At 70.0% G+C, this 461373-nt stretch carries 390 protein-coding genes, 9 tRNA genes, 3 rRNA genes and 9 pseudogenes (1 of these 411 only partly in view); 197 read left to right on the forward strand and 214 right to left on the reverse strand.

The features are described 5' to 3' along the window. The first annotated feature begins 69 nt into the window (after positions 1–69). The 8 genes from QE392_RS09615 (at position 70) to QE392_RS09650 (ending at position 11877) form a co-directional block, all read left to right on the forward strand. Entirely contained in the window at positions 70–1005 is a 936-nt protein-coding gene (locus QE392_RS09615) for a M23 family metallopeptidase (RefSeq protein ID WP_307451048.1), read from the forward strand. Between the two features lie 344 nt (positions 1006–1349). After that, complete coding sequence (locus QE392_RS09620) at positions 1350–1847, forward strand: HNH endonuclease (protein WP_307451050.1); 498 nt, start codon at positions 1350–1352, stop codon at positions 1845–1847. 169 nt (positions 1848–2016) lie between these two features. Then, positions 2017–2760 carry a hypothetical protein gene (locus QE392_RS09625; protein ID WP_373426458.1) on the forward strand — a complete coding sequence of 248 codons (744 nt, stop codon included), beginning with the start codon at positions 2017–2019 and terminating at the stop codon, positions 2758–2760. Further along, complete coding sequence (locus QE392_RS09630; protein WP_307451052.1) at positions 2760–4304, forward strand: DNA polymerase Y family protein; 1545 nt, start codon at positions 2760–2762, stop codon at positions 4302–4304. Before QE392_RS09625 ends, QE392_RS09630 begins: the two co-directional genes overlap by 1 nt. Before the next feature lie 27 nt (positions 4305–4331). Next, entirely contained in the window at positions 4332–7754 is a 3423-nt protein-coding gene (locus QE392_RS09635; protein WP_307451055.1) for an error-prone DNA polymerase, read from the forward strand. 169 nt (positions 7755–7923) lie between these two features. Next, positions 7924–9399 carry a LamG-like jellyroll fold domain-containing protein gene (locus QE392_RS09640; RefSeq protein ID WP_307451058.1) on the forward strand — a complete coding sequence of 492 codons (1476 nt, stop codon included), beginning with the start codon at positions 7924–7926 and terminating at the stop codon, positions 9397–9399. Positions 9400–9599: 200 nt separating this feature from the next. Continuing rightward, positions 9600–11033, forward strand: a complete 1434-nt coding sequence (locus QE392_RS09645) for a DUF2510 domain-containing protein (RefSeq protein ID WP_307451061.1) — start codon at positions 9600–9602, stop codon at positions 11031–11033. 178 nt (positions 11034–11211) lie between these two features. Next, positions 11212–11877, forward strand: a complete 666-nt coding sequence (locus QE392_RS09650; protein WP_307451064.1) for a peroxiredoxin-like family protein — start codon at positions 11212–11214, stop codon at positions 11875–11877. A gap of 11 nt (positions 11878–11888) precedes the next feature. Here QE392_RS09650 and coaBC read toward each other — a convergent pair whose 3' ends face one another. Then, entirely contained in the window at positions 11889–13100 is a 1212-nt protein-coding gene (coaBC, locus tag QE392_RS09655) for a bifunctional phosphopantothenoylcysteine decarboxylase/phosphopantothenate--cysteine ligase CoaBC (protein WP_307451067.1), read from the reverse strand. Positions 13101–13375: 275 nt separating this feature from the next. Between coaBC and QE392_RS09660 the strand changes: the two genes are divergently transcribed. Beyond that, a complete protein-coding gene (locus QE392_RS09660) occupies positions 13376–14164 on the forward strand; it encodes an NRDE family protein (RefSeq protein ID WP_307451070.1) in 789 nt (262 codons plus the stop codon). A gap of 14 nt (positions 14165–14178) precedes the next feature. Then, positions 14179–14251, forward strand: a tRNA-Arg gene (locus tag QE392_RS09665). Between the two features lie 281 nt (positions 14252–14532). Here QE392_RS09665 and QE392_RS09670 read toward each other — a convergent pair. After that, the gene (locus QE392_RS09670) at positions 14533–14820 is read right to left on the reverse strand and encodes a Fe-S cluster assembly protein HesB (RefSeq protein WP_307451072.1); all 288 of its coding nucleotides are present in this window, start codon (positions 14818–14820) and stop codon (positions 14533–14535) included. A 113-nt stretch (positions 14821–14933) separates the two neighbouring features. Then, a complete protein-coding gene (locus QE392_RS09675) occupies positions 14934–15785 on the reverse strand; it encodes a helix-turn-helix transcriptional regulator (RefSeq protein WP_307451077.1) in 852 nt (283 codons plus the stop codon). A 136-nt stretch (positions 15786–15921) separates the two neighbouring features. Between QE392_RS09675 and QE392_RS09680 the strand changes: the two genes are divergently transcribed. Further along, a complete protein-coding gene (locus QE392_RS09680) occupies positions 15922–16275 on the forward strand; it encodes a DUF485 domain-containing protein (protein WP_307451080.1) in 354 nt (117 codons plus the stop codon). Then, on the forward strand, positions 16272–17888 hold the full coding sequence (locus tag QE392_RS09685; RefSeq protein WP_307451082.1) for a solute symporter family protein: 1617 nt from the start codon (positions 16272–16274) through the stop codon (positions 17886–17888). Before QE392_RS09680 ends, QE392_RS09685 begins: the two co-directional genes overlap by 4 nt. A 183-nt stretch (positions 17889–18071) precedes the next feature. Here QE392_RS09685 and QE392_RS09690 read toward each other — a convergent pair whose 3' ends face one another. Next, complete coding sequence (locus QE392_RS09690; protein WP_307451084.1) at positions 18072–18605, reverse strand: methylated-DNA--[protein]-cysteine S-methyltransferase; 534 nt, start codon at positions 18603–18605, stop codon at positions 18072–18074. Between the two features lie 200 nt (positions 18606–18805). On the opposite strand from QE392_RS09690, the gene QE392_RS09695 reads away from it, so the two are divergent. Together QE392_RS09695 and QE392_RS09700 are read left to right on the forward strand one after the other, a co-directional pair. Further along, positions 18806–22510, forward strand: coding sequence for an AAA family ATPase (locus QE392_RS09695; RefSeq protein WP_307451086.1), 3705 nt, complete (start codon positions 18806–18808; stop codon positions 22508–22510). A 7-nt stretch (positions 22511–22517) separates the two neighbouring features. Then, on the forward strand, positions 22518–22826 hold the full coding sequence (locus QE392_RS09700) for a hypothetical protein (RefSeq protein WP_307451088.1): 309 nt from the start codon (positions 22518–22520) through the stop codon (positions 22824–22826). A gap of 58 nt (positions 22827–22884) precedes the next feature. Here the strand turns inward: QE392_RS09700 and mscL are convergent, their stop codons facing one another. Genes mscL through QE392_RS09715 form a run of 3 tightly spaced genes read right to left on the reverse strand, consistent with a single transcriptional unit; the run spans position 22885 to position 24226 of the window. Further along, a complete protein-coding gene (mscL, locus tag QE392_RS09705) occupies positions 22885–23307 on the reverse strand; it encodes a large conductance mechanosensitive channel protein MscL (protein ID WP_307451091.1) in 423 nt (140 codons plus the stop codon). Between the two features lie 34 nt (positions 23308–23341). Further along, on the reverse strand, positions 23342–23611 hold the full coding sequence (locus QE392_RS09710; RefSeq protein WP_307451092.1) for an FmdB family zinc ribbon protein: 270 nt from the start codon (positions 23609–23611) through the stop codon (positions 23342–23344). An 18-nt stretch (positions 23612–23629) separates the two neighbouring features. Continuing rightward, a complete protein-coding gene (locus QE392_RS09715; protein ID WP_307451094.1) occupies positions 23630–24226 on the reverse strand; it encodes a 5-formyltetrahydrofolate cyclo-ligase in 597 nt (198 codons plus the stop codon). Positions 24227–24288: 62 nt separating this feature from the next. Between QE392_RS09715 and galU the strand changes: the two genes are divergently transcribed. From galU to QE392_RS09735, 4 genes are all read left to right on the forward strand, one after another. Further along, a complete protein-coding gene (gene galU / locus QE392_RS09720) occupies positions 24289–25179 on the forward strand; it encodes a UTP--glucose-1-phosphate uridylyltransferase GalU (RefSeq protein ID WP_307451096.1) in 891 nt (296 codons plus the stop codon). 14 nt (positions 25180–25193) lie between these two features. Beyond that, entirely contained in the window at positions 25194–25817 is a 624-nt protein-coding gene (locus QE392_RS09725; RefSeq protein WP_307451098.1) for a GNAT family N-acetyltransferase, read from the forward strand. 88 nt (positions 25818–25905) lie between these two features. Continuing rightward, on the forward strand, positions 25906–26952 hold the full coding sequence (locus QE392_RS09730) for a large exoprotein (RefSeq protein WP_307451101.1): 1047 nt from the start codon (positions 25906–25908) through the stop codon (positions 26950–26952). A gap of 152 nt (positions 26953–27104) precedes the next feature. Next, positions 27105–27180 (forward strand) — tRNA-Ala (locus QE392_RS09735). Here the strand turns inward: QE392_RS09735 and QE392_RS09740 are convergent. After that, complete coding sequence (locus QE392_RS09740) at positions 27169–27594, reverse strand: hypothetical protein (protein WP_307451104.1); 426 nt, start codon at positions 27592–27594, stop codon at positions 27169–27171. The two genes, QE392_RS09735 and QE392_RS09740, sit on opposite strands and share 12 nt — an antisense overlap. Positions 27595–27651: 57 nt before the next feature. After that, positions 27652–28047, reverse strand: a complete 396-nt coding sequence (locus tag QE392_RS09745; RefSeq protein ID WP_307451106.1) for a DDE-type integrase/transposase/recombinase — start codon at positions 28045–28047, stop codon at positions 27652–27654. A gap of 421 nt (positions 28048–28468) precedes the next feature. Between QE392_RS09745 and QE392_RS09750 the strand changes: the two genes are divergently transcribed. Next, complete coding sequence (locus QE392_RS09750; protein WP_307451108.1) at positions 28469–32440, forward strand: NACHT domain-containing protein; 3972 nt, start codon at positions 28469–28471, stop codon at positions 32438–32440. A gap of 1 nt (position 32441) precedes the next feature. On the opposite strand, the gene QE392_RS09755 is transcribed toward QE392_RS09750, so the two are convergent. Next, a complete protein-coding gene (locus tag QE392_RS09755; RefSeq protein WP_307451110.1) occupies positions 32442–33005 on the reverse strand; it encodes a hypothetical protein in 564 nt (187 codons plus the stop codon). An 875-nt stretch (positions 33006–33880) separates the two neighbouring features. Between QE392_RS09755 and QE392_RS09760 the strand changes: the two genes are divergently transcribed. Next, entirely contained in the window at positions 33881–34603 is a 723-nt protein-coding gene (locus QE392_RS09760; RefSeq protein ID WP_307451112.1) for a hypothetical protein, read from the forward strand. After that, positions 34600–35565 carry a ThiF family adenylyltransferase gene (locus QE392_RS09765; RefSeq protein WP_307451114.1) on the forward strand — a complete coding sequence of 322 codons (966 nt, stop codon included), beginning with the start codon at positions 34600–34602 and terminating at the stop codon, positions 35563–35565. Before QE392_RS09760 ends, QE392_RS09765 begins: the two co-directional genes overlap by 4 nt. A gap of 49 nt (positions 35566–35614) precedes the next feature. Here QE392_RS09765 and QE392_RS09770 read toward each other — a convergent pair whose 3' ends face one another. Then, positions 35615–36397, reverse strand: coding sequence for a TetR/AcrR family transcriptional regulator (locus QE392_RS09770; protein WP_307451116.1), 783 nt, complete (start codon positions 36395–36397; stop codon positions 35615–35617). Positions 36398–36825: 428 nt separating this feature from the next. On the opposite strand from QE392_RS09770, the gene QE392_RS09775 reads away from it, so the two are divergent. The 10 genes from QE392_RS09775 (at position 36826) to QE392_RS09820 (ending at position 47890) form a co-directional block, all read left to right on the forward strand. Next, positions 36826–37335 carry a hypothetical protein gene (locus QE392_RS09775; RefSeq protein WP_307451118.1) on the forward strand — a complete coding sequence of 170 codons (510 nt, stop codon included), beginning with the start codon at positions 36826–36828 and terminating at the stop codon, positions 37333–37335. Beyond that, positions 37292–38071 (forward strand): hypothetical protein, encoded by a 780-nt coding sequence (locus QE392_RS09780; protein ID WP_307451120.1) that lies wholly within the window; start codon positions 37292–37294, stop codon positions 38069–38071. The genes QE392_RS09775 and QE392_RS09780 overlap by 44 nt, the downstream gene beginning before the upstream one ends. 92 nt (positions 38072–38163) lie before the next feature. Further along, complete coding sequence (locus QE392_RS09785) at positions 38164–40851, forward strand: ATP-binding protein (protein ID WP_307451122.1); 2688 nt, start codon at positions 38164–38166, stop codon at positions 40849–40851. Continuing rightward, the gene (locus tag QE392_RS09790) at positions 40848–42152 is read left to right on the forward strand and encodes a hypothetical protein (protein WP_307451124.1); all 1305 of its coding nucleotides are present in this window, start codon (positions 40848–40850) and stop codon (positions 42150–42152) included. The genes QE392_RS09785 and QE392_RS09790 overlap by 4 nt, the downstream gene beginning before the upstream one ends. A gap of 36 nt (positions 42153–42188) precedes the next feature. Continuing rightward, positions 42189–43388 (forward strand): SPFH domain-containing protein, encoded by a 1200-nt coding sequence (locus QE392_RS09795; protein ID WP_307451126.1) that lies wholly within the window; start codon positions 42189–42191, stop codon positions 43386–43388. Then, a complete protein-coding gene (locus tag QE392_RS09800; RefSeq protein WP_307451129.1) occupies positions 43385–44062 on the forward strand; it encodes a hypothetical protein in 678 nt (225 codons plus the stop codon). Before QE392_RS09795 ends, QE392_RS09800 begins: the two co-directional genes overlap by 4 nt. 254 nt (positions 44063–44316) lie before the next feature. Then, positions 44317–44505 carry a hypothetical protein gene (locus QE392_RS09805; RefSeq protein ID WP_373426459.1) on the forward strand — a complete coding sequence of 63 codons (189 nt, stop codon included), beginning with the start codon at positions 44317–44319 and terminating at the stop codon, positions 44503–44505. Between the two features lie 79 nt (positions 44506–44584). Then, the gene (locus tag QE392_RS09810; protein WP_307451131.1) at positions 44585–46009 is read left to right on the forward strand and encodes a DUF349 domain-containing protein; all 1425 of its coding nucleotides are present in this window, start codon (positions 44585–44587) and stop codon (positions 46007–46009) included. Between the two features lie 101 nt (positions 46010–46110). Next, complete coding sequence (locus QE392_RS09815; protein WP_307451133.1) at positions 46111–47106, forward strand: PIN domain-containing protein; 996 nt, start codon at positions 46111–46113, stop codon at positions 47104–47106. A 328-nt stretch (positions 47107–47434) separates the two neighbouring features. Beyond that, positions 47435–47890 (forward strand): hypothetical protein, encoded by a 456-nt coding sequence (locus tag QE392_RS09820; RefSeq protein WP_307451135.1) that lies wholly within the window; start codon positions 47435–47437, stop codon positions 47888–47890. Positions 47891–47965: 75 nt separating this feature from the next. On the opposite strand, the gene QE392_RS09825 is transcribed toward QE392_RS09820, so the two are convergent. Continuing rightward, positions 47966–48583, reverse strand: a complete 618-nt coding sequence (locus QE392_RS09825; protein ID WP_307451137.1) for a hypothetical protein — start codon at positions 48581–48583, stop codon at positions 47966–47968. 162 nt (positions 48584–48745) lie between these two features. On the opposite strand from QE392_RS09825, the gene QE392_RS09830 reads away from it, so the two are divergent. The 6 genes from QE392_RS09830 (at position 48746) to QE392_RS09855 (ending at position 57873) form a co-directional block, all read left to right on the forward strand. Further along, a complete protein-coding gene (locus tag QE392_RS09830; RefSeq protein ID WP_307451139.1) occupies positions 48746–50005 on the forward strand; it encodes an RES domain-containing protein in 1260 nt (419 codons plus the stop codon). Positions 50006–51413: 1408 nt separating this feature from the next. Beyond that, the gene (gene opgC / locus QE392_RS09835; RefSeq protein ID WP_307451141.1) at positions 51414–53912 is read left to right on the forward strand and encodes an OpgC domain-containing protein; all 2499 of its coding nucleotides are present in this window, start codon (positions 51414–51416) and stop codon (positions 53910–53912) included. A gap of 23 nt (positions 53913–53935) precedes the next feature. Beyond that, positions 53936–55960, forward strand: a complete 2025-nt coding sequence (locus QE392_RS09840) for a glycosyltransferase (RefSeq protein WP_444875309.1) — start codon at positions 53936–53938, stop codon at positions 55958–55960. Then, positions 55957–57147: a PP2C family protein-serine/threonine phosphatase gene (locus QE392_RS09845; protein WP_307451143.1), complete on the forward strand. Its 1191-nt coding sequence runs from the start codon at positions 55957–55959 to the stop codon at positions 57145–57147. The genes QE392_RS09840 and QE392_RS09845 overlap by 4 nt, the downstream gene beginning before the upstream one ends. Next, positions 57144–57476, forward strand: coding sequence for an STAS domain-containing protein (locus QE392_RS09850; RefSeq protein ID WP_307451145.1), 333 nt, complete (start codon positions 57144–57146; stop codon positions 57474–57476). Before QE392_RS09845 ends, QE392_RS09850 begins: the two co-directional genes overlap by 4 nt. A 40-nt stretch (positions 57477–57516) precedes the next feature. Beyond that, complete coding sequence (locus QE392_RS09855; RefSeq protein ID WP_307451147.1) at positions 57517–57873, forward strand: ATP-binding protein; 357 nt, start codon at positions 57517–57519, stop codon at positions 57871–57873. A gap of 73 nt (positions 57874–57946) precedes the next feature. On the opposite strand, the gene QE392_RS09860 is transcribed toward QE392_RS09855, so the two are convergent. The 5 genes from QE392_RS09860 to QE392_RS09880 all read right to left on the reverse strand — a co-directional run bounded on the left by QE392_RS09860 (position 57947) and on the right by QE392_RS09880 (position 63373). Next, on the reverse strand, positions 57947–58375 hold the full coding sequence (locus QE392_RS09860; RefSeq protein ID WP_307451149.1) for a VOC family protein: 429 nt from the start codon (positions 58373–58375) through the stop codon (positions 57947–57949). 134 nt (positions 58376–58509) lie between these two features. Beyond that, complete coding sequence (locus tag QE392_RS09865) at positions 58510–59808, reverse strand: ABC transporter permease (RefSeq protein ID WP_307451153.1); 1299 nt, start codon at positions 59806–59808, stop codon at positions 58510–58512. Continuing rightward, the gene (locus QE392_RS09870) at positions 59808–60653 is read right to left on the reverse strand and encodes an ABC transporter ATP-binding protein (RefSeq protein WP_307451155.1); all 846 of its coding nucleotides are present in this window, start codon (positions 60651–60653) and stop codon (positions 59808–59810) included. The genes QE392_RS09865 and QE392_RS09870 overlap by 1 nt, the downstream gene beginning before the upstream one ends. Then, positions 60650–61708, reverse strand: a complete 1059-nt coding sequence (locus QE392_RS09875; RefSeq protein ID WP_307451158.1) for a hypothetical protein — start codon at positions 61706–61708, stop codon at positions 60650–60652. Before QE392_RS09875 ends, QE392_RS09870 begins: the two co-directional genes overlap by 4 nt. A gap of 171 nt (positions 61709–61879) precedes the next feature. Continuing rightward, positions 61880–63373: an amino acid permease gene (locus QE392_RS09880; RefSeq protein WP_307451160.1), complete on the reverse strand. Its 1494-nt coding sequence runs from the start codon at positions 63371–63373 to the stop codon at positions 61880–61882. Between the two features lie 169 nt (positions 63374–63542). On the opposite strand from QE392_RS09880, the gene QE392_RS09885 reads away from it, so the two are divergent. From QE392_RS09885 to QE392_RS09895, 3 genes are read left to right on the forward strand one after another with little or no spacing between them, the layout of a single operon-like run. Further along, positions 63543–63884, forward strand: coding sequence for a histone-like nucleoid-structuring protein Lsr2 (locus tag QE392_RS09885; protein WP_307451162.1), 342 nt, complete (start codon positions 63543–63545; stop codon positions 63882–63884). A gap of 28 nt (positions 63885–63912) precedes the next feature. Next, entirely contained in the window at positions 63913–64659 is a 747-nt protein-coding gene (locus tag QE392_RS09890) for an acetolactate decarboxylase (RefSeq protein ID WP_307451164.1), read from the forward strand. Then, positions 64592–65086, forward strand: a complete 495-nt coding sequence (locus QE392_RS09895; RefSeq protein ID WP_307451166.1) for a histone-like nucleoid-structuring protein Lsr2 — start codon at positions 64592–64594, stop codon at positions 65084–65086. Before QE392_RS09890 ends, QE392_RS09895 begins: the two co-directional genes overlap by 68 nt. 147 nt (positions 65087–65233) lie before the next feature. On the opposite strand, the gene QE392_RS09900 is transcribed toward QE392_RS09895, so the two are convergent. Continuing rightward, positions 65234–66307 carry a Glu/Leu/Phe/Val dehydrogenase family protein gene (locus tag QE392_RS09900; RefSeq protein ID WP_307451168.1) on the reverse strand — a complete coding sequence of 358 codons (1074 nt, stop codon included), beginning with the start codon at positions 66305–66307 and terminating at the stop codon, positions 65234–65236. A gap of 249 nt (positions 66308–66556) precedes the next feature. Here QE392_RS09900 and QE392_RS09905 point away from each other — a divergent pair, with 249 nt between their 5' ends. Then, positions 66557–67033: a YbaK/EbsC family protein gene (locus tag QE392_RS09905; RefSeq protein WP_307451170.1), complete on the forward strand. Its 477-nt coding sequence runs from the start codon at positions 66557–66559 to the stop codon at positions 67031–67033. 922 nt (positions 67034–67955) lie between these two features. On the opposite strand, the gene QE392_RS09910 is transcribed toward QE392_RS09905, so the two are convergent. The 4 genes from QE392_RS09910 to QE392_RS09925 all read right to left on the reverse strand — a co-directional run bounded on the left by QE392_RS09910 (position 67956) and on the right by QE392_RS09925 (position 73190). Further along, a complete protein-coding gene (locus QE392_RS09910; protein ID WP_307451172.1) occupies positions 67956–69908 on the reverse strand; it encodes a glycogen debranching N-terminal domain-containing protein in 1953 nt (650 codons plus the stop codon). Next, positions 69905–70738: a carbohydrate ABC transporter permease gene (locus QE392_RS09915; RefSeq protein WP_307454100.1), complete on the reverse strand. Its 834-nt coding sequence runs from the start codon at positions 70736–70738 to the stop codon at positions 69905–69907. Before QE392_RS09915 ends, QE392_RS09910 begins: the two co-directional genes overlap by 4 nt. Positions 70739–70815: 77 nt before the next feature. Then, positions 70816–71949, reverse strand: coding sequence for a carbohydrate ABC transporter permease (locus tag QE392_RS09920; protein WP_307451174.1), 1134 nt, complete (start codon positions 71947–71949; stop codon positions 70816–70818). Between the two features lie 2 nt (positions 71950–71951). Further along, positions 71952–73190, reverse strand: a complete 1239-nt coding sequence (locus QE392_RS09925; RefSeq protein ID WP_307451175.1) for a sugar ABC transporter substrate-binding protein — start codon at positions 73188–73190, stop codon at positions 71952–71954. 215 nt (positions 73191–73405) lie between these two features. Between QE392_RS09925 and QE392_RS09930 the strand changes: the two genes are divergently transcribed. Further along, the gene (locus tag QE392_RS09930) at positions 73406–74404 is read left to right on the forward strand and encodes a LacI family DNA-binding transcriptional regulator (RefSeq protein ID WP_307451178.1); all 999 of its coding nucleotides are present in this window, start codon (positions 73406–73408) and stop codon (positions 74402–74404) included. 232 nt (positions 74405–74636) lie between these two features. On the opposite strand, the gene QE392_RS09935 is transcribed toward QE392_RS09930, so the two are convergent. Together QE392_RS09935 and QE392_RS09940 are read right to left on the reverse strand one after the other, a co-directional pair. Further along, positions 74637–75743, reverse strand: coding sequence for a baeRF11 domain-containing protein (locus QE392_RS09935; RefSeq protein ID WP_307451180.1), 1107 nt, complete (start codon positions 75741–75743; stop codon positions 74637–74639). Positions 75744–75900: 157 nt separating this feature from the next. Next, on the reverse strand, positions 75901–76674 hold the full coding sequence (locus tag QE392_RS09940; protein WP_307451182.1) for an IclR family transcriptional regulator: 774 nt from the start codon (positions 76672–76674) through the stop codon (positions 75901–75903). A gap of 61 nt (positions 76675–76735) precedes the next feature. Between QE392_RS09940 and hutH the strand changes: the two are divergent. Next, positions 76736–78327: pseudogene (hutH, locus tag QE392_RS09945) on the forward strand (histidine ammonia-lyase). Positions 78328–78509: 182 nt separating this feature from the next. Here the strand turns inward: hutH and QE392_RS09950 are convergent. The 7 genes from QE392_RS09950 to QE392_RS09980 form a co-directional block, all read right to left on the reverse strand. Next, complete coding sequence (locus QE392_RS09950) at positions 78510–79070, reverse strand: YdcF family protein (protein ID WP_307451184.1); 561 nt, start codon at positions 79068–79070, stop codon at positions 78510–78512. Then, a complete protein-coding gene (locus QE392_RS09955; protein WP_307451186.1) occupies positions 79060–80112 on the reverse strand; it encodes an acyltransferase family protein in 1053 nt (350 codons plus the stop codon). The genes QE392_RS09950 and QE392_RS09955 overlap by 11 nt, the downstream gene beginning before the upstream one ends. Before the next feature lie 236 nt (positions 80113–80348). Further along, positions 80349–80813: a SixA phosphatase family protein gene (locus QE392_RS09960; RefSeq protein ID WP_307451188.1), complete on the reverse strand. Its 465-nt coding sequence runs from the start codon at positions 80811–80813 to the stop codon at positions 80349–80351. Continuing rightward, positions 80810–81043 (reverse strand): hypothetical protein, encoded by a 234-nt coding sequence (locus QE392_RS09965; protein ID WP_307451190.1) that lies wholly within the window; start codon positions 81041–81043, stop codon positions 80810–80812. The genes QE392_RS09960 and QE392_RS09965 overlap by 4 nt, the downstream gene beginning before the upstream one ends. Then, the gene (locus QE392_RS09970; protein WP_307451192.1) at positions 81040–81393 is read right to left on the reverse strand and encodes a gamma-glutamylcyclotransferase family protein; all 354 of its coding nucleotides are present in this window, start codon (positions 81391–81393) and stop codon (positions 81040–81042) included. The genes QE392_RS09965 and QE392_RS09970 overlap by 4 nt, the downstream gene beginning before the upstream one ends. 75 nt (positions 81394–81468) lie before the next feature. Next, entirely contained in the window at positions 81469–82743 is a 1275-nt protein-coding gene (locus tag QE392_RS09975; protein ID WP_307451194.1) for a DUF445 domain-containing protein, read from the reverse strand. Further along, positions 82743–83903 carry an acyl-CoA dehydrogenase family protein gene (locus tag QE392_RS09980; protein ID WP_307451196.1) on the reverse strand — a complete coding sequence of 387 codons (1161 nt, stop codon included), beginning with the start codon at positions 83901–83903 and terminating at the stop codon, positions 82743–82745. The genes QE392_RS09975 and QE392_RS09980 overlap by 1 nt, the downstream gene beginning before the upstream one ends. A gap of 211 nt (positions 83904–84114) precedes the next feature. Between QE392_RS09980 and QE392_RS09985 the strand changes: the two genes are divergently transcribed. Then, entirely contained in the window at positions 84115–84519 is a 405-nt protein-coding gene (locus QE392_RS09985; protein ID WP_307451200.1) for a pilus assembly protein CpaE, read from the forward strand. A 42-nt stretch (positions 84520–84561) separates the two neighbouring features. On the opposite strand, the gene QE392_RS09990 is transcribed toward QE392_RS09985, so the two are convergent. Next, complete coding sequence (locus QE392_RS09990; RefSeq protein WP_307451203.1) at positions 84562–85767, reverse strand: MFS transporter; 1206 nt, start codon at positions 85765–85767, stop codon at positions 84562–84564. Positions 85768–86296: 529 nt separating this feature from the next. Between QE392_RS09990 and nrdH the strand changes: the two genes are divergently transcribed. The 4 genes from nrdH to nrdF are packed head-to-tail and all read left to right on the forward strand — an operon-like array spanning position 86297 to position 90147. Then, the gene (gene nrdH, locus QE392_RS09995; RefSeq protein WP_055838040.1) at positions 86297–86530 is read left to right on the forward strand and encodes a glutaredoxin-like protein NrdH; all 234 of its coding nucleotides are present in this window, start codon (positions 86297–86299) and stop codon (positions 86528–86530) included. A gap of 28 nt (positions 86531–86558) precedes the next feature. Further along, positions 86559–86999: a class Ib ribonucleoside-diphosphate reductase assembly flavoprotein NrdI gene (gene nrdI, locus QE392_RS10000; protein ID WP_307451205.1), complete on the forward strand. Its 441-nt coding sequence runs from the start codon at positions 86559–86561 to the stop codon at positions 86997–86999. Then, on the forward strand, positions 86981–89137 hold the full coding sequence (gene nrdE, locus QE392_RS10005) for a class 1b ribonucleoside-diphosphate reductase subunit alpha (protein ID WP_307451206.1): 2157 nt from the start codon (positions 86981–86983) through the stop codon (positions 89135–89137). Before nrdI ends, nrdE begins: the two co-directional genes overlap by 19 nt. 35 nt (positions 89138–89172) lie before the next feature. Further along, the gene (gene nrdF, locus QE392_RS10010; protein WP_307329111.1) at positions 89173–90147 is read left to right on the forward strand and encodes a class 1b ribonucleoside-diphosphate reductase subunit beta; all 975 of its coding nucleotides are present in this window, start codon (positions 89173–89175) and stop codon (positions 90145–90147) included. A gap of 76 nt (positions 90148–90223) precedes the next feature. Here nrdF and QE392_RS10015 read toward each other — a convergent pair whose 3' ends face one another. Further along, positions 90224–91105 carry an aminoglycoside phosphotransferase family protein gene (locus QE392_RS10015; protein ID WP_307451210.1) on the reverse strand — a complete coding sequence of 294 codons (882 nt, stop codon included), beginning with the start codon at positions 91103–91105 and terminating at the stop codon, positions 90224–90226. A 38-nt stretch (positions 91106–91143) separates the two neighbouring features. Here QE392_RS10015 and QE392_RS10020 point away from each other — a divergent pair, with 38 nt between their 5' ends. Continuing rightward, positions 91144–91332, forward strand: coding sequence for a hypothetical protein (locus QE392_RS10020; protein ID WP_307451212.1), 189 nt, complete (start codon positions 91144–91146; stop codon positions 91330–91332). Between the two features lie 62 nt (positions 91333–91394). After that, entirely contained in the window at positions 91395–91814 is a 420-nt protein-coding gene (locus QE392_RS10025; protein WP_307451213.1) for a hypothetical protein, read from the forward strand. Positions 91815–91832: 18 nt separating this feature from the next. Here QE392_RS10025 and QE392_RS10030 read toward each other — a convergent pair whose 3' ends face one another. Together QE392_RS10030 and QE392_RS10035 are read right to left on the reverse strand one after the other, a co-directional pair. Then, positions 91833–92759 carry a nucleoside hydrolase gene (locus QE392_RS10030; protein ID WP_307451216.1) on the reverse strand — a complete coding sequence of 309 codons (927 nt, stop codon included), beginning with the start codon at positions 92757–92759 and terminating at the stop codon, positions 91833–91835. After that, positions 92756–93604 (reverse strand): PfkB family carbohydrate kinase, encoded by an 849-nt coding sequence (locus tag QE392_RS10035; RefSeq protein ID WP_307451219.1) that lies wholly within the window; start codon positions 93602–93604, stop codon positions 92756–92758. The genes QE392_RS10030 and QE392_RS10035 overlap by 4 nt, the downstream gene beginning before the upstream one ends. A gap of 75 nt (positions 93605–93679) precedes the next feature. On the opposite strand from QE392_RS10035, the gene QE392_RS10040 reads away from it, so the two are divergent. Next, positions 93680–94114 (forward strand): YybH family protein, encoded by a 435-nt coding sequence (locus QE392_RS10040; RefSeq protein ID WP_307451221.1) that lies wholly within the window; start codon positions 93680–93682, stop codon positions 94112–94114. A 226-nt stretch (positions 94115–94340) separates the two neighbouring features. Here the strand turns inward: QE392_RS10040 and QE392_RS10045 are convergent, their stop codons facing one another. Beyond that, a complete protein-coding gene (locus QE392_RS10045; RefSeq protein WP_307451225.1) occupies positions 94341–95366 on the reverse strand; it encodes an FUSC family protein in 1026 nt (341 codons plus the stop codon). 577 nt (positions 95367–95943) lie between these two features. Between QE392_RS10045 and QE392_RS10050 the strand changes: the two genes are divergently transcribed. Then, positions 95944–96408 carry a DUF3817 domain-containing protein gene (locus QE392_RS10050; protein WP_307451228.1) on the forward strand — a complete coding sequence of 155 codons (465 nt, stop codon included), beginning with the start codon at positions 95944–95946 and terminating at the stop codon, positions 96406–96408. Between the two features lie 12 nt (positions 96409–96420). On the opposite strand, the gene QE392_RS10055 is transcribed toward QE392_RS10050, so the two are convergent. From QE392_RS10055 to QE392_RS10075, 5 genes are all read right to left on the reverse strand, one after another. Then, complete coding sequence (locus tag QE392_RS10055) at positions 96421–96975, reverse strand: hypothetical protein (RefSeq protein ID WP_307451230.1); 555 nt, start codon at positions 96973–96975, stop codon at positions 96421–96423. A gap of 87 nt (positions 96976–97062) precedes the next feature. Next, complete coding sequence (locus QE392_RS10060; protein WP_307451232.1) at positions 97063–98166, reverse strand: class I SAM-dependent methyltransferase; 1104 nt, start codon at positions 98164–98166, stop codon at positions 97063–97065. A 22-nt stretch (positions 98167–98188) separates the two neighbouring features. Further along, positions 98189–98338: a hypothetical protein gene (locus tag QE392_RS10065; protein ID WP_307451234.1), complete on the reverse strand. Its 150-nt coding sequence runs from the start codon at positions 98336–98338 to the stop codon at positions 98189–98191. 24 nt (positions 98339–98362) lie between these two features. Then, positions 98363–99268, reverse strand: coding sequence for an EI24 domain-containing protein (locus QE392_RS10070; RefSeq protein ID WP_307451236.1), 906 nt, complete (start codon positions 99266–99268; stop codon positions 98363–98365). A 60-nt stretch (positions 99269–99328) separates the two neighbouring features. Beyond that, the gene (locus tag QE392_RS10075) at positions 99329–99697 is read right to left on the reverse strand and encodes a VOC family protein (protein ID WP_307451238.1); all 369 of its coding nucleotides are present in this window, start codon (positions 99695–99697) and stop codon (positions 99329–99331) included. A 91-nt stretch (positions 99698–99788) separates the two neighbouring features. Here QE392_RS10075 and QE392_RS10080 point away from each other — a divergent pair, with 91 nt between their 5' ends. From QE392_RS10080 to QE392_RS10095, 4 genes are all read left to right on the forward strand, one after another. Next, a complete protein-coding gene (locus QE392_RS10080; RefSeq protein WP_307451240.1) occupies positions 99789–100619 on the forward strand; it encodes a hypothetical protein in 831 nt (276 codons plus the stop codon). Between the two features lie 76 nt (positions 100620–100695). Next, positions 100696–103215, forward strand: a complete 2520-nt coding sequence (locus QE392_RS10085) for an ATP-dependent Clp protease ATP-binding subunit (protein WP_307451244.1) — start codon at positions 100696–100698, stop codon at positions 103213–103215. Between the two features lie 473 nt (positions 103216–103688). Next, the gene (locus QE392_RS10090; protein WP_307451246.1) at positions 103689–104570 is read left to right on the forward strand and encodes an LLM class flavin-dependent oxidoreductase; all 882 of its coding nucleotides are present in this window, start codon (positions 103689–103691) and stop codon (positions 104568–104570) included. Further along, positions 104567–105343, forward strand: a complete 777-nt coding sequence (locus QE392_RS10095; protein WP_307451248.1) for an LLM class flavin-dependent oxidoreductase — start codon at positions 104567–104569, stop codon at positions 105341–105343. The genes QE392_RS10090 and QE392_RS10095 overlap by 4 nt, the downstream gene beginning before the upstream one ends. A gap of 170 nt (positions 105344–105513) precedes the next feature. Here the strand turns inward: QE392_RS10095 and QE392_RS10100 are convergent, their stop codons facing one another. Continuing rightward, positions 105514–106002: a GNAT family N-acetyltransferase gene (locus tag QE392_RS10100; protein ID WP_307451251.1), complete on the reverse strand. Its 489-nt coding sequence runs from the start codon at positions 106000–106002 to the stop codon at positions 105514–105516. Between the two features lie 49 nt (positions 106003–106051). Between QE392_RS10100 and QE392_RS10105 the strand changes: the two genes are divergently transcribed. Continuing rightward, on the forward strand, positions 106052–106459 hold the full coding sequence (locus QE392_RS10105; protein WP_307451253.1) for a DoxX family protein: 408 nt from the start codon (positions 106052–106054) through the stop codon (positions 106457–106459). Positions 106460–106516: 57 nt separating this feature from the next. Here the strand turns inward: QE392_RS10105 and QE392_RS10110 are convergent, their stop codons facing one another. Continuing rightward, positions 106517–108166: a RecQ family ATP-dependent DNA helicase gene (locus QE392_RS10110; RefSeq protein WP_307451255.1), complete on the reverse strand. Its 1650-nt coding sequence runs from the start codon at positions 108164–108166 to the stop codon at positions 106517–106519. A gap of 191 nt (positions 108167–108357) precedes the next feature. Here QE392_RS10110 and QE392_RS10115 point away from each other — a divergent pair, with 191 nt between their 5' ends. Further along, the gene (locus QE392_RS10115) at positions 108358–109920 is read left to right on the forward strand and encodes an ATP-dependent DNA ligase (RefSeq protein WP_307451257.1); all 1563 of its coding nucleotides are present in this window, start codon (positions 108358–108360) and stop codon (positions 109918–109920) included. 295 nt (positions 109921–110215) lie between these two features. Beyond that, entirely contained in the window at positions 110216–110842 is a 627-nt protein-coding gene (locus QE392_RS10120) for a hypothetical protein (protein ID WP_307451259.1), read from the forward strand. Between the two features lie 91 nt (positions 110843–110933). Here the strand turns inward: QE392_RS10120 and QE392_RS10125 are convergent. Both QE392_RS10125 and QE392_RS10130 read right to left on the reverse strand, forming a co-directional pair. Next, positions 110934–111795, reverse strand: a pseudogene (locus tag QE392_RS10125) (NYN domain-containing protein). A gap of 326 nt (positions 111796–112121) precedes the next feature. Beyond that, positions 112122–113105: a Gfo/Idh/MocA family protein gene (locus QE392_RS10130; protein ID WP_307451261.1), complete on the reverse strand. Its 984-nt coding sequence runs from the start codon at positions 113103–113105 to the stop codon at positions 112122–112124. A gap of 399 nt (positions 113106–113504) precedes the next feature. On the opposite strand from QE392_RS10130, the gene QE392_RS10135 reads away from it, so the two are divergent. The 7 genes from QE392_RS10135 (at position 113505) to QE392_RS10165 (ending at position 121985) form a co-directional block, all read left to right on the forward strand. Then, the gene (locus tag QE392_RS10135; protein WP_307451263.1) at positions 113505–114530 is read left to right on the forward strand and encodes a LacI family DNA-binding transcriptional regulator; all 1026 of its coding nucleotides are present in this window, start codon (positions 113505–113507) and stop codon (positions 114528–114530) included. 319 nt (positions 114531–114849) lie between these two features. Further along, positions 114850–115953, forward strand: coding sequence for a multiple monosaccharide ABC transporter substrate-binding protein (gene chvE, locus QE392_RS10140; protein ID WP_307454104.1), 1104 nt, complete (start codon positions 114850–114852; stop codon positions 115951–115953). Positions 115954–116121: 168 nt separating this feature from the next. Beyond that, positions 116122–117648, forward strand: coding sequence for a multiple monosaccharide ABC transporter ATP-binding protein (gene mmsA / locus QE392_RS10145; protein ID WP_307454107.1), 1527 nt, complete (start codon positions 116122–116124; stop codon positions 117646–117648). Then, positions 117635–118900 (forward strand): multiple monosaccharide ABC transporter permease, encoded by a 1266-nt coding sequence (mmsB, locus tag QE392_RS10150; RefSeq protein WP_307451265.1) that lies wholly within the window; start codon positions 117635–117637, stop codon positions 118898–118900. The genes mmsA and mmsB overlap by 14 nt, the downstream gene beginning before the upstream one ends. Positions 118901–119110: 210 nt before the next feature. Beyond that, positions 119111–120493 carry a sensor histidine kinase gene (locus QE392_RS10155; RefSeq protein ID WP_307451268.1) on the forward strand — a complete coding sequence of 461 codons (1383 nt, stop codon included), beginning with the start codon at positions 119111–119113 and terminating at the stop codon, positions 120491–120493. Further along, entirely contained in the window at positions 120481–121146 is a 666-nt protein-coding gene (locus QE392_RS10160) for a LuxR C-terminal-related transcriptional regulator (RefSeq protein WP_307451270.1), read from the forward strand. The genes QE392_RS10155 and QE392_RS10160 overlap by 13 nt, the downstream gene beginning before the upstream one ends. Next, positions 121143–121985 (forward strand): hypothetical protein, encoded by an 843-nt coding sequence (locus QE392_RS10165; protein WP_307451272.1) that lies wholly within the window; start codon positions 121143–121145, stop codon positions 121983–121985. The genes QE392_RS10160 and QE392_RS10165 overlap by 4 nt, the downstream gene beginning before the upstream one ends. 249 nt (positions 121986–122234) lie before the next feature. On the opposite strand, the gene QE392_RS10170 is transcribed toward QE392_RS10165, so the two are convergent. After that, a complete protein-coding gene (locus tag QE392_RS10170) occupies positions 122235–126578 on the reverse strand; it encodes a DUF3418 domain-containing protein (RefSeq protein ID WP_307451274.1) in 4344 nt (1447 codons plus the stop codon). A 699-nt stretch (positions 126579–127277) separates the two neighbouring features. Between QE392_RS10170 and QE392_RS10175 the strand changes: the two genes are divergently transcribed. Beyond that, positions 127278–127871, forward strand: a complete 594-nt coding sequence (locus tag QE392_RS10175; protein ID WP_307451276.1) for an RNA polymerase sigma factor — start codon at positions 127278–127280, stop codon at positions 127869–127871. After that, positions 127837–128796 carry a hypothetical protein gene (locus QE392_RS10180; protein ID WP_307451279.1) on the forward strand — a complete coding sequence of 320 codons (960 nt, stop codon included), beginning with the start codon at positions 127837–127839 and terminating at the stop codon, positions 128794–128796. The genes QE392_RS10175 and QE392_RS10180 overlap by 35 nt, the downstream gene beginning before the upstream one ends. Positions 128797–129061: 265 nt before the next feature. Here QE392_RS10180 and QE392_RS10185 read toward each other — a convergent pair whose 3' ends face one another. From QE392_RS10185 to QE392_RS10230, 10 genes are all read right to left on the reverse strand, one after another. Further along, the gene (locus QE392_RS10185; protein WP_307451281.1) at positions 129062–130231 is read right to left on the reverse strand and encodes a glycoside hydrolase family 3 N-terminal domain-containing protein; all 1170 of its coding nucleotides are present in this window, start codon (positions 130229–130231) and stop codon (positions 129062–129064) included. A 970-nt stretch (positions 130232–131201) separates the two neighbouring features. Then, positions 131202–132455 carry an LCP family protein gene (locus tag QE392_RS10190; protein WP_307451283.1) on the reverse strand — a complete coding sequence of 418 codons (1254 nt, stop codon included), beginning with the start codon at positions 132453–132455 and terminating at the stop codon, positions 131202–131204. 150 nt (positions 132456–132605) lie between these two features. Further along, a complete protein-coding gene (locus QE392_RS10195; protein ID WP_307451285.1) occupies positions 132606–133778 on the reverse strand; it encodes an ABC transporter substrate-binding protein in 1173 nt (390 codons plus the stop codon). A gap of 56 nt (positions 133779–133834) precedes the next feature. Beyond that, the gene (locus tag QE392_RS10200; protein WP_307451287.1) at positions 133835–134611 is read right to left on the reverse strand and encodes an ABC transporter permease; all 777 of its coding nucleotides are present in this window, start codon (positions 134609–134611) and stop codon (positions 133835–133837) included. Further along, positions 134608–134805, reverse strand: a complete 198-nt coding sequence (locus QE392_RS10205; protein WP_307451289.1) for a hypothetical protein — start codon at positions 134803–134805, stop codon at positions 134608–134610. Before QE392_RS10205 ends, QE392_RS10200 begins: the two co-directional genes overlap by 4 nt. Beyond that, positions 134802–135602, reverse strand: coding sequence for an ABC transporter ATP-binding protein (locus tag QE392_RS10210; RefSeq protein ID WP_307451291.1), 801 nt, complete (start codon positions 135600–135602; stop codon positions 134802–134804). Before QE392_RS10210 ends, QE392_RS10205 begins: the two co-directional genes overlap by 4 nt. Next, positions 135599–136510: an ABC transporter permease gene (locus QE392_RS10215; RefSeq protein ID WP_307451293.1), complete on the reverse strand. Its 912-nt coding sequence runs from the start codon at positions 136508–136510 to the stop codon at positions 135599–135601. Before QE392_RS10215 ends, QE392_RS10210 begins: the two co-directional genes overlap by 4 nt. Before the next feature lie 60 nt (positions 136511–136570). Further along, positions 136571–137599, reverse strand: coding sequence for a TIGR03842 family LLM class F420-dependent oxidoreductase (locus QE392_RS10220; RefSeq protein WP_307451295.1), 1029 nt, complete (start codon positions 137597–137599; stop codon positions 136571–136573). 10 nt (positions 137600–137609) lie between these two features. Then, positions 137610–139046, reverse strand: a complete 1437-nt coding sequence (gene hydA / locus QE392_RS10225; protein ID WP_307451298.1) for a dihydropyrimidinase — start codon at positions 139044–139046, stop codon at positions 137610–137612. A gap of 1 nt (position 139047) precedes the next feature. Continuing rightward, entirely contained in the window at positions 139048–139896 is an 849-nt protein-coding gene (locus QE392_RS10230; protein WP_307451301.1) for a nitrilase-related carbon-nitrogen hydrolase, read from the reverse strand. A gap of 104 nt (positions 139897–140000) precedes the next feature. On the opposite strand from QE392_RS10230, the gene QE392_RS10235 reads away from it, so the two are divergent. From QE392_RS10235 to QE392_RS10250, 4 genes and pseudogenes are all read left to right on the forward strand, one after another. Then, positions 140001–141542, forward strand: a complete 1542-nt coding sequence (locus tag QE392_RS10235; RefSeq protein WP_307451303.1) for an aminotransferase class I/II-fold pyridoxal phosphate-dependent enzyme — start codon at positions 140001–140003, stop codon at positions 141540–141542. Next, positions 141539–142376: pseudogene (locus tag QE392_RS10240) on the forward strand (aldo/keto reductase). The gene QE392_RS10235 and the pseudogene QE392_RS10240 overlap by 4 nt, the downstream one beginning before the upstream one ends. A gap of 16 nt (positions 142377–142392) precedes the next feature. Next, positions 142393–144210 (forward strand): thioredoxin domain-containing protein, encoded by a 1818-nt coding sequence (locus tag QE392_RS10245; RefSeq protein WP_307451306.1) that lies wholly within the window; start codon positions 142393–142395, stop codon positions 144208–144210. Positions 144211–144319: 109 nt separating this feature from the next. Beyond that, positions 144320–145435, forward strand: a complete 1116-nt coding sequence (locus tag QE392_RS10250; protein WP_307451310.1) for a zinc-binding metallopeptidase family protein — start codon at positions 144320–144322, stop codon at positions 145433–145435. 25 nt (positions 145436–145460) lie between these two features. Here the strand turns inward: QE392_RS10250 and QE392_RS10255 are convergent, their stop codons facing one another. Both QE392_RS10255 and QE392_RS10260 read right to left on the reverse strand, forming a co-directional pair. After that, positions 145461–146150: an AAA family ATPase gene (locus tag QE392_RS10255; RefSeq protein WP_307451312.1), complete on the reverse strand. Its 690-nt coding sequence runs from the start codon at positions 146148–146150 to the stop codon at positions 145461–145463. 73 nt (positions 146151–146223) lie between these two features. Next, positions 146224–147795: a dolichyl-phosphate-mannose--protein mannosyltransferase gene (locus tag QE392_RS10260; RefSeq protein WP_307451314.1), complete on the reverse strand. Its 1572-nt coding sequence runs from the start codon at positions 147793–147795 to the stop codon at positions 146224–146226. A 22-nt stretch (positions 147796–147817) separates the two neighbouring features. Between QE392_RS10260 and rsmI the strand changes: the two genes are divergently transcribed. From rsmI to QE392_RS10275, 3 genes are all read left to right on the forward strand, one after another. Beyond that, positions 147818–148636: a 16S rRNA (cytidine(1402)-2'-O)-methyltransferase gene (gene rsmI, locus QE392_RS10265; protein ID WP_307451317.1), complete on the forward strand. Its 819-nt coding sequence runs from the start codon at positions 147818–147820 to the stop codon at positions 148634–148636. 142 nt (positions 148637–148778) lie between these two features. Further along, the gene (metG, locus tag QE392_RS10270) at positions 148779–150353 is read left to right on the forward strand and encodes a methionine--tRNA ligase (RefSeq protein ID WP_307451320.1); all 1575 of its coding nucleotides are present in this window, start codon (positions 148779–148781) and stop codon (positions 150351–150353) included. Positions 150354–150478: 125 nt separating this feature from the next. After that, a complete protein-coding gene (locus tag QE392_RS10275) occupies positions 150479–151390 on the forward strand; it encodes a TatD family hydrolase (RefSeq protein WP_307454109.1) in 912 nt (303 codons plus the stop codon). 230 nt (positions 151391–151620) lie between these two features. On the opposite strand, the gene QE392_RS10280 is transcribed toward QE392_RS10275, so the two are convergent. Next, positions 151621–153075 (reverse strand): sugar porter family MFS transporter, encoded by a 1455-nt coding sequence (locus QE392_RS10280; RefSeq protein WP_307451322.1) that lies wholly within the window; start codon positions 153073–153075, stop codon positions 151621–151623. Between the two features lie 66 nt (positions 153076–153141). Between QE392_RS10280 and rsmA the strand changes: the two genes are divergently transcribed. Together rsmA and QE392_RS10290 are read left to right on the forward strand one after the other, a co-directional pair. Further along, positions 153142–153981, forward strand: a complete 840-nt coding sequence (rsmA, locus tag QE392_RS10285) for a 16S rRNA (adenine(1518)-N(6)/adenine(1519)-N(6))-dimethyltransferase RsmA (protein WP_307451325.1) — start codon at positions 153142–153144, stop codon at positions 153979–153981. A gap of 249 nt (positions 153982–154230) precedes the next feature. Further along, positions 154231–155166: a phosphodiesterase gene (locus tag QE392_RS10290; RefSeq protein ID WP_307451328.1), complete on the forward strand. Its 936-nt coding sequence runs from the start codon at positions 154231–154233 to the stop codon at positions 155164–155166. Here QE392_RS10290 and QE392_RS10295 read toward each other — a convergent pair. Continuing rightward, on the reverse strand, positions 155117–156697 hold the full coding sequence (locus QE392_RS10295; protein WP_307451331.1) for a stealth family protein: 1581 nt from the start codon (positions 156695–156697) through the stop codon (positions 155117–155119). The genes QE392_RS10290 and QE392_RS10295 overlap by 50 nt on opposite strands. A gap of 232 nt (positions 156698–156929) precedes the next feature. On the opposite strand from QE392_RS10295, the gene QE392_RS10300 reads away from it, so the two are divergent. From QE392_RS10300 to QE392_RS10330, 7 genes are all read left to right on the forward strand, one after another. Further along, the gene (locus tag QE392_RS10300; protein ID WP_307451333.1) at positions 156930–157862 is read left to right on the forward strand and encodes a 4-(cytidine 5'-diphospho)-2-C-methyl-D-erythritol kinase; all 933 of its coding nucleotides are present in this window, start codon (positions 156930–156932) and stop codon (positions 157860–157862) included. A 238-nt stretch (positions 157863–158100) separates the two neighbouring features. Then, complete coding sequence (locus QE392_RS10305; protein ID WP_307451335.1) at positions 158101–158403, forward strand: DUF427 domain-containing protein; 303 nt, start codon at positions 158101–158103, stop codon at positions 158401–158403. A gap of 14 nt (positions 158404–158417) precedes the next feature. After that, positions 158418–159242, forward strand: a complete 825-nt coding sequence (locus QE392_RS10310; protein WP_307451339.1) for an ABC transporter ATP-binding protein — start codon at positions 158418–158420, stop codon at positions 159240–159242. Then, positions 159239–159919, forward strand: coding sequence for an ABC transporter permease (locus QE392_RS10315; protein WP_307451342.1), 681 nt, complete (start codon positions 159239–159241; stop codon positions 159917–159919). Before QE392_RS10310 ends, QE392_RS10315 begins: the two co-directional genes overlap by 4 nt. Beyond that, the gene (locus tag QE392_RS10320; RefSeq protein WP_307451343.1) at positions 159916–160674 is read left to right on the forward strand and encodes an ABC transporter permease; all 759 of its coding nucleotides are present in this window, start codon (positions 159916–159918) and stop codon (positions 160672–160674) included. Before QE392_RS10315 ends, QE392_RS10320 begins: the two co-directional genes overlap by 4 nt. A 36-nt stretch (positions 160675–160710) precedes the next feature. Beyond that, positions 160711–161628, forward strand: a complete 918-nt coding sequence (locus tag QE392_RS10325) for an ABC transporter substrate-binding protein (RefSeq protein ID WP_307451345.1) — start codon at positions 160711–160713, stop codon at positions 161626–161628. A gap of 117 nt (positions 161629–161745) precedes the next feature. Then, positions 161746–163539, forward strand: a complete 1794-nt coding sequence (locus QE392_RS10330; protein ID WP_307451347.1) for an ABC-F family ATP-binding cassette domain-containing protein — start codon at positions 161746–161748, stop codon at positions 163537–163539. A 24-nt stretch (positions 163540–163563) separates the two neighbouring features. Here QE392_RS10330 and QE392_RS10335 read toward each other — a convergent pair whose 3' ends face one another. Together QE392_RS10335 and QE392_RS10340 are read right to left on the reverse strand one after the other, a co-directional pair. After that, the gene (locus tag QE392_RS10335; protein ID WP_307451349.1) at positions 163564–164076 is read right to left on the reverse strand and encodes a hypothetical protein; all 513 of its coding nucleotides are present in this window, start codon (positions 164074–164076) and stop codon (positions 163564–163566) included. Next, on the reverse strand, positions 164073–164570 hold the full coding sequence (locus QE392_RS10340) for a MarR family winged helix-turn-helix transcriptional regulator (RefSeq protein ID WP_307451351.1): 498 nt from the start codon (positions 164568–164570) through the stop codon (positions 164073–164075). Before QE392_RS10340 ends, QE392_RS10335 begins: the two co-directional genes overlap by 4 nt. Positions 164571–164654: 84 nt before the next feature. Between QE392_RS10340 and QE392_RS10345 the strand changes: the two genes are divergently transcribed. From QE392_RS10345 to QE392_RS10370, 6 genes are all read left to right on the forward strand, one after another. Continuing rightward, positions 164655–164726 (forward strand) — tRNA-Gln (locus QE392_RS10345). 1 nt (position 164727) lies between these two features. Beyond that, the gene (glmU, locus tag QE392_RS10350; RefSeq protein WP_307451354.1) at positions 164728–166176 is read left to right on the forward strand and encodes a bifunctional UDP-N-acetylglucosamine diphosphorylase/glucosamine-1-phosphate N-acetyltransferase GlmU; all 1449 of its coding nucleotides are present in this window, start codon (positions 164728–164730) and stop codon (positions 166174–166176) included. Next, the gene (locus tag QE392_RS10355) at positions 166166–167200 is read left to right on the forward strand and encodes a ribose-phosphate diphosphokinase (protein WP_307451355.1); all 1035 of its coding nucleotides are present in this window, start codon (positions 166166–166168) and stop codon (positions 167198–167200) included. Before glmU ends, QE392_RS10355 begins: the two co-directional genes overlap by 11 nt. A 309-nt stretch (positions 167201–167509) precedes the next feature. Then, a complete protein-coding gene (locus tag QE392_RS10360; protein ID WP_307451357.1) occupies positions 167510–168016 on the forward strand; it encodes a hypothetical protein in 507 nt (168 codons plus the stop codon). A gap of 5 nt (positions 168017–168021) precedes the next feature. Further along, positions 168022–168900 (forward strand): FAD:protein FMN transferase, encoded by an 879-nt coding sequence (locus QE392_RS10365; protein ID WP_307451359.1) that lies wholly within the window; start codon positions 168022–168024, stop codon positions 168898–168900. Next, positions 168897–170450, forward strand: a complete 1554-nt coding sequence (locus QE392_RS10370) for an FAD-dependent oxidoreductase (RefSeq protein WP_307451361.1) — start codon at positions 168897–168899, stop codon at positions 170448–170450. Before QE392_RS10365 ends, QE392_RS10370 begins: the two co-directional genes overlap by 4 nt. Positions 170451–170542: 92 nt before the next feature. Here QE392_RS10370 and QE392_RS10375 read toward each other — a convergent pair whose 3' ends face one another. From QE392_RS10375 to QE392_RS10415, 9 genes are all read right to left on the reverse strand, one after another. Next, a complete protein-coding gene (locus QE392_RS10375) occupies positions 170543–170803 on the reverse strand; it encodes a hypothetical protein (protein ID WP_307451364.1) in 261 nt (86 codons plus the stop codon). 148 nt (positions 170804–170951) lie between these two features. After that, the gene (locus tag QE392_RS10380; protein WP_307451366.1) at positions 170952–171674 is read right to left on the reverse strand and encodes a hypothetical protein; all 723 of its coding nucleotides are present in this window, start codon (positions 171672–171674) and stop codon (positions 170952–170954) included. A gap of 210 nt (positions 171675–171884) precedes the next feature. Then, the gene (locus QE392_RS10385) at positions 171885–172412 is read right to left on the reverse strand and encodes a sensor histidine kinase (protein ID WP_307451368.1); all 528 of its coding nucleotides are present in this window, start codon (positions 172410–172412) and stop codon (positions 171885–171887) included. Further along, entirely contained in the window at positions 172303–173322 is a 1020-nt protein-coding gene (locus QE392_RS10390) for a histidine kinase dimerization/phospho-acceptor domain-containing protein (protein WP_307451370.1), read from the reverse strand. Before QE392_RS10390 ends, QE392_RS10385 begins: the two co-directional genes overlap by 110 nt. An 89-nt stretch (positions 173323–173411) precedes the next feature. Continuing rightward, entirely contained in the window at positions 173412–174146 is a 735-nt protein-coding gene (locus tag QE392_RS10395) for a response regulator transcription factor (protein ID WP_307451373.1), read from the reverse strand. Positions 174147–174150: 4 nt separating this feature from the next. Further along, positions 174151–174567 (reverse strand): VanZ family protein, encoded by a 417-nt coding sequence (locus QE392_RS10400; RefSeq protein ID WP_307454112.1) that lies wholly within the window; start codon positions 174565–174567, stop codon positions 174151–174153. Between the two features lie 59 nt (positions 174568–174626). Continuing rightward, positions 174627–176231: an NADP-dependent phosphogluconate dehydrogenase gene (gndA, locus tag QE392_RS10405; RefSeq protein ID WP_307451375.1), complete on the reverse strand. Its 1605-nt coding sequence runs from the start codon at positions 176229–176231 to the stop codon at positions 174627–174629. An 88-nt stretch (positions 176232–176319) separates the two neighbouring features. Further along, complete coding sequence (locus QE392_RS10410) at positions 176320–176832, reverse strand: gluconokinase (protein ID WP_307451377.1); 513 nt, start codon at positions 176830–176832, stop codon at positions 176320–176322. A 21-nt stretch (positions 176833–176853) separates the two neighbouring features. Then, the gene (locus QE392_RS10415; protein WP_307451379.1) at positions 176854–178257 is read right to left on the reverse strand and encodes a GntP family permease; all 1404 of its coding nucleotides are present in this window, start codon (positions 178255–178257) and stop codon (positions 176854–176856) included. Positions 178258–178383: 126 nt separating this feature from the next. Here QE392_RS10415 and QE392_RS10420 point away from each other — a divergent pair, with 126 nt between their 5' ends. Beyond that, positions 178384–179094: a FadR/GntR family transcriptional regulator gene (locus QE392_RS10420; RefSeq protein WP_307451381.1), complete on the forward strand. Its 711-nt coding sequence runs from the start codon at positions 178384–178386 to the stop codon at positions 179092–179094. 39 nt (positions 179095–179133) lie between these two features. Here QE392_RS10420 and QE392_RS10425 read toward each other — a convergent pair whose 3' ends face one another. Next, the gene (locus tag QE392_RS10425; RefSeq protein WP_307451383.1) at positions 179134–180069 is read right to left on the reverse strand and encodes an NAD(P)-dependent oxidoreductase; all 936 of its coding nucleotides are present in this window, start codon (positions 180067–180069) and stop codon (positions 179134–179136) included. 109 nt (positions 180070–180178) lie between these two features. On the opposite strand from QE392_RS10425, the gene QE392_RS10430 reads away from it, so the two are divergent. The 6 genes from QE392_RS10430 to QE392_RS10455 all read left to right on the forward strand — a co-directional run bounded on the left by QE392_RS10430 (position 180179) and on the right by QE392_RS10455 (position 186384). Next, on the forward strand, positions 180179–181234 hold the full coding sequence (locus QE392_RS10430) for a D-2-hydroxyacid dehydrogenase (protein ID WP_307451385.1): 1056 nt from the start codon (positions 180179–180181) through the stop codon (positions 181232–181234). A 59-nt stretch (positions 181235–181293) separates the two neighbouring features. Further along, the gene (locus tag QE392_RS10435) at positions 181294–182088 is read left to right on the forward strand and encodes an IclR family transcriptional regulator (protein WP_307451387.1); all 795 of its coding nucleotides are present in this window, start codon (positions 181294–181296) and stop codon (positions 182086–182088) included. A 335-nt stretch (positions 182089–182423) separates the two neighbouring features. Continuing rightward, positions 182424–183839 carry an MFS transporter gene (locus QE392_RS10440; protein ID WP_307451389.1) on the forward strand — a complete coding sequence of 472 codons (1416 nt, stop codon included), beginning with the start codon at positions 182424–182426 and terminating at the stop codon, positions 183837–183839. After that, positions 183836–184603, forward strand: a complete 768-nt coding sequence (locus tag QE392_RS10445) for an SDR family oxidoreductase (RefSeq protein WP_307451391.1) — start codon at positions 183836–183838, stop codon at positions 184601–184603. Before QE392_RS10440 ends, QE392_RS10445 begins: the two co-directional genes overlap by 4 nt. Positions 184604–184617: 14 nt before the next feature. Further along, positions 184618–185340 carry a fumarylacetoacetate hydrolase family protein gene (locus QE392_RS10450; protein ID WP_307451394.1) on the forward strand — a complete coding sequence of 241 codons (723 nt, stop codon included), beginning with the start codon at positions 184618–184620 and terminating at the stop codon, positions 185338–185340. 9 nt (positions 185341–185349) lie between these two features. Next, entirely contained in the window at positions 185350–186384 is a 1035-nt protein-coding gene (locus QE392_RS10455) for a zinc-binding dehydrogenase (protein WP_307451395.1), read from the forward strand. A gap of 98 nt (positions 186385–186482) precedes the next feature. On the opposite strand, the gene QE392_RS10460 is transcribed toward QE392_RS10455, so the two are convergent. Continuing rightward, on the reverse strand, positions 186483–186608 hold the full coding sequence (locus QE392_RS10460; protein ID WP_307451397.1) for a hypothetical protein: 126 nt from the start codon (positions 186606–186608) through the stop codon (positions 186483–186485). Positions 186609–186910: 302 nt separating this feature from the next. Between QE392_RS10460 and QE392_RS10465 the strand changes: the two genes are divergently transcribed. Beyond that, a complete protein-coding gene (locus QE392_RS10465; protein WP_307451399.1) occupies positions 186911–187549 on the forward strand; it encodes a 50S ribosomal protein L25/general stress protein Ctc in 639 nt (212 codons plus the stop codon). A 124-nt stretch (positions 187550–187673) separates the two neighbouring features. Then, the gene (gene pth / locus QE392_RS10470) at positions 187674–188258 is read left to right on the forward strand and encodes an aminoacyl-tRNA hydrolase (protein ID WP_307451402.1); all 585 of its coding nucleotides are present in this window, start codon (positions 187674–187676) and stop codon (positions 188256–188258) included. Between the two features lie 447 nt (positions 188259–188705). Here the strand turns inward: pth and QE392_RS10475 are convergent, their stop codons facing one another. Together QE392_RS10475 and QE392_RS10480 are read right to left on the reverse strand one after the other, a co-directional pair. After that, positions 188706–189203, reverse strand: a complete 498-nt coding sequence (locus tag QE392_RS10475; RefSeq protein ID WP_307451404.1) for a hypothetical protein — start codon at positions 189201–189203, stop codon at positions 188706–188708. A gap of 141 nt (positions 189204–189344) precedes the next feature. Further along, the gene (locus tag QE392_RS10480) at positions 189345–189830 is read right to left on the reverse strand and encodes a hypothetical protein (RefSeq protein ID WP_307451406.1); all 486 of its coding nucleotides are present in this window, start codon (positions 189828–189830) and stop codon (positions 189345–189347) included. Between the two features lie 74 nt (positions 189831–189904). Between QE392_RS10480 and mfd the strand changes: the two genes are divergently transcribed. The 11 genes and pseudogenes from mfd to QE392_RS10535 all read left to right on the forward strand — a co-directional run bounded on the left by mfd (position 189905) and on the right by QE392_RS10535 (position 207926). Beyond that, positions 189905–193492 carry a transcription-repair coupling factor gene (gene mfd / locus QE392_RS10485; protein ID WP_307451408.1) on the forward strand — a complete coding sequence of 1196 codons (3588 nt, stop codon included), beginning with the start codon at positions 189905–189907 and terminating at the stop codon, positions 193490–193492. A 589-nt stretch (positions 193493–194081) separates the two neighbouring features. Beyond that, positions 194082–195603: ribosomal RNA gene (locus QE392_RS10490) — 16S ribosomal RNA — on the forward strand. Positions 195604–196029: 426 nt separating this feature from the next. After that, positions 196030–199144 (forward strand): 23S ribosomal RNA (locus QE392_RS10495). A 101-nt stretch (positions 199145–199245) separates the two neighbouring features. Next, positions 199246–199362, forward strand: a 5S ribosomal RNA gene (gene rrf / locus QE392_RS10500). Together the 16S, 23S and 5S rRNA genes form the textbook arrangement of a ribosomal RNA operon. Before the next feature lie 368 nt (positions 199363–199730). Continuing rightward, positions 199731–200936 (forward strand): MFS transporter, encoded by a 1206-nt coding sequence (locus QE392_RS10505; protein ID WP_307451410.1) that lies wholly within the window; start codon positions 199731–199733, stop codon positions 200934–200936. Positions 200937–201031: 95 nt separating this feature from the next. Next, positions 201032–203318, forward strand: a pseudogene (treS, locus tag QE392_RS10510) (maltose alpha-D-glucosyltransferase). 33 nt (positions 203319–203351) lie between these two features. After that, positions 203352–203903 carry a GIY-YIG nuclease family protein gene (locus tag QE392_RS10515; RefSeq protein WP_307451411.1) on the forward strand — a complete coding sequence of 184 codons (552 nt, stop codon included), beginning with the start codon at positions 203352–203354 and terminating at the stop codon, positions 203901–203903. Positions 203904–203994: 91 nt separating this feature from the next. Further along, positions 203995–204678: a hypothetical protein gene (locus QE392_RS10520; protein WP_307451412.1), complete on the forward strand. Its 684-nt coding sequence runs from the start codon at positions 203995–203997 to the stop codon at positions 204676–204678. A gap of 62 nt (positions 204679–204740) precedes the next feature. After that, the gene (gene coaE / locus QE392_RS10525) at positions 204741–205343 is read left to right on the forward strand and encodes a dephospho-CoA kinase (RefSeq protein ID WP_307451413.1); all 603 of its coding nucleotides are present in this window, start codon (positions 204741–204743) and stop codon (positions 205341–205343) included. A gap of 77 nt (positions 205344–205420) precedes the next feature. After that, a complete protein-coding gene (gene uvrB, locus QE392_RS10530) occupies positions 205421–207490 on the forward strand; it encodes an excinuclease ABC subunit UvrB (protein ID WP_307451416.1) in 2070 nt (689 codons plus the stop codon). A 13-nt stretch (positions 207491–207503) separates the two neighbouring features. Continuing rightward, positions 207504–207926 carry a VOC family protein gene (locus QE392_RS10535; protein WP_307451418.1) on the forward strand — a complete coding sequence of 141 codons (423 nt, stop codon included), beginning with the start codon at positions 207504–207506 and terminating at the stop codon, positions 207924–207926. 78 nt (positions 207927–208004) lie between these two features. Here the strand turns inward: QE392_RS10535 and QE392_RS10540 are convergent, their stop codons facing one another. Next, positions 208005–208241 carry a hypothetical protein gene (locus QE392_RS10540; protein WP_307451421.1) on the reverse strand — a complete coding sequence of 79 codons (237 nt, stop codon included), beginning with the start codon at positions 208239–208241 and terminating at the stop codon, positions 208005–208007. A 36-nt stretch (positions 208242–208277) separates the two neighbouring features. Between QE392_RS10540 and QE392_RS10545 the strand changes: the two genes are divergently transcribed. From QE392_RS10545 to QE392_RS10595, 11 genes are all read left to right on the forward strand, one after another. Beyond that, complete coding sequence (locus QE392_RS10545) at positions 208278–208712, forward strand: MarR family winged helix-turn-helix transcriptional regulator (protein ID WP_307451424.1); 435 nt, start codon at positions 208278–208280, stop codon at positions 208710–208712. Positions 208713–208801: 89 nt separating this feature from the next. Next, positions 208802–211771 (forward strand): excinuclease ABC subunit UvrA, encoded by a 2970-nt coding sequence (uvrA, locus tag QE392_RS10550; protein ID WP_307451425.1) that lies wholly within the window; start codon positions 208802–208804, stop codon positions 211769–211771. A gap of 21 nt (positions 211772–211792) precedes the next feature. Continuing rightward, positions 211793–213718 carry an excinuclease ABC subunit UvrC gene (gene uvrC / locus QE392_RS10555; protein WP_307451426.1) on the forward strand — a complete coding sequence of 642 codons (1926 nt, stop codon included), beginning with the start codon at positions 211793–211795 and terminating at the stop codon, positions 213716–213718. A gap of 32 nt (positions 213719–213750) precedes the next feature. Beyond that, positions 213751–214629 carry an RNase adapter RapZ gene (rapZ, locus tag QE392_RS10560; RefSeq protein ID WP_307451427.1) on the forward strand — a complete coding sequence of 293 codons (879 nt, stop codon included), beginning with the start codon at positions 213751–213753 and terminating at the stop codon, positions 214627–214629. Positions 214630–214669: 40 nt separating this feature from the next. Then, entirely contained in the window at positions 214670–215647 is a 978-nt protein-coding gene (gene whiA / locus QE392_RS10565; RefSeq protein WP_136585808.1) for a DNA-binding protein WhiA, read from the forward strand. A 197-nt stretch (positions 215648–215844) separates the two neighbouring features. Beyond that, positions 215845–216471, forward strand: coding sequence for a superoxide dismutase (locus tag QE392_RS10570; protein ID WP_307454116.1), 627 nt, complete (start codon positions 215845–215847; stop codon positions 216469–216471). A 104-nt stretch (positions 216472–216575) separates the two neighbouring features. Continuing rightward, positions 216576–217586, forward strand: a complete 1011-nt coding sequence (gap, locus tag QE392_RS10575) for a type I glyceraldehyde-3-phosphate dehydrogenase (RefSeq protein WP_307451430.1) — start codon at positions 216576–216578, stop codon at positions 217584–217586. A gap of 6 nt (positions 217587–217592) precedes the next feature. Next, positions 217593–218807, forward strand: a complete 1215-nt coding sequence (locus QE392_RS10580) for a phosphoglycerate kinase (RefSeq protein WP_307451433.1) — start codon at positions 217593–217595, stop codon at positions 218805–218807. Further along, the gene (tpiA, locus tag QE392_RS10585; RefSeq protein ID WP_307451435.1) at positions 218798–219583 is read left to right on the forward strand and encodes a triose-phosphate isomerase; all 786 of its coding nucleotides are present in this window, start codon (positions 218798–218800) and stop codon (positions 219581–219583) included. Before QE392_RS10580 ends, tpiA begins: the two co-directional genes overlap by 10 nt. Positions 219584–219696: 113 nt before the next feature. Then, positions 219697–219945, forward strand: a complete 249-nt coding sequence (gene secG, locus QE392_RS10590; protein WP_307451437.1) for a preprotein translocase subunit SecG — start codon at positions 219697–219699, stop codon at positions 219943–219945. 1 nt (position 219946) lies between these two features. Continuing rightward, positions 219947–220300, forward strand: a complete 354-nt coding sequence (locus QE392_RS10595; RefSeq protein ID WP_307451439.1) for an RNA polymerase-binding protein RbpA — start codon at positions 219947–219949, stop codon at positions 220298–220300. Positions 220301–220391: 91 nt separating this feature from the next. Here QE392_RS10595 and QE392_RS10600 read toward each other — a convergent pair whose 3' ends face one another. The 5 genes and pseudogenes from QE392_RS10600 to QE392_RS10620 form a co-directional block, all read right to left on the reverse strand. Then, complete coding sequence (locus tag QE392_RS10600; protein ID WP_307451440.1) at positions 220392–221141, reverse strand: hypothetical protein; 750 nt, start codon at positions 221139–221141, stop codon at positions 220392–220394. Beyond that, the gene (locus QE392_RS10605) at positions 221138–221587 is read right to left on the reverse strand and encodes a hypothetical protein (protein WP_307451442.1); all 450 of its coding nucleotides are present in this window, start codon (positions 221585–221587) and stop codon (positions 221138–221140) included. Before QE392_RS10605 ends, QE392_RS10600 begins: the two co-directional genes overlap by 4 nt. Positions 221588–222161: 574 nt before the next feature. Beyond that, a pseudogene (locus QE392_RS17555) lies at positions 222162–222605 on the reverse strand (polysaccharide deacetylase family protein); the annotation flags it as partial. Next, the gene (locus QE392_RS10615; protein WP_307451448.1) at positions 222605–223627 is read right to left on the reverse strand and encodes a GDP-mannose 4,6-dehydratase; all 1023 of its coding nucleotides are present in this window, start codon (positions 223625–223627) and stop codon (positions 222605–222607) included. The pseudogene QE392_RS17555 and the gene QE392_RS10615, both read right to left, overlap by 1 nt. A gap of 29 nt (positions 223628–223656) precedes the next feature. Further along, positions 223657–224985, reverse strand: coding sequence for a nucleotide sugar dehydrogenase (locus tag QE392_RS10620; protein WP_307451453.1), 1329 nt, complete (start codon positions 224983–224985; stop codon positions 223657–223659). A gap of 279 nt (positions 224986–225264) precedes the next feature. Here QE392_RS10620 and QE392_RS10625 point away from each other — a divergent pair, with 279 nt between their 5' ends. Continuing rightward, positions 225265–226539 (forward strand): glycosyltransferase family 2 protein, encoded by a 1275-nt coding sequence (locus QE392_RS10625; protein ID WP_307451457.1) that lies wholly within the window; start codon positions 225265–225267, stop codon positions 226537–226539. 109 nt (positions 226540–226648) lie between these two features. On the opposite strand, the gene QE392_RS10630 is transcribed toward QE392_RS10625, so the two are convergent. The 7 genes from QE392_RS10630 to tkt form a co-directional block, all read right to left on the reverse strand. Further along, positions 226649–229174 (reverse strand): LuxR C-terminal-related transcriptional regulator, encoded by a 2526-nt coding sequence (locus tag QE392_RS10630; protein WP_307451460.1) that lies wholly within the window; start codon positions 229172–229174, stop codon positions 226649–226651. A gap of 185 nt (positions 229175–229359) precedes the next feature. Next, positions 229360–230151: a 6-phosphogluconolactonase gene (gene pgl, locus QE392_RS10635; RefSeq protein WP_307451463.1), complete on the reverse strand. Its 792-nt coding sequence runs from the start codon at positions 230149–230151 to the stop codon at positions 229360–229362. Next, positions 230148–231095 (reverse strand): glucose-6-phosphate dehydrogenase assembly protein OpcA, encoded by a 948-nt coding sequence (locus QE392_RS10640; RefSeq protein WP_307451466.1) that lies wholly within the window; start codon positions 231093–231095, stop codon positions 230148–230150. Before QE392_RS10640 ends, pgl begins: the two co-directional genes overlap by 4 nt. After that, on the reverse strand, positions 231092–232642 hold the full coding sequence (gene zwf / locus QE392_RS10645) for a glucose-6-phosphate dehydrogenase (protein WP_307451470.1): 1551 nt from the start codon (positions 232640–232642) through the stop codon (positions 231092–231094). Before zwf ends, QE392_RS10640 begins: the two co-directional genes overlap by 4 nt. 3 nt (positions 232643–232645) lie before the next feature. Beyond that, positions 232646–234274, reverse strand: coding sequence for a glucose-6-phosphate isomerase (locus tag QE392_RS10650; protein ID WP_307451473.1), 1629 nt, complete (start codon positions 234272–234274; stop codon positions 232646–232648). After that, entirely contained in the window at positions 234271–235392 is a 1122-nt protein-coding gene (gene tal, locus QE392_RS10655; RefSeq protein WP_307451475.1) for a transaldolase, read from the reverse strand. The genes QE392_RS10650 and tal overlap by 4 nt, the downstream gene beginning before the upstream one ends. A gap of 18 nt (positions 235393–235410) precedes the next feature. Next, positions 235411–237507, reverse strand: a complete 2097-nt coding sequence (gene tkt / locus QE392_RS10660; RefSeq protein WP_307451477.1) for a transketolase — start codon at positions 237505–237507, stop codon at positions 235411–235413. Positions 237508–237732: 225 nt separating this feature from the next. On the opposite strand from tkt, the gene QE392_RS10665 reads away from it, so the two are divergent. After that, positions 237733–238659 carry a heme o synthase gene (locus QE392_RS10665; RefSeq protein WP_307454118.1) on the forward strand — a complete coding sequence of 309 codons (927 nt, stop codon included), beginning with the start codon at positions 237733–237735 and terminating at the stop codon, positions 238657–238659. Between the two features lie 486 nt (positions 238660–239145). Here the strand turns inward: QE392_RS10665 and QE392_RS10670 are convergent, their stop codons facing one another. Beyond that, positions 239146–239616, reverse strand: coding sequence for a dinucleotide-utilizing enzyme (locus QE392_RS10670; protein ID WP_307451480.1), 471 nt, complete (start codon positions 239614–239616; stop codon positions 239146–239148). Positions 239617–239781: 165 nt separating this feature from the next. Continuing rightward, positions 239782–240768 (reverse strand): COX15/CtaA family protein, encoded by a 987-nt coding sequence (locus QE392_RS10675; RefSeq protein ID WP_307451483.1) that lies wholly within the window; start codon positions 240766–240768, stop codon positions 239782–239784. Between the two features lie 257 nt (positions 240769–241025). Here QE392_RS10675 and sufB point away from each other — a divergent pair, with 257 nt between their 5' ends. The 7 genes from sufB (at position 241026) to QE392_RS10710 (ending at position 247469) form a co-directional block, all read left to right on the forward strand. Beyond that, positions 241026–242444 carry a Fe-S cluster assembly protein SufB gene (sufB, locus tag QE392_RS10680; RefSeq protein WP_058233263.1) on the forward strand — a complete coding sequence of 473 codons (1419 nt, stop codon included), beginning with the start codon at positions 241026–241028 and terminating at the stop codon, positions 242442–242444. Next, on the forward strand, positions 242445–243638 hold the full coding sequence (sufD, locus tag QE392_RS10685; RefSeq protein ID WP_307451485.1) for a Fe-S cluster assembly protein SufD: 1194 nt from the start codon (positions 242445–242447) through the stop codon (positions 243636–243638). Beyond that, positions 243635–243964 (forward strand): non-heme iron oxygenase ferredoxin subunit, encoded by a 330-nt coding sequence (locus QE392_RS10690; protein WP_307451488.1) that lies wholly within the window; start codon positions 243635–243637, stop codon positions 243962–243964. The genes sufD and QE392_RS10690 overlap by 4 nt, the downstream gene beginning before the upstream one ends. A gap of 40 nt (positions 243965–244004) precedes the next feature. Beyond that, positions 244005–244775: a Fe-S cluster assembly ATPase SufC gene (gene sufC / locus QE392_RS10695; RefSeq protein ID WP_307451489.1), complete on the forward strand. Its 771-nt coding sequence runs from the start codon at positions 244005–244007 to the stop codon at positions 244773–244775. Positions 244776–244784: 9 nt separating this feature from the next. After that, positions 244785–245114: a metal-sulfur cluster assembly factor gene (locus QE392_RS10700; RefSeq protein WP_013586729.1), complete on the forward strand. Its 330-nt coding sequence runs from the start codon at positions 244785–244787 to the stop codon at positions 245112–245114. A gap of 186 nt (positions 245115–245300) precedes the next feature. Further along, on the forward strand, positions 245301–246524 hold the full coding sequence (locus QE392_RS10705; protein ID WP_307451492.1) for a MalY/PatB family protein: 1224 nt from the start codon (positions 245301–245303) through the stop codon (positions 246522–246524). 15 nt (positions 246525–246539) lie between these two features. Further along, the gene (locus QE392_RS10710) at positions 246540–247469 is read left to right on the forward strand and encodes a siderophore-interacting protein (RefSeq protein WP_307451495.1); all 930 of its coding nucleotides are present in this window, start codon (positions 246540–246542) and stop codon (positions 247467–247469) included. A 269-nt stretch (positions 247470–247738) separates the two neighbouring features. On the opposite strand, the gene QE392_RS10715 is transcribed toward QE392_RS10710, so the two are convergent. From QE392_RS10715 to QE392_RS10730, 4 genes are read right to left on the reverse strand one after another with little or no spacing between them, the layout of a single operon-like run. After that, complete coding sequence (locus QE392_RS10715; protein WP_307451497.1) at positions 247739–248575, reverse strand: ABC transporter ATP-binding protein; 837 nt, start codon at positions 248573–248575, stop codon at positions 247739–247741. After that, positions 248572–249633, reverse strand: a complete 1062-nt coding sequence (locus tag QE392_RS10720; protein WP_307451499.1) for a FecCD family ABC transporter permease — start codon at positions 249631–249633, stop codon at positions 248572–248574. The genes QE392_RS10715 and QE392_RS10720 overlap by 4 nt, the downstream gene beginning before the upstream one ends. Then, entirely contained in the window at positions 249630–250676 is a 1047-nt protein-coding gene (locus QE392_RS10725) for a FecCD family ABC transporter permease (protein ID WP_307451501.1), read from the reverse strand. Before QE392_RS10725 ends, QE392_RS10720 begins: the two co-directional genes overlap by 4 nt. Positions 250677–250701: 25 nt before the next feature. Beyond that, entirely contained in the window at positions 250702–251739 is a 1038-nt protein-coding gene (locus QE392_RS10730) for an iron-siderophore ABC transporter substrate-binding protein (protein ID WP_307451503.1), read from the reverse strand. 227 nt (positions 251740–251966) lie between these two features. Between QE392_RS10730 and QE392_RS10735 the strand changes: the two genes are divergently transcribed. After that, positions 251967–253565 (forward strand): ABC-F family ATP-binding cassette domain-containing protein, encoded by a 1599-nt coding sequence (locus QE392_RS10735; protein WP_307451505.1) that lies wholly within the window; start codon positions 251967–251969, stop codon positions 253563–253565. Positions 253566–253576: 11 nt separating this feature from the next. Here QE392_RS10735 and menC read toward each other — a convergent pair whose 3' ends face one another. The 5 genes from menC to QE392_RS10760 are packed head-to-tail and all read right to left on the reverse strand — an operon-like array spanning position 253577 to position 258351. Next, complete coding sequence (gene menC, locus QE392_RS10740) at positions 253577–254710, reverse strand: o-succinylbenzoate synthase (RefSeq protein ID WP_307451508.1); 1134 nt, start codon at positions 254708–254710, stop codon at positions 253577–253579. A 50-nt stretch (positions 254711–254760) separates the two neighbouring features. Next, positions 254761–255570, reverse strand: coding sequence for a hypothetical protein (locus tag QE392_RS10745; RefSeq protein WP_307451511.1), 810 nt, complete (start codon positions 255568–255570; stop codon positions 254761–254763). Further along, positions 255567–256337: an amino acid ABC transporter ATP-binding protein gene (locus QE392_RS10750; protein WP_307451514.1), complete on the reverse strand. Its 771-nt coding sequence runs from the start codon at positions 256335–256337 to the stop codon at positions 255567–255569. The genes QE392_RS10745 and QE392_RS10750 overlap by 4 nt, the downstream gene beginning before the upstream one ends. Beyond that, positions 256334–257413, reverse strand: a complete 1080-nt coding sequence (locus tag QE392_RS10755) for an amino acid ABC transporter permease (protein WP_307451516.1) — start codon at positions 257411–257413, stop codon at positions 256334–256336. Before QE392_RS10755 ends, QE392_RS10750 begins: the two co-directional genes overlap by 4 nt. After that, complete coding sequence (locus tag QE392_RS10760; RefSeq protein WP_307451519.1) at positions 257410–258351, reverse strand: ABC transporter substrate-binding protein; 942 nt, start codon at positions 258349–258351, stop codon at positions 257410–257412. Before QE392_RS10760 ends, QE392_RS10755 begins: the two co-directional genes overlap by 4 nt. A gap of 59 nt (positions 258352–258410) precedes the next feature. Here QE392_RS10760 and QE392_RS10765 point away from each other — a divergent pair, with 59 nt between their 5' ends. Continuing rightward, the gene (locus QE392_RS10765) at positions 258411–260012 is read left to right on the forward strand and encodes a PucR family transcriptional regulator (RefSeq protein WP_307451521.1); all 1602 of its coding nucleotides are present in this window, start codon (positions 258411–258413) and stop codon (positions 260010–260012) included. 50 nt (positions 260013–260062) lie between these two features. Here QE392_RS10765 and QE392_RS10770 read toward each other — a convergent pair whose 3' ends face one another. The 3 genes from QE392_RS10770 to QE392_RS10780 all read right to left on the reverse strand — a co-directional run bounded on the left by QE392_RS10770 (position 260063) and on the right by QE392_RS10780 (position 261621). Beyond that, entirely contained in the window at positions 260063–260917 is an 855-nt protein-coding gene (locus QE392_RS10770) for an SURF1 family cytochrome oxidase biogenesis protein (RefSeq protein ID WP_307454121.1), read from the reverse strand. A gap of 132 nt (positions 260918–261049) precedes the next feature. Next, the gene (locus tag QE392_RS10775; protein WP_307451523.1) at positions 261050–261256 is read right to left on the reverse strand and encodes a hypothetical protein; all 207 of its coding nucleotides are present in this window, start codon (positions 261254–261256) and stop codon (positions 261050–261052) included. Beyond that, positions 261253–261621 carry a DUF3099 domain-containing protein gene (locus tag QE392_RS10780; protein WP_307451525.1) on the reverse strand — a complete coding sequence of 123 codons (369 nt, stop codon included), beginning with the start codon at positions 261619–261621 and terminating at the stop codon, positions 261253–261255. The genes QE392_RS10775 and QE392_RS10780 overlap by 4 nt, the downstream gene beginning before the upstream one ends. A 289-nt stretch (positions 261622–261910) precedes the next feature. On the opposite strand from QE392_RS10780, the gene fabG reads away from it, so the two are divergent. Continuing rightward, entirely contained in the window at positions 261911–262621 is a 711-nt protein-coding gene (fabG, locus tag QE392_RS10785; protein WP_307451528.1) for a 3-oxoacyl-ACP reductase FabG, read from the forward strand. Positions 262622–262863: 242 nt separating this feature from the next. Here fabG and QE392_RS10790 read toward each other — a convergent pair whose 3' ends face one another. Together QE392_RS10790 and serB are read right to left on the reverse strand one after the other, a co-directional pair. Next, the gene (locus tag QE392_RS10790) at positions 262864–263541 is read right to left on the reverse strand and encodes an alpha/beta fold hydrolase (protein ID WP_307451530.1); all 678 of its coding nucleotides are present in this window, start codon (positions 263539–263541) and stop codon (positions 262864–262866) included. A 100-nt stretch (positions 263542–263641) separates the two neighbouring features. After that, complete coding sequence (gene serB, locus QE392_RS10795; protein WP_307451532.1) at positions 263642–264283, reverse strand: phosphoserine phosphatase SerB; 642 nt, start codon at positions 264281–264283, stop codon at positions 263642–263644. 214 nt (positions 264284–264497) lie between these two features. Here serB and QE392_RS10800 point away from each other — a divergent pair, with 214 nt between their 5' ends. Next, entirely contained in the window at positions 264498–264971 is a 474-nt protein-coding gene (locus tag QE392_RS10800) for an S-ribosylhomocysteine lyase (RefSeq protein WP_307451534.1), read from the forward strand. Positions 264972–265052: 81 nt separating this feature from the next. Here QE392_RS10800 and glgC read toward each other — a convergent pair whose 3' ends face one another. Then, entirely contained in the window at positions 265053–266297 is a 1245-nt protein-coding gene (glgC, locus tag QE392_RS10805; RefSeq protein ID WP_307451537.1) for a glucose-1-phosphate adenylyltransferase, read from the reverse strand. Between the two features lie 76 nt (positions 266298–266373). Here glgC and glgA point away from each other — a divergent pair, with 76 nt between their 5' ends. From glgA to QE392_RS10820, 3 genes are all read left to right on the forward strand, one after another. Beyond that, the gene (gene glgA / locus QE392_RS10810; protein WP_307451539.1) at positions 266374–267570 is read left to right on the forward strand and encodes a glycogen synthase; all 1197 of its coding nucleotides are present in this window, start codon (positions 266374–266376) and stop codon (positions 267568–267570) included. A gap of 234 nt (positions 267571–267804) precedes the next feature. After that, positions 267805–268587 carry an ABC transporter ATP-binding protein gene (locus tag QE392_RS10815; RefSeq protein WP_307451541.1) on the forward strand — a complete coding sequence of 261 codons (783 nt, stop codon included), beginning with the start codon at positions 267805–267807 and terminating at the stop codon, positions 268585–268587. A gap of 150 nt (positions 268588–268737) precedes the next feature. Continuing rightward, complete coding sequence (locus QE392_RS10820) at positions 268738–268989, forward strand: type B 50S ribosomal protein L31 (RefSeq protein WP_307451544.1); 252 nt, start codon at positions 268738–268740, stop codon at positions 268987–268989. An 88-nt stretch (positions 268990–269077) separates the two neighbouring features. On the opposite strand, the gene QE392_RS10825 is transcribed toward QE392_RS10820, so the two are convergent. Both QE392_RS10825 and QE392_RS10830 read right to left on the reverse strand, forming a co-directional pair. Next, positions 269078–269902, reverse strand: coding sequence for a carbon-nitrogen hydrolase family protein (locus tag QE392_RS10825; RefSeq protein WP_307451547.1), 825 nt, complete (start codon positions 269900–269902; stop codon positions 269078–269080). 50 nt (positions 269903–269952) lie between these two features. Then, positions 269953–270402 carry an Lrp/AsnC family transcriptional regulator gene (locus QE392_RS10830; protein WP_307451549.1) on the reverse strand — a complete coding sequence of 150 codons (450 nt, stop codon included), beginning with the start codon at positions 270400–270402 and terminating at the stop codon, positions 269953–269955. A 122-nt stretch (positions 270403–270524) separates the two neighbouring features. Here QE392_RS10830 and QE392_RS10835 point away from each other — a divergent pair, with 122 nt between their 5' ends. Then, a complete protein-coding gene (locus tag QE392_RS10835) occupies positions 270525–271073 on the forward strand; it encodes an RBBP9/YdeN family alpha/beta hydrolase (RefSeq protein WP_307451550.1) in 549 nt (182 codons plus the stop codon). 461 nt (positions 271074–271534) lie between these two features. Here the strand turns inward: QE392_RS10835 and QE392_RS10840 are convergent, their stop codons facing one another. After that, on the reverse strand, positions 271535–273283 hold the full coding sequence (locus tag QE392_RS10840; RefSeq protein WP_307451553.1) for an HNH endonuclease signature motif containing protein: 1749 nt from the start codon (positions 273281–273283) through the stop codon (positions 271535–271537). 424 nt (positions 273284–273707) lie between these two features. Then, positions 273708–274442 (reverse strand): exonuclease domain-containing protein, encoded by a 735-nt coding sequence (locus tag QE392_RS10845; RefSeq protein ID WP_307451555.1) that lies wholly within the window; start codon positions 274440–274442, stop codon positions 273708–273710. Positions 274443–274582: 140 nt separating this feature from the next. Between QE392_RS10845 and QE392_RS10850 the strand changes: the two genes are divergently transcribed. Beyond that, positions 274583–275455, forward strand: a complete 873-nt coding sequence (locus QE392_RS10850) for an alpha/beta fold hydrolase (protein WP_307451557.1) — start codon at positions 274583–274585, stop codon at positions 275453–275455. A 270-nt stretch (positions 275456–275725) separates the two neighbouring features. On the opposite strand, the gene QE392_RS10855 is transcribed toward QE392_RS10850, so the two are convergent. Next, complete coding sequence (locus QE392_RS10855) at positions 275726–276286, reverse strand: CGNR zinc finger domain-containing protein (RefSeq protein WP_307451560.1); 561 nt, start codon at positions 276284–276286, stop codon at positions 275726–275728. Between the two features lie 71 nt (positions 276287–276357). Between QE392_RS10855 and QE392_RS10860 the strand changes: the two genes are divergently transcribed. Continuing rightward, the gene (locus tag QE392_RS10860) at positions 276358–277350 is read left to right on the forward strand and encodes an EamA family transporter (RefSeq protein ID WP_307451563.1); all 993 of its coding nucleotides are present in this window, start codon (positions 276358–276360) and stop codon (positions 277348–277350) included. Positions 277351–278209: 859 nt separating this feature from the next. Here QE392_RS10860 and QE392_RS10865 read toward each other — a convergent pair. Then, positions 278210–278683 carry an Lrp/AsnC family transcriptional regulator gene (locus tag QE392_RS10865; RefSeq protein ID WP_307451565.1) on the reverse strand — a complete coding sequence of 158 codons (474 nt, stop codon included), beginning with the start codon at positions 278681–278683 and terminating at the stop codon, positions 278210–278212. Positions 278684–278852: 169 nt separating this feature from the next. Between QE392_RS10865 and pdhA the strand changes: the two genes are divergently transcribed. The 3 genes from pdhA to QE392_RS10880 all read left to right on the forward strand — a co-directional run bounded on the left by pdhA (position 278853) and on the right by QE392_RS10880 (position 282530). After that, positions 278853–279980, forward strand: a complete 1128-nt coding sequence (pdhA, locus tag QE392_RS10870) for a pyruvate dehydrogenase (acetyl-transferring) E1 component subunit alpha (RefSeq protein WP_307451567.1) — start codon at positions 278853–278855, stop codon at positions 279978–279980. Between the two features lie 73 nt (positions 279981–280053). After that, positions 280054–281088 carry an alpha-ketoacid dehydrogenase subunit beta gene (locus QE392_RS10875; RefSeq protein ID WP_307451569.1) on the forward strand — a complete coding sequence of 345 codons (1035 nt, stop codon included), beginning with the start codon at positions 280054–280056 and terminating at the stop codon, positions 281086–281088. Beyond that, complete coding sequence (locus QE392_RS10880) at positions 281085–282530, forward strand: dihydrolipoamide acetyltransferase family protein (protein WP_307451571.1); 1446 nt, start codon at positions 281085–281087, stop codon at positions 282528–282530. Before QE392_RS10875 ends, QE392_RS10880 begins: the two co-directional genes overlap by 4 nt. Positions 282531–283104: 574 nt before the next feature. Here the strand turns inward: QE392_RS10880 and QE392_RS10885 are convergent. Then, positions 283105–283842, reverse strand: coding sequence for a TetR/AcrR family transcriptional regulator (locus QE392_RS10885; protein ID WP_307451574.1), 738 nt, complete (start codon positions 283840–283842; stop codon positions 283105–283107). Positions 283843–284075: 233 nt separating this feature from the next. On the opposite strand from QE392_RS10885, the gene QE392_RS10890 reads away from it, so the two are divergent. Genes QE392_RS10890 through QE392_RS10910 form a run of 5 tightly spaced genes read left to right on the forward strand, consistent with a single transcriptional unit; the run spans position 284076 to position 290263 of the window. Continuing rightward, complete coding sequence (locus QE392_RS10890; RefSeq protein WP_307454124.1) at positions 284076–285641, forward strand: carboxyl transferase domain-containing protein; 1566 nt, start codon at positions 284076–284078, stop codon at positions 285639–285641. Beyond that, positions 285641–287791, forward strand: a complete 2151-nt coding sequence (locus tag QE392_RS10895; protein WP_307451577.1) for an ATP-binding protein — start codon at positions 285641–285643, stop codon at positions 287789–287791. Before QE392_RS10890 ends, QE392_RS10895 begins: the two co-directional genes overlap by 1 nt. Beyond that, positions 287788–288963, forward strand: coding sequence for an acyl-CoA dehydrogenase family protein (locus QE392_RS10900; protein ID WP_307451580.1), 1176 nt, complete (start codon positions 287788–287790; stop codon positions 288961–288963). Before QE392_RS10895 ends, QE392_RS10900 begins: the two co-directional genes overlap by 4 nt. After that, positions 288960–289427, forward strand: coding sequence for a MaoC family dehydratase (locus QE392_RS10905; RefSeq protein ID WP_307451583.1), 468 nt, complete (start codon positions 288960–288962; stop codon positions 289425–289427). Before QE392_RS10900 ends, QE392_RS10905 begins: the two co-directional genes overlap by 4 nt. Continuing rightward, the gene (locus QE392_RS10910) at positions 289424–290263 is read left to right on the forward strand and encodes an HpcH/HpaI aldolase/citrate lyase family protein (protein ID WP_307451585.1); all 840 of its coding nucleotides are present in this window, start codon (positions 289424–289426) and stop codon (positions 290261–290263) included. Before QE392_RS10905 ends, QE392_RS10910 begins: the two co-directional genes overlap by 4 nt. Positions 290264–290464: 201 nt before the next feature. Here the strand turns inward: QE392_RS10910 and QE392_RS10915 are convergent, their stop codons facing one another. After that, the gene (locus QE392_RS10915; RefSeq protein ID WP_307451588.1) at positions 290465–291052 is read right to left on the reverse strand and encodes a histidine phosphatase family protein; all 588 of its coding nucleotides are present in this window, start codon (positions 291050–291052) and stop codon (positions 290465–290467) included. A gap of 382 nt (positions 291053–291434) precedes the next feature. Beyond that, on the reverse strand, positions 291435–292283 hold the full coding sequence (locus QE392_RS10920) for a Sir2 family NAD-dependent protein deacetylase (protein WP_307451590.1): 849 nt from the start codon (positions 292281–292283) through the stop codon (positions 291435–291437). Between the two features lie 178 nt (positions 292284–292461). Here QE392_RS10920 and QE392_RS10925 point away from each other — a divergent pair, with 178 nt between their 5' ends. Next, a complete protein-coding gene (locus QE392_RS10925; protein ID WP_307451591.1) occupies positions 292462–293268 on the forward strand; it encodes a TrmH family RNA methyltransferase in 807 nt (268 codons plus the stop codon). Positions 293269–293339: 71 nt separating this feature from the next. Beyond that, positions 293340–293951: a LysE family translocator gene (locus QE392_RS10930; protein ID WP_307451593.1), complete on the forward strand. Its 612-nt coding sequence runs from the start codon at positions 293340–293342 to the stop codon at positions 293949–293951. Positions 293952–294077: 126 nt separating this feature from the next. On the opposite strand, the gene QE392_RS10935 is transcribed toward QE392_RS10930, so the two are convergent. Further along, positions 294078–294938 (reverse strand): SGNH/GDSL hydrolase family protein, encoded by an 861-nt coding sequence (locus QE392_RS10935; protein ID WP_307451595.1) that lies wholly within the window; start codon positions 294936–294938, stop codon positions 294078–294080. A gap of 579 nt (positions 294939–295517) precedes the next feature. On the opposite strand from QE392_RS10935, the gene QE392_RS10940 reads away from it, so the two are divergent. Then, positions 295518–297377, forward strand: coding sequence for a DEAD/DEAH box helicase (locus tag QE392_RS10940; RefSeq protein ID WP_307454126.1), 1860 nt, complete (start codon positions 295518–295520; stop codon positions 297375–297377). Positions 297378–297643: 266 nt separating this feature from the next. Then, positions 297644–298723, forward strand: a complete 1080-nt coding sequence (locus tag QE392_RS10945) for a VIT1/CCC1 transporter family protein (protein ID WP_307451597.1) — start codon at positions 297644–297646, stop codon at positions 298721–298723. 48 nt (positions 298724–298771) lie between these two features. On the opposite strand, the gene QE392_RS10950 is transcribed toward QE392_RS10945, so the two are convergent. After that, positions 298772–299815 carry an isopenicillin N synthase family dioxygenase gene (locus QE392_RS10950; RefSeq protein ID WP_307451599.1) on the reverse strand — a complete coding sequence of 348 codons (1044 nt, stop codon included), beginning with the start codon at positions 299813–299815 and terminating at the stop codon, positions 298772–298774. Between the two features lie 505 nt (positions 299816–300320). After that, positions 300321–300406: transfer RNA gene (locus tag QE392_RS10955), tRNA-Leu, on the reverse strand. 206 nt (positions 300407–300612) lie between these two features. On the opposite strand from QE392_RS10955, the gene QE392_RS10960 reads away from it, so the two are divergent. Together QE392_RS10960 and QE392_RS10965 are read left to right on the forward strand one after the other, a co-directional pair. Further along, complete coding sequence (locus tag QE392_RS10960) at positions 300613–301914, forward strand: M20/M25/M40 family metallo-hydrolase (RefSeq protein ID WP_307451601.1); 1302 nt, start codon at positions 300613–300615, stop codon at positions 301912–301914. An 8-nt stretch (positions 301915–301922) separates the two neighbouring features. Beyond that, entirely contained in the window at positions 301923–302771 is an 849-nt protein-coding gene (locus tag QE392_RS10965) for an undecaprenyl-diphosphate phosphatase (protein WP_307451602.1), read from the forward strand. A gap of 454 nt (positions 302772–303225) precedes the next feature. Here QE392_RS10965 and QE392_RS10970 read toward each other — a convergent pair whose 3' ends face one another. Beyond that, positions 303226–304092 carry a PAC2 family protein gene (locus QE392_RS10970; protein ID WP_307451605.1) on the reverse strand — a complete coding sequence of 289 codons (867 nt, stop codon included), beginning with the start codon at positions 304090–304092 and terminating at the stop codon, positions 303226–303228. A gap of 105 nt (positions 304093–304197) precedes the next feature. On the opposite strand from QE392_RS10970, the gene QE392_RS10975 reads away from it, so the two are divergent. From QE392_RS10975 to lnt, 9 genes are all read left to right on the forward strand, one after another. Next, positions 304198–304884: an HAD family hydrolase gene (locus QE392_RS10975; RefSeq protein ID WP_307451607.1), complete on the forward strand. Its 687-nt coding sequence runs from the start codon at positions 304198–304200 to the stop codon at positions 304882–304884. Further along, on the forward strand, positions 304881–305900 hold the full coding sequence (locus QE392_RS10980) for a tRNA (adenine-N1)-methyltransferase (protein ID WP_307451609.1): 1020 nt from the start codon (positions 304881–304883) through the stop codon (positions 305898–305900). Before QE392_RS10975 ends, QE392_RS10980 begins: the two co-directional genes overlap by 4 nt. 9 nt (positions 305901–305909) lie before the next feature. Continuing rightward, positions 305910–306857: an FKBP-type peptidyl-prolyl cis-trans isomerase gene (locus QE392_RS10985; RefSeq protein ID WP_307451611.1), complete on the forward strand. Its 948-nt coding sequence runs from the start codon at positions 305910–305912 to the stop codon at positions 306855–306857. A 112-nt stretch (positions 306858–306969) separates the two neighbouring features. Next, positions 306970–307962, forward strand: a complete 993-nt coding sequence (locus tag QE392_RS10990; protein ID WP_307451613.1) for a helix-turn-helix transcriptional regulator — start codon at positions 306970–306972, stop codon at positions 307960–307962. Next, positions 307959–308936 carry a helix-turn-helix transcriptional regulator gene (locus tag QE392_RS10995; protein WP_307451615.1) on the forward strand — a complete coding sequence of 326 codons (978 nt, stop codon included), beginning with the start codon at positions 307959–307961 and terminating at the stop codon, positions 308934–308936. The genes QE392_RS10990 and QE392_RS10995 overlap by 4 nt, the downstream gene beginning before the upstream one ends. A gap of 154 nt (positions 308937–309090) precedes the next feature. Then, positions 309091–309345 carry a Sec-independent protein translocase subunit TatA gene (gene tatA, locus QE392_RS11000; RefSeq protein ID WP_307451617.1) on the forward strand — a complete coding sequence of 85 codons (255 nt, stop codon included), beginning with the start codon at positions 309091–309093 and terminating at the stop codon, positions 309343–309345. Positions 309346–309408: 63 nt separating this feature from the next. After that, a complete protein-coding gene (gene tatC, locus QE392_RS11005) occupies positions 309409–310161 on the forward strand; it encodes a twin-arginine translocase subunit TatC (protein WP_307451620.1) in 753 nt (250 codons plus the stop codon). Next, complete coding sequence (locus QE392_RS11010) at positions 310158–312632, forward strand: DEAD/DEAH box helicase (protein ID WP_307451623.1); 2475 nt, start codon at positions 310158–310160, stop codon at positions 312630–312632. The genes tatC and QE392_RS11010 overlap by 4 nt, the downstream gene beginning before the upstream one ends. Next, the gene (lnt, locus tag QE392_RS11015; RefSeq protein ID WP_307451625.1) at positions 312629–314242 is read left to right on the forward strand and encodes an apolipoprotein N-acyltransferase; all 1614 of its coding nucleotides are present in this window, start codon (positions 312629–312631) and stop codon (positions 314240–314242) included. Before QE392_RS11010 ends, lnt begins: the two co-directional genes overlap by 4 nt. A gap of 15 nt (positions 314243–314257) precedes the next feature. Here lnt and QE392_RS11020 read toward each other — a convergent pair whose 3' ends face one another. Beyond that, positions 314258–314629: an RNA polymerase-binding protein RbpA gene (locus tag QE392_RS11020; RefSeq protein ID WP_307451627.1), complete on the reverse strand. Its 372-nt coding sequence runs from the start codon at positions 314627–314629 to the stop codon at positions 314258–314260. A gap of 93 nt (positions 314630–314722) precedes the next feature. Next, a complete protein-coding gene (locus QE392_RS11025; protein WP_307451630.1) occupies positions 314723–315535 on the reverse strand; it encodes a glycerophosphodiester phosphodiesterase family protein in 813 nt (270 codons plus the stop codon). A gap of 253 nt (positions 315536–315788) precedes the next feature. Between QE392_RS11025 and QE392_RS11030 the strand changes: the two genes are divergently transcribed. Both QE392_RS11030 and QE392_RS11035 read left to right on the forward strand, forming a co-directional pair. Further along, entirely contained in the window at positions 315789–316553 is a 765-nt protein-coding gene (locus QE392_RS11030) for an SDR family oxidoreductase (protein WP_307451633.1), read from the forward strand. A gap of 2 nt (positions 316554–316555) precedes the next feature. Beyond that, entirely contained in the window at positions 316556–318526 is a 1971-nt protein-coding gene (locus tag QE392_RS11035) for a S9 family peptidase (protein WP_307451635.1), read from the forward strand. 51 nt (positions 318527–318577) lie between these two features. Here the strand turns inward: QE392_RS11035 and QE392_RS11040 are convergent, their stop codons facing one another. Both QE392_RS11040 and QE392_RS11045 read right to left on the reverse strand, forming a co-directional pair. Beyond that, positions 318578–319129 (reverse strand): HdeD family acid-resistance protein, encoded by a 552-nt coding sequence (locus QE392_RS11040; RefSeq protein WP_307451637.1) that lies wholly within the window; start codon positions 319127–319129, stop codon positions 318578–318580. Positions 319130–319199: 70 nt separating this feature from the next. Next, on the reverse strand, positions 319200–320129 hold the full coding sequence (locus tag QE392_RS11045) for an AEC family transporter (protein WP_307451639.1): 930 nt from the start codon (positions 320127–320129) through the stop codon (positions 319200–319202). Positions 320130–320592: 463 nt separating this feature from the next. Here QE392_RS11045 and QE392_RS11050 point away from each other — a divergent pair, with 463 nt between their 5' ends. Beyond that, positions 320593–321654, forward strand: a complete 1062-nt coding sequence (locus QE392_RS11050) for a hypothetical protein (protein WP_307451641.1) — start codon at positions 320593–320595, stop codon at positions 321652–321654. Between the two features lie 156 nt (positions 321655–321810). Here the strand turns inward: QE392_RS11050 and QE392_RS11055 are convergent, their stop codons facing one another. The 5 genes and pseudogenes from QE392_RS11055 to polA form a co-directional block, all read right to left on the reverse strand. Further along, complete coding sequence (locus QE392_RS11055; RefSeq protein WP_307451644.1) at positions 321811–322602, reverse strand: SGNH/GDSL hydrolase family protein; 792 nt, start codon at positions 322600–322602, stop codon at positions 321811–321813. A 102-nt stretch (positions 322603–322704) separates the two neighbouring features. Continuing rightward, positions 322705–324041, reverse strand: a pseudogene (locus tag QE392_RS11060) (MFS transporter). After that, positions 324038–325090, reverse strand: coding sequence for an LLM class flavin-dependent oxidoreductase (locus QE392_RS11065; RefSeq protein WP_307451646.1), 1053 nt, complete (start codon positions 325088–325090; stop codon positions 324038–324040). The pseudogene QE392_RS11060 and the gene QE392_RS11065 overlap by 4 nt, the downstream one beginning before the upstream one ends. Before the next feature lie 93 nt (positions 325091–325183). Continuing rightward, a complete protein-coding gene (locus QE392_RS11070; RefSeq protein WP_307451648.1) occupies positions 325184–326860 on the reverse strand; it encodes a DUF885 domain-containing protein in 1677 nt (558 codons plus the stop codon). Positions 326861–326955: 95 nt separating this feature from the next. Then, positions 326956–329592 (reverse strand): DNA polymerase I, encoded by a 2637-nt coding sequence (gene polA / locus QE392_RS11075; protein WP_307451650.1) that lies wholly within the window; start codon positions 329590–329592, stop codon positions 326956–326958. A 71-nt stretch (positions 329593–329663) separates the two neighbouring features. Between polA and QE392_RS11080 the strand changes: the two genes are divergently transcribed. Then, on the forward strand, positions 329664–330095 hold the full coding sequence (locus QE392_RS11080; RefSeq protein WP_307451651.1) for a hotdog fold thioesterase: 432 nt from the start codon (positions 329664–329666) through the stop codon (positions 330093–330095). A gap of 304 nt (positions 330096–330399) precedes the next feature. Here the strand turns inward: QE392_RS11080 and QE392_RS11085 are convergent, their stop codons facing one another. From QE392_RS11085 to QE392_RS11235, 31 genes are all read right to left on the reverse strand, one after another. Then, positions 330400–331020 (reverse strand): ANTAR domain-containing response regulator, encoded by a 621-nt coding sequence (locus tag QE392_RS11085; protein ID WP_307451652.1) that lies wholly within the window; start codon positions 331018–331020, stop codon positions 330400–330402. 58 nt (positions 331021–331078) lie between these two features. After that, positions 331079–331159 (reverse strand) — tRNA-Leu (locus QE392_RS11090). Positions 331160–331233: 74 nt separating this feature from the next. Then, the gene (pyk, locus tag QE392_RS11095; protein ID WP_307451653.1) at positions 331234–332679 is read right to left on the reverse strand and encodes a pyruvate kinase; all 1446 of its coding nucleotides are present in this window, start codon (positions 332677–332679) and stop codon (positions 331234–331236) included. A gap of 55 nt (positions 332680–332734) precedes the next feature. Continuing rightward, positions 332735–334201 carry a glutamate synthase subunit beta gene (locus tag QE392_RS11100; protein WP_307451655.1) on the reverse strand — a complete coding sequence of 489 codons (1467 nt, stop codon included), beginning with the start codon at positions 334199–334201 and terminating at the stop codon, positions 332735–332737. Continuing rightward, entirely contained in the window at positions 334194–338771 is a 4578-nt protein-coding gene (gene gltB, locus QE392_RS11105) for a glutamate synthase large subunit (RefSeq protein ID WP_307451657.1), read from the reverse strand. Before gltB ends, QE392_RS11100 begins: the two co-directional genes overlap by 8 nt. 52 nt (positions 338772–338823) lie before the next feature. Beyond that, positions 338824–339828, reverse strand: coding sequence for a prolipoprotein diacylglyceryl transferase (lgt, locus tag QE392_RS11110; protein ID WP_307451659.1), 1005 nt, complete (start codon positions 339826–339828; stop codon positions 338824–338826). Positions 339829–339838: 10 nt separating this feature from the next. After that, on the reverse strand, positions 339839–340630 hold the full coding sequence (gene trpA / locus QE392_RS11115; protein WP_307451661.1) for a tryptophan synthase subunit alpha: 792 nt from the start codon (positions 340628–340630) through the stop codon (positions 339839–339841). Continuing rightward, entirely contained in the window at positions 340627–341970 is a 1344-nt protein-coding gene (gene trpB / locus QE392_RS11120; RefSeq protein WP_307451664.1) for a tryptophan synthase subunit beta, read from the reverse strand. Before trpB ends, trpA begins: the two co-directional genes overlap by 4 nt. Continuing rightward, entirely contained in the window at positions 341967–342743 is a 777-nt protein-coding gene (trpC, locus tag QE392_RS11125) for an indole-3-glycerol phosphate synthase TrpC (RefSeq protein ID WP_307451667.1), read from the reverse strand. Before trpC ends, trpB begins: the two co-directional genes overlap by 4 nt. A 2-nt stretch (positions 342744–342745) precedes the next feature. Continuing rightward, on the reverse strand, positions 342746–342976 hold the full coding sequence (locus tag QE392_RS11130; RefSeq protein WP_307451669.1) for a DUF6704 family protein: 231 nt from the start codon (positions 342974–342976) through the stop codon (positions 342746–342748). Between the two features lie 201 nt (positions 342977–343177). After that, complete coding sequence (locus tag QE392_RS11135) at positions 343178–343765, reverse strand: Trp biosynthesis-associated membrane protein (RefSeq protein WP_307451671.1); 588 nt, start codon at positions 343763–343765, stop codon at positions 343178–343180. Further along, positions 343765–344103: a phosphoribosyl-AMP cyclohydrolase gene (hisI, locus tag QE392_RS11140; RefSeq protein ID WP_307451673.1), complete on the reverse strand. Its 339-nt coding sequence runs from the start codon at positions 344101–344103 to the stop codon at positions 343765–343767. The genes QE392_RS11135 and hisI overlap by 1 nt, the downstream gene beginning before the upstream one ends. After that, positions 344100–344864: an imidazole glycerol phosphate synthase subunit HisF gene (gene hisF, locus QE392_RS11145; RefSeq protein ID WP_307451675.1), complete on the reverse strand. Its 765-nt coding sequence runs from the start codon at positions 344862–344864 to the stop codon at positions 344100–344102. The genes hisI and hisF overlap by 4 nt, the downstream gene beginning before the upstream one ends. After that, positions 344864–345706, reverse strand: a complete 843-nt coding sequence (gene hisG, locus QE392_RS11150; protein WP_307451677.1) for an ATP phosphoribosyltransferase — start codon at positions 345704–345706, stop codon at positions 344864–344866. Before hisG ends, hisF begins: the two co-directional genes overlap by 1 nt. 43 nt (positions 345707–345749) lie before the next feature. Further along, a complete protein-coding gene (locus tag QE392_RS11155) occupies positions 345750–346013 on the reverse strand; it encodes a phosphoribosyl-ATP diphosphatase (RefSeq protein ID WP_043361677.1) in 264 nt (87 codons plus the stop codon). A 924-nt stretch (positions 346014–346937) separates the two neighbouring features. Beyond that, on the reverse strand, positions 346938–347597 hold the full coding sequence (rpe, locus tag QE392_RS11160; protein ID WP_307451679.1) for a ribulose-phosphate 3-epimerase: 660 nt from the start codon (positions 347595–347597) through the stop codon (positions 346938–346940). A 233-nt stretch (positions 347598–347830) separates the two neighbouring features. Beyond that, positions 347831–349201 carry an RsmB/NOP family class I SAM-dependent RNA methyltransferase gene (locus QE392_RS11165; RefSeq protein ID WP_307451682.1) on the reverse strand — a complete coding sequence of 457 codons (1371 nt, stop codon included), beginning with the start codon at positions 349199–349201 and terminating at the stop codon, positions 347831–347833. Beyond that, positions 349198–350115: a methionyl-tRNA formyltransferase gene (fmt, locus tag QE392_RS11170; RefSeq protein WP_307451684.1), complete on the reverse strand. Its 918-nt coding sequence runs from the start codon at positions 350113–350115 to the stop codon at positions 349198–349200. Before fmt ends, QE392_RS11165 begins: the two co-directional genes overlap by 4 nt. A gap of 46 nt (positions 350116–350161) precedes the next feature. Further along, complete coding sequence (locus QE392_RS11175) at positions 350162–352144, reverse strand: primosomal protein N' (RefSeq protein ID WP_307451687.1); 1983 nt, start codon at positions 352142–352144, stop codon at positions 350162–350164. 114 nt (positions 352145–352258) lie between these two features. Next, complete coding sequence (metK, locus tag QE392_RS11180; RefSeq protein WP_307451689.1) at positions 352259–353452, reverse strand: methionine adenosyltransferase; 1194 nt, start codon at positions 353450–353452, stop codon at positions 352259–352261. Positions 353453–353573: 121 nt separating this feature from the next. Beyond that, positions 353574–353828: a DNA-directed RNA polymerase subunit omega gene (rpoZ, locus tag QE392_RS11185; protein WP_055837405.1), complete on the reverse strand. Its 255-nt coding sequence runs from the start codon at positions 353826–353828 to the stop codon at positions 353574–353576. A 342-nt stretch (positions 353829–354170) separates the two neighbouring features. Next, positions 354171–355076 carry a guanylate kinase gene (gmk, locus tag QE392_RS11190; RefSeq protein WP_307451692.1) on the reverse strand — a complete coding sequence of 302 codons (906 nt, stop codon included), beginning with the start codon at positions 355074–355076 and terminating at the stop codon, positions 354171–354173. Further along, a complete protein-coding gene (gene pyrF, locus QE392_RS11195) occupies positions 355069–355929 on the reverse strand; it encodes an orotidine-5'-phosphate decarboxylase (protein ID WP_307451694.1) in 861 nt (286 codons plus the stop codon). Before pyrF ends, gmk begins: the two co-directional genes overlap by 8 nt. After that, the gene (gene carB / locus QE392_RS11200) at positions 355926–359213 is read right to left on the reverse strand and encodes a carbamoyl-phosphate synthase large subunit (RefSeq protein ID WP_307451696.1); all 3288 of its coding nucleotides are present in this window, start codon (positions 359211–359213) and stop codon (positions 355926–355928) included. The genes pyrF and carB overlap by 4 nt, the downstream gene beginning before the upstream one ends. Then, a complete protein-coding gene (gene carA, locus QE392_RS11205; RefSeq protein ID WP_307451698.1) occupies positions 359206–360363 on the reverse strand; it encodes a glutamine-hydrolyzing carbamoyl-phosphate synthase small subunit in 1158 nt (385 codons plus the stop codon). The genes carB and carA overlap by 8 nt, the downstream gene beginning before the upstream one ends. Continuing rightward, a complete protein-coding gene (locus QE392_RS11210) occupies positions 360360–360863 on the reverse strand; it encodes a PH-like domain-containing protein (protein ID WP_307451701.1) in 504 nt (167 codons plus the stop codon). The genes carA and QE392_RS11210 overlap by 4 nt, the downstream gene beginning before the upstream one ends. After that, positions 360860–362182: a dihydroorotase gene (locus tag QE392_RS11215; protein ID WP_307451704.1), complete on the reverse strand. Its 1323-nt coding sequence runs from the start codon at positions 362180–362182 to the stop codon at positions 360860–360862. Before QE392_RS11215 ends, QE392_RS11210 begins: the two co-directional genes overlap by 4 nt. Beyond that, a complete protein-coding gene (locus QE392_RS11220; RefSeq protein ID WP_307451706.1) occupies positions 362179–363147 on the reverse strand; it encodes an aspartate carbamoyltransferase catalytic subunit in 969 nt (322 codons plus the stop codon). The genes QE392_RS11215 and QE392_RS11220 overlap by 4 nt, the downstream gene beginning before the upstream one ends. A gap of 10 nt (positions 363148–363157) precedes the next feature. Next, on the reverse strand, positions 363158–363691 hold the full coding sequence (gene pyrR / locus QE392_RS11225) for a bifunctional pyr operon transcriptional regulator/uracil phosphoribosyltransferase PyrR (RefSeq protein WP_307451707.1): 534 nt from the start codon (positions 363689–363691) through the stop codon (positions 363158–363160). A gap of 426 nt (positions 363692–364117) precedes the next feature. Further along, positions 364118–364747 carry a DUF1345 domain-containing protein gene (locus QE392_RS11230; RefSeq protein WP_307451708.1) on the reverse strand — a complete coding sequence of 210 codons (630 nt, stop codon included), beginning with the start codon at positions 364745–364747 and terminating at the stop codon, positions 364118–364120. Between the two features lie 258 nt (positions 364748–365005). Then, positions 365006–366586, reverse strand: a complete 1581-nt coding sequence (locus QE392_RS11235; RefSeq protein WP_307451709.1) for an MBL fold metallo-hydrolase — start codon at positions 366584–366586, stop codon at positions 365006–365008. Between the two features lie 92 nt (positions 366587–366678). On the opposite strand from QE392_RS11235, the gene QE392_RS11240 reads away from it, so the two are divergent. After that, positions 366679–367674 carry a DUF2207 family protein gene (locus QE392_RS11240; RefSeq protein WP_307451710.1) on the forward strand — a complete coding sequence of 332 codons (996 nt, stop codon included), beginning with the start codon at positions 366679–366681 and terminating at the stop codon, positions 367672–367674. A 182-nt stretch (positions 367675–367856) separates the two neighbouring features. Here the strand turns inward: QE392_RS11240 and QE392_RS11245 are convergent, their stop codons facing one another. The 5 genes from QE392_RS11245 to QE392_RS11265 all read right to left on the reverse strand — a co-directional run bounded on the left by QE392_RS11245 (position 367857) and on the right by QE392_RS11265 (position 375218). Then, the gene (locus QE392_RS11245; RefSeq protein ID WP_307451711.1) at positions 367857–370805 is read right to left on the reverse strand and encodes a DEAD/DEAH box helicase; all 2949 of its coding nucleotides are present in this window, start codon (positions 370803–370805) and stop codon (positions 367857–367859) included. A gap of 1083 nt (positions 370806–371888) precedes the next feature. After that, positions 371889–372299, reverse strand: a complete 411-nt coding sequence (nusB, locus tag QE392_RS11250; protein ID WP_298872920.1) for a transcription antitermination factor NusB — start codon at positions 372297–372299, stop codon at positions 371889–371891. 2 nt (positions 372300–372301) lie between these two features. Continuing rightward, positions 372302–372862 carry an elongation factor P gene (gene efp, locus QE392_RS11255; protein WP_307451712.1) on the reverse strand — a complete coding sequence of 187 codons (561 nt, stop codon included), beginning with the start codon at positions 372860–372862 and terminating at the stop codon, positions 372302–372304. A 72-nt stretch (positions 372863–372934) separates the two neighbouring features. Further along, the gene (locus tag QE392_RS11260) at positions 372935–373393 is read right to left on the reverse strand and encodes a type II 3-dehydroquinate dehydratase (RefSeq protein ID WP_307451713.1); all 459 of its coding nucleotides are present in this window, start codon (positions 373391–373393) and stop codon (positions 372935–372937) included. 13 nt (positions 373394–373406) lie between these two features. Beyond that, positions 373407–375218 carry a bifunctional sugar phosphate isomerase/epimerase/4-hydroxyphenylpyruvate dioxygenase family protein gene (locus QE392_RS11265; RefSeq protein WP_307451714.1) on the reverse strand — a complete coding sequence of 604 codons (1812 nt, stop codon included), beginning with the start codon at positions 375216–375218 and terminating at the stop codon, positions 373407–373409. 50 nt (positions 375219–375268) lie between these two features. Between QE392_RS11265 and QE392_RS11270 the strand changes: the two genes are divergently transcribed. The 3 genes from QE392_RS11270 to QE392_RS11280 all read left to right on the forward strand — a co-directional run bounded on the left by QE392_RS11270 (position 375269) and on the right by QE392_RS11280 (position 378470). Then, entirely contained in the window at positions 375269–375901 is a 633-nt protein-coding gene (locus QE392_RS11270) for a TetR/AcrR family transcriptional regulator (RefSeq protein ID WP_307451716.1), read from the forward strand. Positions 375902–376231: 330 nt separating this feature from the next. Then, on the forward strand, positions 376232–377137 hold the full coding sequence (locus QE392_RS11275) for a shikimate dehydrogenase (RefSeq protein WP_307451718.1): 906 nt from the start codon (positions 376232–376234) through the stop codon (positions 377135–377137). Positions 377138–377150: 13 nt separating this feature from the next. Then, positions 377151–378470 (forward strand): MFS transporter, encoded by a 1320-nt coding sequence (locus QE392_RS11280; RefSeq protein ID WP_307451721.1) that lies wholly within the window; start codon positions 377151–377153, stop codon positions 378468–378470. Between the two features lie 807 nt (positions 378471–379277). On the opposite strand, the gene aroB is transcribed toward QE392_RS11280, so the two are convergent. The 10 genes and pseudogenes from aroB to QE392_RS11330 all read right to left on the reverse strand — a co-directional run bounded on the left by aroB (position 379278) and on the right by QE392_RS11330 (position 390592). After that, positions 379278–380354 (reverse strand): 3-dehydroquinate synthase, encoded by a 1077-nt coding sequence (gene aroB / locus QE392_RS11285; protein WP_307451723.1) that lies wholly within the window; start codon positions 380352–380354, stop codon positions 379278–379280. Beyond that, positions 380351–380893, reverse strand: a complete 543-nt coding sequence (locus QE392_RS11290; RefSeq protein ID WP_307451725.1) for a shikimate kinase — start codon at positions 380891–380893, stop codon at positions 380351–380353. Before QE392_RS11290 ends, aroB begins: the two co-directional genes overlap by 4 nt. After that, positions 380880–382106 carry a chorismate synthase gene (aroC, locus tag QE392_RS11295; RefSeq protein ID WP_307451727.1) on the reverse strand — a complete coding sequence of 409 codons (1227 nt, stop codon included), beginning with the start codon at positions 382104–382106 and terminating at the stop codon, positions 380880–380882. The genes QE392_RS11290 and aroC overlap by 14 nt, the downstream gene beginning before the upstream one ends. A 4-nt stretch (positions 382107–382110) precedes the next feature. Continuing rightward, positions 382111–382947 carry a shikimate dehydrogenase gene (locus QE392_RS11300; RefSeq protein ID WP_307451729.1) on the reverse strand — a complete coding sequence of 279 codons (837 nt, stop codon included), beginning with the start codon at positions 382945–382947 and terminating at the stop codon, positions 382111–382113. Next, the gene (gene mltG / locus QE392_RS11305) at positions 382941–384590 is read right to left on the reverse strand and encodes an endolytic transglycosylase MltG (RefSeq protein WP_307451731.1); all 1650 of its coding nucleotides are present in this window, start codon (positions 384588–384590) and stop codon (positions 382941–382943) included. Before mltG ends, QE392_RS11300 begins: the two co-directional genes overlap by 7 nt. 1 nt (position 384591) lies before the next feature. After that, positions 384592–385065: a Holliday junction resolvase RuvX gene (ruvX, locus tag QE392_RS11310; RefSeq protein WP_307451733.1), complete on the reverse strand. Its 474-nt coding sequence runs from the start codon at positions 385063–385065 to the stop codon at positions 384592–384594. Beyond that, positions 385062–387732, reverse strand: a pseudogene (gene alaS, locus QE392_RS11315) (alanine--tRNA ligase). Before alaS ends, ruvX begins: the two are co-directional and overlap by 4 nt. A gap of 64 nt (positions 387733–387796) precedes the next feature. Continuing rightward, on the reverse strand, positions 387797–388084 hold the full coding sequence (locus tag QE392_RS11320) for an ATPase (RefSeq protein WP_307451735.1): 288 nt from the start codon (positions 388082–388084) through the stop codon (positions 387797–387799). A 295-nt stretch (positions 388085–388379) separates the two neighbouring features. Continuing rightward, the gene (gene rpsD, locus QE392_RS11325) at positions 388380–389009 is read right to left on the reverse strand and encodes a 30S ribosomal protein S4 (protein WP_013586600.1); all 630 of its coding nucleotides are present in this window, start codon (positions 389007–389009) and stop codon (positions 388380–388382) included. Between the two features lie 185 nt (positions 389010–389194). Then, positions 389195–390592, reverse strand: a complete 1398-nt coding sequence (locus tag QE392_RS11330) for a replication-associated recombination protein A (RefSeq protein WP_307451737.1) — start codon at positions 390590–390592, stop codon at positions 389195–389197. A 125-nt stretch (positions 390593–390717) separates the two neighbouring features. Between QE392_RS11330 and QE392_RS11335 the strand changes: the two genes are divergently transcribed. From QE392_RS11335 to QE392_RS11345, 3 genes are all read left to right on the forward strand, one after another. After that, positions 390718–391014 carry a dioxygenase gene (locus QE392_RS11335; RefSeq protein WP_307451739.1) on the forward strand — a complete coding sequence of 99 codons (297 nt, stop codon included), beginning with the start codon at positions 390718–390720 and terminating at the stop codon, positions 391012–391014. 81 nt (positions 391015–391095) lie between these two features. Further along, the gene (locus QE392_RS11340; protein ID WP_307451741.1) at positions 391096–392730 is read left to right on the forward strand and encodes a DUF349 domain-containing protein; all 1635 of its coding nucleotides are present in this window, start codon (positions 391096–391098) and stop codon (positions 392728–392730) included. A 64-nt stretch (positions 392731–392794) separates the two neighbouring features. Further along, complete coding sequence (locus QE392_RS11345) at positions 392795–393469, forward strand: hypothetical protein (protein ID WP_307451743.1); 675 nt, start codon at positions 392795–392797, stop codon at positions 393467–393469. A 185-nt stretch (positions 393470–393654) separates the two neighbouring features. Here the strand turns inward: QE392_RS11345 and QE392_RS11350 are convergent, their stop codons facing one another. The 10 genes from QE392_RS11350 to pdxS all read right to left on the reverse strand — a co-directional run bounded on the left by QE392_RS11350 (position 393655) and on the right by pdxS (position 403856). Further along, positions 393655–395907, reverse strand: coding sequence for a RelA/SpoT family protein (locus QE392_RS11350; RefSeq protein WP_307451745.1), 2253 nt, complete (start codon positions 395905–395907; stop codon positions 393655–393657). A gap of 98 nt (positions 395908–396005) precedes the next feature. Then, positions 396006–396992 carry a protein translocase subunit SecF gene (gene secF, locus QE392_RS11355; protein WP_307451747.1) on the reverse strand — a complete coding sequence of 329 codons (987 nt, stop codon included), beginning with the start codon at positions 396990–396992 and terminating at the stop codon, positions 396006–396008. Continuing rightward, a complete protein-coding gene (gene secD, locus QE392_RS11360) occupies positions 396992–398701 on the reverse strand; it encodes a protein translocase subunit SecD (RefSeq protein ID WP_307451749.1) in 1710 nt (569 codons plus the stop codon). The genes secF and secD overlap by 1 nt, the downstream gene beginning before the upstream one ends. Positions 398702–398747: 46 nt before the next feature. Next, complete coding sequence (locus QE392_RS11365) at positions 398748–399188, reverse strand: preprotein translocase subunit YajC (RefSeq protein WP_307451751.1); 441 nt, start codon at positions 399186–399188, stop codon at positions 398748–398750. 80 nt (positions 399189–399268) lie between these two features. After that, positions 399269–400315, reverse strand: coding sequence for a Holliday junction branch migration DNA helicase RuvB (ruvB, locus tag QE392_RS11370; protein ID WP_307451753.1), 1047 nt, complete (start codon positions 400313–400315; stop codon positions 399269–399271). After that, positions 400308–400928, reverse strand: coding sequence for a Holliday junction branch migration protein RuvA (gene ruvA / locus QE392_RS11375; protein WP_307451755.1), 621 nt, complete (start codon positions 400926–400928; stop codon positions 400308–400310). Before ruvA ends, ruvB begins: the two co-directional genes overlap by 8 nt. A 9-nt stretch (positions 400929–400937) precedes the next feature. After that, the gene (gene ruvC / locus QE392_RS11380) at positions 400938–401540 is read right to left on the reverse strand and encodes a crossover junction endodeoxyribonuclease RuvC (protein WP_307451757.1); all 603 of its coding nucleotides are present in this window, start codon (positions 401538–401540) and stop codon (positions 400938–400940) included. A gap of 48 nt (positions 401541–401588) precedes the next feature. Then, the gene (locus tag QE392_RS11385; RefSeq protein ID WP_307451759.1) at positions 401589–402347 is read right to left on the reverse strand and encodes a YebC/PmpR family DNA-binding transcriptional regulator; all 759 of its coding nucleotides are present in this window, start codon (positions 402345–402347) and stop codon (positions 401589–401591) included. A gap of 10 nt (positions 402348–402357) precedes the next feature. Next, entirely contained in the window at positions 402358–402978 is a 621-nt protein-coding gene (gene pdxT / locus QE392_RS11390; protein ID WP_307451762.1) for a pyridoxal 5'-phosphate synthase glutaminase subunit PdxT, read from the reverse strand. After that, the gene (gene pdxS / locus QE392_RS11395; RefSeq protein WP_307451764.1) at positions 402972–403856 is read right to left on the reverse strand and encodes a pyridoxal 5'-phosphate synthase lyase subunit PdxS; all 885 of its coding nucleotides are present in this window, start codon (positions 403854–403856) and stop codon (positions 402972–402974) included. The genes pdxT and pdxS overlap by 7 nt, the downstream gene beginning before the upstream one ends. 117 nt (positions 403857–403973) lie before the next feature. On the opposite strand from pdxS, the gene QE392_RS11400 reads away from it, so the two are divergent. Continuing rightward, complete coding sequence (locus tag QE392_RS11400) at positions 403974–405314, forward strand: aminotransferase class I/II-fold pyridoxal phosphate-dependent enzyme (protein WP_307451767.1); 1341 nt, start codon at positions 403974–403976, stop codon at positions 405312–405314. Continuing rightward, on the forward strand, positions 405311–406165 hold the full coding sequence (gene pdxY, locus QE392_RS11405) for a pyridoxal kinase PdxY (RefSeq protein WP_307451769.1): 855 nt from the start codon (positions 405311–405313) through the stop codon (positions 406163–406165). Before QE392_RS11400 ends, pdxY begins: the two co-directional genes overlap by 4 nt. 76 nt (positions 406166–406241) lie before the next feature. On the opposite strand, the gene QE392_RS11410 is transcribed toward pdxY, so the two are convergent. From QE392_RS11410 to thrS, 3 genes are all read right to left on the reverse strand, one after another. Continuing rightward, on the reverse strand, positions 406242–407282 hold the full coding sequence (locus QE392_RS11410; RefSeq protein ID WP_307451771.1) for an RICIN domain-containing protein: 1041 nt from the start codon (positions 407280–407282) through the stop codon (positions 406242–406244). Between the two features lie 426 nt (positions 407283–407708). Continuing rightward, positions 407709–408275 (reverse strand): HIT family protein, encoded by a 567-nt coding sequence (locus QE392_RS11415; RefSeq protein WP_307451773.1) that lies wholly within the window; start codon positions 408273–408275, stop codon positions 407709–407711. Next, positions 408272–410257, reverse strand: a complete 1986-nt coding sequence (thrS, locus tag QE392_RS11420) for a threonine--tRNA ligase (RefSeq protein ID WP_307451775.1) — start codon at positions 410255–410257, stop codon at positions 408272–408274. Before thrS ends, QE392_RS11415 begins: the two co-directional genes overlap by 4 nt. Positions 410258–410339: 82 nt before the next feature. Here thrS and QE392_RS11425 point away from each other — a divergent pair, with 82 nt between their 5' ends. After that, a complete protein-coding gene (locus QE392_RS11425) occupies positions 410340–411491 on the forward strand; it encodes an SLC13 family permease (protein ID WP_307451776.1) in 1152 nt (383 codons plus the stop codon). A 61-nt stretch (positions 411492–411552) separates the two neighbouring features. On the opposite strand, the gene QE392_RS11430 is transcribed toward QE392_RS11425, so the two are convergent. The 6 genes from QE392_RS11430 to QE392_RS11455 all read right to left on the reverse strand — a co-directional run bounded on the left by QE392_RS11430 (position 411553) and on the right by QE392_RS11455 (position 415394). Next, positions 411553–411936, reverse strand: coding sequence for a DUF7882 family protein (locus QE392_RS11430; RefSeq protein ID WP_307451778.1), 384 nt, complete (start codon positions 411934–411936; stop codon positions 411553–411555). Between the two features lie 156 nt (positions 411937–412092). Beyond that, the gene (locus tag QE392_RS11435; protein WP_307451780.1) at positions 412093–412506 is read right to left on the reverse strand and encodes a PPOX class F420-dependent oxidoreductase; all 414 of its coding nucleotides are present in this window, start codon (positions 412504–412506) and stop codon (positions 412093–412095) included. Between the two features lie 757 nt (positions 412507–413263). Next, positions 413264–414484, reverse strand: coding sequence for a helix-turn-helix transcriptional regulator (locus tag QE392_RS11440; RefSeq protein ID WP_307451782.1), 1221 nt, complete (start codon positions 414482–414484; stop codon positions 413264–413266). Positions 414485–415086: 602 nt separating this feature from the next. After that, positions 415087–415158: transfer RNA gene (locus QE392_RS11445), tRNA-Val, on the reverse strand. 27 nt (positions 415159–415185) lie between these two features. Next, positions 415186–415256 (reverse strand) — tRNA-Cys (locus tag QE392_RS11450). 65 nt (positions 415257–415321) lie between these two features. Next, a tRNA-Gly gene (locus tag QE392_RS11455) sits at positions 415322–415394 on the reverse strand. Between the two features lie 151 nt (positions 415395–415545). Between QE392_RS11455 and QE392_RS11460 the strand changes: the two genes are divergently transcribed. After that, positions 415546–415621, forward strand: a tRNA-Val gene (locus tag QE392_RS11460). A gap of 47 nt (positions 415622–415668) precedes the next feature. On the opposite strand, the gene QE392_RS11465 is transcribed toward QE392_RS11460, so the two are convergent. The 4 genes from QE392_RS11465 to zapE all read right to left on the reverse strand — a co-directional run bounded on the left by QE392_RS11465 (position 415669) and on the right by zapE (position 419385). Further along, positions 415669–416130, reverse strand: a complete 462-nt coding sequence (locus QE392_RS11465) for an ASCH domain-containing protein (RefSeq protein ID WP_307454127.1) — start codon at positions 416128–416130, stop codon at positions 415669–415671. 41 nt (positions 416131–416171) lie between these two features. After that, entirely contained in the window at positions 416172–416579 is a 408-nt protein-coding gene (locus QE392_RS11470; protein WP_307451784.1) for a type II toxin-antitoxin system PemK/MazF family toxin, read from the reverse strand. Positions 416580–416912: 333 nt separating this feature from the next. Further along, positions 416913–418187 carry an ammonium transporter gene (locus tag QE392_RS11475; RefSeq protein ID WP_307451786.1) on the reverse strand — a complete coding sequence of 425 codons (1275 nt, stop codon included), beginning with the start codon at positions 418185–418187 and terminating at the stop codon, positions 416913–416915. A gap of 160 nt (positions 418188–418347) precedes the next feature. After that, a complete protein-coding gene (gene zapE, locus QE392_RS11480) occupies positions 418348–419385 on the reverse strand; it encodes a cell division protein ZapE (protein ID WP_307451788.1) in 1038 nt (345 codons plus the stop codon). 118 nt (positions 419386–419503) lie between these two features. Between zapE and QE392_RS11485 the strand changes: the two genes are divergently transcribed. Together QE392_RS11485 and QE392_RS11490 are read left to right on the forward strand one after the other, a co-directional pair. Continuing rightward, complete coding sequence (locus tag QE392_RS11485) at positions 419504–420406, forward strand: sulfurtransferase (RefSeq protein WP_307451791.1); 903 nt, start codon at positions 419504–419506, stop codon at positions 420404–420406. Positions 420407–420536: 130 nt separating this feature from the next. After that, positions 420537–420977 (forward strand): SufE family protein, encoded by a 441-nt coding sequence (locus tag QE392_RS11490; protein ID WP_307451795.1) that lies wholly within the window; start codon positions 420537–420539, stop codon positions 420975–420977. Between the two features lie 101 nt (positions 420978–421078). Here the strand turns inward: QE392_RS11490 and QE392_RS11495 are convergent, their stop codons facing one another. Further along, on the reverse strand, positions 421079–422284 hold the full coding sequence (locus QE392_RS11495; protein ID WP_307451797.1) for an alpha/beta hydrolase family protein: 1206 nt from the start codon (positions 422282–422284) through the stop codon (positions 421079–421081). Positions 422285–422366: 82 nt separating this feature from the next. On the opposite strand from QE392_RS11495, the gene QE392_RS11500 reads away from it, so the two are divergent. The 4 genes and pseudogenes from QE392_RS11500 to QE392_RS11515 all read left to right on the forward strand — a co-directional run bounded on the left by QE392_RS11500 (position 422367) and on the right by QE392_RS11515 (position 427506). Continuing rightward, positions 422367–422900 (forward strand): DUF3000 domain-containing protein, encoded by a 534-nt coding sequence (locus QE392_RS11500; protein ID WP_307454128.1) that lies wholly within the window; start codon positions 422367–422369, stop codon positions 422898–422900. After that, entirely contained in the window at positions 422893–424089 is a 1197-nt protein-coding gene (locus QE392_RS11505; RefSeq protein WP_307451799.1) for a ribonuclease D, read from the forward strand. Before QE392_RS11500 ends, QE392_RS11505 begins: the two co-directional genes overlap by 8 nt. Before the next feature lie 71 nt (positions 424090–424160). Continuing rightward, positions 424161–425371, forward strand: a pseudogene (locus QE392_RS11510) (thiolase family protein). Continuing rightward, positions 425368–427506, forward strand: a complete 2139-nt coding sequence (locus tag QE392_RS11515) for a 3-hydroxyacyl-CoA dehydrogenase NAD-binding domain-containing protein (RefSeq protein WP_307451801.1) — start codon at positions 425368–425370, stop codon at positions 427504–427506. Before QE392_RS11510 ends, QE392_RS11515 begins: the two are co-directional and overlap by 4 nt. Before the next feature lie 545 nt (positions 427507–428051). On the opposite strand, the pseudogene dxs reads toward QE392_RS11515, so the two are convergent. The 5 genes and pseudogenes from dxs to dut form a co-directional block, all read right to left on the reverse strand. After that, positions 428052–430002 (reverse strand): annotated as a pseudogene (gene dxs, locus QE392_RS11520) (1-deoxy-D-xylulose-5-phosphate synthase). Between the two features lie 226 nt (positions 430003–430228). Further along, positions 430229–433069, reverse strand: a complete 2841-nt coding sequence (gene acnA / locus QE392_RS11525) for an aconitate hydratase AcnA (RefSeq protein ID WP_307451803.1) — start codon at positions 433067–433069, stop codon at positions 430229–430231. A gap of 133 nt (positions 433070–433202) precedes the next feature. Continuing rightward, positions 433203–433958 (reverse strand): DUF3159 domain-containing protein, encoded by a 756-nt coding sequence (locus QE392_RS11530; protein ID WP_307451805.1) that lies wholly within the window; start codon positions 433956–433958, stop codon positions 433203–433205. Beyond that, positions 433955–434581: a DUF3710 domain-containing protein gene (locus tag QE392_RS11535; RefSeq protein WP_307451808.1), complete on the reverse strand. Its 627-nt coding sequence runs from the start codon at positions 434579–434581 to the stop codon at positions 433955–433957. The genes QE392_RS11530 and QE392_RS11535 overlap by 4 nt, the downstream gene beginning before the upstream one ends. Further along, positions 434578–435033, reverse strand: coding sequence for a dUTP diphosphatase (gene dut / locus QE392_RS11540; RefSeq protein ID WP_307451810.1), 456 nt, complete (start codon positions 435031–435033; stop codon positions 434578–434580). The genes QE392_RS11535 and dut overlap by 4 nt, the downstream gene beginning before the upstream one ends. Positions 435034–435045: 12 nt before the next feature. On the opposite strand from dut, the gene QE392_RS11545 reads away from it, so the two are divergent. Continuing rightward, positions 435046–435537: a DUF3093 domain-containing protein gene (locus QE392_RS11545; protein ID WP_307451812.1), complete on the forward strand. Its 492-nt coding sequence runs from the start codon at positions 435046–435048 to the stop codon at positions 435535–435537. Here QE392_RS11545 and QE392_RS11550 read toward each other — a convergent pair. Next, on the reverse strand, positions 435512–435805 hold the full coding sequence (locus tag QE392_RS11550; RefSeq protein ID WP_055837222.1) for a DUF4193 domain-containing protein: 294 nt from the start codon (positions 435803–435805) through the stop codon (positions 435512–435514). The genes QE392_RS11545 and QE392_RS11550 overlap by 26 nt on opposite strands. A gap of 222 nt (positions 435806–436027) precedes the next feature. On the opposite strand from QE392_RS11550, the gene sepH reads away from it, so the two are divergent. Continuing rightward, complete coding sequence (sepH, locus tag QE392_RS11555) at positions 436028–437053, forward strand: septation protein SepH (protein WP_307451814.1); 1026 nt, start codon at positions 436028–436030, stop codon at positions 437051–437053. 133 nt (positions 437054–437186) lie between these two features. On the opposite strand, the gene QE392_RS11560 is transcribed toward sepH, so the two are convergent. Continuing rightward, positions 437187–438251 carry an alkaline phosphatase family protein gene (locus tag QE392_RS11560; protein ID WP_307451816.1) on the reverse strand — a complete coding sequence of 355 codons (1065 nt, stop codon included), beginning with the start codon at positions 438249–438251 and terminating at the stop codon, positions 437187–437189. A gap of 126 nt (positions 438252–438377) precedes the next feature. Between QE392_RS11560 and QE392_RS11565 the strand changes: the two genes are divergently transcribed. Then, positions 438378–440831, forward strand: coding sequence for a DNA gyrase/topoisomerase IV subunit A (locus QE392_RS11565; RefSeq protein WP_307451819.1), 2454 nt, complete (start codon positions 438378–438380; stop codon positions 440829–440831). Positions 440832–441001: 170 nt separating this feature from the next. Here the strand turns inward: QE392_RS11565 and QE392_RS11570 are convergent, their stop codons facing one another. Then, the gene (locus QE392_RS11570) at positions 441002–443071 is read right to left on the reverse strand and encodes a DNA gyrase/topoisomerase IV subunit B (protein ID WP_307451821.1); all 2070 of its coding nucleotides are present in this window, start codon (positions 443069–443071) and stop codon (positions 441002–441004) included. A 165-nt stretch (positions 443072–443236) separates the two neighbouring features. Here QE392_RS11570 and QE392_RS11575 point away from each other — a divergent pair, with 165 nt between their 5' ends. Further along, on the forward strand, positions 443237–443455 hold the full coding sequence (locus QE392_RS11575) for a DUF7455 domain-containing protein (protein WP_307451824.1): 219 nt from the start codon (positions 443237–443239) through the stop codon (positions 443453–443455). Between the two features lie 64 nt (positions 443456–443519). On the opposite strand, the gene QE392_RS11580 is transcribed toward QE392_RS11575, so the two are convergent. Further along, positions 443520–444551: an alanine racemase gene (locus tag QE392_RS11580; RefSeq protein WP_307451826.1), complete on the reverse strand. Its 1032-nt coding sequence runs from the start codon at positions 444549–444551 to the stop codon at positions 443520–443522. Continuing rightward, positions 444548–445183 carry an alanine racemase C-terminal domain-containing protein gene (locus QE392_RS11585; RefSeq protein ID WP_307451828.1) on the reverse strand — a complete coding sequence of 212 codons (636 nt, stop codon included), beginning with the start codon at positions 445181–445183 and terminating at the stop codon, positions 444548–444550. Before QE392_RS11585 ends, QE392_RS11580 begins: the two co-directional genes overlap by 4 nt. A gap of 45 nt (positions 445184–445228) precedes the next feature. Between QE392_RS11585 and QE392_RS11590 the strand changes: the two genes are divergently transcribed. Further along, positions 445229–446251: a sugar-transfer associated ATP-grasp domain-containing protein gene (locus QE392_RS11590; RefSeq protein WP_307451831.1), complete on the forward strand. Its 1023-nt coding sequence runs from the start codon at positions 445229–445231 to the stop codon at positions 446249–446251. 712 nt (positions 446252–446963) lie between these two features. On the opposite strand, the gene QE392_RS11595 is transcribed toward QE392_RS11590, so the two are convergent. The 3 genes from QE392_RS11595 to QE392_RS11605 form a co-directional block, all read right to left on the reverse strand. After that, complete coding sequence (locus QE392_RS11595; protein ID WP_307451833.1) at positions 446964–447662, reverse strand: coenzyme F420-0:L-glutamate ligase; 699 nt, start codon at positions 447660–447662, stop codon at positions 446964–446966. Beyond that, positions 447659–448984, reverse strand: coding sequence for an RNA polymerase sigma factor (locus QE392_RS11600; protein ID WP_307451835.1), 1326 nt, complete (start codon positions 448982–448984; stop codon positions 447659–447661). Before QE392_RS11600 ends, QE392_RS11595 begins: the two co-directional genes overlap by 4 nt. A gap of 272 nt (positions 448985–449256) precedes the next feature. Continuing rightward, positions 449257–450183 (reverse strand): proteasome assembly chaperone family protein, encoded by a 927-nt coding sequence (locus QE392_RS11605; RefSeq protein ID WP_307451837.1) that lies wholly within the window; start codon positions 450181–450183, stop codon positions 449257–449259. Positions 450184–450268: 85 nt separating this feature from the next. Here QE392_RS11605 and QE392_RS11610 point away from each other — a divergent pair, with 85 nt between their 5' ends. Genes QE392_RS11610 through sucB form a run of 3 tightly spaced genes read left to right on the forward strand, consistent with a single transcriptional unit; the run spans position 450269 to position 454901 of the window. Further along, entirely contained in the window at positions 450269–451735 is a 1467-nt protein-coding gene (locus QE392_RS11610) for a leucyl aminopeptidase (protein ID WP_307451839.1), read from the forward strand. After that, positions 451732–453105: a dihydrolipoyl dehydrogenase gene (gene lpdA / locus QE392_RS11615; protein WP_307451840.1), complete on the forward strand. Its 1374-nt coding sequence runs from the start codon at positions 451732–451734 to the stop codon at positions 453103–453105. Before QE392_RS11610 ends, lpdA begins: the two co-directional genes overlap by 4 nt. A 53-nt stretch (positions 453106–453158) precedes the next feature. Beyond that, positions 453159–454901, forward strand: coding sequence for a 2-oxoglutarate dehydrogenase, E2 component, dihydrolipoamide succinyltransferase (gene sucB, locus QE392_RS11620; RefSeq protein ID WP_307451842.1), 1743 nt, complete (start codon positions 453159–453161; stop codon positions 454899–454901). A 17-nt stretch (positions 454902–454918) separates the two neighbouring features. Here the strand turns inward: sucB and QE392_RS11625 are convergent, their stop codons facing one another. Next, entirely contained in the window at positions 454919–456034 is a 1116-nt protein-coding gene (locus tag QE392_RS11625) for a hypothetical protein (protein WP_307451844.1), read from the reverse strand. Between the two features lie 117 nt (positions 456035–456151). Between QE392_RS11625 and QE392_RS11630 the strand changes: the two genes are divergently transcribed. Next, complete coding sequence (locus QE392_RS11630) at positions 456152–456862, forward strand: DUF4191 domain-containing protein (protein WP_307451846.1); 711 nt, start codon at positions 456152–456154, stop codon at positions 456860–456862. A gap of 63 nt (positions 456863–456925) precedes the next feature. Here the strand turns inward: QE392_RS11630 and QE392_RS11635 are convergent, their stop codons facing one another. Next, complete coding sequence (locus QE392_RS11635; protein WP_307451848.1) at positions 456926–457354, reverse strand: RDD family protein; 429 nt, start codon at positions 457352–457354, stop codon at positions 456926–456928. 132 nt (positions 457355–457486) lie between these two features. Between QE392_RS11635 and glnA the strand changes: the two genes are divergently transcribed. Next, the gene (gene glnA, locus QE392_RS11640) at positions 457487–458911 is read left to right on the forward strand and encodes a type I glutamate--ammonia ligase (protein ID WP_307451850.1); all 1425 of its coding nucleotides are present in this window, start codon (positions 457487–457489) and stop codon (positions 458909–458911) included. A gap of 46 nt (positions 458912–458957) precedes the next feature. On the opposite strand, the gene QE392_RS11645 is transcribed toward glnA, so the two are convergent. Together QE392_RS11645 and QE392_RS11650 are read right to left on the reverse strand one after the other, a co-directional pair. Further along, entirely contained in the window at positions 458958–460040 is a 1083-nt protein-coding gene (locus QE392_RS11645; RefSeq protein WP_307451853.1) for a tyrosine-type recombinase/integrase, read from the reverse strand. Next, the gene (locus tag QE392_RS11650) at positions 460015–460545 is read right to left on the reverse strand and encodes a helix-turn-helix domain-containing protein (RefSeq protein ID WP_307451855.1); all 531 of its coding nucleotides are present in this window, start codon (positions 460543–460545) and stop codon (positions 460015–460017) included. The genes QE392_RS11645 and QE392_RS11650 overlap by 26 nt, the downstream gene beginning before the upstream one ends. Positions 460546–460658: 113 nt before the next feature. Between QE392_RS11650 and QE392_RS11655 the strand changes: the two genes are divergently transcribed. From QE392_RS11655 to QE392_RS11665, 3 genes are all read left to right on the forward strand, one after another. Next, positions 460659–460853: a helix-turn-helix domain-containing protein gene (locus tag QE392_RS11655; RefSeq protein ID WP_307451857.1), complete on the forward strand. Its 195-nt coding sequence runs from the start codon at positions 460659–460661 to the stop codon at positions 460851–460853. Next, entirely contained in the window at positions 460853–461131 is a 279-nt protein-coding gene (locus QE392_RS11660; RefSeq protein ID WP_307451859.1) for a hypothetical protein, read from the forward strand. Before QE392_RS11655 ends, QE392_RS11660 begins: the two co-directional genes overlap by 1 nt. A gap of 101 nt (positions 461132–461232) precedes the next feature. After that, a protein-coding gene (locus QE392_RS11665) for a hypothetical protein (protein WP_307451861.1) crosses the window boundary here: on the forward strand, positions 461233–461373 show its 5' portion. It continues 297 nt past the right edge of the window; 141 of the gene's 438 nt are visible here — the first part of the coding sequence; its start codon is at positions 461233–461235; its stop codon lies beyond the right edge, outside the window.

A 461373-nucleotide genomic window follows, 5' to 3' on the forward strand; every position in this document is an offset into this window, starting at 1 on the left:
ATATCGTGCCCCCATCATCGAGTGCTGACGAGCCAGCGTCCCCGAAGACGCAGAGGCGCCGGAGGAACTTTGGCTGAACACACCGATCCGTCTGCGGACCTACCCGAGGTCCCCGTCACGGGCATCACCCGCAAGAGTGCGCGCAAAGCCGTCGCCCGAACGACGAAACGCTCCGCGAGCACCGCGGCCGTTCCGGTCGCCGCTTCCGCGGCGGCGCCGGTCGCCCGCACCCTCCCCGCTTCCCGTCCGTCGTCGCCGCGGAACTTCGGCAAGCCGCTGCGCAGCGCCGTGATCCTGTCGATGGTGGCGGGTCTGGTCGCAACCGTCGCCATTCCGGCCTACGCGGCCACGATCCCCGCGGCCGAGACCGTCACGCTGCAGCAGATCTCGGCGGTCGACAACCAGTCCCTGGTCGTCGCGTCCGACGCCACGGCCGAGACGCTCGACCGCAGCAGCTACTCCGCCACCACCGCGGACGAGATCAAGAAGAAGAAGGACGACGAGGCCGCGGCCGCTGCGGCCGCTGCCGCCGCCGAGCGCGCCCGCCAGGCGGCATCCACCGCGAGCACCTCCGTCTCGTCGGTCGATCTGACCATGACCGCGCCCGGATCGGGCGAAGTGCGCTGGCCCCTCACGAGCTACATCCTCGGTCGCGGTCTGTGGGACTCCGGTTACCACCAGGGTGTCGACCTGCTCGCTCCCGGTGGCCAGCCCATCTTCGCCGCCGCTGCGGGCGTCGTGAGCGTCTCGCAGGAGAGCTACGGCGGATACGGCGTCGCCATCGTGATCGAGCACGTCATCAACGGCCAGAAGGTGTCGACCACCTACGGTCACATGACCTACGGCAGCCGACAGGTGCAGGCGGGCGATACTGTCGCCGCCGGCCAGCTCATCGGCCTCGTCGGTTCGACCGGCAGCTCGACCGCCAACCACCTGCACTTCGAGGTGCACATCAACGGTTCGGTCGTCGACCCCTACGCCTGGCTCCAGCAGAACGCGGGCTGAGGGTCATCGAGTGACCAGACGGCGTGCCGGAGACGATCGTTCTCCGACACGCCGTCTTCCGTTTCCTCTCGCGGCGGTCCCCGGGCGTGTCGCCGTGGGTTAGCCTGTCAGCGACGTCGGAAGAACCGGAGGGAACGCCGATGAACACCAGTCCGCGCATCCGCACCATGGATGCGCTCGGGCTGCTCGTTCTTCGGCATCGTGAGTTCGGATGCCGCGGCCTCGCCGCGACTTTCAAGGCGCTGTCTGTCTAGACAGCGCCTTTTTTCATCCCCCACTGCGCCTGCCGTCGTCACGAGTCGAACATCCGAGAAGCCGTCTCGGCCATTCGAGAGGAAACGTGAATGCGCACACTGGTGCTGAACGCGGGCTACGAGCCCCTCGCGGTCGTGTCGTTCAAGCGGGCCCTGGTGCTCGTGATGAACGAGAAGGCCACCGTCGTCGAACGCATCGAGGAAGACCCCGTGTGGGCCGCCGCCGGTGAGTACGATCGTCCGGCGGTGATCATCCTCACCCGATACGTGCGCGTCCCGGGTGCGCGCCGTGTGCCGGTGACCCGCCGCGGGGTCCTGCGCCGCGATGCTCACCGCTGCGGGTACTGCGGCAAGGCGGCGTCGACCATCGACCACGTCCTTCCGCGCTCGCGCGGGGGGAAGGACACCTGGGAGAACCTCGTGGCGTGCTGCCTCGCCTGCAACAACGTCAAGGGCGACCGCACGCCGCAGGAGATGCGCTGGGAGCTGCGACTCGTGCCGGCCCCGCCGCACGGATCGTCATGGACGGTGCGCGGCGTCGACAAGAGCGACCCGCGGTGGGAGCCGTACCTGGCGCTCGCGGCCTGACGCTCACCCCTTCGCGCGGCGGCGGCCGCTGCGGGCGGAGTCCGTCTCCGGCGTGCCCATCGGCATGCCGGGGATCGTCTCGGACCCCTCCCGCACCGATGTCGGAGGTCGATCGTATCTTCGACCCACAGGGATTGAGGGAATAGAACACATGTTCTAACCTGTGGGAGTGAGGGCGATCATGCGAGACCAGGTACAGGCCGTACCCGACATCCATGCGCTGCGCGATCGCCTCGAACGCATGCAGGGCCGTCGGATGGACGTTCCGGTTCTGCCCACGCACCCGGCGTTCTCGTCGTTGCTCCCAGGGGGCGGGCTCCGGCCCGGCTCTGCTTACGCGCTCGCCCGTTCGGCGTCGCTGCTGCTGGCGCTCATGGCCCGACCCTCGCAAGACGGAGCGTGGTGCGGGGTGATCGGCATGCCCGAGCTGGGAGCCGAGGCTGCCGAGAAGTACGGCCTCGACCTCGACCGGCTCGTCTTCATCCCCGACCCGGGTCCCCGATGGCTCGCGGTGACCGCGACGATCACCGAGGTGCTGCCGGTCGTGGCCGTCCGCCCCCCGGTGGGCTCCACGGCGGCCCGCGGGGGTGCCGAGACCACGCGTCTGGCCGCGCGCCTGCGCGATCGTGGATCCGTCCTGCTCGTGCAGGGGGCATGGCCGCAGGCCGAGGCCGTGATCGACGTGGCGGATCCCCAGTGGTCGGGTCTCGGGCAGGGGCACGGGTATCTCGCCGGCCGCGAGCTCACCGTGTCCGTCAGCAGCCGGCGCTCGCCGAACGCCCGCCGCGCGCGCATGCTCCTGCCGGCCGCCGACGGGTCGATCGAGCTGCTGGGCGCACCCGCCGAACGCCTCGTGCCGCGCGAACGCGACGCCTACCCGATGCGGACGTACCCCGTGCGGGCGGTGGGCTGATGCACGCGCCCACGCGCAGCCTCGTGCTGTGGTTCCCCGACTGGCCGATCACGGCGTTCGCCCGAGAGGCAACGACGCCTCCGAAGCCGGATGCCGCGGTGGCGGTGTTCGCGAACAACGTCGTCGTGGCGTGCTCGTGGGCGGCCCGGGCGCAGGGCGTTCGTCGTGGACAGAAGCGCCGCGACGCGCAGGCGCTGTGCCCGACGCTGCAGGTCGTGCCTGCTGATCCGGTGCGCGATGCCCGGGCGTTCGCCCCCGCCGTCGCGCGCGTCGAGGAGCACGCCCCCGGCGTGCAGGTCGTGCGGCCGGGGCTGTGCGCGCTGAAAGCGCGGGGTCCGGCCCGGTACTACGGGGGAGAGGCCGAGGCCGCGCGTACGCTCATCCGTCTGCTCGATGACGACGGGTTCGGCGATGTGCGGGCGAGCGTCGCCGACGGCATCTTCACCGCCGAGCAGGCGGCGCGGGCGGCGTCCATCGACGTCCCCGTGCGGATCGTCGAACCGGGAGAGGCCGGTGCATTCCTCGCGCCCCTGTCGGTCGCGACGCTCGACGACGACGAGTTCGGCAGTCTGCTCGGGCGTCTGGGCGTGCACACCCTGGGCGATCTGGCCGCATTGCCGGTCGAACGGGTGCGCGAGCGTTTCGGGGCCCGGGGCGTGCGGTTGCACGCTCTGTCGGGAGGGCTGGACTCCCAGCCGGTGCAGCCGCGGACGCCCCCACCCGAATTGCACCGCGATGTCGCCTTCGAGCCCCCGCTCGAACTCGCCGATCAGATCGCCTTCGGCATGCGCGTGGCGGCTGAGGAGTTCATCGCCCGGTTGGGTGCGCACGATCTGGTGTGCACCGAGCTTCGTGTGGTCCTCACCGGCGAGCGGGCCGAGCGCAGCGAACGCGTCTGGCTGCACCCCGGATCGTTCGACGCGGCCGCCGTGGTCGACCGGGTGCGCTGGCAGCTCGCCGAAGACGCGCAGGGCATCTTCGGCAGCGGTGTCGCGGGCGTGCACATCGAACCCGAAGCCGTGGATGCCGCCGCCCACCACGCCAAGGGACTCTTCGGCGCCGGTCCCGACGAGCGCGTGCACCATGCCCTGTCGCGGGTGCAGGCGATGCTCGGCCATCGCGCCGTGGTGACACCCGTCGTGGGTGGCGGGCGATGGCTGGCCGAACGCCAGGTGAACGTGCCCTGGGGCGACCGGGCCGTCACCGCGAAGGATCGCGCGCGGCCCTGGCCCGGCAGCCTTCCCGACCCCCTCCCGGCCACCGTCTACCCTGAACCGCGTCCGGTGGGAGTGACCGACATCGCGGGTGCCCCCGTGACGGTGGGGGAGCGCGATGTGCTGAGTGCCCCGCCCGCGGTGCTCGAGACGGCGGGCCAGCGCCGCCGCATCCACGAGTGGGCGGGGCCGTGGCCGATCAGCGAGCGCGGCTGGGATCCGCTGCGCGCGCGCCGAGCGCACCGATTCCAGGTGGTCGACGCCGACGGCGGGGCGTGGCTGCTGGTGGTCGAAGAGGGCGAGTGGCGGGCGGAGGGACGGTATGACTGAGCCGCGCAGCAGAGCGGGGGTGGGCTGATGGGATGGACGAACCCGCCCGTGAAGTGGTCGGAGCTCGAGCGCCTGCTCAGCGATGCCCGCCGGCCCACCGGAGCGCCGGCGAACGGCGACGGCGGCGACAGCCCGGCCTGGTCGCACAAGCGCGGAGCATACGTGCCGCCCTCGATCGAGCGACCGGCCGACATTGTTCCCTACGCCGAACTGCACGCGCACTCCTCGTATTCGTTCCTCGACGGGGCCTCCTCACCCGAAGAACTCGTCGAAGAGGCCGAGCGCCTCGGCTTGCACGCTCTCGCGCTCACCGACCACGACGGCTTCTACGGCATCGTGCGTTTCGCCGAGGCGGCCGAGGCGCGCACGGTGAAGACCGTCTTTGGAGCCGAGCTGTCGCTGGGACTCACCGGTCCGCAGAACGGCGAGGCCGATCCCGAGGGCTCCCACCTGCTCGTGCTCGCCCGGCAGGAAGAGGGCTATCACCGTCTCGCCGCCGCGATCACCCACGCGCAGCTCACCGGTGCCGAGAAGGGGCGGCCGGTCTACGACCTCGAAGACCTCGCCGAGCGAGCGGGCGGACCGCGCGACCCGCAGTGGGCGGTGCTCACCGGATGCCGCAAGGGCGCGGTGCGGCAGGCTCTGGCATCCGAGGGTCCTCCCGGAGCGGCCCGAGAGCTCGATCGGCTCGTCGACCTGTTCGGCGCCGAGGCCGTCTTCGTCGAGCTGATGGACCAGGGCGACCCGCTCGACTCGCGTCGCAACGACGTGCTGGCCGGGCTCGCCGCCGAGCGCGGGCTGCCGACGGTGGCCACCAACAACGTGCACTACGCCGCTCCGCAGAAAGAACTGCTCGCCGCCGCCGTCGCCGCGGTGCGGGCCAACCGGGGTCTCGACGAACTCGACGGGTGGCTGCCGGCGCACGCCGGCGCGCATCTGCGCTCGGGTGTCGAGATGGCGGCGCGGTTCGCGCGCTACCCCGGCGCTGTCGCGCGCACGGTGACGCTCGCCGACGAGCTGGCCTTTCCGCTGCGCCGGGCCAAACCCGCGCTTCCGAAGCAGAAGGTCCCCGAGGGGCACACGCCGATGTCGTACCTGCGGCAGCTGGTGTGGGAGGCCGTACCCCGCAAGTACCCGAACCTCTCCGACGACGACCGGCGCCGCATCGAACGCGAACTCGGCGTCATCGAGATGAAGGACTTCCCGGGGTACTTCCTCATCGTCTACGGCATCGTGGCCGAAGCCCGCCGTCGCGGCATCCTGTGTCAGGGGCGCGGCTCCGCCGCGAACAGCGCGGTCTGCTACCTGCTCGACATCACCGCGGTCGATTCGATCTTCTACAAGCTGCCGTTCGAGCGGTTCCTCTCGAGCCTGCGCGACGAGGAGCCCGACATCGACGTCGACTTCGACTCCGACCGGCGCGAAGAGATCATCCAGTGGGTCTACCGCGAGTACGGGCGCGAGCGCGCGGCGCAGGTGGCCAATGTCATCCAATACCGTCCCAAGAACGCGGTGCGCGACATGGCGCGGGCGCTCGGGCATTCGCCCGGTCAGCAGGACGCCTGGTCGAAACAGGTCGAGCGGTGGGGCGCGACGCTCGAGACCGGGGCCGACCACGACATCCCCGATCAGGTGATCGAGTTCGCGTCGGAGCTGTTGAAGGCACCGCGGCATCTCGGCATCCATTCCGGCGGCATGGTGCTCACCGATCGGCCCGTGGGCGAGGTCGTCCCGATCGAGCATGCCCGCATGGAGGACCGCACGGTCATCCAGTGGGACAAAGACGACGCCGCCTGGATGGGACTGGTGAAGTTCGACCTGCTGGGCCTGGGCATGCTCGCGGCGCTGCAGTACTGCTTCGACCTGATCCGGGATGCCACGGGCGAGGCGTGGGAGCTGTCGACACTGCCCAAAGAAGAGAAGGCCGTGTACGACATGCTGTGCCGCGCGGACTCGATCGGGGTGTTCCAGGTGGAGTCGCGCGCCCAGATGGGGCTGCTGCCGCGCCTGCAGCCGCGTACCTTCTACGACCTCGTCGTGCAGATCGCGCTCATCCGCCCGGGCCCCATCCAGGGCGGGGCGGTGCACCCGTTCGTGCGGCGCAAGCTGGGGCAGGAGCCCATCACCTACGTGCACGAGAAGCTGCGTCCGGTGCTGGAGCGCACCATGGGCGTGCCGGTGTTCCAGGAGCAGCTGATGCAGATGGCCGTCGCGGTCGGCAACTGCTCCGCCGAAGACGCCGATCTGCTGCGACGGGCCATGGGTTCCAAGCGGGGGCTCGAGCGTATCGACTCGCTGCGCGAGACGCTGTACGCCGGCATGGCCGAGAACGGTCTGGTGGGACGAGTCGCAGACGAGCTCTACGCCAAGATCCAGGCGTTCGCGAACTTCGGGTTCGCCGAATCGCACTCGCTGTCGTTCGCCCTGCTGGTCTACGCCAGCTCCTGGATCAAGCTGCACTACCCGGCGGCGTTCCTCGCGGGGCTTCTGCGCGCACAGCCCATGGGGTTCTACTCGCCCGCGACCCTCACCGCCGACGCGCGGCGGCACGGCGTAGTGGTGCGGCGGCCCGATCTTCTGCATTCGGGGGTCGAGGCGAGTCTCGAGCCGGTCGACGGCGGAGAGGCGGGTGTCACGGGGCGGCCCACCGGACTGGCCGCGTGCGCACACGCGCAACAGCCCCCGACCGGCGACTTCGATGCGTCCGAGCCCGACGAGACCTCGGCGCACCGCCGGGACGGCGGATTCGCGGTGCGTCTGGGGCTGGCCGGCATCACGGGCATCGGCACGAAGGTCGCCGAGCGCATCGTGGCAGAGCGCGAGAGAGGGGGCGCCTACCGCGACCTCCGCGACCTCGTGCGCCGAACCGGACTGGTCACGGCGCAGCTCGAGGCGCTCGCCACGGCCGGGGCGTTCGAGTGCCTCGGCCACACGCGGCGCGAGGCGATCTGGCTGTCGGGTTCGGCGGCGATGGATCGCGCCGAGTTCCTCCCCGATTCCCTCGTCGCCGTGCAGCCGCCGCTGTTCACCGACCCATCGAGCTACGAGATCCTCGCATCCGACCTCTGGGCGACGGGCCTCTCCGCCGACGACCACCCCCTCACCCATTTCCGGGCCGCGCTCGATGCCCGCGGAGTGCTCACCTCGCGCGAGCTGCGCACGTTCGAGACCGATCGACGCATCGAGGTGGCGGGGCTGGTCACTCACCGTCAGCGGCCGGCGACGGCATCCGGGATCACGTTCCTCAACCTGGAAGACGAGCACGGGCTCATGAACATCATCTGCTCCGTCGGGGTGTGGAACAGGTACCGGCGGGTCGCGAGGGAGTCGCCCGCGCTCATCGTGCGGGGCATGCTCGAACGCTCGATCGAGGGGGTGACCAACGTGGTCGCCGACGGCTTCACGGATCTCCGGGTCGGAGTCGCGCACGCGTCACGGGATTTCCGCTGACGGCAGTCGCGCCACCGGTCGGTCGCCGGTGAGATGCACATCGCAAGACACGCGGAATGACCGGGTCTTTGTCGTGAGTCGACAACATTCGCGCGGTCGGGTCATCCAGCTGTCAGCCTGGGCGCCGATCGACCGTAACGACCGAACCACCTCGCCTCGAAGGAGCGGCATGACGTCGACCATGAAGTCCCGAGTGCTCGTCCTCCTCGCCGCTCTCGCGGTGATCCTTCCCGCCTCGGTCGCCAGCGCACCGTCGTTCGCGGCGTCCGCGTCGGCCGAGCGGACCATCGACGGGCTCGACGCCGGCATCACGTACAGCGGGACGTGGCGCACGACGCTGAACCGCGCCGACTACGGCGGCTCGGTCCAATACGCGAACACGGCGAAAGCATCGTATTCGTACCGTTTCGACGGCACCGGCATCCGCATCCACGGGCGTCTGACACCGCTGAGCGGAATCAGCGAAGTCCGTGTCGACGGTGTTCTCAAGGCCCGCGTCGACGCCTACTCGCCCACCATGGTGTTCCAGACCGTTCTCTTCGAGCAGTCGGGTCTCGCGTCGGGCGCTCATACGCTCACCGTCACCGTGACCGGGCAGAAATCGGCCGCCGCCCAGAACACGAACGTGACGCTCGACGCCCTCACGGTGACGTCCGCCCCGTCGGATCCGACACCCACGACCTCGCCCACCCCGTCGACCTCGCCGACCGCGACGCCGACCGTGTCACCGACGGCGTCGCCGACCGTGTCGCCGACCGCGTCGCCGGTCCCGACCGCGTCACCGACCGCGACGCCGGTCCCGACCGCGACCCCGTCGCCGGTGCCGACCGTGGCCCCGACCCCCTCGCCGGTACCGACTGCCGCACCCGAGCCGACGGCCACGCCCGGTCCCGTGACCATCCCCTCTCCTCTCGCCGAGTGGCGCTTCGACGAAGCCGGCCCCCCGTTCCGCACGACGACCGGCGATCTCCCGCTCCAGCAGGCGGGCAACGTCCGGTCGAGTTCCGTCGCGACACCCTTCGGGAAGGGGGTGTACCTGCCCGGTAAGAGCTTCCTGCGCCTGCACAGGGACGCGGTCGGTCGGCTCAACGTCGGCGCGGGGTCGGGAACGGTCACCGTCGCGGCGTGGGTGCTGATGACCGACGACAACGCCGGGTTCATCGCGGGAATGTGGTCGGAGTCGAAGGGCGACCCCCGTCGGTCCTACGGGCTGTTCTACGACCTCAATATGTATGGCGGTGACGAGCGCACGAACTTCCACGTCTCACGGTTGGGCGGACCCACCCCCGGCCATCCGTACTCCATCGACTACTCCGCTTCCGGGCAGCTGTTCACCCGTCACGTCTGGCAACTGCACGTCGGCACGTACGACGGTCGGCAGGCGGTGTCGTACCTCGACGGCCTCGCGATCCCGTATGGACCGGTCACCGACAAATTCGGCAACACCTACGTCAAGAATCCGTACACCTACCCGGACGGCTTGAATCCCGTGCCCGCCGAGTTCACCGTCGGCGCGGTGCAGACGGCCACGACGGTCGGCAACTACGCCCAGGGGACGATCGCCCGCGTCCGCGTCTGGGACAGCGCGCTGACCGCCGAACAGGTGCGCGCGCTCTACGAGAACGAGCGTCCCCTCGTGCCGTGACCCGACGCGATCGGGGCACGCGCGCGCGGTTCGCGGTCGGGGAATCGCGACGGATCCGAAAGCCCTGGGGCGGCACCGCGCCGAGCGTGGTCGCCGTGAGTTCACCCGCGCGCTGCCTCCTGACGTGAGCACCGGCGGCGGCCGAGTGCATCACTAGACTCGGGCCATCGCGCCGGTTCCGTATCAGACAGGGGAACGACATGACCGACACGCCCACTCCACCCGACGGTTGGTACCCCGACCCCGCCGGCGGCGGTGGCCTGCGTCGGTGGGATGGCACGGCATGGACCGACGACGTCCGTTCCCTCGACGGCACCCCGATCGACGGCACGGCACGTGAAGACACGGCGCGTGAGGGCAACGGGGAGACCCAGGATGCCGGTGACCTCGCTCCCGAGACCGATGAGGCGCTCGCCGGCGGGGAGGATGCCACGGCGGACTCCTCACCCCGCGGCGATGCCGGGTCGCCGGCGCTGGCCTCCGACGCGGCCGCCGCGTACGCGGAGACGGCATCGCCCACGGACAGTGCCCATGGACCGCACGGCGACGCGCCGTCTCTGACGCCCTCGACGCCCGGGGCGTCCTCCGCCGACGCCGACGCCGACCTCGACCTCGAGGCCCCGGCGGCCTCCGGTTCGCCCGAGGTCCCCGGAAGCCCGACGTCGAGCGGAACACCCCAGACGTCCGACACCCCCGAGCCGCAGACCGCCCACTCGACGGTCACCGCTGAGACCCCGCCCGCGTACGGTTCTTCGCCTTCGTCCCCGGCGGATGCGAGCGGGTCCGAGGCCGACACCCACCGAGCCGACGTGGACGCGCCGCGTCCCGTCGCCCCCGCCGTCGCTGCCGGGGCCGGTGCCGCCGCCGCGGCGAGCGCCTCCGCGACGCCGCAGCCCGCCCCGTCCGTCCCCGCTCCACCCGCGGCTCCGGCGCACCTCGGCGCGACGGCTCCGGATGCCGACGGTCCCGCCCGCACGCCGGCCCACCCCGGCCTCCCGGTGTATCCCGGCAGCACCCCCGCCCACCCCGACGCCTCCGTCCCGGCGACCCCTCGCGGGGTACCGGCATATCCCGGGACCGCCTCGGTCAGCGGCGGGGGCTCCGCGAGCGCCCCGACGGTCGTGTACGACGCGGCCCCGCGCCGCGACATCTCGACGAACACGGTCTGGATCTGGCTGGTGGTCGCGCTGCCGCTGCTCGTCGTCCTCGGACTGTTCGTGGTCGATTGGGGAGCGCTGATGCGCCAGGTCGTGTACAGCGAGATCTACGCCGACCCGTTCGCCCCCGCGCCGATGGGCGGCGCCGTTGTGAACGCGGTGTCTTCGGTTCTGGGCATCCTCTACAACGCCGCGACGGTGCTGTTCGCGTTCCTCGATTGGCGTCAGTTGCGTGCCCGCGGCATCGCGCGGCCGTTCCACTGGGCGTGGAGCTTCTTCGTGCTCGCGATCGGCAGCGGTCTGGTCTACGTGATCGGTCGGAGCGTCATCGTGCGCCGTCAGACCGGGCAGGGGCTCGCGCCCCTGTGGACAGCGATCGCGACCACGCTCGTGATGTGGATCGGGTTCGGTATCTGGGTCGCCGTGCTGGCGCTGCAGGTGGTCTCCCTCATCCAGGAGCTGCAGTACGGCTACTGAGCAACGGCACGCGGGTGGCGCGCTTCGGAGCGTCGGCTGATCCGGATGGTGACACCCTCGCCCCGTGACGTTCTGTGACGGTGGATATCTCCGGGTGACGTGATCGACCGCGCGGTCCTCGGGTGCTCGTACGCTCCTGGAACCGGCGTACGACGCCGATCACCCCGGGAGGCCCGTCATGTCCGCACCGTCCATCGCTCAGCAGATCGACGACTTCAACACCGGCTTCGAGGCCCAGATCGGCGACCGCCTCGCGGGAGTCTTCGGAGGCGAGCAGGCCGACCTCCGCGGCGCCGGCGTTCCGGACGGCGCGCTCGGGGTGGGCGCCTCGGCCCCGGATGCCGCGCTTCTCGCGGTCGACGGGAGCGAGACGTCGTTCTCCGACGCGCGGGACGGGAAGGCAGCCGTGGTCGTGTTCTACCGCGGTGCCTGGTGCCCGTACTGCAACATCACCCTGCGCGCGTATCAGGAGAAGCTCGTGCCCGCGCTTCACGAACGAGGGGCGACGCTGATCGCCGTTTCCCCGCAGACTCCCGACGGGTCGTCGCAGAGTGTGACGAACGGCTCGCTGGACTTCACGGTGCTGTCCGATCCCGGGAACCGCCTCGCGGACCAGTTCGGGATCGTGACCGAGCCCAGCGCCGCCGCGCGAGCAGCCCACACCGAGCTCGGCTTCGACGTCGCCGACAGCAACGCGGACGAGAGCGCGCGCATCCCCTTCCCGTCGGTGTACGTCATCGACGAGGCCGGTGTCGTGCGCTTCGCCGACGTCCACGTCGACTACACCACCCGTACCGAGCCGGAGGAGATCATCGCCGCGCTCGAGCGGATCCGCGGCGAGTAATCCGCGACGCCTCAGTCCGCCGACGCCGTCCGCGCCGCGACGATCGCGTCGAGCAGCGCGTGGGCGGTGTCGTCCTTGGATCCGGATGCCGTGGCCACGACCTCGCCCTCTCGGTCGACGATCGTGAGGGCGTTGTCGGCAGTCTCGAAGCCCTGCGTCCAGCCGACCGCGTTCGCCGCGAGGAGGTCGACGCCTTTGCGCACCGCCTTCGCGCGAGCTCGTTCGCGGAGTTCCTCGTCGTCGGCCACCGTCTCGGCCGCGAAGGCGACGATCGTCTGCCCCTCGCGGCGGCGGGCGACGAGCCCGGCGACGATGTCGCGGTTCTCGACGAGCTCGAGCGTCAGGCCGCCGGGGGAGTCCTGCTTGCGCAGCTTGTTCTCGGCGACCGCGGCCACGGAGTAGTCGGCGACCGCTGCGGCCATGACGACGACGTCGGCACCGGCGGCGACGGCATCCATCGTCCGTCCGAGTTCGTCCGCGGTGCCCGCGACGATGACGTCGACGCGCGGGTCGGGCCGCACGTCGGCGTCGAGGTGCGCGGCGACGAGAGTGACCGTGGCGCCGCGGTCGGCGGCCGCCCGCGCGATGGCGACGCCCTGGCGTCCGCTGGAGCGATTGCCGAGGTAGCGTACGGGGTCGATGGGCTCGCGGGTGCCGCCGGCGCTCACGACGACCGAGAGGCCCTCGAGGTCGCGAGGACGCTCCACCAGGGCGAGCGCCGCGGCGAGGATCTCTTCCGGCTCCGACATGCGTCCGGGACCCGAGTCGCCGCCGGTCAGCTGGCCGTCGGCGGGACCGACCACGTGTACGCCGCGGGCGCGCAGCACGTCCATGTTGTGCACGGTCGCCGGATGCCGCCACATCTCGGTGTGCATCGCGGGAGCCACGACGACCGGGGCGGTCGTGGCCAGCAGCGTCGTGCCGAGCAGATCGGACGCCAGCCCCGCCGTCATCGCGGCGAGGGTATTCGCGGTCGCGGGTGCGACGATCACGAGATCGGCCGACTGGCCGAGGGCGACGTGTCGCACCCGTGCGACGTCGTCGTGCACGGACGTGGTGACGGGGTTGCGGCTCAGTGCCTCCCACGTCGGCAGGCCGACGAAACGCAGGGCGTCGTCCGTGGGGACGACGTGCACGTCGTGCCCGGTTTTCACGAGCAGACGGACGAGGCCGACGGTCTTATAGGCGGCGATGCCCCCGGTCACTCCCACGACGACGAACATCGCCCCAGTCTTCCAGGTCGCCGGGTGCGACGGGCTCGAGCGGGCGGGCGACGAGAACGGCGGATGCCACCCCCCCCCGCAGCGGGGGCGTCGGGTGAGCCGTGGTCGGGCCGCGGGTCCTGTTCTGGACGTGGACGTCGACCACCCCGGTCGAGACGTGCCGCCGGTCGCGCTCCGGGCGGTGCCCGTCCGCTCCGCGACCGTCCCTCCCCGACCGACATCCTCGGTGGCTCCGAAAAGCGCCGGCCGTTCCGGGCGCGGGTAGCGTTGAGGGAATGTGCACGGTCGTGATCCACGTCCCGGAGGGCGCGGGCCAGCCGGTGCGGCTGCTCGCCGTCCGCGATGAGGAGCGCGACCGCCCGTGGCGCGGCCTCGGGCCGTGGTGGCCGGAGCGCGGCGGTATCCTGGGCGTTCGTGATGATCGCGCGGGCGGCGCCTGGCTCGCCGTCGACCCCGCCGCGGGGCGGCTGGCCGTGCTGCTGAACCGGGAGGATCTGTCCGGCCGCTCCGATGACGAGGTCGTCAGCCGCGGCAGCATCTCGCTCGATGCGGTGGGCGCCGGCATCCCGGATCGTCCCCGCACGCGCGGATTCAATCTGGTCGAGGTGGATGCCGACGGAGCCCACCTCGTGGAGTGGGACGGCCTCCAGGCTCGGCGCACCAGAATCCCGCCGGGCATCCATATGGTCGCCCACCACGCGGTCGACGACCCGGCCACTGCGCGCATCGCTCGATGGCTCGAAGCCTTCCGGGCGGCGGGCCTCGGCCCCGGCGAGGACTGGTGGATGCCGTGGCTCGACGTCGTCGCGCGGGCGACGAGCGATCCGTCGGCGTCGGTGCTGCGTCGCGACGAGCACGACGGGCACGTGCTCGAGTCGCTGCTGCTGTGCGCCGCCACCGTGGGGCCGGAGGGCGTCGACGTGCGTCAGGCCACGCCGGTCTCGCCGGGTCGCTGGGACGACGGGATCGTCGCGGGACTGCGTCGCGGCATCCCTTCCGCGAGCGCCCGCCGGGAGGCGCGCGCCGACGGGCCGACAGCCGACCGCGAGGCCGCAGCGCAGTAGGCTGGTCGCATCCCGCCTCCGTAGCTCAGGGGATAGAGCGCCGCACTCCTAACGCGGGCGTCGCAGGTTCGAATCCTGTCGGGGGCACTCCGCTCGGCCGCCTCGCACGGTGCGCCGCTTCACGCTGGAGGCTCGGTCGCCTCGCGCGACGTTCGAATCGGGCGACGGGTGCGGCCGGTCTGGCTCCCCGGCGAACGCGCCCCTGCGCGGGCGGTTCCGTCGAACCTCGAGATTTGGACCCGCGGCGCATCCATCGTCGAGCCGACGTCCTCGCGCGAAGCTCGCCCGCTCGACGGGTCAGGTGCGAAACCGGCCCGCACACGACGATGCCCCGGTTCTCCGCCGGGGCATCGTCGTGGAGGAGCGCGTCAGGCGGCGCCGGTCACCGCGAACTGCACCGATCCCTGCTCGGGGTCGATCTGCGCATCGAGCACGCGGTCGTCGAGGACCGCGGCGGCGTCGGTGTCGAGATAGACACGCGCTCCGGCGTTCTCGACGACGGCGTCGCCGGACTCGGGGGCGTCGACGACGGACAGCCCGAATGGCGACTCCGGGGAGCCTGCGCCTTCGATCCGCACGCCGCCCTCGGCGGCATCCGGCAACTGCGCGGTGATGGTCTTGACGGCGGTCGTGGCCTCTTCGGTGAGCGTCAACATGGGTGACTCTCCTTCTCTGATCGACGACAGGAGTCAGCCACGATGCCGAGAATCGGCGGCATCCTCAACCTCTGGCATCCATTGCCAGGGTTTTCCCACGTGCCCCGAGAGGCTCAGGGAAGCAGGCCCGCGCGGCGCGCGCGGGTGACGGCAGCGTGACGGGTGGAGGCGTCGAGCTTCGACATCGCCGAGGCGAGGTACGACTTCACCGTGGTCTCGCGCAGCCCCAGGGATGCCGCGATCTCGCCGTTCGTGGAGCCCACGGCCGCGCACGCCAGCACATCGATCTCCCGTCGCGACAGGTGCAGGTCGGCGTCGATGGCCGGGGTCGGCACATCGCCGGTGAGGGCCGCGAGGCGCGCCTCGATGTCTTCGAGACGGCGGCGCACATCGTCATCGCCGACGGTGGCCGCGATGCTGCGCAGCTGCGCGTAGCTCTCGCGGATCTCCTCTCGTGCTCCGGCGCCGAGACCGCCCTCCGGAGCGGGGGAGCCGGCCAATCGCCGCTCCACCTCCGCGCGCACGCGCAGTTCGGTGCCCAGCTCTCCGGCGACGTCGAACGCCGGGCGCGCGTGCACCTCGCCGACGGGCGACTGCGCCCACGACCCGCAATAGAGCACACCGCGCGCCGTCCCTCCGACGAGGACGGGCACCGCGAACAGCGTGGCGATCCCTTCACCGAGGATGGCGCGGTCGTAATCGTGGGTGATGGAGCGCGAGGTGCGGTAGTCCAGCGTCATCCTCGGGCGCCGTTCGACGAGTGCACGGCCACCGAGACCGCGCGTGGCGTGCACGACCAGACCGTCGATGCTGCGCGTGCGCGCGCCGACGATCGTGGTGACGTGCACGGCGCCCTCGTGCTCGAGGCCGCCGAAGGCGACGGGGAAGTGCGTGCGCCGGGCCAGTTCGGCCACCGCATGCGAGACCAGGCCCGCGTCGTCTCGAAGAGCCGATGGTGCTCCCACGCACTACCTACTTCCGGGGGTGACGGCCTCATCGCCGCGTTTCGTAGCGTCGACCCTACCACCGGGAGCGTTTCCACAGCCCGGTCACCCCCCTCCGGCGCGGTGCAGCGCCGGATGCATGAGGCAAGGAGGCCACATGACGGATCGTCGCATCGACGACGCCCACACGGGCGGAATCGATTACATCGCGGTCGAGGAGTCCGCCCCGTTCCAGGAGTTGAAGCGGCGCCAGCGCAGCTTCGTCTTCCCCCTGGCCGCGGCGTTCCTCGTCTGGTACTTCGTCTACGTTCTGCTGTCGTCGTTCGCGCCCGGGTTCATGGCCCAGCCGGTGTCGGGGGCGATCACCGTCGGGCTGCTGTTCGGGCTCGGGCAGTTCGTCACCACGTTCGCCATCACCATGGGCTACGTCGCGTACGCCAACCGTCGTCTCGACCCCGGTGCCGAGCAGCTTCGCGCGGAGCTCGAGCAGGCGGACGGGGGACGACGGTGAACGACGTCCTCACTCAACTCGATGCGGCCGTGCAGACGGTCGAGAACAACCCGGTGCTGAACATCTCGATCTTCGGCGCGTTCGTCGCCGTGACGCTGTTCATCGTGATCCGGGCCAGCCGCAACAGCAAGACCGCGGCCGATTACTACGCCGCCGGTCGTTCCTTCACGGGGCCGCAGAACGGCTTCGCGATCGCGGGCGACTACCTGTCGGCGGCGTCGTTCCTCGGCATCGTCGGCGCGATCGCGATCAACGGCTACGACGGCTTCCTGTACTCCATCGGGTTCCTGGTGGCGTGGCTGGTCGCCCTGCTGCTCGTGGCCGAGCTCATGCGCAACACCGGCAAGTTCACGATGGCCGACGTGCTGTCGTTCCGCCTGAAGGAGCGGCCGGTGCGCATGGCCGCCGCCATCACGACCCTCGCGGTGTGCTTCTTCTACCTGCTCGCGCAGATGGCCGGAGCCGGTGGCCTGGTGTCGCTCCTGCTCGGGATCACCGAGCGCGTCGGGCAGTCCATCGTCGTCGCGGTGGTCGGCATCCTGATGATCGTCTACGTGCTCATCGGCGGCATGAAGGGCACGACCTGGGTGCAGATCGTCAAGGCGTTCCTGCTCATCGGCGGCGCGCTCGTGATGACGGTGTGGGTGCTCGCGATCAACGGCTTCAACCTCAACACCCTGCTCGAGAGCGCCGTGGCGGCGTCGCCGAAGGGGGATGCCGTCCTGGCTCCGGGCCTGCAGTACGGCAAGAACCCCTGGGACTTCATCTCGCTCGCCCTCGCCCTGGTGCTCGGCACCGCGGGTCTGCCGCACGTGCTCATGCGCTTCTACACGGTGCCGACCGCCAAGGAGGCGCGTCGCTCGGTGGTCTGGGCGATCTGGCTGATCGGCCTGTTCTACATCCTCACTCTCGTGCTCGGATACGGCGCCGGCGCTCTCGTGGGCTCGGAGGCGATCCTCGCCGCCCCCGGTGGAGTGAACGCCGCGGCACCGCTGCTCGCTCTGGCCCTGGGCGGCCCCCTCCTGCTCGGGTTCATCTCGGCGGTGGCCTTCGCCACGATCCTCGCGGTGGTCGCCGGCCTGACCATCACCGCAGCGGCATCCTTCGCCCACGACATCTACGCCAACGTCGTGAAGAAGGGCGACGTGCCGCCCGACGGCGAGGTCAAGGTGGCCCGGCGCACGGTGATCGTGATCGGCGTGCTCGCGATCCTCGGCGGCATCGGCGTGCAGGGGCAGAACGTGGCCTTCCTGGTCGCGCTCGCCTTCGCCGTGGCGGCATCGGCGAACCTCCCGACCATCCTGTTCTCGCTCTTCTGGCGCAAGTTCACCACGCGGGGCGCGGTATGGAGCATGTATGGCGGTCTGGGATCGGCTCTCGTGCTGATTCTGCTGTCGCCGGTGTTCTGGGGTGGGCCCACGAGCGTGTTCGCCGACACGGGGGTGGCCATCTGGCCGCTGAACAACCCCGGCATCGTGTCCATCCCGCTCGGGTTCTTCCTCGGGTGGCTCGGCTCGGTCACCTCCCGCACCGCGGAGGACCGACGCAAGGCGGCGGAGATGGACGTGCGCTCCCTCACCGGATTCGGGGCGGAGAAGGCCTCGAACCACTGAGCACCCCGACGCCCGCTGCCCGGTCCCGCCTCCGCGGGGCCGGGCAGCGCCGTGTCGTCCCACCGCCGGCGCACCGGCGCAGGACGCCCCGCGCCGCCCCGCCGGTGCGCGCCCCCTCGCCCGCCCGGGCGCACGCCACGCCGACGCACGCCCGCCGCCCCGCCGCGGGACCGCGACCCCGTGTCATCCCGCGACCCGAAGGGCCCCGCTCCGCACCGTCTCGTCCTCGAGCGAGAGCAAGAACTGCTTCACCTCGGGATGCCCCCCGTATTCGCCGATCGATCCGTCGGCGCGCACGACGCGGTGCACGGGCACGACGATCGAGAACGGACTCGACGCGCACGCCGTACCGACCGCGCGGGCCGCGCGGGGAACGCCGGCCATGACGGCGACCTCACCGTAGGAGGCGACCTCCCCATAGGGGATCGCGCGCGACGCGTCGAGCGCCGCCCGGGTGAACCCGCGCACCAGCCGCCAGTCCAGCGCGACGTCGAAAGTGCGCCGCGCACCGTCGAAGTACTCGTCGAGCTGCCGCGCCAGGTCGGCACCCGCGGCGGGGTCGGGCTCGGGCATCACTCCCAGGCGCTGCGCGATGTCGGCGCGCGCGATGTCGATGCCGTCATGGGCGACGTCGAGGCGCACCAGGGCCTCGTCGATGAAGGTGAGCAGGATCGGGCCGATCGGGCTGTCGTATTCGGTGCTGGTGATCGTGTGCATGGGCCCATCTTCACGAGTCGCGTTCGCCGATGCCTCGGTGCTTCCGGGGATCGGTGGAGGATGTGCGGAACCGACCCGCGGGGGAGGAACCGCCGGTGGTGCGGCGTGTCGCCGATTACCGCGAAACTCGCGCCCGCTGTCAGCGATCCACAGGTGCCCGGCATAGTCTGACAGGTGTGTGGCGAGCTGAGGACGGTGCCGTGAGCGGCGCCGACGGAGACGAGACGGTGTCGTCCGTCGACCCGGGCGAGCTGCGATTGTCGGAGCCCGGCATCGTGGTCCGCCACGTCGCCGACCCCGAACGCGATCGCATCCGCGCCGAGGCCGCAGCCCTGGGCGGACGCTCCACCCTCCTGCGTTTCGACGACGCGCGCGACGCCGGGATCGACATCACCAAGGCGCACCCGGGTTCGCTCCCGCAGTTCATCACGGGCCGCGCCACCATGCTGTCCAACCTGTTCCGCGACGAGGTGGCACTGCGCACCGCTCGTCTGGCCGCCGAGCGCATCACGGCCAAGAACGTCGAACTGCGCACCGCTCGTGGTCTCGAACCGGTGCATCTCGCCGTCGGCCTGTCGGCCTGGAAGATCGGGGGAGTGGAATGGTCGGCCCCCGTGCTGCTGCGCCCGCTCGCCATCCGCCGGCACCACGGCGATTTCGAGCTGAAGCTGCACGGCGCGTTCGTGATGAACCCCGAGCTCGCGCGCGCATTCCGCACGCACCTGGGCATCCAGATCGACAGCGCCGCGCTCGCGGGGCTCGCCTACGACCAGGGCGTCTTCAAGCCCCAGCCGGTCATCGACCACATCCGGCGCCTGACCACGCACGTGCCGACGTTCGTCGTGCACCCGCGGCTGGTGATCTCGTCCTTCGCCGACGTGGCATCCGGCATGGCCCGTGACACGCGCGACCTCGACGACCCCCTGCTCAACGCGCTCGCCGGCCACCACGATGATCGTGCGCGCGTCACCGTCCGTCGCGACGATCCCGTCGTCGTCAGCCCCGACGAGCGCAGCCCCGCGGCCGACACCCTGCTGCTGGACGCCGACGCCGAGCAGGAACGCGTGCTCGCCCGTATCGGAGCCGGTCACTCGCTGGCCGTGCACACCCTGCCCGGCACCGGCGGGACCCAGACCGTGATCAACGCGATCGGCCAGCTGGTGCGCGACAATAAGCGCGTCCTCGTCGTGAGCGCGCGCCGGTCGACGCTCGACGGCATCCGTCATCGCCTCGCCGGGGTCGGTCTGACCGGACTCGCCGTCTCGCCGAACCATGTGCGCCGAGACCTGATCCGTGCGATCAGCCGCAACGAGAAGGCCGAGCAACCCAAGGTCGCCGACATCGACGACGCGCTGGTGCGCCTGCGCACGGTCCTGCGCGACTACCGCTCGGCCGTCACCGAGCCGCACCTGGCCCTCGGGGTGTCTGCGCTCGACGTGCTGCGCGAGCTGACGTCACTGGCATCCACGTCTCCTGCTCCCTCGACCGAGGCCCGCTTCGATCTCGCGACGCTCGAGAAACTCGCCGGACGACGGGATGCCGCCGCGCGCGCCCTCGCGATGGCCGCCCGTCTGGGCGAGTTCCGGTTCGGTCCCGATGATTCGCCCTGGTACGGCGTGAGCTTCACGCGCACAGAAGACGCGCGTGGCGCCCACGCGCTCGCGGGCACGCTGCACACCCAGGAGGTGCCGCGTCTGCTCGAGCGTGGATACGAGCTCATCGCCAAGACGCGGATGCGGCCCTTCCAGACCGTGTCGGAGCTGGGGGCCTACCTCAAGCTGCTGCAGGGAATCCGCGAGTCGCTCGACCGCTTCAGCCCCACCGTCTTCGAGCGCCCCCTCGGGGAGCTGATCGACGCGCACTCGCCGCGTCGCGACGCCTCCGCGATGAGCGGGCCGAACCGCCGTCGCCTCAAGCGCCTGTCGAAGGAGTACGTGCGCCCCGGCGTCCACGTGCCGGACATGTACGAGGCCCTCGTGCGCATTCAGCAGCAGCGGACCGAGTGGCAGCGCGTCGTCGAGGCGGGTGTCGCCCCGGAGGTGCCGTTGGGCCTCGGCGACGTGCACGTCGCGTGGCAGCGCACCGACGCCCTGCTCGGCGAGCTCGATCAGATCCTCGGGCGCCAGGGGTCCGAGCGCCTGGCGACCCTGCCGGTGCAGCGCCTCGTGCGCACGCTCGCGGGGCTGGCCGCCGAGTCGACCTTCTTCGACAATCTCGTCGAGCGAGCGCAGCTGCGTTCCGAGCTCGCGCGTCTCGGTCTCGAGCAGCTGCTCGTCGAACTCTCCGTCCGTCATGTGCCCGAGGAGCGGGTGGGTGCGGAGCTGGAGTTCGCGTGGTGGCAGTCGGCGCTCGAGCATCTGCTGCGCACCGACCGCGCACTCCTCGGCGCCAACACGAGCGTGGTCGACCGCCTCGAGCGCGACTTCCGTCTCGTCGACGAGGCGCACGCGGCCGCCGCGGGGCCGCTGCTCGCCGCCCAGCTGGCGACGCAGTGGCGCATCGGCATCGTCGATCACCCCGATGAGGCCGCCGCGCTCAAGCGCGCGCTGAAAGACGGGTTGCACTCCGCCCAGGAGATCTCGGATGCCGCGCCCCTGCTCCTGCGCACCCTCGCGCCGGTCTGGCTGGCCTCGCCTTACGAGGTGCCCGACGTGCCGAGCGACCTGGCGTTCGATGTCGTGATCATCGCGGATGCCGCGGCCCTGTGCCTCGCCGAGGCCACGCCGGCGCTGCGTCGGGCGCGCCAGGTCGTGCTCTTCGGCGACCCGGTCGTGCAGAAGCCCACGCCCTTCCGCGTGAGCGCCGCGATCGCTCCCGCGCCCGATGACGCCGACGAGGTGCCGTTCGACGACGTCTCCGTCTTCGAGCGCGTCGCCGAACTGCTGCCGGTCGAGACGCTCACGCGCAGCTACCGCGCCGGCGGCGAAGACCTGTCGCAGCTGGTCAACGACGCCTTCTACGGCGGAGAGATCGTGTCGCTGCCGTGGGCGGGATCGTACCTCGGCCGAGGCAGCCTCAGCGTCGACTACGTCGAGGGCGGGGTGGGCGCGCCCGATCCGGTCAGCGGTGCCGTCGAGAGCCCCGACGCCGAGGTCGCCCGCGTCGTGACACTGGTGGTCGAGCACGCCGTAAACCGCGCGTCCGAGTCGCTGATGGTCGTCACCGCCAGCCGCAAGCACGCCGAGCGCGTGCGTGCCGAGGTGGTCGCCGCCCTCACGGGGCGGTCGGATGTCGCCGAATTCGTCTCGCGCGATGCCGCGGAGCCTTTCGCGGTGCTGACCCTCGAGGAGTCGGTGGCGGAGAGCCGCGATCGCGTGGTCTTCTCGCTGGGCTTCGGGCTCACCCGTCACGGTCGCGTCCTGAGTGACTTCGGCGACCTGTCCACGCCCGACGGTGAGCGCCTGCTGACGGTCGGCATGACCCGTGCTCGCCGCTCGATGGTGATCGTGTCGTCGATCCGTCCGTCGTCGTTCGACGATGGACGACTCGAGCACGGCGCGGCGACGCTCATGGGCATCCTCGGCAACGTCGCCTCACGTAGCCGCGAGAGCCGCCTGGAAGACCTGGCCGACCCGCTCACGCGGGCTCTGGCGCGGGAGCTGCGTCGTCTCGGCGTCGAGGTCGACGTGGACTACCGGGGCCTGCTGCCGCTCGTCGCGCGATACAAGGGCAAAGCCGTCGTCGCCGAGAGCGACCCCGAGACGATCGGGGAGTCGCTGCGCGAGACGCTGCGGCTGCGGCCGCAGATCCTGCGCCGCCTCGGTTGGCACTACGTCCGCGTGCACGCCTTCGACCTGTACAGCGACCCGGCGGGGGTCGCGATGCGGATCGCCGAGCTCCTCGGTGCGGCCCCCGATGCAGGCGCGCCCGACTCGACGACCGAACCCCTCGATCTGCCCGGTTGAGCGTCCCGTGACCGAGACTCCGGATGCCACCCGGGGCGACGCTCCGCGTGCGGTCCCGGTCCCTTCAACAGGCTCAGGGACCTCCGCTCCGCCGCAGGAGGCTGAGCTCGTCGACGCCTCCGGGACCAGCGGCCAGCCCGTGCGCCAGCCGGTCGTCCGCGTGCGGGGTTCGCGCCGGGCGCGGTTGCTGCCTGCTCCGGGCACCACGGCCGAACCTGCACCGGCCGATGACCGGGAACGGGGCGCGGGCACGAAGCCCGCGGCATCCGGCCCCAACGACGACCGCATGCTCCGCGACGTCCCGCCCCACTACTGAGACGGAAAACGAAACGGCGCCAGCGTAGGAAAGTATCCCGTGCGGACGCCGTTTCGCCTCACGCCTTGTCGTTCTGGCGGTCCAGGAGGTCGCGGATCTGCACGAGCAGTTCCTGCTCCGTCGGCAGCTTCGGCTCCTCGGATGCCGCTTCGGCGACGCCCGCACGGGCGGCGGCGCGCTCCTTCCACCGGTTCATCGGGAAGACGAAGACGAAGTAGACGATCGCTGCGACCGCGAGGAAGTTGATGATGGCGACGAGGATGTTGCCGAATTCGAACGTCGACGTGCCGCCGAAGATCGTGTTCACCGTGAGATTCAGATCGCTCAGGTCGCCGACCTGGAACAGGAATCCGATCAGGGGATTGATGAGCCCCTGCACCATCGCATTGACGATGGCCGTGAATGCCGCGCCGATGACGACGGCGACCGCGAGGTCGATGACATTCCCGCGGAGGATGAATTCCTTGAATCCTTTGATCATGCGCTGGCTCCCCTTCTGCCGCGCCGACCGGGGCTCAGGAGGCCGAGGACGGGGCGGACGCCTTCGTTTCCGACTTCGATGATGTCGAAGATGACGACGAGCCGCCAGCGCTTGCGTTCGACGACGTCGTGCGCGAGTCGGTGCGATAGAAGCCCGCTCCGTTGAAGGTCACGCCGATCGAACCGTACTGTTTGCGCACCTCGCCGCCGCACTCCGGGCACTCCGTGAGGGCGGCGTCCGAGAAGGACTGCACGGCGTCGAAACGGTGGCCGCACTGCTTGCAGGCGTAGGAGTAGGTGGGCATCGGGCTTCCTTCGGGTGTTCAGGCGGAGGGGGCGGCGATCGCCAGCGTCCGCGTGGGGGTGACCACGCCCGTCACGGGCTGGTCGTGCACGTCGCGGGGGACGTCGTCGACGAATTCGGAGTCGAAGATCACCGCGTACACCGGCGGGCACTTCTCCATCGAGCCGAGCGTCTTGTCGAAATAGCCGCGGCCCCAGCCCAGCCGCATCCCACTGCGGTCGACGGCGGCGGCGGGGATGATGAGCAGGTCGACGTCGTTGACCGCGATGGGGCCGAGGACGTCGCCGACCGGCTCGGGGATTCCGAAGAGCCCCTCGGCGATCTCGGCGCCGGGAGTCGCGACGCTCCAGTCGAGCAGGCCGTCCTCCCGGGTGATGGGGAGCAGGACCCGGATGCCGCGCGCCACCGCGCCGGCCACGAACGCGTGCGTGCCGGGTTCGGTCGGCGTCGACAGGAAGCAGGAGATGCTGCGGGCGCCGAGGTGCTCGACGAGAGCGTCGAGCTGCTGCGTCACGCCCGCTTCGGCTCTCTCGCGCGCAGGGGCGGACACCGCCTGCCGACGTTCGCGCAGATCGGCGCGCAGTGCGCGTTTGGCCTGCTCGATGCGATCCGGCATGCCCGTCATTCTACGTGCGCAGGTGTTACAGCACCGTCATCGGTCCCCGCTAAGGTATGCCCATGCCTCATAAGCCCTTCAAAGCCGTCATCCCGGCCGCTGGTCTCGGTACCCGTTTCCTTCCCGCCACCAAGGCGATGCCGAAAGAAATGCTCCCGGTCGTCGATAAGCCGGCCATTCAGTACGTCGTCGAAGAGGCGACGGGGGCCGGCATCGATGACGTTCTGATCATCATCGGGCGGAACAAGAACAACATCGCCAACCACTTCGACTCCATGCCGGAGCTCGAGGCGAAGCTGCGCGAGAAGGGCGATGACGACAAGCTCGGCAAGGTCCAGCACTCGTCCGACCTCGCCGACATCCACCTCGTGCGTCAGGGCGAGCCGCGGGGTCTCGGTCATGCCGTGCTCCGCGCGCAGAGCCACGTCGGCGACCACCCCTTCGCCGTCCTGCTGGGCGATGACCTCATCGACGAGCGCGACCCGCTGCTCACCACGATGATGGAGCAGTACGACAAGCGCGGCGCCACGGTCATCGCGCTGATGGAGGTCGACCCCGAGCACATCCACCTCTACGGTGTCGCGGCGGTCGAGCCCACCGAGGAAGACGGTGTGGTCAAGGTCACCAAGCTCGTCGAGAAGCCGAAGGCGGAAGACGCGCCCTCCAACCTCGCGATCATCGGCCGCTACGTGCTCGGTCCCGACGTGTTCGGCATCCTGGAGCACACCGAGCCGGGCAAGGGCGGCGAGATCCAGCTGACCGACGCGCTCGAGGAGCTCGCCACGGGTGGCGGCGACGGCGGCGGTGTGTATGGCGTCATCTTCCGCGGTCGTCGTTACGACACCGGTGACCGCGTCGACTACATCAAGGCGATCGTGCAGCTCGCGTCCGACCGCGACGACCTGGGCCCGGCCCTTCGTCCCTGGTTCAAGGAGTTCGCGCAGGGTCTCTGACTCGGCGAGGTTCCATGGATCTCTCCATCCCCCGACGACACGGCGAGGTGTCGATCCGTCTGATCCGCAACCGCGACGCTCGTGTGCTCCAGCAGCAGCTCATCGACAATCGGTCCTGGCTGCGGCGGTGGGAGGCGACGAGCCCTGACGGGCCCGTTTCGTTCGACATGCGGCTCGGTATCCGTCGTCTGCTGCAGCAGTACCGTGACGGCCTCGGCGTCCCCTTCGTGATGGAGTGGGACGACGAGGTCGCCGGTCAGCTGAACATCTGGGGTGTTTCGCGCGGCTCCCTCGCCTCGGCCACCATCGGTTACTGGGTGGCCGAGGCGTACGCCGGGCGGGGCATCACCACGGTCGCGGTCGCCATGGCGACGGACATCTGCTTCACCTCGCTCAACCTGCACCGCGTCGAGATCTGCATCCGTCCCGAGAACCACGCGAGCCTGCGCGTGGTGGAGAAGCTCGGCTTCCGGTACGAGGGGCTTCGCCGGCGCTACATCCACATCGACGGCGACTGGCGTGATCACTACGCGTTCGCCCTGGTGCGCGAAGAGGTTCCGCACGGCGTGCTCGATCGCTGGAACCGCGGCCAGGTGCCTCCGGACGCCGCGCGCGTCCCGCCGTCCGACCGCATCTGACGTCTCTCCGATCGCATCGGCCTCCTCGTCGCGACGACACGCGGAGGGATGCCGGAATGCAATGTGTCGGTGACCTACCGTGGACCCCATGGGTGGGCAGGTTCTGAGCGGCGGCGTCATCGTCTTCGTCGCGGTCGCGCTGTGGTTGGTGTACCTGCTGCCGTCCTGGCAGAGTCGACACCGTTTCACCTCGGCCGAGCGCAACGCCGTCCGACTGAATCAGGCGCTTCGCATCCTCGCCGAGACGGCGGAGACCCCGCGCGAGGTGCAGCTCGAACTCACCGCGCGCACCGCCCACCAGCAGCAGAAGCTCGCCCGTCAGATCCAGGCGAAGAAGGCCAAGACCGAGCTCGCCGCGGCCAAGGCGCGCCTGGAGGTGGCGCGTCTCGAGACGGCGCGCGATCGTGACCTCGTCAGAGAGCAGCGCGCGGCGGCTGTGGAGCTGGCGCGCGCGGAGCGCGCCGCAGCGGTCGAGATCGCGCGCGCGGAGCGCGCCGCGGCTCTGGAGAAGACCCGCGCGGAGAAAGCGGCCGCGCTGGAGCGTGCGCACGCGGAACGCATGGCGGTTCTGCCCGCGGCGCGTCGTGCCCGCGCACGACGCCGTTTCCGTCTCGGCGTCACGGCGTTCGCCCTCGCCGCGCTCGGTGCCGTCGTGGTCGGCACCGTGCAGGTGGTCGGGGGAGCGGCGCCCGTGCTCCTCGTGGGCGGCATCCTGGGCGTGACGGCATCCGCCGTCGTCCTCCGCCGTGTCTCCGTCATCGCCGCGCGCGGCGCGGCGCGGCCCGTCGAGGTCGCCCCCACCCGCACCGTCGCCGTCGAGGTGCAGGACGTCCCTCTCGCCCCGACGCCGCGCCCGACGTGGACGCCGCGCGAGCTGCCCCGGCCGCTGGTCGCGTCGGCCGGCTCGCGCGCGGCCGCCGTCGTCGACGAGCAGCTCGCCCGCGAAGCCCTCCGGGCGGCGGCGCGCGAGGAGGCGGCTCGCGAACTGGCCGCCGAGCAGGCTCCCACGCCGATCGAGGCGGCCCGCCCCGCCGCGGCCGCGCCCTCGCCCTACGCGGCGATGGGGTACGTCGACGACACCGAGATCGAGGATCACGTCCGGCGCCTTCTGCAGCGTCGCGCGTCGGGGCAGTAGATCTCACACCTCGGGCCTTCTCGGCCCGCCGCACGCGGCCGGCCTTCTGCCTCGGCATGCGGATGCCGGCATACGACGGATGCGGAGACGCCGATCGGGCCACCCCGCGTCAATCGGCTCGCGTGCGACGTGATAGTGTTTACGAGGTTTCCGGGCCTGTGGCGCAGTTGGTAGCGCGCCTCGTTCGCATCGAGGAGGTCAGGGGTTCGAATCCCCTCAGGTCCACCATTCGATGAGCTGAAACATGAGCGACGTGTGAGTTGCGACATGGAAGGCATCATCAAGAGAGGGCTCGGCCGTCGGCCGGGCTCTTCTTGTCGTTGCGCCCGTAGGCCTTGTTGGGTTGATGGTGTTGGTCGCGATGATCTCGCCGGTGTCGAGGTGGACGACGGTGATGGTGTATTCGTCGGCGATGAGGATGCAGCGTCTGCCGCGGTGTGTGGCGCCGATGTCGAGGTGGTGCGTGCGTCCCGCGCTACGGAAGCTGATCTTGCCGTTGGTGTCGACGTGGTCGTGGCGGACACGGTAGTGGGCGCGGTCGTCGTGCCCGGCGGGAATGACTTTGGGGGCAGCGGCGTAGGTGGTGGCAGGCGTGGTTCCGCTCGCGCGGTGCGGGCTTGCGGTGGTGTAGTGCTCTCGCAAACTGTCGAGCTGGACGTGCAGGTCGTTGAGCGAGATGGCGCGGGGGTGGGCGGTGAGTCAGCGTTTGAGAATTCGGTGAAAGCGTTCGATTTTGCCCTGGGTTTGGGGGTGGATGGAGGCGCCGTTCTCCTGGCGGATGTCTAGGGCGGCGAGGACGTATTCGGATTCGTTTTGCCCGCCGCCGTGACGTGCGGTGAAGACGCGACCGGTGTCAGTCAGCGTGGACGCGGGCGGGCCGTAGGCGCCGATGCAGGCGAGGAAGATATCGACGACGTCGCGGCCGGTGACGGGCCGGTGAGCGGTGCTGGATAGCAGCAGGCGAGAGTGGTCATCGAGCCAGTTCAGGATTTCGTTTTCAGTGCCGTCGGTGAGGCGCCAATGGGTGAAATTGGACTGCCAGGTCTCGCTTGGCTGTGCTGCGTCGGCGAGTTGGTGGCGTTTCTCCCCGGTCACTACGTCGCCTCGATGTTCGTTCCGAGCATCCGCGGCGGCCGTCGTCGCGTCGCCGCCTACGCCCGCACGCCGCGCGAAGCGTTGCTTTCGAACGTTCGCTGAGCACGCAGCGAGATCTCGACGGCTTGCTCAAGCGGCCGGACATTGTCCGTTGTTCTCGGTTCGTCGTAGCGCAGTGCGCCGAACGGGCAGGCGCGGGCGATTATGGCGTGCGCGCTCGCGGTCTTGAGGGGGAGCAGTGATGGCCATACTCGTGCTCCTTCCGTGCGATATGAACGAATATTCGGAACTTATCCGTCGGGTGCTTGTCGGCCTGGTTGTCAGCGTGCGGCTTGCGTCGTCAGCGATACGCCCCCGAAGTAGCCGGCGGTCCGAGTAGTGCGCGCCTGCTACGCCGGTCAGAATGTGTCCATGACACCCCATGCGTTTCAGTCAGCACGCCGACGTGGATAGAGCGACAGCAGTTCAAAGCGGTGCCGCACTGATCCACTACGCCGTGCACTACGGCGATGTGGGCGTTATCCCGCTGGGGGAGTTGTTCTTCGCGGTACCAGAGATCGCCGCGTTGTTCCGGTCGCTCGCAGTCTCTTCGGACGCCGAGCGCGCCTGGAGGCGCGACCCTCAGCGCATGCTGACCGGATTCCTCGAGGAGCTGGAAGCACGCGAAGAAGCAGCCCCGTCTCACAAGAACGGCGAGGCCGCCCGAGACCTCAGCGCGCGAGAGACTGCAATCATCATTACGCGCTTCCTGACGTATCCGGGAGCGGAGACGTACGCGGCGGGTAAGGGGCGGAGTAGACCCGTGTCACTGCGTCAGCAGCACGCGTTGTCTCTCCCGGACCGCGCTTCCCCCGCGTACCGGCGGTTCGACATCACGCGCCAACGCTCGTCGTCCGGCCACTACTGGAGCCAATTCGAGGCAGAATTGCGTGAGTACTTGCAACGCGCCGAGATCCCGCGGCGGTTGGAAGCGATGAAGACGTTGCCCGCCTCGACGCGGACGCTGATACGACACAGCGAGCGTTATGCCGACGATCTTTCTGTTCAGCTGCTTGGCACACTCGCTGGAATGCTCGAACCTGCGGATCTTTACGTCGAGCGGACAGTGGAGGCGCGTCTCCTCGATCAGTTGCTCAACGGTCCCGCCACCGTGCTGATGTTGCGTGGTGAAGCCGGAGCTGGAAAATCCAGTGTGTTGTGGAGCCTTCGCCAAAAGCTCATCGCTGAGGGGATGGTCCCCTTGCTTCTCTCGGCTACCTGGATTGTGGCCGGTGGATCAGATCATCTCCTGGGGATCCAGGAGCTGGTTGAGCACACCTCCCGAATCAAAAGCGCGGGGCTTGATCCGGTAGTGCTGCTGGATACCGCAGATCTGCTGCTACACACAGAAGGACTTATCTATCAGACCGCCGATCTGCTGGAACAGCTAGACGACCTCGGCGTACGCACCCTCATCACGGTCAGACCGATCGAGGCTGGTCAGCTCCCGCACGACGTGCGTCCCTATGACTTGCAGGAATACGAGGGAGAGGAGCTTGAGAAGGCGGTCACCGTCCTCATGCGCCAGTACTTCCCGAAGCTTGCCCCAGAAATTGGCTCAGACCTGGTGGAGCGGGCGCGCACGCGAGGGCTTCCGATTCTCACCGTGCTGCGTTCACCGCTGCTATTGCGAATGTTGTTCGATACCAGCGGCGGGGAGTTTCCCGGGCTGGACTACGACGCTACGGCACTGTACGAGCGCTACTGGGAGACCCGAATCAATCGGGACATACGGGGCGGGCGAGTTTCGTCCGAGCGGGATCTGAGCCCGATCGCGGGTCGTCTGGCGATCCTGATGCTCGCCGACGCGACCCCCATACTGGCGGACACGCGTGTCAGCACAACATTGCCGGTCGTTGCATATCCGACCTCGGTGGAAGCGGTGACATCGAGTATCGACGAACTTGCGGACCGAGGCGTCCTCGTCAGGGGAGACCTGACGTGGCGGTTCGCTCATCAAACGCTGTTCGAGTTCATCGCTGCCCGGGCATTGCTCGTGCGCAACGGTCCCGCCTCTGCGGCTCTCCTTCTTGAGCATGTCCGCAGCCATCCGCACGACCTGTTCACCGGCGCGGTGCTCGAGCAGCTCGTGATCCTGCTGGCACGCGACATCGCGACGCGGTCAGTGGCAAGGGATGTTGTCGCCCAGTTGTTGGCCGAGTCATATCCAAGCGTGCGTCAGCTCGGAGTGATTGGCTGGTGCCATGTGCCGGAACTGGCCACGGGAAGTTCGCAGCTGATGGACGCTCCCACTGCGGCTCGTGTGCTTGGTCATCTGCCGCAGATCCAGTCCATCGACGCGGAGCAGGTACTCACCCTGCTGCGGACGATCTGGCGTGACCATCGCGACGTCGCCCATCGGGCACTCATCGACTGCCTAGCGCTGCTCGTCCATCGGTGGCCGCACCAGATCGGCAGGTTCGTTATCGAAGAGGCGATCGTCAGCACACTCCTCACATCCTTCCTTCGCAACTACAACCAATCTGCCGCGCTCGTTGACCTCACCGTGAATCTTGCGCATGCCGACCCGGCCGTCACCCGGCAGTTGCTCCTGGACCTGGTCAGCGAGCTTCCCGAGGTGGCGGGACCTTTGCGCAGCCTCCGGGGGATCGCCGCCAACTGGGCTCTTCTTGAAGGGACGGACGCGTACGCGCGTGCGGTGCTTGACGTCGCTACGGAAAGCGAACGCCGCTTCCGGTCGCATCACCGCGACTTCGGGATAGCCGCAGGGAACGTTCTCTACGCCTCGCGACGCCACCGCTTCCATCACTACAACCAAGAGGAAGCCGACGCTGCCTGGGAGACGCTCGCCATCGATGTGCTTTCACGGGTCACGACGACCTCGCCGACCATTCCGGACGCTGCCGCGCTTAACGCCGTCGCTCGGCATCTGATCGATACTCCCGCCAGTGAACGCGAGCACGTTGCGCGGATCCTGGATTACCTCTTCGGACAGGATCCGGCAGATGGACCGCTTCATGTCGTTGGGTCGTTCCTTATGGCTCTCGTCACGAGTGAGAGCCTTGCCCGCGAGCTAGTCGTCGACGCGCTGTTCGAGGCGCTCGAACGGGGACTGCCAGCCAGTGCGAATCGCGCCGACTCGCCGGCGCAACGATGGGCGCTCACCGCGCGCGCCACGCTGATTGACCCAGAGACCCCCGAGACGTTCGTCGCCGACGTCGTCGCTGATCTGCTTCCGAACGAGGCACGCCTTTGGCGTGACCCGGCCTTTCTTTTGTCCGCCGCCTTTCCTGCAGCCATCGGCGGTGACGCCCGAGCCAGTGCACTGCTTACCGATGTGAAAAACGACCCGCACGTGCTGAGCGGGCCCCTCGGTGTGGCGTCGCTGGCCACCACCGAGTTCATCGAGCGGGGACTTGAGTATGCAGACCGCGCGGCGGCGGTCGCCGACGCGGTGGTCCTTGTCGCCGCAGCGACACGACGGGCGGGTCCGATCGCAACGCTTGCTGGAACAGCAATCGGCGCCGCGGCAATTCGCCGCCATCGAATTGTCGTGCGTGAGCTTATCGCGACCATGCTTCGCGGGTCAGATAGTCAGCAACGAGAGGTATGCACCTGCTGGAAGCGGCTCCAGGAGCACCGCCTCCTGACGACAGGAGTACGTGAGATAACGGAGGCGTTCGCGAAGGTGCGCGACCCTCAAGGAAGAGCATCGTTGATCGAAATGCTGCCCGCCGCCGTCGCGTACCACTTGCCAGACGCCCCCGCAGCGCTCGCCTTCCTCCGGCAGAACGTGCCAGAAGAGCCGCGTGACGCGGACGTCTCCGTCCTCTCGGACGCGCGCAAGCGGCTTATTGATGCAGCCTTCAGCGCCTACCGGGCGATCCTCGCTACGATCGCCTCACCCGAGGAGTGGGATCCGCTATGGGACCGTGTCACGCGCCCTGCGCTCCAGGGAAGTGGGCGAATTGACACGGACCGCTTCCGCGACGTCGGCGCGTATCTGCACAACTTGCTCCGGAACTACCCCGACCAGTTGTTGGCTGCTACCGAACGCTTGATCGCAGCAGCTTCCTGGGCGAAAGACCACCTCAGCGACAAACAAGCCAAGAGCGTCGCTAATCTCCTCGCCAACACCGCCCGGCGCATCGTTCAAGCTGGCGGTGAGCCAGCCCGGCACCTCATAGAAGCAGTCAACGTGCTTCCTGTCCGGTTGAGTCAGACAGTTCTGACCACAGCCATCGCGACCAGCAGCAGATACCGCGTCGAAAGACTCCTTGCAGACGGCGTCATCAGCCCCGGCCTTGCCGCCGAAGCTGTCGAACGGCTCCGCGGTCACCGCGAAGCTGGCTTCCAGCCCATTCCGCAGCTGATCACAGGGCCTGTCGCTTGACTCAGGGAATCCCGGTCAGGCCGACCCGATCGACGCCTTCACCTGCTTCCGGCGCATAGTGCAGTCCCGCGCTGTGAAGCGGATCAGTTCGAAAGAGCGCAGTCATCCGGCGCACTGATCGGGTCCCACCAGGGACGATGATGGCACTCGACAACGAGACAACCGGACGACGCCATGCCCCGGAATATTGAGCGACGCTCATCGACTTCTTCAGGACCTGCAGCGAAGAGCGTACGTGCCGATTGGCGAAGCGGTTCCTCGCACTCCCGTACCCAGAGGTACCGGAGCATGGGGTCCACGTGATACTCGGGCAATCGCTATTCGAGCCATAGTCGCGCACCGTGTGGGTGAGCTTCGACAGAAACACATTCACCCGCGGGCGCCACGATGAGTCCAGTTGTCTTTCTGCAACGACGGGAGTAGTTGTGGAGAGCTGTTCGCTCGTGCCGTGGCCAAAGATTGAAGGACTATTCAGCGACTTCGCAACGGCAGGCCTTTTGGCGTGTTCCAGCCACCCGCCGAGCGCCGTGTCATCCGTGACGATCCCAGTCTTCGGGGTCTTCATGCCAACTTTCTGAGCGTGAACGATTACCAGCGCGTGGAGAGATTGTGGTCTGACGTGTAGCGGTCTTCGGTGCTGACACTCCAGCAACCCGTGTCATCGTTGCCGATCTGCGTAGGACCCGAGGGTGGACCTCCACGGTCGACCAAGCGGCCAGTAGCGCTCGCCCTCGAGCATGTTCGTCGTCATTGCAATTCACCTCTATTCTCCCGAATGACTCCCGCACGCTCCGGACTGGTCCGGGGCCGGTTGGAGGAGAAACTGAGCGCGGTCGGCAGCGGCTTCTAGTGATTAGCACGTTCGTTGCCTCGAGGGGGTGGCGATCAGGGCGCACCCCATACGCGGCAGATTCTCCCACTCCGGCGCTGCTCACAAGTCTGTAGATCGATAGGCAGCATCCTGGTGGCCTCGCAAGATGCGAGGCGACCTGCAGGAAGCGCTCGGTCGCAACCCCCGAGTGCACCGCAACCGGCTCGGGCTAAGCCAGGAACGATTCGCGGAATAGCTCGGCTGCCACCGCACCTACATGGGGGGCATCGGCTAGCAGCACGGACGGCGAACGCTCCGCAACCGGTGGCGGTGCCACCGGAGCGACCGCCGAACTGGAGCGCATCGGAACCGAGCGATCGCCAAGCGCGCGGGGGGAGTTGTTCGGGCGCGTGTCGTTGGCGGGCCCAACGTCGCGCACCGGGGGGTTTCTCTGTCGTACAGCCGAGTACGCCGGTCGACCTCGGCGGGGCTGTCAACTGTCGCCGATGCCTGACAACTGGCCTGACAAGGCAACTTCGGGGCTGCTCGAACCATGGGTGCTACCTAGCCGATACCGACCGGAACGCCGAACCACTGAGGTGAGGACAGGTTCCCGAAAGGAACAACCCATGGGCACCAACCAAGCGCGAGTGCGCAACGCCGATGTCACCCCTCAGGTGCGAACTAACGTGTTCGGCCAGAGCCCCGGCAGCCGCTTCGCGGTCGTGGGTCTCGGGCATGGGCTCCATGCGAACGTCCACTTCACGTCCTATCTTGAGCTTCGTACGCAGGTCTACACCGCGCAGACGGGGATGCTCGGAACGGACGCCTTGATCGGTGGTCTCGACATCGATGAGGACGATGACCGCTCCACGGCCTTCCTCGTCGTCGAAAACCGCCATCCCCATCCCGTAGCGGTTGCCTGTGTTCGCGTGATCGGACGTCTGGACAGCGACCGTCGTCCCCTCCCCGCAGACGCCCTCTATGCTTTGGGTCTCGACGGTGAGGGCGTGGAGGTGTCTCGCTACATCGCCCGGCTTGACGACCCGCAGGCGCAGTCCCGTGTTCTGGTTGAGATGCTCCGCTCGACGATTGCACACATCCGGCAGTTGGGGATGGATGACCATGTCTATGCCGTCGTCGAACGCCCCCTCGAGCGTGTCCTGCGGATCATGGGTGTCGGAGTGACTCGGGTGGCCGAGCCTGCCTGGATCGATGAATACCAGGGTGTTAACCTCGCGATCCGGCTTGATCCCATCGCCTCCGCGCACAACCTGGGCGGTCTGCGCGAGATCGACGAGCTCGATGTGTCCGAAGGGTCTGTGCGGTTCTGGGGGGAGGTCCAGCTGTGACCACGCGTCGGAATAGACTTGCTGACCCGGGCGCGCCTGAGTACCGCCGGAATCTTGGGTTCTGGCGCCGAAGCGAGCAGGCGATCATGCAGGAGTCGACGATCGCGATCGCGGGAGCCGGTGGTGACGGTCACGACCTCGCTCTCGCGCTCGCGATGATGGCGGGCCCGGCGGAGATCCGGATCGCGGACCCCGAGACCTTCGTCCCGGAGAACTCCAACCGCGTCGCATGGGCGCACACGGAAACCTACGGGCGGCTGAAAGTCGACGTCCTGCGGGAAAGCATCCAGAAGATCCGTCCCCACACCCGGGTGATCTCCTACCCGGAAGGGGTGACGCCCGACAACGTTGACGAGTTCGTCCGCGGCGCCAATCTCGTCCTCGACGAATCCGAACTGCACTACCTTCAGGTCGGCACCGCGCTCGCGCGCGCCGCACGGAGACACGGGGTTTCCAACCTGCTCGTGATGAACATCGGATTCGGTGCCATCGCAACGTCGTTCGCGCCCCGCAGTCGGTACACATATGAGCGAATGATGGGGTTACCGCCCGACATCACGCTCGAGGAAGCAGCCACCCGGGCTACTGCGCTCGACCGTTGCGTGCCCTACGTTCCCCCGTATGGGGACCTCGCCACGTTCCGGGAGACGGTCGCTGGCGCGCCGCTGCCGTCGGTGGTGCAGGGTGTGAAAGCAGCAGTCAGCCTCGGCGCTACCGAGGCGCTCCTGCACCTTACCCGCAGGGACGCGAATCGCCGCCGCTCGCCGGTCTTCGCGCCGTACTGGGCTTACACCGACCCAATGACGCTGCGATCGGGACGAGTCCGCGCAGCCAGAGCCAGCCACTGGTCAGGACTCGCGGTCCTCGCCGGACGATCCGCGCTCGGCTTGAACCCCCGCGCCTCCTATGGCGACGAGGTCGCAGGTGCTGAGGCGGGGGAGGAGGTCCCATCGAGCAACTGAGACGCTGACTCGACCTCTTGCGTAGGCAACGAGGGTTGATCCTTCGGGGTCAGCCCTCGTGCGGTTCTAGATCGACCAGCGCTTCGAGGATTCCCCAGAAGCCCAGCGCTGCTGGGTGCCATTCGACGAGTTGCCCGTCGATGCCGGGCTTCATAATGATCGTGTCCGCCAGCTCGGGGTTCACCAGACGCCGCTGCGCAAGGCCCTCCACTACCGCTGCGCCGAGTCCCGCGAGCAACTCCGCTGACGCGCCGGGGGTGAATGAGAATCCCAACCCGCTGAGCGCGTCGCCGTAGAACTTCGCCGTCCGTTCGATGAACAGTTGCTCCGTTTCCTGGAGCGCCGCGACGAGCCGTTCACGGTTCTCCACGTCGGCGAGGCTGCTCGCCGACGCCACGAGCGTGACGTGAGTCCGCCAGCCCACCGCCTCGCTGAAGTGCTCGAAGTTCATCCGGCCTGCAACTCGTACAGCGTCACGCAGTACGGCAACACGCCCTTCGTGTGTGGCGAGGAGATGCTTGTTGGCCTCGATGACCTCGTACGCCGCCACTTGCGTGCCGGGGTAGAACATCGCGTCGTTCGAGTCTGACGACGTCGCCAACTCGACGAGCAGATCCGCGAAGAACCGTTCCTTCGCCGGCCACAAGCGATAAAACGTGCTGCGCGGCAGCCCGGCCGTGCGAATGAGATCCTCGATGCTCAAGTGCTCCAAACTGACGGTCAAGCCCGTCTGGGACAGCATCGACAAGGCCGTCGACAACGCCAACTCCCGCGTCTCGTCCGCCGGCTGCCTGCTATTGCGCCCGGGGGCGCCCCATCCTGGCGAACTCATACCTTCATTCAACAGCACCGTTTTTGGACATGAGACTTGATATTCCAACCCTGGACACCAGACATGCAAATCGCTAGTCTGAGCTCGGGCCCGTTGTACCCGGTTGTGGGCGGGGGCGACACCCGGGTGTAACGGGCCATCGCGAAGGAGACAGGTGACAACGCACGTCCGGCGGGGCACAGCTATAGCCCCCGCACGTTCCCGCTCCTCTGTTGAAGCGGTCTCAACTGCCCGTAGGTGCACATCAAATCGCCGAGGAGTCACGCCGGATGTGCGTCACCCCGGCCTCAGGTCTTCTCGTCTTGACCCGAAGGGCGCATGACATGGCCCTGCGGGCCGTAGATGTTCGTTGCCCCGGTTGTGGCAACGCCTGGTGCACTGATCAGCGGTTCTGCCAGTACTGCGGTCGTCAGGTGCTGATCAGTTCGATGTCTGACCTGATCAGCGTGGAAGCGCGCGAGCTCAAGAAGCACGTCCGTGCCTATGAGGACGCCCTCGAAGAGGGGTCAGACGATCCGCGCGTGCACGCAGCGCTCGGGATGTGCGTACTCAAACTGGGGCTGCGGGACAACGCGCTGTCGCACTTCGAGGAGGCGTTGCTCGATGACATCGAGAACTCGGAGCTGTACTTCTATGCTGCGGTCGCCTCGCTAGGCGGCAAGAAGCCGTTCTTGGTTCCGCTAGCTGGCATTCGTCGTGCGGAGGAGTACCTCACGGCGGCGCTGCGGCTGGAGGAGCGTGGCATCTACGCCTATCTCTACGGCTACATCCGCTTCGACTACTACGAGCGCAAGTCGCTGAACGTCGAGCCGTCGTACCAGCACTACCTGCAGCAGGCGGTGTTCCGTGGCGTGACCGATCTGGACATCCGGATGCTGTTCGAGCTGCTGGAGATTGACCCGACGTCAGCTTCTATTCCGACCAGCGTTTCCGCCTGACCGCTGTACCAACCACCCGAGAGAGGTTCCTCTGCAATGGCCATCGATTACGAGCGCAACAAGAAGTACTTCAAGCAGTCCAGCCCCCAAGGCCGGCATCATCCTGATTATCATCGGCATCATCCTGACGCTGATCCTGTCGCAGACGGCGGCGATCTTCATCGGCCTGCTGGCGGTCGCCGGCGGCATCGCACTGCTGTACTTCACCTTCGCCGGCAAGCCGACCGACGCCGATATCGACTCGGATGCGGCCAGCGCCATCGCGGACGTGAAGAAGCGCGCCTTGCGCAAGCTGGGGCTGGACGAAGACGAGGTCAAGCTCATCGACCCGGTCGTCGTTCACGGGTACTACTACAAGAACATCGCCTCCGGGGTACAGGTCAAGCAGGGCAAGGATCGCGTCTTCCGTTCGTCGAACTACGAGGGCATCGTGCTGTTCTTCAGCGAGCACCAGCTACACGCCTACAAGTTCCAATTCTCCCTCGTCACGCCGCAGGAGTCCCGCGAGCAGACCGACGAGTACTTCTACCGGGACATCGTGTCGGTCTCGACGCAGTCCGAGACGTTCCAGGTGAGGGACATCAAGAACATCCAGCAGCAGGTCAACTTCGAGGAGTTCAAGCTCACCACCACCGGCGGTACCTCGATTACCTCTTCCATCCGCGATGAGGGTTCGGTCAGCCGCGTCATCTCCGGTGCGCGCAGCCTCATCCGCGAGAAGAAAATCGCTTCCTGACATTCAATCCCGCGCGCCGGGGCGGACATGCTCTCGCTCTCCGTCCCGGCACGCCATCCCGCCGACCCGGCGCGACATGAGGAGTGTGCCGCATGCCCCCACGCAGCGACGTGCCTCTGACGTTCACGCCCCTCGCGCAGGGTGAGGTAGCCGCTGCGTCCGTCGTCGAGATCGTCCGCATCCCGCACGTTTCGGTGCTGGGCGATGATCCGGCTGACGAGCTGGTGCAGCAGTCCAAGCGGGATTTTGTCAGCTTGCTCTTCGAGGCGTACCAGTCGTATCGGGGCCAGTACGAGGACGGACCCGACCGGACACGGGAATGCGCGCTGGAGATGCTCTGGCAGGCGCACGCCGTCGAGGGGCAGCCGCACGCTGCCGACCTCAGCCTGTTCGTCGTCATCCGCGCGCTCGGCCCAAACCTCGAAGCCGCGGCAGCGGCCGTTTCCGAGCTGCGCGCTGTCGTGATCAGCGCGCTCACGTTCGGCGGATTCGACTACGCCGACCGGCCCACCTCCGTGGTCGGCACCGTGGCTGCGGAGCGATCGGTGGCGCTGGTGAAGGAGGAGTGGATCGAAAGCCTTGGCAATCAGATCCTGCCGAGCGCCTTTGCCTTCCACCGCATCCCGGCCGGCAGCCGTGACCTCAGCCGTATCGCTAGCGCCCTCACCGAGGTGCCCGGCGCTTCCCTATCGGTACAGCTGATCCCCGCAACACTGGAGCCCGACGAGCGGGTCGCGATCGAGCAACTCACTCTCGCGCTGACCACCCTCGCCAATGGCGTGACGGATCAGTCCATCGGGACTGTCAGCTTCACCGCGGCGAAGCGCGTTGCGGAGATGTACTCGTACATGGACGGGCACAAGGATTCGCCGCTGTTCCTGTTCAACGTCGTCGTCTCCGGGCCGAAGATGGCCGTGCCGGTTATCGCGAACCGGGTGCTCGGTCACCTCTCCGCCGATGCCGAGCACGGCGCGCTGGCGGCGCGCTTCGTCGACGCCACAGCCCTGGTGCCACGAGGCGATGCGTCCTTCGCGGCGGCGCCGTGGCAGCTGCATGAGACGCTCCTCGACCAGACTCGTGATCCGTCACTGTGGGCGGCGGCTCGCAACCCAGGCGAGGCGTTCTACCGGCTGCCGTTCCTGCTGACAGCGTTCGAAGCATCGGAGCTGTTCCGCCTGCCAATCGGCAGTGACACGGTCGGCGCCGGCCTCACGGTGAACACCACGACCCGGCACTCACGCAACTACTCGGCCGGAGTGATCGGGAGCACCAGCATCAAGGCCGGACGGCTCGCCGGGGCAGCCGAGGTCTCGATCGGCTTTGGGCACGCCGACTTGACCAAGCACGCCTTTGTCACCGGTACGCCGGGATCGGGCAAGACGACGTTCACGGTCGGACTGCTCGACCGGCTATGGCACGACCACGGCATCCCGTATCTCGTCATCGAACCGGCCAAGAACGAGTACCGGGGGCTGATCGAGACGACGCCGGATCTGCAAGTGTTCACGCCGGGCAAGGATCACCTTTCACCGCTAGTGCTGAACCCGTTCCTACCCCCTCGTGGTGTGCGGGTGCAGACCTACAAGTCGACCCTCAAGACGGCGTTCGCTGCCGCGGTCACGATGACGAGCCCGCTGGACAAGATCTTCGAGGACGCACTTTCCGCCACCTACTCCCGGTTCGGCTGGTTCGACGCCGACACCGCAGCCGACGGCCGGGAGGTGTTCTCCATCCGCGACTTCTTGACGGTGTTCCAGGAGACCTTCGCCCGCATTGGCTACACCGGCGACGCAGCGAATATCGGGCGGGCGGGCCAGGTGCGTCTGCAGGGCCTCGTCGGGCTGTTCGACACTTACCCGTCGATCCCGGTCGAGGATCTGCTGTCGAAGCCCACCGTGATCGAGCTGGCCGGGGTCGAGAACAGTGACGACAAGGCCCTCTATATCGCGCTCATCCTGCTGCAGATCCTCGCCTACGTGAACGCCAACATCGCCGGTGACGGGAACCTCAAGCACGTTCTCCTGCTTGAGGAGGCCCACGTCTTGCTCGACGCCGACGATGCTAGCAGGCCGGGCGAGGCCGACCCGGCTGCGATTGCGAAGAAACTGCTCAAGCGAATGCTGGCCGAGATCCGCTCCTACGGTGTCGGGATCGTCGTGGCCGACCAGTCACCGCGCAAGGTTGGTTCGGACGTGGTGGCGCTGACGAATATCAAGCTGGGGTTCCGGCTGGTGGAGGCGGCGGACAAGGAGATCCTGGCCGAGAGCACCAATATGAGCGAGGCACAGCGCGAGCGGCTGGCAAGGCTTCGTCCCGGAGAGGCGCTGCTGTTCTACGACCGGCTCGAAGACCCCGAGGAGATCGCGACCGCCGACTGGCGCGCCCAGCGTGGCATCCCGACCTTCGTGCCCGACGAGGAAATCGCTCGGAAGGTCACGTACTGGCAGCGGAACCCGGAGCTGCTCGTGCCGTACCCCGAGAACGCATACGTCGGCGACTGGGATGCCTCCGTCGCGGGTGCGGGCAAGGAGATCGCCCGGCGCCTCTTCGCCGCGCACGTCCCGGTCGGGGATGTCGACGTGAAGAAGCTCGGCAGCATCTACCGGCAACTGGATGCGTTCATCGCTGCGGAGCTTCCCGTGTCGATTCCGAACACGTCGGCCCTACGGCGAGCGGTCAAGGTGAACTTCCTGCGACTGGTCAAGTACGAGTCGCAGATCCCGCTATCTGATGCCACCATCCGCAAGACCCTCGAAGCCGAGAGGAACCGGACAGCATGAGGCGCTATGGCACCGACATCGCTGACGCACCTGCCGAGCCGGTTGACATCGGCGCAGACGTCAGCGCGTCCGACACGACAGACTACGCCGACGAACCCGCCGATCTGGCAGAGGCCCCACCCGAGCTCGATGCGCCCGAGATCGATGAAGCCCCGCCGGCCGGGGATCTTTCCGATCCGGCAGCGGACGAGAGTGATGCTGCATCGGAAATGCCGGCCGATGCTGAAGAGCGCGTCGACCTGGGTGAGTCGCCGGTGTTGGCCGACGAGGCGCGCGAACAGCCTCAGGAGTGGCAGGAGGGTGAAGTCGTGGACGTGGGTCACGGCGCAGTCCCCGACGCTCCACTAGATGTCATGCCCGCCGAGTCGGATGACCTCGGGGCACCTGACCTGGGCGCGCCCGAGGGCACGGACGCGCGAGAGGGCGAGATCTCTGCCGACAGCGACGGTGTAGATTCCACCGCTCCCGCCGAAGAGGGCATGTACGGCGATAGCCAATTGCGGGACGCACCGACCGAGGACATGTCGGATGCCGACACCGCTCACGAACATTCCCTCGCAGACGGTGACGTTGGGCTTGCGGAATCCGAGCCCGACACCCCGGATGTCGAGGCTGCAGCGGGTACCGACCTGCCCGAGGAGCAGGAGATCACGGAGCTTGGCTCCGAGGTGGAGTCTGAATCCCTCTCCGAGGTCGCGGATGCCGACGCGGAGCCATCGGTCGATGAGCTGACCGAGGCGGCCCGAGACGAAGCCCGTCCCGCCGACGAGCTGCGCACAGATCATGACGCGGACGTGGCCGATGCTCTGGCTGACGACCCGCCCGCCGATTCCCGATCGGCGGAGGTAGAAGAGGTGCCCGCGACCGAAGCGAACGACCTCCCGGTCGTCCACGCTGATCTCGGCAATTCGCCGGAGAACGAAGCGCTGACCTCGGCGCTGGCCGAGAAAGGCCTTTCGCTGGAGTCGGTGTATCGGTTCGATTACAGCGACAACCCGGTTCTCGGCTACCGCGAGTCCGCTCCGCCCGAGGACATCGCCTACGCCGTGAACGCCTGGAACGACCATGTCGCCCCCGGCATCGCTTCCGGTGCCACCCGCGAGGACTTCGCCGCCTACGACCAGGAGCACGGACTCGGAGGCCACGAGCAACTGGCTGGTGTCTACGACTACATGCTCGGCAACGACGCGATCAAGAGCGGCGGCGAACGCGAGGATGGGTCGCTCGATGTCACGGGCGGCAGGCACCGCCTCGAACAAGCACGCCTGAATGGTGTCCAGTACCTCCCCGTGAGGAAGTAGCCGACCCGGCAATCGAGCCGACGAGAGCGAGCACGCATGAAGATCTACGACGTCATCCAGAACGAGACCGGACTCCTGGACGGCGGCCTCGGGACCAAGGCCGTGCTGGCGTGGAAGTTCACCGGTGAGAACTTCAATGACAACACGCAGCTGATCGTCTCCGAATCGGAGGAGACAATCTTCATCCGCGACGGCATCGCCGTGGCGACTTTCGGCAGCGGTCGCTACACGCTCAATAGCAACAACCACCCCTTCATCGGCAAGCTCCGCAACCTGCTCTCCGGCGGGGTCAGCGCGTTCAGCTCACGGGTCTACTTCGTCAACATCGACCACAAGCTCGAGCTGCTATGGGGCACCGACAGCCCGATCCAGCTGCGCGACCCGGTCTGGGGACTGCAGACGAGCGTGCAGGCGCGCGGCTCGTACTCGGTCCAGGTGACGGACACCAAGAAGTTCCTGATCAAACTGCTCGGAACCAATATCCAGGTGTTCGACGAGCAGCAGCTCGCCGGCTACTTCCGCAGTGCCTTCTCGCAGCATATCCGCGGACAGATCGCGCGCTACATCCGCGACTCCGGCCAGGAAATCCTGGAGATCACCTCCGACATCGAACTACTCGCCGAGCAACTGCACCCAAGGCTCGCGCCGCTGCTGGACGAGTACGGCGTGAAGCTCGTCAACTTCTACATCGCCGCGATCGACATCCCCACCGACGACCCGAATCGCCGAGTGCTGGAGAACTCCATCGCGGAGAAGCAAGCCAAGCTGCAGGGCGCGCAGGGCGACAAGGCCGTCATGGGGCTACTCGGAGAAGACTGGGCCAGGCAGCAGTCGGCCACCATCCTCACCGAGCTCGCCAGGAACCCCGGCGCGGGTGGCGTCGCCTCCGCGGGTGCCGCCGCAGGCGTTGGTCTGGCTGCAGGTAGCGTCTTCGGGGAGATGGCGACGCAGATGTTCACGCGCCCCGTCCAGCCCGCAGGCGACCCGATGGCAGGCAACGTCGGGCGCAACCGCACCTCGCGCTTCTCGCCCGCTGAGTCTGCCGCGCCGGCCGCTAGCGAGACGTGTCCAGGCTGCGGGGTGAGCGTGGCGGCGGGAGCGAAGTTCTGCCCGGAGTGCGGCAACCGCCTCGCACCTCAGCAGGTGCCCTGCTCGTGCTGCGGAACTGCCATCGCGAGCACGGCCAAGTTCTGCCCCGAGTGCGGAACGCGGAACGACCAGGGAGCGTCCTCATGATCCGCACGATCCTGCGCGCTGTCCTGTGGCTCGTCCCCATCGCCGTCTACGTTGCCATCCTCCTCATCCTCGAGGTAGAGCAGAACGCGACATTCTGGACGTCCATGCTCCTGTTGGCGTTCGCCTATGTCATGCTTGCCGTCAGCTTCGTCGCCGTGCCGCGCAGTCGGATAGCTGCGATCCTGGCCGCGCCCCTGATGCTGGTGGCGAGCATCTACGTCGCTGTCGAGCTCATCGCGGCCAGCATCTTCATCTACGTGTCAGACATCCCCTACCCGTGGGTGATCATCACACAGCTGATCCTGACCGCGATCTTCCTCGTCGTGTTCCTCGCCACCATGTCTTCCAACGAGGCCATCGCCGCCCAGATTGAGACCCAGCACGCCGACGTCCTGGTGATCAAGAGCGCCGTCACCCGCATCACGGCCCTGGGACGTGTCGCCCACGATCCGCGCCTGGCCAAATCACTGGAAGGGCTGGCCGAGGAGTTCCGCTACAGCCCTGCGATGCGTTCGAACCAGGTGCGCGAAGTCGACGCGCAGATCGCCGTGCAGCTCAAACGACTGGAGAGCCTCGTCCACGTCCAAGCTTCACAAGAGGATACCGTCGGCCAAATCGCGGCGATCTCCGGGGCGCTCGCTGCACGTAACGAGGCGATCAAGCTCCGACAATAGACGGCGCCTATCACCAGTACGAGGTGGATGAGCGACGCCGAGCCCCTGAAGGACCACGTCGCCGAGGGCTTTCGGGCATCCAGGAACGAGCGCTTCACTTTGAGAATCTGGCTGAGCCGCGATCACTGCCATACCCGCCCGTAGAGCGAAAGGCGGCGACTGCCCCACGTGAGCTGTGACCTCAAAGGGCGTGAAGGACGGATCGATGACAACTCATCGTCAGTGCCGGGAGGGCTGGCGGAGAGGATGTCATCATGCCCGGTCCTTGTCCCGGAGAGCTCTGCGAGGACGAACGGTGGGGCACCCGGCAGGAGCTGCGGCTGACGATCGTCGTCTGCATCGAGCGGAAGTACCACCGACAGCGAGCCCAGGACACCCTTCACGGGTTGACGCCCATCGCGTTCCTAGCCACGCTAACCGAGCCGCTCACACTCGCGGCCTGAACCGAACCTGTCAGCAATTCGATTCTTAGGGCCGTAAAACTTATTGCACGGTGTCTGCCGTCTACGCGATCATCAACGTGTGGGCGACGGCAAGTGGGACAAGGACGATCTCGTCCATGGGGCCACAGAGCGCGGTGAGGAGGTCACCGTCAAGTTCACGAAAGACGGCAACGAGGCCCTCTTAGCTCGTGGACACGTCCCTGATATCCAAAGCGATATCGACCACGTGCATGTCTGGCACCAAAAAGCCGGTGAGCCGGGGCACCACGACATGCGGCGCACGCGGAAGCTTTTCCCCGATGTCAAGGACAACTGGACGGCGGCTCGCGAGGCGAAGGCGCGGCTCATATCGCGGGCCGAACAGCTGGCAACGTCGACAAGCTGGAAGCAGAGTGGCGACGAGTTTCGGCGTCTACTCGAAGAGTGGAAGTCCGTTGGACGGGGCGAGAGATCCGTGGACAATGCGCAGTGGTCCCAGTTCAGCGCAGCACGGGATCGATTCAACGCAGCGCGCAACGCATACTTCGAACAGGTCAAGCGGGAGAACGAGGCATCTCGCCGCGAGAAGGAACGAATCATCAGCCGGGCCGAGGCGCTCGCTCACTCCAGCGACCTGAAGGCGGCTTCAGATGAGCTGAAGCGCCTGATGGACGAATGGAAGCGCGCGGGCCGTGCTGGTAGGGAGGATGAGCAATCGCTTTGGAGCCGGTTCGAGGCTGCCCGCAACCGCGTACTCGATCGGAAGAAGCAGGAGTTCGAGAAGCGGCAACGAGAGTGGGCCTCGAACAAGTCGGCCAAGGAACGGCTCGTCGCGCAGGCGGAGTCACTGGCGAACTCATCCGACCTGCGGTCCGCGTCGGACCAGATGCGAAAGCTCGGGGAGGAGTGGAAGCGGATCGGTCCCTGCGAGAAGGCGGATAACGATCGACTGTGGTCACGGTTCAATCAGGCGCGCACACGCCTCAATGACCGGAAGAAGCAGGAGTTCGATAAGCGGGAGCGAGAGTGGGCCTCGAACAAGGCGGCGAAGCAGAGACTTGTTTCGCAGATGGAGTCGCTGTCGCACTCGAGCGACTTCCGGGCGGCCAAGGACCAGGCTCGAACCCTGGATTCGCAGTGGCGTGCCACGGGGCCATGCGCGAAGGCTGACAACGACCAGCTCTGGCAGCAGTACAAGTCGGCGAAGGATCGCCTGTTCGAGGCGGCGAAGCGGGCCGGCGAACAACGTCGGGCTGAAGCGCGTCAGCGTGCGCAAGACCACGTTTGGCGCTTGGAGGAACAGCTGAGGAACGTTGAAGCCGCGATCTACAGGGCCAACGAGAATTACTCGCGAGCGCTCTCCGCTCGCTCCCCATCCATGAAGAACCCAAATTGGATGACGATCTCTAATAATCACCTCGCGCGCCAGTCCGCAGCTCGTGAGAAACTCGCGTCGCTTGGACAGCGTAAGTCCGAGGTAATCCAGAAACTGATGGATGCGCGGTCCCGGCTGAACCAGCTCTGACCGCTTTGGCTTGTCTTTAAGGAACTGCTCGCCCAGGGGTACAGTGCAAGATGACCGGCCGATCCTGCCGAGAGCGAGCCTCGCGTGGGTACCGTGAGCCTGTGCTGCATCTCCTCATCGATACATCCACCTGGCTCGATATGGCTCGTCGGCGCGACGGCCAGCGATGGATCGTCGCGATTCGCGTCCTCGTGCTTCAGAACAAGGTCCGGCTCCTCGTGCCTTCGCTGATCATCGACGAGTTCGAACGCAACCGGGAGCGAATCGAAACGTCCATGACTGCCAGCATCGCTCAGCGCTTCAAACAGATTCGGCAAGACCTTCAGGAGTACGGGGGAGAGGACGACGCCCACGCGTACGCCGTCATCGAAGACCTCGGGAGGCACCTTCCGCTCATCGGAGGGATGACGACGCGCAATTTCGATGAGATCCTCGATCTACTCAGAGCGGGTCACGGTGTCGAGCCCAACGATGAGACGCAGGCGCGGGTTGTCGAACGGGGACTTGCCAAGCGTGCGCCGTTCCACCGGGGCAAGAACAGCGTTGCTGACGCGCTGCTCGTTGAGCTCTTTGGCGAGGCGTCACGAGCTGCCGACCTCGACGCTGATCCGCATGCATTCGTGACCACCAACAGCGATGACTTTTCTCTCGTCGGGGGTGACAAGCGGGAGCCTCATCCCGACATCGCCGAGCTGTTTGAACCCGTCGGCTCTCACTACCTTCTGGGAGTTGACGGACTCGATACTTACCTGCGAAGCCACTTCGGTAAGGAGATAGAGGAACTGTTCGCCGACACCGACTTCCAAGAGGAGCCGCGGAGACTTGATGAGATCGTCGCCGCTGAGCAGGAGCTTTTCGACCGGATCTGGTACCACCGCTCGCTCCAACGCGACTATCGGCTCGAAGCTGATGGCAACCTTGCGGAACTGGAGCGCCACCAGGAAGTCGCCGGACCGGGGCGGGAGCGCTTAGAAGCCACGTACGTAGAGTCGGGTCAACGAGGGCCGTACTCCGACTTCGAGCTCGGCATGCTCAACGGCAAGCTGTCGGCTATCCGATGGGTCCTCGGGAGTGAGTGGGACTTCCTCGATACCTGACAACGGTTGACGAGCCAATTGGGTCTCCGCGCGGTCGCGGACGACGCGCTCGGGACTGGGCAACCAACGCCAACCGTAGGATCAGCGCCATGGGCGCGAAGCTTGCGCCTGACCACGCACTCACTGCCGAGAGACGAAGAGGGCGCCGATGACTCGGACTCCGTCAAAACTGACTGACGCTCAAGCGAAGAGCATCCTCCTTGACTGGCCCGCCTCTACGTCAGATCTCTGGCCTCCGCCCGGAGGCTCGGGCCGGTGGATCAGGGCGCAGCCAGTTGACGGCAAAGCGAAGGGCCCACGCCTCGCGTCGCCGGGGGCGAAGCTCTTTGTGACCCAGCCAGATGGACTTTGGGTTTTCTCTAACGGTGGCGACAGTTGCGATGTGGTCGGGGTGGAGGTGTGTGGCACCGTGCAGAATCTGGATGACAAGAGATCGCGCTACATGCCGTCAAGCCACAGCATCGTCTTGCAGCTCTCCGAATCATGGTGCAGTGAACTCGTGCCCGTTCGAGGAGGCGCCAAGAAGTCGCGACGAGAGGTTCCGGTGACGATGGCAGCGGCTGGTTCCCAGCATTTTTCGGTTCCTGTTCGCTTCCTGCGAGTTCTCTACGCGCTGCCCAACGCGATCTACAAAAAGTGGGTCCCAGAGCACACCCCGACGGGCTACAAATATTTCTGTCCGCATTCGTCGTTGGCGAGCTACAACGTGCAGAAGATGCAGGCCTTCCTCAGGAGGATGTCCATTTCATCGCAGTTCTACCTAGATCCGGCAAACGTTAGATGAGGCTGGGAGGACTCGTGACCCGATCTGGGACTTAGCATGCACGCTGAGGCGCGGCTCTCTTATCGACCGAACTGCCTATCCCGCGGTATCAGACGGCTTCGCGCTGGGCACGTCGTGTAGGTCGGCTGACTCAGCGTTTAGGACGGCGAGCCGGACCTCGTCGTAGGTCAAGCTGATCGGCTGCTCGAAGTCGATGAAGTGGCCACTGGAGTCCTTCGGGACGCGGCTGACCATGAGGTCACGGACGCGAGTTACTGCATCCATGTTCGCGGCCAGCAGTACCTCTGTGTCACGGCGCCCCGCGCTGATCAAGAGGCGAGCTTCTTCCCGCTCCAAACCGTCGGGTCGTTCGATACCGCGAAGATACATCTCGATGTCTCCCTTGAAGCTCTTATCGAGATGGTGATCGAGGAGCGCGTTCTCGGCTGTTGAACCTGCTAGTAAGAACACAAGCGCGTCAGCCTGACGAGGTTGCACCCACTCGGCCGGACGGTCCGTCAACATCGTCACACCACCAGCAATAACCGACGACGCGCCTCCGGCCCAGGCGACAACCGTCTCGTGAGCAGGACGGATCGTTACATCCCGGAACTCGAAGTCCAGGAGGATGGCGGCAGCTGCATGTCCCGCCTCATGCGTTGTGATGTGACTTAGCCACCCATGATTTGCACAGGCGTACGCATCCAGCATCATCCGCTCACCGTACCCTCTGGGCAGTCTGCTCAGCGGGTGACGCCACCTTCAGGAATGGTGTGCCCACCGTTCCGACTGCGCTCAGCGGTCCAGGTCACACGGAATCGGTTCGGGCAATCAGGCCCCCGCTAAGCGCGGGTCGGGGGCCGGTACCATCGGCTCGTGGAGTTCGCCGAGGGTTACACGGGGTCATCGAAGACAATGTGTGTCGAGCACGTGACTGACCCTGTGCTGCGACACCAGGTTGAGCCAGATGTTTCCGAGCTGGCGTGCTCCTTCTGTGGGCGGTCCGTGCGCGCAGATGAGCCTCCGTTTGCTGTGCCGTTGGATTCGATTGGCGACCGCGTATACGAAGTGGCGCTTTGGTTGTATGACAGCTTCGACAACGCGTCGGTTTTCGACAATGAGGTCTACGAATCCGGCTTGGAGACAACTGATGTCGTGTGGGACTGCGTGAGCCGCGCGATTGACCCCTTGGTAGTTGACGATGTCGTTGACGCCCTCAGCGAAGCCATCAGCACACCGGAGTCATGGATACCTGCACGGCTGGAAGACGACCTGACATTCGGATGGGAACAGTTCGCGCAGACTGTCAAGCATGAGTCGAGGTTCGTGTTTATTGGCTACTCCGGCCGACCCGGCATCGACACAGAACCTCCAGGACGGTTGGCGCGATTCTTGGAGAGCGTGCTCGTCTACGCCGACAAGCAAACCCGAATGGTGACGACACTGCCCGCCGGCACTCCCTTGTATCGGGGACGCATGGAGCGCGACGCGCGCAAGACCCGGCGCGACATCGACGACGAGCTGAGCAAGAACCTCGGACCGGCCCCCATCGAGAAAGCCGCCGCAGGTCGGATGCAGGCGCAGGGGATTCCGTATCTCTACGCTGGAGACTCCATCCGTACAACGGTCGCCGAGGTGGCTCTCCACGACGGTAAGAACGACGAAGCGATTGTGGGCCGCTTCGTCACACAACGTGACCTGCGGATCCTGGATTTCACCCGGACGCCGGTCATACCGTCCGTGTTCGAGCACGCAGCGCGCCAGCGCTTCTCGTTCACACGATTCGTGGATGCGTTTGTTGACGCCATCACCGCTGGCGTCTACCAGGATGACTCGCAGGCTGTCTCCTACGCGCCTACGCAGGTGATGACAGAAGCCCTGAGGTGGCTCGCTCCACGCCCCATCGACGGCATCGCCTTCCCTAGCCATGCGGCGAAGGGTGGCAAGAACTACGCGCTCTTTTTCGGACCTGGCGAAGATTTCGCGACTGAGCCGCCATCCGAGAAGGAACAGAAAGAACACAGCAGCCTGTGGCGGACCACATTCGGCCCACGCGTCGCGCCCACTTTTGTGTTGGCAAGAGGCGATGTGACACTGCACAAAGTGTCGCGGAATGTTCGCGTGACGGCACTCTAGACCTTGCGGGGATGCAACTGCCTGCAACGCGAGGGGCATGCGAACTGCTGGTATCAAGCGTGGCTTGTAGTCCGGCTGTATCCCCGACGCTCACGGATGGGGACGTCAACGCTGCGTAGTCCGTTGAGCACGGTCTGCGGATCGAATCCCAACCTGCGCCCGATCGCGGCGGCGGACTTCCCCTCGCCGTACAGTGCCGCAGCGACCGTGATGTTTGCCTCGCTCATGCGGCGAACCGTCTCAATCCCACGGGAGGCGAGGTGGGTACCCACTGTCTGCCGCGTGACGCCGAACTGGCGGGCCACATCAGCCACGTTGCCGACTTCGAGGTAACGCGCGACCAGCTCATCTATCTCGGAAGGGCGGAGCTGACGGGCGGATCGGGCTCGCGGTGCTGCTTGCTTCGGTCTCCGGGACTGCGCAGCCTTCAATACGAGCTCTGAAGGAGGGTGACCGTCGCAATGTTTGGAGTAAGCGTGCAGTAGGTCCACCACGCGGGTTCTCCCGCGGAACACCACCGAGAACGGCGCCTCAGCGAGGCGCCGTTCGTGTTTCTGGAGGTTCTCATCGCGGCGCGTTCGACACCGTGCGCGGATGCGCGGCTGCTCGGTGCCCACCGCGCCGGCGGCGCCGGGTGGTTGGTCGCGTGGGCGCCGCGGCGCGGGCCGCGTGGGGGCGGTGGAAGTGGCCCCGGGGCGCCAGAGATGGCCCCGGGGTCACGATGGGATAGGGGCAGCCGCATCTCGCCACGCCGACGCGCGCGCGCCGGGTTCTTCTTCACCCGGCGGGGCGTTTCGCTACGCGGCCCTTTCGGGCCGCTCCGAGCATCGACGGGGCGTCCTCTCCGTCGAGGCGCCTTTCCTGCCGGCCCCGTCACGAAGACCCGGGCGTCCAAGGGGCTTTTCGGGGATGTCTCGACTGCGGAAGGCTCTCGAACGCCGTCAAGCGGGATGGGCGAGCATCCGCTCCCGCCTCCCGCCTCACGATCTGTTGCGAGGAGCGAGAAATGGCCCGATCAATGAGCGGCGCTTCGCCGTCGTGCGGTACGTAATGCGCACCAATAAACCACTGAGCGAAGAAGTCCCGACGTCCTCCAAAAAGACGGCGGTAAACGGAGCAAGTGAAGCCGGGCCGACGTGGAGGAGGGGATCACGCTCGTGATGCCGGCCGGGGCCTCGGCAAGCGCGACCCCATCGCTTCTCCCTGGTGGCCGATGATTCCGAGAATTGCGCGGCTTTCACGGGGTGTTCCGTCGCTGTCGTCCTCGGGCTCGCGCTGTGGAAATCACTGCGGCCCTCGAGACCCGGCGCCCGACTCACGGTGCCCAAGGCCCGGTAGGAGTGCGCCGCTTGTGTCCTCGTCGCGCACAAGAAACGAGACGGCCACATGATTTCGATAATGTCCTTTTGTGGGCAGAGATAGACGCCGCATAAAAGCGCATCGCCGGCGGACGAACGGTCACCTGAGCCGGTCGGTTCGCGTCGCGAAGGCCGTCGCGAGCCTGCTCGTCGCGCTCCTTGTCGCGCTGACGGTCGGCGTCACGCCAGCTGCGGCGACGACGCGCGGCCCGTCCGACGACCTCGTTCCGGCATCCGGGGCGTACTTCGGGTCCATCCTCGATTGGGGGAGCGACAGCGTGGCCGACCAAGCCGACCGGCTCGGGTCTCCCAGCGCGCTCTACCAACGAGAAGTGCCGTACCCGCTCACGGACGCGGAGCGCACCTATCTCGCCGGGTTCTTCCAGCAGACGGCCGCCGCCGGATCGATCCCGCTGGTGACACTTCGGCCCACGATGCCCCTGGCCGATCTGGGGGAGGCCCAGGCTCAGGAGTTCGTCGACGCGCTGGAGGAGGTGGCCCGTCCCGCCGGTGCGTCCGTCTACCTCAGCTTCGCGCCCGACATGAACACCACGTGGGCGCCGTGGGGGCAGCGACCCGACGCCTACCGCGCGGCGTTCCAGACGTTCGCCGACGTGGTGCACGAGCGGCTCCCGCGCGCGGCCGTCGTCTGGTCGCCGTTCTGGGGCGGCGACTATCCCTTCCGCGGCGACGCGCCCGCCGCAGCAGACGGAGCGGACACCGACGGCGACGGGGTCCTGACCGGCGGCGACGATCCCTACGCTCCGTACTACCCCGGCGACGCATCGGTGGATGCCGTGGGACTGTCGCTCTACTTCGACGCGACTGGCGGACAGGGGGCGCGCAACGTCGTGCCCGGGCCCGACGACTTCGTCTCGCGCCTCACCGGGACCGACTTCTCCGGCGCCCCCGACTTCTCCGGCGCCTACGCCTCGGCCGAGCGACCCCTCCTGATCCAGACGGCCGCCTTCTACAGCTCCAGCGCCGGCGGGCCCGGCGAGCTCGAGGTGAAGTCGGCCTGGTGGCGCCAGATCATGGCGGCGGTCGGATCGGGGCAGGTCGACGATCTCGGTGCGGTCATCTGGCAGGAGACGGCCACCACGCGAGGCGTCGTCGGTGAGACGGTCATCGACTGGTCGGTGACACTGACCTCCGACGAGGTGCGTTCGACGTTCGTGGACGATCTCCGTACCTCGGAGCTGGTGCTCGGTCCGGTTCGAGATCGGTCGGGTGCGTCAGCGGCCACGTCGCAGGCGAGCGGTGCGGTGAGCTGGGCGGTCGCGGCGATCGTCGCGGCTCTGGCCGCGGCACTCGTGATCTTCGCCGTGCGCGGATCGCCCCGCGCGCAGCGGTGGCGGTACGCCGGCATCCCCTCGCGAGACGCGCGCATCGATCTCTTCCGCGGTCTGGCGATCGTGTTCGTCGTGGTCAACCACCTGGGCCTGATGAGCTTCCTCCAGATCGGCACGCAGGAGTTCCTCGGCGTCGTCTCGGGCGCCGAGCTGTTCGTGCTCCTCTCGGGCCTGGTGCTGGGGCTGGTGTACCGCCCCAAACTGGTGTCCGGCGGGATCGGCGAGGTCGTCATCCGCACGTTCGGCCGATCGGCGAAGCTGTACCGCACAGCCCTGGCGGTGGTCGTCCTCGTCTTCTTCCTCGCCCTGATCCCCTTTCTGCGTGGCCAGGCGGTGACGACCTTCACCGACCAGGGCACGGGGGCGGCCGGTCCCGGTGCGACAGGCCGGGTGTACGACCTCTACGCCGGAGCCGACCGGCTCCTGCAGTACCCCGTGGATCCGCAGGTCGTCGTCGATTTCCTGCTTCTGCGCATGGGACCGTGGCAGTTCAACGTCATGGGTCTGTACGTCATCCTGCTGCTGCTCTCGCCGCTGGTGCTCTGGGCTCTGGGACGTCGGTGGTGGCCGTGGGTGCTGGGCGTGAGCGCGACGCTCTACGTCATCGGGTACACCACGAGGGTCCGCCTGCTCCCGTCGCAGTTCGAGGACTCGTTCCCGCTCCTCGTGTGGCAGCTGCTCTTCGTGGTGGGCATGGTCGCGGGATTCCACCGCCGGGAACTGCTCGCCTGGTTCAGCACGAGCGTCGGACGGATCGTGCTCATCGCCCTGGTGGCGGTCGCGGTCGCGCTGATGCTGTTCTCCTGGAACAACCCCTACAGCCCGGCTCCGGGAGATCCGCGTCTGAGCCTGGTGTCCGACAACACCTTCCGAGACGTGTACGCCGCGTTCTTCGAGCGCACCTACCTCGCGCCCGGTCGCCTGCTGAACGTGCTGGTCGTGGTCGTCGTCGTGTACGCGCTGCTCACGGCGTACTGGAAGCCGATCTCGACGGTCGCGGGCCGATTCCTCGTGCCGCTCGGCGAAGCGACCCTCTACGTCTTCATCATGCACGTCTTCTTCGCTCTGGCGGTCGCCAGCATCCCGGTGCTGAACCAGGGCAATCTCCTGTACAACACGCTCGCGAACGTGCTGGTCCTCGCCCTGCTCTGGGTCATGGTGCGAACGCGATTCCTCTTCGGGGTGGTGCCGCGATGAATGCGTCGGACGAGAACGACCGGATGCCGGAAGACACCCGCATCAGCGAGCGACGTCTGCTGCTCATGCGCATCGTCGTGGTGCTGACGATCCTGCTCGGCGTCAACTACGTCACCTGGCGCTGGTTCTTCTCGCTCAACTGGGACGCCTGGTGGATCGCCGTGCCCCTCATCGTCGCCGAGACCTACAGCCTGATCGATGTGTGCCTGTTCGGAATGATGATGTGGAAGGCGCGGGGCCGTCCCGCGCCGCCCGCGCCGCCCGAGGGCCTCGGGGTCGACGTCTTCATCGCCACCTACAACGAACCCGTCGACCTGGTGATGACGACCGCGCTCGCCGCGCAGCGCATCCGCTATCCGCACCGCACGTGGATCCTCGACGATGGTTCGCGCGAGGACATGCGCGAGCAGGCGGAGGCGGCGGGCATCGGTTACATCTCCCGGGGCTCCGAGTGGGACGACCGGCCCCGGCACGCCAAAGCCGGCAACATCAACAACGCCCTGCAGATCACCGACGGCGAGTTCATCCTCATCCTGGATGCCGACATGATCCCGCGCCCCGAGATCCTCGACCGCACGCTCGGCTATTTCACCGATCCTCTGGTCGCGCTCGTGCAGACCCCGCAGATCTTCAGCAACGTCGCCACCGGCGACCCGCTCGGCAGTCAGGCACCGCTGTTCTACGGTCCGATCCAGCAGGGCAAGGACGGCTGGAACGCCGCGTTCTTCTGCGGATCGAACGCGATCCTCCGCCGCGAGGCCCTCATGCAGCTCGGCATCGTGGGGTACGTGCGCGAACTCGACCGCTCGGTCGTCACCGCCTTGCGCAGCGCGGGGCGGGTCATCGAGAAGGCGCGAACGCACCCCGCGGCATCCGATCCGGCCGTTGCCACGGCGCTCGACGACGTCGCCGATGCGGTGCGGGACGCCCGGGAGGCACTGCGCTCGCGCCAGCCTCTGGGAGAGGTGACCTATCGCCTGCATCGGAGGGTGGATGCCGCGACGCAATCGATCGTGGCCTCCGATGTCGCGGGGATCGACGCCGACCTGCGCGAGCTGGCGGCGCTCGCCGGACCCGGGGGCGCCGGTGCGACGCCGGAGGAGCAGGCGTTCGACGTCGAACAGGCGGTCAGTGCCCTCTCGACGCGGGAGCTGTCACCCCTGAACGCGCTCGAAGCGGTCCAGGCGGTGCTTCGCACCATCGGCGTGGACCGCGCCGCCGAGGCGCAGCCGGTCATGCCGCTGGCGACCATCTCGGTGACCGAGGACATGGCCACCTCCATGCGCATGCACGGAATGGGGTGGAAGAGCGTCTACCACCACGAACTGCTCGCCGACGGCCTCGCGCCCGAGGACCTCGGAACGATGCTCACCCAGCGTCTGCGCTGGGCGCAGGGGACCATGCAGGTGCTCCTGCGCGAGAACCCGCTCGTGCAGTGGGGCATGTCGCTTCCGCAGCGGCTGATGTACTTCGCCACGATGTGGAGCTACCTGTCGGGGTACGCCGCGGTCGTCTACTTCGCCGCGCCGATCATCTTCCTCGTGCTCGGAATCCTCCCCGTGCACGCGTACGCCGTCGAGTTCTTCGCCCGGTTCATCCCCTTCATGATCGTGAACCAGCTCCTGTTCGTGATCGCGGCGAAGGGCGCGCCCACCTGGCGAGGGCAGCAGTACAGTCTCGCCCTCTTCCCGGTGTGGCTGAAGGCGTGCTCGACGGCGTTCAACAACGTCGTGCTGCGCATCCCGCTGGGCTTCGCCGTGACCCCCAAGACGCGTCCGAGCAACGACGGACCGCAGTGGCACCTCATCAAGACCCAGCTGGTCGTGATGGTGCTGCTCGTGCTCGCCATCATCGCGGGATGCATCCGGTTGTTCGTCGACGGGGCCGAGCCGGTGGGCACCGCGGTCAACATCGCATGGGCCGTCTACGACCTCGTCGTGCTGAGCGTGCTGTTCCAGGCGGCGACCTTCAAGGGGTACGACCCCGTCGCCGAGGCGGAGCGCCTCGCCGATCACGCCCGGAATCCTCGCAGGAAGGCCTCCCGATGACGATTCACCCCGCACCCTTCGACGACGTCGCGAGTCAGATCGCGGTCGAAGCGCTCGGCATCCTGGATACGCCCCGCGACGAACGTTTCGACCGCATCACCCGCATCGCCCAGGAGATGTTCGCGGTGCCCATGGTCAGTGTGACGCTGCTCGACCGCGATCGACAGTGGCGCAAGTCCGAGATCGGCCTCGGCGGGCGCGAAGCGCCGCGGCAGGACGCGTTCTGCGACTTCACGGTGCGCGAGGGGCGCACGGTGGTCATCCCCGACGCGAGTGTCGACGAACGGTGGGCGGCCAATCCGTTCGTCGAGGGCGAGCCGCACCTGCGCTTCTACGCGGGCCACCCCCTGCAGGCGGGACCGGGCGAACGAATCGGCACGCTGTGCCTCATGGACACCCGGCCGCGCGTGCTCGACGAGCGCGAGACGACCCTGCTGCAGGACCTGGCGAGCTGGGTGCAGTCCGAGATCCTGCGGCAGAACGAGATCGATGACGCGTCGAGCATGCAGCGCATGCTCCGTCCGCGGGCCTCGGCCGACATGGCCGGGTACAAGGTCGCGGCCGTCACGATCCCCGCGGGGCTGATCGCGGGCGACTTCTACGACTGGTACTCCGTCGGTTCACGCGTACGATTCACCCTGGCCGACGTGATGGGCAAGGGACACGCCCCCTCGCTCCTCGCCGCGGGCCTGCGGGCCTCACTGCGGACCGAGCCCGGCCGTGATCTGCTGGAGACAATCCGCGAAGCCGATCGTTTGCTCAGCGCCGATCTTGAGGACCTCGGCACGTTCGTCACCGCGTTCCACGCCGAGCTCGACCCGGGGAGCGGATCGATGCGCTTCGTCGACGCCGGCCACAGTCTCGGCTACGTCCTGCGCGCCGACGACACGTGGGAGCACCTGACGTCCACGGGCGTTCCCCTCGGCATGGGCCTTCAGGAGGCGCGTGCGTCGTCGCAGGTGCAGCTCGCGCCGGGCGACATCTTCATGGTCTGCAGCGACGGACTGCTCGACGTCCTCGATCCCCACGACCCGCTCGGGCACGTTCTCCGCGTCATCCGGGAGCGCGGGATCGAGGGTGCCCTCGACGAGGCCGCGCGGCTCACCCGGCAGACGAGCGACCCCGACGATCTGACCCTGCTGGTGGTGGAGCGCACCAACGCCTCCACCGAGAAAGGAACGGCATGAACATCGAACGACGAGACCTCACCCACGCGGTGGTGCTGGAGATCGAAGGTCGCCTCACGGCAGCCGTCGCCCCGCAGCTTCGCAACGAGGTCGCCGATCTCGTCGCCGCGGGGCGCACGAACGTCGCGGTCGACCTCGCGAAGGTCGACTTCATCGACTCCTCGGGTCTCGGCGCCCTGATCGGGGCGCTGAAGGCCACCCGCGTCGCAGGGGGCGACCTTCGCATCGCGGCCGCGGGCGACCAGGTGAAGCAGGTGCTGCGACTGACCAACCTCGATAAGGTACTGGCGATGTACCCCGACGCTGAGCGAGCCTTCGATGGCTCCTGACAATGTCGTCACCCGTGAAGGGGTGGCGACACTACCTTTCGTGGAGACCCTCCACGACGCTCTGTCCGAACTCGCCACCCGGGCCCCCGACATCCCGGAGGCCGACCTCAGCCTGTTCTCCCTGGCGGTGATCGAGATCGCGACCAACATCGCGGTGCACGGCGCGCGCGGCGACGAGGATGTGAAGCTGGCCGTCGAGCTGTCGGCGGGGGAGGCGCTGCGCGCGACGCTGCGCGACGATGCGCCGCCCGTCGACTTCGACCCGACCGCTCAGACCATGGTCGACGCGCTCGCCGAGTCGGGCCGCGGACTCGCTCTCGCGGCGGCCGTCTGCGACGAACTCTCGGTCGAACGCCGCGGGGGCAACGTCTGGAGGCTGGTCCGCCACCTCGGATGACGCGGGGGTCAGCACCGACGCCGGCCGACGAGCAGTCGGGCCGCGGCCGCGGGGAACGGGCGCGCGGCGGGGCTCAGTCGCCCTCGGCCCACCCTCCGGGAGCGGCGATGTTGAACATCCAGGCCACGCCCCACGGGTCGGTCACCTCGCCGTAGAGGTCGCCCCACACCTGCTTCTCGAGCGGCGTGACCACCTCGGCGCCGCGCTCGACGAACCGGTCGTAGAAGCCCCGGACGCGGTCGGTCTCATCGCTCATGAAGGCCGCCTGCACCCGGCCCTTTCCCCACCCAGCGGCAGGTTCGCCGAAGGCGTCGGCGCCCATGACGGTGAATCCGTCCGCGCGCAGCTCCGAATGCATGACCCCCTCCGCAGGGGCGTCGCTGACACCGAAGTCCGCGAACGTGTGGATGGCGAGCTCACCCCCGAAGACCGTCTGGTAGAAGGTCATCGCCTCGCGGGCGGCGCCGCTGAACGAGATGTACACGACGAGTGAGGTCGACATGGCGGCATCCTTCGAACGGGGACGGTTCGCCCTAACCCTAGACCGGGCTGCGCCGGGCCGCCAGAGCTCGGTGATGCCGGGACCGGCCGCCCGAAACGGCCCGCACGGCCGGCGCTTCGCGTGGGAGGAGAGCGTCAGTAGCGGATCGCGTCGATCACCTTCACCCGCACGGCGACGAGCGCGGGGAGCAGTCCCGCGAGCGCGCCGACGACGGTCGCAGCGACCAGGCCGGTGATCGCCGCATCCACCGGGAAGGGCGGGAAGTCGCTGACCATGCCCTGGCCGACGAGGTCGCGGACCGCGGGGGATTGCACCACCAGGATCGACACGATCACACCCACTCCGCCGGCGACGACCGTCGCGACGACGCTCTCCATCATCACGGCGAAGAAGACCCGACTCGCCGTCGCTCCGAAGCTGCGACGGATGCCGATCTCGCGCACGCGCTGCTTGACCGTCACGAGGGCGATGTTCACCAGCCCGAGGGCGCCGAGCAGCAGCACGAGGACCGCGATGCCGATGACGACGTTGCGGGTGACGGCGAAGGGGTCCTCACCGTAGGTGGCCCAGTCCTGCCGGTTGATGTCGACCTGGGAGCCCTCCCCGAGGGCGCCGACGAGGTCGCGCTGGACCAGACCGGTCAACTGCTCGGACAGCTCCGGCGGGACCCACATCTCGTACTGCGTCTGCGGACCGTACCCGCCGCCGTACGGATCCGGTGCGGCGGCGGCGCTCGTCCCGCGCTCGCCGGTCGCGGCATCCTCGATCGCCTTCGCGTGATCGGCCAGCATGAACATCGAGGGCATCGTGTCCCACGTCGGCGACGGGGTGACGCCGACGACGACAGCGCGCACGCCCCCGGAGGGGATTCCGGATGCCGAGTTCGGCACGCCCTGTCCGCCGAGTGCGACCACCGGGTGGGTCGACAGCGGAGGCCGCCCCATACGATCCCAGAACACCTCATTGACGATGATCTGCGGGGCGAGCTGCTGCGCATCGAGGGGGGTGAACCACTCGCCCTCGCGCATCTGCACCCGGTGCATCTCCCCGTAGGGCTGGTCGACGGCCTGCGTCCCCACGTCCACGAGACCGTCGGGGAACGGCACGACCTGCGTCGTGTTCTGCACACGGCTCGCATACGTGACCCCGTAGCGGTCGACGACCTCGGCCCATGCGGCATCCACCCGCGCCGGATCCAATGCATCGCCGCCGCCGCCGTACATCGAGACGACCAGGGTGGCGGGCCGGCCGGAGCTGCGCTCGCTGAGCTCCATCGTCGACTGCTGCACGATCGCGCCCAGGGCGACGACGGTGGTGAGCGAGCACACGGCGACGGCGACGCCGACGAGGGAGAGCAGCACGCGCGTGCGGTGCACGCGCACTTCCTGCCAGGCCTCGAGGAGCGCGCCGACCAGTGCGGTGAGGGCGCGCATCAGTCGACCGTCCGGTCGGACGGCGCGGACGTCGTGGCCGGCGTGGAGAGGTCGGCGAAGCCGAGGTCGGCGAGGGCGTCGTCCGTCGCGGCGGCGCCGTTCGCCTCGGCATCCGGAGCCGTCTCGCGCCGATTCCGACGCGTGAGCGGTTCGAGGCTCGGGTCGTCGACGGGTGTGAGCACGCCCCGCTCGAGCCGGAAGTGACGGCGGGCGCGTCGAGCGATCATCGGGTCGTGCGTGATCGTCACCTGAGCTGCTCCCGTGCGGGTGGCGACGTCGTCGATGAGGTCCATGACGCTCTGGCCGGTGTCGAGGTCCAGCGCACCGGTGGGTTCGTCGGCGAGGATCAGACGCGGGCCGCGCACCAGCGACCGGGCGATGGCGACGCGCTGCTGCTCACCGCCCGACAGGCGATCGGGCAGGCTGCTGAGGCGGTGCCCGAGACCCACGAGCTCGAGCATCTCGGCGGCGATCCTCCTGCGCCGCCAGAAGGTGCGGCCCGTCGAGTACAGCAGCGGCATCGTGACGTTCTCGAGGGCGGTGCGTCCGGGGAGCAGGTTGAACTGCTGGAACACGAACCCGATCGCGGCTCCGCGCAGACGGTCGCGTTTCGCGGCGGAGTACGTCTTGACCGGGCGGTCGTCGAAGGTGATCTCGCCGCTGGTCGGCAGATCGAGCAACCCGAGCATGTTCAGCAGAGTCGACTTGCCCGACCCGGAGCGCCCGACGATCGAGACGTGGTCGCCCGCATCGATCGTGAGATCGACGCCCGAGAGGATCGTCAGCGCGGGCTGGTCCGGCGGGATCACCGTGCGGGTGACCTCGCGCAGGCTGAGCAGACTCACGGCGCGACGGCCTGGTCGCAGAACATCGAGCCGTCGGGATACACCGTGCACCCGTCGTCGGGGACGGAGAGTGCTCCGGGCGCGAACTCGAGGATCTCATCGCCCTCGTTCAGGCCCTGGGTGATCTGCACCTGCGTGCCGTCGGTGAGACCAAGGGCGACGGGACGCTCGGCCGTGGATCCGTCGGCGGCCGTCACCCAGACGGTGCCGCTCTGCGCGGCTCCGCGCACGGCGGTCGTCGGCACGACCAGGACGTTCTCGGCGCGTCCGCCTGCGATGGTCATCTCGGCGGCGAGCCCGGCGAACACGGTGACGTCGCCCGGCACGGAGCAGGTCGCGGTCGTCCCGGAGCCGGACGCGCCCGGTGCCGTACCGCCTCCACCGCTGCCGTCGGGCTGTCCCGTGCCGGAGGCGTCGCCGGTGCTGCCGGCGAGCGGAGTCGTGATCCGGAGGGTGCCGCAGGTGAACGCCGCCGGTCCGCCGGTGATCGTCACCGTCGCCTCCGTCGGACGGTCCAGCAGGCGGTACTGCTGAGCGGGTTGGAGCGTGCCGGTCACCGAGAACGTGGGCGGGGCCACGGTGCCGACGGTCATGCCGATCGTCACCTCCTGGCCCGCGATCACCGAGAGGGAGCTGAGCGTGCCCGACGCGGGCGCCGTGACCTCCACGTAGCGGAAGATCGCCGGCTTGGGCTTGCCCTCCTCATCCACGCTGTCGGCCGGGTCTCGCTCGATCGGCACCTTGACGTCGAACACCACGTCGTCCTGCGTCACGCTCGCGCCCTGCGCGAGGAAGATCTTGTTGACCGTGCCCGCGGCGGTCGCCTTCATCGGCACGGCGGCGTCGGCGGCGATCGTCGCGTCGATCACGACGTCATTGGTGATGGTGCCCAGTGCGGCGACCGTCCGCGGCTCGACGATCGCGCCCGTGGGCACGGCCGGCGACGCGTCGGCGGGGCGGTCCGGGAAGAACGCCAGCTTGACGAGGGCGGCCGCCACCACGGCCACGAGAAGAAGACGCAGGATCGGAAAGACCCACGTGCGTGCGATCCCCATGAAACCCCCCGGAACGGAAATCGTCGTCAGCGAATGCTTCCCACCCTAGGGGGGTCGGGTGTCCGATCCCGCCTCGCCGCAACCGGTGACGCGCGAGAGGCCGCCCCGGACGACGGATGCCACGACCCCGGTCACACGATGGCGGCGGGAGTCGTGGCATCCGAGGGGCGCCTAATTCTTCTTCGGGGGAGCGACCACCTGCGGGGCGATGAAATCACCCGAGCCGACTCTCGAATGACGGCGCGAGTAGGCGAAGTAGATGGCGAAGCCGAGTGCCAGCCAGATGAGGAAGCGCAGCCACGTCTCCACCGACAGGTTGAGCATCAGATAGGTGCAGATGAGGGCGGAGAGGATCGGCAGCACCGGGCTCCACGGCACCCGGAAGCCCCGCTTGAGATCCGGTCGCTTGCGACGGAGCACGAGGACCCCCACGGAGACCAGCACGAAGGCGGACAGCGTTCCGATGTTCACCATCTCCTCGAGCACGCCGATCGGGGTGAGACCCGCCACGACGGCCACGATCAGAGTGACCAGGATGGAGATGACCCACGGCGTTCGCAGGCGCGGGTGCACCTTGGCCAGAGCACCGGGCAGGAGCCGGTCGCGGGACATCGCGAAGATGATGCGTGTCGCGCCGATCATCAAGGTCAGCACGACCGTGGTGAGGCCCGCGACGGCGCCGGCGGCGATGACCGTGGCCATCCACGTCTGTCCGTGGAAGGCGAAGGCGTTCGCCAGGGCCGCGGAGGGGTTCAGTTCGCTGTAGGGGACCATGCCCGTCACGACGACCGCGACGGCGCAGTAGAGGATGGTGCAGATCACGAGCGAGGCGATGATGCCGATCGGGAGGTCGCGCTGCGGCCGCTTGGTCTCTTCCGCCGTCGTGGCCACGACGTCGAACCCGATGTAGGCGAAGAACACCAGTGCCGCACCGGCGAGCACACCGCCGACGCCGAAGGTGGCGGGCTCGAGGCCCGAGAGGAACTGCAGCAACGGCTGAGTCAGTCCCGTCTCCGACTCGGTCGGCATCGACGGGGGCACGAACGGGGAGTAATTGGCCGGGTTGATGAACATGATGCCCGCGATGATGACGAACAGGACGATGAAGAGCTTCACCGCGACCAGCACGAGGTTCACCCGGAGCGACTCCTTGATGCCGAGCGTCATCAGGGCGCCGAGCACCAGCACGAGCAGGATCGCGGGCAGATCGACGACACCGCCGTAGGAGATCGCCTCGGGCAGCACGATGCCGAGCTGCCCCAGGAACGCGCCGAGGTAGGCGCTCCATCCCTGCGCCACGACACTCGCGCCCAGGAACATCTCCAGGATGAGGTCCCACCCGATGATCCAGGCGAACAGCTCGCCGAGCGACGCGTACGAGAAGGTGTAGGCGGAGCCGGAGACGGGAACCGTCGAGGCGAACTCGGCATAGCACATGGCGGCGAGGCCGCACGCGATGGCGGCGATGACGAAGCTGATGACCACGGCGGGCCCCGCGACGTCATGCGCTGCGCGGCCGGTCAGCGTGAAGATGCCGGCACCGATCACCACGCCCACGCCGAAGACGGTGAGGTCGACCGCGGTCAAGGACTTCTTGAGTCGGAATTCCGGCTCGTCGGTGTCGGCGATGGACTGTTCCACCGACTTGGTACGGAAAAGGCTCACGCGATGCTTCCTCTGTTTCGGGTGGCATCCGGGGAGCGGACACCACACCCGGAGGATAGTCGCTCCCGCGCCGCGTGCCTATCCGCCCGCCCTCGCGTGCACACCATGACACGAAAGTCGATGTCGTCTGCGTCAATTCGCCGAGGTGTATTCTTTATGCATTATGGCAATGAAACACATCACTCACATGGTCGACGATCTCGATGGCACCGTTCTCGAAGACGGGCAGGGAAAGCAGATCACTTTCTCCGTCGAGGGGCGTGCGTACGAGATCGACCTTTCTGATCGGAACGCCGACAAGTTCTATTCGGCGATCGCTCCTTACGTCGATGCCGCGCGTTCGGTCGCCCGCGGGAACACCGCGCCGCGACGGGGTCGGACGACTCGACGCGCGAGCGATGTCGATCTGGGCGCCGTTCGTGAATGGGCGCGCGCCAATGGACACACGGTGAGCGACCGCGGTCGCGTGCCCGCGACCATCCTCGACGCGTACACCGAGGCCAATTCCTGAGTTTTCTCGGACGCGGCGGAAAGCAGACGTGTCTGCTCGGCTGACGTCGGGCGCGGTCACGCAATTCGCCGTTCTCGACGCCCTCCTCGCCGGTGTCTTCTCGCAAGGTTCGCCCGTCGCCGACGTGCGCGCCGCGGGAGACACCGGCGTGGGGTGCTGCGAGGGCCTCGGCGGCGAGGTGGTCATCGTCGACGGGGCCGTGTACGAGTGCACGGCGGACGGGCCCCCGCGCCTCATGGCGGAAGAGGAACTCCTGCCTTTCGTCGATGTGTGCTTCTTCGGGGATGCCATCGAGACGTCCGTCTCCGATCTCGACCTCCCCGGCCTCGACACCGCGGTCCAACAGGGTCTGCTGAGCCGCAACCTGTTCCATGCGGTGCGTGTGGACGGGACGATCGCCCGCGTCCTCACGCGCGTTCCTCGCCCTCAGCGGCCCCCGTTCCGCCCTCTCGCCGAGGTGGCCGCCGAGCAGATCGAGACCACCACATTGGACTGCCCGGGAAGCCTCGTGGGCTTCTGGATGCCGCGGATCTATCAGGGCATCACCGTGGCGGGTCTGCATCTGCATTTTCTGAGCGACGATCGGTCGATCGGCGGGCACGTCCTCGATCTTCGAATCGGCGAAGCGCGTCTGCGCGTCTCGGCGTTCGCCGACCTGCACCTGCGGCTTCCGCGGGAAGGGGAATTCCTTTCCACGGAACTCACCCATGATGACGACCGTCGCATCGTCGCGGTCGAAGGGCGCAGCGCTTCCCGGTCCTCGCCGCCGGAATGACCCCGTCGCCGCCGCGGCGGGCGAAAAGGCGGGTGAATTTGCATTGCATTCGACGGAGCGGACTCGATCGGCGGTTTATCGTCGGCGCATGGCGAAAAAGCACTTCACACAGCTGATCGACGATCTCGACGGCTCCGTGATCGACGACGGAACGACCGTGCAGTTCTCCTTCGGCGGTCACGCATATGAAATCGATCTCTCGCGCGATAACGCCGAGAAGATGCACGACGCGCTGCGTCCCTACATTTCCGCAGGTCGCGGCGCGGATTCCCCTCACGCCGTTCCGCGGCGCACGCCGCGCGGTCGCGCCATTCCCACGAGGGATCTGGCCGATGTGCGCTCGTGGGCCGAGAAGAACGGCCATTCCATCAATACCCGCGGGCGCATCTCCACCGCGGTCCTCGAGGCTTACGACGCCGCCCACTGACCCATCGACGCCGATCCGGATGCCGCGACTCGTGGCATCCGGATCTGCTTTTCGTCCGCCGGCCGGCCGACGTCGACGCCTTCGCGGGAGGGGAGGGCCCGAGGTCGGCCGGGACGTCAGGCGGCCCGTCGGGCTCGGGTCTCCGCGTCAGACCAGGGCGGAGCGGCGGGCGCCGACCGCGAGGCGTTCCGCCGCGAGACCCTCGGCCGCGGCGAGCGGGGTGACACCCCGCGCGGATGCCTCGTCGAAGACCCGGCGGAGGGTGTCGCCGATCCCGGCGACGCGGCCCATGACCTCGTCCCGCGTTCCCCGCTGAGCGGCGACGCCGTCGAGGTAGATCACGCCTCCCGCGTTGACGACGAAATCGGGTGCGTACAGGATGCCGCGTCCGGCCAGGCGGTCGGCACCGGACCGCTCGGCGAGGGGGTTGTTGGCCGGCCCGCACACCGCGCGGGCGTCCAGGGCATCGATCACGTCGTCGGTGAGCACGCCGCCGATGCCGGCCGGCACGTAGACGTCGGCGGGAACGAGGTGCGCTTCGCTCGGCTCGACCCACGCCGCCCCGAGCTCCGCCGCCAGCGCGCGCTTGGCCGGGTTGACGTCGGTGACGGTCAGGGCCGCGTGCTCGGACGTCAGGCGTTCGGCGAGCCGGCTGCCGACCTGTCCGAGGCCGGCGATGGTGATGCGACGACCGGCGACGTCACCGGTGCCGACGGCGCGCTCGAGCGTGGCGACGAGGGAGGCGTAGACGCCGAGGCTCGTCGGGCCCGCCGGCTCGCCCGATCCGCCTACCGAGTCGGGCAGACCCACCACGTGCGCGGTCCGCTCGCTGACGACGAGCATGTCCTCGGTCGTGGACCCCACGTCTTCGGCGGTGCGGTACAGCCCGCCGAGGCTCTCGACGGCATCGCCGAGATCGAGGAAGGCCGCCCGACGACGATCGGCATCGAGCACGACGCCCTCGGGGAGACCGATCACGCTCTTGCCGCCACCCGCGTCGAGACCGGCGGCGGCGTTCTTCAGCGTCATCGCCGCGGACAGGCGCAGGGCGTCGCCGAGCGCGTCGGACCACGACGGGTAGGTCCACAGGCGTGCGCCACCGAGGGCGGGACCGAGCACCGAGGAGTGGAGCGCGACGGTGACGAACAGACCGCTCCGTCGCCCCGTGATCACCTCCACGCGTTCGTGCGTGAAATCGGGCAGGGGCAGGGCGTTGTTCATCGCGTTCCTTGTCGTCGGCCGCCTTGTGGGCGGCGCTTGGGGGATGCCGCGGCGTCGCGGCATCCACTCCCATTGTGGCGCGCGGCCATCTCGGGCGCGAGGGCCGGTGGCGCCGGTCACGCCGAGATGACACGTTCGCGTCGAGAGCACACGTTCCGGTGCGCCCGGATGGGGTGATCTCGCGCGGATCGTGTGATGTGGAGGGGGGATGCCGAGGGCGCCGCGACGCCGACCTTTAGGCTGTCGGGCATGACCGACGCCCTCCCCGCCCGTAGCCGTCTCGTCGCCGCCACCCTCGCCGAGGCGGGGATCACGGGGCAGATCATCGTGCTCCCCGATGCCGCATCGACGGCCGCCCTCGCGGCGGCGGCGCTCGACATCGAAGTGGGCGCGATCGCCAACAGTCTCGTGTTCTGGAGTGATGACGAGCCGCTGCTCGTCATGACGAGCGGTGCGCACCGCGTCGACACGGCGGCGCTCGCCGAGCGCCTCGACCGCGGCTCCATCCGGCGCGCGACCCCGGATCAGGTGCTCGCGGCGACAGGGCAGCCGATCGGCGGCGTCGCGCCGACGGGGCATCCCGCCCCGCTCACCACGATCGTCGACGAGGATCTGGCGCTGTTCCCGCAGATCTGGGCCGCTGGCGGCACCCCGCACACGGTGTTCCCGCTGACCTTCGACGACCTCGTTCGCCTCACCGGCGGGACCGTCGCGAAAGTCTCCTGAGCCGGATGCCGGGGGCCCGGGTCGTTCGACCGGGCTCAGGGGCGTCGAGTGGGCGTCGGGTGCTTGCTGGGTGCGCGGGCGGGGACGCGGGCGGGGAGGTGTCGACGCTGGCGCCCGTGTGGCCCCGGGGCCACTTCTGGCGCCCCGGGGCCATCGGCGTGCGGTGCGTCGATGGGCTCGGCGTGCCCGTGACGGGGTGGGTGTTGGTCGGTGTGCGTCGGTGTGGCCCCGGGGTCACTTCTGGCGCCCCGGGGCCATTTGTGCGCGTGAGGTCGATGGGCTCGGCGTGCCTGTGACGGGGTGGGTGTTGGTCGGTGTGCGTCGGTGTGGCCCCGGGGCCACTTCTGGCGCCCCGGGGCCATTTGTGCGCGTGACGTCAATGGGCTCGGCGTGCCCGTGACGGGGTGGGTGTTGGTCGGTGTGCGTCGGTGTGGTCCCGGGGTCACTTCTGGCGCCCCGGGGCCATTTGTGCGCGTGGCGTCGATGGGCTTGGCGTGTCCGTGACGGGGTGGGTGTTGGTCGGTGTGCGTCGGTGTGGTCCCGGGGTCACTTCTGGCGCCCCGGGGCCATTTGTGCGCGTGGCGTCGATGGGCTTGGCGTGTCCGTGACGGGGTGGGTGTTGGTCGGTGTGCGTCGGTGTGGCCCCGGGGCCACTTCTGGCGCCCCGGGGCCATTTGTGCGCGTGACGTCGATGGGCTCGGCGTGTCCGTGACGGGGTGGGTGTTGGTCGGTGTGCGTCGGTGTGGTCCCGGGGTCACTTCTGGCGCCCCGGGGCCATCGGCGCGCGTGACGTCGAACCGGCTCGGCCTTCCCCGTGACAGCGCCGGCGTTCCCGAGATGCGCCGGGGCGGCACCGCGGGACGTGCCGAGCGGCACCGCGGGACGCGCCGGGGCGGCACCGCGAGCGGCGCCGCCCTCGCCGTCACGACTCGCGGCGAGTGAGCGCGGTGAGGCACACCACCGCCGCGGCGGCCGACCACGCCTGCGGGCGGCACGCGGCCGGGTACGGCGTCGGCACCGACGAGTGCGTGCGCGGGTCGCCGGAATGCAGCTCGGGCACGCGGTACGCGAAGCCCTCCGCGGCATCCAGGAGTGCGTCCACGACCGTGCGGGCGGCATCCGCGAGTCCGGCACGCAGCATGCCGTGCGCGGCGATCGCGGTGTCGTGCACCCAGACGCTGCCGCCGTGGTACGACAGGGGCCAGTAGCCGGCGGCATCCGTCGACATCGTGCGGATGCCGTACCCGCTCGACATGCTCTCGCCCAGCAGCAGCCGAGCGACGTGCGCCTCTTCGCCGGGGGAGAGGATGCCGGTGCCGATGAGGTGCCCGATGTTGCTCGTGAGGGTGTCGACCGGGTTCTTGTGGCGGTCGAGCGCGACAGCGGGGTAGCGGCCCTCGGGTGTTTCGACCCAGTACGTCTCGGCGAAGCGCGCCTTGAGCTCGGCGGCCCAGGTGCGCCAGAACGCGGCGTCGTCGGCATCCCGTTCCTCGCCCAGGGCGTCGAGGATGTCAGCACCGGCGAGAGCCGCTTCGTATGCGTACGCCTGCACCTCGCACAGGGCGATGGGCCCCTCGGCGAGGCGCCCGTCGCGCCACTGGATCGAGTCGCCCGAGTCCTTCCAGCCCTGGTTCGACAGGCCGGTGCCGAGGCGATCGATGTAGTCGAGGAAGCCGTCACCGTCGCTGTCGCCGCTGTCGCGGATCCACCCGAGGGCGGCCCGCAGCGTCGGCAGCAGCTCGCGCACCTCGCTCTCGGGCATGCCCGCGCGCCACGCGTCGGCGAGCAGGCAGATCCACAGCGGCGTGGAATCGACGCTGCCGTAGTACTTCGGCGGCAGCACGATGCCTTCGCCCGGGATCTCGAGCGCCGACGCCCGCAGCTCGTGCAGGATCTTGCCGGGCTCCTGCGCCGTCTGCGCGTCGTCGTCGGCCCCCTGCAGGCGTGCGAGCACGCGGAGAGTGGATGCCGCGATCTCGCGGTCCAACGGCAGCGCGAGGCGTGCGGCCCAGATGGAGTCGCGCCCGAACAGCGTGAAGAACCACGGCGCACCGGCGGCGAAGAACTCGTCGTCGGGGTGCTCGGGCAGCACGAGGCGCAGGGCGTCGAGGTCGTCGAGGGCGCTGTGCAGCCATCGCGCGAGGCGGGGGTCGGGGGCGCTCGCCGCCACGGCGGCGGCATCCCATCGGGCGGGCTCGGCGGCCGAGTCCACCACGAGGGTGTCGTCGCGCAGCGTGAGCGTCCACGACACCTCGGCGTTGCCGAACGCGGAAAGCTCGACGCGCCAGCTCGCCTCAAGGCCGTCGGGTCCGGATGCCACGTCCGCACCCGGCGCGACGAGCTCGAGCCCCTGCGCCCCGGCGTCGACGACCGCCCGGTCGCCGTCGAGGCGCGTGTCGGCGGAGCGCGGGTGCGCGTGGCCCGACTTCACCTCGTGCAGCTGCGCGAACTCCGGCGTGAGGCGCAGCCGCAGTGTCGCGGAGACGGGCTGATCGACGCGCGAGTGCACGGTCCATCGCTCGCTCACGACGCCGTCGTCGACCCGGCGATCGCGGAGCAGACGCACCTTGGGGTCGGGCGTGGTGTCGTCGACGCCACGGAGGATGCCGCCGAAGACCACGCGCGAGGCGCCGTCGGGGGCGGTCGAGATCCACTCGATCGGGGATTGATCGCAGGTGGAGACGAGCGCACGGACGTGTCGCACGTCACCGTGATAGACGCCGTGCACCGCCGCACCGCCGATGTCGCCGGAGTCGTGCGACCACACCTGGGTGGGCGCGCGCAGCACGATGAGCGCGTCGTTCAGGAGGGGTTGCAGGGGAGTGGTCTGCGTCATGGTCGTCCCGGTCGGCGAGGTGGTGGGGGCGGTGGTCATTCTTTGACGGCTCCTTCACTGGCGTTCATGATGCGGCGCTGGAAGATGAAGAACACGATGGCGACCGGGATCGTCATGATGGCGGCGGCCGCGAGCTTGAGGGGGAATTGGCTGCCCTGACTGAGCTGGCCGCTGGCGAGCGACGCGACGCCCTTGGTCAGGGTGGTCAGCTCGGGCGACTGCGTGGAGATGACGAAGTGGCTGAGCTCGTTCCACGACCCCTGGAACGACAGGATGACGATCGTGATGAGCGCCGGGCGCGCCATGGGCAGCACCACCGACCAGAAGATGCGGAACGTGCCGGCGCCGTCGATGCGCGCCTGCTCCTCGACGGACGGCGGGATCGACTCGAAGAAGTTCTTCATGATGAACACGCCCGCGGCATCCACGAGGAGCGGCAGGATCATGCCGGCGTAGGAGTCGTAGATGCCGAGCTGGTTGATCACGAGGAACTTCGGGATCAGCAGCACGACCGTGGGAACGGCCATCACCCCGACGAGTCCGGCGAACACCAGCCCGCGCCCGCGGAACTGCAGGCGCGCGAGCGCATACCCGGCCAGGGAGTTGAAGAACACCCGGCCCGCGGTGACGAAAACCGTCACCACGACGGAGTTTCCGAACCAGACGGGGAAGTCCGAGTTCAGGAACAGTCGCTCGTACGCGGCCCACGTGAAGGGCTGCGGCGCGAGCGAGATCGGATCGGCGGCGGCCGCGGCATCCGTCTTGAACGACGTCGCCAGCTGCACGAGGAACGGGTAGATGTAGATGACCGCGAGCACGATCAGCAGGACGTAGAGCCCGATCTGCCAGCGCAGGGTCTTGCCCGACATGCGGTGCTTCGTCGGCTTGTCGGGGCCGCCGAATCGTTGCTCGGCGAGAACGGTGGTCTGCGGGGAGGCGGTGGCGGTCATCGGTCGACACCCTTCGCGGCAGGGGCGGGCTTCGGGTCGGTGACGGGGACTTCGTACTGCCGGATGCGGCGGCGCGAGACCGGACGGTCGCGCAGCACGAAGCGCTGCAGGATCGTCAGAGCCACGATGATCACGAACAGCACGAACGCGATCGCCGCGCCCTGGCCCCACTGCTGCGACAGGAACGCCGAGGAGTAGCTGAGGTAGGCGGGTGTGAGGGTCGTCTTTCCCGGACCGCCCTGGGTGCCGGTGTAGATCTGGTCGAACACCTGCCATGTGCCGATGAGCCCGAGGGTCAGCACCGTGAACAGCACGGGCTTGAGCTGGGGGAGGGTGACGCGCCAGAAGCGCTGCCAGCCGGTGGCGCCGTCCATCATCGCGGCTTCCTGCACGTCGCCGCCGATGTTCTGCAGCCCCGCGATGAACAGCAGCATGAAGGTGCCGGATGTGGTGAAGACGGCCATGAGAATGAACGCCGACATCGCCACCGACGGGCCGGCGAGCCAGTCCCACCACGAGACGCCCAGCATCGTGTTGCCGGTGAGGACGGCCGGACCGCTCGTGACCCCGAGCGCGCCGAGCAGGTTGTGCACGACGCCCGACGGATCGCTGAACCAGTTGGGGCCGTTGATGCCCAGCCACGACAGCACCTCGTTGACGGCACCGGATGCCGAGAACAGGAACAGCCAGAGCACGGTGATGGCGACCGAGCTCGTCACGGAGGGGAAGTAGAAGGCGGTGCGGAAGAGACCGCGGCCCCGCAGGACCGCCCGGTTCACGAGCACCGCGAGGAAGAGCGACAGCGCCGTCTGAAGCGGCACCACCAGCAGCACGTACCACGCGTTGTTGCGCAGCGCCGTGCCGAAGTCGCGTTCGGCGAGTCCGCCGCCCGAGGTGACGGCGGCGTAGTTGTCGAGGCCGACGAAGCCCACGGTGGAGGAGAAGGGGCTGCCGCGCCCGGTCCAGTCGGAGAAGCTCACCCACAGCGCCATCAGCACGGGAACGAGCAGGAACACGCCCAGGATGATCAGCACGGGCGCGGTGAACAGCCAGCCGGCGGCGGCCTCGCCGCGCCGGATCCCCGAGGAGGGCGACCCGGCGCGACGCGGCGCGGTGGTGAGAGCGCTCATGACTACTCGGTGATGGCCTCGAGGTTGGACTGCGCCGTCGACAGCAGCGCCTGCGGGTCACCCGTCTTCAGCGACTCGAGCTGCGCGTTGAAGTCGGTGATGACGTCGGCCGCGCCCGCCATGTTCGGCGGGAACTGCGCGTACTCGGCGCCGGCGAGGAACGCCGTGGCGTCGGGGTTGGCCTCGGACCACGCGTCGGCGGCCGACTGGATCGACGGCATCGGGCCGAATGCCTCCGAGAACGCCAGCTGCTGGTCGGTGCTCGTGAGGTACTCCACGAGCGAGCGCGCCTGCTCCTGGTTGCCGCTGTCGGCGGCCATGCCCCAGCAGTTGGTGAACTGCAGGGTGCCCTTGCCGCCGGGACCGGCCGGGAGCTCCGCGACGGTGAAGTTCACGTCGGGGTAGTCGGCCGACATCGCGCCGGAGATCCAGTTGCCCTCGATGACCATCGCGGCCTTCTGGGTGCCCAGCGCCTCGCCGCCCCAGCCCGCGCCCACGTCGGAAGCGAAGGCGAACGAGCCGTCGTTGAGGTGCGTCTTGACGTAGTTCAGGGCCTCGAGGTTCTCGGGGCTGTCGGCCGTCGCGGCACCGTCGGTGACGAGTCCGCCGCCGGCCTGCGCCATGAACGCGCCGACCCGCTGGTACTCGGCCCCGAACGCCAGGCCCACGCGGCCGTCGGCCGTCAAGCGCTGGGCGACGGATGCCAACTGGTCCCACGTCGTGGGGAGGTCGGCATCCGTGAGCCCGGCCGCCGCCCACAGGTCGGTGTTGATGATGAGCGCCAGGGTCGAGAAGTCCTTGGGGGCGCAGTAGAACGTGCCGTCGACGGTGAAGTTGTCGACGAGCGAGGGGTAGAAGTCGTCCTTGTTCGCGAGGTCGTCGCCGTAGGCGGCGATCGAGCCGTTCGCCGCGTAGCCGGCGAGGGCCTCGGGTGCGAGGTAGAACAGGTCGGGCGGGGAGCCGGCGGCGAAGCCCTGCGAGAGCTGCTGGGGGAGGTCGTTGGCCGTCTGCACGTCGGCCTCGACGCCGGACTGCTCGCTCCAGGCGGCCACGGCGTCGGTGACGGCCTGGGTTTCGGCGTCTCCGGAGGAGCCGATGAGGATGCTGAGGTTTCCGCTGCCCGAGGCCTCGCCGCCGCCCGGGGTGTCGTTGAAGCCCGACCCGCAGGCGGTGAGTGTCAGGGCGCCGGTGGCGAGGAGCGCTCCGGCTCCCAGCCAGGTGCGCGCGATCTGCCGTGTCATTGTCTCTCTCCTTTGATGAGGCACGCGACCCCTCCGCATGTGGTCGGAGGGCCGCTAGTTTGAACGTTCAAATAGCGGTGAGAACACGGTAAGGAGCGGGTGGGCGGGATGTCAAGCGGGTGGCGGTCGTCCTAGGCTGACGATCTGGACACGCGCCGGGGGACTCCCGGCGGCGACACGGCGAGCGGGATCAGCGTCGACGGGGGAGGAAACGTATGGCGAAGGCGCCCACCGTCGACGACGTCGCTCGGGTCGCCGGTGTCTCCCGGCAGACCGTGTCGAACGTGGTCAACTCACCCGAGATCGTGCGGGAGGCGACCCGGCAGCGCGTGGAAGCCGCGATCACGGAACTCGGCTACCGCCCGCACGCCGCCGCGCGGCGGCTGCGGATGCGCCGCAGCTCCACCATCGGCATCCACCTCGATCCCTACGCCGGTGGCATCTCGGGGGTCGTGCTCGACCGCTTCGTCCACGCCCTCACCGAACGGGCGGGGGAGCGCGACATGCGCGTGCTTTTGTACGCGGCCCGCAGCCCGCAGGAGGAGATCGCGCGCCTCGCCGACCTGCTCGAGGGCGGAGAAGTGGATGCCGTCGTCGTCACGGGCACGTTCCACGGCGACCCCCGCACGGGGTGGCTGACGGCGCGCAACCTGCCGTTCGTGTCGTTCGGGCGACCGTGGGGCGAGGACGACGTCGAGGCGCCGGCGCACCTCTGGGTCGACGTCGACGGCGCAGCGGGAACGCGCGCGGCGACGCGGCACGCCCTCGCCTGCGGCGCCGGGCGGATCGCCTTCCTCGGGTGGCCGAGCGGGTCGGGGACCGGCGACGAGCGGGAGCGCGGCTGGCGCGAGACGGTCGCAGACGGCCCGCGCTGGGTCGTCGAGGAGAACGTCGCGGCGGCGCGCGACGTGGTCGCCGCCGGTCTCGCCGCCGCCCCCGAGGTCACGGGTATCGTATGCGCGAGCGACTCCCTCGCGATCGGCGCGCACCTGGCGACCTCGCTCGCCGGCCGCGACGACGTCACCGTGGTCGGGTTCGACAACACGCCCGCGGTCGAAGCCCTCGGCCTCTCCAGCGTCGAGCAACTGCCCGAGCGGGTGGCATCCGGAGCCCTCGACCTGCTGATGGGCGAGAACGGCACCGTCGTCGCCCCGCGGGCGGCGGTGGCCGGGGGAGCGCACGTGCTCGTGGAGCCGCGCCTCGTCGTGCGGTGACCCGTCGCGCCTTCCGGCGTCCGTGCGGGGCTGGTGCGGCCGCGCGCGGGGGCGGTGCGTGCTCAGACACGCGGTCGCCTGGGGCTGTCACGCGGCGCGTGGGGATGCTCCGCGGAGGCCGGCGGCCGACGCTTCGCCGACGCCGGCGGCTCGCAAGACGCCGCAGCGCGGTGGGCGCGTCGCGGGGTTACGCGGGCGCGACACGCGTCGCGTCGTGGACGCTGGACGGGGGTCAGCGGGGCACGGGCACCGGGAAGCGCAGCTCCGCCGCGACGGGGGAGCCGTCGGTGAGTTCGCCGCGCGGAACGGCGACGACCCGGCCGCCCGTCCGCAGCACCGCCGCGGCGAGGTCGAGCAGCAGGTCGGCGTCATCGGTGGGATTCACGCGACCGTAGGTGTCGATCTCGCCCGAGCGTTCGGCATCCTGATCCAGGCGGAGCTCTTCCACGGCGGCCGCGGCAGCCGCTGCCGCGACCTCGCTCAGCCGCGAGGTCGCCAGTCCCTCGGCGCGCAGCGTGCCGAAGCGCTCCTTCCACGCCGACACCGCGGCTCGGCGATCGTTCGCGACGAAGCCGGCGACGGCGTTGATCAGGGTGGCGTCGTCGAGCGACTGCGGATGCGCGGTGATCCCGTGCGCACGCAGGCCCGGGTGGGTGTTCTGCGCCCGGTAGGCCGGGTCGAGCTCCGCGGTCGTGGCGAGGATGAGCGGCACGTGCGGGGAAGCGACGCGCTTCACCTCCTCGCTGACCGCCTTCGCGTAGCGTTCGCGCTCGGGCCGGTCGCCGTCGGAGCCGCGGGCACGTTCCCGGTCGGCGCGGCCGTCGTTGTCGGCGTGGGCGAAGACGAGATCGAGATCGTCGGGGAGGCGCAACGGGATCGGGCGGAGGTGATCGCCCTGCACGTGCACGAGGCGGACATGATCGCGCGCCAGCTGGAGCACGTACGCGCCACCCTCGGCCCCGCGAGCGCGCAGCAGAGGACCCGCCGCGAAGCGCTCGTTCACGCGGACGGACGTCCGCGGAGCGAAGGGGAGCCGGAACACGTGGCGCCGCGCCGGCGTGGACAGCAGGAGCAGGCCGCGGTCCTGGTGTTCCCAGAACTCCAGGTCGTCGAAGAGCGATCGGATGCCGTCGACGATGCGGGCGATGGTCGGCGCGTCGGCGCCGCTCTGCTCGAGCTGCCGGGAGGCGTCGTCCGCCGCCGACCGCAGCGCCGTGCGCACGGGATCCTGCTGCGCGGGGACGGGGGAGGACGGGAGGGCGACGCTCACCGACGCCGGCCCGCGATGGTCGAGGAGCTCGAGGAGGGCGGTGTCGTCGGGGAGGTCGGCGGGGATCATCCGGCGACGCTAGGGCGCGCTCCGATGCGCCGCCGAGGGGGTTGTGCGGCGGGTGCGGGTGTGCGCCGCCGCCGAGCTCGGGTGCGGGCTGCGTCCGCGGGATCGCTCGCCGAGAGCGGTCGCCGTCGCGTCGGCGGCGGGACCGCCGATGCGATGCTCAGCGAGGGCGCCCGATGCGGCGGGCGAGCTCGCGGGCGGTGTCGCCGGCGAGCGCGGCGAGGGCTGCGGCATCCCGCTCGGCGCCGTCGGACGGCCAGGTGACCGCGACGGCCGCGGCGGGCCATCCGGCGTGATCGAGCACGGCGGCGGCCACCGAACGGAAGCCGGGGGTCACTTCGCCGTCCTCCGACGCGAAGCCTGCGGCGCGCACCTCGCGCAACAGCTCCCGCAGGGCGCGCGGGGTATCGGGCCCCGAGTCGTGGCGGCGGGTGAGGGCCGTGGCATCCGGGAACAACGCGCGCACCTGCTCGCGGGGGAGCGCCGCGAGCATGGCGCGACCCGTGGCGGCGAGGTGGGCGGGCAGGCGCACGCCCACGTCGGTCACCAGCGCGGGTCGCCGCGGAGCCCGCTCCTCGACGATGTAGAGCACGTCGCGGCCGGCGAGGACGGCGAGATGCGCGGACTCCCCGACGCGGTCGGACAGTGCCGCGAGCAGGGGCCCACCCAGGCGGGCGAGCGGCTGCTGCCGCGCGTATCCGCCGCCCAGCTCGAAGGCGGCGGTGCCGAGCCCCCAGCGCCGGTCGCCGGGCAGGTGCACGACGTACCCGTGCTGGGCGAGGGTCGCGAGCAGGTGGTAGGTGCTCGATCGCGGGATGCCGAGGGTCGCTGCGATCGTCTGGGCGGCCATCGGCCCCGGCTGCCGCGCGAGCAGCGACAGGATCCGCAGCGTCTGGTCGGCGGCGGGAACCTGGGGGTGCGCGTTGTCTGACATGACAGACACAGGATGCCAGAACTCCCCGCCCGAGGGGCATCGCGCACGGTGGAATCGAGGCATGAATGACAGCGTCATCCTCGGAACCCGTCCCCTCACCCCGCGCGACGTCGTCGATGTCGCGCGTCACGGCATCCGGATCGAGATCGACGCCGACGCGCTCGCCCGCGTCGCCGACACCCGCGCGCTCATCGACGCCCTGGCCGACGACCCGCAGCCGCACTACGGAATCTCCACCGGCTTCGGGGCCCTGGCCACCACGTTCATCGCCGAAGAGCGCCGGGCGCAGCTGCAGGCGAGCCTCATCCGCTCGCACGCGGCGGGCACGGGCGCCGAGGTCGAGCGCGAGGTGGTGCGTGCGCTGATGCTGCTGCGCCTGCAGACCCTCACGACCGGGCGCACGGGCGTGCGTCCCGTCGTCGTCGAGACCTACGCCGCCCTGCTGAACGCCGGCATCACCCCGATCGTGCGCGAGTACGGCTCCCTCGGCTGCTCAGGCGATCTGGCACCGCTGTCGCACGTGGCGCTCGCCGTCATGGGCGAGGGAGAGGTGCGCGACGCGTCCGGCGACCTCCGGCCGGCCGCGGAGGCCCTCGCCGCCGCCGGGATCGCACCGGTCTCGCTGCGGGAGAAGGAGGGGCTCGCCCTCATCAACGGCACCGACGGCATGCTCGGCATGCTGCTGCTCGCCCTGCACGACCTCGAGACGCTGCTGGTCACCGCCGACGTCGCCGCCGCGATCTCGATCGAGTCGCAGCTGGGGACGGATGCCGTCTTCGCCGCCGATCTCATGGCACTGCGACCCCAGCTCGGCCAAGCCGATTCGGCGGCGAATCTCCGCGCATTCCTCGCCGGTTCGCCGATCGTCGCGAGCCACCGCGGTCCCGCGTGCACGCGCGTGCAGGACGCCTATTCGCTGCGCTGCGCCCCGCAGGTGCACGGCGCAGCACGCGACACCGTGGCCCACGCCGCCGTCGTCGCCGAGCGCGAGCTGGCATCCGCCGTCGACAACCCGGTCGTCACGGTCGATGGGCGCGTGGAGTCGAACGGCAACTTCCACGGCGCGCCGGTGGCGTACGTGCTGGACTTCCTCGCGATCGCCGTGGCCGATGTGGCATCCATGTCGGAGAGGCGGACCGACCGCGCGCTCGACGTGGCGCGCAGCAACGGGCTGCCGCCGTTCCTCGCCGACGAGGTGGGCGTGGACTCGGGCCTGATGATCGCGCAGTACGCTGCGGCCGGGATCGTGTGTCGGAGCTCAAGCGCCTCGCCGCGCCGGCCTCGGTCGATTCGATCCCGTCGAGCGCCATGCAGGAGGACCACGTCTCGATGGGCTGGGCCGGGGCCCGCAAGCTCCGCCGTGCGATCGACGGATTCGCCCGGGTGCTCGCGATCGAGGTGATGACCGGATGCCGTGCCCTCGACCTGCGCGCACCGCTCGCGCCCGCGCGGGCCACGGGCGCGGTGCGCGATCTCGTGCGGACCCGTGTCGTCGGCCCCGGTCCGGACCGCTTCGTCTCGCCCGACATCGAGGCGGTCACCGACCTCGTCGCCTCGGGGGCCGTCGCCCGGGTCGCCGTGTCCCACGCCGCCGCGGCGGACGCCGCCCCCGGCCGGACGTCCGTCACCCCGACCGCCACGGTGAGCATCTGAAGGTTCCCTCGGCGACGACCCGCCCTGACGAGGGCACGGCATCCTGGCCCTCCGCGGCACGCCAGGCGCCGGGGTGGACGCCCAGGCCTGAGGACGACATCGACCCGAGGCCGCCCGAAGCGCCTGGTCTCTCGCGGCCCCGCCCGCGCTCCGGAGGGCGAGGGCTCTCCACCGCGCATGCGCTAGGGGCAGCCGACGATGAGTGCCTTCGCGAAGCCGCCCGTCTGATAGGCGAACTGGTACATCCACCGGCCGAGGTCGAGCGAGGTGGGGGCCGCGATGACCGTGACCTGGGGGTCGGCGCAGCGCGCCGCGATGAAGCGCGTGCGGCTGACGTGCGGGGTGAAGGTGATGACGACGGCGCGCGTCCCCGCGCCGTAGCGCTCGTTGAGGAGCGACATCTCCCCGGCGGTGGTGAAGGGTTCGGGGTGCACACAGCTCACGAAGGCGCGCTGGCAGACGCTGAGGTTCGCGGCCGACTGCTCGCCGTCCGTCGGAACGGAGATCAGGATGTCGTCGGCGACACCCGCTCGACGCAGCTGCTCCGCGAGCGCGATGCGACCCTCGGTGGGCGGTCCGATCACGTAGATCACGTCCGCGCGCGCCGGTGGCGCGGCGACGGCCGGGAAGACGTACGCCGACACACCGGTGGACACCGCCGCGACAAGAACGATCAGGACCGCCGCCGCGATCACGACGAGCCGGCGGCGGATCGTTCGCGCGGTCCGGGTGTCAGCGGGCACGCCCGGCCCCGAGGCGGTCGGCCTCGAGGCGCCGGTGCGCGAAGCGTTGGAGCGGCGCGGGCAGGGTGAAGATGCCCGAGACGGGGCCGACGGCGCGGTGGATCAGCAGCGCCACCGTGACGACCATGGCCGTCAAGAGGACGGCGGCCAGCCACCCCGGCACCAGCTCGACCGGGAGCAGGGCGACCGAGAGGGCGAGCAGCAGCGAGTTCAGGACGTAGATGGGGAGGGTGCGTGAGCCGAGCGCACCGACAGCGCGTCGGGCAGCCGACGAGCGCGCCAGCATGACGGCGATCGACACCCCGAACGCCGCCCCGACCACGCACAGGGCGACCCGGAAGACGCCCTGGAGCGGCAGGGAGGGGAGGGCGATCGTGCCCGCGGCGAGGACGACGCCCGTCGCCAGCAGCCACCAGACGGTGACACGACGCGCGTATGCCTCGACCAGCTGCCGGCAGAGCACGCCCGTCATGAACAGGGCGAAGTAGGTCCCGACCGAGCGCCAGGTGTACGAAGAGCTCACGGTGACGATACCGGTGGCGAACAGCGACGCGATCGCGAACGCGATGACGAGCTGGGCGACGCGGGGGAGACGGCGCAGAGCCCACGCGGCTGCGGTGTAGAGGATCAGCGCGTAGAGGAACCACAAGCCCGACCAGGGCAGGTACAGCGCCGTTGCGAGATTGCCGACCGGCGAGGTCAGCGGGTCGAAGGGGCGGGGGACGAAAAGGAACCACGCCCACCAGATGACGCACCACAGCGCGTACAGGTAGACCAGCAGAGCCAGCCGTTTCCAGAAGAGTGAGGAGAAGCTCAGCCGCGCGATGGCCGAGGAGGCGAGAAGCCCGGAGACGAGGAAGAACAGCGGCATCCGGAACGTCGACAGCGCGGTCGTCAGCTGAACGAGCGGGCCGACCTGCCAGCCGGTCGCGTCGAGGAACTGGATGGAATGGTGGAAGACGACGAGAGTGATCGCGATACCGCGGGCGACGTCGATCCACGCGATCCTCTGCGCGGGCGCGCGAGTCGTTTCGGCAGTCATGACTGTTACCCCCAAGTGTGCCGGATGCGCCCTGCGCGTTTCCGGCTTCATCGACGATCTTGCTCGGGGCGTCACACAGTTCTATCAGGCGAATATGTGCGCGAAAGGTGAAAGAGATGTCGGTGGGATGACGAAACGCAGGTTCGACCGGCTCGAATGAGTCATTTGGAAAACGCGAGATGACCGGTGGACGGCATTCTCGACGGCGCGAGGAATGCTGCGGTCATCGACGGACCTCAGGGGGTGTACAGATCGAACTCGTCGGGCGGGACGCTGCCCACGTCGTCCCAGGTGCCGTCATGCCAGGTGAAGACCGCGACCGCGCAGGTCACCATGCGTTCGTCACGCTCGGCGAGTCGCGATACGAGGGCACTCATGCCGGGGTCGTGCGCGACGATCATCACCTCGTCGGCGCCGCTCGTGCGGGCCGCGTCGAGTAACGTCTCGGGCGCGGCGAGGTAGAGCTCCGGGCGCGTGCTGACGTCGACGTCGAAGGCATCCGCGAACACCTCCGCGGTCTGCGTCGCGCGCAAGGCGGTGCTCGACAGAAGCACAGCGGGGCGCACGCCCGCTCGGAGGATCGTTCGCGCCATGGCGGGCGCGTCGCGCCGCCCCCGTCCCTCGAGCGGGCGGTCGTGGTCGTCGACTCCGTCGGTGGCCCAGTCCGACTTCGCATGGCGGGCCAGGACGAGTTGGATCATGATGGCTCCGCCGGTCCCGTGGGGAGCTGCGGCACGCGTACGGCGGCGAGGCGCTTGGTGCCGGCGTCGGTGGGTCCCGCCGGGGTGGGAGTCCTCCCGGCGCAGGTCGGTGAGAGCGACGAGCGCCCCCTACCGGCTCGACGCCGCGCGGCATCCGCTGTCGCGCCGTCGACGGACGTCGGCCGGTCGCCGGCGCGCGGCAGGCCCTGGCGGGTGGACGGGGCGGTCATGCGCTCACGTAGACCCAGGCCGTGAGTCCGCTCGCGAGGGTGACGGAGGCGCGGCGCAAACCCGCCAGCAGATACTCATCGGCGGCCTCGAGTTCCTCGGGGCTCAGGGGCAGAACCACACCGAAGACCCGGTCGTGCGCGTCGCCGGTGTGGCGGAGGACACGGTGGCGGTCGGTGTGCGAGCTCGGGTTGCTCCGTCCGTCGATGCCGTCGACGTCGTCGAGACGGAACCCGGGGAGCGTGTCGTCGCGACCGGCGATGAGCCGGCCGAAGGTGTCGAGCTGCACGTCGGAGGCCTGCAGGCTGCCATAGGTGAAGAGACGTTCCACGGTCTCGGGACGGTCGCTCACCTGGCTCACAGTACTCACCCCCTCATGGCGTGCGACAGTGCGACATCACGTCATGCGTTTTCCGGCCGGAGCGCATCACGAGCCCCAAATGAGGTGCGCGATGGTGAAGATCACCACGCCGGCGAGGGCGCCCACGATCGTTCCGTTCAGGCGGATGTACTGCAGGTCGCGCCCGACCATGAGTTCGATCTTCTCGGTCGTCTCCTCGGCATCCCATCGCTCGACGGTGTCGGTGATGATCGAGGCGATGTCGTGCCGGTACCGGCCCACCACGAACACGGCCGCGTCGGTCACCCACCCGTCGACGCGCTTCTGCAGCGCCTCATCGCGCTGCAGCCGCACACCGACCTCGGCCAGGGCGGCGGACGCGCGGCGGCGCAGTCCGCTCTCGGGGTCGGACAGCGAGCGCAGCAGGCCCGTCTTCGCGGTGTTCCAGGCATCGGCGGCGAGGTGGCGCACTCGCGGGCTGTCGAACACCGCCGCCTTCGCCTCTTCGAGACGCACCATGGTGGCGGGGTCGTGCTGGAGGTTGTCGGCGAGGCGGTTCAGGTAGCCGTCGATCGCGCCTCGGGCCTGATGACGCGGATCCGCGCGCACCGCGTCGACGAACTGCACAGCCTCGCGGTAGACGGTGTCGTCGACCAGGCGGGCGGCGACGCCCGGCACCCACGCGGGAAGGCGTCGCGACACCAGCCCCTGGAACGTGTCGCGGTTGTTCTGCAGCCACATGGCGATGTTGTCGAGCGCGAGGTCGACGGCGCCATGGTGGGCCCCGGAGCCGACCACGCGCTCCAGCCACCCGCCGATCGACGGCCCCCAGTCGGGCGACAGCAGGTGCTCACGAGCGAGGTCTTCGATCAGGCCCTGTACGTCGTCGTCGTCGAGCGCGGTGAGGATGCTCGTCGCGAGGGTGGCGGCCTCGGCGGCGATGCGGTCGGCGTGCGCCGGATCGGCGAGCCAGGCACCGGCCCGTGCCGACAACGGCGTCGACTCGAGCTTGGCGCGCACCACGTCGCCCTCGAGGAAGTTCGTCTCGACGAACTCGCCCAGCTGGCGCCCGATCTCGTCTTTGCGTCGCGGAATGATGGCCGTGTGGGGGATGGGCAGCCCGAGCGGGTGCCGGAACAGCGCCGTCACCGCGAACCAGTCGGCGAGGGCACCCACCATGCCGCCCTCCGCGGCCGCACGGACGTATTGCAGCCACTCGACCTCGCGCTGCAGCGAGAACGAGATCGCGAAGACGATGGCCATGCCCAGCAGCGCGCCGAGCGCCACGCCCTTCATCACCCGCAGGGCGCGACGGCGGTCCTGATCGGCCGGGCTGAGGGCCGCCGTCGGCGTGCGGGCCATCAGGCGGTCACCGGCCCGAGCCAGGCGGAGGCGGCGGTGGCGTGGGCGGATTCGGGGTCGGAGGGGTGGAACATGCCGGCCAGCACGTCGCGGTACAGGCGGCTGAGTTCGGTGTGCGAGAAGTACGACGCACCCCCGCCGACGAGGATCGCGTCGTCGACCACGTCTTTCGCCATGGTCACCGCGCGGTGTTTCACGCCCGACAGCAGCGAGAACCAGCGAGCCCCGTGATCGGCGACCTCGTCGACGTCTCTCGCGAGCGCCGCCAGCTGCGGGGGAAGGGCCTCGTAGGCGAGGGCCATGTCGGCCACCCGCCAGCGGATGTCGGGGTCGTTGGCGTAGGTCGTGCCCGTCTTCTTCGACCGGCGCGAGGCCGCCGCGTCGACGGCGAGATCGAGGGCGCGGCGCGCGATGCCGGTGTAGACCGACGCCAGCAGGATCTCGAAGACGGCGAAGATGCCGAACACGAGAGGGTCGGGCTGGGGCCCCGGATCGATGCGTCGGACGACTCGCTCGGCGGGGGCGTGCGCCCCGCGCAGCTCGGTCGTGCGGCTCTGCGTGCCGCGCATGCCGAGGGTGTCCCAGTCGTCGCGCGCGACGATCGCGTCACTGCGTTCGAGGAAGGCGAACACCATCTTCGGCGCGTCGGGTGAGGTGGTGTCGAGCCCGTGCACCCCGAGATGCGCCCACACGGGCGAGAGCGAGGTGAAGATCTTCGTGCCGGTGAACGAGTAACCGCCTCGGCCGTCGGGTTCGGCGACGGTGTCGCTGCCGAACAGCACGAGGTCGTTTCCCGCCTCGCTGATCCCGAAAGCGAACACCTCTCCGGCCGCGGCGCCCTCCTCGACGAAGGCGAGGTCGTCGATGCCGCGGTCGCGCAGCACTTTCGCCACGCCCGTCCACACCAGGTGCATGTTGACGGCGAGCGCCGTGGCGGGAGCCGCACCCGCGAGACGCTGCTGGAGCAGCGAGGCCTCGGCGAGGCCCAGTCCCGCGCCGCCGGCCGCCTCCGGAACGAGGATGCCGAGATACCCGGCCGCACGCAGGTCGTCCAGGTCGTCGGACGGGAAGGTGTTCTCGCGGTCGTGCACCTCCGCCCGCTCGCGGATCCGCGTGAGAAGATCGTCGGGCAGGTAGCGAGCCGGATCGAACGAGGTCATGGCATCCATTCTGCTCGGGACGGCCGACATCGCGCCCGGGGGGTGACAGCGAGCGCGGCGACGGTCACCCCCGTCGGGCGGTTCACCGCAGGGCGGAAGAGCCCCACGTCAGGCGCGGGAGGGTCACGGGTGCAGGCATGGCATCCATTCTTCCGTCCACGACCGTCGTGCGACGGACCGTGACCGCCGGATGCCCGCCAGAATGGATGCCATGATCTCGACCGAGATGGCCCTGGCGCTGCGAGAGGCGGGACTGGTGTGGCACCCGCGCTCGGGCGACCGCTTCCAGTTGGACGAGCCGGAGTTCGAGGCGGACGTCTTCACGGTGAGCGACATGACGGTCGAGCCGCGCGATTATCCGACCGGACGCATCCTGGCGTTCAACGGCACGACGGAGTGGGCGCTCGACTCGGTCGCCACCGAGGACGCGCTCTGGCTGCCGTCCGAGTCGCAGCTGCGTGAACTGCTGCGGGCGACGTTCCGGTCGCTGCGTCGACTGTCGGACACCTACGAGGTCGAGATCTCGATCGGCGGGTCGACGCTCGTGTTCGACCATCCGGCCCCGGCCGACGCGTACGCGCTCGCCGTGCTCGAGCTCCTGCGTCGCACGCACTGACGTCACCTCCGCGGCGTGCGGTTGCCGCCGCGGCATCCGGGATCAGGTGACGGTCTCGACGGGCTCCGTGTCGGGGATGGGGCTGGCGTCGCGATGCCGGAGGTCGGGAAAGCCGCGGACGAAGACGACCGAGACGATGAAGCCGACGACCGCGAAGCCGGCGGCTGCCACGTAGGCGCCGGTGGGGCCGACGCCGTCGACGAGGAACCCGGCGACGGCCGATCCCGCGGCCGCGCCGATGAGCTGGCCGGTGCCGATCCATCCGTACGCTTCGGCGGTCTCGCTGAAGCGCACGCTCGCCGAGGTCATCGCGAACATGACGGCGAGGGCGGGCGCGATGCCGGCGCCCGCGACGAGGAGCGTTGCACCCAGCCACCAGGCGTTCAGCGACACGATGGTGAGCGACAGACCGAGCGCGACGATGGCGAAACGCCGGGCCATGGCCCACGGGCCGATGGGGATGTGACCGAAGGACAGACCGCCCGCGAGGCTCCCGATCGCGAAGACCGCGAGGATGAGACCGGCCTCGAGACCACCGTGATCGAAGGTCGCCACCACTCCCGCCTCGACGGCGGCGCAGGCGCCGATGAGGAGGAACCCGGTGGCCGTGGCGAGGATGACGGGCGGCTTGGTGAGCACTCGCCCCAGGGCCCGGCGACTGCGCGGGATGCGGACGCGCCCCACCTCGGGGCTGAGGATGAACCACGCGCCCCCGCCGAGCAGGATGAGCACGACGAGCAGCAGCCCGGGGACGGTGCCGACCTGCGTGGCGACGAGGGTGATGACCACGGGGGCGAGGACCCAGATGATCTCCTGCAGCGAGGCGTCGAGCGAGTACAGCGGCGTGAGCTGCTTGGACGGGACCATCTTGGGATAGATCGTGCGCACGGCCGACTGGATCGGCGGGGTCGACAGGCCGGCGACGAGGCCGAGCGCCATATACGCGGGCACGGGCATGACGACGAGGGCGAGGGTCGTGATCGCGGCCGCGCACACCAGGAGCGTGACCGTGAGTACGCGACGCATGCCCCAGATGCCCATCCAGCGACTGGTGACGGGACCGGCGAGTGCCTGGCCGATGCTCGTCGCCGCCAGCACGAGGCCCGCCGAACCGTAGGAACCCGTGACGTGCTCAATGTGCAGCAGCACCGCCAGACTCGTCATGCCATTGGGGAAACGAGCCGTCAGCTGTGCGGCGATGATGCGCCCCACGCCGGGGGTTCGAAGGAGTACGCGGTAGCCGGCCACCGGACAACGCTATCGCCCACCTCCGACACCCGCCCGGCCCCTGTCCGCCGTCCTGCGCGGTGCGTCCGCCCGCGTTGCGCGTGCCGAGGTCGTCGATCGTGGGGAGGCGACGTCGGTGTGCGGGGAGATCGCCGGCGACGTTCCATGCGGCGGGGAGAATCGCCGCGACGGTGGCGTCGGCGCTCCAATGCCGGTCCCCACGCGACACGCCGCGACACGCCGGTCGACGAAATCGCCGCCCTGTGCGATGTCGGAACCCCCGTCTACCGTCCGAACTGTGGACAACGACCGACGGATGCCGCGACAACCGCGGAATCCTGCCTGTTAACACCACGCCGGAAGGGGGTCGATCTGTGGATGAAAACGTGGACAACCTGTGTTGTACATGGGGAGAGACGGTGGAAAATCACACCGATGTAACTACTACCCCTTGTGGTGCCTTCCGATGTCCGCACCCATATGTAGTATTGAGGTCCCGGCGAGCCCTGCCCGCTCGGACGACGAATTCCCAGGGGAGAGAGAGAACGACATGGCGATCACGGTCTACACCAAGCCGTCCTGCGTCCAGTGCACCGCGACCTACCGCGCACTCGACTCGAAGGGCATCGAGTACAACGTGCTCGACCTGTCCGAAGACCCGTCGGCCCTCGAGCAGGTCAAGTCGCTCGGGTACCTGCAGGCACCCGTCGTCATCACCGACGAGGACCACTGGTCGGGCTTCCGTCCCGACAAGATCGACGAGCTCGCGTCGCGTCTCGCCTGACCCCGCGACAGGCTCTCAGACCCCTGTCATGAGCGCTGTCATGTCGGCGACCCGGGCTCCGCTACTGGTCTACTTCTCGAGCGTGTCGGGCAATACCGCGCGTTTCATCGAGAAGCTCGGCAAGCGGGCCGTGCGCATTCCGCTGTCGCCGACCGAACCGCCCCTCGAGGTCGACGAACCCTTCGTGCTGGTCACCCCCACATACGGTGGGGGTGCCGGCCGGGGCGTCGAGAAGGGCGCGGTCCCCAAGCAAGTCATCCGGTTCCTCAACGAGGAGCGGAACCGACGAAACATCCGCGGGGTCATCTCCGCGGGGAACACGAACTTCGGCGACGCGTTCTGCCTCGCCGGCGACATCGTCGCGCGCAAGTGCGCGGTGCCGCACCTGTATCGGCTGGAAGTATTCGGCACCCCCGACGATGTCGAGCGGGTCAACGAGGGATTGGAACGATGGTGGAAGTTGAGCTGAGCGACGTGGACTTCAAGACCGAGGCGCGGTTCGAGGGACTGGACTACCACGCCCTCAACGCGATGCTGAACCTGTACGACGCCGAGGGCAAGATCCAGTTCGACGCCGACAAGCGCGCGGCGCGGGAGTACTTCCTGCAGCACGTCAACCAGAACACGGTGTTCTTCCACTCCCTCAAGGAGCGCCTCGACTACCTCGTCGAGAAGGAGTACTACGAGCCCACCGTGCTCGCGAAGTACTCGATGGAGTTCATCCAGGAGCTCAACGACCGCGCCTATGGCGCGAAGTTCCGCTTCGAGACCTTCCTCGGTGCGTTCAAGTACTACACGAGCTACACGCTGAAGACCTTCGACGGCAAGCGCTACCTCGAGCGCTTCGAGGACCGCGTCGTCATGACCGCCCTCGCTCTCGCCGACGGCGACCAGCGCCTCGCGGTGCAGCTCGTCGACGAGATCATCTCGGGCCGCTTCCAGCCCGCGACCCCGACGTTCCTCAACGCCGGCAAGGCGCAGCGCGGGGAGCTCGTGTCGTGCTTCCTGCTGCGCATCGAAGACAACATGGAGTCGATCGCCCGCGGCATCAACTCGGCCCTCCAGCTCTCCAAGCGCGGCGGCGGCGTCGCCCTGCTGCTGTCGAACATCCGCGAGTCGGGTGCGCCGATCAAGCAGATCGAGAACCAGTCGTCGGGCATCATCCCCGTGATGAAGCTGCTCGAAGACAGCTTCAGCTACGCCAACCAGCTCGGTGCCCGCCAGGGCGCCGGCGCGGTGTACCTCAACGCGCACCACCCCGACATCCTGCGCTTTCTCGACACCAAGCGCGAGAACGCCGACGAGAAGATCCGCATCAAGACGCTGTCGCTGGGTGTCGTCATCCCCGACATCACGTTCGAGCTCGCCAAGAACGGCGAGGACATGTACCTCTTCTCGCCGTACGACGTCGAGCGCGTCTACAAGAAGCCGTTCGGCGACATCTCGGTCACCGAGAAGTACCGCGAGATGGTCGACGACCCGCGCATCAAGAAGACGAAGATCAACGCCCGCGAGTTCTTCCAGACCCTCGCCGAGATCCAGTTCGAGTCGGGCTACCCGTACATCATGTTCGAAGACACGGTGAACAAGGCGAACCCCATCGCCGGCCGCATCAACATGTCGAACCTGTGCTCGGAGATCCTGCAGGTCAACACGCCCACGACGTACAACGAAGACCTCTCGTACGACGCCATCGGCAAGGACATCTCCTGCAACCTCGGGTCGATGAACATCGCCCTGGCGATGGACGGCCGCGACCTCGGCCTCACGGTCGAGACCGCCATCCGCGCCCTCACCGCGGTGAGCGACCAGAGCCACATCGCGTCGGTGCGCTCCATCGAAGACGGCAACGACCGCTCGCACGCCATCGGCCTCGGCCAGATGAACCTGCACGGCTACCTCGCTCGCGAACACGTGCACTACGGCTCCGAAGAGGGCATCGACTTCACGAACATCTACTTCTACACGGTGCTCTTCCACGCGCTGCGCGCCTCGAACCGCCTCGCGATCGAGCGCGGCGTCGCCTTCGACGGCTTCGAGAACTCCACCTACGCGTCGGGGGAGTTCTTCGACAAGTACACCGAGCAGGCGTGGATCCCCGAGACCCAGAAGACGAAGGACCTGTTCGCCGGCATCCCGATCCCGACCCAGGACGACTGGCGGGAGCTGAAGGCCTCGGTGCAGGCCCACGGCATCTACAACCAGAACCTGCAGGCGGTGCCGCCGACCGGCTCGATCTCCTACATCAACAACTCGACGAGCTCGATCCACCCCATCGCGTCGAAGATCGAGATCCGCAAGGAAGGCAAGCTCGGCCGCGTCTACTACCCGGCGCCGTTCATGACGAACGAGAACCTGGAGTACTACCAGGACGCCTACGAGATCGGCTACGAGAAGGTCATCGACACGTACGCCGCGGCCACGCAGCACGTCGACCAGGGTCTGTCGCTCACCCTGTTCTTCAAGGACACCGTCACCACGCGCGACATCAACAAGGCCCAGATCTACGCGTGGAAGAAGGGCATCAAGACCATCTACTACATCCGCCTGCGTCAGCTGGCGCTCGAGGGCACCGATATGACCGAGTGCGTCTCGTGCATGCTCTGATCCGCTGATCTCGACTCTTTCCACAAAGGACACTCATGGCTGAGAAGCTGCAGCTGCTGAACCACGTGCAGGCCATCAACTGGAACCGCATCCAGGACGACAAAGACCTTGAGGTCTGGAACCGTCTGGTGAACAACTTCTGGCTCCCCGAGAAGGTGCCGCTGTCGAACGACATCCAGTCGTGGAACACGCTCACCCCCGAAGAGCAGACGCTCACCATGCGCGTGTTCACGGGGCTCACCCTCCTCGACACGATCCAGGGCACGGTCGGCGCGGTCTCGCTCATCCCCGACGCGATCACCCCGCACGAGGAGGCCGTCTACACGAACATCGCGTTCATGGAGTCGGTGCACGCCAAGAGCTACTCGTCGATCTTCTCGACGCTGTGCTCGACGAAGGAGATCGACGAGGCGTTCCGCTGGTCGACCGAGAACGAGTTCCTTCAGAAGAAGGCGCGCATCGTCATGGACTACTACCGTGGCGACGATCCCCTCAAGCGCAAGGTCGCCTCGACCCTGCTCGAGTCGTTCCTCTTCTACTCCGGCTTCTACCTGCCCATGCACTGGTCGAGCCGCGCGAAGCTCACCAACACGGCCGACCTCATCCGCCTCATCATCCGCGACGAGGCCGTGCACGGCTACTACATCGGGTACAAGTTCCAGCGCGGTCTCGAGACTGTCGACGAGGCGCGTCGTCAGGACATCAAGGACTACACGTTCTCGCTGATGTACGAGCTCTACGACAATGAGGTGCACTACACGCAGAGCCTCTACGACTCGGTCGGCCTGAGCGAAGACGTCAAGAAGTTCCTGCACTACAACGCCAACAAGGCGCTGATGAACCTCGGCTACGAGGCGATGTTCCCGGCATCGGTGACGAACGTGAACCCGGCGATCCTGTCGGCACTCTCGCCGAACGCCGACGAGAACCACGACTTCTTCTCAGGGTCGGGCTCGTCGTACGTCATCGGCAAGGCCGAGGCGACGGAAGACGACGACTGGGACTTCTGAGCGGAAGAACGACCGAGGGCCTCACGCGAGCAATCGTGTGAGGCTCTCTGTCTGAGCGCGGAAGTCCCGCACGCGCTCAGACAGACAGCACCTCACCCAGCACCCGCTCCGCGAACTGCTTCTCACCCGGGGTGATGTTCGTCAGCATGATCAGCCCCTTCCAGAGCGTCCAGCCTGCGCCGCGCGCCCACGTGGCGTCGTCGAGGTCGAGCACGTCGCGAAACACGCGTCGCGCTGGTCCGCGGAACTGCGTCCAGTGGATGACCGTGTCACACGCGGGGTCGCCCACGGCGGAGCAACCGAAGTCGATCACCGCCGACAGTCGATGCGAGGTGTCGACGAGCAGGTTGCCGATCGCGACATCGCCGTGCAGCCACACCGGCGGACCCGTGAACTCGACGGCCAGCGCATCGCGCCACACCCCGCGCGCTCGATCTCGCTGCGAGCCATCGAGCAGGTCGAACCTGCGTGTGACCTGCTCGTCCCACTGCGACACGGGATCACCACGGAACGCGCTGTGCTGACCCGGGGCGGGGCCGCCCGTGGCATCCGTTCTCCGGAGTGCGACGAGGACGTGAGCGAGCCGCTCCGCGAGCGCCACATCGTCTCGCACGCGGACAGTATCGGGGCGGATGCCGGCGAGCCAGCCGTACACCGACCACGGGGCGGGGAACAGCGCGGAGGCGCGCCCGACGCCCGCGACCGCGGGGATGGGCACCGGCAGGTGCGGAGCCAGGAACGGCAGGTACTTCTGCTCCTTCGCGACCTGCGGGACGAATCCGAGGTCGGCGGGCAGGCGGGCGACCAGTGCGTCGCCCAGGCGGAACGTGCGGTGATCGTTGCCCGACTCCCGAACAGCGGCCACCGGAAGACCCGCCCACTGCGGGAACTGTTCGCGGACGAGCGCCCGCACCAGCGCTTCGTCGATGGCATCCCGAGCGGGGAAGGCGGCGGACATCGGCCCAGGCTAGCTCTTCGCCTCGTACGCTGAACGACATGGAACGCGACGCCGACGAGCAGGAGCGCCGAGCCCTTCGGTCGATCGAGGCCATCACTGCCGGCGCCGACGTCGGCGCGGAGGCGCTCGCGCTGTCGAACGAGTTCACCGACCGCCACACCGACCGCATGACGGCGTGGGTGAAGCGGCGGTTCCGTCGTGCCGAGGGCGGCTCGTCGACACGGTGATGTTCGCGGACAGGGCCCGTGCTTCCTGTGCACGTTGCCGGAGGGTGCGTCAAGATGAGCACATGGTCACCGGTCGCGCTCGACGATACGGCGCCGTCTCCGCGCTGGTCGCCTTGGCCGTGGTCCTCACGGCCTGTTCCGATGACGGCGTCGCGGATTCGCGGACGCCCGGCGTTCCCACAGGCATCCCGGTGGACGGCCTCGATCTCGAACCGGCCGTGCACCTGCAGTCGGACGGATCCATCGCGGTCGTGACGTGGGGGAGCAGCAGTTGCCCGCCCACGGCGACGGCGTTCGACAACGACGGAGAATCGCTCGTCGTCTCCTTCTCCGCGTCGAGCAACGATGTCTGCACCGCCGACCTCGCGGCGACGACGCACATCTTCTCTGCCGATCGGGTCGGCGACACCGTCCCCCTCGAGGCGACCGTCTCGTTCCCCGAGTTCGACGACACGCAGGTCGTCGAGATCACGCGTCCCTAGAAGCCGGCCGGGTCGGGGTCACCCCGGCCACTCCCGCCCCTCCAGCCGTCCGAGCAGCGTCTCGACTGCTGAGCCCTCCATGCCGCGCACCCATCGCTGCGTCGACGACCCGCGTGACGACACGGTGCGGCCGCGCTCGCCGCGCTCGAGCCGCACGTCGATCCGTCCGCGGGCGACGCTCACGCCCCGCAGGGCCCCGGATGCGACCATCGCGGCCAGTGGATCGTGCAGCGCGCAGCGCCGATCGGGGAAGACACGGCCGGCGTAGAAGTCGAAGTAGTACGGCAGCATCCGGGCCAACGCCTGGGGGAGCGCGCCCGGAATCGCCTCCAGGCGCACGAGGTCGGTGGCATCCATCGTCTGCGTCATCGTCACATCGAGCGGCACGAGAGTGGTGTCCCAGTCCTGCGCGAAGACGACGGCGGTCGCTTCGGGATCGTTGTGGATGTTCGCCTCGGCCCACGGCGTGACATTGCCCGAGTGCGCGAACGCGCCGCCCATCACGACGAGGCGGTCGAAGCGGGCGACACCGGGCGTTTCGGCGTAGGCGGCGAGGTTGGTCAGGGGGCCGAGGGCGAGCACGGTGAGATCCGGATGCCGGGATGCCAGGTGGTCGATCAGCTCGACGGCTTCCCGGGCATCGTGAGCACGGGCCGCGGCGGTCAGCGCGATCCCGCCGAGACCGTCGTCACCGTGCACGTGCGGAGCGCCGCCGGCGTAGGCGCGACCGCGGAAGTCGTGCGCGCCGACGGCGACCGGGATGTCGTCCACTCCCGCCAGCTCGAGCAGAGACAGCGCGTTGGCGGCGGCGCGGGCGGCATCCGTATTGCCCGAGACCGTCGTGATGCCCACGATGTCGACCGCGGGCTCGGCCAGCAGGAATGCCAGCGCCAGCGCGTCGTCGATGCCGGGGTCGCAGTCGACGAGGATCGGACGGCGGGTCATCGCTCCACTCCGTACGCGTCGAGCGGCTGGAGCGCCGGTTGCGACGCGTCGTCGGCGACGGCTGCGGCACCCACCGCGCAGGCGCGCGCCAGCGCGTCGTCGGGGGAGTCGCCGCGCAGAAGCCCCACGACGAGAGCCGCGCAGAACGCGTCTCCCGCGCCCACGGTGTTCACGACGGTCGTCGCGATGCCGGGGGCGGATGCCGCGAGCTCCCCGTGGCGGTACAGGCGCGCACCCTCGGCGCCGAGCGTCACGCACAACAGCGGCGCGTCGTGCACCTCGGGCAGCTGCGCGTGTTCCGTCTCGTTCACGATCACCAGATCACACTGCTCGAGCACGCCCGCGGGGAGGGGACGCGCGGGAGCGGCGTTGAGCGCGAAGAACCCCGCGGCGCGTGCGGCGGCCGAGACGACGGCATCCGCGACCTCCAACTGCATCAGCACCGCGGTGCCGGGCTCGATCCCGAGCGCGTCCGCGTCGATCGCGGCGTTCGCGCCGGCGCACACCACGATCGAGTTCTCGCCCGTCGCGTCGACGACGATGAGGGCGGTGCCGGTGGCGGCTTCCGCGGTCTGCACGCCCGTGGCATCCACTCCGAGATGGGTGAAGCGATCCCGGATGCCGCGCCCCTCGGCGTCGTCGCCCACGGCGCCGACCATCCGCACGGCGGCTCCGAGCCGGGCGGCGGCGACCGCCTGGTTGGCGCCCTTGCCGCCGGGGCCGCGCTGCAGCACGCCGTCGGCGACGGTCTCGCCCGCCTGGGGTGCGCGCTGCACGCGAGCGGTGAGGTCGACGTTGATCGCGCCGACGACGGTCAGTTCGGGTCGCGGGGGAGAAGGGGTCACGAGAACCCACCCTGTCACGCGGGATGGCCCTCGTGTGTAGTGGCGCGGTGCTCCGCCGTCGGCGACGATGTGGGGATGACGACCGCGACCCCGCCCGCGCACCCCGAAAAGCCGCCGGCGTCGTTCGACGACGCGCTCGACGCGGTGGCGGCGGCCCTGGATGCCATGGGGCACGGCGACCCCGGTCCGTTCGCGGCGCTGTGGACCCGGACCGACGACGCGACCCTGATGGGGGGATTCGGCACTCACGCCACGACGGCGGCCGAGGTGGCATCCACCCTCGAGGCCGTCGCCCGACGCTTCCGCGGGGGAGCGCTCGTGCCGGAGTACGACCGGGTGCTCGTCGGCGACGACTGGGCGATGACCGCTGGGCGAGAGCGCGGGATCCTCTCGGTCGACGGTGCGGCGCCGGCTCCGTTCGTGGTGCGGGTGACCCACGTGTGGCGGCGAGAGGGCGACGGCTGGCGCATCGTCCACCGCCACGGCGACCACACGACGACCGCGACCTGAGTGGAGGCCCCGGCCGGAGGAACGGTGATCGGCGACCGACGAGGCGAAGACGTGGGTGGCGGGAGAGCCGACGCTCGTCAGCGCGACGCCGGCGATGACCGCGCCGAGGTCGACCGTTCCGAGACCGATGAGAGTGGATGCCGACGCGAGGGGCCGGCGCATGCCGCGCCGATGCGCTCGACGGCCTCGCGACCGAGGGGCTGAGCCTTCGGGGCGGCCACGGCGGTCAGCTCCTGGGGGTCTGGCGGCGGAGGGCCGCCGACACGACCGCGACGAGCGTGCCGACCGCGACACCGATCACCGTCTCGACGACGCGGTCGCGCAGCAGCAGTTCGGGGGCGACGGGCGAGGCGAGCGACACCATCAGCAGGGCCAGCGGGGTGATGAACAGCATCGCGATGCCGTAGTTGCGGCCGACGAACAGCTCGGCGCCGGCCTGCATCACGACGGCCACGACGACGACGAGCCAGGGCGGGAGCTGGAGCGCGAGCAGTCCGGCCGCGATCAGCACACCCAGCAGCGTCCCGGTGAGGCGTTGCACGCCGCGGATGAGCCGCGCGGTCACGTGCGCCCCGCCGACGGCGGCGACCGCGCCGACCATCGCCCAATACCAGTGGGTGCCGACGAGCAGCGCACCCGCGATGCCCGCGAGGAGCGCCGCGGCACCGACCGTGGCGGTCATCTCCCACGCGACCGGTCCGATCGCGCGACGGGGCCTCTTCGGGCGGGCCCACGATCCGTGGCGCACCAGCACGAACACCGTGGTCACGATCAGGCTCCACGCCACGCTCGCGCCGCCCACGAGCAGCGCCGTTGCGAAGGTGGCGGCTGTCGCCGGAAAGCTCGCGGTCGCACCGGCGGCGAAGACCGCGAAGAGCGCTCCGGGCGGATGCCACTGCGCCCGGTACGCGAACAAGGTGACGGCTGCCGCGAGGGCGGCGACGACGGCGACGCTCCCGAGCGCGGGAACGGCGAGGAACGACATCGCCGTGCCCACGAGCATGGAGCCGACGAGGATCGCGCCGGCGGTGATCTGCATGCCGACGCGTGCGCGGGGGCGGTCGGTGCGCCCGTAGAGGGCGGCGAAGGCGCCGAAGCTGGCGTAGACGCTGAGGTCGAGACGCCCGAGCAGCAGCAGTACGAGCAGCGGAACGCCGACGCTCAGCACCGCGCGGGCGGCGACCCGGTGATCACCCCGGTGCGGCCCCACGCGGACGACTCCGGTCCACACGCGCCCCCGGGATTCCGCCACCCGACTACCCTACGCGTGCCGGGAGGCGTCGCCGTCAGCGTCGCGGTCGGGCGGTCGCGCGGTGCGCGGTGCGCGTCCGCGGCGGCGTTGTTCGTTCGCGCTGAAGTGCGGATGAGGGCGTCGGCTCGTGCCGCTCGGCGCGGATGAGGTGGCGCGGGTGGGCGCGGCGGCGTGCTCGTTCGCGCCGAAATCCGGGTGGGGGCGTCGGCTCGCGCGTGGGGGTGAGGCGGCGCGGCGGCGAGTTCGTTCGCGCCGAAGTGCGGGTGGGGGCGTCGGCTTGGGCGAGATGGCGCGGGTGAGCCCGGGCGGGGTGGAGAGGAAGCGGGCGCGGCGTCAAGGCCGTGGCATCCGGAGCGTTCTCTGATGGGGTGGGGGAATGGATGCCGAACGCGAGACGACCCCGATCGAGCCCGGGCCCGAGCCCGACACGACGACGGCTGCCGAGGGTGAGAAGTCCGACCCGTCGCTCGACGAGGACGATCAGCCCGTCGAGTGACTGCTCGACGTCGAGGTGAGCGCACGGGGAGGGGTGAGGCTGCTGCGTAGGGTGGGAACCCCGATCCGAACGAGGTGAGACGTGTTCCGCACGCCCCTGAATCTGTTCCGTACGCTCGCGATCGCCGAAGCCGTTTCGTGGACGCTGCTGATCGGCGGGCTGGTCCTGCGGGCCGTCGCCGACCTGCCGATCGCGGTGACGATCGGCGGGGGCATCCACGGCTTCGTGTTCCTCGCGTACGCCGCGACCGCGGTGCTGGTCGCGCTCAATCAACGGTGGGGGGTCGGGCCGACCGCCCTCGCGGTGGTCAGCGCCGTCATCCCGTATGCGACGGTTCCCACCGAGATCTGGCTGCAGCGGACCGGGCGGCTCCGCGGAGCGTGGCGGCGGGAGCCGACCTCCGACCCGCGCGACGGGCGGGCGATCGACCGGCTGCTGCGATTCTTCCTCCGGCGCCCGTGGGTGCTCGCGGCGACGATCGTGGTCGCGGTGGCGCTGGTCTTCGTCGTCCTGCTGGTGGTGGGACCCCCGGGCGGGAAGGGCTGAGGACGCGGCGCGTCAGCGCAGGCGGACGTACACGCTGGCGGGAGCCACGCGGCAGGTGGCGGTGAACGTCTGCACCGTGCCCGAGAGAGTCGCGGCGGCGCGGCCGGCGCCGAGGAAGGCGATGGAGCTGCCGGCCGCGTGCAGAGTGGGCTCGCTCACCGTGAATCGGCGGGTCCCATCACCCGCTCGACCCGCGAACGACGCCTCGAGGTGCACGTCGACGACGGGCCCGGAGGTGGATGCCACCCGCCACGCGAGCGAGGCGAGTCCGCCGCCCCTGCTGGTGACGGTCAGGGTGGCCGACCCGCACTCCTCCCCACCGACCGACTCGACCCACAGCTTCTCGTCCGACGGGGTCGTGTCGGCGCCGCACAGTCCGATGCGGTGCAGACGCGCGTAGTCTCGGCCGTTGGGGGTGACGCTGGAGCAGTCCGCGAACAGCGGCGTCGTCGCACTCTGCGACGGGGCGTCGAACGGGGTCACCGCGCCGGCGGCGGAGCCGGTCGACAACGACGCGGCCAGGAGTCCCGCACCGCTCAGCACCGCAGCGAGGGGACGAATACGCACACCGCACCTCCCTGGTGACGGCTCGAATCTACGCTCCGCGGCGGGTCGGCGCGAGAGGGGGCGCCGCTCGGCCGGCTGGTGCCGGCGTCACCGCTTCGTCGACACCGTCACGGTGAACTTGCGGTCGCGCGCGACCTGGCGGGTCGGTCCGACCAGGCGTTCGAGCGCGGGACGGTACTGCAGCACCGAGTTCCACACGGTCCACAACTCTCCGCCCGGTTGCAGCACCCGCGCCGCATCGGCGAACATGCGCGGAGCCAGACGCTCGTCGATGGCGGCTCCCGCATGGAAGGGCGGGTTGAGCGCGATGAACGAGGCGGAGGCATCCGGCTGGGTCCGCAGCAGGTCGTCGCGCACCACGGTGACCCGGTCGGCGACGCCGTTGGCCTCCGCGGTGGCGCGGGCGGACGCGACGGCCACGGCCGACTGGTCGCTTGCGATGACACGGAGGTCGGGATGCCGGGTGGCCAAAGCGACCGCGACCACCCCGGTGCCGCACGCGAGGTCGATCGCGAGACCTCCCCGAGGGGCGGGGAGGTGCGCGAGGAGCAGCCGTGTTCCGATGTCGATGGATGCGCCGGCGAAGGCTCCGCCGAAGGCGCGGATGCGGATGCCGTCGACGACCGCCTCCTCCGGCACGGGGTCCGTGCTCGGGCGAGGACCGCGGGCGACGAGGACGCGGGACTTCTGCCGCGCGTGGGTGACGTCGAGTCGATCGAAGTGCTTGCGCAGCACGTCGTTCATCGAGACGCTCATGTGCTTGAGGCGGCCGCCCGCGAACACGACGACGTCGGGTGCGGCGTAGCGGGCGATGAGACCCGCGATGTCGTCGAGGGCATGGAGCGAGCGGGGGAGGCGCAGCAGCACCACTCGGGCGCCCTCGAGCAGAGCGGCGTTCAAACCGTGCGGCTGGAATGTGCCGGTCAGCCCCGTGTCGACGGCGTTGGCGGCGAGCGCCTCCTCGCCGAGCAGTTCGTCTTGGTGCACGCGGATGCCGCGCGCACCGGCATCCGCCGAGCCGAGGGTGAGAGCGCCGTAGGCGTCTCCGATGACGACCAGGTCGCCCGGCGCGAGACTCGCACGGGCGTCGGCGGACTCGTCCAGGATCAGCCGGTCTGCGGCGTCGACGGCCGGCAGCTCCGTGCCCTCGAGATCGGGGCGGCGGCGGAGCGCGTCGAACGAGAAGGGCACCGGCTCGACCGAGGCGGCGCGTTTACCGGGTGCCGAAGTGGAAGGGGAGGGCCAGCGAGGCCGACACGAGGATGATGCCGAGCGCGAAGAACAGCGCGGGCGCGGCGAGCGAGAACGACAGGCCGGTCAGCAGCATGCCGCCGATGAACAGGATGAGCGAGACGATGAACATGAGGATCCCTTCGGTCGCTCCAGGCTATCGTGCCGGGTCGGCGGGCCGGTGCCGCGGCGGGGCGGGTTGCGTCGCCTCGTGATCGTGTCGGGGTTCGATGACGGAGGGTGTGTCGATCGACCCCGCCGGCGACGCATCGTCGAGCGCCGGATGGGTGGGTGTCGCCGCGGGGCCGCGCCGACCACTGCCACCGCCGGCGGGGGATGCGGATCGGAGGGCGTCGTGGGTCCACAGGGTGCTGCCCGCCACGGCAGCCGGCATGACCGCGACGGCGCCGAGCGGAACAAGGAAGCACAGCTGCGTCGCGACGCCGAAGCCCAGTGCCCGCGCGCGGTTCGCGGAGAGGATCGCGCGACGAGCGCGACGGTCCAGTCCGCGGGCCGACAGGGCGCGGGAGGTCAGTTCATCGGCGAGCAGCCATCCGGTCAGCGTCACTCCCGTGACGAACCCCAGCGGACCTCCGACGATCGGGATGAGCCCGACCACCCAGGCCGCCGCCGCCGCCAGGATGCCGCGCAGGATGAGCCGGACGCTGTCGCCGACGGCGCGCCAGAACCCGTACTCCGCGTCGGGCACCGCGCCGGTGGCGCTTCGCTCGGTCGCGCGCCAGATGCGGTCGTAGAACGGCTCGCCGATGGCCAGCGTGACCGCCGTGAACGACACGATCACCACCAGCGCGGCGGCGCCGAAGGACGCGACGCCGAGGGCGGTGCGCAAAAGGCCCTTCCAGGCGGGCGCCCAGCCGTCGGCGAAGGGGGTCCAGTCGTCGACCAGACCGGGCAGGGCGAGCCCCCACATCACCAGGGCAGCGCCGAGGACGAGACCCACCACAGCGCCCGGGATGAGACCGAGAGCCATCGCACCGGGTGTGCGCCGCCACTGACCCAGACCCCGCGCGAGCGTCCGCGCCCCCTCGAAGAACTCCCGCATGGGGTCAGTCTCCCAGGCGGGACGGGTGCGTATCGGGAACTCCGGCGGAGTGGACCGGTGTCACCGCGCGGGCAGTTGCTGAAGTGTCCACCGGTTGCCGTCGGGGTCGGCGAAGGTGACGAAGCGCCCCCACGCCTGCTCGTCGACGCCCTCCGCGGTCGCACCGGCGGCCCGAAGCTGTTCCAGGGCGGCATCGGCGTCGGCGACGACGACCTGGATGGTGTCTTGTTGCCCGGGCTCGAGGGTGAGCCCGAGCCCGGTGCCGAACGCGATCGAACATGCCGAGCCCGGCGGGGTCATCTGGACGAAGCGCAAGGCCTCGTCGACCTGCTGGTCGTGATCGGCGTGGAAGCCGATCGATTCGTAGAACGCCTTCGCCCGGTCGACGTCGGAAACCGGCACGAAGATGAGCTCGATCTTCCAGTCCATGTGCACACCCTCCTCGATGTGCGGCCAGTATGACCCCGGCCTCCGACATCGGGAAGAGGCCCCTGTCGCACCCGGATGCCAGGATGCCGGTATGCGCGTCCGCACCACCTCGACCCAGCGCACGTACCGCTACGTGCGGCTTGCCCTGATCGGCGCGACCGTCCTCGTCGGTGTCGCCGTGGGAATCGAGCTCGCGGCCGGAGCATCGCTGCCCTCGATCAGCGCGGCCTACTACGGTCCCGCCGGTCCGGTGTTCGTCGGCGGGCTCAGCGCGATCGCGCTCGCGCTTCTCGCGCTGTCGGGTCGGAGCCTCGAGCAGGCACTGCTCGACGTCGCCGCCGTCCTCGCGCTCGCCGTGGCCTACATCCCCACCACGGTGGCGGCCAGCGTGTGCGAGCCCGTGTTGCGGTGCGTGCCGCCCGACGTGCGGGCGACAGTGGTCAACAACGGTGCGGCCGCGGCATCCGTGATTCTGCTCGGGGCGGTGACGGCGGTGATCGTCGCCCTCGTGCAGGGCACGGCGAGTCGCGGAGTGGCGGTGACGATCGGCGTGATCGTCATGCTCACGGTCGCGGGGGTGGGGTGGGCCGTGGTGTCGCCCGAGAGTTTTCTCGGGCGCGCGCACGAGGTCGCGGCCGTGACGTTCTTCGTGCTGATCGCGGCGGTCGCAGCCATCGCCGCGTGGCGCCCGCACGCGACCGGCCGCCGCAGCGTCCGACTGCGGCGGGTGTACGCAGCCGTGGCGATCGGCATCCTGCTCACGCTCGTGCTCATCGTCGTCGGACTCCTCACGGGCGTCGCGCGCGCGGGGTTCCCCCTCGTCCTGGTCGGGGAATCCGTGGCTCTGGCCTTCTTCGGGGTGTTCTGGGTGGTGCAGACGGCGGAGCTGTGGAACGAGCCCGATCCGCGCCTGCGGGAATAGCCGCGACACCCTGGTGTTGAAGTTGATACGAGCGCGCTCAAGTCGCGTTCGCATCCACGGATCACAGGAGACGGAATTGCCCGAAGACTTCACCCCCGGCGCCGGGGACGACGGCGCTCAGTCGTTCGATGAGTTCCTCGCGCGCTACCTCGCGGGCGAGCAGGCGCGCGCCGAGCGCTCCATCGACCTCAGTCGCTTCCTCAGCGCCCGCACCCAGGACGCGTTGCAGGCAGCCGGCCGCTTCGCCCTCGGACGCGGTCAGCGCGAGCTCGACGCCCTGCACGTGCTCCACGTGCTGGTCGGTCGCTCGCCCGCGAAGGAGGCGGTCAGCCGCCTCGGAGCCGACCCCGCCGCCATCGCGCGTGCCGCAGAGAGCCGGCTTCCGGCCGCCGGTCCCGCCGCCGAGGTCGACGGCGCGGTCGTCGCCGGCTCCGTGCAACGCGCTCTGTTCCACGCGTTCCAGGTCGCTCGCGCCGCAGGCTCGACCTACGTCGACCCCGACCACCTGTTCTTCGCGCTCGTGCTCGCGCAGGACGCCCCCGCCGGGCAGATCCTGGCGCAGGCCGGTGTCACCGCCGAGGCCCTGACCCAGGGCGTGCGCGAAACTGTGGTCGGTGAGCCCGAGACCCCCGCGGAGGCGACGAGCGCCACCCCGAACCTCGACCGCTTCGGCACCGACCTCACCGCGCGCGCCGCCGCCGGCGAGCTCGACCCGGTCATCGGCCGCGCCGACGAGATCGAGCAGACCATCGAGATCCTCAGCCGTCGCACCAAGAACAACCCCGTGCTCATCGGCGAGGCCGGCGTCGGCAAGACCGCCGTCGTCGAGGGGCTCGCCCGCGCGATCGTCGCGAACGAGGTGCCCGAGCAGCTGCGCGATACCCGCGTGGTCGCCATTGATCTGGCCGCGATGCTGGCCGGCGCCCGTTACCGCGGCGACTTCGAGGAGCGCCTCACCCAGACGATGGACGAGATCGCGGCATCCGAGAAGCTCATCGTCTTCATCGACGAGGTGCACACCCTCGTCGGTGCGGGCGGCAGCGGCGACGGATCGATGGATGCCGGCAACATCCTCAAGCCCCGCCTCGCCCGCGGCGATGTGCACGTGATCGGTGCGACGACCCTGCGCGAGTACCGCACGATCGAGAAGGACCCGGCGCTCGAGCGTCGCCTGCAGCCCGTGCGCGTGGGTGAACCGTCGATCCCCGATGCCGTGGAGATCCTGAAGGGGCTCCGCCCGGCGTACGAGCAGCACCACGCCGTCAGCTACACAGACGACGCCCTGCGCGCCGCGGTGGCGCTGAGCGCCCGGTACCTCCCCGACCGCGTGCTCCCCGACAAGGCGATCGACCTCATCGACCAGGCCGGAGCGCGGTTGCGGCTGCGACTGGGCGTCTCCGTCGACACGTCGTCGCTCATCGAGCGGCTCGCGACGCTCGAGGCCGACAAGAACGCCGCCGTCTCGGGCGAGCACTACGAGGAGGCGTCGCGTCTGCGCGATGAGATCGCCGCGGTGCAGACGCAGCTCGAGGAGGCGACGGCCGGCCCCCGTGCGGCCGCGATCGTCGACGAGCCCGAGATCGCCGCGGTGATCAGCCGGGCCACCGGTATCCCGGTCGCGCGCCTCACCGCCACCGAGCGCGGACGCCTCGCCGACCTCGAGACCGAGCTGCACGCCCGGGTCATCGGACAGGATGACGCGGTGGCCGCCGTGGCGAAGGCCGTGCGCCGCAACCGCACGGGCATGGGCGATGAGAACCGTCCGGTCGGATCGTTCCTCTTCCTCGGACCCACCGGTGTCGGCAAGACCGAGCTCGCGAAGGCCCTCGCCGGGTCGTTGTTCGACGATGACTCCGCGGTGATCCGCTTCGACATGAGCGAGTTCGGCGAGCGGCACACCGTGTCGCGGCTGATCGGTGCCCCTCCGGGTTACGTCGGCTACGACGAGGCCGGTCAGCTCACCGAACGCGTGCGCCGCAACCCGTACGCCGTCGTGCTGTTCGATGAGATCGAGAAGGCGCACCCGGACGTGTTCACGCTGCTGCTGCAGGTGCTCGACGACGGTCGCCTGACCGACGGTCAGGGACGCACGGTCGACTTCCGCAACACCGTGATCGTCATGACGTCGAACCTGGGCGCCGAGGTGCTGGCATCCCGGTCCGGGGCCATCGGCTTCACCACGACCGGGCGCGACTTCGCCGAGAACGACCTGCGCGACCGGGTGATGGGCAAGCTCCGCGAGGCCATGCGGCCGGAGTTCCTCAACCGCATCGATGACATCGTGCTGTTCCGCAAGCTCGAGAAGGAGCAGTTGCGCGAGATCGTGCGGCTGCTGCTGGGGGCGTCCGCGCGGCGGTTGGCGTCGCGCGAGATCTCGCTGGACGTCACGGAGGCGGCCGTCGACCGGCTCGCCGAGGTGGGCTACGAGCCCGAGTACGGCGCGCGGCCGCTGCGCCGCGTCATCCAGCGCGAGATCGACGACCGCATCGCCGACCTGTTCGTCTCGGGTGAGCTGGGCGACGGGGGAGCGGTGACGGTGGATGCCACGGCATCCGGTTTCGTCGTCCGCGCCGCTGTGGACGCCCTGGCGGCCTGACCCCGCTTCGCAACGCCCCCGGTGCTTCGGCGCCGGGGGCGTTCGGCATCTTCGGGTCGGCCGGGCCGAGCGTGCTCGCGTCGCGCCGTGGGCCGGCCGACGGGTCGGGTTGCGCCCCTGTCGAGCCGGCGCCGTGGTGTCGCGGCGTGGGCCGGGCCGAACTCCGGAAGTTCTGGGCCGTGCCGGCCAGACCTCGACGCGGAGGGGCTCGCGGAGGCGGGAAGTCAGGAGTTCGGCACGTCGTGGTGGGGCCGTCGCGCGCGGACGTCGGAGAGTCGTCGCGACGTGTCGCGGCCGGCGGGTGGGGCCGAACTCCGGAGAAATCCGCTGCACCCGCTCTCGACGCGGTGCAGATCGACTCGGCGGCGCGAAGATTCCGGAGTTCAGCACGCCCGCAGGTCCGACGACACACTGGTCGGCGGCAGTGTGGAAGCCCCTGCCGTGATGTCGGAGGTCCGCGGCAGAGTGGTCGTATGAGTCGTATCGGCACGATCTTCAGCCCCTACCCGCATCCTCCCGAGAAGCTGCGAGACGCCGCCCGCGCCGCCGAGGACGCGGGAGTCGAAGAGCTGTGGCTCTGGGAGGACTGCTTCCGCTCGTCGGCGTGGGCGGCCGCCGCGGCCGCGCTGGCCGTGACCGACCACCTGCGCATCGGCGTCGGCATCGCCCCTCTTCCGCTGCGCAACGTCGCCGTCTCGGCGATGGAGGTCGCGACGATCGAGCGCATGTTCCCCGGCCGCCTCCTTCCCGGCTTCGGTCATGGCGTGCAGGACTGGATGCGGCAGACGGGCGCCAAGGCGGCCTCGCCGCTCACGCTCATGCAGGAGCATCTCCCGGCGCTGAGGGCCCTCCTCGCGGGCGAGAGGGTGACGGCCGAGGGCCGGTACGTGCGGTTGCGCGACGTCGCCCTCGACTGGCCGCCCGCCGAGCCGCCGCTCGTCTACGCCGCGGCCGAGGGTCCGAAGACCCTCGCCCTCGCGGGGGCGGTGGCCGACGGCGTCGTGCTCGACAGCCGGCACACCGTCGCCGAGATCGCCGCGGCGGTCGAGACCGTGCAGGCGGGGCGCGTCGCCGCCCGACGCGGAGGTCGCGCCGACGTGGTCGCCTACGTGCTCACCGCCTTCGGTCCCGGTGCGCGCGAGCGGGCGACCGCGGTGCTCGGCGACCGCCCCGACGCGGCCGATCGCGTGCTCGCGGGTTCCGTGTCGGAGGTGGCCGAGGGGGTCGCGCGATTCCAGGCGGCCGGCGTCGACGACGTGGTGCTGCTTCCCACCGACGACGTCGACCTGGCGGCCTTCTTCGCCGCCGTCGGTCAGGTCGCGGTGTCGGTGCCGCACGCCGGAGGCGTCTCGTGAGGCGCGGCGCGGTCTCGCTCGGGCTCGCCGGGTCGTTGGGACCCGAGGCGATCGCCCGGATCGCCCCCGCGGTCGAGAGCGCCGGCTTCCATACGCTGTGGGTCAACGACACCCCCGACGGCGACGCGCTCGCGGCCCTGGCGGCCGCCTCGCGGGTGACCGAACGCCTGCACCTCGCGACCGGGGTCGTTCCGGTCGACCGCCGCCCGGCCGAGGCCATCGCCGACGAGGTGACCGCTCTCGGCGTGCCGCTCGACCGCCTGATGCTGGGCATCGGCTCGGGCGCGGCGAAGGAGGGGGAGCTCCGGCGCGTCCGTGAGGCGATCGACGTGCTGCACGCCGCGGGCCTGCCGCGCGTGCTCGTCGGCGCGCTGGGTCCGAAGATGCGCCGCACCGGGGCCGAGAACGCCGAGGGAGTGCTGCTCAACTGGGTGCCGCCCACCGAAGCGCTCGCACAGGCCGCCGCCCTGCACGCGATCACCCCCGATACCCACGTCGCCGTCTACGTGCGCACGGCGATCGTCTCGGCCGCCCGCTCCCGCCTCGACGCCGAGACGGCGCGCTACGCGTCGTTCCCGAATTACGCCGCCAACTTCGAACGGATGGGGGTGGATGCCGCTGACACGACCATCCGCGACGTCACCAAACTGGCCGACGCTCTCGAGGCGTACACCGCGGCCGCCGACGAAGTCGTGCTGCGCGCCATCGTGCCGGAGGACACGGTCGAGTTGTACATCGACTTCGCGCGCCGTACGGCCCCGTCGCCCGGGTGAGCGCCCAGCGACCATTCCGCAAGGCGTGGTCCGCACCGTCGGCCGAGACGATGACGGCGCCGCGAGCAGAGGCGCAGCGCTCGCGACGGCGGCCGTGTCGGCGGACAGCGGATCGTGAGTCCCGCGCATCGCCGCCGAAGCGCTCGGCTCGATCTGACGACGGCTGGCGCTCAGCGGACGAGTCGCACGGTGCGGGGGATCGGCCCGAACGACGACTCGGCCCCGTCGGGGTGGAAGCCATTGCGCCGGTAGAACGCGTGCGCGCGGGGATTGTCGGCGGCGACCCACAGCTGCGCCGGACGGTCGCCGAGCACGGCGTCGAGCAGCGCCTGACCCGCGCCGCAGCCGTGGGCGCGGGCGAGGACGTAGAGCATCGCCAGTTCTTCCGCCCGCGCCGCCGCCGGATCGTCGACCGCCTGGACGGCGGCGAAGCCCACGACCTCGTCATCGATGCGGGCGACCAGCGTCGTGAAGGCGTCCTGGTCGAGGTTCTCGCGCCACATGCCGATCCGCCGATCGACGGCGAACCACGGGCTCGTCTCGGGGTCGTCCACGAAGCGTCCGTACGTCTCGCGCCAGGACGTCGCGTGAACGGTCGCGATCAACTCGGCGTCGTCGCGGTGCGCCGGCCGGATCTCCAGGGTGTCGGACGTCGTCATGCCGGGAGCCTACGGCCCGAGGCGGTTCAGCGGGTGCAAGACTGACCGGATGCCACGTCGTCGAGGTTTCACCCCCCGCTCGGTCGCACGAGGGGCACTCGCCCTGCTGCTGGTCGGCGCCGGGGTCAGTCACCTGACGTGGGGACGGCGTGGCTACCGCATCGTCGTGCCGGGCTGGGCGACCCGCCTGTTGCGTACCGACAAGGACGCCATCGTCGTGGCATCCGGAGCCGTCGAGATCGTGCTCGGGACGGCGCTGGTCGCGCTGCCCCGCGAACGACGACGCCTCGGGGCGGCGATCGCCGCGTTCTTCGTCGCCGTCTTCCCCGGCAACGTGCACCAGTGGCGTACCGGCCGCTCCGCCCCGGGGCTCGCCACCGACCGCGCGCGTTTCGTACGCCTCTTTCTGCAACCGGCGCTGGTCGCCTGGGCGTGGTGGTCGACGCGGGAGCGCTGATCATCGACGGACGGCGCGGCCCGTCGACCCCGGACGGCAACCCGCGCGTCCGTGCGACTACGCCGCCTCGCCGAGCTCCAGGATGCCGTTCTCGAACGCTGCGCGAGCGAGCACCTTGTAGCCGTGCTCGGGGAAGAAGACGGTGAGCCGGTCGTCCTCGATCGCCATCACCGTGCCGGCGCCGAACTCGCTGTGCTCGACGGGGGAGTCGATGCGGATGCCGCCGGGCTCCGCCCTCTCCGCGGGCGCGTCGGCGGGGGCCGCCGCCAGCGCGTCGCAGCGATCGCACGCGCCGCAGTGCTCCGGGGTCTCGACGCCGAAGTACTCCAGCAGTGCCCGGCGACGGCAGCGAGAGGTCTCCGCGTAGCCGCGCATGATCTCGATGCGGGAGGCGCGGATGCGCTCCTCGGCTTCGTCGCGTGCGCGGACGGCGCTCACGGCATCGCCGGCCGATGCCGTCGTGCGTGCCGAGATCCCGTCGGGTCCCGACTCGGCCATGCCGCACGCCACGAGCTGGTTCAGGACCCGGCCGATGGCGCGGGTCGAGCGGCCGCCCTCGTCGGCGATCTGCTTGGCGCGCATCGGCTTCTTCGCGCGGCGCAAAACGTCCCACACTCCGGCGATGTCGGCCTTCTTCGTGTGCCCTCCTGCGAAGAACGATCGCAGGGAGAAGTCCTCGGCGCGGTAGTGGAGGATCGCCCGGGCCGGCTGTCCATCGCGCGCGGCGCGGCCGATCTCCTGCGCATACGAGTCGAGCGACTCGGTGACGTCGGCGTGCACGACCAGGCGCACGTCGCTCTTGTCGACGCCCATGCCGAAGGCGGAGGTGGCGACCACGACGTCGAGCTCGCCGGCGCTCCAGGCGGTGTGCACCTCGTCGCGGCGCTTCTGCGCCATCGCTCCGTGGTAGGCGGCGGCCCGCAACCCGAGGTCGCGGAGTTCGTCGGCGTACGCATCGGTCTCTTTGCGTGTCGCCACGTACAGCAGCGCGGGGCCACCGGCATCCTGCACGTCGGCGATCACGGCGCGACGTTTGTCGGCGTCGTGCTCATGCCGACGCACGGCCAGGTGGATCTCGGGGCGGTCCATGCCGCGCACCTCGAGATGCGGGTCGCGCATGCCCAGGCTGGAGACGATGTCGTCGCGGACGGGGGCGGATGCCGTGGCCGTCAGCGCCAGCACCGGCGGGTGGCCGAGGGCCTCGACGGCGTCGCCGATGCGGGCGTAATCGGGGCGGAAGTCGTGGCCCCACGCCGAGACGCAGTGGGCCTCGTCGACGACGACCAGACGCACATCGGCCGCCGCGAGACGATCGAACACCTCCTCGTTGGCGAGCTGCTCGGGTGCGAGGAACGCATATACGGCGTCGCCGCTCTCGATCGCCGCCCACGCGGCCTTCGTGGCGGAGGCGCTCGTGCGCGAGTTCAGCGCGACCGCCGCGGGCGCATCGGGGGCGGCGTCGATGGAGTCGATCTGGTCGCGCTGCAGCGCCAGCAGCGGTGAGATCACCACGGTCACGCCGCCGAGCTCGCATCCCGCGATCTGATAGACCGCCGACTTCCCCGCGCCGGTGGGGAAGACCACGAGCGTGTCGCGTCCGCCGACGACGGCGTCGATCGCCTCGGCCTGCCCGGGCAGCAAGTCGTCCCAGCCGAACACCTCTCGGGCGGTGCGGGCGGACTGTTCGAGCGTGGCGGGTGCGTTCACGGAGGACCTCATTCCTGGGGAATCCCAGCACAGCGCAGACCTCCGACATCGCACCGGGGGTTGCGACGTTGGGCGACGTGTGGTGTGCGCACCACGTCTCCCCGGGACGCGCCACGCAGAACCGGATGCCACGCGGGTGCGCTCGACGCAAGCGCACGGGCGATGTCGGAGGGAGGTGTCAGGATGCCGACATGCTCTTCGGCGATATCGAGACGGCGCTCGCCGCGGTGACGAACACGCGGTCGCGTCTGGCCAAGGTCGATGCGCTCGCGGAGGTGCTGCGGTCCTTGGCGCCCGACGAGATCGTGCCGGCGGTCGGCCTGCTCACCGCTTCGCCGCGCCAGGGACGGCTCGGCGTCGGATGGCGCACGCTGTCGAGCCGCGGGGGATCGCACGCCGATACGCCCACGCTCACGGTGGGCGCTGTCGACGAGGCCTTCTCGCGCCTCACGGGAATCGGCGGCACCGGCTCGGCCGCCGCCCGTACGGCGCTGCTCGACGACCTGGCCGGCCGGGCGACCGCCTCCGAGTGGCACCTGCTCATCCGCATCATGACGGGGGAGCTGCGCACCGGTGCGCTGGAGGGCGTGCTCCTGGATGCCGTCGCTCGCGCCTCCGATCGCGACGGGGCCGCGGTACGGCGGGCCGCCATGCTCTCGGGAGAGCTCGGGGAGACCGCCCGGGTGGCGCTCACCGGGTCCGCCGACGATCTCGCCGCCGTGGGACTCGTGGTGGGCCGCGGTGTGCAGCCCATGCTCGCCTCGACCGCGGCGTCCGTCGCGGAGGCCCTGGCCGTCGCCGGTCGCGCTTCGGTGGAGTACAAGCTCGACGGTGCCCGCGTGCAGGTGCATCGCCACGCCGACGAGGTACGCGTGTTCACGCGGACCCTCGCCGACGTCACCCACCGCGTGCCCGAGATCGTCGAGGTGGTGCGGTCCCTGCCGGTCGGCGACGTGATCCTCGACGGAGAGACTCTGTCGCTCGATGACGACGGCGGTCCCCGACCCTTCCAAGACACGATGGCCCGCTTCGGAGCCGAGGCCGCGCGCGAGATCGCGTTGCGGCCCTGGTTCTTCGACGTCCTCCATGTCGACGGGCGCGACCTCGTCGACGAGCCGCTGTCCGCCCGGCTCGACGAACTCGAGCGGGTGGCCGGGGCGTGGCGTGTCCCGGCGACGGTCACCGATGACACCGAGGTCGCCGAGACCTTCGCGCGCGACGCCCTCGCGGCGGGTCACGAAGGCGTCATGGTCAAGGGTCTCGACGATCCCTACACGGCGGGTCGACGCGGGAAGAGCTGGCTGAAGGTCAAGCCCGTGCACACGTTCGATCTCGTCGTCCTCGGCGTCGAGCGCGGGTCGGGCCGGCGTGCGGGGTGGTTCTCCAACCTGCACCTGGGGGCGCGCGACCCGGACGGCCGATTCGGCGAACCGGGCGGGTTCGTGATGGTCGGGAAGACCTTCAAGGGCCTCACCGACGAGATCCTCACCTGGCAGACCGCGTACTTCGCCGAACGCGAGGTGGGGCAGATCCCGGGCGGCATCCGGGTCACGCCTGACACGGTGGTCGAGATCGCGATCGACGGCGTCCAGCGTTCGGTGCGATATCCCGGCGGTGTGGCGCTGCGGTTCGCACGCGTGAAGGCCTACCGTTCCGACAAGACCGCGGCCGAGGCCGACATGATCGACACGCTCCGGTCGCTGCTGCCCGGCGGCAGCACGCCCGCTCGGGGCGACGAGGCGGCCGAGGGATGACCCGCCGCGTCCGCGCGGCGAACGCGCCGCGTCCCTGCGGCGGCGAAGGGGCGTGGTCCCTGCGGCGAACGCGCCGCGTCCGCGCGGCGATCGCGCGTCGCCTCTGCGGCGAAGGTGGGTCGTCCCTCCGGCGAACGCGCCGCGTCCACGCCGCGATCGCGCGTCGTCCCTGCGGCGAAGGGGCGTCGTCCTTGCGGCGAATGCGCCGCGTCCGCGCGACGAACGCGAGGCGTCTCTGCGGCGAAAGCGCCCCTTGCGCCCGCCGGCGACACCATCATGACGAAAGGACGACCCGATGAGTCTGGCCCCCTGGCTCGATGGAGAGCTCGGTTACCGCAGTTTCGGAACCCCCGGGGCGCCGCGGGCGGTGTTCGTGCTGCGCACCGGCGACGTGGCCACGACCGACCCCGATGCACGGATCACCTCCGCGTACGACGTGCGCATCGTCGCGGTGGGACTCGACGCCCCCGAGCTCGAGGATCCCCCTGTCCTCGGGGGCCAGACGCCTGCGGGCCTGACGGTCGAGGCGCTCCGCGCGCTCCTGGAGCGTGAAGCGCCCGGAACGACGGTCGGCCTGGTCGGGGAGCGGTCGGCCGGGCCGATCGCGATCTACCTCGCCGCCGCGCTGGGGCCGGTCGTCGACCGCCTCGCGATCGTGGGTGTGAAGAGCCCGTCCGATCCGCTCAGCCGCGACTTGCGCACACCGCTGCTCGATCACCTCGACGCCGAGGTGCTCGTCATCGTGGGCGGCGACGGTCCGGCCGACGCAAGCGATGCCGGGTGGTACGTCGATCGGATGCGATCCGCCGAGGCCGACACGGTGCCCGACGACGAGATCCACTCCGTCAACGGCGAGATCACTCTCGCCGCGGTGTGGGATCGCGTGCTCGCGCACGTCGCCCCCGGCGCCGAGCGTCGCTGACGGACTCGGCGCCCGCGGGCCGGTTCCGCGTCCGTTCGGTCTGGGCGTCCGCCCGCTGCCCGCGCCTGAATCCCGGTCGGGCGGCGTGTCGTCAGCCGCGCGTCGTCGCCCTCACCAGGACGACATTGGACTCCTCATCCACCTCGACGCGGTCGGTCTGCGCCTTGAGGAAGTCGGAGAAGCTCCGGAACCCGAGCGCCTTCTCGCTGAAGGACGGATCGATGCGCTTCATCAGGTCCTTCACGGCCGAGGCGTGCAGCCATTCGCCGTCGGCGCGCTCGCCCTCCAGCTGGATCGCCCGCTCGAGGAGGTCGACTGCGGGGTCCTTCGAGCGCTTGCGCGCGCGCGGACGAGAGGGCGCGGCATCCTTCTTGGTCTCCGCCAGATCGGGGATGCCGGGGAGCGAGTCGTACGCGTCGAAGCGGTCACAGGCCGCCGCGAGCGACTTCGCCGTCGACCCGGCGACGCCGACGCCCACGACGTAGCGTCCGAGGCGCCTGCAGCGCTGGGCGAGAGGGACGTAGTCGCTGTCGCCCGCCACGATCACCACGTGGGACAGGTCGGGGAGACGGAACATGTCTTTCCACGGCATCCACCGCAAGACGGATGTCGGCGCCGTTCTTGGCATAGGCGGCGGCGGGGAACAGCTGCACGAGATCGACCGCGCGGGCCACCAGCTGCGAGCGGTACTCAGCGTTCACCGGCGCGGACCAGTCGGCATATGCCCGCGTGAGTACGAACGTGCCGAAAGATGCCGCGTAGTCGATGATCGCGCCCACGTCGATCGTCGCCTTCGTCAGGCGCTCGGTGATCTCGGGGTCGACCGGGGTGTCGGCGATCTTCTGCCGGTCGCGCGAGTAGGCGTTGCGCCCGTGCACGCGGTCGTACCACGACATGACGATGTTGTCGAAGTCGAGATAGACGGCGACGCGGGCGCTCTGAGTGTCGGGCATGCATCCAGTCTGGCCCGTCGACGCGGGCCGCACATCAGCCCGCGCCGGGGGCCCGCGCCGCGGCCCTGCGCCGGGGGCCCGGACCGCAACCCCGCGCCGGGGGCCTGTAGGTCCCAAGCGGCGCCGCGGACGCGCGCCGGGGACCCGCGCCGCGACCCTTCGCCGCAACCCCGCGCAGGGGACCCGCGCCGGGCACCCGCGCCGCAACCCCGGGCCGGGGACGCCCCCGCAGGCCTGCGCTCCGACGCCGCGCCGCCGACGCGCGCCGACGATCGCGCGCCGCGCACCCGGACCAGCGCGTCAGCCCGCCGCCGGGCGGAAGCCGCTCAGCGCTCCCCGGGGTAGACGACGCCGATCTGCCGGCGCACCTCGTCGAGCACGCCCATGATCGCGACGCTCTCGTCGATCGAGAGCACGTCGTTCGTCGTTCCGTCGCCCGTGGCGAAACGTTCCGCGGCGAGGGCCTGATACTGCATCCCGCGCCCCTCGACATCCGAGACGAAGTCCTCGAGCACGTCGCCGTCGGGTGAGACCACCCGGAACGAGGTCGGGGTGTACCAGACGCGATCGATCTCGATACGGGCCTCGGTCCCGACGATCTGCGCCGTGTTCGCGCCGGCACCGCGCGACGACGACACGGTGGTCGAGACGGCGCCACCCGCGTGGGTGAAGATCGTGGCGACCTCGGCGTCGCTCCCGGCATCCGAGAGACGGGCGAGCGCCGTGACGCGCTCCGGCAGACCCAGCACGTCGACGGCGAACGAGATCGGATAGATGCCGAGATCGAGCAGCGCGCCGCCCCCGAGCGCGAGGTCGTTCAGCCGGTGCGCGGGGTCGCTGGGCAGTTTCTGCGTGTGGTCGGCCGAGACGACACGCACCTCGCCGAGCGTGCCGGCGGCGAGGATCTCGCGGATGCGCACCATGTGCGGCAGATAACGCGTCCACATCGCCTCCATGGCGAGCAGCCCCTTCGCAGCCGCCCGGTCGCGGATCATCGCGGCCTCGGTGGCATTGAGGGTGAGCGGCTTCTCAACGAGGACGTGCTTTCCGTGGTCGAGTGCCAGCAGCGCATTGTCGACGTGCCCGGGGTGGGGTGTGGCGATGTACACGATGTCGACGTCGGGGTCGGCGACGAGTTCTTCGTACGATCCGTGCGCGTTCGGGATGCCGTACTGCTCCGCGAACTCGCGGGCGCTGTCGAGCCGGCGCGAACCGACGGCGGCGATGTCGAGACCCGCGGTGCGCAGGTCGGAGGTGAAGGCGTGGGCGATGCCGCCCGTCGCGAGGATGCCCCAGTGCAGTCCGGTCATGGCCTCCACCGTATCGGCGCGGAGCGAGCATGCGGGCCGCGCCGCGGCATCCGTCGACGCCCGCCGGGATCCGCCCGCCCGTCCCCACCGGGTCGGCTCGGGCCGCTCTCGCGCCCCGGTGGGCCCGCGCCGGTTGGCCCCGCCCGCGCCGGTCGACCCTCGCGCCCGGGTGGCCGCGCGCCCGGTGGGCCCCGCGCGCCCGATGGGCCTGTGCGCCCGGGCGGCCTCGCGCCCCCGCCGCACCGCGTGCCGCCGGCGAGTCGCTCCGCAGCCGCCCGATCGACACGTCGGCGGGATGCCGTCTCGCGGCCGGATTTCCGCGGACGCGCCAGTCGGCGTCGTCGGTTATCCTCGTGTGACCGGTCACGCCAGAGCGCGCGACCCGCAATGAGGCGGACCATGAGCGACACCGACATCCCGGAAGCGACGGGGCGCGCCCCGAGCATCCGTGACGTCGCGCGGTTGGCAGGGGTGTCGTACCAGACGGTTTCGCGCGTCATCAACAACAGCTCGCAGCTGCGGCCCGAGACCGCCGAGAAGGTGCGTTCGGCGATCGCCGAGCTGAAGTTCGTCCCGAATCAGGCTGCCCGGGCCCTCGCGACCAGCCGCTCACGCCTTATCGGGGTGCTGGGTCCGCGCGTGACGACCCATGGCGCGGCCTCCACCGTCCAGGCCATCGAATCCGCCGCCCGCGCAGCGGGGTACCGCCTGACCGTCACCAATCTCGCCACCAGCGATCCCGACGACGTCCGCGCCTCGATCGACCACCTCATGCACCAGTCGATCGAGGGGCTCATCGCGGTGGCGCCGCAGACACGCGTGGTCCCCGTCCTCGAGGAGCTGAAGCTCCCCGTCCCGGTGCAGACCGTGGCATCCACCGGGGTGTCCACCGCGCACAACGATCAGGCGGCGGGAGCGCGCGCCGCGGTGCGGCACCTCATCGAGCTCGGACATACCCGCATCCTGCACATCGCCGGACCCCGCGACTGGATCGAGGCCGACCACCGCATGCGCGGCTACCTCGCCGAGATGGATGCCAACGACCTGACGCCGCGACCCCCGGTGCTGGGCGACTGGTCGGCCCAGTTCGGATACGAGGCGGGTCTGGAGCTGTTGCGGACCGAGGATGCCACGGCGGTCTTCGCGGGCAACGATCTCATGGCGCTGGGTTTCATGCATGCCGTTCGGGCCAGAGGTCGCTCGGTGCCGGAGGACATCTCGGTCGTCGGCTTCGACGACGTGCCCGAGTCGGCGCACCTGTGGCCGCCCTTGACGACGGTGCGGCAGGATTTCGTGGGCATCGGCACCCGCGCCGTCTTCGATCTGCTCGCGGCGCTGGGGGAGTCGCCCGGCGACGTTCCCGCGGCCGTGCCGGACCACCTGCGGCTGATCGTCCGGTCGTCGACGGCTCCGCCTTCGCGCTGAATCGTCACGTTTCGGCAACGGCGACACGTCATTCGTATCGGGACTTGACAGGTCGGCCTGAGAGCGGGGTAGCATCACACACACAATGTGAACGGTCACATGACCGGGTCACACGGCCGACGGGACTCGCTGCGGAGCGGATCCGTCGAGACGAAGACGTTTCGAACGACCCGGGTCTCCCGCGTCCACGACCGGCCCTTCGTTTCGCCCCCGAGGCCGCGCGATCCGTGCGCTGTCCGTCAGCAGTGCCGGCGGTGGACTCCAGGGGAGACGCCGCGACTATCACCCAATGGAGGGAACCAGAGTGAACAAGCACAGCATGCTCAAGGCGGTCGCCGGAGTCGGCGTCCTGGCGCTCGGCATCGGTCTCGCCGGTTGCTCGGGCGACCGTACCGGCAACGCCGGTGGCGGCGAGCAGGAGTCCGGCGGCATCATCGGCGTCGCCATGCCGACGCAGCAGTCGGAGCGCTGGATCGCGGACGGCAACAACGTCAAGTCGCAGCTGGAGGAGCTCGGCTACACCGTCGACCTGCAGTACGCCAACGACGACATCCCGACCCAGGTCTCGCAGATCGAGAACATGATCTCGTCCGGCGCCAACGCGCTGATCGTCGCCTCGATCGACGGCACCACGCTCACCGACGTGCTGCAGCAGGCGGCGGACAACAACATCCCGGTCATCGCCTACGACCGCCTCATCAACGGCACCGAGAACGTCGACTACTACACGACCTTCGACAACTTCCAGGTCGGCGTGCAGCAGGCCACCTCGCTGCTGACCGGTCTCGGCGTCCTGGATGCGTCGGGCAACGAGACCGGTGCCACCGGCCCGTTCAACGTCGAGCTGTTCGCCGGCAGCCCCGACGACAACAACGCCACGTTCTTCTGGAACGGCGCCATGGAGACCCTCAAGCCCTACATGGACTCGGGCGTCATCGTGGTTCCCTCGGGCCAGACCGAGTTCGGTCAGGCCGCCATCCTGCGCTGGCTGCCCGAGACCGCGCAGGAGCGCATGGAGAACATCCTCACGGTCATCGGCGACACCAAGCTCAACGGTGTGCTCTCGCCCTACGACGGTCTCTCGATCGGCATCATCTCGGCCCTCACGTCGGGCGGCTACGCGGCGAACGCGCTGCCGGTCATCACCGGTCAGGACGCCGAGGTCGGTTCGATCAAGTCGATCATCGCCGGCGAGCAGTACTCGACGATCTTCAAGGACACGCGCGAGCTCGCCAAGCAGGCCGTGTCCATGGTGGACGACATCCGCAAGGGCGAAGAGCCCGAGGTCAACGACACCGAGACGTACGACAACGGCGAGAAGGTCGTCCCCTCGTACCTGCTCGAGTCGACGATCGTCACGAAGGACAACTACAAGGAGATCCTCCTCGACAGCGGCTACTACACCGAGGCCGATCTGGGTTGATCCCCCGGGGGGACCTCGGGTCCACCCCACCCCGCCTCCGCCGCGGCCCGACGGGTCGCGGCGGAGGCTCCCGCGGGGTCCGCGGCATCCGCCCCCGCCCCCGCCCCACCATCCCGACCGGCCCCGAGCCGGTTCTGCAAGGAGGACCTCGTGAGCACCATCCTCGAGATGCGCTCGATCACCAAGGAGTTCCCCGGCGTCATCGCGCTCGCCGACGTGTCGCTGACCGTCGAGCGCGGAACGGTTCACGCCATCTGCGGCGAGAACGGCGCCGGCAAGTCGACCCTCATGAAGGTGCTCAGCGGTGTGTATCCCGCGGGCGACTACCGCGGTGAGATCGTCTTCGACGGCAAGGCCGTGGAATTCAAGGACATCCGCGACAGCGAAGCGGCCGGCATCGTCATCATCCACCAGGAGCTGGCCCTCAGCCCCTACCTCTCGATCGCCGAGAACATCTTCCTCGGCAACGAGATCACGCACCGCGGCCTCATCGACTGGGATGCCACGAACCGCGAGGCCTCCAAGCTCCTCGCCCGCGTGGGCCTGGGCGACAGCCCCGACGTGCCCGTCAACGAGATCGGCGTCGGCAAGCAGCAGCTCGTCGAGATCGCCAAGGCGCTGTCGAAGGACGTCAAGCTCCTCATCCTCGACGAGCCGACCGCCGCGCTGAACGACGACGACTCCGAGCACCTGCTCGACCTGATCCGCCACCTCAAGGGCCAGGGGATCACCTCGATCATCATCAGCCACAAGCTCAACGAAATCCGCGCGATCGCCGACGAGGTCACGATCATCCGCGACGGCCGCACCATCGAGACGCTCGACGTGGCCACGGGCGGCACCAGCGAGGATCGCATCATCCGCGGCATGGTCGGCCGCGAGCTCGAGAACCGCTACCCCGACCGCGACGTCGAGATCGGCGACGAGGTGCTGCGCATCGAGGACTGGAACGTCAGCCACCCCACGGATGCCACCCGCACCGTCATCCACCAGGCGAACCTGAACGTGCGCGCCGGCGAGGTCGTCGGCATCGCCGGCCTGATGGGCGCCGGACGCACGGAACTGGCGATGAGCGTGTTCGGCAAGAGCTTCGGTTCGCGCATCTCGGGCAACGTCTACATCCGCGGTCAGAAGGCCGACACCTCCACGGTCCCGGCGGCCATCCGCAGCGGCCTGGCGTACGTCACCGAGGACCGCAAGGGCGCCGGGCTCAACCTCATCGACACGATCAAGCGCAACATCTCGATCGCCGGGATGCGCAAGCTCGTCAAGGGCGGGTTCGTCGACGGCGACGAGGAGTACCTGGTCGCCAACCGCTACCGCACCTCGATGAACATCAAGGCGCCCACCGTCGACGTCGTCGTCGGCAAGCTCTCCGGCGGCAACCAGCAGAAGGTCGTGCTGTCGCAGTGGCTCTACTCCGATCCGGAGGTGCTCATCCTCGACGAGCCGACCCGCGGCATCGACGTCGGCGCGAAGTACGAGATCTACACGATCATCAATTCCCTCGCGGCGCAGGGCAAGGGGGTGCTGGTCATCTCGAGCGAGCTGCCCGAGCTCCTCGGCATCTGCGACCGCATCTACACCCTCAGCGAAGGCCACATCACCGGCCAGCTGCCCATCGAACAGGCCACTCCCGAGGCACTCATGGTGCTCATGACGAAGGAAAAGGAAGCCGACCATGTCAGCGCTTGACAACACCGTGACCCCGAAGGGTCCCGCCACGCCGAAGGGTCCCGTCGGCGGCGGCGCCGGCAGCGGTGCCGGGGGCCTCGTGACGTTCTTCACCTCGCGCCTGCGCGAGATCGGCATCTTCATCGCCCTCATCGTCATCGTGCTGCTCTTCCAGGCGCTGACCGGCGGGCGCCTGCTCACCGCGGGCAACGTGTCGAACATCATCGTCCAGAACAGCTACATCCTGATCCTCGCGATCGGCATGGTGATGATCATCATCGCCGGCCACATCGACCTGTCTGTCGGTTCGGTGGCGGCCTTCGTCGGTGCCGTGTCGGGTGTGCTGATCGTGCAGTGGGGCCTGCCCTGGTGGCTCGGCATCACGCTGTCGCTCCTGCTCGGCGCCGTCGTCGGCATGTGGCAGGGCTTCTGGGTGGCGTACATCGGCATCCCGGCGTTCATCGTGACCCTGGCCGGCATGCTCCTGTTCCGCGGTCTCACGCAGATGACCCTGGGCAACACCCAGATCACGCCCTTCCCGACCGAGTACCGCCAGCTCGGCGGCGGCTACCTCTTCCCCGACCTGTTCCCCGCGGCATCCTCGCCGGCCGAGTGGGTCACGGTCGCGCTCGGCGTGCTCACGCTGGTGCTGTTCGTGACGTCGCAGGTCCGTCAGCGTGCCAAGCGCGCGGCGCTCGAGCTCCACAACGAGCCGACGGCGGCCTTCCTGGTGAAGGTCATCGGCGGCGGCGCGCTCATCGCGTACCTGACGTACCTCCTCGGTGTCGCACCCGGCTCCCGCGGCACGCCCATCGTGCTCGTCGTGCTGGCGGTGCTGATCATCGGCTACTCCACCGTCATGAGCCGCAGCGTCTTCGGCCGCCACATCTACGCGATCGGTGGCAACCGCACCGCCGCGAAGCTGTCGGGCATCAACACCCGCCGCGTCGACTTCATGCTCTTCGTGAACATGGGTGTCCTGGCCGCCCTCGCCGGCATCGTCTTCACGGGCCGACTGAACTCCGCCGGGCCCGGCGCCGGAAACCTGTTCGAGCTGGATGCCATCGCCGCCGCCTTCATCGGCGGGGCGGCGGTGCAGGGCGGTGTCGGCCGCGTGGTCGGCGCGATCGCCGGTGGTCTGGTCATGGGTGTGCTGAACAACGGCATGTCGCTCATGGGCATCTCGACCGACGTGCAGCAGTTCATCAAGGGTCTGGTGCTGCTGCTGGCCGTCGCCTTCGACGTCTGGAACAAGAACCGCACCCGCGGCTGATCCGCGCCCTCTGAGAACGCCCCGTCGCCCTCGTGCGGCGGGGCGTTCGCGCGTCCCCGGCAGCCCGCGCCGCGTGAGGGGTCACGTTCTGTCGCCCAGGATCGCCCGCGGCGACAAGAACCGACCCCTCACGCGCGTTCGGGATAACCCGAACGGCGCCGGGGGCTGACCGGGCGGTGCCGCGCGGGGCGGAGTCATAGCGTGGATGCCATGACCACGGCATCCGTTCTCCCGCCCCCGCCGCCGCTGCCCGGCGCTTCCTCCGCGCCCGCCGCCTCCGCGCCCGCCGCCCCCGCCTCGCACGACGCCGCGACACCAACCGCACCGCCCGCCCCGGCCCCGGTCGCCGTGCCGCCGAGGGTGCGCGTGTCATCGCCCGGTCGCGTGGCCGGCGCCGCAGCCCACCTCGCCGCCCTCGGAGTGGTCGGACCCGCCGTCTTCACCGCCCTGTTCAGCCTGTTCGGCTCGGGGTTCGGGCTGCTTCCGGCGCTGCTGATCGGCGTCGTCGTTCTCGTCGCCTTCGTCTACGCCCTCTTCGCGGTGGCCTGGTTCGAGCGCGCCCGCGTCGACGGCCTCTACCGCCTGGGGCTCGCGCCCTTCCGCCCGCGTCGCAGCGGAAAGCCGGGCTTCGTCGGCGTGCTGCACACGATCTGGCTGCAGGCCATCGATCCGTTGCAGTGGCGGGCCGTGGCATCTTTCGCCGTCGCGACCGTGCTGGGTCTGATCACCGTCACGGCCATCGGCATCGTCTCGTGGGGCATCGGCCTGGTCGTCAGCCCGATCTTCGGCTGGTCCGACACGCGCCTGCTCGGCATCGTGCCGCTGCCGGGCGTCGCGGCACCCCTCACCGGAGCGGCCGCCATCGTCGTCGCACTCGGTGCGATCGTGGGACTCGCGATCCTCCACGGGGTGATCGTGCGGGCGATCTTCGTGCCTTCCCGCGAGGCGCAGCTCGTCGAGCAGGCCCGCACCTCCGACACGCGTCGAGCGGGCGCTGTCCGCGCCGCCGAGGTGGAGCGCACGCGCATCGAGCGCGACCTCCACGACGGCGTCCAACCGCGCCTCGTGTCGATCGCCATGACACTGGGCCTGGCGCAGACCAAGATCGACGACGACCCCGAGACCGCGAAGGCGCTCGTCGCCGAGGCCCACGCCTCGACCAAGTCGGCCATCACCGAGCTCCGGCAGCTCGCCCGTGGCATCCACGCCTCGGTGCTCGAGGACAGGGGATTGGATGCCGCGCTGTCGGCCCTGGCGTCCCGATCCCACACCCCGGTGACCCTCGACGTGCGGCTGCCCCGCCGCTGCGGGCGCGCCGCCGAGGAGGCCGTGTACTTCGCCATCGCCGAGACCCTCACCAACGCCGCCAAGCACTCCCGCGCCGCCGCTTGTCGCGTCGACGTGCGGGTGCGGGAGGACGGATCGCTCTGGGCGCGTGTCGAAGACGACGGTCTGGGCGGTGCGCGGATCGTCCCCGGGGGCGGCCTCGACGGCATCGTCAACCGGGTCACCGCGGCCGGCGGCACGGCGCGCATCGACAGCCCGCAGGGGGGACCGACGACGGTGGAGGTGAACGTCCCGTGCGCGTCCTGATCTGCGAAGACTCGGTGCTGCTGCGCGAGGGGCTCGTGCGCCTGCTCGCCGACGACGGTCACGAGGTCGTCGCCGCGCTTCCGGATGCCGCGGGCCTCGAGGCCGCGGTCGCCGACACGGCGCCGGAGCTGTGCATCCTCGACGTGCGGCTCCCGCCGACGTGGACCGACGAGGGCATCCGCGCGGCGATCGCGCTGCGCTCCCGGCATCCGGGACTGGCGGTGCTCGTGCTGTCGCAGTACGTCGAGGAGCGTTACGCGAGTGACCTCATCGCCGACGGGCAGGGTGCGCTCGGCTATCTGCTCAAGGATCGGGTGGCCGACGTGGCCGACTTCCTCGCGGCGGTGGCCTCCATCGCGGGTGGGGCCACCGTGCTCGACCCCGAGGTCGTGGCGCAGCTGCTGACGCGCCGCCGCCGCGACGAGCGGCTGCAGAGCCTCACCGAGCGCGAGAGGTCGGTGCTCGCCCTCATCGCGGAGGGGCGTTCGAATCAGGCCATCGCCGGCGCGCTGTTCGTCAGCGAGGCCAGCGTCGAGAAGTACATCACCGCCATCTTCACCAAGCTCGGCCTGGAGCAGGACGAGACCGGCAACCGCCGCGTCATCGCCGCCCTCGTGCACCTGGGCCACGACCACACCGGAGCGACCTCATGACCACTTCCGCCCCCACCCCCACGCCCTCCGCTTCGGAGCCGCCCCGTCGCCGCGGCGCGGCGTTCGCCGTGTCGGTGGTCACCATCGTCGTCGGCGCCTGCGTGGCCGTCGGCACCCTCGCCGGCACGGGAGTGTCGGCGGTGGCGAGCATGGCCGACTGGCGTGGGCAGACCGCCACGTACGACAGCTCGACCGACGGCACGGCGGAGCAGCTGACCGAGCTCGACATCGACCTCGCCGGTGGCGCGCTGACGGTCGAGTTCGGCGATGTCGCGTTCGCGCAGCTCGATGCCGACAGCCACGGTCGGAAGGGCTGGACGTTCGAGCGCGACGGCGACTCCCTGCGCGTCGCGTCGCCCTCGGGCTCATTCGCGGATTGGGGGAGCGGCTCGCGCGCCACGCTCGTCTTGCCGCGGGACCTCGATGGGTCCGGCATCCGGGCCGACATCCAGGTCACCGGCGGCGCGCTCGAGCTGAGCGGCGGTTTCGGCGACGTCACGGTGGAGGTCGCGGGCGGCACGGCGTCTGTCGACGGCGTCGCGCGCGACATCGACCTGACGCTGTCGGGCGGTTCCGCGACGGCACGGCTCACGGATGTCGAGACCGCAGCGTTCGAGGTCGCCGGCGGCGAGCTGACCGCGACGCTCGACGGGGTCGCCCCGACGCGCACCGACGTCGAGGTGACCGCCGGCTCCGCCGACATCACCCTGCCCGACGACGAGTACGACGTGCGCATCGACGACGGTCTCGGCTCGGTCGACAACGGCCTGCGCACGAGCTCGTCGGCCGTCGCCGAGGTCGACGTGACCGCGACGATGGGCTCGGTCCGCCTGCGCTGACGCGTCGCGCTCGCGGCCCCGCCCGACGCGTGAGGGGTCAATGTTTGTCGCCGAGGCGGGTCCGAAGCGACAGAGATCGACCCCTCACGCGTGCGCGGGAGGGGGGCATCAGGTGACGAAGCCGGCGGGGCCGGCCGTCGAGTCCAGCCACGTCGCTTCGCGTGAGTCGCCAGGTTCTGTCGCTTCGCAGACTCCTTAAGCGACAAATCCTGGCGAGTCACGCGTCGGATTCGTGCAGCGCCTGGCGACTCACGCGCCCTTCAGGGCCTTTGCGATGCGCTGGGGGGAGACCGGTTCGGCGGTGCCGAGGCGCTGGGCGAACAGGCTCACGCGCAGCTCCTCGAGCAGCCACCGCGTCTGCACGAGATTCCCCGGCGCATCCGCGGGGAGGGGCACCGAGCCCCCGGCATCCACGAATCCGGCGGCGGCGCGCTCGTATTCGGTCATGCGCTGGCGGTCGCGCCCGGGGTTGTCGGACAGCGTCTTCACCCGCTCCAACGCGCCCGCGAGGTAGCGGGGATAGTGCTGCAGGCGCTGCAGGCCGGTGCGCGAAAGGAAGCCGGGGAAGAGAAGCCCCTTCACCTGGCCGCGCACGTCGTTGAGGGCTCCCAGCAGCGTGATGGATGCGGCATCCTTCATCGCCCGCTCCACCTCGCGCTGCGCGAGCAGGATTTTCGCCGCCAGCGACACCGTCTGGAACGTGCGCTCGACAGACGCGGCCGAGAACGCATCGCGCACACGCTCGAATTCGGCTCTCGTGCGGACGACCCCCGCCGGCGCCTCGCGCAGGAGGACGTCGTCGGCCAGAGCCACGCGCGCGTCCTCGATGAGGGCCTTCGCGTTCTGGTACGGGGATGCCGCGAGCGCGAGCTTCTCGTTCGCGGTGAGGTGGTCGAGCACGTACGTGGCGGGGGAGGGGACGGCGAGCAGCATCAGGCGCCGGATGCCGGCGCGGGTGTGCCGCGCGGCATCCTCGGGCGTCGCCTCGACGCGCAGCGCGACGCTGTCGCCCTCGTCGACGAGCGCCGGGTAGCCGCGCACGACACCGCCGGCGACGGGGGTGTCGACGACCTCGGTGAGCTCGTCGAGGTCCCAGGTGGTGAGCTTCGTGCGCGAGGCGAAGGCGGGGGAGGCCTCGGCGACCTGGGCGGCGGTTCGGGCCGCGGGGCGTGCGACCGTCGCTTCCACACTCGAGCGGGCCCGGTCGGCGAGACGTCGCTGCAGGGCACCGAGGTCACGGTCGCTGCCGATGGCGCGGCCGCGCGCGTCGACGGCGCGGAACGACGGCAGCAGGTGCGCGGGAACCCGGTCGAGTTCGAAGTCGGCGGCGCTGACGCGCTGGTTCGCGACGCGCTGCACGAGCGCGGCGAGGGCGTCGACGAGCGTCGTTCGCGGCAGGCCGTTCGCGTGCTCGGGGCCCTTCTCGGCGAGCTCGGCGCTGAATTTCTCGGCCCAATCCGCGGCGGGAACGACGTTGCGGCGGATGGTCTTGGGCAGCGCCCGCAGGAGCGCCGTGACGAGTTCGTCGCGCATGCCGGGCACCTGCCAGTCGAAGCCGTCGGGCCGCAGCTGCGCGAGCAGCGGCAGCGGCACCACGACCGTGACACCGTCATCGGGTGCGCCCGGTTCGAAGCGGTACGCGAGGTTGAGGGTCTGATCGCCCTGGCGCCAGCGCGCGGGGAACGCGCGGTCGTCGCCCTGCGCCCGGTCGCCGGTGAGGTCGGACTCCCGCAGGTCGAGCAGGTGCGGCGTGCGGGTGACGGCATCCTTCCACCAGGTCTCGAACGAGCGCACGTCGGTGACATCGGCGGGGATGCGCGCGTTGTAGAACGCGAACACCGCCTCGTCGCCGACGAGGATGTCGCGGCGGCGCTCGCGCTCCTCGATCTTCTCGAGCAGGCGGCGCTGCTCGACGTTGCGGCGCAGGAATGCGGTGAGGCGCTTGTCGAGCACCGACGGGTCCCACTCGCCTTCGACCAGCGCGTGGCGCACGAACATCTCGCGGGCGAGCGGCCGGTCGAAACGCGCGAGCTGCACGCGGCGGCGGGCGACGAGCTCGACCCCGAAGAGAGTGACCTTCTCGTAGGCGGCGGCGGAGCCGGCATCCTTCGACCAGTGCGGCTCGCTCAGCGAGCGCTTCACGAGATCGGGGGCGAGCTCTTCCGCCCACGCCGGATCGACGGCCGCGACCGTGCGGGCGAACAGGCGCGAGGTCTCGACGAGCTCGGCCGCCATGACGGCGGAGGGACGCTTCTTCCTCAGCCCCGAGCCCGGGAAGATCGCGAACCGCGCGCCGCGCGCGCCGATGTACTCGCCCTTGGTGGGGCGGGCATCGCCCGGGGCCTTGCGGTCTTTGGCCTGGGCGATCGTGCGGGGATCCAGGATGCCGATGTGCGACAGCAATCCGGAGAGGATCGCGCGGTGGATGGCGTCGCCCTGCGCGTGTCCCTCAGGGGCGACGGTCTGCCCGGCGGCTTTCGAACCGTGTCCCGATGTGTGCGACCCGTGTCCCGATGTGTGCGACCCGTGTCCCGATGTGTGCGGCGTGGAGGGGTCCGGGGCAGCCGAAAGTGGGACATGGTTCCGCGCGCCGCCGCCACGCCCGCCGTCACCGCCACGCCCGCCTTGACCGCCACGCCCGCTTCCACCGCGGGCGGCGCCGCCGTCGCCGCGCGCCACGCCGGCCCCGCGCCCGTCGCCCTCGCCCCGCTCCGCCCCGAGCGACCGTAGCTGCCGGTGCACGTCGACCCACTCGCGCACGCGCACGTAGTTGAGGTGTTCGCTGCGGCACAGGCGTCGGAACGCGCTCGAGCCGAGTTCGGCCTGCTTCTCCTGCAGGTAGTCCCAGAGGTTCAGCAGCGACAGGAAGTCGCTGGTCGGGTCGGTGAAGCGCGCGTGGAAGCGGTCTGCCTCCTCGCGGCGGTCCTCCGGGCGTTCGCGCACGTCTTGAATCGACATGCCCGACACGATCGCGAGCACCTCGGACTGCACGCCGGTGCGCCTCGCTTCGATGAGCATGCGGGCGAAGCGCGGGTCGATCGGCAGGCGCGCGATCTCGCGGCCGATCTCGGTGAGGCGGGGGCCGCGGTCGTCGTCGCGTCCGCCGCGCCCGTCTCGTCCGCCGCGCCCGCGGGACGGGTCGCGGTCGGGCCGGTCGTCGCGGGGGCGCGCACCCGGGGCGGGCAGCTTCACCGCGCCGAGCTCGACGAGAAGGTCGAACGCGGCCTTGACGCCCCGCGAGTCCGGGGGAGTGAGGAAGGGGAACGCCTGGATGTCGCCGAACCCGAGCGACAGCATCTGCAGGATGACGGATGCCAGCGACGTGCGCAGAATCTCGGGCTCGGTGTACTCCGGGCGACGGCTGAAGTCGTCTTCGGAGTAAAGCCGGATCGCGACGCCCGGCGACGTGCGGCCCGCGCGGCCCGACCGCTGCTGTGCCGAGGCCTGCGAGACGGCCTCGATCGGCAGACGCTGGATCTTCGACCGGTTGCTGTAGCGCGAGATGCGCGCGGTGCCGGTGTCGACGACGTACCGGATGCCGGGGACGGTGAGACTCGTCTCGGCGACGTTGGTGGCGAGGATGACGCGGCGACGAACGCCCGCGACGGTGGAGCGCTCGAACACCCGGTGCTGCTCCGCGGCGGACAGGCGGCCGTACAGCGGCAGCACCTCGGTGGGAGCGGCGTCCTTCTGATACGCCCCGCGGATGGCATCCGCCGCATCCCGGATCTCCGCCTCGCCGGGGAAGAACACGAGCACGTCGCCCGCCGGCTCGCGGTCGAGCTCGCGCAGGGCCGCGACGACGGCCCCGACCTCGTCGGCGTCGTCGTCGTCGCGTCCGGTCTTGACGGCGGACCGTGCCGAACTCCTGACCTTCTGCGGCGCCCCAGCGGCACGGCCGCGGGATGACGCGGGCTCGGGACTGTCGGCATCCGGATTCTCTGGAGTTCCGCCCGCGTCGTCCGCGCCGTCGAGCGGCCGGTACCGGATCTCGACCGGGTAGGTGCGCCCCGACACCTCGATCACGGGCGCCGGCACGGGCTCGCCGCCGGGCTGGGCGGGGGCCGCGGCGAAGTGGCGCGCGAAGCTCTCGGGGTCGATCGTGGCCGAGGTGACGATGACCTTGAGGTCGGGCCGCTTCGGCAGGATGCGGCGGAGGTAGCCGAGCAGGAAGTCGATGTTGAGCGAGCGCTCGTGCGCCTCGTCGACGATGATCGTGTCGTAGCGGCGCAGCAGCCGGTCGCGGTGGATCTCGTTGAGCAGGATGCCGTCGGTCACCAGCGCCACGCGCGTGTCGGCGGAGACCTTGTCGGTGAAGCGCACCTTGTAGCCGACGGTCGACCCGAGCGGGACCTGCATCTCGTCGGCGATGCGCTCGGCGATCGTGCGTGCGGCGATGCGGCGCGGCTGCGTGTGGGCAATCGAGGTGCGGCCGAGCTCGAGGCAGATCTTCGGCAGCTGCGTCGTCTTGCCCGACCCGGTCGCGCCGGCGACGATCACGACCTGGTGGTCGCGGATGGCGCGCGCGATCTCGTCCCGCGCGGCGCTGACGGGCAGCTCGGGCGGGTAGACGATGACGGGTTCGGCAGACACAGCCTTCCAGCCTATCGCGCCGCGCCCGCTCCGCGTCCGGCCCGAGAGACGCGAGCGTCCGGCTCGAGCGTCCGGCGGTGACTTGCGGCGAATGTTCGCGGGGAGTGGGTTGTGGCGTGCATATGCCGCAAGTCAGCGGGGGCGGGGGCGGGGGCGAGGGTGAGGGTGGGGTGCGGGGCGGTGCGCGCTGTGCGCTGGCGGTGACTTGCGGCGAATGTTCGCGGGGAGTGGGCTGTGGCGTGCATATGCCGCAAGTCAGCGAGGGGCGGGGGCGCGGGTGGGGTGCGGCGCGGTGCGCGCCGTGCGCCGGCGGTGACTTGCGGCGAATGTTCGCGGGGAGTGGGCTGTGGCGTGCATATGCCGCGAGTCAGCGAGGGGCGAGGGCGAGGGCGCGGGCAAGGGCGCGGGGTGTGGCGTGCATATGCCGCGAGTCAGCGAGGGGCGAGGGCGAGGGCGCGGGCAAGGGCGCGGGGTGCGGCGTGCATATGCCGCAAGTCAGCGAGGGGCGCGGGCACAGGCTGTCGCGTGCAGATGCCGCGAGTCAGCGAGGGGCGAGGGCGCGCCGCGGCGTGCATGTGCGGCGGGTCACTGAGCGGCGAGTCGGCGGGAGCGTGCGTCGGGGAGTGCGCAGGCGGGGGCGCGGCGGGAGGATCGAGCGAGAATGCGTGAACTCGGACGGGGGAGTCGAGCAATACGAGTGTGAGCACAGACAACGAATTGATCGTCCGGTCGCATGTCGACCCGGCCGTCTTCGCGACGCTGTACGACCGCCACGCCTCGGCGGTGTATCGCTATCTCGCGCAGCGGCTGGGTGATCACGCGGCCGACGACGTCATGAGCGAGACGTTCCTCGTCGCGTTCGAGCGGCGCGGCGCCTACGACCCGCAGGTGCTCGACGCCCGACCGTGGCTGTTGGGCATCGCCACGCGTCTCATGCGCAAGCACGCCCGGCTCGAAGCCGTGGCGTGGAAAGGCATGGCCGCCCACATGGCGGCACAGGTGGCGCCCGACCTCATCGAGAGAGCGGGCGCCCGGATGGATGCCGAGCGCCTGACCCGGCGGCTGACGTCGGCCCTGCGGAAGCTGTCGGACGCCGACCGCGACACCCTGCTGCTGTACGCGTGGGGGCATCTCGACTATGCGGCGATCGCCGCGGCGACCGACGTGCCGATCGGCACCGTGCGCTCACGACTCAATCGCGCGCGGCGGGTCCTCCGTCGCGCCGCCGACACCGACACCCTCGAACAGGAGACGGATCATGGACGAACTGACGTTGCTCCGCAGCACGCGTGACGACACGCTCATCCCGAGCCAGGACACGCTGGATGCCGGGCGCGCGGCGCTCATGGCCCGCATCGCCCAGCCGCCGCAGCCGGCGCATCTGGCTCCCGCGCGGCGCCGCCGTCGGCCAATCCGGCGCGCGACCTGGATCGCGGCCGGAACCGCGACGGCGCTCACCGGCATCCTCATCGCCGGCAACATCAACCTCGGCGTGCAGTCGGCGCAGGCGAGCGAGGTGCTGCGACAGGCGGCAGCCGCTACCCTGACGACGACGGATGCCGCGATCGCGCCCGGACAGTATCTGCGCTCCATCACCCACGCTCGATGGCTCACGTGCACGAACGGCGTCGAGTGCGTCCCGAACGACCAGTTCCTCGACGTGTACAAGCCGGTCGACCCGGGTGCCGAGTGGGTGCTGGTGCGCGACTGGGGCGAGCTCCCCGGTCTCACGGGGACGTCGATGGAGACGAACCGCGCGGTGGGAGGCTTCTTCTACGGCCCGGACTGGTCGTGGCAGCAGGGCGACGTGGCGGCGATCCCTCTGGACGGAGCCGAGGCCTACGCGTGGATCGACAGCCAATACCAGGGGGGTTCGGCCTCGCGCGAGGAAGACAACTTCGTGCGGATCACCGACATCCTGCGCTCGGGCCTCGTTCCCGCACCGCAGCGTGCAGCGCTCCTGGATGCCCTCGCACGCATACCCGGTGTGACGTCGGCCGGCGGCGTGCAGAACCTCGACGGGGTTTCCGGCGTCGCGATCGGCCGCGTCGAGCCGATGCGATTGGGGGAGCGGCAGGAGATCATCATCGACCCCGCCACCGGACTCGTCATCGGAGAACGCACGGTCGTGGGCGCACAGGCCTTCGGCTGGTCCACACCCGACGCAGTCACCGAGCTGACGGCGATCACCACCACCGTCGTCGACGAGGCTCCGTGATCGAGTGGCCCGCGGTGACGCCGGACGCGCTCACCCTTCCGCCGACCGAATCCCTCCCGATCCCGCTGCCCGGCGAGTGATCGAGCGGCCCCGCCTCGCTGCCCCGCCTCCCGGCGCGCCCGCTCCCGAGCGCCGTGCCTGACGCGCCCGCTTCCGAGCGCCCGCGCCCGGCGCGCCCGCATCTCCCCGTTGACTCGCGCCGAATGTACGCGTGACCCGTGATGAAGCGTGCATTCGGCGCAAGTCAACGCGGGAGGAGGGGGAGTCAGGGCATGGACGCCTTCTGGGCGAGGATGCGGGTGACCGCGGCATCCACCTTTTCGGCGAACGCCGGGTCTGCCTGGGCGCGCGAGCGCACGGCATCCCGCATCTCGGGATAGACCGACGGGTCGGCCGAGACGAGCAGCAGGTCGATGCCCGCCTCGACGGCCCGCGTCGCGCGGTCGCCGGGGGAGAAGCCCTCGACCTGGTCGGCGGCGGAGAGGTCGTCGCACGTGACCACCCCGTCGAAGCCGACCGTGTCGCGCAGCACGCTCACCACGGCCGGGGAGAACGCCGCGGGGCTGCGGGGGTCGATCAGGGTGTAGATGGCCGTGGACAGCATCACGATCGCCGGGCCCTGCGGGAGCACGGCGGAGTACACACCCACGTCCGCGCCGTCGGGCGTGACGACATCGTCGGTCACGCTCATCGAGTAATCGGTGTTGTCGTCCACGTGCCCGAGGCCCGGGAAGTGCTTCAACGTCGGCAGCACCCCGCCGTCGCGCATCCCCGCAGCGAAGGCACCGGCTTTCGCGGCCACGGTCGCACCGTCGTAGCCGTACTCGCGGGCGAGCTGACCGATGGGCGGGTTGCTCTGCGCGGTGTCGGGGCTCGTCACGACGTCGGCCACGGGCGCGAGGTTCATGTTCACGCCGGCCTGCGCCAGCTGCCGTCCCCACGCGGCGGCGCTCGCGCGCAGGTCGCCGTCGGCCCGCTGCCCCTGCTCCACAGCCGACGGGATGGCGTCGAACCCCGGCCCCGACAGTACCTGCACGGTGCCACCCTCCTGGTCGGTCGCCACCCACAGCTCCGGTCGGCCCGGGGCGACAGCGCCGGTGAACTGGCCGACGAGCCCGGCGGTCGCCTCGGCTCCGGCATCCGATCTGCCGTGCAGGAAGACGCCCCCGACATGATCGTCGGCGACGGCCGCCAGAGTCGTGGGGTCGACGCCTTCGACCGAGGTGCCGACCATGAACATCTGCCCGACCTTGTCCTCGAGGCTCATACCCGCCAGCGGATCAGGCGTCGGCGTCGGCGTGGGGGTCGGCGTCGGGGTCGGCGACACCGACGGGGAGGCGGATGCCGAGGGGCTCACGGCCGGCGACGGTGTGCACCCCGTGAGGGTCAGGGCGGCGAGCAGCAGCAGAGTCGTGGCGCGGGCGAGGGAGGGCACTCATCGATCGTCGCGCATTCGTCGACGCTCGCGCACAGCCTGTACGAACTTCAGGTGGCGCGGAGTCCCTCACACCGTCGCAGACTCAGTGATGTGCGCAGACTCCGTCGGTTCGGTGTATCGGCGGCGGAGGTTGTGCACATTGCGGAGGTTATGCGCGCGGCGGCGGCGGCTCCAGACAGTGGAGGGCGCACACGGCGGAGGCCCCGCACGGTGGGCGGGCGGCCGTCGCAGATTCAGTGATGTGCGCAGACTCCGTCGGCTCGGGGGATAGGCGGCGGAGGTTGTGCACATTGCGGAGGTTATGCGCGCGGCGGCGGCGGCCCCGGACAGTGGAGGGGGCGCGCACGGCGGCGGCCCCGGACAGTGGAGGGGGCGCGCACGGCGGAGGCCCCGCACGGTGGGCGGGCGGCCGTCGCAGATTGAGTGATGTGCGCAGACTCCGTCGGTTCGGTGTATCGGCGGCGGAGGTTGTGCACATCGCGGAGGTTATGCGCACGGCGGCGGCCCCGGACAGTGGAGGCTCCGCACGGCAGAGGCGCCCGCACGGTGGGCGCGCGGCCGTCGCAGATTCAGTGATGTGCGCAGACTCCGTCGGTTCGGGGGATAGGTGGCTGAGGTTGTGCAGATCGCGGAGGTTATGCGCGCGGCGGCGGCGGCCCCGGACAGTGGAGGCTCCGCACGGCGGAGGCCCCGCACGGCGGGCGCGCGGCCGTCGCAGATTCAGTGATGTGCGCAGACTCCGTCGGTTCGGTGTATCGGCGGCGGAGGTTGTGCACATCGCGGAAGTTATGCGCAGGGCGGGGCCGCACGCCGCGGGCGCGGCGGCGCCCCGGGCGTCGGGTCCTCACGCCGCGGGCGCGGCGGCGCCCCGGGGCCGCACACCGCGGGCGCGCGGCGGCGCCTCGGGTCCTCACGCCGCGGGCGCAAGGCCGCCGCGAAGAGCCGGGCTCGTGCCGTCCGGCGCGTCCTAGCCGAGGCCCGCGGAACAGGTCGCCTGGTCGGCCTTGCTGCCGTTGATGTTCTCGGGCAACTCGACCACGGTCGGGCTCGGGCTCGCCGCGGGGGAGGCGCTGGCATCCGGGGCCGGGGTGGTGGTTTCCGCGGGGGCGGGCTCCGCGGGGGCGGCGGTGGGTGCCGACGGGTCGGGGACCACGCCCCGGCCCGCGTCGCCGGTGACTTCGAGGGGGGAGTTGCTGTTCAGCGCCTCCCACAGGATCTCGGCCGAGTACTCGTCGGGAATGACGTGGTTCGTGTCGGAGGGGTCGTCGAGCACCGGGTACTGCACGAACGTGATGTCGTCGAACGGCACGTCTTTGAGCGTGTAGGCGAGCTGGGCGATGCGCACCGGGTCGGCGAGGCTCTCGCTCGGCTCGATGTTGTTCACCGCGGTGTTGGCCAGGCCGATGAGGGTGCCGGGGTTGGACAGCACCTCGTCGCTGCGCAGCTTGTTCACCAGGCGCGACAGGTATTGCTGCTGGTTGCCGATGCGGGCGAGGTCGCTGCCGTCGCCGATGCCCTTGCGCGTGCGCAGGAAGGCGAGGGCGTCGAAGCCCTTCACGACGCGCGGACCCGCCTCCCACTGGATGCCGGCGTCGGGGTCGTCGATGCCGTCGCCGCCGATGCACACCTCGACGCCGCCGATGGCGTCGGTGATGTTGACGACGTTGCCGAAGCTGACCTTCGCGGCGAACGGGATGCTCTGTCCGCTGAGGTTCGACACGGTGTCCGCGACGCAGGTGAGCCCGCCCGCTTCGTACGCCGCATTGATCGAGGTGCGATCTCCGCCGCTCACCGTGCCGTCTTCGGCGGTGCACTCGGGGATGTCGACCTGCAGGTCGCGCGGGAACGAGACGACCGTGACGCGGCGCGGGTCGTTCGACACGTGCACGAGCATGTTGACGTCATTACGGGTGCCGTCGTTCTCGGGATCGGAACAGCGCGGCCCGAAGGCGGCGGCGACGACGTCGTCGCACTCGTCGGTGCCCACCACGAGCACGTCGAACGGCTCGCCGTACGCGCTGAGCGCGGGGGGTTCGGCGGGTGCGTCCTTGAGGGGGACGGCTGCCTCCTGCAGGCGCTGCGACAGCGACCAGGCGGTGAAGCCGCCGACCGCCAGGGCAGCCACGACCACCACCGTCAGGGCGATGGCGAGGAGCTTGCCCCCACGTTTCCAGGGCGACACCGGCTCATGTCGCGCGTGACGGGTGGGGGGCTGCGTCATCCGGTCAGTCAACCACGCGCACCCGCAGAAACGCCGGATGCCGTGGCTGCGGCGGCGTCCCCCTCGTGCGGCAGCGGGTCGACGGCATGAAGCGCCCCCCACGACGGTGGGGCGGCCGGGAGACTCCCGACCGCCCCACCTGGTGTGCTCCTACTTGCCGCCCTCGGTGAGGGTCACCTCGATCGGCGTGTACTCGCCGTCGACGGTGATCCCCTCGTCCTTCAGCTCGCTGAGCGCGTCCTCGATGTAGTCGTTCGAGTACGCCGAGTCGGCGGGCTCGGTGGTGATGAGGTTGAGGCCGTCCTGGTTCACGGCCTTCAGGGCGCCCTCGACGGTCTTGTCCCACGCGGCGGAGTCGATGATGCCGAACTCGCCGCCGGTCCAGATGAGCTTGTTGACTTCGTTCATCTGCCACAGCTGGTGCGTGGGGCCGACGGGGAACGCGTCGACGCCGGGCGCGGTCGCGGCGGCGTAGGTGATCTCGGCGGCCTCGGTCGGGTTGTCGCGCGCGAACACCCAGCCCTTGACGACGGCCTTGAGGAAGCGCTTGGCGGCGTCGGCGTACGCGGGGTCGTCGGCCAGGCGCTGCGTGTCGGCCCAGATGGCATCCTGCAGCATGGCGCCGGCGGTGTCCTCGTACGAGATGATGTCGACGTCGGCCTCGGTGTAGAGCTGGCCCGTGGCGGGGTTGACCGTCTCGAACAGCTGCGCGAGCTCGTTATACGTCATCGCCTGCGCGGCATCCACGTCGCGGTCGAGCAGGGCGTTCATCGAGAAGTCCTGCGTGGTGATCTGCACGGTCGAGGCGTCGAGGCCCTGGTCGGCCATCGCGGCGAAGATCTCCCACTCGTTGCCGAAGCCCCACGAGCCGATGCGCTTGCCCTCGAAGTCGTCGACGCTGGTGATGTTCGAGTCCTTCCATGACACCTGGGTCGTGCCCGACTTCTGGAACACCTGGGCGATGTCGGTGAGCTCGACGCCCTGGTTCTCGAGCGTGCCGAGCACCTTGGGCACCCATGCCACGGCGAAGTCGACGTCGCCGGCGACGAGCGCGTCCTGCGGCACGATGTCGCCGCCCGAGGGCAGCACCTCGACGTCGTCGAAGCCCTCCTCCTGGAAGTAGCCCTGGTCGAGGGCGACGTAGTAGCCGGCGAACTGCGCCTGCGGCAGCCACTGCAGCTGCAGCTTCACGGAGGTGAGGGGAGTGAAGTCCTCGTCGGATGGCGCGGTGTCGGAGCCGCCGCCCGAGCAGGCGGAGAGGGCGAGGGCAGCGATCGCGACTCCCGCGATCGCACCGAGGGTGCGACGGGTGCTGTGTCTCATGGGTGGTCCTTCCGGTTCGGGTGGAGCAGGTGTCGGGTGGAGCAGGCGGTGAGGGTCTAGGGGCGCAGGGCGCCGAGGCGGCGCGCGACGAGTCGTTCGAGCAGGGCGGTGACGACGAAGAAGATCAGGCCGATCGCGATGCCTCCGCCCACGAACGCCCAGGCGAGGGCCGCGCGGCCCGACTTGGCATACGTGGCGATCGCGGTGCCGATGCCGTCGGCAGGGCCCCCGAAGTACTCGGCGACGAGGGCGGAGATGACGGCGAGGGATGCCGCGACCCGCACGCCCGTGAGCAGGTACGGCAGCGCGACGGGGAGCGTCAGACGCCAGAACGTCTGTCCGCCCGTGGCGGCCGTGGCCCGGAACAGGTCGCGCTGCACCGGGCGGGTCTGCCGGAGCCCGCGGAGGGTATTGACGAACACGGGGACGAACGCCGCGATCCCGGCCACCGCCTGACGGCCGAACTGGCTCGACGCGCCGAACATCGTGTTGAGGATCGGGGTGAGGGCGACGATCGGCACCACGGCCAGCGCGGCGACGAGCGGCGCGGTCATCCCATCGACGGGGCGCCAGGTCGCGGCCAGCGCGGCGAGCAGCACCGCGATGACGGTGCCCGCGAGAAGACCCACGAGCGCGTTGGTCCCGGTGATGCCCGCCGCCTCCCACACCAGCGGGAAGCGCTCGACCAGCTCGGTCGCCACGGCGAACGGGTCGGGCAGCATGCGCGGGGCGCTGCCCGAGGCCACGAAGGCGTACCAGGCGAGCAGGCCCGCGAGGCCGACGACGACGGGAGCGGCCAGGCGCGCCCAGGCGGGGAGGCGCGCGGCGTTCACCGGGCACCTCCGACGGTGACGGATGCCACGGCGCGCCGGCTCACGGCATCCGCTGTCCCGCTCCGGCCTGAGGATGCCACGGCGCGCCGGGTCACGGCATCCGGTGTTCTGGTCGCGAACGCGAATGCCGCGGCATCCCCTGCCCCGAGGAACGGCACGGCTCCGGATGCCACCGCATCCCGCACCGCGCTCATCGCTCGTTCGCCCGGTGGACGGGGGCGCCGTGCAGCGCCTCGCGCACGGCGGTGACCCGCGCGAAGAACTCCGGCGACTCGCGCAGCGCCTCGTCGCGCGCGCGTCCGGGACGGGTGTCGATGACGTCGGTGATGCGTCCGGGCCGCGGGCTCATCACCACGACCCGGTCGGAGAGGAACACCGCCTCGGGGATCGAGTGCGTGACGAACACCACGGCGGCGCCGGTCTCGGCGGCGATGCGGGCGAGCTCCGACTGCAGGCGCTCGCGGGTCATCTCATCCAGCGCGCCGAACGGCTCGTCCATCAGCAGCAGCTTGGGCTGCGCGGCGAGGGAGCGGGCGATCGCGACGCGCTGTTGCATGCCACCGGAGAGCTGGTCGGGGTAGCGGCCGGTGAAGTCGGTGAGCCCCACGAGCTCGGCGAGCTCGGCCACCCGCGCGTCGCGGCGGGCCTTGGGCCACTTGTGCAGGTCGAGCGGCAGGGCGATGTTGGCCGCAACGGTCAGCCACGGCAGCAGCGCCGCCTGCTGGAAGGCGATGCCGTAGTCCTGGTCGAGCCGCGCCTGGCGTGCGGTCTTGCCGTACAGAGTGAGCTCCCCGGCGGAGGGCGCGTCGAGGTCGGCGATGAGTCGCAGCAGTGTCGACTTGCCGCAGCCCGACGGGCCGATGAGCGAGACGAACTCACCCGCGGCCACCTCGAGCTCGACGCCGGTGAGGGCGGTCACCTCGCCGCCCGCGCTCGGGAACACCTTGCCGATGCCGGAGGCCCGGACGGCGAGGTCGGTCAGAGTGGTCATGCGGTGTCCTCCCCGCGACGGAAACGGTGCAGTGCGACGCCGATGAGGGCCACGCCGCCCGCGGCGAGGAGTCCCATCACGACGGTGCCGAAGGTGGGTGCCCAGGGGGCTGCCGGATCGGACGAGGCTTGACCGGCGAGCTGGATGAGCATGCGGCCGATGCCGCCGCGCAGGCCGATCGAGACCTCGGCGACGACGGCGCCGACCACGGCGGAGGCCGCGGCCAGGCGCAGGGCGGGCAGCAGGTGCGGCACGGCGGCCGGAAGGCGCAGGCGCACGAGCGTCTGCCACCACCCGGCCGAGGTGGCGCGCATGAGGTCGAGGTGCATCGCATCCGGCGCCGAGAGCCCCCGCAGCATGCCGATGGCGACGGGGAAGAACGCCAGGTACGACGCGATCAGCGCGACCGAGAACCACGGCGGCCACGGGAAGCCCGAGCGGTCCACCTGCGTGCCGATGGCGTTGACCACCGGCGCGAAGGCGATGAGCGGCACGATCTGGCTGACGACGATCCAGGGCAGCAGTCCCGCCTCGACCAGACGCCAGCGCTGCATCGCGATGCCCAGCAGCGACCCGACCACCACGCCGATGAGCCAGCCGAGCGCGGCAAGCCCCAGCGTCATCCCGGCCGCTCCCGCGACCGACACGATCAGCGGGGGCGTGTCTCCGCCGCTGGTGGGGGCGAACATGCGGGTCACCATCTCCCACACGTGCGGCATGGCGCGGTCGTTGGTGCGGGGGAGCAGGATGACGCCCGAGCCCGCCGACCCGTCGGAGCCGACGGTCAGGCCGTCGGCGGGACCCAGCAGCTTGTAGAGCTCCCCAGAGCGCGACGACCACCGCGACGCCGGCCACACCCCAGCCGACGCGGGTCGCCGCGGCGCGCCCCCGGGAGGAACGGATGCCACGCGGCATCCGCTCTTCGGCGACGACCTCGGTCGTGGCCCCGGGCGCCAGCAGCTGGTCGGTCACCGCTTGGCCGTCACCGGGGGAGTGAGAGCGGGGATCACGGTCTCGCCGTAGACCCGCATCGTCTCCTCCTTGTTGTCGTGCTGCAGATACCCGGCGAACTGCGTGACGCCGAGCGCCCGCAGCTTCTCGAGCTTGGCGATGTGCTCCTCGGCCGTGCCGAGCACGCAGAAGCGCTCGACGATCTCGTCGGGCACGAAGTCGACGTGGTCGTTGCTGCTCTTGCCGTGCGAGTTGTAGTCGTATCCGGTTCGTCCCGCGATGTAGTCGGTGAGAGCGGGCGGGACGTCGGAGCCCGTGCCGTACTTCGACACGATGTCGGCCACGTGATTGCCCACCATCCCGCCGAACCACCGGCACTGCTCGATCATGTGCGCGCGGGACTCGGGGGTATCGTCGCCGATGTACATGGGAGCCGCGACGCAGAAGGCGATCTCGTCGGGGTCGCGTCCCACGTCTTCCGCGGCCTTGCGGACCGTGGCGATCATCCACTCGGCGATGTCCAGGTCGGCCAGCTGCAGGATGAAGCCGTCGCCCACCTCACCGGTGAGCTTGAGCGCGAGGGGGCCGTAGGCGGCGACCCACACGTCGAGCTCCGACCCGCGGCTCCACGGGAATTGCAGGGTCGCCCCGTTGTACTCCACCGGGCGGGAGTTGCCGAGCTCGCGGATGACGTGGATCGACTCCCGCAGGGCCTTGAGCGTCGTGGGCCGGCCGTTCGTCACGCGCACGGCCGAGTCGCCCCGGCCGATGCCGCAGATGGTGCGGTTGCCGTACATCTCGTTGAGGGTGGCGAAGGTGGATGCCGTGACCGTCCAGTCGCGGGTCGCGGGGTTCGTCACGAACGGTCCGACCGTCACCCGGCGGGTGGCGGCGAGGATCGCCGAGTGGATGACGTAGGGCTCCTGCCACAGCAGGTGCGAGTCGAAGGTCCACACGTGACTGAATCCGTGCGCCTCGGCCAGCTGCGACAGCTGGACGGTGCGCGCGGCGGGCGGGTTGGTCTGCAGGACGACGCCGAAGTCCATGTCGTTCCTCTCAGATCAGGTACTGGCTGAGGCCGCGCTTGACGAAGCGACCGTCGCCCTTGGTGCCGATGTACGAGCCGTCGTCGACGACGACCTTGCCGCGCGAGATGACGGTGTCGACGTGCCCGTCGATCTCGTAGCCCTCCCACGCGGAGTGGTCCATGTTCATGTGGTGCGTCTTGCCCACGCCGATCGAGGTATGCCCGGCCGGGTCGTAGACGACGATGTCGGCGTCGGCGCCGGGGGCGATGACGCCCTTCTTGCCGTACATGCCGAACATGCGCGCCGGCGTCGTGCTGGTCAGTTCCACCCAGCGCTCGAGCGTGATCTGCCCGGTGACGACGCCCTGGTACATGAGGTCCATCCGGTGCTCGACCGAGCCGATGCCGTTGGGGATCGCGCGGAAGTCGCCCTGGCCGAGCGTCTTCTGGTCCTTCATGCAGAACGGGCAGTGGTCGGTCGACACCATCTGGATGTCGTTCGTGCGCAGCGCCTGCCACATGTGGTGCTGGTGGCCCTCGTGCTTCGAGCGCAGCGGGGTGGAGCACACCCACTTCGCGCCCTCGAAGTCGCCCCACTCCTCGCTCGATGCGCCGAGCTGGTCTTCGAGGGAGAGGTAGAGGTACTGCGGGCAGGTCTCGCCGAAGACGTTCTGGCCGTTGTCGCGCGCCCAGGCGAGCTGCTCGACGGCCTGCTTCGCGCTCACGTGCACGACGTACAGCGGCGCGCCGGTCAGGTGCGACAGCATGATCGCGCGGTGCGTGGCCTCTTCTTCCATCTGCCAGGCGCGCGCGACGCCGTGGAAGTACGGCGAGGTCTTGCCCTTCTCGATGAGCTGCTCGGCGAGCACGTCGATGACGGGGCCGTTCTCGGCGTGCATCATCGTGAGCAGCCCCGTGTCGGCGGCGACCTGCATCGCGCGGAGGATCTGCGCGTCGTCGGCGTAGAAGACGCCCGGGTACGCCATGAACATCTTGAAGCTCGAGATGCCCTCGTCGATCAAGCCGGGCAGGGCCGCGAGGGAGCCGGCATCCACCCCTCCGACGATCTGATGGAAGCCGTAGTCGATCGCGCAGTTGCCGGCGGCGAGTTCGTGCCAGTGGGCCAGGCCGTCCTGCACGCGCTCGCCGGCGCGCTGCACCGCGAAGTCGACGATGGTCGTCGTGCCGCCCCACGCCGCGGCGCGGGTGCCGGTCTCGAACGTGTCGGAGGCGCTCGTGCCGCCGAAGGGCAGCTGCATGTGCGTGTGCGCGTCGATCCCGCCCGGGATGACGTACTTGCCGGTGGCGTCGATGACGGTGTCGACGGATGCCGCGAGGTCGTGGCCCAGCAGCGTCGAGCCCGGCGCGAGCACGGCGGCGATCGTCTCGCCGTCGAGCAGCACGTCGGCGGCGGAGCGACCGGTCGCCGAGACGACCGTCCCGCCGGTGAGCAGGGTGGTCGCCATCTCAGGCCTCCACGATCTCGCCGTAGGTGTCGGGTCGGCGGTCGCGGTAGAACTGCCAGTCGTCGCGCATCTGCTGCACGAGGTCCATGTCGAGGTCGCGGATGAGCACCTCTTCGTGCTCCGAGGAGCCGACGGCGCCGACGTGGTTGCCGCGCGGGTCGATGACCTGGCTCGTGCCGTAGAAGGTCACGGCATCCTCGCCATACTCGTTGTCTTCGCGGCCGACGCGGTTGGGCTGCAGCACGAAGTAGCCGTTGGCGACTGCGGCGCACGGGCCCTCGACCTCCCACAGGCGGTTCGAGAGGCCGGGCTTGGTGGCGTTGGGGTTGAAGACCATGTGCGCGCCGTTCAGCCCCAGCTCGCGCCACCCCTCGGGGAAGTGCCGGTCGTAGCAGATGTACATGCCGACCTTGCCGACGGCGGTGTCGAAGACGGGGTAGCCGAGGTTGCCCGGGCGGAAGTAGAACTTCTCCCAGAACTTGTCGAGGTGCGGGATATGGTTCTTGCGGTAGCTGCCGAGCACGGTCCCGTCGGCATCGACGAGCACGGAGGTGTTGTAGTAGACGCCGGTCAGCGCCTCCTCGTAGATGGGCAGGACGCTCACCACCCCCAGCTCCTTGGCGAGGGCGGCGAAGCGCTGCACGATGGGGCCGTCGACGGGCTCGGCGTAGCGGTAGTACTTCTGGTCCTGGGTGATGCCGAAGTAGGGGCCGTAGAACAGCTCCTGAAAGCACACCACCTGAGCGCCCGCCGCGGCGGCGTCGCGGGCGAACTGCTCGTGCTTGTCGAGCATCGACTCCTTGTCGCCGGTCCACGTGGTCTGCGTGATGGCTGCGCGCACGGTCGTCATGCGTGTTTCCCCCGATCTCACGGCCCCTGCCGTGTTCTGTTACTGTCGCGCCTGAACATTTCCCGACGATTTCCACGAGTGACACCACCGTTAATTGGAGGCCGATGCTCTCGCCCGACGTCCTCGTCGAGCGCACCTCCGCGGGTATCGCGGCCGAGATTGCGCGTCTTGTCAGCGAAGGTACGCTCCCACCCGCCGAACGGCTACCGACGGTGCGCGCGGTCGCGGCGGCCCTGGGCGTGTCGACCGGCACGGTGGCGACGGCCTGGCGAGCGCTCGCCGATGCCGGCGTGATCGTGTCGCGGGGACGTGCCGGCACCTTCGTGCGGGCGGAGCGGCGGGAGTGGCTCAGCCCGCGCGTTCGCGGCCTCGCCTCGACCGACGTGTCCCGCGCGCCGGCGCCGCCGCGTGGCCTCGGCGGCCGGGTCGCGGGCTCCGCGCGGCTCGACCTGTCGCTGGGGACTCCCGACCCGTCGTTGCTGCCGTCCCTCGAGCGCGCTCTGTCCCGTGCGCGGCCCCGCGCCGACACCGGCCGGTACCACGACCTGCCGGTGCTGCCCGAGCTCTCCGACGTGCTCCGCGAGCAGTGGCCGGTGAGCGGCGTCGAGGCGCTCACCGTGGTCGACGGAGCGTTCGACGGCATCTCCCGAACCGTCGACCAGGTGGTGCGCTTCGGTGATCGGGTGGCGGTGGAGTCGCCGGGCTTCCCCTACATCTTCGACCTCGTCGATGCTGCCGGCGGCATCTCGCTCGCCCTCGAGAGCGACGCCGACGGCATCCTCCCCGCATCGCTCGCGCGTGCCCTCGCCCAGCGCCCCTCGACCGTCATCCTGCAGCCCCGCGCGCAGAATCCGACCGGGACGTCGATGTCGGTGGAGCGTGCCCGGCGGCTGGCGAACGTGCTCGTCACGGTGCCCGGCGGCCGTCGCGTGACCGTGATCGAGGACGACCACTCCGCGCTCATCGCGACGGCGCCGGCGGTGTCCCTCGCGCGCTGGATCCCGGGTCAGGTGGTGCACGTCCGCGGCTTCTCGAAATCGCACGGACCGGACCTGCGCATCGCGGCACTCGGAGGACCGGCCGACATCGTGGAGCGCATCGTCCGCCGTCGCATGCTCGGGCCGGGGTGGACCTCCCGGCTGCTGCAGACCGTCCTTCGCGAGCTGCTCACCGATCCGCGCTCGATCGCCGCGGTGAGCACCGCGCGGTTGATCTACCGCGACCGGCTCGACCGGTTGGCTGCGGCCCTCCGGCGCCTCGGCGTGGACGTCGGCGCGCCCGACGGCATCAACCTGTGGCTGCCGGTGCGCGACGAACGGGCGGCGATCGTGCACCTGGCCGCCGAGGGCATCGCCGTCGCGGCCGGGGAGCCGTTCGTCATCGATGCGCCTCCGGATGCCGCGATGCCCGGGACACGGCCCAGCGAACGTGTGCACACCGGTGGCGCCCTAACGCCCGCCGAGAGCGAGCGAGACGGTGCCTCGTCATCGCAGGCCTGGGTCCGCGTGACCGCCGGCCCGGTCTCCGAGAACGTGCGTCTGGTGGCGGAGGCCCTCGCGCGGGCGGCGTCGGCCCCACCGCTGTCGGAGGGCCGCGCGTCAACCCCGAAAGCGGTCCGAATCGATTCGCCTAGGCTCGGACCATGACCGTTCCTTCTGTTCAGCTCAACGACGGAAACTCCATCCCCCAGCTCGGTTACGGCGTGTTCCTCGTGCCCGCCGACGACGCCGAGCGCGCCGTGTCCGAGGCCCTCGAGGTCGGCTACCGCCACATCGACACCGCGGCGATCTACAAGAACGAAGAGGGCGTCGGCCGCGCCATCGCCGCCAGCGGGATCCCGCGCGACGAGCTCTTCGTCACCACCAAGCTCTGGAACGATCGCCACGACGGCGACGACCCGCACGCCGCGATCGACGAGAGCCTCCGGAAGCTCCAGCTCGACGCCGTCGACCTGTACCTCATCCACTGGCCCACGCCGAAGAACGACAACTACGTCAACGCGTGGCAGAAGCTCATCGAGATCCGCGAGGGCCGGCAAGACCCGCTCGATCGGCGTCTCGAACTTCCTCGTGCCGCACCTCGAGCGCATCGTCGCCGAGACGGGCGTGACCCCCGTGGTCAACCAGATCGAGCTGCACCCGGCCCTCAGCCAGCGCGAGATCGCCGCGTGGGGTCACGAGCACGATATGCACATCGAGTCGTGGGGTCCGCTCGGCCAGGGCAAGTACGACCTGTTCGAGCTTCCCGCGGTGAAGGCCGCCGCCGAGGCGCACGGCAAGAGCCCTGCGCAGGCGGTGCTGCGCTGGCACATCCAGCACGGCTTCATCGTGTTCCCCAAGTCGGTGCGCCGCGAGCGCCTCGAAGAGAACTTCGACCTGTTCGACTTCGAGCTCACCGCCGACGAGATGGCCGCCATCGACGCCATCGACCCGGGCGACGGCTCGGGCCGCGTGGGCACGCACCCCGACGACCTCAACTGACCGCGCGCACCCGGGCATGAACCGCCTCGCGAACGCCTCGAGCCCCTACCTGCGGGCCCACGCCGACAATCCCGTCGCGTGGTTCCCCTGGGGGGCCGAGGCGTTCGCGCTCGCGGCCGAGAGAGACGTTCCCGTGATGGTCTCGATCGGCTACAGCACCTGCCACTGGTGCCACGTCATGGCGCGCGAGTCGTTCCAAGACGCCGAGACCGCCGCCGTGCTGAACGAGGGTTTCGTCTCGATCAAGGTCGACCGCGAAGAGCACCCCGACGTGGATGCCGCCTACCTCGACGCCGCCTCCGCCTTCACCCCCCACCTCGGCTGGCCGCTCACCGTCTTCGCGAGCCCCGAGGGCCGCGTCTTCTACGCGGGCACGTACTTCCCGCCCACCCCGCGCCCGCCGCAGCCGTCGTTCCGCCAGGTGCTCGCCGCCGTGCGCGAGGCGTGGACCGAGCGGCGCGGAGAAGTGGATGCCACGGGCTCCTCGCTCCGCGACGCCCTCGCCGCCGCGGCGACGGCTCCGACCGACGCGCCGCCGTCGCTGGATCAGCTCGCCGCTGCTGCGCGCACCGTCGCCGCACGTGAGGACCGCGAGTACTTCGGGTTCGCGGCAGGCCCCGCGTTCGAGACGCCGAAGTTCCCGAACACTCCGGCGCTGCGCTTCCTGCAGCACCCTGCGCTGGCGGCGGGCGCTCCGGATGCCGCCGACGTGGCATCCCGTGCTCTGGCGGCCATGGTCGGATCCGACCTGCACGACGAGGTCGAGGGCGGCTTCTTCCGCTACGCCACCCGCCGCGACTGGAGCGTGCCGCACTACGAGCGCATGCTCACCGACAACGCCGGCCTGGTCGAGGTCGCGCTCGCCGCAGGCGACGAGGCCACCGCGACCGACGCCGCGCGCTTCCTCGTCGACGTGCTGCAGCTGCCCAGCGGCGGCATCGCCGCCGCGCAGGATTCCGAGTCGATCATCGACGGGCAGCGCTCCGAGGGCGGCTACTACCGGGCGACCGACCGGTCGGGTCTCCAGCCCCCGGCTCTGGATGCCAAGGTCGTCACCGGCTGGAACGGCCACGCGATCGCCGCGCTCGCGGCCGCCGGCACCCGCACCGACCCGCGCTTCGTCGAAGCGGCGCAATGGGCGGCGGATGCCGTGCTCGAGAGCAACGTCGCCGACGACGGCACCCTTCGCCGCGCCTCTCTCGACGAGATCCGCTCCGCCGCTCCCGCGACGCTCGAGGACTACGGCGGACTCGCCCGGGGCCTGCTCGCCCTCGCGCGCGCGACCGGCGAAGTCGCCTACGCCGAGCGGGCGCGGGCACTGGTGGATCTCTGCCTCGGGGACGACGGCATCCATCCTCCCGGCGGCGGCGACCCGGTGCTCGTCGCGCAGGGCATGCAGCCGCACGGTGTGCCCAGCGACGGCGCGTCGCCCTCCGGGCCGTCGGTCTTCGCCGCGGCGGCACTCGACCTGTGGCGCCTCGGGGCGGGGGAGAGGTACCGCTCCGCCGCGGAGGCGCTGGTGCGAGCGGCGGCCGACGCGGCGCTCGCGACGCCGCTGGCGCACGGGGCGATCCTCGAGGTCGCGCTCGGCCTGGCATCCGCCCCCCGCCAGGTGGTGGTCGTCGGAGAAGCGGATGCCGAGATCGCCGACGCCGCACGTCGGGTCGCCGCCGACGTGGTCGCGGTCGTGTCACCCGCCCAGGCGCTCGCCTTCGCCGGCGCGGGGTTCGAGCTGTTCGAGGGCAAGGCCGCCCTCGGCGGCGAGGCCACGGCCTACGACTGCCGGGCGTTCACGTGCGCGCTGCCGACATCGGACCCTGCCGCGCTGGTCTGACCCCTCGCCGTCCTTCGGCACGCGCGCGAGCACGGCAGGGAAGGCGAGCGGCCGCGGCGGCGAGCGCCAGGGGGGTCCTGCACCAGGTGCCCCGCATTACAGTGAGCGGGTGGCCCACGTCTCCACCCCGCGCTGCCCGCACTGTCGACACTTCCTGTTCCTCGACAAGCTGATCTGCCCGGAGTGCGACGGGCAGCTCGCGTACCACCCGCGTCTGCGCCAGTTCGTCGGCATCCACAAGGGAAAAGCCGTCGTCGACGGCGAGACCTGGTACACCTGCTCGAACCGGGGGTGGCGATGCAACTGGCTCGTCCGCGACGACGCGCCCAGTGGTCGCTGCTTCTCGTGCCGGCTGACCCGCGCCACCCCCGACAGCGACGACACCGTCGCCCTTGAGAAGCTTGCGAAGACCGAGGAGGCGAAGCGTCGGCTCGTGCTGCAGCTCGGCGACCTCGGACTGCCCATCAGACCCTGGTACGACGGCGCGGGCGGCCTCGGGTTCGACCTCCTGTCGAGCATCTCGCTCGGGCGGTCGGTCACCATCGGGCACAAGAACGGCATCATCACGCTCGACCTCGCCGAGAGTCTCGACGACCGCCGCGAGGCCCTGCGCATCAAGCTCGGCGAGCCCTACCGCACCATGCTGGGTCACCTGCGCCATGAGGTCGGTCACTATTACCAGAGGGTGCTGATCACCGACGAGCAGACCTGGGCCGAGTGTCGGGTGCTCTTCGGCGACGAGCGGGCGAACTATCGTGACGCCATGGCCCGCCATTACCGCGAGGGAGCGCCCGAGGGGTGGGCGCAGGCGTACATCTCCGAGTACGCCACCATGCATCCGTGGGAGGACTTCGCCGAGACCTTCGCGCACTACCTGCACATCACGGCCACCCTGCAGACCGCGAATGCCACCGGCATGCGGCTCGACGGAGAGGCGTTCGCCCACCGAGACTCCGACGTGAACCCCTTGCCCAGCTACGCCGACCAGCCCGTGCACCGGCTCGTGGGCGATTGGCGGTGGATGTCGCACGCGTTCAACCGCGTCAATCGCTCGATGGGCATGGGCGACCTGTACCCGTTCGAGATCGTCGCGACCGTGGTGCGCAAGCTCGCGTTCATCCACGACATCGTCACGCGCTCGCCCCAGCCCGCGGTTGAGCAGCAGGTCGTGGGGCTCGCCGCCGCCACCGCCGCGGCGACCACGCCCGATACCGGCTTCGCCTGACGGGTGACGGCTGCGCGCCGCCGCCTCAGTCGAGCAGGTGGCGCAAGAAGCGCTGCGGGGCGTCGAGGAAGTTCCGGTGCAGCCGCACCACCTCGAGGTCTTCCCACGCGCTCTCGCGGATGCCCCACTCGCCCAGCTCGAGGATCGTCGCGCCGGGCAGCGACGCCAGCACGGGGGAGTGGGTCGCGCAGATCACCTGCGTGCCGCGCGAGCGCATGCGATCGAGGGATGCCAGCCAGCGCAGGGTCGACGAGAACGACAGCGCCGCCTCCGGCTCGTCGAGGCACGCCAGGCCGGCGACGTACTGCGGATGATCGAGGGCTTCGTCGAGCAGCGCGTTGAAGGACTCGCCGTGGCTCATCGGGTGCAGGCTCGGTGGCGCGTCGGGCAGGTCGTCGCGCCACGAGTAGTAGCTGTGCATCGTCTCGGCGCGGAGGAAGAAGCCCCAGCGCGGCGCGCGCGGGCTCCGCTCGATGCGCAGCCACTCGCTCAGCGGGCTCTCGGTGCGCCGCGTCTCGCCGCCGCCGTTGCTCGACCCGCCCTCGGCGGGCAGGCCGTACGCCTCCGCGATCCCCTCGATGAGCGTCGATTTGCCCGACCCGTTCTCGCCCACGAGAAAGGTCACGCCCGGTGCGAACTCCCACCCGTCGCGGCCGGCGACGTCGAGGAAGTGCGCGACGGCGGGGATGCTCGCCGGCCAGGCTTCGGGCTGCACAGCCGCATCCGAGAAGACCTTGACCCGCCGTATCGGCCGGGGATCATGCAGCCAGTCGTCGCCGCGGCCCACGTCAGATCCAGCTGGGCAGCCAGTTGTGCAGCCGCCAGAACTCGTACGAGACCGGAAGACCCGCCCACACCGGATACCAGAAGGCCGAGATTCCCACGCAGACCACGAGGAACACCAGCGCGATCACCTGCCCCTGGGCGCGGGTGAGCCCCCGCACGCCCTGCGCGAGATCCCGCAGCGCGAACGTCAGCGCGAGCACCAGGAACGGCACCATCGCCACCGTGTAGAACTGGAAGATCGTCCGCTCGGGGTACAGCAGCCAGGGCACGTAGGTGGCGGCCAGGCCTGTCAGCACGAGGGCGTGCCGCCAGTCCCGCACCAGGACGAAGCGGATGAGCAGATACACGGATGCCACGATCCCGGCCCACCAGATGAGCGGGTTGGAGTTGCTCGCGATCGCCTCGGTGCACCCGTTCGGCAGGGCGCAGCCGTTCACGCCGACGTCGTCCTGGTGCCAGTACATCGAGGTGGGACGGATCAGCAACGGCCATTGCCACGCCGGGCTGGCATAGCTGTGCGGGGTGACCAGGCCCACGTGGAAGCCGTACATCGACTCGTGGTACGCCACCAGATTCTGCAGCGGTCCGGGCAGCAGCGTCAGAAGGCCCGTTCCGGCGGGCTCGTTGCTGCGCATGTAGCCGCCGGTGGTGAACAGCCAGCCCGACCAGGTCGTCAGGTACACCACGAACGACACGGGAACGATCAGCACGAACGAGATGAGGCCCTGGCGCACGGCATCCATCGGCCACTGCACGATGCCGACGCGGCGGCGCGCGATCGCGTCGGTGACGACGACGTAGATGCCGATCGCGGCGATGAGGTAGAGGCCCGACCACTTCACGGCGGTGGCGGCGCCGGCGGCGGCGCCCGCCGCCAGCAGCCACGGCCGGTCCCACAGCAGCGGACCCCAGGCGGGCGTCGGATCGGGCAGGCGGTCCATGGCGGCGTCGAGTCGATCGCCGGTCCGGCGATGGTCGAGCACGACGAACCAGAACGTCAGGACGATGAAGAACGTCAGGAACACGTCGAGCAGCGAGACGCGGCTGAGCACGATGCTCACGCCCTCGATGGCCAGGAGACCGGATGCCACCGTGGCGAACGGGATCGATCGGGTGAGCGTGTACGCGACCAGGTAGACCAGCAGCACGGTCGCCGTGCCGAAGATCGCGGCCGACAGGCGCCAGCCGGTCGCGGAGTCGGGACCGAGCAGCGCCATGCCCGCACCGATGAGGATGCGGCCGAGCGGCGGGTGCACGACGTAGCTGCCCTCGACGGAGAAGATGCCGGTGTCGCCCGCGACAAAACTCGCGTCGGCGTTCTCGGGCCATGTCGCCGGGTACCCGAGCACCCACTGGCTCCACGAGTCCTTGACGTAGTACGTCTCGTCGAACACGAGGGCGTGCGGGTCGCCGATGTGGAACAGGCGGAGCAGCGCCGCGACGATCGTGACCAGGGCCGGTGCCAGCCAGCGCCACAGGCGGGTGCCCCGGGGGGTGGCGAGCAGGGCGTCGCGCCACCGGTCGAGGCGCGTCGGCTCGATGTCGGAGCGCAGGGAGGGAAGAGCGGTGCTCACGCGCCCAGCATAAGGTGGGGCGGTGATCATCCTCGCGGCGACCCCGATCGGCAACCTGGGTGATGCCTCGAGGCGTCTCGTCGACGCGCTCGAGAACGCCACGGTGGTCGCCGCCGAAGACACCCGCACCACGCAGCGACTCCTCGCGGGACTCGGGGTCGAGAACCGGCCGCGGCTCCTCGCCCTGCACGACCACAACGAGAAGGAACGCGCCGCCGAGCTGGTCGAGCTGGCGCGCGACGACGACCTGCTCGTGCTCAGCGACGCCGGCATGCCGACCGTGAGCGACCCCGGCTTCGGCCTCGTCGCCGCGGCGGCCGCCGCGGGTGTCACCGTCACCGCGCTGCCCGGACCGAGCGCCGTCGTCACCGCCCTCGCGGTCGCGGGGCTCCCCACCGACCGGTTCGCCTTCGAGGGCTTCCCCCGCCGCAAGCCCGCGGAACGCCGCCGCACCTTTGCGCAGCTGGCGTCGGAGGAGCGGACCCTGGTGTTCTTCGAGTCGCCGTCGCGCCTGGCATCCACCCTCGACGACCTCGCCGAGGCTTTCGGCGAGGACCGCCCCGCCGCGGTCTGCCGCGAGCTGACGAAGCTCTACGAAGAGGTGCGCCGCGGAACGCTCGGCGAACTGGCCGCATGGGCCGCCGAGGGCGTGCGTGGCGAGATCGCGATCGTGGTGGGCGGTGCCGAGGCGCGCGAGGTGGCGTTCTCGGATGCCGTGACCCAGGTGCTCGAGATCGTGCGCGGCGGCACGCGGCTGAAGGAGGCCGCCGCCGAGGTAGCGTCGCAGACCGGCCACTCCTCGCGCGAGTTGTACCAGGCCGCCCTCGCCGTCAAGCGCTGACCCCCGCCCTCCCTTCGCGTGAGGGGTCAAGAAGTGTCGCCTGGCCGCGGGCCCAGGCGACAGTTTCTGACCCCTCACGCGGCGGGGATGCGGGGCCGTCACACGGGAAGAGCGCGTCGGCGTGCCCCCGTAGAATCTTTCAGTGACTTCCGGCCGATCCTTCTACATCACGACGCCGATCTACTACCCCAGCGATCTGCCCCACATCGGGCACGGGTACACGACCGTCGCCGTCGACACGCTCGCCCGCTGGCACCGCCAGGCGGGGGACGACACCTGGATGCTGACCGGCACCGACGAGCACGGACAGAAGATGCTGCGCGCCGCCGCCGCCAACGGCGTGACGCCCCAGGAGTGGGTCGACAAGCTCGTCACCGAGTCGTGGTTCCCGCTGCTCGAGACCCTCGACGTGGCCAACGACGACTTCATCCGCACGACGCAGCCCCGCCACGAGGAGCGCGTGCAGCAGTTCGTGCAGGCGCTGTTCGACCGCGGCTACATCTACGCCGGCGAGTACGAGGCGCTGTACTGCGTGGGCTGCGAGGAGTTCAAGCCCGAGGCCGAGATCGTCGACGGCACCGGACCCTTCGAGGGCCTGAAGGTGTGCGCCATCCACTCCAAGCCCCTCGAGCTGCTGCAGGAGAAGAACTACTTCTTCAAGCTCAGCGAGTTCCAGGATCGGCTGCTCGAGTTGTACAAGACCGAGCCCGACTTCGTGCGCCCCGAGTCCGCGCGCAACGAGGTCGTCTCGTTCGTGCGCAGCGGTCTGAAAGACCTGTCGATCTCGCGCTCGGCGTTCGACTGGGGCATCACCGTGCCCTGGGACCCGTCGCACGTCATCTACGTCTGGGTCGACGCGCTGCTCAACTACGCCACCGCGGTGGGGTACGGCACCGATCCCGAGCAGTTCGCCCGTCGCTGGCCCGCGTTCCACGTGGTCGGCAAAGACATCCTGCGCTTCCATGCCGTGATCTGGCCGGCCATGCTCATGGCCGCCGGTCTCGACGTGCCCCGCGGCGTCTTCGCGCACGGCTGGCTGCTCGTCGGCGGCGAGAAGATGTCGAAGTCGAAGCTCACCGGCATCGCCCCGACCGAGATCACCGACGTCTTCGGCTCCGACGCGTACCGGTTCTACTTCCTCTCCGCGATCGCGTTCGGGCAGGACGGCTCGTTCTCGTGGGAAGACCTCTCGGCCCGCTATCAGGCCGAGTTGGCCAACGGCTTCGGCAACCTGGCATCCCGGACGGTCGCGATGATCTCGAAGTACTTCGAGGGCGTCGTGCCCTCGCCCGGCGCGTACACCGACGGCGACCTGACGATCCAGAAGATCGTGGCGGATGCCGCCGTGAACGCGGACGCCGCCGTCGAGCGCTTCCGCATCGACGAGGCCATCACCGCCATCTGGACCATCGTCGACGCGCTCAACGGCTACATCACCGAGAACGAGCCGTGGGCCCTGGCCAAAGACGAGGCGACCCGCGAGCGTCTCGGCACCGTGCTCTACACCGCGGCCGAGGGCCTGCGCGCCCTCGCGGTGCTGCTGTCGCCGGTCATGCCCGCCTCCACCGAGAAGCTCTGGACCGCGCTGGGCGCGGCCGACAGCCTCGGCGCCCTGCAGGAGCAGCCCGTCCGCGAGGCCGGCGTATGGGGCGCGTTGCGTTCCGGGTCGACGGTCACCGCGCTGTCGCCGCTGTTCCCGCGCGTCGAGCAGGCGTGACGCCGGTGGCTCCGGAACACGGCGCGGCGGCCCCCGAGCCCCTGGCGGTCCCTGAGCCTGTCGAAGGGTCCGCCCGCCGACCTGCCGCCGCCGGCTCCACCCCGGTCGAGCGTCCGCGCGACACGATCCAGGGCGGCGACCCCAGCCAGTACGTGCGCGAGCGCTCGGCCGACGGTCGCCGCGACGTCAGCTATCCGCCCGCGCCCGAGCCGCTCGGCATCCCGGTCTACGACAATCACACGCATCTCGAGATCGAGGACGGCCCTTCGACAGGCTCAGGGGCCGTCGGCGGGCTGTCACTCGACGAGCAGCTCGAGCGGGCACTGGCGGTCGGCGTGCACGGGGTCGTCCAGGCCGGGGGAGACGTCGACTCCTCCCGGTGGTCGGCGTGGGCGGCGCGCACGCACCCGCGCGTGCTGGCCGCGGTGGCGATCCACCCCAACGAGGCACCCGTGTACGAGCAGGCGGGGGAGCTGGATGCCGCGATCGCGGTGATCGACGACCTCGCCGCCGAGCCGCGCGTGCGGGCGATCGGCGAGACGGGCCTGGACTTCTTCCGCACCGAGGCCGATGGCATCCCGGCGCAGATGCGCTCGTTCGAGGCGCACATCGCGCTGGCAAAGAAGCACGGCATCGCCATGCAGATCCACGATCGCGACGCCCACGACGCCGTGCTTGAGACCCTCGAACGCGTCGGCGCGCCCGACAAGACGGTGTTCCACTGCTTCTCCGGCGACGCCGACATGGCGCGCATCGCCGCCGACCGCGGGTACTACCTCTCGTTCGCCGGCAACGTCACGTTCAAGAACGCGCAGAACCTCCGCGATGCTCTGGCGGTGACGCCGCGCGACCGGATCCTGGTCGAGACCGACGCGCCGTTCCTCACGCCCGCGCCCTACCGCGGCCGGCCCAACGCGCCGTACCTCATCCCGCTGACCCTGCGCTTCCTCGCGGCCGAGCTGAGCGTCGACGCCGACGAGCTCGCCGCGCAGGTCGCCGAGAACACGCTGCAGGTCTACGGCCCGTTCGAGGACTGACCTCCGCGCCCGCAGCTCCGACCGGGCGGAGGCCGCCGCGCCTATCGCTGAGGTCGCGGGCAGGCCGGGGTGCCGCGTGCATAACCTCCGTGATGTGCACATCCTCCGTCGCGTGGCCCCGGATGCCGCTGACTTCGTGCGGATCGCGGAGGTTGTGAACGCGCCGGGTTCACACCGACACGCAGAAGGCCGGCACCCCGCGGGGCGCCGGCCTTGTGGCATCCGTCGGATCAGGCCTTCGTCTTGCGCTTCTCGACGAAGAGCGTCTCGGCCTGCTCGAGCTCCATGCCCTTGGTCTCGGGGATGCGGAACGCCACGTAGAAGAACGACAGGGCGGCGAACAGCGCGTACATGCCGTAGGTGAGGGGGAGCGACCAGCTCGACATCGCCGGGAACGACACGGTGATGGCGAAGTTGGCGATCCACTGGGCCCCTGCGGCCACACCGAGTGCCCGCCCGCGGATGCGGCTGGGGAAGATCTCGCCGAGCAGCACCCACACGAGCGGACCCCACGACGCACCGAACCCCACGACGAAGAGGTTCGCCGCGACCAGCGCCACCGTGCCCCACGGCGCCGGAAGCGACACGTCGCTGCCGCTGCCCTGCGCGAACGTGAAGGCCAGGGCCATCGCGCCGAGCGACAGCGTCATCAGCACCGACCCGGTCAAGAGGATCGGCTTCCGGCCCACCCGGTCGACGAGGAAGATCGCCACGAGCGTCACCAGGACGTTGGTGACCGAGGTGATCACCGAGATGAGCAGCGAGTCGCTCTCCTGGAATCCGACCGCCTTCCACAGGGTCGTGGAGTAGTAGAAGATCACGTTGATGCCGACGAACTGCTGGAACGCCGACAGGATGATGCCGATCCAGACGATGCGCTGCAGACCCAGCACCGGTCCGCGCAGCGACACGTTCGCGTTCTTGCGGTCGGTCTCGATGGCCTGCGTCAGGTCCTTCATGGTCTTCTCGAGGTCCGCGGGCGGCACGAGGCGGGCGAAGATCGCGCGGGCCTCGTCGGACCGACCCTTGGCGAGCAGGAACCGCGGCGACTCGGGAACGGTGAACGACAGGATGCCGTAGACCGCCGCCGGCACGACGCCGACGAGGAACATCCAGCGCCAGGCCTCCATGCCCAGCCACAGCTCGTTGGCGGCACCGCCGGCGCTGTTGGCGAGCACCGCGTCGGAGAGCAGGGCCCCGAAGATGCCGAGCGTGATCGCCAGCTGCTGCAGCGACGCGAGCGACCCGCGGATCTGACGCGGCGCCACCTCGGCGATGTACGCCGGGGCGACGACCGAGGCGATGCCGATGCCCAGTCCGCTCATCACACGCCAGAGGATCAGGTCGGGCACGCTGAAGGTGAGCGCAGCACCGATGGAGGAGACGAAGAAGAGCACCGCGCCGAGCAGCATGACCTTGAGGCGTCCCCACCGGTCCGACAGCGCACCGGCGACGACCGCGCCGACCGCGCAGCCGAGCAGAGCGACGGCGACCACGAAGCCGGTGAGCACCTGGGTGAGCTCGAAGTTGCTCTCGACGGCATCGACGGCGCCGTTGATGACGGAGGAGTCGAATCCGAAGAGGAAGCCGCCCACGGCTGCGGCGACCGAGAGTCCGATCGCGCGTCGCCCGTAAGGGCTTCGCAGGGTGAAGGCGTTGGAGGGTATCGACTGCGTTTGACTCACCCGCCTACGTTACTGCCCGCCCGCGCCCGCCACGGGTTCTGGCGGCGCCCTGACTACAGTGGAACAATGCCCGTCTCCCTCCTCGGTGCCGCCGAGATCCGTCGGCTCGCCGCCGACCTCGACGTCACCCCCACCAAGAAGCTCGGGCAGAACTTCGTCGTCGACGCCAATACGGTGCGCAAGATCGTGCACGCGGCGCGCGTGACGGCATCCGATCGTGTCGTCGAGATCGGTCCGGGCCTGGGGTCACTGACCCTCGCCATTCTCGAGACGGACGCCTCGGTCGTCGCCGTCGAAATCGACCACCGGCTCGCGGAACGACTGCCCGCCACCGCCGCGGCGCACGACGTGCCCGAAGGCCGCCTCACCGTGATCGATGCCGACGCCCTCCGCGTCGACCACCTCCCGGGCGAACCGAACGTGCTCGTGGCCAATCTGCCGTACAACGTCTCCGTGCCCGTGCTGCTGCACTTCCTCGAGACGTTCCCGTATCTCCGCCGCGGCGTGGTCATGGTGCAGGCCGAGGTGGGGGAGCGACTCGCCGCCCCTCCCGGCTCCAAGGTGTACGGCGCCCCGAGCGCGAAGGCCGCCTGGTACGGATCGTGGCGTCTGGCCGGCACCGTGTCGCGCCAGGTGTTCTGGCCCGTGCCGAACGTCGACAGCGTGCTCGTCGCCTTCGACCGGGATGCCGAGCCCCGCGGCTCCGAGGAGCATCGCCGCCGCACCTTCCAGATCGTGGATGCCGCCTTCCAGCAGCGCCGCAAGATGCTGCGTCAGGCGCTGGCCGGCGTGCTGGGAGGGACCGCGGCCGAGGCGTCGGCGCACCTCGAGCGGGCCGGTGTCGACCCGACGCTGCGCGGCGAGCAGCTCACGATCGACGACTACGCCCGCATCGCCGCGCTCTGATCCTCCGGGGCGCGCGCGTCCCGATGCGTCATCCGCAGGCGGCCGGAGAGTGTCCGAGACCCTCTGTTCTCGGGCGTCCGTCGAAGGCGGAAGGCGTCGGCACCCGCCCCTGGCGCGCAGGCAGGGTGAAACGCACAGAAATTCTCATCGAGTTCATCACACGTTCGCGAAACATGCCGGTAACATTCCTGTGGACCGGGAGCATCACGCCGGTGACGAGGCCGTACCCGACGGCCCGAAAGGAACGAGATGCGTTACGCCGAGTACCCGCGCGCCGAGCATGTGCTGCTGCACCTGAGCGACACCCACCTTCGCGCCGGGGGTGCCCCGCTCTACGACGACGTCGACTCCGAGGCGTACCTCGCCCGGGCGGTCGCCGCGATCGACGCGTCGGGCGTGCGGCCTCAGGCGCTCATCTTCACCGGCGACCTCGCCGACTACGGTGAAGCGGATGCGTACGATCGTGTCCGCGCGTTGGTCGAGCCGCTCGCCGAGCGCCTGGACGCCAAGGTCGTATGGGTCATGGGCAACCACGACGACCGCGCCGCCTTCCGCGCGAGCCTGCTCCCCGGCGACGGCGGCGACCCCACGGCCCCGGTCGACCGAGTCGACGAGATCGACGGACTCCGCATCATCACCCTCGACACCTCCGTGCCCGGCGCGCACCACGGCGAGGTCACCCCCGCTCAGCTGCGCTGGCTCGCCGACGTGCTGGCGACGCCGGCCCCTCTCGGCACCATCCTGGCGATGCACCACCCGCCCGTCCCGAGCGTGCTGGACCTGGCCGCTTCGGTGGAGCTGCACGACCAGCGGAGCCTCGCGGCCGTCCTCCGTGGCAGCGACGTGCGCGCGATCCTCGCCGGGCACCTGCACTACTCCACGTTCGCCACGTTCGCCGGCATCCCGGTGTCGGTGGCGTCGGCCACCTGCTACACGCAGGACCTCATGGTGCCGGTGGGCGGAACCCGTCCGCAGGACGCGGCGCAGGGCTTCAACATCGTGCACGTCTACGACGAGACGATCGTGCACTCGGTCGTGCCCCTGGCCGTGAGCGATGCGCTCCAGTACGTCGACGCCGCGGAGTCGCAGCGCCGTCTGCACGAGGCGGGCATCGTCGTCCCGAGTTCGCGGGAGCTCAGCGGGCAGGTGTCGCCGCCGACGACGCCGCTGCCGATCCTGCGCTGACCGACGGCTTCTCCCACGGGGCGGTCACCGGGAAGTACCGCTCGAGGCAGGCGCGCAGCGCCGGCACGCGCACCTCTTCGGGGATCTCGGGGACGCTGCCGTCGTTGAGGCAGAACATGTCGGTGTCGCGACGCGAGACCAGCCTCTCCATCGTGCGCAGCGAGTCGAGCTGGGTGGTCTGCACGTAGCGCGTCCGCGGCTGGGTGGTGATCACCGCACGGCCCGTCGCGAGGGCGTAGTGGTGGTACAGGCTGTTGGTCACCGAGATGTCGGTCGCCGAGCGGAAGCGGCTCGCCGCCGTCCGGGCGTAGTCCTCCGCGAACTCGCGCTCCAGCTCGTACGCCACCGAGCGGCGCAGCGGGGTCGCGCAGTGCTCGAGGTCGAGGGTGATGACGCGGCCGAAGCGCTCTTTCAGCAGCGCGCGATTGACGCGCAGGCCGTTGTCGTGTCCCGAGCGCTCCACGTGCGCCGGACCACTGCCGATGCGCACGCCGCTCTCGACGAAACGCGTCACGCCGCCGCTGCTGAAGAACAGCTCGGGGGTCACCGGGCGTCCGAAGAACATGTCGTCGTTGCTGTAGAGGAAGTGTTCGGCCAGCCCCGGAATGCGGTGCAGCTGCGCCTCGACGGCGTGCGAGTTGTGCGTCGGCAGCACCGAGGGGTCGGCGAAGAACTCTTCGCTGCGCACGATCGTCACCTTCGGGTGGTCGGCCAGCCACTCGGGAGTGGGGGAGTCGGTGGCGATGAAGATGCGACGCACCCAGGGCGCGTACATGTGCACGCTGCGCAGCGCGTAGCGCAGCTCGTCGACCTGACGGTAGCGGGCGGCGTTGTCGTCGCCGTCGCCGACGACGTAGCCCTTCATGCGTGCGGCGCGCTGGCGCTGGAACTCGCTCGACGACCCGTCGACCCACGAGAAGACCATGTCGACGTCGGCGGTGAACTCGTTGGGATGCTGCTCGAACATGCCGGCGACGGTCGTCCAGCGGCGTCCGTACCGCTCGACCTCGACGAGGTCCAGATCGGCGGCGGCGAATCGACGCCGGGTGAGGGCGCTGGGGCGGGGGGCCTCGACCGTCTTGTCACCGAAGCGCCAGAGCTCGAGCCGCGGCGCGAGCGACGCCCCGTAGCGGTACGAGCCCTCCGTCGAGGTGCGCGGACGGAAGACCGCGTAGGCCTGCACCGCTCCGGCGGAGGGGCGGACACTGTGCGCGGGCACGGGATCTTCTCCCCGGGCCTTCAGGTAGATCGGCCCCAGCTCCGGGTCGTGAAGCGCGGTGATCGCGGCTGCGGCGTCGGCGGTGTCGACGACGAGTTTCGGGCGACGGTTGGCGTCGCGCACGAGCAGCACGCGCACTCCCGCGGCTTCGATCGCCGCGGCGACCGTCAGCAGGTCGTCGCGCTCGGCGAGGGCCGGCGTGGCGGTGTCGTCGACGACGTGCAGGATGCCGTCGTGCATCCGGATATCGGACCGGGAGAGCAGCGCGCGCCAGGGGTCGGTGTCGATCGACAGGGGGACCATCGGGCGCATACTGCCTCCTCGGGAATAGGGAACGTTCCCGTCACCGTACGGTTCCGGGGTTTCGGCGACGTTTCGGCCACGACGCCGAACGGTGGGGGGCGCGCTACTGTCGAAGAGTGACGGACAACGCTCGAGTCGGCCCGGATTTCGCAGCGCCCTGCGAGCGGCGGGAGGAATCGGGCCGTTGCTTCAGTGTCGCACACGCCCGGGCGGCGGGACGCGCCCTGGCCGGGAGGCGACGATGACGCCCTCCGCCGCGGCATCCGTCCGCGTCCGCGCCCCGGGCAAGATCAACGTCTTCCTCGAGGTCGGCGACGTCCAGGACGACGGCTATCACGAGCTGGCGACGGCTTTTCAGGCCGTCTCCCTGTACGAAGAGCTCACTGCCACGCCCGCCGACGACATCTCGCTCTCGGTCTCCGCCCGCGGTCCCGTCGACGTCGAGGGCGTGCCCACCGACGATCGCAACCTCGCCGTCCGCGCGGCACGGCTGCTCGCGCAGACGGCCGGCGTCGACCGCGGCGCGCACCTGTCGATCCGCAAGGCGGTGCCCGTGGCCGGCGGCATGGGTGGGGGGTCGGCCGACGCCGCGGCCGCGCTGGTCGCCTGTGACGCACTCTGGGGACTGGGGATGCCGACGAGCGAACTGGTGCGTCTCGCGGCGCGCCTGGGGGCCGATGTGCCGTTCGCGTTGATGGGCGGAACGGCCGTGGGCACCGGTCGCGGCGACCAGCTGAGCCCGGCCCTCGCCCGTGGACGCTTCGATTGGGTGCTCGTGCCCAACGACCTCGGCATGTCGACTCCCGTCGTGTACGGGGAACTGGACGCGCACCGCCGACGTCACGCCGTCGACATCGGACCGGCGCCCCGCGTACCCGCGGTCGACCCCGACGTGCTGCATGCGCTGCGTCAGGGCGACGCCGGCATGCTGGCGGCGACGCTGCGCAACGATCTGCAGGCGCCGGCCCTGCACCTCCGTCCCGATCTCGCCCGCGTGCTCGAGCGGGGCGAGAGCTCGGGCGCGCTCGCCGGCCTCGTCTCGGGGTCGGGTCCGACACTGGCGTTCCTCGCGGCCGACGAGGCCGCGGCCATCGACCTCCAGGTCACGCTGAGTGCGGCCGGTCTCGTGGCGCTGCATGTTCATGGTCCGGTGCCGGGGGCTCGCGTGATCTGACGGCGGCGGCTGCGACCGCCGCACCCCTCTCGGAGCGGGGTCGCGGGTCGGGGCTCCGGCGCCGACCATCGAGGACGGGCATGCGGAGAACCGCCGGACGTCGACGACGCGGCACGATAGCCGAGGTCGACACACGGGGCAATCTTTGATTTCGCGATTCGTCTTCTCGCTAGCCTCGACCGAGGTGGGCCACCACCGTCGGGCGACGTGTCCGCGGGGTCCGCGAAGGGGGAATCCCATGAAGGCAGTGCTCGACGGCGTCGTGATCGCCGAAGCCGACCGCGACGATCTGGCCTCCATCGAGGGCAACTGGTACTTCCCGCCGCAGGCGATCCGTGACGGCGCTCTGCACCAGAGCCCCACGCCCTACACGTGCCCGTGGAAGGGTGCGGCGCAGTACTGGAACATCTCGCTCGACGGTGCCGAGCTGCCCGACGGCGCCTGGTCGTACCCGGATCTGCGTCCGGGCGCGGTCGAGCGAGTCGGCACGGACTTCGCCGGATACGTCGCGTTCGACCGCAAGGTCGCGGTCTCCGACTGAGTTCGGGCACGCGCATGATCGAGTTCTCGAACGTCTCGAAGGTCTTTCCCGACGGCACCCGCGCGGTCGACGGGTTCGATCTCGTCATCCCCTCCCGTAAGACCACGGTCTTCGTCGGCTCCTCCGGCTGCGGCAAGACGACGCTGCTGCGCATGATCAACCGCATGGTCGAGCCCTCGTCGGGAACGATCACGATCGACGGTGACGACATCGGAGCCAAACCCGCGGTGCAGCTCCGCCGCAGCATCGGCTACGTCATGCAGAATTCCGGGCTTCTGCCGCATTTCACGGTGGCCGACAACATCGCCACGGTCCCGGTGCTGCAGGGGCAGAACCGCAAGACCGCCCGCGCGCGCGCACTCGAGCTGATGAAGACCGTCGGACTCGACGCCGCGATGGCCGACCGCTACCCGAGCCAGCTCTCGGGCGGACAGCAGCAGCGCGTCGGTGTGGCGCGCGGGCTCGCCGCCGACCCCAACATCCTGCTGATGGACGAGCCGTTCGGCGCCGTCGACCCGATCGTGCGCGACGAGCTCCAGCAGGAGCTGATCCGCCTGCAGAACGACATCGGCAAGACCATCGTCTTCGTCACGCACGACATCGACGAGGCGTTCCTTCTCGGCGACCAGGTCGTCATCCTCGAAAAGGGTGCGAAGGTCGCGCAGGTGGGCACGCCGAGCGAGATCGTCGAGAACCCGGCATCCGATTTCGTGGCGAGTTTCATCGGCGCCGTGAAGGGCAAGCGCGCGCTGCACCTGAAGCAGACGGCGACCGGGACGGTCGTTGTGGATGCCGAGGGCCGTACGCAGGGTGCGCTGGTGGAGGACTCCCACCGGTGAACTGGGTAGGGAACAACCTCGAACTGATCGGGGAGCTGACGCTCGTCCACTTGCGGCAGAGCCTGATCGCGCTGATCGCCGGGTTCGTCATCAGCATCCCGCTGGGGTGGGTCGCGTGGCGCTACCGCCTCGTTCGTTCGAGCGTCATCACGATCACCGGGCTGCTGTACACGATCCCCTCCCTCGCTCTGCTCATCCTCGTGCCCGTCGTGACCGGCTGGTATTCGATCGTCAGCCCCACCAACCTGATCGTCGCCCTGGCCATCTACGCCGTCGCCATCCTCGTGCGCGCCGTCGCCGACGGACTCGATTCGGTGGATGCCGGCGTGCGCCAGGCCTCCACGGCGATCGGTTACGGGTCGTTCCGGCGCTTCTGGGCGGTGGAGTTCCCCCTCGCGGGTCCCGTGGTGCTCGCGGGTCTCCGCGTCGCCTCGGCCAGCACGATCGCCCTGGCCACGGTCGGCATCCTGGTCGGCATCCAGAACATCGGCTACCTCTTCACCAACGGACTGCAGCGGCGCATCATCCCGGAGGTGTTCGCGGGGGTGGTCGCGGTCGTCGTGCTCGCGCTGCTCATCGACCTGCTGCTCGTGATCGCCGGGCGCCTGCTCATGCCGTGGACGCGCGGCGCGAAGACCGTGTCGCGCCAGGGCAACCGGACGTTGGTGAAGGCATGAATCTCATCGGCGAGGCCATCGCCTGGATCTTCTCGGGAGATCCGGGACAATTCGACTCGATCCCCGTCGCGATCGGCGTGCAGCTGCTCTATACGCTCGTCGCGATTCTCATCGCCGGGGCCATCGCCATTCCGCTCGGCTGGTACATCGGGCACACCGGCAAGGGCCGCGAGACCGCGGTCGCGATCTCGGGCGCCGCGCGCGCGATCCCGTCCTTCGGTCTGCTCATCCTGCTGACGTTGCTGCTGGGCGTGCTGCACAAGCCGGAGGCGGCGATCATCTCGTTCGTCATCCTCGCCATTCCGTCGCTGCTGGCCGGTGCGTACACCGGGTTCGAGGCGATCGACCGGCGGGTCATCGACGCGGGCCGCTCGATGGGCATGACCGAGACGCAGATCCTCTGGCGCATCGAGGTGCCCCTCGGGCTGCCCCTGCTCGTCGGCGGCATCCGCGCGGCCACGCTGCAGGTGCTGGCGACCGTCACGATCGCCGCCTACATCGGCCTCGGCGGGCTCGGGCAGTACATCATCGCCGCGATCCCGCTCCGCCGCTTCGACATCCTCATCGGCGGCGCGATCCTGGTCGCCCTGCTCGCGCTGATCACCGACGGGCTGTTCGCCCTGCTGCAGCATCTCGTCGTCCCCCGCGGCATCCGTGCCGCCGGCGCTTCACAGCCTCAGCGCCGCTCCGCCCGGCAGCGTCGCGCCGAGGCCATCGCCGTGGGCGCCCCGACCGCGCCACCGGCGACCCCCTGACCCACCCGAATCCTGTTCACCAGAAAGAGAGCACCCATGTTCACAGCACGAACCCGGAAGGGCCTCGGCGTCTTCGCCGGCCTCGCTGTCGCCTCGATCTCCCTCGCCGGATGCTCCGGCGGGTCGAGCGACCCCCTCAGCAACGGCGGCGGCGACGCCTCCGCGTCGTCCGACACGATCGTCGTCGGCTCGCAGGCGTACTACTCGAACGAGATCATCGCCGAGATCTACGCCCAGGCGCTGGAGGGCGCCGGCCTGAACGTCGAGCGCCAGTTCCAGATCGGTCAGCGCGACGCCTACATCCCGCTGCTCGAGGACGGCACCGTGTCGGTGTTCCCGGAGTACACCGGCAACCTGCTGCAGTTCTTCGACGCCGAGACCACGGCGCGCACGGCCGACGAGGTGTACGCGGCGCTGCCCGCGGCCCTGCCGGAGGGTCTCGAGGTGCTCGACCAGTCCGAGGCCACCGACCAGGACTCGTACACCGTCACCTCGGCGTTCGCGCAGGCGAACGGCCTGACCAGCATCGCCGACCTCGCCAAGGTGACCACCGGCCTGACCCTCGGTGGCAACGCCGAGCTCGCCGAGCGCCCCTACGGCCCCACCGGCCTGCAGTCGACGTACGGCGTGAGCGTGCAGTTCTCGCCCACCGGTGAGACCACCGTCGACGACCTCGTCGCCGGCACCATCCAGGTCGCCAACGTCTACACGGCCGACCCGCGCATCCAGACCGACGACCTGGTGACGCTGACCGACCCCGAGGGTCTCTTCCTCGCGTCGAACGTCGTGCCCGTCGTCAACTCGAACATCGCCTCCGAGGTGTCCGACGTGCTGAACAAGGTCAGCGCGGCGCTCACGCCCGAGGGCCTGGTCGAACTGAACGTGAAGTCGACGGTCGACCAGGAGTCCTCGGCCGACATCGCGTCGGAGTGGCTCGCCGCCAACGGCTTCTGAGTCCTCACCTCATCGCGGGGTCGTCCGGTCGCCGGGCGGCCCCGCTGTGGTTTCCGGGTCTCACCGCTGGGACGGGCGAATGCCGAGCACCCGGGCACCGCGTAGCCTGGGACGGATATGGTACATCTGCTCGGGGGCGAGGCCCTGCACCTGGAATACCCGACCAAGGTCGTCTTCGACTCCGTCTCGCTCGGCGTGAACGAGGGTGATCGCATCGGCATCGTCGGCCGCAACGGCGACGGCAAGTCGAGTCTGCTCGGCATGCTCGCCGGCATCCGGGAACCCGACGGGGGCCGCGTCACGGTGCGCGGCGGAGTCACGGTGGGAGTGCTCGATCAGCAGGACACCCTCGACGACGACGACACGATCGGCCACGCGGTGGTGGGGGATCGCCCGGAGCACGAGTGGGCGGGTGACGCGCGCACGCGCGACGTGATCGCGGGGCTTCTCGGCGACCTGCCGTGGGACGCGCGCCTGGGCGACCTGTCAGGCGGGCAGCGCCGCCGCGTCGCACTGGCGAGGTTGCTGTCGGGCGACTGGGATGTGCTCTTCCTCGACGAGCCCACCAACCACCTCGACGTCGAGGCCATCACGTGGCTCGCCGGTCACCTGAAGAAGCGCTGGGCGCCGAGTGCCGGGGGCTTGCTCGTGGTCACGCACGACCGCTGGTTCCTCGACGAGATCTGCACCGTCACGTGGGAGGTGCACGACCGCATCGTCGAGCCCTTCGAGGGCGGATACGCGGCGTACATCCTGCAGCGTGTCGAGCGCGACCGCCAGGCGGCATCCATCGAGCAGCGTCGTCAGAACCTCGCCCGCAAAGAGCTCGCCTGGCTGCGCCGCGGCGCCCCGGCCCGCACCTCCAAGCCGAAGTTCCGCATCGACGCGGCGAACGAGCTCATCGCCGACGTGCCCGAGATCCGTGACAAGGTCGCCCTGCAGTCGCTCGCCGTCGCACGCCTCGGCAAAGACGTCGTCGACCTGCTCGACGCGGGCGTCTCCTACGGCGACCATGTCGTGCTGAGGGACGTCGAGTGGCGCATCGCGCCGGGAGAACGTACCGGCATCCTGGGCGTGAACGGCGCCGGCAAGTCGACGCTGCTGAGCCTGGTGACGGGCACGCTCGAACCCACCGCCGGCCGCGTGAAGCGCGGCAAGACCGTCAAGGTCGCCACCCTCACCCAGCGCCTCGACGAGCTGGAGCAGCACCTGAACGATCCCGTGCGCGTGGTCATCGCGGGGCTGCGCACCACGTACTCCTTCGGCAGCGGCTCGAAGGCGCAGGAGCTGACCCCCGGTCAGCTGCTCGAGCGGCTCGGCTTCTCCAGCGCCCAGCTCTCGACGCCCGTGAAAGACCTGTCGGGCGGTCAGAAGCGCCGGCTGCAGCTGCTGCTGATCCTGCTCGACCAGCCGAATGTGCTCATCCTCGACGAGCCGACCAACGACCTCGACACCGACATGCTCGCGGCGATGGAAGACCTGCTCGACTCCTGGTCGGGCACCTTGATCGTCGTCTCGCACGATCGGTACTTCCTCGAGCGCGTCACCGACCAGCAGTACGCCATCCTCGACACCCGGCTCCGGCACCTGCCCGGCGGGGTCGACGAGTATCTGCGCTTGCGCGCGATGCAGGATGCCGAGCCCTCGCGGCCCGCGGCAACCGGTACGGCCCCCGCGGCGCCCGGGTTGCAGGGCGCGGAGCTGCGCGCGGCGCAGAAGGAGGCGTCGGCGACCGAGCGGCGCATCGAGAAGCTGCAGCAGCAGATCGACCGCGCCAAGGCGGCCCTCGCCGACCACGACCAGTCGGACTACGTCGGTCTGGGCACGGAGATGCAGCGCATCTCGGAGTGGGAGTCCGAACGCGACGCGCTCGAGATGCGGTGGTTCGAGCTGACCGAGGCGATCGGCTGACACCTCGGGGCGGCTCGGCGCGCCTCAGTGGACGGCGTACTCCAGCACGACGATGAACAGCCCGAGGCACGCGGTCGCGAAAGCACCGACCAGACGCACGAGCAGGTTCGCCCGGCGGCGGGCGTACGCGAAGTACCCGAGCACGCCCAGCACGACGAACGTCGCCCACCCGCAGAGCGCGGACGCGTCGTCGACCGACATGCCCGCGGCGTCGGCGACAACCAGGGCCAGCACGGACGGCACCGAGGCGTAGAGCATGCCGGCGCCGTGGCGGATGCCGTCTGCGGTCGCGTGGCGCAGGCCGTGCTCGGCGTGCTGGGTCAGCGTGTGGGCGAACACGTGCGCGATGAAGAACACCACCAGCGAGCTCGAGGCGCTGAGCAGCACTTCGCCCACCGTCTCGGCGTGGTCGTCGGCGATCGTGACGAAGGCGGCGAACACGATGAGGCCGTAGATGGCGGCGGGGGAGCGGAAGCGCACGTCGAACCAGGCACGCACCCGTGCCCACCGCGAGGGGCTCTCCACCGCGGCGCTCATGCGTCGAACCCGAGGCTGAGCTTGCGCAGCAGCGTCGCCAGGCGGTCGCGATCCGGTCGCGACAGGCCGTCGAGCAGGAGGGCCTCGGCGTCGACGAGCCGGGTGATGGCGGCATCCACGCGCACGCGGCCGTCGTCGGTCAGGGTCACGAGGATGCTCCGTCCGTCCTGCGGGTCGGCTTCGCGCCGAACGAACTTCCGGGCGACGAGGCGGTCGATGCGATTGGTCATGGTGCCGCTGGAGACGAGGGTCTGCTGGAGCAGCTGCTTGGGGCTCAGCTGATAGGGCTCGCCGGCGCGACGGAGCGCCGAAAGCACGTCCCACTCCCACGACTCGATGTCGCTGCGGCGAAACGCCTCTTTGCGGGCGAAGTCGAGGTGACGCGAGAGCCGAGCCACGCGCGAGAGCACCTCGAGGGGCGAGAAATCGAGGTCGGGGCGCTGGCGCACCCAGGCATCGACGATGCGGTCGACCTCGTCGCTGTCCGGGCTCACGGTCTCATTATGGCGGGCGGCGTGTCCGGGCGCGGATGCGGGGGCGCCCCGTCTGGCAGACTTGTCCGGTGCCCGCGGGCACGGTCCGCCGTGGTGTAACGGCAGCACGACAGCCTTTGGAGCTGTTAGGTCTAGGTTCGAATCCTGGCGGCGGAGCATGACTTCCACGACCGAGCTCGCCGTCGTCGTCCTCGCTGCGGGTCAAGGCACCCGCATGCGCTCCCGCACTCCGAAGGTGCTGCACCCGGTGGGCGGGAGGCCGTTGGTCGGTCACGTGCTCGACACCGCGGCATCCCTCGACCCCGCGCGCATCGTCGTGGTCGTGCGTCATGAGCGTGAGCTCGTCGCGGAGACCGTCGCCGAACTCGCGCCGGGTGTGGTCGTCGTCGACCAGGACGAGGTCCCCGGCACGGGGCGGGCCGTCGAGGCGGCGCTGGGCGCGCTCGAGGGGTTCGAGGGCGACGTGCTCGTGCTGAGCGCCGATGTGCCGCTGCTCGAGACGGGCACGCTCACCGAGCTGCTCGCGACGCACCGAACCGGCGGCACCGCCGTGACGCTGCTCAGCGCCCGTGTCGACCAGCCCTTCGGCTACGGCCGGATCCTGCGCGACGACGCCGACGGCGTCCGCCGCATCGTGGAGCAGAAGGATGCCACGGACGACGAGGCCGCGGTCAGCGAGATCAACGTGGGCGTCTACGTCTTCCAGGCCGCGCCGCTGCGCACCCAGCTCGCGCTCGTGGGTACCGACAACGCTCAGGGCGAGAAGTACCTCACCGACGTCATCGGCCTGCTCCGCGACGCTCAGCTCGGGGTCGCGGCATCCGTCACCTCCGACGCCGCCGCCGCGCTCGGCGTGAACGACCGCGTTCAGCTGTCGGAGGCCGGTCGTACGCTCAACGCGCGCACCGTGCGACGCTGGCAGCTCGAGGGCGTCACGGTGGTCGACCCGGCGACGACGTGGATCGACGTGACGGCGACCCTCGCCCCCGACGTGACGATCCTTCCGAACACGCACGTGCGCGGCGCCACCGCCATCGCGTCGGGCGCCACCATCGGTCCCGACACCACGCTCGTGGACTGCGAGATCGGAGAGGATGCCACGGTCACCCGTACCGACGGCACGCTCGCGGTCGTCGAGGCCGGTGCCACCGTCGGCCCGTTCGCCTACCTCCGCGCCAATGCGCGCGTCGGGGTCAAGGGGAAGGTCGGGACTTTCGTCGAGGTCAAGAACTCCTCGATCGGCGAGGGCAGCAAGGTGCCGCACCTGTCGTACATCGGCGACACCGACATCGGGCGCGGGGTCAACCTCGGCGCCGGGGCCATCACCGCCAACTACGACGACCTCACCAAGCACCGCACCGTGATCGGCGACGAGGTGCACAGCGGCTCGCACAACGTCTTCGTGGCGCCGGTTACGATTGGGGACGGCGCGAAGACGGGCGCCGGCGCGGTGATCCGCAAGGACGTCCCGGCCGGTGCACTGGCACTCAGCGTGGCACCCCAGCGGAACATCGAGGGGTGGGTCGAGAAGAACCGACCGGGTACCGCAGCGGCCGACGTGGCCGCACGGGCTCGGGCTGAAAAGGAAGCGGCCGATGGCTCGTAAGAAGAATCGTGTAGACCTCGACCGCGAGAACGACATCGCCCCCGGGCTCGTCGCCAAGACCAAGAAGCGTCTCGTCGTCGCCTCCGGTCGCTCGCACCCGGAGCTCGCCGCGCAGGTCGCGCGGCACCTGGGCACCGAGCTCGCTCCGACCGAGCACCGCACCTTCGCCTCGGGCGAGATCTATACGCGTTTCGAGGTCTCGATCCGCGGGTGCGACGTGTTCGTCGTGCAGTCGTTCGGTCCGCCGGTCAACGAGTGGCTCATGGAGCTGCTCATCATGCTCGACGCGCTCAAGCGCGCCTCGGCCAAGCGCATCACGGTGGTCGCGCCGTACTACCCCTATTCGCGACAGGACAAGAAGGGCCGCGGCCGCGAGCCCATCAGTGCCCGCCTCGTCGCCGACCTGCTCAAGACCGCCGGCGCCGACCGCATCATGAGCGTCGACCTGCACGCCGCGCAGATCCAGGGCTTCTTCGACGGCCCCGTCGACCACCTCTTCGCCAAGCCCGTGCTGCTCGAGCACTTCGAGCAGGGCCTGACCGGCGAGGACCGCGAGACCCTGACCGTCGTCTCTCCCGACATGGGCCGCGTGCGCGTGGCCGACACCTGGTCCGACAGCCTCGGCGCGCCGCTGGCGATCATCCACAAGCGCCGCGACCCGAAGGTCGCCAACCAGGTCTCGGTGCACGAGATCGTCGGCGACGTGACGGGCCGCACCTGCCTGCTCGTCGACGACATGATCGACACCGGCGGCACGATCCAGAAGGCGGCACAGGCCCTCAAGGCCAACGGTGCCCGCAAGGTCATCGTCGCCGCGACCCACGCGATCTTCAGCGACCCCGCCATCGAGCGCCTCCAGGATGCCGCGATCGACGAGGTCGTCATCACCGACACCATCCCGCTGGCACCGGAGCGGCACTTCGACCGTCTCACGGTGCTGCCGATCGCTCCGCTGCTGGCGCGGGCCATCCACGAGGTCTTCGAGGACGGCTCGGTCACGAGCATGTTCGGCGGCGACGCGTAAGTCCTCTCCATCCGCTCCGACGCAGCCGCCTCCCGTGAGGGAGGCGGCTGCGTTCGTCTCGGGCTGTGGTGGCTCGGTCCCTTCGGCGGGCTCACGGACCTGGGTCGCCTCCTGCTCGCTGCGGAGGTGGCTGAGCTCGTCGGAGCCTCCGGTCCCTTCGACGGGCTCAGGGACCTCGCTGTGATCTGCGCGACCACTCGCCGCCCCGCCTCACAGCGGACACAAAAGAATGAACCGGGGTGCGGTGAAGGTCGTGTCCCTACCGTGAGCACCGAAGCGCGAGCTCGGCACGACCGAAGGAGGACCCTCATGATCCGCACCGCAGCCGTACCCCGTCCCGTCCGCATCGGCACCGCCCTGGTGGGCGTCGCCGGCATCGTCACGCTCGCGGGCTGCTCCGGCGGCTCCACCACCGGCGGCGCCGCCGCTCCGGTCCCGGCCGAGACCTCCGCCGCATCCACGCCCGCTGCCAGCGCGTCCGCCAGCGCGAGCACCTCCACCGGCGGCGCCTCATCGACCACCTACGCCGACGGAACGTACGAGGCGACCGGTCAGTACGCCACCCCCGAGAGCGTCGAGAGCATCGACGTCACCCTCACGATCGCCGGTGACACGGTGACGGCCGTCGAGGTGACCGGCGACCCGCAGGCCGCGGAGTCCCGGCGCTACCAGAGCGAGTTCATCGGCGGCATCTCCGCCGAAGTCGTCGGAAAGAAGCTCGACGAGATCTCGGTCACCAAAGTGGCCGGGTCGTCGCTGACCAGCGGCGGCTTCAACGAAGCCGTCGAGACCATCAAGACCGAGGCGCAGGCCTGAATCCCATGAACACTCCGACCGCGACGGGCTCGACGTGGGCTTTCGACGCGATCGGCACGTCCTGGACGATCGACACCGCCGAGCCGCTGCCGGCCGTGGTGCGCGACGCCGTATCGGGCGTCGTGGAGCGATTCGATCGGGAGTGGTCGCGTTTCCGTGATGACTCGCTCGTGTCGACTCTCGCGCGGGGGGTCTCGGCATCCGTTCCCGCGCCGGCGGACACGGATGCCATGCTCTCGCTGTACGACGAGCTCGACGCCGCCACGAACGGTGCCGTCAACCCGCTGGTCGGCGACGCGCTGGCCCGTCTGGGTTACGACGCCCGTCTGTCGCTCGCCCCGTCCGGTGACCCGCGGCCGGCGCCCGCCTGGCGCGACATCGTGTCGTGGGGGGACGGGAGGCTGCGCGCGTCGACGCCGACCACCATCGACATCGGCGCGCTCGGCAAGGGCCGCCTCGTCGACCTCGTTCTCGACACCGTGCGCGCCCACGTCGACGGCGATGTCGTGGTGGACGGCTCGGGCGACCTCGCCGCGCGCGGACGGGCCGTCCGGGTGGGCCTCGAGCATCCGTACGACCCGACGCTCGCGATCGGCGTCGCCACGGTCACCGACGGTGCGCTGTGCGCATCGGCGATCAACCGCCGCGCGTGGGGCGACGGGCTCCACCACGTGCTCGACGCCCGTACCGGCGCCCCCGTGCGGGCGTACGCGGCGACCTGGGCGCTCGCCGACACCGCGATGCGGGCCGACGCCCTCGCCACGGCACTGTTCTTCGACGGCGGGCCGGAGCTTGCGGCATCCTGGAACGCGCACTGGGTACGCATGCACACCGACGGCCGTGTGGAGTGGTCGCCGGGATTCGACGGAGAGGTCTTCACATGAGCGCCACCCTCACCGCGGGCTCGACCCGCGTGCTCGGTGTGATCGGCCGGGTGTCGATGTACCGGCTCGTCCTGTCGTCGCTCGGCCTGCTCGCGCTCATCGCGCTCGTGCTGTCCTTCGCCGGTCTGGTCGTCCCCGAGCCGCTCGAGCTCGTCGTGAGCGCGGTGGTGCTCGCGCTCGCGTGCGCCGCGACCGACCTCCTCGCGCAGGCCGTGCTCCGGATGCCACGGCGCCTGGAGTCCTCGCTCATCACCGCCCTGATCCTGCTGTTCGTGTTGCGACCCTCGCTCGAGCCGCTCGGGCTCGCGGGGCTCGCGCTCGCCGGCGTCGTGGCATCCGCGTCGAAGTACGTCCTGGTCTGGCGTGGACGGCACATCTTCAACCCCGCCGCGACCGGCGCGACCGTGCTGACCATCGTGAGCATCTGGGCACCCGATCTCGGCTCGTCGGCCTGGTGGGTGGGCTCGCCCTGGCTCGCCGCCCCCGTGATCGTGCTGGGCGTGCTCCTGCTGCTGCGCACCGACAGACTCCCGGTCGTCGCCGTCTTCTGGGCGGTGGCCATGGTGGTCGCCTTCACGCGCACGACGGTGCAGTTCCAGGCCGCGGGTTTCCCGGTCGACGTGCCGGCGGTGCTGCTGCAGGTGGCGTTCTCGTCTCCGTTCCTCTTCCTCGGCGCGTTCATGCTCTCGGAACCGCTGACGCTCCCGCCGCGCCGCGCACAGCAGTATCTCGTCGCGGTCGTCGTCGGCGTTCTGGCCGGCTGGCCGCTGCTCGTCGGCGAGATCACGCTCGGTCAGGAGCGGGCCCTGCTGATCGGCAACCTGCTGGCGTTCCTGCTGTGCCTGCGCGCGGCCGTGCGCCTGCGTGTCGAGCGACGCCGCGACCTCACGCCCACCGTGCGCGAGTTGACGTTCCACGCCGCCCGGCCCTTCTCGTTCTCGCCGGGGCAGTATCTCGAACTCGACGTGCCGCACCGTCGCCCCGATGCGCGCGGCACTCGTCGTGAGTTCTCGATCGCGTCGGCACCGGAGGATCTGCCCGAGGTGCGCATCGCCTTCAAGGACGGCTCCCAGTCCTCGTACAAGAAGGCGCTCGCCGCCGTCGAACCGGGATCCACCCTCGCCGTGACGGGCGTGTGGGGCGACTTCGTGCTGCCGTCCCGACCCACCGCGCCCGTGCTGCTGGTCGCCGCCGGCATCGGGGTGACGCCGTTCGTGTCGCAGCTGCGCCACCTCGTCGCCACGAAGCAGGACCGCGACGTGGTGCTGGTCTACGTCGTGTCGGACGCGTCGGAGCTCGCCTTCCGCGACGACATCGCGGCCAGCGGCATCCCGGTGGTGGTGTACTCGCGCGACGAGCCGAAGGACCTGCCCGCCGGGTGGGTGTGGGCGGGACCGGAACGGGTGGATGCCGCGGGGCTTTTCGCCGCGGTCCCCGACATCGCGCAGCGCGCGGCCTACGTGTCGGGCCCGCCGAGACTGATCTCGACGCTCGCGCCCGCGCTGGGGAAGGCGAAGTCGCTGACGACCGACGCGTTCGCGGGGTACTGAACCCGGGTGGCCGTCGCCGGCGGCGCGTCCGAGGACGCAGATCATGGTCGCGTCCGCCTGCGACGTCCCCGCTCGTCCGGGCGCGGCCCCGGTCAGGCTCCGCGCACTCCGGCGAGCGATTGCAACTCCCACGTGTCGCCGCCCGGGTGGCTGGCCGACGCGGAGGAGATCCCTCCCCGGTCGCGGACGGGGCCGACGTCCACCCCGCGAGTCCGCAGGAGATCGCGCACGGCGGCGATGTCGTCCACGACGAGGGGGATGCCACGGACGGGCGCGGCATCCGGACGGGTCATGCCGACCCCGAAGGCGATCGAGCACGCGGAGCCGGGAGGTGTCAGCTGAACGATCCGCATGCCGTTCCCCGGCTCGACGTCGTGGTCGAGGTGGAACCCGACGGCCTCGAGGGAGAACGTTTGCTGCGGTCGACGTCGGAGACCGGGAGGGGGATGAGTTCGAGCTTCATGTCCATGCGCGGTTCCCGTCCGTTCCCGGATGCACCCGTCATGACGAGAGAGCGCCCCACAGCTGCCACGCGGCATAACCGTTCATCGTGACCCCCACGAGCGCGACGACCGCACCCGCGACTCCGACTCGGAACGCGCCGTGAAGGCGCTCCACGCGGGCGCCGGCACCTCCGGGGATCGCCCGCGCAGCGGCCTTCCACACGGAATCGCGGTACCTCACGATCACCAGTCCGCCGATGAGAACCGCCAACCCGATGACCAGAATGGGCAGGGGAGGTGTGGGTGCTTTCGGCGCCGAGATCGACCGCACGGCCGTGCCCGAGTCCGCCGATCCTCCCCGTGCGGTGACGGGGGTCGGCGATGCGGTGGGGGTGACGGGGGAGGGCGAAGCGGTGGCGGTCTCCGTGGGTTCGGTCGCCGGCTCGACGACCCGAGGGGCTGGGGCGGTGTTCCGGGGCGACTCCGCGCCCGTCCCGCCCGACGTCGACGTCGCGTTCTCCGAGCGGAACGGTTCGACGACGGTGTCGGCGGGGCGGTTCGGCTCGAACTGTGCGGTGCCCACAGGCGCCGCGGGCGGCACGGTCGGCACTTCGGTCGGCACCGGTTCCGTCGGCGCGGGGTCGAAAGTCCCTTCGGGCACCGAAGGCTCGGTGGAGGGTTCTGAGCCCGCGGGCGGCTCCGGCTGGTCGACGACCTCCTCGGTCGCTTCCGGAGCGGGGAGCACGTCAGCGTGCGCGGGAACCGCGGTCGAGAGGGCCAACGCAAAGATTGCGACCGCGAAAGCCCCGCAATAGCGTGCACGAATCAGCACACATACCTCCGAATGCTCCATCTCGTTTTTCACGAGAAGGACCTGGGCTCCCAGGTGATGCCCAGCCTATCGAGACGGACATTCCATTCACGGAAAGCGATCGACGGAGAAAACAATGCGGCCGGACATTCTTTCCGGTCACTGCACCGAGGCCCCGCCTCAGGCCGGGTCGGCGGGCTTGGCCGGCAGTCGCACTTCGAAGGTCGTGTCGCCGGGGACGCTGCGCACCGAGATCGTGCCGCGGTGCGCCTCGACGATCGCACGTGCAATCGAGAGACCCAGTCCCGTGCCGCCGGTCTTGCGATCGCGCGAGCGGTCGGCGCGGGCGAAGCGCTCGAACAGCTGCGCCGCGACCGAGGGGTCGATGCCGGGGCCGTCGTCGTGCACACGCAGCACCGCCTCGTCGCCCTCGTGCGCCACCGAGACCGCGACCTCGCTGCCCGGTGGCGTGTGGGTGCGCGCGTTGGCGAGGAGGTTCGCCACGACCTGGTGCAGTCGCGAGGCATCCCCGGCGAGTTCGACGGGGCGGTCGGGTACATCGATCGTCCACGAATGGTCGGGGCCGGCGGGGCGGGCGTCACCCACCGCCTCGACGGCGAGACGCGTCAGGTCGACGGCGCCGTAGACCAGCTCCTGTCCCTCGTCGAGGCGCGCGAGCAGCAACAGGTCTTCGACGAGGGTGGTCATGCGCACGGACTGCGCCCTGGATGCGTTCGAGCGACTGCTCGGTCGTCTCCACGGCCAGGGCGATGCGCTGGCGGCTTTCGTCGTCCTGCGCCTGCCGCATGGCACGCAGCGACAGTTCGCTGAATCCGCGGATGGATGCCAGGGGCGTGCGCAGCTCGTGACTGGCATCCGCAACGAATCGGCGCATCAGCTCCTCGTTGCGCTGGCGAGCGGTGAGCGAGGCATCGACACGGTCGAGCAGGGTGTTCAGGGCCGCGCCGACCTGCCCGATCTCGGTGTTCGTGTCGACCTGATCCGCGGGCACGCGTTCGGTGATCGAGACGTCGCCCTCCTCCATGCGCAGCGACGCGACGCGGGTCGCCGTCTCGGCGACGGCGCGCAGCGGGCGGAGGCCGAGACGGATGACGATGGCGATGATGACGGCGAGCAGCAGGAGACCGCCCGCGGTCACGAGCGCGACAGTGGTGAGGATCGCGCCGATCGTGCCCGTGACGTTCGACAGGGGGAGACCCACGAGGAAGGCGCCGCCGCCGGGGGCGGGGTACGAACGCACGAAGTACTCGCCGAGATTGGGGAGGTCGACCGTCTGCGCCGTGCTGTCGGCCGATTGCAGCGTCTGAGCGATCTGGCTGAGGTCGTCGTCCGTCAGGGCGCGGGGACCGTCGTCATCCATGACGGCACCCGTGAGGCGGGGACCGGTATTCGACACCAGCAGCGTGCCGCCGGGGAACCGGGTCGATTCGAGCACGCTCTCGGCGCTGGCCTGGAAGGCCGTGCGCGGCTGCACCGTCGACGCGACCTCGTCGACCTGCGCTCCGAGGTTGACGTACAGCACCCCGCTGAGGATCGCGCTGGTGGAGATCCCGATCATCACGAGGATGAAGGCGACCATGCCGATGACGGCGGTCATCAGCCGTGCCTGAAGAGTCCACGGGCGGCGCAGGCGCCCCAGCACCCCCTCGCGTGCCGGGGCCGGGGGAGCGGGACGGGGCGGAATGCTCACTGAGGGGTTTTGATCATGTAGCCAACGCCGCGCACGGTGTGGATGAGCGGCTCATTGCCCGCATCGATCTTCTTGCGCAGGTACGAGATGTAGAGCTCGACCACGCTCGAGCGACCACCGAAGTCGTAGTTCCACACCCGGTCGAGGATCTGCGCCTTCGACACCACGCGGCGCTGGTTGCGCATGAGGAAGCGCAGCAGCTCGAACTCCGTCGCGGTCAGTTCGATCTCCTTGCCGCCGCGCACCACCTCGTGGCTGTCCTCGTTGAGCGAGAGGTCGCCGACGCGCAGGATCGGCTCGGAGTCGCGCGTGAGAGCCGTGCCCGCGCGGCGCATCAGACCGCGCAGGCGCGCGACCACCTCTTCGAGGCTGAAGGGCTTAGTGACGTAGTCGTCGCCGCCGGCCGTGAGTCCCGCGACGCGGTCGGCCACGGCGTCCTTGGCGGTGAGGAAGAGCACGGGCACGTCGTTGCCCGAGTGGCGCAGGCGCTGGAGCACCGCCATGCCGTCGAGGTCGGGCATCATGATGTCGAGCACCATTGCATCCGGTTCGAAGTCCCGGGCGGCCTGCAGGGCGTCGAAGCCGGAGCCGGCCGTCTTGACGTCCCAGCCTTCCATCCGCAGGGCCATCGATAGGAGATCGGTGAGCATCTGCTCGTCGTCGACGACGAGCACGCGCAGAGCGCTCCCGTCGGGGCGGGTGAAGGCGGGGGCGGCGGCGGTCGTGCTCATGCACTCATTGTGCGCGGGAACCTATGACCTTTCTATGGCGACGGCTATGGGCTCGCTGTGAACGATCCCCCCACCGGCGGACGAGGATCGCCAGGCCCACCCCGAGCGCCGCACCGAGCGTGTTCGCGACGACATCGCGCACGTCGGCCACCCTCGTCGGCAGAAAGAGCAGCTGCCACGTCTCGATCCCCGCGCTCACCAGCAGCGCGCCCAGGATGCCGTGCCACCAGCGACCGCGCCACGCGATGACGAGAAGACCGAACGGGAGGAACATCACCGCGTTGGAGGCGCTCTCGACGACGTCGAAGGTGATCCACGCCGTGGCGGGAACGGTGCGCAGCGCCTCGAGCACGTGGCGCAGGATGCCCCCGACCTCGGCGTCGTAGATCGAGGGGCGCAGCGTCATCCACCACAGGCCCACCGCGTACAACGCCGAAGCGGCGACGAGCAGTGCCCGTCGCCGCTTCGTGAGGATCCTGGTCAGTGGGTGTCCTCGGCCTCGATCTCGGTGCGGTCGCCCGACCAGAGGGTGTGGAAGGTGCCCTCCTTGTCGATGCGGCGGTAGGTGTGGGCGCCGAAGAAGTCGCGCTGGCCCTGGATGAGGGCGGCGGGCAGGCGCTCGGCGCGCAGGCCGTCGTAGTACGCCAGCGACGAGCTGAACGCGGGGGCGGGGATGCCGGCGGCGGCGGCGAGCGAGACGATGTTGCGCCACGGCGACTGTGCGCGGCCGAGCGCTTCGACGAAGTACGGCGCGGTGAGCAGCACGGGCAGCTCGGGCTCGGCGTCGTAGGCTTCGGCGATGCGGTTGAGGAACTGCGCGCGGATGATGCAGCCGCCGCGGAAGATCTTCGACACCGCGCCGAGGTCGATTGCCCAGTCGTACTGCTTGGCGCCGGCGCGGATCTCGTCGAAGCCCTGGCTGTAGGCGACGATCTTCGAGGCGTACAGCGCCAGGCGCACCTGCTCGATGATGTTGTCGGCGTCTTCGCCGGTCAGGTGCTCGACGCCGAACGAGACGTCGGGGCCGGGGAGGTCGCGGGAGACCTCGCGCTGCTCGGGGTGGCTGGACAGCGACCGGGCGAAGGTGGCCTCGGCGATGCCCGAGACGGGCACGCCCAGGTCGAGCGCGGTCTGCACGGTCCACGCGCCGGTGCCCTTGGCGCCGGCCTGGTCGAGGATGATGTCGACGAGCGGCTTTCCGGTCTCGGCGTCGACCTGGCGCAGCACCTCGGCGGTGATCTCGATGAGGTACGACTCCAGCTCGCCGCGGTTCCACTCGGCGAACACGTCGGCGATCTCGGCCGGGGTCTTGCCGGTGGCGTGACGGATGAGGTCGTAGGCCTCGGCGATGAGCTGCATGTCGGCGTACTCGATGCCGTTGTGCACCATCTTCACGAAGTGGCCGGCACCGTCGTGGCCGACGTGCGTCACGCACGGCTCGCCCTCGGCGACCGCGGCGATCGACTTCAGGATCGGGCCGAGGGTGGCCCAGGCCTCGTCGGAGCCGCCGGTCATGATCGAGGGGCCGAGGAGCGCGCCCTCCTCACCGCCGGAGACACCCATGCCGACGTAGTTGATGCCCGTCTCGCGCACGGCCTTCTCGCGGCGGATCGTGTCGGTGAACAGCGCGTTGCCGCCGTCGACGATGATGTCGCCGGGCTCGAACACCTTCACCAGCTCGTCGATGACGAAGTCGGTGGGGCGGCCGGCCTTGACCATGATGATCGCGGTGCGCGGCTTGGACAGGGACGCGGCGAAGTCCTCGTACGAGAACGACGGCACGAACTCGGCCTCGGGGTGCGCCTCGAGCAGTTCGTCGGTCTTGGACCGCGACCGGTTGAACACCGCCACGGTGTTGCCCTCGCGGCTGGCGAGGTTGCGCGCCAGGTTCGAGCCCATCACGGCAAGTCCCACCACGCCGATGTTCGCGGTGGCGTCGCCCTGACCCTCCGGAGCGGAGTCGGCCTCGGCGGTGGGGCGGTCGACCTCTTCGATACCGGGCGCACCCTCGTGCACCTGCGCGGCCTCGTGCGGGGCCTGGTCCTGGTCGGTCGAGGGGCCGGTCGGGGAGGAAGTGGACGTCATTCGTTGCTCCGTCTTCGGGTGCGAGATAGGGGTACGGGCGCACGTGGGGTTGCCGAAAGCCACTGTATCGGCTCGGCTCCGACGTGTTTCAGGCGGGGGAGAGGTGCAGGCGGTCGACGACCTGCTGCACCTGCTCCTGCGGCGTGAGATCGAGGTCGACGCGGATGGCCTGCTCGTCGGCATCCGGAATCTCCAGCGTCTCGAACTGCGAGGTGAGCAGTGAGGGCGGCATGTAGTGCCCCTGGCGCCGGAGCAGTCGCTCCAGCACGAGGGCGGGATCGCCCATGAGCAGCACGAAGGTGACGTCGTCGCGACGCAGCACATCGCGGTAGCTGCGCTTGAGGGCGGAGCAGGTGATGACGCCCGGACGGTCGGCGGTGATCTGGCCGTCGATCCACGCCGCGACCCGGTCGAGCCACGGCCAGCGGTCGTCGTCGTTCAGGGCGTGGCCGGATGCCATCTTGGCGACGTTCTCGGCGGGGTGCAGGTCGTCGCCCTCCTGGAAGTCCCAGCCGAGGCGGCCGGCCAGCATGCCGGCCACGGTCGACTTGCCGGTCCCGGCGGGACCCATGAATACGAGGACGGGAGCGGTGGATGCCATGTCGAATGCCTTTCTCGCCGATCAGACGAACGCGCTGATGACCAGGACGCCGGCCAGACCGGTGACCGAGATCACGCACTCGAGCACCGTCCACGTTTTGAGGGTCTGCGGGATGTTCAGACCGAAGTATTCCTTGATGAGCCAGAAACCGGCGTCGTTGACGTGGCTGAGGAAGACCGACCCTGCGCCGATGGCGAGCACGAGCAGCGCGGTCATGGGCGCATCGAGCGTCTCGGTGAGGGGCTGAAGAATGCCGGCCGCGGTGATCGTGGCGACGGTCGCCGACCCGGTGGCAACGCGGATCACGACGGCGACGAGCCACGCGAGGAACAGCACCGAGAAGCTGGAACCGGCGACGAGGTCGGCGATCACCTTGCCGATGCCGGTGTCCACGAGCACCTGCTTGAAGCCGCCGCCGGCGCCCACGATGAGCAGGATGCCGGCGATCGGCCCGAGCGAGGAGCCGACGACGCCCGTGAGCTTGGCGCGGTCGAAGCCGGCGCCGCGGCCGAGCACGACGAAACCGACGAGCACGGCCAGCAGAAGCGCGATGATCGGCAGGCCGAGGAAGTCGATGACGACTTTCCAGGTGTCGGTGGAGCCCGGTGCGGCGATGTCGGCGACGGCCTTGAGCAGCATGAGGAACACCGGGAGCAGGATGCTCGCCAGCGTCGCGGCGAACGAGGGGCGGCGCGCGGGCTCCTCGCCCTTCTCCTCCGCCGAGACGAAGAGGTCGGGCACGGGCACGGGTGCCCAGCGGGCGGCGATGGGGGCGAAGAGCGGGCCGGCGATGATGACGGCGGGGATCGCGACGAGCACGCCGAAGGCCAGGGTCAGCCCCAGGTTGGCATCCAGGGCGTCGATGGCCGCGAGGGGGCCCGGGTGCGGCGGCACGAGGCCGTGCATCGCCGAGAGACCCGCGAGGGTGGGGATCGCGATCTTCATGAGCGAGACGCCCGACCGCCGGGCGACGAGGATGATCACGGGGACCAGCAGCACGAGGCCGACCTCGAAGAACATCGGCAGGCCGATGATCGCGCCGATCAGACCCATCACCCAGGGCAGGGACCGCGGGGTCGCGCGGGCGACGAGGGTGTCGACGATGCGATCGGCACCCCCGGAGTCGGCGAGGAGCTTGCCGTAGATCGCGCCGAGGGCGATGAGGATGCCGACGCCGCCCATCGTCGACCCGAAACCGGTGGTGAAGCTCGTGACGGCGGTGGCGATGGGCATGCCGGCGATGACGCCCGTCGTGAAACCGCCGATGGTCAGAGCGAGGAAGGGGTGCAGCTTGCCCCACGTGATCAGCACGACGATCAGCGCGATGCCGATGAGCGCGGCGGTGATGAGCTGGCCGGCGGGGGCGGCGGGGCTCGACTCGGCTGCGGCGAGCACGAGTGGTGCGGGGAGGGAGGAGAGGGCCATGAGCGTCCTTGTTCCGGCGAGCGGCAGCGATGCCGTTGGTATTTGTCGTACATAAAAGCACACGACGCTCCTTTTCGCACGACATTTCCGTGTCGACGGTGCGCTGACGTCTGTCATCATCGAGGCATGACGATGGACCGTCCGACTGTGGCGTCGCTGCACGACGCGCTCGTCGACCGTCTGGGCGCCGCCATCGTCGCGGGGGAGCTCGCCCCGGGATCGCGTCTCGTCACCGCCGAGCTGTCGGAGGGGTCTTCACGCGGCGCGGGCCGGGAGGCCGTGCGCGTGCTGCAGTCGCTCGGACTGGTGCGCGTGCGCCGGAAGACCGGGATCGAGGTGCTCCCGGCGAGTCAGTGGAACGTCTATGCACCCGAGATCATCGCCTGGCGCCTGGCCGGACCCGGGCGCGCGAAGCAGCTGCGCGAGCTCAGCGATCTGCGGGGGGCGATCGAGCCGCTCGCGGCCCGCGCGGCGGCGACGAACGCCTCCACCGCCGAACGGCAGCAGCTCGTCGGTGCGGTGATGGAGATGGCGCGCACCGAGCGCGACGCCGACGGCCGGGAGTACCTCGCCGCCGACGTGGTCTTCCATCGCACGCTTCTGACGGCATCCGGCAACACGATGTTCGCCGCGCTCGGGTCGGTCGTGGAGTCGGTGCTCGTGGGGCGAACTCTTCACGACCTCATGCCGCACGACGCCAACCCGCACGCCGTGCGTTGGCATCAGGACGTGGCGTTCGCCGTGGCCGCCGGGCGCGCGGATGACGCCGCCGAGGCGATGCGCCTCATCGTGCGCGAGGCCGGGGAAGCGATGGCGTCGGCGACATCGCCGGAATGATCGTGCTCGTTCGCCGCGGATGAGGGCGGCTCGACATCCTCAGCTCGTGGAGGGCGACGGAGTACCCGAGGAGCTGCGCTCAGCGGTGAAGCGGCGCGTGACCGCGATGTCGCGACCGCCGAGCCCCCGCTCGACGATCTCGTCGAAGGCTGCGCGCAGCGCCGGCAACAGCGCGGGACGGGTGTCGGTGGCCGCGGCGATGTCGTTGGCGAAGCGCAGGTCTTTGACCATGTACTCCGCGATGCCGCTGGGGGAGTCGTCGCCCGAGACGAGCTTCTCGCGACGGCTCTCGAGCAGTCGCGAGCCGGCGTAGCCGCCGCCCAGCAGGTGCCACAGGGCCGCGGGGTCGACGCCGGAACGCGCGGCGAGCTCGGTCGCCTCGCCCAGGGCCATGATCGTGGCGGCGACGACGAGCTGGTTGCAGGCCTTGGCGACCTCGCCCGCGCCGAGTGGGCCGAGTCGGACCGGGGTGCCGCACGGCGCGAGCAGCGAGGCCGCGCGGTCGGTGTCGTCGGGGTCTCCGCCGAGCATGATCGAGAGCGTTCCGGCCTTCGCGCCGTCTTCTCCGCCCGACACGGGGCAGTCCACTAGGCGCACCGTGTCGGGGAGCCGCGCGGCGAGTTCTCGGACGCCCACGGGCGACGAGGTGGAGCCGATCATGATGAGGTACGGCCGGTCGCCGATGCCCCCGAGCAGCCCGTCGGCTCCGTCGAGATGTTCCTCGAGCTGCGGGAGGTCGGGCAGCATGACCAGCACCGCATCGGTGGCGGCCCCGAGATCTCTCGCGGTGGTCGCCCACACGGCGCCGGCGTCGATGAGGGCCGGCCGCTCGCGTCGTGCGTGCACGGTGAGTGCCCCACGCGCGGTGAGGAGGTGCTGCGCCATCGGCTCGCCCATCGCGCCGAGGCCCCAGACCCCCAGACGGAGGTCGGAGGCGGAAGCGGAACGGCCGGTCTCTTCGTCGAGCGGGGTCATGTCGGCATCCTATCGGCTGGACAACGGGTTGAACAGGGTTCAGTATGGTGAACGACGATTCGAAAGACCGCGCGGTCCGAGACCGATCGCGGCGGAGGGACAGACGACGATGTCGACACACGAGAGCCTACGCGCGGTGGTCGCGGTACCCCTGAGCGAAGAGCACTGCCGCCTCATAGAGCGCCTGGAGCCCCGGCTGGAGCTCGTGCGCGACGCGCGCCTGACCCACCCGATGCGGGGTCCCGCCGACTGGTCGGGCGATCCGGCGCACGTGCGCACCGACGACGAACAGCGCGCGTTCGACGAGATGGTCGACTCGGCCGACGCCCTCTTCGGCATCCCCGACGTCGAGCCCGCCGCTCTCGCGCGCACCGTCGCCGCCAACCCGCGGCTCCGCTGGGTCATGACCACCGCCGCGGGTGGCGGCGGACAGGTGAAGGCCGCCGGGCTCGATCCGGCCGACCTCGAGCGTGTGCAGTTCACCACGAGCGCGGGTGTCCACGGCGGCCCCCTGGCCGAGTTCGCCGTCTTCGGCGTGCTCGCCGGCGCCAAAGACCTGCCCCGACTCGCCGACGACCAAGCGGCTCGCCGGTGGCCCGACCGCTGGGAGATGCGGCAGATCGACGAGATGACCGTGCTGGTGGTGGGCCTGGGCGGCATCGGCTCGGAGTGTGCGCGGCGGTTCCACGCCCTCGGGGCCCAGGTGTGGGGGACCACGCGCACGGGCGCGCCGGTCGAGGGCGTCGACCGCCTCGTTCCCCTCGATGACCTGGCGAGCGCGGTGGCCGAGGTGGATGCCATCGTGGTCACCCTCCCGGGCACCGATCAGACGCACCACCTGATCGGGGCCGAGGTGTTCGCCGCGGTCAAGCCGGGCGTGATCGTCGCCAACGTCGGGCGCGGCACCGTGATCGACGAGGAAGCGCTGCTCGCGGCGTTGGACGACGGGCGGGTCGGCTTCGCCGCCCTCGACGTCTTCGAGGTCGAGCCCCTGCCGAGTGCGTCGCCGCTGTGGTCGCACCCGCGCGTGCTCGTGAGTCCTCACACCGCCGCGTTGAGCAGCAAAGAGGAGGAGCGCATCGCGCGACGCTTCGCCGAGAACGCCACACGCCTGCTCGACGGCCAGCCGCTGCGCGCCGTTGTCGATACGGTCGAGTTCTACTGACGCGTCGCGTCGGCGCGATCCCGGTTCCCGCGTCGACGACGCGCACGAGGGAGGCCGCGATGAGTGTCGATGACGCGAGCGCGTTGGCGCGCGACCCTGCACCGGCGGTCGGGCGCAGCATCCGGCTGCTCGAGATGCTGGCCGAGGCGGGGCGCGCCTTGACGCTGACGGAACTCGCCTCGGGGCTCGGCCTCGCCAAGTCGTCGACGGCCAACCTCTGCCTGTCGCTCGAGGGCGGCCGCATGATCGAGCGCGTCGCGTCGGGTTACCGCCTCGGCATCCGCACGGCCGAGCTCGGCGGCGCCTTCGCGGCGCAGTTCAATCAGATCCGCGAGTTCTACGCCGTGTGCGAGTCGTCGCCCGTGCTGGCGCGTGAGCTGGTGCAGGTGGCGATGCTCGACGACCTCGACGCGCTGTACCTGGCCCGCTACGAGGGGTCGCGCTCGGTGAGGCTCGGCACGCCGCTGGGCTCGCGGTTGCCCGCGGCGCTGTCGGCGACCGGCCGCGCGCTGCTGATGACGCGCGACGACGAGACGGTCCGCGACCTGCTGTCGCGAGCGCGGCCCCTGCCGCAGCTGACGGAACACAGCACGGTCGACGTCGACGGCGTGCTGGCCAAGCTCGCCGCCGCGCGGACGCGGGGCTGGTCGGTCGACGAGGAGGAGTCGTTCCGCGGCATCGTCGGTGTCGCCGTGCCGCTCGAGGGCTGGGCGCCGGGCGACCCGCAGCTGGCCCTGGGCGTCGGCATCCCGGTGGCGGATGCCGTGCCCGAGCGCCTCGAGAGGGTCGGGGCCGCCCTGCGCGAAGCCGCCGCGGCGCTGACGAACCCGTTCAGCGCGTCGCGCTCGGCCTGAGTCGAGCGCCGGGGGCGCGTCGGGGTAGGGGATCGGGCGAGAACAGGGCCTGCGGGTGCGGGGTGGGCCTGTCTCCGAAGGATCTCCTGTTCTCGCGCGCCGACGGCGGGCGCCCGCCGTCCTGTTCGCGCGCGCCCGCGGCTGCCGCGCCGCCGCCTCGGCGGTGCGCGCCCCGCGATGGCCCGGAATCGGCCGATCACGCCGTCCGCCGCCTGACGGGTCGTCGCGCATCGGCCTGGCCGAAACTCGTCGGCACATTTCTGTTCAACATATTGAACTCGGTACAGCGGGTTGGTACAGTCGGCTCGTCGCAAGACCCCAGCCGATCGAAGGAGATGGCCGTGACCACAGCATCCACACCGACGCCGCAGCCGACGGATGACCCCGAATACGCCGCGAACCTGCGGCGCGCGACGCTCGCCTCGAGCATCGGCAGCGCGCTGGAGTATTTCGACTTCGCGCTCTACGGACTGTCGACGGCGCTGATCTTCAACGTCCTGTTCTTCTCGCAGGACGACCCGGCCCTCGCCACGGTCGCCGCCTTCGCCACCTACGGCGTCGGCTTCCTCGCCCGCCCGTTCGGGGGGCTCTTCTTCGGCGTCATGGGCGACAAGCTCGGGCGCAAGTGGGTGCTGGTCATCACGATCCTGCTGATGGGCGGGGCGTCCACGGCGATCGGTCTGCTGCCCACGTACGACGCGGTCGGCATCCTCGCCCCGATCCTGCTCGTGATCATGCGCCTGCTGCAGGGCTTCGGCGCCGGCGCCGAGCAGGCGGGCGCCACGGTGCTCATGGCCGAGTACGCCCCGGTGAAGCGTCGCGGTTTCTTCTCGGCGCTGCCGTTCATCGGCATCCAGGCGGGAACGCTGCTGGCGGCCGTCGTCTTCAGCCTCATCTCGCTGCTGCCCGAAGACCAGCTGCTCAGCTGGGGCTGGCGCGTGCCCTTCCTCGCCTCGTTCGTCCTGATCCTGCTCGCGCTGTTCATCCGCATGCGCCTCCGCGAGACGCCGACGTTCATCGAGCTCGAGAAGACCGAGCAGATCGCCGAGCGTCCCATCCGCGACATCTTCACGCGGGGCCTTCCGGGCGTCATCGTCGGCATCGGCCTGCGCATGGCCGAGAACGGCGGCTCGTACATGTTCAACACCCTCGCGCTGTCGTTCTTCGTCGCCTCCGTCGGCGGCCAGGCCGACCGGAGCCTGCTCACCTGGGGTGTCACGCTCGGATCCCTCATCGGCATCTTCTCGGTGCCGCTGACGGGCGCGCTGTCGGACCGGATGGGCCGGCGCACCGTGTACCGCGCGGGCGCGCTGTTCATGCTGCTGTTCACATTCCCCGCCTGGTGGCTCATCTCGCTCGGCAGCTACCCGATCACCATCGCGGTCATCGCGATCGGCATCGGCGTCGCGGTGAACTCCATGCTCGGACCCCAGTGCGCCATGCTCCCCGAGCTCTTCGGCAACCGTCACCGCTACCTCGGCGTGGCGATGGCACGCGAGATCTCGGCCGTCCTCGCCGGTGGCCTCGCGGGCGTGCTGGGCGCCTACATCATCGCCGTCAGCGGGGCGAACTGGCTGCTCCTGGCCATCTACATGGCCACGCTCGCTCTCATCACCACCGCCTCGACGTTCCTCGTTCCCGAGACCCTGCGCCGCGACCTCACCCGCACCGACGACGCGATCAAGGTCTCGCGTGAAGAGGCCGGCGAGGGCGTGGACGCCACCACCGTCACCGTCCGGACCATCCGATGACCGGCGCCTTCGACCTGACCGGCCGCCTCGCCCTGGTGACGGGGTCGAGCCGCGGGATCGGCCGCACCCTCGCGCAGGGGCTCGCCGAGGCGGGTGCGACGGTGATCGTGCACGGGCGGGATGCCGAGACGGCGGGCCGTGCCGCGGACGAGATCTCGGCGTCGACCGGGGTGGGTGCCCACGTCGCGACGTTCGACGTGGGGGACTCGGCCGCGGTGGATGCCGGGATCTCCGCGATCGAGCAGGCCCACGGCGTGCCCGACATCGTCGTCAACAACGCCGGCGTGCAGCGCCGCGCACCGATCGCGGAGTTCGCCGACACGGACTGGGACGACCTCGTGCGAACGAATCTGTCGAGCGCGTTCTACGTCTCGCGTCGGGTCGCTGCCGGGATGATCGCCCGCGGCTCGGGCAAGCTCGTGCAGATCGGCAGCGTGCAGTCGCAGCTCGCGCGTCCCTCGATCGCCGCGTACGGCGCGACGAAGGGGGCCATCGCGATGCTGACGAAGGGCCTGTGCGCCGACCTCGCGCCGCACGGCATCCAGGCCAACGCCATCGCGCCCGGCTACTTCGCCACCGAGTTGACCCAGGCCCTCGTCGACGACGAGCAGTTCTCGTCGTGGGTGCGCACCCGTACCCCGGCGGGCCGATGGGGGGACACCAGCGATCTGGTGGGGACGCTGGTGTTCCTCTCGAGCTCGGCCAGTGACTTCGTCAACGGCCAGACGATCTACGTCGACGGCGGAATGACGGCGGTGGTCTGATGCGCATCGCCCGTGTGACCACTTCGAACGGGGCGACGACCGTGCGCGTCACCGACGACGGTCGATTCGTCCCGATCACCGACCCGTACGCCGCGTTCGCGGCGGGCGCGGAGCCTCAGGATGCCGCCGCCCCCGTCGACGGCGAGCTCGCCGCCCCGTGCACGCCCACCGTCGTCGTCGGCATCGCTCAGAACGGCCCCGGCCACGCGTCGCCGGTGCAGGCGTGGCTGAAGAGCCCGCGCACCGTGACCGCGACGGGGCGCGAGGTGTCCCTGCGTCGCGACGCCGGCCAGACCGTGGCCGAGGCCGAGGTGGCCGTCGTCATCGGGCGCGACACCACCGGCCTGACCGCCGAGACCGCGCACGCCTACGTGCTCGGCATCACCGCGGTGAACGACCTGTCGAGCCCCGACCGGTCGGTGTTCGATCCCCGCAACTTCGAGTCGAAGTCGGGGGAGGGGTACACACCCCTCGGGCCGTGGATCGACACCGACCTCTCGATCGACGACGACCTGCCGATGGCTCTTCTCGCCGACGGCGTGGAGCGCGCCGAGACGTCGTCGGCCGCCCTGCCGATGTCGCTGCGCGAGTGCCTCGCATATGTCGCGGGATGGACGACCCTCGGCCCGGGCGACATCGTGATGATGGGCGCGCCGTTCTCGCAGGCGCCCATCCACGCCGGTGAGACCGTCGAGGTCGTCATCGGCCCTCTGCGTCTTCGTACCCCCACCCTCTGAGGAGCACTCATGACGAACCTCGCCGTGGTGGCCCACGCCGCCGACGACCTGCGCATCGAAGACATCGGAGAGCCCGCCCCGGATGCCGACGAAGCCGTCGTCGCGGTCGCGTACGGGGGCGTCTGCGGGTCGGACCTGCACTACTGGCGGCACGGCGCCGCGGGTGCGTCGATCCTGCGCGAGCCGCTGGTGCTGGGGCACGAGCTGTCGGGCGTCGTCGTGCGCGCCGCCGCCGACGGGACGGGGCCCGCCGAGGGCACGCTTGTCGCGGTGCACCCGTTGACCCCGCACGGCGACGGCGTCACGCCCTGGCCGGCCGAGCGCCCCAACCTCGCGCCCGCGTCGACGTACCTCGGCTCGGCCATGCACCTTCCCCACACGCAGGGCGGGTTCGCGTCGCGGGTCGCTCTTCCGACGCGCATGCTGTTTCCGCTGCCGACCGGTCTCGATCTGCAGACCGCCGTGCTCGCCGAACCCGCCGCCGTCGCGTGGCACGCCGTGGAACGGGCGGGCGAGGTCGCGGGACGCCGGGTCGCGGTGATCGGGTCGGGGCCCATCGGCCTGCTCGCCGTCGCGGTGGCCCGCCACCACGGGGCGGCCGAGGTGGTCGCCACCGATCTGCACGCGCTCCCGCGGTCGCTCGCCGCCGCCCGCGGGGCGCGGGTGCTCGACGCGCGCGACGAAGACGCCATCGCGACGCTTCACGCCGACGTCGTGATCGAATCGAGCGGAACGGTGCCGGGCCTTGCCTCCGCCATCGCCGCTGCGGGTCGCGGGGCAACGGTGGTCATGCTCGGCCTGCAGGCGGCCGGCGGCGTGACGGCGCCCCTGGCGACGGCCATCACGCGCGAGCTGACGCTGACGGGGTCTTTCCGCTTCGGTGACGAGTTCTCGTCGGTGCTGGAGGCATTGGCCGGCGGCCTGCTCGATGTCGAGGGCATCGTGACGCACGTGTTTCCGGCATCCGATGCTCTGGCGGCTTTCGCGACCGCGGCAGACGCTTCGCAGTCGTCGAAGGTCGCGCTCGCGTTCGACGCCGCCTGAGCAGTTCGGCGGGAACAGGCCGCGGGGCGTCCGCGCCGCCGCGCGTCCTGCTCGGACGACGTGGCGACCCCGGCGGGGTCGGTCCCCGCGGGTCGGCGTCAGTGCTTCTTGTAGCCCGCGTTGCGCCCCATCGAGAACAGCGCGCCCACGGTGCCGACGAGGCCGATCGTGGCGATTCCGCCGACCACCCAGAGCAGGACGTGAGAGAAGAAGCCGCTATCCATGATGATCCTCCGGGTCGATGTGGCTGTCCGATCCTACCGTCGCGGTCCGCCCGGCTGCGCCTCGAGAGGGTGCGGCACCCGCGCACGGGTCGTGCGGGGCGTCGCGCGCTGGTAGACTTCCGGGGAACTTCGGCGAGGGAGTGCCGCGCACCGACCGGTGCACGTGGCATCCGTGATCGACGCGGTGATGCAGGCTCCCCGGCTTTCCTCACGCGCTCGCGTTCGAGTCGAATCCAGACCACACAGGTGCGGGCCACGTCCGCTCACAAGCTGCGGGACCACGAGCCCGCGAGGAGAACATCATGTCGGAAGACAACAAGGTCGTCGCGGAGCTCCGCGAGAACTTCGGTAAGGGCTTCGCTCGCCGCCTCCGCGCCGCGGGCAAGATCCCCGCCGTCATCTACGGTCACGGCACCGACCCCCAGCACGTCGCCCTCCCGGGCCACCAGGTCGCGCTGCTCATCCGCCGTGCCAACGCGCTGCTCGACCTCGACATCGCCGGCAAGGGTCAGCTCGTGCTCGTCAAGGACGTGCAGAAGGACCCTGTGCGTCAGATCATCGAGCACATCGATCTGCTCGTGGTCAAGGCCGGCGAGAAGGTCTCGGTCGACGTTCCCGTCGTCGTCACCGGTGAGCCCTTCGCCGGCACCATCGCCACTCTCGACAACACCACCGTGTCGCTCGAGGTCGAGGCCACTCACATCCCGCAGAACATCGAGGTCGACGTCGAGGGCGCCGAGGACGGCACGCAGATCACCGCGGCCGACCTGAAGCTGCCCCAGGGCGCCACCCTGGTGACCGAGCCCGAGACCCTGATCGTCGCCGTGTCGGTGCCGCTGGACACCATCGCCGCCGACGCGGAGATCGCCGAGGCCGACGCCGAGGTCGCCGAGGAGCAGTCCGAAGAGGCCGAGTCCGCCGCCGAGGGCGACGACAAGTAATCCCGCGCGGGATCCGGCCCGCCGACGACGAGGGGGCGCGTTCTCGCGCCCCCTCGTTCTCTGTATCCGGGCTCTCTCGCGACCCGGCGCGATGCGGATCGACGCATCGGGAAGGATGGATGCCATGGCGGACACGTGGCTCATCGTCGGTCTCGGCAACCCCGGGCCGCGCTACGAGGCGACCCGTCACAACGTCGGGCAGATGGTCATGGACGAACTCGCGGCGCGTCGCCGCGAGGCGTTTCGCGCGCACAAGGCCAACGCGCGCGTCGTCGAGACGTGGCTCCGCCCGGGGGCGTCCAAGCTGGTGCTCGCCAAGCTGAACTGCTTCATGAACGTCTCGGGTGGGCCGGTGGCGAATCTCGCCCGCTTCTACGGGGTCGAGGCGGATCATGTCGTGGTCGTCCACGACGAGCTCGACATCCCCTACGACACCATCAAGCTCAAGACCGGTGGCGGCCACGGCGGGCACAACGGTGTGCGCGACATCGCTAAGGCGCTCGGTACCGCCGACTTCCCGCGCGTGCGGGTGGGCATCGGCCGCCCGATGGGTCGTCAGGACCCCGCCGATTGGGTGCTCGACCCCTTCAGCGCGACCGAACGGCAGACCCTGCCCATCCTCGTCTCGGATGCCGCGGATGCCGTGGAGCTGCTCGTCGATCAGGGGTTGGTCCCCGCGCAGCAGCGTTTCCACGCCCCTCGCGCCTGAGCGACGGGCGAGGTTTCTTCACCTGACCCGGGCGTGACGGGCCGGCGATCTCGTCGTCGGCTCGGACTCGACGCCTCGACGGGCTCGGCTCCGCAGGCGTCCGTCTGCCCGTAGCGGAAAAGGGCTGGGCCTCGCCGCTCACCTCACGGTCGCCCGCGTCCGCGTCCGTCTGCCGCCATCGAGGCCGGCCGCTCACCTCGCGGTCGCCCGCGTCGGCGTCGGCAGCGTCGTACCGGCCCGCGCGTGCGCGGACTACCGGGAGGGCCCCACGGTCTCGCGACCTCCGATCGCCGGAGCACCGTCGACGGCCGGCCGCGCGTCGCCGAGGCCGACGGGCCGACGCACGTACCGAAGGACGGCACCCGGCTCGACGCCTTCACACCGTGTCAGGGGCACGAAAGAGAAGACCCCGACCTCGGAGAGGACGGGGTCTTCGGGGTCGAGCAGTTACAGGGTGGAGCCGACACCGGCCGCCGCACCGATGCTGAGAGCGGCGATGACCACGATCCCGCCGAGCACGGCGATGATGATCGCGGCGATACCCCAGCCGCGGCCGCGGTTCTTGACCGCTGCGATGATGCCCTGGATGAACCCCCAGAGGCCCAGGATGCCGTAGATCGCGAACGCGGCGACCGACAGACCGGCGACGGCGACGGCGGACTGCTGGACTTCCGGGGGAAGGGACTCCGGATCGACCTGCCCCGCGGAGGGATCGACGTACTGCGCGATGCCCGCGGCCTGCAGCCCGGCCGTGTAGGCCAGGATCGCACCGACGACGACGGCGAGAAGGGAGGCGACGAAGGCGATGATGCCGAGCCTCTTCGACACCGGCGCCCGGTGCTCGGGGGCGTACGCGGGAGCCGCATATCCACCCGGCGCCGCCGGAACCTCGCTGCGCGTGGGGGGAGGGGTGTACGGCTCCGGCGGAGGCGGTGTGGTGCTCACGGGATGCTCCTCTGGTGTCGGCGGGCGGGTGCGCCCGGTTCCGTGTCCGGCGGGCGCGTCGCACCCGTCGCCGCGAGTGTAGGCACGCGGGCGGCGCGAGCCGGGAGGGGTGGACGCCCGCCTCTCGGCGCGGTAGCGGGGTCAGACCGCGGTCGTCCCGCCCGACATCGTCGCCAGTCCCGCCACGAGACCGACGGCGACCAGACCGCCGAAGACCGCCGGGCCCAGCGCCGCGACGACGATGGCGGCGATACCCGCTCCGCGCGCGGACCGCAGCACCGCCGCCATGGTGCCGAGCACGAGCGCGGTGACGCCGATGACGGTGCCCGCCCAGAAGGCGGTCTCGCCGACGAGCACGACCTCGCGCACCGGTGAGAGGACGCGCCAGTCCAGCGCGCCCGAGGGGAGCGTCTCGAGCCCCGGCCCTGCGCCGCGGGCGGTCCGGAACGCCGCGAAGCCCCCGATGGCGGATGTCAGGACGGTGGCCACGACCGACAGCACCAGCGCCCAGACGCCCAGGGGGCGCCGGCGACGGTGGGGTGGCGGGGGAGTGAGAAGCGTTCCGACCGGGGGCGCCACGTGCGGCGCGGCGAAGACCGGGCCGTTCGGCGCGCTCGGGGAGGTCATGCCGTCACTCTACGAGACACCCCCGCCGTGCCCGACTCGGCCCGATGTCGGAGCCCCCGCGTACACTCATCCGAGTGACAATTCCCGGGATCGTGCGCGCCCTCGAGCAGGCTGAGTCGTACCGCGAGGCCGCATCCGCGGCATCCGCCGACCTTTCTCTCTCCCTCGTCGACGGCCTCGACGCCCCCGTCATCGCGGGGCTCGTCGAGCGGCGGCGTGCCGCGGGGCAGCCCGGCGCCGTGCTCGTGATCGCCCCGACCGGGCGCCGCGCCGAGTCCCTGGGGCCGGCTCTGGATGCCGTGCTCCCCGGTGCCCACGTGCTGCATTTCCCCGCATGGGAGACGCTGCCGCACGAGCGCCTCAGCCCCAGCCCCGAGACGGTCGGTCGGCGCCTCGACGTGTTGCGCCGGATCGCCGCCTGGGACGGGGAGACTCCGCTCGTCGTGACCGCGTCGGTCCGCAGCGCTCTCCAGCCCCTCGCCCCCGGCCTCGGCGGTGTCGAACCGGTCGAGCTCGTCGTCGGCGGTCGCGGGCACGAGCTCGAGACGGTGACGATGCGCCTGGTCGAATTGGCCTACCACCGCGTCGACATGGTGTCGCGTCGCGGCGAGTTCGCGGTGCGCGGCGGCATCCTGGACGTCTTCCCGCCGGTGGCCGACCACCCGTATCGCGTGGAGTTCTTCGGCGACGAGGTCGACCAGATCCGCGCCTTCTCCGTCGCCGATCAGCGCTCGCTGCCGGGCGAGGTCACCACGGTCACCCTCGTGCCCAGCCGCGAGTTGCTGCTCACCGCCGAGGTGCGGGCGCGCGCCGCCGAGCTGCGCGACGGTTACCCGGGGCTCCGGCAGCTGCTCGAGAAGATGGCCGAGGGCATCCCCGCCGAGGGCATGGAATCGCTCATCCCGGTGCTCGTCGACGACCTGATCACCCTTGTCGACTACCTGCCCGGCGGCAGTGCGGTCGCCCTCGTCGACCCCGAGCGTTCGCTCGCCCGCGCGACGACCCTCGGCGACACCAATCGCGAGTTCCTCGAGGCCGCCTGGTCGGCGGCCACCGCCGGTGCGGACACCCCGGTCGACCTCGACTCCGGCGACTTCGTCACCCTCGACGACTTGCACGAGCGGGCCAGTGGTCGCGGGGGAGTCTGGTGGCAGCTCAGCGCCTTCGACTCGGGCGCGGCGGATGCCAAGGACGAGGGTCTCGTCGTCGGCGACGCCTCCGCTCACCGCATCAAGGCCGACGCCGTGCCGTCGTTCCAGGGCAATGTCGACGGCGCGACGGCCCACGTCGGCCAGCTGCTCGCCGACGGGTGGTCGGTGGTGGTCACGGCATCCGGACCCGGCATGGTCGACCGCGCCCGCGACGTTCTCGCCGAGCGGGGGATCGCCGCGCGCCGCGTCGACGACGTGCGCACGGTGCCCGAGCCCGGGGTGGCGCACGTCGTGTGCGCACCGCTCGAGCGCGGTTTCGAGCTCTCAGAGGCGCAGTTCGCCGTCATCACCGAGACGGAGTTCTACGGGCGGTCGGTGAGCGGCGACAACCGCGGGGTGAAGAAGCTGGCGTCGCGCCGGCGCAACGTCGTCGACCCGCTGCAGCTCAAGCCGGGCGATGTCGTCGTGCACGCCACTCACGGCATCGGCAAGTTCATCGAGCTGACGCAGCGCGAGGTCTCCAGCGGGGGGCGCAACGCCGTGAAGACGACGAAGGAGTACCTCGTCCTCGAGTACGCCCCGTCCAAGCGCGGCTACCCGGGCGACAAACTCTTCGTGCCCACCGATCAGCTCGACCTGCTGTCGAAGTACGTCGGCGGCGAGGCGCCCACCCTGTCCAAGATGGGCGGCAGCGACTGGGCCGCGGCCAAGGGGCGCGCCCGCAAGGCCGTCCGCGACATCGCGGTCGAGCTGGTGAAGCTGTACTCGGCGCGCATGGCATCCAAGGGCTACGCCTTCGGCCCCGACACCCCGTGGCAGCGCGAGCTCGAAGAGGCCTTCCCGTTCGCCGAGACGCAGGATCAGCTGCAGACGATCGACGAGATCAAGGCCGACATGGAGAAGCCGATCCCGATGGACCGCCTGCTCTCGGGCGACGTGGGCTTCGGCAAGACCGAGGTCGCCGTGCGCGCAGCCTTCAAGGCCATCCAAGACGGCAAGCAGGTCGCCATGCTCGTGCCGACGACGCTGCTGGTCAAGCAGCACCTCGAGACCTTCGCCGAGCGCTTCGCCGGATTCCCCGTGACGGTGCGCCCGCTGTCGCGCTTCCAGACCGACAAAGAGGCGAAGGCGACACTCGCGGGCCTGACCGACGGCACGGTCGACATGGTCATCGGCACGCACCGCATCCTCACCGAGAAGGTCATCTTCAAAGACCTCGGGCTGATGATCATCGACGAGGAGCAGCGCTTCGGCGTCGAGCACAAGGATCAGCTCAAGAAGCTCAAGACCAATGTCGACATCCTCGCGATGAGCGCGACGCCCATCCCGCGCACGCTCGAGATGGCGGTCACCGGCATCCGGGAGATGTCGACGCTCGCGACCCCGCCCGAGGACCGGCATCCGATCCTGTCGTACGTCGGTCCTCGCAACGACAAGCAGATCGCCGCCGCCATCCGCCGCGAGCTGCTGCGCGAGGGACAGGTGTTCTACGTGCACAACCGCGTGTCGTCGATCCAGCGGGTGGCCGCGCACCTCGCCGAGCTCGTGCCCGAGGCGCGCATCGTCGTCGCGCATGGACAGATGGGCGAGCACGCGCTCGAGCAGGTCGTCGACGACTTCTGGGAGCGCCGCGCCGACGTGCTCGTGTCGACGACGATCATCGAGACCGGTCTCGACATCTCCAACGCCAACACGATCATCATCGACCGCGCCGACAAGTACGGTCTGTCGCAGCTGCACCAGCTCCGCGGGCGCGTCGGTCGTGGGCGCGACCGCGCGTACGCGTACTTCTTGTACGACGAGATGAAGCCGCTGTCCGAGACCGCGGCCGACCGCCTCGAGACGATCGCCGTCAACAACGACCTCGGCTCCGGCATGCAGGTGGCGCTCAAAGACCTCGAACTGCGCGGGGCGGGAAACCTTCTCGGCGCCGAGCAGGCCGGGCACATTGCCGGCGTCGGCTTCGACCTGTACCTGCGCATGATCGGCGAGGCCGTGTCGACGTTCCGCGGGGAGGACGTCGACGGTCCCACCGAACTGCGCCTCGAGTTGCCGGTCGACGCGCGTCTGCCCGAGTTCTACATCGACAGTGAGCGGCTGCGCCTCGAGGCGTACCAGAAGCTGTCGGCTGCGGCATCCGCCACCGCCAAGGACGACGCGATCGACCTCGTGGTCGAAGAGCTGCGCGACCGCTACGGCGAGCCGCCCGCGGAGGTCGAGGGACTCATCGCCGTCGCCCGATTGCGTCGGCGCGCGGCTCAGGCGGGGCTGGCCGACGTCGTCGCGATGGGCTCGAATCTGCGCATCGCGCCCGCCGATCTCGCCGAGTCGATGCGGGTGCGCCTGCAGCGGCTGTACCCGAAGGCGAAGCTGGTGGCGGGAGGGGATGCCATGGTGGTGCCGCTCCCGCAGGATGCCGACGACGCGAACCTCATCGCCTGGGTACGTCAGCTGCTCGACGCGCTGTGGCCGCTGCCGGCGGACAAGAGCGCCGAGACAGCGAACGCCTGATCCCCGTTCCGGGAGAGCGCCGGACTATGCGGGCCCGGTCGACGTCACGTCGGCCGGGCCCTCGTCGTTCACCGCGTCGTTCGGCGGCTGGGGAGCGCGACACGCCCGGGGTGAGGTGTCGATTCGACCGATCCGGAGTCTCGACGTAATGTTTTACCTGTTCGCCCCACAGGGGAGAGCGGAGCGGCCGAAAGGCCCCGCTTCCTCTCAAGCGGCGAACCACCCAAAACCTCCTCCAGATGGTGCATGGTTTTGGTCGGCCGTTCGGCTGGTCCCCGAGGTTGATCTTCTCAGATCCCACTGCGGAACCGGGCGCGAAGGGCTGTTATAGAAGTGAACTGCCTCACGGGTAGGTCGAGAGATCGTTTCTGTGGGTGCGTCCGTTCCTTGAGAACTCAACAGCGTGCACTTGTCAAATGCCAATTTATTCCTCGTCGGTCTGACTTTTGTTGGATTGCGAGAAATTCCTTTCGATCAAAGACCAATCCTTTTGGGGGTTGGCGATGGATACGTCAGTAATGATGTTTCTCTTTGGTCAGTTTCGAACTCGCTGCGGTCGCCGTTTTCCCGGTGGTTGTGGTTTTTTTCTTTTACGGAGAGTTTGATCCTGGCTCAGGATGAACGCTGGCGGCGTGCTTAACACATGCAAGTCGAACGGTGAAGCCAAGCTTGCTTGGTGGATCAGTGGCGAACGGGTGAGTAACACGTGAGCAACCTGCCCTGGACTCTGGGATAAGCGCTGGAAACGGTGTCTAATACTGGATATGAGCTCCTTCCGCATGGTGGGGGTTGGAAAGATTTTTCGGTCTGGGATGGGCTCGCGGCCTATCAGCTTGTTGGTGAGGTAATGGCTCACCAAGGCGTCGACGGGTAGCCGGCCTGAGAGGGTGACCGGCCACACTGGGACTGAGACACGGCCCAGACTCCTACGGGAGGCAGCAGTGGGGAATATTGCACAATGGGCGGAAGCCTGATGCAGCAACGCCGCGTGAGGGATGACGGCCTTCGGGTTGTAAACCTCTTTTAGCAGGGAAGAAGCGTGAGTGACGGTACCTGCAGAAAAAGCGCCGGCTAACTACGTGCCAGCAGCCGCGGTAATACGTAGGGCGCAAGCGTTATCCGGAATTATTGGGCGTAAAGAGCTCGTAGGCGGTTTGTCGCGTCTGCTGTGAAATCCCGAGGCTCAACCTCGGGTCTGCAGTGGGTACGGGCAGACTAGAGTGCGGTAGGGGAGATTGGAATTCCTGGTGTAGCGGTGGAATGCGCAGATATCAGGAGGAACACCGATGGCGAAGGCAGATCTCTGGGCCGTAACTGACGCTGAGGAGCGAAAGGGTGGGGAGCAAACAGGCTTAGATACCCTGGTAGTCCACCCCGTAAACGTTGGGAACTAGTTGTGGGGACCATTCCACGGTTTCCGTGACGCAGCTAACGCATTAAGTTCCCCGCCTGGGGAGTACGGCCGCAAGGCTAAAACTCAAAGGAATTGACGGGGACCCGCACAAGCGGCGGAGCATGCGGATTAATTCGATGCAACGCGAAGAACCTTACCAAGGCTTGACATACACCAGAACACCGTAGAAATACGGGACTCTTTGGACACTGGTGAACAGGTGGTGCATGGTTGTCGTCAGCTCGTGTCGTGAGATGTTGGGTTAAGTCCCGCAACGAGCGCAACCCTCGTTCTATGTTGCCAGCACGTAATGGTGGGAACTCATGGGATACTGCCGGGGTCAACTCGGAGGAAGGTGGGGATGACGTCAAATCATCATGCCCCTTATGTCTTGGGCTTCACGCATGCTACAATGGCCGGTACAAAGGGCTGCAATACCGTGAGGTGGAGCGAATCCCAAAAAGCCGGTCCCAGTTCGGATTGAGGTCTGCAACTCGACCTCATGAAGTCGGAGTCGCTAGTAATCGCAGATCAGCAACGCTGCGGTGAATACGTTCCCGGGTCTTGTACACACCGCCCGTCAAGTCATGAAAGTCGGTAACACCTGAAGCCGGTGGCCCAACCCTTGTGGAGGGAGCCGTCGAAGGTGGGATCGGTAATTAGGACTAAGTCGTAACAAGGTAGCCGTACCGGAAGGTGCGGCTGGATCACCTCCTTTCTAAGGAGCATCTGGCACTCGGGGTTCTTCGGGATCGTGGGTGTCCAGGCGCCAGGTCAGCACCGAATGTGTGCTGCTGGTTAGCTCATGGGTGGAACATTTGACGAGGCCTTTTTGGTGGGGGTTTCTGCTTAGTACATCACTTCGGTGGTCGGAACGGTGGGGGCTCACGCTGGTGGGGCGTGCACGCTGTTGGGTCCTGAGGGGCCGGGCGCTGATCGCGCTAGTCGGAAGGCTGGGGTGGTTGGTGTTTGTTCCTCTTGGGCCTGTTCTGGTGCCGGTGTTCCGGTGGCTGGGGTGGGTTCCGCCCGTACTTTGAGAACTACACAGTGGACGCGAGCATCTTCCATGCAACTCTTTGGGGTTGTGTGGTGAAGATGATCTTAAAGATCATTAGTCAATTTTTTGACGATTCAACTCATGTGATTTCAAGTCTTTAAGAGCAAACGGTGGATGCCTTGGCATCTGGAGCCGAAGAAGGACGTAGCAATCTGCGATAAGCCTCGGGGAACTGATAAGCGAGTTTTGATCCGAGGGTGTCCGAATGGGGAAACCCCGCCAGGGCGCGTGCGTACCTGGTGACTCCCGCCTGAATATATAGGGCGGGTAGAGGGAACGTGGGGAAGTGAAACATCTCAGTACCCACAGGAAGAGAAAGCAACAGCGATTCCGTGAGTAGTGGCGAGCGAAACCGGATCAGGCTAAACCTCATGCGTGTGATACCCGGCAGGGGTTGCGTGTGGGGGGTTGTGGGACTTTTCGGATTGTTCTGCCGGACAGTCGACGTGACAAGAGGGTATAGACGAACGGTTTTGAATGGCCGGTCATAGAGGGTGCGAACCCCGTAGTCGAAATGCTTGTTCTTGGCGTGAAGAGTATCCCAAGTAGCACGGGGCCCGAGAAATCCCGTGTGAATCTGTCAGGACCACCTGATAAGCCTAAATACTCCCAGATGACCGATAGCGGACAAGTACCGTGAGGGAAAGGTGAAAAGTACCCCGGGAGGGGAGTGAAATAGTACCTGAAACCGTTTGCTTACAAACCGTTGGAGCCTCCTTTGTAGGGGTGACAGCGTGCCTTTTGAAGAATGAGCCTGCGAGTTAGCGATACGTGGCGAGGTTAACCCGTGTGGGGTAGCCGTAGCGAAAGCGAGTCTGAATAGGGCGATTTCAGTCGCGTGTCCTAGACCCGAAGCGAAGTGATCTATCCATGGCCAGGTTGAAGCGACGGTAAGACGTCGTGGAGGACCGAACCCACTTAGGTTGAAAACTGAGGGGATGAGCTGTGGATAGGGGTGAAAGGCCAATCAAACTTCGTGATAGCTGGTTCTCTCCGAAATGCATTTAGGTGCAGCGTTGCGTGTTTCTTGCCGGAGGTAGAGCTACTGGATGGCCGATGGGCCCTACAAGGTTACTGACGTCAGCCAAACTCCGAATGCCGGTAAGTGAGAGCGCAGCAGTGAGACTGTGGGGGATAAGCTTCATAGTCGAGAGGGAAACAACCCAGACCACCAACTAAGGTCCCTAAGCGCGTGCTAAGTGGGAAAGGATGTGGAGTTGCTTTGACAACCAGGAGGTTGGCTTAGAAGCAGCCACCCTTGAAAGAGTGCGTAATAGCTCACTGGTCAAGTGATTCCGCGCCGACAATGTAACGGGGCTCAAGCACGCCACCGAAGTTGTGGCATTGACATTTTTGGTAGGCCTTCGTGGTCCAGCCGTGTTGATGGGTAGGAGAGCGTCGTGTGGCGAGTGAAGCGGCGGGGTGACCCAGCCGTGGACGCTACACGAGTGAGAATGCAGGCATGAGTAGCGAAAGACGTGTGAGAAACACGTCCTCCGAAAGACCAAGGGTTCCAGGGTCAAGCTAATCTTCCCTGGGTAAGTCGGGACCTAAGGCGAGGCCGACAGGCGTAGTCGATGGACAACGGGTTGATATTCCCGTACCGGCGAAGAACCGCCCCAGTCAATCCAGTGGTGCTAAGAGTCCTAGCTCGGAATGTTCCGGATCCCTTCGGGGTGATGGTCGTCCGTGTGAACGCTCGACCCCATGCTGGTGCGGCTAGCGTATTAACAGGTGTGACGCAGGAAGGTAGCCCAAGCCAGGCGATGGTTGTCCTGGTGCAAGTGCGTAGGCCGACTCTTAGGCAAATCCGGGAGTCATGCAGGCTGAGACACGATGCGGATAAAAAGTGGGTGATCCTATGCTGCCGAGAAAAGCATCGACGCGAGGTTCTAGCTGCCCGTACCCCAAACCGACTCAGGTGGTCAGGTAGAGAATACCAAGGAGATCGAGAGAATCGTGGTTAAGGAACTCGGCAAAATGCCCCCGTAACTTCGGGAGAAGGGGGGCCATCCACTTATTAGGACTTAGCTCCGAAAGGGTGTGGTGGCCGCAGAGACTAGTGGGTAGCGACTGTTTACTAAAAACACAGGTCCGTGCCAAGTCGCAAGACGATGTATACGGACTGACGCCTGCCCGGTGCTGGAAGGTTAAGAGGACCGGTTAGCCGCAAGGCGAAGCTGAGAATTTAAGCCCCAGTAAACGGCGGTGGTAACTATAACCATCCTAAGGTAGCGAAATTCCTTGTCGGGTAAGTTCCGACCTGCACGAATGGCGTAACGACTTCCCAACTGTCTCAACCGCGAACTCGGCGAAATTGCATTACGAGTAAAGATGCTCGTTACGCGCAGCAGGACGGAAAGACCCCGTGACCTTTACTACAGCTTGGTATTGGTGTTCGGTGTGGCTTGTGTAGGATAGGTGGGAGACGGTGAAGCATTCACGCCAGTGAGTGTGGAGTCATTGTTGAAATACCACTCTGGTCACTCTGGATATCTAACTTCGGACCGTGATCCGGTTCAGGGACAGTGCCTGGTGGGTAGTTTAACTGGGGCGGTTGCCTCCCAAAATGTAACGGAGGCGCCCAAAGGTTCCCTCAACCTGGTTGGCAATCAGGTGGCGAGTGTAAGTGCACAAGGGAGCTTGACTGTGAGACTGACAGGTCGAGCAGGGACGAAAGTCGGGACTAGTGATCCGGCAGTGGCTTGTGGAAGCGCTGTCGCTCAACGGATAAAAGGTACCTCGGGGATAACAGGCTGATCTTGCCCAAGAGTCCATATCGACGGCATGGTTTGGCACCTCGATGTCGGCTCGTCGCATCCTGGGGCTGGAGTAGGTCCCAAGGGTTGGGCTGTTCGCCCATTAAAGCGGTACGCGAGCTGGGTTTAGAACGTCGTGAGACAGTTCGGTCCCTATCCGCTGCGCGCGTAGGAAGTTTGAGAGGATCTGACCCTAGTACGAGAGGACCGGGTTGGACGAACCTCTGGTGTGTCAGTTGTTCCGCCAGGAGCACCGCTGATTAGCTACGTTCGGGATGGATAACCGCTGAAAGCATCTAAGCGGGAAGCCGGCCTCAAGATGAGACTTCCATACCCCTTGTGGGTGAGAGGCTCCCAGCCAGACTACTGGGTTGATAGGCCGGATGTGGAAGCGCAGTAATGCGTGAAGCTGACCGGTACTAATAAGCCGATGACTTGATAACACACCTGTTTTTGGTGCTTGCGTCCACTGAGTGGTTCTCGATGTACGGTCGAGAACACAACAATGAATATCGTTGTTGGTTTACGAACACATCAATAGTGTTTCGGCGGCCATAGCGAGAGGGAAACGCCCGGTCACATTCCGAACCCGGAAGCTAAGCCTCTCAGCGCCGATGGTACTGCAGGGGGGACCCTGTGGGAGAGTAGGACACCGCCGGACTTCCTTTACCGAAATGGCCACCCAACGCTGGGTGGCCATTTCGCATATACAGGCACTTATCCCAAGGCGCACGCCACACCCGGGCGCCCCGCAGTCGGGCACGCCAGCCGGCAGCCCCTCAGCTGGGGTACCGCAACAGCCGGCACGCCTCCAGCCGGGTGAGCCCACTCGGAGGCGCCCGCTCGGAGGCGCCCACTCGGAGGCGCCCCGCTCGGAGGCGCCCCACTCGGAGGCGCCCCACCCGGGGGGGGGGGGGGAGATCCACCCGGTCTCGCCCCGGGATGACGAGCACCGGTACGCACCCCGCACTCGGGGCGTGGACATAGACAGCTCGCCGCACCCACACGACCCGAACTAGTGTCGAACGGGTGGGCGACTTCTCTGGGCACGTACCGGGGAGCCGTGAGTACCGACGTCTGCTCATCGCACTGTTCTTCGCCGGCGTCGCCACCTTCGCGCAGCTCTACGCGACCCAGGCCGTGCTGCCGACCATCGCGGCCGATGTTCACACCTCGCCGTCGAACGCGGCGCTCACCGTGTCCGCGTCCACTCTCGGATTGGCCGCGGCGGTCATCCCCTGGTCGACGGTGGCCGATCGCGTGGGTCGCGTCCCCGCGATGAGCATCGGCCTCGTTCTCGCGACGGTCCTCGGCGCGATCACTCCGTTCGCGCATGATCTCGGGACCCTGCTCCTGCTCCGCCTTCTCGAGGGGGCGGCGCTCGGCGCGGTTCCGGCGGTGGCGCTCGCCTACCTCAGTGAGGAGGTCGACGCGCGATACGTCGCGGCGGCGGCGGGGTCGTACATCGCGGGAACCACGGTCGGCGGGTTGTCGGGTCGGGTGGTCTCGGGGTGGGTGGCCGAGGCCGCGGGGTGGCGCTGGGGAGTGGCATCCGTCGTCCTGCTGTGTCTCGTCGCGGCCGTCCTGTTCCTCGCGCTCGTGCCGGCGTCCAGGGGCTTCGTGCCGGGTCGCCTGCGGACGACGAAGGGACCGTCGACCGTACGTCGGCTGTGGCTCAACCTGCGTTCGAACGCGCAGCTCGCCCTGTATGCGCAAGGGTTCCTGCTCATGGGCGCCTTCGTCGCTGTGTACAACTACCTCGGTTTCCACGTCAGCGAGTCTCCGTTCTCCCTGTCTCCGGCCGTCGTCACGTCGCTTTTCCTCGCGTATCTGGCCGGCACCGTGTCGTCGCCGCGTGCGGGCGCGTTGGCCGTTCGTCACGGTCGACTTCCCGTGCTGCTGGGCTGCTCGCTCGTGATGACCGGCGGCGCAGCCCTGATGTTCGTGCCCGCGACCGCCGTCGTGGTCGTTGGCCTCATCGCCTTCACGGCAGGGTTCTTCGGCGCGCACGCCGTGGCATCCGGGTGGACGCCCGTCGCGGCGGAGCCGCAAGCGCGCGCACAGGCGTCCTCGCTCTACTACCTCGGGTACTACGCGGGGTCGAGCGTGTTCGGATGGGCGCTCGGCGTCGTGTACGGCGAGGCGGGGTGGGGATGGTTCCTCGGCGCGGTGCTCGCGATGTGCGCTCTGTCGATGGGCTTGGCGGTGGGGGCGTTGCGGTCCGCGTCGCGATGATCGGAACAGTCAGTGCTCTCGTCGCGCAGGTCAATGCCTGCACGCGTTGTCGGTCGGACCGACTAGCGTCGAATCAGACGTGAGGGAGGTCGGGAGTGGACGATGCCGGCGAGCGCAGCATGACGGACGACGAGAGGGCGACATCTGACCCGGTCGAGGTCGAGGAGGCCGTCGAAGCGGTCACCGAGATCAGTTACGACGAGCAGCGCTACCCGGCTCGGCCCCGGCGCCTGCGCCCGCGCGACCAGTTCCGCGGCGGGACGCTGCGCCGATTCCTCACCGACCCCCGAAATGCCAACGGGCTCAACCCGTCGTACGTGGAATGGCTCGTGAGGCAGTCCATGCTGAAGGACGCCGACGTCCTGAGCCGGCAGCTGTCGGGTCAGCCGTCGATGTGGCGTAACCCGTACGCGCGCCCGGACGCACGGCGGGCGATCGAGTCCACGGACGTGTGGTTCACCGCCTACCCGATCTCGCTCATCACCCGGCCGGGGGGAGTCGTTCCTGGACGCATTGGGTGACGAGGCGCTCTGGGAAGCCTTCCAATGGGTGGGCATCAACGGCATCCACACCGGCCCCGTCAAGCGAGCCGGCGGCATCACCGGTTGGCAGGAGACTCCGAGCGTCGACGGGCACTTCGACCGCATCAGCACGCAGATCGACCCGGAATTCGGCGACGAGAATGCGTTCCGACGCGTCGCCGACGTGGCGGAGTCGCACGGCGGCAGCGTCATCGACGACATCGTGCCCGGCCACACCGGCAAGGGCGCTGACTTCCGTCTCGCCGAGATGGCCTACAAGGACTACCCCGGCATCTACCACATGGTCGAAATCCCGCGCGAGGATTGGGAGCTGCTTCCCGAGGTGCCCGCGGGGCGGGACTCCGTGAACCTCGACGCCGAGACCGAGCGTGAGTTGAGTGCTCGTGGCTACATCATCGGCGAACTGCAGCGGGTCATCTTCTACACCCCGGGGGTCAAGGAGACCAACTGGAGCGTGACGGCTCCCGTCGTCGGCACGGACGGCCTCGAGCGTCGGTGGGTGTACCTCCACTACTTCAAGGAGGGTCAGCCGTCGATCAACTGGCTCGACCCCACCTTCGCGGGGATGCGGCTCGTGATCGGCGACGCCCTGCACTCCCTGGGCGACCTCGGAACGAGCGCCCTGCGTCTGGATGCCAATGGCTTCCTCGGCGTCGAGAAGAGCGCCGAAGGCCTCCCGGCGTGGTCGGAGGGGCACCCGCTGTCGCACGCGGCGAACCACATCATCGCGGGCATGGTTCGCAAGGTCGGCGGCTTCACCTTCCAGGAGCTGAACCTGACGATGGAGGACATCCGCGACACCGGCGCGGTGGGAGCGGACCTCTCCTACGACTTCGTCACCCGCCCGGGCTACCACCATGCCCTGGCGACCGCGAACACCGAGTTCTTGCGCCTCGCACTCAACACGGCTCTGGAGACGGGTGTCGAGCCGGTGCAGCTCGTGCATGGCATGCAGAACCACGACGAGTTGACTTACGAACTCGTGCACTGGGCCACGACGCACCGCGACACCGTGTACCCCTTCCGCCACTCCGAGCACACCGGCGGGGAGATCGCGGAGCTGGTGCGCGCCGACCTGACCGAGAAGCTCACGGTCGACGCCGACTACAACCTCGTCTTCACCCAGAACGGCATCGCCTGCACGACGGCGTCCCTCATCGCCGCCACGCAGGGCAAGGCCGCCCTGGACGACATCACCGAGGCGGACGTCCCCGCCATCCGCGACGCGCACCTGCTGCTGGCGAAGTACAACTCGTGGCAGCCGGGCGTTTTCGCCCTGTCCGGGTGGGACCTCACCGGATCGCTCACCCTTCGCGCGGACGAGGTGCGCCACCTCATCGCGTCGGGGGATACGCGCTGGATCGAACGGGGAGCCCACGACCTGCTCGACGTCGCGCCGGAGGCGGCGTCATCGGTCTCGGGGATGCCACGGGCCCGCTCCCTGTACGGATCGCTCGGCGACCAGCAGGGCGACCCGGAATCGTTCCTGTCCGGTCTGCGCGACGTGTTGCGCCTCCGGGGCGACCACGGCATCGCCATCGCCTCGCAGGTGGACATCCCGCAAGTCGGGCACCCCAGCATGCTCGTCATGGTGCACCGGCTCGACGGGGGAGATCGCCGCGCCGACGACGCTCCCCTGCAGATCACGGTGCTGAACTTCTCGGGCGAGACCATCGAGGGCACCGTCCGGTCGGAGTACCTCGTTCCGCAGAGCACGGCGGTGGATGCGGCGACGGGTGATGTCGTGGGACGCGTCGACGAGTTGCAGAGTTTCTCCCTCGAGCTCGGACCGTACGCCGGTCTCTTCCTGCTGTTGGAGGTCCCCGACACCGACGACTGAGACGATGTCGGAGGTCGGGACTAGCGTGACCACATGCCCGCCCTCGTCTGTCTCGTCGACTCGTGCGCCCATCCGGTCGACCCCGCCGCGCCCGTGTCGCTGTGCGCGTGGCACGCGGCGGTCAGTGCGGACTGGGTCAGCGCGCGAGACGGGGTGACCGATCTCCTTCCCGCGCCGTGCCGGCTGTGCGGATCGCGCCTCGGTGTGCGCTGGCCGAGCGGATGGCTGTGCGCGGTGTGCGAGTGGCGCCACGGCGATCCGATCGACGACGAGTTGCCCCGTCCCCGCGTCGACGTGGTCTACTACCTGCGTTTCGGAGACCGCATCAAGATCGGCACGACGGCGCAGCCCCGGCAGCGCTTGGCCGCCATCTGGCACGATGAGCTGCTCGCCTTCGAGCGGGGCGACCGCCTTGTCGAGCGACGACGTCACGCGACTTTCGAGGAAGAACGGTATGCGCGGACGGAGTGGTTCCGGCGTTCTCCCGCGCTGGACGAATATGTTCTGAGCCTGGCGGCCGGGGTCGACGACCCGTGGGCGTTGCTGGCCCGGTGGACGAGCGAGGCGATCGCGCGGCGAGGGTGAAGGAACACCCCGTCGCATCGACGGCAAGCCCCCGCCGGCGAGCGGGTGAGCCGTCTACCGTGAGACCACACGATCCGGAAGGTGATGCATCATGGGCTTTCTCGACCGACTGTTCGGCTCCGGCGACGACTCGCCCTCGCGCTCCGCGGCGTCTCAGCCGCGGACCTCGGGCGCGAGCGAGCTGCGCGACGCCGATGGGCGTTATGCCCCGCCGCCGGCTGCGGGCGGGGGTGCCGTGGCATCCGGATCCGACGAGGACCGCCAAGCGGTCGATCGCTACCGATACCTGCTGCGCACGGCCCCGCCCGAGACCGTGGAGCAGGTGCACGCCGAAGCCTTCGGCAAGTTGACTCCGTCGCAACGCCAGCAGGTGCTGCAGGACCTGTCGTCGGGTCTCTCGCCCTCCGAGCGGCCCGCGAACGACGACCCGGCCACGCTCGCGCGGGCTGCGACCAGGGCGGAGTATTCCCAACCCGGCTTCATGGAGCGCACCTTCGGCGGACGGTCGTTCTCGGGGGGACCGGGTTTCGGTTCGATGCTGGGGGCGTCGATGCTGGGAACGATCGGCGGTTACGTCGTGGGGTCCGCGCTCGTCGGGGCGATGTTCGACCCGGGCTCCGACGCGGGATACGCCGACGGCGCGGCGGAAGGTGACGCGGCCGACGTCGGAGCCCCGGATGCGGGGGCGGCGGATGCCGGGGGCATCGAACCGGGGGCCGGCGGCGATGTGGGCGCGGACTTCGGTGGCGACTTCGGCGGGGACTTCGGGTTCTGATCGACCGGAAGATGTACGGGGCCGGCGGATCGCGCGGAGCGAGGATGTGACATCCTCATCGAGTGCCTCTTCTCGCGCTCACGGGTGGGATCGCCTCGGGTAAGTCCACCATCGCGGCCGCCCTCGCCGACCACGGAGCCGTCGTGATCGATGCCGACGCGCTCGTCCGGGAGGTGCAGTCACCCGGATCGCCCGTCCTGGCGGCGATCTCCGCCGAGTTCGGAGCGGAGGTGCTCCGGTCCGACGGGTCCCTGGACCGGCCGGCGCTCGGCACGATCGTCTTCGGGCATCCGGACCGGCTCGCGGCGCTGAACGCGCTCGTGCACCCCGCCGTGCGCGTCGAGTCCCAGCGGCGCTTCCAGGCGGCTTTCGCCGCAGATCCGAACGCGGTCGTCGTCTATGACGTGCCCTTGCTCGCGGAGGCACGTGCGGGCGACGCCTGGGATCTCGTCGTGGTGGCGCATGCACCCGTGGGGGAGCGGGTGAAGCGTCTCGTCGAGATCCGCGGCCTGAGCGAGGAGGACGCCCGGGCACGCATCGGATCGCAGGCCAGTGATGAGGAGCGTCTCGCCCTCGCCGACGTCGTGATCGACACGAGCACGACCCTGGATGCCACGAGGCGGCAGGTCGACGAGCTCTGGGAGCGCGTGACCGCGTCGCCCTGAGCGGGACGACGCCTCCTGCTCGCGCACGGCGAACGCAACCCGACCCCGATGTCGGAGGCCCCGCCTACGCTGGAATCATGCAGGCTACGCGTTCCGTCCGCCCCTTCGAGGTCATCAGCGAGTACTCGCCGTCCGGTGATCAGCCCCAGGCGATCGCCGATCTCGCGGCGCGCATCAACGCCGGCGAGACCGACGTCGTTCTGCTCGGCGCGACCGGAACCGGAAAGTCGGCGACGACGGCCTGGCTGGTGGAGCAGGTGCAGCGGCCCACGCTCGTGCTCGCGCACAACAAGACCCTCGCAGCGCAGCTGGCGAATGAGTTCCGAGAGCTCATGCCGAACAACGCCGTGGAGTACTTCGTCTCGTATTACGACTACTACCAGCCCGAGGCGTACGTGCCGCAGACGGACACCTTCATCGAGAAGGACTCCTCGATCAACGCCGAGGTCGAACGCCTGCGCCACTCGACCACGAACTCGCTCCTCTCGCGCCGCGACGTCGTGGTGGTGTCGACCGTGTCGTGCATCTACGGCCTCGGCGCACCCGAGGAGTACCTGCGCGCCATGGTCGCCCTGCAGGTGGGGGAGCGCTACGACCGCGATGCGCTCATCCGCAAGTTCATCGCGATGCAGTACAACCGCAACGACGTCGATTTCTCGCGCGGCAACTTCCGCGTGCGAGGCGACACGATCGAGATCATCCCGGTGTACGAGGAGTATGCGATCCGCATCGAGATGTTCGGCGATGAGATCGAGGCGCTCTACACGCTGCACCCGCTCACCGGCGACGTGATCGAGAAGATGGACTCCGTTCCGATCTTCCCCGCGTCTCACTACGTCGCCGGCACCGAGACGGTCCAGCGCGCCATCGGCACGATCGAGCACGAGCTCGAGGAGCGGCTGAAGGAGTTCGAGTCGCAGGGCAAGCTGCTGGAGGCTCAGCGTCTGCGCATGCGCACCACCTTCGACCTCGAGATGCTGCAGCAGCTCGGCTTCTGTTCGGGCATCGAGAACTATTCGCGCCACATGGACGGACGGATGCCGGGAGACCCTCCGCACACGTTGCTCGACTTCTTCCCCGACGACTTCCTGCTCGTGATCGACGAGTCGCACGTGACGGTCCCGCAGATCGGTGCGATGTACGAGGGCGACGCGTCGCGCAAACGCACTCTCGTCGAGCACGGTTTCCGGCTGCCCAGTGCGATGGACAACCGTCCGCTGCGTTGGGACGAGTTCAAGGAACGCGTCGGGCAGACCGTCTACCTGTCGGCCACTCCGGGCCGTTACGAAATGGGGATCGCCGACGGCGTCGTCGAGCAGATCATCCGTCCCACGGGCCTGGTCGACCCGGAGATCATCGTCAAACCCTCCAAGGGGCAGATCGACGATCTTCTCGAGGAGATCCGCGTGCGCGTCGAGCGCGACGAGCGCGTGCTCGTGACGACGCTCACCAAGAAGATGGCGGAGGAGCTCACCGACTTCCTCGGTGAGCACGGCGTGCGTGTGCGCTACCTGCACTCCGACGTCGACACGTTGCGGCGCGTCGAGCTGCTGACCGAGCTGCGGGCGGGTGTGTACGACGTGCTGGTCGGCATCAACCTGCTCCGCGAGGGCCTCGACCTGCCCGAGGTCTCGCTCGTGGCGATCCTGGATGCCGACAAAGAGGGGTTCTTGCGCAGCGGCACGTCGCTCATCCAGACCATCGGTCGCGCGGCCCGTAACGTGTCGGGCCAGGTGCACATGTATGCCGACAAGATCACCGACTCGATGCGCAACGCGATCGATGAGACCGAGCGTCGCCGTGAGAAGCAGATCGCCTACAACACCGAGAACGGCATCGACCCGCAGCCGCTGCGCAAGAAGATCGCCGACATCACCGAGGTCTTGAACCGCGAAGCGACCGACACGAAGAAGCTTCTGGCTCGCAACGACAAGGCGAGTAAGGGCAAATCGCCGACGCCGTCGCTGCGCCGGACGGGGATCGCGGCCGAGGGCGCCGATCAACTCGAGTCCACCATCGCCGACCTGACCCAGCAGATGCTGGCGGCCGCGGCGGAGCTGAAATTCGAACTCGCCGGGCGCCTCCGGGACGAGGTGCAGGACATGAAGAAGGAGCTGCGGGCCATGGAGCGCGCCGGACACGCCTGATCCCGGTCCGACCATGGAGCAGCGGCTCACCCTCGTCACCCTCGGAGTGCGCGATCTTGCGCGCGCTGTGACTTTCTACGAAGTGCTCGGGTGGAGGGCGCACCCTTCCTCCGTGGACGGGGAGGTGGCCTTCTTCGATACGGGCGGGATGGTCGTCGCTCTCTGGGGTCGACGTCAACTCGCCGAGGACTCCGGCATGGACGACCTCGGCGGGTGGGGTGGTGTGACCCTCGCGCACAACGTCGCCGAGACCGCGCAGGTCGATGCGATCCTGGCGGCCGCTCGTGCAGCGGGGGCAGGCGTGACGCGGTCCGCGGCGCGGACGCCGTGGGGCGGATACTCGGGCGTCTTCGTCGACCCCGACGGCCACCCGTGGGAGGTGGCCGTCAATCCCGGGTGGCCGTTGGATGCGGACGGACGGCCGCAGCTGAGCTGAGCCGTGGGTCGGGTGACCTCCCGAGTCGATCCCAGGAGGGCGGTGAACCGGCGCGCTGCGCCGCCCGAAGGGGCCGGATCAGGGGCAGTGCAGCAACGGTTTCGGGCCGGAGCGGTCCACACTGTGCTCGGTCATCGGGTGACCGCACAGAGGGCACGGGCGCCCCGTGCGAACGGGCTCGGGGGTCGTCTCGTAGGGTCCGACCGAGGCGGGTCCGGCCACGCGAATCAGTCGGGTGTTGAAGTACTGGTACCAGCCGCCGGCTTCGCGCACACGCTCTCGGAGCGGCGGGCGATCGGCATCCTTTCGTGTCATGATTATTAGTGTACTAACTATTTGGGAAGGTGGCACATGCAGGATCCGCTCGCGCTCGAGAATCAGGTGTGCTTCGCCCTCGTCACGGCGGCGCGCAACGTCGTATCGATCTATCGGCCCGTGCTGGAGCCGCTCGGTCTGACCCATCCGCAGTATCTCGTCATGCTCGCGCTCTGGGAGCAGTCGCCGCGATCGCTCGGTGCGCTCGCGGCGGAACTCGCCATGGAGCCCGCCACGCTGTCGCCACTGGTCAAGCGCCTCGAGGCGCAGGGCCGGGTGGTCCGCTCCCGTCGCGCCGACGATGAGCGGGTGCTCGACATCGGCCTCACCGACGAGGGCCGCGCGCTGCGCGAGGCCGCGCTCGCGGTACCCGGCCAGGTCATGGCGCGGGTCGGCGTCGACGAGCCCGCGCTGATCGCCCTGCGAGACGGTCTCGCGCCCTTCGCGGGGAGCCTCCGAGACGGGGAGTGACGCTCCGTCGGGGTCGCGGCACTGTCGCACATCCGTGCGCTCGGGGCGAACCCGGGGCCGATGTCGGAGGCCCGACCTAGACTTAACGCGTGCCGATCGTTCCCGTTTCCTCGCCCTCGTCATCCGCCACCTCCGGTACCAGCGGCAAGCTGAGTGTGCGCGGTGCGCGCGTCCACAACCTGAAAGACGTCGACCTCGACATCCCCCGCGATTCCCTCGTCGTCTTCACCGGGCTGTCGGGGTCGGGGAAGTCCAGCCTGGCGTTCGACACGATCTTCGCCGAGGGGCAACGGCGTTACGTCGAGTCGCTGAGCGCGTACGCCCGCCAGTTCCTCGGCCAGGTCGATCGACCCGATGTCGACTTCATCGAGGGGCTCAGCCCCGCCGTCTCGATCGATCAGAAGTCGACCAACCGCAACCCGCGCTCGACGGTCGGGACGATCACGGAGATCCACGATTACATGCGCCTGTTGTGGGCCCGCATCGGCGTGCCCCACTGCCCCGACTGCGGCGCACGCATCCAGCGTCAGACCGTGCAGCAGATCGCGGACCAGCTCATGGAGCTGCCCGAGCGCACCCGCTACCAGATCGTCGCGCCGGTCGTCACGCAGAAGAAGGGCGAGTTCGTCGACCTCTTCAAGGAGCTCAGCGCCAAGGGCTATGCGCGCGCGGTGGTCGACGGCGAGCTGATCCAGCTCGCGGAGCCCCCGACTCTCAAGAAGAGCTACAAGCACGACATCGCCGTGGTCGTCGACCGGCTCGTGGCATCCGGTGACAACCTCAGTCGCGTGACCGACTCGGTCGAGACGGCGATGGGTCTCGCGGGCGGCATCATGCAGGTCAACTACGTCGACGAAGAGGGCGACGACGCCTGGCAGTCGTTCTCCGAGAAGCTGGCGTGTCCCAACGGCCACCCGCTGCAGCTCACCGAGATCGAGCCGCGCACGTTCTCGTTCAACGCGCCCTTCGGCGCGTGCCCCGTCTGCTCGGGCCTCGGAACGCGCATGTCGGTCGACGTCGACCTCATGCTCGGCGACGAGGAGCTCTCCATCCGCGACGGGGCCATCCTGCCCTGGACCACGCAGGGCAAGGGGCTCTTCCAGTACTACGAGCGACTGCTGGAGGGGCTCGCTCGCGACCTCGACTTCTCTCTGGACACCCCGTGGAAGGACCTCTCCCACGACGTGCAGCAAGCGGTGCTCCGCGGCGAGAACTATAAGGTCACGGTCAAGTGGAAGAATCGCTACGGCCGTGAGATGCGTTACTCCTCGGGCTTCGAGGGCGTCGTGCCGTACATCGAGCGGCAGTACCTGCAGGCCGAGTCCGACACGCAGCGCCAGCGCTGGTCGGAGTACCTGCGCGAGGTGCCGTGCGCCGTCTGCGACGGCGACCGTCTGAAGCCCGAGGTGCTCGCGGTGCTCGTCGACAACACCTCGATCGCCGCGGCGTCGCGCATGAGCCTCGCCGACGCTCGTGAGTTCTTCTCGAAGCTCACCCTCACCGATCGTGAAGCGACCATCGCCGCGGCGGTGTTGCGTGAGATCCGCGCCCGCCTCGACTTCCTCTTGCAGGTCGGCCTGAACTACCTCAGTCTGGGCCGCGCCGCCGGAACGCTCTCGGGCGGGGAGGCGCAGCGCATCCGCCTCGCGACGCAGATCGGCTCCGGTTTGACCGGCGTGCTGTACGTCCTCGACGAGCCCTCGATCGGACTCCACCAGCGCGACAACCGGCGCCTCATCCAGACGCTCGAGACGCTGCGAGACCTCGGCAACACCCTGATCGTCGTCGAGCACGACGAAGAGACCATCCACGCGGCCGACTGGGTCGTCGACATCGGACCGCGCGCCGGCGTCGACGGCGGCAACGTCGTGCACTCCGGGCCGCTCGCCGAGCTGTTGGATGACGAGCGTTCGCTCACCGGCGCGTATCTCTCGGGTCGCCGGGCGATCGAGGCGCCGAAGAAGCGTCGCAAGATCGACAAGAAGCGCCAGATCACGGTGGTCGGTGCGCGCGAGAACAACCTCCAGAACGTGTCCGTCGACTTCCCGCTGGGCGTCCTCACCTCCGTGACGGGCGTGAGCGGATCCGGCAAATCGACCCTGGTGAACGGCATCCTGTACGAAGTCCTCGCGTCCAAGCTGAACGGTGCCCGCCGCGTTCCGGGCAAGCACACGCGCGTGACGGGTCTCGACAACCTCGACAAGGTCGTGCACGTCGACCAGGCGCCCATCGGCCGCACTCCGCGGTCCAACCCGGCCACCTACACCGGCGTCTTCGACCGCATTCGCACGCTGTTCAGCGAGACCCCCGAGGCGAAGGTGCGCGGCTACCAGGCCGGGCGGTTCAGCTTCAACGTCAAGGGCGGTCGCTGCGAGGCGTGTTCCGGCGACGGCACGCTGAAGATCGAGATGAACTTCCTCCCCGACGTGTACGTCGACTGCGAGGTGTGCCACGGCAAGCGGTACAACCGCGACACGCTCTCGGTGCACTACAAGGGGAAGAACATCGCCGAGGTGCTCGAGATGCCCATCTCCGAGGCTGCGGAGTTCTTCGAGCCGATCCAGGCCATCCACCGTTACCTCAAGACACTCGTCGACGTCGGTCTCGGATACGTGCGTCTCGGGCAGTCGGCGACCACTCTGTCGGGCGGCGAAGCGCAGCGTGTGAAACTCGCGACCGAGCTGCAGCGCCGGAGCAACGGCCGGTCGATCTACGTGCTCGACGAACCCACGACGGGTCTGCACTTCGAAGACGTGTCGCTGCTGCTGAAGGTCTTGAACGGCCTCGTCGACAAGGGCAACTCGGTGATCGTGATCGAGCACAACCTCGACGTCATCAAGAGCAGCGACTGGGTGATCGACCTCGGGCCCGAGGGCGGTGCTGGCGGCGGCACGATCGTGGCGACGGGAACGCCGGAGCAGGTCGCGAAGGTGAAGGGCAGCCACACCGGCGCGTTCCTGGCCGAACTGCTGGAGACCGGCCGCACGGGAACCCCGCGCAACGCGCCCGCGCTCGACGCGGACGACGCGGAGCGGGAGCTCGTGAGCGCGGTGGGCTGACGCATGGCATCCCGAGAACGGATGTCGCACCTCCCTTACCGTCCGAAGGCCGGAGAGATCCCCACCAACCCGGGGGTCTACCGGTTCCGGGATGCCGAGGGGCGCGTGCTGTACGTCGGCAAGGCGAAGAACCTGCGAGCACGCTTGTCGAATTACTTCGCACCGCTGTACTCGCTGCACGAGCGCACCCGCCGCATGGTCACGACGGCGGCGAGCGTGGAGTGGACGGTCGTGCCCAGCGACGTCGACTCGCTGCAGCTGGAGTACATGTGGATCAAGGAGTTCGATCCGCCCTTCAACGTGCGCTACCGCGACGACAAGTCGTATCCCTTCATGGCCATCACCCTGGCCGACGAAGCCCCGCGCGTCATCGTCACCCGCAACCCCAAGATCCGTGGAGCGAAGTATTTCGGGCCCTACCCCAAGGTGTGGGCCGTGCACGACACCATCGATCTGATGATCAAGGTCTTCCCCATCCGGACGTGCAGCGACTCGTCCTACAAGAAGGCGATGGCGTCGGGGCGGCCGTGCTTCCCCGGACAGATCGGTCGGTGCGGGGGACCGTGTTCGATGAAGGTCACCGTCGCCGAGCACCGCGCGATGGTCGACGACTTCGTCGCATTCATGTCGGGCGGTGATCAGCGCTTCACGCGCGAGCTGACGGCTCGCATGAAAGAAGCGTCGGCCGCGATGGACTACGAGTCGGCGGCCCACTATCGCGACCGCCTGCAGGCGATCGACGCCGTGCTCGGCAAGAGCGCCCTCGTGCTGGCATCCGACACGGATGCCGACCTGTTCGGCATCGCCGAAGACGAGCTGGCGGCGACCGTGCAGCACTTCGTCGTGCGCGGCGGTCGCGTGCGCGGAGTCCGGGCGACGACGATCGAGAAGGAGATCGACATCTCCGGTGCCGACCTCGTCGATCAGGTGCTTCAGCGCACCTACGGCGACGCGGAGGCCGGGGACATCCCGCGGCAGGTACTGGTACCCGAGCTGCCCGACGACGCCGAACAGCTGGAAACCTGGTTGCGCGAGCGGCGCGGGCGTCCCGTCACCCTGCAGGTGGCTCAGCGCGGGCGGAAGTCCGACCTGTTGAAGACGGCCACGCTCAACGCGCAGCAAGCGCTGATGCTCCACAAGACCCGCCGCACGAGCGACTACGTCGCACGTTCGCAAGCGCTCACCGACCTGCAGGAAGCGATCGGCATGACCGAGGCGCCGCTGCGCATCGAGTGCTTTGACGTGTCGCATCTGTCGGGCACCAACGTCGTGGCATCCATGGTCGTGTTCGAGGACGGCCTGCCCCGGAAGGACCAGTACCGCTCGTTCGGTGTCGCCGAGACGACCGACGACACCGACTCGATGTACCAGGTCCTCACGCGTCGCCTCGCCTACCTCGATCGTCCCGACGACATCGAGCCCGAGACCGTCGGCGGCGCGATCGTCGCCGCTCCCGACTCCGCTGCGGTCACCGCCGACGGCGAGGTCGTGACGGCGCGCAAGCGGCCGCGCTTCGCCTACCGTCCGCAACTGCTGGTCGTCGACGGCGGTCAACCGCAGGTCGCTGCGGCGGCGCGTGCCCTCGCCGATGCGGGGCATGAAGAGATCGCGCTGTGCGGGATCGCCAAGCGCCTCGAAGAGGTCTGGCTGCCGGGGGAGGAGTATCCGGTGATCCTGCCGCGCACGTCGGAGGCGCTGTACCTGCTGCAGCGACTGCGCGACGAGGCCCACCGCTTCGCCATCGTCCATCAACGCAAGCGTCGCAAGCGCGACATCTCGAGCGTCCTCGCGGAGGTCCCGGGGCTCGGCGACGCCCGCATCAAGGCGCTTCTGCGGCACTTCGGATCGGTCTCCGCGCTGAAGGAGGCCAGCGCCGAGGACATCACGGCGCTTCCCGGCATCGGCCCGACCCTGGCCGAGGCCATCCGCGCGCACCTTGATCGCTAGGCTGGAACGACAGCGACGGGAGGCGGACGCACATGGAGCCGGGACGCGACGAGCCAGGTGAGGTGCTGATCGTCACCGGGATGTCGGGGGCGGGCCGGTCCACCGTCGCCAACGCCCTCGAAGACCTCGACTGGTACGTGGTCGACAACCTCCCCCCGCAGATGCTGCGCCCGCTGCTCGAACTCAGCGAGCTCGCCGGTGGCGCGGTACCCCGCGTCGCGGTGGTGGTCGACGTCCGCGGCCGCTCGCTGTTCAGTGACCTGCCCGAGGCGATGCGCACGTTGCAGGCGGGCCGTCAGGTGCGGGTGGTGTTCCTGGATGCCAGTGACGCGGTGCTCGTGCGACGGTTCGAGGCCGTACGCCGACCGCATCCCCTGCAGGGCGACGGCACGATCCTCGACGGCATCCGACGCGAGCGTGAGCGCCTCGCGCCCCTGCGCGAAGCCGCCGACGTCGTGATCGACACGTCGGGCATGAACGTGCACCAGCTGTCGCTGCGCACGGTCGCACTCTTCGGCGATGAAGGGGCCGCGCGCCACACGATCACCCTGATGAGCTTCGGTTTCAAGTACGGCCTGCCGCCCGACGTCGACCTCGTCGCCGACATGCGCTTCCTGCCGAATCCCTTCTGGAACGAAGACCTGCGCCCGCTGACCGGGGAAGACCCGCAGGTGCGGGAGTACGTCCTGAGTCGGGCGGGCGCAGCCGAGTTCCTCGACGCCTACGGGGCGGCGCTCCGACCGGTCCTGGAGGGCTATCAGCGGGAGAACAAGCGCCATTCGGTGGTGGCGGTGGGCTGCACGGGCGGCAAACACCGTTCGGTCGTCATGGCCCGAGAGCTCGCTGCACGTCTGTCCGATGTTCCGGGAGTGGCCGTCCGCGTGGCTCACCGCGACCTCGGTCGCGAGTAGGCTGGACCGTCGTCCCCGCCGCCCCCACCCGAGGAGAACTGTGCCCCTGACCGCCGACGTGAAGGCCGAGCTCATCACCGTCCGCGATCCGCGCCCGACCGCGCGCGTCGCTGAGCTCACGGCCCTCCTGCGCTTCTCCGGTGGTCTGCACTCCATCGCCAACCGTGTCGCGGTGGAGGCCGAACTGGACTCCGACATCCTCGCGCGCCGTGTCGCCCGCGACCTGATGGAGCTGTACGGCGTGCGCCCCGAGCTGCACCACGTGCAGGGTTCCGGGGGCCGCACCGGCGGTCACTTCGCGGTCCGCGTCATCGAGGCCGGCGAGACGCTGGCTCGTCAGACAGGCTTGCTCGATCAGCGCCGCCGCCCGGTCCGCGGTCTCCCCAACAAGCTGACCACGGGATCACGGCCCGATCTCAGCGCCATCTGGCGCGGAGCCTTCCTGGCGAGCGGCACGTTGAGCGACCCGGGCCGCTCGGCGGCGTTGGAGATTTCGTGCCCGTCGTCGGAGGCCGCGATGGCGCTCGTCGGTGCCGGTCACCGCATCGGCATCCCCGCCAAGGCCCGCGAAGTGCGCGGCGTTCCGCGCGTCGTCGTCCGCGACGGTGAGGCCATCCGCGGTGCGTTGTACGAGATGGGCGCTCGCCGCACCGCGGGGGAATGGGACCAGATGCGTCAGCGCCGCGAAGTGCGCGCCGGCGTCAACCGCCTCGTCAACTTCGACGACGCCAACCTGCGCCGATCGGCCCAGGCCGCGGTGGCCGCATGCGCCCGGGTGGAGCGTGCGCTGGAGATCCTCGGCGATGAGGTCCCCGATCACCTCCAGCAGGCGGGCGAGCTGCGCCTCGCCCACCGCGACGCCAGCCTCGACGAGCTCGGCCACCACGCCGACCCGCCCCTCACCAAGGACGCCGTGGCCGGCCGCATCCGTCGCCTGCTGGCCATGGCCGACAAGAAGGCCGAGGCCGAGGGGATCCCCGGCACCGAGGCCGCCGTGCCGGTCGGCGCGGACGACTGACGCCCGAGGGGGCGGCGTCGCTCGGCATCCCGATCACGACGCGCCCGGGCGGGCTATCCACCGTCATCCGGGGAAGCAACCCCGATGCGCCGTGGTTAGCCCTCAGTAGGATGAACCCGTCACCCTCGTTGCTCGATTCCTCGGCACGTCGTCACGGCGAAGAGGTCTCGGCAGCGCCCGATTCGGAAGTTGAGAACATGGCGAAGTACACGCTGCCCGAACTGCCCTACGACTACTCGGCGCTGGAGCCGCACATCAGCGCGACCATCATGGAGCTGCACCACAGCAAGCACCACCAGACGTACGTCAACGGAGCGAACACGACTCTCGACCTGCTCGCCGAAGCGCGCGAGAAGGGCGACTTCGCGAACATCAACCGTCTGCAGAAGGACCTCGCGTTCAACCTGGGCGGTCACACCAATCACTCCATCTTCTGGACCAACCTCTCGCCCAACGGCGGAGACAAGCCCACCGGCGACCTCGAGGCGGCCATCGACGACCAGTTCGGCTCGTTCGACGCCTTCCGTGCGCAGTTCACCGCTGCCGCCCTCGGCGTGCAGGGCTCGGGCTGGGCGGGTCTGTTCTGGGACTCGATCGGTCAGAACCTCGTCATCCAGCAGTTCTTCGACCAGCAGGGTCAGATCGTCGCGGGGACCGTTCCCCTTCTCCTGCTCGACGTCTGGGAGCACGCGTACTACCTCGACTACAAGAACGTCCGCGCCGACTACGTGAAGGCGTTCTGGAACATCGCCAACTGGGCCGACGCCCAGGAGCGCTTCGCCGCCGCCCGTGAGAAGACCGCGGGTCTGCTGGTACTGTCGTAAACGGCATGGGCGTCCCGGTGGGGCACCCCGCCGGGACGCCGTTGTCCGCCAGCGAACACCGCAATCACGCGCTCATCGCGCACAACTGATTCAGGAGAAATTCCGTGACCGTCAAGATCGGAATCAACGGCTTCGGCCGTATCGGACGCAACTACCTCCGCGCGGCTCTCGCGCAGGGTGCCGACCTCGAAATCGTGGCGGTGAACGACCTCACCGACAACAAGACCCTCGCCCACCTGCTGAAGTACGACTCCGTCGGCGGCGTGCTGGCCGAGGAGGTCTCGTACACCGAAGACTCCATCACCGTCGGCGACAAGACCATCAAGGTCTTCGAAGAGCGCGACCCCGCCAACCTCCCCTGGGGCGAGCTGGGCGTCGACATCGTCATCGAGTCGACCGGCCGCTTCACCAAGGCCGAGGACGCCAAGAAGCACGTCGCCGGCGGCGCCAAGAAGGTGCTCATCTCGGCTCCCGCGACCGGCGACGACGCCACCATCGTCATGGGTGTCAACGAAGAGACGTACAACCCCGAGACCGACGTCATCATCTCGAACGCCTCGTGCACCACGAACTGCCTCGCCCCGCTGGCGAAGGTGTTCAACGACGCCTTCGGCATCGAGCGCGGCTTCATGATGACCGCTCACGCCTACACCGCCGACCAGAACCTGCAGGACGGCCCGCACAGCGACCTCCGCCGTGCCCGTGGCGCGGCGATCAACATCGTCCCCGCCTCCACCGGCGCTGCCAAGGCCATCGGCCTGGTCCTGCCGGAGCTCAACGGCAAGCTGAGCGGTTCGTCGTACCGTGTCCCGGTCCCCACCGGCTCGATCGTCGACCTCACCATCGTCACCCCGACCGAGGGCCTGACCGCCGACCAGATCAACGAGGTCTACAAGAAGGCTGCTGCCGAGGGTCGCCTCAACGGCATCCTCCAGTACACCGAAGACCCGATCGTCTCGAGCGACATCCAGGGCAACCCGCACTCGTCGATCTTCGACGCCGAGCTGACCAACGTCAGCGGCAACCTGGTCAAGGTGTCGTCGTGGTACGACAACGAGTGGGGCTACTCCAACCGCCTCGTCGACCTCACCGAGTACGTCGCCGAGCGCCTGTAACCCTTCATGGCTCTGCGCACCCTCGATTCGCTGGGGTCGCTCGCCGGCACGCGCGTCATCGTCCGTTGTGACCTGAACGTCCCCCTGAAGGACGGCGTCATCACGGACGATGGCCGCGTGCGGGCGTCGCTGCCGACTCTCAACGCACTGATCAACGCCGGCGCGCGTGTGGTCGTGTGCTCGCACCTGGGCCGCCCCGACGGCGCGCCCGACCCGAAGTACTCGCTCGAGCCGGTCGCGCAGCGTCTGTCGGAGCTGCTCGGCCAGCCGGTCGCGTTCGCGCGCGACACGGTCGGCGAATCGGCTCAGGATGCCGTCGCGTCGCTCGAGAACGGCGAGGTCGCCGTCATCGAGAACCTCCGCTTCAACGCAGGGGAGACCTCGAAGGACGAGGCGGAGCGCCAGGCGTTCGCCCGCGAGCTCGCCGCCCTCGGCGACGCGCTCGTGTCGGACGGTTTCGGCGTGGTGCACCGCAAGCAGGCGAGCGTCTACGACCTCGCGCAACTGGTGCCCTCGGCGGCCGGCCTGCTCATCCAGAAGGAGCTCGAGGTCCTCGACCGCCTGACCGAGACGCCCGAGCGTCCGTACACGGTCGTGCTCGGCGGCTCGAAGGTCAGCGACAAGCTCGGCGTCATCGAGCACCTCCTTCCCCGCGTGGACAAGCTCCTCGTCGGCGGCGGCATGATGTTCACCTTCCTCGTCGCCGAGGGCCACAAGGTGGGCTCGAGCCTGCTCGAGCAGGATCAGATCGACACCGTGAAGGGCTACCTCGCCACCGCGAAGGAGCGCGGCGTCGAGATCGTCCTCCCGGTGGATGCCGTTGTGGCGGCGTCGTTCTCGGCGGATGCCGAGCACGTGGTCGCCGACGCCGACGCGCTCGAAGACACCGCCTTCGGCACGTCGGGCCTCGGTCTCGACATCGGACCCCGCACGGCGGAGATCTTCGCCGACGCGATCCGCTCGTCGCGCACCGTCTTCTGGAACGGCCCCATGGGCGTGTTCGAGATGAAGGCGTTCGAGGCCGGGACAAAGACGGTCGCGAAGGCGCTCACCGAGGTCGACGGGCTCAGCGTCGTCGGTGGCGGCGACTCCGCCGCGGCCGTGCGCCAGCTCGGCTTCGCCGACGACGAGTTCGGCCACATCTCCACCGGCGGCGGCGCCAGCCTGGAGTTCCTCGAAGGCAAGAAGCTCCCCGGACTGGAGGTCCTCGGATGGCAGTGACCAGAACACCCCTCATCGCCGGCAACTGGAAGATGAACCTCGACCACCTGCAGGCGGTCGCGTTCGTCCAGAAGCTGCACTGGACGCTGAAGGAGGCCAAGCACGACGGAGGCGTCGAGGTGGCGGTCTTCCCGCCGTTCACCGACCTGCGGACCGTGCAGACCCTGCTCGACGCCGACAAGATCGAGTTCGCCCTGGGCGCGCAAGACCTGTCGGCTCACGACTCGGGCGCCTACACCGGCGAGATCTCCGGCCAGTTCCTGGCCAAGCTCGATGCGACGTACGTCATCATCGGGCACTCGGAGCGTCGTCAGTTCCACAACGAGACCGACGAGGTCGTCGCGGCCAAGACCCAGGCGGCCCTTCGTCACGGTCTCGTCCCCGTGATCTGCGTCGGCGAGACCTCGGAGGACCTCGAGAAGTTCGGTGCGAGCGCCGTTCCCGTGGGTCAGCTCGAGGTCGCGCTCGAGGGCGTTGCGGCCGATGCCGACATCGTCGTGGCGTACGAGCCGGTCTGGGCCATCGGCTCGGGACAGGCCGCGACTCCCGACCAGGCCCAGGAGGTCTGCGCGAAGCTCCGCGCGGTCGTCGCCGACAAGCTCGGTGCGGACGCCGCTGCGCGCACGCGCGTGCTGTACGGCGGCTCCGTGAAGTCCGGCAACATCGCCGGGTTCATGCGCGAGCCCGACGTGGACGGTGCCCTGGTGGGCGGTGCGAGCCTCGTCGTCGACGAGTTCGCCGCCATCATCCGGTTCCAGAAGCACGTCGGCGTCTGACGCCTCACGGATGCCCGCGGCGCTTCGCCGCGGGCATCCGTGCGTTGAAGACGCCGCCCCCTATACTTGACGCTTGTGCGGTCGATCAGGCCGCGCGCGAAAGGTTTTCGACTGTGCAGATTCTCGAGTTCGTGCTGCAGGTGCTGCTGGGCGTCACCAGCCTCCTGCTGACCCTGCTGATCCTGCTCCACAAGGGTCGCGGTGGCGGTCTCTCCGACATGTTCGGTGGTGGGATGAGTTCCGCCCTCGGTTCATCCGGACTCGCGGAGCGCAACCTCAACCGTTTCACGGTGGTCCTAGGACTGGTGTGGTTCGTCACCATCGTCGGTCTCGGCCTCCTGACCAAGTTCGCGGAGCTCTGATATGGCTACGGGTGGCAATGCTATTCGCGGGTCGCGCGTCGGCGCCGGCCCCATGGGCGAGCAGGATCACGGCTTCCACGCCGACCGTGTCGCCGTGTCCTACTGGGACGCCCTCGGTAACGAAACCGTGCGGTATTTCGCCGCGGGAATCCCCGACGACGAGATCCCTGAGACGATCGACTCCCCGCACTCCGGTCTTCCGGCCGGACGCGACAAGGCGAACCCGCCGGCGCTCGCAAAGGCGGAGCCGTACAAGACGCATCTCGCGTACGTGAAGGAGCGTCGGAGCGAAGAAGAGGCCGCGTCGCTTCTCGACGACGCCCTGCAGCAATTGCGCGAGCGCCGCGGTCAGTGACTCTCGCGAAGGCCGGATGCCATGGCATCCGGCCTTCTGCTGTTTTCGCACATGACGCACGGCGCCGATGCGACCTGAACGGCGGTCCGCGTCATCGCACGGGCGAGTCGGTCACGATGCGCTTCCAGGGGCCGGCCGGCACGTCATCGTCGTCCACGAACGCCCAATCGACCCTGTCGCCGTCTCCGTCGAGGTCGGCGAATCCGAGGCACCCGTTGAGCGCGGGCGACACATCGAGGCCGGCACCGTTGTAGCGGGTGTTCGCAGGCCGGCGATCATCCTCACCGAAGACGTATACGGCGTCGCGGTACTCCCCGGGACCGGCGTCCTGGATCTGCCCGTAGCAGAGGTGTCCGTCGCGGTGCAGCGCCACCCAGCGATTCTTCATCAGGCTCGCCGAGGGGTCGTCGACATGGCGCGCGTAGGCGGGATCCGCCGCCCAGGGTACGACGTCCCCCCGCGTGGCGAAGCCCTCCGCGTCGTTGACGTCGTCGAACGGCAGGTCGAGGTAGAAGGGGTTCTGACGAGGCGTCATGCGAGTGGGGAAGTAGCCGTTCTCGGCCGTCCGCTGCTCGGTGCGACACCCGTCGCCGGTGTCGATGCCGTCGCACCCTCCGTAGGACGCGAGCCAGTCGGAATCGTAGGTCGAGATGCGCTGGCTGCCGTCGGACGCACCCGCGTCGAACACCTCGCCGACCCAGAAGGTCGTCGCTACGATGTCGGTGTGCCAGGGGTAGCCGGTGTCCGGACGCGGCCGATCGGGCGCGGCGCAGCCGCAGAGCGACACGGCGACGACCACCGCGAGGGTGATCGCCGCCGTCGGCCGCGCCTGCCTCCTCACCCGAGTTCGGTGCTCTCTGTGGGCCGGAACAGCTCGACCGGACCCGCGGGCTGGACGACGGCCGGGCTGCCTGACGAACGCGTGACCGTCCCCGCGACGGGCAGGGGCGGCGCCCCGGCGCTGTCGTAGAGCTGCAGGTCGTCGGTGCGGAGGCTGCCGTCGGCGAAGATCGTCAGGGCGAAGCTGATGCCGTTGTAGCCCATCGGGATCGGCGGGGTCGTCCAGTCCGCCTGCGTCCAGCCCGGCGCCGCGCCGAACCAGGGGCTCGACGTCCAATACGTCCACGCACCGGAGGTGGAGCGCAGGTACACCGCGAATTGCGTTACGCCGCTGGAGACGTACCACTCGCGCAGTGTGTACGTGCGCCCGGGGGTCACGGTCGGCGCGCACTGTCCGAGATCGAATTGGGGCAGGAGCTTCGCATCGCCGTCGACGTAGCCGTTCATGGTGATCCCACTGGCGATGGCCCCGCTGTGGGCGGGTGGACCCGTGTGGAAGGTGGGGGAGTTGGCCCCGTATCCGCCTCGCATCCAGCAATCGGGGGCTCCGACCTCTCGGCTCGGGTTCACGATGCCGTTCGTCGATCCGGTCGGGGCGGCGACGACCGGCCCCGCGACCAGTGGCCTGGCCGTGCCGCCGATCACGTCGCCGATCGTCCGCACGATCGTGCCGGAGGCCTGGCGCGGCCTCAGCCACGCCAGGAACTGGGAGAAGACGCGCGGGGTGACGGCGAGGTCGCTGCACGCGTCCGCGCACACGTCGTGGAAGGTGAACTGCACCCAGCCGCCCGCCGTTGCGCTCTGCATTGGTGACACCGGCCTTGAGATCATCGAGGGTCCACGTGGCATCCACTTGATCGAGGGCTCTCAGCGCGAAGGGATCCGCGGGACGCGTCGATTCGGCGTACGGGCAATCCGCACAGCCGAAGCGACTCCGGATGTCGCCGAGCAGGCGCGCACTGCTGTACCCGCACGCGGCGGCGGCCTGCTCGACATCGGGAGTGCTGGACGCGAAGGGATACGCGAAGGTTCGGACCGTGAAACCCCACGCGGTGAGATTGCGGCGGTCGGTGCAGATCTGCCGTTTCGCTTCGTCGACGCTCACCTGGGCGAGATCGGGATGGTTGACCGTGTGGCCGCCGATCTCGTGGCCCGCATCCTTCAGCGATGTCAGATCGGCGCGTGTCATGTGGCTCGCGGCGCCGATGAACCCGGAGGGCACGTAGAAGGTGGCCTTCATGCCGTTCGCGCGCAACGCGGGAAGCGCTTGGAGTTGATTGGCGTCGGCGTCGTCGAAGGTCAGACTGACGATGGTGCGCGGGGCGGCGTCGGCCGGCGGTGCCGGCTCCGCCGCGATCAGACCGCCGGCGCCGATGGCGATCGCCGCGACGACGGCGAGGCAGCGCCGGACCGCAGGCGCACCGAGTGGGCGTGGTGACCGGTCCCCACGGGTCCGGACACGCATCACACCACGCCCCGGAAGGATGCCGCGCCCGCCAGGGGCATGGCATCCGACCCCAGACGCTCACGCGAGAGCAGATCGGCGGCGACGCGCAGGATCGTCGAGGTGAGCGACGTCCGCGGTTCGTAGCCGATGAGCTCGTGCGCCTTGGTGTTGTCGGGCACGCGACGACGCATGTCTTCGAACCCGGGCGCGTACGCCTGCTCATAAGGGACGAGTTCGACGGTGCTCCGGCTGTCGAGGGTGCGGATGATCTCCTGTGCGAGCTCGAGGATGGAGATCTCGCGGGCGCCCCCGAGGTTGTACGCCTGGCCCCGTGCGCGCGGATCGCGCTCGATGCGCACCATCGCAGGCACGATGTCCTCGACGGCGGAGAAGCACCGCGTCTGCAGTCCGTCGCCGAAGACGGTCAGCGGCTGACCGCGCAGGGCCTGCCCGACGAGGTTCGGGAGCACCATTCCGTATCGGCCGGTCTGGCGGGGTCCGACAGTATTGAAGAGGCGGACGATCGAGACGTCGAGCCCCTCCTGGTCGCAGCAGGCCATTGCGAACGCTTCGTCGATGCCTTTTGCGCCGGCGTACGTCCAGCGCGACAGCAACGGGTCGCCCAGCACGCGGTCGGAGTTCTCGTGCAGGCGATCGGCGGTGTTCTTGCCGTACACCTCGCTGGTCGATGCCAGCAGGACCGATGCCTGCCGCTCGATCGCAGCGGTGAGGACGTTCTCCGTTCCGTGGATGTTGACGCGGAGTCCGCGGAGCGGCTGCTCGACGATGAGCTTCACGCCCACCGCCGCAGCGAGGTGGAACACCCGGTCGCACCCCTGCATCGCCTGGCCCACCGTCGCGGTGTTCAGGATGGAACCGTGGACCATCGTCAGCCGCGGATGGTCGGCGACGCCGGCGAGATTCCGCGCCGACCCGGTGGACAGGTCGTCGAGGATCACGACCTCGTCACCGAGGTCGAGGAGGTGTTCGACGAGGTGGCTGCCGACGAAGCCGGCCCCGCCGGTCACGAGAGATCGCATACCCCCGCGGCCGGTATAGACGGAGACGTTCACAGCAGCACCCGCCCCGCGATGTCGCCGCTGCGGTAGGTCCCGTCGACGACGACCGTATTGCCGTCCAACCAGCCGAGATCGCTGTCGTGATGGCGGGTGTGAACGAGGACGACGTCGGCACGGAACGCCGCGGGGTCCGTGAGCGATTCGCGTTCCCGACCCGAGGCGAGCCGGATGCGGGGCGCGTGCGTGTCGACGAACTGGACCTCGGCACCGAGATCGATGAGCAGATCGATGATCTCGAGCGCGGGCGATTCCCGCAGATCGGCGACGTCGGGCTTGTAGGCGACCCCGACGACGAGGATCCGCGCGTTGAGAGTGCTCTTGCCGGCCCGCCCGAGCACGTCGCGGATCCGTTCGACGACGCGCCGAGGACGCGCGGCGATGCGCGTCATCGCCTCGGTGATGACGCCGGCATCCACGTGCAGCGCCTTGAGCTGCCACAGCAGGTAGTGCGGATCGCACGGGATGCAGTGACCTCCCACGCCCGGCCCCGGGTAGAAGGCCATGAAGCCGTACGGCTTCGTACTCGCCGCCTCGATCACCTCGGTGACCGGGACGTCGAGCGCTCCGCAGATGTCGGCGAACTCGTTCGCGAGCGCGATGTTCACCGCGCGGAAGGTGTTCTCGAGCAGCTTCGTCATCTCGGCGGTCGCCAGGCTCGACACGCGGTGCACCTGGGCCGCATAACGGGAGAGCAGGCGAGCGCCCTCCTCCTCGCACTGCGGGGTGGCGCCGCCCACGACGCGCGGGACCACCTCCTGCGCGAAACCGACGTTGCCCGGATCGATCCGTTCGGCGCTGAAGGTCACGAACACGTCCTGGCCGATGCGCAGCCCGCGATCCTGGAGCGGCTTCTCGACGAGGTCGCGTGTGCAGCCGACATAGGTGGTGGAGGTGAGCATCACAAGCTGACCCGGCCGCGCGGCGGCGACGACGGTGGCGCACGCCGCGCGGAGGGCGACGAGGTCTGGTACCTGCCGGTCGTCGACGGGAGTGGGGACGCACACGACGACGGCCGCGGCCCGCGCGAGCTCGCGCACGTCACCGGTCAGCCGGAATCCTGCGGGGGCACGCAGCGCCGCATCGAGGCGTTCGCGGTCGGAACCGATGAGGTCGGCACCCCGGGCGGCGATCGTGCGCAGACGGCGGGATGACGCGTCGAGGGCGAGCACGCGTGACCCACTCGCGTGGTACGCGAGCGCCGTCGGCAGCCCGACGTACCCGAGCCCCACGATGGCGACGTCGAAATCAAAGGGCGCGTCCGCTGGCATCGGCGGGAGAGGGGCGTCGAACATGTCCGCCCGGACGTCGAGGGTGGTCATCGTGATCCTCCAGAAGCGGGTGCGGGAGCAGTCGGGAGATCGGCGTCGATCTCACGCTCACCTTGAGCCGCCGCGGCGAGGCGGTCAACGAATCGGGCACGATCGTGCGGCTCACCGCGCACCGCATTCGGATCATGCGGTGGACCGCAGCACGCGTGCGGGCCGTCCCGCGACGGCGGGTCGCGCGAGTGCGTACGGTCGAGCGGGATCGAAAGGGGATGCCATGGGGTCCCGAACCGCCGTCGAGGGACCGACGGTCGATGCCGCGGGGCGTCCGACGTGACTCCCGCGATCGTGATCGTCGTCGCGTTCTGCACGATCGGATTCTCCACCGTGGTGTGGGGCATCGCGGCCCTGTGCCGGCTCGTCGTCATCGCGCGCGCCGAGACGTCCCTGCTCTCACCGTCGATGTTCTATCGGCCCGAGGAGGTCGCGGTCCTCATCGCCGCTCACGACGAGCACCTCGTGATCGCGGAGGCGGTCCGAGCTGCACGCGCCCTCGTGCCCGCGGGCAACGTCTTCGTGGTGTCCGACGGGTCGAGCGACGAGACCGCGGCCCGCGCGCGCGAGGCGGGCGCCGTCGCGTGGGATCTCGCCCCCAACCGGGGCAAGGCCGGGGCGATCCGCGCTGCTCTGGAGCGATTCCGCATCCCGGAGCGATTCCCACTGCTGCTCCTCCTCGACGCCGATTCGCGCCCACGGCCCGATTACCTGCGCACCGGCCTGCCGTTGTTCACCGACGAGAGCGTGGTGGCGGTCGCCGGGCGGGCGACGACCGCGCCGGACGCCGCGACCGGTCGTATGGGCCGTGTGCTGACGTCCTACCGGGAACGCACCTACGTGTGCACCCAGTACCTCCACAAGTTCGGGCAGGCGGCGCGCGCCGTCGACGCGGTGACGATCGTGCCGGGGTTCGCGAGCATGTACCGCACCGACGTGCTCCACCGCATCGACATCGACGCACCCGGGCTGTCGATCGAGGACTTCAACATGACCTTCGAGGTGCACGCGAAACGCCTGGGGCGCATCGCGTTCCACCCCGCCTGCGCCGTGGCGGAGACGCAGGACCCGGCGATCCTCCGCGACTACAGCGCCCAGATGCGTCGGTGGAGCCTCGGCTTCTGGCAGACGGTCCGACGCCATGGTCTGCGCCGCGGTCTGTTCTGGATATCCGTCGGTGTCTTCGCGGTCGAGACGATCGTCTCCAGTCTCGTCCTGACACTGATGGTGCCGGTGGTGACCATCGCTGCGCTCGCCGCTGTGACGACCACGATGGTGAGCGGAGAAGCGGCCGTCGTCGTGCAGACGGTCGCGACGGCACTGCCGGTCGGTCCGCTGGCGGCGGCGTTCCTCGTGGGGGACTCCGTGCTGACGGCGTTCGCGTGCGTCGTCACGCGCACGCGTCCGCGTGCATGGATGCTGTTGTATCCCGGTCTGCGGGTGTGGGACGCGATGCTCTGCCTCCGTGCTCTCGTTGCGGCGTTCGGTCGCCCGTCCGACGGTCGCTGGCGCAGTCCGGACCGCCGTGCGGCGTTGTCACCCGCTGCGCCGTGACCCGCCGGCATCCCGACGCAGGGATGCCGCGCTGTGACCCGGTGGGGCGTGCCTCGGCCGGATGCCACGCGCCCGTCCGTCCTTCAGCGCCGCCGCGGTGCGTTCGGACTCAGGACGGCGACGAGCCGTGCAGGAGGGCGACCAGGTGCACGCGCGACGTCACACCGAGTTTCCGGTAAATGCCAGTCAAACGCAGTTCGACGGTGCGAAGCGAGATGAAGAGGGTAGCCGCGATCTCGCGGTTGCGGAGCCCCTGACCCACGAGCGCCACGACGTCGCGCTCGTGCGGGGTGAGGGAGCGTCCGCGATCGGCATGACGCGGCACCGCACGCGCCGGGGGCCGGTCGGCGGCAGGCAGGCACCGCTCGCGAGCCGCCGTCAGCAGCAGCCGCTCGATCGGCGGGTCGTCGGTGCGCGAGACGGCCGCCGCCACGCGGAAGGCTTCGGCGCCGTCGCCGTCGCTGCGACAGACCGCGCGGGAGCGCGCCACCGCGAGCGTCGTCCACCGACGGGGAATGCGCGCGGATGCCGCCTCGAGCCGGGCCAGGGTGCGGCGCGCCTCTGCACGGTCGCCGCTCAACCACAGCGCCTCGATGAGGTCGGCATCGGCGCGCAGGATCGACGGGTCATCGCAGGGAACGGCCTCCCGGGCAGCGTGGAGGGATACGACCGCATCGTCGAACCTCCCCTCCGCCAGGGCGGCGCCCCCCTCGATGACGGCGAACCACGGCAGCGGGGTCGTCATGCCCGCCCGGCGGCAGAGGTCTCGACCAAGCCGCACGAGTTCGTCCAACCCGTCTCCCAACGGGTCCAGCGCCGCGGCGCCGGCGAGGACGAGGACGTCCGCCACGTGGGGTGCGCGGCCCGGGCCCCACTCTCGTCGCCAGGCCTCGACGGCTTCGCGCGCGGCGACCGGATCGCCGCCGCGAACCTCGTTCATCACCTGGAGGCAGTGCAGCTGATCGCGCCAGTAGGGTGCGGCGCGCGGTCGACTCTCGAGCCGGGCGACGATGCGGCGTCGCACGGCGGCGTACTCCTCCCGCAGGATGGCGCCCTGCAGCGCGAGCAACTCCTGTTCGAGGGGGAGGTCCGGACGAGACGTGCCGGCAGCGACGCCCGAGTCGACGGCGCCGGGGAGCAGGACGTCGGCGCCCATCGCCGCGAGGAGGCGGGCGAGCAGAGCCGTCTCGGTCGACGCGACACCTTTCTGGACCGCGAGCCCGACCAGACCGACCGCCCGCTCGGTCTCCGCGCGCCACAGGTGCAGCCGGGCGCTCTCGCAGAGAAGCCGCTCGGCGCCGTGCGGGTCGTCGGTCTCCGTGGCGACGCGCAGCATGGTTTCGTCGACGACATGGTCGGCGGCCCGGGTCGCTCGGAGCCACGCAAGCGCCGCCCGCGTCCGCACTTCCGGATCGCCGGGGGCTCCGGCCCGCCGGAGATAGTGACGGCCGCGCTCGTCGTGGCCCTGCATCACGAGCGCCTCGCCGAGGTCGACGAGCAGCCGACACCGCGAAACGTCATCGACCCGCCCGGCCAGGGCGCGCTCGGCGAACTCCACCGCGGCTGAGGGTTCGCCCGAACGGGCCAGGTCGACCGCCGCGACCAACAGCCGCGTGCGATCGCAGTCGGTCTCGAGGTGACTACGGTGCCACAGATGGGTCGCCGGGTACTTCTGTGCGTGCTCCTGGGAGGCTTGCGCATGCAGGCGGGACCTCTCGTCGGCGGACAAGGCCGCGAACTGGCGCAGTCTCCGGGCGGGGTCGGCGATCCGGGCCAGCTCGCCGTGCACGGCGACGAGTCCCTCATCGATCAACGTCTGCATCTCGAGGCCACGTTCGGCGGCGACGGAGCGCAGACGGTCGTGGCCGAACACCGGTCCTACGCACAGGAGGTCCATCACCCCGTCGATTCGAGGGTCTCGGCGCCTCCGGCGCTCGCGATGAGCCGGGTCGTCATCGACGAGGCGGAGGGGGAAAGGGAGGGGATCGTCACCGGCCGCCTCGCAGGGCGTGAGGCGCACACGCGAGAGGATGCCGGGATCGCCGCCCGCGCAGGCCGCCACCGTGTGCAGAACGGCGGCAGCCGCCGTGGGCCCCAGGACGGCTCGGGCGAGGTCCAGCGACTCCTCGAACGACAACCGCTCGATGCGCGCGCGACGCATGCCGGCGAAATCGCGTCGACCGTCCGCGGTTCCCGCGGTCGCGACGACGCTGAGACCGGTACCGCGCAGGCGGCCGAAGACGTACGACAGCACCGTGACGCTCGCGCCGTCCAGGTGGTCCAGGTCGTCGACGACCACGATGTCGGGTTCGCCGGACACGAGGTGGAGCGTGCGGCTGAGCTCCTCGGCGATCAGGTGTTCGGGCCAGTCCCGGCCGCGTGCGAGAAGCGCATCGACCGCGTGGCGCCGCTCGCCACCGAGACCCGCCGCCAGGGCCGACAACCCCGAGTACGGCCACATCCGCTCGCTCGGGCTCGCCGCCACCACGACCGCGCCGTGCTCTTCGGCGATCGCGCGGGCGAGAGTAGTCTTTCCGATGCCCTCCTCCCCGATGAGGAGGCACCCCGATCCCCCCGAGGCCTCGATGACGTCCTTCGCGATGCGTCTCTCGCGCATACGACCGACAAATGGCATCCCACGTCCCCACTGCGTCGTCCCGCACCGGAATCGCACGTCCCGGGCCGGATCAGGATGCCCCCCGATCGAAGGCTAAGCTGCGGGTCCGGCGGACGACAAGAGGGGACTTCCCCCGTGAAACCACAACGCCGAGAGGGGGACCGGATGCCGTGGCATCCGGTCCCCCTCTCGGTCACGATCGCTCAGTACTCGCGGTCGATGAGCTGCGGCGGAACCTGATCTGCGGCGACCTCGTCGACGAAGAACGCCGTACGACGGCGGCCCTTCGCGCCGGCGGCGGGGACGCTCTGGTAGCTCGCCCCGGCGAGGGCGAGACCGAGAGCCGCGGCCTTATCGGCGCCGGCGATGACCATCCACACCCGCTTGGAGCTGTTGATGACCGGGCGCGTCAGCGACACGCGATCACTCGGCGGTTTGGGCGACTCGCGCACCGGCACGGTGGCCCGGTCCGTCACCGAGATCTCGGGGCGGTCCGGGAACAGCGACGCGATGTGTGCGTCGGGCCCGACCCCGAGGAAGCAGATGTCGAACGAGGGCCACGGGCCCGACTCGTTGCGGTCCGACGGAGCGAACTGAGCGAGTTCGTCGGCGTAGGCGATCGCCGCGGCATCCAGATCCACGCCGTCATCGCTGGAGGCGACGGTGTGGATGTTCTCCGCCGGCACGTCGAGGTGGTCGAGAAATGCCTCGCGCGCCTGCTTCTCGTTGCGGTCGTCGCTGTCGCGCGGCACGAAGCGCTCGTCACCGAACCAGAAGTGCACGAGCGACCAGTCGATGTCGGAGACGCGCTCATCGCGCGCGGCCGCGCGGAGAACGGCTCCGCCCATCGTTCCGCCGGTGAGGCAGATGTGCATGCGCTTACCCTCGTCGACGCGCTTGACGATGCGGTTCACGAAGCGGGTCGCCACGTACTCCGCCAGCGTGTCGGCGTCGCGCTTGATGATGACGCGCTTGGCCGCACCGCTGTCGCTCATGATCCGCTCGTCTCATTCGTCGTGTGCAGCAGCTCGTGGCCCTCCGTGATGACGCGGCCGTAGAGCAGGTCGGGGTCGAGTCGGCGCAGCTCCTCGGCCAGGCATTCGCGCAGCGTCCGTCGCGGGAAGGCGAGGTCGTGCGTGGGCTGCCCGGGCTGGCTGAGGATCGCGACGCCGGCCTCGGGGCGCTCGAGCAGCGTGTCGCCGCTCGCGCGCGTCAGCCGCACCGACTTGATCCCGCTGCTCCACTCGTCCGCCGGAAGGTAGGCGTAGTCGACCGGGGCGTCCAGCTTCATTCCGAGCCACGCCGCGAGCAGGGCGGTCGACGGGGAATCCGATGCCCCCCGCACTTCGATCGCCGTCACCGGCTCATAGGGCGGCTGGTCGAGCACCGCGGCGAGCTGCTCGCGCCACCGCGTCACGCGGGTCCATGCGAAGTCGGTGTCGCCGGGGGAGTAGTGCTCGCCGAGCCGTGCGACCCACGCCGCCGGATCGGCTTGCGACGAGGCATCCGTGATGCGACGTTGCGCGATACGACCGATGGGCGAGCGCGCAGGCTTCACCGGAGCATCCGCCGGCCACCACGCGACGACCGGGGCGTCGGGCAGCAGCAGGCCCGTGACGAGGCTCTCCGCGTTGGTGCCCGCGGCGCCGTGGGCGCGCAGCACCACCACCTCGCTGGCGCCGGCGTCTCCGCCCACGCGGATCTGCGCGTCGAGGCGGGGATCCGCGTCCTGGTCGCCGAACAGCACGACGATGACGCGCATCGGGTGCTCGCGGGAGGCGTCGTTCGCGGCCTCGATGACTTCTTCTTCGGCGCCGTGCTGCGTGATGATGATCAGGGTCAGCACACGGCCGAGAGCGACGGCTCCGCCCTCTTCGCGGACGCTGACGAGCTTCTTCGAGATCGCGCTGACGGTGGTGTCGGGAAGGTCGATGATCACGGGCGTCTCCAGGTGCGGCCGTCACGGGCGAGGAGTTCGTCGGCGGATGCCGGCCCCCACGATCCGGGCGAGTACTGTTCGAGCGGACCGCCCTGAGCGGCCCAGAATTCTTCGATCGGGTCGAGGATCTTCCAGCTGAGCTCGACCTCTTCGTGACGCGGGAACAACGGCGGGTCACCGAGCAGCACGTCGAGGATGAGGCGCTCGTAGGCCTCGGGGCTGGCTTCGGTGAAGGCGTGGCCGTAGCCGAAGTCCATGGTCACGTCGCGCACCTGAGTGCCGTCGCCGGGGACCTTCGAGCCGAAGCGGATGGTCACGCCCTCGTCGGGCTGCACGCGGATGACCAGCGCATTCTGCCCCAGCTCCTGGGTCTGGCTCCGCGAGAAGAGCTGCTGCGGGGCGCGCTTGAACACCACGGCGACCTCGGTGACGCGGCGCCCGAGGCGCTTGCCGCTGCGGACGTAGAACGGCACCCCCGACCAGCGGCGGGTGTTGATCTCGAGCTTGATCGCCGCGTACGTCTCGGTGACCGATTCGGGGTTCATCCCGTCCTCTTCGAGGAAGCCGAGCACGTGCTCGCCGCCCTGCCAGCCGCCGGCGTACTGCCCGCGGGCCGTGGCCTCGGCGAGGTTCTCCGGCAGACGGACCGCTGCCAGCACCTTCTCCTTCTCGGCGCGGAGGTCTGCGGCGTTGAAGCTGATGGGCTCCTCCATCGCGGTCAGCGCGAGCAGCTGCAGGAGGTGGTTCTGGATGACGTCGCGCGCCGCGCCGATGCCGTCGTAATAGCCCGCGCGTCCGCCCACGCCGATGTCCTCGGCCATGGTGATCTGCACGTGATCGACGTAGTTGCGGTTCCAGATCGGCTCGTAGAGCTCGTTGGCGAAGCGCAGCGCCAGGATGTTCTGCACCGTCTCTTTGCCGAGATAGTGGTCGATGCGGAAGATCGAATCGGCGGGGAAGGCGCTCTCGACCACCTCGTTCAGCTCCCGGGCGGAGGCGAGGTCGTGACCGAACGGCTTCTCGATGACGACGCGCCGCCAGCCCGTGGTGTCGTCGGCGGTCTCCCCGACGAGCCCGGAGGCCTTGAGCTGCGTGGTCACGAGCGGGAAGGCCTTGGGCGGGATCGACAGGTAGTACGCGTGATTGCCCATGGTGCCGCGCTCGGTGTCGAGCTTGTCGACCGTCGCGCGCAGGCGCTGGAACGCCTCGGGGTCGTCGAACTCGCCCTGGACGAAGCGGATGCCCTCGAGGAGCTCCTTCCACGTCTCCTCGCGGAACTCGGTGCGGGCGTACTTCTTCACCGAGTCGTAGACGACCTCGGCGAAGTCCTGATCCTCCCAATCGCGGCGCGCGAAACCGACCAGGGCGAAGCCCGGCGGCAGCAGACCGCGGTTGGCGAGGTCATAGACCGCCGGCATGAGCTTTTTGCGCGACAGGTCGCCGGTGACGCCGAAGATCACGAGGGCGCTGGGCCCCGCGATCCGGCTCAAACGGCGATCCTCGGGATCGCGCAGGGGATTGTGACCCGGTGTGATCTCTACGACCATGTTCTACTGTGCCGCCTCGAAAAGTGAGAGCACCTCGACCTGCGGGTCGGTCAGCGTCAGCGTGACGACGGGACGGCCATGCGGCGCCCCCGCCAGCACGCTCGCGTCTCCCGCGGCCTGTGCCTGGATGAGTTGTCCGAACGTGAACGGTCGACCGGGGATCTCGAGGTCGACGTCCGTGCGTTCGAGGATTTGCAGGAAGACACCCGTTGCAGGTCCTCCCTTGTGGTACTGGCCCGTGGAGTGCAGGAACCGGGGACCCCATCCGAAGGTGGTGGGGCGTCCGGAATCGGCTGCCACGAGTTCGCGAAGGCCGACGAGCTGCGGGAGCTCGAGACGGTTCACGTAGGCCTGGATGCTGACGTAGCCGTCGGCGGGCACCCGGGCCATGAGCGTCGCGAGCACGCCCGCGACGGTGCCGTCAGCCGCGAGCGTCGGGTCGGACACGCGCACCTCGACGCCGTCGGCGACGAACGCCGGGGCGGTGGGGGCGGGCTGCGCCTGCAGGAGGCCGCGCGTGGCCTCCTTGGCCGACTCGACGTCGGGCTGATCGAACGGGTCGATCCCGAGCAGGCGTCCCGCGATCGCGGTCGCGTACTCCCACACGACGAATTGCGCACCGAGCGAACCGCTGACGAGCACTTCGCCGGTGTGGCGTTCGAAGAGGTGGAACGCCTGGGCGTCGTCGACGAAGCGCACGACCTGCAGGTCGTCGGGCGCGGACTCCAGTTCGGGCGAGACGGGAAGCAGCACCACGGGCAGGATGCCGGAGCCGTCCTTGCCCGTGGACTCCGCGACGAGCTGCTCGATCCAATCCGGAAGACCGACGATGTGAGTGCCGTCCGTGACGAGCCCGAGCTTGTCGCGCCGCAGGTCCCCGCCGCCGGCGATCGCGGCGGCCAGGACGAGGGCGGGGTTCTCGGGCGAGTCGATCGCCACCTCGAGGAGCGTTGCATCCGCCTCGTCGAGCAGTTCGTCGATGTCGACCCCGGCGAGCCCGGTGGGCACGAGGCCGAAGGCGGTGAGCGCGGAGTACCGGCCACCCACCTCGGGATCGGCGAGGAAGACGCGATAGCCCTCGGCACGCGCGGATTCTTCCAGAGGCGAGCCCGGGTCGGTCACGACGACGATGCGCTCGGCCGGGTCGATACCGAGGTCGCGATAGGCGGCCTCGAAGGCGCGCTTGGCGGAGTCGGTCTCGATGGTCGAGCCGGATTTGCTCGAGACGACGAGCACGGTCTGCTCGAGACCACCCGATTCGGTGTCGCCGTCGATGGCGGCGAGCACCTGTCCGGGAGCCGTGGAGTCGAGGATCACCAACGGCACACCTGCCGTCTGCGCGATCACCTCGGGCGCGAGCGAGGACCCGCCCATGCCCGCGAGCACGACGCGGGTCACGCCCTGCGCGACCAACTGGTCGCGCAGGGCGGTGATCTCGGGAACGAGCGGGCGCGAGACGGAGACCGCCCGCACCCACCCGAGTCGACGGGACGCCTCGTCTTCTGCGGCCGGTCCCCACAGGCTCGCATCGCCGGCGGTGATGCCCGACGCGATGAGCGAACCGGTCAGGCCCGGCAGTTCGGCCGCGACGACCGAACCGACGTGGCCCGTGACCTTGACCGCGAAGCTCACTTGGCGGCCTGGGCGCTTCCCGCCTCGAGGGCGGTCTTGACCGTGTCCTGGAGCTCGTGCCACGAGGCGATGAACTTCTCGACACCCTCGTCCTCGAGCGTCTGCGTGGCGTCGGCGACGTCGACGCCGGCCGCGGCGAGACGGTCGAACACCTCGTGCGCCTCGGCGTATCCACCGGTCACGGTGTCACCCGTGATGACGCCGTGGTCGAAGGTCGCCTCGAGGGTCTTCTCCGGCATCGTGTTGACGGTGCCGGGGGCGACGAGCTCGGTGACGTAGAGCGTGTCGGGGAGGGCGGGGTCCTTCACACCGGTCGAGGCCCAGAGCGGACGCTGCACCGTGGCACCGGCATCCAGGAGCTCCTTGGCGCGGGGCTCGGCGAACTTCTTCTCGAACAGCTCGTAGGCCAGGCGCGCGTTGGCGATGCCGGCCTTGCCCTTGAGCTCGGCGGCCTCGTCGGTGCCGAGAGCCGCAAGACGCTTGTCGATCTCGGTGTCGACGCGCGAGACGAAGAACGATGCGACCGACTGCAGGGTCGAGATGTCGTGACCGGCGGCCTGCGCCTTCTCGACACCGGCCAGGTACGCGTCGATGACCTCTTCGTAGCGCTCGAGGCTGAAGATGAGCGTGACGTTGACGGAGATGCCCGCGCCGATGACCTCCGTGATCGCCGGCAGGCCCGCCTTGGTCGCGGGGATCTTGATCAGCACGTTCTTGCGGTCGACACGGGCCGACAGGTCTTTCGCCTGGGCCACGGTGCCCTCGGTGTCGTGCGCGAGGTCGGGGGAGACCTCGATCGACACGCGGCCGTCGACGCCGTTCGTGGCCTCGAAGACGGGCAGGAAGATGTCGCACGCGTCGCGGACGTCGTCCGTGGTGATCGAGAAGATCGCCTCGTCGACATCGGCGCCGGCGGCGGCGAGCTCCTGGACTTGACCCTCGTACGCCTCGCCCTTGGAGAGGGCGCCGGCGAAGATCGTCGGGTTGGTGGTGACACCCGAGACGTTGCGTGCCTCGATCAGCTCGGCGAGGTTGCCGGACTGGATGCGCTGACGCGACAGGTCGTCGAGCCAGATGCTGACGCCGGCGGCGGCGAGATCTGCGGTGGGAGTGCTCATGATTCTGGTCCTCCTGGATTACTTCGCCGCGGCGATCGAGTCGCGGGCGGCTTCGACGACGGCCTCGGCCGTGATGCCGAACTTCTGGAAAAGGGTCTTGTAGTCGGCGGATGCGCCGAAGTGGTCGATGGCGACCGAGCGGCCGGCGTCGCCGACGATGCCGTGCCAGCTGAGGGCCGAGCCGGCCTCGACCGACACGCGCGCCTTCACCGACGAGGGGAGGACCGACTCGCGGTACGCCTCGTCCTGCTCGGCGAACCACTCCAGCGAGGGAGCCGACACGACCCGCGCGTGCACGCCCTCGGCGGCCAGGGTCTCGCGGGCCTGGACGGCCAGCTGCACCTCGGAACCGGTGGCGATGAGGATGACGTCGGGCTCGCCGTTGGCTGCTTCGGCCAGCACGTAGGCGCCCTTGACGGCGCCTTCGGCGGAGGCGAACTCGTCACCGGATGCCGCGCCCTCGCCGCGGGCGAAGACGGGGATGTTCTGACGGGTCAGAGCGATACCGGCGGGGCCGGCGGTGCGGCGGAGCAGCTCGAGCCACACCACGGACGTCTCGTTGGCATCCGCGGGTCGCACGAGGGCGAAGTTGGGGATGGCGCGGAGGGTGGCCAGCTGCTCGATCGGCTGGTGGGTGGGGCCGTCCTCGCCGAGGGCGACGGAGTCGTGCGTCCAGACGAAGATCGTCGGGATGTTCATCAGGGCGGCCAGGCGCACCGGCGGGCGCATGTAGTCGCTGAAGATGAGGAACGTGCCGCCGAACGGACGGGTGGGTCCGTGCAGCACGATGCCGTTGAGGATCGCCCCCATGGCGTGCTCGCGGATGCCGAAGTGCAGGACGCGGCCGTAGGGGTCGCCCGACCACTCGTGCGTGGACCACGAGCTGGGGATGAAGGACTTGGCATCCTTGATCGTCGTCAGGTTCGACTCGGCGAGGTCGGCGGAACCGCCCCAGAGCTCGGGGAGCTCGGCGGCGAGGGCGTTGATGACCGTCCCGCTCGCGGCGCGGGTGGACACGTCCTTCCCGGCCTCGAACGCGGGCAGCGCGTCGGCGATGCCATCGGGGAGCTCGCGCGCCTGCAGGCGGTCCCACAGCTGCTTGCGCTCGGGGTGAGCGGCCGCCCACGCGTCGAACTTCTCCTGCCAGGCGGCCTTCTCGGCCTCTCCGCGCTGGACGAGCTCGCGCGTGTGCGCGATCACGTCGTCGGCGACGGCGAAGTGCTGCTCGGGGTCGAAGCCGAGCACCTCCTTGGTGGCCTTGAGCTCGTCGGCGCCGAGGGCGGAGCCGTGGATCTTGCCGGAGTTCTGCTTGCCGGGCGAGGGCCAGCCGATGATCGTCTTGAGGATGATGAGCGAGGGCTTGCTCGTCTCGCCCTTCGCGGCCTCGATCGCGGCGTGCAGCTCGGCGACGTCTTCGACGTACTCGCCGGTCTTCTTCCAGTCGACCGTCTGCACGTGCCAGCCGTAGGACTCGTAGCGCTGCGCGACGTCCTCGGTGAACGCGACGTTCGTGTCGTCCTCGATCGAGATCTGGTTGGAGTCGTAGATCGCGATGAGGTTGCCGAGCTCCTGGTGGCCGGCGAGCGAGGAGGCCTCGCTCGTCACGCCCTCCTGGAGGTCGCCGTCGCCGGCGATGACGTAGACGTAGTGGTCGAAGGGGCTTTCGCCGGCGGGGGTCTCGGGATCGAACAGGCCGCGCTCGTAGCGAGCCGCGTAGGCGAAGCCGACGGACGAGGCCAGCCCCTGACCGAGCGGACCGGTGGTGATCTCGACGCCGTCGGTGTGGCCGTACTCGGGGTGGCCGGGGGTCAGCGAGCCCCACGTGCGCAGCGCCTCGAGGTCCTTCAGCTCGAGGCCGAAGCCGCCGAGGTAGAGCTGGACGTACTGCGTCAGCGAGGAGTGACCCGCCGACAGGATGAAGCGGTCGCGTCCGGGCCAGTGCGTGTCGGCCGGGTCGTGGCGCAGGACCCGCTGGTACAGCAGGTAAGCGGCCGGGGCCAGTGACATCGCGGTACCGGGGTGACCGTTGCCCACCTTCTCGACGGCATCCGCCGCCAGAATGCGAGCGGTGTCCACCGCGCGCCGATCGATTTCATCCCATTCGAAGTCCGACAAAACGGTGCCTCTCTCGATCTGCGCCCGTTCACGGCCGACGTCCGCGCTCGCCACCGTAGGAGTGGGAGGGGGGTGGGGGTGTCGTCGCGGGGCGCGCGTTCACCGCCAGCATAGCGAGAACGCGCGGGCCCGTTGCGGATCGTGACGGGGGTCGACAGACGGCCGGGCCTCTGGTTGGGATGCCATAGAATCGTGGAGGATCTTTACGCGCTACCCCGGGGGACGATGGACATCTCGACGACGTCGCACGTGTTCGCGACGACCGATCGCCGCTCCCTCGGACGCACCGTCCGGGCGTACATCGCCCTGACCAAGCCGCGCGTCCTTGAGCTGCTGCTGGTGACGACGGTGCCGGTGATGATCCTCGCCCAGGGCGGACTCCCGAACCTCTGGCTCATCTTCGCCACGGTGATCGGCGGGTCGCTGAGCGCCGGCTCGGCCGCCGCGTTCAACATGTACCTCGATCGCGACATCGACGCGCACATGCAGCGCACGGAGAACCGCCCGCTCGTGACGGGAGAGGTGTCGCCGCGGGGCGCCCTCGTCTTCGCGTGGACTCTCGCGGTCGTGTCGACGGTGTGGCTGTGGGCCTTCACCAATCCGCTCGCAGCGGGGCTTTCCGCCGCGGCCATCTTCTTCTACGTCGTGATCTACACGATGATCCTCAAGCGCCGCACCGAGCAGAACATCGTCTGGGGCGGCATCGCGGGCTGCTTCCCCGTGCTGATCGGATGGTCGGCCGTCACGGGGTCACTGTCGTGGGCGCCCTTCATCCTCTTCGCTCTGGTGTTCCTCTGGACTCCGCCGCATTACTGGCCGCTGTCGATGAAGTACGCCGCGCAGTACGACGAAGTCGATGTGCCGATGCTCGGTGCCACGCGCAGCGGCTCCCAGGTCGGGCTGCAGGTCATCCTCTACGCGTGGGCCACGGTGGCGTGCTCGCTGCTGCTGATCCCGGTCGCGCAGATGGGTCTGGTCTACACCGTGTCGGCGCTCGTCTTCGGCGGGTGGTTCATCTACGAGTCGCACCGTCTGTACTCCCGCGCGGTCCGCGGCGGAGAACCCCGCCCCATGCGCGTGTTCCACGCCTCGATCACCTACCTGACCCTGCTCTTCGTCGCGATCGCGGTCGACCCTCTCCTGCCGTTCTGACCCGCCCGTCGACACCGCCCGTCCCCGTCGGGGGCGGGCGTTCTGCGTTATGGAGGCAGGCGCCGTGGCGGGAGGGGGGACCTCCCGCGCGGTGATTACGCGAACGGTCGCGTCGGCGTGCGCCGTGTGGCGCGAGTCGAGCGCTGCGGTGACGTTTCGGCGCGAGGGGGCGGTGTCGGGGTGTGCGGCGGGGTGGGGTCGGGCGTCGGCTCGCAACGGGTGGTGCGAGGGGAGCGGTGTCGGGGCGTGCAGCGGGAGGCGGTGCGGGTGCGGGCCCGCGTTGTGGGGCGCGAGGCGAGCGCTGCGGTGACGTTTCAGCGCGAGTGAGGCGGTGTCGCAGCACGCGGGGTCTCGCGAGCGAGCGCTCATCCCGCCAGAGCGCACCGGCGGACGATGCGGGGACAGGATGCCGCGAACGTTGGACTCCGCGGCGCAGACGACGACGGCGCCCGCCCCCGAAGGGGACGGACGCCGTGATCACCGGGGTCAGCGACGCGTGGCGTCGTCTCCCGCGTCGAGCCGGGGCTCGTCGTGCCGCGCCGCGGCCGCCTGCGGCGGCGCGGGCGTGGTCGAGGGGGTCTCGATGTCGGCGTCCTCGACCGCGAGGGGAGCGGCGGAGGGGGCGGTCGCGACGGGTTCCACCGCGGTCTCGTCGTCGCTGTCCCAGTCGATGCTCTCGACGGAGATATCGGCGCGGCGGGTCAGGGCGGTCGCCGCGGCCAGGGCCAGCACGGCGACGATGCCCACGGCGCCGGCACCGAGGACGGCCGCGCCCACGACGACCCACGACTGACCGACGTAGACCTGCACGACGGTGGCGTTGGGGTCGTTGAGGACCTCCTCCATCGCGTTGATCCCGTTCAGGACGATCGCGAGCCCACCGATGATGGCGGCCAGGGATCCGGCGACGAGCACCCAGAACGGGATGCTGGTGACCAGACGGGGACGAGTGTGCATGGGAGTACTCCTTGTCGTTCCGACCCGGGGTGGGCCGGTTTGCGAGCGCGAACGCATCGGATCTCCCATCCTGTTCGACCCCTCCGTGCCGCGCTTAGGGGTCGCCCATGAATGCCCTATGAGCGTATAAGCCGGTCCCGACCCGTCGGCGTCCGGCCCCGGCGGTCAGCCGCGTGCGGACGCCGTCTCGCGAGTTGCGGCCTGCCAGCCGCTGACCGCGGGCTGCTTGAGGCGCAGCACGACGACGGTCATGGTCGCCGCCGCGAGGGCGGCGAGCACCATGTGCGTGCCCACGGCGAGCTCGGGCAGCCCGTTCCGGGCCTGGTAGAGCCCGACCGCGATCTGCACGAGCTCGACGGCCAGCAGCGCCGTCGCCCATCGCCGCACCGGCAGGCGCAAGCGCCACGCCAGGACGACGACGATGAGCGTGAGCACGAACAGGGCGTACCCCGGCCAGGCGTGGACGTGCTCGAGCACCTGGGCGTCGAAGCCGTTGCGGATGGAGTCCTCGTCGCCCGAGTGAGGGCCGGCGCCGGTGGTGAGCACACCGAAGACGATCGTGAGGGCGAGCACCGCGGTCGTGGCGTGCACGAGTCCGGCGAACCAGCGGGGGGCGGCGAGCGTACGGGGCCCGGCGGGCTGATACATCCGCACGAGGAACGCCGCGCACACCGCCACGAGCGAGACGGACGCGACGTAGTGGAAGCCGACGATGAACGGGTTCAGGCCCGTCAGGACCGTGATGCCACCGACGATCGCCTGGGCGACGATCCCCACCAGCACGACGAGCGAGAGCACGAAGAGCACGCGGCGCTCGTGACGCATGCGCCACACGAGCACGACGACGGCAAGGGCGAGGATGCCGACGAGCCCCGTCAGAGTGCGATTGCCGAATTCGATGACACCGTGAATGCCCATCTCCGGGGTGTTCACCAGCGAATCCGCCGTGCAGCGGGGCCAGGTCGGGCACCCCAGTCCCGAGCCCGTGAGGCGGACCGCGCCGCCCGTGCCGATGATGAGCACCTCCGCCACGAACGACAGCCACGCGAACACCCGGACCCGGCGGTCGACTTCGACGGGCAGCCACCCCGCGATGCGGTGCAGGGCACCCGGGACGCGGGACGGAGAGGTGGGGGACGAAGCGGAGGGCATGCGTGCGGCTTCCTGGCGTCGAGGCGGTCCGGCGGTCCCGGGGGACGGGGCAGCGGTGGTGCCATGCCGGGACCGGGCGTTGCCTGTAGAATCGAAGGGTCCGGGTGCGACGCTCGCGCGATCCGCACCAGAGACAGTCTAGGCGCGCAGCCAGCGCCTTCGAGCGGGCCCACCAGCGACATTCCTGGGACTTCGACCGGAGTCCGGAATGCCGGGGCGGATGACACCGTTGAGGCCCGAGAAGGAGAGTGATCACCATGTCCGATGTACTCATCGACCGACCTGAGCTCGAAAGCCTGGGGCAATACGAGTTCGGCTGGCACGACACCGATGCCGCCGGCGCGATCGCGCAGCGCGGGATCAACGAGGACGTCGTGCGCGGCATCTCCTCACTGAAGTCCGAACCGGAATGGATGCTGAAGACCCGTCTGAAGGGGTACCAGCTCTTCGGTCGCAAGCCCATGCCCACGTGGGGTGCCGACCTGTCGGAGATCGACTTCGACAACATCAAGTACTTCGTGCGCTCGACGGAGAAGCAGGCGCAGACCTGGGAAGACCTTCCCGAGGAGATCCGCAACACGTACGAGAAGCTCGGCATCCCCGAGGCGGAGCGTCAGCGCCTGGTCGCCGGTGTGGCCGCGCAGTACGAGTCCGAGGTGGTCTACCACCAGATCCGCGAGGACCTCGAGCAGCAGGGTGTCATCTTCATGGACACCGACACGGCGTTGCGCGAGCACCCCGAGTTCTTCGAGGAGTACTTCGGCACCGTGATCCCCGCCGGCGACAACAAGTTCGCCGCGCTGAACACGGCGGTCTGGTCGGGCGGCTCTTTCGTCTACGTCCCGAAGGGCGTGCACGTCGAGATCCCGCTGCAGGCGTACTTCCGCATCAACACCGAGAACATGGGGCAGTTCGAGCGGACGCTGATCATCGCGGACGAAGACAGCTACGTGCACTACATCGAGGGGTGCACCGCTCCCATCTACAAGAGCGACTCGCTGCACTCGGCCGTCGTCGAGATCATCGTGAAGAAGAACGCCCGCGTTCGCTACACGACGATCCAGAACTGGTCGAACAACGTCTACAACCTGGTGACCAAGCGCGCCGTCGCCCACGAGGGCGCCACCATGGAATGGGTCGACGGCAACATCGGCTCCAAGGTGACGATGAAGTACCCCTCCATCTACCTCATGGGTGAGCACGCGAAGGGCGAGACCCTGTCGGTCGCCTTCGCCGGGCCCGGTCAGCACCAGGACGCCGGCGCCAAGATGATCCACATGGCGCCGTACACGCAGTCGTCGATCGTGTCGAAGTCGATCGCCCGTGGCGGCGGTCGCGCCGGCTACCGCGGTGAAGTGCGGGTGGATGCCAATGCGCACCACTCCGCCAACACGGTGCGCTGCGACGCGCTGCTGGTCGACACCATCTCGCGCAGTGACACGTATCCCGCCATCGACATCCGCGTCGACGACGTGCAGCTCGGCCACGAGGCCACCGTCTCGAAGGTCAGCGAGGAGCAGTTGTTCTACCTGCAGTCCCGCGGCCTCCCCGAAGACGAGGCCATGGCCATGATCGTGCGCGGGTTCATCGAGCCCATCGCGCGTGAGCTGCCCATGGAGTACGCGCTTGAGTTGAACAAGCTCATCGAGATGGGCATGGAAGGATCCGTCGGTTAAATGACGACAGCGACCCAGACCCCCGCGGCCCCCGCGGAGGGTCATATCGACCCGGCCGCCCTCGTGGCATCCGTCGTTCCCGTGCAGACGCGCTCGGAGCGGGCGACCTCGTTCGATCCGGCCGACTTCGGCGTGCCCACGGGCCGTGAAGTGAACTGGAAGCTCACTCCGATCGACCGCCTCGCGCCTCTTTTCGTCGACGAAGCCGGTCCGACCGGCGTCGTGGGCGTCGACGTGCAGGCGCCGGCTGCGGTCGAGCAGCTGCGTCTCGCGGCGGGCGATGCCCCTCGCGGTGAGCACTTCCGTCCCGAAGACGTCACCGCCGCCCTCGCGTGGAAGCACGAGACCGAGGCGCCGCTGCTGCGCATCCCCGCGAACGTCGAGTTGGACGAGCCGATCGTCGTGCGCCTGACCGGCACCGGCGGCCTCGCGCACGCCCACGTCGTCATCGAGGCGCAGGCCCACTCGCGCGGCACCGTCGTGCTGCGACACGAGGGCACGGCGCAGCACGCCCAGAACGTCGAGATCCTCGTGCGCGACGGCGCCGACCTCACCGTGGTGTCGGTGCAGAAGTGGGACGACGACGCGGTGCACGCTGCGGCCCACCAGGCGCGTGTCGACCGCGACGCCAAGCTCACGCACGTCGTGGTCAGCTTCGGTGGCGGGGTCGTGCGCGTCAACCCGTCGGTCGAGCTGGCCGGTGCCGGTTCCGAGGGGCGCCTCTACGGGCTGTCGTTCTCGGACGCCGGTCAGCATCTGGAGTCGCAGGTCTACCTGCACCACAAGGGGCCGCACACCGTCGGCGACGTGCTCTACAAGGGCGCGCTGCAGGGCGCGAGCGCACGCAGCGTCTGGATCGGCGACGTGCTCATCGGACCGGATGCCACGGGCACCGACTCCTACGAGGCCAACCGCAACCTCGTGCTCACCGACGGCGCGCGCGCCGACTCGATCCCGAACCTCGAGATCGAGACCGGCGACATCCAGGGCGCGGGCCACGCCAGCGCCACCGGACGTTTCGACGACGAGCAGCTGTTCTACCTGCAGGCCCGCGGGATCGCCGAAGACGAGGCGCGACGCCTGGTCGTGCTCGGCTTCCTCAGCGAGATCGTGCAGCGCATCGGCATCCCCGAGCTCGAGACCGAGCTCACCGAGGCGATCGAGCGCGAGCTGGCCGAAGGGGCTGCCGCGTGAGCGCCACGCGCGCCTGCGCGCTGAGCGACCTCGTGCAAGACGAAGCGCACCGCGTCGAGATCGACGGTGTCGCCATCGCCGTCGTGCTCGACGGCAACGGCGACGTGCACGCCATCGGCGATGTCTGCACCCACGGCGACATCTCGCTGTCGGACGGTTTCGTCGAGGGCGAGACACTGGAGTGCTGGGCGCACGGCTCGGCGTTCTCGCTCACGACGGGCCGCCCCCTGAATCTCCCGGCGTTCGAGCCGGTGCCCGTGTACGAGGTCGTGATCGACGGGGACGACGTTCTCATCGACCCCTCCGTCACCAAGGCGACGGCCTGAGCCTCGCCTACGACCCCCAGACTTACGAGTAAGGAACATCATGTCTGTCCTCGAGATCCGCGACCTCCACGTGACGGTCGAGACGGAGAACGGTACGACCCCGATCCTCAACGGTGTCACGCTGACGCTGCGCACCGGTGAGACCCACGCCATCATGGGCCCCAACGGCTCCGGCAAGTCGACCCTGGCGTACACCATCGCCGGTCACCCCAAGTACACCGTCACGAGCGGATCCATCACGCTCGACGGTGAGGACGTGCTCGAGATGAGCGTCGACGAGCGTGCGCGCGCCGGTCTCTTCCTCGCGATGCAGTACCCGGTCGAGATCCCCGGCGTGACCGTCACCAACTTCCTCCGCACCGCCAAGACGGCCATCGACGGCGAGGCGCCGGCGATCCGCACCTGGACCAAGGACGTCAAGGGCGCGATGCAGAACCTGCGCATGGACGCGAAGTTCGCGCAGCGCAACGTCAACGAGGGCTTCTCCGGCGGCGAGAAGAAGCGCCACGAGATCCTTCAGCTCGAGCTGCTGAAGCCGAAGATCGCCGTCCTCGACGAGACCGATTCCGGTCTGGACGTCGACGCGCTGAAGATCGTGTCGGAGGGCGTCAACCGCGCCAAGGAGCAGACCGACCTCGGCGTCCTGCTCATCACGCACTACACCCGCATTCTGCGCTACATCCGGCCCGACTTCGTACACGTCGTCGTCAAGGGGAAGATCGTCGAAGAGGGCGGCCCCGAGCTCGCCGATCGTCTCGAGGAAGAGGGTTACGACCGTTTCCTCGAGGCCGGTACCCCGATCGACGCGTAAGATCGTTACATGACCGCAACCCTCGCGCCCGAGAAGTACGACGAGGTCACCGAGGCCCTGAAAGACGTCATGGACCCCGAACTGGGGATCAACGTCGTCGACCTGGGACTCATCTACGACCTCGCGTGGGATGACGAGAACGACGCGCTCGTCATCCACATGACCCTCACCTCGGCGGGATGCCCGCTGACCGACGTGCTCGAAGAGCAGACGGCGCAGGCCCTCGACAACGTCGTGGACCGTTTCCGCATCAACTGGGTGTGGATGCCGCCGTGGGGTCCCGAGCGGATCACCGACGACGGCCGCGACATGATGCGCGCCCTCGGTTTCGCGATCTGAGGCTGAGTCCCGACCGCAGCGGACGAGTGATGCGCGCCCTCGGTTTCGCGATCTGAGTCTCCCGCCGAACGCCCGTCCCTCCATGGGGCGGGCGTTCGCCTTTCCCGCGTGCGGGGGCCCGCGCTCGTGTTTCGCTGTCTGACGCCGTGATTCCGCGGCATCCGGAGCCCTCAATAGGCTGTGCGGATGAGCGTTCCTCCGTTGCAAGCCCTGCCGCTCGAGCTCCTGCGTCAGCGTTCGAGCACGAAGTGGCGCTCGTACGGCGACGACGTCATCCCGATGTTCGTGGCCGAGACGGATTTCGCCCTCGCGCCTGCGATCACCGCGGCGCTGCATCGGGCCGTCGAGATCGGCGACACCGGGTACACCCCGCCGCGGCCGGGCATCGACCTCGACTTCGCCGACTACGCCGAGCGCCGGTGGGGCTGGCGACCCGACACGGCACGCATCCGCTGGACGGGCGACGTGATGATGGGCGTCGTCGAGGTGCTGCGCGCGGTGACGGCCCCCGGCGATCGGGTGGTCGTGACGCCTCCCGTCTACCCGCCGTTCTACGACACGGTGGAGGAGGCCGGCGCCGTGGTCGAGCGGGTGCCGCTCGTCGACGACGGCGAGCGGTGGTCTCTCGATCTCGACGGCATCGAACGGGCGTTGGCCGATGGCGCGCGGTCGGTGTTGCTCTGCAACCCGCACAACCCGACCGGTACGGTGCACTCCCGGGAGTCGCTCGCCGCCCTCGCGCGCCTCGCGCACCGTTACGGTGCCACCGTCGTCAGCGACGAGATCCACGCGCCGCTGACGCACGCGCCCGCCGTGTTCACGCCGTTCCTGGATGCCGCGCCCGAGGCGGCGGCGGTCGGGTACACCGTGACGAGCGCGAGCAAGACCTACAACCTCGCGGGCCTGAAGTGCGCGGTGATCGTGACCGGCTCCGAAGAGACGGCCGCGGTGGTGCGGGCTCTGCCGTGGGAGGTCGAGTGGCGCGCCGGGCTGTTCGGCGTCATCGCCAACCGCGCAGCCTTCGCACCCGACAGCGACCAGTGGCTCGAGGCGCTGCTGGCGGCCCTCGATCACAACCGCCGGTTGCTGGCCGACCTGCTGGCCGAGCACCTGCCGCTGGCCCGGTACCGGATCCCGGATGCCGGGTTCCTCGCTTGGGTCGATGTCTCGGCCTACGGGTGGGGTGCCAATCCCGCGCCGTTCATCCGCCGCGAGGCAAAGGTCGCGCTGCACCACGGACCGCTCTTCGGGGAAGAGGGCGTGGGGCACGTGCGCATCAACGTCGGGTGCGACCCGGAGGTGCTGCGCGACGCGGTCGAGCGGATCGGTCGTCTGGCGGCCGCGGCCGGTGCGGACGCGGGCGGATCGTCCCTCGCCGGGACGTCGCTCGTGGCATCCGAAGATAGGTAAGGGTATCCTTATCGAGTGATCACCGCTACGCGCCCCGCCTACCGCCCGTACGTCGCGACGGTGAAGGCCGCGCAGCGGCTGTCGCCGCACTTCGTGCGCGTGACGTTCACGTCGCCCGACTTCGACGTCTTCGGCACCGATCGCCGGGATCAGCGCGTCAAGCTCGTGCTCCCCGGAGCTGACGGGCGCGTCTGCGACATCGGGCAGGACGATCCGGATGCCATCGCGAACGGCGAGTGGTACACCCGGTGGCGCGATCTGCCCGATGAGGAGCGGATGCCGTTCCGCACGTACACCGTGCGACGGATCGATCCCGGGGCGCTCGAGCTCGACATCGACTTCGTCGTGCACCATGACGCGGGTCCGGCGGGGTCATGGGCGGAGGCGGCGACGGTCGGCGACCAGCTCGTCGTGGTGGGCCCCGACGCCCGCAGCCCCGAGTCCGCGCAGGGCATCGATTTCCATCCCGGCACGGCGCGTCGGATCCTGCTCGCCGGCGACGAGACCGCGGCCCCGGCGATCTGCGCCGTGCTCGAGGGGCTGGAGCCCGGACTCGACGTCGATGCGTTCATCGAGGTGCCGACCGTCGACGACGCCCTGCCGGTGGGCAGCGGCGATGCGCGCGTGCACTGGTTGGCGCGCGGCGATCGCCCCCACGGCGAGGCCCTGATCGAGGCCATCGAGGGGTGGACGACGGCATCCTCAGACGTGCTGGCGCGCGCGGCGGCGCCGCGTCCGCAGGTGCTCGAAGACATCGACCTCGAGGTCGAGCTTCTGTGGGACAGCCCCGACGACGCCGAGGGCGAGTTCTACGCGTGGATCGCGGGGGAGTCCTCGACCGTCAAGCTGCTGCGTCGCATGCTCGTGTCGGGATGCGGCGTCGACCGCGGCCGCGTGGCGTTCATGGGGTACTGGCGCGCGGGTCAGGTCGAACGGACGGCCTGAGCTCGATCAACCCGTCCGGAACGAGACGAGGCTCGGGCTTCTTCTCGTCGGTCGAGCACCTTCGCTGAGCGCCCGCTCGGTAGGACTGCGCAGCGGAATGGTGCGTGTCTGCTCGACGGGCCCGCGCGGGCGCCACCGCGTGCGCCTCCTCGGAGAGGACGGGCGCGCGGAAAGCGCCTGCGGCTGTGCGGCGCAGCTGCCCCGGCGGGATCGTCTGTCCGGGCACGATGGGGCCGCTCATGCATGAGCGTTTGCGCGTGCGCGGCGGGTTACGCCCGCGAACCCGTGTGCGCCTGCTCGGGCTCCGCGACGGTGTGGTGCCGGCCGATGGGGATGACCATGGGACGCCCGGTCAGTGGATCCGGTACCACGCGGCTGTCGAGGCCGAAGACGCTTCGCACCGTCTCTTCGGTGAGGACCTCGGCGGGATCTCCCGCCGCGATCACCTCGCCTTGCGCCATGGCGACGAGGTGGTCGGCGTAGCGCGCCGCGAGGTTGAGGTCGTGCAGCACCATGGCGACCGTCGTGCCCCGCTCGCGGTTGAGGTCGGTCAGCAGGTCGAGCACGTCGATCTGGTGGCTGATGTCGAGGAACGTGGTGGGCTCGTCGAGCAGCAGCACGTCGGTCTCCTGCGCCAGAGCCATGGCGATCCACACGCGCTGGCGCTGCCCACCGCTCAGCTCGTCCACCGGACGATCGGCCAGGTGCGTGACGTCGGTCGCCTCGAGGGCTCGGGCGACGGCGGTGTCGTCGGCGCTCGTCCACCGCGACAGGGCACCCTGGTGGGGGTGTCGGCCCCGGCTGACGAGGTCGGAGACGGCGATGCCGTCGGGGGCGATCGGCGACTGCGGCAGCAGGCCGAGCACGCGTGCGACCTGCTTGGTCGGGAGGCGGTGGATGACTTTGCCGTCGAGCAGCACCTGACCGGACGACGGGGTGAGCAGTCGCGCCATCGCCTTCAGCAGCGTCGACTTGCCGCATGCGTTGGCGCCGACGATGGTGGTCACTCGGCCCGCGGGGATTCGCAGGTCGAGGGAATCGACGATGGTCCGGTCGCCGTAGCCGAGGGTGACGCCCTCGGCCGCCAGGGAGCGCTCGATGGTCATAGCGTGGTTCCTCCGGATCGACTGCTTCGCACGAGCAGGTAGATGAGATAGGGAGCGCCCAGCACGCCCGTGATGACGCCCACCGGCAGCCGTGTACCGAAGGCGAACTGGGCGCAGTAGTCGGCCACGAGCACCAGGAGTGCCCCCACGAGGCCCGCCGGCAGCACGGGGGAGCCGACCGGGCCGAGCAGGCGCACGGCGATGGGGCCGGCGAGGAACGACACGAACGCGATGGGGCCGGCGGCGGCCGTGCCGAAGGCGAGCAGACCGACGGCCGCGACGATCAGCAGCATCCGGCTGCGCTCGACGGGGAGGCCGACGGCCGCGGCCGTCTCGTCGCCCATGCGCAGGATCTCGAGACGTCGCGCGAGCACCAGGAGGACGGGTGCGAGCACGAACACGGCCCCTGCCACGGGCAGCGCGCGGTCCCAGGTGGCGTCGTTGAGGTTGCCGGTGATCCAGCGCATGGCGGCGGGGAGGTCCCATTCGGCCGCGCGTGAGATGACGTACGAGACGACGGCCTGGCACATGGCGGCGACGCCGATGCCCACGAGGATGAGCCGCGCCCCGGAGCCGCCCTTGCGGTAGGCGAGAAGGTAGATCGACAGGGCCACGGCGAGGGCGGCGGCCATCGCCATGACCGACACGGCGGTCTCGCCGACACCGAGCACGACGATGCCGATCACGGCGGCGGCGCTGGCGCCGGTGTTGATGCCGATGACGTCGGGGCTTGCGAGGGCATTGCGGAGCATCGACTGGAACACGACTCCGCCCATGCCGAAACACAGGCCGGTCAACAGGCCCGTGACGGCGCGCGGCAGGCGCAGCTCGCCGACGGTGAAGGACGCGCCGGGCACACGCTGACCGGTCAACACGCCCCAGACCTCGGCGGGGGAGTACGCGGTCTGACCGAGCATGAGCGAGAGGGCGAAGGCGATCACGACGGCCGCGGCCAGGATGCCGGTGACCACCGCCCACCGCGTGCGGCGGCGGCGGCGCCCTGCCCGCACGAGGGTCACGGCGTCGACCGCGGGTGCCGAGAGGACGTCGGTGCTCACAGGGCCCTCATCTTCTGGCGGCGCACGAGGGCGATGAAGAACGGCGCTCCGATCAGAGCGGTGACGATGCCGACCTCGATCTCTTCGGGACGTGCGATGACACGGCCCACGACGTCGGAGACCGTGAGCAGGATGGCGCCGCCGGCGGCGGACACGGGCAGGAGCCAGCGGTGATCGACGCCGACGATGAGCCGGCAGATGTGGGGGACGACGAGACCGACGAAACCGATCGGGCCGGCGACGGCGGTGGCCGCGCCGCACAGGATGACGGCTCCCGCGGATGCGGTCAGGCGTGCGGTGCGCACGCGGGCGCCCAGGCCCGCGGCGAGCTCGTCGCCGAGGGCGAGGGTGTTCAGCGCGGACGCGCTCAGCAGGCAGATCACGAATCCCACGACGAGGAAGGGGAGCACCTGACCGATCGTGTCGGGGGTCGCGCCTCCGACACCGCCCACCTGCCAGAACCGGAAGACGCTCATCACGTTGATCCGGGGCAGCAGGATGGCGCTGATGAGCGAGCTGAAGGCGACCGCGGTGACCGCGCCCGCCAGCGCGAGCCGCAGCGGGGTCGGGCCTCCGCGGCCGAGGGAACCGATCGCGTAGACGAAGACGGCTGCGGCGCCCGCACCGATCATGCCGGTCCAGATGTAGGCCGAGGCCGAGCTGAGGCCGAAGAACGCGATACCGGTGACGATCGCGAGCGACGCGCCGCCGTTGATACCGAGGATCTGCGGGTCGGCGAGCGGATTGCGGGTGGCTCCCTGCAGCACGGCTCCGGCGACCGCGAGGGCGGCGCCGACGAGCATGGCCAGGATCGTGCGCGGCACGCGCTTGCCGACCGCGGCCGCCGACGCGGTATCGGTCGACCCGGTCAGGCCCGCCCAGATGTCGGCGAACGCGACGTCGCGCGCGCCGAAGGTGACCGAGAGCACTCCGGCGAGAAGAAGGGCCGCCACGAGCACGACGAGCCAGAGCACGCGTCGCCGCCCCCGGGCACGCGAGCGCGTGACGCCGGGGGCGGTCGAGGCCGGAGCGAGAACGGTCATCGCACCGAGGAGTGCCGCTGCGGCATCAGGAGCCGGCCTTCTCCGAGGCGGCGCCGACCAGGTCGATGTACTCGTCGCCGTAGGAGGTGCCGATCGACAGCGGGCTGGGGTTGGCCGCTGCGGCGATGGTGGTGTCGTCGGTCAGGGTGGCGAAGGCCCCGGACTTGATGGCCGGGATGCGCGACCACAGCGGGTCGGCCTGCAGCTGAGCGAGCAGCTCGGGCGTGCCGTAGCCGACGATGACATCGACATCGGAGAAGGTCTCGATGTTCTCGGTGCTCTGCGTGAACCAGAAGGTCGCGGCATCCTTGCTGGACTCCTCGACGGCCGACGACGGGGTGAGCCCGAGCTCGGTGAGGTACGCCGCGCGCGGGTCGAGCGTCGAGTAGTAGCCCAGCGTGCTGAGGTCGGTCGGATCGAGGTAGGTGAACAGCGTCTTCTTACCCGCGAGGGCGGGGTACTTCGCGGACGCATCGGTGACGTGCTGCTCGAGGTCGGCGATGAGCTCCTCCGCCTGCTCCTCGCGGCCGAGGGCCTTGGCATCCGTCAGGGTCATCTCCTGCCACGAGGTGCCCCAGGCGACCTCGGGGAACGCCACGACGGGGGCGATCTTGCTGAGGGTGTCGTATTGCTCCTGCGTCATGCCGGAGTAGGCGCCCAGGATGACATCGGGCTGCGCGTCGGCGATGGCCTCGTAGTCGAAGCCGTCGGTCTCGTCCATGAGGGTCGGGGTTTCGGCGCCCAGCTCGTCAAGCTTGTCCTTGACCCAGGGGAGCAGGCCGTCGCCGTCCTCATCGCCCCAGGTGACCTTCGGCATGGCGACCGGCACGACGCCGAGGGCGAGGGCGGCCTCCTGGTTACCCCAGCTGACGGTGACGACGCGCTCGGGCTGGGCCTCGATGGTCGTCTCGCCGAAGGCGTGGTCGATCGTCACCGGGAAGGAGCCGCCGGCGGACTCGGTCGAGCCCTCCTCGGCGCCCGGTGCGGCGGAGGTGCCGGCGCAGCCGGTGAGGACGAGGGCGGAACCGGCGGCGAGGGCCGCCAGAGCGCGGAATCGGGACACGAAGAGCCTCCTGCGTGTTAGGTAAGGATAGGCTTAGTTTAGGTCAGTCATCGGGTGAGAAAGCAAACCCGGATGACGGGGACCCAGGTGATCGTCTCGGCGTCGAGGTAACGGCATCCGGGGTATTCGTCGACCCCGCTGTCGGTGGGCATGCAGATGCGCGTCTTATACTGGGTGGCTGGCCAATCTCTGGCCGTTCTCCATCCCCGACTGAACGGACGTTCGCTGTGCTCGCCGTGCACGACCTCGAGATCCGCGTGGGCGCCCGCGTGCTCATGTCCGACGTGGCGTTCCGCGTCTCCGACGGCGACAAGATCGGCCTCGTCGGGCGCAACGGTGCGGGCAAGACGACCCTGACCAAGGTGCTCGCCGGCGATCTGCTGCCCTCGAACGGCGGCGTCGACCGGTCGGGCGAGCTCGGCTACCTGCCGCAGGACCCGCGCTCGGGAGACCCCGAGATGCTCGCGCGCACGCGCATCCTCGACGCCCGCGGGCTCGGTTCGCTCGCCCTGGGCATGCACGAGGCGTCGCTGGCGATGGCCGACGACGACGCCGCGGTGGCGGCGAAGGCGATGAAGAAGTACGCCCGTCTCACCGAGCAGTTCGAGGCGGCCGGTGGGTACGCGGCCGAGGCCGAGGCGGCATCCATCGCCCACAACCTCTCCCTCCCCGACCGCATCCTCGATCAGCCGCTGAAGACCCTCTCGGGTGGACAGCGGCGCCGCATCGAGCTCGCGCGCATCCTCTTCTCCGACGCGCAGACGATGATCCTCGACGAGCCGACCAACCACCTCGACGCCGACAGCGTCGTGTGGCTGCGCGAGTTCCTCAAGGGCTACAAGGGCGGGCTCATCGTCATCTCGCACGATGTCGAGCTCGTCGGCGAGACGGTCAACCGGGTCTTCTACCTCGATGCCAACCGCCAGGTCATCGACGTCTACAACATGAACTGGAAGAACTACCTGCGCCAGCGGGTGGCCGACGAGGAGCGCCGCAAGAAGGAGCGCGCCAACGTCGAGAAGAAGGCCACCGCTCTGCAGCTGCAGGCCGCGCGCTTCGGCGCCAAGGCGTCGAAGGCCGCCGCGGCGCACCAGATGGTCGCCCGTGCCGAGAAGATGCTCTCGGGCCTGGATGACGTGCGTCAGGACGAGCGGGTCGCCAAGCTCCGCTTCCCCAAGCCCGCGCCGTGCGGCAAGACGCCCCTCATGGCATCCGGCCTGTCGAAGTCGTACGGGTCGCTGGAGATCTTCACCGACGTCGACCTCGCGATCGACCGCGGCTCGCGCGTCGTCATCCTGGGTCTGAACGGTGCGGGTAAGACGACGCTGCTGCGCATCCTCGCGGGCGTCGACAAGCCCGACACCGGTCAGCTCGAGCCCGGTCACGGCCTGAAGATCGGCTACTACGCGCAGGAGCACGAGAATCTCGACGTGCACCGCTCGGTGCTCGACAACATGATGTCGGCGGCGCCGCACATCACCGCCACCGAGGCACGCAAGGTGCTGGGCTCGTTCCTGTTTGTCGGCGACGACGTGCTCAAGCCCGCGGGTGTGCTCTCGGGCGGCGAGAAGACGCGTCTGTCGCTCGCGACGCTCGTGGTGTCGTCGGCCAACATGCTGCTGCTCGACGAGCCCACCAACAACCTCGACCCCGCCTCGCGCGAGGAGATCCTCGGCGCGCTGGCGCACTACGAGGGTGCCGTCGTGCTCGTCTCGCACGACGAGGGTGCTGTCGAGGCGCTGAACCCTGAGCGCGTGCTCATCCTCCCCGACGGCGTGGAAGACATCTGGGGCCGCGACTACGCGGACCTGATCACCCTGGCGTAGGGCGCCGGGCCTCAGCCCAGCGACACCCACTCGCGGTGTTCGGTGAACGCGCGGATCCGGTCGTCGTCCGGCTCCACGCCGAAGCCGGGTGACGTCGGGATCGCGATGAACCCCTCCTCGTCGAGCGTGATCGGGTCGGTGATGTCTTCTCGGTAGAAGCGGTCGGATGCCGAGATGTCGCCCGTGAGCGTGAAGCCGGGCAGGCCCGCCAGGGCGGCGTTCGCCGCTCGTCCGATGCCCGTCTCGAGCATCCCCCCGCACCACACGGGAACCCCGTGCGCTCGCGCGACGTCGTGCACGCGACGCGCCTCGACATAGCCGCCGACGCGGCCCGGCTTGACGTTGACGACCGAGGTGGCGCCGAGCGCGATGGCATCCGCCGCCGACTCGGCCGACACGATCGACTCATCCAGGCACACCGGGGTGCGCAGTTCGCGGGCCAGCACGGCGTGCTGGCGCAGATCCTCATCGCCGAGCGGCTGCTCGATCAGGAGCAGGTCGAAGGGGTCGAGTCGGCGCAGATGCGCGGCGTCACCCAATCGGTAGGCGGTGTTGGCGTCGACCTGGAGCGGAATGTCGCCGAAGCGTTCGCGGACGGCGCGGACGGGCTCGACGTCCCACCCCGGCTCGATCTTCAGCTTCACGCGCCGGTATCCCTGGGCGAGATACCCGTCGATCGCGGCGAGCAACGCGGGGATCGAGTCGTGGATGCCGACACTCACCCCCGACGGCACGCGATCGGCATCCACTCCCAGCCAAGATGCGAACGAGCGGCCGCTCGCGCGCAGTTGTGCGTCGATCACCGCCATCTCGACCGCGGCCTTGGCCATGCGGTTGCCGCGGACGTGCTCGAACAGCCCCGCGACGTTCTCGGCGGTGACCTCGTGCCCCTCGGTCTGCGCGGCCACGATGGCCGGGGCGAGTTCCGTGGCGATGACGTGGCGGGCGCCCTCGAGGAACTCGGACGAGTAGACCGGCCGGGGGAGCGCGACGCACTCGCCCCACCCGATGACGGTGCGGTCGCCGACGGCGGCTTCGACGCGGACGATCAGGGGGGTGCGTTCGGTCTGGACACCGAAGGACGTGCGGAAAGGGCTCACCAGCGGCAGGCGCAGGGTGAGCAGGTCGAGAGAAAGCAGGTGCATGGTCGTGGTGTCCTCGGGGAGGTGGTCGGTGGGGACGCGCGCGGGCGCGGTCAGTCTTTGCGCAGCACGTAGCCGGCGTTGCGCACGAAGCCGTCGATGCGCCACCCCTCGGAAAGGGCGCCGGCGAGCACCTCGCGCACGGCGAGACGCCATCGGTGGGCGCGGCGAGGGTCGATGACGCGGAGGCCCTCGATGTCGGCGGGCACGTGGACGATACGTTCGCCGCGGGACGGCAGCGCCGTCACGACGGGCAGACCGTCGGCATCGTCGAGGGCTGCGGGGGCGACGGTGTTCGCCGCGGGGGCCCGCGGCGCATCCAGCTCCCACCGCACCTCGAGTCGGTCGCTCGGCTCGCCGAGGTTCACGGCATCCTGCATCGGACCGTACAGGTCGGGCAGGTACGCGACGCCCTGCGCCCCCAGACGCGTGAGGTTGAAGTGGGCGTTGCGGCGCACCAGCGGGTCGAACGTCCAGGTGATGGCGGCGACTCCGCGCTCCAGAGCCCAGTCCCGCTGCTGCAGTTTCAGGGCGAGACCGATGCCGCGGCCCGAGGTGCCGGGGCGCGTCGCGGCAACGTGCGAATGCAGGCGCGTCGGATCATCGGCGTGCAGGAACCCGGCGCACACTCCCGCGATGCCGTCGGCGTCTTCGGCGATCGCGACGTGGTTGCCCGTGTGGGCCAGGGCGACGAGCAGCCCGACGCTCGCGATGCGGTTGTCGGGCCCCCACACGTCGTTGACGAGATGTATGGCGGCGCGGGCCCCCTCGGCATCCGTCACCGGTCGCACGCGCACGGCGGCGCGTTCCGCCGCCGAGGCGGCCGACGGGACGGATCCCGGGGCGACGACCTGGGCGGTCACAGCACGCTCTCGATGAAGGCGCGCGTGCGTTCGTGCTGCGGCGCGCCGATGACCTGGGCGGGCGCGCCCGCCTCGACCACGACACCGCCGTCCATGAAGACCACGGTGTCGGCGACCTCGCGGGCGAAGCCGATCTCGTGAGTGACGACGATCATGGTCATGCCGTCTTTCGCCAGGTCGCGCATGACGGCGAGCACGTCGCCGACGAGTTCGGGGTCGAGTGCCGAGGTCGGTTCGTCGAAGAGCATCAGCTGCGGGTGCATCGCCAGGGCCCGCGCGATGGCGACGCGCTGCTGCTGGCCGCCCGACAGCTGCGCGGGATAGTGCCCGGCGTAGTCGGCCAACCCCACCCGGTCGAGGAGCTCGCGCGCCTCGCCCTGGGCGATCGCACGACGGACCCCCGCCACGCGCTGGGGCGCTTCGATGATGTTCTCGAGGGCCGTCATGTGCGGGAACAGGTGGAAGCGCTGGAACACCATGCCGATGTTGCGCCGCTGCGCGGCGACTTCCCTCGGGCGCATCTCGCGCAGACCGCCGCGGTGCTCGCGGTAGCCGATCAGGTCGCCGTCGACGAGGATGCGCCCGCCGTCGATGGACTCCAGGTGGTTGATGCAGCGGAGGAACGTCGACTTCCCCGAGCCGGACGGGCCGAGCAGGCACGCGACGCTCCCGCGGTCGACGCGCAGGTCGATGCCGCGCAGGACGTGATGGGTGCCGAAGCTCTTGCGGACGTTGCGCGCGTCGACGAGGGGGACGGTGGCGGTCATGGGGTGTTCTCCTTCGTCGGATGCGGGGACGACGGGTCGGTCGGTGCGGCACCCGGCGACGGTGGCGTCAGGCGGATGGCCGCCGTCAGCGGCCCGGTGGTCGGGGGCACCTCGGTGCCGGCATCCATCCCGCGCGCACGTCGTGCGCGGGCCACGATGCGGTCGAAGAGCGCGAAGGCCTTCTGCCGGGGCGTCGGGGCGAGGGTGCGACCGACACCACGACCGAACCGCCGCTCGAGGTAGTACTGCGGGATCGACAGCACCGAGGTGAGGATGAGGTACCACACGGCGACGACCACGAGCAGCTCGACCTGACGCAGGTTCTGCGCCGAGATGTCGGTGGCACGGGTGTACAGCTCCTGCACCGCGATGAGTTCCAGCAGCGCGCTGTTCTTCAGCATCGAGATGGTCTCGTTGCCCATCGGCGGGATGATCACGCGCATCGCCTGGGGGAGGACGATGCGCCGGAGGGTGGTCGCCTCGCTCATGCCGAGCGACAGGGCGGCCTCGCGGTTGCCCTTGTCGACGGAGAGGAGACCTGCGCGGACGATCTCGGAGGCGTAGGCGGCCTCGTTGAGTCCGAGCGCGAGAACTCCGGCGATGAAGGGGGTGATGACGGTGCTCGTCGGGGCGGAGAAGAGCACCACGTCGGTGAACGGGATGCCGATCGTGACGTTCTCGAAGAGCAGTCCGAGGTATCCCCAGAACACGATCTGCACGAGCAGAGGCGTGCCGCGGAAGAACCAGGTGTACAGCCAGGAGAAGGTGCGCAGCACCGGATTCGTCGACAGGCGCGTGACGGCCAGGGCGACGGCCAGGATGATCGCCAGGAGCATCGAGACAGCGGTGATGACGACGGTGGTGACGACGCCCTCGAGGATGGGCTGCGCCAGCAGGTACTTCTCGATGACGTCGTGCTGGATGTTGTCGTTGTTCCAGACGGCGGCCGCGAACGCGGCGAAGACGAGGACGACGGCCGCCGCCGCGACCCAGCGCAGCGGATGCCGCACCGGGGTCGCGACGACGTCGTCGAGCGACGCGGCGCCGGGCGCCGCCGTCGTCGACGAGGGGGTCACTTGGTCGCGCCGTTGACGATGGCGCTGGGCACGCCGTAGTCGGACAGGTCGTACTTGGCGAGCAGCTCCGTGTAGGTTCCGTCGTCCATCACGGCCTGGAGGGCGGCCTCCAACGCCTTGGTCAGGTCGGCGTTCTCCTTCAGCACACCGATGCCGGTGTAGGCGACACCGTAACCGGAAGGGTTGGTCGGGTCGTGTACGACCTCGAAGTCGTTGCCGTCACCGCTGGTCTGGGCGGTGTGAGCGGCGGGCGCGGCATCGAAGACGTCGGCGACGGCCTGGCCCGACTTGACGGCGAGGATGGCGTCGTTCTCGGTGGGGAGTTCGATCGAGGTGATGCTTCCGCTCGCGCACTTGGTCGACTCGGATGCCACGAACTCGGCCTGGGTGGTGCCCTTCGCGACGGCGACGGACTTGCCGCACAGGTCGGCGAGAGAGGTGATCCCCTCGGGGTTTCCCTTCTCGACGAGGATGGCGAGTCCCGCTTGGAAGTAGTCGGTGAAATCGAGCACCTCCTCGCGCTTGGCGGTGTCGTTCATGCCGAACATGATGATGTCGTGCTTCTTCGACTGAAGTGACGGGATGATGCTGGTGAAGTCCTGCACCTCGAAGGTGAACGGCACGCCGAGCTCGGCGGAGAGGGCCTGACCGAGGTCGTAATCGAAGCCGCTCCATTCCCCGCTGTCGCTTCTCATGACCATCGGGGCGTAGATGCCGCTGGCGACGTTGATGCCGTCCTTGAAGGCGGCGGGGACGAGAGACGCCAGGGGGGCGTCGGCGTTCGTCGTCGAGGTGGTGGCCGCCGACTCCGGCGAGGCGGGGGAGCTGCACCCCGACAGGCTCAACAGCAGGACGGTGGCGGCGGCGGCGGTGGTCAGTGCGGTGCGGCGATGGAGGGACACGTGGTTCTCGCTCTCGTTCTTCGGGTGGCGGGACATTGTCCACGTTAGAAAGCAGTCATCATCCGGGTCTTATCCGATCGGACTACGATTCCGTCATGCCGTTGTCGGATCGTCTACCCGGGGGCCCGGGCCCGCAGGATCTCGCCGCGCTGCTGGGCCGCGTCGGATCCGCACTTCTTCGTCGCGTGGACACCCACGATCGGGACGGTCAGCCAAGCGCCGTCGACCGAGCGGTCGCCGCGCGGGTCGTCCTGCACGACCCGCGCGACCCGTTGCCCGACGTCGCGGGGGCGATCCTGCTGGTCCCTGCGGTGAGTGTCGACGACGACCTCGAACCGCTCCTCGCGCACGCGGCAGCCCGCGGGTGCCCGGCGGTGGGAGTGAAGTTGCGCGGCGGCGATCCCGAGGCGCTGACGGCGCGAGCGGCGGCGCACGGCGTCGCGCTGCTGGCGGTCGACGACGACGCCGCATGGGAGCACGTCGTCTCGGTGCTGGAGTCGGCGCTGGGCTCATCGGCCTCCGGCGACGATCAGCGAGGCGGCGATTCGCTGTTCGCCCTCGCCCACGCCGCCGCCGCGAGCATCGGCGGTGCGGTGTCGATCGAGGATCTCGACCGCAGCGTCGTGGCGTACTCCACGGTGGAAGGCCAGCGACTGGACCGCCTCCGCGAGGAAGGCATCCTCGGCAGGCGCGTCCCCGATGTGGCGCACAACCTCGAGCGCTACCGCGCCGTCTCCGCGTCGACGCGGGTCGAGCGTTTCCCGGCCGTGGACGACGCGCTGCCGCGAACGGCGTTGGCCATCCGGGCCGGATCGCGGGTACTCGGCTCCATCTGGGTGGTCGACCCGCCCGAAGGCGTCAGCGAGGCCGGTGAACGAACGCTCCGAGAGGCTGCGGGCCTGGCCGCCATGCATATGCTGCGTCGTCGCACGAGCGACGAGGTGCGCCTCCACCTGCGCGCTGAGATCGTGGGCGGAGCGCTCGAGGGACGCTGGTCGCCGCGCGAGACGCACCGGCGCCTCGCGCTCGCGCCGGGAGCGCGTCTCGGGCTGGTGGGGTTCGCCACGCTCGGGGCGGGTGCCGAATGGCTGACGATCCTGCCCTATCTGTCCCACGCGCTCTCGCGGTTCGTCGCCACGTTCCGCCCGGACGCCGGGGTCGTCGAGACCCCCTCCGCGGTGTACGTGCTGCTTCCCGACGGTGGCGGCAACGCCGCTCTCCGTCTGGCCCAGCAGGGCCTGGCGGCCCTCGCGCGAGGTTTCCGCGATCAAGCGTGTGCGGCCGTCGCGGGATCGCTGGGCGTCGAGGATCTCGTCGCCGCCCGCCGGGAGGTCGACGACATCCTGCGGGAGGTGCTGGCCGACGCGCTTCTGCCGCGTCTGTGCCGCCTCGACGACGTCCGCGAACGGGTGCTCGTCGCTCGGGTCAGTGATGAATTGTCGCGCGAGGAGAGGCTCCGCTCGAGCGGGGTGGCGGCTCTGCTGCGGAGCGACCGCGAGCAGCGCACGGAGTATCGCGCGTCGCTGCTGGCCTGGTTCGAGGAGCAGGCCGATGTGCGGGCGGCCGCGTCACGACTCGGCGTGCATCCCAACACCCTGAGGTATCGCGTGCGACGGGCGGCCGAGCAGTTCGATCTCCCGATCGATGACGGCCCCTCTCGTCTGGGCCTGTGGATGCAACTTCGCGCGGCCGAGTGACCGACGGGTGTGGGTCTGCCGGCCACGCCACCAGGCGGGCGCCGCGCCCCTCACCGCGCGTCGAGCAGGGCGTCTTCGTCGTCGGCGTCGCGGTCGCGCGGGCGCTTGCGCGCACGGTGCAGGGCGACCGGGTCGACGCGACGCGGCTCGGCCGACGTCTTCTCCTGCGCCGGAGCCGGCGTGTCGTCATCGTCGAGGTCGTCGGCGTCTTCCCGGCGCAGCCGGCGTTCATTGACGATCACGTACCCGATGAAGGCGAAGCCCATCACGGCGAAGAGGATCCACTGGATGGCGTACGACAGGTAGGGGCCCGGGTCGTTGCTGGGCGGATCGATCGGTTGCGGTGCGGTCGCGGGTGCGGGCGTCTCCGCCATGAGCAGGCCGTAGGCGCCCGGCTCGATGGGGCCGGTCTGTTCTGCCACCAGGCCGAGGTTGATGGTCGGGACCTGCCCCGCTGCGGCGGAGCGGCCTGAAGACGGGGCGGCCTCCTCGGGCCGCAGTCGCACCTCGACCACCACCTCGCCCGTCGGCGGTGCGGGGATCAGGTCGGGCAGGGACTGCCGGTCGCCCGGGGCGAGCCAGCCGCGGTCGACGAGGAACACGCGCCCGTCGGTGAGCTCGAACGGCACGAGTTGCTCGTAGGCCGCGGATCCGCCGTGAGCGCGGTTGCGCACGAGCAGCTGCTCGTCGGAAAGGTAGCGGCCTTCGAGTCGCACCGGGCGCCATTCGTCGGCGGGGTTCAACGGTGCTCCGGGTGCCAACAGGTCTCCGAGGGGCACGGGGATGGCGTCGTAATTCGCCTCGACGAGCTGCAGCTGCTCGCTGCGCTCGGCGTTTCGCGAGAACTGCCAGTGCGAGAGGAACGCGCAGGCGATCGCGAAAAGGATCGCCACGCCGATGTACATCGCCCAGCGCGCGGCGGCCGGGGTTTCGCGTGCGCTCAGGGACGGTCTGGCGTCGACGCGCGCTCCGCGATCGCTCACGTCGTGTGTTTTCGCCACGTCTTCCAGGGTACGTCGGTCAGGCCGTGGGCGCGCTCATGCCGGATCGGCCGCGAGCGACCCGACCTCGACGGGGAAGTCACGCGCCGTCAGGAACTCACGGAGGTAGACGACGTGCTCGTCGCACGCGACCCACGTCTTGAGGCGATCGACGGCGTGAATACGCGGGTTGCGCCACCGCAGGGTCCAGACGGCCTTCTCACGGCATCCCGCTCGTGAGCACTCGGTCTGTTCCGGAGTCACGCGTCGTTCTCGCGCGGCGGATCGATGCGGGGCGTCTCGGCGATGCGGATGACGACGGGGGCATCGGATGCCGTCGGCGCGGTCGGTGCGGGACGCGGTGCCTCGATGGCGCGATCGGGGTCTATCCGCGTGGTCTCAGCGGCATCCTGGCCCACGTTGGCCACGATGACCGCGACGTAGGGCAGGAAGATGGCGCCCGCGGCGAAGACGAAGGTGTACCAGCCGTAGGGCTGGACCACGGCCATGGCGATGAAGCACGCGATGCGGATCCCCATCATCAGCATGTACTTCGCGAAACGACCGTCGGCGTCCTCCCGGGGAGCGGTGGGGAGCGACGTCGCAGACTGGGCGCGGTTTGTCTTCACAGTGGTCTCAGGGTACGCCCGTCTCGATGGGGTACGGCGCGTTCCGGCGGCCGTCTTCTCGACGTCATGACAAGCGGCCCGGTCGCCGCGCTGCGGGTGCCGTTCGAGGGCGACACCCCCAGCGATCGTGAGGTGAGCAGGCGCCGTGGCGCAGGTCCGATCCGCCGGCGGTGCGATGATGCTCCGTCACCGGTTCAGTGGGACGTGTCTCCGGCTGGGCGGGGCGGTCGCAGTGCGGTCTCTCGCTAGGCTGGGCCGGTTACGTCCCCGCACGCACAGGAGTGTCACCATGTCCCAGGACCGCGTCGTCGTCGTCACCGGAGGAAACCGGGGCATCGGTCGTGCCATCGCCGAGCGTTTCGTCGCCGAGGGGTGGAAGGTCGCCGTCACCGCCCGCTCGGGTGAGGGGCCCGAGGGAACGCTGACCGTTCGCGCCGACGTCACGGATGCGGCCGCCGTCGACGCCGCTTTCTCGCAGGTCGAGGCCGAACTCGGTCCGATCGCCGTGGTCGTCGCCAACGCCGGTGTGACCAAGGACACGCTGCTCCTGCGCATGAGCGAAGACGACTTCGACAGCGTCGTCAACACCAACCTCGGCGGTGCGTTCCGCGTCGTCAAGCGCGCGTCGAAGGGCATGCTCAAGGCGCGGTGGGGCCGCGTCATCCTCATCTCCAGCGTCGTGGGGCTCTACGGCTCGGCCGGGCAGGTCAACTACGCCGCCTCCAAGAGCGCACTCGTCGGCTTCGCCCGTTCCCTGACGCGCGAGCTCGGCGGTCGCGGAATCACCGCGAACGTCGTGGCTCCCGGCTTCATCGAGACCGACATGACCGCCGAACTGCCCGCCGACACGCAGGCCGAGTACAAGAAGAACATCCCGGCCGGGCGCTTCGCCTCGCCCGATGAGGTCGCCGGCGTCGTGACATGGCTGGCCGGCGACGGCGCGGCCTACATCTCCGGCGCCGTCATCCCGGTCGACGGCGGTCTCGGTATGGGGCACTGACCCACCTCGCGTCGTCGCCGTGAGGGCGCGCTGCCCGGGGTGGTCGCCGCGAGGGGGCGCCCGGACCGACGCCGTCACCGTTCGGGGCGTTCGTCGGGTCGTCGCCGCGAGGGTACGCTGCGAGGGCGCCGTCGCCGCGAGCGTCCTTCGTCGTGCGTTGCATCCGGCCGGTCCCCCGCGCGGCGCGCGGCACTCGATTCTCGTCGAGCGACCCGCGTTTCCCGTCGCGCGGCGCGCGCCGTTCATCTCACCGCCGCGACCAGCTTCTCCGAGAACTCAACGGGCTGCGAGAACTGCGGCCAATGGCCCGAGCCCAGGTGAACCACCTCGACGTCGTCGAGGCGACCGAATTCGGCGGCGTAGGCGCCCCAATCGGCCAGCACGCGCGGCAGGGACTCGGCATCGAGCTGACCGGACAGGATCGTCACCGGAATCGCGAAGCGTCGATCGTCGCCGAGCGTGACCGGTGAGGTGGGCACCCGGCCCGGGACGTCGACCACCTGCTTCGCGGTCCGGCGGCGGGTCTCGTCGTCGATGTCGGCGACGTCGTCGGCGTCGAAGGAGTCCCACCCCGGGAAGTGCACGACACCGTCGTCGACGGGGAACTCGGAGATCATCGCGCCGGGGTGCGGCACGATCGTGTCGACCAGGATGACGCGCGCGACGCTGTCGGGTCTGCGGTCGGCCGCGCCCCAGGCGACGTTGCCGCCGCCCGAATGCCCGACGAGGACGACCGGGTGGTCGAATCGGTCGATCTCGGACACGACCGCGTCGACCCAGTCGTCGATCACGAGGTCGCCGACGGCCGGCCCGGGCAGGCTCAGCGGGTGCGGTCGGTGCCCCGCCGCTTCGAGGGCGGGGATGACGTCGTCCCACGACGACGCGGTGAGCCAGAGACCCGGTATGAGGATGATGTCCATGCCGGGATGGTAGAGCGGGGTTCCGACATCGGGAAGCGGGGTGTGGGACGGGTCCGGGGCGCTGCGACGGGTCCGGGGCGTCGGTTCCGGGCGGATCGGGTCAGCGCGGGAGCAGCGGGATGACCTCGGCCAGGTCGACGGCGTCGATCACGAGGTCGGCACGCTCCCGCACCGCGGGCTTGGCGTTGAAGGCCAGACCGAGGCCGGCGACCGCCATCATCTCGAGGTCGTTCGCACCGTCGCCGATCGCGAAGGTGAGGGCGAGGGGCACGCCGTGATCGGCCGCCCAGGTGCGGAGCGTCTCGGCCTTCGCCGTGGCATCCACGATGTCCCCCTCAACTTCGCCGGTGAGGGAGCCGTCGGCGGCCGCGAGGCGATTGGCGCGCCAGACGTCGACGCCGAGATCGGGAGCGACGGTGTCGAGCACCTCGTGGAATCCGCCCGAGACGACGCCGACGCGCCCGCCGCGTTCGTGCACGGCCGCGACGAGCTCGCGCACGCCGGGGGTGGGCTCGATCCGCGCGATGGCCCGCGCGAATGCGTCGGTCGAGACACCCTCCAGGGCCCGTACACGCGAGCGCAGGCTCGTGGCGAAGTCGACCTCGCCGCGCATGGCGGCTTCGGTCGCGGCCGCCACCTCGGCCCCGCGACCGGCTTCGTCGGCGAGGAGTTCGATGACCTCGTTGCGGATCAGGGTGGAGTCGGCGTCGAGCACGACGAGGAAACGAGCAGGCGCAGGCACGCGCTCGACCCTAGCGGTTCGCGCGGTGGCGCATCGTTCGAGGGTCCCGGCGCACGGCACGGGCGTGGCGCGGAGACGCTCCACCCGAATGGTCGTCCGGGGGTGTCGAGGCGGGAACGCCGCCGGATGTCGCCGGGCGTCACCCGCCGATCCCGATGTCGGCGGGCGCGCGTAGGCTTCTCCGGTACCGCCTACTTCGAAGAAGGGATCCTCCATGGCCGATGTCGAGAGCTTCACCCTGGACCACACCGCCGTGCTGGCGCCCTATGTCCGCCTCATCGGATCGGAGTCGGGCCCGCGCGGCGACGTCATCTCCAACTTCGACCTCCGCCTCGTCCAGCCCAACGAGGGCGAGATCCCCACGGCGGGTCTGCACACCATCGAGCACCTGCTGGCCAGCCTCGTGCGCGACCGCATCGACGGTCTCATCGACATCTCGCCGTTCGGATGCCGCACGGGCTTTCACGTCATCATGTGGGGCGAGCCCGACGTGGCGGCCCTGGTCGATGCGATCTCCGACTCGTTGCGCGCGATCGCCGAAGACGTGCAGTGGGAGGACGTCCCCGGCACCGACGCGTACAGCTGCGGCAACTACCGCGACCACAGCCTGCACAGCGCGCGCGAGTGGTCGAAGGCCGTGCTCGAGAAGGGCATCTCGCGCGACGCGTTCGCGCGCGTCGGAGTCTGAACCCACGCGTTCCCGGATGCCGAAGGGGCGGTGACCAGTTCGGTCACCGCCCCTTCGGCATCCGGAAGTCCCGGCATCCCGTCACTCGTGGACGTGCACGTCTTTTCCGACGACCGTGATGCCCGTCTCCGTGACGGTGAAGCCACGGGCGAGGTCGCGCTCGCGGTCCACGCCGATCGTCGCGCCCGGGTCGAGCACGACGTTCTTGTCGAGGATCGCGCGGTGGATGCGCGCCCCCGCGCCCACCTGCACGCTGTCGAAGAGCACCGAGTCGGTGATCGTCGACCCCCCTCCGGCGAGGGCCCACGGTCCGACGACGCTGCGTTCCAGGTGCGTGCCTGACAGGACCGATCCGAGCGAGACGATCGAGTCGATCGCATTGCCGATGCGCCCGACCGAGTCGCGCACGAACTTCGCCGGCGGGGCGTTGAACGTCTGCGAGTAGATCGGCCAGTCGGTGTTGTAGAGGTTGAAGATGGGCAGGGTCGAGATCAGGTCCATGTGGGCGTCGTAGAACGACTCGATCGTGCCCACGTCGCGCCAGTACGACTGGTCGCGCGGCGTCGACCCGGGCACGTCGTTGCGCTGGAAGTCGTACACCGCCGCCTCGCCGCGGTTGACGAAGTAGGGGACGATGTCGCCGCCCATGTCGTGTGCGGAGGTGGGCAGCTCCCCGTCGTGCGTGACGGCCTCGACCAGCGCGTCCGCGTCGAAGATGTAGTTGCCCATCGACGCCAGCACCTCGTGGGGAGCGTCGGCGAGGCCCGTGGGGTTCTGCGGCTTCTCGAGGAACTCGCGGATCTTCGTGGGGTCGGTGGGGTCGGTGTCGATGACGCCGAACTGGTTCGCCAGGCCGATGGGCTGCCGGATGCCGGCGACGGTGGCGCGGGCGTCCGACGCGATGTGCGCCTGGAGCATCTGATCGAAGTCCATGCGGTACACGTGGTCGGCACCGATCACGACGACGATGTCGGGCTTCTCGTCGCGGATGAGGTTCATCGACTGCAGGATCGCGTCGGCGGACCCGGAGAACCAGCGTTTTCCGAGACGCTGCTGCGCCGGCACCGATGCGACGTACGCGCCGAGCATCGGTGACATGCGCCAGGTCTGCGAGATGTGGCGGTCGAGGCTGTGCGATTTGTACTGCGTCAGCACGACGAGCTGACGGAGCCCCGAGTTGATGAGGTTCGAGATCGCGAAGTCGATCAGGCGGTACTGGCCGCCGAACGGGACGGCGGGTTTCGCGCGATCGGCCGTGAGGGGCATGAGTCGCTTTCCCTCGCCGCCGGCGAGGATGATTCCGAAGACCTTCGGCGCTGCAGGCATGGCACAACACTAGGGGTCGCGGGAGCGTGCGGGAACACATGCGCGGCGCGCCGTCCGCTGTACTACGGTTCGTCTCATGCGCGTCGACATCGTGACCAAGGAGTACCCGCCGGAGATCTACGGGGGAGCCGGGGTGCACGCCACGGAATTGGTCAAGGCGCTGCGAGCGGAGGGCACCGACGTGCAGGTCCGCGCGTTCGGTGCCGACCGCGACGAACCCGACACCACCTCGTACGGCGTCCCGGCCGAACTGGCCTCGGCCAACGGCGCCATCCAGACGCTGGGCACCGACCTCGAGATCGTGTCCGACATCGCCGGTGCCGACGTGGTGCACTCGCACACCTGGTACGCGAACTTCGCCGGGCACCTGGCATCCCTCCTCCACGGCATCCCGCACATCGTCACCGCTCACAGCCTCGAGCCCCTGCGACCCTGGAAGGCCGAACAGCTCGGCGGTGGGTACGCGGTGTCGAGCTTCATCGAGAAGACCGCGTACGAGGGAGCCGCCGCGGTGGTCGCGGTGAGTTCGGGGATGCGCGACGACATCCTGCGCAGCTACCCGTCGCTGGACCCCGGCAAGGTGCGGGTGATCTACAACGGCATCGACACCGAGTCGTGGCATCCGGTGTCCGACGACGACTTCCTCGCGTCCGTGGGGATCGATCCGTCGCGCCCCTCCGTCGTCTTCGTGGGACGCATCACCCGGCAGAAGGGGTTGCCCTACCTGCTGCGCGCGGCCGAGCAGCTGCCGCCCGAGGTGCAGCTCGTGCTCTGCGCGGGAGCGCCCGACACCCCGCAGATCATGGCCGAGGTGCAGGAACTCGTGCGCGGCCTTCAAGCCACGCGCGACGGCGTCGTCTGGATTGAGAAGCTGCTCCCGCGGGCCGAGCTGTGCGCCATCCTCACCGCGGCGACGACGTTCGTGTGCCCGTCGGTGTACGAACCGCTCGGGATCGTCAACCTCGAAGCCATGGCGTGTGGTGCGGCCGTCGTGGGCACCGCCACCGGCGGCATCCCGGAGGTCGTCGTGGACGGCGTCACGGGCCGCCTCGTGCCCATCGAACAGGTGCAGGACGGGACGGGCACGCCCGTGGACCCCGAACGGTTCGTGGCGGATCTCGCTCGGGTGCTCACCGAGGTGGTGACGGATGCCGACACGGCCCGCTCCTACGGCGAGGCCGGGCGCCAGCGCGCCATCGACGATTTCAGCTGGGCGGCGATCGCGCAGACGACGACGGCGTTGTACGCCGAGGTGGCCGGGGCCGCGCGGTAGCTCACGGCAGCCGCGTCGGCGCACGCGGATGCGGCGGATGCCGTGGGACCGCGGTTCGCACACTCGGTGGCGGCGCTGCTTCACGCCCCACCCGAGGGCGCCGTCGCCGGTCGATCCCCGGCGACGGCGTCGTCGTGGGCGGCGGTGCGGACATCGTGCGCACGCGGACGATCTCGCCCGCGTGGGCAGCGTGGCACGCGACCGCCCTCGGGTCGGGATCAGTAGGCTAGCTCCATGCCGCAGGTGCTGGAGTTCTCCGATGTCATCGTCCGCCGCAACGGTCGGGACATCGTGTCCCACCTCGACTGGACGGTCTCGGATGACGAGCGCTGGGTGGTGCTCGGGCCGAACGGCGCCGGCAAGACCACCGTCCTCCAGCTGGCCGACACGCTCCTGCACCCGTCGTCGGGCTCGGTGACCATCCTCGGAGAGCGCCTCGGCCGCACCGACGTTTTCGAGCTGCGTCCGCGCATCGGGTTCGCCTCGTCGGCGACGGCCCGGCGCGTGCCGCCGGAGGAGACCGTGCTCGACGTCGTGCTGACCGCCGCATACTCCGTCATGGGTCGCTGGCGCGAAGAGTACGACGACGTCGACGAGCGTCGCGCGCTCCGCGTCCTCGCCGAATGGCGGCTCGACCACCTCGCGGATCGCACGTTCGGCACCCTGAGCGACGGCGAGCAGAAGCGGGTGCAGATCGCCCGCGCGGTGATGACCGACCCCGAGTTGCTCCTGCTCGACGAGCCCACGGCCAGCCTCGACCTCGGGGCGCGTGAAGAACTGCTCGCGCTGCTGTCCGGCTACGCGCAGGCGCCGACCACTCCCGCGATGGTCATGGTCACCCACCACGTGGAGGAGATCCCGGTCGGCTTCACGCACGTGCTGCTGCTGCGCGACGGCGAGGTCGTGGCATCCGGTCCCCTCGACGAGGCACTCACGGCCGAGAACCTCTCGGCCACGTTCGGGCTGGAGATCACCCTCACGCGCGACGCCGGTCGATACGCGGCGCGGGCGGTCTGAGCGTCCGATCCCCGAGGGCGGGGTCGAGGCAGCGCGTGCGCGGAGCGCGTTTCCGGCGCGGGCCTGGTAGACTCTCCCGTTGGTGCCTCCGGCGCCGCAGACTTTGACGTCCTGGCAGAATCCAGGGCACCACTTCTCAAAGGACCTCCCATGAAGACTGACATCCACCCCACGTACAAGGCCGTCGTGTTCCGCGACCTCGGCTCGGGCGACACGTTCCTCACCCGTTCGACCGTCTCCAGCGACAAGACGATCGAGCTCGACGGCGTGGAGTACCCCGTCATCGACGTGGAAATCTCGTCGGCTTCGCACCCCTTCTACACGGGCAAGCAGCGCATCATGGACTCGGCCGGTCGTGTCGAGAAGTTCAACCAGCGCTTCAAGAACTTCGGTTCCAAGTAAGACTCACGTCTTCATCGCGAGCCCCTCGTCCTTCGGGACGGGGGGCTTTTCGCGGTGTCCGCGGTCACGTGTCGCCGGGAGGAGCGAGTTATCGGCGGCGACGCGGACGGCCGGGCACGGCCAGATCGTCGAGACGCAGCTGCGGGCCGAGGTCGGCACGTCGGTGCGTCCACATGCGCTGACCCTCGCGGGCCGAGGTGACGGCGTCGAGCTCGAGATCGGCGAACGCCAGATGTCCGCCCGCTCCGACGGCGGCGATTCGTCGGCCGAGGGGGTCGAAGACGCCGGACCCGCCGATGAAGTCGTGGGGAGCGCCGACGAGACCGCTGAAGGCGACGTAGATGCCGTTGTCCAGGGCTCGCGCGGCGTAATGCAGGTCGCGCCGGTGCTCGCCGCCCGGGAAGTACGCGCCGCTGTTCAGGTAGAGGTGCGCGCCGGCGTCCGCGGCGGCGGCTGCGTGCTCGGGGAAGTTCGCGTCGTAGCAGACCGAGAGCGCCACCTGGAGGTCGCCGACCGCGAACGAGAAGCCATGCTCGCCCGGGGTGAAGACCGACCGCTCGCTGTCGTAGAGGTGCTGCTTGTCGTAGGCGGGGATCGGCTCGTGACCGGGGAGGAAGAGCACGTCCGTCAGGAAACGCAGGGCGTCGCGTTGCAACGCGGTGTTGACCACGGCGGTGACGCCGGTGCGGTAGACGGCCTCGCGCACGGGTGACGACCATCCTGCGTCGGTGAGCGTCGGCAAGGGCCCCGCGAAGACGCCGTCGTCGTAGCCCGTGATGACGGCTTCGGGGAACAGGGCGAGGTCGGCGCCGCCCGCGGCTGCGTCCTCCAGCGCGCTGACCACGCGCGCGACGTTGCCACGGATGTCGCCGGGAATGGCCTCGATCTGGGCGACGGCGAGGCGGCAGGACACGACAGCATTCTGGCATCCGGAGCTGTCGGGCGATGCCGCTTCGTGGGTGCTCAGGCGGTGGACGGGGGCAGCAGGGGCCGCGGTGGGTAGCTGCTCAGCACGAGCGACGTGGTCACCGGCCCGAAGCGTGCGATCGCGTCGACGACCTTCTCCAGACGCGCGGCGTCCGGGCAGTGCACGTCGAAGATGAGGCAGTCCTCGCCGGTGACGCGGAGCGCGGAGGTGACCTCGGGGAGGCGCCCGGCGAGCTCGCGGACGGGAGCGAGTTGCGCGTGGGTGGTTCGCAGGCGAATGACCGCGTGGATGGCCAGGCCGACGGCAGCAGGGTCGACGACGGCGCGATAGCCGGCGATGACGCCGCTGCGCTCGAGTCGGAGGATCCGCGCGCTCGCGGCCGGTTGCGACAGACCGACGCGGCGTCCGACCTCGGCCCCGGTGAGGCGGCCGTCCGCCTGCAGGAGTTCGAGGATGCGGCGATCGGTGTTGTCGAGTGATTCCATCGTGATCGGGTCCCTCCTCTTCGGGAGCACTCGCGCGCGGTGTCCGTGACGAGTGACTCCTCCAGAATCGATCCTAGGGATGCCGCTGGAGTGAGCGGTACACGAGTGGATCGGTGGGTTTCGTGGTCAGGTTCGTTGTCGTGCCCGGTGTCGGAGGTTCAGAGGAGGACCACTGGCAGACGCGGTGGGAGCAGGAGTGGGGCGCGGATGCCGTACGGATCGTGCCGCGATCGTGGGACGCGCCCGATCACGATGACTGGGCGGATGCCGTGGATCGCGCGGTGCGATCGCTCGACGTGGCACGGAGCGAGGTGGTCGTCGTCGGCCACAGCCTCGGATGCTGGGCGGCGACGGAGTGGCTCGCGGGAACCTCCGGGTCGTCGGTGCGGGCGATGATGCTCGTCGCTCCGCCTGACCCCGCCGGCACCGCCTTCGCCGCGGCGGCCGGTCCGACGTTCGCGCGGGTGCGGGCGCGCCCGCTCGCGTGCCCGAGCGTGGTCGTCGCGAGCACGAACGACCCCTACTGCCCGGTCGGGGAAGCGGAACGTCTCGCGGCAGGATGGGGGAGCGACCTGCGGATCGTGGGCGCGCGGGGGCACCTCAACGCGGCGAGCGGACTCGGCGTCTGGCAGGAGGGGCGGGGGCTTCTGGAGCTTCTTCTCAGTCGGTGATGATTTGCGGAGGTGATGTTCTGTGGGGGCGATGTTCTGGGTCGGTGCCGGGGGCGTCGCGAGTGCAGGGCGGCAGGGCGCGGGGCGGCCGGAGCCGCGGGACGGCCGGAGCGCGTGGCGGCCGGGGGCTGTGGCGGCGTGGTCGCGTGTCGGCCGGCGCACGGGGTGGCCGGGGCGCGTGGCGGCGTGGTCTCGTGGCGGGCGGCGCACGGGGTGGCCGGGGCCTGTGGCGGCGTGGTCCCGTGGCGGGCGGCGCACGGGGTGGCCGGGGCGCGTGGCGGCGTGGTCGCGTGGCGGGCGGGGCGCGTGGCGGCGTGGTCGCGTGGCGGGCGGCGCGCGTGGCGGCGGGGTCCCGTGGCGGGCGGCGCACGGGGCGGCCGGGGCGCGTGGCGGCGTGGTCGCGTGGCGGGCGGCGCACGGGGTGGAGGCGGCGGGGGCCTGCAGCGGCCGGGTCTCGATGCTCAGAACGGCGGAGGATCCGCGTCGTAGGTGCCGCCGAGCGGCGAGGTCCAGCGCAGATCGCCCGTCTCCGGATCGTGGGAGGGCGCCCAGCCGGTCTCGTGACGGAGGCGGTGATGGTGCCGGCAGGCGGGTTCGAGATTGTCGGCATCCGTCGTTCCGCCGTCGGCCCAGGCGGTGAGGTGATCCATGTCGCAGTCACGTGCGGAGCGGTTGCACCCGGGGAAGACGCAGGTGGGTGAGGTGACGCCGAGCCAGCGGCGCAGGGCGGCGGGCACGCGGTACGTCTGACGGTCGAGGACCAACGGCGCTCCCGTGACCGGATGCGTCACCAGGCGCACCCACGAGCTCGCTTCGCCCGCAAGACGGCGGGCGGTATCGAGATCGATCGGGCCATAGCCCTCGAGAGTGGGCGGTGCGTCATCGGTGCCCAGCAGGGTGAGGGCGGGCACGGTGATGACGACCGTGGGGCCGGGCGCGATCGGCGGACGTCGCCGCGGCGGAGGAGGGGGAGCGAGCGGCGGGAAGCGGTCATAGGTCGTCGCGGGCGGATCTGCGGAAGGTGGGGAGCCGCCCGCTGGTGTGGCATCGGCTGTTCCCGAGCCGTCAGGGGGGAAGGATTCGCCGCTGTGCGAAGGCACGAGCGCGGCTCTTGCGGGGTCGGGCGCCCTGACGTCCGGAGATGACGAGATGGGGCGCTGGGCATTGGCGCTGTCGGCGCTGTCGACACTGGGGGACGTGGGTCGCGACGCGTCCGCGTGCGCGTCGTTCCGGGGCGTCGCTTTCGCTGACGCCGCATCCGCCGGCTCCGCCACTCGGAGGTCGGCGAGCACATCCGCCCGCAACTGGGCGAGCGTGCGTTCCTCGTCGGGCGCGGCGTGCAGGTGGCGAGCCGCCCGATCCAGGCGCGACATCAGGCCGCGCGCCTTGTCGGCGGGCATCAGCGCCGAAAGGGATGCCATGCCGTCGAGCTCGGCTGTCATCCACACGCCGCGGTCACCGGCCGCCCGCCGATGTCGGACGTCGAGCGACTCGGCGTGCACACGCTCTCGGAGTGCGCGGGCCGTGACCGCGAACTTTGTCGGCACGAGCTGGATCGCGGCCTCTGCGGCACCCGCGTCGAACAGCTGCCAGGTGGCCGTGTCATCGTCGGGAAGCGACGACGCGAGACGGGACGCCTCGATGGCGTGGCGCTCTGACGTGGCGCCGGCCGCGAACTGGTGCCACAGTGCGGGACACCGCTCCTGCAGCACCTCGACGCGCGCAGCACGCGTGCGAACTGTCTGCTCGGACAGGCGCAGGCGCACCGCGATCTCGGCGGCGGCTGCGCGCTGCGCCAGATCGACGCGGTCGCGCCGCACGGCGCCGACGGTGCGGCCACGCGGATCGTCGCACGCGAGATCGATCGTCGGGTCGGGCCCGACCCACGGTGTCGGATCGGCGGCGGCGTCGCGCAGGACGGCAGCGATGAGGCGCGCCTCTTCGGCTTCAAGGCGGTGCCGCTCGGCGGTGATCAGCTCGAGACGCCCGAGGATGGCGTCGAGGTCGGATGCCGCGGCGAAAACCGGATTCAGGGGAGAGAGATCGTCGTCGGGGAAGTCGGAGACAACGCCCGTCGCGTCGCCGTCGTGCCATGCCCACCGTGTCCACGCCTCCTCGGCCTCGAGTTCGTCGTCGGAGGGCCACGGGACGCCGTCGCACGCGCGCAACACCGGCGTCGGCCGGTCGGCGAGAGGGGCGGGAGTGTCCATGTCGAAACGCTATCGGGGACCTCCGACATTGACTCCCGGCCCGAAACCGCGGGCCAGGCGCGCATGCATCACGCGGACCGCGGTCGTCGGCGTCCGCCGCCCCGAGCCGCATCCGCGCATGACGCGGAATCGGGCCGGCCCTGCCGAGGGCAGCGCGTCTTCGCCTCGGTGAGCAGCTGGTCCCGCATGGCGCAGCCGACCTTCGCGCGACGCGCGGGCGCCGCGACCCCGCTCAGTGGATCGGCCAGCGCAAGCGCACCCGCGCCCGTGCGCAGGCGCCGCGCCCGCTCAGCGAATCGGCCACGCTCCGCGCGGCGCACCCGCGCCTCATGCGCAGCCGCCGTTCGCGGCACGCCCGCGCCTCAGGCGCAGCCGCCGTTCGCGGCGCACTCGCGCCTCGTGCGCAGCCGCCGTCCGTCCCTCCTCAGCGAATCGGCCACGCCCCGTCGATCGGGGGAGCCGTGGCATCCAGGCGTCCGATCTTGATGAAGTATTCGGTGAGGCTCTCCGCCTGCGCGCGGGCCCACGAGATCTGCCGCGTGTGGAGCTCGTCCGCGCTCGAGGGCAGCCAGGGAGCGAAGCGCTCGGCGAGCGCCAGGGCGAGGCGCCCGGCGGCGACGGCGTCGGCGCACGCCTCGTGCGCGGATTCCAGGGGCACGGCGTAGTGCTCGGCGACGACCGAGAGTGTGCGCTTTCCGCGACGGTACCGGTCGTAGGTCTTGTCGACGACGAGCGGGTCGATGACCGGCGAGGGAGCGTCGATCGGCACCACCCCGTGCCGCACGGCTTCGTACTTGAGCATCGAGAAGTCGAACGGCGCGTTGTACGCCACGACTGGGATGCCCGCGGCGAACAGGGCGCTCAGCGCCTCGACGACCTCGGCGACGACACGCGGCGCGGGCGCACCCTCGGCCCGTGCGCGCTCGGTGGTGATGCCGTGGATGGCCGCCGCGCCCGCCGGGATCTCGATGCCGGGATCGGCCAGCCAGTCCCTCGCGTCGACCACGTGCCCGTCGGCGTCGAGCACGCCCACGTGCGCCGTGACGATGCGGTCGTTCTCGACGTCGACGCCGGTCGTCTCGAGGTCGAAGACGCCGACGAGGCGCGTCCATTCGGGAGTCTGGAAGAGCGGGAGCGGCTCGGCCTGCCACAGGGTCATGCGGTCACCGTAGATCGGAGGTCCGACACCGCCGGTGAGGCGCGCAGGAACGGGGGACGGATGCCGCATCCGCACGGCTGTGAAGGAGCGGCCGCACCTCGCCCCCGGGCGATGTCGGAGCCCCCTCGTAGACTCGGACCATGCCGAACCCGTACGCCGACCTCCTCGCCGCGATCCCCGTCGAACGCCGCGAGATCGAGGTGCTGGGCGGCACGACCGCGTTCTGGGTGTACGGCGACGACGACGCCGTGACCACGATCGTGGCGGTGCACGGATTCCGCGGCGAGCACCACGGCCTCGACCCGGTGGTCGCGCACCTGCCCGGCATCCGGGTCATCTCGCCCGACCTGCCCGGGTTCGGCGAGACGCCGCCGCTTCCCGGACGTGCGCACGACCTCGACACGTACGCGGCCTGGCTGCGCACGTTCGTCGAGACGGTAGCACCGGATGCCATCGTGCTCGGCCACTCGTTCGGCTCGATCGTGTCGGCCGCCGCGGTGGCGGGCGGGCTCGCCACGCCGAAGCTCATCCTCGTGAACCCGATCGGCGCGCCCGCGCTGGAGGGGCCCCGCGGCATCCTCACCCGCCTCGCCGTGTTCTACTACCTCGCCGGCGCGCGGCTGCCGCGCCCGGTGGGTGAGGCGCTGCTGCGCAACGGGCTCATCGTCCGCGTGATGAGCAACGCCATGGCCAAGACGCGCGACCCTGAGCTGCGGCGGTTCGTGCATGACCAGCACGACGCGTACTTCTCGCGCTTCGCCGACCGCGACGTGCTGCACGAGGCGTTCGTGACGAGCGTGTCCCACGACGTGCGGGAGTTTGCCCCGCGCATCGCGCAGCCCACCCTCCTCATCGCCGCCGAGAAGGACGACATCACGCCCATCGAGGCCGAGCGGCATCTCGCCACCCTGTTCCCGGATGCCGAGTTGGTCGAGATCGCCGAGGTCGGGCACCTCATCCACTACGAGACGCCGCAGGCAGCGGCATCCGCGATTCGGGAGTTCGTGGCGTAGGGCCGGCGCGGCGCGGTCAGGCGCGTGGTCAGACCGTTATCTCCGCGCTGCGGTACGCGTTCGCGTTCGTCCGGCGGCACCGACCCGGACCGGTCCCTCCGTCTTGCGCGTGCGGTACGCGTTCGCGTTCGTCGGGCGGCGCCGTCTCAGACCGGTGCCTCCGCCTTGTGCGTGCGGTACGCGTTCGCGTTCGTCGGGCGGCGCCGTCTCAGACCGGTGCCTCCGCCTTGTGCGTGCGGTACGCGTTCGCGTTCGTCGGGCGGCGCCGTCTCAGACCGGTGCCTCCGCTTTGCGCTTGCGGTACGCGTTCACGTTCATCCGGTTGCCGCAATTGCCGGCGTCGCAGTAGCGCTTGGAGCCGTTCTTCGAGAAGTCGACGTACACGCCGGCGCAGTCGTCGGCGTCGCACACGCGTACCCGGCCGTACTCGTCGGCGCGGATGACGTCGACGAACGCCATCGCGGCCTCGACGAGGATGCGCATCGCGAGGGGCTCCTCGGGGTCGCTTGCGTGGATGTGCCAGTCCATGTCGTCGTGGCGTACGAGCTGGGGGAGCGCGCGTCCGTCCGCGAGCATCGCGTTCACGAGCGGCACCGCCCCATCGCGATCGACGCCCCACAGCTCGAGGAGGCGGGGCCGGATGCCGCGGACTTCCGCGAGCTCGCGCGCGTCACGGCGGCGGGAGCCGGTGTAACCGTGGCGGACGGTGAATCCGTCGAGAGCGGCCACATCCGTGAGGGTGTCGACGTCGGTCGTGCCCGTCTGGGGGAGCGTGTTCACGAGCTCGACGGCGGCACGCAGCACCAATTCGGTGTCACGAATGAAGGCCATGTTGACTCCTGACATGTCGAGGCCGTACTGTCACGAGTGTAAACCCTCTTCACTCCTGACAGCAGGCTCGTATGACCACGTCGACCGTCACCCTCCCGCGCCCCACCCACCGCGGCTCCAGCGCCGTCACCGGCTTGCTCATCGCGGTCGCCTCGGCGCTCGCGTTCTCCAGCAGCGGTCCCTTCGTGAAGCCCCTCCTCGACGGCGGCTGGTCGCTGGGAGCGGTCCTCCTCGTGCGGATGGGCCTCGCCGCCCTGGTGCTCTCGCCCGCGCTCGTGCTCGCGATCCGTCGGCAGCGCGGCTTCCTCCGTCGGCACGGGCTGCTCATCCTGGCGTTCGGTCTGACCGCCGTCGCCGGATGCCAGCTGTTCTACTTCGCCGCGATGCAACGGATGCCGGTGGCCGTGGCCCTGCTCATCCAGTACATCGCGCCCGTCCTCATCGTGATCGCGGTGTGGGCGCGCACCCGCCGAGCCCCCTCGAAAGCGGTGCTCATCGGTTCCGTCGTCGCCATGACGGGGCTCGTCCTCGTTGTCGACATCAGCGGAGCCCGCTTCGACCTGCTCGGGACGGTCTTCGCGCTGTGCGCCGCCGTCTGCGCCGCCGCCTACTTCGTCATCGCCGCGCGGGCGGGCGATGACCTCCCGCCTCTCGCCCTCGCCGCCGGCGGCCTGCTCACCGGCACGCTGGTGATGGGCGTCCTGGTGGCGGCGGGCGTGCTGCCGTTCGCCGCCCCGTCGATCACGGTGATGCTCGCGGGGCTCGAGGTTCCCGGCATCCTGCCCCTGCTGTGGGTGGGCGCGGTCGCCACGACCCTCGGATACGCGCTCGGGGTGATCGCGGTGCCGCTCATCGGTTCACGACTGGCCTCCTTCGTGGGGCTCAGCGAGGTGCTGTTCGCGCTCGGATTCGCCTGGCTGCTGCTGGGGGAGGCGCCTGCGCCGGTCCAGTTCGTCGGTGGCGCGCTGATCCTCGTGGGCGTGGTGCTCGTCAAGATGGATGCCGGCAGCCCGGCCGAGCAGAAGACGGAGACCGCGAGCATCCCGGTGATCCCTTCGCCGTAGGGCGGGCCGGGGTGGCTGTGGACCCTGGGCGGGCTGGGCGGGCCGGGGGGTCGGGGAACCGCGGGGGTTGGGGCGCTGCATGTGGCCCCGGGGCACGGGTGGTGTCGGGACGGCGAGGGGTGTCGGGGCGCCGGGTGGTGTCGGGGCGCCGGGTGGTGTTGGGGCGCCGGGTGGTGTTGGGGCGGTGGAAGTGGCCCCGGGGTGCGGGATGTGGTCGCGGGGCCACGTGTGTGCGGGGGCGGGTGGCTCGTTGCGTGGGCGCTGCGGGTGCGGGGCGCTGCGGGTGCGGGGCGCGGCGTGGTTGCGGGACGCTGGGGGGTGTCGGGGCGCCGGGTGGTGTTGGGGCGGTGGAAGTGGCCCCGGGGTGCGGGATGTGGTCGCGGGGCCACGTGTGTGCGGGGGCGGGTGGCTCGTTGCGTGGGCGCTGCGGGTGCGGGGCGCTGCGGGTACGGGGCGCCTCGTGGTTGCGGGACGCTGGGGGGTGTCGGGGCGCCGGGTGGTGTTGGGGCGGTGGAAGTGGCCCCGGGGTGCGGGACGTGGTCGCGGGGCCACGTGTGCGCCGGGCCGGGTGTGCGCCGGACCACGTCTGCGCGAGGTCGCGGCTGCGCGAGGTCACGTGTGCGCGGAGGCGGCCAGCACACCCCGCGGCCACGCCGGGACGGGGACCGGCCGCGCCGCGCCGCGCCGAGGCCCGCGCGCCACGCCGGGACGGGGACCGGCGGCGCCGCGCCGCGCCGAGGCCCGCGCGGCACGCCGGGACGGGGACCGACCGCGCCGCGCCGCGCCGAGGCCCGCGCGCGTCACACCTCCCGAGTCCGTCGCGATGACGGGATGCCGCGACGCGGGCATTCCGCGGCGGTCACACGTCTTCGCGGGCGAGTTCCATCAGCGGACCCACGCGGTACCCGATGACCTCGCCCATCACCAGGGACGTCTCGGTGCGCTCGACGCCCTCGATGGCGAGGATGCGCGCGTCGGTGTCGAAGAGGTGCTGCGTGTCGCGGCAGGCGACGCGCACGAGCAGATCGACCTGGCCGCTGAGGCCGTGCGCCTGCAGCACTTCGGGCACCTTCGCGAGGTTCTCGCGGATCGCGGGCAACTCGGCCTGACGCACGGTCACCTGCAGGAACGCCTCGATGGGGAAGCCCAGCGCGTCGGCCGACAGTGTCCGCTCGAACGACAGGAACACGCCCCCGCGCTCCAGTCGGCTCATGCGGGCTTGGACGGTGTTGCGAGAGAGTCCGAGTTTCTCCGCCAATGCCACCACCGTGGCGCGCGGATCGGCGGACAGCGCGCGGAGGAGGTCGAGGTCGACCGCGTCGAGCTTGCTCATGGTGCGAAACATTAGCAGTGTCGAGACCGAGCGCAATGGGCACTGTGCTCAACATCGCAGGGAGGTCTTGAGCGGGGTGCATTCCGCGCGTACCGTCGCGCCTATCGGCAGTGACGCCGAGACCCGGAACGCCGCGTCTCTCACGAGGAGCCCCGGCCGCACCTGGAGGATGACGATGACGTACACCCACGCTTCACCCGAGCACGGAGCCCCCGAACGCGCGGACGATGTCGACGACGTCGCGCGCATCCTCCAGCCCGACGGCACGCGCGTGTCCGATCCGGCGCTGGACAGGTGGATCAGCGACCTGCCGCCCCACGAACTGCGGGCCCTGCATCGCGACATGGTCCTGACCCGGCGCCTCGACACCGAGGGCGTCGCCCTTCAGCGTCAGGGGCAGCTCGCGCTCTGGGCGCCGTGCCGCGGTCAAGAGGCCGTGCAGGTGGCCACGGCCCACGCGCTCGCCGCGGGCGACCTCGTCTTCCCGAGCTACCGCGAGCACGGCGTCCTGCTGGCGCGCGGTGCGCGGCCCGCCGACTTCGTGCTCGCCTGGCGCGGCGAAGAGCACTCCGCCTACGATCACGCGGCGCTGGGCGTCGCCCCGGTGCAGATCATCATCGGCGCGCAGGCCCTGCACGCCACCGGCTGGGCGATGGGAGCCCAGCGCGACCGCTCCACCGATGTCGCCGTAGCCTACTTCGGCGACGGCGCCACCAGCCAGGGAGACGTGAACGAGGCGATGGTCTTCGCGTCGTCGTTCCGCGCCCCCGTCGTCTTCGTCTGCTCCAACAACCAGTGGGCCATCAGCGAACCCGTCACCGTCCAGGCGCGGCATCCCATCGCGGGTCGGGCGCCGGGGTTCGGCATCCCGAGCATGCGCGTCGACGGCAACGACGCCCTCGCCTGCCTCGCGGCGATGCGGTGGGCGCTGGATCACGCCCGCCGAGGTGAGGGCCCGGCGTTCATCGAAGCGGTGACCTACCGCCTCGGCCCGCACACCACCAGCGACGATCCGACGCGGTACCGCGACGCCGACGAGGTCGAGAGGTGGAGCCGTCGCGATCCCCTCGCCCGCCTCGAGGCGTACCTCCGCGACGCGGGGGTGCTGGACGACTCCGGTCTGGCCGAGGTCGCCCGGGCGGCGGACGCGTTCGCCGCCGAGGTGCGCGCGGCCTGCATCGGGGCCGTCACCCGTGATCCCGCGAGCGTGTTCGATCACGTGTACGCCGAGCCGCACGCACCGCTCGAACGGCAGCGGGCGGAGTACGTGGACTACCTCGACGGGTTCTCGCGATGAGCGTCCTCCTCGACCTCGCGGTCGCCGTCGGTCCCGCCGGAACGCTCGACGCCATCGACGGGACGGTGTCGCGGTGACCGCCCTCACGCTCGGCGCCGCCATCACGGCCGGTCTCGCCCGAGCGCTCGAGACCGACGACCGGGTCCTGCTCCTCGGCGAGGACATCGGCACGCTCGGCGGCGTCTTCCGCGTCACCGACGGCCTGCAGAAGCGTTTCGGCGCCGAGCGCGTCATCGACGCCCCGCTCGCCGAAGCCGGCATCGTGGGTACCGCCGTGGGCTTGGCGCTGCGCGGGTACCGCCCCGTCGTGGAGATCCAGTTCGACGGGTTCGTCTACCCCGCGTTCGATCAGATCGTCTGCCAGGTCGCCAAGCTCCACTACCGCACCAACGGTCGTGTCCGGATGCCGATGGTCATCCGGATCCCGTGGGCCGGGGGAGTCGGCGCGGCCGAGCACCACTCCGAGTCGCCCGAGGCGTATTTCGTGCACACCCCGGGCCTGCGCGTGGTCGCCCCCAGCACCCCGCAGGACGCCTACGTGATGCTGCGCCAGGCCGTGGCATCCGATGACCCGGTCGTCTTCTTCGAGCCGAAGCGCCTCTACCACTCCCAGGGCGAGGTCGACCCGGACGGCGACCTCGCCGACGCCCCGCCGATGCACCTCGCGCGCGTGGCGCGGGAAGGCACCGATGCCACGGTCGTCACGTACGGGGCGATGGTGCGTACGGCCCTGGATGCCGCGCTCGCCGCGGAGGACGAGGGCCTGTCGCTCGAGGTCGTCGACCTGCGCTCGCTCTCGCCGATCGACATGAACACGGTCGCGGCATCCGTGCGCAAGACCGGGCGCGTCGTCGTCGCGCACGAAGCCGCGCGCACCGCGGGGATCGGCGCCGAACTCGTCGCGAGCATCACCGAGCAGTGCTTCGAATACCTCGAGGCGCCGCCCTTGCGCGTCACAGGGCACGACATCCCCTACCCGCCGGCCAAGCTCGAGAAGCACCACGTGCCGGATCTCGATCGGATTCTCTTCGCGGTCGACCGTGTGGTGGAGCCCGGGACGGCTCCCTCAGCGGCGAGCGCGGCAGCGATCGAGGGAGGCGTTCGATGATCGAGCACTTCCTCCTTCCCGATCTCGGTGAGGGACTTCCCGAGGCCGAGATCGTGCAGTGGCACGTCGCCGAGGGCGACGCGGTCGCGCTCAACCAGACGATCGCCGAGGTCGAGACGGCGAAGGCGATCGTGGAGATCCCCTCGCCCTACGCGGGGACCGTGCAGGGGCTGCACGCCGCGGCGGGCGAGGTGGTGGCCGTCGGCTCGCCGCTGGTGTCGTTCGCGGTGGAGGGGGCGGATGCCGGGACCCCGGCCGCGAGAGCGCCGGAGCCGTCCGGCGAGCGGGTTCCGGAGAGCGCGGTCCAGACCCCGGCCGACGACGCGTCCGCGCGCGCGACGCCGAACCTCGTCGGATACGGGGCGGCGCCGTCGTCGGGCAGCAGGCCGCGGCGGCGCGCCCGCCGAACGGTGCCCCCGACCCTCGACGGCGATCATGCCGTGCGCGTCGCGGCACCCCATGACGTGCTCCACGCCGGCGCGGTCGAGCCGCCGCCCGAGCGTCCCCGGTCCACGCCGCCGGTGCGGAAGCTCGCGAAGGATCTCGGTGTCGACCTTACGCTCGTCGCCGCCGCGCACCCCGGCGAGACCGTGACGCGCGCGCATGTCGAGGGCTTCGCCGGGCACCACGTGCGCCCCGCCGCGCCGACGTCGCCGGTGCCCCCGCGGGAGGGCGGGTTCTCTTCTGACACCCCGTCTTCCGCCTCGGCGGTCCTCCCGGCTGCTCCCGCCCCCGGCGATCCTCGCGTCACCCGCACGCCCGTCCGCGGCGTCCGAAAGCACACGGCGGCGGCCATGGTGCGCAGCGCCTTCACCGCGCCGCACGCGACGACCTTCCTCACGCTGGACGTGACCGCGACGACCGAGCTGCTGGCATCCCTCTCTCGGGACCGGGCACTCGACGGACACCGGATCGGGGTGCTCGCGCTCGTCGCGAAGGCGGTGTGCCTGGCCCTCGGGCGCACCCCGGCCCTGAACGCGGCGTGGGACGACGCCGCCGGCGAGATCGTCGAACACCACTTCGTCAACCTCGGCATCGCCGCCGCGACCGATCGCGGGCTCCTCGTGCCGGTGGTCCCGGATGCGGACCGCCTCGCGCTCGTCGATCTCGCCGATGCGATCGCGGAGCTGGCGGCGACCGCCCGGGCCGGACGCACGACACCCGCCGCGATGACCGGCGGCACGTTCACGATCACCAACGTGGGCGTCTTCGGAGTGGATGCCGGAACCCCGATCCTCACGCCCGGTGAGGCCGGGATCCTCGCCGTCGGCGCCGTCCGACGCACCCCGTGGGAGCATCACGGCGAGATCGCGCTGCGCGACGTGGTCACGCTCAGCCTCTCGTTCGACCATCGGTTGGTCGACGGGGCGGAGGCGGCGCGGTTTCTGAGCGACGTCGCCGGTGTGCTGCGTGAACCGGGGAGGGCGATGCTGCTGCGCTGAGCTCCGCGTGCCGACTCCGGCGCCGGAGGCGTCCGCTCACGCCGCCCGCCGACCGGGAGGAACGGCGGACGCCCCGGGAGCCCGCAAGCACGTGGGCGGACGCCCCGGGAGCCCGCAAGCACGTGGGTGAACGCCCCGGGGCCGGAAGCACGCGGGTGGACGCCCCGGGGCCCCGAAGCGCGTGGGTGGACGCCCCGGGAGCCCGCAAGCGCGTGGGCGGACGCCCCGGGAGCCCGCAAGCGCGTGGGTGGACGCCCCGGGAGCCCGCAAGCGCGTGGGTGGACGCCCCGGGGCCCCGAAGCGCGTGGGCGGACGCCCCGGGGCCCCGAAGCGCGTGGGCGGACGCCCCGGGAGCCCGGATGTACGTGGGTGGACGCCCCGGGACCTCGGAAGCACGTGGGGGTGCGGCCGGTCTTCCGGGGACGGTGGGGCCCGACCGCGAGACCCTCGGTGCCTCTGCGCCGTGGCGGCCCTGCGGGCCCTAAATGGACGGTCGAGGATGCCCGACCCGTCGCGCGATGTTGCGGGGCGTCGACGCGTCGTGGGAGGTCGGCCGTCGACCTCGGACACGCCCTCACGCCGTCAGAGCGGCCAGTGCCATGCGCGTCAGCGTGGAGCGCACGCGGGCGGCCGGCACGCCGCGGAGGCTGTGCGGCGTGGAGTTGATCAGCGCGAAGCACGCCAATGCCCTGACCCGTCGCTCGGCCGGGGTCTCGGCGCCGGGGAACGCATCGGCGAGCGCATCGGTCCAGACCGCGACATAGTCGTTCTGCCGGTCGCGGACCGCGCGCCGGTCGGCGGCGGAGAGGCGATCGAGGTCGCGGTCCTGCACGCGGATGACGTCGGCCTCGGCGAGCGCGAACGCGACGTGGAAGTCGACGAGGGCCGACAGGACGGGGGATGCCGCGGGGGCGGGACCGCCGGCTGTTCCGGCGGAGACCAACCCGGGCACGTCGGGATCGGACGGCGTCGAGCGCGCTGTCGCGCTGACCGTCCGGCCGCCCTCCAGGAGCCGCTCGCTGACGTCGACGAGGATCGCGGCGAGCAGCGCCTGCTTTCCGGGAACGTGGCGGTAGACGGCGGGCCCGCTCACGCCGACCGCGGCGCCGATGTCGTCGAGCGTCACACCGTCGAAGCCCCGCGCCGCGAACAGGCGTGCGGCGGCGGCGAGCAGCGCGGCGCGGCGCTCGGCTTTGGCGCGTCCGCGGGCCGTGCCGGCATCCCCGTCGGCACGCGTCGTCGCGTCGCGGGCGGTCGCGACGGCGTGGGCGTTCGACACGGCGGCAGGGGCGGCGTCGCGGGGTCTTGTCATCGGCATCCTGTCGGGGTTAGCCTGGTCAAACAGTTAATCGACATTAACTGAAATGTCCCGACACGGGACCGACGGCGCCGTCGACGACGCGGTGCCGAGACGGAGCCGCCATGAGCACAGCACCGGTCATCGGAACATCCACGAGCAGGAGCCCGCGGGGCTCCGGCCGCGCTCCCGCCGCGGACGCACCGCGCGACTCCGCGTCCGACCCGGTTGTCGCGCAGGCGGGCTCGATGCCCGACACCGGCCCCACGCAGCGCGACCTCGCCGCCGCCCTGCGCGCCACCCTCGCCGCTACGGCGCGCGGGGGATCGGATGCCGCGCGCGAGCGTCACACCGCCCGCGGCAAGCTCCTCGCCCGCGACCGCGTCGACCGGCTGCTCGACGAGGGCAGCCCCTTCCTGGAGGTCGCGCCCCTCGCCGCTCACGGCCTCTACGGCGGCGAGGCGCCGGCAGCAGGAGTCGTCGCGGGCATCGGCCTCGTGCACGGGCGTCACGTCATGGTCGTCGCCAACGACGCCACCGTGAAGGGCGGGGCGTACTTTCCGCTGACGGTGAAGAAGCACCTGCGCGCGCAGGAGATCGCGCTCGAGAACCGCCTGCCGTGCGTGTACCTCGTCGACTCGGGCGGGGCCTACCTGCCGATGCAGGACGAGGTGTTCCCCGACCGCGACCACTTCGGGCGCATCTTCCGCAATCAGGCGCAGCTGTCGGCGCGCGGCATCCCGCAGATCGCGGCGGTCCTGGGCTCGTGCACCGCGGGCGGGGCGTACGTGCCCGCCATGAGCGACGAGAGCGTCATCGTGCGGAACCAGGGCACGGTGTTCCTCGGCGGCCCGCCGCTCGTGAAAGCCGCGATCGGCGAAGACGTCACCGCCGAGCAGCTCGGCGGCGGTGACCTGCACGCCCGCCGCTCGGGCGTGGTCGACCATCTCGCCGACGACGACGAGCACGCGCTCGAGATCGTGCGCGACATCGTGCGCACCCTGCCGCCCACCCCGTCTGCGGTCTGGCAGGTCGAGCCGGCACGCGAGCCGGCGCGGCCGCCGGAAGACCTGTACGACATCGTTCCCGTCGACGTCACGCAGCCGGTCGACATGCGATCCATCATCGACACCCTCGTCGACGCCGGCTCCCTCCACGAGTTCAAGGCGCTCCACGGCGACACCGTCATCACGACGTTCGCGCGCCTGCACGGCCACCCCGTCGGCGTCATCGCCAACGACGGCGTGCTCTTCAGCGCGTCGGCGCTCAAGGCGGCGCACTTCATCGAGCTCGCCGATCAGCGCGGCATCCCGCTGCTGTTCCTGCAGAACATCACGGGCTTCATGGTGGGGCGGGATGCCGAGGCCGGCGGCATCGCGAAAGACGGCGCCAAGATGGTCACCGCGGTGGCCACCACCCGCGTTCCCAAGCTGACGGTCATCGTCGGCGGGTCCTACGGCGCCGGCAACTACGCGATGTGCGGGCGGGCGTACGACCCGCGGTTCCTGTGGACCTGGCCGGCGAGCCGCATCTCGGTCATGGGCGGCGCGCAAGCGGCATCCGTTCTCTCCACGGTCCAGCGCGACCAGCGCGCCGCGCGAGGGCAGGAGTGGACGGATGCCGAGCGGCAGGCGTTCGAGCACCCCATCCGCGCCCGCTACGACGAGCAGGGTGACCCGTACTACGCCACCGCCCGGCTGTGGGACGACGGCGTGATCGACCCCGTCGACACCCGCACGATGCTGGGCCTCGCGCTCGACGTCGTCAGCCGCCTGCCGCTGGCCGAGCGCGGCTTCGGGCTGTTCCGGATGTGATGGCGGTGGACACTCTCGCGCCCTCGCCTTCGCCGGCCGCACCCCGGCGCGGCGCCGAGCGCCCTTTCGCGTGCGTGCTCGTCGCCAACCGCGGCGAGATCGCGCGCCGGGTGTTCCGCACGCTGCGCCGGCTCGGCATCCGATCGGTCGCCGTATTCACCGAGGCGGATGCCGATGCCCCCCACGCTCGCGAGGCCGATCACGCTGTGCGGGTGCCCTCGTACCTCGATGTCGACGCGGTGGTCGCCGCCGCGATGGCGACGGGGGCGGATGCCGTGCACCCGGGCTACGGCTTCCTCAGCGAGAACGCCGCGTTCGCGCGCGCCTGCGCCGCCGCGGGGGTCGTGTTCGTGGGTCCGGGCGTCGAGGCGCTCGAGGTCATGGGCGACAAGATCCGCGCGAAGGCGCACGTCGCCGCGCACGGCGTGCCGACCGTGCCGGGGTTCTCGGCGGCCGGACTGTCTGACGCCGAGATCGCCGCCGAAGCCGCCCGCACCGGGTACCCCCTGCTCGTGAAGCCCTCGGCCGGGGGAGGGGGCAAGGGGATGACGATCGCCGCCGGACCCCACGACCTCGCCGACGCGCTCGCCACCGCGCGCCGCGTCGCCCGCGCGGCGTTCGGCGACGACACCCTGCTGCTCGAACGCCTGCTCGAGCGGCCCCGGCACATCGAGGTGCAGGTCCTGGCCGACGCGCACGGCACGACCCTGTCGCTCGGCGAGCGGGAGTGCACGCTGCAGCGTCGGCATCAGAAAGTCATCGAAGAGGCGCCGTCGCCCGCCGTCGACGCCGCCCTGCGGGCCCGATTCGGCGAGGCCGCCGTCGCCGCCGCCCGCAGCGTCGGTTACCTCGGTGCGGGGACCGTGGAGTTCCTCGTTGCGGGCGACCGGCTCCACGAGCCCTTCTTCATCGAGATGAACACCCGCCTGCAGGTCGAGCACCCCGTCACCGAGATGGTCACCGGCCTCGACCTGGTCGAGCAGCAGCTGCGCGTCGCCGCGGGCTTCGCGCTCGACCTCCCCCCGGTGCGCCTCGACGGCCACGCCGTGGAGGCGCGCGTCTACGCCGAAGCCCCGTCGCGCGGATACCTGCCCGCGACCGGAACGGTAGGCCTCTGGCATCCGGGACCCGCCCGCGTCGACAGCGCTGTCGAGACCGGCACCGTCGTCAGCGCCCATTACGACCCCCTGATCGCCAAGGTCATCGCGCACGGCCCCGACCGGGCGACCGCGCTCGCCCGCCTCGACGCCGCCCTCGCCGACACCGTCGTGCTCGGCGTCGACACGAACATCACCGACCTGCGGGCGCTCTTGGCTGAACCCGCCGTCCGGGCCGGCGACCTTCACACCGGGCTGCTCGACCGGCGGGGCACACCCGACGCGCCCGAGCCGACGCCCGACGCGCTCGCCGCGGTGGCGGCGCGGGTGGCGGATGCCGGGACCCCCGCGTCCGACTCCGCGTGGGACCGCATCGGGGCGTGGCGTGCCGGGGGAGCGCGGGCGCAGCGCACGGTGTTCCTCGAGGATGACGCGGGCCGACTGCACGAGGCCGCGCCGGCGCCGGGCGAGGCTGTCGTGGTCGGGGGTCCCGCGGAGTTCTGGGTGCACGCCGACGGGGGAGCGCACCGGCTGCGTGTCGTGTCCCGTCGAGCGGCCGCCGAGCGGCGCCGTGCCGCCGCGGGCCGCGCGCCCGGCGCCGTCGACCCCGACCTCGTCGCGCCCCTTCCCGGAACCGTCGTGGCCGTTCACGTCGCCGACGGCGACGCCGTCGAGGAGGGATCCCGGCTCGTCACGATCGAGGCGATGAAGATGGAGCACACCGTGACCGCTCCCCACGCCGGCACGGTGCGTGTGTGCGTCGCCGCCGGATCGCAGGTCGCGCGCGACCAGGTCGTCGCGACGGTGACGCTGGCAGGCGAGGTCCCGGAGCGTGTCGAAGGGCCCGGTACCCGTGGTGTTCCCGAGTCTGCGGCTTCGCCGGTTTCAGCCACCGGCGAGGCAGAGGTCCCTGAGCGTGTCGAAGGGCCCGGTACCCGTGGTGTTCCCGCGTCGGGGGCTTCGCCGGTTTCAGCCACCGGCGCACGCGCCGAAGCCTTCCGTTCCGCCGGCACCCCGGCATCCGCCCCATCCCCCAAGGAGACCCTCTCGTGAGCATCGACAGCCAGCAGGCCTTCACCGACGACGAGCGCGAACTGAGCGCCATGGTGCGCGAGTTCGCCGACGACGTGATCGCACCGCGCTCCTACGAGGCCGACCGCGCGCACGAGCTCCCCCTCGACATCGTCGAGCAGATGGGCGAGATCGGCCTGTTCGGCCTGCCGTTCCCCGAAGAGGTGGGCGGGCAGGGCGGTGACTACGCCAGCCTCTGCGTGGCGATCGAGGGGGTCGCGCGCGTCGACCAGTCGCTCGCCATCACCCTCGAAGCCGGAGTGGGCCTGGGCGCCATGCCGCTGTACCGCTACGGCACCGACGCGCAGAAGGAGAAGTACCTGCCCGACCTCGTCGCCGGGCGGGCGCTCGCCGGGTTCGGCCTGACCGAGGCCGAGGCCGGCAGCGACGCGGGAGCCACGCGCACGACAGCGCGGCGGGATGGCGAGGAGTGGGTGATCGACGGGTCGAAGCAGTTCATCACCAACTCCGGCACGGCCATCACCCGTTTCGTCACGGTCACCGCGGTCACGGGTCGCACGGGCGAGCGCCCCGAGATCTCCGCCCTCATCGTGCCCAACGGCACGCCCGGGTTCACCGTCGGTCCCGCGTACGACAAGGTCGGCTGGAACGCCTCCGACACCCACCCCCTCACCCTCGACGGCGTCCGCGTCCCCGCCGACAGCCTGCTCGGCGAACGCGGGCAGGGCCTGAAGAACTTCCTCCGCACGCTCGACGAGGGTCGCGTCGCCATCGCCGCCCTCGCCACGGGAGCTGCCGAGGGCTGTCTCGAAGCCGCCGTCGACTACGCACGCAGCCGCACGGTGTTCGGCGAGCGCCTGTCGACGCGCCAGAGCATCCAGTTCCTGCTCGCCCGCATGCACGCCCGGGTGCACACGGCGCGACTGGCGTGGGTGCACGCGGCCCGCCTGTGCGATGCCGGCAAGCCCTTCGCGGTGGATGCCGCCGTCGCCAAGATGACGGCGAGCGACGCGGCCATGGCCAATGCCCGCGATGCGACGCAGGTGTTCGGCGGCAACGGCTTCATCAACGAGTACGCCGTCGCGCGGCACTACCGCGACTCCAAGATCCTCGAGATCGGCGAGGGCACCACCGAGGTGCAGCTCATGGTGATCTCGCGCGCGCTGGGACTCACGGGTACCGTTGCCGCATGATCGAGCAGCGCGGCCTGTTTCTGGAGGAGTTCGTCGTCGGCGAGCGCTACGCGCACCGGCCCGGACGCACCGTCACCGACGCCGACAACGTGCTGTTCACGACCCTCACGATGAACACGCAGGCCCTGCACCTGGATGCCGCATACTCGGCGACGCAGCCGTTCGGACGTCCGCTCGTCAACTCGATGTGGACCCTCTCCACCCTCGTGGGCCTGAGCGTCGCCCAGCTCACCCAGAGCACCCTCGTCGCACAGCTCGGTCTGACCGACGTGAGCTTCCCGGCCCCGCTGTTCGTCGGCGACACCCTCACGGCCGAGAGCGAGGTGATGTCGGTGCGGCCCTCGGCATCCCGTCCGGGGCAGGGGGTCGTCGTGCTCGCGCACACGGGCCGGTCGCAGAACGACGAGGTCGTGGCGACCGCGACGCGCACGGTGCTGGTGTGGGCGCGAGAGGCCGCGGCGTGAGCGGGGCGCACCCCGATTCGTGCGCCGGAACACGCGCCTTCGCCCTCGGTCCTGCGCTGCTGTTCGTGCCCGGCAACCGACCCGAACGCCTCGCGAAGGCTCTCGATCGGGCGGATGCCGCCATCCTCGACCTCGAAGACGCCGTCGCCGGGCACGCCAAGACCGTCGCGCGCGAGGCGATGATCGCCGCCGATCCCGACCCCGACCGTGTCATCGTGCGCGTGAACGGACCGCAGACGCCGAACTTCACGCGCGATCTCGCAGCACTGCGCCGAACCCGCATCCGTACGGTGATGGTCGCCAAGGCCGAGGACCCGGCATCCCTCGCCCCGCTGGAGGGGTACGACGTGATCGCGCTGTGCGAAACCGCGCGAGGTGTGGCGAATGCCGAGCACCTCGCGGCGCTGCCGCAGGTCGCCGCCCTCATGTGGGGCGCCGAAGACCTCGTCGCGAGCCTCGGGGGCACCTCCAGCCGGTTCGCCAGCGGAACATACCGCGATGTCGCCCGCCTCGCGCGGGCCCGGGTGCTGCTGGCTGCCGGGGCTTTCGGCAAGCGCGCGATCGACGCGGTGCACGTCGACATCGACGACCTCGACGGCCTGGCGTCAGAGGCTCAGGATGCCGCCGCCTCGGGGTTCGTGGCGAGCGCGTGCATCCACCCGGGACAGGTAGCGACGATCCGCGCCGCCTACGCCCCGACGGCCGAGCAGCTGCGGTGGGCGCGCGGAGTGCTCGCGCAGGCCGAGGAGGGCGCGTTCCGCTACGAGGGGCGCATGATCGACGAGCCGATCCTGCGCCACGCGCGGTCGCTGGTGGCCCGGGCTTCGGCATCCTGAGTCCGGGCGACGAGCTCGCCTGGCGGCATCCCGACCCTGGGTGATGCGCTGGTGCCGCGTGCCGAACTCCGGAGGAATCGACGCGGAGAGGGCGGGAACGGCACGACGGCAGCCGCGGAACCGGATTTTTCCGGAGTTCGGCACGTCGGCGAGGAGTTCATCCGCCCTCGATGGGCGACGGGGGTTCGGTGCGCCCGGCGGTCAGCTCACGACGCCCGCGTACGCGAGCATCTCCCAGGCGTCGCCGTCGAGACGGAACGTCGTCACCGAGCAGTTCGGCAGACGCTCGCCCTGGCGGGGGAACTCCCCGTCGGTGGCGAACATGATGACCTCGCGGATCAGCGCGCCGTGAGCCACGGCGATCACGTCGACGTCGTCGGGCGTCTCGGCCACGACCTCGGCGATCGCAGCGAGCGCGCGCTCGCGCACGACCGGCCACGCCTCGGCGCCCGGGACGTCGGCGGCGTGCCACGGTCCGTACGTCTCGTAGAAGGTCGGGGCGTCCATCCCCTCGGCGTCGCCGTACGAGCGCTCCTGCAGCCCCGGCATCCGACGGCTGACGGTGGTGCCCAAGGCTGCGGCGATGACGTCGGCGGTCTCGGCGGCGCGAGACAGGTCGCTCGAGACGACGACGACCTCACGCCCCGCGTACTCCGAAGCCAGGGTCTCTGCGACCTCACGCGCTTGCGCGCGGCCGGTGTCGTTGAGGGGGATGTCGGTCGAGCCCTGGATGCGACCGCCGGAGTTCCAGTCGGTCTCACCGTGGCGTACGAGGGTGAGGATCGTCACGCGTCGAGCCTAACCCGGGGTGGCATCCGTGGTCCCGGCGGGGGACGGGGTGCGACCCGCGCGTTCGGGAAAGTCCTGGCGTGAGAGGCGTTGGCAGCGGAGGAGAGAGGAGGAGGGGAGGATGCCGGGCGGCGGTTCATCCTCCGCTCGCCCCTCGTCCTCCGCTGGTCACTCCGGAGCGCGCGGGCCCGCGTCAGAGGTGCCCGGGAGCCGCCCGGCCGGTGCTCGCAGGACGTCGGTCGTGCCACCGCGCGCCCGAAAACCGCGGCAGAGCAGGCCCGGCGGCGGCTGGTGTTCGCCGCGCGTCGGTCGTGCCGTGTCAGAGCTGCCCCGGCAGCGGTTGGTGCTCGCAGTGCGCCGGACACGCCACCGAGGTGCCGTGTCAGAGCAGTCCGGGGAGCCGCTGCGCCAGCGCCCGCAGCGCGTCGGTCGTGCCGCCGTCGATCTTGACCGTCGCGCGCTGATCGGCCCGTGTCTCGCCGCGGTTGATGATGACGACCGGCAGGCGCTTGCGTCGCGCGCGCTCGACCAGCCGGATGCCCGAGTTCACGACGAGCGACGACCCCGCCACGACGAGCGCGCCACTGGTGTGGACGAGCTGTTCCGCCTCGCGGAACTTCTCGACCGGGATGTACTCGCCGAAGAACACGACGTCGGGCTTGAGGGTCCCGCCGCACACCGAGCACGACGGAACGACGAAGCCGTCAGCCGAGGCCGGGGTCACATCGCCGTCCGGGCCCAGCTCCACGTTCTCGGGCAGCGTGATCCAGGGGTTATCGGCCTCGACGCGCTCGGCGAGGTCGCGGCGGTCGAAGACCTGGCCGCACTGCAGGCACCCCACCCGGCGCATCGTTCCGTGCAGCTCGACGACGCGCCCGCTGCCGGCGCGCACGTGCAGACCGTCGACGTTCTGCGTGACGACGCCGTTGGCGACCCCCGCGGCCTCGAGGTCGGCGAGGGCACGGTGACCGTCGTTCGGCTCGGCCGCAGCAAAGACCTTCCACCCGAGATGACTGCCCACCCAGTAGCGGCGGCGCGCCTCGGCGCTGGCGAGGAACTGCTGCGCGGTCATCGGCGTGCGCGTGGGAGCACCCTTGCCGCGGTAGTCGGGGATGCCCGAATCGGTCGAAACGCCTGCCCCGGTGAGCACGGCGATGCGACGGCCCGCGAGCACCTCGACAGCCCGATCGATGGATGCCGAGAACCCGGCATCCTTCGTCGTGTCGATCATGCACACCTCCGTCTCGGAAGAGTCTAGGGCGGCGCGCCGACACCCGGCTCGCGCGGCCCGTCCGGTGTCGAGTGTCCAGGACACGCCGTGGCCGTGCTCGTCTGTGCGGCGTGTCGTGGACACTCGCCGGGATCGTCGGGGCAGGGCGCGGGGTTCCGGCGGCTGGCACGATGGGACGATGCCCGTCATCCCCCTCGACTCCGCTGACGACCCGCGCCTCGCCGACTACCGCGACCTGACCGACGTGTCGCTGCGACGGGTGAGCGAGCCCGCGGGCGGGCTCTACATCGCTGAGTCGTCGAAGGTGCTCGACCGGGCGCTCCGTGCCGGGCACCGCCCTCGGTCGGTGCTCGTGCAGGAGAAGTTCCTCGCCGACGCGCTCGCGCTCGTGGGTGAGGATGCGGAGGTGTACGTGGTCCCGGCCGAGATCGCCGAGCAGGTCACCGGGTACACCGTGCACCGGGGGCTGCTGGCATCCATGCATCGCCCCGCCTTGGCATCCGTCGCCGAGGTCGTGAAAGACGCCCGGCTCGTCGTGGTGCTCGAAGACATCGTCGACCACACCAACATCGGCGCCGCCTTCCGCTCGGCAGCGGCCCTCGGAGCGGATGCCGTGCTCGTGACGCCCCGGTGCGCCGACCCGCTGTACCGGCGAAGCGTGCGCGTGAGCATGGGCACCGTCTTCCAGGTGCCGTGGACGCGGCTGCCGGAGTGGTCGGACGCCGCGCCGCTCCTGCACGACGCGGGGCTGCACCTCGCGGCGCTCGCGCTGTCGGACGACGCGGTCACGCTCGACGCGTTCTCGGCCGCGGGTCATGAGCGCGTCGCGCTGCTGATGGGAGCCGAGGGCGACGGGCTGAGCCGCCACGCGCTCGCCGCGGCTGACACGGTCGTCACGATCCCGATGGCCGGGGGAGTGGACTCCCTCAACGTCGCCGCGGCGAGCGCGGTCGCGCTGTGGGAGCTGGGGCGCGGGCGGCGCTGAGCCCGAGCGACGCGTTTCGCGGCCAGTTCCTGCGGTACTGTGCGGAAGCAATCGACTCGAGAGGCCTCCCGATGAGCATTGCGTTCCTGCTGACCACCCTGGTCGTCGTCGCCACACCCGGCACCGGTGCGGTGTACTCGATCGCCGCGGGCCTCTCCCGCGGTTCGAGGGCCGGTGTGGTCGCCGCTTTCGGCTGCACGCTGGGCGTCGTGCCGCACATGATCGCCGCCATCACGGGGCTTGCCGCGATCCTCAACGCGTCGGCGGTCGCGTTCCAGACCATCAAGTGGCTGGGCGTGGCCTACCTGCTGTATCTCGCGTGGCAGGTGTGGCGCGATCGTTCCCTCATCGAGGTGGATGCCGACTCTTCACCCGTGTCGTTCTGGACGGTCATCCGTACGGCGGTGCTCATCAACCTCCTCAACCCGAAGCTGACCATCTTCTTCTTCGCCTTCCTGCCGCAGTTCGTGCCCGCGGGGGAGGCGGACGGCACCTGGCACATGATCGGTCTGAGCCTGGTGTTCATGGCGTTGACGTTCGTCGTCTTCGCGCTGTACGGCGTCTTCGCGGCGGCGATGCGGGCCCAGGTCATCACGCGCCCGAAGGTCATGGCCTGGCTGCGCCGGACGTTCGCCGCGACGTACGTGCTGCTCGCCGGGCGCCTGGCTCTCGAGAGCCGGTGAGAGCGCGTCACTGAGGCCGGCGTCGCGGACAGCGGTGAAGCCCGGGTCTCGGCCGGGCTGAGGCCTGTGTTCCCGGGCGGGCTGGGGCCTGCCCTGGGCGCGGCCCATCGTGTGTCCGGGCGGTCCTCAGACCGGCGTCCCGGGCGAGGCCGCGGCATCCGGACCCGGCGCGAGGGTGATGACGGGCAGCGGCTCGGGCCGCTTCGCCTGGATGTGGTCGCCCGACGACTGGTGCCGCAGCCGCCGCAGAACCCACGGAACCAGGTACGAGCGCGCCCAGACGAGGTCCTTCTCGCGCGCGGCGCGCCAGGTCGTGGCGGTCAGTGCCTCGGGCTGCTGCGGCTGCAGGTCGTTCGGCACGTTGAGCGCTCGCAGCACCATCCGGGCCACCTCGTGATGACCGAGCGCGTTGTAGTGCAGCCGGTCGTCGTCGAAGAAGCGCATGTCCTGCACTTCTTTCAGTCCCCACTGATCGGCGACGACGCAGTCGTGAACGTCCGCGATCGCGCGGATGTTCTCGTTGTAGATCGCGACCTTGCCCCGGATGCCACGGAACACGGGCGTGAACTCGGTGTCGATCGCCGTGAAAACGACGACGGTGGCGTTGTCGCGACGCAGGCGGATGACGGCATCCTCGAACTGCTGGGCGACGGCGTCGGGATCGCTGCCCGGACGGATCACGTCATTGCCGCCGGCGGAGAACGTGATGAGGTCGGGCTTGAGCGCCAACGCGGGCTCGATCTGGTCGGCGACGATCTGCCCGATGAGCTTGCCGCGTACGGCGAGATTGGCGTATGCGAAGTCGTCGACCTGGGATGCCAGAACCTCGGCGACGCGATCGGCCCACCCCCGGTGGCCGCCGTCGGGCAGCGGGTCGCCGATGCCCTCGGTGAACGAGTCGCCGATGGCGACGAAGCGGCGCCAGGGGTGCGTGCCGGAATTGTCGGGCGAGGGCGAGGTGCGGGGCGAGTGCGGATCGAGTGTCATTCGAAACCTCCTCGTCCAGGCTAACCCCGGGTCCCGACACGGCCCAGAGTCGTCCAGCCGTCCCCGATGAAACCCTCATCGCGTTTACCGCCGATGAGGCGCCGGAACGACTCACAGGCCGCCGCCGCGGCCCGTCTCCGTGACCTATCGTTGATGTTCGCGCTCGCGAGGGAAGGAGGTTCGATGCTGGAAGAACAAGCCCGCACCCCGAACCTCCCGCACACGCCGTCGGAGACGGATGCCGAGACCCCGGCGCGCATCGCCAGTCCCGGTCCCGCGGTATCCCCGGCGCGCATCGCCAGCCCCGGCCCGGTCGCGAGTCCTGGCCCGGTCGCGAGTCCCGGCCCGGTTGCGAGCGCCGGCCCGGTCGCGAGTCCTGGCCCGGTTGCGAGCGCCGGCCCGGTTGCGAGTCCCGGCCCGGTTGCGAGTCCCGGCCCGGTCGCGAACACGGTGCCCGCGGCATCCGCCCACGCGCCCGTCACCGCCCCCGCGGCGCCGGACGTCGCGTCCGCGCCGGTCCCCGCGGCATCCGCCCCCGCCGACCCGTCGCACGCCACCGCCCCGATCGCCGACCACGCCATCCCCGGCGAAGAACCCACGTCGGTCGACGGCGTCGAACCCCACTTCGGCTCGTTCGCCGCCGAGCACCTCTCGCCGTCGTTCCCGCAGCGCGCGCCGTGGGGAACCGCGCAGCGCCTGCGTGCCTGGCAGGCCGAGGCGCTCGACCTCTACTTCGGCCTCGACGGACCCGACGGCGAGGGCAAAGGACCCCGCGACTTCCTCGCCGCCGCCACCCCCGGCGCCGGTAAGACCACGTTCGCCCTGCGCCTCGCGTCCGAGCTCATGCGCCGTCGCGTCGTCGACCGCATCGTCGTGGTCGCCCCCACCGAGCACCTCAAGACCCAGTGGGCCGAGGCGGCCGCGCGGGTCGGCATCCGTCTCGATCCCTTCTTCTCCAACCGCCACGCCACGCCCTCGCGGCAGTACCACGGCGTTGCGGTCACGTACGCGCAGGTCGCCGTGAAGGCCGAGGTGCACCAGCGCCTGACGATGGATGCCAGGACACTCGTCATCCTCGACGAGGTGCACCACGGCGGCGACGCCCTGAGCTGGGGAGACGCGCTGCGCGAGGCCTACAGCCGCGCGACGCGCCGCCTGCTGCTGTCGGGAACGCCGTTCCGCAGCGACACCGCGCCGATCCCGTTCGTGGAGTACCACCCGAACGCCAAGGGCATCCGGCTCTCGCGCACCGACTACGCCTACGGCTACAAACGCGCCCTCGAAGACGGCGTTGTGCGCCCGGTCTTCTTCCTCGTCTACGCCGGCCAGATGCGCTGGCGCACCAAAGCGGGCGAAGAGATGGAGGCCCAGCTCGGCCAGGACAACACCAAAGACATCACCTCGCAGGCCTGGCGCACCGCGCTCGACCCGAACGGCGACTGGATCCCGGCCGTCCTCCGCTCCGCCGATCGTCGCCTGACCGAGGTGCGCGAGACGGTTCCGGATGCCGGGGGCCTGGTCATCGCGACCGACCAGACCGCCGCGCGGGCGTACGCCGCCATCCTCGAAGACATCGGCGGCGAGAAGGTCACCGTCGTCCTGTCCGACGAAGCCGAGGCGTCGAGTCGTATCGAGGAGTTCTCGAAGGGCACGAGCCGCTGGATGGTCGCCGTCCGCATGGTGTCGGAGGGCGTCGACGTCCCACGCCTCGCCGTCGGCGTGTACGCCACGAGCGCCTCGACGCCGCTGTTCTTCGCCCAGGCCATCGGCCGTTTCGTGCGCGCTCGCCGTCGTGGTGAGACGGCGAGCGTGTTCCTGCCGAACGTGCCGCAGCTGCTCGCCCTCGCCGGTGAGATGGAGGCGCAGCGCGAGCACGCCCTCGACCGCGACAGCGACGCGGACGACCAGTGGAACGCCGAAGAAGACATGATGGATGCCGCCGAGCGCGAGGACAAGGCCTCCGACGCGCTCGAGCAGGAGTTCGAGTACCAGGCCCTCGGGTCGCTCGCGCACTTCGACCGCGTGCTCTTCGACGGCCAGGAATTCGGCCAGCTCGCCGTGCCCGGGACGATCGAGGAGGAGGAGTTCCTCGGCATCCCGGGCCTTCTCGAACCCGAGCAGGTGCACGAGGTGCTCATGTCGCGGGCGACGCGGCAGTCGCGACACCGCTCCACCCGCGAGGCGACAGAGAAGGAGAGCGGCATCGAGCCGCCGAGCGTCGACGACGGCGGCCTGCCGGGGCCGCTCCATCGCACCCTCAAGGAGCAGCGGCAACTGCTCAACACCATGGTGGGTCTGTACGCGCGCCAGAGCGGCGAGCCGCACGGTCTCGTGCACGCCGAGCTCCGCCGCATCTGCGGGGGGCCCGCCGTGTCGCACGCCACCGTCGCGCAGCTGCAGGCACGCATCGACGTGCTGCGCAAGCGCGTGCATTCCTGAGGCTCGCCTCCTGTTGCCCGACCATCCCCGCGGGCCGGTACGGCGACGCGGTTCCTCAGCCGGACGCGCGATGGCGCCGACGCGGAGCACGGCGTTCCCGGCCGTCTTCGCCGACCCGCTTCCGCGGTCCCGACGGGCGGGCACCGAGCCCCCGGCATCCGCGTCGATCCGGTCTTCGGAGGGCCGAAATGCTGTCAGTATCGGCCGACGCGCCCGGGCGCGGGGAACCGTCTCATTACGGTGGAGGGCGACCTGAAGGAGCCCGAGTGACGACCCTCGCCACCCCCACCGCCCGCGACCGCCGCCGCTGGGCGCGGTACCTCGTCGATGAGCGCGCCGAAGCGCGCGTGTATCGCGAGCTCGCCGCGCGTCGAACGGGCGAAGAGCGCGACATCCTGCTCGCGCTCGCCGAGGCCGAGGGCCGCCACGAGCAGCACTGGATCGACCTGCTGGGCGAGAAGCCGCAGCGTCTGCCGCACCCCGGCGTCGGCACCCGCCTGCTGGCGTGGATGGCCCGCCGCTTCGGGTCGATCTTCGTGCTCGCGCTCGCTCAGAACGCCGAGGCCCGCTCGCCCTACGCCGACGAGCCCTACGCGACGGCCGCCATGGCGGCCGATGAGCGGGTTCACCACGAGGTCGTCCGCGGACTCGCCGCGCGCGGGCGCCGGCGCCTGTCGGGGACCTTTCGCGCCGCCGTCTTCGGCGCGAACGACGGCCTCGTCTCCAACCTGGCACTCGTCATGGGCGTCGGCGCCACCGGTGTCGCCCCCAGCTTCGTGCTGTTCAGCGGCATCGCCGGGCTGCTGGCGGGCGCTCTGTCGATGGGCGCGGGCGAGTTCGTGTCGGTGCGGTCGCAGCGCGAGCTGCTCCAAGCCACCGAGGAGAGCGATTTCGCCGACTCCGCCCTGCCCCACCTGGACCTGGATGCCAACGAGCTCGCCCTGGTCTACCGCACGCGCGGCATGGACCCGGATGACGCCCTCGCCAAGGCCCGCGAGGTCGTCACAGCCGCTCAGGCGGGCACCGCACCGGCTGCCGCGGCGCCGGGGGAGAACGCTCACGACGTCGTCGGCAGCGCCTGGGGTGCGTCGATCTCGAGCTTCCTGTTCTTCGCCTCGGGTGCCATCGTCCCCGTGCTGCCGTGGATCCTCGGTATGAGCGGTCTCGGGGCCGTCGTGCTCGCGCTCGTGCTCGTCGGCATCGCCCTGATGGGCACCGGTGCCATGGTGGGCCTGCTCTCGGGCGCGTCGCCGCTCAAGCGCGGCCTGCGGCAGCTCGCGATCGGCTTCGGTGCGGCGGCGGTCACCTACGTGCTCGGTCTGGCGTTCGGGGTCACCGCGGCCTGACGCGAAGCCCGGGACCGCGGTCGGGCCGCGCGGCGGCGCGGGTCGGCTTCAGCCGCGGGTGCCGGCCAAGCGTGCCGCCTCGCGCACGGCCGAGACGTTCTTCCGGCCGGCCCGCGAGCCGCCGAGCTTCGCGGCGATGTGCTCGCTGACCGTCACCGGGTCGTACAGGGCCGGTGACTCGGCGGTGACGAAACCGGGCAGCGGGGCGATGACCGCGTCGGCGTTGCCGTCGTGGAAGAACGCCGCCGACCGGCGCCGCTCGATCGTGCCGTCGATGATCGGCGGCTTCACGCGGTGCAGGGTCGACATCCACTTGTCGTTCGTCAGGCGGGCCGCCACGTCGCCGAGATTCACCAGCAGCGCGCCGTCGGCGGGGGCGACGTCGTTCCACGACCCGTCCTGACCGAGCACCTGCAAGCCCTTCACCTGGTCGGCCCACAGCACGGTGACGAGCCCGAAGTCGGTGTGCTCGCCCATGCCCGTCAACTCCGCACCCAGCTCGATCGAGCCCGGCGGCAGGGCGTAGTTGTTCATCCGCAGCACGTCGATGGAGTGGTCGGTGACGTCGTCGAAGAAGTCCTCCCGAACGCGCAACGCGGCCGCGAAGATCCGTGTGAGCGTGTGCGCCACCCGACGCGCTTCGTCGTAGTACGCGGTGACCGCCGGCTCGAATGTCGTCGTCTCGGTCGGCCAGGTGTTCTCGGCGTAGTCCGCGGCCGTGGCCGTGCTCCCCGGATACTCCGCCGCCGACGTGCCCACGTTGAACGCCTCGAAGAAGTCGTTCATCCGCGTCACGGGATCGACACCCAGGCTGTAGCTCAGTGACTCGCTCTTCGGCGGGCTGTAGCCGCGGTTCTCACCCGACGGCCGCACATACTGCTTCTTGGCATCCAGCGGGAGGGCGAAGAAGTCGTCGAGCGCCTCCGTGAAATCGGTGATCACGGCATCCGGGATGCCATGACCCACGATCTGCATGAACCCCACGGTGCGGCACGCATGGTCGACAGCCGCCACCACCGCAGCGCGCGCGTCGGGGGAGCCGGGACCCACCCAGGCCGAGATGTCGATTTTTGGCACGGCGAACGGAGGCATGGTGCGACGCTAACCCGGCCGTGTCACGCCGGTGTTTCTGCACGGTCACGGTCGCGCGGTGGCGGATGCGGCGCGCGGAGCCTCCGGCGGTGTGGGCCCAACCCCGCACGGGGCCCATAGCCCTCCCGCTCCCGCAGCAACGAGAAAGACCCCCGGGATGAACCCGGGGGTCTTCGTCGTTCTGTGCGCGAGGGGGGACTTTCCCTCCGCCCACTCCACCCGCTGCTGCGCAGCGCGCGGAGCCTCTGGCGGTGGGGCCCAACCCAGAACGGGTTCGAAGCCCTCCCGCTCCCGCACGAAACGACGAAGACCCCCGGGATGAACCCGGGGGTCTTCGTCGTTCTGTGCGCGAGGGGGGACTTTCCCCACCGCCCCTCCACGCGCCGCTGCGCGACGCGCGGAGCCTCCGGCGGCGTGGGCCCAACCCCGCACGGGCCCATAGCCCTCCCGCTCCCGCAGCAACGAGAAAGACCCCCGGGATGAACCCGGGGGTCTTTCTCGTTTGTGCGCGAGGGGGGACTTGAACCCCCACGCCCGTTAAAGGGCACTAGCACCTCAAGCTAGCGCGTCTACCTATTCCGCCACCCGCGCATCTGGGTGTTTGTCGCTTGCGCAACGAGGAACGACATTACCACGCAGCGGCCCGCAACTCGAACCGACGGGGCACCCCGGGCGCGCCCGAAGGCGCGGACCGAGGCGGGGGAGGCCCCGGCACCGCGACGCACGTCAGATGCGGCGCCGCACCACGACGTCGACGCGGGCGGGAGATGTCGCCGCACCCCGGTACGGTAGTGCGCATGTCCGAGCCCGAAACCGACGTCCCCGAGGTCGCGCGCGTCGCCGCGGATCTCATCCGGTTCGACACCTCGAACTACGGCGGCGGCCGCGCGAACGGCGAACGCGAAGCGGCGGAATACGTCGGCGCCTACCTCGAGCAGCTCGGCCTCGACACCGAGTACTACGAGCCCGTCGAGCGCCGCACCAACGTGTGCGCCCGCGTGCCCGGTCGCAACCCCGACAAGCCCGCGCTGATCCTGCACGGCCACCTCGACGTCGTCCCCGCCGTCGCCGAGGACTGGAGCGTCGACCCGTTCGCCGGTGAGATCCGCGACGGCATCCTGTGGGGTCGCGGTGCCGTCGACATGAAGGACATGGATGCCATGATCCTCACCTCCGTCGCCGAGCTGCTGCGCGCGGGGGAGCAGCCCGAACGCGACGTGATCGTGGCGTTCTTCGCCGACGAGGAGAACGGCGGCGTGGAGGGATCCGCGCGCGTCGTCCAGGACAGGCCCGAGTGGTTCGCCGGAGCGACCGAGGCGATCAGCGAGGTCGGCGGCTATTCGATCGCCGTGGGAGACCGGCGCGCGTACCTGCTCCAGGTGGGCGAGAAGGCCCTCATCTGGATCAAGCTGATCGCCCGCGGTCGCGCCGGCCACGGCAGCGGCTTGCATCCCGACAACGCCGTCACCCGACTGGCCGAAGCGGTCACGGCCCTCGGCCGCACCGAGTGGCCGATCCGGCTCACCGACACGACGGCGGCGCTGCTGGCGGGGCTGGCCGAGATCACGGGTGACGACGCGGGCGACCCCGACGCTCTCGCCCTGCGCACCGGCGCGGCATCCAGCTTCATCCGCTCGACGCTGCGCACGACGACCAACCCCACGGGGGTGACCGCGGGCTACAAGCACAACGTCATCCCCGACCGCGCCGAGGCGTGGATCGACGTGCGCGTGCTGCCGGGCACGGAGGCGGCCGCCCTCGCAGACATCCGACGGATCGTCGGCGACGGGATCGAGATCGAGATCGTCCATCAGGACATCGGCCTCGAGGTGCCGTTCTCCGGTGACCTCGTCGATGCGATGGTCGCTCAGCTCGGCCGCCACGACCCGGGCGTGCCCGTGGTGCCGTATCTCATGGGCGGCGGCACCGACAACAAGGCCCTCTCCACCCTCGGAATCTCCGGTTACGGATTCGCACCGTTGCGACTTCCCGCCGATCTCGACTTCACCGGAATGTTCCACGGTGTCGACGAGCGCGTCCCCGTCGATGCGCTCGAGTTCGGTCGACGTGTTTTCGCCGACCTCCTCCGGACGTACTGAAGGACCGCATGCATATCTTCGAGGTCATCATCCTCGGGCTCGTTCAGGGCCTCACCGAATTCCTTCCCATCTCCTCCAGTGCGCACTTGCGCATCGTGGGCGAGTTCCTCCCGTCGCAGACCGACCCCGGCGCGACCTTCACCGCCATCACCCAGATCGGTACCGAGCTCGCGGTGCTGATCTACTTCCGCAAGAAGATCGCGCGAGTGATCTCGCGGTGGTTCCTGTCGCTCAGCGGCAAGGTCCCGCGCAACGACCCCGACGCGCGGATGGGGTGGCTCGTGATCATCGGCACCATCCCCATCGCGTTGCTGGGCGTGCTGCTGCAGAGCCTCATCCGCGACAACTTCCGCAGCCTGTGGATCACGGCGGTGGTGCTCATCGTGTTCGGCATCCTGCTCGGGCTCGCCGACCACTATGGCGCGCGCCGTCGCGACCTCGACGACCTGACCTACCCGCACGGCGTCGCCTACGGTTTCGCGCAGGCCCTCGCCCTGGTGCCCGGTGTCTCGCGCTCGGGCGCGACGACCACGCTGGGACGCGCACTGGGCTACAAGCGCACCGCCGCGGCGGAGTACTCGTTCCTGCTCGCCGTCCCCGCGGTGTTCGCCAGCGGGCTGTTCGAGCTCTACAAGAGCTTCGACGAGGGCACCGGCCCCTACAACCTCGGCGAGACGGCGATCGCGACGGTCATCGCGTTCGTGGTCGGCTACCTCGTCATCGCGTTCCTCATGCAGTACCTCAAGCGCGGCAGCTTCCTGCCGTTCGTGATCTACCGCGTGGCGCTCGGCATCGTGATCATCGTGCTCCTCGTGCTCGGGGTGGTCCCGGCCGAGTCGGCCATCATGGCCGGATAGTTCCGGATGCCACGACGGCGCCGTCCCGACGGGGGCGGCGCCGTCGTCGTCCGGGGCGGGGAATGTGCAGTGGGGCGGCCACGACACGCCCCACTGCGCTTTTCGCGCCCCGAATCAGGCGCCCCGCGCCGCGTGCCCCGCACGGCGAGCCGTGAGCCGCGACCGCCGCGCTGCGCGAAGCGATCGCCCGCGTCGGCGCGGCGACCGCCGTGCCTCAGCGCCGGGACCCCGCCCGCGTCAGCGCCGGAACCCGTGCGTCAGCGCCGGGACCCCGCCCGGATCAGGCGCCCCGCGCCGCGTGCCGCGAGCTGCGTGCCGCGCGACAAGATCGCCCGCGTCAGCGCCGGGACTCCGCCCGCGTCAGCGCCGCGCGACCGATCGCCCGCGTCAGCGCGGCGACCGCCGCCCGTCAGCGCCGGGACCCCACCCGCGCCAGCGCCGGGACCGCCGCCCGTCAGCGCCGGGGCGGGTCGTCGCGGCCGGGCTTGGCGGGACCTTCGCCTCCGCGGCGCAGATATCGCTCGAACTCCTGCGCGATCGCGTCCCCCGACGCCTCGGGGGAGTCCCACGTGTCACGCGTCTGCTCGAGCTGACGGATGTAGTCGCTCATCTCGTCGTCGTCGGCCGCCGCGGCGTCGATCGAGGCTTCCCACTGACGCGACTCGGACTCGAGGTCTCCGCGGGGCACGGTGATGCCGGTGATCGTCTCGAGCCGTTCCAGCAGGGCCAGAGTGGCCTTGGGCGACGGGGTGTGGCCCGCGACGTAGTGGGGCACGCTCGCCCACAGGCTCGCCGTGGGGATTCCCACCTGCTCCGACGCGTGACCGATCGCGCTCAGGATGCCGACGGGCCCCTCGTACAGGCTCCGCTCGAGGCCGAGCGACTGGCGAACGGCGTCGTTGTCGCTGCCGGCGAAGACGGAGATCGGGCGGGTGTGCGGCACGTCGGACATCATCGATCCGAGCGCCACGAACCCGGTGACGTCCTCACGCAGCGCGACGTCGATGAACTCCGCGGCGAAGGCCTGCCAGGCGCGAGCGGGTTCGACGCCCACGAGCAACCAGATCTCCGCGTCGTCCGAGCGACGGGTGGGGCGCAGCAGCTTCGCCTCGGGCCAGGTCAGGGTGCGACGACCCTCGGCATCCAGTCCGATCTGGGGGCGTGTGTACTGGTAATCGAAGTACAGCTCCGGATCCACGGAGTGGACGACCTCGTACTCGACGTCGGCGCGCAGCATCGACGCCGCCGCTGACGCGGCCTCTCCGGCGTCGTTCCAGCCGTCGAAAGCGGCGACGATGATCCGGCGACCCAGTGCGTCCACGCAACCTCCTCTGCCCCGTCGGGGCTGCATTCCACAATAGGCGTACGCGCGCGGAAGCGGCCCCGGCCGACCGGCGACCGTGCGCGCCCTGGATACGATGGAACGATGACTTCTCCGGCCCCCGCCGCCGTCCTCTGGGACATGGACGGCACGCTCGTCGACACCGAGCCGTACTGGATGGCCGCGGAGACCCCGCTGGTCGAGCGTTTCGGCGGCACCTGGACGCACGAGCAGGCCCTGGGGATGGTCGGCCTCGCCCTCGAGGACTCCGCCCGGCTGCTGCAGAACGCCGGCGTCCCCTGGAGCGCCGACGACATCATCGCGTACCTGACCGACGAGGTGCTGCGCCAGCTCGCCACCACCGGCGTGCCGTTCCGGCCCGGTGCGCGCGAACTGCTCGCCGACCTGAAGGCCTCGGGGGTGCGTACGGCGCTCGTGACGATGTCGATGCGCCGGATGGCACTTTCGGTCGTCGAGCTCATCGACTTCCCCGCCTTCGACCTCGTCGTCGCCGGTGACGACGTGGAGCGTCCCAAGCCCCACCCCGACCCCTACCTTCAAGCGGCGGATGCGCTCGGCGTCGACATCCGTGACACCGTCGCCATCGAAGACAGCCCCAACGGCCTGCGCTCGGCCCTCGCCAGCGGCGCGGTGTCGCTCGGCGTCCCCCTGATGGTTCCGCTCGACGGCGTGGGTGCGCACGCGCTGTGGCCGAGCCTTCAGGGCCGCACCACCACCGATCTGCGCGAGCTGCACGCCGCGCACACTGCCACCCGGCTGGAGAACCGATGAGCGAGACCCCCCACCTGAGCGGCCCCTTCCGGGTGGGCGACCGGGTGCAGTTGACCGGTCCGAAGGGCCGCATGCACACGATCACCCTGCGCGATCAGGGCGAGTTGCACACCCACAACGGCGTCCTCAAGCACGAGCTGCTCGTCGGAGCGCCCGACGGCAGTGTCGTCACCAACAGCTCGGGCCACGATTACCTGGCCGTGCGCCCCCTGCTGCGCGACTTCGTCATGTCGATGCCGCGGGGCGCGGCGATCGTCTACCCCAAGGACGCCGCGCAGATCCTCGCCCAGGCCGACATCTTCCCCGGCGCGACGGTCGTCGAGGCGGGCGTGGGCTCCGGTGCGCTGTCGCTCTGGCTTCTGCGGGCGATCGGTCCGGCGGGGCGCCTGCTGTCGTTCGAACGCCGCGAGGAGTTCGCCGAGGTCGCCCGCGCCAACGTCGAGACGTTCCACGGCGAGCACCCCGCGACGTGGGACGTCATCGTGGGCGATCTGGTCGAAAGCCTCCCGGATGCCGTGGCCCCGGCATCCGTCGACCGCATCGTGCTCGACATGCTGGCACCCTGGGAATGCATCGACGCGGCCGCCGACGCACTGACCCCGGGCGGTGTGGTGCTCTGCTACATCGCCACCGCCACGCAGCTCAGTCGAGTGGCCGAGTACATCCGCGCGACGGGGCTGTTCACCGAACCGGATGCCAGCGAGACGATGGTGCGCGGATGGCACGTCGAGGGGCTCGCGGTGCGGCCCGACCACCGAATGGTGGCGCACACCGGCTTCCTCATCACCGCGCGCCGCCTCGCGCCCGGCGCGATCCCGCCGGAGGTGAAGCGCCGTGCATCGAAGTCGAGCTACGGCGACGAGGACGTCGAGCTCTGGACGCCCGGGGCCGTGGGCGATCGCGAGATCACCGACAAGAACCTCCGCAAGCGCGTGCGCGAGGCCCAGAAATCGGCGGAGGGCGTCCGGCAGTCCGTCGCGGGCGCCGCGTCGGGGGAGCACGGCTCGACCGCCTAAACTGTTCCGGTGCGCAGACTCCCCGCTCTCGTGGCCGTGACCGCCCTGGCCGGATTCGGCCTCGTCGGGTGCTCGGCATCCGCCGCCTCGTCGTGCCCGACGCCCACCGACAGCGCGATCGCGTCCGTCGTCGATGCGCCGGGTGAGGTCGGTTCGGTGCCCACCATCTCGGTGCGTTCGCCGTTCCTGCCGTCGCAGGCGGGCACCGCCACCCTGATCGAGGGCACCGGTCCGCGGATCACCACTGATTCGCAGCTCGCCCTCGTCGATGTGACGGTGCTCGACGCCGCGTCCGGCGAAGAGCTGGTCGCCACTCCCTACAACGCCGATGTCGCCACCGCGACGCCGCTGCCGCGTCTGACGCAGGCGGTGCCCTCCCTCGCGCCGCTGATGCAGTGCGTTGCCGAGGGCTCCCGCGTGGCCGTGGCCATCCCGGGCGACGACCTCGGTGCCCAGGGCGCGCAGGCGCTCGGCATCGCCGAGGGTGACGGTGCGGTGTTCGTGTTCGATGTGCGCAAGGTCTTCCTACCGGCCGCCGACGGCGCCGACCAGTACAACGCCGACTCGGGGATGCCGTCCGTCGTGCGCGCCCCCGATGGTCAGCCGGGTGTCGTCATCCCGGCCGGCGATGCCCCGACCGAGGCGCGGTGGCAGACCATCAAGAAGGGCGACGGCCTGACGCTGACCGCCGATTCGTCGGTCGTCATCCACGTGCAGGGAGTCGCCTGGGGCGCGAAGACGACCTTCGCCTCCACGTGGAAGAACGGGGCGCCCGGGCAGGCGCAGGTGTCGGTGCTGCCCCCGGTCATGGCGTCGGCCCTCGAGGGCCAGACCGTCGGCTCGCAGGTCCTGATCGTCGTCCCCGCCGACCAGACCGAGCAGGACCAGCAGATCCTGCAGGCACCGGCCGACGTCGCCCTCGTCTACGTCGTCGACATCCTCGGCACCGTCGGCTGACGCCACGGCCCGCCCGACGGGGCTCATGCTCCGATCCCTCCGCTCCCCGTCGGTGCGCATGCCCGACGGGCCGGTCGGCGGGTCGGTGCCTCGCGACGCCTAGGATGGGCGGGTGTCCGCCACCGCCTCTCGCAGCGCCCCCGAGGAGCGTCTCGTGAATCTCGTCGTCGCTCTCATGGCGACCGAGCAGGGGCTGACGAAGGACACGATCCTCTCCTCAGTCTCCGGATACCGCGAACAGCTCGAAGCCGGAGCGTCGAAGGACGCCCTCGAGAAAATGTTCGAGCGCGACAAGGAGAACCTGCGCGGGCTCGGCATCCCGATCGAGACGATCGGCAACCGCACCGACCCGGACGACCTCCGCGAAGCGCGTTACCGCGTGCCGACCGCGGAATACTCCCTTCCCGAAGACATCTCCTTCAGCCCGGCCGAGGTGGCCCTGCTCAACATCGCCGGCAGCGTCTGGGGGAGCGAATCGCTCTCGGCCGACGCCCGCAGCGGGCTGCGCAAGATCCGGGCGCTCGGCATCCCCGTCGACGAGCCCATCATCGGATACGCCCCCCGGATCCGCGTACGCGACGCGTCGTTCCCCGCGCTGCAACGTGCGATCGAGCAGTGCCGCGTGGTCACCTTCACCTACCTGCGACCGGGTGAGGCGCGTCCGCGGGAGCGTCGCATCCGCCCTCTGGCCCTGCTCGAGTACGAGGCCCGCTGGCACGTGTTCGGGTTCGACCTGAACATGGATGCCGACCGCACCTTCCTGCTGTCGCGGATCATCGGCGAGGTCACCGTGACGCGCGCCTCCTTCCCGGCCGCCCTCCGCGAGGGTGCGGGGGAGCGTGCGCTCGCGGGTCTGCGCGCGGTCGCCGATCGCCAGCGGGCACTGCTGGAGGTGCACCCCGGCACCGAGGCCGCGCTGAGGCTCGCCCGCCGCGCCGAAGAGGCGCCGCAGGGCATCGTGGTGCCCTTCGTCGACCTGCACGTCTTCGCCGACGAGCTCGCCTCGTACGGGCCCGAGGTGCGCGTGGTCGCACCCGAGGATCTGCGCGCCGAGGTCGTGCGCCGGCTCGAGGCGACGCTTCGCCTGCACGGGGGTGCCGCGTGAACCCCGAACGACCCGTCGCCGCCCTCGACCGTGCGGCGTTGCTGCTGCAGCTCGTGCCGTACCTGCTGGGCAAGGGCGAGGTCACCGTCGCGGAAGCGGCGGCGGACTTCGACGTCGCGCCCGCGGAGATGCGCGCGATGGTCGAGCGCCTCACCGTCATCGGTCTTCCCGGCGAGAGCGGGTACTGGCAGCTGCCGCACGATCTGTTCGACATCGATTGGGATCTGCTCGACCGCGACGACGTCATCGCCATCACCAACACGGTGGGACTCGAGCGGTCCCCGCGACTCACCGCACGCGAGGCGGCGGCGCTGCTGGCCGGCCTCCAGCTCGCGAGGAGTCTGCCGGGCTTCGGCGACAACGAGCTCGTGACGGGTCTGCTCGGCAAGCTCGCTCGGGGAGCTGCCGCCGCCCCGCCGCCCGTCATCGTCGCTCCCGGTCCGGTGGACGGGATGCGCGACGTCGTCGATCGCGCCCTCCGCGAACGCGTGGCGGTGACCTTCACCTACCGCGCGCCCGGCGCCGGGCCGACCACACGCACCGTGGACCCCATCAAGGTGCACATCGCGAACGACCAGTGGTACCTGCAGGGCTGGTGCCATCTGCGTCGCGCCGTGCGCACGTTCCACCTCGATCGCGTCAGCGATGCAGCCCTGACCGACATCCCGGCCCTGCACGGCGGCGACGAGGTCCCGGAGCTGTTCGCACCGTCCGACGACGAGGTGGTCGCGCGCCTCCGCTTCCCGCGCACGGTGGCTCCCCTGCTGGCCGACTATCTCGAACGAGCGGAGATCGAGGACGCCGACGGCACCCTGCGGGTGGCATCCCTTCGCCTCGCCGATGAGCAGAGTCTGAAGCGCCTCGCCGCGCGTCGCGGTGGAGAGGTCGAACTGCTCGAGCCGGCGGGTGCGCGACGCGCCGCGGCGGAGTGGGCGGCCGCGGGGCTCGCCCAGTACGAGTCCCCGGAGCCCTGAGCGCCGGACGCGATTGCGCGGGATTCCGCCCGGCGCCCCGCCGGTGCTGCGCGATCCGATCGCCCGCCCGCGCCTCCCGGCCCGCGCCTCCCGGCCCGCGTCGAGGAGCGCGGGTTAGACTGAGACCTACGCCCGACAACGACGAGGAGTCCCCATGTTCGGCAACCTCACCGGATGGCACCTTCTGGTCGTCCTCGCGGTCATCCTCCTGCTCTTCGGTGCCGCAAAGCTGCCCGCGCTCGCCAAGAGCATGGGGCAGTCCGCTCGCGTCTTCAAGAGCGAGATGAAGGAGATGAAGCGCGACGACGAGATCGCTGCGCAATCCTCCGAGGCCCCGCGCTCCGCCGATGCCGGCACCACGCCGACTGTGTCTCCGGAGCCGCGCAGGTCGACCGACCCGTCCGTCTAAGCGGTGGCGACGGCAGGACCGCCGCGGATCGACGTTCCCGAGGGGCCGCGGCGAGACAAGCGCATGTCGATCGGGGCCCACCTGATCGAGCTGCGCAAGCGTCTCATGATCGCCGCCGCGGCGCTCGTGGTGGGCATGGTGGTGGCGTTCATCATCACCGACCCGATCATCGACCTCATCACCGAGCCCATCCGTGTGTTCGCCGAGAGGCGCGGGGATGCGGCGCTCAATTTCTCCGCGGTGACGTCGGCCTTCGATCTGCGGATGCGCATCGCGTTCTCGATCGGCATCTTCCTGTCGGCTCCGGTGTGGCTGTGGCAGATCTGGGCGTTCATCATGCCCGGACTCACGCGGAAAGAGATCCGCTACACGGTCTCGTTCGTGGCATCCGCGGTTCCGCTTTTCTTCACGGGCTGCTGGGTCGGTCTGCTGATCGTGCCGCACGTCATCGAGCTGATGTGGGGCTTCACCCCCGAGGGGGGCGTGAACTTCTACAACGCCGTGGAGTACTACGACTTCGTCTTCAAGCTGCTGATGGTCGTGGGGGTCTCGTTCGTGCTTCCCGTGTTCCTCGTCGCGCTGAACGTCGCCGGGGTGATGAGCGGCAAGGCCATCCTGAAGGGCTGGCGCGTCGCCATCCTCATCGCCACGATCTTCTCCGCGCTGGCGACGCCGGCAGCCGACGTCGTGAGCATGCTGATGCTCGCCGGGATCCTGGTGGTGCTGTTCTTCGCCGCTGCGGGCCTGTCGATGCTGTTCGACCGTCGCAAGGCCCGCCGGGTGGCGTCGGAGCTGGCGCCGGGGCCCCACGCGTGAGCGGTCCCAGTCCGGCCGAGCGTTTCGCCCGGGCCAGCGCCCGGTCGACGCACCCGCACACCGCGGACTTCGCCGAGATGCAGCGGTTCGAACTCGACGACTTCCAGATCGCCGGATGCCACGCCCTCGAGGACGGACGCAGCGTGCTGGTGGCAGCTCCCACCGGCGCCGGAAAGACCATCGTCGGCGAGTTCGCGATCCATCTGGCGATGCTCGAGCCGGGGGACAAGGCGTTCTATACCACGCCCATCAAGGCCCTGTCGAACCAGAAGTTCCACGAGCTGCAGGAGGTCTACGGCGACGACGAGGTGGGCCTGCTCACGGGCGACACCAACATCAATGCGTCGGCGCGCATCGTCGTCATGACCACCGAAGTGCTGCGCAACATGCTCTATGCCGATTCTCCGGCGCTGCGCGGCCTGCGGTTCGTCGTCATGGACGAGGTCCACTACCTCGCCGACCGCTTCCGGGGCGCGGTGTGGGAGGAAGTGATCATCCACCTCCCGCCGTCGGTGAAGCTGGTGTCGCTGTCGGCGACCGTGTCCAACGCCGAGGAGTTCGGTGACTGGCTCGACACCGTGCGCGGCGACACCGAGGTCATCGTGTCGGAGACGCGGCCCGTGCCGCTGGAGCAGCACGTGCTCGTGCGCGGCGACCTGCTGCCGCTGTTCGACGACCGCGCGGGTGTGGCGACCGCGCAGGTCAATCAGGAGCTGCTCCGCATCCGCGGCGGCAACGCGGGCGGGTTCGAGAACAACCGGCGCGCGCAGGAGTATCGCTCGGCCCGGCACGCGGGTGGTCGCCGGCAGCCGCGCGGGGGACACAAGCCGCTTCGCGCGGCGCACGGACCCCGCATCGAGCGCATCGACCGGCCCGAGGTCGTCGAGCTGCTGCAGCGCAACCACCTGCTGCCGGCGATCTTCTTCATCTTCAGCCGCGCCGGGTGCGACGCTGCCGTGCAGCAGCTGCGCCGGGCGAACGTGCGCCTCACCTCGGCCGAGGAACGCGCCGAGATCCGCCAGATCGTCGACGAGCTGACCTTCACCCTCAAGGACGAAGATCTCGCCGTGCTGCACTTCTGGGAGTGGCGCGACAATCTGGAGCGGGGAATGGCCGCCCACCACGCGGGCCTCCTCCCGGCGTTCAAAGAGGTGGTCGAGGAGCTCTTCCGGCGCAAGCTCGTCAAGGTGGTCTTCGCCACCGAGACCCTCGCGCTGGGCATCAACATGCCCGCGCGCACGGTCGTGCTCGAGAAGCTCGAGAAGTTCAACGGCGAGGCGCGGGTCGCGATCACGTCGGGGGAGTACACGCAGCTCACCGGCCGTGCCGGCCGCCGCGGCATCGACGTCGAGGGCCACGCGGTCGTGCAGTTCACGGAGGGTCTGGACCCGCAGTCCGTCGCCGCCCTCGCCTCGCGTCGTACGTACCCGTTGAACTCGAGCTTCCGGCCGACCTACAACATGGCCGTCAACCTCATCGACCAGTTCGGCCGCGTCCGCGCCCGTGAGATCCTCGAGTCGTCGTTCGCCCAGTTCCAGGCCGATCGCTCGGTCGTGGGCCTGGCGCGTCAGGTGAAGGATGCCGAGGAGTCCCTCGCCGGCTACGAGCAGGCCATGACGTGCGATCGCGGCGATTTCCGCGAGTACTCCACGATCCGCCGCGAGCTCAGCGACCTCGAGAAGATCAACCGACGGGATGCCACGGCGCCCCGCCGTCTGCGCGATGAACGGCAGCAGCAGATCCAGTCGCTGCGCCGCCGGATGCAGCGGCATCCGTGTCACTCGTGTCCCGACCGCGAGGCGCACGCGCGCTGGGCGGAGCGGTATTGGAAGCTCAAGCGCTCCACCGACAAGACCCGTCAGCAGATCGACCAGCGCACGGGCACCGTCGCCCGCGTCTTCGACCGCGTGGTGGAAGTGCTCGCGGCGCTGGAGTACGTCGCCATCGAGGAGGACGGGGCGACCGTGCTCACCCCGGCCGGTCGCACGATGCGCCGCATCTACGGCGAGCGCGACCTGCTGGTGGCCGAGTCGCTGCGGCAGGGCCTGTGGGAGGGACTCGACGCCCCCTCGCTCGCCGCACTGGCGTGCTGCCTGGTCTATGAACCGCGCCGTGACGAGGCGGGGCCGGGGGAGCGGGGCCTGCCACGCGGCGCCTTCCGCGGCGCGCTGGATGCCACGCAGACGCTGTGGCAGGAGCTCGACGACCTCGAGCGCGACCACCGTCTGCCCGGTTCGGAGTCGCCGGCATCCGGTCTCGCGCCGGCCATGCACGCGTGGGCGAAGGGCCTTCCGCTCGACAGTGTGCTGACCCTCGCCGACATGGCCGCCGGCGACTTCGTGCGCTGGGCGAAGCAGACCATCGACCTGCTCGATCAGATCTCGCTCGTGGCCGAGCCGAAGCTGGCGAAGACGGCGCGCACGGCGCTGGATGCCGTGCGCCGCGGCATCGTCGCCTACACCTCGGCATGAGTGCCGCGTCGATGACCGACCGCCGTCCCGCCGCGGCGGGCGGGGCCCCGCGGCCTCTCCTCCGGCTGGCCTTCGCCGCCCCCCTGTCGGTGGTGGCGGGTCTGCTGCTGGTATCCGCATACCCCGCCCTGGCGTGGTGGCCGACCGCGTTCCCCGCCGTCGCCCTGGCGCTGGTGACGTTGATCGGCCGGCGGTTCTGGTCGGCTGTGCTCGTCGGCTTCCTCTTCGGGGCGGCGTTCTTCTCGGTGAACCTCCTCTTCACCGCCCGATACCTGGGTCCCGTTCCGTGGCTCGCGCTGTCGGTGCTCGAGGCGCTGCTGACGGCCGCGCTGGCGGTTCCGATCGCGCTGGCCTACCGCTGGCTGCCGCGTATCGCCCCGGGGGCCGCGGGCCGCCTCGTGGTGCTCCCCGCCCTGGTCGCGGCGCTGTGGACTCTGCGCGAGCAGGTCGTGGGTTCCTGGCCCTACGGTGGGTTCCCGTGGGGTCGCATCGGCGTCTCGCAGGTCAACGGCCCTTTCGCCGAGGTGGCGTCGTGGGTGGGGATGTCGGGGTTGTCATTCCTCGTCGTGCTGGTGTGCGCCGCGGTCATCGAGGTCGTTCGGTTCCGGCCCACCCGGGAGCGCGGGCGCGGTCGTCGTCTGGTCGCCGTGGCGCCGGCAATCGCCGTGCTCGTTCTCGGGGCCGTGCCGCAGTTCCCGACCGCCGAGGCCGGCTCGATGCGTGTGGGAGCCGTCCAGGGGAACGGACCGGCCGGATACTTCGACCAGCGTGCGCGCGGCGCCGTCCTCGACGCCCAGCTCGCGGCATCCTCCCCTCTGCTGGGCCAGGACATGGACGTGCTCCTGTGGCCGGAGGGCGGGGTCGATTCCGACCCCACCGCGAACACGTCGACGGATGCCGTGCTGCGGGAGCTGTCGCGTCGCGTCGACGCGCCGCTGCTCATCTCGGCCGTGACCGCGCGCGGGTCGGAGCTGTTCAACTCGTCGCTCGTGTGGACCGCCGACGGGCAGGTGGGTGCCACTTACGACAAGCGGCATCCGGTGCCCTTCGGGGAGTACGTGCCCGACCGCGCATTCTGGGAACCGTTCGCTCCCGACCTGATCGGCCTCATCGGTCGCGAATACACCCCCGGGACGGCGAGCCCCGTCGCCGACGTGAACGGCGTCGGCGTCGGCCTGGCCATCTGCTTCGACGTCATCTACGACGACGTCGTGTGGGACGGCGCGAACGACGGCGCCGAGGTCTACATGTTCCAGACGAACAACGCCGACTTCCGCGGCACCGATGAGAACCTGCAGCAGCTGGCCTTCGCGCAGATGCGCGCGATCGAGACCGGTCGCGCGGTGGTCAACCTGTCGACCGTCGGCACGAGCCAGGTGATCGCGCCCGACGGCTCCACGCTCGACGCGCTGCCCATCGACACCGCCGGGCACATGCTCACCGACGTGCCACTGCGCACCGGTCTGACCCCGGCGGTGATCATCGGTCCGGCGGTCAAGCTCGTGCTGGGGTGGGGGAGCCTTGCGGGACTGATGGTCGCGGGGGTCGTCGTGCTTCTGCGCCGGCGAGGAACGACGAAGACGCCGCCCCCCGAAGGGGACGGCGTCTGAACTCGTCGGTCAGCGTCAGGCGCTGAGCTTCTCGCCACCGGCGCCGCGACGTGCGCGGACGAAGGCGAGGCGCTCCTCGAGCAGCTCTTCGAGCTCGGGGATCGTGCGACGCTCGAGCAGCATGTCCCAGTGGGTACGCGCTGCCTTGTCGGCGCTGTGGTCGACGGTCGCCGTGCCGTCGCCGATGCGCAGCAACGCTTCCGCGCCGCACGTCCGGCACTCCCACGCCTCGGGAACCTCGGCGTCAGCCGCGAAGGTCAGGACGGTGTCGCGTCCGCAGGTGCTGCAGTTGTAGGTGTGCTGTGCACGGTCGTGGAACACGACGCCATCTTCGCTTTGGAGGCTCTGGGCGCCGAGTCGGATGCCGCGGAGACTGCGGTCTGCCATTGTGTGGTCCTCTCGTCGGTCACCATGTATAACGTCTGCACCTGTGCGCTTTATTCGAACGTCGGGCGTCCTGGCAGGTTTCACAGACGATGCTCAGACAGCTTGCGTTCCCCGTGCGTTCACCTTCGCGAGAGCGACATCCGCACGGTCGGTGACGAGCCCGTCGACGCCGAGATCGAGCAGGCGTTCCATGTCGTCCTCGGCATTGACCGTCCACACGTGCACCTCGACGCCCGCCGCGTGGGCATCGCGGAGGAGGCCGGACGTGACGACACGGAGAGGCCCCTGCCGTTCGGGGAGCTGCAGGGCGTCGACATCGGCGAGCAGGGCGCGCACGCGGGCCTTCCTGCGCAGAGCCCGGGCGATCACGAGTCGCTTGACGGTCTCCAGACCGGGGGAGGTGGCCGGCCGTCGCGCGGCACCGGCGGACGATGCGGCCCGTAGCGCCTCGCGCCGACGCGCATCCGAGAAGCTCGTCACGAGCACCCGCTCGGCGTGAGGCGCCACGAGCCGCCCCACGCCCTCGGCCGCCGCGGCGGCCTTCACGTCGAGGTTGAAGCGCATGTCGGGGAAGGCCTCGAGCGCTTGCGCGAGAGTGATCAGCCCGCCGCGCGCGGACATGATCTCCTCGAGCTCGTGCAGGCGCACGTCGGCGATCGCGCGGGGGTCCTCGGCGATCCGCTCGAGGTCGTCGTCGTGGAAGAGCACCACCTCGCCGTCGGCGGTGACGTGGCAATCCGACTCCACGTACACCACCCCCGCGGCGTGCGCCTCGGCGACCGCGGCGAAGGAGTTCTCGACCACCCCGTGGCGCGCGGCATCCGGGGTCACGAGCCCGCGATGCGCGAGCACGCGCGGGGCGTGGGGGGAGAGATACGGATGCCGCTCGGCGGACGATGCGTTCATGGGCGGGGCCTCCGCTCGCGAACGTAGCACGCGGCGACGATCGGCTCCGTCTGAAACGGCGACGGGAGCGTGGGACCTGGGGCCGTGGCCGGACACGGCCGCCGGCACGGCGCTCGCGTGCGGCGCCGGGGCGTCCCGGCCGAGAAGCGAGGTCCGGTGCGACGCGATCGGGAGGTGGACGGTCGATAAGCTGGAGGATGTCGTGTGCGCCCGCGTCGGCCGGCGGCATCCGCATCATCGTCAGGAGTATCGCTTGTCTCAGACCCTTCCGTCCGGCTCCCTGAGCGGCAAGACCGCGCTCGTCACCGGTTCGTCGCGCGGAATCGGCGCTGACACGGTGCGTTACTTCGCCGAAGCCGGCGCGAATGTCGTCATCAACTTCCGCAACAAGGCGCCCCGCGCCGAGAAGCTCGCGGCCCAGCTGCGCGGCCTCGGCGTCGAGGCCCTCGTCGTGGGCGCCGATCTCACCGATCCCGCGTCGGTGCAGGCGATGTTCGACGAGGTGGAGCGCACGTTCGGTGGGCTGGACATCCTCGTCTTGAACGCGTCGGGCGGTATGGAGTCGGGGATGGCCGAGGACTACGCCCTGCAGCTCAACCGTGACGCGCAGGTGAATGTGCTCGAGACCGCCCTGCCGCTGCTGAAGCCCGACGCGCGCGTCGTCTTCGTGACGAGCCACCAGGCGCACTTCATCCGCACCACCCCGACGATGCCCGAGTACGAACCGGTCGCCCTCTCCAAGCGCGCGGGCGAGGACGCCCTCCGCGAGAAGATCCCCGCCCTCCAGGAGCGCGGCATCGGCTTCACCGTCGTCTCCGGCGACATGATCGAGGGCACGATCACTGCGACGCTGCTCCAGCGCGCGAACCCGGACGCGGTCGCGGCCCTTCGCGGCGAGGGCACGAAGCTCTACAACGTCGCCGAGTTCGCCGCCGAGGTGGCGCACGCGGCCGTCGACCCGGTTCCGGCCGACCACACCCGCCTCGTCGGGGACACCCAGGCGTTCGAAGGAGAGTGAGCGTGCGGACGGTCGACATCGAAGCGTTCGTCTCCGTCGGCCGTCCCGCCCTCTCGTCGGACGGTGGATTCGCCGTCTTCGCCACCTCTCGTCCCGATCTCGCCGCCGACCGGGCGGTGGGGCAGCTGTGGCGCGTCGACCTGCCCGATGGCGTCGCCCGTCGGCTGACGCGAGGCGTCGCCGACCGCTCGCCGCATCTCTCGCCCGACGACGCCACCGTGGCGTTCCTGCGCGCCGATGAGCGCGGGATCACCCAGGTGTTCGTGGCCGCCGCGCACGGTGGCGAGCCGGTGCAGGTGACGGATCAGCCCGGCGGTGTCACCGACGTCGCGTGGTCGCCCGACGGCGCCCGCCTCGCTTTCACGGCGCGCGTACCCGAGCCCGGCCGATACGGCACCGTCGAGGGACGGGATGCCGCCGCCGAGCCCCCGCGTCGCGTCACCGGCATCCGCTGGCACGCGAACGGCCTCGGCTACCTCGACCGGCCGGCCCACCTGTTCGTCGTCGACGCCCCCTCGACCCAGGCGGAGCCCTTCTACGCCCCCGCCCCGGCGCTCGATGCGCCCGAGAAACGGATCGTCGCCGCGGACGCGGTGCGGCTGACCGTGGGCGACACGGGGTGGAACGGCGTCGTGTGGACCCGCGACGGCGCGGAGCTTCTCAGCGTCCCCGACGTGATCGAGACCGACCGTCGCGACCTGCGCAGCCGCGTCGTGGCCGTTTCCGTCGACGGCGGCTCCGAGCGCGAGGTGCTCGGTACCGCCGCCGACCTCGCGATCTCGGAGGTCGCCACGGCGCCCGACGGAACGGTCTTCGTCCTCGCGTACGATGTCGGCGCCGACGGTGTCGACTTCATCGCTCCCGGCGTCGCGCTCCACGTGCTCGACCCCGACGGCCCGCGTCGCCTGACCGACCCCGAGACGATCGACCTCGGCGAGGTGGGCAGCCACCTCTCGTTCGACGGTGACGACGTGCTCGTCCAGGACCGCACCCGGGGGCGCGTGCGCCTGCTGCGCATCACCCGCGGGGGAGAGGCGACGGAGGTCCTCGGGGGCGATGTCGAAGTGAACGGTCACGCCGCGGCGCAGGGACGCGTCGTGGCATCCGCAGCCTCGCCCACCTCGTTCGGAGAGCTGTTCGTCGTCGATGACGGCGGGGCGCGCGCGATCACCGAGTTCGGCGCCGCAGCGCGCGAGCGCGGGATCGTCGTGCCCGAGGAGCGGCAGGTCGCGGGGCGTGACGGCTACCCGGTGCACGGCTGGGTCGCCGCGCCCGAGGGCGAGGGGCCGTTCCCGGTCATCCTGCAGATCCACGGCGGACCGTACGCCTCGTACGGCTTTCACCTGTTCGACGAGACGCAGGTGCTCGTCGACGCCGGCTACGCCGTCGTCTACAGCAATCCGCGGGGCAGCGCCGGGTACGGTCGTGACCACGGACGATCGATCCGGCAGAAGATGGGCACGCTCGACTTCTTCGACGTGATCGATTTCTTCGACGCCGTTGTGACGGACGACCCGCGGCTCGACGGCGACCGGGTCGGGGTGATGGGCGGTTCGTACGGCGGCTACATGACGGCCTGGATCATCGCCCACGATCACCGATTCGCCGGTGCGATCGTGGAGCGCGGCTTTCTCGACCCGGCCGTGTTCCCGGGCTCCAGCGACATCGGATCGTTCTTCGGGCAGGAGTACGTCGGCACCGATCCTGCGGTCGTGGCGGCGCAGAGCCCGATGGCGGTGGTCGATCGGGTCACGACGCCGACGCTCGTCATCCACTCCGAGCTCGATCTGCGCTGTCCGATCGACCAGGCCACCCGGTACTACGCGGCGCTCAAAGCGCAGGGCACCGAGGCGGAGATGCTCATCTTCCCGGGGGAGGATCACGAGCTCACCCGCGCCGGGCGCCCTCAGCACCGGGTGCAGCGCTTCGACGCGGTGCTCGAGTGGTGGGAGCGGCACCTGCCGGTGGCGTAAGCAACGAGGGTCCGGATGCCATGGCATCCGGACCCTCGGCCGTTCCCGGTTCTATACCGGCTTGCCGAACTGGATCGCGCGGACGATCTGGAAGATGCCGAGGATCACGAGCGAGATGCCGATCAGCAGGAACAGCGTGACGGCGCCCAGCAGCGGCGAGAACAGCAGCACCACTCCGGCGAGGATGCTGATGATGGCGAAGAAGATCGTCCAGCCGCGGGCCTTCGAGCCGTGCCCGGCGGTGGTCAGTGAGACGACGCCCTCGACGATCCACAGGATGCCGACGAGCGTGCCGATGAAGACGCCCAACCAGGCGGTCGTCTCCGAGAGGTTGGCGAACGAGAAGATGCCCGCGACGATGAACAGCACGCCGAGTGCGATGTAGCCCAGGCGCGCCCACCCCGAACGCCAGAACAGGCCGACGGCGATGTTGACCAGGCCCGCGATGATGACGTAGACGGAGAGGATGCCGACGGCCACCTCGGCCGTGCGGCCGGGCCAGATGAGGATCAGTGCGCCGATCACCAGCGACAGGACGCCGCTGACACCGAGCGCCGTGCGGACGGCTCCGATCGCGGGGTTGGACGTGGTCGAAGAAGCCATGGTGAGCCTTTCTGAACGAAAGCTGAGAATAGGTCTCACCATAGACCTGAGGGTACGGCCGCGCGAGCCGTCACGTGGGGGAGTGCTGCAGCAGCAGAGCCACCGCGAAGAGGACGGGGAGGCACCCCAGCGTCGAGATGAACACGACATCGCGCGAGAGGATCTCGCCCACTCCGTATCGCTGGGCGAAGTTGAACACGTTCTGCGCCGTCGGCAGCGCAGCGAGCACGACCACGATGAAGACCTGGTCGTCCGGCAGCCCGAACATGATCGCGACGAGGAACGCCAGCGCCGGCATGGCCACGAGTTTGAGCGCCGACGCGATGACGACGTCGACGCGCCGACCGGGCTCCGTCAGCACCCGCTGACCGTAGAGCGACATGCCGTACGACATCAGCAGCACCGGCACGCAGGCGCCGGCGATGAGGTGCAGCGGGTCGAAGACGATCGGCGGGAGGTCGACGCCGGTCAGCGCGACGACCACGCCGAGGGCGGAGCCGATGAGCATGGGGTTCTTCGCCGTCTGCAGCAGGATCCGTCCGACATTGCGGGAGCCCGAGGTCGCGGCATCCAGGATCGACAGGGCGATCGGCATGAGCACGAGCAGCTGGAACAGGATGACGGGGGCCGAGTACGCCGCGTTCCCCAGCATGTACAGCGAGATCGGGATGCCGATGTTGTTGCTGTTCACCTGCCCGGCGGACAGCGCGCTGATGACGGTCTCGCCCACGGGGCGGCGGAGGATCAGCGCCGAGATCAGCACGGAGACCGCGATGATGACCGCGGCCGTGATCATCGAGACCGGCAGCAGCGCCGAGAACAGCGTCGCGACGTCGGCCGTGGCGAGCACCGTGAAGAGCAGGAACGGCGAGAGCACGAAGAACGTCAGCCGGCTCAGCACGTGGCGCGCGTGCGGCCCGAGGAGGTCGATCCGCGCGATCACGTAGCCGACGACGACGGCCAGGCCGACGACCGCGAAGCCGGTGAGGACGCCGGTCACGGGCGGGTGCGGGGGTAGGCGATGCGGCGGATCATCGCTTCGAGCGTACCGGGCTCTGTCAGCCGCACCCGTCGACGTGGTCCGCGTCGGCAGGGTCAGGCGCCTCGGATCGCCGCTCGGGGCGAGCCGCGGCGGGCCTCGGGCTCACCATGCCGACTCACACGTTCGCCATCGAGGCTGCGGCGGTGGATGCCGTGACGGTGGGCGAGATCGTCGACCCCGACGGCAACAGCCTGACGGTCGTGCAGCCGCATTCTCGCACGTGACAGCCCTGTGCTCGGCGTCGGCTTCGAGGTGCGCTGAGCTGGACCCACTACGAGCCGATAATGCACATTATGTCAGCTTGACGTGAGAAACGACCGTCGCCCCTCCCTCGTCCCGCCGCGAGGGTGCCGCACTGCGAACCGAACTCACAGCCGTCGGCTGACGGAATCCCCTCAGCCGATCCTGCCAGGCTGGGCCGGTGACCGACGTGTGGGAGATCTCGCTGTCCGATGCGCGGATGCGCCGCGTGCGCCGGTGGACGGCCGTCGCGGCGGCTGTGCTGTCCCTCGTCGCCGTGGCCGTCGGTGTCATCGTCCTGAGCGTGTCGGTGCGCAGCGATGGTCTGCAGCAGGTCATCGTCGGCTCGTGGAACGGTGACGGTCTCTTCACGGCGAGTATCGCGGCATCCGCCGTTCTTCTGGCAGTCACGGTCATCGCCGTTCCGGGTCGTCGCTGGTGGTTGCTGCTTCTCGTGCCGCTCCGTGTGACGGCTGTCGTCGCGGCGCTCCTCGGCGGTCTCGGTCTCGCGCTCACCGATGAGTCGGCGACACCGATCGTGGCGAACGGGTGCGAGACGGGGTACGTCGTGAGCGAGCGGGCGTTCCTCTTCGCGGCCTCGGGTGACGTGCTGCGCATGGACGGCATCATCGGCACGCGCGTCGATCGCACGACGGTGGACGACGGTCACAAACCGTTCCAGAACCGCTCCTACATCGCCGTCGCCGACGGTGATGTCGTGCGTGTCTGGCACACCGTCGAGAGCGTGTGGAACAACCTGGACACCCGGGACGAGCCCATGATGGTGCTCCCCCGCCTCACGAGCGCGACGGGATGCGGACTCGCCGGCGGCGCGCCGATGTCCCCCTCCCCCGCACCGGTGGCCGCGGGTCCCGACGAAGGCCCCGAGGCGGTCTCCGCTCCGTCGGACACCCGCGAGCGGCTGGCGCGCATGGCGGCCCTGACCATCGACGCGTCGAACGGAACGGCAGTGGATGCCGCGGGCGCGCCCGTCCGGGCGCCCGCGGCGGACGAGCTTCCCTGCGAGGGGGCGACCGGTGTGACTCTCGTCTTCTCGACGGACGACAACGATGCGTCGTACGAGGCGATTCTCGACGCCTGGACCGCTGCGGGGTTCGCATCGGATCGCGCCATGCAGGAGGACCTCCGCTCCGACGGTGTGGTGCGGTTGTCGGCGCGCGACCGCTCGACGATCGACGGGATGCTGCATTTCGATCTGAGCGCCGACTGCCGACGCCCGTGACGAGTCCGGACGGCCCCCGTTCTCGGCGCGCTCCTCCCCCGCGCGGGCGACCTGCACGAGGAACGCCCCGGGCTGCCGGTCGCTGTCCAGGCCGATGACCACCAGACGGCTGCGGGGTGCCCGCGGTTTCGCGTCGCGGGCACGCGGCTCCGCAGATCAGGCGGCGGCACCGCCGGACGGCGTCTCCCCGCCCGGCGTCAGCTGCACCCACCGGCCGCCGAATTTCGCCGATCGGCCGTCTCCCGACGAGGTGCGGGTCAGACGGCGACGCACCCACGGCGCCACGTGCTCGCGGTAATACGTCGTTCCCCGAAGCCGCTCCACATCGGGCATCTCGCGCAGGTGCCACCACTGCGGCGGCGGGACCAACCCGACCGACTCGATCACCCGTGCAGCCACCCGATGGTGCCCGCGGGTGTTCATGTGCAGGCGGTCGACCGACCAGAACTCCCCGCTCGCCAACTCGCGATCGAACCAGTTGTAGGCGGTGAGCACGTCGGGACGGGCCTCGAGGCGTTTCTCGACGGCGTGCGACAGACGATCGCCGCGTGCCTCGATGAGCCTGCCGAGCGGGAGTCCCGCCGTGGGGTTCGCGCCGGAGAGCACGATGAGCTTCACGCCTTCCTCATCGCAGCGACGCACGACGTGGTCGAAGAGCTCGACGATGCGGTCGATCCCGGTGCGCGGTCGCAGCATGTCGTTGCCCCCGCCGTTGAACGACAGATGAGTCGGCTTCAAAGCGAGAGCGGGTTCGAGCTGCTCCGCGACGATCGGCTCGATGAGCTTGCCGCGGATCGCGAGGTTCGCGTAGGCGATCGGCTCGCCCGCGGCATCCGCCCATCCCTGGGCTGCCAGGTCGGCCCACCCTCGCACGGTGCCGTCGGGCAGTTCGTCGCCGACTCCCTCGGTGAACGAGTCGCCGATCGCGACGTAGCGGACGGATGCCATGCCTCGAGCCTACGCGCGGGCGATGCCACCGCCGGGGCAACCGGAGGGCGCGCCCGGCCGATTGCCGAGACGCCGGTGGATGCCGTCGGCCAGGCGTGGACGTTACGCGAGCGACCGCCCGCGCTGCTCGCGCAGCATCAGCGCCGCCACCACGGCGACGGCGAAGAACGCCGCGAACACGACGAAGAGCAACGGCGCGCCGCCCAGCCCCAGCAGCGGTGGCACGGCCAGGGGGGCGAGGATCGACGCGATGCGTCCCACCCCCGCAGCCCAGCCCGCGCCCGTCGCGCGCAGCGCCGTCGGATAGGTCTCGGGCGTCGCGGCGCGTACAACGCCCCCCAGGCGCCGAGGTTGAAGAACGACAGCATCATGCCCGTGGCGATCACCGCGACCTCGCCCGAGGCCGTGCCGAAGAGCACTGCCGCGAGCGCAGAACCCGCGAGGAAGGTCGCCAGCGTCGCGCGCCTCCCCCAGGCCTCGATGAGCCACGCCGCCACGGCGTATCCGGGCAGTTGCGCGAGCGTGATGATGAGGGTGAAGCCGAACGAGCGCACGAGGTCGTATCCCTGGGCGACGAGGATCGTCGGAATCCAGATGAAGGCGCCGTAGTACGAGAAGTTCACGCAGAACCACAGCACCCACAGGCTCGCCGTTCGCGCGCGCAGGGCCGGAGCCCACAGCGCGCTCACCCGGGGACGGGCGGACGGGGCGGATGCCGCGACACCTTCCGTCGATGCTTCGAGGGCGACGCGGCCCGCCGCCGCCTCGAGGTCGCGCACGATCACGACGGCTTCGGCGTTGCGGCCCCGGGAGGCCAGCCACCGTGGGGACTCGGGCAGACCCCACCGCACGACGAGGGCGTACAGTGCGGGGATCGCACCGAGCGCGAACGCCCACCGCCAGCCGTCGGCCGACGCGGGCACGACGAGGTAGCCGATGAGCGCCGCAGCGGTCCAGCCCACCGCCCAGAACGCCTCGAGGAAGACGATGAGGCGACCCCGCATACGGGCCGGGGCGAACTCGCTCACGTAGGTCGAGGCCACGGGCAGCTCCGCGCCGAGTCCGAGACCCACCACGAACCGCAGGACGAGGAGCGCGGTGATTCCGCCGACCAGCGCACTGGCACCCGTGGCGAGGCCGTACACCAGCAGCGTCAGCGCGAAGACATGCCGACGGCCGAATCGGTCGGCGAGCAGCCCGCCTACGCTCGCGCCGATCGCCATGCCGGCGAAGCCGGCCGACGCGATCCACGACGCCTCTGTCGGGGCGAGCTGCCATTGCACGCTGAGCGCCGCGATGATGAACGAGACGAGGCCGACGTCCATGGCATCCAGCGCCCAACCCAGACCCGATCCGCCCAGGATCCGCGCGTGCCGCCGGGTGAAGGGCAGGGCGTCGAGGCGTTCGGACACGCGGATGGTGTCGGTGGTCGTGCTCACGAGGCGACGGGGGCGTCGGCGAGCATCTCGTGCACGAGCGGCAGCACACGGGTGCCGTACAGCTCGATGCTCGACATGAGGCGATCGTGCGAGATGGACCCGCTGGCGAATTTCAGCTGGAAGCGCGTGTTGCCCAGAGCCTGCACGGTCGCGACGATCTTCCGGGCGACGGTCTCCGGCGAGCCGATGTACATCGCGCCGTCGGGCCCGACGTCCTGCTGGAAGCGCAGTCGGTTGTAGGCCGGCCAGCCGCGCTCGCGACCGATGGTCGTGTTCAGCTCGGCGACACCCTCGTAGGCTTCGTCCCACGCCTGCTGGTCGGTCTCGGCGATGTGCCCGGGCGAGTGCACCGAGATGGGCAGCTGGTTGCGACCGAGCTCGCGCAGCGACCGGCGGTACAGGTCGGCGTAGGGGCGGAACCGAGCGGACGACCCGCCGATGATCGCCAGCACGAGGCCGTAGCCGTAGCGTGCGGCGCGGACGACCGACTCGGGAGAGCCGCCGACGCCCACCCACGCGGTAAGCCCCTTCTCGGTCTTGGGGTACACATCGGCATCCTGCAGGCCGGCCCGCGTGCGGCCGGACCAGGTGACCGGCTTCTCATCGAGCAGCATCGAGAACAGCTCGAGCTTCTCCTCGAACAGCTGCTCGTAATCAGCGAGGTCGTAGCCGAACAGCGGGAACGATTCGATGAACGACCCGCGGCCCAGGATGACTTCGGCGCGGCCGTTCGACACGGCATCCAGCGTCGCGAAGCGCTCGTACACCCGCACCGGATCGTCGCTCGACAGCACGGTCACCGCGGTACCGAGGTGGATGTTCGACGTGCGCGCGGCGGCGGCCGCCAGCACGATCTCCGGGCTGGTGACTGCGAAGTCCTTCCGGTGGTGCTCCCCCACGCCGAAGAACGACAGGCCCACCTGGTCGGCGAGCACCGCCTGTTCCACGACGTTGCGGATCGTCTGCGCGTCCGACTGCAGCGACCCGTCGGGGCCGCGGGAGATGTCTCCGAAGGTATCGAGACCGAGCTCGACGGGGGTGGCGTCCATGGACTCTCCTTGCATTCGGATGCATGAACTTTACGCGACTCGCGGGCATTCCCGGAATCGGCGGAGCGCCGCAGCGACGGCGCTCCGGTCGACTCACGAAGATGCCACGGCGGTGCGCAGAGTATCAAGCCCGACGCCGCCGATTCCCAGCGCACGCGTGTGGAACTGCTTCATCGAGAAGTCCGCGCCGCGGCGCTCCTGCTCCTCGTCGCGGATCTGCTCCCAGATGCGCTGACCCACCTTGTACGACGGCGCCTGTCCTGGCCACCCGAGATAGCGGTTCACCTCGAAGCGCACGAACTCCTCGCTCATGTTGACGTTCTTCAGCATGAAGGCGAGCGCGTAGTCGTGGTCCCAGACGCCGGTTCCGTCCAGGCGCGGCTTCTGCAGGTGCACGCCGATGTCGAGCACGACGCGTGCCGCCCGCATGCGCTGGCCGTCGAGCATGCCGAGGCGGTCGGCCGGGTCGTCGAGGTAACCGAGCTGCTGCATCAGACGCTCGGCGTACAGAGCCCAGCCCTCCGCGTGTCCGCTCGTACCGGCGAGCAGGCGGCGCCAGGAGTTCAGCTCGGCGCGGTTGTAGACCGCCTGCGCGATCTGCAGGTGGTGGCCCGGAACGCCCTCGTGATACACCGTCGTCAGCTCGCGCCAGGTGTCGAAACGGTCGACGCCCTCGGGCACCGACCACCACATGCGTCCGGGGCGGGAGAAGTCGTCGGTGGGGCCGGTGTAGTAGATGCCGCCCTCCTTGGTCGGGGCGATCATGCACTCGAGCGTGCGGATCGGCTCCGCGATGTCGAAGTGCGTGCGACCGAGCTCCTCGACCGCACGGTCGCTCGTGCGCTGCATCCACTCCTGCAGGGCCTTGGTTCCGCGGAGCTTGCGCGATTCGTCGCGCTCGAGGAAAGCGACGGCCTCTTCGACGCTCGCGCCGGGGAGGATCTCGTCGGCGATGGCCTCCTGCTCGGCGACCATGCGCGCCAGCTCCTCGACGCCCCAGTCGTATGTCTCGTCGAGGTCGATCTCAGCGCCGAGGAAGTGCCGGGAGTGCAGGGCGTAGAGCTCACGTCCGACGGCGTCGGTGTCCCCGGCCGCCGGCGCCAGTTCGCTCGCGAGGAATCGCGCGAGTCCGTCGTACGCGAGACGCGCGGCGTTGGCGTTGGTGGCGAGGTCGCGAGCGAGGGATGCCGGCAGCTGGCCCTCGGTGGGGGCGGCGTCCCCGACGAACTCGGCGAAGAATCCGGTGTCGGCGGTGTATCGCGCGATCTGGGAGACGACTTCGGTCACCTGTCGGCGGGCCGGGACGACGCCCTCGGCGATGCCGAGGCGCAGCGTCGCGATGTACCCCTCGACGGCGCCGGGGAGAGCCTTCAGGCGCTGCGAGATGGTGGCCCAGTCGTCGACGGATGCCGTGGGCATGAGGTCGAAGGTGGCGCGGATGTCCTGCGCGGGCGAGGCGATGACGTTCAGGTCGCGCAGGTGCGTCTTGGCCTCGTGCTTCTCGATCATGAGGTCGAGTTCGCGGGCGAGATCCAGCTTCGTGACGGTGTCGATCGGGTCCACCGCGTCGGCCGCCTGAAGAGCGGCCCTGGTCGACCGCGCCTCCGTGATCAGAGCGTCTGCGCCGCCGGGGCTGTAGTCACCGAATCGACCGTTGTGCTCGAAGCGGCCGATGTAGGTCGCGAGGGTCGGCTCGTGCTCTGCCAGGGTGTCCACCCACGCGTCCGCGATCGTGTCGATCGGCGTGGGGGTGCGGTTCGCGTCAGTCATCCTCCGAGCCTAGGGAAGGCGAGCCCGGCACGCACGTCGGTGCCGGCACGCACGTCCGTGCCGGCGGGCACCGGCGAGCGCGCCCGGGCGGGTGCTCAGTGCCCGGCCTCGTCCCAATCGCCGCCACGACCGATCTGCACGTCGAGCGGGACCGTCAGCTTCGCCGCATCGGCCATACGCGCGCGGACGATCGGCTCCACGGCATCCCACTCCCCCGGCGCGATCTCGACCACGAGTTCGTCGTGGATCTGCAGCAGCACCCGGGAACGCAGCCCTGTGGATGCCAGCTCGTCGCGGATCCGGAAGAGCGCGACCTTCATGATGTCGGCCGCGCTGCCCTGGATGGGGGCGTTCAGCGCTGCGCGCTCGGCGTTCTCGCGCAGCACGCGGTTCATGCTCGTGAGGTCGGGGAACGGGCGGCGGCGTCCGAAGATCGTCTCGGTGTAGCCGTCCTGCCGGGCCTGTTCGACCGATCCGCGCAGATAGTCGCGCACGGCGCCGAAGCGCGCGAAGTACTCGAGCATGAGCTTCTTGGCCTCGGACTGCTCGATCCGCAGCTGCTTCGACAGGCCGAACGCCGACAGACCGTAGACGAGGCCGTACGACATGGCCTTGACCTTGGTGCGCATCGCGGGCGTGACATCGGCGGGCTCGACGCCGAAGACGCGCGCGCCGACGAAGCGGTGAAGGTCTTCTCCGGAGTTGAAGGCCTCGATGAGCCCGGGATCGCCGGACAGGTGCGCCATGATGCGCATCTCGATCTGCGAGTAGTCGGCGGTCAGCAGCGTCTCGTAGCCCTCCCCCACCTCGAACGCGGCGCGGATGCGACGGCTCTCCTCGGTGCGGATGGGGATGTTCTGCAGGTTGGGGTCGGTGCTCGACAGACGCCCCGTCTGGCTGCCGGTCTGCACGTAGGTGGTGTGGATCCGCCCATCGGCGCCCGTCGCCGCGTCGAGGGCATCGATGATCTGCTTCAGCTTCGTCGCCTCGCGGTGGCGCAGCAGCAGGTCGAGGAACGGGTGGTCCGCACTCTCCTGCAGATCGGCGAGCGCCGCGGCGTCCGTCGTGTACCCGCTCTTCGTCTTGCGGGTCTTGGGCAGCTGCAGCTCGTCGAAGAGCACTTCTTGCAGCTGTTTGGGTGAGCCGAGGTTCACCTCGTGCCCGATCGCGGCGTAGGCGTCGCGCGCGAGTGCATCGGCGCGCGCGCCCAGCTCCGCCGAGAAGCCCGCGAGCTTCTCGTGCGACACGGCGACGCCCGCGAGCTCCATGTCGGCTAGCGCAGTGAGCGTCGGCATCTCGATGTCGTCGAGCACTTCGGCGACCCGCTCGGGCATCTCGGCGCGCTGCGCCTCGGCGACGCGTCGGGTGAACCACGACAGCTGACCGGGGGTGGCGCCCTCGGTCTCGGGAACGAGCTGCGTGGGGTCGGCGACCGGGAGCTTCTCGTCGAGGGTGCGCTCGACGAGATCGGCGAGGGTCTTGTCCGGGAAGCTGGGCCGCACGAGCCACCCCGCCAGGATGACGTCGAAGTCCACACCGCCGACCGAGACGCCCTCGCGGGCGAGTGCCTTGACCTGGGGCTTGGCATCGGCGAACACCTTGGGCGCATCGGATGCCAGCCATCCCGCCAGGGCGTCGCGCACCGCGGGGGTCCACTCGGCCTCGACGGCGGCGTCGGTCGAGGCGAGTCCGATCGCGGTCGGCGTGGCGCCGGCGAGGCTCACCGTCACCCCCACCGGTCCGGTGGCACCGGCTGCCCACGATGCCAGCGCCTCGGCGCCGAGATGTGCCGGGGTGGGGGCGGTCGCCGTGGGACGGACCTCTTCGACGACGCCGCCCTCACCGCCGAGCGCATCGAACACGCGCGGAAGCAGGGTGCGGAACTCCAGGCGAGCGAAGATGTCGCGCACGGCCTGTGCGTCGAGGGGCTTCATCTCCAGATCGCCCGGGCCGACGGGGAGCTCGACATCGCGAAGCAGGCGGTTCAGCGACCGGTTGCGCTTGACCCCGTCGAGGTGCTCGCGCAGGTTGTTGCCGACGACGCCGGTGATCTTGTCGGCGTTCTCGAGCAGCGCCTCGAGCGAGCCCCACTGCGTCAGCCACTTGACGGCCGTCTTCTCGCCGACCTTGGGAACGCCGGGCAGGTTGTCACTCGTCTCGCCGACGAGGGCGGCGATCTCGGGGTACTGCGCGGGCGGAAGGCCGTACTTCTCGATCACGGCATCGGTGTCGTAGCGCTTCAGCTGCGAGACGCCCTGCACGTTGGGGTACAGCAGCGTGACGTCGTCGGTGACCAGCTGAATGGTGTCACGGTCGCCCGAGCAGACGAGCACGGTGTAGCCCTGCTCCTCCCCCTGGGTGGCGAGGGTGGCGAGGATGTCGTCGGCCTCGACCTCTTCTTTCGTGAGCACCGGCACGCCCATCGCGCGCAGGCAGTCCTGCAGCAGCGGGATCTGCCCCTTGAACTCGGCGGGCGATTCGCTGCGGTTCGCCTTGTACTCGGCGTACTCCCGGGTGCGGAACGACTGCCGCGACGTGTCGAACGCGACCGCCACGTGCGTCGGCTTCTCGGCCTTGACCAGGTTCACGAACATCGACAGGAACCCGTAGATACCGTTGGTGTGCTGCCCGTCCTTCGTCGAGAAGTTGTCGACCGGCAGGGCGTAGAACGCCCGATAGGCCAACGAATGGCCGTCGACGACGAGGAGAGTAGGCTTTTCGGCATCCGTCACCCCTCCAGCGTAACGAGAACCACGGACACTCCCCCGGCCGGCTCCACGACGGCGACCCGACGAAGGCGACGATGACCTCCACGACCGACGACACCACCTCCGGACTCGACTGGGCGAAGCAGCGCGGAATGGGCGCCCTCGCCGAGAAGATGGGCATCGAGTGGGTGGAGTTCACCGTCGAGCGCTGCGTCGCGACGATGCCGGTCGAGGGCAACACGCAGCCGGTGGGTCTCCTCCACGGCGGCGCCTACGTCGTGCTCGGCGAGTCGCTCGGCTCGATGGCCGCGAACCTGCATGCCGGGCCCGGCCGCTTGGCCGTCGGCATCGACATCAACGCCACGCACACACGTTCGGCCACGTCCGGCCTCGTCACCGGTGTCTGCACGCCGATCCACCTCGGCCGCTCGCTCACGGTGCACGAGATCGCCGTCACCGATGAGCAGGGGCGCCGCTGCTCCACGGTGCGCATCACCAACATGATCAAGGACGCACCCGCACGCTGAACGCACTCGGGTGACCGATGGCGTCGGCGGGTTCGGCCCACCTCGGCGCGAAGGCACCGTGGCCCGGGCAGGCTCCGGGTGAGCGGGCTTCGGGCTCAGCCACCGCGGTGCTCGGCTCGCGGCGTCGGCGGGATCAGGCCGGCCGGGTGCGAGCTCGTCGGGCCAGGGCAGGCTCCGGGTTCGGGATCTTCGACGGGCTCAGCCCCCTCTCGTCGGAGGCCCCTGAGCCTGTCGAAGGGTCCGGTCCCCGCCCGAAACGAAGAAGGGATGCCACCGAAGCGGCATCCCTTCTCGGAAGCTGTCGTCAGGCCTTCTTGGGCGCCAGCTGCTCGATGATCGCCTTCGCGACGTCCTGCATGGTCAGGCGGCGGTCCATCGACGCCTTCTGGATCCAGCGGAACGCCTCGGGCTCGGACAGGCCCATCTTCTCGTTCAGCAGGCCCTTGGCGCGGTCGACGAGCTTGCGCGTCTCGAAACGCTCGACCATGTCGGCGACCTCGGCCTCGAGCGTGATGATCTGCTCGTAGCGCGCCAGGGCGATCTCGATCGCCGGCAGCAGGTCGTTCGGCGTGAAGGGCTTCACGACATAGGCCAGGGCACCGGCCTCGCTCGCGCGCTCGACGAGCTCCTTCTGGCTGAAGGCCGTCAGCAGCACGACGGGGGCGATGTGGTTCTTGCTGAGCTTCTCGGCGGCGCTGATGCCGTCCAGCTGCGGCATCTTGACGTCCATGATGACGAGGTCGGGCCGCAGCTCGGTGGCCAACTGCACGGCGGTCTCGCCGTCGCCGGCCTCGCCCACGACGTCGAACCCGTTGTCGCGGAGGATCTCGACGATGTCGAGGCGGATGAGCGACTCGTCCTCCGCGACGACGACGCGGCGGGGAGCCGCGGGGGCGCTGGCGGGAGCGGCTTCTTGATCAGTCACGGAACCATCCTACGTCTGGGGGGCTCGAAGCCCTGGATCGCACGGGGCGCTTTACGGGTACCGGTGGTGGGACTCGAACCCACACGTCTTTCGACAGAGCATTTTGAGTGCCCCGCGTCTGCCATTCCGCCACACCGGCCGGTGTTCGCGTTCCCAATCTACCGGGCGGGAACGCAGACGCGCGCCGGGCGAACCGGCGCGCGTCGTCAGGGGTCAGACCGACTGATAGCCGGGGGCCGCCCCCTGCACCGCGTCGCCCACGCGGTGAACGCGCAGGTCGTTGGTGGACCCGGCGATCCCGGGAGGGGACCCGGAGATGACAACGACCTTGTCGCCGACCTTGGCCAGGTCGTTGGCGAGCAGGTAGTCGTCGACCTGCAGGAACATCTTGTCGGTGTGGGTCACGTGCTCCACGAGCGTCGAGCGCACGCCCCACGTCAGCGCCAGGCGACGGCGGATGCCGGGCTCGGGCGTGAAGGCGATCATGGGGATCGTCGAACGCAGGCGCGACATGCGGCGCGCCGAGTCGCCGGACTCGGTGAAGACGCACAGGTACTTCGCCTCGACGAAGTCGGCGACCTCGACGGCGGCGAGGGTGATCGCCCCACCCTGCGTGCGCGGCTTGTTCGTCAGGGGCGCGATGCGCTCCAGACCGTGCTCCTCGGTCGACTCCACGATGCGGGCCATGGTCTCGACGACGACGACCGGGAAGTCTCCGACGCTCGTCTCGCCCGAGAGCATGACCGCGTCCGCGCCGTCGAGGACGGCGTTGGCGACGTCGGAGGTCTCGGCGCGCGTGGGCACCGGGTTGCTGATCATCGACTCGAGCATCTGCGTCGCGACGATGACGGGCTTGGCCATGCGGCGCGACAGCTCGACGGCCCGCTTCTGCACGATCGGCACGGCCTCCAGGGGCAGCTCCACGCCGAGGTCGCCACGGGCCACCATGATGCCGTCGAAGGCGTCGATGATCTCCTCGAGGTTGTCGACAGCCTGCGGCTTCTCGATCTTGGCGATGACGGGGATGTAGCGCCCCTCCTCGGCCATGATCTCGTGGACCCGCACGATGTCGGACGCATCGCGGACGAACGACAGGGCGATCAGGTCGGCCCCGGCCTTCAGGCCCCAGCGCAGATCGGCCTCGTCCTTCTCGCTCAGCGCGGGGACGTTGACGGCCACGCCCGGGAGGTTGATGCCCTTGTTGTTCGACACGGGGCCGCCGACGACGACCTCGGTCGTCACGACGGTGCCGTCGGTCTCGACGACGCGGACGCGGACCTTGCCGTCGTCGATGAGGAGGAAGTCGCCGGGGCGGACGTCCTGGGGCAGACCCTTGAAGGTCGTGCCGACGATCTCCTTGGTTCCGAGGATGTCCTCGGTGGTGATCTTGAAGATGTCACCGGGCAGCAGGTCGTGGGGGCCGTTCTCGAACTTGCCGAGGCGGATCTTCGGGCCCTGCAGGTCGACGAGGGCGGCGACCGGACGCCCCGCGTCCTCGGCCGCCTTGCGCACGTTGGCGAAGTTGGCATCGTGCACGGAGTAGTCTCCGTGGCTCAGGTTGAGGCGGGCGACGTCCACCCCGGCGTCGATGATGGCGCGAACCATCTCATACGACGACGTGGCGGGCCCGAGTGTTGCGACGATCTTGGCGCGTCTCATCCGTTTTCAAGCTCCGTGAGGATTTTCGGGAAGTGGCCGATCGGCCCTTGCCAGCTTAGGCGGGCAGGAGGCCGATGGCGACATCGGTCGGGCGCACCGGTGCCGGCAGCACCGTCTCGCCCATGAGGAACGTGTCGACCTCGGCGGCGGCCGCGCGGCCCTCGGCGATGGCCCACACGATGAGGGACTGACCGCGCCCGGCGTCGCCGGCGACGAACACCCCCGGGGTGGTGGTGGCGTAGGTCGCGTCGCGCTCCACGTTTCCGCGGTTCGTGAACTGCGTGTCGAGCTGGCTCTCGAGGTGCTCGCGCTCCGGGCCGGTGAAGCCCATGGCGATGAGCACCAGGTCGGCCGGGATCTCGCGCTCGGTGCCGCTCTTGGGGACGCGACGCCCGTCGACGTACTCGGTCTCGGCCACGCGCAGCGCGCGCACCTCGCCCGCGGCGTTGCCGAGGAACTCCACGGTCGAGGCCAGGAACGTGCGCTCCCCGCCCTCTTCGTGCGCCGAGGCCATCTCGAACAGGTTCGGCATCATGGGCCAGGGCTGCTCGGCCGGGCGCTCCGACGGGGGCTGCTTGCCGATCGCGAGGTTCGTCACGCTCAGCGCGCCCTGACGGTGCGCCGTGCCGATGCAGTCGGCGCCGGTGTCGCCGCCGCCGATGACGACGACGTGCTTGCCCTCGGCCGTGATCTGCTGCGGGATCTGATCGCCGGCGACGGCCTTGTTGCCCTCGACGAGGTACTCCATGGCGAAGTGCACGCCGTCGAGGTCGCGGCCGGGGATGGGCAGGTCGCGCGGCACGGTGGCGCCGGTGGCGACCACCACGGCGTCGTAGCGCGCACGGAGGTCGCTCCACGAGATGTCCTTGCCGATCTCGACGCCCGCGCGGAAGCGCGTACCTTCGGCCTGCATCTGCCGCAGGCGCAGCTCGAGGTGGCGCTTCTCCATCTTGAAGTCCGGGATGCCGTAGCGCATGAGCCCGCCGATGCGGTCGTCGCGTTCGAACACCGCCACGGTGTGACCGGCGCGCGTGAGCTGCTGGGCCGCTGCGAGGCCGGCCGGGCCCGACCCGACCACGGCGACCGTCTTACCGGTCAGGCGCTCCGGCGGCTCGGGCTCGACCCAGCCGTTCGAGAACGCCTCGTCGATGATCGAGACCTCGACCTGCTTGATCGTCACCGGAGGCTGGTTGATCCCCAGCACGCACGAGCTCTCGCACGGTGCCGGGCACAGGCGCCCGGTGAACTCCGGGAAGTTGTTGGTCGCGTGCAGCCGCTCGATCGCCGCGCGGCCCTCGCCGCGCCACGTCAGGTCGTTCCACTCGGGGATGAGGTTCCCCAGCGGGCAGCCCTTGTGGCAGAACGGGATGCCGCAATCCATGCAGCGTCCGGCCTGGCGCTTGATGACGGCCGAATCCCCCGGCTCGTACACCTCTTTCCAGTCCATGATGCGCACGGGCACCGGACGACGCTTCGGGAGCTCGCGCTCCGTGGTCTTGAGAAAACCCTTCGGGTCAGCCACCCGTCACCTCCAGAATGCGCTTCCAGACGACGTCGCCGTCGGGGTCGAGCCCCTCCGTGACCGCCTCCTGGCGGGTCTGCAGCACCGCGGCGTAGTCGCGCGGCAGCACCCGGACGAAGTTGTCCACCTCGGTCTCGAAGTCGTCGAGCAGACGACGGGCGAGGGTGGAATCGGTCTCCGCGACGTGCTTCTCGAGCAGGTCGCGCAGGATCTCGGCATCCCCGGATCCGAGTTCGCCCAGGACGAGCTCGCCGGATGCCATGGCCTCGCGGTTCACCTTGTCGCGGTCGAGGCGGTAGACGTAGGCCTGCCCGCCCGACATGCCGGCGCCGAGGTTGCGACCCGTGGCGCCGAGGATCACGGCCAGGCCACCGGTCATGTACTCCAGCGCGTGGTCGCCCACGCCCTCGACCACCGCAGTGGCACCGGAGTTGCGCACGAGGAAGCGCTCGCCCACGACGCCGCCGAGGAACATCTGCCCCTGGGTGGCTCCGTAGCCGATGACGTTGCCGGCGATGACGTTCTCGGATGCCGGGAACGTCGACCCGCGCGGGGGACGCACCACGATGGTGCCGCCCGACAAGCCCTTGCCGACGTAGTCGTTCGAGTCGCCCTCGAGGCGCAGCGTGATGCCGGCCGGCATGAACGCGCCGAACGACTGACCGGCGGAACCGGTCAGGCGCACGTCGATCGAGTTCTCGGGCAGGCCGTGCTCGCCCCGCGCCTTGGTGACGTGGTGGCCGAGCATCGTCCCCACCGCGCGGGCGGTGTTGCGGATCGGCAGGTCGATGGTCAGCTGGCCGCCGTGCGCGATCACGTCCTGCGCGCGTTCGATCAGCTGCACGTCGAAGTGCTCGTCGAGCTCGTGGTTCTGGCTGCGGCCGTGTCGGCGCGGCTCGTCGTCGGCGAAACGGGGGCCCTCGAGGATCGGCGCGAGGTTGAGGCCTCGTGCCTTCCAGTGCTGGATCGCCTCATTGGCATCCAGCAACTCGGAGCGTCCGACGATCTCGTCGATCGAGCGGTAGCCCAGGGCTGCGAGGTACTCGCGCACCTCCTGCGCGATGAACTCCATGAAGTTCACGATGTACTCGGCCTTGCCGGTGAAGCGCGAACGCAGAACCGGGTTCTGCGTGGCGACACCCACCGGGCACGTGTCGAGGTGGCAGACGCGCATCATGATGCAGCCCGAGACCACCAGCGGGGCGGTCGCGAAGCCGAACTCCTCGGCGCCGAGCAGTGCGCCGATGATGACGTCGCGGCCGGTCTTCATCTGACCGTCGACCTGCACCACGACGCGGTCGCGCATGCCGTTGAGCATGAGCGTCTGCTGCGTCTCGGCGAGGCCCAGCTCCCACGGCGTGCCGGCGTGCTTGAGCGAGTTCATCGGGCTCGCGCCCGTGCCGCCGTCTTGACCGGACACCAGGATGACATCGCTCAGCGCTTTGGCCACACCGGCCGCGACCGCGCCGATGCCCGACTGGCTGACGAGCTTGGTGTGGATCCGGGCCTTGGGGTTGGCGCGCTTGAGGTCGAAGATCAGCTGCTTGAGGTCTTCGATCGAGTAGATGTCGTGGTGCGGCGGCGGCGAGATGAGCCCGACGCCCGCGGTCGCGTGACGCGTGCGCGCCACCCACGGGTACACCTTGGTCGGCGGCAGCTGACCGCCCTCGCCGGGCTTGGCGCCCTGGGCGAGCTTGATCTGGATGTCGTCGGCCTCGGTGAGGTACAGGCTCGTGACGCCGAAGCGACCGGATGCCACCTGCTTGATGGCGCTGCGACGCGTGGGGTCGAGAAGACGGTCGACGTCTTCGCCGCCCTCACCGGTGTTGCTCTTGCCGCCGATCTGGTTCATCGCCACGGCGAGAACCTCGTGCGCCTCCTGCGAGATCGAGCCGTAGCTCATCGCGCCGGTCGAGAAGCGCTTGACGATCGCCGAGACGGGCTCGACCTCGTCGATCGGCACCGCGGGACGCAGACCCGTGCGCAGGCCGAAGAGGCCGCGGAGCGTCTTCAGCTCGTGCGCCTGATCGTCGATCAGCTGCGTGTACTCGCGGAAGATGTCGTAGCGGCGCTCGCGCGTGGCGTGCTGCAGGCGGAACACCGTGTCGGGGTTGAACAGGTGCGGGGCGCCGTCTCGGCGCCACTGGTACTCGCCGCCCGTCCAGAGGCGCTCGTGCGCCCGGGCTGCGGCATCCTCGGGGTAGGCGTACTCGTGGCGCGCGGCGTTCTCGGCCGCGATGACGTCGAGGCCCACACCGCCGAGCTTGCTCTCGGTGCCGGTGAAGTACGCGTCGACGAACTCGCGCGACAGGCCGACGGCTTCGAACACCTGGGCGCCGGCGTACGACGACACCGTGGAGATGCCCATCTTCGACATGATCTTCAGCACGCCCTTGCCGAGCGCGTAGATCAGGTTCTTGACCGCCTTCTCGGGGGTGACGCCGGTGATGAAGCCCGCACGGACGAGGTACTCCACGGTCTCCATGGCGAGGTACGGGTTGACCGCCGACGCGCCGTAGCCGATCAGCGTCGCCACGTGATGCACCTCGCGCACGTCACCGGCCTCGACTACGAGACCCACCTTCATGCGGGTCTCTTTGCGGATGAGGTGGTGGTGCACGGCGGCGATCATGAGCAGCGACGGGATGGGCGCCAGGTCTTTGTTCGAGTCGCGGTCGCTGAGCACGATGAACTCGGCACCGTCTTCGATGGCCGCGTCGACCTCGGAGCACATCTGCGTGAGGCGCTTCTGAAGCCCCTTGTGTCCGGCCTCCACGCGGTAGAGACCGCGGATCGTCACCGACGACCGACCCGGGAGGGCGGTGTCGATGTGCTGGATCTTGGCGAGCTCGTCGTTGTCGATCACCGGGAAGTCGAGCGTCACGGTGCGGGTGTGGTCGGGTCCCCAGTCGAGCAGGTTCCGCTCGGGTCCGAGCCCCAGCGACAGCGAGGTGACGACCTCTTCGCGGATCGAGTCCAGCGGTGGGTTGGTGACCTGCGCGAACTGCTGCGAGAAGTAGTCGAACAGCAGGCGCGGGCGGTCGCTGAGCACGGCGACGGGCGCGTCGCTGCCCATGGCGCCGAGCGGCTCTGCGCCGCCCTGACCCATCGGGGTGAGCAGGATGCGCACCTCTTCTTCGGTGTAGCCGAAGGTGCGCTGGCGCCGCGTGATCGAGGCGATCGGGTGCACGATGTGCTCGCGCTCGGGCAGCTCGCTGAGCTTGACGCGGCCCTTGTCGAGCCACTCCTGCCAGGGCTGCGCCGCCGCGAGGCCGGCCTTGATCTCTTCGTCCTCGACGATGCGACCCTCGGCGGTGTCGACGAGGAACATCCGGCCGGGCTGCAGGCGGCCGCGGCGCTTGATGCGCTCGGGCGCGAAGTCGAGCACGCCGGTCTCGGAGCCGATGACGACGAGGCCGTCGGTGGTCTCGGTCCACCGGCCGGGGCGCAGGCCGTTGCGGTCGAGGGTGGCGCCGACGAGCGTGCCGTCGGTGAAGATGAGGGCGGCAGGGCCGTCCCAGGGCTCCATCTGCATGGAGTGGTAGTCGTAGAACGCCCGCAGGTCGGGGTCGATCGACGCCTGCTTCTCGTACGCCTCGGGAACCATCATGAGGATGGCGTGCGGCAGGCTCCGCCCGGTGAGCGTCAGCAGCTCGAGCACCTCGTCGAAGGATGCCGAGTCGCTCGCGCCCTCGGTGCAGATCGGCAGCAGCGGACGCACGTCGCCGATGAGCTCGGACTCCAGCTGCGACTGACGAGCCCGCATCCAGTTGCGGTTGCCCTTGACGGTGTTGATCTCGCCGTTGTGCGCGAGCATGCGCAGGGGCTGCGCGAGCGGCCACGACGGGAACGTGTTGGTCGAGTAGCGCGAGTGCACGACGGCCAGCTCGGACGCGAACCGCTCGTCCTGCAGGTCGGGGTAGAACGGCTCGAGCTGGAGCGTCGTCACCATGCCCTTGTAGCCGAGCGTGCGGCTGGACAGCGACACGAAGTAGGCCTCGAGCTCGCGGCGCGCGCGCTTGCGCAGCCGGTACACCCGGCGGTCGAGTGCGATGCCCGACAGCGCGGGTTGCTCGCCCACGGCGGGGCGCGAGACGAAGAGCTGCTCGAAGGCGGGCCGCGCGTCGTACGCGAGCTTGCCGAGGTTCTCGGGCTCGACGGGGACCTCACGCCATCCGAGCACCTCGAGGTTCTCGTGACGGGCGATCTCTTCGATCCCCGCCTTCATGGCGGAACGCTCGTCGTGACCGAGCGGCAGGAACACCATGCCGGCGGCGTACTCCCCCACCGGCGGCAGGTCGAAGTCGACGACCGCGCGCAGGAACGCGTCGGGCATCTGCGTGAGGATGCCGGCGCCGTCACCGGTACCCGCGTCGGAGCCGATGGCACCGCGGTGCTCGAGGTTGCGCAGCGCCGTCAGCGCCAGATCGATGATGTCGTGACCGGCTTCGCCGCGGAGAGTGGCGACCATGGCGAGGCCACAGGCGTCCTTCTCGAACGACGGGTCATACATTCCCTGTCGGGCCGGGAACGAGCCTCCGACAGTGTCGGAACGCAGGCTGGAAGCCATATCAACCGTCCTCATGTTGATGCTTCGGATGGGACGACGTCGGCCCAGGAGATTAGTTCGTGGCGGGGCTGCTTGTGGCGCTCGTGCCGACAGTGGCGTTCGTCGCGGGCGGCTCACTCACATCGACGAAGTCAGAGGGGTCGCCTGAGTCTACAGCCCGCGGAGCCTTGGACTCGCGCCCGGGCGCATACGGCGAGGGCTCGAGACCGTGGTGGCGACGCGATTGGACGACGAAGATGACGATGCCGAGCACGACGCCGAAGATCGCAGCCCACACGTTCGTGCGGAGACCGAGAATGATGTCGCTGGGGTCGACACGGATGGATTCCCAGACGATACGGCCCGCGGAGTACCACACGAGGTAGATCGCGAACTGCTTGCCCCACTGCAGGGTGAAGCGCGAGCCGGCCCACAGGATGACGGCCGCACCGAGCAGATTCCAGATGACCTCGTACAGGAAAGTCGGCTGGAAAAGCGTGCCCGATGGCAGTCCGACGGGGATGGCCGGGTTGCCCGAGGCGATCTCCAGGCCCCAGGGCAGGTCGGTGGGCTGACCGAACAGCTCCTGGTTGAACCAGTTGCCGAAGCGGCCGAGGGCCTGGGCGATGATGAGGCCGGGGGCCACGGCATCCGCGAAGGTCCAGAAGCGGATGCCGGTCCACTTGCAGCCCAGGATGGCGCCGATCGCGCCACCGATCAGGGCGCCGTAGATGGCGATGCCGCCCTCCCAGACCGCCCACACCGAGCCCGGCTGGGTGATGTTCCACGGGTTGGAGCCCGGCCCGAAGTAGAAGCCGAGGTGCGTGACCACGTGGTAGATGCGCGCCACGATGATGGCGATCGGGATGGCCAGCAGGCAGATGTCGATGACGACCCACTTCTCGGCTCCTCGACGCGTCAGACGCGCGTTGGTGAGGAAGACCGCCACGATGATGCCCGCGATGATGCAGAGGGCATAGAAGTGGATGCGGAGGGGACCCAGGTCGACGTACGAGATCGTCGGGCTCGGGATGCTGGCGAGCACGCCGGAGGCGGCGCTCGAGAGGGCGAACGTCATGCGAAAGAGTCTAGGCGCGCCGCGCGGTACCGGCGGACAGCTCCCGGGCGAGGGTCGACAGGGCGTCGACGCCGCCGTCGCGGAGCGCCTTGACCAGCGCCGTGCCCACGATCGCGCCGTCGGCGTACTCGGCGACGCCCGCGACCTGCTCGGCATTGGAGATGCCGATGCCCACGCACGCGTGCGTGGCTCCGAACGCGCGCAGACGCTCGACGAGGGCGCGAGCCGCGGCATCCAGGGACGCCCGCTCCCCCGTGATGCCCATCGTCGACACCGTGTAGACGAATCCCGTCGACGCGTCGACGATCATGCGCAGCCGCTCGTCGCTCGAGGTCGGGGCGGCGAGGAAGACGCGATCCAGGCCCGTGCGCTCGCTCGCGGCGATCCACGCCTCACCAGCGTCGGGGGTGATGTCGGGCGTGATGAGGCCGGCTCCGCCCGCCGCGACGAGCTCGTCGGCGTAGCGGTCGACGCCGTACTGCTCCACGAGGTTCCAGTACGTCATGACGAGGATCGGCACGTCGGTGCGCGCGGTGACCTCGCGGATGATGGTGAACAGGTCGCGCATGCGGAAGCCGTTCGCGAGCGCCGTCTGCGTGGCCTCCTGGATGACGAGGCCGTCCATGACGGGGTCGCTGTACGGCGGGCCGAGCTCGATCACGTCGGCGCCCGCCTCGGCGAGGCCGACGATCGCCTCGACGCTGGTGGCGACGTCGGGGTATCCGGCCGGCAGGTAGCCGACGAATGCGCTGCGACCGGCCTCGTGGGCGGCGTCGATGGCGGCGGAGACGCGCGAACTCACAGCTCGACCCCCGCACCGCTCGCGGCGTCGGGAGCAGGTGTCACATCGACGGGTGACCCGGGGGCGGATGCCACGGCCTCCGCCGCGCGCGTCTGCACGCGGCCATCGGGCTGCTCGGGCGCGTGCTGGGCGTCGTACAGGTCGAAGTACCGCGCGGCGGTGTCCATGTCTTTGTCGCCGCGACCGGACAGGCAGATCGCGATGACGGCATCCGAGCCGAGCTCGCGACCGACGCGGAGCGCTCCGGCCAGGGCGTGCGCCGACTCGATCGCGGGGATGATGCCCTCGGTGCGCGAGAGCAGTCGCAGCGCCTGCATCGCCTCGTCGTCGGTCGCGGGGATGTACTGCGCGCGGCCGATGTCGGCGAGCCACGCGTGCTCGGGGCCGACGCCCGGGTAGTCGAGGCCGGCCGAGATCGAGTGGGACTCGATCGTCTGGCCGTCTTCGTCCTGCAGCACGTAGGTGCGCGCGCCGTGCAGCACGCCCGGGCGACCCCGTTCGATGGACGCGGCGTGCTGGGGCGTGTCGACCCCGTCACCGGCCGCCTCGACGCCGTACAGGGCGACATCGGGGTCGTCGAGGAAGGCGTCGAACATGCCGATGGCGTTGGAGCCGCCGCCGACGCAGGCGAACACGGCATCCGGAAGCCGACCGAGGCGCTCGAGGAACTCGGCGCGCGTCTCTTCGCCGATGATCTTCTGGAAGTCGCGCACCATCGCCGGGAACGGGTGGGGACCGGCGGCCGTACCGAAGATGTAGTTGGTCGTCTCGACCGAGGCGACCCAGTCGCGGTACGCCTCGTTGATCGCGTCTTTCAGCGTGCGCGAACCGGTCGTGACGGGCACGACCTCGGCGCCGAGCAGTCGCATGCGGGCGACGTTGAGGGCCTGTCGCTCGGTGTCGACCTCGCCCATGTAGATGACGCAGTCGAGGCCGAACAGCGCGGCCGCGGTGGCCGTGGCGACACCGTGCTGGCCGGCGCCGGTCTCGGCGATGACGCGGGTCTTGCCGAGGCGCTTGGTGAGCAGCGCCTGGCCGAGCACGTTGTTGATCTTGTGCGAACCGGTGTGGTTGAGATCTTCGCGCTTGAGGTACACGCGGGCGCCCCCGGCGTGCTCGGCGAAGCGCGGCACCTCGGTGAGCACCGACGGGCGCCCCGCATAGTCGTGCAGCAGCGCGGTGAGCTCGGCGTGGAACGCGGGGTCGGCCATCGCCGACTCGTACACCGCGGTCAGTTCGTCGATCGCCGCGATGAGCGACTCGGGCATGTACCGACCGCCGAAGGCGCCGAAGAACGGGCCCTTCTGGTCGCGCAGGCTCTGGGTGGGAGCGGTGGTCATGTCGTCTCCTGGAGGAAAGCGCGGAGCGTTGCGACGGGATCACCGGTGACGAGCGCCTCGCCGACGAGCACGACGTCGGCGCCGGCGGCGCGGTAGTGCGCGACGTCGGCGGGGGTCAGCACCGCCGATTCGGCGATCTTGACCGCGTCCGCGGGGAAGCGATCGGCGAGCGACCCGAACAGGTCGCGGTCGAGTTCGAACGTCGACAGGTTCCGGGCGTTGACGCCGATGAGCTTCGCGCCGATGTCGGCGGCACGTTCGAGCTCGTCGGCGGAGTGCGTCTCGACGAGGGCGGTCATGCCCAGCTCGCCGGTGAGGGTGTACAGCTCGCTCAGTGTCTTCTGGTCGAGCGCGGCGACGATGAGCAGCACCAGGTCGGCACCCGACGCGCGGGCCTCGAGCACCTGGTACGGCGTCGCGAGGAAGTCCTTGCGCAGCACGGGAACCGACACGGAGGCACGGACGGCCTCGAGATCGGCGAGACTGCCCTTGAACTTGCGGCCCTCGGTGAGCACCGAGATGGCCGACGCGCCGCCCTCCTCGTACAGGCGCGCCTGCAGAGCGGGGTCGGGGATACTCGCCAGATCGCCGCGCGAGGGGCTCGCGCGCTTGACCTCGGCGATGATCTTCACCCGGTCGGCGGGGGCCAGTGCGGCCAGCGCATCGCGCGCGGGCGTCTGCGCGAGCGCGTCGCGCTCGACGTCGGCGGGAGAGCGCGACGCGGCGCGCTGCTCGGCATCTTCCACCGCTCCGGCCGTGAGATCGGCCAGCACGATCAGTGCGCCTTCGGGTTGGACTTCGCGCCGTTCGCGCCGTAACCGGCCTTGGTCATGACCCAGCCGACGATCGCACCCACGACGAGCAGGCCCACCGATGCCCACACGAGCACGGGCATGTCGAGCCAGAAGAACAGCGTGCCGAGCGTGAACGCGACGAGCATGATGATCACGGCCGTCCAGGCGGCGGGCGAGTGTCCGTGGCCGGGATCGCCGATGGGGTTGCTCATGGGGCTCCTTAGAGTCGCGCGCGGGCGCGGGGAAAAGCGTCGACCCAGTCTATCGAAGCGCGGGGCGCCTCCCGGTTGCGTTCGTCTCGATGTCGCGTTGACTCGCGTCGACGACGCTCGCAGCACCGGCTCCCGCTCCGCGGCCGGCGTGCGCGAATCGTCTCACGCGCGGAAGCCGTACGGGGCGCGTGACGCCGGTGCTCAGGCCGTGGGGTCGTCCCCGCGGGACAGGTCGTCCCACGAGTCGATCGGGTCGTGCGGGCGACCGGCGTCGCCCCCGGCCTCGGCGGCGGTGCGGTACTTGCGGCCGGCGCCGGAGGCCCAACGCCGTGCCGTGAGGATGGTGAAGACGGATGCCGCGGCCAGCACGACCTGGGCCAGCAGCGTCACCGCGGGCCAGGGGGTCAGCGACAGGTCGGAGACGAGGGAGGCGACGGCATCCGTTCCCGAGATGCCCGTGGCGTCGGTGACGGTGGACGCGGTCGCGGAGACGGGCGTGACGAAGAGCAGCTGAGCGGTGCCGATGCCCACCAGCGCGGCGATGAGCGCGCCCAACACGCCGAAGACGTAGCGCAGCACCGGACCGACGATCGACAGAGCCGCGCCCAGGGCGAGGGCGGCCAGGCTCAGCGGGGTGAGCACGGGCAGCGCCTCGGCGCCCGGGACGGCCAGCGTCTGTTGTGCGCCGTCGTCGAGGGTGACGTCGATCCACGTCTGGGTCGAGGCGATGACGCCGATCGCGCCGGCCAGGAGCATCGCGTGCACCGCCGTGGAGCGGGCGCGACGCATCAGTGCTCTCCTACGACCGGGTGCAGATCGTCCGCGTCGAAGCAGGTGCGATCGCCGGTGTGGCACGCGGCACCGACCTGGTCGACCTCGATGAGCAGGCTGTCGCCGTCGCAGTCGAGGCGGGCGCCCTTCACGAGCTGGATGTGCCCCGACGTGTCGCCCTTGCGCCAGTACTCCTTGCGCGAACGCGACCAGAACGTCACGCGGCCGGAAGAGAGCGTGCGGCGGAGGGCCTCGGCATCCATCCATCCGACCATCAGCACCTCGCGCGAGTCGAACTGTTGGATGACGGCGGTCACGAGCCCGTGGGCGTCGTACTTGACGCGGTCGACGCTCATCGGCGCACCTCGATCCCCTCGGCGGCCATTGCGTCCTTGACCTGTCCGACCGTGAGCTGGCCGGAGTGGAAGACGGATGCCGCGAGCACGGCGTCGGCGCCGGCCTGCACGGCCGGGGCGAAGTGCTCGAGCGCCCCCGCTCCGCCCGACGCGATGACGGGCACCGCGGCGACCTGGCGCATGAGACGGACGAGCTCGAGGTCGAAACCCTGCTTGGTGCCGTCGGCGTCGATCGAGTTCACCAGCAGCTCGCCCGCGCCGCGCTCGACGGCCTCGTGGGCCCAGTCGAGGGCGTCGAGGGTGGTCTCGGTGCGGCCGCCGTGCGTGGTCACGACGAAGCCGGAGGGGGTGGATGCCGCCCGCTTCACGTCGAGCGAGAGCACGATCACCTGTGCGCCGAAGCGGTCGGCGATCTCGTCGATCAGGGCCGGGCGCGCGATGGCGGCGGAGTTGACGCCGATCTTGTCGGCGCCGACGGCGAGCAGACGGGCGACGTCTTCGGCCGAGCGCACTCCCCCGCCGACGGTGAGGGGGATGAAGACCTGCTCCGCGGTGCGGCGCACGACGTCGTAGGTGGTCGAGCGCTCGTCGACCGTCGCCGTGACGTCGAGGAACGTGACCTCGTCGGCGCCCTGTTCGAAATAGAGCTTCGCGAGTTCGACGGGGTCGCCCATGTCGCGGAGGTCGAGGAAGTTCACGCCCTTCACGACGCGGCCGGCCGCGACGTCGAGGCACGGGATGACGCGACGCGCGAGGGTCATCAGAGCCTCGCGGCGAGGATCTCGGTGACGAGGATCGCGCGCGCACCGATCGCGTACAGCTCGTCCATGACGCGGTTGACGTCGCGGCGCGGGCTCATGACGCGCACGGCCACCCATTCCGGGTCGCGCAGCGGCGAGATCGTCGGCGACTCCAGGCCGGGCGCCACGGCGATCGCCTGGTCGATGAGCGCCGTGGGCAGGTCGTAGTCGATCAGCACGTACTTGCGCGCGGCGAGCACGCCCCGAAGGCGCCGGAGCAGCGTCTCGGTGCCCTCGACGTCGTTCGGGCCCGCGATGAGCACGGCGTCGCTCTCGAGCAGGACGGGCCCGAAGATCTCGAGCCCCGCCTGGCGGAGGGTCGTGCCGGTGGAGACGACGTCGGCGACGGCATCCGCCACTCCGAGCTGCACGGCGGACTCGACCGCGCCGTCGAGCGGCACGATGTCGACGGCGACGCCGCGCTCGTCGAGGAAGGCGTCGACGAGGCCCGGGTAGGCGGTGGCGACACGCAGGCCCTGGAGGTCTTCGACGTCGCTGAAGCGGCCGGGGCGTCCGGCGAAGCGGAACGTGGAGCCGGCGAAGCCGAGCGACTCGACCTCGCGGGCGCCGGGCATGCGGGCGTCCAGCAGCAGGTCGCGGCCGGTGATGCCCACATCGAGCGCTCCGGAGCCGACGTAGGTGGCGATGTCGCGGGGGCGGAGGTAGAAGAACTCGACCTCGTTGACGGGGTCGACGGTGTACAGGTCTTTCGAGTCGCGTCGTCCGGTGTAACCGGCCTCCGAGAGCATCTCGGCGGCGGTCTCGGCGAGCGACCCCTTGTTCGGCACGGCGATGCGCAGCATGACGGGGGCTTTCGGGTTGGAGGGAGCGGGGCGGGGCGCGGGCTCAGAGATGTCGGTAGACGTCTTCGAGCGTCAGGCCCTTCGCGAGCATGAGCGTCTGCAGGTGGTACAGCAGCTGCGAGATCTCCTCGGCGGCGGCGGCGTCGGACTCGTACTCGGCGGCCATCCACACCTCGGCGGCCTCTTCGACGATCTTCTTGCCGATCGCGTGCACGCCCGCATCGAGCTGCGCGACGGTGCCGGACCCCTCGGGTCGCTCGACGGCCTTGGCGCTGAGTTCCGCGAACAGGTCGTCGAAGGTCTTCACAGTTCCAGGGTATCGGGTCGGCGGGGGTGGGGCTGTCGCGAGGGTGTGGGTGGGGTCGCGCGGGGGTGTGGGGCCGGGGGCGGGCGCGCTGGAGTGGGTGGCGTCCTGATGCCGGTCGCGGGGCGCGGGTAAACACTGTTCGTGCGCGGAAACACGGTGAGGGCGTGTTTTTGCGCAGGGATTGTGTTTATGCGTGGGTGACGCGGCGGGATGGCGGGGTGGGTTTCGTCGCGGGGGCCGTGGGTGGGGTTGCGCGGGGTGTCGGGGCCTGGGGCGGGCGCGCTGGGGCGGGTGGCGTTCGGATGCCGGTCGCGGGGCGCGGGTAAACACTGTTCGTGCGCGGAAACACGGTGAGGGCGTGTTTTTGCGCAGGGATTGTGTTTATGCGTGGGTGATGCGGCGGGATGGCGGGGTCGGGGCTGTCGCGGGGGCCGGCGGCCGTGGCCGGGGCCAGGGGCCAGGGGCCGGGTGCGCGGGGGTGTCGGGCGAGGGTCGGGCGCGCCGGGGCGGGTGGTGTCCGGATGCCGGTCGCGGGGCACGCATAAACACTGTCTGTGCGCGGAAACACGGTGAGGGTGTGTTTTTGCGCAGGGATTGTGTTTATGCGTGGGTGATGCGGCGTGGTGGCGGGGTCGGGGCTGTCGCGGGGCCGTTGGTGGGGTCGCGTGGGCGTGCGGCGCCGGGGGCGGGCGCGTGCCGGAGCGGGTGGCGTCCGGATGCCATTGGCGGGGCACGCGTAAACACTGTTCGTGCGCGGAAACACGGTGAGGGCGTGTTTTTGCGCAGGGATTGTGTTTATGCGTGGGTGACGTGGCGGGGTGGGCTCCGGTGACGCGGCGGGGTGGGCGGGGGCGGCCCCGGCGACGCGGCGGCGCGGCTCCGGGGCGGTGACGGGCGGTCAGGAGGGCGGCGGTGCGGGGCGGCTCAGTGGCGGTGACGGGCGGCGGAGGCGCGGAGCGACTGGATCGCCCGGTCGGGATCGTCGGCGCCGAAGACCGCGGATCCGGCGACGAAGGTGTCGGCCCCGGCTTCGGCGGCCTGTGCGATCGTGGACTCGCCGATGCCGCCGTCGACCTGCAGCCAGACGCTCGAACCGCGCCGTTTCGCCTCGTCGGCGAGGGCGCGGAGCTTGGGCATGGTCTCGGGCATGAACGACTGACCGCCGAAACCGGGCTCGACGGTCATCACCAGGATCTGGTCGAACTCGTTGAGGGAGTCGAAGAGGTTCTCGACCGGGGTGCCGGGCTTGACCGCGACGCCGGCCCGCGCACCGATGGCGCGCAGCTGACGGGCGAGTGCCACCGGGGATGCCGCGGCCTCGAGGTGGAAGGTGACGGATGCCGCGCCGAGCTCGGCGTACGCCGGGGCCCAGCGGTCGGGGTCGTCGATCATCAGGTGCACGTCGAGCGGGACCGGGCTGGTCTCCTGGATCCGGGCGACCATCTGCGGGCCGAAGGTGAGGTTCGGGACGAAATGGTTGTCCATCACGTCGACGTGCACGAAGTCGGCTCCCGCGATGCGGGCGAGCTCGGCCTCCATGTTCACGAAGTCGGCGGCGAGGATGCTCGGGTTGATGCGGGGCACTCGACCATTATGGGCACGCACGACCGTCCCCCTCGGTGCGCGCCGCGCTCCTCACCGCGTTCCGGGCGCGGGACGCTCCGTTCGCGCCCGACGGATCTGGCGTGTCTGGACCCTCACCGGGAAGACGGCGCGACGCGGACGAACCGGCGTCGGCCCGCGCAGCGGCGTGCCGAGCGGGGCGACGCGGACGAACCGGCGTCGGCCCGCACGGCGGCGCGCCGAGCGGGTGGCGATCAGCGCTTGCGCAGGAGTGCGATCGACATCGCGTCGGTGCCGTGGCGGTGCGGCCAGAGCTGCGCGCGCAGCGAGCCGTCGGCCTGGTCGGGCAGGTCGATCTCTTCGACGGCGACGGAGCGCACCACCGCGCGCGCGTCGAGCTCCTCGACGGCATTGCCGAGCTCGCGCTTGACCTCGGCCAGCACCCCGGACGTCTCGGCCAGATGCGGCGAGCATGTGACGTACGCCACGACACCGCCCGGCTTGAGCGCCTCGAACGCCGCCAGCACCAACTCCTGCTGCAGCGCGGTGAGGTCGGGCACGTCGGCGGGCGTCTTGCGCCAGCGCGCCTCGGGCCGGCGGCGCAGCGCCCCGATACCGGTACACGGCGCGTCGACGAGGATGCGGTCGTACTCCCCCGGCATCCGGGCCGCGCGCTCGCGCCCGTCCTCCTCGCTCACCTGGACCTCGAGGGGAACGGATTCCACGGCCTGACGCACGAGCCCCGCGCGCGCCGGCGCGATCTCGTTGGCGTCCAGTCGCGCGCCGTGCGCGAGAGCCTCGGCCGCCAGCAGCGCGGTCTTCCCGCCCGGGCCGGCGCACAGGTCGAGCCAGCGTTCGCCCTCGCGCACCGGGAGCGCGCGGCTGAGGGCGAGGGCGGCCAGCTGAGAGCCCTCGTCCTGCACGCGGATGCGACCCTCGGAGGCGCGGATGAGGCCCTCGGGGTCTCCCCCGCGGGTGTTGAAGGCCAGCGGCGAGTACGGGGTGGTCGTGGCGTCGACGGGCACCTCGGCGAGGCCGGGCAGCGCGATCATGGCCACGCGCGGGGCGACGTTGTCGGCCTCGAGCAGCCCGACGAGCTCGTCGGCCCGCCCCTCGGCGGTGAGAGCTCGACGAAGCGCACGGACGATCCAGACCGGATGCGAGGTGGTGACCCCGATGCGTTCGTCGTCGCTGCGCGCAGCGGCGGCGACGCGCTGCATCCAGGCACCCGGGTTCTCACGCGAGACGCGGCGCAGGACGGCGTTGGCGAAGCCGGCCGCTCCCCTGCCGCCGCCGTTCCGCCGCGCCAGCTCGACCGACTCGTTCACCGCGGCGTGCGAGGCCACGCGCGTCGACAGCAGCTGATGCACGCCCAGGCGGAGGGCGTCGAGCACGGCCGGGTCGATGCGGTCGACCGTCCGGTCGGCTGCGGCGGCGATGATCGCATCGTACGTGCCGCGGCGGCGGAGGGTGCCGTACGTCAGCTCGGTCGCGAGCCCGGCGTCCTTGGCATCCAGCTTCGCCCGGACGATCGCGTGCGGCAGCAGGAGGTTGGCGTAGGCCTCGTCGGCCGAGACGGCCCGCAGCACGTCGTACGCGACGGCGCGCGCTCCCTGAACGCTCATCGGCCGAGCACCGGGTCGCTCGTGCGCAGGCCGCGGAACCAGTCGCCGGCGGCCATGGCTCCCTTGCCGGCCGGCTGCACGGTCACCAGGCGCAGCGGAACCGATCCCGTGCCGACGACCACGTCTTTCCCGGATGCCACGACGTGCCCGGGCGCGACCGTCGGGGCGTCGGCGGGCGCGGCGCGGAGCACCTTGAAGCGCGCGCCGTCGAGCGTGGTGTGCGCGCCGGGTTCGGGCGTCACCCCGGCGATGCGGTGCAGGAGGGTCTCGGCATCCTGCTCGAAATCGAGGGCGCCGTCGTCGAGCGTGAGCTTGGGGGCGAGCGTGGGTTCGCCCTGTTGCGGGGTGGCGATGGCCGTTCCGTCGGCGATGCCGTCGACCACCCGCGCCAACAGCGGCGCGCCGATCTCGGCCAGGTCGTCGAGCACCTCGGCGGACGTGGCGCCGACCGGCACGTCGTAGCGCTCGTCGGCGAACACGTCTCCCGCGTCGAGGGCCGCCACGAGCTGGAATACGCTGGCGCCGGTCACCGCGTCGCCCGCGATGAGCGCGCGCTGCACGGGCGCGGCGCCGCGCCAGCGGGGAAGAAGGGAGAAGTGCAGGTTGATCCAGCCGTGGCTCGGGGTCGACAGCAGGGGCTCGCGCACGAGACCGCCGTAGGCCACGATCACGCCGAGCTCGGGCTCGAGGGCCGCGATGCGCGCGGTGACATCGGAGTCGAGGCGGTCGGCTTTGATCACCGGGATGCCGAGCTCGTCGGCGGCCTGCGCGACCGGCGAGGGCGTGAGCACGCGCTTGCGCCCGAGGGGGGCGTCGGATCGGGTGATCACCGCGACGATGTCGTGCGGTGAGGACGCGAGGGCGCGCAGTGACGGGACGGCGACGGCGGGCGTGCCGGCGAAGACGAGGCGCATGGTTCTCCTCAGGCGGAAGGAAGCGGGTGTCGGGTGCGGGCCGCGCTCAAAGATCGGGCTCGGGGATGTCGAGGCGAACTCTGAGCGTACTGCGCGGCTTGGGCCCGCGATCTTTGCGCGGCCTGCGAGCCCGCAGGGCATCGGCGATGACACCCGCCCGGAGGGCCTCGGCCACCGCTCGTCCGTGCGCGTAGTCGAAGCGGACCAGCGCGCGCGAGGTCGCGACGTCGGGCGACTCCGACGTGTCGACCGGTCCGAGGACGGCGAGTGCATCGAGATCGGGGACGTTCTCGCGGAGCGAGGCGAGCAGCGTATCGACGCTCCGGGCATGCCCGTCGATGGATGCCACGCGAACCGCGGGGGGCATCCGTAGCGGCCCGCGGTCGGCGAGCTCGGCGCGGGCATAGGCCGGCTGCGTCCACGTCGCCAACGCCCGAGCCACGGGGCCGGCGACGCCCACCAGGTGCACGGGGGCCCCCGGCGCGGCCAGGGCCGCGGCGTTCGACCACCACCGCAGGCAGTGCTCGCCGATGCGGAGGGCCTCGTTCTGCAGCATCCGGTCGCCGTCGAGCAGGATGACGGCGCGGTAGCCGCCGCGCGCGAGCGGTTCCGCGCCGCGCGTCGCGATCACCAGGGCGGGCGTGGCATCCACCTCGGCGACCGGGTGCGCGCCGTCGGCGACGATGACACGCGTGTTCGGAAACGCGCGGCCCAACTCGTCGGCGGTGCGTTCGCTGCCGGATGACGCCATGCGCAGCTTGGTGGAGCCGCAGTGCCCGCAGGCCCAGGCGTGAGCGCTGCGCCCGCACCAGGCGCACACGGGCGTGGCACCGGGACGGGCCGCGCGGAGCGGGCCCGCACAGTGCGGGCACCGCGCGGGGCGGCGGCAGTCGGCGCACACGAGCGAGGGCGCGTAGCCCGGCCGGGCCACCTGCACGAGCACCGGGCCGCTCTGCAGCGCCTCGCGAGCGGCGGCGAACGCCGACGAGGGCACCCGGGACTGTCGCTGCTCGCCCTCGCGGGTCGCGCTGAGCACCACGCGGGGACTGGCGCGACGTGCCTGCGGGATGTCGCGCACGTAGCCCACGTCGACGAGACGCTGCACGTCCGTGCTGCGGGTGTGGCCCGCGAACATCAGGGCCGAGTGCTCCAGCTCCTGTCGCACGAGCGCGGCGTCGCGGGCGTGGACGCCCGGCGCGAGCGGCTCGGACAGCAGTGAGTCGCCGTCGTCCCAGATCGCCACCAGCCCTGTGTCGTGCGCCGGCGCGTACACCGCCGAGCGGCGGCCCACGACGATGCACGGAACGGGCGCGAGGGTGCGGAGGTACTGCCCGTAGCGTGCCGGGCCGGACTGATCGGCGTCGTCGCGCACGACGGCATCGGGGCTCACCAGCTCGCCGAGCGCTGCCAGCACCTGGGCCTGGTCGCGGTAGTCGGGAACGACGAGGATCGCGCTGCGCCCGCGCGCCAGGGTGTGCACGGCGGCGGCGGTGAGAAGGTCGGCCCATGCTCCGCGGGGGAGGTCGGGGAGCGGACGCGGTGGGGCGTCTACGGCGAGGCGCTCCCCCGCATCGAGTGCGGCCGTCAGCCCCGGATAGGCCGCGAGGAGCTGTGCGGTGCGCTCGAGGGAGGCGGGCACCACCACGGGCGTCTCGGGCGGGGATGCGGCGGCCCACGCCTTCTCCGCCCGCACCATGCGCTTGGGGACGGCGAGGCGCAGCACATCGCTCACCGAGCCGGCGGCACGATCAGCGACCCTCCGCGCGAGCGTGTACAGCCGTTCGGGCAGCACCGGCATGGGCGACACCACCGCCTCGACCGACGACAGCGGTCGCTCGGAGCCGTCGTCGGCGACCACGTCGACCACGAAGGCATCCATCATTCGACCGGCCGAGCGCAGCGGCACCTTCACCCGCACCCCCGGGCCGATCTCGGCGACCAGCGGGTGCGGGACGGCGTAGTCGAACAGGCGATCCAGCTGCGGTACGGGCGATTCGAGCTGCACCCGAGCAACGCGGCGTTCACTCATCGCGGGTCGTTCCCGCCGGTGCGTCCCGACGCGGGCGACGCTCGGCCGACCAGCTCCGACGCGCGCCGGAAGAGCGCGCGGGTCGTGACGCCCCGCGCGGCGCCTCCCCCACCGTCAGAGTCCGGCGGCCGTGCGCAGCTCGTCGACGCGGTCGGTGCGCTCCCACGTGAAGTCGGGCAGTTCGCGGCCGAAGTGGCCGTACGTCGCCGTCTGCGCGTAGATGGGGCGCAGCAGGTCGAGCTGCTCGACGATCGCGGCCGGGCGCAGATCGAAGACGTCGCGGATGGCGCGGACGATGACCTCGTCGGCGACGTGAGCGGTGCCGAACGACTCGACGTACAGGCCCACGGGGTTCGCCTTGCCGATGGCGTAGGCCACCTGCACCTCGAGGCGGTCGGCCAGCCCCGCGGCGACGGCGTTCTTGGCGACCCAGCGCATGGCATAGGCGGCGGAGCGGTCGACCTTGGAGGGGTCTTTGCCGCTGAACGCACCGCCGCCGTGCCGAGAAGCCCCGCCGTAGGTGTCGATGATGATCTTGCGGCCGGTCAGGCCGGCGTCGCCCTTGGGGCCGCCGATGACGAAGGGGCCGGCGGGGTTGATGTAGTACTTCACTCCGGGCAGCTCGAGGCCGGTCTCGGCGAGGACGGGATCGATGACCTCGGCCTGCACCTGCGCGCGCAGGTCTTCCTGCGAGATGTCGGGGTGATGCTGCGTCGACAGGACGACGGAGTCGACGGTGCGCGGCGTGAAACCCTCGTAGCCGAGGGTGACCTGCGTCTTGCCGTCGGGGCGCAGGAACGGCAGCGTGCCGTCGCGGCGCACGGAGGCCAGGCGCTCGGCGATGCGGTGAGCCGTCCAGATCGCCATGGGCATGAGCTGCGGCGTCTCGTTGGTGGCGAAACCGAACATGATGCCCTGGTCGCCCGCACCCTGCAGGTCGTGCGGGTCGACGGACCCGCGCTCGCGCTGTTCGAAGGCCTTGTTGACACCGGCGGCGATGTCGGAGGACTGCGCACCGATCGACACCGACACGCCGCAGGACTCGCCGTCGAAACCGGTCTCACTGGAGGTGTAGCCGATGCGGTTGACCACATCGCGCACGATCGCGGGGATCTCGACGTAGGCGCTCGTCGACACCTCCCCGGCCACGTGGACGAGTCCCGTGGTGACGAGGGTCTCGACCGCGACGCGTCCTGTGGGGTCATCCGTGAGGATGGCGTCCAGGATGCTGTCGGAGATCTGGTCGCAGATCTTGTCGGGGTGTCCTTCGGTGACGGACTCGGACGTGAACAGGCGCAGATCGCTCAAGACGGCTCCGGGATGCTGGCGTACAGGGAACGGGCACAAGTATGCCCCGGACGGCGGCGAGCCGCCCGGGGCATCGTCACATCGGTGAACAGATCACGCGTGTGAAGGACAGGATCGCGGGTTACTCCGCGGCGCGCAGGCGCAGCTTGTCTTCGTGGATCTCGTGCAGCGCGATCGTGAGGGGCTTGTCTTCGACGGTGGAGTCGACCAGCGGCCCCACGTTGTCGAAGAGGTTTCCCTCGTGCAGGTCGGAGTAGTAGTCGTTGATCTGACGCGCGCGCTTCGACGCGTAGATCACGAGCTGGTACTTCGAGTCGACCTTGTCGAGCAGAGCGTCGATGGGCGGGTCGATGATGCCCTTGTCACGTCCGGCCATGGGGAACCTCCTGGTTCGGCGGATGGGGTGGATGCGGCGCCGGGAGCGCCGAAGCATCCTCTGATTCTAGCCGACGCCGCCACGGCGTGTGCGGAGACGTCTGTCGCCCGGTGTGGCGCGGCCGTGTGCGGGGACCGGGGTCGGGCGGCTGGGTGGGTTCGGGGCGCGTTGTGTGCACCGGGGCGTGCGATACCCGCCCCGGTGCAGGTTTCGCGCTCCGAACCTGGCCTCCAGGACGGGAATCCGCCCCGAACCAGGCCTGCAGCACGGGATGCGCCCCGAACACGCGCCGGGGTCGGTCCGGACGGGGACCCGCCCGAACCGACCAGCGCGGGGACGGCGTCAGCGCTGCGCGGCCGCCAGGGCCACGACCTCGGCCGCGGCGTGCGAGACCTCGTCGTTCACGACGCGGTAGTCGAACTCGTTCTGCGCAGCGAGCTCGACGCGGGCGGTGCGCAGGCGCCGGGCGCGTTCCTCGGCATCCTCCGTCCCGCGTCCGACGAGGCGCTGGACGAGTTCGTCCCAGCTCGGCGGCAGCAGGAAGACAAGGGTCGCGGACGGGTCGGCGGCCCGCACTTGACGTGCTCCCTGCAGATCGATCTCGAGCAGGACGGTACCGCCCGCGGCCAGCACGCGCTCGATCGGCTCGCGGGGTGTGCCGTACCGGTTCTGATTGTGCACGACGGCCCACTCCAGCAGCTCCCCCGCGGCGACCATCCGGTCGAACTCGGCGTTGTCGACGAAGTAGTAGTGCTCACCCTCGACCTCGCCGGGGCGCGGGCGGCGCGTGGTCGCGGAGACCGAGAGGTGGATCTGCGGGTAGTTCTCCTTGATGTGCGCGGCCACCGTGCCTTTGCCGACGGCCGTGGGACCGGCGAGCACGATCAACCGGCTGCGCCCGTCACGGGGCGCCGGTTCGGGCCAGCGACTGTCGAGGAACGCCCGCAGCGCGTCGCGCTGGCGCGTGCCGAGACCGCCCAGGCGCTTGACCGGAGAGATGCCGAGCGAGACGAGGATGCGGTCGCGCTTGCTCTCGCCGATCGCGGGGATCGCGGTGAGGAACTCGGTCACGCGCATGGCTCCCGCCGCGGAGAGCGGGTCGGCGAGTCCGCGGCGCAGCAGCTCCTGCGGCGAGATCACGCGCGAGGACACGTCGCGCTTGAGCGCTGCACGCTCGCGACGCGCCTCGACGGCGCGGCGCGAGGCGGCGGCACGGTCGACCTCGGGCGGGCGACGGGTGTCAACCATGCAGAGTCTCCCGGTACAGGGCTGCGCGCTCGTCGATGCGGGCAGCCAGACGCGCGGGCCCGACGGCGAGGATGCTGCGGCTCTCATTGGCCACGACGGCCTTCGCGACGTACCCGAACAGCCGCCCGATGTCGGAGGGCTCGGCGCCTTGCGCCCCGAAGCCCGGGGCGAGGATCGGCATGCCGGCGAGAGCGACGTCGCCGAGCCCGAAGGCGGCGCGGTCCACGGTCGCGCCGACCACCACGCCGATGGGCCCGAGGGCCCCGGGCGCGCCGATGTTCGCCTCGTTGATGTCGTGCGCGACGCGCGCGGCGACGTGCTCGTGATCACCGACCGCGAGGGCGTCGTCGACGATGGCGCTCTGCAGCGCGCGTGCTTCGGGGTTGCTCGTCGCGGTCAGCACGAACGCGCCCTTGCCGTGCTGCACCGCGAACGACAGCGTGTCGCGCAGCGAGTCGGCACCGAGGTAGGGCGTGAGGGTCACGGCATCCGCTTCGAGGGGCGAACCGGGTGCGAGCCAGGCCTGAGCGTAGCCCTCCATGGTCGTGCCGATGTCGCCGCGCTTGGCGTCGGCGATCACCAGAAGACCGGCGGCGCGAGCGGCCGCCATCACCTCCTCGAGCGCGGCGAACCCGCGAGAGCCGTACCGCTCGTAGAACGCCACCTGCGGCTTCACGATCCCGACCCGGCCTGCGGCGGCCTCGACCGTCCGCAGGCCGAATTCGCGCGCGCCGTCGGCCGTGGCATCCAGCCCCCACGCCGACAGCAGGGCGGCGTGGGGGTCGATGCCGACGCACAGGGCGCCGTGGGCGTCGAGGGCGGCGCTGAGGCGCTGGCCGAACGTCTCGCTCACAAACGGCCCGCGCGATCGACGGCGTACTCCTGCAGGCTGCGCACGCCGAAGCCGTCCTTCATCGCACCGAGCGCGCTCACCGCGGCACCGAGCACGGCCATCGTCGTGAACAGTGCCTTGTCGCCGGCCACGGCCGCGGCGCGGATCTCGTAGCCGTCGGCGCGGGCGGTGCCGCCCGAGGGCGTGTTGACGATCATGTCGATCTTGCCGGCGTTGATGAGGTCGACCACGTTCTGCTGCCCCGACCCTTGCGTCTCGGAGTACTTCTCGACGACCTGGACCCGGATGCCGTTGCGGGCGAGGATCTCGGCCGTGCCCTCGGTCGCCATGAGCTCGAACCCGAGCTCCTGCAACCGGTGGGCGGGCAGGATGACCGCGCGCTTGTCGGCGTCGGCGACGGAGATGAACACCGTGCCCGAGGTCGGCATGCCGCCGTACGCGGCCTCCTGCGACTTCGCGAACGCGGTGGGGAAGTCGCGGTCGATGCCCATGACCTCGCCGGTGGAACGCATCTCGGGGCCGAGCACGCTGTCGACGGTGTGGCCGTCGGCGGTGCGGAAGCGCTTGAACGGCAGCACGGCCTCTTTGACCGCGACGGGGGCGTCGAGCGGCACACGCGAGCCGTCGCTTTCGGGGAGCAGTCCCTCGGCGATGAGCTCGGCGATGGTGCTCCCGGCCATGATGCGGCTGGCGGCCTTGGCGAGCGGGATGCCGAGCGCCTTCGACACGAACGGTACGGTGCGGCTCGCGCGGGGGTTCGCCTCGATGACGTACAGCACGCCCGCCGAGATCGCGAACTGCACGTTCAGCAGGCCCCGGACGCCGACGCCCTTCGCGATCGCGAGGGTGGCCTCGCGCACGCGATCGACCTCGGTGCGGCCGAGCGACACGGGCGGAAGCGTGCAGGACGAGTCGCCGGAGTGGATGCCGGCCTCTTCGAGGTGCTCCATGACGCCGCCGATGTAGAGGTCGGTGCCGTCGAAGAGCGCATCGACGTCGAGCTCCACGGCGTCGTCGAGGAAGCGGTCGACGAGCAGCGGGAGCCCGGGGCCGATGATGGCCTGGTCGGCAACGCGCACGAAGTAGTCGCGCAGTGCCTCGGTCGAGTAGACGATCTCCATGCCGCGGCCGCCGAGCACGAAGCTCGGGCGCACGAGCACCGGGTAGCCGATCTCCTCGGCCACCTGCACGGCGCCCTCGACGTCGATCGCGGTGCCGTTGCGGGGAGCGACGAGGCCGGCGTCGTCGAGCAGGCGCGAGAACAGCTCGCGCTCTTCGGCGAGGTCGATCGCCTCGGGGCTGGTGCCGAGGATCGTGTAGCCCGCGGCCTCGATGCCCTTCGCCAGGCCCAGCGGCGTCTGACCGCCGAGCTGGCAGACGACGCCGAGGATGCTGCCGGACTGGCTCTCGGCGTGCAGCACCTCGAGCACGTCCTCGAGCGTCAGCGGCTCGAAGTACAGGCGGTCGGAGGTGTCGTAGTCGGTCGACACGGTCTCGGGGTTGCAGTTGACCATGACCGTCTCGTAGCCGGCATCCGACAGCGCGAAGGAGGCGTGCACGCACGAGTAGTCGAACTCGACGCCCTGGCCGATGCGGTTGGGGCCCGAGCCGATGATGACGACCTTCGTGCGGTCGGAGGGGGTGACCTCGGTCTCGGCGTCGTACGAGGAGTAGTGGTACGGCGTCAGGGCCGGGAACTCCCCCGCGCAGGTGTCGACGGTCTTGTAGACCGGGCGCACGTCGAGCGCGTAGCGGATGCCGCGGACGTCGGCCTCGTCAATGCCCCGGAGCTGAGCGATCTGCGCGTCGCTGAAGCCGTGCTCCTTGGCGAGACGGAGAGTGGCCTCGTCCAGATCCGCGGCCTTCGCGATGAAATCGGCGACCTCGTTGATCAGCACGATCTGGTCGATGAACCACGGGTCGATCGCCGTCGCGTCGAACGCCTGCTCGGGCGTGGCGCCCAGGCGCAGCGCCTGCTGCAGCACGATGATGCGGCCGTCGGTCGGGGTCTTCGCGATCTCGAGCAACTCGTCCACCGAACGCGACTCCTCGCCCCAGTGGAAGCTGGAGCCGCGCTTCTCGAGCGAGCGCAGCGCCTTCTGCAGGGCGGTGGTGTAGTTACGGCCGATCGCCATGGCCTCGCCCACCGACTTCATGGTGGTGGTGAGCGTGGTGTCGGCGGCAGGGAACTTCTCGAAGTTGAACCGCGGCACCTTGACCACCACGTAATCGAGCGTGGGCTCGAAGCTCGCCGGGGTCACCTTGGTGATGTCGTTGGGGATCTCGTCGAGGCGGTAGCCGATGGCGAGCTTGGCGGCGATCTTGGCGATCGGGAAGCCCGTCGCCTTCGACGCCAGCGCCGACGAGCGCGAGACGCGCGGGTTCATCTCGATGACGATGATGCGCCCGGTCTTGGGGTCGACGGCGAACTGGATGTTGCAGCCGCCGGTGTCGACGCCGACGGCGCGGATGATGTCGATGCCGATGTTGCGCATCTTCTGGTACTCGCGGTCGGTGAGCGTGAGCGCCGGGGCGACGGTGATCGAGTCGCCGGTGTGCACGCCCACGGGGTCGACGTTCTCGATCGAGCAGACCACCACGGTGTTGTCGTGGGTGTCGCGCATGAGCTCGAGCTCGTACTCCTTCCACCCGAGGATCGACTCCTCGAGCAGCACCTCGGTGGTGGGAGAGTCGTGCAGGCCCGCGCCGCCGATGCGGCGGAGGTCGGCCTCGTCGTACGCGAAGCCCGAGCCGAGGCCACCCATCGTGAACGAGGGGCGAACGACCAGCGGGTAGCCGAGCTTCTCCGCTCCGGCGAGCAGCTCGTCCATCGTGTGGCAGATGACGGAGTCCGCGACGTCGGCGCCCGCGTCGAGCACGAGCTGCTTGAAGATCTGGCGGTCCTCACCGCGGTTGATCGCCTCGAAGTCGGCGCCGATGAGCTCGACGTCGTACTTCTCGAGGATGCCGAGCTTGTGCAGCTGGATCGCGGCGTTCAGGGCCGTTTGTCCACCGAGGGTGGGGAGGATGGCATCCGGCTTCTCCTTCGCGATGATCGACTCGATCACCTCGGAGGTGATGGGCTCGATGTACGTCGCGTCGGCGAAGTCGGGGTCGGTCATGATCGTCGCCGGGTTGGAGTTGACGAGGATGACGCGCACCCCCTCTTCGCGGAGCACGCGGCACGCCTGGGTGCCGGAGTAGTCGAACTCGCAGGCCTGACCGATGACGATCGGGCCGGAGCCGATGACGAGGACGGAGTGGATGTCGTCGCGCTTAGGCATTCTTCTTCGTCTCCAGGGTCGCGAGCACCATGTCGCGGAAGCGGTCGAACAGGTAGTTGGCGTCGTGGGGTCCGGCAGCGGCCTCGGGGTGGTACTGCACGCTGAACGCGGGGATGTCGAGGGCGCGGAGGCCCTCCACGACGTTGTCGTTGAGGCCGATGTGGCTCACCTCGACGCGGCCGAAGCCGGTCGGGCTGTCGATCACCTGGTCGAGGGGCGCATCGACGGCGAATCCGTGGTTCTGCGAGGTGATCTCGACGCGGCCGGTGGTCTTGTCGAGCACGGGCTGGTTGATGCCGCGGTGGCCGAAGGGCAGCTTGTAGGTGCCGAATCCGAGGGCGCGGCCCAGCAGCTGGTTGCCGAAGCAGATGCCGAAGAACGGCAGGCCGTCGCCGAGCACGGCGCGCAGCAGCTCGACGTGCTGGTCGGATGCCGCCGGGTCGCCGGGGCCGTTCGAGTAGAACGCCGCGACGGGCTCGATGGCGCGGATCTCCTCGATCGTGGCCGACTGCGGGAACACGTGCACGTCGAAGCCGCGGGCGGCGAGGTTGTCGATCGTGGACTGCTTGACGCCCAGGTCGAGCACGGCGAGGTTGCCGATGCGCTCGGCGGTGGCGGGGGTGACCTCGACCTCGGTGACCGAGACCTCGGCCGAGAGGTTGCGACCCGCCATGCCCGGCGCCTCGCGCACGCGGCGCAGCTGCTCATCGGCATCCAGGTTCGCGAGCTCGCCCGAGAAGACGCCGCCGCGCATGCTCCCCGAGGAGCGGATGCGACGGGTGACGGCGCGGGTGTCGATGCCGGAGATGCCGACGATGCCGTCTTCGACGAGCGCGTCGTCGAGCGAGCGGTTGGCACGCCAGTTCGACACCATGCGCGAGGGGTCGCGCACGACGTAGCCGGCGACCCAGATGCGGCGGGACTCGGGGTCTTCGTCGTTCACGCCGGTGTTGCCGATGTGCGGGGCGGTCTGCAGCACGATCTGGCCGGCGTACGAGGGGTCGGTGATCGTCTCCTGGTAGCCGGTCATGCCGGTGGCGAAGACGACCTCGCCGAGGGTCTCACCGCGCTGGCCGTACGCGCGGCCCGTGTAGCGGGTGCCGTCTTCGAGGACCAGGACGGCGGGGTCTGTCGTGATCAGGGCGGTCATGCGTCGCTTCCTGTCGGGGTGATGAGGGGGCGGATCGCGTCGGCGAGGGCTTTCGCCGAGGCGTCCTGAGGACGGAGGTAGGTGTCGACGACCGTGTCGTCGTCGATGCGCCAGCTGACGCGCGCCAGGCCGTCGCGCTCGACCACGCGGTCGATCGCGACGGTGGCTTGGGCTGCATCCACCAGGCGGTCGCGGGTGAGCGCGATGCGGGGCTGGCCCGGGAGGTCGAGGGCGACGCCGGCCGTGGTGACGGTGACGTCGACGCGGGAGCGGAAGCCGAGGCCCCTGATGGCGAGGCGTTCGAGCGGCTCGTCGTGCCGGGTCGTGGCGACGTAGAGCCCCGAGAACACCGCGGTCTCGACGGCGTCATCGGGCAGCTCCCCCACCGGGGCGGTGTAGCGCGCATCGCGCCGCGTTCGTCGCACCCAGGCCCACGCGAGCAGGGCCAACAGCACGACGGCCACTCCGGCCATGACGAGCAGGGCGCCCTCGCGCGTCACGCGAGCACTCCGGGGGCGTCGAGCACCGCACCGTCGACGACGGTGGGGATGCCGGCGCGCACGGTCCAGCGCACCTCGCCCGGCAGCTCCCGCCCGAGGTAGGGCGAGTTCTTGCTGCGGCCGCGCAGGTCGTCGAGGCCGAAGGTCCGCGACGGGCGGGGGTCGTACAGCGTGAAGCTGGCCGGCTGCCCCGCGGCGACCGGCGTGCCGTGACCGTCCAGGCGACCGATGCGCGCCGGGGTCGCGGACATCACGCGGGCGACGTCGGACCAGTCCAGCAGACCCGTCTCGACCATGGCGTGGTGCACGACGCGCAGCGCGCTCTCGAGCCCCACCATGCCGTTGGCCGCCGCCGACCACTCGCAGGCCTTCGCCTCGGCGGGGTGGGGGGCGTGGTCGGTGGCGACGATGTCGATCGTGCCGTCGGCCAGACCCTCGCGCACGGCCATCACGTCTTCTTCGCGGCGCAGGGGCGGGTTGACCTTGTAGCGGGCGTCGTAGTCGCGCACGAGCTCGTCGGTCAGCAGCAGGTGGTGCGGGGTCACCTCGGCGGTGACGTTCACGCCGCGCTTCTTGGCCCAGCGGATGATGTCGACCGAGCCCGCGGTGCTGAGGTGGCACACATGCAGGCGCGAGCCCACGTGCTCGGCCAGCAGCACGTCGCGGGCGATGATCGACTCCTCGGCGACGGCGGGCCAGCCGGTCAGGCCCAGCTCGGCCGATACGGCACCCTCGTTCATCTGGGCACCCTCGGTGAGCCGCGGGTCCTGCGCGTGCTGGGCGATCACGCCGTCGAACGCCTTCACGTACTCCAGCGCCCGCCGCATGATGAGCGGGTCGAAGACGCAGAAGCCGTCGTCGCTGAACACGCGCACGCGGGCGCGGGAGTCGGCCATCGCGCCGAGCTCGGCGAGACGCTCGCCCTTCTGCCCGACCGTGACGGCGCCGATGGGCTGCACGTGCACGTAGCCGGCGGCCTCGCCGAGCGCGTACTCCTGCTCGACGACACCCGCGGTGTCGGCGGTGGGCGAGGTGTTCGGCATCGCGAAGACCGTGGTGAAACCGCCGGCCGCGGCGGCACGGGAGCCGGTGAGCACGGTCTCGGATGCCTCGAACCCGGGCTCGCGCAGGTGCACGTGCAGGTCGACCAGGCCCGGGAGGGCGATGAGCCCGTCGGCGTCGACGACCGTCGCACCGGCGTGCGAGAGTCCGGAGCCGGTCTCGGCGATGACGCCGTCACGAACGAGGAGGTCGGTGGCATCCTGACCCTCGACGCGCGCGCCGCGGACCAGAAGGGTCTGGGGGGTGGCGTGGCTCATCGAAGGTCCTCTTTCTCGGTGTCGGGCCGCTCCCCTGCCAGCAGCAGGTACAGCACGGCCATTCGCACGGAGACGCCGTTCGTGACCTGTTCGAGCACCGTCGAACGAGGCGAGTCGGCGGCTTCGGCGGAGATCTCCAGACCCCGGTTCATGGGGCCGGGGTGCATGACAATGCTATCGGTCGGAAGGGCCGCCAGGCGTCGCGCATCGAGCCCGTAGCGGCGCGAATACTCCCGTTCAGTCGGGAAATACGCGGCCGACATGCGCTCGAGCTGGATGCGGAGCATCATGAGCGCGTCGGGTCCGGCGGCGATCGCGTGATCGAGGTCGTAATCGATCTCGACGGGCCAGCCGCTGACGTCCTGCGGAACGAGGGTCGGCGGGGCGACGAGCGTCACGTGCGCGCCGAGGGTGTTCAGCAGCCACACGTTCGAGCGGGCGACACGCGAGTGCAGCACGTCGCCGACGATCGTGACCCGGATGCCGCTGAGGTCGCGGCCGCGGCTGTCGTCGCCGAACAAGCGCTTGCGGATCGTGAACGCGTCGAGCAACGCCTGCGTGGGGTGCTCGTGCGTGCCGTCGCCGGCGTTGACGACGCCCGCGGTGATCCAGCCGCTGGTGGCGAGGGTGCGCGGAGCGCCGGACGCGCCGTGGCGGATGACGACGGCATCCGCCCCCATCGCCTGCAGCGTCTGCGCGGTGTCCTGCAGCGACTCGCCCTTGCTGACGCTGGAGCCCTTCGCCGAGAAGTTGATGACGTCGGCGCTCAGGCGCTTGGCCGCGGCCTCGAAGGAGATGCGCGTGCGCGTGGAGTCTTCGAAGAAGAGGTTGACCACGGTCTTGCCGCGCAGCGTCGGGAGCTTCTTGACCTCGCGGCGCTGGGTGTCGGCCATGTCTTCGGCGACGTCGAGGATCGTCAGGGCCTCGTCACGCGAGAGGTGCTGGGTGTCGAGAAGGTGCCTCATGACTCGATCGTCACCTCCCCTCGATCGTGACGGACTCTGCGCCGTCGGTTTCGGCGAGGCGCACGTTCACGCGTTCGTCGCGGGCGCTGGGAAGGTTCTTGCCCACGAAGTCGGGGCGGATCGGCAGCTCGCGGTGACCCCGGTCGACGAGGGTCGCGAGCCGCACGGCGGCGGGGCGCCCGATGTCCTGCAGGGCATCGAGGGCGGCCCGGATGCTGCGCCCGGAGAACAGCACGTCGTCGACCAGCACGACGACCTTGCCGTCGATGCCGCCGGCGGGGATCTCGGTCTTGCGGGGTGCCCGCGTGGGGTTGCGGTGCAGGTCGTCGCGGTACATCGTCACGTCGAGTGAGCCGACCGGAACGGCCGCTCCCCCGAACTCGCTGACGAGTGAGGCGATGCGTTCGGCGAGGGTGACCCCGCGGGTCGGGATGCCGAGGAGGACGAGTCCTTCCGGTCCTCTGTTGGACTCCAGGATCTCGTGCGAGATGCGCGTCAAAGCGCGGGCGATGTCGGCATCGTGCATGACGGTGCGCGTACTCATCCGCTGCTCCCTTCTCCGCCTCACGGGACGGTGTTAAAGGTTGCTGTGGTTCGCGGACAAGCTTAGCGGGTGCGCCGGGCGGATGCCGGGCGCCTGGCGCGCGTCGGGCGTAAGGCGTGCGCCGGGGCGAGCGGCGTGCGTCGGGCGTATGGCGTGCGTCGGGCGGGTGGCGTGCGTCGGGCGGGTGGCGTGCGTCGGGGCGGGTGGCGTGCGCCGGGGCGGGTGCCGGGGGCCCGCCGGGCTGCGTGCCGAGATCACACGATCGGGTCGAGATGACGGCATCCGGTCGTCTCGTGCCGTGTGATCTCGCGCGGATCGTGTGACCCGCAGGCCCGCCGGCCCACCGGCCCGCAGGCCCACCGGCCCACCGGCCCGCAGGCCCGCAGGCTCGCAGGCTCGCCAGCCCGCAGGCCCACGGGCCCGGGGTCAGCCGGACTGCGTGAGGCTCGTGATGAGGTTGATCGCCACCGCGACGACGAAGGTGCCGTAGAAGTACGCCAGCAGGCCGTGCCCGAAGGCGATCCGCCGCGAGGGCGTGGACGACTGGGTCACGCTGCTCGAGCTGTACGCCATGCCGATGTTGAACGCGGCGTACGCGAAGTCGCTGTACGACGGGTCCTCCTCCTGGTCGAAGTCGAACCGGTGAGAGTCGTCGAGGTAGTACATGCGGGCGTACTTGAACGCATAGACGGTGTTGACCACCGCCCAGGATGCGACCACGCCGACGACCGCGAGAATGGCGCAGGCCGAGCCGATCGGATCCTTCTGCTGGCTGCGGATGAGAGCCAGCACCACCCCGATCAGGCCGACGAACGTCACGGCGATGATGAGCGTGTCGACGAGTCTGCGCGCCCGGTCCTCCTGGGTCGCCAGGTGCCTCGTCCTGTCGGGGTCGGCGGGCCACGCCACGGTCCAGGCCCACGTCAGGAAGACGCCGGCGGCGACCGCCCAGCCGAGAAGGGGTGCGAGTTCGGGAGCGCCGAGGAGGACGGGGATGAGCCCGACGAGCACCCCGACGATCGCGGCGATCGCCGCCTTGCGTGTGATGTGCGACATGCCGGCTCCCCTGGTTGGCGAGGGGGCACCGTCGCAGCCCGAGCCGCGTGCGGCGAATGGGCTTGACAGCGGACGCGCTGGTCGAACCCGACGCCCACATCGCGGGCTGGGGCGTGACCGGCGGAGGCGAGGGGCGGGGGCGTGACCGGCGGAGGGCGAGCGGCGAGCGGAGGACTGCCGCTCGGCATCCGTCCTCCGCTCGCCCCTCATCCTCCGTTCGTCGCAGAGACGCGATGGCGGGGGGCGGATGCCGGCAGCTCAGCCCGCGGCGACCTCGGCGGTCGCGCGCTCGGCGGCGCGCTCCCCGCTGGGCGTCGAGCGGATCGGGTGACCGGTGGTCGTCAGGCAGCGGCCCGAGGCGAGGTCCCACTTCCAGTCGTGCAGCGAGCAGGTGAGCACGCCGTTCTCGATCTTGCCGGTCTTGGTGAGGTCGGCGCGCAGGTGCGGGCAGCGGCGCTGCACGGTCCAGCCGTCGATCTCGGCATCCTCGGTCTGGTCGGACTGCTCGGCGTACCAGTTCTCGACGTACTCGATGCGGTCGCGCGACAGGCACTTGAGGAAGGTCGTGAGGAACTCGTTGAACTTGCCCGAGCGGCCCACCTCGAACTGCATCGACAGGAAGATCGAGTTCGACCAGTCGATCTCGTGGTCGCGGATATTGGTTGACACGAGGTCGGCAGGGATCGTGTACCAGTAGATGCACTCTTCGCCGGCGTACTCGCGCACCTTCGCCTTGGGGAAGTCGACGACGAGGTCGAGCTCGCCGATGCGGAAGCGCACCGCTCCCCCGACGCCGTTGCGGATGGTGCGGGCGCGACGCAGCAGCGGCTCCCACCACTCCTTGATCGCCGCGAGCATCTCCGCGGGCGGGAGGATCTCGGCGCGCGAGGCCTCCTCGGCGTGAATCTCGCTCTGACGGCTGTCGCGCTGCTCGGCGAGGTAGTTCCACTTGTCCCCGAAGACGCGCTCGATCTCGTCGTCGGTGTAGAGCGTCTGCGTCACGGTGACGTCGGACCCCTGCACCTCGACCTGGGTGCCCGGCAGGAACAGGTAGCCCTTCTGATCGGGGCGCTGCTCCTTCATGTGCGCGAGGAACTCGCGCTGGTCTGTGAAGATCGAGTCGTTCTCGAGGCCCGTGCCGTTGTAGCGGAACAGCGCGTCGCGCAGGAACATCGGCGGGCCGGCCATCGGGAAGACGTGCTCGGCATCCACCTTGTCGATGTAATACATCGCGCGCTTGTTCTGCGCGTCGCGCTTGAGCTGCGCGAAGTTCTCCTTGGCATCCTGGGGCAGGTCGTAGACCATGGGCCACCAGATGGCACCCGAGACCTGAGTGAAGTAGGCGTCGGGCTTGCCGAAGTCGAACAGCTTCTCCAGGTCCAGGGGGTGCGAGTCGTTCTGGTTGAGGATGGATGCCGTGCCGTCGTCGACCGAGAGCGACGAGTCGCCGATGGGGCCGTCGGAGGGCGCGCGCAGCGGCGTCACCATGAGCTTGAGGTCGTCGAACTGCAGCGGCACGCCCGCCTCGGTGCGGACGAGGTTCGTGTAGCCGAGGGCGATCAGGTCTTGCTCGAGGTCGTCGGTGGGGTACTCGGGCAGGAGCACCTTGACGTCTTTCGACACGTAGCGCTCGAGCAGTGCCGGGTCGAAGTGGTCGCGGTGACGGTGCGAGATGTAGAGGAAGTCCGCCTGACCGAAGCGCTCCCAGTCGAGCGGACGATTGTCGGGGAACGGGAACCACGAGCCGAAGAAGCTCGGACCGATCACGGGGTCGCACAGGATGCTGCCGCCCGCCGTCTCGATGAACATGCCCGCGTGGCCGAGGCCGGTGATTCTCATGTCGCTCCTGTGTCGTGGACGGAACCTGACGAGTCTACGCGGGGGTGCCTGGGTGGGCGGTGGGCGCGGCGACGGAATCGTACGATGGCGAGATGCTCGGCGCCCTCGTCATCCTCGCGGTGGCGACCGTGTTGCTGGTCGCGGCGATCGTCGCGCGGGTGCGCTCGCCGCGTCTGCCGCATTCGCTGGTGGTGGAGTACGCGCCGCGCCCGGGAGCCACCGTCGTCGACGACGCCATCCTCGCGGGGCAGGAGCGTCGCGCGGTCGCGGCCGGTCTCGTCGACCTCGTCGTGCGCGGTCGCGTCCACCTGCTGACCGAGAACGGCGTCTCACGCAAGAGCATGGCGGTGCAGGTCATCGCCCCCGAGACTCTGACCGACGGCGAACGTCGTCTGCTCGAGGTGGTGTGCGGCCCGGAGACACCCAGCGGGTACTCGCGGCGCCTGTCTCGCGACCGACGCCGGATCGCGCGGGGCGTACGCGCCTTCGTCGCCAAGGACGGGCGCCGCTTGCAGCGCGAGGGCCTTCTGGCCGGATGGCGTCCCGGTCGGTCGGTGATCCGATGGAGCAGCGCGCTCCTCGTCCTCGGGATCGGGTTCTTCCTGTCGACGGCACCCGCACCCTCCGCCTTCGGGGTCGGTGTCGCAGCGCTGGCCCTGGCGCTCGTCGCGCTCGCCGTCGTTCCGCGGGGTCTCGCGCGCCGCTTCACACCGGCGGCGACGCCCCGGCGAGAGCACCTTGACGGCATCCGCCAGTATCTGACGCTCGCCGAGGCCGATCGCCTACGGGTCTTGCAGTCGCCCTCGGGGTCACGCCAACAGGTGGGTGACGCCGTGGAACGGTTCGCCCTGAACGAGCGCCTGCTCCCCTACGCGGTCATATTCGGCCTCGCCCAGGACTGGCTCGCCACCCTGGAGATCGGCTACGACGAGCTGGGTCGCACGTCTCCGCACACGCTGGCCGAGGTTGGTGACGGGTTTCTTCAGGTGATGGATGTCGAGGCGACGGTGAAGGGCGTGGTGAACATCGTGTTCGCGACGGACCATGCTCTGGATGCCGCGGGGGCGGTGCTCGACGGGTTGTTGTGACGACGTGGGGCCGCTGATGAGAGCGGGCATGTCCCGGGTGTGATGCTCGAGGGTCGGTTCCGACGACGCGGCCCTCGCGAGGAGAGCGCTTATGCCGCGGCCGAGGCGAGCATCTCACTTCGCCGGTGCGGGGTCGGTACCGCCGGGCGGAGTTCGGGCGACGAGTGGCGCCCGCTCGGACGTCACGGCCCGAGCAGCCCGCGAATGTCTTCCGCGTCGAGCGCAGCGGCGAAGGCCTCGCCGTCGTCGATGACCGCGTCGAAGAGCTCCGCCTTGCGGCGCTGCAGCGCGAGCACCTTCTCTTCGATCGTTCCGGCGGCGATGAGCCGGTAGACGAACACGCTCTTGTCCTGGCCGATGCGGTGGGCGCGGTCGACGGCCTGGGCCTCGGCGGCCGGGTTCCACCACGGGTCGAGCACGAACACATAGTCGGCCTCGGTAAGGGTGAGACCGAAGCCGCCGGCCTTCAGGCTGATGAGGAACACCGGGGCGTCACCTTCTCGGAACCCCGCCACCACGTCGCCGCGGCGCGCGGTGCTGCCGTCGAGGTGCGCGTAGGCGAGGCCTGCGGCATCCAGTCTCTCCGCCGCCATGTCGAGGAACGACGTGAACTGGCTGAACACCAGCGCGCGGTGCCCCTCGGCGGCGACTTCGATCAGACGCTCGAGCAGCGTGTCGAGCTTGGCCGATCCGAGGTGCGCGTCGCGCTCGTCGACGAGTCCGGGCGCGAGCGCGAGCATGCGCAGGAGCGTCAGGGAACGGAAGACGATGAAGCGCTGCCGGTCCAGGTCGTCGAGCAGGCCCAGAACCTTCTGCCGCTCCCGCTGCAGGACCCGGTCGTACACCTCCTGGTGCGCGGGACCGAGGGGGACGGCGATCTCCTGCTCCTGCTTGGGCGGGAGATCGGATGCCACGACGTCTTTCGTGCGGCGCAGCAGGAACGGCCGCACCCGCCGTCGCAGACGCTCGAGCATCTTGTGGCGGTGCGCGCTCGCCGCGGCGGCTGAGAGCTCGGTGGGGGCGTCGGTGGGCAGCTGCTCGATGGCGCGGGTGTAGTCCTCGCGGAACTGCCGGATCGAGGGGAAGAGCCCCGGCGCCGTCAGCGCGAGCAGCGCCCACAGGTCGTCGAGGCCGTTCTCGATCGGGGTGCCGGTCGCGGCGAACACGGCGTCGGTCTTCAGCGCCGCGACGGCGCGGTGGATGCGCGTCGCGGGGTTCTTCACGAACTGCGCCTCGTCGAGCACGACGCCCGACCAGTGCGGGGCCGCGAACTCGTCTGCATCCGTTCGCACGACACCGTACGACGCGACGACCACGTCGTCATCGCCCGCCGTCTCGGCGATCGTGCGGTCTCGGCGTACCGCTGTCGCCTCGACGACGGCGACGCGCAGGTCGGGCGCGAAGCGCGCCGCTTCGTCGCGCCACGTCGGCAGCACCGAGGTGGGGGCGACCACCAGCCACGGGCGCACGTCGCCCCGCGCGCGGGCGTGCGCGATCAGCGCGAGAAGCTGCAGCGTCTTCCCCAGACCCATGTCGTCGGCGAGGATACCGCCCAGGCGGTGCGCGTGGAGCAGCGCGAGCCACGACAGCCCCTCGCGCTGGTAGGGCCGCAGCTCGGCGCGGAACCCGGGCGGCGTCGGCACCGCAGGAACGTCCGCGACGTCGCGCAGCGCCCGGGCGAGCCCGCGCCACTCGACCGCCGCGTCGGACTGGTCGGCGAGGTCTTCGAACTCGGCCCACAGCGCCAGATGCGTGCGGGGCAGGCGCGGGCCGGTCTCCCACTCGTCGAGCGCCGCGGCCTCCTCGAGCAGGTCGCGCAGTCGTTGCAGGGCCGGGTGCGCGAGCGAGAACCACGCCCCGTCCGAGAGCTTGATTCGCGTGCGCCCCCGCGAGAGGGCGCTGAAAAGCACGCCGAACGGGATGAGGCGCCCGTCGATGGTCACCACGATGCCGAGGTCGAGCCAGTCGCGATCGAGCGACTCGACGGCGGTGATGCGCAGCGTCGGGTCGCCGCGCAACTCTCGGAACGACGGCCGCGTCCCCCGCGTGCGCACGCGCACCTCGTCGAGCACGTCGACGGCGGGCAGCACGCGGGTGCTGAACGCCGCGGCATCCGCCTCGCGCAGGGTCGCCCGTTCGGAGAGGGGGAGATCGGATGCCATCATCCACGCGGCCTCGAACCGCTCGCCGATCTGGGCCTCGGCGCGTGGGTCGCGCTCGGGGCCGTCGCCGGCGTCGTATGCGGCGCGGTATCCGCCCGGGTACGCCCACTCGAGCGCGTAAGCGACGGCGTCGTCGTCGAGGTACGACACGTCGACCTCCAGCGTCGGTCGCGCCGGGGGCGGCGGTGGGACTCCCGCCCCGACCGACAGCGGGGCACGGCGCGCCAACCGGGGGTAGACGTCGGCGATGAACTCCGCGGCATCCGTCGCCGAGACGTCGACAGCCCCGCGACCGAGGAGCGCGGGCAGCGGTGCCGGGAGCTCGACGGCGGCGAGCAGGAGCGGCACCGGATCGCGGTCGAGTTCGTACGCGAACAGCCCCGACGAGCCGATCGCGCGGGCGTGCGCGGCATCCACCCGGCTCCCGTCGACCGCGAGGTCGGCTGAAACGCGGAGAGCTCCCCCGCCGACGGCGTCGAGGGCGACCCTCGCGACCGCGTCGCCCCCGAGGCGCACGCGCTGCTGCGGATGCATCGACACGATCGGGATGCCGAGCCCCGCCGCCGCGCCCAGGTGCGGCCACAGCAGGGGCGAATCCACGGTGTCGAGAGCGACCGTGTCGCCGGACGCGGCGAAGGGCCCGGTCGTTCGCATCGCCTGCGCCAGCGCGTGCAGCTCGGCGAACCAGCGCACGTGCGCCGGGTCGAAGCGGCCGGTCGATCGTCGTACCGCGTCCCACGTGGCATCCGCCTTGATCCAGGCCTCGCGGGCGCCGCGCATGAGGGGGCGCGCGACGAGCTGGAGGTCGTCTTGCCGCTGGGCGAGCAGCCGTGGGGTCACCGGCACGACGGCGCGGGCCTCCCACCGGGCCGGGTCGTACGCCTCGCGCTGGCGCAGCTCGACGCCGAGGGCGAGCGGCTCGAAAGCGGCCGGCGCCCTCGGCGGCAGAAGATCGCGCCACGAAGTCACGACACCATCCTGCCCGGGGCCTCCGACATCGGCCGGCGGCCCCGCTCGCCGGGGGGTGACGTCGTGTTGCGGGCCGGGCGGGAGCCTTGCCCGCCGTGCACGCTGAGGAGCCCGGGCATCGCCCATGCATAAACACGATCGGTGCGCGGAAACATGCTGTCGTCGTGTTTGCGCGCACGGATTGCGTTTATGCGTGCGCTCTTGCGGGCGGGCGGGCGGGCGGGCGGCGGCGGCGGGGCCGGGGTGTCTTCCGTCACGACGCCGCCGGGTTCGCCGGGGCGGCCGGGCCGCGGCTTCCCCCGTGCATAAACACGATTAGTGCGCGGAAACATGCTGTCGTCGTGTTTGTGCGCACGGATTGTGTTTATGCGTGCGCAATCGGGGGCGGGCGGTGGCGGCGCCGGCGGGGTGTCTTCCGTCACGACGCCGCCGGGTGCGCCGGGGCGGCTGGGCGGCGGCATGCCCCATGCATAAACACGATCGGTGCGCGGAAACATGCTCTCGTCGTGTTTCTGCGCACGGATTGTGTTTATGCGTGCGCAATCGGGGGCGGGCGGCGGGGGCGCCGGCGGGGTGTCTTCCGTCACGACGTCACCGGGTGCGCCGGGGCGGCTGGGCGGCGGCATGCCCCGTGCATAAACAGGATCGGTGCGCGGAAACATGCTGTCGTCGTGTTTCTGCGCACGGGTTGTGTTTATGCGTGCCCGGTCAGAGGCGGGCGGCTGCGTCGGCGGCGGCATCCCCCGTGCATAAACAGGATCGGTGCGCGGAAACATGTTGTCGTCGTGTTTCTGCTCACGGATTGTGTTTATGCGTGCCCGATTGAGGGCGGGCGGCTGCGGCGGCGGCGCGGGCAGGCGTCGTCCGTCACGACGTCACCGGGTGCGCCGCGGCGGCCGGGCGGCGGCATCCCCCACGCATAAACACGATCCATGCGCAGAAACATGCTGTTGTCGTGTTTCTGCGCACGGATTGTGTTTGCATGCCGACGTCGCAGCCCGCGCCGGCGCCCCCCGCGCCCAAACGCCGCGACGCGGCCACCGGCGCAAGGCCGGGACCGCGTCGCAGCGAAGGGGTCAGCGCTCAGGACGAGCGCGCGATCCGGGCCAGCACGCCGTGCACGAACGAGCCGGAGTCGTCGGTCGAGAACTCCTTCGCCAGCTCGACGGCCTCGTCGATCGCGACAGCGGTGGGAACCTCGTCGTTGTAGAGGATCTCCCACGTGCCGATGCGCAACAGGGCGCGATCGACGGCGGGCATGCGCTGCAGCGACCAGTCCTTCGCGAACGTCGTGATCTGTTCGTCGATCGCGTCGCGGTTGTCGATCACACCGTCGACGATGTCGCGGGCGTACAGCCACGAGGCCTGACGGTCGGGCTCCGACGCCGCACGCTTTGCCTCGGTGGCGAGCATGACCGGCAGCTCCTCGCCACGGACGTCGGCCTGGAAGAGGATGTCGAGGGCGCGCTTGCGCGCCTTGGTACGGGCGCTCAACGTCAGCTGATGCGGCCGAGGTACTCGCCGGTGCGAGTGTCGACCTTGATCTTCGTGCCGGTCTCGAGGAACAGGGGAACCTGCATCTCGTAGCCGGTCTCGACGGTGGCGGGCTTGGTGCCGGCCGACGAGCGGTCGCCCTGCAGGCCCGGCTCGGTGTAGGTGACCTCGAGTATCACCGACGGCGGCAGCTCGATGTACAGCGGGTTGCCGTTGTTGAGCGCGATCTGCACCTGCTGGTTCTCGAGCAGGAAGTTCGCGGCGTCGCCGACGGTGGCCGCGCCCACGGTGATCTGGTCGTAGTCGGCGACGTCCATGAAGACGAAGCCCTCGCCGTCGTTGTAGAGGTAGGTGAAGTCGCGGCGGTCGACGTTCTCGATGTCGACCTTGGCGCCGGCGTTGAACGTGCGGTCGACGACCTTGCCGCTCATGACGTTCTTGAGCTTGGTGCGCACGAACGCGCCGCCCTTGCCGGGCTTGACGTGCTGGAACTCCACGACGCTCCAGAGCTGACCGTCGATGTTCAGGACGACGCCGTTCTTGATGTCTGCGGTGGATGCCATGAGTGCCGATATTCCGTTTCGTGAGTCGAAGTGGGCGAGAGCCCGACGTCAGAGTCTACGTGATCCGCGTCGTCAGCCGTCGGCGCGGCCCGCGAGCACCTCGACCAGGAGGTCGACGGCGCGGCCGTAGCCCGGGACGCCTTCGCCGATCACGTGCACGACGGCGACGTCCTCGATGTACGAGAAGTGCCGGAACGCCTCGCGCTCCTTGATGTTCGAGATGTGCACCTCGGCGACGGGAAGGTCGACGGATGCCAGGGCGTCGCGCAACGCGACCGAGGTGTGCGTGAGTCCCCCGGCGTTGATCACGATGCCCGCGCAGTCCAGGCGCGCGGCGTGGATCGCGTCGATCAGCACGCCCTCGTGATTGCTCTGCAGCGCGCGCACCTCGAACCCGTGCGCGGCGGCTGCCTCGGTGCTCACCCGCTCGACGTCGGCGAGGGTGTCGGAGCCGTAGATCTCGGGCTGGCGGGTGCCGAGCAGGTTGAGGTTCGGACCGTTGACGAGCAGCAGGCGGCGGGGCGTGGTCATTCCCGGCACGTTATCAGCGCCGTCCCTGCGCGGTCAGGCGCACCGGCGCCGTACCGGCGCCGTACCCGGCGTAGGCGTCGACGCGCTCGACGAACTCGAAGAACACCTCGCCGACGGTCCGCGTGTAGAAGTGCAGGTACTCGCCCGCGGCATCCCGGTCGTACCCGAGGTGGAGCTCGCGCAGTTCGTCGACCTCGGCGCGCGTGAGGTCGAAGCGGGCGGCGATGTCGTCGTAGTAGTTGCCGGGCATGGCCAGCGGCGCGAACCCGTGCTCGCGCGCCGCGCGCGCCACCGCCCGCACGTCGTTGCAGGCGAACGCGACGTGCTGCGGAAGGGCGACCCCCGCGCGCTCCGCCGCGAGGATCGGCGGCGCCACGTTCAGCGGCAGACGCACGCCGCCACCCGGCGCCACGAGCACGCGGCTGGCGACGAGGCCGCGGGGGCCGGGCACGTCGGTGCTGCTGTCGATGCGCAGCGCGAAGCCGGCGGTGTAGAACAGCGTCGCCTCCTCCACGGCATCCCACGGCTGCGTGAGGCTCACATGGTCGACGTGGGTGATCGGGGTCGCACGCACCGCCTCGCCGTGCTCGAACTCCCCCACCCACGCCGGGTCTCCCTCGTCGGCGGCTTGCGCCCAGTACACCTCGGTTCCGTCGGGGGCGACGGCGCCGTCGAGGCGCTCCTCGGTCGCGTAGGTGCGGCGGTACGCCCGCGACACCCGCAGCTCGCCCATCCGCAGGTCCACCGCCTCGGCGTCGTCGACCTCGAGACCGATCGCGGCCAGGCGCGGCTCCCATCCGCGCGCGTGCTGCTCGTTCAGGATGACGCGCGCAGCGCCCGCCGTCCACAGGGTCACGGGCTTCGTGCGATGGCGTCCGCGCGAGGTGAAGCCGAGCTGGCCGAGCAGCTCCTCGATGGCGGAGGTGTCCTCGGCCTTGACCTCGACGAAGTCCACGCCCGAGGGGGCGGCGGAGTCGGGGAGCATCTCGAAGCCGTCGGGCGAGGCCGGCAGCACGCGCGACACCGCGTCTTCGAGCCAGCGCAGCGAGCGTCGGGCGTGCCGGGCGGTGCGGCGCGCGTCGGTCTGGCGGAAGGTGTCGTTGAACACCTCGAGCGACCACGGGCCGGTGTACCCGGCATCCACGATCCGCGCGGTGAAGTCGGCGAGATCGAAGTCGCCCTCGCCCGGGAACAGGCGATGATGACGGCTCCACGACAGCACGTCCATGCTCAAGCGCGGGGCATCGGCGAGCTGCACGAAGAAGATCTTCTCGCCCGGGATGCCGGCGATCCCGGCCGGGTCGTGACCGCGCGAGAGGATGTGGAAGGAGTCGAGGCACACCCCGACGGCGGGGTGGTCGGCGAGCTCGACGATGCGCCACGCGCGGCGGTAGTCGTCGACGAAGCGGCCCCATGCGAGCGCTTCGTAGGCGATGCGGATGCCATACCCCTCGGCGAGGTCGCCGAGGCGCCGCAGCTGGTCGGCGGAGACGGCGTCGTCGTCGATCGTCGCGGTGGCGACGTTGCTGCAGCAGAGTACGAGGTTGATGCCGAGGCGGTTCATGAGCTGGAACTTGGCCTCGGCGCGGCGGAGGACCGCGGCGAATGCTTGCTCGTCGACGCCCTCGACGTCGCGCATCGGTTGGTACAGGTCGAGGCTCAGTCCCAGGCGGTCGGCGAGGGCGGCGATCTCCTCGGGGCTCTCGGGGGCGGCGAGCAGGTCGGGCTCGAAGATCTCGACGCCGTCGAAGCCGGCCTCCGCGCACGCGTGCAGCTTGTCGGCCAGGGTGCCGCTGATACAGACGGTCGCCATCGAGGTCCTCATGGGCGCCGAATGTACCATCTGGTACAAAGTGGGTCCACTAGTCTGACCGAATGGCCGAGGCACGCAGAGACGCCGAACGGACCCGCTCGGAACTCCTCGCCGTCGCCACCGAGGTCTTCGCCGAGGATGGCTTCTCCGGCGCCCGGGTCGACGAGATCGCCGCGCGCACCCGCACCACGAAGCGGATGATCTACTACTACTTCGGCGGCAAAGAGGGCCTGTACCGGGCCGTGCTCGAAGAGGCCTACCGTGGCATCCGCGAGGCCGAGCGCTCGATCGACGTCGATCACGCCGATCCGGTGGATGCCATCCGCGCCCTCGCCGAACTGACCTTCGACCACCACGTCGGCCACGACGCCTTCATCCGCCTCGTCGCGATCGAGAACATCCACCGTGGCGCGTTCATCCGTCAGATCGACGGCCTGCGCACGCTGTCGCAGCCGGCGAAGAGCCTGCTCGACGAGATCCTCGAGCGCGGTCGCGGCGCCGGCGTGTTCCGTTCCGACGTGGATGCCGTCGACGTGCACCTCGTCATCAGCGCGTACTGCGTCTTCCAGGTGGCGAACCAGTACACCTTCGGCCACCTGTTCGACGTCGACCTCGCCTCCCCCGCCCGGCGCTCGCACCTGCGCGCGGTGATCGGCGACGTCGTGGTCGGGTGGCTGACGGCTCCGGCGCGCTGACCGCGCCGTTCCGCCCGGGGCTCCGGCTCCTGGCGGCACCCCCGAGCCTGTTGAGTGTCCAAGACACGCCGCATCCTGGGCCGGCGGTGCGGCGTGTCTTGGACGCTCAACGCGCGGAGGCCCATCGGTGCACGCTTGGAGGATGAGTGTCCAGAACACCCGGACCTCGCGCGAAAACGTCCGGGTGTTTTGGACACTGGCTTCGGCCCGCACCCGTCACGACTCGACACCCCGGCATCCACAACTCGTCGTTGACACCGCGGCTTCGCCGTGGTTTCCTCTGAACGTACCGGTTAGTACATAACCGGCTCGCGGAAACGAAGGAGTCCCGTGATCAACGCGCACCCCTACCTCGTCGGCCTGATCGGCACGGGTGTCCTCCCGTCGCTGACGCCCCCGATGCACATGGCCGAAGCCCGCGCGCTCGGGCTCACCTACGTCTACCGCCCGCTCGACCTCACCAGCCTCGGCATCGACCCCGACCGCATCGGCGAGATGCTCGCCTGGGCCGAGCGCCTGGGCTACGACGCCGTCAACGTCACCCACCCGTGCAAGCAGAGCGTGCTCGCGCACCTCGACCGCATCGACCCCGTGGCCCGGGCCATCGGCGCGGTCAACACCGTCCTCTTCACCCCCGCCGGCCGTGTGGGCTACAACACCGACACCACCGGCTTCGCCGCCGCGTTCACCGACGGGCTCCCGGATGCCGAGACCCGGCACGTCGTTCAGCTCGGCGCGGGCGGCGCGGGGTCCGCCGTCGCCGACGCGCTGCTCCGGCTCGGCACCGCGAGTCTCAGCATCGTCGACCTCGACGCGAACCGCGCCCGCACGCTCGCCGACGACCTGGCATCCCGGCATCCGCTCGCCGTCGTCGACACCGCCGCCCCGGTGGACCTCGCCCCGGTGCTGGCGTCCGCCGACGGTCTCGTGCACTGCACGCCCGTCGGCATGGCCGAGCACCCGGGTCTTCCCCTCGACGCCGCGCTGCTGCGCCCTGAGCTGTGGGTGGCCGATATCGTGTATCGGCCGCTCGACACCGAACTCCTCGTCACCGCGCGCGAGCGCGGGTGCCGCACCCTCAGCGGCGGGCGCATGGCGGTCCACCAGGCCGTCGATGCGTTCGCCCTCATCACCGGGACGCGACCCGATCCCGACCGCATGACCTCTCACTTCCTCGACCTCGTCACGTCCGACGGCGTGTCCGACGCCCCCGTCGATCCGGCCCTCGCCCGCTAAGGAGCATTCGTCCATGACCACCACCGCAACGACGCGGAAGACTCCCGTGAAGGCGGCCACCGCCAGCTTCATGGGCAGCGCCGTGGAGTACTACGACTTCTTCCTGTTCGGCTCCGCCGCCGCCCTCATCTTCCCGACGGTGTTCTTCCCTTCGGGCGACCAGGCGGCTCTGGTGATGTCGTTCGCCACCTTCGGCTTCGCCTACATCGCCCGGCCCTTCGGCGCCGTCATCCTCGGTCACTTCGGCGACCGCATCGGCCGCCAGAAGGTGCTGATGTTCACCCTGCTGCTGATGGGCGTGTCGACGTTCATCATCGGCTGCCTTCCGGGCTTCGCTCAGATCGGCTGGTTCGCGCCCGCCCTGCTCGTGCTGTGCCGCCTGGCACAAGGCCTGTCCGCCGCCGGCGAGCAGGCCGGTGCGTCGTCGCTGACGCTCGAGCACGCCCCCGACCACCGCCGCTCGTTCTTCACCTCGTGGACGCTCACGGGAACTCAGGGCGGCCAGATCCTCGCCGCGCTCATCTTCATTCCCGTCGTGGCGCTGCCCGACGACATCAAGTTCTCGTGGGGCTGGCGCGTGCCGTTCTGGCTGAGCGCCGTGGTCGTCGTGGTCGCGTTCTTCATCCGCCGGAGCCTGCACGAGACCCCCGAGTTCGAGCAGGCCAAGGCCACCGGTCAGGTCGCCCGCATGCCCCTCGTCCCGCTGCTGAAGAACCACTGGCGCGATGTGCTCCGCGTGATCTGCTGCGCGTTCATCGCCGCCGTGTCGACCGTGTTCGGCAACCTCGCCATCGCGTACGGCAAGGAGCAGGGTCTCGACGCCGGCATCACGTTGTGGCTCGTCGTGGTCGCCAACGTCGTCGCGCTCATCACGCAGCCGCTCTTCGGCCGCCTGGCCGACCGCATTGGCCGCAAGCCCGTCTTCGTCTACGGCGCGCTGTCGTCGGCGGCGTTCATGCCGTTCTACATGCTGTCGATGGGCGGCGGCAACGCGCTGCTCACCTTCGGGCTCGCCATCCTCACGTTCTCGTTCGGCTACGCCGCCGCCAACGCCGTGTGGCCCTCGTTCTACGGCGAGATGTTCAGCACCCGCGTGCGCTTCTCGGGTATGGCGATCGGGACCCAGCTGGGGTTCCTCATGGCCGGCTTCGCCCCCAGCATCGTGGCCGCCCTCGGCGGCGTGTCGGAGGGCGGATGGGTCGTCATCAGCCTCTTCACCGCCGTGATCGCCATCATCGCGTCGATCAGCGCCCTGACCGCTCGCGAGACGAAAGACGTTCCGACCGACCAGCTCGGCCTCGCGCCCGAGCGTCGCGTGCCCGCGACGGTCTGACGGCGTCGCAACGGCCCCGTCCCCTTCGGGGCGGGGTCGTTCGCGTTGCGCTCGCTCCCACCCGTCGCCTCGTTGACTTGCGGCGAATGTACGCCGCCGGGCACCTCGGGCGTACATTCGGGCGAAGTCACCGTTGGGGCGGGCGAGGCCTCTTCCGTGCCTCGTTGACTTGCGGCGAATGTACGTCGGCGGGCACCTCGCGCGTACATTCGGGCGAAGTCACCGTTGGGGCGGGCGACGGCTCTTCCGCGCGTCGTTGACGTGCGGCGAATGTACGCCGTCGGGCACCTCGCGCGTACATTTGGGCGAAGTCACCGTTGGGGTGGGCGACGGCTCTCCCGCGCGTCGTTGACGTGCGGCGAATGTACGCCGTCGGGCACTTCGCGCGTACATTCGGGCGAAGTCACCGTAGGGCCCGACGGCTCTCCCGCGCCTCGTTGACTTGCGGCGAATGCACGCCACCGGGCACCTCGGGCGTACATTCGGGCGAAGTCAGCGTTGGGGTGGGCGACGGCTCTTCCGCGCGTCGTTGACGTGCGGCGAATGTACGCCGTCGGGCACCTCGGGCGTGCATTCGGGCGAAGTCAGCGTTGGGGTGGGCGAGGCCTCTTCCGTGCCTCGTTGACGTGCGGCGAATGTGCGCCGTCGGGCATCTCGGGCGTACATTCGGGCGAAGTCAGCGTTGGGGTGGGCGACGCCTCTTCCGCACCTCGCGAACGCGCCGCGGATGTACGTTGCGGGGTTTCCTGAGCGTACGTGTGGGCGAAGTCACCGCGCAGACGAAGCCGAGTCGGGACGGCGCGCGACTTACGCACCGACCTCCTGGTACGCCGCGAACAGCAGCGACTCGTCCGGCGCCTGCAGCACCGTCGGGCGCGCGAGGTCGTCGAGCACGATGAAGCGCAGCATGCTGCCGCGGCTCTTCTTGTCGCGCTGCATCGTCGCCTTGAGCGTCTGGAAGGCGCCCGCGCGGTAGGTGGTCGGAAGGCCCAGCGACTCGAGCACGGTGCGGTGGCGCTGCGCGACGTCGTCCGACAGGCGCCCCGCCAGGCGCGACAACTCGGCGGCGAAGACCATCCCGACCGAGATCGCGGCGCCGTGGCGCCAGCGGTACCGCTCGGCGTGCTCGATCGCGTGGCCCAGGGTGTGGCCGTAGTTGAGCACCTCGCGCAGGCCCGCCTCGCGCAGGTCCTCCCCCACGACGCGCGCCTTCATGTCGATCGCGAGCTCGATGCAGCGGCGGAACGCGTCGCCGCGCGGGTCGACGATCCCCTCCGGGTCGGCCTCGATGAGATCGAGGATCTCCGGATGCCAGATGAAGCCCGCCTTGACCACCTCGGCGAACCCGGCGGTGGCTTCGTTCTTCGACAGCGTGTCGAGCAGGTCGAGATCGCACACGACGGCGAGCGGCGGCCAGAAGGCACCCACGAGGTTCTTGCCCTCGGCGGTGTTGATGCCGGTCTTGCCGCCGACGGCGGCATCCACCATGCCCAGCACGGTCGTCGGCACCTGCACGAGGGCGACGCCCCGCAGCCAGGTGGCCGCGACGAAGCCGGCGAGGTCGGTGACCGCTCCCCCGCCGAAGCCGATCACCGCATCGGTGCGGGTGAAATCGGCCTGGCCCATCACCTGCCAGCAGAACGCCGCGACCTCCACGCGCTTGCCGGCCTCGGCATCCGGAATCTCGGCGAGCAGCACCTGACGATCGCCCATCAGCTGGGCGCGCAGCTGCTCGGCCTGCTTCGCCAGGGTGGGCGGGTGCACCACCAGCACCTTCTGGGCCGAGGCGGGCAGCACGTCGCCGAGGGTTGCGAGAAGCCCGCGGCCGATCGTGATGTCGTAGCCGGAGTCGCCGGCGACGCTGATGGTGGTGGTGTCGGTCATGCCGTCTCTCCGGCCGGCACACGGCGTGCCCAGGCCACGATGTCGTCGACGACCCGCGCGAGGGGGCCCGATGAGGTGTCGAAGGCGATGTCGGCGGTCTGCTCGTAGACGGGCCGGCGCTCGTCGAAGATGCGCTGCCACCGCGCCACGGGGTCTTCGCCGCCGAGCAGCGGTCGCTCGTCGCCGTGGATACGGGATGCCACGACGTGCGACGCCACGGTCAGCAGCACGACGCGGTGCGCGCGCAGTCGTTCGCGCGTCAGCGGGTCGAGCACCGCGCCGCCGCCGAGCGCCACGACGCCGCCGCGCGCGAGGGCTTCGACCACGGCCTCGCGCTCGATGGCGCGGAAGTGCGCCTCGCCGTGGGCGAGGAAGAGGTCGCGGATGGGTCCGTGGTCGCGCACGACGATCTTGTCGGTGTCGCTGAACGGCGCCTCGAGGGCCCGCGCCACGCGACGCCCGACGCTCGTCTTGCCCGCGCCCATCGGTCCGATGAGCACGACGGCGGAATCCGCGTGCGCGGCGTCAGGCGAGGTCATGCGCGAGCAGCGCCGCGTCGGACGCGTCGGTCGTGCGCAGCGTCTCGGGCAGGTGCGCGAGGTAGGTCTCGAGGTTGCGCCGGGTCTCGGCGATGTTGTCGCCGCCGAACTTCTCCAGCACGGCGTCGGCGAGGGTCACGGCGACCATGGCCTCGGCGACGACGCCCGCGGCGGGCACGGCGCACACGTCGGAGCGCTGATGGTGGGCGGCGGCGGTGTCACCGGTGGCGACGTCGACGGTACGCAGGGCCTTCGGGATGGTGGCGATGGGCTTCATGCCCGCGCGCACGCGCAGGACCGTGCCGGTCGACATGCCGCCCTCGGTGCCGCCCGCGCGGTCGGACGAGCGCGTGATGCCGTCCTCGGTCGCGAACAGTTCGTCGTGCGCCTGCGAACCGCGGCGCGTCGTGGTGAGGAAGCCGTCGCCGACCTCGACGCCCTTGATGGCCTGGATGCTCATGAGCGCCTGCGCGAGCTTGGCATCCAGTCGGCGGTCCCACTGCACGTGGGAGCCGAGTCCCGGCGGAAGGCCGTAGGCGAGCACCTCGACGACACCGCCGAGCGTGTCGCCCGACCTCTTGGCGTCGTCGACCTCGGCCACCATGGCGGCGCTCGTCTCGGCGTGGAAGCAGCGCAGCGGATCGGCGTCGAGGCGGTCGACGTCGTCGGGGGTCGGGAACGCCGCGTCGTCGGGAACGCGCACGGGACCGATCGAGAGCGTGTGGCTCACCAGACGGATGCCGAGCTCACCCAGGAACGAGCGCGCGATCGCGCCCAGGGCGACGCGCGCCGCCGTCTCGCGGGCGGACGCGCGCTCGAGGATCGGACGCGCCTCGTCGAAACCGTACTTCTGCATGCCGACCAGGTCGGCGTGACCGGGCCGCGGACGTGTCAGCGCGGCACCGCGGCCGCGCGAGCGGTCGGACAGCTCGACGGGCTCGGGGCTCATGACCTCGGTCCACTTCGGCCATTCGGTGTTGCCGATGCGAAGCGCGATGGGGCTGCCGATGGTGAAGCCGTGCACGATGCCGGTCGATAGCGTCAGTTCGTCTTCTTCGAACTTCATGCGCGAGCCGCGCCCGTAACCCAGGCGACGACGCGCGAGCTCGGCGCGGATCTGCGCGGACGAAACGGGGACGCCGGCCGGCATCCCCTCCATGAGGGCGATCAGTTCGGGGCCGTGGGACTCGCCGGCCGTGAGAACGCGAAGCATTCGTCTAGTCTCCCACGAGCGCGGCGCGCATTGCGGCCAGGACGGCATCCTCGCGCTCCAGCGGCAGCGCGGGGTCTCCCCCGACGAACACCCGCACTTGCAGCAGGGCCTGGTGCAGCAGCATCCCCAGGCCGTGGTGGGCATCGACGCCCGCGCGCACCCACGCCTGGGCGAGCGGTGTCGGCCATCCGCCGTACACGACGTCGACGAGCGAGCCGGATGCGGATGCCAGGGCCTCCGCGACCGCGCCGAGATCCGTTCCGCCGGGCAGAGCCGCGATCGTTGCATCCACGGGCGCGAACTCCTCGTCGGAGAGCGGGCCGGTTCGGACGTCCACGCCGAGTGTCGTGCCCAGCGCACCGAGCGCCTGGGCTGCCTCCACCCGCCGCGCACGCACGTCGACCGTCCGCGCTCCCGCGCGGGCAGCGGCGACGACGGCCGAGGTGGCGGTCGCTCCGGCACCCAGCACGCGGATGACATTGGGGCGGCGGACGCCGATCTCGTCGAGCGCCCGGGCGAGACCGCCGACATCGGTGTTGAAGCCCCGCGGCCCGTCGGCGGTGAGCAGCAGCGTGTTCACCGCGCCGGTGAGACGGGCGTCATCGTCCAGAGTGACCGCGGTACGTGCGGCGACCTGCTTCAGCGGCATCGTGAGCGAGAGGCCGCGCCAGGTGGCATCCAGTCCCTTCAACGCGCCGACGAACTCCGCCTCGACCACCTGTCGTCGGACGTACTCCCACTCGAGTCCGAGCACGCCGTACGCCGCCGCGTGCAGCCGGGGCGACCGCGAATGCGCGATCGGGTCGCCCCAGACGGCCAGGCGGGTGGAGCCGGTTAGCATCCCGAGTTTGGGTTGTCGGCGCACCAGGCGCGCCACTGCTCGACGGCCGCCAGGTGCTCGCTGTACGTCGAGGTGAAGACCGTCTCGCCGGTGTCGAGGTTGACGGTGACGAAGTACAGCCAGGGGCCGTCGGCGGGGTGCATCGCGGCGTCGATGGCGAGATCGCCCGAGTTGGCGATGGGGCCGATCGGCAGACCCGGGTACATGTACGTGTTCCACGGGTTGTCGCTGTTGCGCGCCTCCTCGGACGTGCTGACCGAGCCGCTCGCCATCTCTCCCGCGCCGTACTGCACGGTCGAGTCCATCTCGAGCTTGCCGAACGTCTCCTGGTTGCTCGGCTGCAGGCGATTCTCGATCACGCGCGAGACCTTGTAGAAGTCATCGCTGCTGCGGGCTTCGCGTTCGATGATCGAGGCGATGATGAGGATGCGTCCGCGGTCGCTCTCGGGCACACCGGCCGCGTCGAGCGACTGCACGGTGCGCCTGACCATCGTGTCGATGACCTGCTGCGCGGTCACGCCCTCGTCGAAGTCGTAGGTGGCCGGGAAGATCCATCCCTCGAGCGTCGATGCCGGTACGCCGTACTGCGACGGATCGGCGACCGCCGCATCGAGGACTGTGCGCGCGATTCCCAGCTGCTCCGAGATCAGGTCGAGCGACTGCGCGAGCGTGAGCCCCTCCCGCAGCTGCACCGAGTAGTTCAAACGGTTCTCCGGCAGGCGCAGGGCCGCCAATGCGGCCTCCGAGGTCATCTGCTGCTGCAGCTTGTAGACGCCCGGCTGGAAGGTGAAGACGACGGAGTTGTCCACCATGTACTTGTACAGCGAGTCCGCCGCCTTGGTCACGCCGGCTTCGAACATCTTCGGCGAGACCGATGCGCCCGTGTCGCCGGCGACGATCGTCACGCGGGTCTCGCCCGTGGCCTGGCCGGCTTCGTACTCGACGGGCTCGTCGCCGCCGAAGAATGCCTGCACCCGCTCCCCGTAGGTGTTCCACAGCGCCATCCCGCCGCCGGCGATGCCTCCGACGAGGAGCAGGACGACACCCAGGGCGATCCAGCCGCCCACGCGTCGGCGCTTGCGCGACGGCTGCGGCGCCGCGAAGCCGATGTCGTGCGTGGTGGTCTGGCCGGTGAAGAGCTGCTCGAGCGATCCGGACGCCATCGCGTTCCCGGATGCCGAGGCTCCGGCGGCAGCGGCACCCGCTCCGACGAGCGCGGGTTCCCGCGCGGGGCGGGTCTCGGTCTCGCGCGATGCGCCGCCATCACGGCGCTGCGCCGGCGCCGAGGCGGGGGTGGTGCGGGCCGAGGCGTCATCGCGCCCCGTGTCCGCGCGCAGCGGCACTTCCGGCGTGGCCGGGGCGGAAGGCTCCGACGCCATGGGCGCGGGAGCTGCTGCCCCGGGCGTATCAGCGTCGGCCGTTCGCCGTGGCGGCACCTCTTCGGGCGCGCGCCGCGCGGCGTCGAAGCGCGGCGAGGGCGGAGTGCCGGTGCCGTCCGCGGCTGCGGTCTCGGCACGCCGCGCCTCACGCGCAGCGCGACGCGACGGCGGGGCCTCGCCGGCACGCGCACTCCCCCGGGGGTCGGGAAGGCGGCCGTACAGGTCGGCGAACGGGTCGTTCTCGGGCGGGGTGTTGTCGGGCATGTCAGGCGGGCTCCTGTCCCGGTGATACGGCGGGTCCGGCCGGCTCACCGGACTGTCGCTCCACGTCAAGCGCCTGCTGCAGCAGCACGACAGCGGCGACCTGGTCCACAATGCTACGAGAATCCCGCTGGGAACGCCCTGCCTCTCGCAGCACGCCGTGCGCCGACACCGTGCTGAGACGCTCGTCCACGAGCCGGACGGGCACGGGCAGCGCCGCGGCGAGAGCCTCCGCGAACCGACGGGCGTCGGTCGTCGACGGCGTATCCTCGCCCCGCAGGTTCAGCGGCAGTCCGACGAGCACCTCGAACGCCTCGTACTCCGCGGCGAGGGCGGCGATGCGCCGAACCGGCTCGCCTTTGCGCGGCACCGTCTCTACGGGAACGGCGAGCACCCCGTCGGGGTCCGACCGCGCCACGCCCACGCGGGCGCGTCCCACGTCGATCCCGAACCGGATGCCGCGCCGGAACGCCGTCACGCGGTGGTCGCCCGAACGTCGGAGACGATGCCCTCGAGCGCCTGCGGCAGAGCCGCGGCATCCGTTCCCCCGCCCTGTGCCACGTCGGGTCGTCCGCCGCCGCCGCCGCCGAGCACGCCGGCGGCGGTCTTGGCCAGGCTCCCGGCCGCGAGACCACGATCGCGGGCGGCGTCGTTCGTGACCACGACGACCGTGGCGCGGCCGCCCGCGACCGAGGCGAGGGCGACGACCGCGGGGTCGGATCCGAGGCGGTCGCGGACCTGCAGCGCGAGCGAGCGCACGTCGTCGGCGGTGGCGCCTTCGCCGAGCGACTGCGCGACGACACGGACGGCGCCCACGGCGACGGCGGATTCCACCAGCTGCGGCAGTCGGCCCGCCAGGGCCTGCGCCTCGAAGGCGGCGATCTTCTTCTCGGCGGCCTTCAGACTCGCGGCCAACTCCGAGATCCGCGTCGTGAGCTGCTCGCGGGGCGTCTTGAGCGAGGTCGACAGCTGCGAGACGATCGCGCGCTCGGCCGCGAGATCGCGGAAGGCGTCGAGCCCCACGAGCGCCTCGACGCGGCGGTTCGACGCGCCGACCGACTGCTCGCCGACGAGGTTGACCAGGCCGATCTCGGAGCTGCGCGCGACGTGCGTTCCCCCGCACAGCTCGCGCGACCACGGACCGCCGATGTCGACCATGCGCACGGTGTCGCCGTACTTCTCGCCGAACAGCGCCATGGCGCCGGCCGCCTTCGCCTCGTCGAGTGACATCACGCGCGTGGTGACCTCGAGATTGTCGCGCACGGCGTTGTTGGCGATGTCTTCGATCTCGGTGCGGGTCTCGGGCGACAGCGCCGAACCCCAGCTGAAGTCGAAGCGCATGTACCCGGCGCGGTTGAGCGACCCGGTCTGCGTGGCGGTCTTGCCGAGCGTGTCGCGGATGGCCGCGTGCACGAGGTGCGTGGCCGTGTGCGCCTGCTGCGCGGAGTGACGGTTCAGGGTGTCGACCACGGTGGTCGCGGGCGCGCCGACCGATACCTCGCCGGTGCTGACCTCGACGGTGTGGCTGATGAGGCCGGGCACCGGACGCTGCACGTCGAGCACCTCGAGCTCGTAGCCGGGGCCGACGATGACACCCTTGTCGGCCACCTGGCCGCCGGACTCGGCGTAGAGGGCGGTCTCGGCGGTGATGATCTCGGCGATCTGGCCTTCGGAGGCGCGGTCGGTGCCCTGCCCCGCAACCAGGATGCCGAGGACCGTCGACTCGGTCTGCAGTTCGGTGTAGCCGGTGAACACGGTCTCACCGAGCGCACGGAACTCGCGGTACGCGCTCTGGTCGGCGATGGCGCCCTTGCGCGCGCGCGCATCGGCCTTGGCGCGGGGTGCGCTGCTCCTGCATGAGCTGGTCGAACGCGCCACGGTCGACGGTCAGCCCGGCCTCTTCGGCGATCTCGAGTGTCAGGTCGATCGGGAAGCCGTACGTGTCGTGCAGCAGGAACGCCTCCGAGCCCGAGAGGGTCGTGTCTCCACCCTGCTTCGCCTCGGCGACGGACTGGTCGAGGATGGCCGAGCCCGCGGCGAGGGTGCGCAGGAAGGTCTGCTCCTCGGCGATGGCGTACGCGGACAGCCGCGCGTAGTCGGCCTCGACCTCGGGGTACGACTCCTTCATCGCGTCGCGCGACGCGGCGAAGAGCTCGGGGAAGGTGGCGCCCTCGACGCCCAGCAGGCGCATCGAGCGGATGGCGCGACGCATGATGCGGCGGAGGATGTAGCCGCGACCCTCGTTCGAAGGGGTGACGCCGTCGGCGAGCAGCATGAGCGACGAGCGCACGTGGTCGGCGACGATGCGCAGGCGCACGTCGTCCTCGTGGGACTCGGCGCCGTAGGACTTGCCGGCCAGCTTCGCCGCCAGGTCGAGCACCGGACGCACCTGATCGGTCTCGTACATGTTGTCGACGCCCTGCTTGATGAACGCGATGCGCTCCAGGCCCATGCCGGTGTCGATGTTCTTGGCGGGGAGCTCGCCGACGATGTCGAAGTCGTACTTCGAGCGCACGTTCGTGATCTCGTACTGCATGAATACGAGGTTCCAGATCTCGACGTAGCGGTCGTCGTCGGTGGCCGGTCCCCCGTCGATGCCGTAGTCGGGACCCCGGTCGAAGAAGATCTCGGAGCAGGGGCCGGCGGGACCGGGCAAGCCGGTCGACCAGTAGTTGGTGTCCTTCCCCAGGCGCTGGATGCGCTCCTCGGGCAGCGGCGTCACGGTGCGCCAGAGCTCGTGCGCCTCGTCGTCCTCCTCGTAGACGGTGACCCAGAGGTCCTTCGGGTCGAAGGCGAGCCCGCCCTCCGACTCCGGAGCCGTCAGCAACTCCCACGCGTAGCGGATCGCGTCTTCCTTGAAGTAGTCGCCGAACGACCAGTTGCCGAGCATCTGGAAGAACGTGCCGTGGCGCGGGGTCTTGCCGACTTCCTCGATGTCGTTGGTGCGGATGCACTTCTGCACATCGGCCGCGCGCGGGTACGGCGGGGGCACCACGCCGCTGAGGTACGGAATGAAGGGCACCATGCCCGCCACGGTGAACAGCAGGGCCGGGTCGTCGGTGACGAGCGAGGCCGAGGGGACGATCGTGTGGTTCTTCTTCTCGAAGAAGTCGAGGAAGCGCTGGGCGATCTCGGCGGTTTTCATGGCGGGTCTTTCGTGCGCGTACGGTGGCCGCCCCCGGGGGATCGGGGGCCGGATGCCGGGAAGGTCAGTCGGACGAGGTGGCGGCGGTCTTCGCGGCGGCGGCGGCATCGCCGACCGCCTCGGAGGCCCGGTCGACGGCGGAGGCGGCGACACCCTTGGCGTCGTCGATGATCTCCGACAGGCGGGTCTCCTGCTGGTGGTAGGCGTCGCTCATGTGATCGGTGAACTCGCCGATGCGCGCATCGAGCTGCGCGAACAGCTCCTGCCCGCGGGGGTCCTTGTTGACCAGGTGGGCGGCGACGAAACCACCGACGATACCCAACGCGAACCAGACGAGGCTTTTCACGGTCACCACTTCTTCCTCGATACGACGCCGCGTTCGCGGCATCCCTCATCGTAGGCGACGGTCCTTGTGCGCCGCGCAACCGCGTCCGATGGATGCCGGGAGCGGGCCCCGTGCTCGCCTCGCGATGGGCGCTCTCGCGCACCGTGCTCGCAGAAGGCCGTCGGAGTGGTGCGCGGATACGGAACTTCCGCGAGGAACGCACCGGCCGGGTGGAATGGATGCCGGCGCGCGGGGCTCGAGGTCGGAACGGGAACGACGAAGGGCGCCGGGAAACCCGACGCCCTTCGTGTGCTCGCTGGGATCAGCGGGCGGCGTAGTACTCGACGACGAGCTGCACGTCACACGTGACGGGCACCTCGGCGCGCTTGGGACGACGCACGAGCTTCGCCTGAAGCGTCGAGAGGTCGACCTCGAGGTAGCCCGGAACGGGGGGCAGCACTTCGGCGTGCCCGCCGGCAGCGGCGACCTGGAAGGGCTCGAGGCCCTCGCTCTTGGGCTTGACGTGGATCTGCTGACCCGGCTTCACGCGGAACGACGGGCGGTCCACGAGCTGGCCGTCGACCAGGATGTGGCGGTGCACGACGAGCTGGCGAGCCTGCGCGGTGGTGCGGGCGAAGCCCGAACGCACGACGAGGGCGTCCAGACGCATCTCGAGCAGCTCGACCAGGTTCTCACCGGTCAGGCCGTCGGTGCGGCGGGCCTCGTTGAACGCGATGCGCAGCTGCTTCTCGCGGATGCCGTACTGCTCGCGCAGACGCTGCTTCTCACGCAGGCGGACGGCGTAGTCGCTGTCGGCCTTGCGCTTGGTGCGGCCGTGCTCGCCGGGAGCGTAGGGACGCTTCTCGAGGTAGCGGGCGGCCTTGGGGGTGAGCGCGACGCCGAGGGCGCGCGACAGACGCACCTTGCGGCGGTCCTGAGACTTCGTGGTCACGAAGTTCTCCTTCCGATGACGCGGCCGCGCCTTTCGCGGCTCGCGGGCGTATCGCCCCCTTCCGCCCGGACCGGGGCGCACGCCGGGGCGCACCGGAAGGTGATCACTGGAAGGAGGGGATGCCCGAAAACCCTGTTTCGAGCCGATTCATGCTACCAGAGGCGGCTGTGACGCTGCGGTGCGCCTCACGTACCGTCGAGGATGCGGCGGATCTTCTCGAGTCGCACCGACACGTCGCGCTCGGCGCCGTGGGTGGTGGGTTCGTAGTACCGGCGCCCGCGCAGTTCGTCGGGCAGGTATTGCTGGGCGACGATGCCGATCTCGCTGTCGTGCGCGTACTTGTACCCCTTGCCGTGGCCCAGGCGCTTGGCGCCGGGATAGTGCGCGTCGCGCAGGTGCATAGGCACCCGTCCGAAACCGCCCGCCCGCACGTCGGCGATCGCGGCGTTGATGGCGTTGTAGGCGGCATTGGACTTGGCCGTCGTCGCCAGGTAGACCGTCGCCTCGGCCAGGGGGATGCGGCCCTCGGGCATGCCGATGAAGGCGACGGCGTCGGCGGCGGCCACGGCGATCTGCAGCGCCTGCGGGTCGGCCATGCCGATGTCTTCGGCGGCCGAGATGACGAGCCGGCGTGCGATGAAGCGGGGATCCTCCCCCGCCTCGATCATGCGCGCGAGGTAGTGGATCGCGGCATCCGGATCGGATCCGCGCACCGACTTGATGAAGGCACTGATGACGTCGTAGTGCTCGTCGCCCTGGCGGTCGTATCGGAGCAGGGCGCGGTCGACGGCCTGGGCGATGTGGTCGGCCGTGATGTGCGGCGTGGCGCTTCCGGGGTCGGAGGGGTCGGCGTCCTCGTCGTCTCCGCCGTCGTCGTCGAGGGGTGCAGCGGGCGCGATGTCTCCGTCGCCGGCGACCGACGCCGCGGCCTCGAGGGCGGTGAGCGCACGCCGTGCGTCGCCGGACGCGAGGCGGACCAGCGCGGCACGCGCCTCGTCGTCGAGCACGACCCGGTCGGCCAGACCGCGGGGGTCGCGCACGGCACGATCGATCAGCGCACCGAGGTCGTCGTCCCCGAGGGGGCGAAGGGTCAGCAGGAGCGACCGCGACAGCAGGGGCGAGATGACCGAGAACGAGGGGTTCTCGGTGGTGGCGGCGATGAGGACGACCCACCCGTTCTCGACACCCGGGAGCAGGGCGTCTTGTTGCGCCTTGGTGAAGCGGTGGATCTCGTCGAGGAACAGGATGGTCGACTGTCCGTAGAGGTCGCGCTGCGTCAGGGCCTCTTGCATGACCTCGCGGACGTCTTTGACTCCGGCGGTGATGGCCGACAGCTCCACGAACCGGCGCCCGGACGATCGGGCGATCGCCTGGGCGAGAGTGGTCTTGCCCGTGCCCGGAGGGCCCCACAAAATGACCGAGACGGCGGACCCGGATGCCGAGGAATCGGTCGTCGCGAGCGTGACCAGCGGAGAGCCGGGGCGCAGGAGATGCCCCTGCCCCGCGACCTCGTCGAGGCTCACAGGGCGCATGCGCACGGCGAGCGGCGTCTGACCCTGGAACAGCGCGGATGATGAGGTCACCTCTCCAGGCTATCCGGGGCTCCCGACATCGCAGACGCCCTCGCGGCGCACCACCGAGGCGTCGCGGGGGCGTCACCGCGGGCTTCATTAGGATCGAGGGGCCCGGACGGGCGGAGGAGGTCGATGTGGCGACGCGCGGGAAAGACCGGCAGACGCGGGAGCAGCGGGCACGCGCCCGGGCTCACCAGGCGCGGGTGGAGTTGCACGAGCGCCGGGGCCGCCGGCGCACGCGCGACAACGCGGTGGCGATCGTCGTCGGCCTCATCGTCATCCTCGGGGCCATCGGCGTGCAGACCGCGTACTTCGTCGCGGGGCCGGGCGCGCCCGAGCCGGCCCCCTCCTCGACGCCCGCGCCGAGCGCTCCCGCGACCGAGGCACCCGGGACTCCGGTTCCGGAGGCCACCGAGACGCCCGCGTCCTGAGCCTGTGTCGGCGGGGCGGGTCGTACTAGGCTCGGAGGGTCCTTCTCCCCCAGGCGGCTCTGCCGCGATGAGGTGCTATCCGTGTCTTCCGCTTCCACGCCCGAAACCTCCGACCCGCGCGACGCCGCGACCGACGCCGAGGTCGACGCTCCCACCACTTCCGACGTCGAGATCGACCCCTCGCACGACGATGTCGAGGCCACGGCTCCGCTCGACGCCGCCGGCCCCGACGCGTCCGATGCGGTGACCGACGCCGAGCCGGCCGCCGACGCCGAGTCCACGGAGAACGCCGAACCCACTGCGGATGCCGAGCCCATCGCGGATGCCGAGCCCACTGCGGACGCCTCCGACGCCGAGCCGACCGACGCGACGGTCACCGATGTCGAGACGGCGGACGCGCCCGCCGCGGCTCCCGCCCCGGCTCAGCCGTCGGCTCGCCCCGGACCGCGCCTGCCGGGACCGCCCCCCGGCGCGAAGGCGTCGACGACGCCGAGTCAGCCCTGGGGTCGCGTCGATGACGACGGCACGGTCTCGGTTCGCGAAGGCGATGAGTGGCGCGAGGTCGGACAGTACCCCGACGGCACCCCCGCCGAGGCGCTCGCCTACTACCAGCGCAAGTTCGCCGACCTGGCCGGTGAGGTGACGCTGATCGAGACCCGTCACCGCCGCGGCGGTGCGTCGGCATCCGATCTGCGTTCGACCGCGCAGAGCCTGCGTGGCAAGCTCGTCGGCGCCGCAGCCGTGGGTGATCTGGCTGCCCTCGTCGCCCGCGTCGACGCCCTCACCGCGGAGCTCGCCGAGGCGAGCGAGTCCGAGGCGGTCGCCGCCAAGCAGGCGAGCGAAGAGGCCGTGCGCGAGCGCACCGCCATCGTCGAAGAAGCCGAGGCTCTCGCCGCGCGCGACCCGCAGACGGTGCAGTGGAAGCAGATGACCGCCGACATGGCAGCCCTCTTCGACCGCTGGCAGGCGCACCAGCAGAACGGCCCGCGCCTGTCGAAGTCGACCGCCCAGCAGCTGTGGCGCCGGTTCCGCGACGCCCGTGCCACGGTCGACCGCCACCGCCGCGAGTTCTTCTCGTCGCTGGATGAGACGCACAAGGCCGCCCGTGAGGCGAAGACCCGCCTCGTCGAGCGTGCCGAGGCGCTCGCCCCGCGCGGCGAGGACGGCATCGGTGCGTACCGCGACCTGCTCGACGCGTGGAAGGCGTCGGGACGAGCCGGTCGCAAGGTCGACGACGCGCTGTGGGCGCGGTTCAAGGCCGCCGGTGACGCTCTCTACGGCGCACGCATCGAGCGCGAGTCCGCCGAGAACGAGGCGTCGAAAGAGAAGATCGAGCAGAAGCGCGTGCTCCTCGAAGAGGCCGCGCCGATCGTCGACGAGAAGAACCTCGCGACCGCCCGCCAGAAGCTCACCGCCATCCAGCGCCAGTGGGACGAGATCGGACGCATCTTCCCGCGCGACAAGGAGCGGGCCCTCGACGACGAGCTGCGCAAGATCGAGCAGAGCGTGCGCACGCGCGAAGACGCCGACTGGAAGCGCAACGACCCGGAGCAGAAGGCTCGCGCCAACGACATGACGCGACAGCTCACCGACGCCATCGACAAGCTCGAGGCGGAGGTCGCCGCGGCCGAGGCGCGCGGCGACAAGCGCGCGGCGGCCCAGGCCGCCGAGGCTCTCGAGGCGCGCCGCACCTGGCTGCGCGCCCTCGGCGGCTGACCGCGTTCTCCACAGGTCCGACGCTTTCGCGTCAGGGGCGACATCGTCCCGCCACACTGGCGGGATGGTGTCGCCCTTCCTCTTCTTCGTCGACGAACGCCTGTCGCTCGCCGAATTGTCCGCCGCCTGTCTCGACGGTCTGCTCGTTCCGCTGGGAGAGGGTTTCATACCGGCCGACGCCGTCGAGACCCCCTGGATGCGGGCGCGAAGTCTCCTCCCACTCCTCGGTGAGCGGTGGGCGGCAGTGCGCCGCACGGCGGCCTGGATCCACGGAGCCGTCGACGAGGAACCGTTTCCCCACCACGTGCAGAGAGCCGGGTCGACGCGGGTGCGGGCGCGCTCCGACGCGCGCGTCGTCTTCCACGACGTGCGTCTCGAGCCCGCCGACATCCGTTCGCTGGCCGGCGTGCATCTCAGTTCACCGGAGCGGACGCTCGCCGACCTCGCCCGCTCCGGCGACGAGGGCGAGGTGGCCCTCGCCCGCGAGTGGGCCCGCCACGACCCGCAGCTCGGGAACGCGGCGGCGTCGTGGCTCGCTCGTCATCCGCGCTTCCCGCACGCGCGTCGGGCGGCGGCGGTGCTGTCGGCAGCCACGGTTGCGGCAGAGGCCGCGCGCCACGGCGGCGCCGACGGCGAGCGAGAGCCCGAGGGGGGCGGCATCCACGAGCCGACCGGTGTCGGACCGGTGCGAGCGAGCACCGGGATGCCGGCCGCGGGGGCCGTCTCGACCGCGCTGTGACGCGGCGACGTGATCTTCGGCCGCGTCGTCGCGCCGGACGCCGCTCGGGGAAGCGTTCCGGATGCCGTCGCGCCCGCGGCGAATCGCCGGCGCGGCGCTCGCCCGCGGTGAATCGCCGGCGGGGCGCTCGCCCGCGGTGAACCGCCGGCACGGCGCTTGCCCGCGGTGAATCGCCGGCGCGGCGCTCAGGAGGACGTGACGCGGTAGACGTCGTAGACGGCGTCGATGCGGCGAACGGCGTTGAGCACCCGGTCGAGGTGCACGGTGTCGCCCATCTCGAAGACGAACTTGCTGAGGGCGAGTCGGTCGTTCGTCGTCGAGACCGTCGCCGACAGGATGTTCACGTGGTGTTCGCTCAGCACCCGGGTCACGTCGCTCAGCAGCCCGGAGCGATCGAGAGCCTCGACCTGGATCTGCACGAGGAAGACGCTCTTCGTCGTCGGCGCCCACTCGACGTCGATCAGACGGTCGGGCTCCTCCTTCAGCGCGCGGACGTTGGTGCAGTCGCCGCGATGGACCGAGACACCGCTGCCGCGCGTGACGAAGCCGACGATCTCGTCTCCGGGGACCGGGGTGCAGCACTTCGCGAGCTTCACAAGGATGTCGGGCGCACCGCGCACGAGCACGCCCGAGTCGCCCCCGCGCGGGGCACGGCTGCGTCCGACCTGCGGCAGGTCGATGGGACCCGTCGAGGTCTCCTCCGCGCTGACGAGGGCGGTGACCTTCTCGATCACGGACTGCGTCGAGACGTGGCCTTCGCCGACCGCGGCGTACAGGGCTGAGACGTCCTCGTAGTGGAAGAGACGAGCGACCTCGGTGAAGGAGTCCTGGCTCATGAGGCGCTGCAGCGGCAGGTTCTGCCGGCGCATCGCGCGGGCGATGGAGTCCTTGCCCTGCTCGATGGCCTCCTCGCGACGCTCCTTGGTGAACCACCCGCGGATCTTGTTGCGCGCGCGCGTGCTCCGGACAAAGCCGAGCCAGTCCTGACTCGGGCCGGCGTCGGGGTTCTTCGAGGTGAACACCTCGACCACGTCCCCGCTCTGCAGCGTGGACTCCAGCGGCACGAGGCGACCGTTGACCTTCGCACCCATGGTGCGGTGACCGATCTCGGTGTGCACGGCGTAGGCGAAGTCGACGGGGGTCGCGCCGGTCGGCAGACCGATCACCCGGCCTTTCGGGGTGAAGACGTAGACCTCTTTCGCGCCGATCTCGAAGCGCAACGAGTCGAGGAACTCCCCCGGGTCGGCGGTCTCGGCCTGCCAGTCCGAGATGTGGGCGATCCAGGCCATGTCCGCATCGACGGCTTTGGAGTCGGCCTTGCCGCCGGCCATCCGCTCCTTGTACTTCCAGTGCGCCGCCACGCCGAACTCGGCCTGCTGGTGCATCTCGTGCGTGCGGATCTGAATCTCGACGGTTCGACCGCCAGGGCCGATGACCGTGGTGTGCAGCGACTGGTAGAGGTTGAACTTCGGCGTGGCGATGTAGTCCTTGAAGCGCCCGGGCAGCGGTGTCCAGCGGGCGTGGATCGCGCCGAGGACGGCGTAGCAGTCGCGGACGGTGCCCACGAGGATCCGGATGCCGATGAGGTCGTAGATGTCGTCGAACTCGCGGCCCCGCACGACCATCTTCTGGTAGACGGAGTACAGCTGCTTCGGCCGACCCATGACCCGGCCGCGGACCCGAAGTTCGCGCAGGTCGGCGTCGACCGCGTCGATGACGTTCTGCACGTACTGCTCGCGCTGCGGGGTGCGCTGTTTGACGAGACTCTCGATCTCGGCGTAGAGCTTGGGGTGCATGACGGCGAACGAGAGGTCTTCGAGCTCGCTCTTGATGGCCTGGATGCCGAGGCGATGGGCCAGAGGAGCGTAGATCTCGAGCGTCTCGGTGGCCTTCTTGGCGGCTTTGTGAGGGGGCACGAAACCCCACGTACGCGCATTGTGCAGGCGGTCGGCCAGCTTAATCAGCAGCACGCGGATGTCTTTCGACATCGCGACGATCATCTTGCGCACCGTCTCGGCCTGGGCGCTGTCGCCGTACTTGACCTTGTCGAGCTTGGTGACGCCGTCGACCAGCATCGCGACCTCGTCGCCGAAGTCGGCCGCCAGCTCGTCGAGCGGATAACCGGTGTCTTCGACCGTGTCGTGCAGAAGTGCGGCGGCGATCGCCTTCGGGCCGAGTCCGAGCTCGGCGAGGATCTGCGCCACCGCGAGCGGATGCGTGATGTACGGTTCGCCGCTCTGACGCTTCTGGCCGTCGTGCGCCTTGTCGGCGACGGCGTAGGCGCGCTCCACGATCGCAAGATCGCCCTTGGGGTGATGCGTGCGCACCGTGCGCAGGAGCTTGTCGACGTCGTCGCGGCGCGCGGCGCGCGAGAAGATCCGCGGAACGAGGCGGCGGAGCGAGGACGGCGGCGGCGCGGAAGCAGCGGTCTCTGTCATCGACACCCTTCCCTACGGCCAGTCGATCAAGTCTACGCCCCGGCGGGTGGGGCCCCGACCTCGCGCCGGAGCCCCACCCGTCTCGGTCCCTCCCCGCCTCAGGCGGGAACGCCCGCCTTTTCACGAGCGGCGAGCACGCGCGCGTCGCGCTGCGCGACGGGCTTCTCCTTCTCGCGCAGCAGCGCGTACAGGGGAACCGACACGAACAGCGTCGAGTAGGCCGCGACGATGGTGCCGACGAAGATCGACAGTGAGATGTCGCTCAGCGTCCGTGCGCCGAGCGGCACACCGATGAAGAGGATCGCACCGACCGGCAGGATGGCGACGACGGTGGTGTTGATCGAGCGGATCAGCGTCTGGTTGGCGGCGAGGTTCACCGACTCCGCGAACGTGCGGCCCGAGATCTCACCGTCCTCCCGCGTGTTCTCCCTCACCTTGTCGAAGACGACGGTGGTGTCGTAGAGGGCGTACGAGAGGATCGTCAGGAAGCCGATGACGGCAGCCGGGGAGATCTCGAATCCGAACACCGCGTACACGCCGATCGTGATGATCAGCACGTCCACGAGGCCGACGATGGCCGCGACGGACATCTTCCACGTGCGGAAGTACAGCGCGAGGATCAGGAACGTCAGCGCCAGGAAGATCGACAGACCCCACAGCGACTGGCGCGTGACGTCGGCGCCCCACGTGGGACCGATGAACGAGTCGGTGATCTCACTCGAGGGCACATCGTAGGCCGAGGCGAGCGCCGCCGAGACCGCCTGGGTCTCGTCCGGGCCGAGCTGGTCGGTCTGTACACGCACCGCCTGGTCGCTGATGGTCGACACGCGCGTCGTCGCCCCCGGCACGACGGAGGTCACGGCGTCGGTCGCGAGGGACTGATCGAAGGACGCCGGGTTCGACACGGTGAACTGCGAGCCGCCGGTGAATTCGATCGAGAACTGTACGGGCCGGAACAGCGGAACCAGAGCGGCCCCGATCACCAGCACCGCGGCGATGATGAACCACAGGCGGCGGCGCTGGACGAACGGGAAGGAGGTCTTCCCCGAGTAGAGGTCGTTGCCGAGTTGCGTCATGGAGCGCATCAGTCGTCTCCCTCCTTCGTGGGGCGGCTATCGCCGCGCCCGGCGGCCGCGAGTTCCGCCTGCTTGCGTTCCGCGATCGTCTGGCGGCGCTGTGCCTCGCCGCGAGAGCGCTTGACGCGGGCCGCGTCGGCGACCGGCGCACGGAACTGCGCGCGGCCCCGGTACACGGCGCCCAGCGCGTTGGGGTCCATGCCCGAGAGCGGGTGGCCGGAGCCGAAGAACCGCATCCGGGCCAGCAACTGCATCACCGGGTGGGTGAACAGGATGAAGATCAGGATGTCGATGGCGGTCGTCAGGCCGAGCGTGAACGCGAAGCCCTTCACCGTGGCATCCGCGAGGATGTACAGCACGACGGCGGCGAGGATGTTGATCGACTTCGAGATGTAGATCGTGCGCTTCGCGCGCGCCCAGCCGTCCTCGACGGCGGCGGTGATGGACTTGCCGTCACGCAGCTCGTCGCGGATGCGTTCGAAGTAGACGATGAACGAGTCGGCGGTGAAGCCGATCGTCACGATCAGGCCCGCGACACCGGCGAGCGACAGACGGAAGCCGGCGCGCCAGGCGAGGATGCACAGTGCCACGTACGTCAACACGGCCATCACGCCGAGCGACGCGATGATCACCGTGCCGAGCGCTCGGTAGACGATCAACGAGTAGATCGCCACGAGGCCGAGGCCGATGAGTCCGGCGATGAAGCCGACCTGCAGCTGCTGCGAACCGAGCGTGGCCGAGACGGTGTCGGAGCTGACCACCGTGAAGCTCAGCGGCAGGGCGCCGTACTTGAGCTGGTCGGCGAGCGCCTTCGACGACTCCTGCGTGAAGCTGCCGGTGATGCTGGGGCGTCCGTCGAGAATGGTGCCCTGCATGACCGGCGCCGACAGGACCGACCCGTCGAGGACGAAGGCGAACTGGTTGAGGGGCGACTGCAGCGCCACGAGCCGCTGGCTGATGTCGCCGAACGTCTGGGTGCCCTGGTCGTTGAAGACGAGGTTGACGGCCCAGCGACCCGTGTTCTGCTCCTGGCCGTTGGTGGCATCCACGATGTCGGTGCCGTTGAGCTCGACGGGTCCGAGGATGTACTTGCCGCCGTCGTCGATGCCGCACGTGATCATCGGCTGGTCGGCCGGCGCCTGCGCGGGGTTGGACGGCGGATTCGCGCAGTCGTACGCGAGGAACTGCGCCTGCAGTGCCGGCGTGATGTACGCCGCGTCGCTGGCGTTGGTCGGCGACGCCGTCGGTGTCGACGGCAGCGCCGGGTCGGGCGTCGGGTACGGCGTGGAGTTGCCGTCCTCGCCGACGAACGACGTGGCCTGGGCGCCGGTGAACAGCACCGGTCGCAGCTGCAGCTGGGCCGAGCTCTGGATGCGCTGGCGCGTGGCCTCGTCGGCCTGGCCGGGGATCTGCACGACGATGTTGCGGCCGCCCTCGGTCGCGACGTCGGTCTCGCCTACGCCGGAGGCGTCGACGCGCTGGCGGATGATCGTGACGGCCTGCTGCAGCTGCTCGCTGTCGGGGGCGGCGCCGTCGGTGGTCTGAGCCTGCAGGATGATCTGCGTGCCGCCCTGCAGGTCGAGGGCGAGGTCGGGTGACCAGGAACTTGCGTTGAAGACGTACACGCCCAGGGCGTTGATGCCGAAGAGCACGCCGGTGATGGCGAGCAATCCGGTCAGCACGCGCCAGGCATGACGAACAGGGGTCGAGGGCGCCACGGTGTCGGCTTTCTGTGCGGCGGTGAACGAAGAGAGTGTGGGGCGATCAGACCGCGGGGCGGTCCTTGCCGTCGCGCTCCGGGTCGACGGAGTTCTGACGCGCGGCGCGCTCGTCGTCGCTGATCGACGAGATGTCACCGTCGGCGACGCCCGCGACGTACTCGGCTTCGCTCTCTTCGGCCTCGATGAACTCGTCTTCGGTGACGGTCCCTTCGGCCGGATCGACGATGCGCAGCACGGCCTGGCTGTGCACCTTGATGACGATGCCGGGGGCGATCTCGACCAGGGCGGGCTTGTCGAGGTCTTCGCCGTCGTACTCCACGATGGTGCCGTAGAGGCCGCCCTGCAGCAGCACCTCGGCTCCGGGCACGGTCTCGCGGGCCTTCTTCTCCTGTTCGGCCTTCTGCTTCTTCATCCGACGGCGCGAGCTGACGAACATGAAGACGAGCAGACCGGCGAGCAGAATCAGAAGGGGAAAGCTATCCATGGAGGCGGTGCACCTTTCAGATCAGGCGCGCCGTGCGGCACTGCCTAGCGAGGGTCGGGGAATCCCCCGCCGAGTATAGGTCATCCGCCCTGGCTGAACCGGAGCAGGCCGTCGGGGTGGGGTGCGCCGAGGTGGTCGTACGCCTCGGGCGTCGCGACCCGGCCGCGGGGCGTACGGCCCATGAACCCGATGCGCACGAGATACGGCTCGACGACGGATTCGATGGTTTCGGGCTCCTCGCCGACCGCCACGGCGAGGGTGCTGAGTCCCACCGGGCCGCCGCGGAACCGTCGAACAAGGGCATCGAGCACCGCGCGGTCCAGGCGGTCGAGCCCGATCGCATCGACGTCGTACAGGTCGAGCGCTGCGTCGACCGTGCGGACGTCGGCGTCGCCGTCGGCGGTTCCGGTCGACGGGCCGTGCACCACGAGATAGTCGCGCACGCGGCGGAGCAGGCGGTTGGCGATACGGGGCGTGCCACGCGAGCGTCGGGCGATCTCCGACCGGGCGGTGCCCGGCAGGCCGACGTCGAGCATGGATGCCGAGCGCGAGACCACCTGCTCGAGCTCCTCGGGCTCGTAGTACTCGAGGTGCGCCGTGAAGCCGAAGCGGTCACGCAGGGGGTTGGGCAACAGGCCCGCCCGCGTGGTGGCGCCGACGAGGGTGAACGGTGACAGATCGAGCGGGATGCTGGTGGCTCCGGCGCCCTTGCCGACCATGATGTCGATGCGGAAATCCTCCATCGCCAGATAGAGCATCTCTTCGGCCGAGCGGGCCATGCGATGGATCTCGTCGATGAAGAGGACCTCACCGGGGGTGAGCGACGACAGCAGGGCCGCGAGGTCGCCCGCGTGTTGGATGGCGGGGCCACTCGACAGACGCAGGGGTCGCCCGCTCTCGTGGGCGACGATCATGGCGAGCGTCGTCTTGCCGAGCCCCGGCGGCCCCGACAGCAGGATGTGGTCGGGCGAGCGCTGCTGGATCCGCGCTGCGTCGAGCAGGAGTTGAAGCTGGCCGCGCACCTTCTGCTGGCCGACGAATTCGCTCAGCGACGTCGGGCGGAGAGCCCCCTCGATCGCGAGTTCGGTCTCATCGTCGGGCGTGCCCGCATCGCGGACGTCAGCCACCCACGGTCTCCTTCCGTGCGGGACCGAGCAGGGCGAGCGTCAGTCGGAGCAGCGCCTGCACCGACGCACGGTCGGCCTCGGAGGCGTTCTCGGCGACGGATGCCACGGCCTCGGCCGCGGTGCGTTCGGTCCAGCCGAGGCCGACGAGGGCCTGCGTCACCTGCACCGGCACCTGGCCGTGCGCCGCGATGGCGGCGGCGGGTGCGGCGGGGACGACGGCGAGCTTGCCCGCGAGCTGCACGACGATCAGCTTCGCCGTCTTCGGGCCGATGCCCGACACCCGGCGGAACGGGGCGTCGTCGTCGTCGGCCACCGCCTGGGCGATCTGCGGCACCGTGAGCGACGAGAGCACCCCGAGCGCCGACTTCGGGCCGACGCCGGTGACGCTGATCAGGTGGGCGAACACCGTGAGCTCTTCGCGCGTCTCGAAGCCGTACAGCGAGAGCGCGTCCTCGCGCACGATCAGGTTGGTGTGCAGGTGCACGTCGTCGCCGACGTGCACCGTGCGCGCGAGCTGAGCCGTGACGGCGACCGAGAAACCGACGCCGCCGACCACGATCACGAGCGAATCGTCGGCGACGTGGGCCGCGCGCCCCTGCAGCGAAGAGATCATGTGCTCAGTTTACGCTTGCGTTCGTACATGTGTTCGAGCGACACGAGCCTGTGGAGAGCGCCGCTTCTCGGCATCCCGCCACGCGCGCTGCGCGGGCGTCAGCGCGGCAGCGCCAGCGGCGGGAGCCGCTCCCCCGCGCCAGGCGTGACAGAGCGCGATGGCGAGGGCGTCCGCGGCATCCGCCGGCTGGGGCAATGTCTCGAGGCGCAGGACGCGGGCCACCATGGTCTGCACCTGCAGCTTGTCGGCCGACCCGTAGCCGGTGATGGCGGCCTTGACCTCGCTGGGCGTGTGGGTGGCGGCCGGGATCCCGTGCTCGGCGGCGAGCAGCAGTGCGATGCCGCTGGCCTGCGCGGTGCCCATCACCGAGTGGCGGTTGTTCTGCGCGAAGACGCGTTCAACGGCGACGACGGCGGGGTCGTGCTCGCGCAGGATGGAGCGGATGCCGGCGGCGATGGCCGCGAGGCGCTTCTCGATCGGATCGGCCGTCGAGGACCGCACGACACCCACGTGCACGAGCGAGGCCGTGCGATCCGGGGAGACGTCGACCACGCCGATGCCGCAGCGCGTGAGACCCGGGTCGACGCCGAGGACGCGGAGGGAACGAGACACGGCCCCCACGCTATGCGCAGGGGCCGTGCGAGAAGGAAGGGCGCGCCCTTACTCGTCGTTCTCGAGCTCGGCCTGGACCTCGGGGCTGAGGTCGAAGTTCGTGTAGACGTTCTGCACGTCGTCGCTGTCTTCGAGCGCATCGATGAGACGGAACACCTTGCGGGCGGTGTCGGCGTCGACCTCGACCTTGAGCGAGGGGACGAACTCGACGTCGGCCGAGTCGTACTCGATGCCTGCATCCTGCAGCGCGCTGCGCACCGACACCAGGTCGCTCGCCTCGGTGATGACGCCGAAGCCCTCGCCGTGCGGCTCGACTTCTTCGGCGCCGGCCTCGAGCACGGCGAGCATGACGTCGTCTTCGGTCGTTCCCTCGGAGGGGACGACGATGACGCCCTTGCGGCTGAAGTTGTACGCGACGCTGCCCGGATCGGCGAGCGTGCCGCCGTTACGGCTGAGAGCGGTGCGTACTTCGGCCGCGGCGCGGTTCTTGTTGTCGGTCAGACACTCGATGAGGAATGCCACGCCGTTGGGGCCGTAGCCCTCGTACATGATCGAGGCGTACTCGACGGCCTCGCCGCCGATGCCCGCGCCGCGCTTGATGGCGCGGTCGATGTTGTCTTTGGGGACCGAGGTCTTCTTGGCCTTGAGCACGGCGTCGAAGAGCGTCGGGTTGCCCTGGAGGTCCGCTCCACCGAGCTTGGCGGCGACCTCGATGTTCTTGATGAGCTTGGCCCACGACTTGGCGCGGCGGGCGTCGACGACCGCCTTCTTGTGCTTGGTCGTGGCCCATTTGGAGTGTCCGGACATGGGCTCCAGTCTAGAACGCGGGCGCGCTCGCGCCGCGTCGGGCTCGGACGCGGTCGAGGAAGCGCGCGTGGAAACGCGTCTCGCCGGTCGATTCGGGGTGGAAGGCCGTTCCCAGAAGGGAGCCCTGCTCGATCGCGACGACGCGTCCGTCGGCGAGGGATGCCAGGGGTTCGGCATCCGGACCCCACTCCACGACCGCGGGCGCTCGGATGAAGACCGCGTGCACCGGCGGGTCGCCGAGGGCGGGGACGTCGAGGTCGGTCTCGAACGAGGCCGTCTGACTGCCGAACACGTTGCGTGCGACGCGCGCGTCGAGGCCGCCGAAGGTCTGCTGTCCTTCGATGGCGCCGTCGATGCGATCGGCGAGCAGGATGAGTCCGGCGCACGTGCCGTACATCGGCATCCCGGCCGCGATCGCCTCCCGGATGGGCTGCTGCATCCCGAAGGCGCGGGCGAGCTTGTCGATGACACTCGACTCGCCGCCGGGGAGCACGAGGCCCTCCACGGCGGCGAGCTCCTCGGGCCGACGCACGGGTCGCGCGTCGGCTCCGAGGGCGGTCAGTACGGCGAGGTGCTCGCGCACGTCGCCCTGCAGGGCGAGGACGCCGACGCGAGGGGCGTCGGTCACCATCCGCGCTCGGCCAGGCGGTGCGGCGCGGGGAGATCGGCGACGTTGATGCCGACCATGGCCTCGCCGAGGCCGCGCGAGGCCTCCGCCACGATCTTCGGGTCGTCGTGGAAGGTGGTCGCCTTCACGATGGCCGCGGCGCGCTGCGCGGGGTTGCCCGACTTGAAGATGCCCGAGCCGACGAACACGCCGTCGGCGCCGAGCTGCATCATCATGGCGGCGTCGGCAGGCGTCGCCACTCCCCCGGCGGTGAACAGCACGACGGGAAGCGTGCCGGTCTCGGCGATCTCGGCGACGAGCTCGTAGGGCGCCTGCAGTTCTTTGGCGGCGACGTACAGTTCGTCCTTCGTCTTGGCGCGCAGGGCGTTGATCTCGCTCCGGATCGTGCGGATGTGCTTGGTCGCCTCGGAGACGTCGCCGGTGCCGGCCTCGCCCTTGGAGCGGATCATCGCCGCACCCTCGGTGATGCGGCGGAGGGCCTCGCCGAGGTTGGTCGCGCCGCAGACGAAGGGGACGGTGAAGTTCCACTTGTCGATGTGGTTGATGTAGTCGGCGGGCGAGAGCACCTCGGACTCGTCGATGTAGTCGACGCCGAGCTCCTGCAGGACCTGCGCCTCGACGAAGTGACCGATGCGCGCCTTCGCCATGACGGGGATCGACACCGAGGCGATGATGTCGTCGATGAGGTCGGGATCGCTCATGCGCGCGACGCCGCCCTGGGCGCGGATGTCGGCGGGCACCCGCTCGAGCGCCATGACCGCGACGGCGCCGGCGTCCTCGGCGATGCGCGCCTGCTCGGCGGTGACGACGTCCATGATGACGCCGCCCTTGAGCATCTCGGCGAGACCGCGCTTGACGCGGGAGGTTCCGGTGTCGGTCATGTCCACTCCATTCCGCGCTCCACAGCGCGAGTTCCGCGCTTCGGGGCGCGACTTATTGGCTTAGGCCAAACCGTAGCATGACGTAGGACGTAGGCTGTCGGAGACCCAGGGGGGCGTATGACCATCGATCTGACCGGCGCAACGGCATCCGAGATCGCCGCCGACCTGCGCACGCGCATCGAGCGCGGCGAACTCTCCCCCGGCACGCTGTTGCCGTCGGTCCGCGCCGTGGCCGCCGATCTCGGCGTCAATCGCAACACGGTCGTGGCGGCCTATCGCCAGCTCGCACAGGCCGGGCTCGTCGAGGCCCGCGGGCGCGGGGGCACGCGCGTCAGTGATCGGGCGGCCGTCGCGCAGGAGGGCTACACGCCCGACACCGTGCTGCGCGATGTGGGGACCGGCAACCCCGACCCGGCGCTCATCCCCGACCCCACCGCGGCCCTCGCCCGTTCGGCTCGACCGGTGCTGTACGGCGAGCCGGTCATCGACCCGGGGCTCGAGTCGTGGGCGCGGGAGTGGATGGCTGATCAGCTCCCCCGGGACGACGTGCGCATCACGGTCACCAGCGGTGCGAGCGACGCGATCGACAGGCTGCTCGCGCAGGCTCTGCAGCGCGACGACGCGGTGGCGCTGGAGGATCCGTGCTTCCTCTCGGCCCTGCACACCGTGCGCACCGGCGGCTATCGCGCGGTGCCGGTGGCGGTGGATGCCGAGGGCATGACCGTGGACGGGCTCCGCGCCGCGCTCGACGCGGGGGTGCGTGCCGTGATCTGCACACCGCGCGCCCACAACCCGACGGGCGCGAGTCTGAGTGCGGAGCGCGCCCGGGCCCTCCGCGCGGTGCTGGCGGAACATCCGTACGTCCTCGTCATCGAAGACGACCATTTCTCGCTGCTGTCGCGCGCCCCCCTGCACTCGGTGATCGGCGAGGGGCAGCGGCGGTGGGCGCGCATCCGCTCGATGTCGAAGTTCCTCGGGCCCGACACCTGCCTCGCCGTCACGGCATCCGACCCCGACACCGCCGACGGCCTCGCCGTGCGCCTCACGCCGGGCACGACGTGGGTGAGCCACATCCTGCAGCGGATGACGCTGGCGCTCGTCCGCGACGACGATGTCCGGGCCGGGATCGAGCGCGCCGCCGAGCACTACGCCGAGAAGAACGCGCTGTTCGCCGCCGCCCTGACCGAACGGGGACTGCCCACGACCCCCGGCGACGGCCTCAACCTCTGGGTACCCCTGCCGGTGCCCGCGGCATCCGTCCGCGAAGACCTCATGCGTCGCGGCTGGCTCGTGCGCGAGGGCGACCCGTTCTTCCTGTCCGCCGAGCACGCCGGCGCGTTCCTGCGGCTCACGGTGCACGACCTCGACGAGCGGTCGGCCGCGGCTCTCGCCGACGACATCGCCGCCGCCGCGGGCACGCGGCGCAGCGCGTCACGGAGTGGGAGGATCGAGGGATGAAGGTTCTCTCGATCCAGTCGGCCGTGGCCTACGGGCACGTCGGCAACTCCGCCGCCGTCTTCCCCCTCCAGCGCATCGGGGTCGAGGTCCTCCCCGTCTACACGGTCACCTTCTCGAACCACACCGGGTACGGCGCGTGGCGGGGTCCGCTCATCTCCCCCGACGACGTCGCAGCCGTCATCGCCGGGATCGAGGACCGCGGGGTGTTCCCCGAGATCGACGTCGTGCTGTCGGGTTATCAGGGCGGCGAGGGCATCGCCGACGTCATCATCGACGCGGTCGCCCGGGTGAAGAAGGCGAATCCGGATGCCGTCTACGCCTGCGACCCCGTCATGGGCAACGCCAAGTCGGGGTGCTTCGTGGCGCCCGCGATCCCCGTTTTGCTGCGTGAGCGCGTGGTGCCGGTCGCCGACATCCTCACCCCGAACCAGTTCGAGCTCGGCTTCCTCACCGACACCGAACCGGACACCATCGACTCGACGCTGGCATCCGCCGACGCGCTCCGCGCCCGCGGCCCCCGGACGATCCTCGTCACGAGCGTCGAGCGCCCCGACCGCGAGCCCGACACCATCGAGATGATGGTCGTCGACGACGCCGGCGCGTGGATCGTGCAGACCCCGCTCATCCCGATGAAGGCGAACGGCTCGGGCGACGTCACCGCCGCCCTCTTCACGGCGCACTACCGCCGTAGCGGCGGTGACGCCGCCGACGCGCTGGCCCGCACGGCATCCAGTGTGTTCGACCTGCTCAGCAACACGTACGAGGCGGGCTCGCGCGAGCTCCGCCTCATCGAGTCGCAGGAGGCCTACGCCCACCCTCGACTGCAGTTCTCGGTGCGCCAGGTGCGCTGACACGGCGACGCCGGTCCGCCGACCCGCCCGTTCGGGGCGACTCGACGGACCGGCGTCGGTCACGCGGTGTACGAGATCAGAGGCCGTCGTGGTGCATCGCCTGCACCAGTCGCACGTTGCGGTCGAAGTTGGTCTCGTTGTACTCGTTCGAGTAGTTCAGCCCGTAGGGCCAGAAGTGGCTGCCGCCGCAGTTGATCCGAGCTTCGGGGCCGTCCCACGTGCGCAGCAGGGGAAGGGCGGAGGGCCAGTCCTGCGCGTCGCACTTGCCCTGGAAGTGCCCGGCGGTGCCGACACCGACGGTGTGGGACATCTCGTGAAGGGCCGTGCCCTCCTGCATGAAGCCACGGTTCGAGCCGAAGCGGATGTTGCCGTTGATGCTGGCGTCAGCCGTCTGCACCCAGGGCGCGTACTCCACCGTCAGGTGCCGCCACGTGTTGTTGAACGTGTTGTAGCGAGCGACGGCGCGGTTCATCGCGTCGGTGATGCGGGCGTAGGCGTCGGCCTCGTCCTCCGTGGGGTTGGCCGAACGCGAAAGGCTCCAGGTGATCTTCGACACGTTCGGGTCGGTGAGGCGCCACCGCTGCACGCCGGAGTTGTTGCAGGTCTGCTGAGCCAGCAGCACGCCGTCCACGGGTGAGGCGGCGCTGGTGACGCAGAGGTTGTTGTACTTGTTGCGGATCTCGGTCCAGCCGCCGCCGACGTCGGTGAGCTGCCACTGCTGCACGTCGGCGCCGTTGCAGGTCCACTGCCGCACCTCGGATCCGGGGGCGGTGGCGAAGTTGAAGTTGTCGAGGCAGAGGTTGCTGTGCTTGTTCTTGATCTCGGCGTAGCCGTTGCCGAGGTCGGTGATCGCCCACAGCTGGTTCTGGCCCTCGAGGCACGTCCACTGGCGCACCTCCGCGCCGGGCTGGGTGTTGAACGCGTAGTCGTCCATGCAGAGGGTGTTCTGCTGGTTGCGGATCTCCTGGTTGGGTCCGGTTCCGACCGGCGCGGCCGCGCTGGCGGGGGCTGTCGCGCCGAGGGACGTGAGGCCGATGATGACCGCGCCGAGGACCGCGCCGAGCGCCCTCGCCTTCCGGCCGTGCTTCTTCGTGGGGGACGACGTCGTCCGAGCCATGATTGTTCGCCTTCCGAGGTTGGGGACCGCCGCACGGGGGCCCTTCGTGGGGTCACCGCGGACCGGGTGCGGGCGAGGCGTCATCGGTCGCGCGGAGCGCCTTCCCGGCCGATCGCGGCGACCACCGACAACTCCGTCGGCGGACGCGTGATCTGCGGGGGGACGCATGCGAGGCGATCAGTCGGCGGATGTTTACGCTAACATTTCGCTTCCAGGCCATCATTGCGGCAGATGAATGCCGTGTCAAGGATCGTTCTGGATGGCGTCGCGGTGCCTTTCCCGGCGATTTCTCGCTCTTTTCCGCCTTATTCAATGCCGGCGGTCGTCCGACCGATGCGCGAGAACGACAGGGCGACAGGAGCCAGGATGCCGTGGACGCGGTCGCCGCCGTGAGCCGGTCCCGGGGGCCGGCGGTTCGCGGAGGCGTCAGGCGCGCCAGGCGTCGGCCACGGCGCGCCGTACGTCACCGAGCAGCTGCGGCAGCGCCTTCGTCTTGGCGATGATCGGGAAGAAGTTCGCGTCCGACGCCCATCGCGGCACGATGTGCTGATGCAGGTGCGCGTCGACGCCGGCGCCCGCGATCGCCCCCTGGTTCATCCCCAGGTTGAAGCCGTCGCACCGCGAGACCGCGCGGAGGACGCGCATGCCGCGCTGCGTGAGGGCGCCGATCTCGGCGACCTCCTCGTCGGTCGCCTGGTCGTAGGTGGGGATATGGCGGTAGGGACAGACCAGAAGATGCCCGGAGTTGTACGGGAAGAGGTTCAGCAGCACGTACGACGTCTTACCGCGGGCCACGATGAGGCCGTCTTCATCGGACTTGTCGGGCGCGGCGCAGAACGGGCAGTTCTTCTCCATCGGCTCACGGCCCGCCGAGATGTACGCCATGCGGTGCGGCGTCCACAGGCGCTGGAACTCGTCGGGCACGCCCGGAAGCTCCGCGGCGGCGACGAGGGCCTCGTCGCCGGCCGCGGCGGCATCCGGTTCTGTCGTCACGCGAGATCCTCGGCGGTGTTGACGAGGGTGCGAGCCGAGATCGCGCCGGTGATGCGCGCCACCGCCTCGTCGACGGGGATGCCGTTGAGCTGCGTGCCGTCGCGGAAGCGGAACGACACCGTGCCGTTCGACCGGTCCTGCTCGCCCGCGATCAGCATGAGCGGCACCTTCTGCGTGGTGTGCGTGCGGATCTTCTTCTGCATGCGGTCGTCGCTGTGGTCGGCCTCGGCGCGGACGCCCTTGGTCTTGAGGTCGGCGACGATGTCCTGCAGGTAGTCGCCGTATTCGGCGGCCACGGGCACGGCCACGACCTGAACGGGCGCGAGCCACACGGGGAACGCGCCGGCGTAGTGCTCGAGCAGGATCGCGAAGAAGCGCTCGACCGAGCCGAACAGGGCGCGGTGGATCATGACGGGGCGGTGCTTCTCGCCGTCGGGACCGGTGTACTCGAGCTCGAAGCGCTCGGGCTGGTTGAAGTCGAGCTGGATGGTCGACATCTGCCACGTGCGACCGATCGCGTCGCGCGCCTGCACCGAGATCTTCGGGCCGTAGAACGCCGCCCCGCCCGGGTCGGGAACCAGCTCGAGGCCTGATGCTTCGGCGACCTCGCGCAGCGTCTCGGTGGCCTCGACCCAGAGAGCGTCGTCGCCGATGAACTTCGGGTTGCCCTCTTCCTTCGTCGACAGCTCGAGGTAGAAGTCGTTGAGGCCGTAGTCGCGGAGGGTCTGCAGCACGAAGTCGAGGCTGTGCGTCAGCTCGCCTTTCACCTGGTCGGCGGTGACGTAGATGTGCGTGTCGTCCTGCGTCATCCCGCGCACCCGGGTGAGGCCCGAGAGCGTGCCGCTCTTCTCGTAGCGGTAGACCGACCCGAACTCGCTCAGGCGCAGCGGCAGCTCGCGGTAGCTGCGACCGCGCGAGCGGAAGATCAGGTTGTGGAACGGGCAGTTCATGGGCTTCAGGTAGTACTCCTGGCCCTCGCGCGACACGTGCCCGTCGGCATCCACCACCTCGTCGAGCACCATCGGCGGGTACATGCCGTCGGCGTACCACTGCAGGTGGCCGCTCGTCATGAACAGGTCGCCCTTGGTGATGTGCGGAGTGTTGACAACCTCGTAGCCGCTGGCGAGCAGGCGCTCGCGCATGTAGCGCTCGATCTCGTAGCGGATGATGCCGCCCTTGGGGTGGAAGACGCTGAGGCCCGGACCGATCTCGTCGGGGAACGAGAACAGGTCGAGTTCCTTGCCGAGCTTGCGGTGGTCGCGCTTGGCGGCCTCTTCGAGTCGGTGCTGGTAGGCGCGCAGCTCGTCTTTCGTGGGCCACGCGGTGCCGTAGATGCGCTGCAGCTGCGGGTTCTTCTCGCTGCCGCGCCAGTAGGCGCCGGCGATACGGGTGAGGTCCCAGCCGTTGCCGATGAGGCGCGTACCGGGCACGTGGGGTCCGCGGCAGAGGTCTTTCCACGCGGTCTCGCCGTCGCGGGTGACGTTGTCGTAGATCGTGAGCTCGCCGGCGCCGACCTCGACCGACGCGCCCTCGGCGGCCTCGGCCGAGCCGCCCTTGAGGCCGATCAGCTCGAGCTTGAACGGCTCGTCGGCGAGCTCGGCGCGGGCCTCGTCGTCGGTGACGACGCGGCGCACGAACCGCTGGTTCTCGCGGACGATGCGCTCCATCTCCTTCTTGATGACCTTGAGGTCGTCGGGGGTGAAGGGCTCGTCGACTTGGAAGTCGTAGTAGAAGCCGTCGGTGACGGGCGGACCGATGCCGAGGTTGGCCTGCGGCTTGACGCGCTGTACCGCCTGCGCGAGAACGTGCGCCGTGGAGTGGCGCAGGATGCTGAGTCCGTCGGCGCTGTCGATGGTGACGGGCTCGACGGTGTCGTCGGCGGTGACGGTCGTGGCCAGGTCTTTCAGCTCTCCGTTCACGCGCAGCGCGACGACCGAACGGTCGGGGAAGAGGGCGAAGCCATCGGCGGGGAAATCAGTCACAGAACATCTCCTGAAGGGGTCGATTCCAGGCTACCGGGCGGCCGTGGTCCGAACCGCACGCGGCGTGCTCCATAGTGGAGCGGTGACCCTGGCCATCATCGGCGGCGTGCTCTGGATCCTCGGGATCGTCGCGCTGCTCACCGGCGCCCTTCCTGCAAGCGACGCCCTCGCCGTCGCCGACCGCGTGTGGCCCATCCTGCTGTTCGTCGTCGCGGTGACGATCGTGGCCGAGCTGGCCTCGAAAGCGGGCCTGTTCGACGTCGTCGCGGCGTGGCTGGCGAAGCTCGCGCGGGGTCGCACGGCGCTGCTGTGGGTGCTCGTGGTCGCCCTCGCGACGGTCGCGACGGCGTTCTTGTCGCTCGACACCACCGCTGTCCTGCTCACTCCCGTGGTGGTCGCGATGGCCGTCGCCCGCAGGATGGATCCGCTGCCCTTCGCGTTCGTCACCGTGGTGCTCGCGAACACGGCCTCTCTCGTGCTGCCGGTGTCGAACCTGACGAACCTGCTGGCATCCGAGGCTCTCGGAGGCGGTCACGACCCCGTCGCCTTCCTCGCCCTCCTGGGTCCCTCGGCACTCATCGCCATCGCCGTGTCGGTGATCGTGCTGGCGGTGGTTTTCCTAAGGCGCCTGCCGAAGACATACCCGGATGCCGCTGCCCCCACCGTCTCCGACCGGGCGCTGCTGCGCATCTCGGGCGTGGTCACCGTCGCGCTCCTCCCCCTGCTGGTGATCGGACTCGAGCCGTGGATGCCGGCGGTCGCCGCCGCGGCCGTCCTCATCGCGGTGTTCGCCTGGCGCGCGCCGAGAGTGCTCGGTGTGCGGCTCGTGCCGTGGTCGCTTCTGGTCTTCGCGGGCGGGCTGTTCCTCGCCGTCGGCGCGCTGGAGGCGATCGGTATCGGTCAGGTCACGTCGGTGCTGGCCGGAACGGGCGACGACCTGGTGTCGTTGTGGCAGCTCGCCGGTGTGGGAGCACTGGCCGCGAACGGCATCAACAACCTCCCCGCCTACCTGGCTCTCGAGTCGGTGGCGGGTTCGCCGATGAGGCTCGCGGCGCTTCTGATCGGTGTGAACGCGGGGCCGATCGTCACGCCGTGGGCCTCACTCGCGACCTTGCTGTGGCATGACCGCCTCGTCGCCGCGGGAGTCGAGGTGCGGTGGAGCCGGTTCGTCCTGCTGGGCGCGGTGATCGCGCCGCTGATCCTGCTGCTCGGGGTGCTGCCCCTCGTGGGGTGAGTCGCGCGCGTCGTCACTCCTCGCCGGTGTACGCCCGGCGCCGGGACAGCGATCTTCCCGTTCAGGGGTGGGTGTTCGCGGGGGCCTGGTCGTTGGGCACCTCGCGGAACACCATCTCGTCGCGATGCGGGCTCTCGCGTGCAGCCGACTCGTCGGGCTCGGGGATGACGTACAGGCCGCGCCCGGAGTTGGCGTTGTAGGTCAGCGCGTGCAACCAGGCCGGGCTCATCTGGGGTGAACGGCTGCCGTGATATTTGAACACCAAGGACACGTTCGGATGGATGTACACCGTCGTGCGACCACCGCCTGTGCTGATGTCGTCTTTCCACGTGAACGGGAAACTCTCCCCACGGCGCACTTTCGCCATGATGACGGCCTGCAGATGGGCGAGGAGTCTGTCTTCGAAGTCGACCTTGATGTTGCTGTCGTAGATGAATTTGCCCATGACGCCCCCAACGGGTCGCCGCCTCCGTGCGCATCTCCAGGCGAGAAATCGAACGCGGAACTCGGGGGGCGGTGACCGCTGTCTTCCTGTCACGATCCCCCGGTCTGCGCCGGGCTGTACACCCCCTTGCGGTCAATGCGCCCGTGCGGATAAGCGTCACGCGCTGCGAGAGATACGGAGGATGACGCGGTCGCCCGGCTTGCGCTGCAGTCGTCGCACGAGCGCCTCGACGCCCAGGATCACCCGGTACTGCAGTCCGTACTTCCGACGCAGCGCGGCATCCGCCCGGGGGTCGCCGCTGGATGGGCCGGCGACGCGTCCCGCGGCCTCGACGGTGATGGCGTCCGGTTCGACGTCGCCCATACGGCTGCACGGTCGGAGCGTGACGCGACTGTCGTTGCGAAGCCGCTTCACCTTGCCTGTCGCTCGTTCGCTGGTCACCACCAACTCATCGCCGTCGCGTGCGATCCACACGGGCACGGCCACGAGCGCGCCGTTGCGACGGTACGTGCCCAAGGAGACGAACGGCGACGTCGCGATCTCGCGCCACAGCGTGTCGGGAACAGTCATGGCGCTCAGGCTAATGCGCGCGCGACCTCGAGCGAGGGCGTCGGCGCCATGTCTCGGGCTCCGTGAACGATGCCCTCAAGACGCCCGCAAGGAAGACGCAAGAGGTGCCGAAGGCTCGGACAAAGCGCTGTCGGATGGTTCATTCGTGTTCTACGTTCATGGTGTCCCCGCCGCAACGGCATGACCCCACACCCGTTCCAGCAGCGGCGGGGACCATCAGTTCTCCCTCTGCCCCCGGGTGTCCGCTGCCGGCGCAGACCTGCGTACCGCCCTGTTCCTTTCGCGTGGGGCGGCGGACGCGGGAACGCCCTGCAACCGGGCAACGACCATTCATAAGCTCAACATTCTCTGAAGAGCAGAACAAGATCAGGAATTTATGTCCCCCATTTGGTGGACATGAGTTACCGTTTAAGAGTCCCCGCCGCCAGGCACTCCGCAGCCCCCCTTACTGGCGGCGGGGGCGACCGCTCCCTTCGGGTTCGCGCCCGCGATGGTCGAGTGGTGCGGCCCTCTGCGGTGCTGAACTCGCGAGGTCCCCCTCGTGGTCGGCGCTCCGCCGCCCGTCTCGCGACGCGGTCCTCGTCCGTCGGCGTCTGTGTCGGGGTCGGCGTCGGCGTCGGCGTCGGGAGAGCTTTCGCGGGCGCCCGCCGCGTGAGTCTCCGGCGTGGGCGAGCGACCTGATCGCACCGGCGGCGCCAGGTGGCGCCAGGGCGGTCGCGCCGTCCGGATGCCGAGCCGGAGCGATGGCGAAGCCGAATCAGACGCCCCCGGCGAGCAGTATCGCCACGGCCTCGGCGCGGTTCGAGACGCCGAGCTTCCTGTAGATCAATCGGATGTGCGTCTTGAGGGTGTTGACGGAGATGTTCTTCCGGCGGGCGATCTCCGCGGAGGAGTGTCCCTCCGCGAGGAGTGCGGCGATCGCTTGTTGGGCCGGCGTCAGACGGTCGAAGGCCGGTGGCGTGGTGGTGATGCCGCCCGTGAGCCGGAGAATGCGTCCGATCGTGTCGATCAGGTGCGGGTGGGAGGCGGCGATCGTGCCGAGGAGGGCCCTGACCTCGTCGCGCGGCAGCATGATGAACGGGGCGACCGATCCGCCCGTGTTGGCGATCATCGTGAGCACGACCGTCATGGACTGCTCTGCTCGGTGCGGGTCTCGCAGCCGGGCGTGCGCGAGTGCGCGGCGCAGCTTGACCGGAACGAGGGTCCGCATGCAGTGTTCGGGCTCCGCCGAGACGCAGGCCTCAGTCTCGGTGAGCAGTTCGCGTTCGCGGCCGAGGTGCAGCAGCGCGGCGGAGCGTTGCATGTGAAAACAGATGGCGTGTCCGGGGTGGGTGCGCGCGCCGGCCAAGGAGGCGAGAGCGGCCTCGTGCTCACCGCAGGCGACGAGGATGTCGGCACGGATGCACAGGACGAACCCGCGCACCATCCGGTGGCTGCGACGCCGCTCCAGGCCCTCGCAGAGTGCGTTGCCGGCGGCGAAGGCGGCCGAATAGTCGCCCTCGAGCAGACCCTGCATGACGCGTGCCGCGCGAGCGGTGTACGCCCAGTAGCGGTTGTCCGGCTGTGCGCGCTCGAGGGTGGATGCGACGTCGGCGAGGTCGCCCGGGTCCATGCGAGCGGGGGCGAGCAGCGTTCGGGTGAGGAGGGTGAGGTAGTCCGTTTCCTCCTCGGGCCATCGTGAGCGGGAGAACAGCGCGTGGGCCTGACCGAGGTGCGTCTCGGCGCTGACGTACTCGCCGTTGATCGCGTGGGCGAGGCCGGACACGGCATGGGCCCGGTAGCGGAGTGCGTCGTCATCGGCGAACAGCAATGCGTCGGCGCCGAAGTGTGCACCCAGTTCCGGCCAGCCGATGGCGCTGCAGTACTCACCCGCGGCAGCCATGAGGCGCGAGCGAGCGGCTGCCGTGAGTTCGGCGGAGCCGGTCAGTCGCCCGTCGACGAAGTAACGCCCGATGAGGGAGAGCTCGTCGGAGAGCACGTCCTGTCGTGCTCGGGCGACGAGGATCGCCGCGACAGCATCGGCGTCGCCATCGGACCAGCAGGATGGAGCAGGAGGCGGTGCCACCCTGGACAGCAGGGCGAGGTGGTGAGGAGCCGGAACCCCGCGTCCGGGCGACATCCGGGTTGTCGTCGCCACGATGGCCCCACGAACCGCCGCCCGCGCTGATACCGATACTCCCCGCACACGTACGCCCCTTCACAACCGTCCTCGTCGGCGCCACCGACGAACGTCAGCTTCGCCAGGGTGCGGTCGCCTCACGGGCGGCTTGACAGCGGCCGGGATCACGGAGCGCCTTCTGCAGGCGTGACGCTCCCCCACGCCGTCGCACCTCCCCGGCGCGGCTGCGGCTGACGGGGATCGCCGGCGGGCCGGACCTGCGTACGGAGCTCGCTCATCGCCGGCGACGACGCTCGTGACGGGTGGTTTCGCTCCGTGGTGCGTTCGGGCTCGTGCGAGACCGGGCGGCGGGGGCGGTTGCGCCACCGGACGGTTGCTTCCCGCTCGACGATCCGCGCCAGCCCGCTGCCCTCGATCGCGGAAAACGTAAAACCCCCGGCGAACCGGGGGGTTTCATTCGGTGCGCGATACTGGGATCGAACCAGTGACCTCTTCCGTGTCAGGGAAGCGCGCTACCGCTGCGCCAATCGCGCCTATACAGGCTGTTTTATTATGAGGCGAGGTGGCGACGGGATTCGAACCCGTGTAAACGGCTTTGCAGGCCGGTGCCTAGCCGCTCGGCCACGCCACCGTGTGTGGTTCGACCCACGTGTCGTGATACTCCGTCGGTTTCCCTGACGGAGATCCCTCCACTCGAGCGGATGACGAGACTCGAACTCGCGACCCCAACCTTGGCAAGGTTGTGCGCTACCAACTGCGCTACATCCGCATTTCGTTCCCGGGGCTTGCCCCGAGCACTCGTAAGACATTACCCGATTCCCGCGCCCGCGCAAAACGGAGCGCGGCCCGGGTGTGTCTTGCCGTCGTGGTTCGGAGCACCTCTCGGCATCCGGTACGATCGATGAGTCCCCACGGGATACGGGCGATTGGCGCAGTTGGTAGCGCGCTTCCTTCACACGGAAGAGGTCATCAGTTCGAGTCTGGTATCGCCCACCAGTAAGGCCCCCGGTCATCCCGGGGGCCTTCGTCGTTCCCGTCGATGGTCAGGCGTCGGCGAGCTCCGGCGGCCACACCACGGCGAAACGTTCGAAGACGATCTCGTCGTGTTCTTCGGACCACTCGCGGCCCATCGCCGCGCAGACGCGCGTCCAGTACCGGGCGTGCTCCCTCCGCCAGCTCTCGAGGGTGCGGTCGTCCTCCCCCTCGTCGGAGGCGAAACCCGCCTCGGCGCTCGCGAACGAGCCGAGGCGCAGCTCCGTCGTCCGCAGGACGACCCGCGGCACGCCCCGGCCGTCGCACGCGATCCAGTGCGATCCGATCCGGAGCAGTTGCTCGTCGTTCTCGACGTACTCCACGACGAGCGACGACGTGGCTCGCTTCTCGCCGGCGATGACGTGCGCCAGCAACTCGTCGGCGAGGCGCTCCGAGTCGCCGAAGTGCTCGACGCTGTATTCGGGGCACGCGGCCACCGCGGCGGGATATGCGGCGGCGTACTCGTGCCACATCTCCCGGGCGGCCCCGGTGTCGATCGAGATGGCCGGACCGGTCACGATCGCTGCCAGCCGTAGCGCGCCGCGAGGGCGGCGGCCACCATGTCGAAACGCTTCCGGTCGAGCGCTGCGGCCTCACGGCGCATGCCGTCGTCGTGCACGAGGTAGATCTGCTCCACGTCCACCCAGGAGGGCCTGCTCTGGGGGTCCCACTCCCCTGGCCCGAGGGCGAGGTACTGCCGGTCGCCGTCGTGCGGCTTGCTCGTCAAGCGCACGGCGTATGAGCGGGTGGCATCCGCTCGTCCGATCACGAGCACGGGGCGGTCCTTTCCGCGGCCGTCGCGCTCTTCGTAGGGAACCCAGGTCCAGACGATCTCTCCGCCGTCGGGGGCGTTGTCGCGCTCGGGCGCGAACGTGAGCCTGAGTTGCCGGGGCGGGGCGATCTCCACCGTCTCGACGCTCACAGGGAGCGCGGAGCCCCCGGAGTCGCGCGCAGATGAGCCGGGGGACGCCCGCGGCTCACGGAAGGCTGGACGCGGCGTGGGGCGACGACTGGCGGGCCGTATGCCCGGATCACCGGCGCGCCGCCCGGTGGACAGTGACGATCGGACGACGCCGAGCAGCGTCGAGACGATGCGAGATGCGGTTCCCATACCGACACCCTAGGGACCCCGATGCGTACTCCGGAGAGACCGCGCCCCGCGCGTCTCGCCGCCGCCGAACGGGCAGTCGGGCCGGGAACGACGAATGGGGCGCCACCGACGAATCGGTGACGCCCCGTTCGGGGTGTCGCGGTGTCAGCCGCGGGTGTCGGAGAGCACGTAGCCCTCTTCCCCGTGGACGACGGTGTCGATCCCGGCGATCTCGTCCTCGTTCTTGACGCGGAAGCCGATCGTCTTGTCGACCGCGAAGCCGATGATGAAGGCGAGCACGAACGAGTAGATCATCACGGCGAAGGCGGCGATCGCCTGCACCAGGAGCTGCGTGAGTGAACCGCTGTAGATCAGGCCCGTGCCGTTGGCGAAGATGCCGAGGTACAGGGTTCCGATCAGACCACCGACGAGGTGGATGCCGACCACGTCGAGCGAGTCGTCGAAGCCGAGCTTGAACTTCAGCTCGATCGCCAGGGCGCAGACGGCACCGGCGACGAGGCCGAGCACGATGGCCCAGAACGGCGTCAGCGACGCGCACGCCGGGGTGATGGCGACGAGACCGGCGACGGCACCCGAGGCGGCGCCGACCGACGTGGGCTTGCCGTCCTTGATCTTCTCGACGATCAGCCACGCGAGCAGAGCCGCGGCGGGAGCGGCGATGGTGTTGACGAAGGCGAGAGCGGCGGTGCCGTCAGCGGCGAGCTCGGAGCCCGCGTTGAAGCCGAACCAGCCGAACCACAGCAGGCCCGCGCCGAGGAGCACGAAGGGCGGGTTGTGGGGGACGTGCGCGCCCTTCTGGAAGCCGACGCGCTTACCGAGCACGAGCGCCAGGGCGAGGGCCGCGGCACCGGCGTTGATGTGGACGGCGGTCCCACCGGCGAAGTCGATCGCGCCGACGCCGAAGACGTCCTGCATACCGTGCGTGATCCAGCCGCCGTAGGCGAACGAGGCGTCTTCGGCGAGGCCGAAGTTGAAGACCCAGCTGGCGACCGGGAAGTAGACGACCGTGGCCCAGATGGCGGCGAAGACCATCCACGCGCCGAACTTGGCGCGGTCGGCGATGGCGCCCGAGACCAGGGCGACGGTGATGATGGCGAACGTGGCCTGGAAGGCGACGAAGGCGAGCGGCGGATACGCGGCGCCCTCGGGCGTCTCGAGGGCGGCGGCCAAGCCGAAGTTGGAGGGGTCGATGGTCCAGGGCACCTGGGTGGTGCCCTCAGCCGTGGCGGGGAAGGCGATCGAGTAGCCGTAGAGCACCCAGAGCACGCCCATGAGGCCCATCGCACCGAAGCTCATCATCATCATGCTGATGACGCTCTTGGCCTTGACGAGTCCGCCGTAGAAGAATGCGAGTCCTGGCGTCATGAGCAGCACGAGGGCGGCTGCTATCAGGATGAATGCGGTGTTGCCTTGATCCATCTCGGAGGGAACCTCTCTGCAGGGACGCAGGTGTAGCGTCGGGTTCTCTCAGTGTTCCGACACCCGGTTACCGTGGCCGTTCGCCGTGTGTTTCCGGCAGGTTACAGAGACCTCACCACGGTAAACATCGCGTTTCCGACGCCTGAGTGCCGCCGGTGGATCAGGAGTGCGTGAGAGCCACCATGCGCGACACCGCGCGCAGATACTTCTTACGGTAGCCGCCCGCGAGCATCTCGTCGCTGAAGACGCTGCTCAGCGGAGAGCCGGTCGCGCGGATCGGGATCTGCGCGTCGTAGGCGCGGTCGACGAAGGCGACGAGTCGCAGGGCCGCCGACTGATCGTGCAGGACCTGCACGTCGCGCAGCCCGATCGTGGTCACGCCGTCGATGAGGCGGATGAAGCGCGAGGGGTGCACGCGTGCCAGATGGCCCACGAGACCGGAGAAGGTGTCGTCGGATGCCACTCCTCGGGTGGAGGCGGCATCCATCTCGCTCGTGTATTCGTCGGCCCCGAGGACGCGGGCGGCGCCGTCGATGGCGCGCTGGCGATAGTCGGTGCCGTCGATGCGGATGGTGCGGAAGCTGTCGGCCATCGACTGGATCTCCCGCAGGAAGTCCTGGGCGGCGAAGCGTCCCTCACCGAGGGCGTTGGGCGGGGTGTTCGAGGTCGCGGCGAGTCGGGTTCCGGATGCCACGAGCTCCCCCAGCAGGCGCGTCATGACCATCGTGTCGCCCGGGTCGTCGAGTTCGAACTCGTCGATGCACAGCAGGTCGGAGCCGCGGAACAGCTCGACCGCCTTGGCGTAACCGAGCACGCCGACCAGAGCGGTGTACTCGATGAACGAGCCGAAGTACTTCCGGCGGGCGGGCATGGCGTGGTAGATCGATGCGAGCAGGTGCGTCTTGCCGACGCCGAAACCGCCGTCGAGGTAGACGCCGGGCTTCACGGGTGGAGTCTTCTCGGCCCGGCGGAAGAACCCGCCCTTCTTGGCCGGTGCGCTCTGCGTGCCCGCGAAGGCCTGCAGCAGCTCCTTGGCCTCCTGCTGAGAGGGGTAGGCGGCATCCGCTCGATAGGTCTCGAACGTCGCCCCGTCGAACTGCGGCGGGGGCACCAGGGCACTGACCATCTCGGCACCGGTGACCGCCGGCTCGCGCTCGGTGAGGTGGATGAGCCCAGTCGTTGCGGGAGTCGAGGTCATGGCCGTCCTGTGTCCAAGTCTTACGGGAGGGTGCGTGCCCCGACGTGGCGGATCTAGGGTCGAAGGTGCGGTGACCAGCCTATGCCGCCGCATCCGTAGCACCGACCGAGGAGACACCGTGACCGTCGAGTTCGACACCACCTCGCCCAAGTTCGCCGCGTACGCCGAGCCCGGTCGGCTCGTCTCCGGCGACTGGCTGCAGGAGCGCCTCGGTCAGCCCGGCCTCGTCGTCGTCGAGTCCGACGAAGACGTGCTGCTGTACGAGACCGGCCACATCCCCGGCGCGGTCAAGGTCGACTGGCACACCGAGCTGAACGACCCGGTCGTGCGCGACTACGTCGACGGCGCGGGCTTCGCGAAGTTGTTGAGCAGCAAGGGGATCTCGCGCGACGACACGGTCGTGATCTACGGCGACAAGAACAACTGGTGGGCCGCCTACGCGCTGTGGGTGTTCTCGCTCTTCGGCCACGAAGACGTGCGCCTGCTCGACGGAGGCCGCGACAAGTGGATCGCCGAGGGGCGACCGGTGACCACCGACAAGGCCGATGTCGAGCCCACCGACTACCCGGTCGTCGAGCGAAACGACTCGCTGCTGCGCGCCTACAAGGAAGACGTGCTCGCCCATCTCGGCAACCCGCTCATCGACGTGCGCTCCCCCGAGGAGTACTCGGGCGAGCGCACCACGGCCCCGGCCTACCCCGAGGAGGGGGCGCTGCGCGCCGGCCACATCCCCAGCGCGCAGAGTGTTCCCTGGGGCAAGGCCGTCGCCGAGGACGGCGGATTCAAGTCGCGCGAAGAACTGGATGCCATCTACCGCGACGGTGCGGGACTGGCCGACGGCGACAAGATCGTGGCGTACTGCCGCATCGGCGAGCGCTCGAGCCACACGTGGTTCGTGCTCAAGCACCTGCTCGGATTCGACGACGTGCGTAACTACGACGGCTCCTGGACCGAGTGGGGCAGTGCGGTGCGCGTTCCGATCGTCTCGGGTTCGGAGCCGGGCGAGGTGCCCGCGCGCTGACCACGCCGGTCGCCGGTCGCCGGGTCGCGACGACTGCGGCGCGCAGCTGCCGCCCCATCGAGGCGTTGCGCACGCAGCGCCGTCGTCGGGCGCAGAGCCGACGCGGCCCGGGCGTGGGAGGATGACGGGGATGTCCGACAACGCCCTCCCCGCCCGCCTCGCCGAGATCCGCGATGAGTTCCTGGAACTCGACGAGCCCGATCGCCTGCAGCTGCTCCTGGAGTTCTCGCACGAGCTGCCCGCGGTGCCGGCGGAGTACGCCGACCACCCCGAGATGTGCGAGCGCGTCGCCGAGTGCCAATCGCCCGTGTACATCATCGTCACCGTCGACGACGAGGACCGTGTCGCGATGCACGCCACCGCGCCGGCCGAGGCGCCGACGACACGCGGGTTCGCCAGCATCCTCGCGCAGGGTCTGACGGGTCTCACCGCGGACGAGATGCTCGCCGTACCCGACGACTTCCCGCAGAGCATCGGTCTCACCCGTGCGGTCAGCCCGCTGCGGATCGCGGGCATGACGGGGATGCTGATGCGGGCCAAGCGCCAGGTGCGCGCGAAGCGCGCCGCCTGACAAGGCCGCCGGCGTCCCGAGGTGCCGATGCCCGAAAGCGCCGGGTGGGCGGCATCCGGTCTCCGGATCGTGCCGGCGATGACGGGGGGCCGGCCGCCGGATCAGTCGGCTGCGAGGCCTCGTGCGCGCATCCACTCCGAGATCGCGCCGACCCACCGGGTCTCGTCGTAGTTCCAGAGTTTCGTGTGGCGGGCGACCTCGAACGTCTCCATCGTCACCAGGTCGGGACGGGCGGCGGCGAGAGCGTGCGATGCGTCGGAGGGGACGAACCCGTCGTCGTCGCTGTGCAGCAGCAGGATCGGGTGCCCGAGCTCCTGTGCGCGGGAGACGGCGTCGAGACGGTCGAGCGGAATCGCCTCCCCGCTGCCCAGGACCGCGGCTCCCCATGCGGATCCGAGCGCGTTCTGCGCGACGGCGATGACCGGCGCGGGCAGACGCATCAGGTGTCCGTGGAAGCGCAGGACGGTGCGCCAGTCCACGACGGGTGATTCGAGGACGAGTCCCGCGATGACGTCGCCGTGCGGCGACTCGAGGGCCGCCTGGAGGGCCAGCGCCCCGCCCATCGACCAGCCCATGAGGATGACGCGACGGGCGCCCCGGCGGCGCGCGTAGCCGATGGCGGCGTCGACGTCGCGCCACTCGGTCGCGCCGAGCGCATACGTGCCGGAGGGGCTCTTCGGTGCCTCGCCGTCGTTGCGGTAGGACACGACCAGGCTCGTGACGCCCAGGTCGTGAAACACGGGCACCGCCCGCAGCGTCTCGGCCTTGGTGGTGCCTCGGCCGTGCACCTGGATCACCCAGACGTCGGTGTCATCGGCGGCAGGGAATTCCCACGCGGGGCACGCGCCCACACCGGTGGCGATCTCGATGGCGCGGAACGGGCGGTGCACCTGTTCGGGGCGGTCGAAATACCACCCGCTGAACGCCGCCTCCGCCGCCAGGTCGCTGTCGGCGGGGACGTGGGTGAGGAGTTTGCGGGTCACGGTCTCGTCGTCGCTGCCGACGATCGAGCCGAGGCGCACGTAGTCGACGGAGCCGACGGTGAAGAGGCCGTAGCGGCCGGGCAGCACCGTGTCGGGCGTGCGCGAGAGGGTGATGGTCTGAGCCGCGGCATCCACCCCGACGATCCGGGTGTCGGGCACGCGCCCTGCCGGCCGGACGACGGTGCGCGCGACGCGCAGTGAGACGGCGCCGAGCGCGGCCGAGGAGGCGGCGAGAGCGAGTCCGAGAGCGGAGAGGGTGACACGGATGCCGGTGGCGCGGCGCTGCGTTGCGTGCGCACTCGCGGCGCGCCTGGGACCGTTCATCGAGGCCTCACTCTAGTCTGTGGCCGTGAGTGACCAGCGCCCGGCGGAGGCCGCCAGCCCCTTCGCGCGAGCTGCCGAAGAGATGCGCGCCACGACCTTCCGCGAGGACCTGGTGGTTCGCGAGATCCCGTCGCCGGCCGGACTCGCACCGTTCGCGCTCGCGCTGGCGGGTGACGTGCGGCCCGAGGAGCACTCGACGGATTCGCCCTTCGGCACGGGACGCTTCATCCTGCTGCATGACCCCGAGGAGCCGGAACCGTGGGGCGGTGCCTGGCGCATCGTGTGCTTCGCCCAAGCGCCGCTGGAGCCCGAGATCGGCGTCGATCCCCTGCTCGCCGAGGTCGCGTGGTCGTGGCTCATCGACGCGCTCGACTCGCGGGGAGCCGAGCGGCATTCCGAATCCGGCACCGCCACCAAGACCCTCTCGACCGGCTTCGGCGCTCTCGCCGCACAGGGTGAGGGCTCGCAGATCGAACTTCGCGCGTCATGGTCGCCGCGCGGTCCCTTCCGCCCGCACCTCGAGGCGTGGGCGGAGCTCGTATGCATGCTCGCCGGCCTCCCCCCGGGGTCGGAGGGTGTTGCCGTGTTCGGAGCCCGGAGGCCCACGCGTGGTTGATTACGTCGTCATCGAGGATGCCGCGGGGCTCAGTTCCGCGGCCGAGACCCTGGCCGGGGGCACGGGCCCCGTCGCCGTCGACGTCGAGCGCGCCTCGGGATTCCGGTACTCCCAGCGCGCGTACCTCATCCAGGTGTTCCGGCGCGGTGCGGGCGTGTTCCTCTTCGACCCGTCGACCATCGAGGACTTCTCGCCGCTGCAGGCGGCCCTCGGCGAGACGGAATGGGTGTTCCATGCCGCCAGCCAAGACCTGCCGTCTCTGCGCGAGCGCGGCCTCGAGCCGCCTTCCATCTTCGACACCGAACTCGGCTCGCGCCTCTTGGGCCATGAGCGGGTGGGACTCGGCGCGGTCGTCGAGCAGACGCTCGGGATCACTCTGGCCAAGGCGCACTCGGCCGCGGACTGGTCGACGCGCCCCCTTCCGGCATCCTGGCTCGAGTACGCCGCCCTCGACGTGGAGCACCTCATCGACGTCCGCGACGTGCTGACGGCCGAGCTGGAGGAGCAGCAGAAGACCGAGTTCGCCCGGCAGGAGTTCCAGGCGGTCCTCGACCGCCTGCCCAAGCCGGCGCGCGACGACCCCTGGCGCCGACTGAGCGGCCTGCACTCCGTGCGGGGGCGTCGCGCCCTGGCCGTCGCACGCTCGCTCTGGCTGGCGCGCGAGGACTATGCCCGCGAGCAGGACGTCGCCCCGGGGCGCCTGGTGCCCGACCGCGCCCTCGTTGCGGCCGTGCTCGCCGATCCGCCGACCAAGCAGGCGCTGGCCGGCGTGAAGGAGTTCAACGGGCGCGCCAGTCGCACGCAGCTCGACCGGTGGTGGAACGCCATCGTGGCGGGACGTGAGGCGACCGACCTCCCCGCGGATCGCGTCCCCAGCGACACGCTGCCTCCCCCGCGCGCGTGGGCCGACCGCAACCCCGAGGCGGACCGGCGGCTGAAGGCGGCCCGGCCAGCCATTGAGGCGCGCGCCGAAGAGCTGCGGATGCCGACCGAGAACCTGTTGACCCCCGAGACGCTGCGCCGCGTGGCGTGGGCGCCGCCGGCCGAGATCACGGCCGAGGCGATCGGGGCGGCTCTCGCCGAACTCGGTGCGCGCCCCTGGCAGATTGAGCAGACCGCACAGGTGATCGCCGATAGTTTTGTAGCTTCCCTCAATCCCGCCGAGGACCCCTCCCCCGCCGGTTCGTAGGTTCGGACAACCGATTCTTCGGCGCGAAACCGCTTTCCTAGGCTGGATTCATCCCCAACACAGGAGGCAGAGTGGCCGAGATGACGGACGTCTTCTTCGTCGACGGAATGCGCACCCCTTTCGGGCGCGCCGGCGAGAAGGGCATGTACTGGAACACCCGCGCCGACGACCTGGTCGTCAAGGCGATCATCGGGCTGATGGAGCGCAACGGCGACGTGCCGAAAGACCGGATCGACGACGTGGCGATCGCCGCGACGTCGCAGACGGGTGATCAGGGACTCACGCTCGGCCGCACCGCGGCGATCCTGGCGGGCCTGCCGATGACGGTGCCCGGCCTCTCGCGATCGAGCGTATGTGCGCCGGAGCCATGACGAGCGTGACCACCATGGGCGCCTCCATCGGCGTCGGCATGTACGACCTCGCTCTCGCCGGCGGCGTCGAGCACATGGGGCGCCACCCCATCGGCGGCAACGTCGACCCCAACCCGCGGTTCGTGGCCGAGAAGCTCGTCGACCCGGGCGCGCTCAACATGGGCGTGACGGCCGAGCGCATCCACGACCGCTTCCCGCACCTGACGAAGGAGCGCGCCGACCGTTTCGGCGCCGCGAGCCAGCACAAGGTGCAGGCCGCCTACGAGGCTGGCAAGATCCAGCCCGATCTCGTGCCCGTCGCGGTGAAGGATGCCGACGGCGCCTGGGGCCTCGCAACCGAGGACGAGGGTCGCCGCCCCGAGACGACGGTGGAAGGGCTCGCAACGCTGAAGACCCCGTTCCGCCCCCACGGGCGCGTCACCGCCGGGACGTCGTCACCGCTCACCGACGGTGCGACCATCAGCCTGCTCGCCGGCTCCGGCGCCGTGAAGGAGTTCGGGCTCGCGCCGAAGATGCGCATGGTCTCATTCGCGTTCGCGGGCGTGCAGCCCGAGATCATGGGCATCGGCCCGATCCCCTCGACCGAGAAGGCCTTGAAGAAGGCCGGCCTGACGATCGACGACATCGGGCTCTTCGAGCTCAACGAGGCGTTCGCCATCCAGGTGATCTCGCTGCTCGACCACTTCGGCATCGCCGACGACGACCCGCGCGTGAACCCGTGGGGCGGAGCCATCGCCGTCGGCCACCCGCTCGCGGCATCCGGAGTCCGTCTCATGATTCAACTGGCCGCCCAGTTCGCCGAGCGACCCGACGTGCGCTACGGCCTCACCGCCATGTGCGTGGGCCTCGGGCAGGGTGGCTCGGTCATCTGGGAGAACCCGTTCTTCGACGGAAAGAAGAAGCGCAAGTGACCGACTACTCGACGATCGACTTCTCCCCCCTCGACGCCCTGTCCGGCGACGAGGTGGTGACCCACTCCCCCGTCCGCGACGTGCGCCTGCCATCAGGGAACGTGCTCGCGCTGATCACGCTCGACAACGGCCGCGACCACACCCGCCCCAACACGCTCGGACCCGCGACGCTCGCCGAGCTCGACCGTACGCTCACTTCGCTGAAGGCGCGGGCGGCGGCGGGTGAGATCCACGCGGTCGCCGTCACCGGCAAGCAGTACATCCTCGCCGCAGGCGCCGACCTGTCGGAGGTGTCGCGACTCCCATCGAAAGACATCGCCCGTCTCATCGCCCAGCGCGGGCATCAGGTGATCGGCTCGTTGTCCGAGTTGGGTGTGCCGTCGTTCGCGTTCGTCAACGGCCTCGCCCTCGGTGGCGGGCTCGAGATCGCGCTGAACTCGACGTACCGCACGGTCGACGCCTCGGCGGCGGCGATCGCGCTGCCCGAGGTGTTTCTCGGCATCATCCCCGGGTGGGGCGGTGCGTACCTGCTGCCGAACCTCATCGGGATCGAGAACGCGCTCGAGGTCGTCGTCTCGAACCCGCTCAAGCAGAACCGCATGCTCAAGCCGCAGAAGGCGTTCGACCTCGGGATCATGGATGCCATCTTCCCGGCGGCCTCCTACCTCGAGGACTCGCTGCGGTGGGCGGACGGTGTGCTCACCGGCCGCGTGCGTGTGGAGCGCAAGAACGAGCCGGGCAAGCTCGAGCGCCTGACGAAGTGGCCCATCGCCATCAAGATGGCCCGCGGCATGCTCGAGTCGAAGATCGGCACCGTCCCCCGCTCCCCGTACGTCGCGCTCGACCTGCTCGACAAGGCCAAGAGCGGCACGAAGGCCGAGGGGTTCGCCCGCGAGGACGAGGCTCTCGCCGACCTCATCTCGGGCGACCAGTTCGCGGCATCCATGTACGCGTTCGATCTCGTGCAGAAGCGCGCGAAGCGTCCGGTCGGGGCTCCCGACAAGGCCCTGGCGAAGAGGGTCACGAAGGTCGGCGTCATCGGTGCGGGGCTCATGGCGTCGCAGTTCGCGCTGCTGTTCGTGCGGAAGCTGCGGGTGCCCGTCATCATCACCGACCTCGACCAGGGCCGGGTCGACAAGGGAGTGGCATCCATCCACGAGGAGATCGGGAAGCTCGAGGCGAAGGGTCGCCTGGACGGCGACACCGCCAACCAGCTTCGCGCCCTCGTGCACGGGACGACCGACCGCAGCGAGTTCGCGGACTGCGACTTCGTCATCGAGGCGGTGTTCGAGGAGGTCGGCGTCAAGCAGGACGTCTTCTCCGCGATCGAGAAGATCGTCGCCGAGGATGCCATCCTCGCCACGAACACCTCGTCGCTGTCGGTTGCCGAGATCGGGTCCGTGCTGCAGCATCCTGAGCGCCTCGTCGGATTCCACTTCTTCAACCCCGTCGCGGTCATGCCGCTCATCGAGGTCGTGAAGACGGATGCCACGTCGGATGCGGCTCTGTCGACCGCCTTCGTGGTCGCGAAGGGGCTGGGGAAGAACGCCGTGCTCACCGCCGACGCTCCCGGCTTCGTGGTGAACCGGCTGCTGGCGAAGGTCATGGGCGAGGCGGCGCGGGCTGTGTACGAAGGGACGCCGATCGCGACGGTGGAGAAGGCGTTCGCGCCGCTCGGCCTGCCGATGGGGCCGTTCCAGCTCATCGACCTCGTGGGCTGGAAGGTCGCCGCCCACGTGCAGGACACGATGGCGCACGCCTTCCCCGACCGGTTCTTCGCATCCGAGAACTTCCATGAGCTCGCGGCGCTGCCCGAGGTCGTCGAGAAAGACAAGGGCGGCCGCGTGACCGGCTGGACCAAGGCCGCGCAGAAGGTGCTGGTCACCCGCAAGACGCCGGTGGCGCCCGAGACGATCCTCGCTCGCGTGCAGGACGGTCTCGCGCAGGAGATCAAGATCATGCTCGACGAGGGCGTGGTCCCCGAGGTGCAGGACATCGACCTGTGCCTCATCCTCGGCGCCGGCTGGCCCTTCATCGACGGCGGGGCGTCGCCCTATCTCGACCGTGAGGGAGCGTCGGAGCGCGCCTTCGGCGACACCTTCCACCACCCGCCCATCCGCGGCATCGACGGCTGACCCCCGGCCAGACGACAGCGGCGCCGTCCCCGAGGGGCGGCGCCGCTGTCGTGCGTGGAGGGTGCCGCTGTCGTGCGGGGGGCGGCGCCGCTGTCGTGCGGGGGGCGGTGCCGCTGTCATGCGTGGGCGTCGCGCGTCACCAGGACAGGGCGTGCGCCGAGAACAGGGGGATCGCGTGGGTTTCGGCCTGTTGTCGTGGCATCCCCTGTTCTGGGCACACGGTCTGGTGGCGGCGCGGAGGAGCGGGCTGCGGCGAGAACAGGGCGTGCGGTGGAAACAGGGCGTGCGCCGAGAACAGGGGGATCGCGTGGGTTTCGGCCTGTTGTCGTGGCATCCCCTGTTCTGGTCACACGGTCTGGTGGCGTCGCGGAGGAGCGGGCTGCGGCGAGAACAGGGCGTGCGGTGGGAACGGGGCGTGCGGCGAGAACAGGGCGTTGGCGCCGGTTCTGGCCTATATCCGCGACATCCCCTGTTCTCGCGACCGAGGGGTGTACATAGGACGGGCCGTGTGCTGGCATCCCGGCCCGTCCTGAGTGGCCGTCGCGTCAGGGTCGCGACTTCTCCCACTCGTCGAGCGTCGGGATCGAGCCCGTCGGCGTCTGACGGGCGACCGGAATGCGCGTGCCGAGCACCTGGGCCACGACGTCGTGGGCGATCTTGGATGCCGTGAGGCCGGCATCCTCGAGGATCTGTTCACGCGTGGCGTGGTCGATGAACTCGTCGGGGATGCCGAGCTCGTCGACGGCCGTGTCGACGCCGGCCTCGCGCAGCACCTGGCGCACGCGCGTGCCGACTCCGCCGACGCGGATGCCGTCTTCGATGGTGATGACGAGGCGGTGCTCGCGGGCGAGCTCGACGATCGACGGCTGCACGGGGATCGCCCAGCGCGGGTCGATGACGGTCGCGCCGATGCCCTGGGCGCGGAGCCGCTCGGCGACCTCGAGCGCCAGGTGCACCATCGGACCGATACCGACCAGGAGTACGTCTTCGCCGGCCCCGCGGGAGAGCACGTCGACGCCGTCGGACAGCCGCTCGACGGCCTCGACGTCGGCCGGGACCTTGCCCTTGGGGTAGCGCACGACCGTCGGCGCGTCTTCGATGGCGACGGCCTCGCGGAACTCCTCGCGCAGGCGCGCAGCGTCACGGGGCGCGGCGATCCGGATGCCGGGAACGAGCTGCAGCATCGCGAGGTCCCAGATGCCGTGGTGGCTCGGACCGTCGGGGCCGGTCACCCCGGCGCGATCGAGCACGAACGTGACGCCCGCCTTGTGCAGGGCCACATCCATCATCACCTGATCGAACGCGCGGTTCATGAAGGTGGCGTAGATGGCGACGACCGGGTGCAGACCACCGAAGGCGAGACCGGCGGCGGACGCGACGGCGTGCTGCTCGGCGATACCGACGTCGTACACGCGCTCGGGGGAAGTGCTCGGAGAACAGCTGCAGACCGGTGGGGCGGAGCATCGCGGCGGTCATCGCGATGACGTCGTCGCGCTCGGCGCCGACCGCGGTGAGCTCCTCGGCGAACACGTCGGTCCATTGCGTGCCGCCGCCGGAGCCGATCGCCTCGCCGGTGATCGGGTCGATCTTGCCGACGGCGTGGAACTGGTCGGCCTCGTCGCTGAGGGCGGGCGCGTAGCCGCTGCCCTTGTCGGTGATCGCGTGCACGATGACGGGGGCGCCGTACGTCTTGGCGAGCTCGAGCGTCTCGATGAGCGATTCGAAGTCGTGGCCGTCGATCGGCCCGAGGTATTTGATATCGAGGTTGCTGTACAGCGCCTCGTTGTTGGTGAAGCGCGAGAGGAAGCCGTGGGTTCCGCCGCGGACCCCGCGATACACCGCGCGGGCGGCGGGTCCGAGGCGTCGGAAGAGCGTGTCGGACCCGCGGTGCAGCGTGCGGTACGCATCGTTCGTGCGGACGCGGTTGAGGTAGCGCGCCATGCCGCCGATGGTCGGAGCGTACGAACGACCGTTGTCGTTGACCACGATGACGAGGTTCCGGTCGTTGTCGTCGCTGATGTTGTTCAGCGCCTCCCAGGTCATGCCACCCGTGAGGGCACCGTCGCCGACGACGGCCACGACATGGCGGTCACGACGACCGGTCCGGCTGAACGCCCGCGACACTCCATCGGCCCAGCTGAGCGAACTCGACGCGTGCGACGACTCGACGATGTCGTGCTCGCTCTCGGAGCGCTGCGGGTAGCCGGCGAGGCCCCCGCGCGAGCGCAGGTTCTCGAAATCCTGGCGGCCTGTCAGCATCTTGTGGACGTACGACTGGTGGCCGGTGTCGAAGATGATGGGGTCGGCCGGTGAGTCGAAGACTTTGTGCAGGGCGATCGTGAGCTCGACGACGCCGAGGTTGGGGCCGAGATGGCCGCCGGTGCGAGCGACGTTCTCGACGAGGAAGGAACGGACCTCGGCCGCCAGCTCGCGTAGCTGGTCGGGGGTGAGGTCATCGAGGTCGCGGGGTCCGCGAATGCCGGGTAGGAGAGCCATACGACTCCTCTCGTGCGGTATGCGCGGGGGCGCGCGTACGGGTCGATTCTAGTCTCGGGGGCTGGCCGGAGCCCGGCAAAGGCTTGCGTCCGCCGACCTCGCATGCGCGTGAGTCGCCGGCATCTGTCGCCTCGGCTCGCTCGTGAGCGACAAACACTGGCGACTCACGCATCGGAAAACGAAGGCGCCCCGGGAGGCGAAGCTCCCGGGGCGCCTTCCTGTGGTGTCAGACGAGCGAACGCAGCACGTACTGCAGGATGCCGCCGTTGCGGTAGTAGTCGGCCTCACCGGGGGTGTCGATGCGGACCACGGCGTCGAACGTGATCGTCTGCTTGCCCTCGGGCGAGAACTCGCTCGGCTCGGCGGTGACCTTCACGGTCTTGGGCGTGACGCCCTCGTTGAGCTGCTCGATGCCCTCGATCGAGACGATCTCGGTGCCGTCGAGACCCAGCGACTTCCAGCTCTCGCCGGCCGGGAACTGCAGCGGCACGACGCCCATGCCGATGAGGTTGGAGCGGTGGATGCGCTCGAAGCTCTCGGTGATGACGGCCTTCACGCCGAGGAGGTTGGTGCCCTTGGCCGCCCAGTCGCGCGACGAGCCCGAGCCGTATTCCTTGCCGCCGAAGATCACCAGCGGGATGCCCTGATCCTGGTAGTTCTTGCTCGCGTCGTAGATGAACGACTGCGGGCCGCCCTCCTGCGTGAAGTCACGGGTGTAGCCACCCTCGACGACGGTCCCGTCGTTGACCGCGGCGGTGAGCTCGTTCTTCAGGCGGATGTTGGCGAACGTGCCGCGGATCATGACCTCGTGGTTGCCACGGCGCGAGCCGTAGGAGTTGAAGTCCTTCTGCGCGACGCCGTGCTCGGTGAGGTACTGCGCGGCCGGGGTGCCGGCCTTGATGTTGCCGGCCGGGCTAATGTGGTCGGTCGTGACCGAGTCGCCCAGGGTCGCCATGACGCGTGCACCGGTGATGTCGGTGACCGGCGACGGCTCCATCGACATGCCGTCGAAGTAGGGAGCCTTGCGCACGTACGTGGAGTCGGCATCCCACTCGAAGACCGGGCCGGTCGGCGTCGGCAGGTTCTTCCAGCGCTCGTCACCCTCGAAGACGGTGGCGTACTGCTGGATGAACTGCTCGCGCGAGATCGACGCGTCGATGATGGTCTGCACCTGGTCGGGCGCGGGCCAGATGTCCTTGAGGAACACGTCGTCGCCGTTCTGGTCCTTGCCCAGGGCGTCGGTCTCGAAGTCGAAGTTCATCGAGCCCGCGAGCGCGTAGGCGACGACCAGCGGCGGGGATGCCAGGTAGTTCATCTTCACGTCGGGGCTGATGCGACCCTCAAAGTTGCGGTTGCCCGAAAGGACGGCCGTGACGGCGAGGTCGTTCTCGTTGATGGCCTCGGAGACCTCTTCGATCAGCGGACCGGAGTTTCCGATGCAGATCGTGCAGCCGTAGCCGACGGTGTAGAAGTCGAGTCCCTCGAGCGCCTTGTCGAGGCCGGACTTCTCGTAGTAATCGGTGACGACCTTCGAGCCCGGGCCGAGCGTCGTCTTGACCCACGGCTTGCGCTTCAGGCCCTTGTCGACGGCGTTCTTGGCGAGCAGACCCGCCGCGATCATGACCGAGGGGTTCGACGTGTTCGTGCACGAGGTGATCGCCGCGAGGGTGACCGCACCGTTGTCGAGCAAGTAGGACTGGCCCTCGGGCGTGGTGACCTTGACCGGGTTCGACGCGTTGGCGGGGTGACCGGACGAGATCAGCACCTCTCTCTCGGTCACGTGCTCGTGCTCTTCGCCGGGGACGGAGCCCGGGTCGGATGCCGGGAACGTGCCGTCGACCTCGAGGTCGACGACCGAGTCGGACACCGCGCCGCCGGCGTAGTTGAGGATGTCCTTCTCGAACTGGTTCTTGGCCTCGGAGAGCAGGATGCGGTCCTGCGGACGCTTCGGACCGGCGATCGAGGGGACGACCGTCGACAGGTCGAGCTCCATGTACTCGCTGAACACGAGCTCACGGGCGGGGTCGTGCCAGAGCTTCTGCTCCTTGGCGTACGCCTCGACGAGGGCGACGGTCTGCTCGTCGCGACCGGTGAGACGCAGGTAGTCGAGCGTGACGTCGTCGATGGGGAACATCGCGGCGGTGGAGCCGAACTCGGGGCTCATGTTGCCGATGGTCGCGCGGTTCGCGAGCGGCACCGAGGCGACGCCCTCACCGTAGAACTCGACGAACTTGCCGACGACGCCGTGCTTGCGCAGCATGTCGGTGATGGTGAGCACCACGTCGGTCGCGGTGACGCCGGCGGGGATCTCGCCGGAGAGCTTGAAGCCGACGACGCGCGGGATGAGCATCGACACGGGCTGGCCCAGCATGGCCGCCTCGGCCTCGATGCCGCCGACGCCCCAGCCGAGCACGCCCAGGCCGTTGACCATCGTGGTGTGCGAGTCGGTGCCGACGCAGGTGTCGGGGTAGGCGCGCAGGACGCCGTCGACGGTGCGGTCGTAGATGACCTTGGCCAGGTGCTCGATGTTGACCTGGTGCACGATGCCGGTGCCCGGGGGGACGACCTTGAAGTCGTCGAACGCGGTCTGGCCCCAGCGGAGGAACTGGTACCGCTCGCCGTTGCGCTCGTACTCGATCTCGACGTTGCGCTCGAGGGCGTTCTCGCTGCCGAAGAGGTCGGCGATGACGGAGTGGTCGATGACCATCTCGGCGGGCGAGAGCGGGTTGATCTTGTTCGGGTCGCCGCCGAGGGCGGTGACCGCCTCGCGCATGGTTGCGAGGTCGACGATGCAGGGAACGCCGGTGAAGTCCTGCATGACCACGCGGGCGGGCGTGAACTGGATCTCGGTGTCGGGGTCGGCCTCGGGAACCCACGAGCCGAGCGCCTCGATCTGCTCCTTCGTGACATTGGCGCCGTCTTCGGTGCGGAGCAGGTTCTCCAGCAGCACCTTGAGGCTGAAGGGGAGCTTCTCGTGACCGGCGACCGTGTCGATCCGGAAGATCTCGTAGTCGGTGCTGCCGACTGTCAGGGTGCTCTTGGCACCGAAGCTGTCAACCGTGGACACGATCGTCTCCTTCGTCGGCGAATGCGCAGGCGTCGGCCCGCTCTCGACCATCTTCCCCGCCCTGCTCGGCCGACACCAGGAAGGTCGACCTAACCGTACGAGGGGACGGATTTATCTTGATGTCAAGATAATATCAGGACTCGCGGCGCGGGGAGAGGGAACGCACCACGAGCCACGTGACGGCCAACATGGGGGCGAAGAGCGGGAGCCCCATGACGATCTTGAGCGTGCCGAGAGCGGTCACGTCTCCCGCGAAGTACAGCGGCAGCTGGACGGCCAAGCGCGCCGCGAACAACGCCGCCCACGCCAGCGACAGCCACGTGTAGGCCAGACGCTTGCGGCGGTCCGCACGCCAGCGCGTGCCCTCGCCGAGCAGGTATCCCGCGGCCAGTCCGATGAGAGGCCAGCCGATCAGCGCCGACACCAGGAACGCGGTGCCGTAGGCGCCGTTGGTGAAGAAGCCGAAGACGAAGTTGTCCTGCCCGCGCCCGGTCACCAGCGCCAGCACGGCGGCACCGGCGGTGGCGAGCAGGCCGCCGATCGCGGCGCTCGGCGGCGACTTCGCGATCAGGCGCGCGAGAGTGAACACGACCGCGAGCCCGACCGACACTCCGAGACTCAGCCAGAGGTTGCCCTGGCGCGTCTCGGGGTCGATCGTGAGGGTGAACAGCACGACGAACGCCAGCGACGGCAGCACCGATTCGAGGATGCCGCGCACTCCCCCCATCGCCGACCACACGGCGGCACCCGTGGAACCGTGCTTCGCGGGGTCGAGACCCGCGCGTCGTGCGGCATTGCCGAGGGCCGCACCGACACTGTCGGCCGCGGACGGCGGCTCGAGCGGCACCCGGTCGCCGTCGGACGCCGGCCTGGTCGCGTCGTCGCTCATGCGGAGCCGGGGGTCGTCGGCATCCGGAGCGGGATGAGGTCGCGCGGGGGCATCGGCGAGGTGCCCCGCACCACGACGATCGAGCGGAAGAGGTCCTCGACCGCCGCCGCAGCCTCGATGTCGCTGGTCGCCGCTCCCCCGACGACGCCCCGCAGGAACCATCGCGGACCGTCGACGCCCACGAACCGCGCCAGACGCTTCGACGAGTTGTCGGTGCCGGCCATGACCGGCACCTCGGCGAGCAACTCGGGGCCGAGCGGTCCCTGGCGCTCCTCGACGCGACCGCCCTGCTGCTTCACCTGCTGGCGGATCTGTTCGCGCGTCTCCTCCCACAGGCCGCTCGAGCGCGGCGCGGCGAAGGGCTGCACCTGCAACGTGGAGTCGGCGTAGTCGAGGCCCACGGCCACGATGCGCTTGGTCTGCTCCTCGACCTCGAGGCGCAGGTTCAGACCCTCGCGCGGCAGGATCTTGATGCCGCCCAGGTCGATGTAGGGCCGCACCGGATTTGCCTCGGCCTCGTCGAAGGGGCCGGTGCTCTCACGGTCGAGCGGCGCGCTCTTGGCGGGCGGTGTCGTGTCGGCGACGGGCTCGAGATCGTCGGGAGTGGGCTGGGGGTCGGTCATCGGGTGCTCCCTTGCAGGCTCTGATATCCGCTCGATCCGAAGCCGCCCTGGCCGCGCACGCTCTCGGGGAGTTCGTCGACGGGGACGAAGCGCACGGAAGGGACGGGCATCACGATGAGCTGGGCGATGCGGTCTCCGACCGCGATGTCATATGCCTCGTCGAGGTCTGTGTTCAGCAGGGCGACCTTGATCTCGCCGCGGTACCCGGCGTCGATCGTCCCCGGGGAGTTGACGATCGTGATGCCGTGCTTCGCAGCGAGGCCGCTGCGCGGAACCACGAAGGCGGCGAACCCCTCGGGGAGCGCGATGCGCACCCCGGTGGAGACGAGCGCGCGGCGCCCGGGCTCCAGCCGAACGTTCTCGGCGGCGGTCAAGTCGGCTCCGGCGTCACCGGGGTGGGCGAAGACCGGGAGCTCGGATGCGACAATGAGGACGTCCACCGTTTCGGTCACCCCACGAGGGTAATGCAGAAGAGGGGGTGCGGCATCCGCACCGCAACCGAGTATCGCGAGCGATTGAGTCCGTCTCTGTGGGCGCTCGTCGCTGCCGCCGTGTGCGGGCCGATGGCCGCCGTCGTCTTCTCTCCGCTGGACACGACGCTCGCCCTGTTCGTCGGGCTGGTCGTCTCGGTCGCGATCGTGGCGGCACTTCTGGTGTTCTCGCCGGTCGTGGAGGTGCGTGACGCGGAGCTGCGCGCCGGTCGGGCGCACATCCCGGTCGATCTGCTGGGCGACCCCGTCGGCCTGGTGGCCGAGGAGGCCCGCACGGCCCGTGGGAGTGGTCTCGACCACCGGGCGTGGCATGTGATCCGTGGCGGGATCGACGGCATCGTCACGGTTCCCGTGACCGATCCCGACGATCCGACGCCGTCATGGGTGGTGTCCACCCGCACGCCGGATCGCCTCGTGGCGGCGATCCAGCGCGCTCAGGTCAGGCTGCGCACTCCAGGCAGATGAAGCCGGGGCCGCTCTCCTCCGCGATCTGGGAGCGGTGCTTCACCAGGAAGCAGTTCATGCAGGTGAACTCGTCCTCCTGGGCGGGGAGGACGACGACATCGAGCTCGATGTCGGAGAGGTCGGCGCCGGGCAGTTCGAAGCCCGAGGGGTTGTCGGCATCCTCGTTGTCGATCGACCCCGACGCCTTGTCGGGCACGCGCTCTTTGAGGGCCTCGATCGACTCGCTGTCGTCCTCGGTCTTGCGCGGTGCGTCGTAATCGGTTGCCATGCGTGCAGGTCTCTACTTCCGGATTTCGTGGTGCTGTGCCCCATCGGGTGCCCGATCGGGCGGCGATAGTTTGCATGACACGTCTTCGATAAGCAAATGCTCTTGACCGGGACTGCGTGTCGCGCGAGGCGTGAAACTCGCGGCGCGCCCGCGATATTCCCGGGAACGGCGGGGCGGGCATGTCAGCATGGGCGCTGACCGCAGATCGGAGGGGTGTTTCGCATGGAACAGCTCAAAGTCATCGGAACCGAGGATGACGTCCTCGTCGTTGCGACCCAGGCGGGCGAGCGCTTCGCTCTGCCGCTCGGCGAGGTGCTGCGCGCCGAGGCGCGCCGCGCGCGCCGAGACCGCGACGACGACGACCGCGCCCCGCGTCCCAGCCCCCGCGAGATCCAGGCGCACATCCGGGCCGGGATGTCCGCGCGCGAGGTGGCGACGCTTCTGAACGCCCGCGTGGAGGACATCGAGCGTTTCGAGGGCCCCGTGCTGGCCGAGCGCGAGCACGTCGTCAGCCAGGCCCTCGCCGTGCCGGTGCTGCTGGGCGGCACCCTGGAGCACGACGCCCCCGTCACCTTCGGGACGGCCGTCCGCGCCAAGCTCGCCGAGGCCGGCGCCTCCGCTGAGCGGTGGACGAGCTGGAAGGAGGGCACGAGCTGGATGGTCAAGCTCGAGTTCACCGCCAACGGCATCGACCACGACGCGCGCTGGGGATTCGATCCCCGCCGCGCCTCCCTCTCCCCCCAGAACGCCGACGCCATCCAGCTGTCGCGGCAGGGTTCGCTTCCCGAGGGGCTCATCCCGCGCCTGCGCGCGTTGGACAGCGTGCAGAAGGACGAGTCCCGGTTCGACAGCGGATCGTTCGGTCCGCGACGTCTCGACATCGAGGATGAGCCGGGCGTGGAGGCCACCGGACCGGTCGCCACGGCTGTCCAGGCTGCCGCGATCAAGCGCGCGCCCGACGCCCCGGTGACCTCATCGGAGACCGCCGACCTGCTCGAGGCACTGCGCCGTCGGCGCGGTCAGCGCGAGCCGCTGCCGGGCTCGGGCGAGGTCGAGCCCGAGCCGCGTCCGGTCGGTCCCCCGGTCGCACTCTTCGATGCGGTCGAGCCGGTGTTCACCGCCGAACCCGAGGCTCCGACGCCGGAGCCGGAGCGTCCGCAGGCGGACACGGCCCGTCGGGCCAAGGGGCGGCCGTCGATGCCGTCGTGGGACGAGATCGTCTTCGGCGCCCGTTCCGACGAGAGCTGACCGCGCCGGCGGACCGCCTGCCGCGCCCGCCGGCGGGCCGTCGTGCGAAGCGTCGTGCGTGGGGTTCGGCATCCCGGATTGGCGGTCGCCCCGCGGATGGACGGATGCCGACGGCGCGGTACGACCGCTGGTCTCAGGCGAACGCGCCCAGGCGCAGGAGCGGAACCGTGCGCTCCTCGTCGGTCAGGGAGCCGTGCTGCCCCACCATCCTCTGCGGGCGCTTGTCGGTCTCGCGGTCGTCGTAGTACGCGAAGCGGCCCCGGGGTGCGACCAGGACGTCGCCGATGCGCGGGCGCACGTCGTCGTCCACCGGACCGAAGAGCCCCGCCTCGATCGCCTCGTCACGCGTGAGGACCCAGGCTCGCGCGGCCTCGTGCTCCTTCCAGGCGGCGGCCACGGCATCCGCCCGCTCTTCACCGGCGTACAGGTGGAGCATGCGGGGTTCTCCGCCGATGAGGTCGACTCCCTCGAGCAGCGGGTCGCCCTCGCGGAGCAGGACGTGTCTGCGCGCCGGGACGTCCACCATGCCGTGGTCGGCCGTGACGAGCACGCCCGTGCGCGAATCGACGGTCTCGGCGAGCCGTCGCGCGGCGGTGTCGATCCGCTCGAGGGCATCGGTCCACCGGTCGGACTCCCAGCCGTCGCGATGGCCCGCGGTGTCGAGTTCGGGAGCGTAGAGGTAGGTGACGGACCCCGGATGCCGTGCGGCGAGGTCCGCGGCGAGTCGCACCCGCTCGTCGAGGTCGTCGGACGGGAAGAACGCCGCTCCCCGCAGCGTCGCTTCCGTGAACCCGCTACCGGTGTAGCTCGGCTTGGAGACCACGAAGGCGCGGCCGACGCGCGAGGCGAAGAGCGGCTCGCGACGCTGCCACGACAGCGGGTCGAGGCCGTCGGTCTCCCATCCGTGCAGCTGGTTCGACGCGATCAGGGTGCCGGGGATGCGCGTGCGATACCCGACGATGCCGTGGCTGCCCGGGCCGACGCCGGTCAGCAGGCTCGTCAGGGCCGCCGCGGTGGTCGAGGGGAACACCGTCCGTGCGACGTCGCGGCGACCGCCGGCCGCCGCGAGGAACCGCGCGTGCCCACGGCGGGCGGCCAGGTTGTGCGCACCGAGGCCGTCCACGAGGAACACGATGACGCTGCGGGCGGGGGCGAACCAGTCGGAGGTGCCGTCCAGCGCAGCGAGCGACTGCGTCATGACCTCGGTGAGGCTCCGAGAGCGCGGCGGGTCCGCCGGTAGGCTGAGTGACATCGGAGCAAGTCTTCCATACGGCTCCCGACCCCCGTCCGCGCCGGACGCCCGCCCGACCCGAGGCCGCCATTCATGCCCGATTCCCGTTCTTCCTCTCCCGTGACCGAGCGCATCGAAGACGTCGACGTCTCGACGGAGATGCAGGGGTCGTTCCTCGAGTACGCCTACTCGGTCATCTATTCGCGTGCCCTGCCCGACGCCCGCGACGGGCTCAAGCCCGTGCAGCGCCGCATCCTCTACCAGATGGCCGAGATGGGGCTGCGTCCCGATCGAGGGCACGTCAAGAGCGCGCGCGTCGTCGGCGAGGTGATGGGAAAGCTCCACCCGCACGGCGACGCACCCATCTACGACGCTCTCGTGCGACTCGCGCAGCACTTCACGCTGCGTGTGCCGCTGGTCGACGGCCACGGCAACTTCGGCTCGCTCGACGATGGGCCCGCCGCCTCGCGATACACCGAAGCGCGCCTCGCGCCCCCCGCGCTCGCGCTGACGGAGACGCTCGACGAGGACGTCGTCGACTTCATCCCCAACTACGACGGCCAGTTCCAGCAGCCCGAGGTGCTGCCCGCGGCCTTCCCGAATCTGCTGGTGAACGGCGCGACGGGCATCGCGGTCGGTATGGCGACCAACATGGCTCCGCACAACCTCGTCGAGGTCGTCGCGGCGGCGACGCACCTGCTCCAGCATCCGGATGCCACGGTGGAGGAGCTCATGGAGTTCGTCCCCGGACCCGACCTGCCCACGGGGGGCATCATCGTCGGCCTCGACGGCATCAAGGACGCTTACACGAACGGGCGCGGGACGTTCCGCACGCGCGCGAAAGCGTCGATCGAATCCCTCGGTCCGCGGCGCACCGGCATCGTCATCACCGAGCTGCCGTATCTCGTCGGCGCGGAGCGGGTGATCGAGAAGATCAAAGACGCCGTGCAGGCGAAGAAGCTCACGGGGATCGCCGACGTCACCGACCTCTCGGACCGTCACCACGGTCTGCGGCTGGTCATCGGCATCAAGACGGGCTTCGACCCCAAGGCCGTGCTCGAGCACCTGTACCGGCTGACGCCGCTCGAAGACTCGTTCGGCATCAACAACGTCGCGCTCGTCGACGGACAGCCGCAGACGCTGGGGCTGAAAGACCTGCTCCGCGTGTACCTCGACCACCGCATCCGCGTGGTCACCCGCCGCAGCCAGTACCGCCTGGCGCGCAAGCGCGAGCGCCTCCACCTCGTCGAGGGCCTGCTCATTGCGATCCTCGACATCGACGAGGTCATCCAGGTCATCCGCTCCTCCGACGACGGCGAGGCCGCACGCACGCGCCTGCAGGAGGTCTTCGATCTGTCGCATGCGCAGGCCGAGTACATCCTCGAGCTGCGGCTGCGGCGCCTGACGAAGTTCTCGCGGATCGAGCTCGAGGCCGAGCGCGACCAGTTGAACGCCGAGATCGCCGAGCTCGTCGAGCTGCTCGGCAGCGAGACCCTGCTGCGTCAGCAGGTGGCGCGAGAACTGGATGCCGCCGCGGAGGCGTACGGCACTCCTCGGCGCACCATGCTGTTGAACGGCGGGCCCGTCCAGCCGCGATCGGCGCGGGCCGCGGCCGCCGCCGACCTGCAGATCGCCGACGCTCCCTGCCGCGTGTACCTCTCGGTGACGGGACGCATGGTCCGCGCCGAACTCGTCACCGATGCGCCGGGAGGCGGAGTCGTCGCGCCCACGCGGAGGTCGAAGCACGACGCGATCCTCTCGTCGGTCGACACGACCACGCGCGGCGACATCGGCGCGGTGACCTCCGCCGGCCGCCTCGTGCGGTTCTCCCCCGTCGATCTGCCCTCGGTGCCCGCCAATTCGGTTCAGATGGGCGCGGGGATGAAGGTCGAGCAGTACCTCCCGCTCGGGAAGGGCGAACAGATCGTCGCCCTCGTCCCGCTCGTCGGTGGTCCCACGATCGCCCTCGGTACGGAGCAAGGCGTGGTCAAGCGCGTCGCCGCGAGCGAGCTGGGCACCAAGGACGAGATCGAGATCATCGCGCTTCGAGACGGCGACCGGGTGGTGGGCGCAGCGCCCGCCGGCGACAACGCCGAACTCGTCTTCGTCGCCAGCGACGCGCAACTGCTGCGATTCGACGCCTCGTCGGTCCGCCCGCAGGGACGCTCGGCCGGAGGCATGGCCGGCATCCGGTTGTCGGACGGTGCGCGCGTGATCGCCTTCGCGGTCGTCGGTGCGTCGGCGTTCGACGCGGTGGTGGTGACGATCGCCGGCTCGTCGGCGGCTCTCGCCGGAACGGATGCCGGGAGCGCGAAGGTCTCGGCGTTCACCGAGTTCCCGGCGAAGGGGCGTGCCACGGGCGGCGTGCGTGCGCAGCGTCTGCTGCGCGGTGAGGACGCCCTCGTGCTCGCCTGGGTCGGCACCGAGCCGCGCGCGGTCGGCAGCGACGGATCGGTGCGGACGCTGCCCGACTCGGGCGCGAAGCGCGACGCGTCGGGTCAACCGCTCGACGCGGTCGTCGGTGGGATCGGCACCGTCGTGCGCTGAGCACGCGCCGGCAGACGTCCGGGAGGGGCGATCCCCTTCCTGGCCGCGGCGCTGCCCGTGCCCGGCTGCGGGATTGCCGGGGACGCGCCGGTGGGGACGGTGTCGTCGCGGCGTGTCGTGCGGGACCTCTGCCGTTGCGCACGCGGAGCGATCCCGTGCCGCGGCGACGGTCAGACGTCGATGCTCTCCCGGGCCAGCCGGTCGCTCGAGTCGATGATGAACTCGCGCCGGGGTGCGACCTCGCTGCCCATCAACAGGTCGAACACCTCGGCTGCCCGCTCGATGTGTTCCACCTGCACCCGGCGAAGGGTGCGGCCGGCGCGGTCCATCGTGGTGGTCGCGAGCTGGTCGGCATCCATCTCTCCGAGGCCCTTGTACCGCTGAATGGGTTCCTGCCAGCGCTTGTTCGACTTCTTCAGCCGGGCGAGGAGGGCGTGGAGCTCCTGCTCGCTGTAGGTGTAGATCGTCTCGTTCGGCTTCGACCCCGGGTTCATCACGATCACGCGGTGCAACGGGGGAACCGCGGCGAACACCCGTCCGGCTTCCACGAGCGGACGCATGTAGCGGAAGAACAGCGTGAGGAGCAGCGTGCGGATGTGCGCTCCATCGACGTCGGCGTCGCTCATCAGGATGATCTTGCCGTAGCGGGCCGCGCTGAGGTCGAACGAGCGCCCGGAGCCGGCGCCGATCACCTGGATGATCGAGGCGCACTCGGCGTTCGAGAGCATGTCGCTGATCGAGGCCTTCTGCGTGTTGAGGATCTTGCCGCGGATGGGCAGCAGCGCCTGATACTCGCTGTTGCGGGCATCGCGTGCGGTGCCGAGCGCGGAGTTCCCCTCGACGATGAACAGCTCGGAGTTCTCGACGTCGTTCGAGCGGCAGTCGACGAGCTTCGACGGAAGCGACGACGATTCCAGCGCGTTCTTCCGGCGCTGCGTCTCTTTGTGCGTGCGCGCCGAGATCCGTGCCTTCATCTCGGACACGATCTTCTCGAGCAGCAGGGCGGTCTGCGTCTTGTCGTCGCGCTTGACGGAGGCGAACCGCGCCGCGAGTTCTTTCTGGACGACGGATGCCACGATCTGGCGCACGGCCGGAGTGCCGAGCACCTCTTTGGTCTGACCCTCGAACTGCGGTTCGGGGAGGCGCACGGTCAGCACAGCGGTGAGCCCCGCGAGCAGGTCGTCTTTCTCGACCTTGTCGTTGCCGACCTTGAGCTTGCGGGCGTTCTGCTCGACCTGGGCCCGCAGCACCTTCATCAGGCCCTGCTCGAAGCCCTGCTGGTGCGTGCCGCCCTTGGGCGTGGCGATGATGTTGACGAAGGACCGCGACGTGGTGTCGTAGCCGGTGCCCCATCGCACCGCGATGTCGACCTCGCACTCCCGCTGCACCTCGGTGGGGACCATGGAGCCGCCCGGCTGCAGAACGGGCACCGTCTCGCTGAAGGTGCCGGTGCCGGTGAGACGCCACGTGTCGGTGATCGCGGCGTCGGGTGCGAGGAAGTCGGCGAACTCCGAGATCCCGCCGTCGAAGCGGTAGCTCGTCTCGATGCGCTCCTCGGCGCGGTCGTCGAGCACGACGATCTCGAGCCCCGGCACGAGGAAGGCCGTCTGGCGCACGCGCTGGACGAGCTCGTCGTGGCCGAAGGCGGCATCCTTCGTGAAGATCTGCCGGTCGGCCCAGTAGCGGATCCGCGTCCCCGTCACCCCTCGCGGTGCCTTGCCGACCACGCGCAGCTCGCTGCTGCGTTCGAACGGTGTGAACGGCGAGTCGGGGCCGTCTCCCGCGAAGGTTCCGGGCTCTCCGCGGTGGAATGACATGGCGTACGTCTTGCCACCGCGGTCGACCTCGACGTCGAGGCGCTCCGACAGCGCGTTCACGACCGACGCGCCCACGCCGTGCAGACCACCGGATGCCGCGTACGAGCCGCCGCCGAACTTGCCGCCGGCGTGCAGCTTGGTGAAGACGACCTCGACACCGGTGAGACCGGTGCGGGGCTCCACATCGACCGGGATGCCGCGGGCACGGTCGCGCACCTCGACGCTGCCGTCGGCGTGCAAGACGATGTCGATGCGCGAGCCGTGGCCGGCGAGAGCCTCGTCGACGGAGTTGTCGATGATCTCCCAGAGGCAGTGCATGAGGCCGCGGGAGTCGGTGGAGCCGATGTACATCCCCGGGCGCTTGCGCACGGCTTCGAGGCCCTCGAGGACCTGCAGGTGGTGGGCGGAGTACTCGGACGTCACGGTTGCCCAGCGTAATCGGGGCCGCCGACATCGCCTGCCAGACACACAGCGTGCTCGGGTCACCGTACGCGCACAGCGAAATGTGATCAAGCTGCGGCATAGGGGAAACATCCGCGTGGTTGTATATGGAGACTCGCCCACGATCACCTGAGGAGGGCACCCGAGATGACCACCACGACTGCACCCGAAGCGTCTGTCCTCGACCACCGCCTGACGGCGGCGGATCGCTGCGACTCCTGCGGCGCTCAGGCCTACATCGCCGCCGAGGTCAACGGCAGCGAACTGCTGTTCTGCGCGCACCACGGCCGCAAGTACGAAGAGAAGCTCCGCAGCGTCGCCACCTCGTGGCACGACGAGACGGCGCGTCTCACCACCGCCGACTGAGATCTTTCCGCACGAACGGGCTCCGGCCGCTTTTGATGAAGCGGAACCGGAGCCCGTTCCGTGTTCAGTGCACGTATTCGCGAGGGAGCGAGGGCGATACGCGCAGCGCGATCTCCTCGCCGATCGTGTCGATCCGTTCCGCCAGGTCGGTCGCGCTGTGCAGGCCTCCCCGACCGAACACGACGACCTCGTCTCCGACGCGGGCGTCATCCCACGGGGCGATGGCGGTCGAGGTGGCGCCGATCGCCTCGACGCGGCGGGGACCACCCGGGGTGGCGACGTCGAAGCGGCCGCTCAGCGCGCTCGGGAGGCCGTGCAGCCCGCCGACATCGAGGTGCGCGCCGGCGGCATCGACCGCGACGACGCACGCGACCAGGCCCGCGATCGGCTCGATACCCAGATCCGCTTCGCCCGGGCCCCCGGCGGGACGGATGCCGTACGAGAACGCCCCCACCCGCACGAGGTCCTCCCGGAACTCACCGCGTGCGAAGCCGGCCGCGCTGGCGGCCAGGTGCGAGTAGCGGGGCGTGAGGCCTGCCGCGCGGGCCGCGTCGCGCGCAGCGAGGAAGAGAGCGCGGGCGTCGTCGTCGTCGGCATCCGAGGCTTCGGAGATGTGCGACCAGATCCCCTCGAGCACTGCGCGCCCCTCGGCGACGAGGCCCGCGGTGCGGGCGAGGGCGGCGTTCCAGCGTTCGGGACGGATGCCGTTGCGATGCAGCCCCGTGTCGATCTTGAGGTGGACGCGGGCCGGGGCGGGCGGGAGCGTCGCCAGATCGTCGAGCAGCGCCTCGTCGCCGATGCCGAGGTCGAGGTCGGCCGCGACACCGGCCGCCAGATCGTCGGCTCCGCCGAGGAGCCAGACGAAGATCCGTGCCTCGGGCCCGACGACGGCGCGCACGGCGGAGCCGGTGACGACGTCGAATGCTCCGAACCAGCGCACGCCCTCGTCCCAGGCCCGGCGGACCAGTACCTCGAGCCCGTGGGCGTACGCGTCGTCCTTGACGACGAGCATGTGCGTGGCGGGCGCGACGGCCTCGCGCACGCGGACGAGGTTGCGGGCGAAGGCCTCGAGGTCGACGCGGTACACCGCACTCACGTGGTCACCCGGCGATCGGCACGTGCGCCCACGACGGCGATGATCTCGGCCGCGCTCCAGCCTGTGGCATCCGTCCACTCGTGTAGCGAAGGGTGCCCGTGGGCCGGGTCGCCGAAGAAGACCACCTCCGTGCCGCGGTCGACGGTGGTCTCGCCGACGTCGACGACGCAGACGTCCATCGCCACGCGGCCGACGATGGGGTGCCGGCGACCGTCCACCGAGACCGTCGCGGCGTTGCCGAGGGCGCGGACGACACCTTGCGCGTAGCCACCCGTCACCAGCGCGACCGTCGTGTCGCGCGATGCCCGATGCGTGTAGCCGTACGAGACGCCCTCGCCCCGCAGCAGCGGCTTGGTGCCCAGGGCGCGGCCGCGCAGCGACAGCACCGGCTCTGCACCGGATCCCGGCAGACCGAACAGGCGCGCTGCGTCGAGGCCCGCGGCATCCATCTCGAGATCAGAGAGGACGGATGCCACCCACGCAGCGCCGTGGCCCCAGGCGTCGGCGGCGAGAACGTCGTCGACGCCGCCTGTCGCGCCCGGAGCATTGCGTCGCAGCGCGGTCTCGGACACCAGCGCCAGCGGTGCCACTCCCCCGGCCCCGGACGTGCGAGCGGGGAGCGTGGAGGTCACCCATCTAGACTAACGGGGTCCGTCATCCCCGACCCCGGAGCGTGCATGCCAAGCCAGGGCTTCTCCCCCGTCACCCGCCTTCGCTACCTCGCCGACCGCGCCCGCCGCATCGACGTGGGCTCGGTGATCGAGCGGGCCAAAGAGGCCTCGGCGCAGCACGGCAAGTCGATGCCGCTCGTCGTGGCCGACATGCTCTTCCAGGCCGGCGTGAAGAACGTGGGTTTCCAGGACTACATCGACTACGACTTCGCGATCCTGACCCCGGCCGAACGTGCGACCTACATGACGCACCCCGTGTCGAACCAGATCTCGCAGAAGTACGACCACCCCGACTACCGCGGCATCTTCCAGGACAAGGTGGCCTTCGACCGCCGTTTCAGCGACTTCCTGCGTCGAGACTGGATGGTGGTGGATGCCGACAATGCCGACGATCTGCGCGCATTCACCGAGCGCCTCGGCACCATCGTCACCAAGGAGCCGGTCGGCCAGGCTGGAACCGGTGTACACCGCTACCATGCGGCCGAGGTCGAGGACTGGACCGAGTTCCACCGCGGACTCCTGGAGCGCGGCGAGATCCTCGTCGAGGAGGTCATCCGCCAGCACGACGACCTCGCCGCCGTCTGCCCCGGCACGGTCAACACCACGCGCGTGACAGCCTTCTTCGACGGTGAGAAGACGCACATCCTGGCGATGGCGCAGAAGTTCGGCCGCGGTGCGGTCAGCGACCAGATGACCTTCGGCGGCTTCTACACGATGCTCGACGAGAACGGCCACGCCGTCGGCGCCGGCTACGACTCGCACGGGCACGTGCACGAGCTGCACCCCGATTCGGGGGTGCGCATCGCCGACTTCCAGCTGCCGATGATCGACGAGGTCAAGGCGTTCGTCGATCAGGTCGCGCGCGTCGTGCCGCAGGTGCAGTACGTCGGCTGGGACATCGTCGTCGGCCCGGACGGCCCCGTGCTCGTCGAGGGCAACTGGGGCGCGGGCGTGTACGAGAACAAGCCGAGCGTCACCGGCATCCGCACCGGTCACAAGCCCCGCTACCGGGCAGCCATCGGCTTCTGAAGTCTCCGTGAGAAGGCCCGCCCCTGTACGGGGCGGGCCTTCTTCGCGCGCGCCTCGGAGCCATCCCTCGCTGACTCGGCCGCCGTGCCTCGCTGACTTGCCGCCGTGCCTCGCTGACTCGGCCGCCGTGCCTCGCTGACTTGCGCGAGATGTACGCCGCGGGGCGGGCGGGCCGGGCATATGGCGCAAGTCACGTGTGGTGTGGGCTCGGGGGTTCCCGGCCTGGTGTGGGTTCGGGGTTCCTGGTGACTTGCGTGGAATGTACGCCGTGCGGCGGGTCTGGCGGGCATATGGCGCAAGTCACGTGTGGTGTCGGTCCAGGGTCGCCGGTGACTTGCGTGGAATGTACGCCGCGGGGCGGGTGTGGCGGGCATATGGCGCACGTCACGTGGGGTGTGGGCTCGGGGGTTCCCGGTGGGGTGTGGGTTCGGGGTCCCCGGTGACTTGCGTGGAATGTACGCCGGGCGGCGGGTGTGGCGGGCATATGGCGCACGTCACGTGCGGTGTGGGCTCGGGGGTTCCCGGTGGGGTGTGGGCTCGGGGTTCCCGGTGACTTGCGTGGAATGTACGCCGTGCGGCGGGTGTGGCGGGCATAGGGCGCACGTCAGGGCCCGGGGGCGGTCCGCGTGGGGAGAATCTTGCGGCGCGGCGCGGCGTGGGGACAGCGGAAAGGCCCCGCCCCGCGAACGGGACGGGCCTTTCACGAGGGCTGTCAGTTGTGACGGACGATTCCGAGCGGCGTGGACTCGTGGCCCTGGCCCAGCGGGTTGTCCTTCAGGATCGCAACGAGACGCTTCTCGCCGGCCTTGTCGAGCGTCGAGCCGAGGATGTTGCCGCCCAGGTCGTTGATGTCGACCACGGCCACCTGCAGATCGCCGCCGAGCAGCGACTTCAGGCGGGCAGCCACCTCGCGCGGACGCTCCGGACCGAGCACGACGGCCTGGTTGTAGGGCGGGATGGTGCCGCTGGTCGGGCCGTCGATCGCGCGGGCCTTGTCTCCGGCGATGCGGTAGAAGTCGCCCTTGCGGCCGAAGCTCTTCGTCACGGCCGAGACGGCCGCCGCGACGAGGATGCGGGGCGTTCCGCACTCGCGCAGCGCCATCTCCATCGTCTCGGGCATGCCGAGACCGATGCCGTACGGCGTACGCGTGACGTACTTCGACAGGAACAGCGCGAGCTTGCGGGGCTTGATCGCGTCGAGCTTGTACGAGCGGCCCTGCGTGATCGCGACGATCTTCTCGGTGACGAACAGCAGGTCGCCCGGCTGCACGGCATCCTTCGCGTATTCGAGGATGAACGCGTCGAGGTCGTCGCCCGGCATGACGACCCGCGTGCGGATCGGGATACGGGCGTACGAGGTGCCCTCGACGGTACGGGTGAGCGCCTTGCCGGCGTTGGCCTCGCCGCTCATTCGAGGTAGTCCCGGAGCGACTGCGAGCGGCTGGGGTGACGCAGCTTCGCCATGGTCTTCGACTCGATCTGACGGATGCGCTCGCGCGTGACGCCGAACGTGTCGCCGATCTGGTCGAGGGTCTTGGGCTGACCGTCGCCGAGGCCGAAGCGCATGCGGATGACGCCCGCCTCGCGCTCGCTGAGCGAGTCGAGGAGCGATTCGAGCTGACGCTGCAGCATCGTGAAGCCCACGGCGTCAGCCGGAACGACCGCCTCGGTGTCCTCGATGAGATCGCCGAACTCGCTGTCGCCGTCCTCACCGAGAGGCGTGTGCAGCGAGATGGGCTCGCGCCCGTACTTCTGCACCTCGATGACCTTCTCGGGGGTCATGTCGAGCTCACGGCTGAGCTCTTCCGGGGTGGGTTCGCGACCGAGGTCCTGCAGCATCTGGCGCTGCACGCGCGCGAGCTTGTTGATGACCTCGACCATGTGCACGGGGATGCGGATGGTGCGGGCCTGGTCGGCCATGGCGCGCGTGATGGCCTGACGGATCCACCAGGTGGCGTAGGTCGAGAACTTGAAGCCCTTGGTGTAGTCGAACTTCTCCACGGCGCGGATGAGGCCCAGGTTGCCCTCCTGGATCAGATCCAAGAACTGCATGCCGCGGCCCGTGTAGCGCTTGGCGAGCGAGACGACGAGACGGAGGTTGGCACCCAGCAGGTGGCTCTTGGCGCGCTGACCGTCACGGGCGACCCACTGCAGGTCGAGACCGAGCTGGCTCGTCTTCTCCGCCGCCGACATGTTCGACAGCTTCTCTTCGGCGAACAGGCCCGCCTCGATACGCATGGCGAGCTCGACCTCTTCGGCCGCGTTCAGCAGCGGGACTTTACCGATCTGCTTGAGGTAGTCCTTGACCGGGTCGGCGGTGGCGCCGGTGATCTGCGCCGAGTAGACCGGGACGTCGTCCTCGTCGCTGGAGGAGATGACGATCGCGCCCTGCGGCAACGCCTCGGCGGGCTTGGCAGGAGCGTCTTCGTCTTCGTCGTCGTCGGACTTCTTCGCGTCGGTCTTGCCGGCGTCGTCGCTGTCTTCGACGTCGTCGTTGTCATCGGCCTCGAGGTCGACGTCGCCCTCTTCGTCGACCTCCTCGTCATCTTCGAGGTCGTCGTCGGCGGCCTTGGTCTTCGCCTTGGCAGGCGCGGCCTTCGCCTTGGCGGGGGCCTTCTTGGCCGGAGCCTTCTTCGCAGTCGTCTTCGTCGACGCCGTCACGGTCTCCTCGGAGTCCTCGAGCTCGGTGTCCTTCGCACTCCGGGAGCGGGTCTTGGTTGTCGTGCCTGCCACGTTTCGCCTTTCACCGGGAACGTACGTTGCACGGCCGCCGGTCGTTCTCGGACACTAGTAAGACCCTTGTCAAGTCCCGAGCCGAGGAGCGGGGGCTCCTGGTCCGGTTGACAACGGGTCAGGTTCTTCATTGTCTCACATCCTCGGACCGGCACTTGACGCGGACCAGGGATGTATGCGTAGACAACGCTCTGCGGCATCCATGCATTCCCGGATGCCGGGGACCTGGCATCCGAAGATGTCGGGGCGACCGCGGGGTCGAGGCGAGAGGCTCAGCCGAGCTTGCCGCGACGGTCGTCGTCGCCGGGTCGAGTCGCGAGGAAGCGCTCCAGTTCAGCGGCGAGCTCATCGGCGCTCGGCAGATCGCCCGTGTGGATGATCGGCGTCGCCTGCGTCGAGCCCGCCATATAGGCGTCGTAGCGCTCTTCCAGGTTCTCGAGCATGCGCGTGAGCTCGTCGCTCGCCTCGACCTGCTCGGTGACCTTGGTGAGGAACTCACGGTTCTCATCGCGCAGCACTTCACCCGAGAACACCAGGCCGGTGGCGACGGTGAGGCTGTCGAGGGCGGCCAGGGCGGCCGCCGGATACTCCGTGTCCCCCAGATAGTGGGGAACGAGCAGCGCGAAACCGGCGACCTTGGCGCCGGCTTCCGCGAAGCGGTATTCCAACAGGTGCCCGGCGGTGGAGGGCACCTGGGTATGCGGACGCCAGACGGAGTGAGCCTCGGCGAGATCGGGGCGGGTTCCGCTGACCGTGGTGCCGATCGGCCGGGTGTGCGGCACCGGCATGGGAATCGCATGCACCCAGGTCACCGAGGCGACCTGGAGCCCCGCGGCGAGTTCCAGGACCGACTCGGCGAAGGCTTCCCAAAGGAAGTCGGGCTCGTACCCCGCCAGGAGGAGGAACGCGTGTCCGAGCGAGTCGTGGGCGAGCGAGAGCTCCAGGCGAGCCGGACGGTAGTCGGTCAGGTGATCTTCGACGAACGTGATGAGCGGGCGCCGTGCGCGGTAATCGAGCAGGACGTCGTTGTCGAAGACGACGAGCGGGTTGGGGTCGAGATCGTTGCGGAAGTACTCGACCAGACGCGTCACCGCGCCACCGGCGTCGGTGAATCCGGTGAGGGCGATCACGAGCGGCAGGCCCGACGGCACGGGCGGCGCCGCGGGGGCACGGTCGTACAGCGGTGCGTATGCGGGCATAGCACCACTCTACGAGCGCTCCCGGATGGCTCGGCCGCGGTGCGTCCCGCTGCTAGCGAACACACCCGAACCTAGGATGGATGCCATGCCCTTCCCCTCCGTGGCGTACACCGACGCCCCCGTACGCGAGTCCGACGCCGACGCGATCCTCCTGATCGTCCCGACCCCCTCGGAGGGGGCACCCGACCCCGACGGATGGGACGGCCTCGGTGCCGCGCTCACGGCGGTCGGCTTCACGGGAGCGACCGGTTCGTTCCAGCGCGTGCATGTTCCCGGCGTGCAGACGCCGCTCGCTGTCGCGGGCGCGGGCACCGACCCGGGCGACGCCGCCCTGCGGGATGCCGCCGGCGTGGGACTGCGACAGCTCACGGGTTTCGCGCACGTCGCCGTCCAGGCCCTCGTCGACGCGCCGTGGCGCCCCCTCGCCGAGGGAGCGGCTCTCGGCGGTTACCGCTTCGCCGATTACAAGAAGAAGTCGCCGAAGCCGCGGGCATCGCGCGTGAGCGTCAGTGCCTCGGCGGCACCGTCCGCGAGCGACGAGGCGGCCGTTGCCGCCATCTCCGGCGCCGTGGCGCTGGTGAAGGATCTCGTGACCACCCCCGCCGAGTGGCTGGGGCCGGCCGACTTCGCCGAGGCCGCCGTCGCGGCCGTCGACGGTCTGCCGGTCGAGGTGGAGGTGCTCGACGAGGTCGCCCTGCGCGACGGCGGGTACGGCGGCATCCTGGGCGTGGGGCAGGGTTCGGATCGTCCGCCGCGTCTGGTGCGACTGGACTACTCCCCCGAGGGGGCGTCGCGTCGCGTCGCGCTCGTCGGCAAGGGCATCACGTTCGACACCGGCGGTCTCTCGCTCAAGCCCGCGGCATCCATGGTCGGGATGAAGTACGACATGTGCGGCGCGGCGACGGTGCTCGCCGTCTTCAAGGCTGCTGCCGAGATGCAGCTGCCGGTGCAGCTGAGCGCGTGGCTGTGCATCGCCGACAACATGCCGTCGGGCCGCGCGACGCGTCCCGGCGACGTGCTGCGTACGTTGGACGGCACGACGGTCGAGGTTCTCAACACCGACGCCGAGGGTCGTCTCGTCCTCGCCGACGGTCTGGCCGCCGCCAGCCGCGAGAAGCCCGATCTCATCGTCGACGTGGCGACGCTGACCGGGGCCATCACGGTCGCCCTCGGCACCCGCCACACCGGCGTCATGGGAGACGACGACGCGGTGGCCTCGTACCTGGCCGCGGCCGGCCGTGCCGCCGAGCTCGCGTGGCAGCTGCCGCTGCCCGACCACATGGTCGACGACCTCGACTCCCCCATCGCCGACCTGCAGAACGCGAAGATCGGCGACCCCGCCGGCGGATCGCTGTTCGCCGCCCTCTTCCTGCGTCACTTCGTCGGTCGCGTGTCCGAAGACGCCGACGCGGCCCGCATCCCATGGGTGCACCTGGACATCGCCGGCGTCGGCATGAACAAGTCGGCCCCCTTCGGGTACACCGACAAGGGGGTGACGGGCGCGACCGTCCGGACGCTGATCGAGCTGCTCACCGCGGAGAGCGCACGATGACCGAGCACTCCGCCGACGTCGTCGTCCTGGGCGGCGGAAGCGGCGGGTATGCGGCGGCGCTTCGACTCGCCGAGCTCGGGAAGGACGTCGTCCTCGTCGAGAAGGACAAGCTCGGCGGCACGTGCCTGCACCGCGGCTGCATCCCGACCAAGGCTCTGCTGCACGCGGGGGAGGTGGCGGACGCCGCCCGTGGCGCCGCCGACATCGGCGTCGACGTCACCCTCGCCGGGATCGACCCGGTCCGCGTCCGTGCGTACCGCGACGGCATCGTCGCCAAGAAGTTCAAGGGCCTCGAGGGCCTGGTCTCCGCGCGCGGCATTCGCGTCGTCTCCGGCGAGGGCACGCTCGAAGCCGGCCCTGCCGTGCGCGTCGGCGACGACGTCTACCGCGGATCCGACGTCATCCTCGCCACCGGCTCGTACAGCCGGAGCCTCCCGGGCCTCGAGATCGGCGGTCGCGTCCTCACGAGCGAACAGGCTCTCGATCTCGACGTCATCCCCGAGCGGGTCGTCGTGTTGGGCGGCGGAGTCATCGGCGTCGAGTTCGCCAGCGTCTGGCGTTCGTTCGGCGTCGACGTCACGATCGTCGAGGCACTCCCGCATCTGCTGCCCGCCGAGGACGTGTCCTCCAGCAAGGCGCTGGAGCGGGCGTTCCGCAAGCGCGGGATCGCGTTTCAGCTCGGTCGTCGTTTCGCGTCTCTCACGCAGACGCCGGATGCCGTGACCATCACGCTCGACGACGGTTCGGAGCTCTCGGCCGACTACGTCCTGGTCGCCGTCGGACGCGGACCCGCCACGGCGGGCCTCGGGTACGAGGAGGCGGGGGTCGTGCTCGACCGCGGGTTCGTGCAGACCGACGAGCGCCTGCGCACCGCCGCCGCGCACGTCTGGGCCGTGGGTGACATCGTGCCCGGCCTGCAGCTGGCTCACCGCGGGTTCCAACAGGGCATCTTCGTCGCCGAAGAGATCGCGGGTCTGTCGCCCGTGCTCGTACCCGACGTGGACGTCCCGCGCGTCGCCTACTCGCACCCGGAAGTGGCTTCCGTGGGGCTCACCGAAGCGCAGGCGCAGGATCGTTATGGATCCGAGGCCGTGAAGGCGTACGAGTACAACCTGGCCGGTAATGGCCGCAGCGAGATCATCGGCACGTCGGGCATCGTCAAGATCGTCCGTCGCGTCGACGGGCCGGTCGTCGGCGCCCATCTCGTGGGCGACCGAGTGGGCGAACTCATCTCGGAAGCGCAGCTCGCGGTGGGCTGGGAAGCGCACCCCGAAGACATCGCGCCGTTCGTCCACGCCCACCCGACCCAGAGCGAAGCGCTCGGCGAGGCATTCCTCGCCCTCGCCGGCAAGCCCCTGCACGCACTCTGACCACAACCGGTCACTAAGCTAGTTACCGCATCCGGTACGAAGGAGAACTATTCATGAGCACTTCCGTCGTCCTCCCCGCTCTCGGCGAGAGCGTCACCGAGGGAACGGTCACCCGCTGGCTCAAGCAGGTCGGTGACACCGTCCAGGAGGACGAGGGCCTGCTGGAGATCTCGACCGACAAGGTCGACACCGAGATCCCCTCGCCCGTCTCGGGTGTCATCGAGGAGATCCTCGTACAGGAGGACGAGACCGTCGAGGTCGGAGCCGTCCTCGCCAAGATCGGTGACGGCTCGGGTGCGGCGTCGTCCGACGACGCCCCGCAGGCCGCTCCGGCCGAGCAGGAGGCCGAGCCCGCTCCGGAGGCCGCGCCCGCCGAGGCCGCTCCCGCTGAGGCCGCCCCCGCCGCAGAGTCCGCGCCCGCCGCGGGAGGCGACTCGACCGAGGTGAAGCTGCCCGAACTCGGCGAGAGCGTGACCGAGGGCACAGTCACCCGGTGGCTGAAGGCCGTCGGCGACGACGTCGCCGTCGATGAGCCGCTGCTGGAGATCTCGACCGACAAGGTCGACACCGAGATCCCCTCGCCTGTTGCGGGCACGCTGCAGGAGATCCTCGTTCAGGAAGACGAGACGGTGAACGTCGGCGCCGCCCTTGCGCGGATCGGCAGCGGTGCCGCTCCCGCCGCGCAGTCTGAGGCGCCCGCTGCACCCGCAGCGGAGGAGAAGCCGGCCGAGCAGCCCGCCGCTACGGAGAAGCCCGCTGCTCCCGCGGCTGAGGATAAGCCCGCCGCTCCCGCGGCTGAGGAGAAGCCCGCCGCGCCCGCTCCCGCGGCCGAAGAGAAGCCCGCGGCACCCGCTCCTGCAGCCTCGTCGAACGACGACATCACGTACGTCACCCCGCTCGTCCGCCGTCTCGCGCAGCAGCAGGGCGTCGACCTCGCCTCGGTCAAGGGCAGCGGCGTCGGTGGTCGAATCCGTAAGGAAGACGTCCTCAAGGCCGCCGAGGCGGCGAAGGCCGCCCCCGCTGCAGCGTCCGCCCCCGCCGCCGCTCCGGCCGCGGCTCCGGCACCGGTCGAGGTCTCGCCGCTGCGCGGTACCACTCAGAAGATGTCGCGCCTGCGCAAGGTCATCGCCGAGCGCGCCGTGGCGTCGATGCAGGCCACTGCCCAGCTCACCACCGTCGTGGAGGTGGACGTCACGAAGGTGGCCGCGCTGCGCGACCGGGTCAAGAACGAGTTCCAGCAGAAGACGGGCGACAAGCTCTCGTTCCTGCCGTTCTTCGCGATCGCCGCGATCGAGGCGCTCAAGACGTACCCGATCATCAACTCCACGGTCGAGGGTGACGAGATCGTCTACCCCGCGCAGGAGAACATCGCGATCGCGGTCGACACCGAGCGCGGCCTGCTCACCCCGGTGATCAAGGAAGCGGGTGACAAGAACATCGCGCAGCTCGCTCGCGAGATCGCCGACCTGGCTGCTCGCACGCGTGACAACAAGCTCAAGCCCGACGAGCTCGCAGGCGGCACGTTCACGCTCACCAACACCGGATCGCGTGGCGCGCTGTTCGACACGCCCATCGTCTTCCTTCCGCAGTCGGCCATCCTCGGTCTCGGGGCCGTGGTGAAGAAGCCGGGCATCGTCTCGGTCGACGGCAAGGACGCGATCTCGGTGCGTTCCTACGTGTACCTCGCCCTGTCGTACGACCACCGTACGATCGACGGCGCCGACGCTGCCCGCTTCCTGGGCGCCGTCAAGGCTCGTCTCGAGGCGGCGCAGTTCGAGGGCGACCTCGGCTACTGACTCCGCTGACGATCGGCTCATGATGGCTGGTCCGCAACCGTTCTGACGGTGCGGACCAGCCATCGGTCTTTCTGACGCACGATCGTCACGTACTGGATCGTCCCGGCGCCGGTGAGGCGCACGACGGCCACTCCCCCGAAGTCGTCTATGAGTGCGACGTCTCCGTTCGCCGCGCCGGGAAGGAGCGGCTCACGTGCGGAGGTCGAGTCCTCCTCGAACGCCGCGAGGCACGTCGCCTCCCCCGCGCAGCGATCGACGTCGGCGAAGAGGGCGCGGGCACCCTCGACGGGATCCGCGACCGTCGTTCCGCCCACCGCGGTGGGAGCGACCGTCTCCTGCGGCGTCCCATCCCCGACAGCGGGCGGATCGTCGGATGCCGGGCCTTCGAACCCGGGCGGAGCCGCGGCGAGGAGGGCGACCGGCGGTGACGGCACCGTCGACGCAGCGACGGAGGGTGGGGCGCCGACGGTGGTCGGCGGAGCTTCCGGCGCGGACACCGCGGGTTGACCCGGTCGAGGCCACGCCAAGACGCCCCCGACGACGATGAGTGCGGCGGCTGCAGTGAGGACGCCGACCCGAACGGCACGAGAGGTCCGCCACCGCGCACGGAGGTCTCCCGCCACGTCGCGCGCCGCGTCGGCGAGGTCCGCGTCCACGAGCGCCAACACGCGGGACGCTGCGCCGGGCGCCGCGCGTTCGTCCGTCGTTCCCGGATCGTCGCCCGTGGGGGTCAGAGGACCGAGCACGAGAGGCACCGGATCGGCGTGCTGGAAGAGTCGACGTTCGAGCGCCTCCCACTCTCGCGGCGGCAAGGTGAGGACGCTTTCGCGCGCCCGCACGATGATCTCCCGGGTAGCCCCCTCCCCCGTGAGCGATGCCAGCCCCTCGAGTGTGTCGGCCGTCGCCGCGATCACATCCTGGTTCTTTTCCTCCTCGACGGCGACGGGACAGCCGTCGGCCCGCAGCCACCACTCGGCACCTTCGAATCGTCCGGTCGCGTGTCGACAGCCCCGCAGGAGCCCGACCGTCGCGGTCACGGCCTCGCCCGGGGTGAGGGGGAGGGCGCTGCGCGATCGTCGCCAGAGGTACACGTCGAACGGTTCGACCAGAACGGATGTCGAGGAAGGACTCATCCGCCGATCATGATCGAGGCCTCTCCCCCGCGCGGCACGCGAACAGCCAAACGGGGACGCCCGAGGGGATCAGCCATCTGGGGAGGAGGGGCCGCGGGCGAAGATAGAATCGATGGCATGGCCGCTCGCACCACCACGCCCGAGAAGCGTCCGGGCTTCTTCTCGCAGCTGAAAACGCTGTACACCTTCACGCAGAAGGAGTACCGGTGGCTGCCGTTCCTGCTGGCCGGCATCGTTCTCGTGGGCATCGCCCTCGGCGTGCTCGTCGGTTTCCTCCTTCCGCAGCCCGCGGCGTGGAGCATCATCCTGTGGGGTGTCACGGGCCTGCTGGCCGGCATCCTGATCGCGATGATCACCATGACGCGTCTGTCGACGACCGCCATGTACAAGAAGATCGATGGGATGCCGGGGGCCACCGGCCACGTGCTGTCGTCGTCGCTGGGTCGCAACTGGCAGGCGTCCGAGACCCCCGTCGGCGTGAACCCGCGCACCCAGGAGGCGCTGTACCGCGCCATCGGGCGAGGCGGGGTCGTCCTCATCGGTGAGGGAAACCGCAGCCGGCTCACGCGCCTCGTCGGCGAAGAACGCGGTCGCGTGCAGCGCGTCGCCTCCGGCGTTCCCGTGACGGTCCTCTACGTGGGACACGGCGACGACGAGGTGCCCATCGCCAAGCTCGCCTCGACCATCAAGGCGCTGCCGAAGAAGGTGGATCGCGCGACCATGGCCGCCGTGATCAAGCGCGTGTCGTCGGTCTCGCAGGGGCTGTCGTCGCTGCCCATTCCGAAGGGCGTCGACCCGACCAAGATGCGCGCGCCGCGCCCCCGCTGATCACACGAACATGAGCAAGAAGGCCTCCGCGGATGCGGGGGCCTTCTTCGTCGGAGCGCGTGCTCAGGTCCGCACGAGGACGGTACCCACGGCCTTGTCGTGGAGGCCGCGCTGGTCGGCGTCCCAGACGACGGCGGGGATGATCACTGCCAGGAGCACGGTCCGCACGACAGGGCGCCAGAGGCCCACCCAGCCACCCGACGCGCGCTCCAGTCGCATACCCATGAGACGGTGCCCGGGGCTCCCGCCGATCAGCGGGATGAACAGGATCTGCACGACGAAGAAGATGAGGTTCGTGGCCAGGGGGTTCGCGAACGGCACTCCGGTCACGGGATCGGGGGTCGAGAAGAAGGCGAAACCGACCAGCCCTGCGCTCGCGACGTCGATCAGCAGGGCCGCGATGCGACGGCCTGGGCGTGCGATCGAACCGCGGCCCTCGCGGGGAAGGCCGAGTCGCTGACCCGGGTATTCGTTCTCGGCGGAGACGGTCACGGCATCCAGCGTAATCGGGCCGCTGTAACATCCCGGAAACATCCGAGATATGACCGAGACACTGGTTCTGGATAGGGTCGAGGAGGCTGGGCGAGGCCCGCCGATCCCGAATGTTCTACCTCTGGAGTCTTCATGTTCAAAGATTCGTCCGAGGTGCTCAAGTTCATCCAGGACGAGGACGTCAAGTTCCTCGACATCCGTTTCACGGACCTTCCTGGTGTGCAGCAGCACTTCAACATCCCCGCCTCGACTGTCGACGAGGAGTTCTTCACCGTCGGACAGCTGTTCGATGGCTCGTCGATCCGCGGGTTCGCGAACATCCACGAGTCGGACATGCAGCTCATCCCCGACGTGACGACGGCGTACCTCGACCCGTTCCGCGAGGCGAAGACGCTCATCATGGTCTTCGACATCTACAACCCTCGCAACGGCGAGATCTACTCGAAGGACCCGCGTCAGGTCGCCAAGAAGGCCGAGAAGTACCTCGCCTCGACCGGCATCGCCGACACCGCGTTCTTCGCGCCCGAGGCCGAGTTCTACATCTTCGACGACGTGCGCTACGAAGTGAAGCAGAACGCGAGCTTCTATTCGGTCGATTCCGAGGAAGGCGCCTGGAACACGGGCCGCGTCGAAGAGGGCGGAAACCTCGCCAACAAGACCCCCTACAAGGGCGGCTACTTCCCCGTCTCCCCCGTCGACAAGCAGGCCGACCTGCGCGACGACATCAGCCTCAAGCTGATCGACGCGGGCCTCATCCTCGAGCGAGCCCACCACGAGGTCGGCACCGGTGGACAGGCGGAGATCAACTACCGCTTCGACACCATGGTGCACGCGGCCGACGACATCCTGAAGTTCAAGTACATCGTCAAGAACGTCGCTCAGGAGTGGGGCAAGGTCGCCACCTTCATGCCGAAGCCCCTCTTCGGCGACAACGGCTCGGGCATGCACACGCACCAGTCGCTGTGGAACGACGGCAAGCCGCTGTTCTACGACGAGACCGGCTACGGCGGACTCTCCGACATCGCGCGCTGGTACATCGGCGGCATCCTGGCTCACGCTCCCGCCGTGCTCGCCTTCACCAACCCGACCCTCAACAGCTACCACCGTCTGGTGAAGGGCTTCGAGGCGCCGGTCAACCTGGTGTACTCGGCTGGTAACCGCTCCGCGGCCATCCGTATCCCCATCACGGGCACCAACCCCAAGGCCAAGCGCATCGAGTTCCGTGCGCCCGACGCCTCGGGCAACCCGTACCTCGCGTTCGCGGCGCAGCTGATGGCCGGCATCGACGGCATCAAGAACCGCATCGAGCCGCACGAGCCCGTCGACAAGGACCTGTACGAGCTCCCCGCCGAAGAGGCGAAGAACATCCCGCAGGTCCCCAACTCGCTGCTCGACTCGCTCGAGGCCCTGCGTGCCGACCACGAGTTCCTGCTCGCCGGCGGCGTGTTCACGCAGGAGCTCATCGACACCTGGATCGAGTACAAGATCGAGAACGAGATCCAGCCGATGGCCCAGCGCCCGCACCCCTTCGAGTACGAGCTGTACTTCGGGGTCTAGCGGATTCCCGCGGGCTTCCGGGGGTTGAAGCCCCTCTAGTCCGCGTTTAGTCCGTGGAATCCTCGTCAGAGCCCTCCGGGTCCGCACCCGGGGGGCTCTTTCGCGCGCTCAGGACGCTCGCCACGGCCGCACGCGAGGTGTCGTCGGTGTCGGGCCAGAGGTGAGCGTAGGTGCGCAGCGTAATGATCGGCGAGGCATGCCGCATGCGCGCTTGGACGACCTTGATGTCGAGCCCGGCGGCGATGAGCAGGCTCGCGAAGTAGTGCCGGAGATCCTGGATGCGGAACCCGTCGGGGAGCCCGTCGATGGTGTCGCGCGTCGTCGACCAGACATCGTTCAGGTGCCACGCGGTGACGCCGCGGCCGAAGACGCCCGGAACGATGTGCGCCTCACCCGCGTCGGCTTTGAGCATCGCCGCGAGGTCGGCGGGTATCGGCACGACGCCGGCCGACGTCTCCGTCTTCAGCTCGGCTCCGTCGTGTTGCGCGCTGACCTTGATCGACGGCGCCTCCCAGTCGATGTCCGCACGGGTGAGCGCGGCAATCTCGCCGGGGCGCAGGCCCGCGAACGCGCCGAGCAGCAGCATGTTCCGGTACGCCCGCGGCAGGGCGTCGTACAGCGCCCACACCTGCGCCGTCGTGGCGACGTACGGCCGCTGTGTCGGCGCGGGCGGACTGGTGCGCCTCGAGACGGGTGAGCGCACGAGTACGCCGTCGTGCACGGCGTCGGTCATCACCTGGGCCAGGCGCCGGTGGATCGCGTAGACGTACGATCGCGCGTACTTCTCGGAGAGCTCGGCCATCCACGTCTTCACGTCCGACGAGCGGATGCCGCGCAGCTGTCGATTGCCGAACTTCGCGCGGATGAGCTTGAGGTGCGTCGCGGCCGACTTCACCGTGCCGGGTCGGTTGCCGGCATAGCCCGACTCCCAGGTGTCGAGCCACTCCCCCATCGTCATCTTCAGCGTGCGCGGGTCGACCCACGTCCCCGCCTGCATCGCCGCGGTGGCCTCGTCGAGCCACGCCTGCGCGTCGCGCTTTAGCTTCGCGTGCTTCGCGTACTCCTTGCCGTCAGGACCGACGTAGCGGGCGCGCCAGACTCCGTCAGGCCTTTGCTTGATCGACGCCATGCGGGCCGTCCTCGGCGGCGCGAGATGCAACGCGCCGCATCGTATCCGCGAGGTTCTTCATCCGGATCTCACTCTCGGCCAGCGAGTCGACGAAGTTCGATAGCTGCTCCATGAGCAGATCTCGCGTGTAGGCGCGGTGGCGTTCCTCGATCTCCATCAGCCGGGTGAGTTCGTCGAGGCCGTTGAACTCCAGGGACGAGTGAGCCATGAGGTACACGGCTGCCGGAGGCATCTTGAACACATACGAGAGGGCGTACATCTCGGCCACCCGAAGCGGCCGCTTGTGGGTCTCGAGCTTCGCAATCGTCGATTGATGGAAGTCCAGACCGTAGCGGTTTACCTCGTCCGCCAAATCCTTCTGGGACCACCCGCGTTCTTCGCGCATCATCCGAAACTTGTCGACCATGACGTGCTCGTTGAAGAGCAACATCTCGCGATTGGACGGGAGCTCGTCTATCTGGTCCTGCATCAGGCGGATATAGCTCTCGTCGTCTCTTTCGGGCATGACTTCACCATACGAGCTTGACGCAAAATCCCACAATCGAATGATGTTGAAACTTCGCGAGAATCATGCTCTAATTCTCAAACGGCCTCAGATTGAGTCCCGAGGAGGATGACATGACGATCGAAACGACGCAGGTCCGATACCTGTTCATCGATGAAGTGGCCATGCAGTTGCGCCGCAGCGTCTCGGCTACGCGATGGCTGATCACCAGTGGCCAGCTCAAGGCCGGCAAGGTCGGCGGCCGTGTGGTCGTCAAGCCGGAAGATCTCGACGCCTTTGTCGAGTCGGGCTTCGGGGCGGTGAGTTGATGAGCGCGCAAGAGCAAAGTGATCTCGCTCTCCATGTCTGCCCGCGTTGCGACGGTCCCATCGAAGTTCGCGGAGATGTGGTGATCGCTGCCCGTTCGCGTGCCACACCCGGGCGCGATATCGAGATCTGCGGACTTTGTGGATCCGACGAGGCACTGGGCGGTCTTGTCGCGGTGTCTAGATGGCCCATCCAGCTCCCGGATGATCCGCACGAGTTCGCACGTCCGATGCAGGAGCAGGTGAATCGCTTGCTGATGGAGCGAGGCGAGGCGCTGTGACTATCCGAACCGAGGCGCGAGCGGTACTCGCGCAAGAAAAAGACCTCGGAACCGTTGGCGCGGTCCGAGGCCTTGGCACCCAGAAGGACACCGAAGTGAATATGAGCACAACAGTAGCGCAAGCCCCCGACATCGCGGAACAGGCACAGTGGCTCCGCGATCAGGCCGAGACGGTCGAGAAGGTCCGACCGGCCTGGGCTGACGAAGAGCAGACGTACGTCGACATGCACTACGGGACGGCG

Origin of the sequence: Microbacterium proteolyticum (genome assembly GCF_030818075.1) — a bacterium.
GTDB lineage: Bacteria > Actinomycetota > Actinomycetes > Actinomycetales > Microbacteriaceae > Microbacterium > Microbacterium proteolyticum_A.

What these genes read in the sequence shown, in the direction of transcription:
- QE392_RS10210 (WP_307451291.1), bottom strand. Translation starts at nt 135,602, where the DNA reads ATGACCACTCTGACCGACCTCGCCGTCCGGGCCTCCGGCATCGGCAAG.
- QE392_RS11350 (WP_307451745.1), bottom strand. Translation starts at nt 395,907, where the DNA reads ATGACAGAGACCGCTGCTTCCGCGCCGCCGCCGTCCTCGCTCCGCCGC.
- QE392_RS10850 (WP_307451557.1), top strand. Translation starts at nt 274,583, where the DNA reads ATGCCGAACCCGTACGCCGACCTCCTCGCCGCGATCCCCGTCGAACGC.
- uvrC (WP_307451426.1), top strand. Translation starts at nt 211,793, where the DNA reads ATGTCGCACCTCCCTTACCGTCCGAAGGCCGGAGAGATCCCCACCAAC.
- QE392_RS09680 (WP_307451080.1), top strand. Translation starts at nt 15,922, where the DNA reads ATGACGGATCGTCGCATCGACGACGCCCACACGGGCGGAATCGATTAC.
- QE392_RS10630 (WP_307451460.1), bottom strand. Translation starts at nt 229,174, where the DNA reads ATGCCATTTGTCGGTCGTATGCGCGAGAGACGCATCGCGAAGGACGTC.
- QE392_RS11365 (WP_307451751.1), bottom strand. Translation starts at nt 399,188, where the DNA reads ATGGATAGCTTTCCCCTTCTGATTCTGCTCGCCGGTCTGCTCGTCTTC.
- trpB (WP_307451664.1), bottom strand. Translation starts at nt 341,970, where the DNA reads ATGACCACCGCTCCCACCCAGAGCCTGCGCGACCAGAAGGGCCCGTTC.
- QE392_RS10615 (WP_307451448.1), bottom strand. Translation starts at nt 223,627, where the DNA reads ATGCGATCTCTCGTGACCGGCGGGGCCGGCTTCGTCGGCAGCCACCTC.
- QE392_RS10235 (WP_307451303.1), top strand. Translation starts at nt 140,001, where the DNA reads ATGCTCTCGCCCGACGTCCTCGTCGAGCGCACCTCCGCGGGTATCGCG.
- QE392_RS09645 (WP_307451061.1), top strand. Translation starts at nt 9,600, where the DNA reads ATGACCGACACGCCCACTCCACCCGACGGTTGGTACCCCGACCCCGCC.
- QE392_RS09800 (WP_307451129.1), top strand. Translation starts at nt 43,385, where the DNA reads ATGATCCGCACGATCCTGCGCGCTGTCCTGTGGCTCGTCCCCATCGCC.
- QE392_RS10445 (WP_307451391.1), top strand. Translation starts at nt 183,836, where the DNA reads ATGACCGGCGCCTTCGACCTGACCGGCCGCCTCGCCCTGGTGACGGGG.
- QE392_RS09775 (WP_307451118.1), top strand. Translation starts at nt 36,826, where the DNA reads ATGTCTGACCTGATCAGCGTGGAAGCGCGCGAGCTCAAGAAGCACGTC.
- QE392_RS11165 (WP_307451682.1), bottom strand. Translation starts at nt 349,201, where the DNA reads ATGAGCGTTCAGGGAGCGCGCGCCGTCGCGTACGACGTGCTGCGGGCC.
- fabG (WP_307451528.1), top strand. Translation starts at nt 261,911, where the DNA reads ATGTCCCAGGACCGCGTCGTCGTCGTCACCGGAGGAAACCGGGGCATC.
- QE392_RS09825 (WP_307451137.1), bottom strand. Translation starts at nt 48,583, where the DNA reads ATGATGCTGGATGCGTACGCCTGTGCAAATCATGGGTGGCTAAGTCAC.
- QE392_RS10230 (WP_307451301.1), bottom strand. Translation starts at nt 139,896, where the DNA reads ATGACGACCGTGCGCGCAGCCATCACGCAGACCACGTGGACCGGCGAC.
- QE392_RS09635 (WP_307451055.1), top strand. Translation starts at nt 4,332, where the DNA reads ATGGGATGGACGAACCCGCCCGTGAAGTGGTCGGAGCTCGAGCGCCTG.
- QE392_RS09670 (WP_307451072.1), bottom strand. Translation starts at nt 14,820, where the DNA reads ATGTTGACGCTCACCGAAGAGGCCACGACCGCCGTCAAGACCATCACC.
- QE392_RS11230 (WP_307451708.1), bottom strand. Translation starts at nt 364,747, where the DNA reads ATGTCGCACATCACACGCAAGGCGGCGATCGCCGCGATCGTCGGGGTG.
- QE392_RS10300 (WP_307451333.1), top strand. Translation starts at nt 156,930, where the DNA reads ATGACGCCCTCCGCCGCGGCATCCGTCCGCGTCCGCGCCCCGGGCAAG.
- QE392_RS10105 (WP_307451253.1), top strand. Translation starts at nt 106,052, where the DNA reads ATGCCACGTCGTCGAGGTTTCACCCCCCGCTCGGTCGCACGAGGGGCA.
- QE392_RS10080 (WP_307451240.1), top strand. Translation starts at nt 99,789, where the DNA reads ATGCGCGTCCGCACCACCTCGACCCAGCGCACGTACCGCTACGTGCGG.
- QE392_RS11270 (WP_307451716.1), top strand. Translation starts at nt 375,269, where the DNA reads ATGGCCGAGGCACGCAGAGACGCCGAACGGACCCGCTCGGAACTCCTC.
- QE392_RS10540 (WP_307451421.1), bottom strand. Translation starts at nt 208,241, where the DNA reads ATGACACGAAAGGATGCCGATCGCCCGCCGCTCCGAGAGCGTGTGCGC.
- QE392_RS11560 (WP_307451816.1), bottom strand. Translation starts at nt 438,251, where the DNA reads ATGACGCAGTCGCTCGCTGCGCTGGACGGCACCTCCGACTGGTTCGCC.
- QE392_RS09850 (WP_307451145.1), top strand. Translation starts at nt 57,144, where the DNA reads ATGAACATCGAACGACGAGACCTCACCCACGCGGTGGTGCTGGAGATC.
- QE392_RS11130 (WP_307451669.1), bottom strand. Translation starts at nt 342,976, where the DNA reads ATGAGCAACCCCATCGGCGATCCCGGCCACGGACACTCGCCCGCCGCC.
- QE392_RS11055 (WP_307451644.1), bottom strand. Translation starts at nt 322,602, where the DNA reads ATGGCATCCGTCCGCTACGTCGCGATCGGCGACTCGTTCACCGAGGGA.
- QE392_RS09885 (WP_307451162.1), top strand. Translation starts at nt 63,543, where the DNA reads ATGAAACACATCACTCACATGGTCGACGATCTCGATGGCACCGTTCTC.
- QE392_RS10370 (WP_307451361.1), top strand. Translation starts at nt 168,897, where the DNA reads ATGAGCGCCACCCTCACCGCGGGCTCGACCCGCGTGCTCGGTGTGATC.
- QE392_RS09875 (WP_307451158.1), bottom strand. Translation starts at nt 61,708, where the DNA reads ATGGGGATCGCACGCACGTGGGTCTTTCCGATCCTGCGTCTTCTTCTC.
- QE392_RS10760 (WP_307451519.1), bottom strand. Translation starts at nt 258,351, where the DNA reads ATGTCCCGCCACCCGAAGAACGAGAGCGAGAACCACGTGTCCCTCCAT.
- QE392_RS10770 (WP_307454121.1), bottom strand. Translation starts at nt 260,917, where the DNA reads ATGTACATCGGCGTGGCGATCCTTTTCGCGATCGCCTGCGCGTTCCTC.
- carB (WP_307451696.1), bottom strand. Translation starts at nt 359,213, where the DNA reads ATGCCTAAGCGCGACGACATCCACTCCGTCCTCGTCATCGGCTCCGGC.
- QE392_RS11605 (WP_307451837.1), bottom strand. Translation starts at nt 450,183, where the DNA reads ATGCCCGCATACGCACCGCTGTACGACCGTGCCCCCGCGGCGCCGCCC.
- QE392_RS09905 (WP_307451170.1), top strand. Translation starts at nt 66,557, where the DNA reads ATGACCGACGCCCTCCCCGCCCGTAGCCGTCTCGTCGCCGCCACCCTC.
- QE392_RS09895 (WP_307451166.1), top strand. Translation starts at nt 64,592, where the DNA reads ATGATGACGACCGTCGCATCGTCGCGGTCGAAGGGCGCAGCGCTTCCC.
- glnA (WP_307451850.1), top strand. Translation starts at nt 457,487, where the DNA reads ATGTTCAAAGATTCGTCCGAGGTGCTCAAGTTCATCCAGGACGAGGAC.
- QE392_RS10245 (WP_307451306.1), top strand. Translation starts at nt 142,393, where the DNA reads ATGAACCGCCTCGCGAACGCCTCGAGCCCCTACCTGCGGGCCCACGCC.
- carA (WP_307451698.1), bottom strand. Translation starts at nt 360,363, where the DNA reads ATGACCGCCCTGATCACGACAGACCCCGCCGTCCTGGTCCTCGAAGAC.
- QE392_RS09770 (WP_307451116.1), bottom strand. Translation starts at nt 36,397, where the DNA reads ATGAGTTCGCCAGGATGGGGCGCCCCCGGGCGCAATAGCAGGCAGCCG.
- QE392_RS09900 (WP_307451168.1), bottom strand. Translation starts at nt 66,307, where the DNA reads ATGAACAACGCCCTGCCCCTGCCCGATTTCACGCACGAACGCGTGGAG.
- QE392_RS10535 (WP_307451418.1), top strand. Translation starts at nt 207,504, where the DNA reads ATGGAGCAGCGGCTCACCCTCGTCACCCTCGGAGTGCGCGATCTTGCG.
- QE392_RS10410 (WP_307451377.1), bottom strand. Translation starts at nt 176,832, where the DNA reads ATGGCATCCACCGCTCCCGTCCTCGTATTCATGGGTCCCGCCGGGACC.
- QE392_RS10465 (WP_307451399.1), top strand. Translation starts at nt 186,911, where the DNA reads ATGTCGGAAGACAACAAGGTCGTCGCGGAGCTCCGCGAGAACTTCGGT.
- gltB (WP_307451657.1), bottom strand. Translation starts at nt 338,771, where the DNA reads ATGGCTTCCAGCCTGCGTTCCGACACTGTCGGAGGCTCGTTCCCGGCC.
- QE392_RS10180 (WP_307451279.1), top strand. Translation starts at nt 127,837, where the DNA reads ATGGACGAACTGACGTTGCTCCGCAGCACGCGTGACGACACGCTCATC.
- QE392_RS10890 (WP_307454124.1), top strand. Translation starts at nt 284,076, where the DNA reads ATGCCCGACACCGGCCCCACGCAGCGCGACCTCGCCGCCGCCCTGCGC.
- tatC (WP_307451620.1), top strand. Translation starts at nt 309,409, where the DNA reads ATGTCGATCGGGGCCCACCTGATCGAGCTGCGCAAGCGTCTCATGATC.
- QE392_RS11535 (WP_307451808.1), bottom strand. Translation starts at nt 434,581, where the DNA reads ATGACCGACCCCCAGCCCACTCCCGACGATCTCGAGCCCGTCGCCGAC.
- QE392_RS10415 (WP_307451379.1), bottom strand. Translation starts at nt 178,257, where the DNA reads ATGGCCCTCTCCTCCCTCCCCGCACCACTCGTGCTCGCCGCAGCCGAG.
- QE392_RS10155 (WP_307451268.1), top strand. Translation starts at nt 119,111, where the DNA reads ATGACCACGGCATCCGTTCTCCCGCCCCCGCCGCCGCTGCCCGGCGCT.
- QE392_RS11630 (WP_307451846.1), top strand. Translation starts at nt 456,152, where the DNA reads ATGGCCGCTCGCACCACCACGCCCGAGAAGCGTCCGGGCTTCTTCTCG.
- hisI (WP_307451673.1), bottom strand. Translation starts at nt 344,103, where the DNA reads ATGAGCGTCGACCGCGTCAAGTACGACGCCCACGGGCTCGTGACCGCC.
- QE392_RS11465 (WP_307454127.1), bottom strand. Translation starts at nt 416,130, where the DNA reads ATGTGGCACGAGTACGCCGCCGCATATCCCGCCGCGGTGGCCGCGTGC.
- QE392_RS10960 (WP_307451601.1), top strand. Translation starts at nt 300,613, where the DNA reads ATGTCCGAGCCCGAAACCGACGTCCCCGAGGTCGCGCGCGTCGCCGCG.
- QE392_RS10065 (WP_307451234.1), bottom strand. Translation starts at nt 98,338, where the DNA reads ATGTTCATCGTCTCGCTCATCCTGTTCATCGGCGGCATGCTGCTGACC.
- QE392_RS11495 (WP_307451797.1), bottom strand. Translation starts at nt 422,284, where the DNA reads ATGAACGGTCCCAGGCGCGCCGCGAGTGCGCACGCAACGCAGCGCCGC.
- QE392_RS11300 (WP_307451729.1), bottom strand. Translation starts at nt 382,947, where the DNA reads ATGCTAACCGGCTCCACCCGCCTGGCCGTCTGGGGCGACCCGATCGCG.
- QE392_RS10480 (WP_307451406.1), bottom strand. Translation starts at nt 189,830, where the DNA reads ATGACCTCCCCGAGCGCGCCGAACGGCCCGGTCTTCGCCGCGCCGCAC.
- QE392_RS10070 (WP_307451236.1), bottom strand. Translation starts at nt 99,268, where the DNA reads ATGCGGGAGTTCTTCGAGGGGGCGCGGACGCTCGCGCGGGGTCTGGGT.
- QE392_RS11625 (WP_307451844.1), bottom strand. Translation starts at nt 456,034, where the DNA reads ATGAGTCCTTCCTCGACATCCGTTCTGGTCGAACCGTTCGACGTGTAC.
- QE392_RS10310 (WP_307451339.1), top strand. Translation starts at nt 158,418, where the DNA reads ATGATCGAGTTCTCGAACGTCTCGAAGGTCTTTCCCGACGGCACCCGC.
- QE392_RS10430 (WP_307451385.1), top strand. Translation starts at nt 180,179, where the DNA reads ATGTCGACACACGAGAGCCTACGCGCGGTGGTCGCGGTACCCCTGAGC.
- menC (WP_307451508.1), bottom strand. Translation starts at nt 254,710, where the DNA reads ATGCACCTGCTTTCTCTCGACCTGCTCACCCTGCGCCTGCCGCTGGTG.
- mmsB (WP_307451265.1), top strand. Translation starts at nt 117,635, where the DNA reads ATGTCAGCGCTTGACAACACCGTGACCCCGAAGGGTCCCGCCACGCCG.
- sucB (WP_307451842.1), top strand. Translation starts at nt 453,159, where the DNA reads ATGAGCACTTCCGTCGTCCTCCCCGCTCTCGGCGAGAGCGTCACCGAG.
- pdxT (WP_307451762.1), bottom strand. Translation starts at nt 402,978, where the DNA reads ATGGTGACCGACGCCCCTCGCGTCGGCGTCCTCGCCCTGCAGGGCGAC.
- QE392_RS10455 (WP_307451395.1), top strand. Translation starts at nt 185,350, where the DNA reads ATGACGAACCTCGCCGTGGTGGCCCACGCCGCCGACGACCTGCGCATC.
- QE392_RS10220 (WP_307451295.1), bottom strand. Translation starts at nt 137,599, where the DNA reads ATGGACTTCGGCGTCGTCCTGCAGACCAACCCGCCCGCCGCGCGCACC.
- QE392_RS11025 (WP_307451630.1), bottom strand. Translation starts at nt 315,535, where the DNA reads ATGAACGCATCGTCCGCCGAGCGGCATCCGTATCTCTCCCCCCACGCC.
- QE392_RS10205 (WP_307451289.1), bottom strand. Translation starts at nt 134,805, where the DNA reads ATGAGCGCGGTGCGGGATGCGGTGGCATCCGGAGCCGTGCCGTTCCTC.
- galU (WP_307451096.1), top strand. Translation starts at nt 24,289, where the DNA reads ATGCCTCATAAGCCCTTCAAAGCCGTCATCCCGGCCGCTGGTCTCGGT.
- coaBC (WP_307451067.1), bottom strand. Translation starts at nt 13,100, where the DNA reads ATGTTCGTCGTCGTGGGAGTGACCGGGGGCATCGCCGCCTATAAGACC.
- sepH (WP_307451814.1), top strand. Translation starts at nt 436,028, where the DNA reads ATGGAACAGCTCAAAGTCATCGGAACCGAGGATGACGTCCTCGTCGTT.
- QE392_RS10570 (WP_307454116.1), top strand. Translation starts at nt 215,845, where the DNA reads ATGGCGAAGTACACGCTGCCCGAACTGCCCTACGACTACTCGGCGCTG.
- QE392_RS09935 (WP_307451180.1), bottom strand. Translation starts at nt 75,743, where the DNA reads ATGATCCCCGCCGACCTCCCCGACGACACCGCCCTCCTCGAGCTCCTC.
- QE392_RS11020 (WP_307451627.1), bottom strand. Translation starts at nt 314,629, where the DNA reads ATGGCAGACCGCAGTCTCCGCGGCATCCGACTCGGCGCCCAGAGCCTC.
- hisF (WP_307451675.1), bottom strand. Translation starts at nt 344,864, where the DNA reads ATGACCCTCGCGCGTCGCGTCATCCCGTGCCTCGACGTCGCGGCCGGC.
- pdhA (WP_307451567.1), top strand. Translation starts at nt 278,853, where the DNA reads ATGACGATGACGTACACCCACGCTTCACCCGAGCACGGAGCCCCCGAA.
- QE392_RS09845 (WP_307451143.1), top strand. Translation starts at nt 55,957, where the DNA reads ATGACGATTCACCCCGCACCCTTCGACGACGTCGCGAGTCAGATCGCG.
- QE392_RS11410 (WP_307451771.1), bottom strand. Translation starts at nt 407,282, where the DNA reads ATGGCTCGGACGACGTCGTCCCCCACGAAGAAGCACGGCCGGAAGGCG.
- QE392_RS11610 (WP_307451839.1), top strand. Translation starts at nt 450,269, where the DNA reads ATGCCCTTCCCCTCCGTGGCGTACACCGACGCCCCCGTACGCGAGTCC.
- tpiA (WP_307451435.1), top strand. Translation starts at nt 218,798, where the DNA reads ATGGCAGTGACCAGAACACCCCTCATCGCCGGCAACTGGAAGATGAAC.
- QE392_RS11575 (WP_307451824.1), top strand. Translation starts at nt 443,237, where the DNA reads ATGACCACCACGACTGCACCCGAAGCGTCTGTCCTCGACCACCGCCTG.
- mmsA (WP_307454107.1), top strand. Translation starts at nt 116,122, where the DNA reads ATGCGCTCGATCACCAAGGAGTTCCCCGGCGTCATCGCGCTCGCCGAC.
- QE392_RS09915 (WP_307454100.1), bottom strand. Translation starts at nt 70,738, where the DNA reads ATGTCGGGCAAGACCCTGCGCTGGCAGATCGGGCTCTACGTCCTGCTG.
- QE392_RS09975 (WP_307451194.1), bottom strand. Translation starts at nt 82,743, where the DNA reads ATGGCCCGCACGCCGACGGCGGCCCTCAGCCCGGCCGATCAGGACCGC.
- QE392_RS10440 (WP_307451389.1), top strand. Translation starts at nt 182,424, where the DNA reads ATGGCCGTGACCACAGCATCCACACCGACGCCGCAGCCGACGGATGAC.
- QE392_RS10750 (WP_307451514.1), bottom strand. Translation starts at nt 256,337, where the DNA reads ATGACCGCCACCGTCCCCCTCGTCGACGCGCGCAACGTCCGCAAGAGC.
- QE392_RS11595 (WP_307451833.1), bottom strand. Translation starts at nt 447,662, where the DNA reads ATGAGCGGCGAGGCCAACGCCGGCAAGGCGCTCACCCGTACCGTCGAG.
- QE392_RS10435 (WP_307451387.1), top strand. Translation starts at nt 181,294, where the DNA reads ATGAGTGTCGATGACGCGAGCGCGTTGGCGCGCGACCCTGCACCGGCG.
- fmt (WP_307451684.1), bottom strand. Translation starts at nt 350,115, where the DNA reads ATGCGCCTCGTCTTCGCCGGCACGCCCGCCGTCGCCGTCCCGTCACTG.
- gmk (WP_307451692.1), bottom strand. Translation starts at nt 355,076, where the DNA reads ATGGTTGACACCCGTCGCCCGCCCGAGGTCGACCGTGCCGCCGCCTCG.
- QE392_RS10130 (WP_307451261.1), bottom strand. Translation starts at nt 113,105, where the DNA reads ATGACCGGACTGCACTGGGGCATCCTCGCGACGGGCGGCATCGCCCAC.
- QE392_RS09840 (WP_444875309.1), top strand. Translation starts at nt 53,936, where the DNA reads ATGCCGGAAGACACCCGCATCAGCGAGCGACGTCTGCTGCTCATGCGC.
- sufC (WP_307451489.1), top strand. Translation starts at nt 244,005, where the DNA reads ATGTCTGTCCTCGAGATCCGCGACCTCCACGTGACGGTCGAGACGGAG.
- QE392_RS10605 (WP_307451442.1), bottom strand. Translation starts at nt 221,587, where the DNA reads ATGAACGGCTACGTCGACGGCGATGCGAAGCTCCTGCCCCAATTCGAT.
- QE392_RS10460 (WP_307451397.1), bottom strand. Translation starts at nt 186,608, where the DNA reads ATGGATAGCGGCTTCTTCTCTCACGTCCTGCTCTGGGTGGTCGGCGGA.
- secF (WP_307451747.1), bottom strand. Translation starts at nt 396,992, where the DNA reads ATGCGCTCCATGACGCAACTCGGCAACGACCTCTACTCGGGGAAGACC.
- QE392_RS11220 (WP_307451706.1), bottom strand. Translation starts at nt 363,147, where the DNA reads ATGAGGCACCTTCTCGACACCCAGCACCTCTCGCGTGACGAGGCCCTG.
- QE392_RS10325 (WP_307451345.1), top strand. Translation starts at nt 160,711, where the DNA reads ATGTTCACAGCACGAACCCGGAAGGGCCTCGGCGTCTTCGCCGGCCTC.
- zapE (WP_307451788.1), bottom strand. Translation starts at nt 419,385, where the DNA reads ATGACCTCGACTCCCGCAACGACTGGGCTCATCCACCTCACCGAGCGC.
- QE392_RS10520 (WP_307451412.1), top strand. Translation starts at nt 203,995, where the DNA reads ATGGGCTTTCTCGACCGACTGTTCGGCTCCGGCGACGACTCGCCCTCG.
- QE392_RS10860 (WP_307451563.1), top strand. Translation starts at nt 276,358, where the DNA reads ATGACCACGTCGACCGTCACCCTCCCGCGCCCCACCCACCGCGGCTCC.
- QE392_RS09860 (WP_307451149.1), bottom strand. Translation starts at nt 58,375, where the DNA reads ATGTCGACCTCACTCGTCGTGTACATCTCGTTCAGCGGCGCCGCCCGC.
- chvE (WP_307454104.1), top strand. Translation starts at nt 114,850, where the DNA reads ATGCTCAAGGCGGTCGCCGGAGTCGGCGTCCTGGCGCTCGGCATCGGT.
- QE392_RS10855 (WP_307451560.1), bottom strand. Translation starts at nt 276,286, where the DNA reads ATGGCCTTCATTCGTGACACCGAATTGGTGCTGCGTGCCGCCGTCGAG.
- QE392_RS10385 (WP_307451368.1), bottom strand. Translation starts at nt 172,412, where the DNA reads ATGACCACCCTCGTCGAAGACCTGTTGCTGCTCGCGCGCCTCGACGAG.
- tal (WP_307451475.1), bottom strand. Translation starts at nt 235,392, where the DNA reads ATGAGCACTCCCACCGCAGATCTCGCCGCCGCCGGCGTCAGCATCTGG.
- rapZ (WP_307451427.1), top strand. Translation starts at nt 213,751, where the DNA reads ATGGAGCCGGGACGCGACGAGCCAGGTGAGGTGCTGATCGTCACCGGG.
- QE392_RS11240 (WP_307451710.1), top strand. Translation starts at nt 366,679, where the DNA reads ATGCTCGGCGCCCTCGTCATCCTCGCGGTGGCGACCGTGTTGCTGGTC.
- QE392_RS10580 (WP_307451433.1), top strand. Translation starts at nt 217,593, where the DNA reads ATGGCTCTGCGCACCCTCGATTCGCTGGGGTCGCTCGCCGGCACGCGC.
- QE392_RS10665 (WP_307454118.1), top strand. Translation starts at nt 237,733, where the DNA reads ATGGACATCTCGACGACGTCGCACGTGTTCGCGACGACCGATCGCCGC.
- QE392_RS11235 (WP_307451709.1), bottom strand. Translation starts at nt 366,586, where the DNA reads ATGAGAATCACCGGCCTCGGCCACGCGGGCATGTTCATCGAGACGGCG.
- QE392_RS10120 (WP_307451259.1), top strand. Translation starts at nt 110,216, where the DNA reads ATGAGTCTGGCCCCCTGGCTCGATGGAGAGCTCGGTTACCGCAGTTTC.
- lpdA (WP_307451840.1), top strand. Translation starts at nt 451,732, where the DNA reads ATGACCGAGCACTCCGCCGACGTCGTCGTCCTGGGCGGCGGAAGCGGC.
- QE392_RS10905 (WP_307451583.1), top strand. Translation starts at nt 288,960, where the DNA reads ATGATCGAGCAGCGCGGCCTGTTTCTGGAGGAGTTCGTCGTCGGCGAG.
- QE392_RS10865 (WP_307451565.1), bottom strand. Translation starts at nt 278,683, where the DNA reads ATGAGCAAGCTCGACGCGGTCGACCTCGACCTCCTCCGCGCGCTGTCC.
- lnt (WP_307451625.1), top strand. Translation starts at nt 312,629, where the DNA reads ATGAGTGCCGCGTCGATGACCGACCGCCGTCCCGCCGCGGCGGGCGGG.
- QE392_RS09725 (WP_307451098.1), top strand. Translation starts at nt 25,194, where the DNA reads ATGGATCTCTCCATCCCCCGACGACACGGCGAGGTGTCGATCCGTCTG.
- QE392_RS10790 (WP_307451530.1), bottom strand. Translation starts at nt 263,541, where the DNA reads ATGGACATCATCCTCATACCGGGTCTCTGGCTCACCGCGTCGTCGTGG.
- QE392_RS10670 (WP_307451480.1), bottom strand. Translation starts at nt 239,616, where the DNA reads ATGCACACTCGTCCCCGTCTGGTCACCAGCATCCCGTTCTGGGTGCTC.
- QE392_RS11660 (WP_307451859.1), top strand. Translation starts at nt 460,853, where the DNA reads ATGAGCGCGCAAGAGCAAAGTGATCTCGCTCTCCATGTCTGCCCGCGT.
- aroC (WP_307451727.1), bottom strand. Translation starts at nt 382,106, where the DNA reads ATGCTTCGCGTTCTCACGGCCGGCGAGTCCCACGGCCCCGAACTGATC.
- QE392_RS09795 (WP_307451126.1), top strand. Translation starts at nt 42,189, where the DNA reads ATGAAGATCTACGACGTCATCCAGAACGAGACCGGACTCCTGGACGGC.
- QE392_RS09985 (WP_307451200.1), top strand. Translation starts at nt 84,115, where the DNA reads ATGATCTCGACCGAGATGGCCCTGGCGCTGCGAGAGGCGGGACTGGTG.
- pdxS (WP_307451764.1), bottom strand. Translation starts at nt 403,856, where the DNA reads ATGACCGACACCGGAACCTCCCGCGTCAAGCGCGGTCTCGCCGAGATG.
- QE392_RS10195 (WP_307451285.1), bottom strand. Translation starts at nt 133,778, where the DNA reads ATGAGACACAGCACCCGTCGCACCCTCGGTGCGATCGCGGGAGTCGCG.
- QE392_RS11070 (WP_307451648.1), bottom strand. Translation starts at nt 326,860, where the DNA reads ATGACTGACGCGAACCGCACCCCCACGCCGATCGACACGATCGCGGAC.
- QE392_RS11435 (WP_307451780.1), bottom strand. Translation starts at nt 412,506, where the DNA reads ATGACTGTTCCCGACACGCTGTGGCGCGAGATCGCGACGTCGCCGTTC.
- sufB (WP_058233263.1), top strand. Translation starts at nt 241,026, where the DNA reads ATGTCCGATGTACTCATCGACCGACCTGAGCTCGAAAGCCTGGGGCAA.
- pth (WP_307451402.1), top strand. Translation starts at nt 187,674, where the DNA reads ATGGCGGACACGTGGCTCATCGTCGGTCTCGGCAACCCCGGGCCGCGC.
- QE392_RS10980 (WP_307451609.1), top strand. Translation starts at nt 304,881, where the DNA reads ATGAGCGAGACCCCCCACCTGAGCGGCCCCTTCCGGGTGGGCGACCGG.
- QE392_RS10705 (WP_307451492.1), top strand. Translation starts at nt 245,301, where the DNA reads ATGAGCGTTCCTCCGTTGCAAGCCCTGCCGCTCGAGCTCCTGCGTCAG.
- QE392_RS11260 (WP_307451713.1), bottom strand. Translation starts at nt 373,393, where the DNA reads ATGACCACGCCCCGCCGCCTGCTGCTCGTCAACGGTCCGAACCTCAAC.
- QE392_RS10715 (WP_307451497.1), bottom strand. Translation starts at nt 248,575, where the DNA reads ATGACCATCGAGCGCTCCCTGGCGGCCGAGGGCGTCACCCTCGGCTAC.
- QE392_RS09790 (WP_307451124.1), top strand. Translation starts at nt 40,848, where the DNA reads ATGAGGCGCTATGGCACCGACATCGCTGACGCACCTGCCGAGCCGGTT.
- QE392_RS10355 (WP_307451355.1), top strand. Translation starts at nt 166,166, where the DNA reads ATGGCTCGTAAGAAGAATCGTGTAGACCTCGACCGCGAGAACGACATC.
- QE392_RS11215 (WP_307451704.1), bottom strand. Translation starts at nt 362,182, where the DNA reads ATGAGCCACGCCACCCCCCAGACCCTTCTGGTCCGCGGCGCGCGCGTC.
- QE392_RS10800 (WP_307451534.1), top strand. Translation starts at nt 264,498, where the DNA reads ATGGCCGATGTCGAGAGCTTCACCCTGGACCACACCGCCGTGCTGGCG.
- rpoZ (WP_055837405.1), bottom strand. Translation starts at nt 353,828, where the DNA reads ATGGCCGGACGTGACAAGGGCATCATCGACCCGCCCATCGACGCTCTG.
- mscL (WP_307451091.1), bottom strand. Translation starts at nt 23,307, where the DNA reads ATGATCAAAGGATTCAAGGAATTCATCCTCCGCGGGAATGTCATCGAC.
- QE392_RS10015 (WP_307451210.1), bottom strand. Translation starts at nt 91,105, where the DNA reads ATGTCCGCCGCCTTCCCCGCTCGGGATGCCATCGACGAAGCGCTGGTG.
- QE392_RS11650 (WP_307451855.1), bottom strand. Translation starts at nt 460,545, where the DNA reads ATGCCCGAAAGAGACGACGAGAGCTATATCCGCCTGATGCAGGACCAG.
- QE392_RS11430 (WP_307451778.1), bottom strand. Translation starts at nt 411,936, where the DNA reads ATGGGCAAATTCATCTACGACAGCAACATCAAGGTCGACTTCGAAGAC.
- QE392_RS09690 (WP_307451084.1), bottom strand. Translation starts at nt 18,605, where the DNA reads ATGCACACGATCACCAGCACCGAATACGACAGCCCGATCGGCCCGATC.
- QE392_RS10545 (WP_307451424.1), top strand. Translation starts at nt 208,278, where the DNA reads ATGCAGGATCCGCTCGCGCTCGAGAATCAGGTGTGCTTCGCCCTCGTC.
- hisG (WP_307451677.1), bottom strand. Translation starts at nt 345,706, where the DNA reads ATGCTGCGCATCGCCGTGCCGAACAAGGGGTCGCTCGCCGAGACCGCC.
- QE392_RS10515 (WP_307451411.1), top strand. Translation starts at nt 203,352, where the DNA reads ATGCCCGCCCTCGTCTGTCTCGTCGACTCGTGCGCCCATCCGGTCGAC.
- QE392_RS11545 (WP_307451812.1), top strand. Translation starts at nt 435,046, where the DNA reads ATGCAGAAGAGGGGGTGCGGCATCCGCACCGCAACCGAGTATCGCGAG.
- QE392_RS09715 (WP_307451094.1), bottom strand. Translation starts at nt 24,226, where the DNA reads ATGCCGGATCGCATCGAGCAGGCCAAACGCGCACTGCGCGCCGATCTG.
- hydA (WP_307451298.1), bottom strand. Translation starts at nt 139,046, where the DNA reads ATGGCGACCACCCTGCTCACCGGCGGGACGGTCGTCTCGGCGACCGGT.
- QE392_RS09805 (WP_373426459.1), top strand. Translation starts at nt 44,317, where the DNA reads ATGCCCGGTCCTTGTCCCGGAGAGCTCTGCGAGGACGAACGGTGGGGC.
- QE392_RS11345 (WP_307451743.1), top strand. Translation starts at nt 392,795, where the DNA reads ATGGTGTCGCCCTTCCTCTTCTTCGTCGACGAACGCCTGTCGCTCGCC.
- QE392_RS10765 (WP_307451521.1), top strand. Translation starts at nt 258,411, where the DNA reads ATGCCGTTGTCGGATCGTCTACCCGGGGGCCCGGGCCCGCAGGATCTC.
- rsmA (WP_307451325.1), top strand. Translation starts at nt 153,142, where the DNA reads ATGCCCGTCTCCCTCCTCGGTGCCGCCGAGATCCGTCGGCTCGCCGCC.
- QE392_RS10040 (WP_307451221.1), top strand. Translation starts at nt 93,680, where the DNA reads ATGACGACCGCGACCCCGCCCGCGCACCCCGAAAAGCCGCCGGCGTCG.
- QE392_RS11475 (WP_307451786.1), bottom strand. Translation starts at nt 418,187, where the DNA reads ATGGATCAAGGCAACACCGCATTCATCCTGATAGCAGCCGCCCTCGTG.
- QE392_RS10395 (WP_307451373.1), bottom strand. Translation starts at nt 174,146, where the DNA reads ATGAGCACGACCGCCGCCGCCCCCGCCTTCACCCGCCCCGACGGGAGC.
- QE392_RS10935 (WP_307451595.1), bottom strand. Translation starts at nt 294,938, where the DNA reads ATGACACTCGATCCGCACTCGCCCCGCACCTCGCCCTCGCCCGACAAT.
- pyk (WP_307451653.1), bottom strand. Translation starts at nt 332,679, where the DNA reads ATGAGACGCGCCAAGATCGTCGCAACACTCGGGCCCGCCACGTCGTCG.
- ruvA (WP_307451755.1), bottom strand. Translation starts at nt 400,928, where the DNA reads ATGATCTCTTCGCTGCAGGGGCGCGCGGCCCACGTCGCCGACGATTCG.
- QE392_RS10830 (WP_307451549.1), bottom strand. Translation starts at nt 270,402, where the DNA reads ATGGAATCACTCGACAACACCGATCGCCGCATCCTCGAACTCCTGCAG.
- QE392_RS09910 (WP_307451172.1), bottom strand. Translation starts at nt 69,908, where the DNA reads ATGACCACCGCCCCCACCACCTCGCCGACCGGGACGACCATGACGCAG.
- QE392_RS10390 (WP_307451370.1), bottom strand. Translation starts at nt 173,322, where the DNA reads ATGACCGCCGTCATCGGCATGGTCGCCTTCATCCTCGTGATGATCGGG.
- sufD (WP_307451485.1), top strand. Translation starts at nt 242,445, where the DNA reads ATGACGACAGCGACCCAGACCCCCGCGGCCCCCGCGGAGGGTCATATC.
- glgA (WP_307451539.1), top strand. Translation starts at nt 266,374, where the DNA reads ATGCGCGTCGACATCGTGACCAAGGAGTACCCGCCGGAGATCTACGGG.
- QE392_RS11385 (WP_307451759.1), bottom strand. Translation starts at nt 402,347, where the DNA reads ATGTCCGGACACTCCAAATGGGCCACGACCAAGCACAAGAAGGCGGTC.
- QE392_RS11290 (WP_307451725.1), bottom strand. Translation starts at nt 380,893, where the DNA reads ATGACCTCGCCTGACGCCGCGCACGCGGATTCCGCCGTCGTGCTCATC.
- QE392_RS09940 (WP_307451182.1), bottom strand. Translation starts at nt 76,674, where the DNA reads ATGTCAGACAACGCGCACCCCCAGGTTCCCGCCGCCGACCAGACGCTG.
- QE392_RS10815 (WP_307451541.1), top strand. Translation starts at nt 267,805, where the DNA reads ATGCCGCAGGTGCTGGAGTTCTCCGATGTCATCGTCCGCCGCAACGGT.
- uvrB (WP_307451416.1), top strand. Translation starts at nt 205,421, where the DNA reads ATGCAGGCTACGCGTTCCGTCCGCCCCTTCGAGGTCATCAGCGAGTAC.
- QE392_RS10135 (WP_307451263.1), top strand. Translation starts at nt 113,505, where the DNA reads ATGAGCGACACCGACATCCCGGAAGCGACGGGGCGCGCCCCGAGCATC.
- QE392_RS10025 (WP_307451213.1), top strand. Translation starts at nt 91,395, where the DNA reads ATGGTCACCGGTCGCGCTCGACGATACGGCGCCGTCTCCGCGCTGGTC.
- QE392_RS10950 (WP_307451599.1), bottom strand. Translation starts at nt 299,815, where the DNA reads ATGCCTCCGTTCGCCGTGCCAAAAATCGACATCTCGGCCTGGGTGGGT.
- QE392_RS10330 (WP_307451347.1), top strand. Translation starts at nt 161,746, where the DNA reads ATGGTACATCTGCTCGGGGGCGAGGCCCTGCACCTGGAATACCCGACC.
- QE392_RS10595 (WP_307451439.1), top strand. Translation starts at nt 219,947, where the DNA reads ATGGCTACGGGTGGCAATGCTATTCGCGGGTCGCGCGTCGGCGCCGGC.
- QE392_RS10375 (WP_307451364.1), bottom strand. Translation starts at nt 170,803, where the DNA reads ATGCGGATCGTTCAGCTGACACCTCCCGGCTCCGCGTGCTCGATCGCC.
- QE392_RS09630 (WP_307451052.1), top strand. Translation starts at nt 2,760, where the DNA reads ATGCACGCGCCCACGCGCAGCCTCGTGCTGTGGTTCCCCGACTGGCCG.
- mltG (WP_307451731.1), bottom strand. Translation starts at nt 384,590, where the DNA reads ATGCCCGACAACACCCCGCCCGAGAACGACCCGTTCGCCGACCTGTAC.
- QE392_RS10165 (WP_307451272.1), top strand. Translation starts at nt 121,143, where the DNA reads ATGACCACTTCCGCCCCCACCCCCACGCCCTCCGCTTCGGAGCCGCCC.
- QE392_RS11500 (WP_307454128.1), top strand. Translation starts at nt 422,367, where the DNA reads ATGCGCGCCACGACCTTCCGCGAGGACCTGGTGGTTCGCGAGATCCCG.
- QE392_RS10725 (WP_307451501.1), bottom strand. Translation starts at nt 250,676, where the DNA reads ATGACCGTTCTCGCTCCGGCCTCGACCGCCCCCGGCGTCACGCGCTCG.
- QE392_RS11065 (WP_307451646.1), bottom strand. Translation starts at nt 325,090, where the DNA reads ATGGACGCCACCCCCGTCGAGCTCGGTCTCGATACCTTCGGAGACATC.
- QE392_RS11590 (WP_307451831.1), top strand. Translation starts at nt 445,229, where the DNA reads ATGCCAAGCCAGGGCTTCTCCCCCGTCACCCGCCTTCGCTACCTCGCC.
- QE392_RS10290 (WP_307451328.1), top strand. Translation starts at nt 154,231, where the DNA reads ATGCGTTACGCCGAGTACCCGCGCGCCGAGCATGTGCTGCTGCACCTG.
- QE392_RS10100 (WP_307451251.1), bottom strand. Translation starts at nt 106,002, where the DNA reads ATGACGACGTCCGACACCCTGGAGATCCGGCCGGCGCACCGCGACGAC.
- QE392_RS10425 (WP_307451383.1), bottom strand. Translation starts at nt 180,069, where the DNA reads ATGACCCCGCTCGACGAAGAGACCGGCCGTTCCGCTTCCGCCTCCGAC.
- QE392_RS09620 (WP_307451050.1), top strand. Translation starts at nt 1,350, where the DNA reads ATGCGCACACTGGTGCTGAACGCGGGCTACGAGCCCCTCGCGGTCGTG.
- QE392_RS09965 (WP_307451190.1), bottom strand. Translation starts at nt 81,043, where the DNA reads ATGACCGCCCCGTCCACCCGCCAGGGCCTGCCGCGCGCCGGCGACCGG.
- QE392_RS11550 (WP_055837222.1), bottom strand. Translation starts at nt 435,805, where the DNA reads ATGGCAACCGATTACGACGCACCGCGCAAGACCGAGGACGACAGCGAG.
- pgl (WP_307451463.1), bottom strand. Translation starts at nt 230,151, where the DNA reads ATGAGCGACAGCGGTGCGGCCAAGCGCGTCATCATCAAGCGCGACGCC.
- pdxY (WP_307451769.1), top strand. Translation starts at nt 405,311, where the DNA reads ATGAAGGTTCTCTCGATCCAGTCGGCCGTGGCCTACGGGCACGTCGGC.
- QE392_RS10880 (WP_307451571.1), top strand. Translation starts at nt 281,085, where the DNA reads ATGATCGAGCACTTCCTCCTTCCCGATCTCGGTGAGGGACTTCCCGAG.
- QE392_RS09980 (WP_307451196.1), bottom strand. Translation starts at nt 83,903, where the DNA reads ATGACCTCGTTCGATCCGGCTCGCTACCTGCCCGACGATCTTCTCACG.
- gndA (WP_307451375.1), bottom strand. Translation starts at nt 176,231, where the DNA reads ATGACGTCCACTTCCTCCCCGACCGGCCCCTCGACCGACCAGGACCAG.
- pyrR (WP_307451707.1), bottom strand. Translation starts at nt 363,691, where the DNA reads ATGAGTACGCGCACCGTCATGCACGATGCCGACATCGCCCGCGCTTTG.
- zwf (WP_307451470.1), bottom strand. Translation starts at nt 232,642, where the DNA reads ATGGTCGTAGAGATCACACCGGGTCACAATCCCCTGCGCGATCCCGAG.
- QE392_RS09865 (WP_307451153.1), bottom strand. Translation starts at nt 59,808, where the DNA reads ATGCGCGCCCTCACCGCACTGGTCGGCGCGCTCCTCGAGGCCTGGCAG.
- glmU (WP_307451354.1), top strand. Translation starts at nt 164,728, where the DNA reads ATGACTTCCACGACCGAGCTCGCCGTCGTCGTCCTCGCTGCGGGTCAA.
- QE392_RS10820 (WP_307451544.1), top strand. Translation starts at nt 268,738, where the DNA reads ATGAAGACTGACATCCACCCCACGTACAAGGCCGTCGTGTTCCGCGAC.
- tatA (WP_307451617.1), top strand. Translation starts at nt 309,091, where the DNA reads ATGTTCGGCAACCTCACCGGATGGCACCTTCTGGTCGTCCTCGCGGTC.
- QE392_RS09650 (WP_307451064.1), top strand. Translation starts at nt 11,212, where the DNA reads ATGTCCGCACCGTCCATCGCTCAGCAGATCGACGACTTCAACACCGGC.
- QE392_RS09920 (WP_307451174.1), bottom strand. Translation starts at nt 71,949, where the DNA reads ATGAGCGCTCTCACCACCGCGCCGCGTCGCGCCGGGTCGCCCTCCTCG.
- QE392_RS10030 (WP_307451216.1), bottom strand. Translation starts at nt 92,759, where the DNA reads ATGACCCGCCGTCCGATCCTCGTCGACTGCGACCCCGGCATCGACGAC.
- QE392_RS09930 (WP_307451178.1), top strand. Translation starts at nt 73,406, where the DNA reads ATGGCGAAGGCGCCCACCGTCGACGACGTCGCTCGGGTCGCCGGTGTC.
- QE392_RS09955 (WP_307451186.1), bottom strand. Translation starts at nt 80,112, where the DNA reads ATGACTGCCGAAACGACTCGCGCGCCCGCGCAGAGGATCGCGTGGATC.
- QE392_RS10365 (WP_307451359.1), top strand. Translation starts at nt 168,022, where the DNA reads ATGAACACTCCGACCGCGACGGGCTCGACGTGGGCTTTCGACGCGATC.
- QE392_RS09750 (WP_307451108.1), top strand. Translation starts at nt 28,469, where the DNA reads ATGCGTTTCAGTCAGCACGCCGACGTGGATAGAGCGACAGCAGTTCAA.
- QE392_RS10885 (WP_307451574.1), bottom strand. Translation starts at nt 283,842, where the DNA reads ATGACAAGACCCCGCGACGCCGCCCCTGCCGCCGTGTCGAACGCCCAC.
- QE392_RS09760 (WP_307451112.1), top strand. Translation starts at nt 33,881, where the DNA reads ATGGGCACCAACCAAGCGCGAGTGCGCAACGCCGATGTCACCCCTCAG.
- aroB (WP_307451723.1), bottom strand. Translation starts at nt 380,354, where the DNA reads ATGACCGACACCACCACCATCAGCGTCGCCGGCGACTCCGGCTACGAC.
- QE392_RS10930 (WP_307451593.1), top strand. Translation starts at nt 293,340, where the DNA reads ATGAGCATTGCGTTCCTGCTGACCACCCTGGTCGTCGTCGCCACACCC.
- QE392_RS10975 (WP_307451607.1), top strand. Translation starts at nt 304,198, where the DNA reads ATGACTTCTCCGGCCCCCGCCGCCGTCCTCTGGGACATGGACGGCACG.
- QE392_RS10895 (WP_307451577.1), top strand. Translation starts at nt 285,641, where the DNA reads ATGGCGGTGGACACTCTCGCGCCCTCGCCTTCGCCGGCCGCACCCCGG.
- QE392_RS10295 (WP_307451331.1), bottom strand. Translation starts at nt 156,697, where the DNA reads ATGCGCCCGATGGTCCCCCTGTCGATCGACACCGACCCCTGGCGCGCG.
- QE392_RS10190 (WP_307451283.1), bottom strand. Translation starts at nt 132,455, where the DNA reads ATGACGCAGCCCCCCACCCGTCACGCGCGACATGAGCCGGTGTCGCCC.
- QE392_RS11040 (WP_307451637.1), bottom strand. Translation starts at nt 319,129, where the DNA reads ATGGCTTCTTCGACCACGTCCAACCCCGCGATCGGAGCCGTCCGCACG.
- nrdH (WP_055838040.1), top strand. Translation starts at nt 86,297, where the DNA reads ATGGCGATCACGGTCTACACCAAGCCGTCCTGCGTCCAGTGCACCGCG.
- QE392_RS10075 (WP_307451238.1), bottom strand. Translation starts at nt 99,697, where the DNA reads ATGGACTGGAAGATCGAGCTCATCTTCGTGCCGGTTTCCGACGTCGAC.
- glgC (WP_307451537.1), bottom strand. Translation starts at nt 266,297, where the DNA reads ATGCCTGCAGCGCCGAAGGTCTTCGGAATCATCCTCGCCGGCGGCGAG.
- QE392_RS10925 (WP_307451591.1), top strand. Translation starts at nt 292,462, where the DNA reads ATGCCCGTCATCCCCCTCGACTCCGCTGACGACCCGCGCCTCGCCGAC.
- QE392_RS10335 (WP_307451349.1), bottom strand. Translation starts at nt 164,076, where the DNA reads ATGAGCGCCGCGGTGGAGAGCCCCTCGCGGTGGGCACGGGTGCGTGCC.
- QE392_RS11565 (WP_307451819.1), top strand. Translation starts at nt 438,378, where the DNA reads ATGCCCGATTCCCGTTCTTCCTCTCCCGTGACCGAGCGCATCGAAGAC.
- QE392_RS10700 (WP_013586729.1), top strand. Translation starts at nt 244,785, where the DNA reads ATGACCGCAACCCTCGCGCCCGAGAAGTACGACGAGGTCACCGAGGCC.
- QE392_RS10845 (WP_307451555.1), bottom strand. Translation starts at nt 274,442, where the DNA reads ATGACCCTGTGGCAGGCCGAGCCGCTCCCGCTCTTCCAGACTCCCGAA.
- nrdF (WP_307329111.1), top strand. Translation starts at nt 89,173, where the DNA reads ATGGCTGAGAAGCTGCAGCTGCTGAACCACGTGCAGGCCATCAACTGG.
- QE392_RS09755 (WP_307451110.1), bottom strand. Translation starts at nt 33,005, where the DNA reads ATGAAGACCCCGAAGACTGGGATCGTCACGGATGACACGGCGCTCGGC.
- QE392_RS09710 (WP_307451092.1), bottom strand. Translation starts at nt 23,611, where the DNA reads ATGCCCACCTACTCCTACGCCTGCAAGCAGTGCGGCCACCGTTTCGAC.
- QE392_RS09660 (WP_307451070.1), top strand. Translation starts at nt 13,376, where the DNA reads ATGTGCACGGTCGTGATCCACGTCCCGGAGGGCGCGGGCCAGCCGGTG.
- QE392_RS09925 (WP_307451175.1), bottom strand. Translation starts at nt 73,190, where the DNA reads ATGACACGGCAGATCGCGCGCACCTGGCTGGGAGCCGGAGCGCTCCTC.
- QE392_RS09785 (WP_307451122.1), top strand. Translation starts at nt 38,164, where the DNA reads ATGCCCCCACGCAGCGACGTGCCTCTGACGTTCACGCCCCTCGCGCAG.
- QE392_RS11645 (WP_307451853.1), bottom strand. Translation starts at nt 460,040, where the DNA reads ATGGCGTCGATCAAGCAAAGGCCTGACGGAGTCTGGCGCGCCCGCTAC.
- efp (WP_307451712.1), bottom strand. Translation starts at nt 372,862, where the DNA reads ATGGCATCCACCGCAGACATCAAGAACGGCGTCGTCCTGAACATCGAC.
- QE392_RS10115 (WP_307451257.1), top strand. Translation starts at nt 108,358, where the DNA reads ATGCTCTTCGGCGATATCGAGACGGCGCTCGCCGCGGTGACGAACACG.
- QE392_RS11175 (WP_307451687.1), bottom strand. Translation starts at nt 352,144, where the DNA reads ATGAGTGAACGCCGCGTTGCTCGGGTGCAGCTCGAATCGCCCGTACCG.
- QE392_RS11400 (WP_307451767.1), top strand. Translation starts at nt 403,974, where the DNA reads ATGACCATCGATCTGACCGGCGCAACGGCATCCGAGATCGCCGCCGAC.
- QE392_RS10090 (WP_307451246.1), top strand. Translation starts at nt 103,689, where the DNA reads ATGAGTCGTATCGGCACGATCTTCAGCCCCTACCCGCATCCTCCCGAG.
- QE392_RS10840 (WP_307451553.1), bottom strand. Translation starts at nt 273,283, where the DNA reads ATGGACACTCCCGCCCCTCTCGCCGACCGGCCGACGCCGGTGTTGCGC.
- lgt (WP_307451659.1), bottom strand. Translation starts at nt 339,828, where the DNA reads ATGACGTTCGCCCTCTCGAGCGCCGCCTCCGGCGTGCTCGCCAGCATC.
- QE392_RS10305 (WP_307451335.1), top strand. Translation starts at nt 158,101, where the DNA reads ATGAAGGCAGTGCTCGACGGCGTCGTGATCGCCGAAGCCGACCGCGAC.
- QE392_RS11280 (WP_307451721.1), top strand. Translation starts at nt 377,151, where the DNA reads ATGACCACCACCGCAACGACGCGGAAGACTCCCGTGAAGGCGGCCACC.
- nrdE (WP_307451206.1), top strand. Translation starts at nt 86,981, where the DNA reads ATGGTGGAAGTTGAGCTGAGCGACGTGGACTTCAAGACCGAGGCGCGG.
- QE392_RS10420 (WP_307451381.1), top strand. Translation starts at nt 178,384, where the DNA reads ATGACGATGGACCGTCCGACTGTGGCGTCGCTGCACGACGCGCTCGTC.
- QE392_RS10965 (WP_307451602.1), top strand. Translation starts at nt 301,923, where the DNA reads ATGCATATCTTCGAGGTCATCATCCTCGGGCTCGTTCAGGGCCTCACC.
- QE392_RS11135 (WP_307451671.1), bottom strand. Translation starts at nt 343,765, where the DNA reads ATGCGTCGCGCCCGCTCCACGGCGGTGCACGCGATGCTCCTGGCCGGC.
- QE392_RS09640 (WP_307451058.1), top strand. Translation starts at nt 7,924, where the DNA reads ATGACGTCGACCATGAAGTCCCGAGTGCTCGTCCTCCTCGCCGCTCTC.
- QE392_RS11265 (WP_307451714.1), bottom strand. Translation starts at nt 375,218, where the DNA reads ATGAGGACCTCGATGGCGACCGTCTGTATCAGCGGCACCCTGGCCGAC.
- QE392_RS10020 (WP_307451212.1), top strand. Translation starts at nt 91,144, where the DNA reads ATGGAACGCGACGCCGACGAGCAGGAGCGCCGAGCCCTTCGGTCGATC.
- QE392_RS11530 (WP_307451805.1), bottom strand. Translation starts at nt 433,958, where the DNA reads ATGAGCGACGACGCGACCAGGCCGGCGTCCGACGGCGACCGGGTGCCG.
- QE392_RS09730 (WP_307451101.1), top strand. Translation starts at nt 25,906, where the DNA reads ATGGGTGGGCAGGTTCTGAGCGGCGGCGTCATCGTCTTCGTCGCGGTC.
- QE392_RS10920 (WP_307451590.1), bottom strand. Translation starts at nt 292,283, where the DNA reads ATGATCGACACGACGAAGGATGCCGGGTTCTCGGCATCCATCGATCGG.
- QE392_RS11655 (WP_307451857.1), top strand. Translation starts at nt 460,659, where the DNA reads ATGACGATCGAAACGACGCAGGTCCGATACCTGTTCATCGATGAAGTG.
- QE392_RS09960 (WP_307451188.1), bottom strand. Translation starts at nt 80,813, where the DNA reads ATGATCCAACTCGTCCTGGCCCGCCATGCGAAGTCGGACTGGGCCACC.
- QE392_RS10675 (WP_307451483.1), bottom strand. Translation starts at nt 240,768, where the DNA reads ATGCCCTCCGCTTCGTCCCCCACCTCTCCGTCCCGCGTCCCGGGTGCC.
- QE392_RS10360 (WP_307451357.1), top strand. Translation starts at nt 167,510, where the DNA reads ATGATCCGCACCGCAGCCGTACCCCGTCCCGTCCGCATCGGCACCGCC.
- QE392_RS11080 (WP_307451651.1), top strand. Translation starts at nt 329,664, where the DNA reads ATGACCTCCACGACCGACGACACCACCTCCGGACTCGACTGGGCGAAG.
- nrdI (WP_307451205.1), top strand. Translation starts at nt 86,559, where the DNA reads ATGAGCGCTGTCATGTCGGCGACCCGGGCTCCGCTACTGGTCTACTTC.
- QE392_RS10320 (WP_307451343.1), top strand. Translation starts at nt 159,916, where the DNA reads ATGAATCTCATCGGCGAGGCCATCGCCTGGATCTTCTCGGGAGATCCG.
- QE392_RS10620 (WP_307451453.1), bottom strand. Translation starts at nt 224,985, where the DNA reads ATGACCACCCTCGACGTCCGGGCGGACATGTTCGACGCCCCTCTCCCG.
- QE392_RS11490 (WP_307451795.1), top strand. Translation starts at nt 420,537, where the DNA reads ATGTCCGACAACGCCCTCCCCGCCCGCCTCGCCGAGATCCGCGATGAG.